Annotated in this window: 359 protein-coding genes, 2 tRNA genes, 1 other RNA gene, 3 pseudogenes, 1 CRISPR repeat array and 1 riboswitch (1 of these 367 cut by a window edge); of the genes and pseudogenes, 179 read left to right on the top strand and 186 right to left on the bottom strand. The window is 49.3% G+C overall.

Translation table 11 applies throughout. The features are described 5' to 3' along the window. The 3 genes from WJM45_RS05795 to WJM45_RS05805 form a co-directional block, all read right to left on the bottom strand. A protein-coding gene (locus WJM45_RS05795; protein ID WP_341328023.1) for a filamentous haemagglutinin family protein crosses the window boundary here: on the bottom strand, window positions 1-5,385 show its 5' portion. The gene continues 4,929 nt to the left of window position 1, outside the view; only the first 5,385 of its 10,314 coding nucleotides appear in the window; its start codon is at window positions 5,383-5,385; its stop codon lies beyond the left edge, outside the window. Between the two features lie 11 nt (window positions 5,386-5,396). Then, window positions 5,397-6,986, bottom strand: coding sequence for a POTRA domain-containing protein (locus WJM45_RS05800; protein ID WP_341328024.1), 1,590 nt, complete (start codon window positions 6,984-6,986; stop codon window positions 5,397-5,399). Between the two features lie 115 nt (window positions 6,987-7,101). Continuing rightward, the gene (locus WJM45_RS05805) at window positions 7,102-8,601 is read right to left on the bottom strand and encodes a hypothetical protein (RefSeq protein ID WP_341328025.1); all 1,500 of its coding nucleotides are present in this window, start codon (window positions 8,599-8,601) and stop codon (window positions 7,102-7,104) included. A gap of 476 nt (window positions 8,602-9,077) precedes the next feature. On the opposite strand from WJM45_RS05805, the gene WJM45_RS05810 reads away from it, so the two are divergent. The 6 genes from WJM45_RS05810 to WJM45_RS05835 all read left to right on the top strand — a co-directional run bounded on the left by WJM45_RS05810 (window position 9,078) and on the right by WJM45_RS05835 (window position 17,781). Beyond that, window positions 9,078-10,886, top strand: coding sequence for a DUF2341 domain-containing protein (locus tag WJM45_RS05810; protein WP_341328026.1), 1,809 nt, complete (start codon window positions 9,078-9,080; stop codon window positions 10,884-10,886). A gap of 79 nt (window positions 10,887-10,965) precedes the next feature. After that, window positions 10,966-11,370 carry a biopolymer transporter ExbD gene (locus WJM45_RS05815; protein WP_125220254.1) on the top strand — a complete coding sequence of 135 codons (405 nt, stop codon included), beginning with the start codon at window positions 10,966-10,968 and terminating at the stop codon, window positions 11,368-11,370. 7 nt (window positions 11,371-11,377) lie between these two features. Further along, the gene (locus WJM45_RS05820; protein WP_341328027.1) at window positions 11,378-12,031 is read left to right on the top strand and encodes an energy transducer TonB; all 654 of its coding nucleotides are present in this window, start codon (window positions 11,378-11,380) and stop codon (window positions 12,029-12,031) included. A 21-nt stretch (window positions 12,032-12,052) separates the two neighbouring features. Further along, window positions 12,053-13,804 carry a putative porin gene (locus WJM45_RS05825; RefSeq protein ID WP_341328028.1) on the top strand — a complete coding sequence of 584 codons (1,752 nt, stop codon included), beginning with the start codon at window positions 12,053-12,055 and terminating at the stop codon, window positions 13,802-13,804. 97 nt (window positions 13,805-13,901) lie between these two features. Beyond that, complete coding sequence (locus WJM45_RS05830) at window positions 13,902-14,636, top strand: hypothetical protein (RefSeq protein WP_341328029.1); 735 nt, start codon at window positions 13,902-13,904, stop codon at window positions 14,634-14,636. A 748-nt stretch (window positions 14,637-15,384) separates the two neighbouring features. Beyond that, a complete protein-coding gene (locus tag WJM45_RS05835) occupies window positions 15,385-17,781 on the top strand; it encodes a tetratricopeptide repeat protein (RefSeq protein ID WP_341328030.1) in 2,397 nt (798 codons plus the stop codon). Window positions 17,782-18,332: 551 nt separating this feature from the next. Here the strand turns inward: WJM45_RS05835 and WJM45_RS05840 are convergent. After that, entirely contained in the window at window positions 18,333-19,007 is a 675-nt protein-coding gene (locus WJM45_RS05840) for a TlpA family protein disulfide reductase (protein WP_341328031.1), read from the bottom strand. A gap of 666 nt (window positions 19,008-19,673) precedes the next feature. Here WJM45_RS05840 and WJM45_RS05845 point away from each other — a divergent pair. The 3 genes from WJM45_RS05845 (at window position 19,674) to WJM45_RS05855 (ending at window position 21,924) form a co-directional block, all read left to right on the top strand. Beyond that, a complete protein-coding gene (locus WJM45_RS05845; RefSeq protein WP_341328032.1) occupies window positions 19,674-21,011 on the top strand; it encodes an MFS transporter in 1,338 nt (445 codons plus the stop codon). Between the two features lie 505 nt (window positions 21,012-21,516). After that, a complete protein-coding gene (locus WJM45_RS05850; protein WP_341328033.1) occupies window positions 21,517-21,717 on the top strand; it encodes a hypothetical protein in 201 nt (66 codons plus the stop codon). A 72-nt stretch (window positions 21,718-21,789) separates the two neighbouring features. Further along, window positions 21,790-21,924 carry a hypothetical protein gene (locus WJM45_RS05855; protein ID WP_341328034.1) on the top strand — a complete coding sequence of 45 codons (135 nt, stop codon included), beginning with the start codon at window positions 21,790-21,792 and terminating at the stop codon, window positions 21,922-21,924. A gap of 621 nt (window positions 21,925-22,545) precedes the next feature. Here the strand turns inward: WJM45_RS05855 and WJM45_RS05860 are convergent. Together WJM45_RS05860 and WJM45_RS05865 are read right to left on the bottom strand one after the other, a co-directional pair. Beyond that, the gene (locus WJM45_RS05860; RefSeq protein WP_341328035.1) at window positions 22,546-24,207 is read right to left on the bottom strand and encodes an AarF/UbiB family protein; all 1,662 of its coding nucleotides are present in this window, start codon (window positions 24,205-24,207) and stop codon (window positions 22,546-22,548) included. Between the two features lie 351 nt (window positions 24,208-24,558). Next, a complete protein-coding gene (locus tag WJM45_RS05865; protein ID WP_341328036.1) occupies window positions 24,559-24,912 on the bottom strand; it encodes a cupin domain-containing protein in 354 nt (117 codons plus the stop codon). Between the two features lie 530 nt (window positions 24,913-25,442). Between WJM45_RS05865 and WJM45_RS05870 the strand changes: the two genes are divergently transcribed. After that, window positions 25,443-26,081 carry a DoxX family protein gene (locus tag WJM45_RS05870; RefSeq protein WP_341328037.1) on the top strand — a complete coding sequence of 213 codons (639 nt, stop codon included), beginning with the start codon at window positions 25,443-25,445 and terminating at the stop codon, window positions 26,079-26,081. A gap of 2 nt (window positions 26,082-26,083) precedes the next feature. Beyond that, window positions 26,084-27,028 carry a protein-methionine-sulfoxide reductase catalytic subunit MsrP gene (msrP, locus tag WJM45_RS05875; protein ID WP_341328038.1) on the top strand — a complete coding sequence of 315 codons (945 nt, stop codon included), beginning with the start codon at window positions 26,084-26,086 and terminating at the stop codon, window positions 27,026-27,028. A 321-nt stretch (window positions 27,029-27,349) separates the two neighbouring features. Here msrP and WJM45_RS05880 read toward each other — a convergent pair whose 3' ends face one another. After that, window positions 27,350-27,868: a cytochrome P460 family protein gene (locus WJM45_RS05880; protein WP_341328039.1), complete on the bottom strand. Its 519-nt coding sequence runs from the start codon at window positions 27,866-27,868 to the stop codon at window positions 27,350-27,352. A 375-nt stretch (window positions 27,869-28,243) separates the two neighbouring features. Beyond that, entirely contained in the window at window positions 28,244-30,022 is a 1,779-nt protein-coding gene (locus WJM45_RS05885) for a bacteriohemerythrin (RefSeq protein ID WP_341328040.1), read from the bottom strand. Window positions 30,023-30,522: 500 nt separating this feature from the next. Between WJM45_RS05885 and WJM45_RS05890 the strand changes: the two genes are divergently transcribed. The 21 genes from WJM45_RS05890 to WJM45_RS05990 all read left to right on the top strand — a co-directional run bounded on the left by WJM45_RS05890 (window position 30,523) and on the right by WJM45_RS05990 (window position 58,777). Then, window positions 30,523-31,191, top strand: a complete 669-nt coding sequence (locus WJM45_RS05890; protein ID WP_341328041.1) for a GTPase domain-containing protein — start codon at window positions 30,523-30,525, stop codon at window positions 31,189-31,191. 4 nt (window positions 31,192-31,195) lie between these two features. Next, window positions 31,196-32,437, top strand: a complete 1,242-nt coding sequence (locus WJM45_RS05895; RefSeq protein WP_341328042.1) for an ATP-binding protein — start codon at window positions 31,196-31,198, stop codon at window positions 32,435-32,437. 18 nt (window positions 32,438-32,455) lie between these two features. Beyond that, the gene (locus WJM45_RS05900) at window positions 32,456-34,702 is read left to right on the top strand and encodes an ATPase, T2SS/T4P/T4SS family (RefSeq protein ID WP_341328043.1); all 2,247 of its coding nucleotides are present in this window, start codon (window positions 32,456-32,458) and stop codon (window positions 34,700-34,702) included. A gap of 353 nt (window positions 34,703-35,055) precedes the next feature. Next, on the top strand, window positions 35,056-35,898 hold the full coding sequence (locus WJM45_RS05905) for a response regulator (protein WP_341328044.1): 843 nt from the start codon (window positions 35,056-35,058) through the stop codon (window positions 35,896-35,898). Window positions 35,899-36,355: 457 nt separating this feature from the next. Further along, entirely contained in the window at window positions 36,356-38,182 is a 1,827-nt protein-coding gene (locus WJM45_RS05910; protein ID WP_341328045.1) for an ATP-binding protein, read from the top strand. Window positions 38,183-38,913: 731 nt separating this feature from the next. Next, window positions 38,914-39,399: a pantetheine-phosphate adenylyltransferase gene (gene coaD / locus WJM45_RS05915; protein WP_341328046.1), complete on the top strand. Its 486-nt coding sequence runs from the start codon at window positions 38,914-38,916 to the stop codon at window positions 39,397-39,399. A 2-nt stretch (window positions 39,400-39,401) separates the two neighbouring features. Further along, a complete protein-coding gene (locus WJM45_RS05920; RefSeq protein ID WP_341328047.1) occupies window positions 39,402-39,647 on the top strand; it encodes a YfhL family 4Fe-4S dicluster ferredoxin in 246 nt (81 codons plus the stop codon). A gap of 599 nt (window positions 39,648-40,246) precedes the next feature. Continuing rightward, complete coding sequence (locus WJM45_RS05925) at window positions 40,247-41,755, top strand: DUF4080 domain-containing protein (protein ID WP_341328048.1); 1,509 nt, start codon at window positions 40,247-40,249, stop codon at window positions 41,753-41,755. Between the two features lie 78 nt (window positions 41,756-41,833). After that, a tRNA-Met gene (locus WJM45_RS05930) sits at window positions 41,834-41,910 on the top strand. Window positions 41,911-42,036: 126 nt separating this feature from the next. Further along, on the top strand, window positions 42,037-42,522 hold the full coding sequence (rimP, locus tag WJM45_RS05935) for a ribosome maturation factor RimP (protein ID WP_341328049.1): 486 nt from the start codon (window positions 42,037-42,039) through the stop codon (window positions 42,520-42,522). Beyond that, window positions 42,512-44,032, top strand: coding sequence for a transcription termination factor NusA (gene nusA, locus WJM45_RS05940; protein WP_341328050.1), 1,521 nt, complete (start codon window positions 42,512-42,514; stop codon window positions 44,030-44,032). Before rimP ends, nusA begins: the two co-directional genes overlap by 11 nt. Window positions 44,033-44,042: 10 nt before the next feature. After that, complete coding sequence (gene infB, locus WJM45_RS05945; protein ID WP_341328051.1) at window positions 44,043-46,649, top strand: translation initiation factor IF-2; 2,607 nt, start codon at window positions 44,043-44,045, stop codon at window positions 46,647-46,649. Between the two features lie 5 nt (window positions 46,650-46,654). Next, the gene (gene rbfA / locus WJM45_RS05950) at window positions 46,655-47,017 is read left to right on the top strand and encodes a 30S ribosome-binding factor RbfA (RefSeq protein WP_341328052.1); all 363 of its coding nucleotides are present in this window, start codon (window positions 46,655-46,657) and stop codon (window positions 47,015-47,017) included. A gap of 5 nt (window positions 47,018-47,022) precedes the next feature. Further along, on the top strand, window positions 47,023-47,928 hold the full coding sequence (gene truB / locus WJM45_RS05955) for a tRNA pseudouridine(55) synthase TruB (RefSeq protein WP_341328053.1): 906 nt from the start codon (window positions 47,023-47,025) through the stop codon (window positions 47,926-47,928). A gap of 687 nt (window positions 47,929-48,615) precedes the next feature. After that, the gene (gene rpsO / locus WJM45_RS05960) at window positions 48,616-48,885 is read left to right on the top strand and encodes a 30S ribosomal protein S15 (RefSeq protein ID WP_341328054.1); all 270 of its coding nucleotides are present in this window, start codon (window positions 48,616-48,618) and stop codon (window positions 48,883-48,885) included. A 356-nt stretch (window positions 48,886-49,241) separates the two neighbouring features. Beyond that, entirely contained in the window at window positions 49,242-51,326 is a 2,085-nt protein-coding gene (gene pnp, locus WJM45_RS05965; RefSeq protein WP_341328055.1) for a polyribonucleotide nucleotidyltransferase, read from the top strand. A 1,359-nt stretch (window positions 51,327-52,685) separates the two neighbouring features. Further along, window positions 52,686-52,994, top strand: coding sequence for a c-type cytochrome (locus WJM45_RS05970; protein ID WP_341328056.1), 309 nt, complete (start codon window positions 52,686-52,688; stop codon window positions 52,992-52,994). A 428-nt stretch (window positions 52,995-53,422) separates the two neighbouring features. Beyond that, window positions 53,423-54,910 carry a RimK family protein gene (locus WJM45_RS05975; protein ID WP_341328057.1) on the top strand — a complete coding sequence of 496 codons (1,488 nt, stop codon included), beginning with the start codon at window positions 53,423-53,425 and terminating at the stop codon, window positions 54,908-54,910. Between the two features lie 836 nt (window positions 54,911-55,746). Continuing rightward, entirely contained in the window at window positions 55,747-56,835 is a 1,089-nt protein-coding gene (locus WJM45_RS05980; RefSeq protein WP_341328058.1) for a M14 family metallopeptidase, read from the top strand. Next, entirely contained in the window at window positions 56,828-57,961 is a 1,134-nt protein-coding gene (rimI, locus tag WJM45_RS05985; RefSeq protein WP_341328059.1) for a ribosomal protein S18-alanine N-acetyltransferase, read from the top strand. Before WJM45_RS05980 ends, rimI begins: the two co-directional genes overlap by 8 nt. Window positions 57,962-57,982: 21 nt before the next feature. Continuing rightward, window positions 57,983-58,777, top strand: coding sequence for an RMD1 family protein (locus WJM45_RS05990; protein ID WP_341328060.1), 795 nt, complete (start codon window positions 57,983-57,985; stop codon window positions 58,775-58,777). Window positions 58,778-59,302: 525 nt separating this feature from the next. On the opposite strand, the gene WJM45_RS05995 is transcribed toward WJM45_RS05990, so the two are convergent. The 19 genes from WJM45_RS05995 to WJM45_RS06085 form a co-directional block, all read right to left on the bottom strand. Then, a complete protein-coding gene (locus tag WJM45_RS05995) occupies window positions 59,303-59,893 on the bottom strand; it encodes a hypothetical protein (RefSeq protein ID WP_341328061.1) in 591 nt (196 codons plus the stop codon). Window positions 59,894-59,919: 26 nt separating this feature from the next. Next, the gene (locus tag WJM45_RS06000; protein ID WP_341328062.1) at window positions 59,920-61,761 is read right to left on the bottom strand and encodes a TonB-dependent receptor; all 1,842 of its coding nucleotides are present in this window, start codon (window positions 61,759-61,761) and stop codon (window positions 59,920-59,922) included. 106 nt (window positions 61,762-61,867) lie between these two features. Then, a riboswitch (cobalamin riboswitch) is annotated at window positions 61,868-62,097 on the bottom strand. Between the two features lie 664 nt (window positions 62,098-62,761). Next, on the bottom strand, window positions 62,762-63,259 hold the full coding sequence (locus WJM45_RS06005; protein ID WP_341328063.1) for a bifunctional adenosylcobinamide kinase/adenosylcobinamide-phosphate guanylyltransferase: 498 nt from the start codon (window positions 63,257-63,259) through the stop codon (window positions 62,762-62,764). Then, window positions 63,256-64,659: a cobyric acid synthase gene (locus WJM45_RS06010; protein WP_341328064.1), complete on the bottom strand. Its 1,404-nt coding sequence runs from the start codon at window positions 64,657-64,659 to the stop codon at window positions 63,256-63,258. Before WJM45_RS06010 ends, WJM45_RS06005 begins: the two co-directional genes overlap by 4 nt. Continuing rightward, a complete protein-coding gene (gene cobC, locus WJM45_RS06015; RefSeq protein ID WP_341328065.1) occupies window positions 64,656-65,219 on the bottom strand; it encodes an alpha-ribazole phosphatase in 564 nt (187 codons plus the stop codon). The genes WJM45_RS06010 and cobC overlap by 4 nt, the downstream gene beginning before the upstream one ends. Then, on the bottom strand, window positions 65,204-65,950 hold the full coding sequence (gene cobS / locus WJM45_RS06020; protein WP_341328066.1) for an adenosylcobinamide-GDP ribazoletransferase: 747 nt from the start codon (window positions 65,948-65,950) through the stop codon (window positions 65,204-65,206). Before cobS ends, cobC begins: the two co-directional genes overlap by 16 nt. A gap of 607 nt (window positions 65,951-66,557) precedes the next feature. Continuing rightward, complete coding sequence (locus WJM45_RS06025; protein ID WP_084685321.1) at window positions 66,558-66,734, bottom strand: type II toxin-antitoxin system HicA family toxin; 177 nt, start codon at window positions 66,732-66,734, stop codon at window positions 66,558-66,560. Next, window positions 66,731-66,946: a type II toxin-antitoxin system HicB family antitoxin gene (locus WJM45_RS06030; protein WP_341328067.1), complete on the bottom strand. Its 216-nt coding sequence runs from the start codon at window positions 66,944-66,946 to the stop codon at window positions 66,731-66,733. Before WJM45_RS06030 ends, WJM45_RS06025 begins: the two co-directional genes overlap by 4 nt. A gap of 77 nt (window positions 66,947-67,023) precedes the next feature. Further along, a complete protein-coding gene (locus WJM45_RS06035) occupies window positions 67,024-67,170 on the bottom strand; it encodes a hypothetical protein (RefSeq protein ID WP_341328068.1) in 147 nt (48 codons plus the stop codon). Between the two features lie 15 nt (window positions 67,171-67,185). Continuing rightward, on the bottom strand, window positions 67,186-67,605 hold the full coding sequence (locus tag WJM45_RS06040; RefSeq protein WP_341328069.1) for a peroxiredoxin: 420 nt from the start codon (window positions 67,603-67,605) through the stop codon (window positions 67,186-67,188). A 394-nt stretch (window positions 67,606-67,999) separates the two neighbouring features. After that, a complete protein-coding gene (locus WJM45_RS06045) occupies window positions 68,000-68,212 on the bottom strand; it encodes a type II toxin-antitoxin system HicA family toxin (protein ID WP_341328070.1) in 213 nt (70 codons plus the stop codon). After that, entirely contained in the window at window positions 68,209-68,415 is a 207-nt protein-coding gene (locus WJM45_RS06050) for a type II toxin-antitoxin system HicB family antitoxin (protein WP_341328071.1), read from the bottom strand. The genes WJM45_RS06045 and WJM45_RS06050 overlap by 4 nt, the downstream gene beginning before the upstream one ends. A gap of 268 nt (window positions 68,416-68,683) precedes the next feature. Further along, window positions 68,684-69,079 carry a DUF29 domain-containing protein gene (locus tag WJM45_RS06055; RefSeq protein WP_341328072.1) on the bottom strand — a complete coding sequence of 132 codons (396 nt, stop codon included), beginning with the start codon at window positions 69,077-69,079 and terminating at the stop codon, window positions 68,684-68,686. Between the two features lie 105 nt (window positions 69,080-69,184). Next, the gene (cobT, locus tag WJM45_RS06060) at window positions 69,185-70,222 is read right to left on the bottom strand and encodes a nicotinate-nucleotide--dimethylbenzimidazole phosphoribosyltransferase (protein ID WP_341328073.1); all 1,038 of its coding nucleotides are present in this window, start codon (window positions 70,220-70,222) and stop codon (window positions 69,185-69,187) included. After that, on the bottom strand, window positions 70,204-70,866 hold the full coding sequence (bluB, locus tag WJM45_RS06065; RefSeq protein WP_341328074.1) for a 5,6-dimethylbenzimidazole synthase: 663 nt from the start codon (window positions 70,864-70,866) through the stop codon (window positions 70,204-70,206). Before bluB ends, cobT begins: the two co-directional genes overlap by 19 nt. Further along, window positions 70,859-71,788 carry a homoserine kinase gene (locus WJM45_RS06070; protein WP_341328075.1) on the bottom strand — a complete coding sequence of 310 codons (930 nt, stop codon included), beginning with the start codon at window positions 71,786-71,788 and terminating at the stop codon, window positions 70,859-70,861. The genes bluB and WJM45_RS06070 overlap by 8 nt, the downstream gene beginning before the upstream one ends. A gap of 6 nt (window positions 71,789-71,794) precedes the next feature. Next, window positions 71,795-72,688: an adenosylcobinamide-phosphate synthase CbiB gene (gene cbiB, locus WJM45_RS06075; protein ID WP_341328076.1), complete on the bottom strand. Its 894-nt coding sequence runs from the start codon at window positions 72,686-72,688 to the stop codon at window positions 71,795-71,797. Continuing rightward, window positions 72,681-73,700 (bottom strand): aminotransferase class I/II-fold pyridoxal phosphate-dependent enzyme, encoded by a 1,020-nt coding sequence (locus WJM45_RS06080; RefSeq protein WP_341328077.1) that lies wholly within the window; start codon window positions 73,698-73,700, stop codon window positions 72,681-72,683. Before WJM45_RS06080 ends, cbiB begins: the two co-directional genes overlap by 8 nt. Before the next feature lie 328 nt (window positions 73,701-74,028). Further along, window positions 74,029-75,672, bottom strand: a complete 1,644-nt coding sequence (locus WJM45_RS06085) for a hypothetical protein (RefSeq protein ID WP_341328078.1) — start codon at window positions 75,670-75,672, stop codon at window positions 74,029-74,031. A gap of 692 nt (window positions 75,673-76,364) precedes the next feature. On the opposite strand from WJM45_RS06085, the gene WJM45_RS06090 reads away from it, so the two are divergent. Next, complete coding sequence (locus WJM45_RS06090; RefSeq protein ID WP_341328079.1) at window positions 76,365-76,763, top strand: rhodanese-like domain-containing protein; 399 nt, start codon at window positions 76,365-76,367, stop codon at window positions 76,761-76,763. Window positions 76,764-76,785: 22 nt separating this feature from the next. Next, complete coding sequence (locus WJM45_RS06095; protein ID WP_341328080.1) at window positions 76,786-77,019, top strand: hypothetical protein; 234 nt, start codon at window positions 76,786-76,788, stop codon at window positions 77,017-77,019. A gap of 74 nt (window positions 77,020-77,093) precedes the next feature. Here WJM45_RS06095 and WJM45_RS06100 read toward each other — a convergent pair whose 3' ends face one another. Together WJM45_RS06100 and treS are read right to left on the bottom strand one after the other, a co-directional pair. Next, the gene (locus tag WJM45_RS06100; protein ID WP_341328081.1) at window positions 77,094-78,452 is read right to left on the bottom strand and encodes a TolC family protein; all 1,359 of its coding nucleotides are present in this window, start codon (window positions 78,450-78,452) and stop codon (window positions 77,094-77,096) included. A 592-nt stretch (window positions 78,453-79,044) separates the two neighbouring features. Further along, a complete protein-coding gene (treS, locus tag WJM45_RS06105) occupies window positions 79,045-82,407 on the bottom strand; it encodes a maltose alpha-D-glucosyltransferase (protein WP_341328082.1) in 3,363 nt (1,120 codons plus the stop codon). 558 nt (window positions 82,408-82,965) lie between these two features. On the opposite strand from treS, the gene WJM45_RS06110 reads away from it, so the two are divergent. Next, the gene (locus tag WJM45_RS06110) at window positions 82,966-86,883 is read left to right on the top strand and encodes an FAD/FMN-binding oxidoreductase (protein ID WP_341328912.1); all 3,918 of its coding nucleotides are present in this window, start codon (window positions 82,966-82,968) and stop codon (window positions 86,881-86,883) included. A 592-nt stretch (window positions 86,884-87,475) separates the two neighbouring features. On the opposite strand, the gene WJM45_RS06115 is transcribed toward WJM45_RS06110, so the two are convergent. Next, window positions 87,476-89,530 carry a reprolysin-like metallopeptidase gene (locus tag WJM45_RS06115; protein WP_341328083.1) on the bottom strand — a complete coding sequence of 685 codons (2,055 nt, stop codon included), beginning with the start codon at window positions 89,528-89,530 and terminating at the stop codon, window positions 87,476-87,478. Between the two features lie 902 nt (window positions 89,531-90,432). Here WJM45_RS06115 and WJM45_RS06120 point away from each other — a divergent pair. Genes WJM45_RS06120 through WJM45_RS06130 form a run of 3 tightly spaced genes read left to right on the top strand, consistent with a single transcriptional unit; the run spans window position 90,433 to window position 95,026 of the window. Beyond that, window positions 90,433-92,145: a type I secretion system permease/ATPase gene (locus tag WJM45_RS06120; protein WP_341328084.1), complete on the top strand. Its 1,713-nt coding sequence runs from the start codon at window positions 90,433-90,435 to the stop codon at window positions 92,143-92,145. A gap of 6 nt (window positions 92,146-92,151) precedes the next feature. Further along, complete coding sequence (locus tag WJM45_RS06125; RefSeq protein WP_341328085.1) at window positions 92,152-93,477, top strand: HlyD family type I secretion periplasmic adaptor subunit; 1,326 nt, start codon at window positions 92,152-92,154, stop codon at window positions 93,475-93,477. A 4-nt stretch (window positions 93,478-93,481) separates the two neighbouring features. Continuing rightward, a complete protein-coding gene (locus WJM45_RS06130) occupies window positions 93,482-95,026 on the top strand; it encodes a TolC family outer membrane protein (RefSeq protein ID WP_341328086.1) in 1,545 nt (514 codons plus the stop codon). Window positions 95,027-95,944: 918 nt separating this feature from the next. Here WJM45_RS06130 and WJM45_RS06135 read toward each other — a convergent pair. From WJM45_RS06135 to WJM45_RS06145, 3 genes are all read right to left on the bottom strand, one after another. Further along, complete coding sequence (locus WJM45_RS06135; protein WP_341328087.1) at window positions 95,945-98,635, bottom strand: calcium-binding protein; 2,691 nt, start codon at window positions 98,633-98,635, stop codon at window positions 95,945-95,947. Window positions 98,636-100,029: 1,394 nt separating this feature from the next. Beyond that, window positions 100,030-100,269 carry a DUF6447 family protein gene (locus tag WJM45_RS06140; RefSeq protein ID WP_341328088.1) on the bottom strand — a complete coding sequence of 80 codons (240 nt, stop codon included), beginning with the start codon at window positions 100,267-100,269 and terminating at the stop codon, window positions 100,030-100,032. A 234-nt stretch (window positions 100,270-100,503) separates the two neighbouring features. Beyond that, a complete protein-coding gene (locus WJM45_RS06145; RefSeq protein ID WP_341328089.1) occupies window positions 100,504-101,325 on the bottom strand; it encodes a SapC family protein in 822 nt (273 codons plus the stop codon). A gap of 945 nt (window positions 101,326-102,270) precedes the next feature. Between WJM45_RS06145 and WJM45_RS06150 the strand changes: the two genes are divergently transcribed. Continuing rightward, a complete protein-coding gene (locus tag WJM45_RS06150; protein ID WP_341328090.1) occupies window positions 102,271-111,273 on the top strand; it encodes a hypothetical protein in 9,003 nt (3,000 codons plus the stop codon). 901 nt (window positions 111,274-112,174) lie between these two features. On the opposite strand, the gene WJM45_RS06155 is transcribed toward WJM45_RS06150, so the two are convergent. The 3 genes and pseudogenes from WJM45_RS06155 to WJM45_RS06165 all read right to left on the bottom strand — a co-directional run. After that, window positions 112,175-112,447, bottom strand: a complete 273-nt coding sequence (locus WJM45_RS06155) for a type II toxin-antitoxin system RelE/ParE family toxin (RefSeq protein WP_341328091.1) — start codon at window positions 112,445-112,447, stop codon at window positions 112,175-112,177. After that, window positions 112,444-112,662: a hypothetical protein gene (locus tag WJM45_RS06160; RefSeq protein ID WP_341328092.1), complete on the bottom strand. Its 219-nt coding sequence runs from the start codon at window positions 112,660-112,662 to the stop codon at window positions 112,444-112,446. Before WJM45_RS06160 ends, WJM45_RS06155 begins: the two co-directional genes overlap by 4 nt. Window positions 112,663-113,441: 779 nt before the next feature. Beyond that, window positions 113,442-113,903: pseudogene (locus WJM45_RS06165) on the bottom strand (integrase core domain-containing protein); the annotation flags it as partial. A gap of 847 nt (window positions 113,904-114,750) precedes the next feature. On the opposite strand from WJM45_RS06165, the gene WJM45_RS06170 reads away from it, so the two are divergent. Then, window positions 114,751-115,011 (top strand): DUF2442 domain-containing protein, encoded by a 261-nt coding sequence (locus WJM45_RS06170; protein WP_341328093.1) that lies wholly within the window; start codon window positions 114,751-114,753, stop codon window positions 115,009-115,011. Between the two features lie 1,015 nt (window positions 115,012-116,026). On the opposite strand, the gene WJM45_RS06175 is transcribed toward WJM45_RS06170, so the two are convergent. Together WJM45_RS06175 and WJM45_RS06180 are read right to left on the bottom strand one after the other, a co-directional pair. Next, window positions 116,027-116,299 carry a type II toxin-antitoxin system RelE/ParE family toxin gene (locus tag WJM45_RS06175; RefSeq protein ID WP_341328091.1) on the bottom strand — a complete coding sequence of 91 codons (273 nt, stop codon included), beginning with the start codon at window positions 116,297-116,299 and terminating at the stop codon, window positions 116,027-116,029. Beyond that, on the bottom strand, window positions 116,296-116,514 hold the full coding sequence (locus tag WJM45_RS06180) for a hypothetical protein (protein ID WP_341328092.1): 219 nt from the start codon (window positions 116,512-116,514) through the stop codon (window positions 116,296-116,298). The genes WJM45_RS06175 and WJM45_RS06180 overlap by 4 nt, the downstream gene beginning before the upstream one ends. Before the next feature lie 297 nt (window positions 116,515-116,811). On the opposite strand from WJM45_RS06180, the gene WJM45_RS06185 reads away from it, so the two are divergent. From WJM45_RS06185 to WJM45_RS06200, 4 genes are all read left to right on the top strand, one after another. Next, a complete protein-coding gene (locus WJM45_RS06185; RefSeq protein ID WP_341328094.1) occupies window positions 116,812-117,213 on the top strand; it encodes a hypothetical protein in 402 nt (133 codons plus the stop codon). A gap of 331 nt (window positions 117,214-117,544) precedes the next feature. Further along, window positions 117,545-117,925: a hypothetical protein gene (locus WJM45_RS06190; RefSeq protein WP_341328095.1), complete on the top strand. Its 381-nt coding sequence runs from the start codon at window positions 117,545-117,547 to the stop codon at window positions 117,923-117,925. Window positions 117,926-119,046: 1,121 nt separating this feature from the next. Beyond that, window positions 119,047-119,469, top strand: coding sequence for a hypothetical protein (locus WJM45_RS06195; RefSeq protein WP_341328096.1), 423 nt, complete (start codon window positions 119,047-119,049; stop codon window positions 119,467-119,469). A 508-nt stretch (window positions 119,470-119,977) separates the two neighbouring features. Then, window positions 119,978-120,367 carry a hypothetical protein gene (locus WJM45_RS06200; protein ID WP_341328097.1) on the top strand — a complete coding sequence of 130 codons (390 nt, stop codon included), beginning with the start codon at window positions 119,978-119,980 and terminating at the stop codon, window positions 120,365-120,367. Between the two features lie 766 nt (window positions 120,368-121,133). Here WJM45_RS06200 and WJM45_RS06205 read toward each other — a convergent pair. Together WJM45_RS06205 and vapB are read right to left on the bottom strand one after the other, a co-directional pair. Next, window positions 121,134-121,547 (bottom strand): type II toxin-antitoxin system VapC family toxin, encoded by a 414-nt coding sequence (locus WJM45_RS06205; RefSeq protein WP_341328098.1) that lies wholly within the window; start codon window positions 121,545-121,547, stop codon window positions 121,134-121,136. Between the two features lie 2 nt (window positions 121,548-121,549). Further along, window positions 121,550-121,774 (bottom strand): type II toxin-antitoxin system VapB family antitoxin, encoded by a 225-nt coding sequence (gene vapB / locus WJM45_RS06210; protein ID WP_341328099.1) that lies wholly within the window; start codon window positions 121,772-121,774, stop codon window positions 121,550-121,552. A gap of 1,121 nt (window positions 121,775-122,895) precedes the next feature. Between vapB and WJM45_RS06215 the strand changes: the two genes are divergently transcribed. Further along, window positions 122,896-123,144: a hypothetical protein gene (locus WJM45_RS06215; protein ID WP_341328100.1), complete on the top strand. Its 249-nt coding sequence runs from the start codon at window positions 122,896-122,898 to the stop codon at window positions 123,142-123,144. Here the strand turns inward: WJM45_RS06215 and WJM45_RS06220 are convergent. Then, on the bottom strand, window positions 123,104-123,346 hold the full coding sequence (locus WJM45_RS06220) for a class I SAM-dependent methyltransferase (RefSeq protein WP_341328101.1): 243 nt from the start codon (window positions 123,344-123,346) through the stop codon (window positions 123,104-123,106). The genes WJM45_RS06215 and WJM45_RS06220 overlap by 41 nt on opposite strands. An 86-nt stretch (window positions 123,347-123,432) precedes the next feature. Further along, window positions 123,433-124,095, bottom strand: a complete 663-nt coding sequence (locus WJM45_RS06225; protein ID WP_341328102.1) for a DsbA family protein — start codon at window positions 124,093-124,095, stop codon at window positions 123,433-123,435. A gap of 144 nt (window positions 124,096-124,239) precedes the next feature. Between WJM45_RS06225 and WJM45_RS06230 the strand changes: the two genes are divergently transcribed. Further along, a complete protein-coding gene (locus WJM45_RS06230) occupies window positions 124,240-125,052 on the top strand; it encodes a L,D-transpeptidase family protein (RefSeq protein WP_341328103.1) in 813 nt (270 codons plus the stop codon). 110 nt (window positions 125,053-125,162) lie between these two features. Here WJM45_RS06230 and WJM45_RS06235 read toward each other — a convergent pair whose 3' ends face one another. Beyond that, the gene (locus WJM45_RS06235) at window positions 125,163-126,341 is read right to left on the bottom strand and encodes a D-alanyl-D-alanine carboxypeptidase (RefSeq protein WP_341328104.1); all 1,179 of its coding nucleotides are present in this window, start codon (window positions 126,339-126,341) and stop codon (window positions 125,163-125,165) included. Window positions 126,342-126,778: 437 nt separating this feature from the next. Between WJM45_RS06235 and WJM45_RS06240 the strand changes: the two genes are divergently transcribed. Then, entirely contained in the window at window positions 126,779-128,158 is a 1,380-nt protein-coding gene (locus tag WJM45_RS06240; RefSeq protein ID WP_341328105.1) for an L-serine ammonia-lyase, read from the top strand. 732 nt (window positions 128,159-128,890) lie between these two features. Here WJM45_RS06240 and WJM45_RS06245 read toward each other — a convergent pair. Further along, entirely contained in the window at window positions 128,891-129,727 is an 837-nt protein-coding gene (locus WJM45_RS06245) for an outer membrane protein assembly factor BamD (protein ID WP_341328106.1), read from the bottom strand. Between the two features lie 134 nt (window positions 129,728-129,861). Here WJM45_RS06245 and rluD point away from each other — a divergent pair, with 134 nt between their 5' ends. The 3 genes from rluD to WJM45_RS06260 are packed head-to-tail and all read left to right on the top strand — an operon-like array spanning window position 129,862 to window position 132,359. Further along, window positions 129,862-130,800 carry a 23S rRNA pseudouridine(1911/1915/1917) synthase RluD gene (rluD, locus tag WJM45_RS06250; protein WP_341328107.1) on the top strand — a complete coding sequence of 313 codons (939 nt, stop codon included), beginning with the start codon at window positions 129,862-129,864 and terminating at the stop codon, window positions 130,798-130,800. Then, entirely contained in the window at window positions 130,793-131,527 is a 735-nt protein-coding gene (pgeF, locus tag WJM45_RS06255; protein WP_341328108.1) for a peptidoglycan editing factor PgeF, read from the top strand. Before rluD ends, pgeF begins: the two co-directional genes overlap by 8 nt. Before the next feature lie 7 nt (window positions 131,528-131,534). Further along, window positions 131,535-132,359: a ZIP family metal transporter gene (locus tag WJM45_RS06260; protein WP_341328109.1), complete on the top strand. Its 825-nt coding sequence runs from the start codon at window positions 131,535-131,537 to the stop codon at window positions 132,357-132,359. A gap of 433 nt (window positions 132,360-132,792) precedes the next feature. Here WJM45_RS06260 and WJM45_RS06265 read toward each other — a convergent pair whose 3' ends face one another. Then, the gene (locus WJM45_RS06265; RefSeq protein ID WP_341328110.1) at window positions 132,793-134,427 is read right to left on the bottom strand and encodes an alpha-D-glucose phosphate-specific phosphoglucomutase; all 1,635 of its coding nucleotides are present in this window, start codon (window positions 134,425-134,427) and stop codon (window positions 132,793-132,795) included. Here WJM45_RS06265 and WJM45_RS06270 point away from each other — a divergent pair. Beyond that, window positions 134,426-135,043, top strand: coding sequence for a L,D-transpeptidase (locus WJM45_RS06270; protein WP_341328111.1), 618 nt, complete (start codon window positions 134,426-134,428; stop codon window positions 135,041-135,043). The genes WJM45_RS06265 and WJM45_RS06270 overlap by 2 nt on opposite strands. A gap of 96 nt (window positions 135,044-135,139) precedes the next feature. Further along, window positions 135,140-135,418 carry an Lpp/OprI family alanine-zipper lipoprotein gene (locus WJM45_RS06275; protein WP_125220177.1) on the top strand — a complete coding sequence of 93 codons (279 nt, stop codon included), beginning with the start codon at window positions 135,140-135,142 and terminating at the stop codon, window positions 135,416-135,418. A gap of 578 nt (window positions 135,419-135,996) precedes the next feature. Here WJM45_RS06275 and WJM45_RS06280 read toward each other — a convergent pair. Beyond that, window positions 135,997-136,986, bottom strand: a complete 990-nt coding sequence (locus WJM45_RS06280) for a L,D-transpeptidase family protein (protein ID WP_341328112.1) — start codon at window positions 136,984-136,986, stop codon at window positions 135,997-135,999. Then, window positions 136,983-137,891: a recombination-associated protein RdgC gene (gene rdgC, locus WJM45_RS06285; RefSeq protein ID WP_341328113.1), complete on the bottom strand. Its 909-nt coding sequence runs from the start codon at window positions 137,889-137,891 to the stop codon at window positions 136,983-136,985. The genes WJM45_RS06280 and rdgC overlap by 4 nt, the downstream gene beginning before the upstream one ends. Window positions 137,892-138,371: 480 nt before the next feature. On the opposite strand from rdgC, the gene WJM45_RS06290 reads away from it, so the two are divergent. The 3 genes from WJM45_RS06290 (at window position 138,372) to yjgA (ending at window position 140,131) form a co-directional block, all read left to right on the top strand. Beyond that, complete coding sequence (locus WJM45_RS06290) at window positions 138,372-138,896, top strand: DNA-deoxyinosine glycosylase (protein WP_341328114.1); 525 nt, start codon at window positions 138,372-138,374, stop codon at window positions 138,894-138,896. Between the two features lie 502 nt (window positions 138,897-139,398). Further along, on the top strand, window positions 139,399-139,587 hold the full coding sequence (locus WJM45_RS06295) for a hypothetical protein (RefSeq protein ID WP_341328115.1): 189 nt from the start codon (window positions 139,399-139,401) through the stop codon (window positions 139,585-139,587). 1 nt (window position 139,588) lies between these two features. Further along, on the top strand, window positions 139,589-140,131 hold the full coding sequence (gene yjgA / locus WJM45_RS06300) for a ribosome biogenesis factor YjgA (protein ID WP_341328116.1): 543 nt from the start codon (window positions 139,589-139,591) through the stop codon (window positions 140,129-140,131). Window positions 140,132-140,462: 331 nt separating this feature from the next. Here yjgA and dinB read toward each other — a convergent pair whose 3' ends face one another. The 10 genes from dinB to WJM45_RS06350 all read right to left on the bottom strand — a co-directional run bounded on the left by dinB (window position 140,463) and on the right by WJM45_RS06350 (window position 149,163). Then, a complete protein-coding gene (dinB, locus tag WJM45_RS06305; RefSeq protein WP_341328117.1) occupies window positions 140,463-141,542 on the bottom strand; it encodes a DNA polymerase IV in 1,080 nt (359 codons plus the stop codon). A gap of 15 nt (window positions 141,543-141,557) precedes the next feature. Continuing rightward, a complete protein-coding gene (locus WJM45_RS06310; protein ID WP_125220171.1) occupies window positions 141,558-141,872 on the bottom strand; it encodes a DUF4389 domain-containing protein in 315 nt (104 codons plus the stop codon). Window positions 141,873-141,878: 6 nt separating this feature from the next. Continuing rightward, on the bottom strand, window positions 141,879-142,919 hold the full coding sequence (locus tag WJM45_RS06315) for a DUF2333 family protein (protein WP_341328118.1): 1,041 nt from the start codon (window positions 142,917-142,919) through the stop codon (window positions 141,879-141,881). 452 nt (window positions 142,920-143,371) lie between these two features. After that, window positions 143,372-144,280, bottom strand: coding sequence for a tyrosine recombinase XerC (xerC, locus tag WJM45_RS06320; protein ID WP_341328119.1), 909 nt, complete (start codon window positions 144,278-144,280; stop codon window positions 143,372-143,374). Next, window positions 144,273-144,968, bottom strand: a complete 696-nt coding sequence (locus WJM45_RS06325) for a DUF484 family protein (protein ID WP_341328120.1) — start codon at window positions 144,966-144,968, stop codon at window positions 144,273-144,275. The genes xerC and WJM45_RS06325 overlap by 8 nt, the downstream gene beginning before the upstream one ends. Then, on the bottom strand, window positions 144,965-145,792 hold the full coding sequence (gene dapF, locus WJM45_RS06330; protein ID WP_341328121.1) for a diaminopimelate epimerase: 828 nt from the start codon (window positions 145,790-145,792) through the stop codon (window positions 144,965-144,967). The genes WJM45_RS06325 and dapF overlap by 4 nt, the downstream gene beginning before the upstream one ends. Window positions 145,793-145,808: 16 nt before the next feature. Further along, window positions 145,809-147,068 (bottom strand): diaminopimelate decarboxylase, encoded by a 1,260-nt coding sequence (gene lysA / locus WJM45_RS06335; protein WP_341328122.1) that lies wholly within the window; start codon window positions 147,066-147,068, stop codon window positions 145,809-145,811. 4 nt (window positions 147,069-147,072) lie between these two features. After that, the gene (locus tag WJM45_RS06340; protein ID WP_341328123.1) at window positions 147,073-147,225 is read right to left on the bottom strand and encodes a lipoprotein; all 153 of its coding nucleotides are present in this window, start codon (window positions 147,223-147,225) and stop codon (window positions 147,073-147,075) included. Beyond that, window positions 147,222-148,607, bottom strand: a complete 1,386-nt coding sequence (locus tag WJM45_RS06345) for a TRAP transporter large permease subunit (RefSeq protein WP_341328124.1) — start codon at window positions 148,605-148,607, stop codon at window positions 147,222-147,224. The genes WJM45_RS06340 and WJM45_RS06345 overlap by 4 nt, the downstream gene beginning before the upstream one ends. Before the next feature lies 1 nt (window position 148,608). Further along, entirely contained in the window at window positions 148,609-149,163 is a 555-nt protein-coding gene (locus tag WJM45_RS06350) for a TRAP transporter small permease subunit (protein WP_341328125.1), read from the bottom strand. A gap of 1,461 nt (window positions 149,164-150,624) precedes the next feature. Between WJM45_RS06350 and WJM45_RS06355 the strand changes: the two genes are divergently transcribed. From WJM45_RS06355 to WJM45_RS06380, 6 genes are all read left to right on the top strand, one after another. Further along, window positions 150,625-151,704, top strand: coding sequence for a lytic transglycosylase domain-containing protein (locus WJM45_RS06355; RefSeq protein ID WP_341328126.1), 1,080 nt, complete (start codon window positions 150,625-150,627; stop codon window positions 151,702-151,704). 1,002 nt (window positions 151,705-152,706) lie between these two features. Then, a complete protein-coding gene (locus WJM45_RS06360; protein WP_341328127.1) occupies window positions 152,707-153,420 on the top strand; it encodes a DUF5765 domain-containing protein in 714 nt (237 codons plus the stop codon). Between the two features lie 1,408 nt (window positions 153,421-154,828). Then, the gene (locus tag WJM45_RS06365; RefSeq protein ID WP_341328128.1) at window positions 154,829-155,458 is read left to right on the top strand and encodes a Uma2 family endonuclease; all 630 of its coding nucleotides are present in this window, start codon (window positions 154,829-154,831) and stop codon (window positions 155,456-155,458) included. Between the two features lie 548 nt (window positions 155,459-156,006). Next, window positions 156,007-157,161, top strand: a complete 1,155-nt coding sequence (locus tag WJM45_RS06370; protein WP_341328129.1) for an RNA-binding domain-containing protein — start codon at window positions 156,007-156,009, stop codon at window positions 157,159-157,161. Between the two features lie 194 nt (window positions 157,162-157,355). After that, window positions 157,356-158,909, top strand: a complete 1,554-nt coding sequence (locus tag WJM45_RS06375) for an AAA family ATPase (protein ID WP_341328130.1) — start codon at window positions 157,356-157,358, stop codon at window positions 158,907-158,909. Window positions 158,910-159,589: 680 nt separating this feature from the next. Then, window positions 159,590-159,748 (top strand): hypothetical protein, encoded by a 159-nt coding sequence (locus tag WJM45_RS06380; RefSeq protein WP_341328131.1) that lies wholly within the window; start codon window positions 159,590-159,592, stop codon window positions 159,746-159,748. A gap of 62 nt (window positions 159,749-159,810) precedes the next feature. Here the strand turns inward: WJM45_RS06380 and WJM45_RS06385 are convergent, their stop codons facing one another. Genes WJM45_RS06385 through WJM45_RS06395 form a run of 3 tightly spaced genes read right to left on the bottom strand, consistent with a single transcriptional unit; the run spans window position 159,811 to window position 162,994 of the window. Beyond that, the gene (locus WJM45_RS06385; RefSeq protein WP_341328913.1) at window positions 159,811-161,352 is read right to left on the bottom strand and encodes a glycosyltransferase family 39 protein; all 1,542 of its coding nucleotides are present in this window, start codon (window positions 161,350-161,352) and stop codon (window positions 159,811-159,813) included. 51 nt (window positions 161,353-161,403) lie between these two features. Beyond that, window positions 161,404-161,922, bottom strand: a complete 519-nt coding sequence (locus WJM45_RS06390) for a transposase (RefSeq protein ID WP_341328132.1) — start codon at window positions 161,920-161,922, stop codon at window positions 161,404-161,406. Further along, window positions 161,882-162,994 carry a transposase gene (locus tag WJM45_RS06395; RefSeq protein WP_341328133.1) on the bottom strand — a complete coding sequence of 371 codons (1,113 nt, stop codon included), beginning with the start codon at window positions 162,992-162,994 and terminating at the stop codon, window positions 161,882-161,884. The genes WJM45_RS06390 and WJM45_RS06395 overlap by 41 nt, the downstream gene beginning before the upstream one ends. A gap of 521 nt (window positions 162,995-163,515) precedes the next feature. On the opposite strand from WJM45_RS06395, the gene WJM45_RS06400 reads away from it, so the two are divergent. The 4 genes from WJM45_RS06400 to WJM45_RS06415 all read left to right on the top strand — a co-directional run bounded on the left by WJM45_RS06400 (window position 163,516) and on the right by WJM45_RS06415 (window position 169,741). Further along, entirely contained in the window at window positions 163,516-164,466 is a 951-nt protein-coding gene (locus WJM45_RS06400; RefSeq protein WP_341328134.1) for a glycosyltransferase, read from the top strand. Window positions 164,467-164,479: 13 nt separating this feature from the next. Further along, window positions 164,480-166,519, top strand: coding sequence for a GtrA family protein (locus tag WJM45_RS06405; RefSeq protein ID WP_341328135.1), 2,040 nt, complete (start codon window positions 164,480-164,482; stop codon window positions 166,517-166,519). Between the two features lie 258 nt (window positions 166,520-166,777). Beyond that, window positions 166,778-168,820, top strand: a complete 2,043-nt coding sequence (locus WJM45_RS06410) for a sulfatase-like hydrolase/transferase (protein ID WP_341328136.1) — start codon at window positions 166,778-166,780, stop codon at window positions 168,818-168,820. Window positions 168,821-168,823: 3 nt separating this feature from the next. After that, on the top strand, window positions 168,824-169,741 hold the full coding sequence (locus WJM45_RS06415; RefSeq protein WP_341328137.1) for a sulfotransferase: 918 nt from the start codon (window positions 168,824-168,826) through the stop codon (window positions 169,739-169,741). Between the two features lie 447 nt (window positions 169,742-170,188). On the opposite strand, the gene WJM45_RS06420 is transcribed toward WJM45_RS06415, so the two are convergent. The 24 genes from WJM45_RS06420 to WJM45_RS06535 form a co-directional block, all read right to left on the bottom strand. Continuing rightward, the gene (locus WJM45_RS06420) at window positions 170,189-171,454 is read right to left on the bottom strand and encodes a putative O-glycosylation ligase, exosortase A system-associated (RefSeq protein WP_341328138.1); all 1,266 of its coding nucleotides are present in this window, start codon (window positions 171,452-171,454) and stop codon (window positions 170,189-170,191) included. A 6-nt stretch (window positions 171,455-171,460) separates the two neighbouring features. Further along, window positions 171,461-172,390 carry a glycosyltransferase gene (locus tag WJM45_RS06425; RefSeq protein ID WP_341328139.1) on the bottom strand — a complete coding sequence of 310 codons (930 nt, stop codon included), beginning with the start codon at window positions 172,388-172,390 and terminating at the stop codon, window positions 171,461-171,463. Further along, on the bottom strand, window positions 172,387-173,325 hold the full coding sequence (locus WJM45_RS06430) for a sulfotransferase (RefSeq protein WP_341328140.1): 939 nt from the start codon (window positions 173,323-173,325) through the stop codon (window positions 172,387-172,389). The genes WJM45_RS06425 and WJM45_RS06430 overlap by 4 nt, the downstream gene beginning before the upstream one ends. Next, entirely contained in the window at window positions 173,318-174,265 is a 948-nt protein-coding gene (locus tag WJM45_RS06435) for a glycosyltransferase (protein ID WP_341328141.1), read from the bottom strand. Before WJM45_RS06435 ends, WJM45_RS06430 begins: the two co-directional genes overlap by 8 nt. After that, on the bottom strand, window positions 174,262-175,200 hold the full coding sequence (locus WJM45_RS06440) for a glycosyltransferase (protein WP_341328142.1): 939 nt from the start codon (window positions 175,198-175,200) through the stop codon (window positions 174,262-174,264). Before WJM45_RS06440 ends, WJM45_RS06435 begins: the two co-directional genes overlap by 4 nt. After that, window positions 175,197-175,991 (bottom strand): polysaccharide deacetylase family protein, encoded by a 795-nt coding sequence (locus WJM45_RS06445; protein ID WP_341328143.1) that lies wholly within the window; start codon window positions 175,989-175,991, stop codon window positions 175,197-175,199. Before WJM45_RS06445 ends, WJM45_RS06440 begins: the two co-directional genes overlap by 4 nt. Further along, the gene (locus tag WJM45_RS06450; protein ID WP_341328144.1) at window positions 175,988-177,310 is read right to left on the bottom strand and encodes a glycosyltransferase family 4 protein; all 1,323 of its coding nucleotides are present in this window, start codon (window positions 177,308-177,310) and stop codon (window positions 175,988-175,990) included. The genes WJM45_RS06445 and WJM45_RS06450 overlap by 4 nt, the downstream gene beginning before the upstream one ends. Beyond that, on the bottom strand, window positions 177,307-179,358 hold the full coding sequence (locus WJM45_RS06455; RefSeq protein ID WP_341328145.1) for a glycosyltransferase family A protein: 2,052 nt from the start codon (window positions 179,356-179,358) through the stop codon (window positions 177,307-177,309). Before WJM45_RS06455 ends, WJM45_RS06450 begins: the two co-directional genes overlap by 4 nt. A gap of 19 nt (window positions 179,359-179,377) precedes the next feature. Beyond that, entirely contained in the window at window positions 179,378-180,376 is a 999-nt protein-coding gene (locus tag WJM45_RS06460) for a glycosyltransferase family 2 protein (RefSeq protein WP_341328146.1), read from the bottom strand. Beyond that, window positions 180,366-181,571 carry a glycosyltransferase family 4 protein gene (locus tag WJM45_RS06465; protein WP_341328147.1) on the bottom strand — a complete coding sequence of 402 codons (1,206 nt, stop codon included), beginning with the start codon at window positions 181,569-181,571 and terminating at the stop codon, window positions 180,366-180,368. The genes WJM45_RS06460 and WJM45_RS06465 overlap by 11 nt, the downstream gene beginning before the upstream one ends. Window positions 181,572-181,770: 199 nt before the next feature. Continuing rightward, window positions 181,771-182,709 carry a glycosyltransferase gene (locus WJM45_RS06470; RefSeq protein WP_341328148.1) on the bottom strand — a complete coding sequence of 313 codons (939 nt, stop codon included), beginning with the start codon at window positions 182,707-182,709 and terminating at the stop codon, window positions 181,771-181,773. A gap of 2 nt (window positions 182,710-182,711) precedes the next feature. After that, window positions 182,712-183,731 (bottom strand): polysaccharide pyruvyl transferase family protein, encoded by a 1,020-nt coding sequence (locus WJM45_RS06475; protein WP_341328149.1) that lies wholly within the window; start codon window positions 183,729-183,731, stop codon window positions 182,712-182,714. A 22-nt stretch (window positions 183,732-183,753) separates the two neighbouring features. Beyond that, window positions 183,754-184,458 (bottom strand): TylF/MycF/NovP-related O-methyltransferase, encoded by a 705-nt coding sequence (locus WJM45_RS06480; protein WP_341328150.1) that lies wholly within the window; start codon window positions 184,456-184,458, stop codon window positions 183,754-183,756. Window positions 184,459-184,485: 27 nt separating this feature from the next. Further along, the gene (locus WJM45_RS06485; RefSeq protein WP_341328151.1) at window positions 184,486-185,727 is read right to left on the bottom strand and encodes an ABC transporter ATP-binding protein; all 1,242 of its coding nucleotides are present in this window, start codon (window positions 185,725-185,727) and stop codon (window positions 184,486-184,488) included. 71 nt (window positions 185,728-185,798) lie between these two features. Next, window positions 185,799-186,380, bottom strand: a complete 582-nt coding sequence (locus tag WJM45_RS06490; RefSeq protein WP_341328152.1) for a tetratricopeptide repeat protein — start codon at window positions 186,378-186,380, stop codon at window positions 185,799-185,801. A 250-nt stretch (window positions 186,381-186,630) separates the two neighbouring features. Further along, a complete protein-coding gene (locus tag WJM45_RS06495) occupies window positions 186,631-187,449 on the bottom strand; it encodes an ABC transporter permease (RefSeq protein ID WP_341328153.1) in 819 nt (272 codons plus the stop codon). Window positions 187,450-187,666: 217 nt separating this feature from the next. Beyond that, window positions 187,667-188,500, bottom strand: coding sequence for a sulfotransferase (locus WJM45_RS06500; protein WP_341328154.1), 834 nt, complete (start codon window positions 188,498-188,500; stop codon window positions 187,667-187,669). A 68-nt stretch (window positions 188,501-188,568) separates the two neighbouring features. Continuing rightward, a complete protein-coding gene (locus WJM45_RS06505) occupies window positions 188,569-189,867 on the bottom strand; it encodes an AMP-binding protein (protein WP_341328155.1) in 1,299 nt (432 codons plus the stop codon). 670 nt (window positions 189,868-190,537) lie between these two features. Next, on the bottom strand, window positions 190,538-190,885 hold the full coding sequence (locus tag WJM45_RS06510; RefSeq protein ID WP_341328156.1) for a DUF4351 domain-containing protein: 348 nt from the start codon (window positions 190,883-190,885) through the stop codon (window positions 190,538-190,540). A 51-nt stretch (window positions 190,886-190,936) separates the two neighbouring features. After that, the gene (locus WJM45_RS06515; RefSeq protein WP_341328157.1) at window positions 190,937-192,160 is read right to left on the bottom strand and encodes a glycosyltransferase family 4 protein; all 1,224 of its coding nucleotides are present in this window, start codon (window positions 192,158-192,160) and stop codon (window positions 190,937-190,939) included. Between the two features lie 220 nt (window positions 192,161-192,380). Then, on the bottom strand, window positions 192,381-192,518 hold the full coding sequence (locus WJM45_RS06520; protein WP_341328158.1) for a hypothetical protein: 138 nt from the start codon (window positions 192,516-192,518) through the stop codon (window positions 192,381-192,383). A 209-nt stretch (window positions 192,519-192,727) separates the two neighbouring features. Continuing rightward, window positions 192,728-193,648, bottom strand: coding sequence for an Rpn family recombination-promoting nuclease/putative transposase (locus tag WJM45_RS06525; RefSeq protein ID WP_341328159.1), 921 nt, complete (start codon window positions 193,646-193,648; stop codon window positions 192,728-192,730). 570 nt (window positions 193,649-194,218) lie between these two features. Next, window positions 194,219-195,115 carry an Rpn family recombination-promoting nuclease/putative transposase gene (locus WJM45_RS06530; RefSeq protein ID WP_341328160.1) on the bottom strand — a complete coding sequence of 299 codons (897 nt, stop codon included), beginning with the start codon at window positions 195,113-195,115 and terminating at the stop codon, window positions 194,219-194,221. A 594-nt stretch (window positions 195,116-195,709) separates the two neighbouring features. Beyond that, entirely contained in the window at window positions 195,710-196,252 is a 543-nt protein-coding gene (locus WJM45_RS06535) for a DUF3782 domain-containing protein (RefSeq protein WP_341328161.1), read from the bottom strand. 256 nt (window positions 196,253-196,508) lie between these two features. On the opposite strand from WJM45_RS06535, the gene WJM45_RS06540 reads away from it, so the two are divergent. Next, complete coding sequence (locus WJM45_RS06540; protein WP_341328162.1) at window positions 196,509-197,099, top strand: Uma2 family endonuclease; 591 nt, start codon at window positions 196,509-196,511, stop codon at window positions 197,097-197,099. A gap of 304 nt (window positions 197,100-197,403) precedes the next feature. Here the strand turns inward: WJM45_RS06540 and WJM45_RS06545 are convergent, their stop codons facing one another. From WJM45_RS06545 to rfbD, 5 genes are all read right to left on the bottom strand, one after another. After that, complete coding sequence (locus WJM45_RS06545; protein ID WP_341328163.1) at window positions 197,404-198,345, bottom strand: glycosyltransferase; 942 nt, start codon at window positions 198,343-198,345, stop codon at window positions 197,404-197,406. Further along, window positions 198,342-199,610 (bottom strand): hypothetical protein, encoded by a 1,269-nt coding sequence (locus WJM45_RS06550; RefSeq protein WP_341328164.1) that lies wholly within the window; start codon window positions 199,608-199,610, stop codon window positions 198,342-198,344. Before WJM45_RS06550 ends, WJM45_RS06545 begins: the two co-directional genes overlap by 4 nt. Before the next feature lie 880 nt (window positions 199,611-200,490). Beyond that, window positions 200,491-201,039 (bottom strand): dTDP-4-dehydrorhamnose 3,5-epimerase, encoded by a 549-nt coding sequence (gene rfbC, locus WJM45_RS06555; protein ID WP_341328165.1) that lies wholly within the window; start codon window positions 201,037-201,039, stop codon window positions 200,491-200,493. After that, window positions 201,039-201,959, bottom strand: a complete 921-nt coding sequence (gene rfbA / locus WJM45_RS06560) for a glucose-1-phosphate thymidylyltransferase RfbA (protein ID WP_341328166.1) — start codon at window positions 201,957-201,959, stop codon at window positions 201,039-201,041. Before rfbA ends, rfbC begins: the two co-directional genes overlap by 1 nt. Next, a complete protein-coding gene (rfbD, locus tag WJM45_RS06565) occupies window positions 201,956-202,876 on the bottom strand; it encodes a dTDP-4-dehydrorhamnose reductase (protein ID WP_341328167.1) in 921 nt (306 codons plus the stop codon). Before rfbD ends, rfbA begins: the two co-directional genes overlap by 4 nt. A gap of 403 nt (window positions 202,877-203,279) precedes the next feature. On the opposite strand from rfbD, the gene WJM45_RS06570 reads away from it, so the two are divergent. The 4 genes and pseudogenes from WJM45_RS06570 (at window position 203,280) to WJM45_RS06585 (ending at window position 208,164) form a co-directional block, all read left to right on the top strand. Then, entirely contained in the window at window positions 203,280-204,485 is a 1,206-nt protein-coding gene (locus WJM45_RS06570; RefSeq protein WP_341328168.1) for a TIGR04063 family PEP-CTERM/XrtA system glycosyltransferase, read from the top strand. A 6-nt stretch (window positions 204,486-204,491) separates the two neighbouring features. Next, window positions 204,492-205,709: a glycosyltransferase gene (locus WJM45_RS06575; protein ID WP_341328169.1), complete on the top strand. Its 1,218-nt coding sequence runs from the start codon at window positions 204,492-204,494 to the stop codon at window positions 205,707-205,709. A gap of 10 nt (window positions 205,710-205,719) precedes the next feature. After that, window positions 205,720-207,519, top strand: a complete 1,800-nt coding sequence (locus tag WJM45_RS06580; protein ID WP_341328170.1) for an asparagine synthase-related protein — start codon at window positions 205,720-205,722, stop codon at window positions 207,517-207,519. 110 nt (window positions 207,520-207,629) lie between these two features. Continuing rightward, a pseudogene (locus tag WJM45_RS06585) lies at window positions 207,630-208,164 on the top strand (transposase). 469 nt (window positions 208,165-208,633) lie between these two features. Here the strand turns inward: WJM45_RS06585 and WJM45_RS06590 are convergent. Beyond that, window positions 208,634-209,518 (bottom strand): GGDEF domain-containing protein, encoded by an 885-nt coding sequence (locus WJM45_RS06590; protein ID WP_341328171.1) that lies wholly within the window; start codon window positions 209,516-209,518, stop codon window positions 208,634-208,636. A 349-nt stretch (window positions 209,519-209,867) separates the two neighbouring features. On the opposite strand from WJM45_RS06590, the gene WJM45_RS06595 reads away from it, so the two are divergent. The 10 genes from WJM45_RS06595 to WJM45_RS06640 all read left to right on the top strand — a co-directional run bounded on the left by WJM45_RS06595 (window position 209,868) and on the right by WJM45_RS06640 (window position 218,245). Then, window positions 209,868-210,038 (top strand): succinate dehydrogenase assembly factor 4, encoded by a 171-nt coding sequence (locus WJM45_RS06595; protein WP_341328172.1) that lies wholly within the window; start codon window positions 209,868-209,870, stop codon window positions 210,036-210,038. Window positions 210,039-210,098: 60 nt separating this feature from the next. After that, on the top strand, window positions 210,099-210,479 hold the full coding sequence (sdhC, locus tag WJM45_RS06600) for a succinate dehydrogenase, cytochrome b556 subunit (RefSeq protein WP_341328173.1): 381 nt from the start codon (window positions 210,099-210,101) through the stop codon (window positions 210,477-210,479). Window positions 210,480-210,488: 9 nt separating this feature from the next. Then, window positions 210,489-210,869, top strand: coding sequence for a succinate dehydrogenase, hydrophobic membrane anchor protein (gene sdhD / locus WJM45_RS06605; RefSeq protein WP_341328174.1), 381 nt, complete (start codon window positions 210,489-210,491; stop codon window positions 210,867-210,869). Window positions 210,870-210,871: 2 nt separating this feature from the next. Further along, window positions 210,872-212,656, top strand: coding sequence for a succinate dehydrogenase flavoprotein subunit (gene sdhA, locus WJM45_RS06610; protein WP_341328175.1), 1,785 nt, complete (start codon window positions 210,872-210,874; stop codon window positions 212,654-212,656). Next, window positions 212,656-213,441 carry a succinate dehydrogenase iron-sulfur subunit gene (locus WJM45_RS06615; RefSeq protein ID WP_341328176.1) on the top strand — a complete coding sequence of 262 codons (786 nt, stop codon included), beginning with the start codon at window positions 212,656-212,658 and terminating at the stop codon, window positions 213,439-213,441. Before sdhA ends, WJM45_RS06615 begins: the two co-directional genes overlap by 1 nt. Next, on the top strand, window positions 213,441-213,689 hold the full coding sequence (locus tag WJM45_RS06620) for a succinate dehydrogenase assembly factor 2 (RefSeq protein ID WP_341328177.1): 249 nt from the start codon (window positions 213,441-213,443) through the stop codon (window positions 213,687-213,689). Before WJM45_RS06615 ends, WJM45_RS06620 begins: the two co-directional genes overlap by 1 nt. Window positions 213,690-214,198: 509 nt before the next feature. Beyond that, on the top strand, window positions 214,199-215,152 hold the full coding sequence (locus tag WJM45_RS06625) for a DnaJ C-terminal domain-containing protein (RefSeq protein WP_341328178.1): 954 nt from the start codon (window positions 214,199-214,201) through the stop codon (window positions 215,150-215,152). Window position 215,153: 1 nt separating this feature from the next. Continuing rightward, window positions 215,154-215,456, top strand: a complete 303-nt coding sequence (locus WJM45_RS06630) for a chaperone modulator CbpM (RefSeq protein WP_341328179.1) — start codon at window positions 215,154-215,156, stop codon at window positions 215,454-215,456. Window positions 215,457-216,572: 1,116 nt separating this feature from the next. Further along, a complete protein-coding gene (locus WJM45_RS06635) occupies window positions 216,573-217,055 on the top strand; it encodes a flavin reductase family protein (protein WP_341328180.1) in 483 nt (160 codons plus the stop codon). Window positions 217,056-217,240: 185 nt separating this feature from the next. Continuing rightward, window positions 217,241-218,245 (top strand): cytochrome-c peroxidase, encoded by a 1,005-nt coding sequence (locus WJM45_RS06640; protein WP_341328181.1) that lies wholly within the window; start codon window positions 217,241-217,243, stop codon window positions 218,243-218,245. 418 nt (window positions 218,246-218,663) lie between these two features. On the opposite strand, the gene WJM45_RS06645 is transcribed toward WJM45_RS06640, so the two are convergent. Together WJM45_RS06645 and WJM45_RS06650 are read right to left on the bottom strand one after the other, a co-directional pair. Continuing rightward, a complete protein-coding gene (locus tag WJM45_RS06645) occupies window positions 218,664-219,914 on the bottom strand; it encodes a hypothetical protein (protein WP_341328182.1) in 1,251 nt (416 codons plus the stop codon). 358 nt (window positions 219,915-220,272) lie between these two features. Then, window positions 220,273-221,772, bottom strand: coding sequence for a Ppx/GppA phosphatase family protein (locus tag WJM45_RS06650; RefSeq protein WP_341328183.1), 1,500 nt, complete (start codon window positions 221,770-221,772; stop codon window positions 220,273-220,275). Window positions 221,773-221,934: 162 nt separating this feature from the next. Here WJM45_RS06650 and WJM45_RS06655 point away from each other — a divergent pair, with 162 nt between their 5' ends. The 5 genes from WJM45_RS06655 (at window position 221,935) to WJM45_RS06675 (ending at window position 229,814) form a co-directional block, all read left to right on the top strand. Continuing rightward, window positions 221,935-222,867, top strand: coding sequence for an ABC transporter ATP-binding protein (locus WJM45_RS06655; protein ID WP_341328184.1), 933 nt, complete (start codon window positions 221,935-221,937; stop codon window positions 222,865-222,867). After that, window positions 222,864-223,628: an ABC transporter permease gene (locus WJM45_RS06660; RefSeq protein WP_341328185.1), complete on the top strand. Its 765-nt coding sequence runs from the start codon at window positions 222,864-222,866 to the stop codon at window positions 223,626-223,628. Before WJM45_RS06655 ends, WJM45_RS06660 begins: the two co-directional genes overlap by 4 nt. Before the next feature lie 707 nt (window positions 223,629-224,335). Then, window positions 224,336-227,206, top strand: a complete 2,871-nt coding sequence (gene glnE, locus WJM45_RS06665; protein ID WP_341328186.1) for a bifunctional [glutamate--ammonia ligase]-adenylyl-L-tyrosine phosphorylase/[glutamate--ammonia-ligase] adenylyltransferase — start codon at window positions 224,336-224,338, stop codon at window positions 227,204-227,206. A 37-nt stretch (window positions 227,207-227,243) separates the two neighbouring features. Continuing rightward, window positions 227,244-228,164 (top strand): branched-chain amino acid transaminase, encoded by a 921-nt coding sequence (locus WJM45_RS06670; protein ID WP_341328187.1) that lies wholly within the window; start codon window positions 227,244-227,246, stop codon window positions 228,162-228,164. A 378-nt stretch (window positions 228,165-228,542) separates the two neighbouring features. Beyond that, window positions 228,543-229,814, top strand: a complete 1,272-nt coding sequence (locus tag WJM45_RS06675) for an O-antigen ligase family protein (RefSeq protein ID WP_341328188.1) — start codon at window positions 228,543-228,545, stop codon at window positions 229,812-229,814. Window positions 229,815-230,527: 713 nt separating this feature from the next. On the opposite strand, the gene WJM45_RS06680 is transcribed toward WJM45_RS06675, so the two are convergent. Then, the gene (locus WJM45_RS06680; RefSeq protein WP_341328189.1) at window positions 230,528-230,791 is read right to left on the bottom strand and encodes an OadG family protein; all 264 of its coding nucleotides are present in this window, start codon (window positions 230,789-230,791) and stop codon (window positions 230,528-230,530) included. Window positions 230,792-230,893: 102 nt separating this feature from the next. Here WJM45_RS06680 and WJM45_RS06685 point away from each other — a divergent pair, with 102 nt between their 5' ends. The 5 genes from WJM45_RS06685 to WJM45_RS06705 all read left to right on the top strand — a co-directional run bounded on the left by WJM45_RS06685 (window position 230,894) and on the right by WJM45_RS06705 (window position 236,212). Beyond that, a complete protein-coding gene (locus WJM45_RS06685) occupies window positions 230,894-231,418 on the top strand; it encodes an O-acetyl-ADP-ribose deacetylase (protein WP_341328190.1) in 525 nt (174 codons plus the stop codon). After that, the gene (gene msrB, locus WJM45_RS06690; protein WP_341328191.1) at window positions 231,415-231,804 is read left to right on the top strand and encodes a peptide-methionine (R)-S-oxide reductase MsrB; all 390 of its coding nucleotides are present in this window, start codon (window positions 231,415-231,417) and stop codon (window positions 231,802-231,804) included. The genes WJM45_RS06685 and msrB overlap by 4 nt, the downstream gene beginning before the upstream one ends. Next, window positions 231,801-233,102, top strand: a complete 1,302-nt coding sequence (locus WJM45_RS06695; RefSeq protein WP_341328192.1) for a M18 family aminopeptidase — start codon at window positions 231,801-231,803, stop codon at window positions 233,100-233,102. The genes msrB and WJM45_RS06695 overlap by 4 nt, the downstream gene beginning before the upstream one ends. Before the next feature lie 92 nt (window positions 233,103-233,194). Beyond that, window positions 233,195-235,573, top strand: a complete 2,379-nt coding sequence (locus WJM45_RS06700; RefSeq protein WP_341328193.1) for an EAL domain-containing protein — start codon at window positions 233,195-233,197, stop codon at window positions 235,571-235,573. A gap of 33 nt (window positions 235,574-235,606) precedes the next feature. Beyond that, window positions 235,607-236,212, top strand: coding sequence for an alpha-ketoglutarate-dependent dioxygenase AlkB (locus WJM45_RS06705; protein ID WP_341328194.1), 606 nt, complete (start codon window positions 235,607-235,609; stop codon window positions 236,210-236,212). Between the two features lie 473 nt (window positions 236,213-236,685). Here WJM45_RS06705 and WJM45_RS06710 read toward each other — a convergent pair whose 3' ends face one another. From WJM45_RS06710 to WJM45_RS06755, 10 genes are all read right to left on the bottom strand, one after another. Next, entirely contained in the window at window positions 236,686-238,149 is a 1,464-nt protein-coding gene (locus WJM45_RS06710) for a glycosyl hydrolase family 57 (RefSeq protein ID WP_341328195.1), read from the bottom strand. A 547-nt stretch (window positions 238,150-238,696) separates the two neighbouring features. Then, window positions 238,697-239,884: a glycoside hydrolase family 57 gene (locus WJM45_RS06715; protein ID WP_341328196.1), complete on the bottom strand. Its 1,188-nt coding sequence runs from the start codon at window positions 239,882-239,884 to the stop codon at window positions 238,697-238,699. Between the two features lie 1,442 nt (window positions 239,885-241,326). Continuing rightward, a complete protein-coding gene (locus WJM45_RS06720) occupies window positions 241,327-243,639 on the bottom strand; it encodes an ATP-binding protein (RefSeq protein ID WP_341328197.1) in 2,313 nt (770 codons plus the stop codon). 8 nt (window positions 243,640-243,647) lie between these two features. Beyond that, a complete protein-coding gene (locus WJM45_RS06725) occupies window positions 243,648-244,430 on the bottom strand; it encodes a transporter substrate-binding domain-containing protein (protein WP_341328198.1) in 783 nt (260 codons plus the stop codon). A gap of 7 nt (window positions 244,431-244,437) precedes the next feature. Continuing rightward, the gene (locus tag WJM45_RS06730) at window positions 244,438-245,445 is read right to left on the bottom strand and encodes a transporter substrate-binding domain-containing protein (RefSeq protein ID WP_341328199.1); all 1,008 of its coding nucleotides are present in this window, start codon (window positions 245,443-245,445) and stop codon (window positions 244,438-244,440) included. Window positions 245,446-245,458: 13 nt separating this feature from the next. Next, window positions 245,459-246,784, bottom strand: a complete 1,326-nt coding sequence (locus tag WJM45_RS06735) for a serine hydrolase domain-containing protein (RefSeq protein ID WP_341328200.1) — start codon at window positions 246,782-246,784, stop codon at window positions 245,459-245,461. Window positions 246,785-247,160: 376 nt separating this feature from the next. Then, window positions 247,161-248,225, bottom strand: a complete 1,065-nt coding sequence (locus tag WJM45_RS06740) for a response regulator (protein ID WP_341328201.1) — start codon at window positions 248,223-248,225, stop codon at window positions 247,161-247,163. 204 nt (window positions 248,226-248,429) lie between these two features. Then, a complete protein-coding gene (locus WJM45_RS06745) occupies window positions 248,430-248,969 on the bottom strand; it encodes a hypothetical protein (RefSeq protein WP_341328202.1) in 540 nt (179 codons plus the stop codon). Between the two features lie 94 nt (window positions 248,970-249,063). Then, the gene (gene pntB / locus WJM45_RS06750) at window positions 249,064-250,455 is read right to left on the bottom strand and encodes a Re/Si-specific NAD(P)(+) transhydrogenase subunit beta (protein ID WP_341328203.1); all 1,392 of its coding nucleotides are present in this window, start codon (window positions 250,453-250,455) and stop codon (window positions 249,064-249,066) included. 9 nt (window positions 250,456-250,464) lie between these two features. Beyond that, the gene (locus WJM45_RS06755; protein ID WP_341328204.1) at window positions 250,465-252,027 is read right to left on the bottom strand and encodes a Re/Si-specific NAD(P)(+) transhydrogenase subunit alpha; all 1,563 of its coding nucleotides are present in this window, start codon (window positions 252,025-252,027) and stop codon (window positions 250,465-250,467) included. A 313-nt stretch (window positions 252,028-252,340) separates the two neighbouring features. Between WJM45_RS06755 and cas6 the strand changes: the two genes are divergently transcribed. The 24 genes from cas6 (at window position 252,341) to WJM45_RS06875 (ending at window position 281,289) form a co-directional block, all read left to right on the top strand. Further along, window positions 252,341-253,309, top strand: a complete 969-nt coding sequence (cas6, locus tag WJM45_RS06760) for a CRISPR system precrRNA processing endoribonuclease RAMP protein Cas6 (protein WP_341328205.1) — start codon at window positions 252,341-252,343, stop codon at window positions 253,307-253,309. 353 nt (window positions 253,310-253,662) lie between these two features. Continuing rightward, window positions 253,663-254,760, top strand: a complete 1,098-nt coding sequence (gene csm6 / locus WJM45_RS06765) for a CRISPR-associated ring nuclease Csm6 (RefSeq protein ID WP_341328206.1) — start codon at window positions 253,663-253,665, stop codon at window positions 254,758-254,760. 2 nt (window positions 254,761-254,762) lie between these two features. After that, on the top strand, window positions 254,763-257,444 hold the full coding sequence (gene cas10, locus WJM45_RS06770; RefSeq protein WP_341328207.1) for a type III-A CRISPR-associated protein Cas10/Csm1: 2,682 nt from the start codon (window positions 254,763-254,765) through the stop codon (window positions 257,442-257,444). A gap of 99 nt (window positions 257,445-257,543) precedes the next feature. After that, the gene (locus WJM45_RS06775; protein WP_341328208.1) at window positions 257,544-258,074 is read left to right on the top strand and encodes a transposase; all 531 of its coding nucleotides are present in this window, start codon (window positions 257,544-257,546) and stop codon (window positions 258,072-258,074) included. Window positions 258,075-258,533: 459 nt separating this feature from the next. Then, on the top strand, window positions 258,534-258,914 hold the full coding sequence (gene csm2, locus WJM45_RS06780; protein ID WP_341328209.1) for a type III-A CRISPR-associated protein Csm2: 381 nt from the start codon (window positions 258,534-258,536) through the stop codon (window positions 258,912-258,914). Window positions 258,915-258,928: 14 nt separating this feature from the next. Next, window positions 258,929-259,636 carry a type III-A CRISPR-associated RAMP protein Csm3 gene (gene csm3, locus WJM45_RS06785; protein WP_341328210.1) on the top strand — a complete coding sequence of 236 codons (708 nt, stop codon included), beginning with the start codon at window positions 258,929-258,931 and terminating at the stop codon, window positions 259,634-259,636. 14 nt (window positions 259,637-259,650) lie between these two features. Next, window positions 259,651-259,890 (top strand): hypothetical protein, encoded by a 240-nt coding sequence (locus WJM45_RS06790; protein WP_341328211.1) that lies wholly within the window; start codon window positions 259,651-259,653, stop codon window positions 259,888-259,890. Next, window positions 259,887-260,288: a type II toxin-antitoxin system VapC family toxin gene (locus WJM45_RS06795; RefSeq protein ID WP_341328212.1), complete on the top strand. Its 402-nt coding sequence runs from the start codon at window positions 259,887-259,889 to the stop codon at window positions 260,286-260,288. The genes WJM45_RS06790 and WJM45_RS06795 overlap by 4 nt, the downstream gene beginning before the upstream one ends. Beyond that, window positions 260,289-261,245, top strand: a complete 957-nt coding sequence (locus tag WJM45_RS06800) for a CRISPR-associated protein Csm7 (RefSeq protein ID WP_341328213.1) — start codon at window positions 260,289-260,291, stop codon at window positions 261,243-261,245. It begins immediately after the preceding gene. Further along, window positions 261,242-262,897 (top strand): RAMP superfamily CRISPR-associated protein, encoded by a 1,656-nt coding sequence (locus WJM45_RS06805; protein WP_341328214.1) that lies wholly within the window; start codon window positions 261,242-261,244, stop codon window positions 262,895-262,897. The genes WJM45_RS06800 and WJM45_RS06805 overlap by 4 nt, the downstream gene beginning before the upstream one ends. A gap of 479 nt (window positions 262,898-263,376) precedes the next feature. Continuing rightward, window positions 263,377-264,648 (top strand): TIGR02710 family CRISPR-associated CARF protein, encoded by a 1,272-nt coding sequence (locus tag WJM45_RS06810; protein ID WP_341328215.1) that lies wholly within the window; start codon window positions 263,377-263,379, stop codon window positions 264,646-264,648. 413 nt (window positions 264,649-265,061) lie between these two features. Beyond that, window positions 265,062-265,517: a transposase gene (locus tag WJM45_RS06815; protein WP_341328216.1), complete on the top strand. Its 456-nt coding sequence runs from the start codon at window positions 265,062-265,064 to the stop codon at window positions 265,515-265,517. A gap of 1,150 nt (window positions 265,518-266,667) precedes the next feature. Beyond that, window positions 266,668-268,779 (top strand): CRISPR-associated ring nuclease, encoded by a 2,112-nt coding sequence (locus WJM45_RS06820; RefSeq protein ID WP_341328217.1) that lies wholly within the window; start codon window positions 266,668-266,670, stop codon window positions 268,777-268,779. Window positions 268,780-269,494: 715 nt separating this feature from the next. After that, on the top strand, window positions 269,495-270,625 hold the full coding sequence (locus tag WJM45_RS06825) for a DUF1887 family CARF protein (protein ID WP_341328218.1): 1,131 nt from the start codon (window positions 269,495-269,497) through the stop codon (window positions 270,623-270,625). A gap of 83 nt (window positions 270,626-270,708) precedes the next feature. Next, window positions 270,709-273,982: a CRISPR direct-repeat array (repeat unit 37 nt; unit sequence ATTTGAATACCAGACCTTATTAAGAAGGGATTAAGAC). A gap of 350 nt (window positions 273,983-274,332) precedes the next feature. Then, window positions 274,333-274,722, top strand: coding sequence for a hypothetical protein (locus tag WJM45_RS06830; protein ID WP_341328219.1), 390 nt, complete (start codon window positions 274,333-274,335; stop codon window positions 274,720-274,722). Between the two features lie 864 nt (window positions 274,723-275,586). Beyond that, window positions 275,587-275,871: a CRISPR-associated endonuclease Cas2 gene (gene cas2, locus WJM45_RS06835; RefSeq protein WP_341328220.1), complete on the top strand. Its 285-nt coding sequence runs from the start codon at window positions 275,587-275,589 to the stop codon at window positions 275,869-275,871. A gap of 3 nt (window positions 275,872-275,874) precedes the next feature. After that, window positions 275,875-276,828, top strand: a complete 954-nt coding sequence (gene cas1 / locus WJM45_RS06840; protein WP_341328221.1) for a CRISPR-associated endonuclease Cas1 — start codon at window positions 275,875-275,877, stop codon at window positions 276,826-276,828. A 2-nt stretch (window positions 276,829-276,830) separates the two neighbouring features. Next, on the top strand, window positions 276,831-277,577 hold the full coding sequence (locus WJM45_RS06845; protein WP_341328222.1) for a CRISPR-associated endonuclease Cas1: 747 nt from the start codon (window positions 276,831-276,833) through the stop codon (window positions 277,575-277,577). Further along, a complete protein-coding gene (gene cas2 / locus WJM45_RS06850; RefSeq protein WP_341328223.1) occupies window positions 277,577-277,885 on the top strand; it encodes a CRISPR-associated endonuclease Cas2 in 309 nt (102 codons plus the stop codon). Before WJM45_RS06845 ends, cas2 (WJM45_RS06850) begins: the two co-directional genes overlap by 1 nt. Before the next feature lie 143 nt (window positions 277,886-278,028). Further along, a complete protein-coding gene (locus tag WJM45_RS06855) occupies window positions 278,029-278,154 on the top strand; it encodes a hypothetical protein (RefSeq protein WP_341328224.1) in 126 nt (41 codons plus the stop codon). Between the two features lie 220 nt (window positions 278,155-278,374). After that, entirely contained in the window at window positions 278,375-278,710 is a 336-nt protein-coding gene (locus WJM45_RS06860; protein ID WP_341328225.1) for an ASCH domain-containing protein, read from the top strand. Between the two features lie 6 nt (window positions 278,711-278,716). Next, window positions 278,717-278,983 (top strand): GIY-YIG nuclease family protein, encoded by a 267-nt coding sequence (locus tag WJM45_RS06865; protein WP_341328226.1) that lies wholly within the window; start codon window positions 278,717-278,719, stop codon window positions 278,981-278,983. Window positions 278,984-279,237: 254 nt separating this feature from the next. Then, window positions 279,238-280,449 carry an argininosuccinate synthase gene (locus WJM45_RS06870; protein WP_341328227.1) on the top strand — a complete coding sequence of 404 codons (1,212 nt, stop codon included), beginning with the start codon at window positions 279,238-279,240 and terminating at the stop codon, window positions 280,447-280,449. Window positions 280,450-280,686: 237 nt separating this feature from the next. Next, window positions 280,687-281,289 carry a hypothetical protein gene (locus WJM45_RS06875; RefSeq protein ID WP_341328228.1) on the top strand — a complete coding sequence of 201 codons (603 nt, stop codon included), beginning with the start codon at window positions 280,687-280,689 and terminating at the stop codon, window positions 281,287-281,289. A gap of 694 nt (window positions 281,290-281,983) precedes the next feature. On the opposite strand, the gene WJM45_RS06880 is transcribed toward WJM45_RS06875, so the two are convergent. From WJM45_RS06880 to cysG, 3 genes are all read right to left on the bottom strand, one after another. Then, a complete protein-coding gene (locus WJM45_RS06880; RefSeq protein WP_341328229.1) occupies window positions 281,984-282,319 on the bottom strand; it encodes a cytochrome c in 336 nt (111 codons plus the stop codon). Window positions 282,320-284,078: 1,759 nt separating this feature from the next. After that, window positions 284,079-285,026, bottom strand: coding sequence for a hypothetical protein (locus WJM45_RS06885; RefSeq protein ID WP_341328230.1), 948 nt, complete (start codon window positions 285,024-285,026; stop codon window positions 284,079-284,081). A 10-nt stretch (window positions 285,027-285,036) separates the two neighbouring features. Continuing rightward, complete coding sequence (gene cysG / locus WJM45_RS06890; RefSeq protein WP_341328231.1) at window positions 285,037-286,440, bottom strand: siroheme synthase CysG; 1,404 nt, start codon at window positions 286,438-286,440, stop codon at window positions 285,037-285,039. Between the two features lie 80 nt (window positions 286,441-286,520). Here cysG and WJM45_RS06895 point away from each other — a divergent pair, with 80 nt between their 5' ends. Then, a complete protein-coding gene (locus tag WJM45_RS06895; RefSeq protein WP_341328232.1) occupies window positions 286,521-286,751 on the top strand; it encodes a sulfurtransferase TusA family protein in 231 nt (76 codons plus the stop codon). 154 nt (window positions 286,752-286,905) lie between these two features. Here WJM45_RS06895 and WJM45_RS06900 read toward each other — a convergent pair whose 3' ends face one another. The 9 genes from WJM45_RS06900 to WJM45_RS06940 all read right to left on the bottom strand — a co-directional run bounded on the left by WJM45_RS06900 (window position 286,906) and on the right by WJM45_RS06940 (window position 302,171). After that, window positions 286,906-290,235 (bottom strand): EAL domain-containing protein, encoded by a 3,330-nt coding sequence (locus WJM45_RS06900; RefSeq protein ID WP_341328233.1) that lies wholly within the window; start codon window positions 290,233-290,235, stop codon window positions 286,906-286,908. Beyond that, complete coding sequence (locus tag WJM45_RS06905) at window positions 290,211-293,399, bottom strand: PAS domain S-box protein (protein WP_341328234.1); 3,189 nt, start codon at window positions 293,397-293,399, stop codon at window positions 290,211-290,213. Before WJM45_RS06905 ends, WJM45_RS06900 begins: the two co-directional genes overlap by 25 nt. Before the next feature lie 652 nt (window positions 293,400-294,051). Beyond that, on the bottom strand, window positions 294,052-294,651 hold the full coding sequence (locus tag WJM45_RS06910) for a uracil-DNA glycosylase family protein (RefSeq protein ID WP_341328235.1): 600 nt from the start codon (window positions 294,649-294,651) through the stop codon (window positions 294,052-294,054). Between the two features lie 179 nt (window positions 294,652-294,830). Beyond that, window positions 294,831-295,595, bottom strand: a complete 765-nt coding sequence (locus tag WJM45_RS06915; RefSeq protein ID WP_341328236.1) for an exodeoxyribonuclease III — start codon at window positions 295,593-295,595, stop codon at window positions 294,831-294,833. A gap of 835 nt (window positions 295,596-296,430) precedes the next feature. Further along, window positions 296,431-296,859: a YcgN family cysteine cluster protein gene (locus WJM45_RS06920; protein ID WP_341328237.1), complete on the bottom strand. Its 429-nt coding sequence runs from the start codon at window positions 296,857-296,859 to the stop codon at window positions 296,431-296,433. Further along, on the bottom strand, window positions 296,856-297,887 hold the full coding sequence (locus WJM45_RS06925; RefSeq protein ID WP_341328238.1) for a M14 family metallopeptidase: 1,032 nt from the start codon (window positions 297,885-297,887) through the stop codon (window positions 296,856-296,858). The genes WJM45_RS06920 and WJM45_RS06925 overlap by 4 nt, the downstream gene beginning before the upstream one ends. Window positions 297,888-297,898: 11 nt before the next feature. Continuing rightward, window positions 297,899-299,332, bottom strand: coding sequence for a glutamate--cysteine ligase (locus WJM45_RS06930; protein WP_341328239.1), 1,434 nt, complete (start codon window positions 299,330-299,332; stop codon window positions 297,899-297,901). Between the two features lie 82 nt (window positions 299,333-299,414). Beyond that, window positions 299,415-300,260 (bottom strand): PHP domain-containing protein, encoded by an 846-nt coding sequence (locus WJM45_RS06935; protein WP_341328240.1) that lies wholly within the window; start codon window positions 300,258-300,260, stop codon window positions 299,415-299,417. Between the two features lie 111 nt (window positions 300,261-300,371). Then, window positions 300,372-302,171: an ABC transporter ATP-binding protein gene (locus WJM45_RS06940; RefSeq protein ID WP_341328241.1), complete on the bottom strand. Its 1,800-nt coding sequence runs from the start codon at window positions 302,169-302,171 to the stop codon at window positions 300,372-300,374. A 239-nt stretch (window positions 302,172-302,410) separates the two neighbouring features. Here WJM45_RS06940 and WJM45_RS06945 point away from each other — a divergent pair, with 239 nt between their 5' ends. From WJM45_RS06945 to WJM45_RS06975, 7 genes are all read left to right on the top strand, one after another. Next, a complete protein-coding gene (locus tag WJM45_RS06945) occupies window positions 302,411-304,315 on the top strand; it encodes a transglycosylase SLT domain-containing protein (protein WP_341328242.1) in 1,905 nt (634 codons plus the stop codon). Between the two features lie 257 nt (window positions 304,316-304,572). Continuing rightward, entirely contained in the window at window positions 304,573-305,088 is a 516-nt protein-coding gene (gene fabA, locus WJM45_RS06950; RefSeq protein ID WP_341328243.1) for a 3-hydroxyacyl-[acyl-carrier-protein] dehydratase FabA, read from the top strand. A gap of 11 nt (window positions 305,089-305,099) precedes the next feature. Continuing rightward, window positions 305,100-306,320, top strand: a complete 1,221-nt coding sequence (fabB, locus tag WJM45_RS06955; RefSeq protein WP_341328244.1) for a beta-ketoacyl-ACP synthase I — start codon at window positions 305,100-305,102, stop codon at window positions 306,318-306,320. 506 nt (window positions 306,321-306,826) lie between these two features. Further along, window positions 306,827-307,687, top strand: a complete 861-nt coding sequence (gene ttcA / locus WJM45_RS06960; RefSeq protein ID WP_341328245.1) for a tRNA 2-thiocytidine(32) synthetase TtcA — start codon at window positions 306,827-306,829, stop codon at window positions 307,685-307,687. Next, complete coding sequence (locus tag WJM45_RS06965; protein WP_341328246.1) at window positions 307,688-308,419, top strand: SAM-dependent chlorinase/fluorinase; 732 nt, start codon at window positions 307,688-307,690, stop codon at window positions 308,417-308,419. It begins immediately after the preceding gene. After that, the gene (locus WJM45_RS06970) at window positions 308,412-312,044 is read left to right on the top strand and encodes a hydantoinase B/oxoprolinase family protein (protein WP_341328247.1); all 3,633 of its coding nucleotides are present in this window, start codon (window positions 308,412-308,414) and stop codon (window positions 312,042-312,044) included. The genes WJM45_RS06965 and WJM45_RS06970 overlap by 8 nt, the downstream gene beginning before the upstream one ends. Window positions 312,045-312,099: 55 nt before the next feature. Beyond that, window positions 312,100-312,190, top strand: a tRNA-Ser gene (locus WJM45_RS06975). Between the two features lie 312 nt (window positions 312,191-312,502). Here the strand turns inward: WJM45_RS06975 and WJM45_RS06980 are convergent. Both WJM45_RS06980 and WJM45_RS06985 read right to left on the bottom strand, forming a co-directional pair. Next, a complete protein-coding gene (locus tag WJM45_RS06980; RefSeq protein WP_341328248.1) occupies window positions 312,503-313,159 on the bottom strand; it encodes a pyridoxamine 5'-phosphate oxidase family protein in 657 nt (218 codons plus the stop codon). Between the two features lie 294 nt (window positions 313,160-313,453). Further along, window positions 313,454-313,780: a DUF1840 domain-containing protein gene (locus WJM45_RS06985; protein WP_341328249.1), complete on the bottom strand. Its 327-nt coding sequence runs from the start codon at window positions 313,778-313,780 to the stop codon at window positions 313,454-313,456. A 28-nt stretch (window positions 313,781-313,808) separates the two neighbouring features. Between WJM45_RS06985 and WJM45_RS06990 the strand changes: the two genes are divergently transcribed. Next, a complete protein-coding gene (locus WJM45_RS06990; RefSeq protein ID WP_341328250.1) occupies window positions 313,809-314,705 on the top strand; it encodes a dihydrodipicolinate synthase family protein in 897 nt (298 codons plus the stop codon). A 587-nt stretch (window positions 314,706-315,292) separates the two neighbouring features. On the opposite strand, the gene WJM45_RS06995 is transcribed toward WJM45_RS06990, so the two are convergent. The 3 genes from WJM45_RS06995 to WJM45_RS07005 are packed head-to-tail and all read right to left on the bottom strand — an operon-like array spanning window position 315,293 to window position 321,063. Further along, window positions 315,293-318,454, bottom strand: coding sequence for a CusA/CzcA family heavy metal efflux RND transporter (locus tag WJM45_RS06995; RefSeq protein WP_341328914.1), 3,162 nt, complete (start codon window positions 318,452-318,454; stop codon window positions 315,293-315,295). Beyond that, window positions 318,447-319,787 carry an efflux RND transporter periplasmic adaptor subunit gene (locus WJM45_RS07000; RefSeq protein ID WP_341328251.1) on the bottom strand — a complete coding sequence of 447 codons (1,341 nt, stop codon included), beginning with the start codon at window positions 319,785-319,787 and terminating at the stop codon, window positions 318,447-318,449. The genes WJM45_RS06995 and WJM45_RS07000 overlap by 8 nt, the downstream gene beginning before the upstream one ends. After that, a complete protein-coding gene (locus tag WJM45_RS07005; protein ID WP_341328252.1) occupies window positions 319,780-321,063 on the bottom strand; it encodes a TolC family protein in 1,284 nt (427 codons plus the stop codon). The genes WJM45_RS07000 and WJM45_RS07005 overlap by 8 nt, the downstream gene beginning before the upstream one ends. Window positions 321,064-321,417: 354 nt before the next feature. Between WJM45_RS07005 and WJM45_RS07010 the strand changes: the two genes are divergently transcribed. Beyond that, on the top strand, window positions 321,418-322,092 hold the full coding sequence (locus WJM45_RS07010) for a DUF2959 domain-containing protein (RefSeq protein WP_341328253.1): 675 nt from the start codon (window positions 321,418-321,420) through the stop codon (window positions 322,090-322,092). 314 nt (window positions 322,093-322,406) lie between these two features. Here the strand turns inward: WJM45_RS07010 and WJM45_RS07015 are convergent, their stop codons facing one another. Then, window positions 322,407-322,826 (bottom strand): hypothetical protein, encoded by a 420-nt coding sequence (locus WJM45_RS07015; RefSeq protein WP_341328254.1) that lies wholly within the window; start codon window positions 322,824-322,826, stop codon window positions 322,407-322,409. Between the two features lie 157 nt (window positions 322,827-322,983). Here WJM45_RS07015 and WJM45_RS07020 point away from each other — a divergent pair, with 157 nt between their 5' ends. From WJM45_RS07020 to ssrA, 3 genes are all read left to right on the top strand, one after another. Next, on the top strand, window positions 322,984-324,720 hold the full coding sequence (locus tag WJM45_RS07020) for a GTPase (RefSeq protein WP_341328255.1): 1,737 nt from the start codon (window positions 322,984-322,986) through the stop codon (window positions 324,718-324,720). Continuing rightward, window positions 324,701-326,287, top strand: a complete 1,587-nt coding sequence (locus WJM45_RS07025) for a GTPase (protein ID WP_341328256.1) — start codon at window positions 324,701-324,703, stop codon at window positions 326,285-326,287. The genes WJM45_RS07020 and WJM45_RS07025 overlap by 20 nt, the downstream gene beginning before the upstream one ends. 345 nt (window positions 326,288-326,632) lie before the next feature. Beyond that, window positions 326,633-327,007, top strand: a transfer-messenger RNA (tmRNA) gene (gene ssrA, locus WJM45_RS07030). A gap of 370 nt (window positions 327,008-327,377) precedes the next feature. On the opposite strand, the gene WJM45_RS07035 is transcribed toward ssrA, so the two are convergent. From WJM45_RS07035 to gshA, 3 genes are all read right to left on the bottom strand, one after another. Continuing rightward, complete coding sequence (locus WJM45_RS07035) at window positions 327,378-327,668, bottom strand: hypothetical protein (RefSeq protein ID WP_014133107.1); 291 nt, start codon at window positions 327,666-327,668, stop codon at window positions 327,378-327,380. 185 nt (window positions 327,669-327,853) lie between these two features. Next, the gene (locus WJM45_RS07040; protein ID WP_341328257.1) at window positions 327,854-328,585 is read right to left on the bottom strand and encodes a phosphoadenylyl-sulfate reductase; all 732 of its coding nucleotides are present in this window, start codon (window positions 328,583-328,585) and stop codon (window positions 327,854-327,856) included. Between the two features lie 26 nt (window positions 328,586-328,611). After that, window positions 328,612-330,198 (bottom strand): glutamate--cysteine ligase, encoded by a 1,587-nt coding sequence (gene gshA, locus WJM45_RS07045; protein ID WP_341328258.1) that lies wholly within the window; start codon window positions 330,196-330,198, stop codon window positions 328,612-328,614. A gap of 63 nt (window positions 330,199-330,261) precedes the next feature. Between gshA and WJM45_RS07050 the strand changes: the two genes are divergently transcribed. From WJM45_RS07050 to yeiP, 3 genes are all read left to right on the top strand, one after another. Beyond that, on the top strand, window positions 330,262-330,825 hold the full coding sequence (locus tag WJM45_RS07050; RefSeq protein ID WP_341328259.1) for a hypothetical protein: 564 nt from the start codon (window positions 330,262-330,264) through the stop codon (window positions 330,823-330,825). After that, window positions 330,815-332,950, top strand: a complete 2,136-nt coding sequence (gene recQ / locus WJM45_RS07055; RefSeq protein WP_341328260.1) for a DNA helicase RecQ — start codon at window positions 330,815-330,817, stop codon at window positions 332,948-332,950. Before WJM45_RS07050 ends, recQ begins: the two co-directional genes overlap by 11 nt. A 453-nt stretch (window positions 332,951-333,403) precedes the next feature. After that, on the top strand, window positions 333,404-333,970 hold the full coding sequence (yeiP, locus tag WJM45_RS07060) for an elongation factor P-like protein YeiP (protein WP_026130105.1): 567 nt from the start codon (window positions 333,404-333,406) through the stop codon (window positions 333,968-333,970). 49 nt (window positions 333,971-334,019) lie between these two features. Here yeiP and WJM45_RS07065 read toward each other — a convergent pair whose 3' ends face one another. Beyond that, window positions 334,020-334,457, bottom strand: coding sequence for an NUDIX hydrolase (locus WJM45_RS07065; RefSeq protein ID WP_341328261.1), 438 nt, complete (start codon window positions 334,455-334,457; stop codon window positions 334,020-334,022). A gap of 660 nt (window positions 334,458-335,117) precedes the next feature. Between WJM45_RS07065 and WJM45_RS07070 the strand changes: the two genes are divergently transcribed. From WJM45_RS07070 to WJM45_RS07080, 3 genes are read left to right on the top strand one after another with little or no spacing between them, the layout of a single operon-like run. After that, window positions 335,118-335,621, top strand: coding sequence for a CDP-archaeol synthase (locus tag WJM45_RS07070; RefSeq protein WP_341328262.1), 504 nt, complete (start codon window positions 335,118-335,120; stop codon window positions 335,619-335,621). 6 nt (window positions 335,622-335,627) lie between these two features. After that, window positions 335,628-336,386, top strand: coding sequence for an endonuclease/exonuclease/phosphatase family protein (locus WJM45_RS07075; protein ID WP_341328263.1), 759 nt, complete (start codon window positions 335,628-335,630; stop codon window positions 336,384-336,386). Next, window positions 336,383-336,979 carry a CDP-alcohol phosphatidyltransferase family protein gene (locus WJM45_RS07080; protein WP_341328264.1) on the top strand — a complete coding sequence of 199 codons (597 nt, stop codon included), beginning with the start codon at window positions 336,383-336,385 and terminating at the stop codon, window positions 336,977-336,979. The genes WJM45_RS07075 and WJM45_RS07080 overlap by 4 nt, the downstream gene beginning before the upstream one ends. Window positions 336,980-337,178: 199 nt before the next feature. Here WJM45_RS07080 and WJM45_RS07085 read toward each other — a convergent pair whose 3' ends face one another. The 4 genes from WJM45_RS07085 to suhB all read right to left on the bottom strand — a co-directional run bounded on the left by WJM45_RS07085 (window position 337,179) and on the right by suhB (window position 342,316). Further along, the gene (locus tag WJM45_RS07085) at window positions 337,179-337,958 is read right to left on the bottom strand and encodes a motility protein A (protein WP_341328265.1); all 780 of its coding nucleotides are present in this window, start codon (window positions 337,956-337,958) and stop codon (window positions 337,179-337,181) included. Between the two features lie 934 nt (window positions 337,959-338,892). Then, entirely contained in the window at window positions 338,893-339,657 is a 765-nt protein-coding gene (locus WJM45_RS07090) for a slipin family protein (RefSeq protein WP_341328266.1), read from the bottom strand. Beyond that, window positions 339,650-341,050, bottom strand: coding sequence for a nodulation protein NfeD (locus tag WJM45_RS07095; protein WP_341328267.1), 1,401 nt, complete (start codon window positions 341,048-341,050; stop codon window positions 339,650-339,652). Before WJM45_RS07095 ends, WJM45_RS07090 begins: the two co-directional genes overlap by 8 nt. A 456-nt stretch (window positions 341,051-341,506) precedes the next feature. Beyond that, window positions 341,507-342,316 (bottom strand): inositol-1-monophosphatase, encoded by an 810-nt coding sequence (gene suhB, locus WJM45_RS07100; RefSeq protein ID WP_341328268.1) that lies wholly within the window; start codon window positions 342,314-342,316, stop codon window positions 341,507-341,509. A gap of 92 nt (window positions 342,317-342,408) precedes the next feature. On the opposite strand from suhB, the gene WJM45_RS07105 reads away from it, so the two are divergent. The 6 genes from WJM45_RS07105 (at window position 342,409) to WJM45_RS07130 (ending at window position 348,000) form a co-directional block, all read left to right on the top strand. Beyond that, window positions 342,409-343,137: an RNA methyltransferase gene (locus tag WJM45_RS07105; protein ID WP_341328269.1), complete on the top strand. Its 729-nt coding sequence runs from the start codon at window positions 342,409-342,411 to the stop codon at window positions 343,135-343,137. A gap of 2 nt (window positions 343,138-343,139) precedes the next feature. Then, window positions 343,140-343,895 (top strand): serine O-acetyltransferase, encoded by a 756-nt coding sequence (gene cysE / locus WJM45_RS07110; protein WP_341328270.1) that lies wholly within the window; start codon window positions 343,140-343,142, stop codon window positions 343,893-343,895. A 367-nt stretch (window positions 343,896-344,262) separates the two neighbouring features. Continuing rightward, the gene (locus tag WJM45_RS07115; RefSeq protein ID WP_125219062.1) at window positions 344,263-344,742 is read left to right on the top strand and encodes an Rrf2 family transcriptional regulator; all 480 of its coding nucleotides are present in this window, start codon (window positions 344,263-344,265) and stop codon (window positions 344,740-344,742) included. A 12-nt stretch (window positions 344,743-344,754) separates the two neighbouring features. Then, a complete protein-coding gene (locus WJM45_RS07120; RefSeq protein WP_341328271.1) occupies window positions 344,755-345,861 on the top strand; it encodes a cysteine desulfurase family protein in 1,107 nt (368 codons plus the stop codon). Between the two features lie 475 nt (window positions 345,862-346,336). Beyond that, window positions 346,337-346,660 (top strand): iron-sulfur cluster assembly accessory protein, encoded by a 324-nt coding sequence (locus WJM45_RS07125; protein WP_014149206.1) that lies wholly within the window; start codon window positions 346,337-346,339, stop codon window positions 346,658-346,660. A gap of 113 nt (window positions 346,661-346,773) precedes the next feature. After that, window positions 346,774-348,000: a TIGR03862 family flavoprotein gene (locus WJM45_RS07130; protein WP_341328915.1), complete on the top strand. Its 1,227-nt coding sequence runs from the start codon at window positions 346,774-346,776 to the stop codon at window positions 347,998-348,000. Window positions 348,001-348,121: 121 nt separating this feature from the next. Here WJM45_RS07130 and mgtE read toward each other — a convergent pair whose 3' ends face one another. After that, the gene (gene mgtE / locus WJM45_RS07135; RefSeq protein WP_341328272.1) at window positions 348,122-349,471 is read right to left on the bottom strand and encodes a magnesium transporter; all 1,350 of its coding nucleotides are present in this window, start codon (window positions 349,469-349,471) and stop codon (window positions 348,122-348,124) included. A gap of 538 nt (window positions 349,472-350,009) precedes the next feature. Between mgtE and WJM45_RS07140 the strand changes: the two genes are divergently transcribed. Both WJM45_RS07140 and WJM45_RS07145 read left to right on the top strand, forming a co-directional pair. Continuing rightward, entirely contained in the window at window positions 350,010-351,572 is a 1,563-nt protein-coding gene (locus WJM45_RS07140; RefSeq protein WP_341328273.1) for a porin, read from the top strand. 205 nt (window positions 351,573-351,777) lie between these two features. After that, entirely contained in the window at window positions 351,778-352,002 is a 225-nt protein-coding gene (locus tag WJM45_RS07145) for a hypothetical protein (RefSeq protein WP_014149202.1), read from the top strand. A gap of 353 nt (window positions 352,003-352,355) precedes the next feature. On the opposite strand, the gene WJM45_RS07150 is transcribed toward WJM45_RS07145, so the two are convergent. Further along, window positions 352,356-352,976 carry a hypothetical protein gene (locus WJM45_RS07150; RefSeq protein WP_341328274.1) on the bottom strand — a complete coding sequence of 207 codons (621 nt, stop codon included), beginning with the start codon at window positions 352,974-352,976 and terminating at the stop codon, window positions 352,356-352,358. Window position 352,977: 1 nt separating this feature from the next. Next, on the bottom strand, window positions 352,978-353,859 hold the full coding sequence (locus WJM45_RS07155) for an exosortase/archaeosortase family protein (RefSeq protein WP_341328275.1): 882 nt from the start codon (window positions 353,857-353,859) through the stop codon (window positions 352,978-352,980). 439 nt (window positions 353,860-354,298) lie between these two features. On the opposite strand from WJM45_RS07155, the gene WJM45_RS07160 reads away from it, so the two are divergent. The 3 genes from WJM45_RS07160 (at window position 354,299) to galE (ending at window position 358,127) form a co-directional block, all read left to right on the top strand. Further along, a complete protein-coding gene (locus WJM45_RS07160; RefSeq protein WP_341328276.1) occupies window positions 354,299-355,090 on the top strand; it encodes a serine protease in 792 nt (263 codons plus the stop codon). A 496-nt stretch (window positions 355,091-355,586) separates the two neighbouring features. Beyond that, the gene (locus WJM45_RS07165) at window positions 355,587-356,975 is read left to right on the top strand and encodes a TIGR03013 family XrtA/PEP-CTERM system glycosyltransferase (protein WP_341328277.1); all 1,389 of its coding nucleotides are present in this window, start codon (window positions 355,587-355,589) and stop codon (window positions 356,973-356,975) included. 102 nt (window positions 356,976-357,077) lie between these two features. After that, window positions 357,078-358,127, top strand: coding sequence for a UDP-glucose 4-epimerase GalE (gene galE / locus WJM45_RS07170; RefSeq protein ID WP_341328278.1), 1,050 nt, complete (start codon window positions 357,078-357,080; stop codon window positions 358,125-358,127). Between the two features lie 17 nt (window positions 358,128-358,144). Here the strand turns inward: galE and cysC are convergent, their stop codons facing one another. After that, complete coding sequence (cysC, locus tag WJM45_RS07175; RefSeq protein ID WP_341328279.1) at window positions 358,145-358,756, bottom strand: adenylyl-sulfate kinase; 612 nt, start codon at window positions 358,754-358,756, stop codon at window positions 358,145-358,147. Between the two features lie 20 nt (window positions 358,757-358,776). Continuing rightward, window positions 358,777-359,742: a DHH family phosphoesterase gene (locus WJM45_RS07180; protein WP_341328280.1), complete on the bottom strand. Its 966-nt coding sequence runs from the start codon at window positions 359,740-359,742 to the stop codon at window positions 358,777-358,779. A 382-nt stretch (window positions 359,743-360,124) separates the two neighbouring features. Here WJM45_RS07180 and WJM45_RS07185 point away from each other — a divergent pair, with 382 nt between their 5' ends. Further along, window positions 360,125-361,522, top strand: coding sequence for a mannose-1-phosphate guanylyltransferase/mannose-6-phosphate isomerase (locus WJM45_RS07185; RefSeq protein ID WP_341328281.1), 1,398 nt, complete (start codon window positions 360,125-360,127; stop codon window positions 361,520-361,522). Window positions 361,523-361,783: 261 nt separating this feature from the next. Next, window positions 361,784-362,665, top strand: coding sequence for a UTP--glucose-1-phosphate uridylyltransferase GalU (gene galU / locus WJM45_RS07190; protein WP_341328282.1), 882 nt, complete (start codon window positions 361,784-361,786; stop codon window positions 362,663-362,665). Window positions 362,666-362,810: 145 nt separating this feature from the next. On the opposite strand, the gene WJM45_RS07195 is transcribed toward galU, so the two are convergent. Then, window positions 362,811-363,527, bottom strand: a complete 717-nt coding sequence (locus WJM45_RS07195) for a hypothetical protein (RefSeq protein ID WP_341328283.1) — start codon at window positions 363,525-363,527, stop codon at window positions 362,811-362,813. Window positions 363,528-363,658: 131 nt separating this feature from the next. Between WJM45_RS07195 and WJM45_RS07200 the strand changes: the two genes are divergently transcribed. Beyond that, window positions 363,659-364,198: a response regulator gene (locus tag WJM45_RS07200; RefSeq protein WP_341328284.1), complete on the top strand. Its 540-nt coding sequence runs from the start codon at window positions 363,659-363,661 to the stop codon at window positions 364,196-364,198. A gap of 433 nt (window positions 364,199-364,631) precedes the next feature. Here the strand turns inward: WJM45_RS07200 and WJM45_RS07205 are convergent, their stop codons facing one another. Continuing rightward, window positions 364,632-365,936 (bottom strand): HD domain-containing phosphohydrolase, encoded by a 1,305-nt coding sequence (locus WJM45_RS07205; RefSeq protein WP_341328285.1) that lies wholly within the window; start codon window positions 365,934-365,936, stop codon window positions 364,632-364,634. Window positions 365,937-366,357: 421 nt separating this feature from the next. Between WJM45_RS07205 and WJM45_RS07210 the strand changes: the two genes are divergently transcribed. From WJM45_RS07210 to WJM45_RS07225, 4 genes are all read left to right on the top strand, one after another. Beyond that, a complete protein-coding gene (locus WJM45_RS07210) occupies window positions 366,358-367,503 on the top strand; it encodes an exonuclease SbcCD subunit D (protein WP_341328286.1) in 1,146 nt (381 codons plus the stop codon). Continuing rightward, entirely contained in the window at window positions 367,500-370,562 is a 3,063-nt protein-coding gene (locus WJM45_RS07215; protein WP_341328287.1) for an SMC family ATPase, read from the top strand. The genes WJM45_RS07210 and WJM45_RS07215 overlap by 4 nt, the downstream gene beginning before the upstream one ends. Before the next feature lie 287 nt (window positions 370,563-370,849). Continuing rightward, window positions 370,850-372,886 (top strand): sulfatase-like hydrolase/transferase, encoded by a 2,037-nt coding sequence (locus WJM45_RS07220; RefSeq protein ID WP_341328288.1) that lies wholly within the window; start codon window positions 370,850-370,852, stop codon window positions 372,884-372,886. Between the two features lie 315 nt (window positions 372,887-373,201). Further along, window positions 373,202-374,218: an IS110 family transposase gene (locus tag WJM45_RS07225; protein WP_341326526.1), complete on the top strand. Its 1,017-nt coding sequence runs from the start codon at window positions 373,202-373,204 to the stop codon at window positions 374,216-374,218. 804 nt (window positions 374,219-375,022) lie between these two features. On the opposite strand, the gene WJM45_RS07230 is transcribed toward WJM45_RS07225, so the two are convergent. Next, a complete protein-coding gene (locus tag WJM45_RS07230; RefSeq protein WP_341328289.1) occupies window positions 375,023-376,075 on the bottom strand; it encodes a M23 family metallopeptidase in 1,053 nt (350 codons plus the stop codon). A gap of 1,024 nt (window positions 376,076-377,099) precedes the next feature. Between WJM45_RS07230 and ltrA the strand changes: the two genes are divergently transcribed. Further along, a complete protein-coding gene (gene ltrA, locus WJM45_RS07235) occupies window positions 377,100-378,377 on the top strand; it encodes a group II intron reverse transcriptase/maturase (RefSeq protein ID WP_341328290.1) in 1,278 nt (425 codons plus the stop codon). Window position 378,378: 1 nt separating this feature from the next. On the opposite strand, the pseudogene WJM45_RS07240 reads toward ltrA, so the two are convergent. The 7 genes and pseudogenes from WJM45_RS07240 to WJM45_RS07270 all read right to left on the bottom strand — a co-directional run bounded on the left by WJM45_RS07240 (window position 378,379) and on the right by WJM45_RS07270 (window position 384,858). Then, window positions 378,379-380,013, bottom strand: a pseudogene (locus tag WJM45_RS07240) (IS66 family transposase). An 87-nt stretch (window positions 380,014-380,100) separates the two neighbouring features. Next, window positions 380,101-380,451, bottom strand: a complete 351-nt coding sequence (gene tnpB / locus WJM45_RS07245) for an IS66 family insertion sequence element accessory protein TnpB (protein WP_341328291.1) — start codon at window positions 380,449-380,451, stop codon at window positions 380,101-380,103. After that, window positions 380,439-380,732, bottom strand: coding sequence for an IS66 family insertion sequence element accessory protein TnpB (locus WJM45_RS07250; protein WP_341328292.1), 294 nt, complete (start codon window positions 380,730-380,732; stop codon window positions 380,439-380,441). The genes tnpB and WJM45_RS07250 overlap by 13 nt, the downstream gene beginning before the upstream one ends. 427 nt (window positions 380,733-381,159) lie before the next feature. Next, the gene (locus WJM45_RS07255; protein WP_341328293.1) at window positions 381,160-382,050 is read right to left on the bottom strand and encodes a prepilin-type N-terminal cleavage/methylation domain-containing protein; all 891 of its coding nucleotides are present in this window, start codon (window positions 382,048-382,050) and stop codon (window positions 381,160-381,162) included. 39 nt (window positions 382,051-382,089) lie between these two features. Beyond that, on the bottom strand, window positions 382,090-383,466 hold the full coding sequence (locus WJM45_RS07260) for a hypothetical protein (protein WP_341328294.1): 1,377 nt from the start codon (window positions 383,464-383,466) through the stop codon (window positions 382,090-382,092). 19 nt (window positions 383,467-383,485) lie between these two features. Next, a complete protein-coding gene (locus tag WJM45_RS07265) occupies window positions 383,486-384,295 on the bottom strand; it encodes a prepilin-type N-terminal cleavage/methylation domain-containing protein (protein ID WP_341328295.1) in 810 nt (269 codons plus the stop codon). Beyond that, entirely contained in the window at window positions 384,286-384,858 is a 573-nt protein-coding gene (locus WJM45_RS07270; protein ID WP_341328296.1) for a GspH/FimT family pseudopilin, read from the bottom strand. Before WJM45_RS07270 ends, WJM45_RS07265 begins: the two co-directional genes overlap by 10 nt. 34 nt (window positions 384,859-384,892) lie before the next feature. Here WJM45_RS07270 and WJM45_RS07275 point away from each other — a divergent pair, with 34 nt between their 5' ends. After that, window positions 384,893-385,285, top strand: a complete 393-nt coding sequence (locus WJM45_RS07275) for a type IV pilin protein (protein ID WP_341328297.1) — start codon at window positions 384,893-384,895, stop codon at window positions 385,283-385,285. Between the two features lie 327 nt (window positions 385,286-385,612). On the opposite strand, the gene WJM45_RS07280 is transcribed toward WJM45_RS07275, so the two are convergent. Both WJM45_RS07280 and WJM45_RS07285 read right to left on the bottom strand, forming a co-directional pair. Further along, window positions 385,613-386,005 carry a type II toxin-antitoxin system HicB family antitoxin gene (locus WJM45_RS07280; protein ID WP_341328298.1) on the bottom strand — a complete coding sequence of 131 codons (393 nt, stop codon included), beginning with the start codon at window positions 386,003-386,005 and terminating at the stop codon, window positions 385,613-385,615. A gap of 9 nt (window positions 386,006-386,014) precedes the next feature. After that, on the bottom strand, window positions 386,015-386,197 hold the full coding sequence (locus WJM45_RS07285; protein ID WP_341328299.1) for a type II toxin-antitoxin system HicA family toxin: 183 nt from the start codon (window positions 386,195-386,197) through the stop codon (window positions 386,015-386,017). Window positions 386,198-386,417: 220 nt separating this feature from the next. Between WJM45_RS07285 and WJM45_RS07290 the strand changes: the two genes are divergently transcribed. The 3 genes from WJM45_RS07290 (at window position 386,418) to WJM45_RS07300 (ending at window position 388,872) form a co-directional block, all read left to right on the top strand. Further along, complete coding sequence (locus tag WJM45_RS07290) at window positions 386,418-387,398, top strand: cytosolic protein (RefSeq protein WP_341328300.1); 981 nt, start codon at window positions 386,418-386,420, stop codon at window positions 387,396-387,398. 221 nt (window positions 387,399-387,619) lie between these two features. Continuing rightward, a complete protein-coding gene (locus tag WJM45_RS07295) occupies window positions 387,620-388,180 on the top strand; it encodes a Uma2 family endonuclease (protein ID WP_341328301.1) in 561 nt (186 codons plus the stop codon). A gap of 269 nt (window positions 388,181-388,449) precedes the next feature. After that, window positions 388,450-388,872: a hypothetical protein gene (locus WJM45_RS07300; RefSeq protein ID WP_341328302.1), complete on the top strand. Its 423-nt coding sequence runs from the start codon at window positions 388,450-388,452 to the stop codon at window positions 388,870-388,872. Between the two features lie 423 nt (window positions 388,873-389,295). Here WJM45_RS07300 and WJM45_RS07305 read toward each other — a convergent pair whose 3' ends face one another. The 8 genes from WJM45_RS07305 to WJM45_RS07340 form a co-directional block, all read right to left on the bottom strand. After that, entirely contained in the window at window positions 389,296-389,517 is a 222-nt protein-coding gene (locus WJM45_RS07305) for a hypothetical protein (RefSeq protein WP_341328303.1), read from the bottom strand. A 14-nt stretch (window positions 389,518-389,531) separates the two neighbouring features. After that, window positions 389,532-390,659 carry a succinyl-diaminopimelate desuccinylase gene (gene dapE / locus WJM45_RS07310; protein ID WP_341328304.1) on the bottom strand — a complete coding sequence of 376 codons (1,128 nt, stop codon included), beginning with the start codon at window positions 390,657-390,659 and terminating at the stop codon, window positions 389,532-389,534. 405 nt (window positions 390,660-391,064) lie between these two features. Further along, on the bottom strand, window positions 391,065-391,412 hold the full coding sequence (locus WJM45_RS07315; protein WP_341328305.1) for an ArsC family reductase: 348 nt from the start codon (window positions 391,410-391,412) through the stop codon (window positions 391,065-391,067). Between the two features lie 9 nt (window positions 391,413-391,421). Further along, a complete protein-coding gene (locus WJM45_RS07320) occupies window positions 391,422-391,664 on the bottom strand; it encodes a hypothetical protein (protein ID WP_014147745.1) in 243 nt (80 codons plus the stop codon). A 79-nt stretch (window positions 391,665-391,743) separates the two neighbouring features. Continuing rightward, on the bottom strand, window positions 391,744-392,322 hold the full coding sequence (locus WJM45_RS07325; RefSeq protein WP_341328306.1) for a Uma2 family endonuclease: 579 nt from the start codon (window positions 392,320-392,322) through the stop codon (window positions 391,744-391,746). A gap of 435 nt (window positions 392,323-392,757) precedes the next feature. Next, on the bottom strand, window positions 392,758-393,576 hold the full coding sequence (gene dapD, locus WJM45_RS07330) for a 2,3,4,5-tetrahydropyridine-2,6-dicarboxylate N-succinyltransferase (RefSeq protein ID WP_341328307.1): 819 nt from the start codon (window positions 393,574-393,576) through the stop codon (window positions 392,758-392,760). Between the two features lie 13 nt (window positions 393,577-393,589). Continuing rightward, window positions 393,590-394,786 carry a succinyldiaminopimelate transaminase gene (dapC, locus tag WJM45_RS07335; protein ID WP_341328308.1) on the bottom strand — a complete coding sequence of 399 codons (1,197 nt, stop codon included), beginning with the start codon at window positions 394,784-394,786 and terminating at the stop codon, window positions 393,590-393,592. After that, entirely contained in the window at window positions 394,786-395,571 is a 786-nt protein-coding gene (locus WJM45_RS07340; RefSeq protein WP_341328309.1) for a M48 family metallopeptidase, read from the bottom strand. The genes dapC and WJM45_RS07340 overlap by 1 nt, the downstream gene beginning before the upstream one ends. 485 nt (window positions 395,572-396,056) lie before the next feature. Between WJM45_RS07340 and WJM45_RS07345 the strand changes: the two genes are divergently transcribed. The 9 genes from WJM45_RS07345 (at window position 396,057) to WJM45_RS07385 (ending at window position 403,062) form a co-directional block, all read left to right on the top strand. After that, a complete protein-coding gene (locus WJM45_RS07345; RefSeq protein WP_341328310.1) occupies window positions 396,057-397,316 on the top strand; it encodes a formylmethanofuran dehydrogenase subunit B in 1,260 nt (419 codons plus the stop codon). Between the two features lie 192 nt (window positions 397,317-397,508). After that, window positions 397,509-399,167 carry a formylmethanofuran dehydrogenase subunit A gene (locus tag WJM45_RS07350; protein ID WP_341328311.1) on the top strand — a complete coding sequence of 553 codons (1,659 nt, stop codon included), beginning with the start codon at window positions 397,509-397,511 and terminating at the stop codon, window positions 399,165-399,167. Between the two features lie 225 nt (window positions 399,168-399,392). Then, window positions 399,393-399,668 carry a DUF4160 domain-containing protein gene (locus WJM45_RS07355; protein ID WP_341328312.1) on the top strand — a complete coding sequence of 92 codons (276 nt, stop codon included), beginning with the start codon at window positions 399,393-399,395 and terminating at the stop codon, window positions 399,666-399,668. Next, window positions 399,661-399,930, top strand: coding sequence for a hypothetical protein (locus tag WJM45_RS07360; RefSeq protein ID WP_341328313.1), 270 nt, complete (start codon window positions 399,661-399,663; stop codon window positions 399,928-399,930). The genes WJM45_RS07355 and WJM45_RS07360 overlap by 8 nt, the downstream gene beginning before the upstream one ends. Before the next feature lie 117 nt (window positions 399,931-400,047). Continuing rightward, window positions 400,048-400,275, top strand: a complete 228-nt coding sequence (locus WJM45_RS07365; RefSeq protein WP_014147754.1) for a DUF433 domain-containing protein — start codon at window positions 400,048-400,050, stop codon at window positions 400,273-400,275. Continuing rightward, a complete protein-coding gene (locus WJM45_RS07370; protein WP_341328314.1) occupies window positions 400,275-400,610 on the top strand; it encodes a DUF5615 family PIN-like protein in 336 nt (111 codons plus the stop codon). Before WJM45_RS07365 ends, WJM45_RS07370 begins: the two co-directional genes overlap by 1 nt. Before the next feature lie 47 nt (window positions 400,611-400,657). Further along, complete coding sequence (gene fhcD, locus WJM45_RS07375; RefSeq protein ID WP_341328916.1) at window positions 400,658-401,554, top strand: formylmethanofuran--tetrahydromethanopterin N-formyltransferase; 897 nt, start codon at window positions 400,658-400,660, stop codon at window positions 401,552-401,554. Further along, on the top strand, window positions 401,551-402,363 hold the full coding sequence (locus WJM45_RS07380; protein ID WP_341328315.1) for a formylmethanofuran dehydrogenase subunit C: 813 nt from the start codon (window positions 401,551-401,553) through the stop codon (window positions 402,361-402,363). The genes fhcD and WJM45_RS07380 overlap by 4 nt, the downstream gene beginning before the upstream one ends. Window positions 402,364-402,387: 24 nt before the next feature. Then, complete coding sequence (locus WJM45_RS07385; RefSeq protein ID WP_341328316.1) at window positions 402,388-403,062, top strand: PIN domain-containing protein; 675 nt, start codon at window positions 402,388-402,390, stop codon at window positions 403,060-403,062. Between the two features lie 564 nt (window positions 403,063-403,626). On the opposite strand, the gene WJM45_RS07390 is transcribed toward WJM45_RS07385, so the two are convergent. The 3 genes from WJM45_RS07390 to WJM45_RS07400 all read right to left on the bottom strand — a co-directional run bounded on the left by WJM45_RS07390 (window position 403,627) and on the right by WJM45_RS07400 (window position 406,273). Continuing rightward, window positions 403,627-404,142: a DUF2380 domain-containing protein gene (locus WJM45_RS07390; protein ID WP_341328317.1), complete on the bottom strand. Its 516-nt coding sequence runs from the start codon at window positions 404,140-404,142 to the stop codon at window positions 403,627-403,629. Between the two features lie 72 nt (window positions 404,143-404,214). Further along, on the bottom strand, window positions 404,215-404,793 hold the full coding sequence (locus WJM45_RS07395) for an ANTAR domain-containing protein (protein ID WP_341328318.1): 579 nt from the start codon (window positions 404,791-404,793) through the stop codon (window positions 404,215-404,217). A 1-nt stretch (window position 404,794) separates the two neighbouring features. Continuing rightward, a complete protein-coding gene (locus tag WJM45_RS07400) occupies window positions 404,795-406,273 on the bottom strand; it encodes an MFS transporter (RefSeq protein WP_341328319.1) in 1,479 nt (492 codons plus the stop codon). 819 nt (window positions 406,274-407,092) lie between these two features. Between WJM45_RS07400 and nirB the strand changes: the two genes are divergently transcribed. The 3 genes from nirB (at window position 407,093) to WJM45_RS07415 (ending at window position 411,117) form a co-directional block, all read left to right on the top strand. After that, window positions 407,093-409,648 (top strand): nitrite reductase large subunit NirB, encoded by a 2,556-nt coding sequence (gene nirB / locus WJM45_RS07405; protein WP_341328320.1) that lies wholly within the window; start codon window positions 407,093-407,095, stop codon window positions 409,646-409,648. A 2-nt stretch (window positions 409,649-409,650) separates the two neighbouring features. After that, entirely contained in the window at window positions 409,651-409,977 is a 327-nt protein-coding gene (gene nirD, locus WJM45_RS07410; RefSeq protein WP_341328321.1) for a nitrite reductase small subunit NirD, read from the top strand. A 222-nt stretch (window positions 409,978-410,199) separates the two neighbouring features. Then, window positions 410,200-411,117, top strand: a complete 918-nt coding sequence (locus WJM45_RS07415) for a PhzF family phenazine biosynthesis protein (protein WP_341328322.1) — start codon at window positions 410,200-410,202, stop codon at window positions 411,115-411,117. Between the two features lie 156 nt (window positions 411,118-411,273). On the opposite strand, the gene cynS is transcribed toward WJM45_RS07415, so the two are convergent. The 10 genes from cynS to WJM45_RS07465 form a co-directional block, all read right to left on the bottom strand. After that, entirely contained in the window at window positions 411,274-411,753 is a 480-nt protein-coding gene (cynS, locus tag WJM45_RS07420) for a cyanase (RefSeq protein ID WP_341328323.1), read from the bottom strand. Between the two features lies 1 nt (window position 411,754). Beyond that, window positions 411,755-413,494, bottom strand: coding sequence for a bifunctional protein-serine/threonine kinase/phosphatase (locus tag WJM45_RS07425; RefSeq protein WP_341328324.1), 1,740 nt, complete (start codon window positions 413,492-413,494; stop codon window positions 411,755-411,757). A 244-nt stretch (window positions 413,495-413,738) separates the two neighbouring features. Continuing rightward, window positions 413,739-414,548 (bottom strand): formate/nitrite transporter family protein, encoded by an 810-nt coding sequence (locus WJM45_RS07430; protein WP_341328325.1) that lies wholly within the window; start codon window positions 414,546-414,548, stop codon window positions 413,739-413,741. A 434-nt stretch (window positions 414,549-414,982) separates the two neighbouring features. After that, a complete protein-coding gene (locus tag WJM45_RS07435) occupies window positions 414,983-416,926 on the bottom strand; it encodes a TIGR00341 family protein (protein ID WP_341328326.1) in 1,944 nt (647 codons plus the stop codon). Between the two features lie 252 nt (window positions 416,927-417,178). Beyond that, the gene (locus tag WJM45_RS07440) at window positions 417,179-417,592 is read right to left on the bottom strand and encodes a TM2 domain-containing protein (RefSeq protein WP_341328327.1); all 414 of its coding nucleotides are present in this window, start codon (window positions 417,590-417,592) and stop codon (window positions 417,179-417,181) included. Window positions 417,593-417,631: 39 nt separating this feature from the next. After that, window positions 417,632-418,075 (bottom strand): universal stress protein, encoded by a 444-nt coding sequence (locus WJM45_RS07445; protein WP_341328328.1) that lies wholly within the window; start codon window positions 418,073-418,075, stop codon window positions 417,632-417,634. A 24-nt stretch (window positions 418,076-418,099) separates the two neighbouring features. Next, window positions 418,100-418,594, bottom strand: a complete 495-nt coding sequence (locus WJM45_RS07450) for a hypothetical protein (RefSeq protein WP_341328329.1) — start codon at window positions 418,592-418,594, stop codon at window positions 418,100-418,102. A gap of 3 nt (window positions 418,595-418,597) precedes the next feature. Next, on the bottom strand, window positions 418,598-420,481 hold the full coding sequence (locus WJM45_RS07455; RefSeq protein WP_341328330.1) for an ATP-binding cassette domain-containing protein: 1,884 nt from the start codon (window positions 420,479-420,481) through the stop codon (window positions 418,598-418,600). 8 nt (window positions 420,482-420,489) lie between these two features. Next, a complete protein-coding gene (locus tag WJM45_RS07460; protein WP_341328331.1) occupies window positions 420,490-421,014 on the bottom strand; it encodes a YcxB family protein in 525 nt (174 codons plus the stop codon). Between the two features lie 466 nt (window positions 421,015-421,480). Continuing rightward, window positions 421,481-422,788, bottom strand: coding sequence for an NAD(P)/FAD-dependent oxidoreductase (locus tag WJM45_RS07465; protein ID WP_341328332.1), 1,308 nt, complete (start codon window positions 422,786-422,788; stop codon window positions 421,481-421,483). Between the two features lie 651 nt (window positions 422,789-423,439). Between WJM45_RS07465 and WJM45_RS07470 the strand changes: the two genes are divergently transcribed. The 7 genes from WJM45_RS07470 to WJM45_RS07500 all read left to right on the top strand — a co-directional run bounded on the left by WJM45_RS07470 (window position 423,440) and on the right by WJM45_RS07500 (window position 429,390). Continuing rightward, window positions 423,440-424,369 (top strand): diguanylate cyclase, encoded by a 930-nt coding sequence (locus WJM45_RS07470; protein WP_341328333.1) that lies wholly within the window; start codon window positions 423,440-423,442, stop codon window positions 424,367-424,369. Window positions 424,370-424,441: 72 nt separating this feature from the next. Continuing rightward, the gene (locus WJM45_RS07475) at window positions 424,442-425,392 is read left to right on the top strand and encodes a hypothetical protein (RefSeq protein WP_341328334.1); all 951 of its coding nucleotides are present in this window, start codon (window positions 424,442-424,444) and stop codon (window positions 425,390-425,392) included. Window positions 425,393-425,643: 251 nt separating this feature from the next. After that, window positions 425,644-426,339 carry an HAD family phosphatase gene (locus tag WJM45_RS07480; protein ID WP_341328335.1) on the top strand — a complete coding sequence of 232 codons (696 nt, stop codon included), beginning with the start codon at window positions 425,644-425,646 and terminating at the stop codon, window positions 426,337-426,339. A gap of 92 nt (window positions 426,340-426,431) precedes the next feature. Further along, window positions 426,432-426,584, top strand: coding sequence for a hypothetical protein (locus WJM45_RS07485; RefSeq protein ID WP_341328336.1), 153 nt, complete (start codon window positions 426,432-426,434; stop codon window positions 426,582-426,584). Window positions 426,585-426,594: 10 nt separating this feature from the next. Further along, a complete protein-coding gene (locus WJM45_RS07490) occupies window positions 426,595-427,128 on the top strand; it encodes a cytochrome C oxidase subunit II (RefSeq protein WP_341328337.1) in 534 nt (177 codons plus the stop codon). Continuing rightward, a complete protein-coding gene (locus tag WJM45_RS07495; RefSeq protein WP_341328338.1) occupies window positions 427,121-428,740 on the top strand; it encodes a b(o/a)3-type cytochrome-c oxidase subunit 1 in 1,620 nt (539 codons plus the stop codon). Before WJM45_RS07490 ends, WJM45_RS07495 begins: the two co-directional genes overlap by 8 nt. A gap of 2 nt (window positions 428,741-428,742) precedes the next feature. Further along, on the top strand, window positions 428,743-429,390 hold the full coding sequence (locus WJM45_RS07500) for a c-type cytochrome (RefSeq protein WP_341328339.1): 648 nt from the start codon (window positions 428,743-428,745) through the stop codon (window positions 429,388-429,390). 721 nt (window positions 429,391-430,111) lie between these two features. On the opposite strand, the gene WJM45_RS07505 is transcribed toward WJM45_RS07500, so the two are convergent. After that, window positions 430,112-431,161, bottom strand: a complete 1,050-nt coding sequence (locus tag WJM45_RS07505) for a hydantoinase/oxoprolinase family protein (protein ID WP_341328340.1) — start codon at window positions 431,159-431,161, stop codon at window positions 430,112-430,114. Further along, window positions 431,151-432,161, bottom strand: coding sequence for an ATP-grasp domain-containing protein (locus WJM45_RS07510; RefSeq protein WP_341328341.1), 1,011 nt, complete (start codon window positions 432,159-432,161; stop codon window positions 431,151-431,153). The genes WJM45_RS07505 and WJM45_RS07510 overlap by 11 nt, the downstream gene beginning before the upstream one ends. Before the next feature lie 56 nt (window positions 432,162-432,217). Between WJM45_RS07510 and WJM45_RS07515 the strand changes: the two genes are divergently transcribed. Next, window positions 432,218-432,925, top strand: a complete 708-nt coding sequence (locus tag WJM45_RS07515) for a HisA/HisF-related TIM barrel protein (RefSeq protein ID WP_341328342.1) — start codon at window positions 432,218-432,220, stop codon at window positions 432,923-432,925. 38 nt (window positions 432,926-432,963) lie between these two features. On the opposite strand, the gene WJM45_RS07520 is transcribed toward WJM45_RS07515, so the two are convergent. The 11 genes from WJM45_RS07520 to WJM45_RS07570 all read right to left on the bottom strand — a co-directional run bounded on the left by WJM45_RS07520 (window position 432,964) and on the right by WJM45_RS07570 (window position 448,768). Beyond that, window positions 432,964-435,384: a penicillin acylase family protein gene (locus WJM45_RS07520; protein ID WP_341328343.1), complete on the bottom strand. Its 2,421-nt coding sequence runs from the start codon at window positions 435,382-435,384 to the stop codon at window positions 432,964-432,966. Between the two features lie 505 nt (window positions 435,385-435,889). Next, window positions 435,890-436,399, bottom strand: coding sequence for a formaldehyde-activating enzyme (fae, locus tag WJM45_RS07525; RefSeq protein WP_014148886.1), 510 nt, complete (start codon window positions 436,397-436,399; stop codon window positions 435,890-435,892). 80 nt (window positions 436,400-436,479) lie between these two features. Next, complete coding sequence (locus WJM45_RS07530) at window positions 436,480-437,340, bottom strand: triphosphoribosyl-dephospho-CoA synthase (RefSeq protein ID WP_341328344.1); 861 nt, start codon at window positions 437,338-437,340, stop codon at window positions 436,480-436,482. Further along, complete coding sequence (locus WJM45_RS07535; protein WP_341328345.1) at window positions 437,337-438,257, bottom strand: RimK family alpha-L-glutamate ligase; 921 nt, start codon at window positions 438,255-438,257, stop codon at window positions 437,337-437,339. The genes WJM45_RS07530 and WJM45_RS07535 overlap by 4 nt, the downstream gene beginning before the upstream one ends. Window positions 438,258-438,269: 12 nt before the next feature. Next, entirely contained in the window at window positions 438,270-439,253 is a 984-nt protein-coding gene (mch, locus tag WJM45_RS07540; protein WP_341328346.1) for a methenyltetrahydromethanopterin cyclohydrolase, read from the bottom strand. Between the two features lie 14 nt (window positions 439,254-439,267). Continuing rightward, on the bottom strand, window positions 439,268-440,335 hold the full coding sequence (locus WJM45_RS07545; RefSeq protein ID WP_341328347.1) for an ATP-grasp domain-containing protein: 1,068 nt from the start codon (window positions 440,333-440,335) through the stop codon (window positions 439,268-439,270). A gap of 100 nt (window positions 440,336-440,435) precedes the next feature. Further along, window positions 440,436-441,392, bottom strand: coding sequence for a beta-ribofuranosylaminobenzene 5'-phosphate synthase family protein (locus tag WJM45_RS07550; protein ID WP_341328348.1), 957 nt, complete (start codon window positions 441,390-441,392; stop codon window positions 440,436-440,438). Window positions 441,393-441,673: 281 nt separating this feature from the next. Beyond that, entirely contained in the window at window positions 441,674-444,415 is a 2,742-nt protein-coding gene (locus WJM45_RS07555; protein ID WP_341328349.1) for a cation-transporting P-type ATPase, read from the bottom strand. 783 nt (window positions 444,416-445,198) lie between these two features. Then, entirely contained in the window at window positions 445,199-446,776 is a 1,578-nt protein-coding gene (locus tag WJM45_RS07560) for a SulP family inorganic anion transporter (RefSeq protein WP_341328350.1), read from the bottom strand. A 75-nt stretch (window positions 446,777-446,851) separates the two neighbouring features. Continuing rightward, window positions 446,852-447,745, bottom strand: coding sequence for a universal stress protein (locus WJM45_RS07565; RefSeq protein WP_341328351.1), 894 nt, complete (start codon window positions 447,743-447,745; stop codon window positions 446,852-446,854). A gap of 372 nt (window positions 447,746-448,117) precedes the next feature. Then, entirely contained in the window at window positions 448,118-448,768 is a 651-nt protein-coding gene (locus tag WJM45_RS07570) for a carbonic anhydrase (RefSeq protein WP_341328352.1), read from the bottom strand. Between the two features lie 639 nt (window positions 448,769-449,407). On the opposite strand from WJM45_RS07570, the gene WJM45_RS07575 reads away from it, so the two are divergent. The 3 genes from WJM45_RS07575 (at window position 449,408) to WJM45_RS07585 (ending at window position 452,191) form a co-directional block, all read left to right on the top strand. After that, complete coding sequence (locus WJM45_RS07575; RefSeq protein ID WP_341328353.1) at window positions 449,408-449,638, top strand: hypothetical protein; 231 nt, start codon at window positions 449,408-449,410, stop codon at window positions 449,636-449,638. 506 nt (window positions 449,639-450,144) lie between these two features. After that, a complete protein-coding gene (locus WJM45_RS07580; RefSeq protein WP_341328354.1) occupies window positions 450,145-450,825 on the top strand; it encodes a response regulator in 681 nt (226 codons plus the stop codon). Then, complete coding sequence (locus tag WJM45_RS07585; RefSeq protein WP_341328355.1) at window positions 450,812-452,191, top strand: sensor histidine kinase N-terminal domain-containing protein; 1,380 nt, start codon at window positions 450,812-450,814, stop codon at window positions 452,189-452,191. Before WJM45_RS07580 ends, WJM45_RS07585 begins: the two co-directional genes overlap by 14 nt. Window positions 452,192-452,207: 16 nt before the next feature. On the opposite strand, the gene WJM45_RS07590 is transcribed toward WJM45_RS07585, so the two are convergent. The 6 genes from WJM45_RS07590 to WJM45_RS07615 all read right to left on the bottom strand — a co-directional run bounded on the left by WJM45_RS07590 (window position 452,208) and on the right by WJM45_RS07615 (window position 461,264). Next, window positions 452,208-453,965, bottom strand: a complete 1,758-nt coding sequence (locus tag WJM45_RS07590) for a DUF3300 domain-containing protein (RefSeq protein WP_341328356.1) — start codon at window positions 453,963-453,965, stop codon at window positions 452,208-452,210. 242 nt (window positions 453,966-454,207) lie between these two features. Then, window positions 454,208-457,258 carry an efflux RND transporter permease subunit gene (locus WJM45_RS07595; RefSeq protein ID WP_341328357.1) on the bottom strand — a complete coding sequence of 1,017 codons (3,051 nt, stop codon included), beginning with the start codon at window positions 457,256-457,258 and terminating at the stop codon, window positions 454,208-454,210. Between the two features lie 11 nt (window positions 457,259-457,269). Then, window positions 457,270-458,337, bottom strand: a complete 1,068-nt coding sequence (locus WJM45_RS07600) for an efflux RND transporter periplasmic adaptor subunit (RefSeq protein WP_341328358.1) — start codon at window positions 458,335-458,337, stop codon at window positions 457,270-457,272. Between the two features lie 68 nt (window positions 458,338-458,405). Next, the gene (locus WJM45_RS07605) at window positions 458,406-459,683 is read right to left on the bottom strand and encodes a TolC family protein (RefSeq protein ID WP_341328359.1); all 1,278 of its coding nucleotides are present in this window, start codon (window positions 459,681-459,683) and stop codon (window positions 458,406-458,408) included. Continuing rightward, window positions 459,670-460,284: a TetR/AcrR family transcriptional regulator gene (locus WJM45_RS07610; protein WP_341328360.1), complete on the bottom strand. Its 615-nt coding sequence runs from the start codon at window positions 460,282-460,284 to the stop codon at window positions 459,670-459,672. Before WJM45_RS07610 ends, WJM45_RS07605 begins: the two co-directional genes overlap by 14 nt. A 332-nt stretch (window positions 460,285-460,616) precedes the next feature. Further along, window positions 460,617-461,264 (bottom strand): response regulator transcription factor, encoded by a 648-nt coding sequence (locus WJM45_RS07615; RefSeq protein WP_341328361.1) that lies wholly within the window; start codon window positions 461,262-461,264, stop codon window positions 460,617-460,619. Window positions 461,265-461,373: the final 109 nt, after the last annotated feature.

Consider the following 461,373-nt stretch of genomic DNA (forward strand, 5'->3'; position numbering starts at 1 on the left):
AACCCGCAATAGCGCGCCGTCACCGCGGGTGGTCAACACCTGTCCGGGAGCCGAGCTGTCCTTGCCGCCTGTTGCCACGATTTGAGCACCGGCTTGGAGCTCAATCCTGTCCGTGGCGCCCATAATGATTTCCGAACCTTCGAGGCGGGTTCCTTCGGCGATTTCGACAGTTTTGGATTTGACGTCAAGATTGATCGCACCGGTCTCATTGTCGATTGTTCTGATACCGCCTAAAAATAAGCTGCCAACGGTAAAGGTATCGAGATCGCTTACACTCAGTTCTACGCGGCCTTCAGCGCCCGTCCTGTCATTGACCACGGCGATGTTGTCGGCAATGACATCGACCAAACCTGCCAGCCCGCCGTTGTTGGCGTTGGCGAGAACGGAGGGCAGTTCTAATTGTGATTTTGCGTTGAACAGCAGCGATCCCGCATCTTCAGGTAAGCGAGGAATCGGCGATTCTTTACGCTGTGCTTGTTCGACAAAAAATTGATTGGCTGTGGATAGGTCCAATTGTGAACGAGTCAAGGCAATTTCGCCGGGCTCGACCGCAAAACCCGACCAAGTCTGTTCCTTGATTCCGGTGCCGCTAATTGCCCTAAAACCAGCCACGACTGAGGCACCGTCTAAATTGACCGAACGGCTGCCTTGCGCCATGTTGTCGCTGCCTTGCTGAGGTGTTATTAAATAAGATCCGGGAAGCAATGCATAGCGCGCAGGTAATAGCGTGTAATAACCGGCTTTTAAACCGCTCCCTTCACCCAAATAAATGCTGTCGCCGATCGACAAACCCGAACCGGGAAATTCCAGCGGGTCGAACGGTGCGTAACCGGAATGGTTGGGCAAGATCGCAAACGAATTACCGGTAGCCAAGACATCGACGGAACCGCCGATGCCGGGGATGAATTCGTAGGCCAGCAAATCGCCGCCCCCGGAAATATCGATAACGGCGCCTTCGTCATGTTGAATTCGGTCCGCATTGACGGTTATTTTTTTGGTTGGCGTTTGCACGATCAGATTTTGATTATCGATCGGATATAACCATTCCAAACCGGCTTCCGTAACACCGAACGGAATAATTTGATCTTCGGCGGATACCGAACTCAAACTGTTTGCGCCGAAATGAATCGTTTGAGATGCATCGAAGGTCAATTCGCCGAAAGGCACTTTAATGGCGCCGTCATGCTGAATGTTCGGGGCTGTGACCGTCAATTTCGCATAGGCGGATAAGATCGGTCGAGATTGATCCCCGCTGCTGAACGCAATGCTTCCGTTAGGATCGCCTTTGACCGTCAATCTGTACTCACTGAGCGTTGTCGGATAGACTTGATCGGCCTTAAGGTTCAACGCCGAATACGTCGAAAATTCACCCAGATAGTCGCGTTGCGTAAACAAAGTACGAATGCCTCTTAAGCGAATATCGCTATCCGCGTTCAGATCGACTTGCTTGAATCCTGCGGTAAAAACACCTCCAAATAATTCGATTAGGTCGGCATTGACCTGAAGTTGGCCGTCTCCACCCGTTGGATTGCCGGTCGCACGTCGGGTTCGGCTCGAACCTAAAGCCGCATGAGCCGCATTGAAAACGACGCGTCCGGTATCGCTTTCCGACAGTCGTTGCCAAGCCAATTTAGGGCTGTCGAAGTTTACGGCATGTTGTAAATCCAAATGGATATCGCCCTGAAAGCGAATTTCGCCGTCCGCTTGCACGTTCAAATTTGCAAAACCGGAATCGGACACTTGTTGGGCCGCTATAAAGCCTTGTCTTTGCAGTCCGGTTGGGAGCGCATCGCCGTATTGGCTGAAGGAGGCGTCAAAAAATTCATTCTTAGTTTGGGAGAAATTGAGAATGCTCGGTTTTATCGGAAAGTTAGGAATCACTCCTTCTTCAACGGGGATTTCTCTGAGGGTGTCGTCTAGACGGACCGTTAAAGTGCCGCCGGACGTGCCGGGCGCTTTACCGCCTTTGGCCAACATGCCGCCTTCGATGAAAATGGCTTCGACGCTGCTGATGGTAATAGTTCCGCCGTGCGATCCAACTTTTTCCGTACTGAAGGTAATATTTTCCGCGCCGGGCAATAGGCGAGGGCGGTTTAGCAAGGCTTCCGTTCCCGATGCATCGATCTGCGAGCCGCTGCTGGTGGCTACATAACCGCGCGCGGCGGTTAAGTTGACATTCCCGCCATTATGGACCATGCCCGTTTTGAGCCCGAACTCGTCGGTAAGCGTCATCGCGATACCGGAAACGTCGATTCGCGCATTGTCGCCGAGCCAAAGTCCCTGGCGGGGTTGGTACAATGGGTCCAGCGTCGGCAAGCCTTGCGGAGGAATGATGCTCAAGGCCACGTTACCGCCGTTTGCTTTGATCGATCCATCGAAAAATAAAGACGAATCGGAGACTAACGAGACGTTGCTCAAGGCATCGGCAGTGATCTCGGTGTTGTTATTAACGATTAAATGGCTATTAGGGTTCGGGTTGATGCTGTGAACCGATTGCAAAGTTAAATTGCTCGGTAGGCGGTCGATCGCAGGGAGCTTGCCCAGTCGAGATATTCCAGCAATGTTATTCGAGCTGCTACGATTAATGGCATCGCCATTCAATAAACGATTAGTTTGTTGCAGTTTGATTTTAACGCCTTCGTCAACGACCAAGCCGTTGATATTGGCAGTCAGAATATAATCGGAAAAACCGCCTTTTGCGAAAAAATCGGCTTCGAGTTGTAAAGGGCGTAGCCCTTCCAATTCTTCTTCGCGTCTGCGTAGAATCGCAATCGCATTGGCCTCCAGTTCAAGCGTGCCGCCTTGACGAATAGCATAGGCGCTGAGCGTGCCGTCCAATGTTATGTTGGAACCTGTCGTTTCTGCTTCGGCGTGAAGATGGATACCCCCGGCTTTACCGTCTTGAATATTGCCGCTCGTTTGCAACCAAGCTCCCCCTCCGACGTCGATGCGGCTGCCTTTCAGAATATCAATATCGCCATTGGCGCGGGCAATAAAGCTACCGCCATCCAAAGTAATCTTATTGTTATCCAGTAGATCGAACGGTGTGGTTAGATCGTTGACCCAACCACCTTGAAGATCGATCTTGGCATTACTGCCGAGTGTAATCGCACCGGATAGCCTGCCTTGAGTTCTGGCATTCAAATCAGTGGCAAGATTTACCTGAGCGCCGGCGCCTTTGATTTCACCGCCGATAGTGATAGCTCCGCCTTGTAAATTCAATTGAGCGCCATCGGCCAGTTTAAGTCTACTACCGTCGGAAACAGTCACGGTACCGTGCGCCAACACCGACAAGTCCATGATGCCGCTTTGTGACAGCGATTGAGTACGCAGTACCAACGGGGTGAATCGACTATCGTTTGAGGAAGGGAACGGCTGGTTTAAGTCGACATTGACCGTCGAACTTGTCAAGACATTGGCGAATACCACTGCTTGATCGACTTCCGAAGCGGAGCGCATGTCGATCGTCAACGTGCCGCCCTTGGGGCGTTCCGCCAAGGTGCGTTGTAATCGACCGCTGACGGTTGTGCCGTTTAACTGACCCTCCAGGATGACATTGGGACTGGCAATGGTCAGACTGCCTGCATCATGGCCGTCGGTATAGCCGGCTTCTTTGCGTGCCAAGGCAAACGGACCTTCGGTAATCCAGGCTTGCTCAACGCCCCATTTTTTATGGTTTTTGACGACTTTTCCGTAAATGCCGTCGTAGCGCAATGACGGATGCGCTTCGCTGATATCGAACACTCGGCCATTCGAGATTAATTTCGAAGTGCGGATATAGCCGTCTAAAAATTTTACCGCGCCGCCGGAAAAATCGAGTATGGCATTGTCTTTAACAAGGGTATCGCCTTCCGAGCTGAGGTTGATTTCACCGCCTTTAGCCAATCGTTCACCCAAAGGACGCTCGATAGCATCGATAGCGGGTTGAATGTTGGCCAACGGTGTACCGGCTCGGATATCGACAAAAATGGTTTCACCAAATAGCACTCCATTTCGCTGTAGCGGTGCATCACTCAGTTGGTTCAAACGTAATTCGACTGCGACGACATTACTTTCCATCGGTTTGACAGTCGATTTTACGCCGGAAACATCGATTTTAGCGCCGGAGTCGATCAAGATGCGGCTGTCATTTCGATTGGCCGAGGCTTGCAGAGGGTTTGACGGGTTTTGGGTTGCTACGACATTGATTTTTCCGCCCGGCAAGTTGACTTGCGAACCGCTTTGAAAATGAACCTTGTGCGCCATGATGTCGATTTGCGAGAGCGGTTGAGCCTGTTCGTCGATTGCAGTCAAACCGGTGTCCAATTCCGGCAAGATCTCGGTTTGGCTGTTTTCTCCAAGGCTGACGGTGGCCGACTTGCCTAAATTGTCGCCAGAATCGGTAGCGCGTGTGGTTCTGCTGGCTTGCATGGCATACCCGTCAGGCGTTTGGAAGGTCGTGGCTCCCTCTCGGGCGATAAGGCGGATTTTGCCATTGATGTTCATTGAGGTGCTAGCCGAGACTTTGCCTTTTTGATTGACGGCAAATCCCACTAAGCTGATCGTGCCGCGTTTAGAGGCGATGCTGCCTAAATTGTTGATTTCGCCGCCGGTTTGTACTTCAACCAATAAACCTTCATTGCCCGCTTCTTGTAGATAGACTCTATCGGTTGCGGCAGCCAACACGACCTGCCTATCATCGGCTTCGATATTACCCTCGTTAGTAATAGTCGGCGCAATGATCAAAATATTTTGGCCTTCGGTTGATTTGATTTGGGCGCCTTCATCGATGTTTATTGCAATTTTGATTTTGTTGCCATCTTCATCGAGTCTAAAACTGCCGTCTTCGTTTTTTAGATAAAAGTCACCGTTGCCGTTGAAGGCTGCCGTTCCATTGTTGGCAAAAACCTTGGTGATACCTTGATCGAAAACATCATCGGTTATTGACAGCGTCGAGGCCACCAAACCTCTAACATCAACTTTCGAATTTTTACCGAATACGAATCCATTGCTATTAACCAAATAGACCTGGCCGTTGGCTGTTAGTGTTCCCAGTATACGGCTAGGATCATTTTGAAAAATCCTGTTCAACGCAATGGAGTTCGCACCGGGTTGTTGAAAGTGTACGGAATGATCCTGGCCGATATTGAAACTTTGCCAGTTTAGTATTGCTCTATCGGTATGCTGATCGATGCGCATGTGGTTGCCGGTGATCGACGCGGTCGCATTGCCCATGCTGGCCCAAACCGGGCTGGGGACCGGCAGGTTTCCTGCCGCATGCGTTGCCGTCAACGGATACATTCCGATCCCGCCGAGCATCGCAATCCTGACACAAGCAGCGATGGGACTTAGCGTGAAGCCGGTTGAGAAACTTTGAGATTTTTTGCTGGTTTGTTGATTAGCCATGTTCATTACCTCTAAAATTCGGCGGCGACTCTAAAATGCAGCCGGGGGTCACCGCTTTCGATCGTGCCTTGCGAAATAAACGGAAATGCCACGTCCAGATTGGCAACCAAATATTTCCACGCCTGAAACCGAAGGCCGACGCCGCCGCTGGCCAAATTAATTTTGTTATCGATACCGGGCAGTGCGCTTTTTATCCAACCTCGTCCGGCATCTAAAAAGACCAGGCCCCGAAAGGTATTGACGGCTTCCCAATCGCTGTCAAAAGGGAGCAATCTCGGCGAATATAATTCGACCGAACCTTGCACGCCGTCATCCGACAGTACTTGAGTTTCAAAGTAGCCACGAACACTGTCATCGCCGCCGATCGAGTATTGTTCGTTACTGATGATAGGCGAATCGGCGATTTGACCGGATATACGGCTGACAAAATCCATTCCCCAAGGCAGGTTGTACTTATAATCGATGCCGCCGTTGAGCATCAGGTAATTCGGTTTGGCCAGAAAGCGTTTGTCGGCAAACTCCTGCTCATCGTTACCGAGGCCGCGAATTGAAAAATTCACGCCTAAATTGAATGACAGCAGGGAGTTCTCATCGCTTACCGTACCGTTGTATTGAGCCATGAACGGTAAATAAGTGATCGGAGTTTTTAAGGTGTCGGCCCCGAGTAAATTGAGATCTTCGGCAAAGGACTTGTAATCGACGCCAAGAGTAAAGCTGTGTGAATAATGATCTTTGCCGGTCAGCGGTAAAATCAATCGGGCGCCGTAAATATCGCCGGTGCCGATCACAGATAAGGCGCCGGCGCTGGCAATTTGCGAATCCGAGGACGAACTGACCGCATACAGAGCGAGTTTGGCATCGGTATCGAGCAAGGGCATGACATAAGTGCCGACGAAGACTTCGACTTCTTCCGGCTTTTCGGGCGCGGTCTGATACATGAATGAGGCGCTATGGAATTTTTGCCATAAATTATCGTAGCGTAACGATGCGACCGTCCTTAAGCGGCTAGTATTGGCGACATTTCTGCCGTTGACTTCGATTTTTCCGTGAATGGGCATGCTGTCTTTGACTTTTAAATCCACCTCGACCGTACCGGGCGTTTCTCCGGCCCGTAATATCGGCACCACGTTTCGATCTGACGATTCCTTGCCTAGGTCAGCCAATTGCTGTTGCATGACTTGAATATTAGGTACTTTTCCTTCGGCCAATTCCGGAACTTTGGCTTTGATACGACCCAATGAGAAATAACGCGAATCGGTGACGCGTAAACGGGATACTTTGCCCTCGGTCACTTCCAAATACACCACGCCTCCGACGACGTCCTGTTCCGGAATGTCCACGGCGACTGTTTGGTAACCTTGGCTGTGATAGATTTTTTCCAGAGAGGCGCGGGCTTGTTCCACGGTATCGATGCTCTTGTCTTCGCCTAAAAAAGGGTAGACTCCCCGCTCGATGGTTTTACGGTCCAGCAAGGTATTGCCTTTGACTCTAAGTTCCCATAGGTCGAAGTGATTTTCGTCTTCTGCAAGTGCTAATGAGCTTGTTAAGCACATAACCACGACAAATAACCAACGAATCGTCGAAAAAGCCTTTTTAATCATAGAATTGTTAGCATGTTACAAACAGGACAGCCCCCGCAGGGCGGAGGCTGTAAATAAAAGTGCATCCTTGCTCGGCCTATTGCAGGCTCGGATTCCAGAGAGGGGTTAGCACAAGTTATAAAGGTTTGTCCGAATCGATTTTCAACAATACCGGGACATTACAGTTATCCAATAGACCGCCTGCCGCATGCGAATAACCGATCACCGGAGCGTTTTCATCGACAATGTGCGAGAAGGGGTGACCGTTGCTGGCGACCGCCAAATAACCCGATTTGCCGAAAGTGTGACTGGAAGACTGGTTGAGGACGCTACCAACGGTCGTAGGATTGGCGGCATCGACTACGATTTTTTCAATGATTGCCAACGTATCGCCGGATGGTGAACCTGCGCCGGTTTTACGCCATTGGAAAGTCGGTTCTACCCAATCCATATAAGTGCCGTTGGCCGCATTTTTCAAAGTGGGCGCATAACCGTCGATTTTTATGAACTTATAGGCAAATGCGTTATTGGCATTTTTTTCCAAACTTTGTTGGCCGATTGCCCAAGCGGTCACTGCTTGCCCACTGATGTTGCTGTTTAAGCCGCTGGTATTGGTGCCTTTGCCGAAGTCATCCAAACATCTGTCCATATTGCCGGAGCCGGAGTTTTCGAAAACGCGAGGACCCTCAAACGGATTATCATCGGAGATTTCCGGATCCGAAACCATCGGCTCCATCGCGCATCGCGTACATGGATGGTGCAGGAATTTCGCGTATTGTTGGGCGCCGGTACCGGAACCGTCGACCCTTTTGCAGAAATGCATCAGATCGCTTTGCGGAGGAGTAACGCCGGGATATTGGGTCAATGGATGATCAACACCGTCTTTAGTGACGATGAATTCATCCCAGCTTTTGATTTGGCCCGTGATCAATGAAGCGACTTGCTGTTTACTCAAAGACGGCATACATTCTTCGGTATATTCACCCTTGGCGCAGGAGCCGGGCAGTTCGCCCCGGTCTATCTGAACGGTTTGCAACGCATCATATAAACCATTGGTTACCGGCACGCCGAAAATCAATGCGGCTACCGCCCTAACTTCCAGTGCTTGGATGCCACGCTGTGTCATCGGTTTGAAACCCTTCGGCGTATTCCGGCCTCGGAACATAAAAGGGTCTACATCGGAAATGCCGATATTGGGATGTCTTGGCGTTAAATCGCCCGGGTTGTTGATGGTGCATGTCCATTTGCCGGGAGTGTCTTCGGTACAGTTGTTGTTAAAGATATTCAGTGCATCCAGTTGCGACTCTTCTGCCAACGGGTTGACGCCTTGTGCCGAACCGCCCGCCGAGCGTTTGATGAACAGGACTTTTTTCGGGGCGGATAGTCCAGGGACATTGGCCGGGGTCAAGGTACAAAAGAAGGCTCGGTAACCTGCGCCATTATTGGGATCGGTGTAATAATCGGTGTCTTCGCAGATATTGTTGAACATACTCGTCATAGCGTTGTCCATTGCTGTAGCTCCGGACATGAACAGCTCCAGGTCAGGCGTGTCACTCGGCGTCCAGGCCTGTGCCGCGCCGGAAAACCCGGTTATGGAAAGAGCCGCTAAAGCAGCCGTTAACGCATGTTTTTTCATGATTAAATTCTCGTAAGAGTTAATGGAAATGGTTGCAAATATAAAAATTCACACGCGCCTTTGAATATTTAAAAAGCTCTCTAAAAGACACTTTCAAACAAGTTCTTTAAAGTAGCGGTGAGCTAATAATTTGCTTTGACTAAATGTCTTTACGGAATAGCCCGTAATAAGCCACTCGACTTAGGAGAATTTTTTCACAACAATGCGTCTATAGTTTTACAGTTGTGTTAAAAATTGATGAAATGTATTACGTTTGCGATGATTTTTCGCACCTATCGTTGCTTTGAATCATCTTTAATTCTTTTTATTCGAGCTTTGATAACTGTGTTTCGAGTTATCTGTCACTTTTTTTATACCTTATTATTGGATCGACGCATTTTTAGTCGAAATTAGATCGTCATACTGCTTATACCGTCATAATCGTGTCATAAATCTCTGAAATAATTTTGCTTTAAGTTAAGCAATAGAGAGCACCAATGAAACGATTTGGATTTTTGTTATTTTTTTTGATGCTGATGCCGCAAATGGCCTGCGCATGGTGGAACGCCGATTGGAGTTACAAGAAAAAAATAGATCTGGATCTCAAGCAGGCGGGAGTTAGCGTTTCGGAAGATGCCGTGGCATTGATTCGTTTACACACCGGCAATTTTGCCTATTTCATGGATATCGCGGATTTGGGTAAGGATATCCGCTTTATGGCGGGAGACGACAAAACGCCGTTGAAGTTTTATATCGAAAAACTGGACTCAATCAATGAAATGGCATTGATTTGGGTCAAGTTACCGAAAGATATTGCAAAGGCCCCGGAACCTACTCTGTATATGTATTACAGTAATCCTCTGGCGCCTGACGGGCAGGATGCGGGCGGTGTTTTCCCGGTCGATCAAGTCTTGAGTCTGCCGTTTACCAAAGATGGTGTTGCCGACATGACCGCTTATGCGAATCATCCGTCCGAATCGACTGTCGCGGCAGGAGAAGGCGGCTTGATTGGACATGCGGGAGTTTTTGAAGGCGAGCAAATCGTTCGAATACCGGCTTCCGCGTCTTTATTGACGATGCCCGATCCAGGCTGGACTTTGTCTGCTTGGTTGAAAATCGATCAACCAAATGAAGATGGAGTGATCTTTCAAAGAACCGGCGCGACAGAAACGCTTACTTTCTATGTTAGAGAACAAACGGCGAACTTAGAGCTTGCCGATGCTTCCGGGGAGCTGCAAACGTTCCCGGTTTCTACGCCCTTAACGCCGGGAAGTTGGCATCATTTTGCCGCAATCGTAACTGCCGATAGGGTAGTGATTTATTTGGACGGAGCCGAGGCCGAATCATTTTCGGTAATAGTTCCCGGCTTGGAAGGCGATATTACTATTGGCGCCGATGCCTATGGCGCGCGCGGTTTGATCGGTGCTATCGACCAATTGAGTGTTTACAAGTCTCCGCGTTCAGCAGAAGCGATCAAGTTCGATGTTTTAATGCAGGGGCAGGCTTCGCCGTTATTGGTATACGGCGAAGATTTGTCTCCGGAATCCGAAGACGGCGGCGAGTCGCATGTTTTGTCGACGATGCAGCATGTCTCGCTCGATGGGTGGATTATCATCGGGATCTTGGCGGTGATGTTAGTCATCAGCTTTTTGGTGATGGCCGCGAAGGCGTTGGTCTTGATCAAGAATCACAAGGAAAACCGCAACTTCGAAGACGAGTTCATGAAGTTGAAAACCGCCGAATTGGAAGCGCTGAACCACGAAGACACCGAGGACGACGAAGCGGTCAATGCCTCGCCATTGTTGGCTTCGTTGGCCGGCGGGCATGAACGTTTTACCGGGTCTTCCGTTTACCGGTTGTATCATGTCGGTGTCGAAGAACTCCACCATCGCTTTGCCAAGAGCGTCGGCGCCGATGTTGCCGAGGCGGTTGTCTCCGAAAAAGGCATGGATTCGATTCGTGCAGCGATGGAGTCTTGTTTGATTCGTGAAGCGCAAAAACTCAATAGTCTGATGGTGTTACTGACAATTTCTATTTCCGGCGGTCCTTTTTTAGGTCTACTCGGTACCGTAATCGGGGTTATGGCGACCTTCGGCGAAATCGCCGCAAGTGGTGAGGTTAACGTCAATGCGATCGCGCCCGGTATTGCGGCGGCATTGGCTACTACCGTTGCCGGTTTGGTTGTCGCGATTCCGTGTTTGTTCGGTTATAACTATTTGAATAGCCGTATCAAGTTGATTACCGCCGATATGTATATTTTTGTCGACGAATTCACGGCCAAACTCTCCGAGCGTTACTCCGACTAATCAGCGGACCTCATGAATTGACAGGTGGCGAGTAACTTCATTCTTCTCGCCCCGACCCAATCAGAACGAGTTATTTATTATGCGTTACAAAGAAGAATTGGAAAGTTACGACGATATCAATGTCACATCCATGTTGGATTTGGCTTATGTATTGTTGATCGTCTTTATCATCATGACCACGGCCGCCGTACAGGGAATTACCGTCAATTTGCCGAAAGCCAGCGATACGCCGAGCTTGGCCAAGCCGAAAACCAAGGCAATCACGATCACGGCCGACGGTACGATTTTTCTCGATACCTACCCGGTAACCTTGGAGCAGTTGGAGTCATTGCTGCAACAATACCGTGCGGCCGATCCGGAATTGCCGGTGATCATCAAAGGCGATGCGACCGTGCAATATCAGAACGTCGTCGATGTATTGGCTTTATTGGGCCGCATCGATATTACGCAGATCGGTCTGGTGACGCAGAACTTGGTCAAGTAACGCGGTTATGAGTAAAAACAAAAGTTGGAAGGTGCATCTGCCGAAGATCATCGGCGGCGGGATCGGTACGATTTTAGTTGCATTGATCATCTACGGCATTAGCAATTTCAAACAGGAAAGCGACGAGCGTCCGCAAAAAAAAATTCAACCGATTACATTGCTGAAGCCGCCTCCGCCTCCTCCTCCGCCACCGAAAATTGAGAAGCCGCCCGAGCCGGAAAAGATTGAGGAAAAGATCCCGGAGCCTGATCCGGAGCCTGAGAATCTCCCGGATGTCGACGACGCGCCGCCTGCCGATAGTTTGGGACTTGATGCTGACGGCAGCGCCGGTTCCGACGGCTTTGGCTTGGCTGCACGGAAAGGCGGGCGCGGATTGTTGAGCGGCAATCCCAACGCTTGGTACGGCAATATTATCAGGAATCAAATGCAAGTGGTGATTTCCGAGGTAGACGATTTACGCAGAACGCGTTACACGGCGACGGTTCGTATCTGGGTCGATAAGAAAGGCAATGTGACTCGATTTGAATTGGTCCGGGGCAGTAACGATGCTCGGGTCGACGAAAAGTTGCAAATGACGCTCGCCAAGTTGAAACGAATCAATAAAGCCCCGCCGGCCGGGATGAAACAGCCGATCAAATTTCGAATTACGAACCGCATTTAACTTCAGTTAATGGGAAACACAATGTTACAGAAAAAGGCTGTCACGGCCTTAGTTTTGTTGAGCGTTTTAGGGCCGGTGCAGGCCGGTGAAAAAGAGGAATTGCTGAAACTGCGCAGCACGACCGAAAGCCTAATCAAGCAATTGGTCAAACAAGGCATTTTGACCGAAGAAACCGCCGAGACGATGTTCAAGGAAGCCGAAGCCGAAGCCGGTAAGATCGCATCGCAAGCAAGGACCGCCGCGGCGCTCAGTAATGCGGCATCGGTAGGTGAGCCAGACGATGAGGAGGTCCGGGTTTCTTATATTCCCGATTTCATCAAGGATCAAATTCGCGATGAGATTCGTGCCGAATTGCGCGAGGATGTGACTGGTGATGTGATCAGCAAGGCCAAGGAAGAAGGTTGGGGTTTGGCCGATGCCCTGCCGGAATGGACTCGAAAGTTTAAGTTGTCGGGGGATTTGCGGTTGCGTTATGAGCCGGTGTTTTATGCCGATGAAAATGCCAGCGGCTTGAGTATTTTCCCTTTTTATCCGAATGGACAAGCAATCAATCAAATGGACGGTGCCAGAAATGCGGGGTTGGACCTTATCGAAAATACTACGACGAATAATCAGCGCTTTCGGCAACGTTTTCGGCTGGGCATCGATGCCGATATCGCGGAAGGCTTGAAAGCTGGAATCCGTCTATCGACCGGTAATTTCAGAGATCCCGTTTCAACCAATCAAACCATGGGGCAAACCGGCGATCGTTATGACTTCAACATCGACCGAGCCTATCTTCAATACGACGATGTCGACAGTTTCGGTTTTAATTGGCTCTCTCTGATGGGCGGACGTATCAAAAATCCGTTTTTCGTTGGAGGGGGGGAGTTTACCAGTGGCTCCGAGTTGGTTTGGGATACCGATTTGTCATTCGAAGGTTTTGCGGCGACTTATCGATACAACTTAGGATTGTCTAATGGTTTAGGTGATGGCGCACGAGTACTCTACGCGACAGGTGGGGCTTTTCCGCTGCAGGAAGCTCCATTCAGTCATAACGATAAATGGCTGTTCGGCGGACAGGTTGGTTTGGACTGGGGATTTAAAAATAAAGACAATCTGAGAATGGCTTTGGCTTATTATGATTTTAAAAATATCACAGCCAGGCCGAATACCTCGACCGCATCCGGTACCTGCGATGTCAATTCTCGTGAAAATACCGCTTCGATGCCGGAATTCATGCAAGGCGGTAATACGCTGGCAACAATCTGCCGTGACGGTGCATTTAATGATCCTTTACCCAGCGAATTTCCCGGTATGGTTGGTTTAGCGTCTGAGTTTAAAATCGTCAATTTTACCGCACGCTATGACATGGCTTTATTTGATCCCATTCACCTTACGTTATCGGGTGATTATGCAAAAAACATTGGCTTCGATAGCGAAAAAGTGGCAGCCGCGAGAGTATTGGGCGGCGCTTTGGGCAGCGGGGCAGTAGACGAACAAACTACGGCTTGGCAATTACGTGCCGACTTGGGTTGGCTGAGAGTCGATAAAAAAGGCAATTGGAGTACTTTTGTCGCTTATAAACGAGTCGAACGCGATGCGGTAGTCGATGCCTTTTCGGATTCGGACTTTCACCTCGGCGGCACGAATGCTAAAGGCTGGATTCTCGGGGCTAACTATGGGCTGCTCAACAATGTCTGGTTAACTAGCCGCTGGCTAACCGCAGAAGCCATAACCGGGCCGCCCTATGGTATCGACATTTTCCAAATCGATATCAATACCAAGTTTTAATGTTGTTGAGAGCCGTGAAATCTATAGAAAAAGCGAGCCAATGTTTGTCCTGTCCGGATGGCCCGTTGTGATCAATTTCCGTATATCATCAATTCCCATGATCAAGATCATTTCAATTTTTTTGGCTGTTTTGTTTGTTTCCTCATTGTTATCGAATGCCGTTTATGCTCAGGCAGCCAGGCGAGACGACGGCGGCAGCGCGCGTGTCATCAACAAGCTGCAGGCGATGGTCCGCGAAATGACCGCCGAACGCGACGCCTTGAAATCCGAAAACGATAAGCTTGTCGCAGAAATCGAAACGCTGAAACAACAGCATGAAGCGGCGGTTTCACGCGAAGAAAAGCTGAGCGGCGAGCTGGACTCGGAAAAAAGCACCAATAAAGCAGTTCGCGGTCGGCTTGATCAAACTCATGAAAAATTGGTCGAAGTTGTCGAAAAATATAAGGTTTTGAATCAGGCCAAAAACCAATTGAGCTTGGAACATGCCGAGTTGCAAAAACTACAAGAGTTTACCGTTTCGGAACTGGATGCCTGCGAGGATAAAAATATCAAGATGTATCAAGCGACTCGAGACATGCTCAAAGATTATGGCGGGCAAAGTCTTTGGGCTCGATTGGTGCAAGCCGAGCCGGTTTTTCAATTCAAAAGCGTTGAGCTCGAAAACATCGTTCAGGAATACGAAGACAAGTTGATCGAGCAAAAGTACAGGCGCAAGACCGAGCTTGATGAAGTTTACGAAGAGACTGAAATCGTGGATGAAATGCAGGAATCCGCTCAAGATTCAGAACCTGAAGAAGTTCAAGAACCTGACGAAATTGAGGAAGGCGGTTAAAAGAAGAAATATCGAACGATGTCTAAACATTCCCTCGTTCCCACGGTCCTCCGTGGGAATGCATACCGATCTTGTTTCGGCAGCCAACGTCTAGGTTACCACGGAGCACCGTGGAAACCAGAAAAAGGGCAGCGACCAAGTGCTAAATTGCCATGTTGTCCGGCAAGACTATGGAACATGAGCGATTGGGGCTTCGATCGTCGCGACGAAGGCGTCGCTCCCACAAGGGGGCGGATGCTCTGTGGGAGCGATCCCCAGATCGTCCCTCACCTAACGCTAGGTGAGGGAAAGTCGTTAAAGGTGGGTTGCAATAAAAGTCATCGAGGTCTTATAGGCTAAGACTGCAGGCATTCCCTCGTTCCCACGGTCCTCCGTGGGAATGCATACCGATCTTGTTTCGGCAGCCAACGTCTAGGTTACCACGGAGGACCGTGAGAACCGGAAAAGTGAAAGAGAAGTTAATGTTGCCTCGTTCCATCGTTCTAGCCTGTGAATGCATACCGATCATGCCCTCGGCAGCCAACGCATGGGTTTCTACGGAGGGCCGTAGGAACCCGTAGCTCAATCGGTCGGACTGGTCTCCGGAAGCTAGAGCTTCCGGACTCTGCCTTCCCAAACTCTAGTTTGGGAAGGGGCGATAACTTATGCCTATTGCCTCGTCGGCAGCTTCCGCTCTTGGAAAATGCGGAGAAACATCAATCGGCAAACCCGTCAGAACAGCCCGAATTTCAGAACCAAAAAACTATTCATGAAGTCTTTGATACGAAAGTACCGTTCCTTTCTTTTCATCATACTTTCTTCCGCAGCCTTGACCGCCTGCGACGACACCGAACGTAAAATGAACGAATATCTCGAACAAGGTAAGCAATTTTTTCAAACGGGCGATTACGAGCAAGCCCTTGCGGCTTTCGAACAGGCGCTTGAGCTCAAGCCGGATCAAGTCGAAGCCTTGTTCGAATCGGCCGAGATTTCAGTAAAGTTGGGCAATGTACAACAAGCCGCAGACCTTTACCGGCAGGTCGCCAATGCCGATCCGAAACATTTGAAGGCTCGCGTCAAACTCGGACAAATCTATCTGTTGGCCGGTCAAGTCCAAGAGGCCGAGACATTGATGAAACAGGCGTTGGCGATCGATGCCGAGAGTCCAGATGCCTTGGTTTTGCAGGCTGGGATTCTGGCCGCGCAAAATAGTAGTGATGCCGCGATCGTCAAGGCGGAAGCCGCACTCGCGAAAAGGCCGGGTGATGTTCCTGCCGTATTGCTGCTTGCATCGCTCAAGGCCAAATCGGGCAAACTGGATCAAGCGATCGAGTTTGTCCGCGGTTATGCAGGTCAAAATCCCGACGATACTTCGTTACGCTTGATGCTGGTCAATCTATACGTCAAGACTCAAGCTTTCGACAAGGCCGAAAAAACTCTCGAAGACATTATTAAAATCGAACCGAAACCCTTGCTGCATCGTAAGCGTTTGGCTTTGTTTTTGATCGAGCACAATCAACTCGACAAGGCTGAAAGCGTATTGCGCGATGCCGTTATCGATTTGCCCGACAATCGGCAGGCGATTGTCAATCTGCTCGATTTCCTGACCGAAAAGCGGGGGCCGGAAATCGCCGAAGCCGAACTGATTCCGTTATTGGAAGAATATCCCGACGACTTTGTGCTGAAATTCGGCTTGGTTAATTTGTATCTGGCGCAAAATCTGACCGATAAAGCCGAGCAGGCGTTATTGGAGATCGTCGAGGCCGATCCTTCCGGCGTACAGGGCATCAATGCCGAAAATCGCTTGGCAAGGCTCTACGCCAATACCGGACGGAGTCGGCAAGCCGCCGAATTGCTCGAATCCGTGTTGCAAAAGCAGCCCAAACAAAGCGATGCCTTGATTTTGCGCGGCGAGTTGGCGCTCGCCGAAAGCCGCTTGACCGATGCGATAAAAGACTTGCGCGAGGTGTTGGCGGATCGCCCGAACGATGTCGCTGTATTGAAATTGTTGAGCACCGCCCATCGCTTGAATCAAGAACCGGTGCCTGCGCTGGAAAATCTTGAAAAAATCGTGCAATTGCAGCCGACCGACGAGAATGCGAGACTCGAATTAGCTGAATTGTTGCTGATTACCGGTAATCCCGGTAAGGCCGTCCAGCAAATCGGTGCGCTGTTGCAAGCCGATCCCAATCATAAAAAAGGACTCGAAGCTTTGTTCAAGATTTATTTGTCTCAACGGCAATGGGAGCAAGCCCGCCGAGTCTCGGATGTCGTGCAGCAAGCCTTTCCCGATGAAGCGACGGGGTACTATTTGGCCGGTTTGGCTTACCAAGCCGAAGGTAATTCCGAAAAGGCGGCCGAGCGCTTTGCCGATGCTTTGGTCAAACAACCCGATTCGATCGAGCCGTTGACGCAGCTGGTCAATACCCTGCTCCAATTAAAAAAACCGGACCGCGCTTTGGTCAAGCTTCAAGAAGCCGTGAAGCGGCAACCCGAGCATTTTGTCGCTTACAATCTGATGGGCGGTGTGTTGGCCGTGGCGGGCAAAACGAATGATGCAGTCGGCGCATTCAACAAGGCGATCGATATCAAGCCCGAGTGGGAAAACCCGTACCGCAATCTGGCCGGTATTTTTCTCAATCAAAACCATAAAACCAAAGCGGTCGAAGTTTTGAAAAAAGGCATCGAAAATACGGCATCGACGACGTTGACCGGTGATTTGGTTGCGATTTATCACCGCGACGAAGCTCATGATAAAGCGCTTGCCTTGTTGGAGGAAAATTACCGTATGAAACCGACTTCGGCGGTGGCATTGAATAATTGGGTCCGTTATTTGACCGAACTGGGCGACGATAGCGCAACGTTGGATCGTGCGGCCAAATTGGCCGCACCGCTGGCGAAAACGGGGCATCCCGATATGTTATATACGGTTGCCGTTCTGGCTTACAAGCAAGGCAGTTACGAAAGGGCGAAAGAGTTGCTATTGAAAGTGACCGCTCTCGCGCCCGAATCGGCGATCGCTCAATACCGGTTAGGTATGGTGTATTTCAAACAAGGCGATAGCAAACGGGCAAAAGAGTATCTTGAGCGGGCCGTAGGCAAAGACGACAAATTTATAGGTATCGAGGAAGCCCAACAGACCTTGAAGGTGCTTGAGGATGTTTAAATTTTCCTGATTGCTGTTACCCAAGCTCCAGCTCTCGCCGTTATACACAAGTATCGGTAAACTTGCTAAACAGAGGTTATCGTATACTTGAAAACGGTGCTGTTTGATAAATCTGCGGATATTGAACATCAGTGGCTTTCCCTCACCTAGCGTTAGGTGAGGGAAAGTCGGGAACGTTGGGCGACTAGAAATGGTATCGAGGCCTCATTAGCTAAGATTGCAAAACGGTAATTTTTGACTTATGTATAACGATGAGAGCTCCAGCTTGGGTAAGCTGTTCTCAGGAAGCTCTAGCTTCCCGACGATCAAGGAAGGTTGAACGAGCGAGTCGGGGTTGATTGCGTTTGTTTCGGTCACTGGAAGCTGGAGCTTCCGGGGCGTGTTTCCCAAGCCGGAGCTTGGGAAAGAGCGTTATGCGGGGTGGTCGTTTTTAGCTTGACGCGCATGGCTTACGAACCCCGTCTTGCTAGGGATATGCTGGTCTTTGGTCTTTAGTTGTAGAAACTTACTAATCAGGTAATTCTTTGCCAACCGAATTGCAAAAAACATTATTACTGTATTAATGCTTCAAGCAGCTTTTGAATTCTAAATTCCAGTTCAGGATCATGTCCGAACAAGCATTCGGCTAATTTGCCTTCTTTGTCGATCAGGATGCTGGACGGCGTGCCTTGCAGATCGAATAGTTCGAAGGTTTCGGCACGGTATTTAAGACCTTCAAGGTAAAAGGCTACATTTTGCCGGATTTGCTCGCGTTGAAGATCGCTTTGTTGCTCGAAATCGGGAATACGCGAATTTATGAACTCGGTAATTTCTTCGTCGCTGAAGTTTGCCCGGCGTTCGATCAAGCGGTCCATGGCCAATGGAAATGGGACCCGATAGGATAGCTTGCCGTCATCAAGCAAATCATGTTCGGCCAATACGCGATAGGTATGTCCGATGACCTGCTGTTGATTAACTAAAAGCTTTAAGTTATCCAGCGTGTTTTTATCGAAATCTTCGAAAGCCGTCGAGATACCGATGACCGTCAGGCCCTTTTCGGAGTATTTTCGATGCATTTCTATTGCCTGGGGCAAACCATAGAGGAAGCAACCGGGACAATTGAGTTGAAAGACTTCGATCAGTACGACTCGCCCGATTTGCTGCGTTAAATCAATGGGGTCTCCCTGTATCCAATCGGATACGGGCAAAAGTGGAACGGTTTGGCCTATTCTTATTTTATTCATCATTATTTACCCGAATATGTTGTTACGGTTTCGGACTCGCAAAGTATGATTTTTGGAGTAAGTGTTTCGTTTCGACCATCGTTGTCGAAAAAGGTTTTGTTGACGAGCTTCTCGAAACCGGCATGCAAGAGGTAACTATTCGGTCCTCTCGGCAATTATCGTTCCCACGCTCTGCGCTCATCGTTATACATAAATTGTAGGGTACGCTGCGCGTACCAAAACCGTGTCCTGGCGGTTCGGTTGGCACATGAACATTGCAGGGTTACCATGGTACGCACAGCGTACCCTACGCGGGAATGCCTGAGTACCGCTCCAGCGGTACGAGACGCTAGAGCGTCTCGGTCTTCGTTCCCACGCTGCAGCATGGGAACGATAAGGGGGGGGAATAATTACTGCAAGAGCATTCAGGGTTTCTCTAGCCGGAGAGGCTGTGAAAGTATTCAATATTATGAAATAACCATGAAAAGCATGAGGCAATATTAAGAATTAAATTTTTGATTTTATTGTCTTTCTCTTAATTTTCTTCATTTTCTTCATGGTGAATAAATATTTTATGAAGTATCGATGAATACTTACAAATCAATTTATTTTCCGAGTCTATAATGTCGGTTTTACGGGAATCGCAAAGAATATCCCCCAAATCAGTCAATTCAAGTCAGGAATAAAACAATGACAACACGTGTTAGAGCCTCGAATAAAGAAATATTCGGTTGGGCAATGTTCGATTTTGCTAATCAGGCGTATACCTTGCTTATTGTAACGGTTGTCTTCGGCGATTTATTTACGCGAGTGATCGTCGGCGATGCCCCCGATTACCGGCTCGGCAATCTGCTTTGGAGTCTTTCGTTGGCGATCGGCTATTTGGGGGTCGTGATTTTTTCGCCCATAGCAGGAGCAGTTATGGATTACACAGCCAATAAGAAACGTTTTTTATTCGGCAGTTACTTATTGACGGTGTTCAGCACGGCAGCCCTTTATTTTGTCGAACCGGGATTGGCGTGGTTGGGCGTATTATTGTTGATTATTTCTAATTTCGCATATTCAATCGGCGAAGCATTTATTGCGGCATTTTTACCCGATCTTGGCCCGCCCGATGATTTGGGAAAAATTTCCGGTTTCGGTTGGGCGCTCGGTTATGTCGGCGGCATGGTTTCGGCGATTTTTGTATTGCTTGTGCTGGGTGAAGTTAGCGCCGAAAATTTTGAAAGGATTCGTTGGGTGGGCCCTTGGGCAGCGGTATTTTTCTTGGTCGCGGCAATTCCGACTTTTTTATGGGTCAAGGAGCGCGGGGTGCCTTGTCCGTTGCCGCCTGGAACGGGGTATTTTCGCATCGGTATCGGCCGTGTGCGAAATACGGTTGAACATATCAAGGATCACCGCGATCTAGCGGTAATGTTGGTGTCGATTTTTTTCGCGATGAGCGGTATATATATCATCATTACTTATGCTTTCATCTACGGGGCGCAAATTATCGGTTGGGACGAGGAAGTCAGAACTTGGATGTTCATTATTGTACAGATTACCGCAGCCTTGGGGGCGGTGGCTTTCGGTTTCATACAAGATAAATTGGGTGCGTTGTTTACTTATCGGCTGACTTTGATATTGTGGATATCGGCAATCGCGATGATTTATTTGACCCCTGTGTTTACTGAAATGATGCGGTCTCAGTTCAATGTCGCTTGGCAAGCGCAATATGTTTTTTTATTCGTCGGTAGTGTCGCGGGTTTGAGTCTGGGGTCTTGCCAGTCGTCGACTCGAACTCTGGTCGGCTTGTTCTCGCCGTTGTCGCGTTCCGCCGAGTATTTCGGTTTTTGGGGTTTATCGATGAAGTTGGCCGGCATGTTCGGCTTAATGGCAATCGGTTTGTTGCAGATTTTGGTCGGGCTGAAAAGCGCGATCTTGTTTTGCATTGTACTATTTGGCGCGGCTTTGCATTTTAGTCGACAAGTAAGCGAGGCAAACGGGCGCGCTGCCGCCGAGAAGGCAGACCGGGAGTGCGTTTTATAAATCCGAAGTCCAGCTGCTTAACCATCAGCCTAAATTCGGCAGTTTAACCATGAAGCACATGAAGTATTTTAATAGATTACCTAAACATTACAGCTAACCTTTCGGGTGAGCGAAAGTTGTTCATAAACGAATGACAAGTTATTGAGTTAACTTGTCATTCTTCATGATCTTCATGGTGAAATGCTTTTTCTAGGATCAAGCACATGAAGTTAGACATTTATACTCATCGTAGATCAAAATTCGGCCCTCCTGCGTCTCCTGAAGCACTGCCGAAATTTGAAGTGCGATAGGTATATTTGTAAAAGCGGGGTGAAAATTGTCGTGATTTTTAACGCATATAATTCAATATCCCAAGATCAATACGCATTGCATTTGATAAGGCCGGGTTAAGGAAATGGATAAATTTTCAATTTTTGCACTCGATTGCTCGGAAATTTTTCAATAAATAGGGTAATGTTTTTCGCGGTGATAAAAAAAATTTATTCAATTTCAAGAGGCTATTCATATGGATTCTCAACTTCTAAAACAACAGCGCGCACAATTTATTGACCGAGTGCATCAGGAATTCTTAGTTATGACGGGTTACGGTGCGCATGTTCATATCAATACACATGGCATTTTGATGTTATTCAATCAATTTTTAAACCAACAAAGACCGGAGAAAGAATTTATTAGAGCAGCTATTGCTTCTCTTAAGCGAGCATGACCTTACCGGCCTTAGCTTTGTGCTGAACTAAATGATGATATTTACCCGACATTCTAAAAATAACTGAGTATTATGCCTTTCGCACTTCAAATTTCGGCGGTGCCAGAGGAGGCGCCTGGGTGTCCGGTCGATTTTCGCTCCTGCAAAATCGACATTCACGCAATCCATGGCGTTCATAAAGGTTTTGCCAGCATGGAGCTGGCATAGAGCCTACATGGACGTATTCACCCAGCACCTAAATAAGCCATGTTTTGAATCATTGTCAATGACCTATGGAATTCATCCAGCACCTAAATTAGTCATGATATTAAACATAGCCAATCGGTTATGGAATTTAGGTGCTGGATTTAGGTGCTGGGTTCACGGCTTCCTTTAGCGGACATCCAGGTGCCGAATTTTGATCTACGACGGGTATAGTTGTGAACCGACGATTGACGCTGTAACTATGCAGTATCCGGCAATTAGCGTTCCAGCGCTACGAGACACTAGAGCGTCTCGGTCTTCATTCCCGCGCGGGAGCGCTCATCGTTATACATAAGTCAAAAATTACCGTCTTGCAATCTTAGCCAATGAGGCCTCGATACTATTTTTTGTCGCCCAACGTTCCCGACTTTCCCTCACCTAGCGTTAGGTGAGGGAAAGCCACTGGTGTTCAATATCCGCAGATTTATCAAACAGCACCGTTTCCAGGTATACGATGACCTCTGTTTAGGAAGTTTACCGATACTTGTGTATAACGGCGAGCGCGGGAATGTAAGGGGATCTGAATAATTACTTGACGCTTACAGCGTAATCGGCGCGGTTTCCGTAATTAAATGGATTCACATTTTAACCGCTTCGCCAAATAGAAAAGAGTAACCAAATTCCGCCCAATAATGCGCCGACGAAAGCGGTCAAACCGATCAACGATGAGGCGCCGCCTTCAACGGTCGAGACAATAGAGCTGCCGATAATCATTGCAGCAGTGACTAAGCTGACGGAAATTCGATTGACCACTCGGTCGAGCTCTTTGCCCAGCCATTCCGGTCGCGTGATGTCTAATCGAACGCTCAGCGCTCCTCGTCGCAAATCCTCCATAATTCGGTGCATATCTTCCGGTAACTCGCTGAGCATTTCAACGAGTCCTGCCGCTGATTTAAAGCTGCGTCGAGCCATGGCTTCCGGGTTGTACCGGAGTAAAAACGCCCGTTTGAGTAACGGTGTTGCCGTCACGACCAAATTAAATGACGGATCGAGTTGTCGTCCCAAGCCTTCCAATGTAATGAATGTTTTAATTAATAATGTCAGATCGGCCGGCAAATTGAGCTGATGGTCGCGTAGTAAATTCGTTAAATTAAATAGCAACTCTCCTATGTGCAGGTCTTTCAATGGGATATCGTGGTATTGGTCGATAAAATTGTCGATTTCCAGCGTCAATGCGTCTTTATTTGCCATCGACTTGTCGGCCCATTTCAAAAGAATTTTGACGACGATATCCGGGTCGCGCTCTACTAAACCGTGCAACAGATTGACGACTTGATTCCTTCGCTCGTCGGTGAGTCTGCCGACCATGCCAAAGTCGATAAACGCGATGCGATTACCGGAAAGAAAGAAACAATTGCCGGGGTGAGGGTCGGCATGAAAAAAACCGTCTTCCAGAATCATTTTAAGCACCGCATCGGCTCCGGTTTTAGCCAATTTTTTCCGGTCTAAATTTGAGTAATCGATGCGATCGATATCATGACCCGAAATACCGTCGATGTATTCCTGAACATTCACGCGCTCACAAGTCCATTGCCAATATACTTTGGGAATGATGATAGTGCGGCTTTTTTTAAAGTTGGCGCGCATGCGTTCGCTATTGCGCCCTTCGATGGCCAAATCCAGCTCTCGGCGCATCGATAATGTGAATTGACGAACGATTTCCTGTGGATTATAACGACGCAGATCCTTTATTTCCCGTGCTGCAACCTCCGTCATTTGGTTGAGTAGGCGCAAATCCGCTTCTACGGTAGGTCGTATGCCGGGACGGCGGATTTTGACAATAACCTGAGTGCCATCCTCCAGCGAAGCTTTATGAACTTGGCCAATCGAAGCGGCTGCTATCGGCGTTTTGTCGAAAGTTGCAAAGACTTCGTGCGGCGGGGCGCCCAGGTCTTCCTCTAGTTGTGCCAAGATTTTATCGATGGGTGCCGGACGGGCTTGGTCCTGCAGTTTTTCGAATTCAGCAATCCAGGTAGGACTGAACAAGTCGGGGCGAGTAGCGAAAATCTGGCCCAGTTTCACGAAAGTAGGTCCCATTTCTTCCAGAACTCGACGAATGCGTTCCGGTGGTTCCATACTGGTCAATTCGTCGATTTCATGCCAGTGTAAAACATGGCCTGCGCGCTCAACAAGACCAACAATGCCGAGTCGGCGGACAATATCGCCGAAACCATAGCGGATCAAAATCGAAGTGATTTCATGAACGCGTCCGAAATCTCTAGCGACGGAAAAGGTTTCCAATATCATTATGTTGGCATGCTGACGGTTAGGTGGCGGAAATGAATGTCAATATGGGAGAGGAATATCTCGGTAAGTTAATGGTTCATAATTTCAGTTATACTCATCTTAGATGAAAATTCGGCCTCGGGGTGCCCGTCAAAGGACGCCGTGAATACGTCCATGTAGGCTCTATGCCAGCTCCATGCTGGCAAAGCCTTTACCGAGCACCCCGAAGCCTCCTCCGGCACTGCCGAAATTTGAAGTGCGAAAGGTATAGCAGTTAGTAGATCGTTAACTTTTGCTTGATCTTCATGGCTGTGCCAGGTTCATTTACAAAGAACATTAATAACCGGGAGAGTCATAATTTTTGCAAAAGTTTCATAAGTCACCGGACGTTACTTTATCGGTCATGTGAATAGCAAGCCAAATCGTGTCGCTGTTTCGATCGGTCCATTCTACCCGATGTAAAGCATGCGCCGGGATTAATAAATAATCCCCGGGATTTAAAACAATATCTTCGGGGCGGTTTTTATAACGTAGTTTCGCTTGCCCTTGAAGGAGCAGTATCCACTCGTCCCAGTCTTGATCGTACCAATGGCCGGCTTTTGTCGAGTGATTCCTAGAGACGATCCGCTCGATGCGGACATGATCGGTTTTTAGCACGGTTTCGAAGAGCTCTTCGGGTAATCGATTTGGAATGTTTGAGAAAATATTGGAATAGATTTGGGACATCGTTAATATGACTTGAGTCAAAAAGCGATAAATATAGCAAAGGTGAAAGGGAAAAGAGGAAAGGTGAAAGATGAAAGATGAAAGATTCGCTGTTTCCCAAGCTCCTGCTTGGGAAACACTTGCGCGAAGCTCTAGCTTCGCGGTGCAAAAATTAATGTGGAGGCGGGGTAAGCAACCCCGATTTAAACGGTCAAGTCTATAATTTTTTTTTACCGAATGCCTCGAGGCCTCTCAATACGGTAATGCCAAAATTTGGAGTGCGAAAGGTGTATATTTTAGCCGTCGATAAATTTTAGGTGGAAGACTGAGCGCTAATTATTGTCGCTGATTTGAAGTTATACCTTTCGTACTTCAAATTTCGGCAGCGCCTGAGGAGGCGCCTGGGTGTTCGATAAAGGCTTTGCCAGCATGGAGCTGGCATAGAGCCTACATGGACGTATTCACGGCGTCCTTTAGCGGACATCCAGGCGCCGAATTTTGATCTACGATGGGTATACAACGATCGTCAACCAACACAGAGAGGTAGCATCATGAATTTAAAAGATATTGATTGGCAAGCAGGGTTTGACAAGAGTGTTGCCGGAACGCGATGGGCTTTAAGGGGCCTTGATAAGCTTAAGTGTATCGACTTTATCGCGCCGTTGTTGTTACGGTTTTATCTCGTTCCGGTATTGTGGATGGCTGGGTCGAAAAAATTCGCTAATTTTTCCGATACGGCGGCATGGTTTGGTGACGATCAGTGGGGATTGGGCTTGCCATTACCTTATTTGCTGGTATTCCTAGTAGCATTGATCGAAGTATTGGGGTCGGTTTTTTTGTTGATCGGATTCGGAGTCAGATTGATTTCAATACCGTTGATGATCGTGATGGCGGTGGCGGGAGTTTTAGTGCATCTCAAGAACGGCTGGCTCGCGATTGCGACCGGTTCCGGATTATTTGCAACCGATCGTACGATCGGTGCGGTAGAGCGATTGGAACAGGCCAAATCGATCTTACAGCAATACGGCAATTACGACTGGCTGACTGAAAACGGGGCCTTCGTCGTATTGAATAACGGAGTCGAATTTGCCGTAACTTACTTTATTATGTTGTTGGTATTGTTTTTTATCGGCGCCGGACGTTATGTCAGCATCGATTATTGGCTGGCGGCAAAATACTCAGAGGAATAGCTATGTTGATTAAATCCAAAACGGTCGTTTCGGAAAACGAGGTAACCGACCGGACGGTTTTCGAAGCACGCAGAAGCATTATTAAAGCCGCACTGACGTTACCTTTGGCGGTAGCATTACCGGGTGTTTCGGAGGCTAAAAACAAAATATATACCGATGTTCCGGTCGGGCCCTATTCGGCTGATCTTGAGCCGAATAAATTTGAAGATGTCGCCAACTATACCAATTATTATGAATTTTCGACCAATAAGACCGACTCGACTGTCCTGGCGCGGCGCTTGGTAACAAGGCCTTGGTCGGTGGCCGTCGAAGGCGAAGTCGAATCTCCCGGCGTCTACGATTTGGAGGATATTCTCAAAGCTAATCCCTTGGAGCAGCGTATTTACCGATTCAGATGTGTCGAGGCTTGGTCCATGGTTGTGCCGTGGATCGGCTTTCCTCTAGGGGCGATGCTCAAACAGTTCAAACCGACCTCGAAAGCTAAATATGTCGAATTTACGACACTATATAAACCGTCGATCATGGTCGGTCAGAAAAGTAGTGTATTGGAATGGCCTTATGTCGAGGGTTTGCGTATCGACGAAGCAATGCACCCTCTAGCTTTCGTCGCAACCGGAATGTACGACGACGTTTTGCCCAATCAAAACGGCGCTCCGTTACGTCTGGTCGTTCCGTGGAAATACGGGTTTAAGAGCATCAAGGCGATCGTCAAGATTCGCTTTCAAGAGCACATGCCGAAAACGGCCTGGAATATAAGCGCACCGCATGAATACGGATTTTTTGCCAACGTCAATCCGGACGTGTCGCACCCGCGTTGGAGTCAAAGCCGCGAACGGGTACTCGGCGCAAGTATTTTCACACCGAAACGCAAAACCGAGTTATTCAACGGGTATGGCGAAGCCGTCGCGTCTTTATATGCAGGTATGGATTTGACGAAGAATTTTTAACCCTAAATTCGAGATGAAGGATTGCAAGCGGCATTCCTGCTGCCAGCATCCTCGTTATGTATACTCGTAGATGAAAATTCGGCCTCGGGGTGCCCGTCAAAGGCCCAGTACCTAAATCCAGCACCTAAATTCCATAACCGATTGGCTATGTTTAATATCATGACTAATTTAGGTGCTGGGTGAATGTCGATTTTGCAGGAGCAAAATCGACCGAACATCCCGACGCCTCCGTACCTTAATGCCGAAATTTGAAGTGCGAAAGGTATACTTTTCGTTCCTTGATGTTTTCCGTTAAAAGGGCGGGCGTTACTATTAATGGAATCAAGGCATCTCGGCCGGGCGAGTAAACACGTAATCGGTTTTTTCGGCCTTGGCGTGGCAACCGGCGCATTCCTGTGCGAAATCGGCGTTTTCACCGTAAGGTTTCAGTTCCTTGCCGACCCAGCGGGCATAGCCCCAGCCTTGGGTCGCTTGGTATTTTTTGCTGTCTTTGATCATGAATTCGAAATGTTGCACATCGCCTGGAACGGTTGCGGCTTCCCACAACGGGTGCTGGCTGTCTTTCCAGACCAGTTTGGCCAGAATCGCGCCGTCCGGCCAAGGGTTGGTATTGCCGCTACGGGCGGCCTTGACTGCGATGCTGTTACCGAGGATTCCGCGCAACGAATTGTTGTCGGTCCGGTGCGCGACGCCGATGAATTGCCAGTTTTGATAGTTTTTCGGCATTTCGATTCCGTTCGGTGCGATTGCCGGTTGTTTGGTTTCGGCATAAACGCTGAAAGATATCGACAGGCCGATAACGATCGTTGAACACAGTCGTAATGGTAATGTGTATTTCATGGATTATTTCCTCTTCACGTTAATTGAAGCTGGTGGTTTTCTGTCGGTTGATTTTTGATGATCCTAAAAGGTATTTCACCATGAAGAGCATGAAGGACTTGAAGACGCAGTGTTTTCAATTTGAATGCGTTACTAATCATAAACAGCCTATGTCATTATTATTGCCGTTGGAGTATTGGCTTTGCCTGCACTCCAGCCCCCACCATTGTTTTGATGTTGTTCAGTCATTAAGCTGGATCTGAAAACGCTTTATTATTGCATTGAGTTTATCCATTAAGCGCATCTGTTCCATTGGGACAGTTCATAAAGCACTCAATTCTCTTCCCTTCATGCTCTTCATAGTAATCAAAAACAAGTTATAAACACTGTACTGCATTAGCACTCATTGGTAGTAAGCGGTAAGCTTATTCTGAATTTGCTGCCTTTGCCGACGTAGGATTCTACCTCAATCTTACCGTTGTGGTTTTGGATGATTTTATAGGATAGCGATAAACCCAATCCGGTTCCTTGGCCAACCGGCTTCGTCGTAAAAAATGGGTCGAAAAGTTTAGAGCGGATTTCTTCAGGAATACCTTTGCCGGTGTCTTCGATTTCAATCCAAATGCGGTCTTTTTCGGTCCCGGTTCTGATATAAATAGTGCCGAATGTTTCGATGGCGTGAGCCGCGTTGACCAATAAGTTCATGAAGACCTGATTCAACTGTGCGCCAATGCATCGATAAGATTCCAGTCCGGTATATTTCTTGACGATTTTTGCTTTGTATTTGAGTTCGTTTTGAATGATATTCAATGTAGCGTCGATGCCGGCTTCGATGTCGAATAGTTCCATTTCCTGCTTGTCGATCCGGGAGAAATCTCTAAGATCTTGAACGATCTTACGTGCGCGCGTCGCCCCTTCGATCGATTCGTCGACAAGATCCGGCAAGTCGGTTTTTAGATAATCGATATCGATTTTTTTCTTGAGCCGATGGTAAGCAAGAACTTCGCTGTTATCGGCGGGCAGTTCTCGAGCAAGCTTTTCGGCGGTCTCCGAAAATTGCAGGATATCGTTCAGATATTGTTTCAGACTATTCAGGTTGGAAAAAATATAACCTAACGGATTGTTGATTTCATGTGCGACACCGGCTGCCAGTTGCCCGATCGAGGCCATTTTTTCGGATTGGATTAGATGGGCTTGGGTTTCTTTTAGGCGTGCATTCAGCCGGACTTGTTCGTTTTTCTCAGCTTCCAAGGTTTTGTTGGCGTCGAGCAACTGCTGCGTTCGTTCCTCGACTTGTTCCATCAATAATTGATTGATGCGGGCGATTGTGATTTCGGCATTCTTTTGATTGGTAATATCCATGCCGCAGCCCATGAGCCCAGCAAAACTGCCGTTTCTTCTGATTCGCGGGACGCCGGTTTCCAGTATCCAGACAATACTTTCATCTTCTCGACGCAAGCGGTACTGAATTTTGAATTTTTTTAAGTCGGATGCGGCATGGGTATAGGTATCCGAAACTTTATCCCGATCGTCGGGATGAATCCTATCCAACCATTGCGAATGGTTGCCGGAGCCTAAGGGGATATTGAATTTTTTATGCCGGTAACGATTGCAGAAGACTGGAATGTTTTTGGCATTGGAAATCCATATCAATGCCGGTAAATTATCGGCCATTTCCTTGAAGCGGTCTTCGCTTTCCCGTAAGGCCGAATAGAGATTGCTTTGCATGATAATGCCGGCTTGGTCAATCTTGGTCGCATCTGAAATCGGTTTGCCGAGAATGCGGTCGGCCATTTTTTTATCGGTGCCGAGTATGTGCCGGTATAGCCAATCGAATAGAAAATCCAAAAGGTGGTGTAGCAAAAAAGAGGCGTTGTCCGGTTTCTGATTGCGTGCTTCGACGATGGTTTCGACAAATTGTCGATGTTCGTTCTTGTGCGATGCGAACAATGCTTCCTCGAAGTCCGATTGTTGCATCAATTTTTCTTCTTCATCGAAATGATAGCGTGTGTAATCGATCAAATCGTCGAGAAGTTCGGTGATTGTATCGGGAGCATGGCCTAAGGCTACGGCTTCGTCGAGACGGTTGATCAGATCTAAGAGTCGCCGGTGCTGATCGTCGACGCTGGCTATGCCTAATTTAAGACTATCGTTCCAAGTTAAAATGTTGTCCATATTACTCCCTTTATACTCAAAAAATGGTTAACTTTATGAAGGTATGGGGTGTGGCTAGCGAGGATGTCGGCAGCAGGGAGCTGCCGCCAAGCCCCCATGGATGGGTTTACGGCGTTCCTCGATAGACACACCCCATACCTTTTATTCTTAGACGGTTTTTCAATCAAAAGGGAGTAGTTGAATCGGGAAAGATATTGAGAAGGGGCCAATTTAGTATTCTCTCATTAGCGTATAGCCCGTATTTTTCGGTTCCCTCGGTCCTCCGTGGGAACACCCGTACCTTGGCTACCGAGGTAAGGTCGGTATGCATCCTCACTCTAGGATTGTTGCAAAATATGCTGTGCGAGCTATATGTCGCTTTGGCTTTTTTGAAGTATAACCTAAAGTTGAATTATTTCGTTCGTTTGGCGTAGACTGGCGAAAGCGTATAGACGGCAATTCGTTTTGCGAATGGCGGCTATACTTGCTGTTTTATTCATCGGTCGATTTTCCCCAAGGTCATGGCTCAATACGACGAAAGCAGTCAAAAACTGACGATCAAGCTGGTTTATTACGGCCCGGCCCTCAGCGGTAAGACGACTAATTTAATGCGTCTGCACGATATTTTAACGCCCGATATGAAAGGCGAGTTGATGATCATGGAAACCGCTGACGACCGGACCCTGTTTTTCGATTTATTGCCGTTGGGTTTTCGCGCGCCGTCCGGTTTGCTGATCAAATTCAAGGTTTACACGGTGCCGGGACAGGTAATACACGACAGTACGCGCAAGGCCGTGTTGTCCCGGGCCGACGGCGTCGTGTTCGTTGCCGATTCGCAGCGGACGCAAAGCGTCAATAACGGCGAATCGTTTGAAAATTTAGCCGCGAATGCCGCGCGTGTCGGGCTCGATTTTCAGCAATTGCCGTTGGTCGTGCAGTTCAACAAGCGCGACTTGCCGGCAATTTTGAGCGAACAGGAAATCATGGCGCGGTGGGAAAAGGCGCCGTGGCCGGTTTTGTTTAGTTCTGCATTGACCGGCGAGGGCATCATCGAGACCTTCAGGGCTTTATTGGCGGCCGTTTATCGAACCTGCGACCGGTTGTACCGCTTGCAATCGGATCATGGTCTCGATTGCGATAGCTTTATCGCGCAAACGTTGGGCGGTTCATTATCATCGGCAAGAGGTTGAGACGATGTACGACTTTCAATCGGGGGGCGATTTCGAACGCGATTTGAATCTTGACGAGCTCTTAAAAGGTATAGACAAGAGCCGCTTGATTTCGGCATTGAATGTCTTATTGGACACGACGGTCTGCGTCGTGGACGATTCAGGCGCAAGCGTAATCGGCGACAATAGCTCGAAGACGGTTGATCGGGTGCCCTTGCATGGCGAGTTGGAACCTGTCGGTTTTTTGCAGACACGAACCGCCGTCCCGCCCGAGCGTTTGCGTGCCGGGGCCGATCTGATGCAGTTGATTTTGCGCTGCAATGCGCGCTATTTGTTGGCATCCGATATTCATCTACAAACTCAGCGCGACGATTTCGAGGAATTGCAGCGCAGAAACGTGGCCTTGCAAGCGTCCGAAGCGCGCTACAAAAAACTTTCCGAAAGTTTGGAAATCCGCGTCAAAGAGCAGGTTCAAACGATCGAAAAGGCGCATTTGAAGCTTTATAGAAATGAAAAGCAAGCTTCGGTAGGTCGTCTGGCGGCCGGTGTCGCGCATGAGATCAACAATCCGTTAGGCTTCATTCGCAGCAATGTGGCTACCGCCGAATCCTATCTGGAATCGTTTTACGAATTCAATGCGTTGATCGATAACGGGACTTCATCGAAGGAATTACGTAAAGTCTGGAAAGAGCGGGAATTGCCGTTATTACTCGACGATTTCAAGGATTTGATGAATGAAAGTCTCGAAGGTCTCGATCGTATCGCTAAGATCGTTATTGCATTGAAGGGTTTTTCTCGTATCGATCAAACCGAAACCGAACGAGCCGATATCGATACGATCGTTCGGCAAATCTGCCAGGTTGCCGAATCGCAATGGCAACAAAAGGCGAGACTCGTTTTGGAGCTGTCTTCGGAAACGCCGATTCAATGTCAAACCGCGCAATTAGGTCAGGTTGTATACGGGTTGCTGGGTAATGCGGTGGATGCGATCGAAACAACCGGCATTATTCGTATCCGCACCGCTGTCCGAAACGGGGTTGTCGTACTCGAAGTTCAAGATAACGGGCGTGGTATTCCGGAGAAGGTTTTGCCGCATGTATTCGAACCGTTTTTCACGACCAAAGAGGTAGGACAAGGGACGGGGCTGGGCTTGACCGTTTGTCACGATATAGTCAAGGAGCACGGCGGCACGATCGAAATCGCGAGCCAGGTAGGCAAGGGGACTCGGGTAAAGGTTAACTTACCTGTGCAGAACGCTATTCAGTAATCTAATTGAGTCTTAATAATGTCGTTTTATGCCTCATTGTTTACCGGTGGCCAAAATACCGACGCCACGGACGAGCAAAACGATACGCAGCAAGCATCCAAGTCGTACGGTATCTTACTGGTCGACGACGAACCCAACGTACTTAGTGCGTTACGGCGCGTGTTCCGTCAGGAGAACTACCGCGTCGAAGTCGCCATGTCCGGCGACGAAGCATTACATACACTCGCGAACGGTCAATTTCAACTCGTTATTTCCGACTATAAAATGCCGGGTATGAACGGAGCCGAATTGCTACGGCGCGTCAAAATGCTTCATCCCGACATTATTCGGATCATGTTGACCGGCGAGGCCGATACCGGCGCGGTGCTCGGCGCGATCAACGAAGGCGCTGTCTATAAATTCATTCTCAAACCCTGGAATAACGACGATTTGCGTATTACGGTCGGCTTGGCGTTGGAACAGTACGACCTGATCGAAAAAAATAAAAAGCTCCAGCACGACAATGTTAATCAAACCAAGGAGATTAAGCGGCTCAGCAAGTTGGCAGTATCCGATAGCGCCCAAATTGCGATCATGCTGCATAAAAAACAGTTGCTCAGCGACCGGCAGCTGCAAGAGTTATATAAAATAAAGCAAACTCGCAAAGATCCGATGCTCAAATTGATATTGGAGCGCGACTGGGTGGCCGAGAAAACGATTCGCAGCATTTTACGTAAGGAACTGCTTATCGAAGAAGTCTCGCTGCCGGAATTTCAGGTCAATCCGAGTGCGGTCGAACTGCTGCCTCGTTCCGTGTGCGAACAGCATTGCGTATTGCCGTTGAAAGTCGATCAACGCCAATTGTTACTGGTCATGGCCGACCCGCTCGATATGGGGCTGCAGGCGGAATTACGCTTCATGACCGGCCTGACGATTGAGGCCGTGATGGCCGACATTGCCGCGATCAAGAAAAAAATCAATGCCGTTTACGGCGACGAACCGAGCTTTGGCGATATTGAAACCATTGTTTCGGCCCTCGATCCGTTCGAAACAATCGAAGTCGTTATCGATCATGAAGACGATATTTCGCTCGAACAATTGCTGCAGGAAACGGCCGAACCGCCGGCAATACGCTTGGTTAATTCGATCATCATCGAGGCGATTCGTCTAAAAGCCAGCGATATTCACATTCAACCGCGAACGAAAAGCATTGTCGTTCGTTACCGGATAGACGGTATATTGTTCGATAAGATATACATCCCGAATCAACTGCACAATCAGCTGGTTTCGCGTATCAAAGTCATGGCGGAGATGGACATCACCGAGCGCCGTAGGCCTCAGGACGGGCGTATAACCGTCAAAACACCGATGCGTATCGTCGACCTTAGAATTTCGACGCTGCCGGTCATCAACGGCGAAAAGGTCGTGATGCGAATTCTGGACAGGAACGCACAGATTCAAAGTATCGATAATCTTGACGTAGCGAATTCCGAACGGGAGAAATTACTGCATCTGATCAACAAACCGCAAGGTATCGTACTCGCGACTGGGCCGACCGGCAGCGGCAAGACGACTACGCTCTATGCTTTACTGCAGCACGGTGTGACGCCGACTAAAAACTATCTCACGATCGAAGAGCCGGTCGAATATTTTCTCGATTCGGCCGGCCAGGTCAATGTGCGAGAAAAGATCGGATTGACTTTTCCGATGATATTGCGCGCGATTTTACGGCAAGACCCGGATGTGATTCTGTTAGGAGAAATCCGCGATTTCGAAACCGCCGAAGTGGCGTTTCAGGCGGCTTTAACCGGTCATTTGGTGTTTTCGACGCTGCATACCAATTCCGCACTGGCGACGGTGGCAAGGTTGATCGATATAGGCTTGAAACCGTTTATCGTCTCCAGCGGACTGGAAGGCGTGATCTCTCAGCGCTTGGTGCGCAAGCTTTGCACACATTGCCGGGAGGCCTGCGCGCCCGATCCCGAAACGATGCGCATGCTTGGTCCGTTATTCAATGTAAACGCGATCGAAGTCTACCGAGGCAAAGGGTGCGAAAACTGCAGCAATACCGGCTATCAGGGCCGGGTTTGCTTAATGGAGATATTGGCGCTCAATGAAGCCATGCGCGATTCGATAACCGCACAGGCCAGTTTCAGCGATTTGAGAGCCTTGGCGGTTGAAAACGGCTATCGAACGTTGATTGAAGATGCGTTCGATAAGGTAGTCGCGGGTACGACGACCTGTGAGGAAATATTGCGCGTTCTCGGTCCGCAGAGCTTATCCTGAGTCGTGTTTCGAAATAAAGGGCTACGATTACGATATACCCGTCGTAGATCAAAATTCGGTGCCTGGGTGTCCGCTAAAGGACGCCGTGAATACGTCCATGTAGGCTCTATGCCAGCTCCATGCTGGCAAAGCCTTTATGAACGCCATGGATGGCGTGAATGTCGATTTTGCAGGAGCGAAAATCGACCGGACACCCAGGCGCCTCCTCTGGCAATGCCGAAATTTGAAGTGCGAAAGGTATAATTATTAACCTAGAACAAGCATTTCACCGTGAATATCATCTTGCAATACGTCACGAACTTCATGTGCTTCATGGTTGAATTACCGAATTTAAGTTTATAGGAGTTTATATTATGGCTGAACCCGAATCGCCATCGGAGCGTGTGCTCTTACTCGTCGACGACGAAATCAATATCGTCAAAGCTTTAAAACGGTCCTTGCGAAGAGATGGCTATCAGATTTTAACAGCCAATAGCGGTGCCGAAGGATTGGAATTGTTAACCGGGCAACGCGTAGGCGTTATCGTTTCCGATCAGCGCATGCCGCACATGACCGGCGCCGAGTTTTTAAGCGAAGTCAAAGTTTTGTACCCCGACACGATACGCATCATGTTGTCCGGCTACACCGATTTGGAGTCGGTCACCAATGCGATCAATGAAGGAGCGATTTATAAATTTTTAACCAAGCCGTGGGAAGACGATTTGTTGCGGGACAATATCCGCATAGCGTTTGAACATTATGAAATGGCTTTAGACAATCGGCGTCTGACTGCCGAGTTGCAACGCGCCAACGAGGAGCTCCAACAATTCAACCTGGAATTGGAACGCCAGGTCGAAGAAAAGACACGAGAAATTATACGCAATGTCAATTTGCTGCAGGTCTCGCAAGAGATCCTCGAGCATTTGCCGGTGGCGGTGATCGGTATCGATGAACAAGGCATGATCGCCGTCGCGAACCGCGAATCGAACAAAATGCTACTCGGATCGTCGGTTAGCGGACTTGTCTGTTTGCAAGCAAGCAAGGTAATGCCGTCGGAAGTCATGGGTTGGGTAGATCAATGTTTCGGCGGTGTTTTACCGGATAATAATGCCGCACGGATTTTAACTCTAGGAGGCGTCGAGACGACCGTTTCAGTACGGGCGTTGGGCTATTCCAGCGGCGCTAGAGGTGCTATTGTTGTGTTAACCCAGGTTTAACCCAGCTTTAACAAGTGTAGTGCCTACCGCCTATGCTATTGAAATATAATAATTAAAAATCATGCCAAATTTAACTTTGTAGTGCCATAAAATTAATTATTGCATATTATTCAATAACCTATTGACGCGCAATGTTAAGGCTGGGTTAAGTCATGATCTCCAATGATTTCGGTTGCCGGTTCAAAGTTTGAGCCGATCTCGCCGGAAGAGCATTGCTACAAACCACGCTTGGTATGAAAACGCCTGCAAATTACAAACCCGTAGGGTGCGCTGCGCGTACCAAAACCGTGCCCGGGCGGTTCGAATAGACAACGAAGTTTGTCAGTGATCAAGAATGCCTATAGGTTTAATAATCCCCCTGGCCGGGATGTTTTGTTAAACCATTAAAATCGTGAATTTTTGTCAAAAGATGTAAAGAATTGAGGTATAAGAGGCTAAAGCAAGTTTTGGAGACGCTATGCTGTTCAATGAAAATAAGCAATTGCAATGGATCAGCGAATTGTATCAACTGGGTCAATCCGGTTCATTCCAAGAAAATTCCGGTCAAGGTTACCGGGATATCCTTCGCTTTATTTTGGAAGGGTTCGGTGCCGATACCGGTTCTTTGACCGTGCTTGACAATGAATGCTATGTCATCAAATCCGGAATCGGATTGCCTGAAGAATATATTGGACGGTCGATATCGGATCAAAGTGCCGTCATTCGCTGGGTATTGGATAACCGGCGCGCATTATTGCTCAAAGGTAAAATCGATCAAGATCCTCGCTTCAAGAATCATGGTCCGAGATCCGGTTCGCGCATTCCGGCGGCGGCCCTCTGTTGGCCTCTGATTTCGGGACAACGCTCGATCGGTACGATTTGCGTTAACAAATTAAATGAACCTTCGGCATATACCGAAGCGGATCTCGAAAGCGGCCAATTAATGGCCAATACGATCGCGCTGGCGATCGACAATATGCTGCTTAACATCGATCGATGCAAGCACATTCAAGAGCTGGTCGGTGCTGACCGCCAGTTGCAAATTATCCGGCGACGCTATGAAGAGTCTGAAAAACGTTTGCATGACATCCTAAATTCATTGGACAGCGTAGTCTGGTCGATGGAGCCCGGTACATTGAAACTCCTCTATTTGAACGATGCGGCCGAAGACATTTCCGGCAGACCGGTCCGGGATTTTTTCGAAAGTCCGGATTTATGGTTGTCCATCGTTGATCCTAAAGATAAACAAAACGTCGAAAACCGGTTAGCCGATTTACCTACGATCGGTTCCCGGAAGCTTGCCTACCGCATCATACGTCCCGATGGCGAACAGCGTTGGTTGTATCAATCGATGCGTTATGTTCGCGATGAAAACGGAGAGCCGCTACGTATCGACGGTATCACGGCCGATATTACCGAACATAAAAAGGCCGAGGATTTGCTAAAACAGCGTAATACGGAATTACAGCAAGCATTGACACAACTTCAAGAGCTGCAGCAGCAATTGATGCAGTCGGAAAAAATGTCGTCGATCGGTCAATTGGCGGCCGGTGTCGCTCATGAAATCAACAACCCGATCGGCTACATCAATTCCAATCTGACATCGTTGAAAAACTATATAGAGGACATACTTGAGCTTGTGGAAATGTATGAAAATCTCGATTCGGTTTGCGGCGATGCGGAACGTATCGGTTCGCTACAGGCATTTAAACGGCAGATCGACTTGCCTTTTTTGAAAGAAGACGTACTCGACTTGTTGAATGAATCGCTGGAAGGAGCCGAGAGGGTCAAAAAAATCGTGCAGGATCTCAAGGATTTTTCTCACGTCGGTGGAGACGATGACTGGCAATGGGCGGATTTACATGCTTGTTTGGATAGTACGTTGAATATCGTGCATAACGAGACCAAATACAAAGCTGACATCATCAAAGAATACGGCGATCTTCCTCGGGTTTGGTGTTTGCCGCATCAACTGAATCAGGTGTTCATGAATTTATTGGTTAACGCCGCGCATGCCATTGAAGACAAAGGCACGATCACGATTCGTAGCGGAACCGAAGACGGCGGACGGGTTTGGATAGAGATTACGGATACCGGCAAAGGCATTGCGCAGGAGCACATCAATAAAATTTTCGATCCGTTTTTTACGACCAAACCGGTCGGTAAAGGAACCGGTTTAGGGCTTTCGGTTTCGTACAACATCATCAAAAAACATGACGGCGAAATTCGATTGGACAGCCGCGCCGGCGAAGGCACCACGTTTCGGATCGTGTTACCGGTTGAACGTAATGAGCCGGGTAAATGAATGCCGAGCTCACATCAGCTCTTTCTCAAATTGCTATTTATTCCTTTCGCCGACAGACTCAGGGCGAACGGTAATTTCAGCTTATTAACTGCTCTTTGTAGGATTAAAGCACGTAGCCCGTATGCAGCGTAGCGGAATACGGGAATGGCGTGGTTCCGAACTTCCCGGATTGCGCTACGCTCCATCCGGGCTACGCTGTTTGGACTCGCCGAAAGCAGTCGGTAGCGATTTAGCAACGGGGATATGCTTAGGACTTGGTCGTAAATAACCCTCAACAAAGCCCATAGTTCCAGGACGTTATTTATCAAGAAATCCTTAGCTTGATGCGTATGGGCCGAGCACTCTGAGGCCTCCTCCGGCACTGTCGAAATTTGAAGAGCGAAAGGTATAGACAACTGTTGGAAGGGGGCGTTGGCCCAATTGACAGGTGTCGGCAAGCATACCCCGTACCCTGTTTGATTCCTACTTCCTTTTGATTGAAAAATCGTCTTAGAATGAAAGGTATGGGATGTGTCTATCGAGGACCGCCGTAAACCCATCCATGGGGGCTTGACGGCAGCGTTCCCTGCTGCCGACATCCTCGCTAGCCACACCCCATACCTTCATAAAGTTAACTAATTTTTGAGTATAAAGGGAGTAAATTGGGAATTGCTGGGGAAAATATCAAACAGATGAAAAAATCCTTCCAAAACGTTATAATCCGCTGCTTTTTTCATCGTTCCGGCTTTATCATGAATATTACCGCAATCTATCCGGGCACTTTCGACCCCGTGACCGCCGGGCATCTGGATTTGATTGCTCGGGCCGCTAAACTTTACGATAAAATTATCGTTGCCATCGCGGTCGGTACGACAAAAACACCCTTATTTACGATCGACGAGCGTGTCGCGCTGGCTAAGGCGGTGACCGAAGCGTTCGAAAACGTATCGGTTATCGGGTTTAGTAATCTATTGGTCGATTGCGCCAAAGAACAGGGCGCCCATGTCATCATTAGAGGTCTGAGAGCGGTTTCCGATTTTGAATACGAATTTCAATTGGCCGGCATGAACCGGCGGCTTTCACCCGATCTTGAAACGGTCTTTTTAACGCCTGCCGAACAATACGAATTCATATCGTCGAGCATGATCAAGGAAATCGCGCGTCTCAATGGTGACGTATCCAGCTTCGTGCCCGATATCGTTAAACAAAGTTTGATCAAGAAATTTAGTCAGGAGTAACCATGGCCCTTATTATCAATGACGAATGCATCAATTGCGACGTGTGCGAACCGGAGTGTCCGAACGGCGCGATTTCCCAAGGCGAGGAAATTTATGTCATCGACCCGGCTTTGTGTACCGAGTGCGTGGGGCATCACGATCTACCGCAATGCATCGAAGTCTGTCCGGTCGATTGCATCGATAAAGATCCGGAACATACCGAAAGCAAAGACACGCTATATCAAAAATATCTCAAATTGACCGCGTAGGCTAAGGATACGGTAAAAATCCCTCGAGAGTTTATCGTTCCCATGCTCTGCGCTTGCCGTTATACACATAAACCTAAATTCGGCAGTTAAACCATGAAGCACATGAAGTTCATTAAGGATTTCTGGAAATTACCTAAATCTTCTCGCTAACCTTTTTGGTGAGCGAAAGCTTGATTCATACGCGTAATAAGTTATTGAATTAACTTCCTATTCTTCATGATCTTCATGGTGAAATGCTTTTTCTAGGATAAATCTACCTATTGTGCAAAAAGTAGCGACCGAGCGCTAGGTTGCCGTGTCGTCCGAAAAGGCTATTGGAGTATGAGCGTTAGCGGCTTCGATAGTCGCGACGAAGGCTTCGCTCCCACAGCGGGCGGCGGATGCTCTGTGGGAGCGATCCCCAGATCGTCCCTCACCTAGCGTTAGGTGAGGGAAGGTCGAGGGTGTTAAGTGACAATAAAGGGTATCGAGGTCACATTGGCTAAGATTGCAAAGGATAATTTATGATTTATGTATAACGATGAGTGCTCTGCGTGGGAATGCATTCCTGGACGCTCTGCGTCCCCGGTGCCGAATTTTGATCTACGAAGAGTATAAGCATGCCGCAAATACGACTGACCACGCTTAACGCTCGGTACATCCATAGCGCGTTCGGGCTGCGTTATATCTTCGCCAATTTGGGAAAACTGCAAAACGACGCCGAAATACTCGAATTCGGCATACAAGACCGACCGATCGACATCGTCGAAAAGCTTTTGCAGAATCGTCCGAAAATCATCGGTTTTGGAGTTTACATCTGGAATGTCGCCGAAATCGGCTCGACCTTAGCCTTACTCAAACAAATCGCACCGGAAATCGTCGTGATCCTAGGCGGACCCGAAGTTAGCCATCCACCAGATTTGCCGCCAATCGCCGATTTGGCCGACTACATCGTCACCGGCGTCGGTGAAATCAGTTTTCGCGAATTATGCAAAAAAATCCTAAATGGCGAAGCCCCCGACGAAAAAATCATAGCCGGCGTCGAATCGCCGCTCGAGAGCTTGGTGTCGCCTTATCCCTACTACAACGACGAAGACATTAGTAACCGCATCATCTATGTCGAAGCCTCGCGCGGTTGTCCGTTCAAATGCGAGTTTTGTCTCTCGGCGCTCGATGTCACGGCCAAGCCGTTTGCATTGGATCGCTTCTTAGGCGAAATGGACATGTTGTATCGGCGCGGTGTTCGGCATTTCAAATTCATCGACCGGACCTTCAATTTAAAAATTGCCGTAAGTGTTGCGATACTGGAGTTTTTTCTCGAACGCATGAGCGACGACTTGTTTTTGCATTTCGAAGTCATACCGGATCATTTACCTGATCGGCTCAAACAAGCGCTCGAAAAATTCCCGCCCGCAACGCTACAATTCGAAGTCGGAGTGCAGACCTTCGACCCGGCCATTCAACGGCTGATCAGTCGCCGTCAGGATAACGAGAAAACCAAAGAAAACCTGCGATGGCTCAAGGCAAACACCCATGCGCACATTCATGCCGACCTGATCTTCGGTCTGCCCGGCGATACGCTGAACAACTTCGCGGCTAGTTTCGACCAATTAGTGGCTTTACAACCGCATGAAATTCAGCTGGGTATCTTAAAGCGCTTGCGCGGCGCGCCGCTCAACCGGCATAACGAAACCTATCGGATGCGTTACAATCCCGAACCGCCCTACAATATCCTCAGCACTCGCGATATCGACTTTAACGAAATGCAACGCATCAACCGTTTCGCGCGCTATTGGAACATGATCGCAAATTCCGGTCGATTTGCCGAAACCTTGCCTTTGATACTGGCCGATGCGCCCTTCGAACGCTTTTTGCAATTAAGCGATGCCCTATACGAACTCAGCGGCAGCACCTGGAAGATAGCGCTACGGCGTTTATTCGATCTATTATATCGAGTGATGACGGAATCGTTGGCGATTTCTGAGGTAGATGCGAAAAATGTTCTCGAAGCGGATTACCGAAAAACCGGCGAAAAAGGCCTAGCGTCGTTTATGAAAGCCGAAGGCTATGGCAAAAAAAATGCCTCCGGCCAACGTCAGGCCAATAAGCGCCAGCGGTCATTTGAATAAGGATTTCGTGTAATTCTCTTTAATTCCAATAAATAACTTGCCAAATTTAAAAATGTGTTTATAATATCTCAAATCAATCGCGGGGTGGAGCAGCTTGGTAGCTCGTCGGGCTCATAACCCGAAGGTCGTAGGTTCAAATCCTGCCCCCGCTACCAGATTAAAAAAGCCCCTTTTGGGGCTTTTTGTTTTTTGGGCGTTTGGATCGTTGGTTGTTTAACGAATATAGACTTTAAGGAAGAGCCATTGGCTCTTTTTTTATGTGCGTAAATAAGTGAGGAAAAATGAAGCAGGCACCTGAGCATTTGGTTAATTTGATTCAGCCGATTGTTGAAGGCTTGGGTTATGAGTGCGTCGGGATTGAATACAATCCGCATCCTCGTAACGGCTTATTACGAATTTATATCGACAACGAGCAAGGGATTTTAGTGGAAGATTGCTCGAAAGTCAGTCATCAGGTCAGCGGGATGCTCGATGTCGAGGATCCTATCCAGGGTAATTATCAACTGGAAATATCATCTCCGGGTGACGATAGACCGCTATTTTCTGTCCAACAATTCGAGCGCTTCATTGGGCACATGGTCTCGGTTAACTTATTTAAACCGATTGAAAAGCGACGCAAAATTTCAGGCGTAATCCAATCAGTCGACAATGACACCGTGTTTCTCCAGGAAGGCGACCGGGTTTACGAGATTCCATTTCAAGCGATGAGTAAGGCGCGACTGGTGCCTGAGTATTTAATCAATAAAGGAGTGCACAGTGGCAAATAAAGAAATTTTATTGGTAGTGGATGTTTTTTCGAATGAGAAAGACATCGATAAGGAGATCGTTTTCCAGGCGGTCGAGTCCGCGCTTGAAGCGGCAACGATAAAACGCTATGGTAACCAGATAAAAGCGCGCGTTTCGATCAATAGAAAAACCGGCGATTATACGACGTTTCGCAGATGGGAAGTCGTCGAACCGGATGATGATTTCGAAAACGGTCTCGAATTTCCCGATGCCCAGATTTTGTTGGACGATGCGCGGCAAAAAAATCCCGACATCAATGTTGGAGACTTTTTCGAGGAAGAAATCGAGTCGGTCGAATTCGGACGAATTGCCGCTCAGACCGCTAAACAAGTGATGATTCACAAGGTTCGCGAGGCCGAGCGCCGCAAAATAGTCGAAGCTTATACCGATAGAGTCGGCGAATTAATTACCGGCATCGTCAAGCGTATTGAGAAAGGCAGCGTTTACTTGGATCTTGGCGGGCATGTCGAAGCCTACATCGCCAAAGAAGATATGATCCCGCGCGAGTCGTTTAGAATCGGGGATCGGGTCAGAGGTTATCTTAAATCGGTTCGCTCGGAACCGCGCGGCCCGCAATTATTTGTCACCCGCGCCGCACCTGAACTGTTGGTAGCGTTGTTCCGTTTGGAGGTTCCCGAAGTCGGCGAGGGCATGATCGAAATCAAGGGTGCGGCCCGAGATCCGGGTTCGAGAGCCAAAATCGCGGTCAAGGCAAACGATCCTAGACTCGATCCGGTCGGCGCCTGCGTCGGTATGAGAGGCTCACGCGTTCAAGCGGTATCGAACGAGCTAGCCGGCGAGCGTATCGACATTATTTTATGGCATGAAAGCGAGGCCCAGTTTGTTATCAATGCAATGGCGCCTGCCGAAATCGAATCGATCGTAATCGATGAAGATAAGCACAGTATGGACTTGGCGGTTAGTTCGGATAATTTGTCTCAGGCGATAGGCCGAGGCGGTCAGAATGTTCGCTTGGCAACCGAATTGACAGGGTGGGAGCTGAACGTAATGGATGCGTCGAAAGCGCAAGAAACCAGCGGTGCTCAAGCCAATATAACCAAACAATTATTTATCGATCAATTAGGCGTCGACGAAGAAATCGCTACGATTTTGGTCGAAGTCGGATTCGATTCGATTGAAGAGATTGCTTATGTTCCGGTTAATGAAATGCTGGAAATTGAAGAGTTTGATAAAGAACTGGTCGACGAATTAAAAGGTCGGGCAAAGGACGCGCTGTTAATTAGTGCAATTGCATCGGAAGAAAAAATCGAGACGGCAGAGCCTACGCAAGAACTGCTGGAGATGGAAGGCATGGATGAGGCCTTGGCTTATGAGTTAGCAGGCCAGGGCATCGTAACGTTGGACGATCTCGCGGATCAGGCGGTTGATGATTTACTGGATGTAACCGGTGTGGATGAAGAAAGAGCGGCAAAATTAATCATGAAAGCGCGTGAGCGATGGTTTGCCGAGGACCAGGGCGAATTAGGATAGGGGGCAAAATATGAGTGATAAAACAGTAAGGCAGTTAGCGGAGGTCGTGGGTATACCTCTAGAGCGATTATTAGAGCAACTGAAAGAAGCCGGATTATCCGTGCATGCCCCTGATGACGTAATTAGTGAAGACGAAAAAGTTAAGTTGCTGGCTCATTTACGTAAGCGGCACGGTAAATCGACAGGGGAGACGGATGCCGCTCCGAAACGCGTAACGTTAAAGCGTAGGACGGTCAGCGAACTGAAGCAAAGCAGCGCTCCGGGCAGCTCGGCAAAAACCATCAGTATCGAAGTTCGCAAAAAGAAGACCTACGTTAAACGTACTGAAGTCGCGCCCGTAGGTGATGAACCGAAGGAGTCGGAAGAAATCAAAAAAACAGCGGAACAGATTCAGGCAGAACCGACGCCGGTAAGCACCGAGCAGCCGCCGGTTAGCGCTGTAACGGAAGAAAAAGCGGTCCAAGACGAAGAAGAATTATTCGAGCGGGAGCAGCCGGTTGACGAAGCAGCTACGGCAGAGGCTTCTCAGGATGATATTGGCGTAGACGATTCCGAAGCGACCGATAAAGAAGCGTTAACCGAAGCTCAAGCCATTGAGATTCGCAAGGAAAGCGAGCGAAAAGCCAGACTTTCAGAAACCGAAAGAAAAAAAGAGGAAGAGAAAAAACGTCGCCTCGAAGCTGCGGTAGAAAGAAATGCCGAAAAAGTACGGCAATTAGCAGCAGCCAGAATGGAAAGTCAAAAGAAAAAAAGACAAGGAGGACAAGTTGCCGGGAAAGGTAAGAAAAAAGGCAAACAAAAGGACAAGAGCGCTGCTCAGGCCGATTTGAAGCATCAATTCGAGAAGCCGGTTGCGCCGGTCATCAGGGATGTTACTATTCCTGAACATATTATCGTTTCCGATTTGGCGCAAAAAATGAGCGTCAAGGCCGCCGAAGTCATCAAGCAATTGATGAAAATGGGCATGATGGCAACGATTAACCAGAGTATCGATCAGGAAACGGCGGTGCTGCTAGTCGAGGAAATGGGTCATAAAGCCATCATGCAAAGCGATGACGATTTGGAAGCCGAAATTTTGGCGGCTCTGAAGGAAGAGAGTAGTCAGGAAATGTCTCGCGCACCGATCGTTACCATCATGGGGCATGTCGATCACGGTAAAACTTCCTTGCTGGACTACATCCGTGAAACTCGCGTGGCGGCTGGTGAAGCGGGCGGTATTACCCAGCATATCGGTGCTTATCAGGTTGTTACCGATCACGGTTCGGTAACCTTTTTAGATACGCCTGGACATGCTGCATTTACCGCGATGCGTGCTAGAGGCGCGGAATTGACCGATGTGGTTATTGTCGTGGTCGCGGCGGATGACGGTGTCATGCCGCAGACTAAGGAAGCTGTCGAACATGCGCGTGCGGCTAATGTGCCGATCATCGTCGCGATCAATAAAATCGATAAGCCGCAAGCCAATCCGGAAAAGGTAATGCAGGAAATGTCCACGATCAATGTGGTGCCCGAGGAATGGGGCGGCGATGTGCAGTTCATCAAGGTTTCGGCTAAAACCGGCGAAGGCATCGATGATTTGATCGAAGCGTTGATTTTGCAGGCCGAGATTCTGGAATTGAAAGCACCCTCGGACGGGTCGGCTTCGGGTATCGTTGTTGAGTCCAGGCTGGATAAAGGCCGAGGGGCGGTTGCAACCATCCTGGTGCAGCGCGGCATGCTGGAAAAAGGGCAATTCGTTTTGTGCGGTCATGAATACGGTCGTGTCAGGGCAATGTTTAATGAGAATGGTAAAGCCGTTAAAGAAGCCGGCCCGAGTACCCCTGTTGAGATTCTAGGCCTGTCGGGTACCCCGAATGCCGGCGACGAATTTTTGGTCGTGCAAAACGAGCGTGCGGCGCGCGAATTGGCCGAGCATCGTGAAGATAAGAGCAAAATCAGCCGTATGGCCGCGCAGCAAGCCGCTAAATTGGATCAAGTGTTCTCAAAAATGGCGACCGGCGAAACGGCTAGTTTGAACTTGGTGATTAAAACCGATGTTCAAGGTAGTTTGGAAGCCTTGCGCGAATCCTTGATCAAGCTGTCCTCGGATGAAGTCGAGGTTAAGGTCGTTTATGGCGGTGTTGGCGGCATCAACGAAGGCGATGTCAATTTGGCATTGGCTTCCGGTGCGATTTTGATCGGCTTTAATGTTCGTGCGGACACCGCCGCGCGTAAATTGATCGAAGAAAAAGACGTCGATCTGCATTACTACAGTGTGATTTATCAGGCGATCGATGAGGTGAAAAATTCGATCAGCGGCATGCTGGCGCCCGAGATCAAAGAGACTATTGTCGGCTTGGCCGAAGTTAGGGATGTGTTCCGTTCGCCGAAATTCGGTGCGGTGGCTGGTTGCATGGTTGTCGAAGGTTTTGTCAAACGTAACTTGCCGATTCGCGTATTGCGTGAAAACGTCGTTATTTACGAGGGGCAGCTGGAGTCGTTACGCCGCTTTAAGGATGACGTTGCAGAAGTTAAAATGGGCATGGAATGCGGTATCGGCGTTAAAAACTATAACGATGTCAAAGTCGGAGACCATATCGAGGTTTTCGAGCGCGTTGAAGTGAAACGGGAGTTATAAGCGCCATGGCCAGAGAATTTAGCCGTAGCGCACGGGTTTCGTCCCAAATCCAAAAGGAGCTGGCGCTGATTTTACAGCGAGAGTTTGACGTGAAGCGGGTAGGATTCGTTACGGTTAACGAGGTTGTTATCAGCAAGGATTTGGCTGTTGCCAAGATCTATGTCACGGTGCTTAATGCCGACGATCAAGGGAAAAAAGATAGTATTAAGTCTCTGAACGATGCGACGCCCTTTATTAGAAGCGAATTGTGCAAGCGCATGCGCTTGCGCAATATACCGGAGTTACGCTTTTATTATGACGATAGCTTTGAGACCGGTATGCGCGTGGCCGAATTATTGAGCGAATCTAAGGATAAAAAAAAGGATTGAGCGAAATGGCAAAGCGTAAAAACGGGCGCGATATTCACGGAATATTGCTGCTCGATAAACGCCTCGGTGTTTCGTCGAACAGAGCCTTGCAGGAAGTCAAACATTTGTTCAATGCGAACAAGGCCGGGCACACAGGCAGTCTTGATCCTTTGGCATCGGGATTATTGCCGATTTGTTTCGGCGAAGCGACCAAGGTTTCCGGATTCATGCTCGATGACGACAAACGTTATCAGGTGGTTGTTCGTTTAGGTGTGGTTACCGATACCGGAGACGCGGAAGGTCGGGTGATTAAAACGCGTCCGGTACCGTCTCTATCCGATGATGAGATTCTGGCTTGTTTGGAAAACTTCGTAGGCGATATCGAACAAGTGCCGCCGATGTATTCGGCGCTTAAGCTCAACGGCAAAAAACTTTATGAGTTGGCCAGACAAGGCAAGTCCGTCGAACGCAAGGCTCGTCCGATTACAATATACAAAATCAAATTGTTGGATCGTCAAGAGACGCTTCTGACGTTGGATGTTTGGTGTTCGAAAGGCACTTATATCAGAACCTTGGCGGAAGATATCGGCGAGCGTCTCGGTTGCGGGGGGACGGTTATCGAGCTTCGCAGGCTGGCATCCGGCCGTTTTGTCATTGACGAAGCAAAGTCGATCGAGCAATTGCAGGAAATGAGCGAAAACGAACTGACGAATTGCTTGGTTCCGGTCGATAAACCGATCGACTCGATACCTGCCGTGGATTTGTCCGAAGAACAGGCAAATTTAATCAAGCAAGGACAAAGTTTGACGCTTAAAAATTCGTTGGAGGGTCCTGTGCGAATGTACACGGGGCGGCAATTTTTAGGTTTGGGCGAAATGTTAATGGATGGTAAACTGGTGCCTAAAAAAATATTTAATATGAGTCCTTCTTAATATACTTCGCGCGGCCACATTTTGCTGTTACCCAAGCTCCAGCTTGGGTAACCTGTTCGGGAAGCTCTAGCTTCCCGATAATCAAGGAAGATTAAACGAGCGAGTCGGAGTTGATTGAGAATGTCCGAAGGTTGTGTCGGTCTCTGGAAGCTCTTGCCCTGAGCCTTTCGGCTGCGCTCAGGAGAGCCTTGTCGAAGGCTTGCCCTGAGCTTGTCGAAGGGGGAGCTTCCGGGGTGTGTTTCCTAAGCTGGAGCTCTCGCCGTTATACACAAGTATTGGTAAACTTCCTAAACAGAGGTCATCGTATACCTGGAAACGGTGCTGTTTAATAAATCTGCGGATATTGAACATCAGTGGCTTCGAAATCGCGACGAAGGCGTCGCTCCCGCAAGGGGCCGGATGCTCTGTGGGAGCGATCCCCAGATCGCGATTTCGAAGTCGGGAACGTTGGGCGAAAAAAGATGGTATCGAGGTCTCATTGGCTAAGATTGCAAAACCGTAATTTTTGACTTATGTATAACGATGAAAGCTGGAGCTTGGGAAAGAGCATGCATGAATCCTTCTTAATATACTAATTTCCAAATAGTTTTGTTTCTGCACCCTATTGCGGAAACACATTATCCTGGCATCGAAGTCGGTGCTTTGTATTTTTATTAACAATATTAATCTTATAGGGGTTAAACAGAAATGCCATTTACCGCGGAACAAAAAAAAGCAGTCGTTGAAGAATATCGTTTGAGTGAAACCGATACCGGATCTCCGGAAGTGCAAGTCGCATTGCTGACGGCGCACATTCTTCATTTGACGCCGCATTTTGCCGAGCACAAAAAAGACAATCATTCCCGCCGCGGTTTACTGCGGATGGTTAATCAGCGCCGCAAGTTGTTGGATTATTTGAAAAAGAAGGATATTAACCGTTATCGGTCATTGATCGAGCGCTTAGGATTGCGTAAATAATAATAAAAAAGAACGGCCTGAAATGACTTTCAGCGCCGTTCTTTCATTTGTAAGGATTTGGTCATAAATAACGTTCCTATTTTTGGAGGGTTCGGTTGCTCGATTGGCAGGTGTCGGCGGCAGGGAAAGCCGCCGCCAAGCTTACAAGGACGTATTCACCCAGCACCTAAATTCCATAGCCTTTTGACTATGGTAACTATCTTGCATAATTTAGGTGCTGGGTTCACGGCGTCCTGCCAGGCGAGTTACCGCACCCTCGACAAAGCCCATAACTCCAGGAAGTTAATTTTCGCGAAATCCTAAGTAAAGCAATAAACCGATTTTGATAACAACCCTTAACCTATAGGAACCGTATAGTGAATCCGATTCGGAAAGAATTTCAGTATGGCGAACAGCTCGTTACACTGGAAACCGGTGAGATAGCTCGTCAGGCGGACGGCGCTGTAATGATCGACATGGAAGGAACCACCCTTCTAGTGACAGTCGTTGGAAAAAAAGAAGCAAACAGCGGCGGAGATTTTTTTCCATTGACTGTCAATTATCAGGAAAAATCCTTTGCCGCGGGTAAGATTCCAGGCGGCTTTTTTAAACGAGAAGGCCGGCCGAGCGAAAAAGAAACGTTAACCTCCCGCCTTATTGACCGTCCTATCCGCCCCTTGTTTCCGGATGGCTTTACCAACGAAGTTCAAATTATCGCCACCGTTCTTTCACTGAATCCCGACATCGATCCTGAAATTCCTGCCTTGATTGGAGCTTCCGCAGCGTTATCGATTTCAGGGTTGCCCTTCAACGGTCCAGTCGGTGCGGCTCGAGTCGGTTATAAAGACGGCCAATATTTATTGAATCCGACACCTTCGTTATTGGCCGAGTCGCAATTGGAATTGGTTGTTGCCGGTACCGAACATGCGGTGCTGATGGTCGAATCCGAAGCGCAATGCTTGTCCGAGGAAGTGATGCTCGGCGCCGTGTTGTTCGGGCATGAACAGATGCAAACGGCAATTACAGCGATTAAAGAACTGGCCGCGATGGTTAACAAAGCGCCGATGGCGTGGCAACCGGCGGCTGCTAACACCGAGCTGGAATCTTTGGTGATAGCTGAAGTGGAAGCCGGAATTAAAGCGGCTTATCAAGTCCCTGAAAAACTGGTCAGACAAGAGCAACTGAAAGAAATTCGAAATGCTGTTGTCGATAAGTTGACGGCTGATGAGCAATATAGCGAATCCGACATTCGCGGCATCATCGAAAATCTCGAAAAGAAAATCGTACGCGGCTCGATTCTTGAAGAGGGCAAGCGTATCGACGGCCGAGACTTGAAAACGGTCAGACCTATTTCAATTCGTACCGGCGTGTTGCCGAGAACTCATGGTTCGGCGTTGTTTACCCGCGGCGAAACGCAGGCCTTGGTTGTCGCGACCCTGGGTACCGAACGTGACTCACAGGTCATCGATGCTCTGGAAGGCGAATACCGTGAAAGTTTCATGCTGCATTACAACTTCCCTCCTTATTGTGTCGGTGAAACCGGTTTTGTCGGTTCTCCGAAACGCCGGGAAATCGGCCACGGTCGCTTGGCAAAACGCGGCGTTCAAGCGGTATTGCCGAACATGGATGAATTTCCTTATGTTGTGCGCGTCGTTTCCGAAATTACCGAGTCGAACGGTTCAAGTTCGATGGCGTCGGTGTGCGGCAGTAGCTTGGCGTTGATGGACGCGGGCGTGCCTATTAAGGCGCCGGTTGCGGGTATCGCGATGGGTTTGATTAAGGAAGGCGATCAATTCGCAGTCTTATCCGATATCATGGGCGATGAAGATCATTTGGGCGATATGGACTTTAAAGTCGCCGGTTCAGAGGAAGGCGTGACCGCGCTACAGATGGATATCAAGATCGACGGTATTACTGCCGAGATCATGAAAACCGCACTCGAGCAAGCCAAGCAAGGCCGCTTGCACATTTTGGGCGAAATGAACAAATCGCTGTCCGAGACTCGCGGACAAATGTCCGATTATGCGCCGCGCATTATTTCGTTCAAAATCGATCCAAGTAAAATCCGCGAAGTCATCGGTAAAGGCGGTGCAACGATCCGCAGTATCACCGAACAAACCGGTGCCAGCATTGATTTGACCGATGACGGCGTCGTCAAAGTCGCTTCGGTCGATAAACAAGCCGGAGAAGAAGCACGTCGTTTGATCGAGGAAATTACCGCGGAAGTCGAAGTCGGAAAAACCTATGAGGGCAAGGTTGCCCGATTGATGGACTTCGGCGCATTCGTGACGATTCTGCCGGGTAAAGACGGTTTAGTGCATATCTCTCAGATTTCGGACGAGCATGTCGACAAGGTTAGCGATAAGCTATCCGAAGGCGATGTCGTCAAAGTCAAGGTGCTGGAAATCGATAGACAGGGTCGTGTCAGATTGAGCATGAAAGCTGTTGATCTCGAAGAGTAATTCGTAAGAAAAACTGACGAATTGAAAAGGGCTCGAACGGGCCCTTTTTTATGGCCTACTGAATTGCCAAGGTTTCATTTAACCCAGCCTTAACATTGCGCGTCAATAGGTTATTGAATAATATGCAATAATTAATTTTATGGCACTGCAAAGTTAAATTTGGCATGATTTTTAATTATTATATTTCAATAGCATAGGCGGTAGGCACTACACTTGTTAAAGCTGGGTTAAGGGTAAATTCATTTGCCAAGGCGATGAAGGCATCGCTTCTACAGAGCATCCGGCCCCTGTGGGAGCGATCCCCTGATCGCGATTTCAAGGCCGAGAACACCAAGTCACATTAACCTAAAAAGAGCAGTTGAGAGCCTCAAACTACCGTTCGCCCTGAGCCCTTCGGCTGGGCTCAGGAGAGCCCTGTCGAAGGGTGAACGGTAGTTTGAGGCTTCACCAAGACGGTGAAGGTGTTGTAGACCCTTCATGGTTCGACTTTACTCAGCACGAACGGTTTACAACACATGCCAACTGCTCTTTTCAGGATTAAATGGCATCGAGGTCAAAAAGACTAAAATATGCTGTTACCCAAGTTCTAGCTTCCCGTCAATCCAGGAAGATTGAACGAGCAAGTCGGGGTTTTCCTCGTTCCCACCGCTCCAGCGTGGGAATGCATACCGATCTTGCCTCGGCTGACAAGGTATGGGTTCCCACGGAGGACCGTGGGAACCAGAAAGACGGTATATCTACGACTTATGTATAACGGCGAGAGCTGGAGCTTGGGAAAGAGCGTGAAACGCGTGATTCCGCCAGGGGTTGGCGGAATCCAGTGCCAGAGATGGCAATGCGTAGCTTCTTCACATCAATATTAGTGCATACCGAGTCTTTTTTATTCCGGAAATTCATTGGTTAGTCGTTCCGGGCCTTGCTCCAAATGATCCGTTTGCTTTTCAATTAAGCTCAGGCGAACGCTAATTTGGCGTGTTCAATCGGGCCTGTTTAAACAACCTTAAAAATGGAATGCAAATGATATAAGAAAACTAGTCTTTATCATTTGTAGTGAATATGGGTTGTGACATTGCGTATTATCATTAATTTTCAATTTCTTACGCTCGCCAAATGTTAAGGTTGGGGTAAGCCAAAAGACAGGTTTTGCGATTCAAGTCGGAAAAACCGGATCATTCATGCCATTGCTATTTCCCTGAAAATGGCGTAAAAACTAAGCTCCATCGTTGATGGTAGCTAGGCCAGGACAACTTTGTCCATTTTATTGTCCGGATTAAAAAACTCAGTAGGGGTGTTAATAATAACTCAAGATTTCCGCTACTGATTCCTGACAAGAACAATTTGTATATTTAGGAGAGTCACATGAGTAAATCTTTAAAAATCGCTTTATTTTCTGCGCTGTCGTTAACTGCGGTAGGCGTTGCTCAGGCCAATGATGTTTTTAATAAAAATTGCGCCGCATGTCATGCCGGCGGTAAAAACGTCATGAATCCGGATAAAACTCTTTCATCGGAGAGTTTGGAAAAAAACGGCGTGAATTCTTTGGATGCAATCAAAAAACTGGTTTCTGAAGGCAAGTCCCCAATGCCGGGATTCGCCTCGACTTTGAGTAAAGAAGAAATCGAAAGCGTTTCGGCCTATGTGCTGGAACAGGCTAAGAAAGGCTGGTAATTGTCACGAAGGCCGGGGAAAGCATTAGCGCGCCCCGGCCTATACTTACAGACACCCTTTCAAAATCGTTCAAAGAAACAGTTTTTGAGGCAGCGACGCCACGTTTCCACCTATCAAACCGATTATTTAAGTGATTCATATATTCAGGATGCGAATCGGTTAGAGTTTCGCAAGTATTCCTGAGTTACCAAGCCTAGAAATGGTATGCGGTGCGTATCCTGCGGCTCGCCGAATTTTGATCTACGACGGGTATAAAAGCTGGATAAGGGCATAAGTTGAATCTTGCGTAAATATTCTTAATGCTTTAGATTGCCGTCTTTCTGGACTTTCTTTGTTTCGTATGGACCCGAGATTCAGAGAAAAGCTGTTTTCGTAATTGGACGGAATTAGTATTTCCAGACCTCTACTTCATTACCCAGGCGGAGCCCGTGCATTCTTTATATATCGTTGTCGATCGCCTGGAAGATTGGGCGCCTTATTATCCGAGCAGCGACCTTGTTACGGTCGAGGCTTATCTGACATTGCCGGAAAGTAAAAAAGCCGGTAAGACACAAGTAATCAATCTATGCCGAGATTATGATTACCTCGGCACCGGTTATTATTGTTCGCTGTTGGCCGAAGCGCGCGGCCAACGGGTAATCCCGTCGATTCGCAGCATCAACGATTTGGCCAATCATCATTATTACCGGCTTTACGATAACAACCTCGATAAATACCTGGGTAAACATCCGTCAGGTTACGGACAACCCGATACGGAATATTTCGGTATAAAAATATTTTTCGGTAAAGTGTCTTATCCGCCGCTTGAAAAATTGGCCAGGCGTTTGTTTGAGCTCTATCCCAGCCCGATTCTGAATGTCGAATTCAAACGGGGCGAACGTTGGGAAATCGTTGGGATTACGCCGGGCAATCTAGCCGAATTGAATGAAAACGAACAAAATCAATTTGCGGAAGCGATCGATGCCTACAGTCGTAAGATTTGGCGCAAACCTCGTTCGCGTAAACGGTTTCGCTTCGAAATGGCGATTCTCTACAATCCGCAAGAGGAGTTTCCGCCGAGCGATACGAAAGCCCTGAAAAACTTTATCAAAGCGGGTAATGATCTGGGTTTGGATGTCGATCTGATCGATAAAAACGATTTCGCGCGGCTTTTGGAGTACGATGCCTTGTTTATCCGCGAAACTACAGCGATCGATCATCATACTTACCGTTTTGCCAAACGGGCGGAGAGCGAAGGTTTGGTGGTGTTGGACGATCCCGATTCGATTCTGAAATGTGCGAATAAGGTATTTTTGGCCGATTTATTGAGTGCGCATGGTGTTCCGACGCCGAAAACGCAGTTGATCATACGCGACAAGCCGCTGGATTTCGACGAATTGGAACAGAGCTTCGGTTACCCTCTCGTACTCAAGATTCCTCATGGTTCGTTTTCGCGCGGCGTGGTCAAGGCGCATGGCCGCGACGAGTTGGAAAACCAATGCCGCGAATTATTCAAAGAGTCCGCCATATTGCTGGTGCAGGAATATGTGTTGACAGACTACGACTGGCGGATCGGTTTTTTGAACAACCGGCCGATTTATGCTTGTAAATATTTCATGGCGCGCGGGCATTGGCAGATCTACAACCATAGCAGCGATAAAGCCAAAGGCAAAAGCGGCGGCTTTGAAGCGCTGGCTGTCCGCGATGTGCCGAAGGATGTCGTCAAAACCGCATCGAAAGCGGTTAAGCTGATCGGTGACGGGTTATACGGTGTCGATATGAAACAAATCGAAGGTCGTAACGTGATTATCGAGATCAACGATAATCCGAGTATCGATAGCGGTGTCGAGGACGATTATTTAGGCGAGGATTTGTATCGCATCATCATGGAGGAGTTTGTACGCCGATTGGAACGTAAGCATAGTGCTTATGCTTGAGACGGGATAGAGTGGCTTCGATAGTCGTGACGAAGACGTCGCGTCCATAAGCTTAGAAGAATCATTTCACCATGAAGAATAAGAAGTTAATTAAATAACTTGTCATGCGTTTGTATAGGGCTTTCGCTCAACCAAAAAGTTAGCGGGAATGTCTAGGTAATCTATTGAAATACTTGATGAACTTCATGTGCTTCATGGTTAAACTGCCGAATTTAGGATAAGGTATGTTCTGTGGGAGCGATCCCCAGATCGTCCCTCACCTAACGCTAGGTGAGGGAAAGCCGGGTGCGTTAGGTAACAATAAATAATGTCGAGGTCGCAATAGCTAAGAAATATGCACAAAATAACTTTACGAAACAGTAAGCTTTGTGGAGTTTTAGTGAATCGCTTAACATGAGACCGTAAACCCAGCACCTAAATTGTCTCAGACAGTAGCGTAGCCCGGATGGAGCGTAGCGCAATCCGGGAAACTCGGAGCCACGCCATTCCCGTATTCCGCTACGCTGCATACGGGCTACGTGCTTTACTCCCTTTTGACCGAAAAAGCGTATAAGAACGAGAAGGTGTGGGGTATGCCTAGCGAGGATGTCGGCGGCAGGGAGCCGCCGTCAAGCCCCCATGGACGGGTTCACGGCGCTCCTCGATAGGCATACCCCATACCCAACAAAGTTGAACGATTCTTCAGTAAGAAGGGAGTAATAGCAACTTGGGAAAGAGCGGATATGGGTTGGCTGTTTTTAGCTTGATGCGTATGGATTCGGTAGGAGCCGAAATTGGTTACGCGCAACGTACCCAACGCGTCCCTTATTATTTTCAGCAAACCGGATGAGTACATTATGCCGAGTAATTACGACCTAGAAAGCTTTTCCACAGACTATTTCGACGCACGCGAAAAGTTTCTGTCCGCCTGCTCCAGTCAGCCGGGGCATTTGAGGCGTTTTCAGCATTCATTGTTGGCCGGCGACAATCAACCGTTGTCGACCGAGGTGTTTTGGCTCGGTGAAAAACAGGTTAGTAAGGTGTTGGTCATTATCAGCGCTACCCATGGCGTCGAAGGTTTTTGCGGTTCCGCGGCGCAAATCAATTGGCTCAGGCATGCACCGATGCCCACTGGCGATACCGCCGTGTTGTTCATTCACGCCTTGAATCCATTCGGCTTCGCCCATTTACGCCGCGTCAACGAAGATAATGTCGATTTAAATCGTAACTTCATCGATTTTTCCGATAGGCCCGTCAATCTCGGTTATCGAGAACTGGCCGATGTGTTGCTGCCGGAGCATTGGTCCGACGCGAACGAAAAAAGTGTATTGCAAACAATCAACGATTACCGAAAGCTTTACGGCCAACGCAAAACCGAGGAAGCGATCAGCGGCGGTCAATACGAGTATCCGCAAGGCTTGTTTTATGGCGGCGCTACTTCCACTTGGTCGAGACAAGTGGTTGAAACCGTGATGCGCGAATTCGATTTGGCGAATCGGCAACGAGTCGCGGTGGTCGATATCCATTCCGGGCTTGGACCCTATGGTTATGGTGAAGTTATTTCGGATCATCCGCCTGGCTCCAAAGCTGCGACATTAGCGAAACGTTGGTTCGGCGACAGCGTCACCGAGCCGGCGCTGGGGACATCGACTTCGGTACCTAAGCTGGGCTTGCTCGATTATGCCTGGCATAAGGCTCTGGGCGATCGCGGCTGTTATATCACGTTGGAATTCGGCACCTATTCGCTCGATATGCTGTTTCAGGTGTTGCGTAAAGAAAATTATTTTTGGCACAGAGATCCGGAAACAAGGCAGCTCAGTCATCCGATACGGCAGCAAATTCGGGATTATTTTTATCCCGATAAGAGAGACTGGCAGGAAATGGTGCTGTTTCGTAGTGAGCAAGTGTTAACGCAGGCGCTTGATGGATTGGCGGGTAATGACTGATTCTGCGGGCGCCGAAGAAACGCCGAAAATCGTGTTTCGTAGCGCGGTCAAAAATGACGTTCGGCAATTATTGGCGATTGAAAATGCTTGTTTTACGCAGGATAAATTAACCTCGCGTAATTTTCACTGGATGCTGGAAAGAGCCAATGCCGATATCATCCTGGCCGAAATCGAAGATAAAGCGGCGGGATATGCGCTGTTGCTGTACCGCAGAGGCGCATCGTTGGCGCGGCTCTATTCGTTCGCGGTGTTACCCGAATACCGCGGACTCGGTATTGGTGTAGGCCTGCTCAATCACTCGGAAGCACGCGCCCGAGAGCGCGACTGCGTGTATTTGAGGCTTGAAGTTCGTCCCGATAATCAACAAGCGATCGCGTTATACCGAAAACAAGGTTATCGGCAATTCGATACCAAAGAAGATTATTATGAAGATCACAGCGAGGCGCTGTGCTTCGAGAAACGAATCATCTATCCGCATCCGGAAACCCGCCTGACCGTGCCGTTTTATCGGCAAACGACCGATTTCAGCTGCGGCCCTTCGGGCTTATTGATGGCGATGGCGGGACTGAATCCGGACATCGAATTGTCGCAGGCGCATGAACTGCAAATTTGGCGCGAATCGACGACGATTTTTATGACCGCCGGGCACGGCGGATGCGGACCTCACGGCTTGGCGCTGGCGGCTTGGCGGCGAGGGTTCGCGGTCGATGTGTATTTGAGTCAACAAGACGTGTTGTTTATCGACAGCGTGCGCAGTCCCGAAAAACGCGAAGTTATCAGTCTAGTGCAAGAGGATTTTTTGCGCCAGCTCAAGCAAACCGACGTGCGCATGCATTTCGATAAAATCACGCTCGAGGGATTGACCGAGCATCTGGATGCCGGTCATATTCCATTGATTTTGATCAGCACTTACCGGATCAATCGCAACAAGGCGCCGCATTGGGTAGTCGTGACCGCGCATGATCCGCACTTTATTTATTTGCATGATCCCGATGTCGATACCGAGCAGCATGCCAGCGAAGCGGACAACTTTTATGTGCCGGTGCCGAAAGCCGAATTTTTGGCGATGTCCCGCTTCGGGCGCAGCCAGCTCAGAGCCGTCGTGATCATCGCGCGGCGTGAATGACTAGAGGACTAGAAGAAAGTTATGACCAACGATCGCCCAATCATGCACTGTTTAACCGTTTGCCTTGCGCAATCCTTCGATTTTCCGGCATTGCGCGAGAAAATGTTGATGTCGGGACGCGTCAAGGCGTTTAGAAATGCCTTGGTCGTCGACTATAAAAGCGGCTGCTCAATCGTATTCGCTTACGGCGTCGCCGTGCATTGGAACGTGAGTTTGGACGAGCAACGCAATCTACATGATTTATTACTAGACTTCGCGATCAAGCCCGATGCCGAGCCGCAGGAAGACAATTTCAGCTACGAAACGAACTCCGAAAAATACCGGATACAAAGCGATCATATCGAACTGATCGACGCCGATCAGATGGTGCTCCTGGCAGTGTCCCATGCAATGGCTCAGTCGATCAAACTGGCCGCATTCGAAAGCCATGCGATCAATACGATACGCGAAACCAGTCATTTGCCCGAATCTTTGGCCAGGGAAGGGAAGATACAACTCGGCAGAAAAGCCACAGCGATGATCCGAGGGCAATTATTTCTGACCAAGAGCGATATCATTTTGAATTACGACCTGCTCGATACGCCCGAGTTTTTCTGGGAGCATCCGGAGTACCAGAGCATTTATTCGATGGCGGCCAATTACTTGGAAATTCAGCCCCGCACCGAAGTCTTGTCGAAAAAACTCGAGACGATACACGAATTGTTGGAAATGCTGGCCGACGAGCAAAAACATCAGCATTCGTCGTTTCTCGAGTGGATCATTATTTATTTGATCGCGGTCGAGATCGTGATGTCTTTAGTCGACAGGGTTTTTTGAGGCGTCGGCAAGAGCCTTTATCCTAGAAAAAGCATTTCACCATGAAGATCATGAAGAATAGGAAGTTAATTCAATTACTTATTACGCGTTTGGATAGAGCTTTTGCTCACAAAAAAGGTTAGCGAGAAGATTTAGTTAATTTCTTGAAATCCTTCATGAGTTTCATGTGCTTCATGGTTAAGCTGCCGAATTTCATTGTTCCCACGTCTTGCGCCCATCGTTATACATAAGTCAAAATCGACCGTTTTCCTCGTTCCCACCGCTCCAGCGTGGGAATGCATACCGATCTTGCCTCGGCTGACAAGGTATGGGTTCCCACGGAGGACCGTGGGAACCAGAAAAAATGACATATTTGAACGCAGCTTAGGATTCTGTGAAAGTATCCAATATGACGAATAAACCATGAAGAACATGAAGAGTTAGGCTATAGATTTTATAGTCTTTTCTTCATTGACTTCATGTTCTTCATGGTGAATAAATTTTTTATGATGTATTAATAGTTTCCCAGTCTCAAAGGGTATGGAGCTAAGCGCCTTTTTGATCTTCACTGAAAATCGGCAAGGATTTCAGCAATGCAACTACGCCGAAAATCACGGTTGCATAGATCAAGGTCGATTTGATATAGGCCGGGTAGAAATTCGCCATTTTGCTCAGTTTTTCAGACCAGTCCAACGCATCGTGACGGCCGGACAACAAATAGAAGCTGAATTCGGAAATCAAAAACGCAAGCGTCGTTGCCGCGAGCAGAATTGCGAATTGTTTCAATAGCACCGAAGGGTTCGACTCTTTGAATTGGGCGCACATCTTGCCGCCGAACCAGACTGCGGCATAGGCCGGAATCAAAAAGACATAGGCCGGTGAAACGCAAAAGCTACTGACGCCGAAGAATTGAATCACGACTAAATCGATCAATGCCGCTTCGGCCAATAAAACGGCAAAAAACCGGTTGCCGCCGAACCAAAACCCGGCCAGAAAAAATACTGCCAAAGAGGCGTCTGGGAGTTGAAAAGGCGTGCCGATATGGCTAGAACGCGTGGCCGCCATCAACAACATCAGAGCGATCGCGCCGGGTTGAATCGGTAGGTTTTGGACAGTTAAACGTTGTGCGATATTCATCGTCATTTCTCCAGGAAAATTAAGTTTTAGATATTATAGCGAATCGAAACGAAAAAATTACGATCGGCCGTGTTGTAGGTATCGACCAATTGGTATTGTTTATCCAGCAAATTATTTAATTGAGCGCTGACGGTCCAATTTTTATTGATGTGATAGGCCGAGCGTAAATCGATGGTCGCGTAACCGTTGACTTTAGTCGTATTATCGGCATCGTCGTAGCGATAGCCCTCGGCTAATAGGAAAGCACCGACGTCGACGGGCCCGAACGATCTGGATAGATCGAATGATAACATTCTATCGGTGCGGCGTGGCAGACGATTATTCGTTTCGCGGTCGACCGGACGGAGCAAATTCATGCCCAATTTGGCGTTCCAACCGAAAATTTGCATGCCGATTTCGGCTTCGAGACCGTCGATTTGGGCCTTGCCGATATTTTCGGCGGATAAGTTAAACGTTACCGGATCAAAGACATTGACGATCAAGTTATCCAGGTCGGTATGATAAGCGCGAATCTCCCACTGTAGCCAGTCATGGTTGCCCGCGAGTCCGACCTCGACCGATTTCGATTCTTCGGCCATCAAGTTGGGATTGCCGAATCCAGGCCAATAGAGTTGGTTGAAACTCGGGGCCTTAAAGCCGTTGCCGAAATTGGCGAATGTACTGATGCCGTAATCCCAATTGGAACGCCAGCCGATGCTGCCGGTGACGAAATCGCCGAAGGCTTCGTTTTCATCCCAACGAATCGAACCGTTCAGATGATGGTTGTCGAAGAATCGTCCGTGCCATTCGCCGAACACGCCGACATCGTAACGCGATAGCTCGGTGTAATCGGTCGTGCTATTCGCTTCATCCAAACGGTAATCGGCCCCGAGCGTCAGTTGATGATCGTCCGACAATTTAACCGCATTTAACCAACTGGCATTCCAACGCGTGCTGTCGAAACGGCTGAAAAACGAGCCGTCAGGCGCAAAATTATCGTTATCGTCTCGGCTTTGCCCTAACCGTAAGGTCGAGCGCCAATTGTCGATGACGTCGATAGCGCCACTCAGACCAATGACTTGATTGACGAATTCCATTTTATTCGGCGTTCCGTCGAAGTCGTTGCGACCTTCCGAGCGCATGTAGCTGGCTTCCATCTCGGCATTGTTATCGAAGCGGTGGCCCAAGCGCGCATTGAGTCCGGTATTGTAGAAACCGTCTTTATCGGGCTCATCCACCCCGAAAAAACCGGTAGTCGGTTGTCGCGCATCGAAGCCTTGCGAATTGAAATGCGACGCGCCGAGGGTATACCAACTATTTTGATAACGCCCGCTGATCGTGCCGGAGGCCTTGGCGGTATTAAACGAACCGCCGCCGGCATCGATCGTGATCGTCGGTTTTTCTTCTTGTGTGCCTTTACGGGTGAAAATTTGGATAACGCCGCCCAAGGCTTCGGCGCCCCAAAGGCTGGACTGCGGACCGCGAATGATCTCGACGCGTTCGATTTGATCGATCGGCAATAGTTCGAATGGCGAAGTGCCGGAGGTGACCGAACCGAAGCGGATGCCGTCGACGAGTACCAACACATGGCCGGAACCGGTGCCGCGTATGAAGACGCTGGAATTTTTACCGTATCCGCCTTGTTGCGTGATATCGAGGCCGGTCGAGCCTCTCAGCAATTCCGGCAAGGTATTGACCTGAAGGCGTTCGATGTCTTTCCGCGTATATACGGTGCTGGCGGTTGCCAGATGGTCTTTGGGACTGTCCGACCGAGTTGCCGTGATCAGCATTTCGGGTAAATGTAACGGCGTCTCGTCCGGAGTTGAGTCGGCCAAGGCCGAAATAGGGAAGCCGGTGAATAACAGTGGGCTTAGATAGAATATTCGCATGATGTCCTCTGCGCCGCCCGCGCATGAAAGGTTGTAAAATTACAACGCAAGGGCGTGCGGCGAAAAGGCGGAGCATGGCTCGACCGTTTCGTTAACAGCCCTCCGCTGTATCGAATCGCTATCGGGCCGGTCTCCGGGCTTATAAGTGGCCATTGGCCTGAATCATCGCCTTCCCATGTCATTGCACACAGTGGCAAATTGATGATTCTTTACTTATCTACCGTTGCGGGGGCAGCGCCGGCATTGGTTTGATAACCTGACCGGCTTCCCGTTTAACCCCGCCCTAGAATCGATTTGTCGATTCTAGGGCGGGGCACCTGAAAGCAAGGAGGGCATTATAGGGATTTACCGGCTGAATGCAAGTGGAAGAAAAATAAGGGGGGGGTGATTCAATGGCTTATGTTTCCCTAAAAGGTTATTTAACATTTTAGATGCGTAGAGGCGAAGCCGAATTCCATCGTTGCAAACCGCCGCGACTCTCCCATTGGACGGGTTTCCGCTTCGCTACTACCCTACACCGAGGCTCACGCTCGTTCCCATGCTCTGCGTTCATCGTTATACACAAATATCGGTAAACTTGCTATTCCCTTTTGATTGAAAAATCGTCTTAGAATAAAAGGTATGAGATGTGTCTATCGAGGACCGCCGTAAACCCATCCATGGGGGCTTGACGGCAGCGTTCCCTGCTGCCGACATCCTCGCTAGCCACACCCCATACCTTCATAAAGTTAACTAATTTTTTTGAGTATAAAGGGAGTAAACAGAGGTCATCGTATTCCTGGAAACGGTGCTGTTTGATAAATCTGCGGATATTGGATATCAGTGGCTCCGATATCGCGATCTGGGGATCGCTCCCACAGAGCTTCCGGTCATTTGTGGGAGCGACGCCTACGTCGCGATTTTCGAGGCCATTGCCGCTCAAAAAACCGCAAGTCTGATAGGACGACGCGACAATTCGACAAGGGCGCTTGTTTGCCGACCCACAGCGCCGAATTTAGGTTTATTTCATCTGCAATTTTAACCCTGCGCTGCAAAAAAAGACGCGATCGCAATGCCGGCCCATCAATTGCGCGGCCTTGCCCGATAAATCGATGAATTGCCGGGCCAAACGACTGTCGGGGATGACGCCGAGGCCGACCTCGTTATGAATCAAGACTAATTCGGCGGGAAGCCGCAACACGGAGTCCAATTCTTGAAGGATGGCGGATTCGGGAATTTGATGATACAAGGCATTGTTCAGCCACATCGTCACGCACTCGACCAATACCGGACGGTTCAAGCCTTGCAATGCGGCGAGCAGTTTGACCGGTTCCTCGACCGTAATGAACGAATCCTGCCGGCGCTGCTGGTGAACGGCCACCCGGGTCTTCATTTCGTCGTCGAAAAATTCGGTCGTCGCCAGATAATAAGGTTTTTCATCCCCGCATCGCTGCAAAATATAGTCTTCCGCCAAGCGCGATTTACCGCTCTTGACGCCGCCGATGAATAAGGTCTTCATGCTGGCTCCTGTAAGGCTTCCAGGATCAACGACAAATCCAGATTGGCCGCGACCCGGTCGGCAAAGCCCTGAATTTGAGCGTCGCGGTAGCCGGCGTAGGCATAACCTCGATAATCGGGGGTCAGGGCTTTGAAATAAGCGTTTCGAAATAAGTCGTTGTCGAAAACGCCGTGTACATGCGTGCCGGCGACCGCGCCTTGCCGATAAAAAAGCGGGTATTGAGTCATGCGCCCGCAATGAATTTCATAACCATTCAACGCCGGATAGTCGAACAGGTCATAGCTTCCTCGCCGGACGATCTTGGGGTGTTGATACAACACCTCGTCATCGATATAACCGAATCCGGATTCGCTGCCGGGTCGGTCGTGCTCGATAGCCTGCGGGTCGAGCAACGTTCGGCACAGCATTTGGTAACCGCCGCAAATACCGAACACCGCTTTGTCGAAACGCTCGATTTCGGCGAACAAGCCTTGTTCCTTCAGCCATCTCAAATCGCGCAGTACGGTTTTGCTGCCCGGCAAAAGCACCATGTCGAAACCGCTTAAGGGGCGGTAGGCTTGAATCAATTCGACATGCAGCTCTTCGTCGGCCATCAATACGTCCAGGTCGTTATAATTGCTCAAACCCAGATAGGCGATCGCGGCAATGCGAATCTTGACGCCGTTCAGGCGTTGCCGGTAATTATTGAGCGATTGCGAATCTTCCATGTCGATATTGAGCGGTTCGAACGGCAATACGCCGAGCACCGGCACGCCGAAACGTTCTTTGATGATCGTTTCGCCTTCATCGAAAAAACGCCGGTCGCCCCGGAATTTATTGATCACGACGCCGATCAAATTTTGGCGCATGACAGGATGCATCAATTCCAGCGTGCCGTAAATCGACGCGAACACGCCGCCGCGTTCGATGTCGGCGACCAGAATGTTTTGGGTGCCGAAGGTATTGGCGACAAAGCTGTTCGATAAGTCTTTATGCAATAGATTGAGTTCGACCGGGGAACCCGCGCCTTCGGCGATGACCAAGTCATGAGTCTGCCGGAGCGTCGTAAAGGCTTGTTCGACCTGTAATTTAAGTCCGCCTATCGAATCGTAATAGTCCGCGATGGTTTGATTTTGATGGACCAAGCCGTTGACGATCACTTGCACCGAACCGTTGCCGTGCGATTTCAGCAGCACCGGATTGAACAAATGATTCGGTTCGATCCGCGCGGCCTCGGCTTGCAGGCATTGCGCGCGGGAGATTTCGCGGCCGTCCGGCGTCACGGCCGAATTGTTCGAGACGTTTTGCGCCTTGAACGGCGCAACGCTTATTCCCTGGTCCGCAAAAATCCGGCACAAGGCCATCGCTATCGTGGTTTTGCCGGCGTCCGAGCTGGTGCCGAAGATCGCTAGAGGTTTCATAGATTGAGATAGTGAATGTAGGTGTATTGATGGCTGTATTGAAATTTATGCAAGGAACCGTAATCGACTCGGAATTGAAAGGCGGCGGCGGGCGGCAGCTTCAAGATATGAGCCAGCAGGGCGCGAATTACGCCGGCATGGGTTACGACGACGGCTTGCGAAAATTCGGTCTCGATGAGCTCTTGCCAAAAATGGCCGGTACGGCGACATAAATCGGTAAAGCTTTCTCCGTTCGGCGGCGGGAAGTCGACGAAATTTTGCGTCCAATGGTTTAGGGCTTTTGCGTCGATGTCATTGAAGAGCACGCCTTCCCAATCGCCGAAATCCAGCTCCAAGAGCCGTTCGTCGGTGACGACCTCATCGGAAAGTGCATCAGCCAATCTTTTGCAGCGGCTGAGCGCGCTGCTATAAAACCGGCAGTCTTCGGCGAGCTCGGGCAGTTTTTGCCGTAGCGCTTCGGTCTCTTGGGCGAAGCTGTCCGCCAAGGCAATGTCGGATCGCCCGTAGCATAAGCCCTTGGCGGCAGCGGTTTGGGTATGGCGAATCAAATATATGTCCATAGAGCGCTGAGCGACAGGTAAAAAACGGTTTCGGTAATTTGTTGGCTAGCCCCCAAACAATCGCCGGTATAGCCGCCGATATGACGATGAAAATAGCGTCCGAGCCCCAGCGTGATCAGCGCCATCGGTATCAGCGAAATCAAGAACAGTGGCGGCAGCAAGGCAAAAGGCAGTAAAGCCGGAATGCCTGCCAAGAGTAAAGTTTTCGCTTCGGGCTTGAATACCGCGCCGGACGACTTGCTTGGTTGCATGCGGGCATAGTCGTAGCGGTACATCAAGTATAACGGAAACCAGCGGCTGATACTGTGCCCCGCCAGCAAGGCAAACGGCGGAAGATGCGCCGGTAAACCGGCCAAAAGCCTGAATTTTAACAGCATCAACAACAATAAGCCGGTCACGCCATAGACACCGATATGCGAGTCTTTCATGATGTCCAGAATGCGCTGTTTATCGTAACCGCCACCGAAACCGTCGCAGACATCGGCAAAACCATCTTCGTGAAAAGCCCCGGTAAGCAAGATGCCGGCGATCAAGGCGATAACGACCGCAATGTCTTGCGGCCAGACTTGCAAAGCGATCCAGAAAACCGATGCGGAAAACCCGCCGACCAACCAACCGACCAACGGCAGGTAAACACAAGCAAAGGGTAATCGTCGATAATCGAGCTTGGCGGGGCTGGGTAGCCGGGTATAAAAGCCGACGGCCAGTAGAAAATCGTGTAATGAGGGCATGGGAAGTTTTGCTTGAATTAGGCGGGATGTCCGGTTTCTTCTACCGTATTTTGCTCGTCGTTTTTGTAAACACTCGACCGGTGGCTAATTTTTACACAATTGACGACGAGCGTTGCATCTCTAATTTCAGACCCCCGTCAATTCTCGTTCCCATGCTCTGCGTCACTGCCATTAAGATAACGGAAAACCTTTATCCGTCATGGATTGCAAAAACCCGCACACCATGGATGGCTTTTGAGGCACATTAAAGCCTAAAGTCAGCATGACGTAACCAGAGTTCGGGTTAAGCAACCCAGCCAGTATCAGGCATCGCTTCCAGAAGACGCCGTGAATACGTCCGTGTAGGCTTGAGCGCAGCATCCATGCTGCGCACACTTCTTCCAGCGATGCCTGATACTGTCTTAATCTTATGGAATATATAATCTTTTATTCAGAGCTCAGGTTGCTTGTTTCTAAGACGGCTTAACTTAATGGCAGTGTTGCTCTGCGTGGGAACGATAGGGGAGTGAATAATTACACCTGTACAGGTAAAAAAAACAATAACGCAAAGCTCAGCGGCGGGGCGTTAGCGGAGTCCGCTGGATTGCCAGGTTAGGCCTAGACAGCTTCATATCCCCAATTGCCCCTTGATAAGCCGACAAAGACTCTCTTTTATTTCGGAATGTCTTGGAACTGGAGTTTGTTTACCATTTGCAGGATTTGCATAAATATCGTGCTTATTACCATGACGTTTAAGGTAGCAGCCTGCTTCAACCAACTCTCTAATAAAGTTTCCTCGTTTCACGCTACTTCGACTAAGACTTCTTTTATTTGTGATGCTGGGTGGTTGGTTTGCACCTCCCCTTCCATTAACAGTTTATAAGCATCTTCAATGTTTTCTTCCAACTCCTCTAGTGTCTCACCTTGGCTAAAAACCCCAGGAATTTCCTTGAGTTTGCCAATATACCATCCATCATCTAACCAATATTCGAGAGTAAATGCACGTTTCATATTCATATCCCACTACAAATTGACCTAAATTCTGTTGTTCAACACAAAGTTCTTAATAGCTCGCCCTCCGGTTAAGCACTGGGTTAAGCTTGATTCTCGGAGAGCCAAGCCATCACCTCAATAACATTTTTATCTGGTGGAAAGACAGGATAAAAACATTTTTTAATCATTCCACTTTGTGTAATGAGCGTCAATCTTTTGAGCAATTTTAACCCTTCGACTTCAAGCATAGGCAATTTTAAACTTTAGGAAAAATTATGATTAACATCGCTCAAAAGCGGATAAGGCAACCCTAAGCGACTAGCAGCTTCTTTTTGTGTCTCTGATGTTTGAGTACTTATGCCGTAAATGCCTACCCCATTACGGTTGAATTCGGTATAGTTTTCACGATATGAACATACCTGTGGCGTACACCCAGCGGCACCGGGAATTTGAACCCAGCCTTCTGGAATGGCAAATCCTGGGTGACCTGTCATTGGATAGCAGAAAATCACATTCCAGCCAGACAAGCGGGATAGATTGATTTCTTGGTCATTGGTGGACCATAGAGAAACATCCGGCAACAGCATGTTTTCCAGATGTTCACATGCCCTATCATTCAAAGGAATTGGCAAGTCCTCTGGAATAGATTGAAGTACATCGGGTGGAAGTTGAAAATTTGGCAAAGTAATTTTCCAATAAGCCTAACTACAATTAGACATCCTAAATGACGCAAAATATTGAGTCATAAAGCTGCCTAATTCATTTGAGAAAATTAAACTAATGTAGTTTACAGCAAGTTGTAAAAAACAACTTTTCCTATTAAAAATGCGAAATACGTCAGTGCCGACTTCGGAGAATTCAACGATATTATTGGATCAAGTATGGGCTAAGATTCGTTTGAGGCACTGTAGTCGCGTAGGTCGGGTTAGCGTAAGCGTAACCCGACAGAGGGGCCCCCAACATCATGTCGGGTTACGGCTAACGCCCAACCCGACCTACTCGGCTAAGGCAAAGCTCAGTAGCGGAGCGTTAGAGGAGTCCACTGGAATGCCAGGTTAGGCAATACGAAGGATACCCTTATAAATCATTTGGACTCAACCCAGTATGCTTGGAGATACGAGCAAGCATACGTGATCCAATTTCTTCGCCATCGTGGAAGGCAAAAACAAAATCAGGCCAGCCATTCCGCGAAAGTGTCCGATGCGACCCAGATTGACGCTTAACTTTCCAACCGATAGCTAATAATGCCGCAAGAACACGCTTAGCTTTAGCTGAAGGCCAATGGCTCACGCTATAATAAAGTCAATGTTGATTGGCATCGGAAGGCTTTCTTTAGTTTCAATTCGTTCGGCAAGTGCACGAAGCGCTAGTACTTCAGCCTTAGCCATCGCTTCGTTAGCGGTAGCGCCATAAGTAAGTACGCCGGGAATTTCAGGAATCTCCGCTAACCAACGACCATCATCTTCTTGTTCGTATTCAATATGAAAATTCATATCATCTCCAAAGTGGGGCAATATTCGCATTTTACGCTTGCCATTGAAAAAGAGCTAACTACAATCACCACTCGTACCGTTTTTGAAAAGTTTTGTCGGGCATAAAAATATAGTTCAATGCTTCATTAGGAAACTTGCTAAATCAACTGGCGTTGGCCACTTAAATGGACAAAGTCGAGTCCTTATTTTCGGCTTTCCTACTTAATTTGTATCTGACCCCGATTATTCAGGTCAAAAGGGCTCTGGCCCATACGCATCAGTGCGTGTCTCAAAAGTCCCACGGACAAGACTCGGGGAAGCAATCGAGTCCTGTTTCCTTTACCGCAAGACCGGCGGCATCGGACCACACCCATTCCCACCAATCGGGTTGAGTCAGATCGGTTTCAAGACTGGGGGTTTCTTTCAAGCAGCTTGCAATCCCTCGCCGTTGCGCCTTGATTGTTCGTTGCCGGCTTTTGCTTCGAAAGCCTTCCTGATATTGCCATTTCAGAAGATGGGCCAGCAAAACAGCCATTCTGCTTCTCAGTTCTCTTCGTTCGCTTTTGCCCACGTCCTCAATCTCATCCGCAATAGGTTCAAGGTCGAGCATGTTGAATTGGCCCGCACGGAGAAGCGCGGCCTGCTCGTTCGCCCATGCAACAATGTCAGATTCGTATCTATGCATCGAAAAGCCCTCAAAATGTCTCAATAGGATTTTAAATCGTGCCGACGTTTGTTTTTGATGAAAAGAGTAACACCGCATCTCATCAAAAACAAACGCCCAGCAATTTCAAACCGCATCCACGCCCGCTTCGGCAAAGCTTGCCATTTCGTTCAGCATCGCAACCGCCGATTGTATCAACGGATAGGCCAACGCCGCGCCGGAGCCTTCGCCTAGGCGTAATTCAAGATCGAGCAAGGCTTGCGCGCCGAAGTGATCGAGCAGCGCTTGATGGCCTTGTTCGTCCGAGACATGGCTAAACACGCAATAATCCAAGATCTCGGGATGGCATTTCGCCGCAACCAACAATGCACAGCCGGCGATAAAGCCGTCGACGACGATCAACATACCCCGTTCGGCGGCTTTCAGATAAGCGCCGGTCATCATCGCGATTTCAAAACCGCCGAAGACGGCTAATACCTGTAACGGGTCATGTATGTTTGGATGTTGTGCCAACGCTTGATTCAATACCGACAATTTATGGCCGAGTTGCGCATCAGTCAATCCCGTCCCGCGTCCGACGCATTGCGCCAGCGGCAAGCCGGTCAAGCCATGCATCAACAGCGAGGCGGACGAGGTATTGCCGATGCCCATTTCGCCGAAGCCGATACAATTGCAACCGGCCCGATGACGTTCCAGCACGATATCGGCGCCGGCCTGTATGGCTTGGGCGCATTCGCTTTCGGTCATTGCCGGCACATGCAAAAAATTACGCGTGCCTTTGCCGATTTTGGCATCGATGAGTTTAGGGTGTCGGCTTAGCTCCGCATTGACGCCGGCATCGACGATCCACAGGTCGAGGCCGTTTTGCTTGGCGAAAACGCTGATAGCGGCCCCGCCAGCCAAAAAATTAGCGACCATTTGCGCCGTGACGCTTTGCGGATAGGCGCTGACTCCGGACGCGGCGATGCCGTGATCGCCGGCAAAAATCACGATAGCCGGGTTAATCAGCGTCGGCGATATCGTGTTCTGTATTAGACCGATGCGTAGCGCCAGTGCTTCCAATCGGCCCAGCGAACCCAAGGGTTTGGTCTTTTGGTCGATCTTGGCTTGCAGCGCGTCGGTGAGCTCGGAGTCTACCGGCTTGATCAAAAAGTCAGTTTGCATGGCTTGTTCCAGGCGTTTTCAAATAAACAATCGTTCAATTCCATGCGCGACGCCCATTGTTCTTGTGCCAATAGCGGTTCGTCATAAAAGCGCTCGACATGGCCCAGGCATAATATCGCGAACGGTTGGCTGTCGCCGGGCATCGCCAATAATCGTTTCAGCGCCTCCGGCTCGAACATCGATACCCAGCCCAAGCCCAGTCCTTCGGCCCGGGCGGCCAGCCACATATTCTGGATTGCGCAAGATAACGAGGCCAAATCCATTTCCGGCAGGGTGCGCCGGCCGAAGATATGTTCTTCGCGGCGGTCGCTCAACGAGGCGATGAGGATTTCGGCGCATTCCAAGATGCCTTCGACCTTGATGCGCATGAATTCGTCTTCGCGTTCCTGTAAGGCGCGGGCGGTTTGCAGGCGCTCCTGCTCGACCAGATCGTGTATGGCTTCGCGTAAATCCGGGCGGGTGATGCGTATGAAACGCCACGGCTGCATGAAGCCGACGCTTGGGGCATGATGCGCCGCCGCGATGATGCGCGCCAGCCTATCGGGCTCGACCGGGTCGGGCAAAAAATGGCGCATATCGCGGCGCTCGTAAATGGCGCGGTAAATGGCGGCGCGTTCGGCGTCGGAATAGCGATGATCAGGCATGGGCGGCGTTTCGGTGTTGTACGAGCAGGTCTTTAAAAACGAACGGGTCTTTGGGTTGGCTCAGGGCAGCCGCTCGATTGCTGTGATGGTGTACGAGGCGCGACAGCCAAAAACGCAACGCGGCGGCTCTGAGCATGCGGTTGCAATGCTGATGTTCGGTTGCCGATAACGGCCTTAGGGTTTCATAGCCCGAAAGCAGAGAGGCTAATTTTTGCGTATTGAAAATACCGTCGTCGCAGCACCAGTCGTTCGCGCAGACGGCGATGTCGCGCAGCCAGTGGTCGCGGCAGGCACTGTAGAAATCGAGTATGCCGCTGATTTGTCCGTCGGCGAATAAGGCATTATCCCGGAATAAGTCGCCGTGAATCACGCCGCCGGGCAGCGTTTGTTGTTCGTGCTCGGCCTGAAATTGCAGTTCGCCCAGAATCAATTCGCGGTCGTCGGCGGATAGTTGACTCTCGACTTGCTCGAACAAGGCTTTGATCGACAAAACGTCATGATGGCTTGTGATCGGAAAGGAATAATCCCGCGTGTCGAGATGCAGCCTAGCCAGTTCTGAGCCGATTTGCCGGCATTGATCGGGTGTGGGCGAAACGATGGATCGGCCGGCCAAGCGTTTACAGACCAGTGCCGGCTTGCCGTTGAGGCTGCGCAATAGCCGATTTTGTCGGTCGGTCTGCGGATTCGGATACAGCGGGTTGCTGGTGCCTAAGTGATTCATCAGTTCGATCACCGGGGTTAGTTCCTCGTCATTCTGAGCTTCGAACAAGGTCAAGACATAGTCGCCTTGCGTGGTCGCGACCGCATAATGGCTGTTTGCGATGCCGTCGGGAATACCGGCATAATCGACTACATAGCCGAGATCGTAAGCGCCGAAAAAGGCGTCCAGTTGTGCGGCTGTGACTGAGGTATAAACGGACATGCTTGATCAAGACAGCAAGAAACCAACGGCCAATAGGCCGAGGATCGTGAAATCGATGGGTGTTTTCATGGACAAGGCTTTCGATAGCATGGTTTTAGTGACCGGCACGATGGCATCGCCCAGCGCCGGTTTGGTTTTTAGCCTGCCATGGTACATCGCATCGCCGCCCAATGCCACGCCCAAGGCACCCGCCATCGCGGCAATCGGCCGGCCGGCATTGGGGCTTTCCAGTTTATCGGCGTCCCGCCATAAGCATTGTAAAGCCCGTTTTTTATCGGCCGACACTAAAATAATCAATAAGGCTGTCAAACGGGCCGGAATAAAGTTGGCGAGATCGTCGAGTTTGGCGGCGATTCGGCCGAAATGAAGATAGCGGTCGGTTTTATAGGCGATCATCGAATCTAAAGTATTGACGGCTTTGTAAACGGCCAAGCCCGGTAGGCCGAATAAGACCAGATAAAACAGCGGTGCGATGACGCCGTCGCTGAGGTTTTCGGCCCAAGTTTCAATCGCCGCCTTATAGACCTCGCTATCGCTCATCGCTTCGGTATCGCGGCTCACCAGGTAACGTAGGGATTGGCGTGGCTGCTGTACGGTCAACAGTTCCGATACGCTTCCATGCAGCATGTGCATCGCAAGCCCCATCGATGCTATGACAGCTAAAACGGGTAGGGCGAGCCAATACGGTAATAGTTGGCAGGCGTAAACGATCGAGAGGCTTACGATCAGAGTCAAGGTCAATAGACTGGCAACCAATATCGCGCCCGATCGAATATTGTCGCGGTAATAACGCCGTTCGTACCCTTCGATAAAGCGGCCCATCAGCACGACCGGGTGGGTCGTGCGGAATTCGCCGAAGCGCAGGTCGATCAAATAGGCCAGCGCCGCCAATTCAAACATGTTGCAAACACTCGGCGAGCCGGGCAATCGATTCGGTATCCTTGACCGCGAAGCGCGCATGGCGTTTATCCAGGCCTTCGAAATTGTCGCAGACGCGAATCAAGATTCGCGCCTTTTCCAAATGGCGCTGCAAGGCTTGGCCGTCGATTTTCGCCAAACGGGCGAGGATAAAATTGGCTTGACTCGGATACACCCGGTCGAATAGTTCGGAATCCTCCAGCACTTGCCTCAAGGATTCGCGAAGCTGTGTCGTTTGCCTGCGCGTGTTGTCGACGAAGGCGTCGTTGCGAAGTGCTTGTTGCATGTAGGCGATATCGAAGCTCGACAGTTTCCACGCCGGTTCGAGTTGTTGCAATTTTGTGATTGCCGTTCTCTCGGCGGCGACGAAACCGATACGGACGCCGGCGCTGCCGTAAAACTTACTCAAGGACTTGATCAGGTAAAGGTTCGGGATTTGCCCGATTTTGTCGGCGATACTGGCCGTGGCGGCGGCAGGGCAGAAGTCCAAAAAAGACTCGTCGATCAGGATCGTGCATCGAGCGGCCTGCCATTGGGCCAGTAGCTCGTGTAGGTCGTAAAGCGTGCCGTCGGGCGTGGCCGGGTTGACGAAAATGACGGTGCTGTACGGCGGGATTTCCGTCTGTTCAAAACGACCGAAACGGTCGATGGAATGAATGCGGCAATCTAATTGCCGCGCGATGCGCGCATATTCGACGTACATCGGTGTATAAAGTACGACCTCTTCCGGATGGAGCTTGCGTAATAACGCAAAAATCGCCGCGCTCGCGCCGTTGAAGGGTTCCAGGTCGGCATCGTCCGGCAACGGATAGCGATGCAGCAGCACCGCTTTCAAGGCGCTGTAATCCGGATCGGCGTAAGGCGACGGGTCGAATTGCAAGGCGCGCCAGTCGATGGCCTGAACGGGATTGATGTTGGCTGAAAAGTCCAAGACCTGATCCGGTCGGCAACCGATGCGCTCGGCAAAACCGTAAATATTACCGCCGTGTTTCATTCAGAAAAGCGTGTCGTGCGAAGTCAAAAACCGTCTATTTTAAACCAAACGGGGCGTCGGGGGTGAGAATATCGGCGCAGAGGAGTCAAGCCGCTTAATGCTCTCGGCCTTCCCTCACCTAACGCTAGGTGAGGGACGACGAAGGCGTCGCTCCCACAAAGTGTCGGGTGCTCTGTGGGAGCGATCCCCAGATCGCGATTTCGAAGCCGGGTGCGTTAAGTAACAAAAAACGGTATCGAGGTCGCATTCGCTAAGACTCATCATTTTTTTACCGAAGTTTAGTGTAACGGACCCGATAAAATCGGGAGATAGTTTTTTAGACAGTTACTCAACCGTCATCCTTAAAAAACGTGCGCCGGGCGATTAAAATCGCCGACAACGGCATCGCCAATCCTAGAAACATCACGATGAAAAATAAGCTGCCTAATTGGCTGTAATCGGCGGCGGTGATGACCGAACCGGTTGTCGGGTCTTTGATTTCGCGGCTGATCACGAGCACTTGATTGAGCGCCTTAGTCAGTAATTGAGACAGCGAAAGGGCCAGATTGGTGAAAGCGGCCATGACCGCAAAATAGGTCGCCTTGAGTCTGGGCGGCGCGGAATTAGCGATCCAGGCCAGCATCGGAATCATCGCGATCTGTCCGAGCGGCGATTCCAGCGCGGTATCGATCAAGGCAATGAAACGCGCGTCGACCACGCCGCCGGTATGCGCCTGAGTCCATTCATGAAAGCCGTAAAACAGCGCGATGTTCGGTAAATACAGCGCGCTCAACGCTATCGTCAAGACCGCGATGACATGCGTGATCGGGCGCTCGGCCATGAAGCGCCGGAACAGAAACATGCCGAACAGCGTCAGTCCGCTAGTGACTAACGACAGTTGCGCAAGAAACTGTTGATCGAAGGCGAGCACATCGATCATCCACCAGGTTTCGCCGGCGCCGGTCGTCGGCACGGCCCGAAAGGCGAAGATCACGAAAGCGATGCCGTACAACTGATTGCGTTGAGTGGATTCCAAGTCCAGCGTCAGGCGCCAAATCAAAAATAGCACGATAGCCAGCGAACCGATAAAGACGATCGCATCGCTATTCGGAATATCGCTCAAGCCCATTAAGACCGCGAACAACACGAAACCAAGTCCGCCGCCGAGAATCCACCAGTTGATTTCGGGCAATTCATCTTCGGGTCGGGCCAGCAAGCGGTCAATGTCTTCGCGTTCATAACCTTGCGCCGCCAAGCGCCATTCCTGTTGAGATCGGAGATAGGCGGACAGCAGTATCCCAGCTATCGAAATCAAGGGTATGACCAAGGCCCAACGGTAAACCGTCAAATACACCGCCGCTTTTTCGGCGTCGTCCATCAAATGTACGTCATCGAACAGCATGACATTGGCGGCCGCGACCAGCATCGATCCGCCGATAATGGCGACCCGGCCCAAGGTCTGCATCGTCGTGTGCGCCAATTTGATTTGTGCCTCGGGCAGCGGCCTGCCTTGTTCGTCGAAACGCGGCACCGCCTCGACCGTCATCGCATCGGCGACGGTATCCTGTACGACATAACCGATCGGCGCCAGTAATGCCGACAAGACAAACCAAGTTTCGGCGGGCAGGATGTGCGTCATGAATTCCCGGTCCGCCAATAGATTGATCATGATCAGCAAGCTAGCCGCGATCAGCGCCGCGCCGAGATAGATCAACTTGGCTTTATGCCGCCACAGTAAATCGACCAGATGGCCGACCGGCATTTTCAGCGCCCACGGCAGCATCACCCAAAAGCCCAGCATGGCCAGAAATTCGGCCGACAAGCCGAGGTATTCCTTGACGAAAAAAGTTCCGACGATGCCGGTCAAGCCGGATACGCCGGCTGCCAGATAGACCATCAACGGCGGAACATAGCTAAGGCGCATTTGTCGAGCCAGATCGTAAACATTGCGGTCTAGCCAGTTTTGCCATTGGCGGTTCGGTTTTGTATTCATAAGTTCATTGTCGATGAGTGAGGTGTTACATAATGCTTAATCCTAACCCGGACTAGCCCGGAGCCAAAGCGGAAATCGTTTTTGTTATAGCGTTACGGTTTCGATACCGTTGTGCGTTTTTTAGCATTATAGACCTCGACGATCGCGATCTGGGGATCGCTCCCACAGAACATCGGAATCCTTGTGGGAGCGACGCCTTCGTCGTCCCTCACCTAACGCTAGTTGAGGGAAAGCCGGCGTCGTTTAAGTCCTCGTTCCCACCGCTCCAGCGTGGGAATGCATACCGATCTTGCCTCGGCTGCCAAGGTATGGGTTCCCTCGGAGGACCGTGGGATCCAGAAATATCTCTTCCGATGCCTGCAACGTTTAGTCGCCTTTTTTAGGACTTTGGCGTTGCGACTTCGATTCCGTTGTTCGTTTTTTAGCATTGTCGTCTTCGACGATCGCGATCTGGGGATCGCTCCCACAGCACTAATCATCCTTGTTACTTGTTTTAGTTCAAGTGGGATGTCCGGTTTCGCAACGCTGGAGCGTTGCGGGCTGCATTCCAACGCAGAGCGTTGGAACGATAAGGTGAAAAGACAATTCGGAGCGCCGGAAGCGTAGTAATACCAGTCACTTGAAACCGCTTCGCGCCCAGCCGGGTTTTTATGGTTAAATGCCGTTTTACTCTTTGAATTAGGTTATTGTTTATGAAACTCCGAATCTTGGCTAAAAAAACGCTGTTATTTTCGATCATGGCGATCGCTATCGTCGCCGGTTGCGCGTTTCAAAAACCCGATTATTTGACCATGATCAGTGCTGAAGAACTCAATCGAATCATGCAAAATGAGACTATTGTTTTAATCGATGTTCACATCCCCGAGCAGCAGCATATCAAGGGGACTAATCTTTTCATTCCTTACAACGAGGTTGAGCGGTATCAGGATAAACTGCCTGCCGATAAAAATACCGCGCTCTATTTGTATTGCGAAGGCGGGCCTATGGGTAATGCGGCCGCGCGGTCTTTCTATGAACTAGGCTATCGTAATTTGTACAATCTTGAAGGCGGAGCTAAAGCTTGGCGGCAAGCGGGATTGGCGTTTGAATGAGGTGAAAGGTGAAAGGTGAAAGGTGAAAGGGGAAAGAGGAAAGAGGAAAGAGGAAAGAGGAAAGAGGAAAGAGGAAAGAGGAAAGAGGAAAGAGGAAAGAGGAAAGAGGAAAGAGGAAAGAGGAAAGAGGAAAGAGGAAAGAGGAAAGAGGAAAGAGGAAAGAGGAAAGAGGAAAGAGGAAAGAGGAAAGAGGAAAGAGGAAAGAGGAAAGAGGAAAGAGGAAAGAGGAAAGAGGAAAGAGGAAAGAGGGGCTTGACAAATGGATTAAATTCCGCATCATTTCACCGCTCACCGCTCACCGCTCACCGCTCACCGCTCACCGCTCACCGCTCACCTCCAACTCCCCAGCGCTTTTTTAAGCTCGGCTTCGGCGCGTAGCGCGTCGAAGCGTGCCGCGATATCGCGCGAATGCGCTTTGTCGCGCGCGACTTCGGCCTCGATATAACGCGTGACCGTGGCGGCGCCGGCTTGGCGTTGTTGGTTGACCAAGCGCAAGGCTTCCTCGGCCGATGCGATCGCCGCACGCGTCACATTGAGACGCGCCAGCGCTTCCCGGAATTTCAAATGCGCGGTTTTGACTTCGTTTTCGATCGCGAGCTTGGTCTGGGTATGCGCTTTTTGCGCTTCGTTCAATTGATGCTCGGCTTTTTTGACGGCTTCGCTGGTACCGAAACCGCTGAACAAATCCATTTCGACCATGACGCCGGCCGTGACATTGTCGCGGTTGGTCGAAAAATCGATATTCTTGCTGTCCGAACCGTAGCTGACATACGCGTTCGCGCGCGGCAGATGCGCGCCTTTGGCTGCGCTCAATTTGCGTTCGGCGATTTCGACGCGTTTATAAGCCGCGGCGATTTCCGGGCGCTCCTTGATGGCGCGGTTGAGTAAATCGTCGAACGATTCATGATTTTCCGGAATTTGCAGCGCCGCCGAGGCCTGCTCGAATTCGAATGCTTCGTCGGCATTGAGGCCGAGCAGCGTTTTGAGTCCGGTCCGGGTTAGTTCGATCGCATTCGCGGCTTGAATCTCGGCGTCTTGGGTTTCGGCCAATTGTACTTCCAACGATAAGACATCGGATTTCAATAGCGCGCCGGCTTCGTATTGGTTTTTGCTTTGCCGCAGTTCGCTGTCGACCGCCTTGATCGAATTCAAAGCGACTTTATGGGCCTCGGCGCTTGCCAGTAGGCCATAGTAGGTCGAAGTCACTGCTTCGATCAATTGATTGCGGACCGCCGACTCTTGCAATTCCGCCGCTTCGACGCCGAGTTCGGCGGCCTTGGCCGCCTGATAATCCTGACCGCCGCGAAACAGAGAATAGGTCGCGACGACTTCGGGCCGGTAATTATCGGTCCCGCCCGGTTGATTGAAATTGGTGGAGCCGTCGAGATTCAGCCGCCGCTGAGATATGATCATGCCGAACGCGCGAGAGGGATTGTCGGTATGCTCGTAAGACATGCGAATTTGAGCTTGCGGGTAAAACGCGGCGAATGCTTCTCCCAATTGCGCTTGAGCCTGCCCGATACGCTCATGAGCGATTTGCAGATCCGGATTGTTTTGCAATGCAAGCGATATGGCGTCTTCCAAGGTATAAGTCGGTCGGCGTTCGAGTTCCGAAGATTGCGCGTAAGCATGCGTTTGCGGAAGTATTAGTAAGCAAGCCAGAACGGCTGTTTTGGTCAATTCAAGCATAATGGCTTTCCGTTGAAGTAATTGGAATCATGCTGGCTAGTATATAAGAAAATGCTAATATTAAATAGGCTTTGGAACACGCCGTGAATACCGCATCGTAAACGTAATTATTTACATCCCCTATCGTTCCCACGCAGAGCGCTCGCCGTTATACATAAGTCGTAGATATACCGTCTTGCTATCTTGGCAAATGTGACCTCGATACCCTTTATTGTTGCTTAACGTAACCGACTTTCCCTCACCTAGCGTTAGGTGAGGGACGACGAAGGCGTCGCTCCCACAAGGGGGGCTGGATGCTCTGTGGGAGCGATCCCCAGATCGCGATCTCGGAGCCACTGATATCCAATATCCGCAGATTTATCAAGCAGCACCGTTTCCAGTTATACGATGACCTCTGTTTAGCAAGTTTTCCTCGTTCCCATCGCTCCAGCGTGGGAACGCATACCAATCTGGTTTCAACAGCCTAGATACGGATTCCCACGGAGGACCGTGGGAGCCAGAAAAGGCTTAACTTAATGGCAGTGAAGCAGAGCGTGGGAACGATAACTATTACCGCATACATGCCATTCATAAACTGCTGATGTCAAGGATATCACTCGGCTTCTATTCTCGTCGGCGACGCTAGGATGTTACTAATTTCAATAACTATTTTTTCCGGAGAGTCGCTCAAAGCATCGCGTAGTTCGTAAAACGCCTTTTCGAGTAGAAAGAGGTCGATCAGACCGCGCGGAGCCGCATTTCTTGCAAACAAGTCGCTACTGCTTACCGCTTCATCATAGGCGGCGAGGAAAGTGCGCTTAACCTCGGTTTTCCAGTCCCGCATCATGGGTTCTAGTTTGGCGATATCATTGGGCCGTTCAATGCTGGCGAGCGTTATGGCTTTATGGGCCGCATGATTCAAGGATCTTAGCACATCCGCCACATCTCTTAACGGCGAATGTTTTCGATGTTGTCCGGCGCGTAATTGCGCCGTATCGTACTCGAAGTCGGTAAATAAAAAATCGTTTTCGGTCAGTAGCACATGCCCCAGATTAAGATTTCCATGATAGCGGATTTTAATTCCATTTGCCGGTTCGGAAATACAAGCGTTCATCCGTTCAATCAGCGCCTCGCGTTGTTCGAGTAAAGGGCGTAGCGCCGTTTGAACTGTTTCATCAAGCTCGTTCAGGCGATGTTCGAGTAAATCCAGCGTTGATACCGCTTCGGTTTGCGCTTGCCGCACCCAGTCCGATAGGTCGTCGTCGCTGACCGGTTCGGGATCGAAAGCGGAGGTATCTGTTACCGTGCCTAATGCATGATGCAGTTCGCCGGTGCGTCGACCGAGCGTTTCAATCAGCATGAGATAAGCGCTGTGTTTCTCGGTGGCAAGACACGGCTCAGGTTCCGTCGTGAGACAATCTTCCAGGAATCTTTCCAGATAGTCGAGCGTATAGCTCCAACCGTCGCCCTGGTTTTTGACATAGCCTTGCAACACGGCAAGGGTCATGACATCGCCATTCTCGTCCCGATACTCGATGAAACCGGCGATGGGCGGCGTATTACGGAATTTTACCGTATTGTTCAAAAAGCAACCGATTTCAATTTCCGGATGGCGTCCGACTTGAAGGCGTCGATAGCCTTTTAAAAAAAATCGATTGTTTAGGGCGACGGTTGTTTTATTATCTTTCGTATGCGGTGGTTGTGCGGCTAGCTGGTCCATCTCTTTCTCCGCAGCGCATTCGTCAAACGCCTCGGTCGGCGAACAACGGATGACTCCTTGTTCGCAGACGATTGTACGTTCGGCGCCAATGGCCTGAACCAGTGCTTGGCAAAATGCCTCGTCGGCAAATGCATCGCCTAAAATGCCTACTTGAGACTGCTGGCGCACCTTAGCCACGGTGAAAGGCGTCAAATCATGTAAGCGTTTCAGGTCGTGATTTTCCCATGCCAGCGCGAGCGGTAAAAAACAATGAAAAGGTTCGCCTGACTTGTGTTCGACACGGGCTAGGGCGAGTAGCCACGTATTGTCTACCGATCCCCATTCGGCATAATCGCTAATATGCACACGGTCGAGCGATTCGTTGCTGACTTCACGATGCCAATTTTGCGCGGCGACAAAGCCCGGTAACGCGTTTTCCTCTAGTTGGGTGCGCGCCTTTTCGGACATGGCAATACGCCAGGATTCGTCTTGGCTTCGAAAAAAACTGTGCCAGCCGTCGAATAGCACTAGCGTCGGTAACTCCTCGGGTAATAAGTGTTCTTCATGCCAAGCCGGCACATCTTCGCTACGGGCCAGCCGGAACCAATAGTAATTATAGCCGGGCAGGGTAAGCAGGTACGGTAATTCGCCGATTGGCGGAAAAGTCGTGTGTCCGAGCATTTCCACCGGCACGCATCCTTTATAAGCCGAAAGATCCAATTCGACCGCCTGCGCGGCTCGCGATAAGTTGCTGACGCATAGGATGATATCGTCTTCGTATAACCTGAGATAGGCTAGGATTTTTCGATTGCCGGGGTGTAAAAAAACCAGTTCGCCGCGTCCGAATGCCTGGTGGTTTTTGCGCAAAGTCAAAACATGTTTCATCCAATTGAGCAACGAGGAGCGGTCGCGCAACTGCGCCTCGACATTGACCGCCCCATAGCCATAGATCGGGTCCATGATCGGGGGCAGGTACAGGCGTTGCGGGTCGGCGCGGGAGAAACCGCCGTTACGATCGGGGCTCCATTGCATGGGGGTCCTGACGCCGTTGCGGTCGCCAAGGAAAATATTGTCGCCCATGCCGATTTCGTCCCCGTAGTAAATGATGGGCGAGCCCGGCATGGATAGCAGTAAGCTGTTCATCAGCTTGATTTTATCCAGCTCGTTATCCATCAGCGGGGCCAGGCGGCGCCGAATTCCGACATTCAAGCGCGCGCGAGGGTCGCTGACATAGATTTGATACATGTAATCGCGCTCCTTGTCGGTGACCATCTCCAGGGTCAATTCGTCATGATTGCGCAGGAATATGGTCCATTGACAGTTTTCGGGAATGGTCGGAGTCTGCCGCATGATATCGACGACAGGGTGACGGTCTTCTTGCGCGATAGCCATGTAAATTCGAGGCATGAGCGGGAAATGATAGGCCATGTGGCACTCGTCGCCGTCACTGAAATAATCCCGAACATTTTCCGGCCACTGATTGACTTCGGCGAGAAACACGCAATGCGGATAGTGTTCATCGACAATCGCACGCATTTGTTTGATCACGTCATGCGTTTCCGGTAAGTTTTCGTTGTTGGTTCCCTCTCGAACGCATAGATAGGGAATGGCGTCCAGGCGCATGCCGTCAACGCCTTGATCCAACCAGAAACGCATCAATTTGATCACCGCTTTGACGACATGCGGGTTATTGAAATTGAGATCCGGTTGGTGAGAAAAAAAGCGATGCCAGTAATAGGCATGAGCCTCATCGTCCCAAGTCCAATTCGATTTTTCGGTATCCTCGAAAATAATGCGCGTTTCGGGGAATTTTTGGTTGGTTTCGCTCCAAATATAAAAGTCGCGCTTGCCGGAACCCGGCGGCGCTTTTCGCGCCGCTTGAAACCATGGATGCTGGTCCGAGGTGTGATTGATCACCAGTTCCGTGATGACCTTGAAACCCCGGCGGTGGGCTTCTTTCATGAAACGCTTGAAATCGTCCATACAGCCGTAATCGGGATGAATGTTGCGATAGTCGGCTATGTCGTATCCGTCGTCGCGCAGCGGTGAAGGGTAAAAAGGCAGTAACCAGAGCGTGTTTACTCCGAGATCTTGCAGGTAATCGAGCTTCTGTATCAATCCTTCGAAATCGCCCATGCCGTTATTGTCGCTGTCGAAAAAAGCCTTGATGTGCAGTTCGTAAATGACGGCATCTTTGAACCATAGCGGGTCGTTTTCCCAGTCCGGTTTGTCGCCGTTTAACGGTTGTTCAAATTCACTGCCTTCTGTTTTAGTCATGGCCTTTTCCTGCAATAGTAAAAGAGGAGTCAAAACCAACGCCCCGACGCTTACCGGTAAATATAAAACAGTCGGCGATTCGGCTCAATGCGGTTAATGACAGTTTAGCATGCGCGTCTTTATCCTAACGCGCTCGGTTGCCTTTCGCCTAGCCATAGGTGAGGGAGCGGCATCGCTATCGCAAAGGGTAATTAGTACTGTGGGAGCGATCCCCAGATCGCGATCATCGGAGTCGAAAATGCCGAAAAACGCACAAGGGTACCGAAGCCGCAACGCTAAGCATTGAAAAAATGGCTAAACATTACAGGCATCGGAAGAGATATTTCGGGTTCCCACGGCCCTCAGTGGAAACCCATACCTTGGCAGCCGAGGCAAGACCGGTCGGCATTCCCACGCTGGAGAGGTGGGAACGAGGGAGCTTAAACGGGCGTCGCTCCCACAAAAGATTACAACAAAAGGTTGCTATGCGGTCATAAATAAAAGCCATGCGGATTTTGAGTTTTTAGACCCTGCCCGCCAGTGATACAATACAACTTTCCAACCACGCCATTACCTAGGATGTCAGTGGATTCCGAACTCTCCCCCTTTCTCGACGAAGCGTCGCCCGAGCGGCTGCGCGAAATTCCCTATAACTATACTTCTTTTTCCGACCGCGAGATCGTCATTCGCTTGCTCGGCGAAGAGAACTGGCAGATCATCGAGTCGCTACGCGGCGAACGCATGACCGGCCGTTCCGCGCGGATGCTGTTTGAAGTGCTCGGCGATATTTGGGCGGTTCAGCGCAATCCTTATCTCGAGGACGATTTGCTGAACAACCGCAAACGCCGCAAGGCTCTGCTCGACGCCCTGCGTCACCGTCTGCGGCAAATGGAAAAACGTCATGCCGAATACGAAAACGAATATCCGGATCGAGCCCGGCGCGTGGCCTTGCTGATCGAAGCGACGCATCAGGCCGTGAACGAATTCGAGGCGCATTTCGACCGCACCCGAGAAATGCGCCGCAAGGCGCTTGCCTTGTTCTCCAAGCATACGCATAAAGACAACATCGGTTTCGACGGTTTTGCCCGCGTGTCTCATGTGACCGATGCGACCGACTGGCGGGTCGAATATCCGTTCGTCGTGTTGTATCCGACCAGCGAAAAAGAAGTCGGCCAATTGGTGCGCGATTGCATCAAACTCGGCCTGACCATCATTCCGCGCGGCGGCGGTACCGGCTACACCGGCGGCGCGGTGCCGCTGACGCCTTACTCGGCCGTAATCAACACCGAAAAATTGTTGGACATGGGGCCGATCGAAGCGCAATCCCAATTACCGGGCGTCGAGCAGACTTATGCGACGATACGTACCGGCGCGGGCGTCGTAACGCGGCGCGTAATGGACATGGCCGAAAACGCCGGCTTGGTGTTCGCCTGCGACCCGACTTCGGCCGATGCTTCGTGTATCGGCGGCAATGTCGCGATGAACGCCGGCGGTAAAAAGGCCGTGCTGTGGGGAACCGCGCTGGATAACTTGGTATCCTGGCGCATGGTGACGCCGGACGGCAATTGGCTCGAAGTCGAGCGTATCCATCATAATTTCGGCAAGATTCACGACCAGGAACTTGTTACCTTTGCCTTGAAGCGTTTCGATGCCAAAGCCAAGGAATTGTTGTCCGAAGAGCGGCTCGAGATTCCCGGCGCGAAATTTCGCCGGGACGGCTTGGGCAAGGATGTCACCGATAAATTTCTCGGCGGCCTGCCGGGCATACAAAAAGAAGGCTGCGACGGCATCATCACTTCGGCGCGCTGGATCTTACATAAAATGCCGGCCTATACGCGCACGTTTTGCCTGGAGTTTTTCGGCCAGGTGCGCGACTCGGTGCCGGCCATCGTCGAGATTCGCGATTTTCTGGCGGCCTTGCCGAAAAGCGGCAGCGACCGGGTAATGCTGGCCGGGCTCGAACATCTGGACGAACGTTATGTCAAGGCGGTCGGCTATGCCGGCAAGGCCAAGCATCGCGGGCGGCCGAAAATGGTGTTGATCGGCGATATCGTCGGCGACGACGATCATCAAGTCGCGTTGGCGGCTTCGGAAGTGGTTAGGCTGTGCAATGCGCGCGGCGCCGAAGGCTTCGTTGCGGTCAGTCCCGAGACACGCCGGACCTTCTGGCTCGACCGAGCGCGTACTGCAGCGATCGCAAAACATACCAACGCCTTTAAAATCAATGAAGACGTCGTGATACCGCTGCCGCGCATGGGCGATTATTGCGACGGCATCGAACGCATCAACATCGAATTGTCGTTGCGTAACAAACTGCGTTTGTGCGATGCCTTGATCGATTTGTTCGAAGGCGATTTGCCCTTGCGTTCCTATGAGGACGGCGTCGATAAAACCGATTTGATCGGCGAACGGCGCGGCCATGCCTTGATGGTGGTCGCCGAAGTTCGCGAACGTTGGCAATGGCTCTATGATAATCTGGACTTGCCTTTGCCGCAGGCCGAAGCTCTGTTTCCCCAATACGGCATCGTTGCCGGCGAACTGACCAACCTGACCGAGCAGCCGACCTTGTTTCATCGGTTGCAGGATTATTCGCTGCGAGTGTCCTGGAAACAGGAATTGCTGCCGCGCCTGAAAGAGATATTCGTCGGCGATAATTTCCGTCCGGTCGTCGAGCGCATCGAAGCGGCGCATAAAGAGGTGCTGCGCGGAAGAGTATTCGTAGCGCTGCACATGCATGCCGGCGACGGCAACGTGCATACCAATCTGCCGGTCAACTCCGATAATTATGAGATGCTCCAGGAAGCCAACGCGGCTGTGGCGCGTATCATGGCCTTGGCGCGCTCTTTGGGGGGCGTGATTTCCGGCGAGCACGGCATCGGCATCACCAAATACGAATTTCTGACCGACGAAGAACTGGCCGGCTTCCACGATTACAAGCAGAGCATCGATCCGGAAGGCCGCTTCAATCGCGGCAAGCTGATGCCCGGTTCCGATCTGAGTTCGGCTTATACGACCTCATTCAATCTGATGGGCTTCGAGTCGCTGATCATGCAACAAAGCGACATCGGCGCAATCTCCGACTCGGTCAAGGATTGTTTGCGCTGCGGTAAATGCAAGCCGGTTTGCTCGACGCATGTGCCTCGCGCGAATTTATTGTATTCGCCGCGTAATAAAATTTTGGCGACCTCGCTGTTGATCGAAGCCTTTCTGTACGAAGAGCAGACCCGGCGCGGCATTTCGATCACGCATTGGAAGGAATTCGAAGACGTCTCCGATCATTGCACGGTGTGCCATAAATGTTTCAATCCATGCCCGGTCGATATCGATTTCGGCGATGTGTCGATGAACATGCGCAATCTATTGCGCAAAATGGGCAAGCAAAGCTTCAACCCGGTCAAGACCGCGGCGATCGCGTTTCTGTCGACCGGCCGGCCGAGCAGCGTCAAGTTGATGCGCAAACTGTTGATCGAATGGTCTTATAAAGCGCAGCGCTTGGGTAACTTCTTCCTCAGGCCTTGGGGCAAGGCGCAGCTCAAGCGCCCGCCGTCGTCGACCGGCAAGCCGGAAATGAAAGAGTATGTGATTCATTTCACCAACCGGAAAATGCCCGGCAAGCTGCCGTCGAAAACGTCCAGAGCCTTGCTCGGCATCGAAAGCGATCAAATCGTGCCGATCATCCGCGACCCAAACAAGACCCGAACCGATTCCGAGGCGGTGTTTTATTTTCCCGGCTGCGGTTCCGAGCGCTTGTTTTCGCAAGTCGGTCTTGCGACGCAGGCGATGCTCTATGAAATCGGCGTACAAACCGTGCTGCCGCCGGGGTATTTGTGCTGCGGTTTTCCGCAGCGCGCGGCCGGTCAATTCGACAAGGCACAGCAGATCACGACCGATAACCGCGTGTTGTTTCACCGGGTTGCGACCACGCTCAATTATCTCGATATCAAGACCGTCGTGGTCAGTTGCGGCACCTGTCTGGATCAATTGGTCGATTATGAATTCGAAAAGATTTTCCCCGGCTGCCGAATGATCGACATTCACGAATACCTGCTCGAGAAAGGCGTGAAACTGGAGGGCGTCAACGGCCGTCGTTATCTATACCACGACCCATGTCACAGTCCGATGCAACAACAGGATGCGATGAAGACCGTCAACGGATTGCTCGGCGCGCCGGTCAATAAATCCGAGCGTTGCTGCGGCGAATCCGGAACCTTGGCGGTCGCGCGCCCGGATATTTCGACACAGGTGCGTTACCGTAAATCGGTCGAACTCCACCGCGACACCGCGAAACTCCGCGCCGACGATTATGACGGGCCGGTCAAGATGTTGACCTCGTGTCCGTCCTGTCTGCAAGGCTTGCAGCGTTACAAGGGCGACGTCGATCAGCTCGAAGTCGATTATATCGTCGTCGAAATCGCCCGGCATGTTCTCGGCGAGGATTGGATGAAAAGCTATATCAAGCAAGCGGCCAAGGGCGGGATCGAGCGGGTTTTGGTTTGATTTTGGTTAGCGGTTAGCAGGGAGCAGCCGGCCGAAACCCATCGTTTCAATCCCGCCACCGTACCTCTCGCCTGACGGATTTGCGAACCGCGTCCGGCGCGAGGTCGTCCATTGTGGGAGCGATCCCGAGATCGCGATCATCGGGGGCCATATTGCTAAAAAACGCACAACGGAATCGAAGCCGTAATGCCAAAGCTCGAAAAAAGGCGGCTAACCGTTGTAGGTTTCGAAAAAGACAAAAGACGACTTAGACGATTCGGGCTTTCCCTCACCTAGCGTTAGGTGAGGGACGACGAAGGCGTCGCTCCCACAAGGGGCTGGATGCTCTGTGGGAGCGATCCCCAGATCGCGATCTCGGAGCCACTGATATCCAATACCCGCAGATTTATCAAACAGCATCGTTTCCAGTTATACGATGACCTCTGTTTAGCAAGTTTACCGATATTTGTGTATAACGAAGAGAGCTGGAGCTTGGGTAACAGCATATTTTAGTTTTTGCGACTACGACTAGCCCCTGCTCGGACACTTGGCTTCGGCAAGCTGAAGCATCTTGCTAATCAGGAAAAATTTTCCCCCAACGTTTCGGTTTGCCTCAATCTATTATGGGCAAGAGAGCAGTTGTAGGTCGGTAATCGGCAACGGTAGGAGCGGTATGATTGACGGTTCTCGTTTGGTCCGATGCGTTAGGGTGGTTTTCCGGAAAGCCGCAGGGACTCGAATCGCATGCGCGGGGTAATAAGGGCGTTGCAAATAGCGGCAACGAAGGCCCGTAGTAGCTCATGACAGTGCCGAATCTACGATCAATTCCCCAAGCATAGGAGTAAGGGAATTTGCCCGCCACGTTGGAGAACTCTCTGTCATGAACCAAGCCGAAACTGTGACCGACTTCATGAGGGAAGGTTTCGGTACCGCAATAACTTCTCGTATTCGCGTCTTTTGACTGACCGTCGCTAACTATTGCGAAGGCAAAGTTCGGAATGCCGCCGCCGCCATTGGCAAAACCGATATAGGCTTCGCCGCAGCTGCCGGATGTTTGACCATATAAGGGCCTAAACAGCAAGACCACATCGGCGCCGTATTGATTGCGTAACGCAGCAGTTCCGCTAAGCGCGCCTCGATCGGAGGCTAAATCCGTTAAGGCCCTGGAATTGCTGTTGCTTTCAGTATAAGAGGTCGCCCGGGTATGCACTAATCTTAATTCCATCTTGATGCCTGAGTCCAGGAGGGCCTGATTGGAAAGGTCGACCAGAAATTGAATGCGTTGCCTTGCGTATGCGGCGGTTTGCCTGCCGGTCGTGTACAGCACCATTAAATCGACAATAGTATTGAGATCCTCATTCGGCTCATTTACGGGCTTGTTTGACGGCGTGTCGTTTGATGAGTCCAATTCCGCCAAATATTCGGCATAGGCGGTTTCGGCGATTTTTGCATCGGCCTCCGCCTTATCGGCAAGGTCTTGTTTTCTTAAGTAAATTCTATGCAGCCGATTCGCGATTCTTGTTGCTCTTCTATGCTCGGCAAGCGATTTTCTCAATTCGCGCCTAGCGGCTCTAAGTTCTATCCTAGCCGCCCTAAGCGCTAGTCTCGCCAATCTTATTTCTTCCCTTAATGCGTTATTGGTACGTGACTGATTCAGCGTGAATCTGGCTGCTAGATGGTTTTCCTGCGCTTGATTAAAGCCGTTCCGCAAGATTTCAACTTGCCGAGTCGTTTGTTCAACATAGTCTCTCTGTTTCTCATACTCGACAAGAGCGCTTTCTGCCTCGGACGCGAAATCGTCGGCTCTTGCCCGGGCGAGTTCGGCCGACTCTTTTAATCCCTCAACGCGGAGTAACGGCTGATTATTCATGACGGGCATCAAAGACTCGGGCGTCGCTAACGCATCATCATGTTCATGGCGCCTTACTTTTTGCAAACCGGATCGTTCAAGATCGACAAGCACCGTAAGTCCTTCGGCGGCATCGATGAGATACTCGCCGCCCGGCGTATAAAAATTACCGATAATTCCCGCCTCGCCTTGCGAAACAAAAAACCGGTAGCCCTTGCCTTCCTCGGCTAGATGGCCTATCCAGGTAAGGGTGCCGGTTTGATGTTCGATTTTAATATCGTGCTCAATGTCATATTGTCCGATGGGCAAATCGAGCATCAGTCGCCCTCCAATGCTCATGGCGTTCAATTGCTCCATCGGCAAATCGATCGGCATGACCGAGCCGGGATTATAGTGCCGGTATTTGTTCGGCAGTTTTTCGGCAAAAACCGGCTCAACGACCAGCGGTTCGGTAAGTGTTGCGCCGTCCTCGACAACTTCGCTTCCGTTCCTGCCGGAGATAATGACTGTTTTAACGGTGCCTTGGCCAAATTCAATAACATAATTGTAATTCTGCAACAGTTGCTCGACGGCGATTTTCCAGTTATCGGCAGCCAATTTTTTCGTGATGATATCGTCTTTGATCGCATCATCGATTTTGAATGCTATGCCGGACCGGTTCGCTAGAGCGGATGCTGACTCGCGCAAAGTCTTATGTTTAATGACATGATAAATTTCGCGCGGCTCTTCCTTGATTACCGGATCGGTCATGTCGGCGATTCCGTTAAGCGATAAAGCCAAGCAGAAAAAAGCCAAACAATTTTTCAAGAGAATTTTCATTTCGTACAATTTCGGCTATTTACAACAATAACATTCAATAAGCATCGTAGCCCGGATGGAGCGTAGCGCAATCCGGGGAGTTCGGAGCCGCGCCACTCCCGTATTCCGCTACGCTGCATACGGGCTATGTACTATGTATACCCTTCGCACTTCAAATTTCGGCAGTGCCTTAGGAGGCACCGGGGCGCTCGGCCCCTCACCTAACGCTAGGTGAGGGGCCAGCATGGAGCTGGCATAGAGCCTACAGGGATGTATTCACGGCGTCCTTTGACGGGCACCCCGGTGCCGAATTTTGATCTCCGATAGGTATACTTTAATGGAGAACTGGGAAAGAGCGGATGTGGGTTGGCCGTTTTTAGCTTGATGCGTATGAGTCGAAAACCCTCAATCCCTTCGTAGGTCCAGTGGCCATCCCCGCGCCAAGCAACAACATTTTTTGGACAACACGGAATGCCAAAAGCTCCGCATTTTTTAAGCTATGTATGCGTTAATAGTTGATACTTTTGAACTGAAAGCCAACATAAAACCCAAGGATACAACTCTGAATAACTTTCCTTTTTTCAATATCACACCAATGGTTGAAAGAAGGGCACGGTTGCTCGATTGACAGGTGTCGGCGGCAGGGAAAGCCGCCGTCAAGCCTACATGGATGTATTTACGGCGTCCTGTCAAGCGAGTAATCGTACCCTCTTCCACGCTCAGTGTTTTGGAAAGCAATCATAGACTATTTCCTAAATGGTTTATTTAGTAGCAAAGAGAACCGTTTCAACTGCTAACGCGAACATAGCCATTTTTTAAGCATAATCGTATGCAGCAATTCAACTCATGCAAATAGCCAAGTATCAATCCGAAGCAAAATATGTAAAAATAACAAATTAATATAAGGAGTCGTTAAGCACAACATGAAAGTAACAGTAAAGTCCGACTTAGAAAATGCGCTAAAGTTATGCAAGAGCGCTTTTCTATACGCAGCCGGTTTCAGCATGCTCATCAATTTTTTAATGATCACCCCGTCGATCTACATGCTGCAAGTCTACGACAGAGTCGTTTCAACCGGCAATAAATCGACCTTAATTATGTTAACGCTGCTTGTTTTGGGGCTTTTTATCACCTTAGCCGCCTTGGAATGGGTCAGGTCGCAAATATTAGTCAGAATCAGCACGCGCCTGGAAACCTTGTTAAACCAGCGACTCTTTCAAGTGGCATTCAAGCAAGCGCTCCTGTCCGGCGGGCAAAGAGCCACGACTCAACCCTTGGACGACTTGACCGGCTTGCGTCAGTTTTTAACCGGCAACGGATTGTTCGCATTTTTCGATGCGCCGTGGATGCCGATTTATCTTGCCCTGCTATTCTTGTTTCACCCGCTGTACGGATGGTTTTCGGTTGTTACGGCTATCATACTATGCATGGTGGCATTCGCTACCGAAAAGGTTACGACAAAAACCTTAAGCGAAGCCAATAATACGTCCATCGCCACCCGCAGCATGCTTAATAAAAATCTGCGCAATGCCGAAGTTATCGAATCGATGGGTATGCTGGAGAACATTCGCCGGCGTTGGATGAGCGGAGCGGTCAAAGTGTTAGACTTGCAGGCCGTGGCCAGTTCGCGTGCAGGCGTGTTGACATCGCTGTCGAAATTCATTCGCATGTCGTCCCAGTCATTGATTTTGGGATTAGGTGCATACCTCGTCATAGAGCGCGAAATTTCCCCGGGCTTGATGATTGCCGGCTCCATTCTGATGGGCCGGGCCTTAGCGCCTATTGACTTGATGATCGGCACCTGGAAAGGGTTTATTAGCGCCCGCGACCAATATAGCCGTTTGAACACGATCCTATTGCAAATTCCCGCCGATAGCGAACGCATGCAACTGCCCGATCCTAAAGGCGATATACAACTGGAAAATGCGGTTGTCGTGCCGCCGGGCTCCAAAGTTCCCGCGCTTAAAGGCATCAATGCGACGATCGACGCCGGCGATATCGTAGGCATAGTAGGGCCCAGCGGCGCCGGCAAATCAACCTTGGCCCGCGCGGTCCTGGGTATCTGGCCCACGGCTAACGGCGCGATACGGCTGGATGGCGCCGAAGTCTTTCAGTGGGATCGCGAACATCTGGGGAGTTTTATCGGGTATTTGCCCCAGGATATCGAGTTATTCGAAGGCACAATCAGCGAAAACATTGCGCGTTTCGGAGAAATCGACTCGGAAAAAGTGGTCGAGGCCGCTAAAATGGCCGATGTCCATGAACTGATCTTGCAACTCCCGGAAGGCTACGATACTGTAATCGGCGCCAGCGGGGGGAATCTTTCAGGAGGGCAGCGGCAACGGATCGGTTTGGCTAGGGCTCTGTATGGCAGCCCTGTGTTAGTCGTGCTGGATGAGCCGAATTCCAATCTCGACGAACAAGGCGAAAACGCCTTGGGAGAGGCGTTGGTTCGGCTTAAACAAAAAAAGACCACTGTATTGATCATTACGCATCGTAATGCCGCTTTGGCGAAAGCAGATAAATTGCTAATCTTAAAAGAGGGCGCATTAGTGGCGTATGGTCCCAAGGAACAAGTTGTTAGCTATTTGCAACAACAATCCGCCGGAACAGTAACGAAATTAAACAAAACATAATATCCGATGACCGAAAATACCGCTTTAATCAACTCCGAACCCACAGCGCTGCATACCGACGATAAGCCTATTCGCCTGATTGGCGCCATTATCGTTCTGGCGACATTCGGCGTATTCGGCGGCTGGGCGGTTTTAGCCCCCTTGGACAGCTCCGCCCTGGCTCCAGGAATCGTGGTAGTCAAATCGTACAAAAAGACCGTGCAGCATCTCGATGGCGGCATCGTCTCCAAAATACTGGCGCAAGACGGCGACTTCGTAGAGGAAGGGCAGCCCTTGGTGATTCTGGACGACACGCAGATCAAAGCTCAGCTCGGCATCGCGTACAGTCAAAAAATCAACTTAGCGGCGCAAGTGGCTCGTTTGCGGGCGGAACGCGACCAATTGCCCAAAGTCGTCTACCCGGAGTTTCTCGACAAGTCTGACGACCCTAGGGCGATAGAAACGAAACAAGCCGAAAATCATGTCTTTCGGGCTCGAAAAAATGCGTACCAAGGCGAAATCGCCGTGTTGGAGCAGCGGATCGGACAAATCAAAAGCAAAATAAACGGCTTGAAAAATCAAATTTCCAGTAAAGAAGTCCTGGTCAAATCCTATGCCGAAGAGATCAAAGATTTACAGGAACTGTTGGCGGAAGGTTTTGCCGACCGCCAACGCTTGCGCGACCTTGAGCGCAATCATGCCTTACAAACCGGCGAAATTGCTCAATTACTGGCCGAAGTGGCGACCAATGAAATGCTGATTGGCGAAACCCGTTTACAAATACTGCAAACCCAGAAAGAATTCCAACAAGATGTCACGGCCAAACTGAGTGAAGCCCAGGCCGGATTGAATGACGCGGAAGAAAGAGTCGTCGCAAACCGGGACAAACTCGACCGGATTGTCATCAAAGCGCCGGCGACCGGCATGGTATTGGGATTGTCCGTTCATACCGAAGATGGCGTCATCGTGCCCGGAGACCCGATTCTCAATATCGTTCCGAAAGACGTCGATCTGATCATCGAGGCCAGAGTGTCGCCGATAGATATTGACCGGGTTAGTGTCGGATTGCAGTCGGAAGTTCGGTTTAGCGCGTTCAAGCAAGCGACGACGCCCAAGATGGAAGGACGTGTTATCCACCTGTCCGCCGACAGTTTTACCGATGAAAGAACCGGAGAGTCCTATTATCAGGCGCATATCGAACTGACCCCGGAAAGTCAAAAAGACCTGGGCGAACTCCAGTTGTTGCCCGGCATGCCGGTAGAGGTGCTCATCAACACCGGCGAGCGCACCTTATTTGAATACCTAGCGCAACCGATCACCAATGCCTTTGCGCGCTCATTCATTGAAGACTAAAGCGATGAACAAACTTAAATACGGCTTATTGTGCTTGCTAACCGCGAGCGCATACAATGCTAATGCCGAGGATTTACTGACGATCTACCGCCAAGCGCTAGAGGCCGACCCGCAACTTCGTTCGGCGCAATTGCAAGTTGAAATCGGCTCGGCGCAAAAAGGCCAAGCCTTAGGGCAAATGTTGCCGCAGATCAACGGCACCGCTAACTGGTCAAAGAACGAACAAAAAATATTCGCTCCAGGCGGGGCTGTCAACAACAGTTACCCGGGTACGCGCTATTTTTTATCGCTCAACCAAACGCTGGTGGATTTCGCCAAATTTTGGGATTGGCGCCGGGCGTCCAAGGTAGAAGACCAATACGCCGCGGAAGCGATCGAAGCGCAAAACGAATTGATGCATAAAGTCGTGGAGCGCTACTTCGATTGGTTGCAGGCGGATGACGAACTCGACTTTGCCCGCAGCGAGAAACAAGCCACCAAAAAACAGCTGGAACAAGTGCGTAAACAATACGCCAAACAAATGCTCAAAATAACCGATGTCTACGCGTTAGAAGCTCGATTGGACCAGCTTGAAGCCGAAGAAATCATCGCCGAATCTAATCGCGTCAGGGCCGAGGAAAGCCTCCGCGAACTCACCGGCGTTCATCCGAGCCGGCCGCATGGATTAAAGGACGGCATCGAGTTCAACAAGATAGAAGGCGATTTACAAGACTGGATTGCGATGGCGCAAAGCCAAAATCCTCAAATGATGGCCAAAACCATAGCCATAGAAGCGGCCGAAAACAATGTCGCCGTGCAAAAATCCAAATACATGCCGGTTGTCGATCTGCAATTGAATTATTACGACACCGACACCGGCTTCCAAAGCACCCGGACGCCGCAGATCCAAACGCAAGTGGCCGCGATCAATGTCAATGTCCCGTTATTCTCCGGCGGCACCACTACGCACCAGTTGTTCGAGGCGCAGCACAGACTGGAGCAAAGCAAAAACGACAACGAGGCGACCTTACGCGCCTTGATCAAAGAAACCAGCGATGCCTTTCTCAGCTCAAACGCCAGCGTCAGACATATCAAGGCCGCCCAAAAAGCCCTGGAATCGGCTGTCAAATCAAGAGAGTCGATGGAGCGGGGTCTTTTTTACGGTGTCGTGACCGTAAGCGATCTGATCCAGGCGCAACAAAGCGAATACATGTCCAAGCGGGACTTATCGATAGCGCGCTATACCTACATCAAAAACCGCATTCGTTTCTTACGATCCATAGGTTCGATCAACGAAAACAACATATTTGAAATCAACGATTGGCTGGATATGGCCGAGGCCGAGCAGGAAGTCAATGCCTCCCCGATGTCGATCTCCCCGCATCCGCAAGCGAACGACGATAAACCGAGCGATGCCGAACCAAGCCGTCTCGACGCGCCGGCACAAGAAATGACACAACCGGCGCAAGACGAGCCGCCAATGGAATGGGACGACGAAACCATGGAAAAGGTATTACGCGAAATCAAAAATTCGCGGAACATGCAAGACAGTAAAAATCGCACCCAATAAGCAGCAGCAAAAAAAGGGGTCAGGTTACATTATCGTTAAATGTAACCTGACCCCTTTTCTGGTTTAATAAATCTGCGGATATTGAACATCAGTGGCTTCGAAATCGCGACGAAGGCGTCGCTCCCACAAAGGGCTGGATGCTCTGTGGGAGCGATCCCCAGATCGCGATTTCGAAGTCGGGAACGTTGGGCGACAAAAAATGGTATCGAGGCCTTAGCTAAGATCCGCTGTTTCCCAAACTCTGTTTGGGAAACCCGTCTCGCAAGCTCTGCTTGCTGGCTTTCTATCGCGGGACGGGTTATACAACCTGTCCCCAACGTTTTGGTTTGGCCTAAATATTTCGGTTTGTTAAGTCCTCACCCCAACCCTCTCCCAATGCGGGCGAGGGTAAAAAAAGGGGTCATAAAAAAAGGGGTCAGGTTACATTATCGTTAAATGTAACCTGACCCCTTTTCTGGTTTAATAAATCTGCGGATATTGAACATCAGTGGCTTCGGAATCGCGACGAAGGCGTCGCTCCCACAAAGGGCTGGATGCTCTGTGGGAGCGATCCCCAGATCGCGATTTCGAAGTCGGGAACGCTGGGCGACAAAAATGGTATCGAGGCCTCATTAGCTAAGATCCGCTGTTTCCCAAACTCTGTTTGGGAAACCCGTCCCGCAAGCTCTGCTTTTCATCGTTCCTACGCTCTGCGTCCCCAAAGGTCGATAATCCCGACAAGAACAACGATACATTCTCTGCAGTTTCTTAATCCGATTGTCCGCTGCAGTCGACGCAGAGCGTCTAAAGCGGCATTCCCACGCAGAGCATGGGAACGAGCGTTTAGTGGGGATACCTCAGAACCTGACCCCTCTCCCAATGCGGGCGAGGGGGTATAATGCCGAAACTTCAAGTGCGAAAAGGCGTCCTTCGAAAACCTCAAAAAAACTCAAAGTCTGCAACAGTCAAATTAGCCGCGGTAAAGCCGCTCTCATCAACAATTCCCACCTTTACGATGGGTTCGGCCTTGGAATTATTTTCGGCATCGTAATAAAGAATCCCGGTTTTCGTATTGTAAACGAGAAACGATGCCGTGTCGGTGTGCGCTCTTTTTAGCCCCGGACCGCTGATGAAATTAATGCTTCCGTCTTGATTCGGATCTAACCCTGAATAAATCGCGGAACTGAGCCTAATGATATCGCCAGAAAAATCGTCGATAAAATCTCGATTTTTTCCACTCGGCTGGGTATCGAAAACAAAAGTATCCATTCCCGCGCCGCCGTTGAGTCTGTCTCGACCTAATCCGCCATAAATAATGTCGTCGCCATCGCCGCCAAAGATGCGATTATTGCCGCTATTGCCTTTCAGGACATTATTGCTGCTATTGCCGACTAACTTGAAATTACCGTTTCCGGTCAATGTCACATTTTCTATGTATTCCAAGCCTTTCAGGGGGCCTTTATGCGGTTGGCTCAAATCGACTTTGGCCGCAATCTCTAAGGTATCGATGCCACCGGTATCGAAAATCACAAGCCGATTACCCAGTGCGATATACAGATCGTTACCCTTGCCGCCTTCCAAAATATCCGGTTCGCCTCTGATATTGCCGCCGATCAGCACATCGTTGAAATCCGTCCCCTTCAGCACGCTGGCAGCGGCGGTATCCCTATCTTCCACGGTCACGCCGGTACTGCCCCCGTCCTCTAGGTCGATATCGTCCGAAAGAGACAACACTTCCCCGTCAGCGAATTGCAGTGACCCGACGCCTTGAATGCTATATTCCAGGCCTTCGCCTTTGAGCGTGTAGATGCCGCTAATCACGCTCAAAGTATAATCGTCGATCAAGCCCTCCAATTGCAAAATATTGGAACCTCCACCGCCGATAATCACATCATTGCCGGGGCTGCCGATAAAAATGTCGTTACCGGGGCCGCCGATCAAGATATCGTCTCCGGCTCCGCCATTTAAAATATTATTGCCGCGACCGCCGCGAATCACATCGTTGCCGTCTCCTCCGATCAATTCATCGTTCCCGTCGCCGCCGCTAATGTCGACGCCGACTGTACCGTTGGCGATTATCGTATCGTCCCCGCTGCCGCCGGATAGCGAACGGCCCAACGGTTTCCCGGAAGCATCGTAACGTTGCATGACGATTTCGGTGGCGGCGTCGCCGTCTTGAAAAACGCCTTGTTGATGGCCGTCTTGGTATTCGGCTTCCCAAGATACGACAAAGCCGCCGTCGCTCAAGCCGATGACGGTCGGTTGTTGCTGCGAATCGTGCACGGTAGTGTTGACTTGAAACTCCCCGCCCACTTTAGTGCCGTTGGCGTTAAACCGTTGACCGTAGACGCCCCAATAACTTTCGTCTTGCAACATGGATTGCCAAACCACGACGAAACCGCCGTCGGCCAGCGCCGCGACCGCCGGTTGAGCTTGGTCGTAGGTCGTGAATGAGTTGACATGAATTTCACCATTAAGCGCTTGACCGCTTGCGTTATAGAGTCGAGCAACAATACTGAAGTCATGGGCATCGAGATCTTGCTCCGGAATATCGTAAGCATCGCGCGGCGCTTGCCAGACAACGACAATATTGCCGTTGCTAAGTTGTGTGGAAGTCGGAAATTTCTGCTCGCTTGCCAATTCGTTGAAATCCGGGTTGCCTACCTCGCCTTTCGGTGTTTCAAAGGTCGAGTTGATGGCGATTCCGCTATCATTGGCGGTCAAAAACCCCATAAACTGTCCGTCCTTATCGAAGCGCTTGGCAAAAATCAGCATTTGCTCGGTTCCGGTGCTGATCGCTTCATAGCCGATGATGTATCCTCCGTTAGCCAGCGCCGTAACAAAGGCATCCGATCCGCCTGAGTCGCTGATTTTGGTTTCCCAGTCCAACGGGTTGCCGAATTTATCGAAAAGTTGACTGAATACGCCGGTTTGATTGGGCGTGCTGCCCATGGCAATACCGTTTTGTAATGAGTCGCCCTGGTTATTTGAACTCCAGGCGACGACGAATTTGTCGTCTTCCAATACCGCAATGGCAGGCAAGCCTTGATCGTCGGTTAAGGTATCGTTGGCTCGGAAAATGTTGGAAGTGGGTTTGCCCGCGGCGTCGAACAGTTGCACATGGATACCGCTACCGTCGGCATCCGGCGCTGACCAAGCCAGGACGATACTGCCGTCGGAAAACAAAGCCGGGCGGACGTTTGCGCCCTCGCCGATTCCGGTAAGGATTCTTTGATCGGGTCCAAGTCCCCGGCCGTTAGTGTCGAATTTCCGAAAATAATAGCCGCCGGGTCCTTGCCAAAAGTTAATGAAGCCGCCGTCGGGATACGCCAATAGTGTGGAAGCCTCTTGTGCTCCGGCCGTTAGGATGTTGACTAGCGTTTCTTGCGATAGCAGGATTTGTTTGTGATCGCCTTTAAAATGAATTTTTTCGACATTGATCAGTCGATTCGATCCGTCGTTCCCATTGATATCGGTAACGATAACCTCGTTTTCGTTAATTTCAATAGTATAGTCAGTGGAATTGCCATTGAAGAAAACGATATCGAGGCCGTCTTTGCCATCGATGGTGTGATTACCGGTAGTCGCATTAAAAATATCTCTGTCATCGGTTCCAGTTAATGTTGCCATTCAATTAGCCTCTTTAAATTTGATGAAGGAATTACTTTACCCTTAGCTAGTTCAAGCTTCAAAATCATAGGTTCTAACCCAGCATGTTAGTGGGCTGGGATAAAAGGGGAGGGTAAAAACCGAAAATTTGAGTGTGGGTACAATATGTAGATTTAGAATAGTTTAGCTGTCTGTGAATGGCTATAAAAAATCAAAAAATTTTTTATTCGCGTCCAACGCTGGGAGACAGTGGGCCGTAACAAATAAAGGGGTCAGGAATGTAGGGTGGGTAGAGCAAAGCGAAACCCACCATAGAACGCCACGCAAGTCATTTCCTGATTAGCAAGTTTCTTCAGCTAAAGCCCAAAGATCAGCATATCCCCTAGCAGGACGGGGTTCGCAAGCCATGCGCGTCAAGCTAAAAACGGCCAACCCACATCACGCTATTTCCCAAGCTCCAGCTTGGGAAAGACACCCCGGAAGCTCCAGCTTCCTGAGACCGACACAACCTCCGCACATTCTGAATCAAGCCCGACTCGCTCGTTCAATCTTTCTTGAATTTTCGGGAAGCTAGAGCTTCCTGAACAGGTTACCCAAGCTAGAGCTTGGGTAACAGCATAATGTCATTTTAACAAATCGCGGATTTGGTCATGGGCGGCGTTATCTTAACCGTAACCGCCCTCAAACAAAGCGATGGGTTTCCGCTTCGCTGCTACCCATCCTACGGCGTCGGAAGTTTGATAGGCGGCTATGTAGGGTGGGTAGAGCAAAGCGAAACCCACCATAGAACGCCACGCAAGTCATTTCCTGATTAGCAAGTTTCTTCAGCTAAAGCCCAAAGATCAGCATATCCCCTAGCAGGACGGGGTTCGCAAGCCATGCGCGTCAAGCTAAAAACGGCCAACCCACATCACGCTATTTCCCAAGCTCCAGCTTGGGAAAGACACCCCGGAAGCTCCAGCTTCCTGAGACCGACACAACCTCCGCACATTCTGAATCAAACCCGACTCGCTCGTTCAATCTTTCTTGATTTTCGGGAAGCTAGAGCTTCCTGAACAGGTTACCCAAGCTAGAGCTTGGGTAACAGCATAATGTCATTTTAACAAATCGCGGGAAGGACCATGAGCGGCGTTATCATAACCGTACCCGCCCTCAAACAAAGCGATGGGTTTCCGCTTCGCTGCTACCCATCCTACGGCGCCGGAAATTGGATAGACGGCTAATGTAGGGTGGGTAGAGCAAAGCGAAACCCACCATAGAACGCCACGAAAGTCATTTTACAAATCGCGGGAAGGGCCATGGGCGGCGTTATCTTAATCGTACCCGCCCTCAAAAACAAAGCGATGGGTTTCCGCTTCGCTGCTACCCATCCTACGGCGCCGGAATTTCACAGCATACCCAGGCTTAAAAATGAACTAATTGGCCATGCCGGAAGTAGGGTAGAGTTCTTTACCCTCTTTTGCCAGTTCGTCATTCAATGCCTTGGCATAGGCCGCTCTAGCGGTTTGTGTAATACCCAGCAAAGTATTCAAACGTTGAATTTCAGCGTCGGTCACGCGCAGATTGTTAATCTGATTCTTGGCGTTCTCGGACAGATCGTTCAAATCGTATTCAATACCGTTGATAGTGACGATTTGTTTGTTTGCTTCACTCATGAATTTAAGTCTCCTTAGCTAAGTTATAGTTTGTGTGTGGTCATATTTGCGGATTTTACGACAATGCTATTTTGTTTGTTCGAGTAATGATTCGCATCCCCTTATCGTTACATTTTTCGCAAAGCGTCCGTTCGCTGAGCGGAGTCGAAGCGAACCGGCTTTGCCGGACGGCTTATACAACCCGTCCGGCAAAGCAACCCAGGCAAAAAGCCGGCGGCAGAGTAAGAGTCCTGGTTAAAAATTAAATTTCAACGTATCGTCCTTAGTGCCGAACAACGTATCGAAATCCACGGACGGAGCGGGTTGCGCATCGCTGCGCGCCTTGTGTTCGCGGTAGCGTAAATCCTGCAGCCGGGCCTGGCTGAAAAGCTGGGCATACGCCAAGCCTAGCGCGCTGGTTTTGGCAAGACTTTGATACGTCTCGGGGCTCAAAGAACGCAAACGTTGCTCGTCGATCTGATAAAAACCGCCCAAATTTTGCTGTTTCTTGGCTTTTTCCGGATCGGCGTCGTTAGAGTTGGGTTGCCAACTGATAGTCCAGGGCTGAATCAACTCGGCTTGTTGCAGGGCATCGGTCAAAGCTTGCGTCAATTGCTGGTTTTGCAGGCGTTGCGTCAAAAAGTTAAGAATTTGACCTGCGGCCTCGGTTAATTCCCCGCTCTCCTGATAAAGTAAAGTGTCTTCTGGCTGGGCCGGGTTATGCAACAAGGGACTGGTGATGTCGACGGCTAGAGCTGCCTTGCCGTGTTCATCCGGTAACAGGCTGAAAGGATAGCCGCGGAAAAAACTCGGAACATAAGGCGCAAGCCATTTACCATGCCCATCCAAATAGACATTACGGTTAGGACGCAGGCCCAATAAGGCGATCAATTGAAACTTAACCGGCTCGGTAGGCGATACCGGAATAAATGCCAGAGCATAATAAGGTAAAGTTTGCGTCAGCTCGGCCATTAAAATCGGACAATAAACGTCCTGGCTAGCAAAGGCGTAATGAGTAAATTTTTGCCAGCCGGCTTGGCTGTGGGCTTTAGGGTCTAATAATTGCCAGCGGTTCATCGTTACTCCATTTGACGTTGTTCAAGAAACGAATTATACATGCTTTGACATTCTAAATGGGCGCAAGTCCGTATAAATTTACCTCGAATCGGGTTTAATCGCAGATTGGCGAGGAATAGTATATATACCTTTCGCACTTGAAATTTCGGCAATGCCAGAGGAGGCGCCAGGGTGTCCGATCAAGGCTTTGCCAGCATGGAGCTGGCATAGAGACTGCATGGACGTAACTATTCAGTCTCCCGGCAATTATCGTTCCCATGCTCTGCGCTCGCCGTTATACACAAGTGCCGGTAAACTTGCTAAACAGAGTTCGTCGTATACTTGGAAACGGTGCTGTTTGATAAATCTGCGGATATTGAACATCAGTGGCTTTCCCTCACCTAACGCTAGGTGAGGGAAAGTCGGGAGCGTTGGGCGGCAAAAAATGGTATCGAAGCCTCATTAGCTAAGATTACAAAACAGTAATTTTTGACTTGTGTATAACGGCGAGTGCTCTGCGTGGGAATGCCTGAGTACCGCTCCAGCGGTACGAGACGCCAGAGCGTCTCGGTCTTCATTCCCACGCTGGAGCGTGGGAACGATAGGGGGGGTGAACAATTACACAAGGACAGCAAAAAAGTCCGGCTATGGAATCGATATATCGATAAATAAACAATGAAAAAACATTTTAATTAAATCAAATATATAAAACTTAAATTACACTAAAATACTTCAATCATAGTAATAGAAAGCCAAATTTTAAGCATTATTTCACCCAAAATAAGGGCGGTCCCTAGAAAAATTATTAAAAACTCTCTATACTCAAGCACCGTAAGCTATCAACTCAGTCCAGCTCTTTACTTAGAAAGGCTGATCAAGGTATAGTGCATACAAAATTCAGTGCGTATCAAAACGCGTCTAGAGTTCTTTCTAACAAAAAGCGAAAACCTCAATTGGAGATTTAACATGGCAACACTCTCAGTGGATATCGCTCAATCCTACATGGACACCTTACGGTCCTATGGGCTTGAGTTTAACATAAGACAAACCAACAACCTGACCAACCGGATCATCAACCGCTTGGAAAATCGCGGCCACACCCCTGAGCAAGTAGCAGACTGGCTTATGAGCAGGGTTGCGGTTAAACAGCAATTGAGAAAATTGGTTAGACAAGGCCAATTGCCTGAATTCGATCTGGACGGCTCTGGCCGGCTCAATCGGGCGGAATTGCAAAATGCAATGACAATCTTGACCGAAACCGCGGTCGAAGACGCGCCGATCGAAGGCTCCACGCCTCCGCCCGACCCAAGCATCACCACCTTGACGCTAACAGAAATTCCGACGCAAAGAACCACCACCTTAATGTGGGATGAAGTCGATGCAGACCAAGCCCTCGGCTTCATGCAGAACGTACTGCGTCTAAACCTGAATCAGCTGGGTTGGATGAACGAAGATGGCGAATTAACCGTCAACATCGAAAATATCACGATTAATGACACAGATGTAGATGACGGAGCCGAAATCAATATCGGCTTCGCGGACGGCGGATCGTACTGGCTTAGCGTAGATACGCCGCTGGCGCTGTATGCCGGTATTATCTTTGACGAACTGTGGCAGGACACTGAAGTCACGCAAACCGGCATCGTGCTAACTCCGACCGAAAATAACGGCGGCGCCTTCGAAAACGGCATTACCTCGGATGCCGACAACCTGATTATCGCCGGTCGCCCAGAGTTGCTGCACGGCGCTTATATCGACGGCGGCGGGGGTTACAATACGCTGGAAGTCGATATGAAAGGCTTCTTCGCACAACCTTTCCAATTACTGAACATCCAGGAAGTCATCGTACAAAACCTGCCGAATGTATACGATTACGACCAAACCATTTTTGGCGACACAAACAATGATGTCGAAAACGGTTATAACGGTTATTTTGCCAACTTCCCGATTCCTAATTTTGAATCACTAGCATTAGACGGCAACAACATCCTACTAGGCAGCAACAGCATCCTTGATTTAAGCCGGGCCAGCAGTCTGGAGAAACTTGTCATCACTGAAGGTGACTTCCCTTTGTACGATTCTGAAGGTGACTCTATAGCAGGAGGCGATCTATATATTGTAGGCGTTCGCAACAACGCCCTGCTGCGTTTCGAAGGCGGCTTCGACAACGACGTGACCGTCCACTACGGCGAAGGCATGACGGAAGGTGCGGTCAACGTAGAGCTGATGGTCGGCGATGTCAAGGCCGATATCAATATCCTGCATAATGCCTCGGTCTTGAATGTCGATTCTCAAGGCACCGAAAACCACTTGGACAGCTTCTTCGGCGGCGGATCGTTGAGCTACCTGAACATCAGCGGCGAAGCGATCTTTTCGGTTAACGATGACATGTACGACGGTTTCAACCCTGGTCGCCCGGCCCACATCGACGCCAGCGCCAACACCGGCGGTGTGGATTTGACCCTGAATAACTTCTCTGACGCGATTTTCTTTACCGGCACAGCGGAAAGCAAAGACGAGTTTACCGCTAACAACAACGGCAAATCCGTCACCATCAACGGCGGCAACGGCGATAATGAATTTACCGCGACCGGCGGCGAAACAGTCGTCATCAACACCGGTAACGGCAACAACACCATTATCACCGATGACAGCGATAATGTAACGATCACCTCCGGTGCCGGCGACGATATCATCTCATCTGTTCGTGGCGATTCCGTAACTGTCAATGCAGGCGACGGCAACAACGAAATCACCGTAAGCGCGGATGTTATCGACATCGCTGCAGGCGCGGGCAATGACACTATCGTTGTTTCCGGCATGGGCACCACTCCAATCGGTAACGCCGATGTGATTCCGGCTGCCACGGCAGTACTCAATATCGACACCGGCACGGGCGAAGACACAGTGGTTCTGGGTCGAGACGTTTTTGGCGGCGGTTTCTTTAACCAATTTTTCGGCATCACCGCGCTGCAAGGTTCCAGCATCACCGGTGAAAACATCACGGTATATGTAGAAAATCCAAGCGATTTGCGTGCCGCGGAATTGTCGGGAATTCAAGAGGTTATCTTGAATCATGACGTCAGCGAATCGATCAATGCGGACGTCGATAACTATGGCGTGGCGCCGATTTTAACGCTGACTTCCGAGCAATTCGCGGCCATTGGCGGCGGAAACTTCAGCGTGGAAGGCTCGCCTTTCAGCACCTATTCGCAAGTGAAAGTCATCGTCACCGAGTCGACTTCCCTGACCGACTTGGGCGTGGACGACTTGCCTTCAGGCGTCGACCTGGTCTTGGAAATCCAAGACGGCGTCACGCTGTCGATGACTGCGGAACAGTTGCACACCAAAGTCGCTCCGCAAGGCGTGACCTTGGCAAACGACCACAATACCGACTTCCAAGTAGGTAGTGTTATCATTACAGGCGCGGGTCTAGACTTCGATCCGTTCAATACCAACGATCAAGCACGTACCGAAATCGATGGTATAACTTACTTCGGCGGCTCATTGTCAAGCGACTTTTATAACGACGCTAACCAAAATGGCATAATCGAACGTAGCGAATGGGGCAGCAATGTCCTGATCGACCGTCTCATGACCGGCTATGATCGTCCTGCGGATGTGCCTAGCTACAGCCGCTTGGTCATCGATACCGATGTAACATCGGAAATCGGTCCGTTCCAAACCATCGAAACTTTCTTGCGAATCGTGGGCGATAGCGGCCTGACCTTTACCCCGGTAGAAGACGGGCGCGACGAGTGGGGGCGTCCTGTCGAAGGCGGCAGTGCGATTGAATTGGGTATCGATACGGCTCCAAATCCTGATGCGTTCAATGAATTCATCATCGACTTCTCAAGCGTCGGCGGCGAAGTCGTCAACCTGACCTTCGCGCGCTTCGAAGATGCCTTGGAAATCTATGGTAATGGCACCGCGGCAACTCCGGCGCGCTTGAACGTCGAATTGACGGGTAATGTCGCATCCTCGGAGCATGGCTTGTTCTCGCGTGATGTGCAAACCTATGTGGTCACCGACCTGAATGGCGAAGACCGTCAATTCTGGACTTCCCGCGTTACGCAAGACCTGGAAACATTGGGTCTGCGCGGCAACTACGATGAAACCATCACGTTCGGTAACACCGAGCGCGGCGTCAACTTCCTGATGGAAGTGGTTTACGACAAATTCGACGGCTATGCGGTCGGTAACCTGGTCGCCGACTTTGCCCGTGACGGCGCCAGCACCGTAGTCGATATCGTCAATCTCGACGCGCCGATGCCGGCGGGCGAAGTGCAAAAAGTCGCGGGTATCGATGTCAGCGACGGGCTAGTGAGCACGTCAATCAATGTCGAAGGCGGCAACACCGTCATCGAAAGCTTTGCGGCAAGCAACGCATTGGTCGAATTGAACCTGTCCGCCGACGCCAACCTGGAAATGGCACAAACGCTGCCTACAGGTCTCACCAGCCTGGATGCATCGGGCGTGGTCGGCACCTTGACCGCGGAAATCGATCTGTGGCAGGAAGGCGCTAACGGCCCGCTGACTTTCGTGGGCGCGGCCGGTACAACTGAACTGACCCTCGACGACGCGTTGCAAGGCGCGATTACCAGTATCGAAGGCGCAGGCCCTGTCAATCTAACGATCGGCAACGGCACAGGTTCCGACTCTGTCGATCTGACCGAAACGACCCTGACCAATATCGGTACAGTCACGCTCAACGAAAATTCAACATTCAGCATTACTGTCGATCAAGCCGAAGTGATTGGCGCGGCGAGCTTTATCTATGAGGGCGCGGATGGCGCGGCAACGCTGAATCTGGTCGGATTGAACGATCAAGTATTCGCGGTGGCCGACTATCCGGAAGGCTTGATGGTGACCTTGACTCTGGCCGAACTGCCGGAAGTCATCTTGAATCCATTGACAGACCTGACGGGTATTGGCGGTCTGGTGATTCCGGAAGGCACGACCCTATACCTGAGCATGGAGCAGTTCCAGCAACTGGACGGCGACGGTATGTTGACGGGCGAAGGAAGCGTTGTCATTACTAATGTAATGCAAGAATTTGTCGGCGAAAACGGCGAAGATCTGGATCTGGACGGTATCGATCTCACTGGAGATGACAGCACTGTCACGCTCAATCTGGGCGAGTCCGTCAATTTGTCGGATGCGGATCTGGTCGACGGCGGTGAACCTTCAGTGACCACCTTCAACATCGGCGAATTCACGCTGACCTTGGGCGATATCAATGACGCCGATGGCGTGGCCGTGATCGGCGATGCGGGTAGCGTATTGAAATTTATCGATATCAGCGAGCCGATCCTGTCGCAAATCGACGCGTCAGGTTTCGATGTCGATACCCTGATCGTTGAAGCGGCCCTGGTTGCCGATAACAACGTCGATTACATGTTTGACGGTCTGCCGGAGCGCGTGACCAAAGTCATCGTCGACGAATTCGGTCAAGTTGTGGGTCGTATCCAAAATGTTGTCATCCAAGAAACTGTGACCGTCCCTGGTGACCTGTCCTTCAACGACTATGGCCTCGACACCGAAGTCAGCACGCTGAATCTCACGCTGCAAGGCGGCGCATTGCTCGGCGGCGATCTGATTGTTTCGACCGTGACGCCGGACTCGGACTTAGTGGCCAGATACCTGCAAGAACTGAACATCGTTTCCGAAGGTACGGCAGCCAATATCGTTACGGGTAAAACCGACAACATCATCGCAGGCGATATCACGCCGTTGGCCTTCCCTCTAGCGATTGGCGCCGGCAGCCGCGACAACAACTTGAAGCTGGTCAACATCGACGCCACGCAAAATCTGGTCATTGAAGGCGATATTATCTTCAATTCGCATGGTGATTTCGATGACAATGCACCACTTGACGGCATCACCGCCAATGACGACAACAACGCCACGGTCACCCTTAACATCAGCGGAGATGCCGATGTGACGGTGCAACAGCTCGATATCAGCGATGCCGACATCGCATCTTTGGTGATCAACAACAACGGCGGCACCCTGACCGTAACCGGCGCGAGCCCTGCGATCGTGACGACCGGCGAGCCTGGCGAAACCCAGACTCTGGTGTTGACAGGCACGGGCGACATGGTGTTTGGCGACAACGATGCATTGACCAGCAATGTGGGTATCGACAGCACCTCTCTGGTGTCTATCGATGCGACTGGCCTGGAAGGCGATCTGAACCTGGGCGAGGTTGCCGAAGTCAATTCCGCGGCGTTCAGCTTCCAGTCCGGTACCGGCGTGACCTTGGTCAACCTGACGGGCGGCACGTTAGACAGCCTCGGAGCAGATAGCACAGCCGGCACGGACGACGACACCGCAGGCTGGAGCTTCGACTTCACCGGCGCGGCGGCAGGTTCGCAGCTGCGGATCGATAATGGCACGGCATTGAACTATACTGCCGGCTCCAAATTGTCGATCAACATGGGCGCTAACGGCGAGCTCTTCATCGATGGCGACATTGGCAGCACGGTAGACTTGTCCGGTCTCGATCTCGACATCAGTTCGGTGCAGGATATTATCCTCGCCGATGGCGTGGAGTTAATCCTGACTGCGGATCAAGCGAACGGCTTGAACATCGTGGCGGGTCCCGACCGTGGTGCGGCTGGCATTACAGCGGTAGTGAACATCGTCGAACTCGGAGATGAGCCGGTCGATCTGAGCGGTATCGCCGCCGATATCGCCGGAACGACTACCCTGGAAGATGACGATGTGACTCTGGATGCGGCGACCGATCTGGGCGACTTCAGCATCACGCTGATCGATCCGATCTCGAGCGATCCGATCGCGGGTCAAACCATTCGCTTGGCTACGTTCGAGCAGGCCGACGGGCGCGAAATTATCGTGACGGGTTCGACGACCTTCGAAAATACCAATGTAGTGTGGCTGTTCGACAGCTTGCCTGCCGGCGCCAAGGTCAACACCGACGGCTATAGTTCGGAAATTGGCCGTCTGTGGATGTCGGAAGACTTGGTCACTGGTCAAAACGTGGAAGAGCTGTTCACCAACTTGCACAGCGACATCATCATCCGCATCGTGAACACCGAAGCGCTGTCCGGTGTGTTGGTCACGACAGGTTTCGACCGCACCGTGGAGATCGAGTCATTGACTACATTGGGCGATCTGACCTTTAACGACATCGATGAAGTGGGAGAACCGTTCGATTTCGTCGAAAACCTGAGTATCACCTTGGGTGGCGGAGTCGTGCTAGGCAACGTCGAGGTCGATAACATCCTGGCCGCGCCGATCGACAACGATGACGAGTTCGGCACATTGACGATCCGTTCAAACACGGCAGCTGATGAAAACTATTATCTGTTGCCGGAACTGGCGGATGGACAGGAATGGAATACCGGAAGTGGCGGTGTGCCGCTGCCGGGGGCGACCAATACCATCGGTAACCTGAGCAGCGGTAGCGCCACGTTCGATCTGAACACGGTCGTAATTGAAACGGCTGCATTGACAGGGTTCCCTATGGTCTTTAATGCGGCCACAGCGGCTTTGGTCGGCGGCACCGTCTTCTTCTCCGATGATGATGCCGGCACCACGGCGCTTTTGGATGTCAACGGTCCGAGCGATGTGACTTTCAAAGCGCTTGACACCAGCGATCCAAATATCACTGTTTTGACTGTCGATACTGCCGGTCATTCGGGCGTCTATTTGCTGACCGGCGGCAGCCCTGCGGCGGCAATCGGCAACACCGAGGTCTTGAATATTGATCAGGGAGCTGGCGGTCAAGTTTGGTTCGGTCATGTCAAAGACGGTGATGATTATGTGCTGAACACCGACGGTAACGGCGATCCGTATGCCGGTGTCGCGGGTGGCGATTTGAGCGAAATCAATGTAAGCGGCACCGCTCCGGTGAATTTGGGCGTCATTGCCCTGATCGACGGCAGCGACGACGACACCGACGATGACGGTATTCCTGACCAAGATGCGTTCACATTGAACGGTAACGGTGTAACAACCGCCATCTTGGGCGAGGCGAATGTCAACGGCGTGTTGGTTGCACCGACTCTGGATGCGGAAAGCACTTGGGCCTTCAACGATGTAACGCTAACCATGACTGGCGATGTTACAGTAGGTGCTGATTCAAACCTTGTGTTTGATACTGTAGCGCTGACGGTAGAAGGTGACCTTGATCTGACGGAGGCTAACCTGACTTTTATCGACACAACTGTTCATGTGCCGGAAGGTCAAGCTCTACACTTGACTCTTGATCAGATTGCAGGTCTTGGAACGACGTTTATTACGGGTGAAGGATCTGTTGTTGTAGAAGGCGAAGTCGATACCGACGCAGCTGTAGCATTGGATCTGAGCAACATTCGGACCGTGGGCATCGATCTGTCCGGCCTGACCAACGCGGGTGTCATCGTGCCGCAAGCCAACGATATCGTGGTGACGCTGAATGCGGCGGGTGCGTTGAATGACGCGGATCCGGCTGTTGCAACTGGCTTCAATGTTGTCGGCACGGACTTCAACGATGACATCACCGGCAGTAATCTGGATGATACCATCGACGGCGGAGCCGGGGACGATACTTTGACCGGCGGTGATGGCAGCGATACCTTCTTGGTCACAGCGGGTGTCGATACCATCTCCGACCTTCATGCAGATGATCCAAATGCCGATCCTCTTGCTGATCCGTTCGAAGCTGATGTTCTCATCGTCTCCAACGGTGCGACGGCCAATGCCGACGGCATTACCTCGTTCTTCGCCACGGCGGAGACCGTCAACAACGGCATCGCCAACTTGACGACAGACATTGCCGGTGGAGTCATCGACATGACGCTGGCGGCCAACGGTAACGGCTTCAATCTGTTCGGTAGCGATGGAGCGGACACCTTGATCGGCAGTGCCAACGCCGATGTTCTCATGGGCGGCGACGGTCAAGATACACTGACCGGTAACGGCGGTGCGGATATCTTCCGATTCATCAGCCATACCAGCGAACCGGAAGAGATGGTGGTTGAAACGACGACGCCGGGAGAGGATTGGGAACGGATTGAGGTGACTGCTGCAGCTACAGCCGATGGCACCATCACGATTCCGTACTCGACCAATAACGGTGGGACTTTTGCCAACCTCAGCGTTGCGGTGACGAACGGTATGACTGCCAATGAGGTGGCTTCAGCGATCCGTAACGCGTTTGTTGTCGAGGGCTTTACCGCCGTTCTGGATGGTGTATCGGATGTTGAAGTTCGTGGCGCCGTTGGCACCAGTTTGGAGTTGGGTGTGTTCGATGCTGATGGAACTGGAGTTACAGCAACTATAGAAGATGCGACTACAAACACTGATGTTGCGCAAGTAACGGAAGTCACGATCGGTGAATTAGTCCCTGGTGGTGATGTCGTGATTGGTGAAGTCTATTCGTTGACCTTCACACTGGCAGGAGGTGATACGACGTTTACAGTCAATCATACCGCAACCACAACCAGCGAAGCAGATGTGGCGTCCGGTTTGGAGACTTTGATCAACGCATTGGGTGGAGCTGTCACTGCGGGAAGTGCTGGCAACGTTCTCACTATTACCGATGGTAATGTTGACAACGGCGGCTTCACAGTGGTCACTTCGTCGACGGGCGGCTTCGACGGTTCTACCGCCGGAGATGTCAACGATGTCGCCACTCTCGATATCATCATCGACTTTACCTCGGGCAGCGGCGACAAGGTCGACTTCCAAGGTCTGGACGCAGCGACGGGTACCAACTATCTGGAAGCCGGAGAAGTGGAAAACTATGCTGATGCAAGAACTGCCGCGGACACTGCGCTCAACGGTACGATTCGCTACTACCTGACTTCGGTTGCCGACGATAGCGGTGACGCTGCCGAAGGTCATGGCGTGCTGTTCTTCGACGCCGATGGCAACGGTACGGCAGACGGTGCGGTGTTGTTGGTTGGTGTTACGCAAGACAACTTCGCGTTTACCGACATCGTCAACACCCCTGCGGTCTAATCTTACCCGCACCCGCGTGCCTCGTTCCCAAGCTACAGCTTGGGAACGCCCCCCTTCAAGCTCTGCTTGAAGGGGGGGTAGCCGCGAACAAGGTCAGCTAGCCGGGTAGGACGGGTCAGGCGAAAGCCGTAACCCGACATTAACTCGGGAATCTTACAAACCAAGGATAACCGTAAGGCCAGTGACGGCCTGCCAAAAAACCGCCCCGGGCAACCGGCGGCGGTTTTTTTATGCGCGAAACCGCCGCACGCTCGTTCCCACGGAGGACCGTGGGAACCAGAAAAAATAACCCTCGTTCCCAAGCATCAGCTTGGGAACGCCTACCCTCAAGCTCTGCTTGACGAAGCCGGGTAGGTCGGGTTAGGCGAAAGCCGTAACCCGACATTAACTCGGGAATCTTGCAAACCAAGGATAATCGTAAGGCCAATGACGGCCTAAACAAAAACCGCCCCGGGCAACCGGCGGCGGTTTTTTTATGCGCGAAACCGCCGCACGCTCGTTCCCACGCTCCGGCGTGGGGAAACAGAAAGAAGGGGTCACAGAAAGAAGGGGTCAGGTCTAGAATAAATGCGTTTTGTTGTTTTCGCTCGGTGCCGGTTTCTCTCGTTCCCACGCTCCGGCGTGGGAATGCAGACGGGGGATGAGCGAATCAACTCCGGTATGGGTTCCCACGGAGGACCGTGGGAACCAGAAAAAATAACCCTCGTTCCCAAGTATCAGCTTGGGAACGCCTACCCTCAAGCTCTGCTTGATGAAGCCGGGTAGGTCGGGTTAGGCGAAAGCCGTAACCCGACATTAACTCGGGAATCTTACAAACAAAGGATAACCGTAAAAGGAAAGAAGGGGTCAGGTCTAGAAAAAATGCATTTTGTTGTTTTCGACCAATGACTGTTATGTTAAATCAATGCTTAAGATCTCGATAAAAATTTTCATGCGTCCCATGCTCAATCAAAGTGAGCAATAATTCATCATCAATATATTCATAGGCAATAAGATATTGTTGAGCATTATGCTTATATTTATGCACTTGGATGCCTGCTAGATCGCCAGTTTTCATTTCACCGATAGATGGATCAGAGATGATATTTTTGACTGCTTTATCAAGTTGTTCTTTTTCAGTACGATGCATTTTTTTAACTCGACGCTTAAAGATGCTGGTTTGTTTAACTATCATCCGAATTTATAATCCGATATTTCACCTGCTTTATTTTCTTCTATACCGGTTAAAATACCTTTAATAAAGGTTAATGGTAAATCTGGATTTTCATCTACTATTTTTCCTATCCTAGCCCAATACTCTATTTGTTTAGGCGCGCTTCGATGCTGCGCTTTGCCATTAATGACAGCATCATTAATCAAACTTTCAGATAATTTTATTGCTTTTGACATTAATTTAACTCCTATTGAATAGTGGTTGGCGAAAGAAGGGGTCAGGTCTAGAATAAATGCGTTTTGTTGTTTTCTCTCGTTCCCACGCTCCGGCGTGGGAATGCAGACGGGGGATGAGCGAATCAACTCCGGTATGGGTTCCCACGGAGGACCGTGGGAACCAGAAAAAATAACCCTCGTTCCAAAGCACCAGTTTGGGAACGCCTACCCTCAAGCTCTGCTTGACGAAGCCGGGTAGGTCGGGTTAGGCGAAAGCCGTAACCCGACATTAACTCGGGAATCTTACAAACCAAGGATAATCGTAAGGCCAAGGACGGCCTGACTAAAAACCGCCCCGGGCAACCGGCGGCGGTTTTTTTATGCGCGAAACCGCCGCACGCTCGTTCCCACGCTCCGGCGTGGGGAAACAGAAAGAAGGGGTCACAGAAAGAAGGGGTCAGGTCTAGAATAAATGCGTTTTGTTGTTTTCGCTCGGTGCCGGTTTCTCTCGTTCCCACGCTCCGGCGTGGGAATGCAGACGGGGGATGAGCGAATCAACTCCGGTATGGGTTCCCACGGAGGACCGTGGGAACCAGAAAAAATAAGCCTCGTTCCCAAGCACCAGCTTGGGAACGCCTACCCTCAAGCTCTGCTTGACGAAGCCGGGTAGGTCGGATTAGGCGAAAGCCGTAACCCGACATTAACTCGGGAAGCTTACAAACCCAAGGATAACCGTAAGGCCAATGACGCCCTGAATAAAAACCGGTAAATGTCAACGTAGTTGTCGCATGTGTTGAAAATTAATGAACGGTAGTGTCGGTATTTTTTACCGCATTATCGATCGGTTTATCGGGATTTAAACAGACTTGTGCCTGCCAATCCCAGTTTCGGGTACCACGGCTCCAGCGCTCCGGTTTTTTGGCTTTAGCGGCCTCATAAACGGCTTGGCGTTGCTTCAAGATCGCCTGGTCTTCACCCGTATGACGTTGCTCGGGTGTGACATATTGAATGCCGCTGTGCCGATGCTCGTGGTTATACCAGCAGACAAAGCCGGTCACCCATTCCCTGGCGGCGCTCAGCGAGGCAAAAGGCTGTGTCGGATACTGTGCGTCATATTTCAGTGTTTTGAACAACGACTCGGAATACGGGTTGTCATTACTGACCGCCGGGCGACTCCGCGAGGGCGTAACGCCCAGCTGTTGCAAGGTTGCCAGCAGCGTTACCCCTTTCATCGGGCTGCCGTTGTCGGAATGTAAGACTAACTGATGTCGTGGAATGCCTTCAAGAAAGAAGGGGTCAGGTCTAGAATAAATGCGTTTTGTTGTTTTCGCTCGGTGCCGGTTTCTCTCGTTCCCACGCTCCGGCGTGGGAATGCAGACGGGGGATGAGCGAATCAACTCCGGTATGGGTTCCCACGGAGGACCGTGGGAACCAGAAAAAATAACCCTCGTTCCCAAGCATCAGCTTGGGAACGCCTACCCTCAAGCTCTGCTTGACGAAGCCGGGTAGGTCGGGTTAGGCGAAAGCCGTAACCCGACATTAACTCGGGAATCTTGCAAACCAAGGATAATCGTAAGGCCAATGACGGCCTAAACAAAAACCGCCCCGGGCAACCGGCGGCGGTTTTTTTATGCGCGAAATCGCCGCACGCTCGTTCCCACGCTCCGGCGTGGGAATGCAGACGGGGGATGAGCGAATCAACTCCGGTATGGGTTCCCACGGAGGACCGTGGGAACCAGAAAAAAATTCCCTCGTTCCCAAGCTGGAGCTAGGGAACGAGGGATAATCCAGATTTTGGCATGACGCGTTTATAGTTTTCGCTTAGTAGGGTTTATGCTAAATTGAACTTCTCACGTTGAATGTGTCATTGATCTAAAAGAATGCCAACAATATTACGCATAGGCAGTTACCGCTTTCATTTTTATTCGAATGAAGGCAACGAGCCCCCGCATATTCATGTGAGAAGTGTCGAAGGTGAATGCAAGTTTTGGTTAGATCCTGTGATGTTGGCAAAAAATCGAGGAATAAAAGCTCAAGATTTACGAATAATCGAAAGATTAGTATATGAATATCATCAATTGTTGATCGAGAAATACCATGAATTTCATAATGGCTGAAACAGAGCCGTTGGCTGTCAATGTTTGGGTTGAGAATCGGAAGGTTTTTTTAGAGCTGATGGATGGACGTATTCTTGGCTTTCCTGCCGATCGATTTCACATTTTAAGTCGAGCCTCAGATGAAGAGCTTAAAAAAGTTCGGATTGAGCTGAATGGATACGCGCTGAGGTGGGAGGATCTGGACGAGGATCTTACTGTAGCGGGTGTGGTCGCAGGTAAATTTCAGTTGCCTTTACCGAAAGCAGCTGCATAGAAAAAGGAGGCAGATTCAAATTATTTCCTTCGTTCACACGCTCCGGAAGTTTCCTCGTTCCCAAGCTCTAGCTTGGGAAAGCCTACCCTCAAGCTCTGCTTGACGAAACCAAGCAAGTTCCCACGATCCCCGTGTCAAACCATGCCGGGGTAACGAAACACAAAGGCCGCCCAACCCGCGCAATTCGTGACAAAACGTCCACAAGGAAAACCGTAAGGCCAAGCACGGCCTGCCAAAAAAACCGCCCCGGGCAACCGGCGGCGGTTTTTTATGCGCGAAACCGCCGCACGCTCGTTCCCACGCTCCGGCGTGGGAATGCAGACGGGGGATGAGCGAATCAACTCCGGTACGGGTTCCCACGGAGGACCGTGGGAACCAGAAATAATATAGACATTATGTTTTGATCGTTTATGTTATAGTTTCAGGTGTTTGTAAACCGATAGCAAAGGTTATTGAAAATGGCTTTAGCACAAGAAGATATTGATCACATTCAGTGGTTAATAACGGAAGCGGGGTCAGGTCTAGAATAATTGCGTTTTGTTGTTTTCGCACAGTGCCGGTTTCTCTCGTTCCCATGCACTGGCGTGGGAATGCAGACGGGGGATGAGCGACTCAGCCCCGGTATGGGTTCCCACGGAGGACCGTGGGAACCAGCGAAAGAAGGGGTCAGGTCTAGAATAAATGCGTTTTGTTGTTTTCGCTCGGTGCCGGTTTCTCTCGTTCCCACGCTCCGGCGTGGGAATGCAGACGGGGGATGAGCGAATCAACTCCGGTACGGGTTCCCACGGAGGACCGTGGGAACCAGAAAAAATAACCCTCGTTCCCAAGTATCAGCTTGGGAACGCCTACCCTCAAGCTCTGCTTGATGAAGCCGGGTAGGTCGGGTTAGGCGAAAGCCGTAACCCGACATTAACTCGGGAATCTTGCAAACCAAGGATAACCGTAAAAGGAAAGAAGGGGTCAGGTCTAGAAAAAATGCATTTTGTTGTTTTCGACCAATGACTGTTATGTTAAATCAATGCTTAAGATCTCGATAAAAATTTTCATGCGTCCCATGCTCAATCAAAGTGAGCAATAATTCATCATCAATATATTCATAGGCAATAAGATATTGTTGAGCATTATGCTTATATTTATGCACTTGGATGCCTGCTAGATCGCCAGTTTTCATTTCACCGATAGATGGATCAGAGATGATATTTTTCACTGCTTTATCAAGTTGTTCTTTTTCAGTACGATGCATTTTTTTAACTCGACGCTTAAAGATGCTGGTTTGTTTAACTATCATCCGAATTTATAATCCGATATTTCACCTGCTTTATTTTCTTCTATACCGGTTAAAATACCTTTAATAAAGGTTAATGGTAAATCTGGATTTTCATCTACTATTTTTCCTATCCTAGCCCAATACTCTATTTGTTTAGGCGCGCTTCGATGCTGCGCTTTGCCATTAATGACAGCATCATTAATCAAACTTTCAGATAATTTTATTGCTTTTGACATTAATTTAACTCCTATTGAATAGTGGTTGGTAATTATACATAAAGGGTTTTGTATTGATACCCCTCCCGAGAAATACGGGGTCAAAATATAAAAGAAGGGGTCATATAAAAGAAGGGGTCAGGTCTAGAATGAATGCGTTTTGTTGTTTTCGACCAATGCCGGTTATGTTAAATCGTTTTCAATGCAGAGCAGTGGCCAACCGAAATAAATGATTTACAGTGGAAAAAGGTAGCTCTTAATTCGCATTTGAGGAATGGTATAATCCGAACTATTAAGATAGACCAAGGGGAAACTATTATGGCTTTGGCGGCGCAAGATATTGAACAAATCGAAGCGATCGTCCTCCGGGTGTTGGCGGAACGAACGGAAGGCAAGAGCGGAACGGTGCGCTATGACTTGGAACTTCGGGAGCGCTTTGTTCGTGTGGAAGAAGAATTGAAGCATCAGCGGGAATTGATGTTGGAAGGTTTCAAGCAAATGGAGAAACGCTTTGAGCAAATGGAGAAGCGCTTTGAGCAAGTGGACAAGCGTTTTGAGCAAGTAGATAAGCGTTTTGAGCAAGTTGATAAACGATTTGAACAACAACATCACGAAATCATGATGTTGCATCAAGAGATCAAGGTATTGATGCGCTGGGGTTTTGGCGCCTTGATTGGTTTGAGCGGGTTGATTGTCGGTCTATTCCGGTTGATGGTTTAGCAGGTAGGGCGGTTGTGCCTCGTTCCCAAGCTCCAGGTTGGGAACGCCTACCCTCAAGCTCTGCTTGACGAAGCCGGGCAGGTCGGATTAGGCGAAAGCCGTAACCCGACATTAACTCGGGAATCTTACAAACAAAGGATAACCGTAAGGCCAAGGACGGCCTGACCAAAAACCGCCCCGGGCAACCGGCGGCGGTTTTTTTATGCGCGAAACCGCCGCACGCTCGTTCCCACGGAGGACCGTGGGAACCAGAAAAAATACAGACATTATGTTTTGATCGTTTGTGTTATAGTTTCAGATGTTTGTAAACCGATAGCAAAGGTTAGTGAAAATGGCTTTGGCACAAGAAGATATTGATCACATTCAATGGTTAATAAAAAAGGCGATATCCGAAGCGCCGGAGATCAGCAATGCTAATGTGCGCTATGAGTTGGATTTGCGGGAAAGGACTATCCGAGTCGAAGAGGAGTTGAAGCATCAGCGGGAATTGATGTTGGAAGGTTTCAAGCAAATGGAGAAGCGCTTTGAGCAAATGGACAAGCGTTTTGAGCAAGTAGATAAGCGTTTTGAGCAAGTTGATAAACGATTTGAACAACAACATCACGAAATCATGATGTTGCATCAAGAGATCAAGGTATTGATGCGCTGGGGTTTTGGCGCCTTGATTGGTTTGAGCGGGTTGATTGTCGGTCTATTCCGGTTGATGGTTTAGCAAGTAGGGCGGTTGTGCCTCGTTCCCAAGCTCCGGCGTGGGAATGCAGACGGGGGATGAGCGAATCAACCCCGGTATGGGTTCCCACGGAGGACCGTGGGAACCAGAAAAAATATAAAAGAAGGGGTCATATAAAAGCCGGGTAGGTCGGGTTAGGCGAAAGCCGTAACCCGACATTAACTCGGGAATCTTGCAAACCAAGGATAATCGTAAGGCCAATGACGGCCTGAACAAAAACCGCCCCGGGCAACCGGTGGCGGTTTTTTATGCGCGAAACCGCCGCACGCTCGTTCCCACGCTCCGGCGTGGGAATGCAGACGGGGGATGAGCGAATCAACCCCGGTATGGGTTCCCACGGAGGACCGTGGGAACCAGAAAAAATAACCCTCGTTCCCAAGTATCAGCTTGGGAACGCCTACCCTCAAGCTCTGCTTGACGAAGCCGGGCAGGTCGGATTAGGCGAAAGCCGTAACCCGACATTAACTCGGGAATCTTGCAAACCAAGGATAATCGTAAGGCCAAGGACGGCCTGACTAAAAACCGCCCCGGGCAACCGGCGGCGGTTTTTTTATGCGCGAAACCGCCGCACGCTCGTTCCCACGGAGGACCGTGGGAACCAGAAAAAATAACCCTCGTTCCCAAGCTCCAGCTTGGGAACGCCTACCCTCAAGCTCTGCTTGACGAAGCCGGGTAGGTCGGGTTAGGCGAAAGCCGTAACCCGACATTAACTCGGGAATCTTGCAAACCAAGGATAATCGTAAGGCCAAGGACGGCCTGAACAAAAACCGCCCCGGGCAACCGGCGGCGGTTTTTTTTTGCGCGAAACCGCCGCACGCTCGTTCCCACGCTCCGGCGTGGGAATGCAGACGGGGGATGAGCGAATCAACCCCGGTATGGGTTCCCACGGAGGACCGTGGGAACCAGAAAAATAACAGAAGGGGTCAGGTCTAGAATGAATGCGTTTTGTTGTTTTCGACCAATGCCGGTTATGTTAAATCGTTTTCAATGCAGAGCAGTGGCCAACCGAAATAAATGATTTACAGTGGAAAAAGGTAGCTCTTAATTCGCATTTGAGGAATGGTATAATCCGAACTATTAAGATAGACCAAGGGGAAACTATTATGGCTTTGGCGGCGCAAGATATTGAACAAATCGAAGCGATCGTCCTCCGGGTGTTGGCGGAACGAACGGAAGGCAAGAGCGGAACGGTGCGCTATGACTTGGAACTTCGGGAGCGCTTTGTTCGTGTGGAAGAAGAATTGAAGCATCAGCGGGAATTGATGTTGGAAGGTTTCAAGCAAATGGAGAAACGCTTTGAGCAAATGGAGAAGCGCTTTGAGCAAGTGGAGAAGCGCTTTGAGCAAGTGGACAAGCGTTTTGAGCAAGTAGATAAGCGTTTTGAGCAAGTTGATAAACGATTTGAACAACAACATCACGAAATCATGATGTTGCATCAAGAGATCAAGGTATTGATGCGCTGGGGTTTTGGCGCCTTGATTGGTTTGAGCGGGTTGATTGTCGGTCTATTCCGGTTGATGGTTTAGCAGGTAGGGCGGTTGTGCCTCGTTCCCAAGCTCCAGGTTGGGAACGCCTACCCTCAAGCTCTGCTTGACGAAGCCGGGCAGGTCGGATTAGGCGAAAGCCGTAACCCGACATTAACTCGGGAAGCTTACAAACCCAAGGATAACCGTAAGGCCAATGACGGCCTGACTAAAACCGCCCCGGGCAACCGGCGGCGGTTTTTTTATGCGCGAAACCGCCGCACGCTCGTTCCCAAGCTCCGGCGTGGGAATGCAGACGGGGGATGAGCGAATCAACCCCCGTGAAGAAGGGGTCAGGTCTAGAATAAATGCGTTTTGTTGTTTTCGCTCGGTGCCGGTTTCTCTCGTTCCCACGCTCCGGCGCGGGAATGCAGACGGGGGATGAGCGAATCAACCCCGGTATGGGTTCCCACGGAGGACCGTGGGAACCAGAAAAAATACAGACATTATGTTTTGATCGTTTGTGTTATAGTTTCAGACGTTTGTAAACCGATAGCAAAGGTTAGTGAAAATGGCTTTGGCACAAGAAGATATTGATCACATTCAATGGTTAATAAAAAAGGCGATATCCGAAGCGCCGGAGATCAGCAATGCTAATGTGCGCTATGAGTTGGATTTGCGGGAAAGGTCTATCCGAGTCGAAGAGGAGTTGAAGCATCAGCGGGAATTGATGATTGAAGGCTTTAAGCAGGTAGAAAAACGTTTTGAACAGGTGGATAAGCGCTTTGAGCAGGTAGATAAGCGCTTTGAGCAGGTAGATAAGCGTTTTGAAGCAATACAGACCAGCATGGACAAACGCTTTGACGAACTACTCAAGCGTCACGACCAGCAATTTTTGTGGTTGCTCGGCTTTATTGCCACCGGTGTTGGATTGGTGATTGCCTCCTTGCGCTATCTCTAAATACAAAATAACTGCTAAAACTGGGCTCAGGCGCGAATTAGAAAGAAGTGGAGACGGGGTCAGGTCTAAAAAAGATGTGTTTCTCTCGTTCCCACGCTTCGGCGTGGGAACGCAGATGGGGGATGAGCGAATCAACTCCGGTATGGGTTCCCACGGAGGACCGTGGGAACCAGGAGAAACTGGGCTCAGGCGCGAATTAGAAAGAAGTGGAGACGGGGTCAGGTCTAAAAAAGATGTGTTTCCCTCGTTCCCACGCTTCGGCGTGGGAACGCAGACGGGGGATGAGCGAATCAACTCCGGTATGGGTTCCCACGGAGGACCGTGGGAACCAGAAAGAAGTCATTGCAGAGGGCGGATTTATCTATGCCGGTATGCCTCGTTCCCAAGCTGGAGCTTGGGAACGAGGCATGCTCTCTAGGAATCAAGGAAGCATCGCGTCAGTGCAAAGCGAGCAATTTTGAAAAGCCCGGTGCGGTAATTCCGTACGCCGGGATTTGTGAGGGGCAGTCGGGTAACTGGCTGTTCTACCTTGATGAAATGAAGCCTGTCTCGTTGTCTAGCCTGATAGGTCGGATTTGGCGCTAGCCGTAACTCGACCCGTGCAAGTGGAGCGGAAGGGGTCAGGCCTACGGTAGAAGGTGCCCATGTATCATTGACATAAGCTTGGGGTTGGGGGCACCGGGGAAGGGGAAAAGCAGGGGCGGCCAGGGAGGTGTTGCTCCGGTACTACAAAACAGTGGCGAGAGTTGAATAAAAGCAGGGCTTGTCAGTGTACCCAGTCTTCATATTCTAGATCTTTGATTCGGCTAAATTCCCGTGTGTTGTTCGTGACAAGGATGCTTTGGCTTGTGATGGCATGGGCAGCGATGGCTGCGTCATTGTTGCCGATTGGGGTGCCGACCTTCGCGAGTTGACTTCGTATAAGAATGGTTCTGTCCACTGCTGTTGCATCCCAGGCTAAGATGCCGTCAAGTCGCTGGACAAAAGCGTCGATGAGTTTACTGATTTTTGGGGAGGCCTTTTTACCGATCTGACCGTATCGCTTTTCGGCGTAGGTGACGGCTGAAATGACAATTCTATTACCTTGCTCTACTTCATGCTCAAGGCGTTTCAATACCTCGTACGGTAGTTCGTGCATGATGAATGAGGAGATACAGGTGTCGAGCATGTAGCTCTTCATATCTAAAAGCGACCTTCGTCCTGGATTACATCGGGGCGTTCCTGCATGAAGTCATTCTCCGCTTTTTCTTGCTCGGCGAGTGAGAGCCAGTTTGGATGTGCGGGTCGCAAGGTGATGGAGTCACCATGCTTGATGATCTCCACCTCATTGACGCCGTGGAATTCCAGGTCCTTTGGCAGACGTATTGCCTGGTTTTTGCCATTTTTGAAGATGGATACGGTACGCATGTTGACACCTGCCATGAGTTCTAATGATGTTAACAGTCTAGCGATAACGTTGCATATGTCAACATATAGAGAACAAAATGGGGCAGGTCTTACATTCAATTTTTTTCCTTGTTCTCACCGTCCGGCGCTCATTGTGGGTAATAAATCAGGTCTTGGTATGACGCGTTTTGTTGTTTTCGCTTAGTGCCGGTTATGTTAAATCGTTTCTATACAGAGCAGTGGCCAACCGAAGTAAATGATTTACAGTGGAAAAGGTAGCTCTTTTTCTGGTTCCCTCGGTCCTCCGTGGGAACCCATACCTTGGCTGCCGAAACAAGACCGGTATGCATTCCCACGCTGAAGCGATGCGAACGAGAAAAAGCCTATTTTCAACAGCTTTAGGAAAGTTGTTGACAAAGCAAGATAATCGTTTCAATCTTCCCTTTTACTAAATCCTATCTTACTATTTTTAAGTTATCAAAAAACATCATTCTAGAATGGATTACAGGAACCTAAAAGCTAAGAGGATTTTGGTTTGAAAGCATCCATTTCGCTTGGGTGGGCATTAAGGCTTAACTCAATGATAGGGTGGTGTTGCCGGCAAACAACAGTTTGGCCGATACGAGTTCCTCGACGTCATGAAATTGGAATGCATTGTCTTATGGGTCGGGTATTATCGGAAATAGCAAGGCGTAAAGTAATTATTCACACCCCCTATCGTTCCCACGCTCCGGCGTGGGAATGAAGACCGAGACGCTCTAGCGTCTCGTACCGCTGGAGCGGTACTCAGGCGTTTCCACGCAGAGCGCTCATCGTTATACATAAATTGTAGGGTACGCTGCGCGTACCAAAGCCGTGCCCTAGCGGTTCGGTTGGAACATGAAATGAACATCTCAGGCTACCATGGTACGCACAGCGTACCCTACGCGGATCCCTAGCACCTCACCTAGAGTTAGGTCAGGATGATCCGAGAGTGTTAAGTGACAATAAATGGTATCGAGGTCTCATTAGTTAAGATTGCAAAAGGGTGATTTTTAACTTATGTATAACGGCGAGCGCAGAGCGTGGGAACGATAATTGACGGGGGACTGAATAGTTACGACGTAAAAGTTCTCAATTTTGTACTTTGGCGGAAAAAATCAATGAATCAGCTTACACCGGAAGGCTCTTCCATTATCAATCAACTCGCGCAGCGTTATCATTTCAGTTTTGATGCAGTTTGCAGCCTGCTGCAATCCGTGATCAACGGCAACGGGTCGATGGCTCAATTCAATCATCCTGAATTCGGCGGCTCGGGGCAATGGATGCGCGGCGGAATGATTATGGTGGGCGACATGTTTAACAATCAACTCAAACGTCCAGTCCGACAGGTCGATGTCCTAGTGATTTAAAATAGTGAACATCCCGTCCCGGTCCGCAGCCCAAATCTAAAATATCCAGCGCTTTATCTTTAGGCAGCGGGGCCAAAAAGGCCGCGTAGTTCTGAGTTACGTCATGGTCTTTGGTGCCCAGCCAAAAGCTTTCGGCGTTGTGTTGATAATGACTCAGTGTCAGTGATTCAATTTGAGCTAAGTCTTCCTCTTTTTGTTCCATTATTCACCTGATGGTTGACCGTTCATACGCGATGATCCATTGTTTATCGCGTCGATTGGGATAAAGGCGGGGGTTTCCGATAAGACTCAAACGGCTTGCAGGATTCCGGCTATTTCTTCGAGTATGGCCCGGTGATCGAGATAGTCAATGCGAATGGCAAACAGCTTGTCATTATGCAGTAAACGTAAGGACGGATAGCTCGACACGCCCATGCTTCCGGCCAATTGAATTTCTTGTTGTAATTCATGTTCAATCGCCGGGCTCAACAAATCTTTACCGAATAGACCGGTATCCAAGCCGATTTCGGCGGCGCATTCCAAAAGCGTGTCGGTCAGCGATGGATTTTTGGCCCGTTCATAATAGGCCGACTGGATAGCCTTTAACATGGGGATCTCATAATCGGAACTTTGCTTTCTGGCCGCTAACAGCGCTCGGCAGGCCGGGTAAGTTGAACGGATCGGCGTATTGAATGCCCAAAACTCGAAATTAAACCGGACATTAGGAACGGTTTGTTCGATTCGGCGCCAGGTTTGTTGAATGGTTTGCCGCATAGATTCGGGCATCGGCGTGGCGGAGTCCGGCGCCAAGCCGCCCAGCAGGTAAATCAAACGGATAGGCTGCGGTAGATCTGTTCGCAAGGCGTTAAAGCTCGAGCGGAATGCATAGCACCAACTGCACATGGGGTCATGAATATAGTATAAACGAGGTATCGGCATGGACAGGCTATGTGCAATAAAATGATCCCTCATTGTAACCAGCGCGTTGAAGCTGCGTCAAAACACGAAAAAGTCAAGCTTCAGAATTCTTGTTTCGATTGAGAAAGCCTGAACTTGCGGACATGGGAGAGGGCGCTTAAACTAAGCGAGTTAAAAGTTCATTTCCAACATAATTTTATGAAATCAGCTGCCAAAATCATTCTCGGCTCGGTCATGGCAGTATTGCTTGGTGCATGCGTTGCGCCAAAGCCTGCCGCTATTTCAGACATCACTTTTGCTACCGTTGCTGCCGATGAGCCGCAAGCTCAGCCCGAACGCAACCTTTATTTCATCCCGCCGCCGTCGTTGGACGGTCAAAGAACTGTCGAAGATGTCCTTCAGGCTTACGGCCCGTATGCAAGGCTCAAGCTTGCACCTTATTTCGCGAAGGCCAATGTTTCTTATCCGCCACGGGAAGTTGCCTTCATCGCTCTGAAACAGGAAAAAAAACTGGAGCTATGGGCCAAGCACAGCGGCGAATTTCGATTTATCCGCGACTACGACATTCAGGCCGCCAGTGGCGTGTCCGGCCCTAAATTACGCCAAGGCGATAGGCAGGTTCCTGAGGGTATTTACCGCATCGAGGGACTGAATCCGAACAGTCATTATCACTTGTCGATGAAGATCAATTACCCTAACCAATTCGATCGCTTTCATGCCTGGCAGGAAGGGCGTAGCAAGCCCGGGTCGGATATTTTCATCCATGGCAAAGCCAGCTCCATCGGTTGCCTGGCCATGGGCGATGAAGCCATAGAGGAGCTTTTCGTGTTGACCGCGAATGTGGGCGTCGACAATGTAAAGGTCGTGATTGCGCCGCATGACCCCAGGGTTTATCCTCTGGCGGTCGACACCGAAAAACTACCCGATTGGACTCTTGAACTTTATTCGAATATCTCCCGTGAAATTCATGCTTTGTCTCCTACAGTGAAGTCGGTAAAAACCGGGTTGTGATCATCAGGACCGGATTTTTGATTATTACCATGCTTTGCGGGAAGGTTGCGTAGGTCGGGTTAGCGTAAGCGTAACCCGACAGAGGCCTAAACTTTGCGGGAAAATTGTCCTTACCTCATAGACAGCTCTCGAGCGATACGGTTTCTCAATTGATAAGGTACATTTTCATTCATCACGATGGCAAAAGGCTGCCATTCGCCGCGTTTGACTAAGTAACCTGCTAACGAACTGACACCGGTTAGGGTTCCGGTTTTCGCGTAGACGCCGGGCTCGATTTCCGGCAATAAGTGTTTCCATGGCCGGAAGGCTTGCAAGAGTTCGGTCAGTTGCTGCGGCGATAGACGGTTATTACGAGATAAGCCGGCGCCATCCTCAAATGTAAAATTCTTCCAAGCGAAATGCCGAGATAAGGATTCTTCCATGTATCGCCGAACATCGGCAGTATTTGCCGGGCGTCGATAGGATTCCGAACTCAGCATCAAAATTAGCTGGTTAGCAATGAAATTAGTCGAATATTTCAACATCGTCCGCACGATTTCGCCGAGTGTTTTGCTATTGGTGTGCGTATAAAATACAGGTTGATTCGGGGCTTTGCCGAAAACGATTTGCGGACCGACCTCAATTCCTTGCTCCCGTAAAAAGGCAGCCATTAATTCGGCAAAATAGTTTTCCGCGTTGCTTGGATTTCGACCGGTATTGACGCGCAACTCGCCGTTATTGATCGAGCGGCCTAGGCTTTTCGCGTAAGGGGTTAGCGGTGTTTGGGGCTCGGCAGAGAGTACGTTTCCGTTAATTTTTTTGATTGCTATGGTGTTGAAGTTCGCCGCTGTTGCTGTAGGTACCGCATCGTAAGGGTTGTTCGTGATTCCGGTGCCGGGTAAAACCAAACCTGCTTGAAAAAGAGAGTTGTCGAGGCCTATGGCTCTAACTTGTTGTAGACCCTTTTGTTTCAGGCTTCGAGCAATCCGGGCGATTTCTTCGGAAACCAGATAAGGATCGCCGCTTCCTTTTATCCATAAGGCTCGCGACGGTTCATCCCAATAAAACCGAGTGCGAAAACGATGGTCTTCGCCCCAGTGCATTAATGCTAGCCAGGCTGTGGCTAACTTGGTTGTTGAGGCCGGAATTAACGGCCTATCTGCGTGATCGGCGCGTATCGTTCGCCCGTTTGAATCCAAAACGATGAGTCCTGCGTTATTCAGTTTTGAAAAAGCGGTTAGAGCTTCATTCGCATGACTGAATGCAGGCAATATAAACAATAAACAGATCAGGTAGCTAATTCGGCGCATTTAAAATTTCCAGTAACGTTCATGAAGCTTTGGCGATCACACCGGATGATGAGTTTAAAAAGAGCAATCGATAGTCTCAAACTACCGTTCGGCCTGAGCCCATCGGCAGTGCTTAGGAGGTAATTATTCACACCCCCTATCGTTCCCACGCTCCAGCGTGGGAATGCAGCCCGAGACGCTCTAGCGTCTCGTAACGCTGGAGCGGTACTCAGGCACTCACACGCAGAGCATGGCAACGAAAATGGCCGGGGGACTGAATGCTTACGCTTTTTGGGTTTATGGGTAATAAAGACTATCATCTTTTCTTATGTTGTCGAAGGATAAGCAAAAGTCGTTGAATGTACTTTTCCTTTTCAATCGCTCCTGTCGATAGATAGAAAAAAGCTTTATATTGAAGACATACGTTGACATTCATTTGTAATCTACGCAGGTTTACCATGGCAATTAGCGCATTCGATATATTTAAAATCGGCATCGGACCGTCCAGTTCTCATACCGTTGGTCCCATGAGAGCGGCTATGCAATTCGCTTTGAAATTGGACGAAGACAAAATTTTAGAGCGGGTTGAATCAATCACTGTGGCGCTTTACGGCTCGTTGGGAGCTACCGGTAAAGGGCATGGTACCGACAAGGCGGTGATGTTAGGGCTTGAAGGCGAGTCGCCGGATTGCATCGATCCGGATATCATTCCGGACAGACTGGAAACGATTAGGCAAAGCGGACGTTTACAGGTCTTGTCGCGCCACTCCATTCAGTTTATCGAGAAAAAACATCTACAGTTTAACCGTAAAGTCTTGCCGTTTCATTCGAATGGATTGCGTTTCACGGCAATTGACGGATCAGGGACCGAGCTGTTGCGGAAAGATTATTATTCGGTCGGTGGCGGTTTTGTCGTTAACGGCGAACAAGCCGCGACCGATCGTTTGATCGATGACGATACGTGCTTGCCTTATCCGTTTAAGACAGCCGATGGGTTGCTTAAATTATGCAAGGAGCATAACAAGCCGATTAGCGAATTAATGCTGAATAATGAGAAAGCTTGGCTGAGCGAGGCTGAAATACGAAAGAATCTATTGGTTATTTGGCGCGTCATGCAGGCCTGCGTTGAAAGAGGGATTGCTCAAGAAGGTGTGTTGCCGGGCGGTATGAAAGTGAAACGTCGAGCGGCGCAAATTTATAAGCAACTGATACATGAAATTCCTTCGCATGCTCCGAAATTGCCTCCCGGTAAACTCGATTGGGTTAATCTTTTTGCGTTGGCGGTGAATGAAGAAAATGCTGCGGGTGGGCGTGTCGTGACCGCGCCAACCAACGGCGCGGCAGGAATTATCCCGGCTGTGCTCCATTACTATTGGAAATTTTGCGAGGGGGCGAATGATGAAGGCGTGATTCGTTTTTTATTGACCGCTGCCGCAATCGCGATTTTATACAAGGAAAATGCCTCGATTTCCGGTGCCGAAGTCGGTTGCCAGGGAGAGGTGGGGGTTGCTTGCTCGATGGCGGCAGGCGCTTTGGCCGAAGTGTTGGGAGGGACGCCCGCGCAGGTGGAAAATGCCGCCGAAATCGGCATGGAGCATAATTTAGGCTTAACTTGCGATCCGGTCGGCGGTTTAGTGCAAGTGCCTTGCATCGAACGCAATGCGATGGGTTCGGTTAAGGCAATTAATGCCGCGCGTATTGCATTGCGAGGCGACGGTTCGCATTATGTATCGTTGGATAAAGTGATTAAAACGATGCGCGAGACAGGCGCCGATATGAAAACCAAATACAAGGAAACCGCTCGCGGTGGATTGGCGGTTAATTTGATCGAATGTTAGGGGGCTAATAATTCCAAGCGCAAGTTATCGATTCCTCGTTCCCACCGCTCCAGCGTGGGAATGCATACCGGTCTTGTTGCGGCAGCCAAGGTATGGGTTCCCACGGAGGACCGTGGGAACCAAAAAAACCGCTCGCGGTGGATTTCCTCGTTCCCACCGCTCCAGCGTGGGAATGCATACCGGTCTTGTTGCGGCAGCCAAGGTATGGGTTCCCACGGAGGACCGTGGGAACCAGAACAAAACCGCTCGCGGTGGATTTCCTCGTTCCCACCGCTCCAGCGTGGGAATGCATACCGGTCTTGTTGCGGCAGCCAAGGTATGGGTTCCCACGGAGGACCGTGGGAACCAGAAAAACCGCTCGCGGTGGATTTCCTCGTTCCCACCGCTCCAGCGTGGGAATGCATACCGGTCTTGTTGCGGCAGCCAAGGTATGGGTTCCCACGGAGGACCGTGGGAACCAGATAAAGCACCCGCCTTTTCCTCGTTCCCACCGCTCCAGCGTGGGAATGCATACCGGTCTTGTTGCGGCAGCCAAGGTATGGGTTCCCACGGAGGACCGTGGGAACCAGAATAAAGCACCCGGCTTTTCCTCGTTCCCACCGCTCCAGCGTGGGAATGCATGCCGGTCTTGTTGCGGCAGCCAAGGTATGGGTTCCCACGGAGGACCGTGGGAACCAGAACAAAAAATAAAGGATCAAGCGATTAGAAGCTGAGAAATTTTTGTTATTGAGGTTATCTGTCGAACCCAATAAAATCCCAGACTTTGCCGGCCATGGTTCTGTTTTCCTTTTCCGGTACCGGCGGTCCGTTCGGAAAATTTAGGTCATATACGCGGGAGGCATTGTTAGCCAGGGTTTCCATGCCTAGTTTTTTATAGGCTTCAATCATGACTTCCAGCGCAAATGGAACGGCGGTTGTGCGCTGGTAATTATTCACGACTTCGGAAGCGCGGTTAACCGCCGCGACATAGGCTTTACGTTTCAAATAGAACCTTGCGGCATGCACTTCGTGCATCGCCATGTTATTGCGTAGCGCGATCATGCGCTGTTGCGCGTCGGGTATATATTGACTGTCCGGGAAGCGACTGATTAATTCCTGGAAATTGTTGTAGGCTTCCCGAGCGCTGCCAGGATCGCGTTGCGAGGTATCGGTAGGCAGAAACCTTTCGAGAAATCCGATATCGCGATTGTAATTGACCAATCCTTTCAAGTAATAGGCGTAATCGACGCTGGGATTGCGAGGGTGAATCTTGATGAATCGTTCAGCGGCTGCAATCGCGGCTTCGGAGTCGTCATTTTTGTAATATGCATAAGCAATATTCAATTGCGCCTGAGCGGCATGCTCTCCGAACGGAAAACGCGATTCGAGCGTTTCGTACATTTTGATCGCTTTTTGATAATAACCGTCGTCCATCGCTTCCTTGGCCGACGCATGTAGTTTTTCCTCGCTCCAATCTTTATATTCGTCTGTGCTAGTGCTTTCCAAGTTGAAGTTTTTTAACGTTTCACAGCCCTGAAGTGACAGGCCTAAGGTAAGAACGAGAAAGAATTTTACTAAAAATAATCGCATAGAGCTGACGACACGTTGTAATATGTACGGTTTTTTCGTTGTGGATGAATAGGTTTCGTTGAGCGCAAGATGCGTTTAACGCTAATCAAGCAACGAGTATAACTTAACGGCGAATTAATCAGAAGACATAAGTTATGACAAGATTATCGGCACAAATTCCCGAAGAGATGGCGGGTATGCGTTTGGATCAAGTGCTTGCTGAGCTATTTTCGGATTATTCCCGAAGTAAGCTACAGACTTGGCTGAAAGCCGGGCGTGTGATGGTTAACGGCGCCCAATTAAAGGCCAAAGACAAGGTCGAAGGCGGGGAATCCATTGAGCTCGATGCCGAAGCCGAGGTGGTTTTGGAATGCGAGGCGGAAGCGATTCCGCTGGATATCGTTTATGAAGACGAGTCCTTGTTAATCATCAATAAGCCGGCGGGCTTAGTCGTGCACCCGGCAGTCGGCAATTGGACAGGGACTTTGCAGAATGCCTTGCTCAATCATGTGCCGAGCCTCGAGACCTTGCCGAGAGCCGGCATTGTACATCGCATCGACAAGGAAACGAGTGGTTTGTTGATGGTCGCAAAAACGCTTCAAGCTCATAACAGCCTGGTTAAACAACTACAAGAACGTTCGATAGAAAGGGAGTACTTGGCGATTACCAAGGGACGAATCATCGCCGGCGCGACGATAGACGAGCCGATCGGCCGACATCCGACCGATCGTAAACGCTATTCGGTCAGGCAAACGGGCAAGGATGCGGTAACCCATTATCGGGTTGTCGAGCGTTTCGCTAGGCACACCCTAATCCGCGTCAAATTGGAAACCGGGCGCACGCATCAGATTCGGGTCCATATGGCGTATGCTCATTTTCCCTTGGTTGGCGATCCGGTTTACGGCGGGCGTTTTCAGTTGCCGCCGGACTGTTCCGAACAATTGGAGATAGAACTGCGTGCATTCAAGCGTCAAGCGCTTCATGCCGAAAAACTGGGTTTGCTGCATCCTGAAACGCAAGAATACTGCGAATGGATTCAGCCTTTACCCGACGATATGATTCGATTACTGGCCGCATTACGAGACAATGAGTAACATTGAGCATTGGCTGAAGCCCGATTGGCCTGCGCCGGCCAATGTGTTCGCCGCAACGACCTTGCGAAGCGGCGGTTACAGTGTCGGATCGTTTCAAAGTCTTAATCCCGCGATGCATGTTGGCGATAATCCCGAGCTGGTGTTGAAGAATCGACAACGGATCATCGATATGCTCGATTTGCCGAATGCGCCGGTTTGGTTGAATCAAGTGCATGGTAAAACTGTAGTCGATGCGGCGCAAGTGAATACGCTGGTCGAGGCCGACGCCAGTTTTAGTCATGAGCCGGGTGTTGTTTGCACGGTATTGACCGCCGATTGTTTGCCGGTATTGCTGTGTTCTCGTGGCGGAAGCAGTGTCGCAGCCGTTCATGCCGGCTGGAAGGGGTTGTTGGCCGGCGTGATTACTGAAACCGTTAAGGCGATGAAAACGCTTGATCTGCTGGTTTGGCTTGGGCCGGCGATCGGGCCGGACGCCTTTGAAGTCGGTGACGACGTACGTACTACGTTTGTTGAAATTAACGAGCGGTATGCCGATGCATTTCGTTCGACCGAAAAGGGTAAATGGTTGGCCGATATTTATGGTTTAGCGCGTATCAATCTGGCTCTAGCCGGTATTGAAAGCGTTTATGGCGGACAGTTTTGTACCCTGTCCGATGTCGAGCGGTTTTATTCGTTTCGGCGCGATAAGGAGACTGGCAGGATGGCAAGTTTAATTTGGAGAGTATAAAAACGTTATGGAATTGTTGTTATTAATTATTATTTTTACTGCGTTGGGCGGGGTTTTAAGCGTTTTGGCGGCTTCGTTTTTTTTATGGCTGGATGATGCTCAACAGGCTAGAGTTTTGCCGCATGGCATCAGTTTCGCGACCGGCGCATTATTGGCAGTGGCCTTTTGGGGCTTGATCCCGCATGCTTTCGAGGATGTCGACTCGGATCGTATTCAAAGTTTGTCGGCGGTGATTATGGCCGGAATTCTGGGCTTTTTTATGCTGGAAAAGCTGTTGGTTTGGCGTCATTGCCATCATAACCCATGTGAAGCTCATGGCGAGGACGCCGAGGGGCATCATCCGGCCGGAATGTTAATTTTACTGGGTGACGGTATTCATAATTTTGTCGACGGCATACTGATTGCCGCGGCATTTTTAACCGACGTCAAACTAGGAATTGTCACGAGTTTGGCGGTTGCGGCGCATGAGATTCCGCAAGAAGTCGGCGATTTCGCGATATTATTGCAAAGCGGTTATTCCAAAGGTAAAGCGCTTCTATACAATATCCTATCGAGTTTGGCGACGGTGGTTGGCGGCATTATTGCTTATTTCAGCTTGGAAGACTTGCACGATAGTCTTCCGTATTTTCTAGCGATGGCGGCATCGAGTTTTATATATATCGCCGTGGCCGATTTGATTCCGACCTTGCATGAAAAAACCGAGTTGAAGGTTTCAGTGCAACAAGTCGCATTGATCTCGGCCGGGGTGTTGTTGATTTGTTCGCTGCACGGCTTTGCCCATGATATTGAATTGGAAAGCCTTGAGCGGAAGCATCAGGAAGGTGAAAGGTGAAAGGTGAAAGGTGAAAGGTGAAAGGTGAAAGGTGAAAGGTGAAAGGTGAAAGGTGAAAGGTGAAAGGTGAAAGGTGAAAGGTGAAAGGTGAAAGGTGAAAGGTGAAAGGTGAAAGGTGAAAGGTGAAATCGGCGCTTGACAAGCGCTAAAAAACATGAATCATTTCACTATTCACTATTCACTATTCACTATTCACTATTCACTATTCACTATTCACTATTCACTATTCACTATTCACTATTCACTATTCACTATTCACTATTCACGATATTCCATCGCACTTCAAATTTCGACATTGACGCATGGAGGCGCCGGGGTGTTCGGCAAAGGCTTTGACAGCAGGGATGCTGTCACAGAGCCTACATGGACGTATTCACGGCGTCCTTTGACGGACCCCCGGCGCCGAAATTTGACCAGCAAAGGGTATATATCCTCAAGTGATTACAGTAGGTCCGCTTCTGTCGGTTCGTTTTTTGATCTCGCAAAATTGTTCCGCCAATTCGATGAGTGGCGCTAATGCGCTTTGTGCGTCTTGATCATGTAAATTGCTGTCGGGTTCGTAACGCTCCAAATAAATTCGAAGCGTGGCGCCTACGGTGCCGGTGCCGGATAGGCGGAATACGATCCGCGAACCGTTTTCAAAACCGATTCGGATGCCTTGGTTTTTGCTGACGCTGCCGTCGACCGGGTCGGTATACGCGAATTCATCGGCATATTTGACGATATAATCGCCGAATGCCTTGCCCGGTAGGGTCGGTAATTGTTCGCGAAGATAAGTGACGATGCCGTCCGCAATATCGGTGGCTACGGCTTCGTAATCATGGCGAGCATAAATATCTCGACCGAATCGTTGCCAGTGTTCGGTGACGATGTCGGCAACCGATTGTCTTTTTCTGGCAATGAGATTGAGCCAGAATAATACCGCCCATAAGCCGTCTTTTTCCCGGACATGGTCTGATCCGGTGCCGAAGCTTTCTTCGCCGCATAACGTGATTTTGCCGGCGTCCAATAGGTTTCCGAAAAATTTCCAGCCGGTCGGTGTTTCGAAACAAGGCAGGTTCTGTTGCGCTGCTACCCTATCGACGGCTTGGCTGGTCGGCATCGAGCGTGCGACGCCGCTGATGCCTTTTGCGTAGCCGGGAATCAAACTTGCATTGGCCGCTAAGATGGCCAGGCTATCGCTCGGCGTCACGAATATTTGCGAGCCCATGATCATGTTACGATCGCCGTCGCCATCCGATGCCGCTCCAAACGTCGGTGCGTTCGGTCCGAACATTGTCTCGGCCAATTCTTCCGCATGTGCCAGGTTCGGGTCCGGATGACCGCCGCCGAAGTCTTCCAAAGGTACGGCATTGATCACAGAGCCGGGTTTTGCGCCAAGCATGTCCTCCAGAATCGTTTTGGCATAGGGGCCTGTGATTGCGTGCATCGCATCGAATTTAAGCGTGATATAGCCGGAGCCGATGCTTTGCTTGAGTAAATCGAAATCGAAAATGGTTTGCATCAATTCGGCGTAATCGTTGACGGGGTTTAGGATGCTTATGGTAAGCGCCCCGAATTTTTGGGTGCCGACGGTGTCGAGGTCGATGTCAGGGATTTCTGCAATTTTGTAGGAAGCGATTTCCTTGCTGCGCCGGTAAAATGCCTGAGTATACTTTTCGGGTGCGGGGCCGCCGTTGCCGACATTGTATTTGATGCCGAAATCTTCATCCGGTCCTCCGGGATTGTGGCTGGCGGATAGCACCAGCCCGCCATAGGCTTTGTATTTTCGAATCAGGTTGGATGCGGCGGGTGTCGATAATAAACCGCCTTGGCCGATAATCAATTTGCTAAAACCGTTCGCGGCGGCAATTTTTATGATCGTTTGAATGGCTTGTCGGTTAAAATAGCGTCCGTCACCACCTAAAACAAGTTTTTGGTCTACAATATCATCGAGAGAGTCGAAGATTGACTGAACAAAATTTTCAAGATAGTTCGGTTGTTGAAAGGTTTTCACTTTCTTTCTAAGTCCCGATGTCCCGGGGTTTTGGTCTTCGAATGGATGAGTTTCTATTGTTTTTATTTCCATGAGTGAGCCTTTAATGCGACAAATAACACGGTTTTTAAATTACACTAAAACACAAGCTAATAGTAGTTTATTTATGATCCGAATTGGCGTGTTTCCGATTCTTTTTTTGTTGGCGTCAAATTCCCATGCCAGTAACGATGTCTGGTTATTGATCGATACTAATGCGCTGACGCTTGAAGTTAAGAAAGGAGAACAGACGTTAGAGAGGTTGGAAAACATTGCGATAGGCCGAAATGGCGCGGGTTTTAAAGAGGTGCGCGGCGATGATGTCACTCCTTTAGGGACTTACAAAATTGGCTGGATCAATGAAAAAAGCAGTTTTTATCGTTTTTTCGGCTTGTCTTATCCTTCGGTTGATAATGCTCATGCCGCACTTGACAAGGGGCTTATCGATCCGTTAACTTTTGAGACGATTGTCGAGGCACACCAAAAACACAGTATTCCCCCCCAGAATACTCCCTTAGGGGGGCAAATCGGCATTCACGGTTTGGGGCGTGGCGATGAGAAAATTCATAGAACTATGAATTGGACTCATGGCTGTATTGCATTGACTAATCGGCAAATCGACCGTTTGAGTAAGTGGGTTGATAAAGAAATTACGGTGCAAATAAAATAATTCTGGAATATTTTGAAAAAAAAGTTCAATATATTTCATCGAATGCTTTTGAAAAAATCTTAGTAACAACTCTTACAGTAAAAAAAGGAAAATAATATGAAAAAATTAGCGAAATTATCAGTGGTTGCTCTTACAGCAAGTCTGGCTGTAGGTTGTGCGAGTACTTCCGACGTTGAAAACCTGCAATCTCAAATCGACGATTTGAATACTAAGGTTTCAAGAGCAGCTTCCGATGCGGCTAGTGCGAAAAGCGCTGCTGCTGACGCATCTGCAAGAGCGGCAGCTGCAGAGGCTGCGGCAAACCGCGCAGCAAGCTACGCACAAGATGCGAACAGCAAGTTGGATCGTCTGTTCAAAAAATCAATGATGAAATAATTAATTTTTATCTTTTGATTTGAAAAAAGCCCGTCAGATTCGTCTGGCGGGCTTTTTTTGTTTGGCTATATTAATAGTGGAATTGGTTTGTTCCCAAGCCGGAGCTCTCATCGTTATACACATCTTCCGCTGTTTCCCAAACTCTGTTTGGGAAACCCGTCTCGCAAGCTCTGCTTGCCGGCTTCGGGAAGCTGGAGCTTCCAAGACTTCTTGCCCAAGCAGAGCTTGGGCAAGAGCCGGACATGCTAAACAGAGGGCATTGTATACCTGGAAACGGTGCTGTTTGATAAATCTGCGGATATTGGATATCAGTGGCTCCGAGATCGCGATCTGGGGATCGCTCCCACAGAGCATCCGGCCCCTTGTGGGAGCGACGCCTTCGTCGCGATTTCGAAGTCGGGAACGTTGAGCGACAAAAAATGGTATCGAAGCCTCATTAGCTAAGATTGCAAAACCGTAATTTTTGACTCATGTATAACGATGAGAGCCGGAGCTTGGTAAACAGCGGGATGCAGGTTGTCTTTTTTAACTGTAGCGCGTATGGGTTACAAACCTCGGCCTGGGGTATAATCGAATTCCTAGAGCGCTGCCTTGGCTGAATGCGAAGTTGTTTTGGGCTCCGGTTTTTTATAAATCATAACGGGGCGGCCGTTTTTTTCTTCGAGCGCTTTTCTAAGCGCGGCGCCTTCGATGACAGGAAGTTGGTTGTTATTCGCGCGAACAATCAATTCCAGCGCCTGCTCCAGTCGGTCTTCATAGCTGATTTCGGTTTTTTCCAGATTCGGATAGACCTGGATATAGAGCGAGTCATCGAGCCAGCCGACTTTTGTCGGTTGGTTGACGATGTGGACATCGGTGCCGACCGGGACTTTCGGAAATAATTGCTCGATATTTTCCGGCAACATCCGAATACAGCCATGAGTTACGCTCATGCCGACTCCGAAAGGTTTGTTGGTGCTATGAATTAGATAACCCGGTATGGCGAGTCGCATGGCATAGAGGCCTAGAGGATTGTCAGGGCCGGCCGGGACGACATTCGGTAAAATATCGCCTCGCGCGGCATGTTCTCTTTTTATGGATTCCGGCGGAGTCCAGGTCGGGTTTCTCGTTTTGGCGGAAATTCTGGTTTTACCGAGCGGCGTTTTCCAGTCAATTCTGCCGATGCTGATCGGATACGTGACGACGCGGCTCTTGTTTGGCGGGTAGTAATACATTCGGTATTCAGGCAAGTTAATCACGATTCCTTTTCGAGGCGCATTGGGTAACAGGCGACTATTAGGTATCTTAACTTGGGTTCCCTCCTTGGGTAGCCAGCGGTCGACGGTGGGGTTGGCCAATAAAATTTCATTTTGACCGATGTAGAAGCGCCTTGCTATGTCCAAAAGCGTGTCTTCCTCGGCGGCGACGGTATAAAAGTGCGGTTGGGGATGTTTATCGGCCCCTTCCAGGCGATCGCCGATTAGGCTGTCGCCGGGGGTTTTGGGGAGGTCGAATTCGGCGGCGTGTATACCGCTACTTGAAGCGAAGATTAGCGCAATAAGCGCAAGTTTTGCTTTTTGAATAATCATGATTTATGCTCGCCGCCAAATAATTCTATAAGACGCGGTAGGAATGTCGAGAGTTCCAGCGACATAATCGAAAAATCGGCATCGAATTGTTCGGCTTCGTCTTGGGTTTCGATATCGGCTACCTGGTCTTGAACCAAATCTAAAAACTTCAAGCGTTTTATACTCAAGTTTTCGTCCACGATGCAAGAAATTCTATCCGCCCAGTTGATGGCCAGCTTAATGACTTGCTTGCCGGTATCGAGATGGTTTTTGATTTCGGGCAAGCTTAAATCGTGGCGTTTGCAGCGAACAATGCCGCCTTCATCGCCGGGCGAGCGTAATTCGCATTCGTCTTCGATCGTAATGTCACCCGGTGTGTCTTGCGTCATCAGCCAGCGCGTCATCACTGCGACAGGTTTCTCCTGAGTAATCGGCGGCACGACCGGCAGCGAGCCCAGGCATTTTCGTAGATTGCTGATTAAATCTTCGGCTTTTTTAGCCGATGGCGAGTCGACGATCAGCCAGCCGTTTTTAGGGTCGATATAGGCATACGTCTTGCGCGAAAACGTAAAGGCTCGCGGTAGCAGTTCGAAACAGATTTCTTCCTTGATCGCGGTGCGTTCTTTTTTACTGAGTTTTCGGTTTTCGCGGTCCTCGGCTTCTTGAATCTTTTCCAGGACCATTTCATTGATCACGGCGGCGGGCAACACTTTTTCTTCCACTTTTGCGCATACCATCATGAAGCCGTTGGTGGCGTGGACCCGTTGCTCAGAGTTTCTGCCGAGCGGAGCAGTCCAGCCGAAGCTCATTTCTTGTTGGGCCGCGCAAGGGCGAAACGGCATTTGTTCGAGTTTTTCTTCGAATTCGGCCGGCGTTAAAGTAAAGTCTTCTGTAAAACGGTAAACGGATAGATTTTTAAACCACATGGGCGCTGGATCTCGTATAAAATCGACTATTATCGCAGATTAAGGAGAATCCCGAAAATGACGGTTTGTTTTTTCAGCAATTCCCAATTTGAGGGTATACCTTTCGCACTTCAAATTTCGGCAGTGCCGGAGGAGGCGCCTGGGTGTCCGATAAAGGCTTTGCCAGCATGGAGCTGGCATAGAGCCTACATGGACGTATTCACGGCGTCCTTTAGCGGACACCCAGGCGCCGAATTTTGAGCTACGACGGGTATAAAAAAGGGTGTGGAGCATGCTTGGCGAGGATGTCGGCGGCAGGGAGCCGCCGTCAAGCCCCCATGGAAGGGTTTACGGCGTTTCTCGACAGGCATGCTCCACACCCTAAACTGCGAAAATATGTTCAAACTGGGAATTGCTGTTGTTTTTTACGACTTATACCTTTCGCACTTCAAATTTCGGCAGTGCCGGAGGAGGTGCCCCGGTGCCGAATTTTGAGCAACGATGAGTATCGTTGACGGTTTTCCACCGATAGCCGGGAAATCGGCGAAAGTGTTGATTTTAGGGTCGATGCCTAGTGTCGCGTCATTGTCGAAAGGCCAATATTACGGACATCCTCGGAATGCGTTTTGGCCAATCATGAGACAATTGTTCGGTGCGGGGCCGGAATTGGATTATCGAAAGCGCAGTCGCATTTTAATCGAACATCATGTTGCGGTGTGGGATGTCTTGCAGACCTGTTTTCGGTCCGGCAGTGCCGATGCAAATATCGATGTCGATTCGATAAAAATAAACGACTTTAACCGTTTTTTCGAGCAACATCGGGATATAAAGCGAGTATTGTTTAACGGTGGCGCGGCGGAGAGCTTATATCGTAAGCATGTGTTGCCGATATTGAATAGCCGTTTCAATCACCTTGAATATCAGCGCGTACCTTCAACGAGTCCGGCCTATGCGGCGATGTCGTTGGAGCGGAAAACCATGGCGTGGAAGGCGGCGCTTACGATTGTAGTTAACGGTCGGCAATGATTACTCCCTTTTGATCGAAAAACCGTCTAAGAAAAAAGGTATGGGATGTGTCTATCGAGGACCGCCGTGAACCCTTCCATGGGGGCTTGACGGCAGCTTTCCCTGCTGCCGACATCCTCGCTAGCCACACCCCATACCTTCATAAAGTTAGCCATTTTTTGACTATAAAGGGAGTAGTAAGGGAATAGTGAATAGCATGTAGCTCGTATGCAGCGTAGCGGAATACGGGAATGGCGTGGCTCCGAACTTCCCGGATTGCGCTACGCTCCATCCGGGCTACGCTGTTTAGACTCGCCGAAAGCAGTCGGTAGCGATTTAGCAACGGGGATATCTATGCTTAGGATTTGGTCGTAAATAACCCTCAACAAAGCCCATGGTTCCAGGACGTTATTTATCAAGAAATCCTTTGCTTGATGCGTATGGGTTGTAAACCCCGTCCTGCTAGGTGATAACAGAGATCCGCTGACTGTTAACTGCTATCTAAAAATAAAAAGAGGTCAATATGGAAAACTTGTCGACGACAGAAAGCTTGATACTGGGAGCATTAGTGCTGCTGGTGCTATTTTGGATGGGGCCAGGCGTCAAAGCATCGCTCGAACGCAATAAAAATGCCGAAACGGATTGGAAGGCGGTATTGTTGCCGCTGGGGTTCGTTGTACTATTTGTATTATTTTTAATAGCCATGGTTTGAAATGATTGAAGAATATCAGGAATACGAAGAATTCGACGATGAAGTCGAATATTATGCGGTTAGGCCTAACAAAACACAGATAAAACGCGATATTGCCGTTTTATTCGAACTGGGAGAGGAATTGGTCGCGTTATCGGCGGCGCAATTAAGTACCTTGGATTTGCCTGAGGATTTACACAAGGCAGTTATCGGTGCGACTGGAATGCCGCCGAAAGGTGCCAGAAAAAGGCAGATGAAGTTTATTTGCGGTTTACTCAGAAAGTTGGATGTCGATCCGATTACCGAAAAATTGGCGAGGATAAAAAACCAGAGCGCTCATGCGACTAGGGAGCATCACAAAATAGAGCGTTGGCGCGATCGCTTGATTTCAGAAGGTCAAGACGCCTTGACCGAATTGATCGACGAATATCCGCAAACCGACCGGCAATTGTTAAGGCAATTAATGCGCAGTGCGCAAAAAGAGGCTGCAGAAGCTCGACCTCCGAAATCCACGCGGGAACTGTACCGTTATTTGAAGGAGTTGTTCGAAGCCGAATCCGAATGAACGGCTTAATGAGCCGGGTAGGTCGGGTTAGGCGGAGTCGTAACCCGACAAATCGATGGACCAAATGTCGGGTTACGCTAGCGCTAACCCGACCTACGCTACTTCGAAATCGCGATCTGGGGATCGCTCCCACAGAGCATCCGTCCCCATGTGGGGGCGACGCCTTCGTCGCGATTTCGAAGCCACTGATGTTCAATATCCGCAAATTTATTAAACAGCACAGCCGGGTAGGTCGGGTTAGGCGGAGCCGTAACCCGACAAATCGATGGACCAAATGTCGGGTTACGCTAGCGCTAACCCGACCTACGCTACTTGAGGGTGGTGTTTTACATTACTGAAACTGCTCGAACAAATCGATTTGTCGGTTGCTGTTGGGAGAGGCGAGTGATGACAAGGCGACACCCAGCAGGCGGACCTTACGACGGTCGGTTGGTGTGGTTTTCAATAAGTCCTCCAACAGAGGTACAGCATTTAAGTTTTCGGTGATCGCTTTCGAAAGCGTTCTGCTACGCGTGATTTGCACAAAATCGCTATATTTTATTTTTATCGTTAGGGTATACGCCGCCAGTTTTTTCTCTTTCGCCTTGCCGAGCGCTTTGTTCAGCAGGCTTTGCAGCTGTATCAATAAGGTCTCGCGGTTATCCAGATCTTCTTGAAAGGTGACTTCAACACCGATCGATTTAGCGATTCGTTGGTGATTGACCTGGCGGTTATCGATGCCTCGGCAAATATGGTAATAATGCAAGCCGGCTTTACCGAAATAATCTTGCAGTGAGGCGAGCGGCATCGTTTTTAAATCGGCTCCGGTAAAAATGCCGAGGTCATGCATTTTTTTCTCGGTGGCCTTGCCGATGCCGTGAAATTTTCCGATAGGTAGAGTTTCGATAAATCCGGGGCCGTCGTCGGGCGTGATTAAATACAAGCCGTTCGGTTTATCGAGATCGGAGGCTATTTTTGCCAGAAATTTGTTATAGGAAACGCCGGCGGAAGCGGTCAGTCCGGTCTGTTGTTTGATTTTTGCCTTGATGTCTTTCGCAATGAGTGTCGCGGAACCTTTGCAGCGATTGCATTGGCTAACGTCAAGATAGGCTTCGTCGAGCGATAAGGGTTCGAACAAATCGGTATAGTCGGCAAAGATTTTGCGGATGCTGTTCGATGCTTCTCGGTACGCTTCGAAACGCGGTTTGACGAAGATTGCATGAGGACAGAGGCGATGTGCAGTCGTCGATGGCATCGCTGAATGGACGCCGAATTGCCGGGCTTCGTAACTGCAGGTTGATACCACCCCTCGGGACCCCGGCAGTCCGCCGACTATCAACGGTTTATTACGGTATTGCGGAAAATCGCGTTGTTCGACCGCTGCAAAAAATGCATCCATATCGATGTGGATGATTTTACGAGCGGCTTCCATGGTCGTTGATGCGAGTCAGTCTTGGTCTTCTCGGTGAGACGGCAAATCCAAGGTTTCGGTCTCGTTCCAGTCGGCGAATGGAAAGGGCATTCTCTCGGTGTTGAAGGTCAAGAACAGGACGATATGATACAGATAGGCCGCCAGCTTTTTCCCAAGATCGAGAATATTCTTATTGGCCGAGCCGGTCAGCAGCATGGAGGCGATTTGCAGCAATATCACCGCCCACAACAATACCCTGACCAATCCCGCGATGACCGCGAATACCAGCATGAAGGCGATTCTTTTCCAGGTGTTCGGTTTTTTGAGGTTTTCGTTGAGTTGTTCCTTCATGCTTTTTTACCCGCGGTTCATGATATCTCGTAAATCCAATGCGGCGGCATTGGCCCGAGCGATATAATTAGCCATTGTCAATGAATAATTCGCAAACAGACCGAAACCGCTGCCGTTGAGAATCATTGGGCTCATAATCGGTTGTAGTGAGTTTTCCAATGCTCGGATCATAATGTCAACGGTATTCATTGCTCGTTTGTCGATCAAAATGGCTCTAAAATCGTGTTCGATTGCTTTAAGTATATGCAAAAGAGCCCAGGACGCACCGCGTGCCTCCCAAAAGATATCGTCGATCTCTAGCCAAGGTGTTCGGGTTAGCGGCTCTGTTGTGACATGTTCTGTTTTGAGTCTTGATACTTCCGAATCTGCGGTGATTTGTACAGTCATTTCGCGAATATAAGTATGCTCACTGCTGGCGGATAGGCGTGTCGATAGACCTCCCAGACGTTTAATTACGACCTCGACATACTGCCAAAGATTGTCGGCTCGGGAATAAAATCTTGCTGGTTTTTTGCCGACCGGTTTTTGAAGGCGGACCATATAGTTGTGTAAGGAATCGATGCCTTTTTGATATTCCGCTTCGGTCGACGGAAGCGCCCAGGAGTTGCGTTCGTAATAGAAATAAGGCTCGGCGATCGCAAGATCTGGGTCTTCGGCCGATTGCGATTGATCTCGCGCGAAATGATTGCGTAGTGCGGTCGTGGCGTCGCGTAAGATGACCAAGGCCCCCAATTCCCAGCTTGGCATGTTATCCATGAATACGCCCGGAGGTGCAGCGTCGTTAGTGATATAGCCGCCGGGCTTGTGTAGTAATACTTCGGCGATATGCGCTAAGGTATTTGCGTAAACATAACCGAGTGGAATGTCGGTCGTGTCGTCGACTTTGGAGCGTTCTATCGCTTCGTCATAAACATTGAACGGATCGGGTTCCTGGCTCCACCAGGTTGCCAAAATTAGAATTACAATAAGAACCGCGGATGCGATGACGCCAAGCGTCCATAGGATCCCTTTATATTGTGTGTTCTGTGGTAAATCGTTTTCAGACATTTCCGGTATCCTTCGTGTGCAGCATTTTTTTAAAATTGCTCTAAATAATAACAGGTTTTATAGCCGTTGGCTCGTTAACAAAAAGCCGAGTTAGGGTGTTCTTTTTTTACACGAGGAAGGGCCTAATCGTAAACTTACTGCGGAGCGGGTTATTTAACCCGCGCCCAACGTTTCGATTTGGGTTGATCCTGGACGAAAAGCTTCCGCTCCTGCTCACGCCCCTTAACTACATCCATGTATACCTATCGCACTTCAAATTTCGGCATTAGCGTATGGAGGCGCCGGGGTGTTCGGCAAAGGCTTTGGCAGCATGGATGCTGTCATAGAGCCTACATGGACGTATTCACGGCGTCCTTTGACGGGCACCCCGACGCCGAAATTTGACTAGCAAAGGGTATAGGTAACGTTTAGGACTGGGCTGCAAACTCCGTCCCACCTAGAAAATATCCAGATCAAGGCGTTCTTTTTTTAGCGCGGGGATGGGCCTGATCGTAAACTTCGGCAAGATGTTGGAAATTAAGATGGGTATAGATTTGCGTCGTGCCGATTGTGCTATGGCCGAGTAATTCCTGAACGGCTCTAAGATCGCCGCTGGATTCGAGTAAATGACTGGCAAAGGAATGTCTCAGCATATGCGGGTGGATATGTTCGGCGATCCCTTTTTTTCGACACCAGTTTTCGAGTCTTAGTTGTACGCTACGTTGTGCGAGTCGGGTGCCTCTGGCCGATAAAAACAGCGCAGGCTCATCGCCGCGATTGAGGTCGGCGCGTAATGGCAACCAGTTTTTCAGTGCCTCGACGGCTTTACTGCCGATCGGTAATATTCTGGATTTTCCGCCTTTTCCCGACTGTACGACTAAACTGCAATCGGCTAAATCGATATCGACTAAATCGAGCGCGGTCAATTCGCTAAGGCGCAGGCCGCAGGAATAAAATAATTCAAAAATCGCTTGATCCCTGATTTCCAGCCAAGAATCGGTATCGGCTTCGAGGAAGCCTGTTACTTGGTCGACATCGAGCACTTTGGGGAGTTTTCTATCCTGCTTGGGCGCTTTGACCGCCTGGGCCGGGTTTAGCGTGGCGAGGTTTTTTTTCAGCAAATATCCGAACAAACTGCGTATCGCCGATAATTCGCGCTGCAAGCTTTTGCTACCGAGTCCTCGCCGGTGCCTTGTGGCGATATGGGTGCGAATATCGCTGGTTTGAATTGCCGACCATTCTTCAATGTCGTGTTCGACACAAAAATCGCGCAGTCTTTCCAAGTCGTGTCGGTAGCCTTCGACGGTATGGTCGGACAAGCGTTTTTCGGTTTGCAAGTAGCTTAAAAAGCTAGTTAACTGAGTCAGCGCGTCTTCAGTCATGTTCCGATTGGTGAAGCAACGAAATCAACCGTGTGGCAATAATTTCGCTCATTTGGGTCAAAAACAGATTACCCATGCTGTAATGGAAGCGGTTGTCTTCGCGGCTGCCGATCGCGACAATGCCTTCGAGTTGGGTGAACGACATGGGGATGATCGCGCAGGACTTGACCTCTGCAGCCTCATCGCCGAACAAGACTCTGGCTTGCGCGAGAGTGGGGCGTCCGCATTTCGGCTGGCTGCTGCTCAGAATGGGTGCGAAGTGCTGAAGGTTGGGGTCGTTCGGCGCGATAAACAAATTGGCAATCGGCGTTTGCTCATGTTCGGATATGATGCGCACGGACACGAAATCGGTCATGAAAAAGTCGACGAACACATGTTCGAGATTCGCGACGGCTTCGTCGAGCGTGGCGGCGTCGAGTAAAGCCAAGGTCAATTTATGCATGCGATTAAACGAGGTATCGTTATCGCGGGCGATTTCAATCAGCGCCGTTAATTGACTTTCCAATTCCTGATGTTTAGCTCTGAAAATTTCCAGTTGTTTGGAGATCAGTGAAATCGCATCGCCGCTTGGATGCGGTATCGTCATGCTTTCCAGAAGATTAAGGTGGTCGTTGAAGAACTCGGGGTTGGCCTGTAAGTAGGCTTCAACTTGTTCGTCGGTTAGTGTGTTAAGTGCTTGTTGTTTCATAAAGAGATACGTCCCTCGAAAACCGAAACGGCGGGTCCTGTCATCAATACCGGCTGCCCTCTCCCCGGCCAATTTATTGTTAATGATCCGCCGGGCAATTCGACGATGACTTCATGGTCGAGTAAATTCTGTTCGATGCCGATGATCGCGGCGGCGCAAGCGCCGCTTCCGCAGGCCAGTGTTTCCGCCGCTCCGCGCTCATAAACGCGAAGCTTGATATGGCCGCGGTCGATGACTTGCATGAAACCGATATTGGCGCGCTCGGGAAAATCGGGATGGCTTTCCAGTAAAGGGCCTAACTCATTGACCGGCGCATGCTTGATGTCGTGAACCTGAAGCACGGCATGCGGGTTACCCAGCGAAACCGCGCCGAAACCTCTTTCGATATTATTGGCGATAACGCTGTAAAACTTCGCTTCATGCTGTGTCTTTAGCGGGATTTCTTCGGGCTTGTGTTTAGGAATGCCCATGTTGACCGTGATCATGCCGTCCGCGTTGAGCTTCAGCAATAGTTGGCCGGCATTGGTATCGACGCGGATTTCGTCTTTATCGGTCAGTTTTTTATCGCGGACGAATTTCGCAAAGCAGCGCGCCCCGTTACCGCATTGTGCAACCTCGCTGCCGTCAGCGTTGAAGATACGGTATTTGAAATCGGCATCCGGACTAACCGGGTTTTCGACCAATAATAATTGATCGAAGCCGATGCCGAAATGGCGGTCCGACCAGGTACGGATTTGTTCGGCCTGTAATGAAATGCTTTGATTGATGGCATCGATCACGACAAAGTCGTTACCGAGTCCATGCATCTTAGTGAATTCGATCATGGGTGTTATTTTCCGGTTAAGGCAGTAATTGTTCGCCAGCCCATAAATGCGTAAGGGTTTCCCGTTCGCGAATCAGGTGGCAATCGCCGCCATCGACCATGACTTCGGCGGCGCGCGGTCTTGAATTATAGTTGGAACTCATCGTAAAGCCATAGGCGCCGGAAGATCGCACCGCCAGCAAGTCGCCGGGCGAGAGTCTCAATTTGCGGTCCTTGCCGAGAAAATCGCCGGTTTCGCAGACCGGGCCGACGATATCCCAGTGCTGTTCGTCCGCCGAACTTTGGCTTCGAACCGGTATGATTTCCTGCCAAGCGCTGTAGAGCGAAGGGCGGATTAAATCGTTCATCGCCGCGTCGACGATCGCAAAATTTTTGTCGCTTGTGGTTTTAAGATATTCGATTTGCGTGACTAGAATACCGGCATTGCCGGCGATGGCGCGGCCGGGTTCGAGCAGGATTTCAATATCATTAGTCAGCTCGGATTGATTTAAGCGATCGAGTAAGGCTTCAACATAATCGGCCGGTTCCGGCGGTTGTTCGTCGCGATAACGGATGCCGAGACCGCCGCCGAGATCCAGATGGTGCAGGGCGATTCCCATTTTTTTTAGTTCACCAACAAGATCGAGAATTCGGCTCAATGCGTCCAAGAAGGGCGTCGTGTCGGTCAATTGCGAACCGATATGGCAGTCGATGCCGATAACATCGATATTCGGCATGGCTGCGGCGCGTTGATACTCAAGCAAGGCTTGTTCAATCGCAATGCCGAATTTGTTTTCCTTCAAACCGGTCGAGATATAAGGATGGGTTTTCGCATCGACGTCGGGATTGACGCGAAACGAAACCGGAGCTTTAACGCCGAGTTCGCCTGCCAGTTCATTGATTCTATCCAACTCTCCGCCGACCTCGATATTGAAACAACGGATACCGGTCTTCAGCGCGCTTAGGATTTCATCGCTGCGTTTACCGACGCCCGAAAACACAATTTTTTTCGGATCGCCGCCGGCGGCTAAGACGCGTTCGAGCTCACCTACCGAAACGATATCGAAACCCGATCCCAACCTGGCCAAAATATTCAGCACCGCCAGATTGGAATTAGCCTTGACAGCATAACAGATCAGGTGCGGCCTATCGCCGAAGGGACGGTCGAAAGCATGCCAATGTCGTTCCAACGTGGCGCGTGAATAAATGTAGCACGGGGTTCCCTGTTTAGCGGCGATTTCCCGCACCGGACAGTCTTCAGCGAACAATTCGCCGTTTTTATAATTAAAAAAATCCATGTTGTCAGTTTTCTTCGTCAGTTTCGATATCGGTCGGTTCTTCTTTCGGGACATGAATCGGCGCCGGCCCGTCCGGCAAATAAAGCGGTCCGGTTTGTCCGCAGGCAGTGATCCATAATGCGATAAAGAAAGCGAGTAAAAGTTTGGAATAATTCATAATGCATCGTTGTAAATCTGAGTAGGAAGCCAAGTGGCCAGCTGCGGCCAATAAGCCAAAACGGCCAACATGATAAGCTGAATTGCGATAAAAGGCATCACGCCTTTATAGATTTGGCCTGTCGACACCTCGGCCGGAGCCACGCCGCGCAGATAAAATAACGCAAAACCGAACGGCGGCGTCAAAAACGACGTTTGCAGGTTTAGCGCGATCATGATGCCTAGCCAGACGGGGTCGATGTCCATTGCCAACAGTATCGGACCGACGATCGGCACCACGACGAAGGTGATTTCGATAAAATCCAATACGAAGCCGAGAAAAAACATCACCAGCATCACAGTGAATACGGCGCCGAATTGACCGCCCGGTAAGTCCGAGAGCAGGCTGACGATCAGTTCATCGCCTTCAAACCCTCGAAATACCAACGAAAACAAGGCCGCGCCGATCAGGATTAGAAATACCATGCTCGTGGTTTGCGTGGTGCTGCGCATGACTTCCTGCAGTGTGGCTAAATTCAACTCGCTTTTTGCGATAGCCAGAATAATGGCCCCGAAAGCGCCGACCGATGCCGCTTCGGTCGGCGTGGCCAAACCGCCTATGATTGAACCGAGTACCGAGAGAATCAATACTAACGGCGGCGCCAGGCTAAACAACAGGCTCCGGTAAAAGCCCGATTCGAGCCGGGCGTTTTGTTCTGCTGCCGGCATCAAGTTCGGACGCAGCCAGGCCAGCAAGGCAATATAGATTAAATACATTGCGACTAGGCCGAGTCCCGGCAGCAGCGCGCCGGCGAATAAGTCGCCGACCGAAATCGATTCCGGAGCAAATACCCCCATGTCGAGCTGAGCTTGCTGATAGGCGGTGGAAATGATATCGCCTAGCAAAACCAGTACGATAGACGGCGGAATAATTTGGCCCAATGTGCCGGAAGCGCAAATCGTGCCGCAGGCTAAGGCCGGGTCGTAATTCTTGCGCAGCATGGTCGGCAGCGACAACAGGCCCATCGTGACCACGGTAGCGCCGACGATGCCGGTGCTTGCCGCCATCAACATGCCGACCAAAGTTACCGCGATGCCGAGGCCGCCGCGCAGGGCGCCGAATAAATCGGTCATCGCTTCTAAAAGGCTTTCGGCGATACGCGCTCGTTCGAGCATGACGCCCATGAATACGAAAAGCGGTACCGCGATCAGCGTTTCATTGTCGATGATGCCGTACAGACGGTTCGGCAATGCGTTTAAAAATGCCATGTCGAAATTGCCCAGCAACAAACCCAGTCCCGCGAATGCCAGCGCGGTGCCGCTCAAGGCAAAGGCGACCGGAAAACCGCTCAATAGCACGACAAAAACCGCGGCAAACATCCACAAAGCCATCATATTTTCCATATTAACGAGTCTCTATTGAGCCGGGTTCGTCCGAGCGATCGATACCCAAGGCAATCATTAAGTTAGCGAGGAACATGGAGATCCCTTGCAGGATTAATAGGCAAGCGGTTAAGGGAATGGTGCTTTTGATCAAGAACACGCCGGGAAGGCCGCCGGAATTACTCGAGCTTTCGAAGATTTTCCAAGATTCGGCGACATAATCCCAACTGCTGTAAAGAATAAATCCTGAAACCGGCAGCAATAACAATACGACGCCGCAGCAATCGATCCAGGCTCGGGCCGATTTGCCAAGGCGTTGATAAAAGATATCGACCCGGACATGGGCGCCGGTTTTCAAAGTGTAGGCTGCACCCAACATAAACACCAGCGCATGCATATAGGAAACCGATTCCTGCATGGCGATCGAATTGTAATTAAACGCATAACGAAGCATGACAATCGCAAACGTTATCACGACCATGATCAACGTTAGCCAGGATACGGTCGTTCCGATCCATTCGTTAAGCAGGTCGATTTTATCGGTAAGGCGGCGGCAGAATTGTACAATCGAAGACATGGATGCTGAGGCCCGGGCGTAAAAAATGAGAAAGCCGGTAATTATACCTAATACTTTGTTCGGGGTGAGTGATTCAACCCGTCCAAGGCGATTCGAGGGCTTCGGCATACCCTTTATCCTAGAAAAAGCATTTCACCATGAAGATCATGAAGAATAGGAAGTTAATTCAATAGCTTATTACGCGTTTGTATAGAACTTTCGCTCACCAAAAAGGTTAGCGAGAAGGGTTTGGTAAGTTCTTGGAATCCTTCATGAACTTCATGTGCTTCATGGTTAAACTGCCGAATTCAGGTTTATTGTCATTTAACACCCTCGAATCTCCCTCACCTAACGCTAGGCGATCGATAAACTTGCTAAACAGAGGCCATCGTATATTTGGAAACGGTGTTGTTTGATAAATCTGCGGATATTGCTTTCTGGTTCCCACGGTCCTCCGTGGGAACCCGTACCTTGGCTGTCGAAACCAGATCGGTATGCGTTCCCACGCTGGAGCGATGGGAACGAGGAAAAATCTCCCCCAGCCACTCTTTTTCAAAGAGGCGAGTAAAACTCCAAGGACCTTAACTTAATGGCATTGACGCTGGAGCGGGGGAACGATAGGGGGGGTGAATATTTCATGAGCGCAGGGCGAGGAAACCATTTGGGGAGGTCATTTTGTGCGTATATGCTGTTACCCAAGCTCCAGCTTGGGTAACCTGTTCAGGAAGCTCTAGCTTCCCGACATTAGGTACGCACAGCGTACCCTACAATTTATCTATAGCGATGGGCGCGCAGGGTGAAAGAACCATTTAGGGCGGTTTTTTTGTGCGTGTTTTTGGGTTCGAAATTCGGCAATTATTGCCGGCATGATTATTGATTCGGTAAGGACATAAGGATTTCCTACGATACCGCTGCGACATTTTGTATGGAGTCTTAAGTAGTTGAAATAAAAATATAAATTGTTATAGCGGAAGAGCGGGTTAGCATCGCTATATTTTGATTCCGATTCTCGAAAAAATAAATAGCTAAGATTGCCATTAAAAGAGTAGAAATTTAAATTTCCGCCTACTATCCTTAAATAAGGCTTAACGCTTTGCAACCATTCAGTCCCCCGGCAATTATCGTCCCCATGCTGGAGCGCTCTTCGTTATACATAAATTGTAGGGTACGCTGCGCGTACCAAAGTCGTGCCCTGGCGGCTCGGTTGGCACATGAACATTGCGGGGTTACCATGGTACGCACAGCGTACCCTACGCGGTTCGTCTAGCGTTAGGTGACCCGCTAATGTTAAGTGGCAATAAATGCTATCGAGGTCTCATTGGTTAAGATTGCAAAAGGGTAATTTTTGACTTATGTATAACGATGAGCGCCGGAGCGTGGGAACGATAGGGGTGTGAATAATTACAACGCTTTCGTTACGGTTCCTTGAATGATTCGTGAAGAATCTTTTGTCTTTTAAAAAATAGTTTTTGGTGATTGGTTATGCAACGACAAACTCTTGTCATTTCATTATTATCCGCGGCAATGGTATTGTTGCCGGCTTGCAGCAGTTCTCCTTCACGTCATGCTGAAATTAAACCGGCGACTCCGCCAAGGGTTTCTACCGGCTCTCAGTGGGCCTATAAACCGACTATAGCTTCAAAGTTCGCTCAAAAGGAACAGGGCGTCTTTCCTAGGCCGCCATCATTGGAGCCGGCGGTCGATTTTTGGCGTAAGACTTATGGCGTATGGCATCGTTCGGAAGTTGCGTTTCATGATGATCGTTTTATGGGCGTTATCTATGAAGTGATGAGGTTGCCGGGCAATGTCGGCGAAGGCTTGACTAACCAACAAAAAACGATGATCGATCAGCGCAAGGCATTTTGGAAAAATCGCTTGAGTGATTTAGACAGGAAATTGCGAGCTAAAGCGCCGCTAGACCAAGTCGATAAACACATCGTCGCCAAAATCCAAAGTCAAGGCAAACTACATGAGATTTTGCCGGAGGCCAGTCAAAGATTACGGTCGCAACGCGGCATAAAAGAACGCTTTAAACGCGGCATGGAGATCAGCGGTCGTTATGATGCGCAATTTAGAAGAATTTTCCGCGAATATAATTTGCCGGAGGATTTCGCCTATTTACCGCATGTCGAGTCGTCATTTCAAGCTTCCGCAAAATCCCACGCCGGCGCGGTCGGTATGTGGCAGTTTACGAAAGGCGCGGCTGAAACATTCATGCCGGGTAAAAACAGACCCGATCGGCGGCACGATCCGATCGCCTCGGCTCATGGCGCGGCTCGTTATCTAAAGTATGCTTACAACAAACTCAACGATTGGCCGACCGCGGTGACGTCTTATAATCACGGGATCGGCGGAATGTCGCGGGCACAAAATCAAGTCGGCCGCGATTTCGAACAAATCGTCGAACGATACAATAGTCCGATATTCGGATTCGCTTCGCGTAATTATTATGCACAGTTTTTGGCTGCGAGAGACATCGCCGCGAACCCTTTGGCTTATTTTCGCGAAGGCATAAACTATGAAGGTCCGATGGGATCGGCTCATTACCTCGCCTCGGAGTAACGGCTTTTCACCGTTCCTACGCTCTGCGCTCGCAGTTATACACAAGTATCGGTAAACCTCCTAAACAGAGGTTATCGTATACTTGAAAACGGTGCTGTTTGATAAATCTTGGGATATTGAACATCAGTGGCTTCGAAATCGCGACGAAGGCGTCGCTCCCACAAGGGGCCGGATGCTCTGTGGGAGCGATCCCCAGATCGTCTCTCACCTAACGCTAGGTGAGGGAAAATCGGGAACGTTGGGCGACAAAAAATGGTATCGAGGCCTCATTGGCTAAGATTGCAATACGGTAATTCATCGTTCCCATGCTCTGCGTGGGAATGCATCCCGGGACGCTCTGCGTCCCCAGAGGTCGATAATCCCGACAAGAGCAACGATACATTCTCTAAAGTTTCTTAATCCGATTGCCCGCTGCAGTCGACGCAGAGCGTCTAAAGCGGCGTTCCCACGCAGAGCATTCATCGTTATACATAAATTGTAGGGTACGCTGCGCGTACCAAAGCCGTGCCCTAGCGGTTCGGTTGGCACATGAAATGAACATCGCGGTATTACCATGGTACGCACAGCGTACCCTACGCGGATCACCTTGCGTTAGGCGAGGGAGATCCGAGGGTGTTAAATGGCAATAAAAAGTATCGAGGTTCCTCGTTCCCATCGCTCCAGCGTGGGAACGCATACCGATCTGGTTTCAACAGCCAAGATACGGATTCCCACGGAGGACCGTGGGAACCAGAAAAAAGGCTTAACTTAATGGCAGTGACGCAGAGCATGGGAACGAGCGTTTTGTGGGGATACATCAAGGATTGGAGGCTTTTTCGGATCGATATTCCCTCAAGCATCATTATCGTCAGTCTGTTAGAATCCTTCCATTTACGGGCGGCGATTCATGCGTAAATGGATAATTTACGCGTTTTGCCGATATTTTTCGGATACGGCAACCAAGCGATTGCATTTAGGTTTTAACAATAAACTTCGTGTTGCCGATTAAATGGCGGACTGATCATGTGTTTTAGTGCGAATATGTCTTTGGGTCTTGGCGTGGTAGGCCTGGCGGCTTCTAGCGTGACTTTTTTGGATAAGAGCGAAACTCTGCCGGTGAGATTGGCCAGAGCCTACGCAATATTGCATTTTTCACTGATGGAATTTATTCAATATTTTGCTTACCCGGTTGCCGATCAATGCGGTTACGGCACGAATCTTTTTCTCAGCGAATTATCGACTTATCACATTAGCCTGCAGGCATTTGCAATTATGCCGGCATTGGCCAGTTATTCCTCCGATAAAGAAGCACTCAAAAAAGCGTTCTACTTTAGCGCGACCTTGAGTTCGTTATTCCTCATCTTCAATTTCCTGCCTAAGGAGTGGCAATTATTCGGAATCGAGCCGAACTTTATCGGTAACAAAGTGGCTTGTCTTTATAGCGGGATTTATCACATCGGTTATGCAATACCGAGCGCCTTCGGTTTACTTGTAACCCATGGATCATTGTTCGCCTTGGCGTTGAGCGGATATATTTGGCCCGATAATTGGAAGATGGCTTCTTACCACTGCGCCATGGCCTTGATGACCTTGCTGATGCCGCAATGGCTATTCGGCGTGTCGACCGGCGAGGCGGCGGCGATTTATTGCCTGTTCTCGATACCGATAACAATCAGCTTCATGCCGCATTTCAAACAATTTTTTACGGTGATTCCGCAGCGTTTGCAAAGGGCTTAAGAACGAGCGGGAAATAACTTCGACTTCTGTTAGAAGGGGGTTCGGTGGCTCTATGCCATCTCCATGCCGGCCTCTCACCTAACGCTAGGTGAGGGGCCGAGCACCCCGGTGCCTCCTAAGGCACTGCCGAAATTTGAAGTACGATCAGTCGCGTAGTGATAGGTGCTCATCAACAGAAAAGAGTCCCCAACATATGACCCGAAAAAAACTCCCGATCGGAATACAAACCTTCCGCGAAATTCGGCAAGACCATTGTTATTACGTTCGCTCCTGCCCAACCTCTGCTTGAGCGAAAAGTCTGGAAGCTCCAGCTTCATGAAACCGGCAAGCAGAGCTTGCGAGACGAGTTTCCCAAACAGAGTTTGGGAAACAGCGGAAAGGGAGGAGATTGGTTAATTACCTGCCGGTGGTTTGTGGGAGCGACGCCTACGTCGCGATGTCGAGGCCCGAAAGTCAAGGCAACACGAAACGGTATCGAGGCCTAATGGGCTAAAAGAGCCGGGTAGGTCGGGTTAGGCGGAGCCGTAACCCGACATATCGATGGGCAAAATGTCGGGTTACGCCAGCGCTAACCCGACCTACATTACTGCCAAAAACTCATTCAAAATCCGAAGTCATGCCCATGACCCGAAAAAAACTCCCGAGCGGCATACAAACCTTTCTGCTGTTTCCCAAGCTCCTGCTTGGGAAACCGATACGTGAAGCTCTAGCTTCACGAAACAAGTGAAAAGAAGCTAAAGTTCCTTCGCATGCAGCAATTACCGCTAAGCCAAGCTCAATCGGACAAGCGGGTCCCGGGAAGCCGGAGCTTCCGGTTTTTGCTTCCCAAGCTAGAGCTTGGGAAGGAGCGAATAAGTATTTTGACTTAGGAATAGGCACGAAATAACTTAGGCTTTAGCGGTATATTGACACAGAGGGAACGCCTTCCTTGAGAAAGGGGAGTTGTGAGGGCAAAAGCTCCTCCCCCTGAGAAGCATAGGTATCTACACAAGTACTTGCTCCTTTTCCCTTGAGGGAGAAGGTTGGGATGAGGGGGATATAAGTGGTTGTTTTTACTCTCACCGCCGCAACCCTCTCCAACAGGAGAGGGTGCTAGAGCGGATTATAACTAATTGTATTTATTATATAAAAACTTGTGTAGATACTTATGCCTGAGAAGGGGGAGGTTGGGAGGGGGGTATCCAAATCGGTGGTAACCATAATGGCATTTTTCAACAGCCTAGTATCGAAGCCTAATTGGCTATAAGAGCCGTGTAGGCCGGGTTACGCCAGCGCTACCCGACTTTTTTCAACGGGCGGCTGTCGAAAACGTTGAGCGATCCGTTATCATAAATACAACGATTGCACTTATGACTTGAATCCTAGCCATAACACAAGCCGATAAACAAAAATATTAGGAGTAACGGCGATGAACCTGGAATACAAAATCGACTCTCTATCGATACAAGATTATCTGGAAGGCGAGCTACATAGCAAAATCAAGCACGAATACATCGACGGACAAGTTTATGCGATGGCAGGAGCGAGCACGAATCATAATCGTATTGTTGCCAATATGCTAAGCGCGCTGCATACCCAATTAACAAAAACCCCCTGCGAACCTTTTGCATCCGATATGAAAGTGCAGGTAGCCGACGATTTCTATTATCCCGATGTGCTGGTGGTGTGCGATCATCACAGCAACGACTACGGTGTCACCGATACGCCGATCATCATCGTGGAAGTCTTATCCAAAGCCACGCGTAAAATCGATCAAACCCTAAAAAGGCAGGCTTATCAAAGTTTGGAAAGTCTGCAAGAATACATCGTCATCGAACAAGACTTTGTCGACGTGGATATCAGCCGACGCAAAAATCATTGGCAATCGGAGCACTACTTCATGGGCGATGAACTTTATTTAGAGTCCATCGATTTACAGGTATCGGTTGAGGCGATCTATGAACGAGTCGAAAACGGGGATGTTATTAATTATCTGACGCAACAAGCGAATGAAAAAACAAACTTGGAAGACGCTGCTAGTTCGCGTGATGAAGCGTAATTTCTGCTGTTTCCCAAGCCCCAGCTTGTTAAACGCAAGTATTCAGACCCCGTTGGCAAATTACCGCAATTCAGGCGTAGATATTGGCCTCCCCCTTTGAAAAAAGGGGATTTATTTTAAAAAATCTCCCCCTAACCCCTCGGCAACTGCTCCTGCGTCGCCTAAAGCGCCTACTGTTGGTGTCCTACCTCCTGCATAATCCACAGGGAGGTGGTGAAGGCAGATATTGCAGGAGCAAATATCTGTCCATGCAGTCGTCTTTTTCAAAGAGGGGGACTGAATACTCACTGTTAAACAGATGTGTGAAGCGCTAGCTTCACGATGTACCGAAAAAGGGCTAATTTTCCTTCACATGAAGCGGTTACAGCTAAGCCAAGTTTAATCGGTCGTGCAGGTCGGTATATTGACACAGAGGATTCTGTGTTGCGCAAACAATTACATAGCTTGTTATGAGCCTGTTTGCGCGCCTTGAATACGAACAAAAATTACGGAGTCAGTTGCCTAACTTATTACATGCCCGTTCCTAAAATAGTACGAAACACTAAACAATGACCGAAAACGAATTAAAACAATTGTTACGCAAAGGCGAAGACAGTCGCCAGCAATTTAAACAATCCATCAACAACGGTAATGCGTTAGCGGCTGAAATGGTCGCCTTTAGCAATGGCTTAGGCGGAACTATTTTCGTGGGTATTGATGATGCAGGGAGGATTGTCGGAGTATCGGAGCAAGATCTCCAGGTATTAAATCAACTCATCGCAAATACTGCTTCGCAATCGGTTCGGCCTGCGATTAACCCGATTACTGAAAATATTGTGACCAAACAAGGACTAGTGGTCGCGATTCAAATTGCTCAAGGCATCAACAAACCCTATATGGATGCACAAGGTTTTTTTTGGGTAAAGTCCGGCGCGGATAAACGGAGAGTCACTGCGCGCGAGGAAATTCAACGCATGTATCAAAGCGCCAACTTGCTGCATGCGGACGTCGTGCCAGTAACGGGCATGGGCATAGAAATGCTGGACAGAGATTATTTCAATCAATTCGTGATGAAACAATACGGTGAAATGCCTGACGATTTGGCAATATCGTACAGTCAGTTACTCAGCAATATGAATCTGATGCAAGACGGTGTTTTTAATCTTGCCGGTGCCTTACTGTTTTGCAAAATGCCGTCTATCAAATTACCGGTATTTATCGTGAAGGCCGTCGCTTATCCCGGTAACGACATTCATCTTGACCGGTATATCGAAAGTCAGGATATCGAAGGTAAGTTGGAAACCGTATTCAACAATTCTTTGGCTTTTTTGCTTCGGCAACTAAGACGCGTGCAAAGAAAACGCAATGTCAATACCGAAGGTGAGTTGGAAATTCCTCGAATCGCTTTGGAAGAATTGCTGATCAATGCCTTGGTGCATCGCGATTATTTTATTTCGGCACCGATACGCATGTTTATATTCGACAATCGTATCGAAATCATCAGCCCGGGGCATTTACCGAATAATTTAACGGTGGATCACATCAAAAATGGGAATTCCAATATTCGCAACCCGGTGTTGGCTTCTTTTGCGGCTAAAATTTTACCTTATCGCGGCTTGGGTAACGGCATTCGTCGTGCGTTAAAGGCCTATCCCGAAATCGAGTTAATTGATGATCGGGAAGGCAGTCAGTTTAAAGTGATTATTGCAAGGGACGAGTCTTGAACGATACTTTGAGCACTACTGTGGGAGCGACGCCTACGTCGCGATGTCGAGGCCTAATGTGCTAAAAGAGCCGCGTAGGTCGGGTTAGGCGGAGCCGTAACCCGACATATCGATAGACAAAATGTCGGGTTACGCTAGCGCTAACCCGACCTACACTACTGCCAAAAACACATTCAAAATCCGAAATCATGCACATGACCCGAAAAAAACTCCCCATCGGCATCCAAACATTCCGCGAAATTCGGCAAGACAATTGTTATTACGTCGATAAAACCGAATTTATCCTGCGCCTGATCAACGAAGGAAAATATTATTTCCTATCCCGACCGCGCCGCTTCGGCAAATCCTTGCTCTTGGATACGATAGGCGAATTATTTTCCGGTAATGAAACGCATTTTCAGGGATTGTATTGTCAAGACCGATGGGATTGGTCAAAGCGAAATCCCGTTATTCGCATCAGTTTCGGCGGCGGCGTGGTGCGCAGCGTAGCGGATTTGGAACGCCGCATACTCGCCTTATTACGCACCAATAGAGAAAATCTTGGGCTCAGCTGCAGCGACGAAACGGATATACCGGGCTGTTTTGCCGAACTGTTACAAGGTGCAGCCAAAGCCGCTGGTGAACGGGTGGTCGTGTTGATCGACGAATACGACAAACCGATATTGGATAACATTACTAACCCGGCACTTGCCGCCGAAATACGCCATGGCTTGCGCAACTTATATTCGGTAATCAAAGACTCGGACGCACATATACGCTTTACGTTTCTAACCGGCGTCTCCAAATTCAGCAAAGTCAGCTTGTTTTCCGGACTGAACAATCTGCAAGACATCACTGTAGACAAACGCTACTCGGCCCTTTGCGGCTACACCGCTGAAGATGTCGACACGGTATTTGCGCCGGAACTGGAAGGGCTCGACCGCGATCAGATGCGCGAATGGTACAACGGCTACAACTGGATGGGGGAGGCGGTCTACAACCCGTTCGATTTGTTGCTGTTATTCAGCACCCGAGAATTCAAACCGTACTGGTTCGAAACCGGCACGCCGACGTTCTTGATCGACGTATTGACCGAGCGCGGCTTTTTTGCACCGGATTTCGAACGCCTTCACGCCAGCGAAGCACTGCTGTCGACCTTCGACGTCAACAACATCGCCACCGTGGCTCTGCTCTGGCAGACCGGTTATTTAACGCTGAACGGCAGCCGACAACAGGGCGCGCGAATCGAATATGCACTGAAATACCCTAATCTCGAAGTCAAAAGCGCATTGAACGATGCCTTACTGAAAGGCCTGGTCAACGACGGCATGTTGGCCGAACAAGCCCAAAGCCGATTCTATGATTTATTGAGCGCGAACGACTTCGACGGCCTAAAAACCCATTTCGAAAGCCTCTATGCCAGCATCCCGAACGACTGGTACCGAAACAACCCGATAGCACAATACGAAGGCTACTACGCAAGCGTCTTTTACAGTCACATCGCGGCATTGGGTTTAGACATCGTCTTGGAAGACGTCACGCACCAAGGCCGCATCGACATGACGGTCCGCTTTAACGAGCAAATCTATCTGTTCGAATTCAAAGTTGTCGAATTAGTCCCGGAAGGAAAAGCCATACAGCAGTTGAAAGACAAACGCTATGCCGACAAATACCGAAGCTTAAATCAACCGATCCACCTGATCGGCGTAGAATTCAGCAAAGACAGCCGTTCGGTGGTAGGCTTTGAAGTCGAACAAGCGGCAAGCTGATTTCCACTTGTGGGAGCGATCCCCAGATCGCGATTTCGAAGCCGAGAGCGTTAGGTGACAATAAATGACTATCGAAGTCACATTAGCTAAAATGGCAAGGCGGAATCTTCGAGTTATGAACAACGATGAGAACTAGTGAAACAACGCATGGCTCGACCAAGAAAAAACGGTCTTTCAATTAGCAGGCAACTTAAAACCACCGGCACTCATCGGACGTAATTATTCACATCCCCCTTATCGTTCCCACGCTCCAGCGCATAAGTATAAATATACCTAATTGTGCAAAAAGTAGCGATCGAGCGCTAAATGGTTGTGTTGTCCGAAAAGGCTATTGGTGTTTGAGCATTACTGGCTTCGATAGTCGCGACGAAGGCGTCGCTCCCACAGAGAGCGGCGGACGCTCTGTGGGAGCGATCCCCTGATCGCGATCTCGAGGCCGAAAGTGTTAAGTCACAATAAATGGTATCGAGGTCTCATTGGTTAAGGTTGCAAAAGGGTAATTTTTGACTTATGTGTACCCTTTGCTAGTCAAATTTCGGCGTCGGGGTGCCCGTCAAAGGACGCCGTGAATACGTCCATGTAGGCTCTATGACAGCATCCATGCTGCCAAAGCCTTTGCCGAACACCCCGACGCCTCCATACGCTAATGCCGAAATTTGAAGTGCGATAGGTATATACCAGTGGAAATTATTTACGAGCGGGTCGAAAACGAGGATGTCTTGAACTATCTACAGCTCAAATACAAAATCGTTATCGGAGGTTTTTTGCAGCCTTATGCTTTTCTGACATTTTTCGATTGGTTCGGCTTTATTGTTTTATTCGATACTCCGTACTTATAACATAAGATATTGATTATAAACCCATAAACTTGGATGCTGATTTCGCCGAACAATTTAGTTGTTTACTTGTTGTTTATGAATGTTTTTTTAGAAGGGAGTGGAATGTCGGCTTTTTCGTTATGGCCCGTTTTATTATTTTCAATAAACACCTGTGATCGAACTACGCAAAATTCCGGATAAGTTTGATTCATATAGTTACTAACCTTTTCACTAATAAGAGGGAAATTACTTATCAAGAGGAGTGATAATGGGCGAGGCCCTTTTATCACATCTATTATTTTGCCAATTGTTGGTTGAGCCGAGGCGGATTCTGTAAAAAGCAACCCTTGCTGAGGGGCAGGAAGAGGTTTGAGTTGGGAGCGTTCTTTATTAGTATGAAGCGCAGAAGCTGATTTTATCCAATCGGCTCTTGCATAGATTGGTTCGTCGTAACGTTTTGCAGTCGAAGTTAATAATTTTGGAATGTAACGGGGGTCTTGGCGCAAATCAATCAAAATTAGATTTATGATAATAATTGTGCCAATTAAAATGTTAGCTATCAATGGTCGGCGTGGAACCAAACAGTTAGAATAAAAAATCGAAATAAGCAGATTAGCGGCAACAATGAGTGGCAAGAAATATCTGGATTGTGGCCTAAGAACAAGTACGTATACAATAAAAAAGAACCAAACTATTGAAATAAAAATAGAAAATTTCAAAACCTTCTTGGTTTTATTGTCGAGAGTTTTTGATTTGAGCAGCATTACCAATGCAAATAATGCAAATAAAAAAACGCCTCCATAAGCAGGGCTAATAAAAAAAGTAACAAACGGATCTATAAACCAATGTATGGGAAATGGGCTATCAGATACCCAGAGAGACATAAGCTTAATACTAAAAAAAGGGGAGCCATCGTAAACGCCACCTTTTAAATGATTCGAAAAAATTTGAGCATGACCAGAATCAAGTTGATACCGGTATAAAAGCTCACCAGTATAGTACCAATAGAATACTGCTTCGCTAATCACGACAAGTAAGAATCCACCTGCCATAAACCAGTAACGAGATCTCAGTGGGCCGTATCCAGCAAGAAATAAAATTATCAGGAACAGCAAAATCGCTGAACTTGTTTCTCGAGTGAGAAACGCTAATCCCAAAAGAATCCCCGAGAAAAAAAGAGGAGCCAAATCATTATTCAGTTTTTTCTCGGCTACCATCAAAAATAAAGAGACTCCCGCCATAGCAAAAAATAACTCATAAATTTCGGGATATAGAGTTGTTCCGTATATGGCCAAAAGAGGTGAGGTTGCTATGAGTGTTCCAAAAACCAGGGCTGTTCTTTGATCGATTAAAGATTTAACGGTATAAACTAATACTACGATCAATGCCAGATAGAATATACTTGCACCCAAGGATACGGAAAACTCACTTTGTCCAAGCAATGCAATAGAAGTTGATATCGTTAAAATCAGAGGTAGGCGAGTTTGCCAATGATTTTCAGCAATAAAGGGTGGATTTTGTAACCATCCATTTGCTGCTATAAGGTAATTAGTATCGTCTTCAAAACCTTGATAACCAATTCGATTGATTCCAATTGCAACAAATGCTACGACTACAATTAAAATATATCCAAAAACTGCTTTGTAATTGTAATCGTTTAGCCCCCCCTGTTCCTATCACGCCAAAACCGGCATAGGCAAACGAGGGACGGGTTGGTTTTTACGGCGTTCGGCCAGTGTTTGAGCAATAAACTCCCAAGGATTCAGGTCTCTCAAACGCGCGGTATCAATCACGCTCGCCAGCAAGGCGACCACGCGACTGCCTTGTGTCGTCCGCGAACCGAAGGTGATTTTGCGCAGCAATACCCAATGCCGCAAACTGCGTTCCGCCACGTTGTTGGTCAATGGATGCGCCGGCGTTTCGACCACGCGCACGATGGCCTCCCAATCGTTGAGAAATTCGCCGGCCAATTTGCGGCTGTCAACATGCGCGATGTCTCGGTGCGTCTCGCAGAGCGAGCGCAGCAAGGTCAGCAACTGTTGATTCTGCGCCCATAAGGTTTCGGCATCCGGCGGCGATTCGCGGAGTCGGTGGATGTTGCGTATCAACAGGATCATGGCCAATAACAAGGCTTCGCCGAAAGCTTGTCCTTCGCTATCCAGGCACTGATACAGTGCTCGGGCCTTGCGTACCAAGTGCGCCCAACAGCGCCCAACAGCGCAAGCGCCTAGGAAAGATGCGGTAGACGCTGTAGCCGTCGGTCATCAGTAAGCCGCAAAACGCTTCCCCTAAGAGCTGGTTCACGACGAGACGATGGCGTTTGCCCACTTGATAAATCACCGTCTGTGCGCTGACAAAGACCCAGAGCCAAAATAACTGTCCGGCTTCTTTCCAGGGTGTTTCATCGATATGTAAGAGGCCGGCGGCCTTGAGTTCCGCGATCAACTGCTCGTCGACGACCGGCGCAACGGCACGTCCCGCTTCATGAATGCATTGATTGATGGTGCTGGTGCTGAGGTAGATTCCCAGCCAATCGCGCAAATAGGCTTGGATTCTGCTGCGCGATGCCCGTAGGGACAATGAGAGATAAACCAAAAAGCTAACCAACCGAGGGCCGCACAGATGCCATTCGCTCAGGGCTACGCTCCAGCCATCTTCGTCGGCGCCTCGCCCGGGCTCGGCGCGGGTTTGATGACCGCAGGGACAGGTCGCCGAGAAGTAGTCATGTCGGCTATGTTCGATTTGTAATTTCGGCGATTCGGCGTTGCCGATTTCAAGCTCCAGTTCGAACCGGGCGTTCCAGGGTCGGTAGTCGGTGTTGTCGGCAAACGATTGCCTACACGCGGCGCAGCAATCCGGGCGATGCTCAATTGTCCGTGTCACCGGTAAGGTCAGGTTGCGGCTATAGCCTGGGCTACCGACTTGGCGCCCGGCTTTTTTAGGCTTTCCGCTATCACCGGTCGCCGCCGGAGGTGTTGCCGAGTCCTGGCTAGGTAAGTCATCTGACGAAGACTCAGACGAATCCAGTGCCGACAAGTCGTCCGTTGCCGGCGCTTCTTCCGACGGTTCGGCGCTGGATTGATTCGATTGCCAAGGCTCCCGGGATGACGGCGGACGCGAACTCGTATCCGGGGATTGTTTGAGTCGTTCTCGGGCTTCTTTGAGATCCGCCAACAGTTGCTTACTCAATGGACGCAACTCACCCTCCGGCAAATCATCCAGATAGTCCGTGTCCATTTGGCTAAGGTCTCGGTCGCTCAACGTCATGTCCTATAGCTTTTCATGTTTTAACGTGAGTTGCTACTTTTTTAGTGATGGGGGCTAAACGATTACTTGTAATTAGATTTTTGATTAGTAAAGTTCATATTTAAGCGGAATTGGTGAAAGAAATAATATAAAACAAATAGCTCTTCCGGATTTCCCGTGGTAGCTTGTCAATACAACAAAGCATGGTGTTTCCATTTCACCACATATACAATTTTGCTTTCCAAACTCGCCAGAACCCGACAAAGTTTTTCTTCGCAAGTCCACGCAGAACATCTGTCCACGTCTTTCGGTTTTGAGTTTGATTGTAACCCAGTTTATATTTTTGACATCTGTCTGTCGGTAGCTATGCTTTTTTACCGGACACCTCTCTGTTTGCTTATTTGGATTTTTTTGAGTCCAGGTGTAGCAGAACTTCGGGAGGTACTCCTCTATCAATATAGCTGACTAGGATGGACGTATGGTTAGATGCGCAGAATATAAGCTCCAATTAGAAAAATTTAAAATAATAGAAGGAACCGGTGATGAGTGAAAACTTTCAAGATAAATCGAACATTCGAAAAATTGCCGTACTTTTACCTTGCTATAACGAGGGACTATCGATCCGAAAGGTAGTTGAGGATTTTCGTAAAGAACTCCCGGAAGCAACAATTTATGTGTATGACAACCGATCTTCCGATAATACTCAGGACGAGGCGCGCGCAGCAGGTGCCGTAGTAAGAACCGAGCAATGGCCGGGAAAAGGGAACGTAGTAAGGCGAATGTTTTCAGACATAGACGCAGATATCTACCTCATGGCAGACGGGGATGGAACCTATGATTCTAGTGTTGCGCCACAGATGATCCAGCGCCTAGTTGATGAAAATCTAGACATGGTTGTAGGTACCCGGCGCAATGTCTACAAAAATGCTCATCGTATGGGCCACGGTTTAGGTAACCGTCTTTTTAACCGAATGTACCGTAGCCTGTTTGGCCGATTATTTAATGATATATTTTCTGGTTATCGCGTTTTTTCTCGCCGCTTTGTGAAAAGTTTTCCTGCGATATCCAGTGGCTTCGAGATAGAGACAGAAATGTCTGTTCACGCTAGCCAACTTCGCATGCCAATCGCCGAGATAGAGACTGACTACGGAGCGCGACAAGAAGGTTCCGTCAGCAAGCTCCGGACGGTACGAGATTCTCTAAGGATAATGTTTACTTTCTTGATTTTATTTAAAGAAATTCGTCCAGCGCGTTTTTTTGGTGTGCTTGCCATCATGTTGTTCGTAGCGGCCATAGTACTGGCATTACCGCTATTGTTCACATACTTGGAAACCGGCTTGGTACCAAGGTTTCCGACTGCCATTTTGGCTACGGGTCTCGTACTAATGGCTGGTATATTCACTATCAGCGGCTTGATCCTTGATAGCGTTGCTCGTGGTCGTCTTGAGCAGAAGCGGATGTGGTATGTAGCCAATTCACATACTCAGAAATAGAAAGCGTCTAAGCATGTTTATTCGCTTTCTACTGGTCGGGGGAGTGGGGTTTTGCATCGATGCAGGTCTCACCTATCTGCTGATTCAACTGACGATCGCACCTTGGCTCGCACGTATTCCCGCTATTTTCCTTGCCATGGTCTTTACCTGGCTCGCCAATCGGTACTTTACGTATAGGGTCACTAAGGCCCGCTCCACAATTGAAGCCATGCATTATTCAATAGTGGCATTGATCATGGCTTTAGTTAACTACCTGATTTACATTTTTCTCGTGCGCTACGGAATATGGCCTGTGGCGGCTGTAACCTTGGCTACTGCATGTCAAACCATGATTAGCTTTCACGCCTATCGCCATTTCGTTTTTAAGGAGGCAAAGATAACAATGACAAGTGACAGTTCGTGCGAGACCGTGTCTATTAGCCCAAGAAGCTCTGGAGTCATGACGAGTCAATCGTGGCACTTCGACGTGGGTATTTTTATTGTAGCGTTAGCGGTTTTGGCTACGGCAATGCTCTCTCTTCATGCTTTGAACAGTGGTCTTTCTGGAAGTGACGAAGGGTCTCACTTTCTCAATGGCTACTTAATCTGGTCATATTTGACAGAGGCAATTGGTCAAAATCCGTTGACCTATGCTACAGATTTTTATGTCCACTATCCTAAAATTTCAATCGGGCATTGGCCTCCTCTTTATTACGTATTTCTGGCTAGCTTCTTCTTTGTGCTGCCTCATGCCCCTTTCCCATTCATGATTGTTAATTTGGTGGTCGGGGCGCTCCCTGCTTTATTGGTTGGGAGGGTGGTTCGACAAATACTTGGCTTACAATGGGCAGTACTAGCTGCGATTATTTATGTGTTGATTCCGATAACACTCAATAATACCGTGCACCTAATGTTGGATCAGGCATTAACCGGATTATGCCTCTTGGCTGCGTTGCTGTGGAGTGCTTACGCTAAAGAGCCCACTTTGCGGCGAGGATTGGCTTATGCAGCGATTACCGCTGTGGCGATCTTGGTCAAAGGGAACGGCTGGTTGCTGGGATTGTTTCCATTTTTTCATATCGCATTGACAGGACGTTGGCAGGTTTTTTTAAATTGGCGCACCTATGCAGCCGCTGCTCTCACGCTATTGATCGTTGGTGCCTGGACTGTGGTGACGTTCAAGATATCCAGTGATGGGTTTAATTATGCATGGGGCGTCGATTATTTTATTTTGGCGATATCAACTTTCCTATCTGCTCTTTATTCAAATTTAGGTCCCGTTGGTACCATTGCGGCATTTGTCGGCATTGTCGGGAGTCTCTCAATTAAGGATCGCCCTGAATTATTAGAAGTTGGAAGAACAGGTCTCGCTATGGTGCTCGCCACTATTCTGTTCCATTCCATCGTACCCGTCGATTTGGAACAGAGATACATGTCTTCTGCCATGCCCTTTTTAGCTATTTTTATAGTCATTGGAGTTTGGGTGAGCACGCGGAGGTGGCAGTTGGCTTTGGGTCGATCTTGGATAATACTCCCTGTTGCAGTCGCTATCTTTTGTATTCCCGGATTATTATTTCTACATGATCGTCCCGACAGATTCGATATGCGCATGGATTTAGTAGCTGCTCAGATAACAACACAGCTTGGTGAAAGTGTGATTGTTATTGACGGTAGCCCTGGTGCTGAGGGTGCATTGACGGCAGAGGTAGCGCTACGCGATCTCGAACGTCAAAGTTATATAGTTCGTAGTTCGCAATTACTGGCAAAGTCAGACTTTATGGGTAAACGCTACGACCTTCGGGTAAACACACCAGAAGCTGTATTGGGTTTACTTGACGACATTTCTAGTAGTGCTGTGGTTGTGGCAGAGGGACCATTTATAAGGCCTCATTTTGCTCATTCCGACCTTTTACTGTCAGCCTTACGGCACCCGACTTCACCGTTTCGATTGAAGCAGACTTATCAGCATCATCATCATAAGGGTCGAACCCACTTATATTTACGAACGACTCCAGTTCCGCTGAAACTGGACGCGGTAAAACGCGTCAATTTTCCGGAAAAAGCGCCGCGATGAAGCTTTTTAAACTATCCAGTATATGGTTGAAATATATTTCTGTCAGATTCTTTACAGCTCACAGTCAAACATTCAGTGAAAACACTCTCAGCTGAATTCATAGAGTCAGGGTGGTTTGAAATTTTAACTTTTTATCGTGTAAAGAGTGATGCCGCATTTAAAAAAGAAATTAGACTAAAACTTGGCGGTAAATGATGAATGATCGATCGCTAAAAATTAGAAAATTGAAAATCACCAAATCCATTCTAAATAAATTTCGTGCCTAAATTCCCCATATCGTTAGAAAAGCTTGTCTGGCGTCATTGGCGTTTGGTTTCGGTCATTACTGTCGTGGCGATTATACAACTGTTCGAATTGGCCTTACTACAAGTCAAATACGACATCTTTATCGGCGGTTTCTTGCAGCCTTATGCTTATCTCACACTGTTCGAAAGGCTTGGCTTTATTCTGTTGACTTTATGGTACGACTTCATTCTGTTCGGTTTGATCGGTGTCGCTTGGTTTTATATCGCCGACCGGCTCAATAAATCCGGAATTCTGATTTACTACAGCTTTACCGTGATGATATTGTTGGGTATGGGGACTTGGTTGGGGCTTAAATTCAAAATCCTGTCCTATTTCAACGATACGATCAATTATCAAATCATCGCCAATTTGGGTGGCGGGAGTCTGCGTGACGGTTTGCTTTATGCGGCAAACGAAATCGTATTGTTTGCCGGCACGATGGCCGGGTTGATTGTACTGTTCATCTTAATCGCCCGGTTTGTAAAGAATCATCAATACGTTCGCGACTATCATAACGAACTCACAGAGTCGCATGGTTTAAAATGGACGTTGACGATCATGATACTGATCACTCCACTTTTAACCTATGCGGTGTCGGACAGCGACTATTGGCGATACGGGCTCTCTAAAAAAACTTCCTACAACCTGATCACGAGCGGACTCGATTGGCTGACCGATTTCGACCGGGACGGTTACGGACTGTTCGGCTATCCGAAAGACACGGCGCCATTCGATAAACGCATCTATCCCGGTGCGTTGGATATACCCGGTAATCGAATCGACGAAGACGGCATCATGGGCGATGCGCAGCTAATACCGTTGACGCCCGACCCATTACGCAACATCAAGCCTCGCCCCGGAAAACATATTATCCTGATCGTCCTGGAAACCGCGCGATTCGATTTGCTCGAGCAGCGCATCAACGGGCGTTATGTCGCGCCGGTAATGCGCGAAGTTGCTCGTGCCGGAACTTCAGTCGATTATGCCTACAGCCATACCGGCTATACCACGACCTCGCTGATGGCAATATTCAACCGTGAATTGATTCATCACGATCATCGAATCAAACTGCTTGATTTTCTAAAAGATTCCGGCTACGGCATTTCGATTATTTCCGGACAAGACGAATCGTTCGGCGATGTGGCTACCTTCACCGGCATGAATAAAACAGGAAATTATTATTTCGACGCGCGAACCGCGATAGACGACCGAGTCTTTCCGAGTAAAGACTCGGGCAGTTTACGACTCAGCGAAGAACGCGTCGTCGAACAGTTTCAACAGCGATTTACCGAACTGGATTTCAATCAATCGCAATTTATTTATTTGAATTTTCAGGCCGCGCATTTTCCGTATTCGCATCCGAACATGCAGAAAATCCTAATCGATGATTTCATTCCACGGTCGGAAATTCGAGCGGAAAATCGCGAAAGAGTCGCCGAAACCTATTGGAATGCCATCGCCAATGCCGACTGGGCGGTCGGGCAGGTGGTCGAGATGCTTAAGAGCAAAAATCTCTACGACCAAACCACATTGGTTATATTAGGCGATCACGGCGAATCTTTATTCGAAGACGGGTTTATCGGACACGGGCATGCGATCAACCACGCACAAACGCATATACCGCTCATATTCAACGATCCCAAAATAGAAATCCAAGAAGCGATAGGACAAATCGATACCGCCGAAATGGCGATCCGCTCGGCATTCGGATTACCGAACCAATGGCTCGATCAAGAAAAAACGGTCTTCCAACTAGTCGGCAATTTAAAACTTCCTTCGTTGATTGGACATGTCAAATACGGCGGAGACCGGATCGTGTTCGATTTTCGAACGGAACAAGCATTCTTGAGCGAATTAAAGCAATGGAAGCCCTATCAAGACTGGCTGAAAGACCCTCAGCAAAAAGAGCGCATGACCAATATCATTCGCGAATGGGAAAATTTAAAATGGCATGAATTTGAATATCGGCAGCGGACGAAATTTCCGAGTGTACAATCATTCATACATCAACATTAATATATGAATAAATTATCTGAAAAAATAACTAAAACGCTGAAGCACTATAAAAAAAATAGCGCAATAAAATTTCGGAGCATCATTTACCCCGTACTTGGCATACAGTTAAAGCAACCGATATTCGTTATCGGTTGTAGTAGGGCAGGGACCACCTTAGTCTATAAAACCTTTTCCGAATCGAAGTATTTGGGTAGTTTGCAAAAAGAAACGCACGACTTTTGGGTGCAATTGCATCCTTTGTCGGAACGAAATTGGGATTCGCACGAAATCGAGCCAGAATCGGCTAACGATAAAGACCGCGAAATCGTAACGCGTTTTTTCTACACGCAAACCGGAAAACGGCGTATCGTCGATAAAAACAATCAAAACGGGCTTTCGGTGCCTTATTTATACCGATTATTTCCCGATGCGCATTTCGTGTATATCAAGCGCAACCCGGGCGATAACATCGATTCGTTGATCAACGGTTGGAATAAAGCCGATGAGTTTGGGACTTGGGCAGATGAATTGCCTGAAGAAATCGCCATCGATAACGGCAAATACAATCGCTGGTGTTTTTTCCTGGCCGAGAGTTGGCGACAATTGACCCGATCGACTATAGAAGAAGTCTGCGCGTTTCAATACAAAACGATGAACGAAGCGATTCTTTCCGCCAAAAAGACGATTCCGGTCGAGCAATGGCATGAGGTCAGCTACGAAACATTGATTGCCGATCCGGTCGAGGAGTTTAAGCGGCTTTTTGACGGGTGTTCGGTGCCTTTCGACCAAGCCATGCAAAACCATTGCCGCTCGGTTTTAAACAAGCCATATAATACATTTTCCGAAATTGGCGTCGAAAAATGGAAGAACAGCGTCAACCGGGAAAGAATCGAACGAGTGCTGGAATCGGTTTCGGGTTTGAGTGCGACTATCGGATATTGAATTTATAGATGGTAACTCAGCTTTAGTTTTTTCCCTAGCAGGAGGGGGTTTGCAACCCCGTCCTAAACGTTTTGACGTTGGCCGAAGTTAGCCGAAATGTTTAGGGCAAACCGAAACGTTGGGGACGGGTTAAATAACCCGTCCCGCAGAAGTGGCTACGACTGGCCACTGCTCGGACAATTGGCTTCAGCAAGCTGAAGCATCTTGCTAATCGTAATTATTCACATCCCCCCCTATCGTTCCCTCGCTCCAGCGTGGGAATGCAGCCCGAGACGCTCTAGCGTCTCGTACCGCTGGAGCGGTACTCAGGCATTCCCACGCAGAGCGTGGGAACGAGAATGGCCGGGGGACTGAATACTCACTGCTAATCAGGTCGGATATTGAATTTATAGATGGTAACTCAGCTTTAGTTTTTTTCTATCAAGGAATGAGAAACCTTTAATTTCTTTAAGAAGAACTATATGCGTGAGGTGATAATGATCTTCTGCGATAATCGCTTGGAGTTTTTGCGGCCATTTCCTCTAAAGCGAATTTCTTTACAAGAACGGAAAGAAAAATCAAATGATAAAGCAAGTCCCAATAACATAGCCCTAAAAAGGCAGTACCTACCATATAACAAATCAATGAAGCTTTTAACGCAAAGCAATAATCGGTTACCCATTCCATACCTTCAAACTTCTTGGTTTTTTTAGGTAAAAAAGTTAGATTCCAAACAGTACCTAAGATCATAGATAACCAAATACCGAAGGCGATAAAGCCGTGTTCGGAGAACATCCGTATGTAAGAACTGTGAAAATCCCGTTTTGTAATATACATCCATGTTCCGAATCCGCCACCGGTAAAGGGGTGTCGAAGAGTATGATTCCAACCGTCTATCCAAACTTCTATTCGCCCCATCGCGGACGCGTCTTCTTCGTAAGTACCGATAGTATGCATACGAGCAAACCATTCTTCAGGGAGAAAAGGTAAAGTTAAAAAAACGCCAAACACGACTACAGGGATGCTAAGAGATTTATATTTGCTTTTCCAAATTAGCATTAGTGTTAATACGGTCATTGTCAGCAAAGCACCGCGGGACCATGAAGATAGTGCGGCAAGATAAATAATCGGTATCGAAAAAAATACGCCTTTTTTAATTAGAAAATGTGAAGATTTCTTTCGCCAAAGTAATAGCAAAGGAATAACTATTAACATGGCAACTGCAAATTGGTTGTTATCGTAAAATTGAGTTTGAGGCGGGCCGTAAACTCTGTGGCCGAATCCTGTTAGTATTGCAAATATCCCCCCTTTTACTGCAACAATGCCGATAGAGATGCCAATCGTAACGATAAGATAATATAGTTTTTCCTTAGTATTGATCAAAACTAACGTAAAAATAAAAGGCAAATAAATTTTTGTGACATTCCAAAATTCGCTCCAAACTAAAGGGCTGTATGCCTGAGTGCTAGTAAAAGCAAAGTAGAACCACAATAATACAAAGAAAATAACGCGCCAGTCTTTAGGAATTGATTGCTTATCTTTGGTAGTAAACGTGCGAAATGCAACAACCAAAAATAAAACATAATACACAGGCAACGTTCTTACAAAGCCCCAAGCATAAGCATGCGGATTTAGATAGCTAAAGACGGCCAACGATAGCACGCCCCACCAGGGTTTCTTAATGGCGGCACCAATGCAAACGATCAGAAATATAAGTACGACGGTATCGCGCATGAATAATTACAGGGGTCTTGATTGAATGTGTCCGGCTATTTGACCAAGTACACCAGCAAAACGGGTCAAATAAAATCTCGATTTATTAAAATTAAAGCTGAAGAGAGTGCCTACCAAATACTGAATCAATTTAGTCCATAAATATAACGGAACTTTGATCTTATCGGGTCGATGAATCAAGGTAATAGATCGATTTCTTTGAAAACTTTTCTTGATGAGAAAGCGGAGCTTAAAATGTTCCGGATTCACATAATGATATTGAATGATATCGGGTGTATAGCGAAGCGTTTCACCGGCCTGTAAGGCTCTTAGCACAAAGTCGCTATCTTCGCTGCCCATTAAATCATGGCCTTTAGGGCCAAGGGCTACAGAAAACTTGCCCACTTTATCAAATACCTCACGGGCAACGATTAAATTACCGCCGCCGGGAATCGAGTTTTTTTCGGATAGCAGTAAGTCTTTATTTCCCAAATCAAAATAAGGCACCGGATAAGGTGTGATTTTAAATTGGCCTGTTTCATGAGCCCAAGTGGGCTCTTTTCCTGTCCAGTCGGGGATTATTTTTCCGCAAAATAGCTTTGTGCCGGGGTATTTCTCAATAGCTGCAATGACAGATGGAAAATAATTAGCGTCGACACGGTGATCGTCATCAATAAAACAAATCCACCCGTCTCGTATTATCTCCAGTGCTTTGTTAAGCGCATTGGATTTACCTGGAGCCAGTTCTTCGACAAATTCGAGAGATAGTGGCTTGTTTAAATGTCGATTCCGCTGATATTCGGTTAGTTTATTGAGCGTATCGTCACGACAAGCATTGGGAATTACGAGAATGGATAGATCAACTTGATCGGGAATTAGTGCAGCATTAATTGACTCGATAGTTTTTAGCAGCAGTTCGCTTCGATTATGCGTACAGATAACAACAGAAAGCTTCATTTTTTTTTCTTTAAAAATCGGCGGCAATAAGCGTGGCAAGCTTTAATGTGCAACTCGTTTATAAACCAGTCTATCGAATTGACTTGAGGAGTTTTATTGACGAGCGAATAACCGCACGCGGAAAGCGTTTCACCGGCGAGCGCCTCAAAGATGCGGATTTGTCTAAAAGACATTTTTTCTCGCCATTTCCCCTGGTTGGATTTTTGTAGCGACTGGCCTAACAGAGGAGTTTTGCCAGAGCCGTCCGTTTTTTTGAAATCGATAACGCGTTCATTGAATTCGATATTTAAAAAACGACAAAGCGAGCCAACTGTTTGTTCAGGTTTGGTCAACAGACTTTCAAAATACACTTCATGGTAACGATCCGGATATTTTTCACCGAAGGTCTTACCGGCGTTGACGTATTTGTTCCAAGTGTAAGCAGCATGATAAGTGTTGAAAATTTCAAGATCCCATTTTCGTTCCAGCATCGATAATGCGCAATCGCGACCATCTCGAATGATGTGGACGAATTGTGCATTCGGAAACATTTCGAGCAGGGTTTCCATATGCAGAATGTAGTAGGGGGTCTTGTCACCCCAGCGGCGTTTCCCTTCGGCTTCGGCATTTGCCTCGAATATGCCGGCGATGATTTCTGGTATCGTTGTTAACTGACGAGTATGAAAACGTTGCGCCAATGTCTCCGCGTTAAATCGAATGCCGTGAACGTCCTCGTCGAAAAAAATTTTACGCGAATCATAAATTGCTTCGAGTAAACGAGTCACCGCGCCGATATCTGTCAAGTCGTCAAACTCGGTGCGGCGTTGGTAAAACGGAATAAAGAAATGCGACTCGGCAGTTGGTAACGACAGGTCCGGGTGTGATCTCAGCATAAACTGCAATAGTGTTGTGCCCGACCGTGCTGCTCCGACGATGAAAATAGGGGCGTTATTCATGAGAGTTGTTCGATTGGGATTGATACAAACCAGTCATCAAACCGATGTGATAAGCCAAATTCATTGCTTCTCTCATATAGGCGTGGGAACGGGTGAAATAGAGTCGTAACACAAGCAGACATTTTGTTACTAATTGTTTGAATAAGTACCCGGGAATTCCGGCTATTTTTTTGCCGGAAGGTGGCTTTTCGTAGAGCCCCGCTTTTTTTCCTGCAAAAAAGTGTAGTTTTAAAAAATAGCGGCGTTTGATTTTTTCATCGGGAATCAAATGCCGAATTTCCATATTTGGCTCGTAGAGTAAGTAATAATCGTGTTCGATGAAGTGCCGGAACATGACGGCATCTTCGCCACCACCAACACCTTTACCTTTCCGGTTATAACGGGTATCGAAGCGTAACCCTTCCTGAAAAATGCGCGTGTTATAGGCGATATTACCGCTCCATATCGGCGTCGAGCGGTCGGCAATTTGAAAAGCCCGATCGCTATGATTGATCTCGCCATAGAAAGGCAGCAAGTTGTCAGTCAACCATTTTGGCCTATGAGGAAGAATGATCGATATTTTTCCGCCGACGCAATCGACTCGATTATCTTGGAATGTATCGATCGCAGATTGAAGCCAACCCGGCGTTGGTAATTCATCGGCATCGATAAAAGCTAAATATCGGCTGGATAAACTCTCCTCGATGGCTCTGTTTCGCGCATAAGCAATGCCTTGTTCCGTTTCCATGACATAACGAATAGGAATCGCGCTGCCTTTGGCGAAGCACTCGACTAATTTCTGAGTATTATCCGTGCTGTTATTATCGACAATCAAAATTTCAAAAGGAATCGAACAAGCCAGCGACACCAATTCACTTAATAGCGAAGCAAGATAGTGTGCCGCATTGTAAGTACAGATAGCGACAGTGATTTGATTCTTTATAAAATTATCCGATGTCATCGACTAAATAGAGAAATAAGTGAACGATGCAGAAAAAGAGGTAAAAGAGAAGGGAGCATATAAACCCAGTCTTTTAAAGAACCGTATCTTTGCAGCATGACTTTTCTAAAAATAGCCCGAGCTCCGACCAGATCGCGTTGCCAATAGCATTCGAAACCGCGATTCAGCAACTCGCCGTGCATACCGCTCTTAACTTTTTCAACTCCTAGTATAGATAGCACCTCGGAATTTTGCTGAAGAAACCTTTCTTGCGCCAGCCAATGATTAATCGCCGCCCGCGCCTTGTTCGAGGAGGCCTGGCCGCCGTCATGAAAATGATAAAGAGCCAACACTTCAGGAACCCGCGTCAACCGGTTTTTATAAGCAATTTTCAACCACAATAAAAAATCTTCGGCGGTCAATAAACTTTCATCGAATAAACCGGCTTCGATAATCGCGCTTTTTCGCGTTAAGCACGCATGTATCGGCCAGCGGCAACTGGTGAATACCAACTCCAACTTGTCGGCTGTTTCATAATCCGGCGGAACGAAAGGCTTACCGGCGCCGCCCGGCAATCCAACATTTTGCCAGCCGCAATAAGCCAAAGACGCCGATGGATCATCGCACAAGGCTCGATAAAGCAGAGACAAGCAGTCCGGATGCCAAGTATCGTCGGCATCGAGAAACGCAATCCACTCACCCTTAGCGGCTTTTATGCCTCGATTACGGGTCTTGCAAACGCCTTGATTCGTTTGTTCGATTACCGTTATGCGCTCATCATTCAGCGAATGTAAAAGACCGAGACTGTCATCGGTCGATCCGTCATCGATGACGATCAACTCCCAATGCGGATAGGTTTGGTCCAAGACGCTACCGATACTCTGCCGCAGGTGCCGTTTGGCGTTAAAGCAGGGCATCACGATCGAGATCAGCGGGAAGTTTGAAGAAGCGCTCATTTCAGACGATCCTTGATACGGTCGCCGACATAACGGCCCAGTTTAGACCAACTGACGTCATTGTCGGCAAAAGCCAATTTTCGGGCGAACGACGACAACGTATCATCGGCCATGATGGAAACGCGCCGAACGGCCAATAAATGATGGTCGACCAAACCGAACCCCGGACGTGTCGTCAAAGCGACCCGATAACCGGCCGCCTGCACGGTCGACATTACCGATTCATTATAAAGCCCGTAGGGATAAGCGAAGCTGGACACCGGACGATCGAGCAGATCCGATAAAATCGCACGAGACCGCGTCAGTTCTGCTTCGATTTGCTCAGGGTCGGCTTGAGTCAAACGGCAATGGGAATGGGTATGCGAACCGATTTCCATCCCGGCCGCTTGCATTTCCAGCAATTGCGCTGGAGTCAACAGCGGCAAACGCGGGGCGTCGTCATCGCGCCAAGAAGCCGTTTGCCCCAAGTCTTGAGTGACCACATACCAAGACGCTTTCATCCCGCGTTTGGCCAACGCCTCGAAAGCCGCATAGTTATCGGCGTAACCGTCGTCGAACGTCAACAACACCGACTTGGCCGGCAACGCATCGATAGTTGCCAGTTCATCGGCTAAAATCGTGGTCCAACCGAAATCCTGCAACAAAGCCAATTGTTCTTCAAAGCGCCGGAAGCTCAAGGCCCATTGCCAAGCCGGCCTGGAAGCGCCCGGCGTAATCGAGTGATACATCAAAGAAACCGGGCCGTTTCGGCCGGCACCGGCGAGCAGTTTTTTAGATAACGGATCGATCATCGTGATTTAAAGTGATGAAACCCTTGCCAAAGCAACAATTTCAACCGCTGCATGAGGGTTTGTTGTTCGAAACCCGATAAACGCGTATGGGCATAATGAATTTGCTTCAACAAACCTTGCAGCAACTCGAACTCGTGTTCGGTGATTCGGGCTGGGCCGTATGCGATAGCCGACTCGGCAACCGCTAAAAACTGCCGGGCGTATTGGTCGCTGGAAAAGTGCGCGGCGACCGATTGCCGACCGTTATTACCCAACTCGGCGGCAAACTCGGGATTGTCTAAAACACGCACAATCGCATCGGCCGCACCCGCTTCATCGCCCGGTTCGACCAACAAGCCGTCATGTTCATGTCGGATACACTCGCGCAGTCCTTGACACGCCATCGCGACTACTGGCTTTTTGAACGCCATCGCTTCGAGAGCGGCGATACCTTGGCCTTCGAAGATCGCGGTCGACAAAAACACATCGCTTTGCGCGCATAAATTCGGAACATCGCCCCGGGGGCCTAACATCAACACCCGATCCGAAAGTTGTAAACGTGTAATTTCCTGTTCCAGTAAATCGACCGCCTCGGACTCTTGGCGCGGTCCGGCAATGATAAAAAAAGCATCCGGTTGCGTTTCGATTACGCGAGCTGCCACCCTCGCAAAAGCCGCAAAATCTTTTTGTGCTGAAATACGCCCGACGCCCAAGATCAATTTCGCATCGGCTGGGCAATTTAATGCTTGGCGTAGATCGCCATCCTCGTTTTGCGCGGCCCGCGTCAGCTCGTCGATATCGATCCCGTTGTAAAGCGTCGTAATGCGCTCGACGGGCAGAAACTCGGCCAACGTGCGCTTGACGTCATCCGAAACCCCCAGCAAATGACTGCTCAAGCGTTCCAGAAGCCAAATATAACCGCCTTGGCCGATCAGAGGACGATAACGCTTGAGGTCTTCATCGAAAGGACTGTGAATATGCCAAACGGTCGGGATTCGCAGTTGCGCCGCCGCCAAGCCGGCATGCAGCAAATGAGCGGTATTGATATGTATCAAGTCAGGCGACTGCTCGGCGATAAACGACAACAAAGCCTCTTGCCGGTCATACGAATCGGCCAAAAAACGCAACTGCGCTCTTTCCGCATGGCTCAAACAACACGAATAGGGAATGATGCGAAACACAATCCCCTGCGCGTCCAGATAGTCCGTCACCTCGCCGGCCTCCGGCACCACGGCAATCGGCTCGACGCCCAGTTTTTTTAAGGCAACGATCAACGTACAGGTGGTTTTGTCGACGCCGTTTTTCAGATTACTATGATGAAAAAGGTGTAAGGTTTTCATGATTGGAATAAACCGAATAATCGGTTACGAAACACGATAGCGCTACAATACACGAAACCGCAGATCGAAGCGATAAAGGCTTTGCGCGACCACAACGAGTGAAGCAACGTTTTTTTATCATGCAACAATAAATAACGAAACAACGGCCAACGCAACGGAAAATCGGCATAATCCAAATACAAGCGCTTGATGGTTTCGCTATTGGCGGGATGTAGCGCCAGAAGGTTGTTTTGCCAGGCCGCCGACAACGTTTCGGCAAACAACGTCAATTCACGTTTCGGCAGTGACGGCCAAAAAAACGGCGCCGGCAAACCGGTCATGCCGAAGTCGTAATACCAATCCAGAATGCGGGTTTGAAAAACGCTTAACGACCGGTCGCGTAGCCGCAACGCGGGAATAAAATAACGCAATGCGCCGCTTTCGATCGAAAACGCCGAATGCGTCGCCAAAAAGCGCGCCAAGACACGCCCGGCCATCACGCCGCACTCGGATAAATCACCGCTAAAGCCGTTCAATAGCGGTCGTCGATGCACAAAACCCGACAAATGCACGCGATCCTTGCCGAACAAGGTCGACCGAGTCCAGCGCGGCGTCGGGCTGTTATCTACTAACGGCAAACCTTCGGCATCGACCGCTTCGGTAAAAAAGCGGTCGTCGATCAAATACACGCAATCGGTTTGTTGCGCGAGCGTTGCCGACAACACCGACAAAAAACGCGCCGGATCGAAGCGAAAAGATTCCTCCAAATACACGCAATAGCGCCCGCGCGCCCGGATGAGCGCAGGTTCCCAACCGTACGAACGATCGATCACGAAATAATCCGTTAACTCGGCACAGTGCTCCAGCAAAGACCGGTCGAAATCCGATGCCGCCGCGCAAAAAATCCCCAACTCGATCGAAAAATCGGCAGCTTTTTGCAAAGCGACCGCCTGCGTCAGACGCTCGAGAAAATCCTGCGAATCGGATTCGAAAGGCAACAGCAAAGTGACTTGAGGACTGTCGTTATCATTCATGTTAGGCAAGTCGAGACACGGTGCAACGAGCGGCTTGTCCAACCCTTGATAAGCGTAAACCAAAGACGCCAACCACGGCATAGCCTGCTGTAGCAACTGCTCGTGCAGATCGGTTGAATGTTCCGTCGGGTCTCGTAGCCATAAAACCAGCGCGCGTTGTAAACGCTCTTTCGGCGATACGGCCGGTAAGGCTTTCCAGGTTTTGAATAGCAGCGATTCGGCTTGATCGGGAAATAACTTTTCGATTTTTACATCCTGCCAAGTGCCGATTGGAAAGTTTAAAGAGAGCGCTCGAGCGACCGCATGAGCACGTTTGGGATTGTGTTGCAGTAATTCGGCAAAAGCGGTATCGCGGATACGAATAACAAACTCGGTTTGACGTAGGGCTTTTGATTGCGTGATACCATTCGGATTGAGACGCCATTTAAACAGCATCTGAGGAAGGTTGCTGAACTTGCTTCCGTTTAGCTGCATACGCATGAACAAATCGTAGTCGACACAAAGTCGTCCTTTTTCCTCGTTGTAGCCATTGACATCCATCATGGCATTTTTTCGAATCATGGTCGTCGGATGATGCAAAGCATAATGAATATACATCAGCTCATCGACGCTAGATGGATCGCAAGGATGGGTATCTATGCCGACCTCATCGCCATTCGGCTTGATCATAAGCCACTGACAACCTACCGCGTCAATGTCAGGGTGATCATCCAAAAAGGTTTTTTGTAACGCTAAACGTTCCGGCAGAGCAATATCATCGGAATCCATCACAGCAATGTAGCGACCTAAGCTATTTTTCAACGCATGGTTACGCGCCGCCGCGACACCTTGGTTACTTTGCCGAAAAAGCTTGATACGAGAATCCTTTGCCGCATAGCGCTCTAAAATTTCCCAACTTCCGTCTGAACTGCCGTCATCGACAACGATTATTTCAAAGTCTTGAAAAGTTTGATTGAGAATGCTGTTTAGCGCTGCAGATAAATAAGGGCGCGTATTAAATACGGCAATGTTTACACTGATTATAGGGTTGTGCATTAATACTGTGATGGTTCAATCAAGACGAATTTGTTATTTTGTTTTTTATTTTAATAGGGCAATCATTAAACTGATTTTTAAAATAATGATAAATACCATAAAACTGTGCTTTATAATAAGGATCTTTGAACCTAGATCTGCAAGCATTTAGCCATTCAATAAATTCCCAATATCTCATTTTCAAAGGCTTTGAAGTTTCTAATGTCAAAAAGTTTGAACTAGGTATAAACTCCAAAATTGCTTTAAATAATATTCTTCGAATGAGACTCGGTTGATGAAAGCTTGCCCACAATAGAAAATTTCTCGTTAAAAAATAATTTTTTAACGGTGATAATTTGCCTCCAAACGAAGAAGAAATTTTATGCCAAATTTGTGCTTCAGGGATAACATAATGGGAAAAACCTTTAGCAGCGATATTGACGCACCAATCGAGTTCTTCAAAATTTAAAAAGAATATAGGGTTCATCAACTGGCATTGCGACAACGTTTTTTTATGAATGAACATGGCGCAACCAATTACATACTGGACTTTATAAGGACTTTGGGATTCAATAGCGTTTAGGTTATATCCTTGATAAAGATAATTGAAATTCAGCGATTTATTATCCCATTCTGCCCCCGCACTCCAGATTATCTCAGGTCTATCATAATATAAACAAACAGGACCTATAATACCTGCATCTGGTAATTCTAGATACGCATCAGCTAGTGAATTTAAAAGAGTAGGGGATACAATCGTATCATTATTTAACAACAATACCGCATCGGCACCATGGTCTAAAGCATAACGAATCGCACGGTTATTGCCTTCGGCAAAGCCCAAATTTTCACCATTTTCCAATAAAAAAACGTCAGGGAACGCTGCGCGTATCGCAACCACAGAATCATCGGTCGATCCATTATCGGCGACAATAACAGAATAATGGGGGTAATTAATCTTCTGAACGGACGCGAGACATTCCAGGGTATCTTCTTTACCGTTCCAGTTTAGGATAATGATATAGATATTAAGATGCATCGTTGTTTTTAAAACGCCAAAGTAGATGACGATCAAGTAATATTTTTATACGGATCGAGAGGTATTTGAATAAATTCAATCTTTTAATTTCGACAGTATTTATATTGCCTATAAAGGTATTAATAGTCCGCTCCGCAGCCGTTTCAGAATAATTGTCTTTAATAAAATTCCAAGCATTCTTAGCTATCGTCTGATATAAGCCAGGGTTCTGACTGAGTTCTAATATGGCATTGACAAATTCCGTTGGGGAATTGGCAAGCAAGTAGTGTTGATTAGGCTCGATAGCAAAACCTTCTGCACCAAAACCCGTCGTTATCACGGGTCTACTAAAGCTAAAAGCTTCGCCAACTTTCCCTTTCATGCCGCCGCCATAGCGTAACGGCGCTATAACAATATCGGCATTACGGTAATAAGGCGCAACGGATGGGACGAAGCCTGTTACTGTAATGTCAGCAGCAGAGAGTGCAAGTACTTCGGGAGGAGGAGAGCTTCCAACGATAGTTAAATGGATATGGTCACCATGTTCACGAAGCAACGGCATGACATCGTTGCAAAAAAACAAAACAGCATCAACATTCGGCTTGTGATTGAAACCGCCTACAAACAATAGCTGAATTGAATTGCTCGGTATTCGTTCGTCAAGATCGGGAATCTCATGAATGTTGGGAATAATCTCAACGGCAGTTTTAGGACAGTTCGAAATCAGTAATTCTTTATCATTAATTGAAACCGCAATGACTACATCAGCTTTTTGGTAAACAGAAAGTTCCTCACTTTTTACTTGGGCAGCCAAAGCAAAATCAGCCTTGTTTTGAGTTAACTTGGCTTTCGCTTCCAGTCGGTTATAGTGAACATCGACCGAGTCAACAATGACATGAGCGCTTGGTTGATAATATCGGACTAAATCAATAAAATTTTGTGCTGCAAAATAAAATTCAAACCAGATAATATCAAACTGTGACTGTCTAACTGCTTCTATCCATTGAGAGGAAACTGCTATCGATAAACCCTCTAAATTCTGCTTGTAAGCATTATAAGCTTCAATGCCCAGTTCTTCTTGTTGGTAACTCGACGCATAGACTGCCAGAGTAACATTATGGTGCTTAGCTAAACATTTAAGTATGGAGAAAAACCGTAAGTGGCCTGATGCGCGATCAGGCATTGGTAATTGATTTGCAATGGCTAAGATATTCATCTTTTACGGTTACTCAATTAAAAGTTAAAGTATATAGCTTGGAATTTGTAGAATCCCGTTATAGAAATTTGTATCGAAGCGTGCGAGCTCCATACTGGACGGCACCAACTGTCGTAGAAATTAGCTCGACAAAAGGAAAGTAGGTATTGCCACTTGCGGGATAGCTTGCGATGTTGAATACATCTTTCATGATTGTAATCTAAAAACTTAAGATTTCTATTAATAATTGCTTGGATCGTCCCATAAGCACCATAATTGTTCTTTTTTCAGTAAATTTTATTGCCTTGTAATGCCAATACATTTTTTTTGGTTGCCATGTTAAACCGAATAACTTGATAAACAAATTTTTGTATAGCGATACAGCTTCAGCTATTAATTCTAACTTTGACTTTGAATGAATTTTTTGTTCAAAAACAAAAGCCGATATCCCTTGCCAATAACTTCGAGATAGAATCCACTCTTGTGTCGCTCGTTCTTTTGGAATTCTGTGATATAAAATTGCTTTTGGGTTATAAATAACCTTCAGTCCCGCTTGATCAACTCGCCAAAAAATTTCATTCTCTTCGTTAGAAAGCAAATTTTTCTTTTTTCGGCCTAGCGAAATATTAAACTCACCAATCTTGGTAAATACGTCTCGTCTAAACGCCATATTTAAACCATAGGGGTATTCCGGATAAATCATCCACTTAATGGATTCGCCGGAATTGGTTGAACCATAAAAACGTAATAATTCGGTATCGACCCATTCCGGTGTCCCTCCTTCGAATGTAGGGATAGATTTTCCACCCATACAGGATGCTTCAGGATATTGGTCGAATATATTGATGACTTCAATCAACCAATTGGGGTCAAAAAATACGTCGTCGTCGACAAAAGCAATAATATCGCCGAGGGCTTCTTTTATGCCAGTATTACGAGCATGAGATAAACCAGGAGTGGGCTCGAAAACGTAACGTGCCTCTGGGTAGGTTTGAATGAATTCTTCGCAAACCTTTCGTGTATTGTCATTGGAATTATTATCAATGATAAGTAATTCGACATTTTCATCGCTAGACTTTATTAAACTACAATAATTTTTTAAAGTTTCGGAGAGAATTTTAGAACGATTGAAAGTGCATATGACTATAGTAATAAACATATTTATATATTTATTTTTCTGATTGCTAAATCAATAGCTTCTTCAAAATCATCACATTGCTCTATATTAGAGATGTTATGAAGCCAGGTGTTAGTGAAATTAGACAATTTCCCGTAATTATTATCTACAAAGTATACGGGAGCTTGACCTAACCAAGATAGTAATAGAGCATGCAATCGATCTGTAATAACAACATGCCCTTGACCAAGAATATTTAAACCTCTATCAAGGCGTTCTTTAGCCATTGCATTCGCAGCAAAAATTGCAAGATGCGTAAGTATAAATAATGGAACTTTAGAATTCCAGTTTAAACGCTTATGTGCCCAATCGTATAACCATTCGTATTTTGGTGAGTTCTCCCCTAACCAATCGATAATTTGGTATTTATTTTTTAGGGGTGCATCAGGTTTAAACGCTGAAACTTTTTCTTTGTCTGTTCTTGAAAGTACAACTATATCAGTTGATTTAGTTTTGATCTTTAGTGGATTTATATCCAACATTAAAGCCATGTCAGGACAAAGATAAACTAAATTCATGTTATGTTTCTTAGCTATTTCATAGCTTTTTATATCCCTGACTAATAAGTGAAAATCTTTATGCCTAGAAAGTACTTCAAAAGAACTATTTGAACCACTAAAATCCGTAAAATTAATGGATTGCGGTAGCTGAATAATGCGATTATTAGGAAAATCAATAGATAATATTTGACGTAGTTCTTGATGCTGTGGATATAAGTCGCCAAAATTTCCACCACCATGTATAAAAATTACATCAGTGTTTTTTATTATCCTCTTTATTGTTAATTTTTTATAATTTCTGTAATCACATACATATTTTATGGTGCATTTTCTTTTTTTAAAATAACATATTTCACCTAACCAAATAGCGCTATCGCCAACATTTGAATGATTAGGAAAATCTATTAAAATGCCTGAACATCCTTTAGTAACTAAAGGGTCTAAAGTGTTATGAATTATTTTTCTTGTTTCTAATAACGCATTGAAATTATTTCCAATTAACAAAATTTGTTCTCCAAGACTCAATTTAGAGTATTTTTGTTATAGTAAGCGAACCGGCAGTAGTATCAAATTGAAATTTATGTCGTTTATCTTGAAAAAAGTCATCGGTAGCTTCTCTACAGCCCGACCAGTCATGATAATCATCTAGAATTATTGAGCCACCGGCAACAAGATAAGGTTCAATTCGTTTGAGACAATTAAAAACTGGATCATACCAATCAACATCAATATGTGCTAAACAAATAGGACTCGCTATTATTAGCTTTTCTTGTACTAGACCTTTTATTATCGATATATTATTTTTGGAAATTTTAAGATTATTTTTCTCAAAATTTCTCACAACTTGATCGTAAAGATCAGGTAAATATCCGTAATACTCATCTCCATCAATACCTTTAGACTGACCCTTAGTAATAATATTATAGCGTTCATGTACATCGGGTCCATCCCTTTCAGATGGCGGTGGGATCATACCAAAGACATCATATATTTGCATCGGGCGTTTGCAATTTTTTGCAGATGCCAGCACTATTGCGGATCCGCCTAGCGCACATCCTGCTTCAATTATTATTCCAGGCAAATTCTTATTTTCTATTTCTACCAGACGATCTATTAGTGCTTGCATTTTTTGCACCGATAGATAAGTCAGTTTTTGCTCTTTGACTCTAGCCATCATTTTAATTGCTTTATGACGGCGTAAAGTAGTTAATAAAGTAGATAAAGGGTTCATATTCAATTTCTCATATATTCATATATTTCATCTTTCTGCGTTTTTAAATGTCCAGCTACTTTCTATATTTATTAAACCTACTTCTGGTAGACGTGTAATATCATATATACCTGCTACTATTGCAATAGGCATGATATTTTCAGCATACCACTGCATTCTTCTATATTGGTCAAGAAAAGCCAACCTCAAACTATAAGAAAAAGGCCTCAACGGTATATCGCTTAACCGACAAGTCACTTGATGTATTCCGAGTTCAAGCTTAGGACGAATATCGGGAAGCGCATTACTCACCGAAAGCACATGAACAAAATCCGAGGTATGCATGCCAATAACCACTTCGGGGCGTTCGATCGCTTTTTTGCATTCAAACGTTACACGAACTGTTAACGGTTCGTGTAAGCCTACCTCTTTTATAGTTTCACCTTGGTCATTCAGCAATTCGATTTTTTTGACATCGATTAAGCCACTATCTTGCTGCGGAATGATTTGCCCTGAGTCGGTCAATTGATGACGACTAAAGGTTCTGTCTTGCGCTTCTTTAAAAAAAATGCCGCATACATCACGCGGTAAACCGTCTTGAGAAATTTTGCCGTGATCCATCAGCATAACCCTAGAACAAATTCTTTCTAATTGACGTATATTATGGCCGACAATCAAGACCGTACGTCCTTGGTGTTTGATTAGTTTTTCCATGCGTTCGATACATTTTTGCTGAAACGCCAAATCCCCCACCGCCAACACTTCATCGACAATCAAAATATCCGCATCCATGCTGGTCGCAATCGAAAACCCGAGTTTTACCGTCATACCAGAACTATACCGCTTAACCGGCGTATCGATAAACTGCTCCAGTTCGGAAAACTCGATGATTTCGTCCAGTTTTTGTTTGACGATTTTTTTCGGTATCCCCAGTATCGCCGCGTTCAGAAAAATGTTTTCCCGGCCGGTCAATTCCGGATTGACGCCAGCGCCGACTTCGATCAGCGGGGCGACGCTGCCGCGTACGATCACTTCGCCTTTGGTTGGTTTACTGATGTTGGCCAAATGTTTCAGCAACGTGCTTTTGCCGGCGCCGTTATGGCCGATGATGCCGACCACTTCGCCTTCTTCGATCGAAAAGTTGACGTCGTCGAGCGCTTTGAAGCTTTCCCTTTCGTGTACGGGCCGAAAGGTCAGCCGTCTTAACGTATTCAACGCCGTTTGCTTTAGGCTGGTCAAATGACCGAGCTGGTATTCTTTAGTCAGGTTTTTGACTTCTATAATGGGCATGGTTTTCTAACGATCGATTGGGTCAATCGGACTGTTGGTTTTAGTGTTAATGAAAGAGAGGGGTTGGATGATCAGTTATGTTTATTTAATTTTTCCATACGCTTTTTCAGTGATTTCGAATCCGGCTTGTAGTGGAGACCTTTCTTTAAAATCGCAATGGCTTCTTCTTTATTGTTTTGTTTCATTAATAAGTCGCTTAATGCTGCATAGAGGGGGGCCAAGCGTGGGTTCAATGTTATGCCTTTTTGATAGGCTTGCATCGCTTCGGCATTGTTGCCGAGTCGTTCAAGGATTTGGCCGCGATCGTAGAGTATTTTTGGCATCAATAAGCTATCCGGTTTGCCATGTGTCAAGACGTATTCGATTTGTTTTAATGCTTCGTTCCGAAATTTATCAGCTTCATCTTTGGAAATGCTGCTGTTGGCTAAATTGATACTGTGCAAACCGGCGCAATAATGATGATAATGAATAAAATTGGACCCCAGTCTTTTCTTCCAAGTTTGGTATAGCTGGCTTTTATCACCCGACGAACGCGCCTTACAATAAGGCGGTAGCCGGCTGAAATCTGCATCGCTTTTAGGCCAAGCGCCGAATGCCGATGTGCTGAATAACAGAAATATAGACAATACGCTTGAATGAAAGAGTTTAATCATAAAAATGACCTGGTTGTTACTTATTTGTTTAAATGTTTTGATGTCATTTGCCGAACAATTGTTATTTGTAAGTGATGGAGCATTCATTTAATTTATTAGATGGAAATTATTCACACCCACTATCGTTCCCGCGCTCCGGCGTGGGAATGAAGACCGAGACGCTCTAGCGTCTCGTAACGCTGGAGCGGTACTCAGGCGTTCCCACGCCGGAGCGTGGGAACGATAATTTCCGGGGGACTGTATAGTTACATTAGATGACATCCGCAAACCAGTTTTCGGCGCGTTTGAAGAACCAGTAGCTAAACGGTAGTATCACCAAAGTCAATATCGCACCGGGATACAATGCATCGAAATCGGGCGGCAAGCCTTTCAGCATGACGCGTTGAAAGCTGTCGATAATACCGGCTAATGGGTTCAAGGTATATAGCGTATAAAGTTTTTCCGACCAAACGCCTGCGGCTTGTTCTTCGATCAGTTTTTTATGAACCAAGCTGAGCGGATAGATGACCGGCGACCCATACATTAGCAAGGAAAGCGCAACCGGCAGGGCTTGCGAGACGTCTCGGTAGTAAACGTTTAATGCCGCACCGAAAAAACTGATCGTCAATGCGACGATCATCGTATAGAGAATGATAGCCGGCACCCAAAAGGCTTGAACGGTCGGCATCATCCGGTAATAGATCATCATACCTGCAAGGATGACGAAGCTGATTGTTAGTTCGACCATTTTGGTCGCCATTGCAGTGATTGGGAAAACTTCGCGCGGAAAATAGATTTTTTTGATCAATGCGGCATTCGACGTGACGCTGTTAACTCCTTCGGAAGCGGATTCCTGAAAAAATACCCATGGCAATAATGCGGCAAAGGTGAGTATAGGGTAGGGGACATCGCCGCTGTCGATGCCGACAAAGCTTCTGACTAACGTAAAAATCAGCATCAGCATTATAGGCTTCAATACGGCCCATAAAATGCCAAGATAGGCTTGTTTGTAACGGATAACGATGTTTTTCCAGGCTAGGGCGGCGATCAGTTCGCGGTATTTGAACAGGTTTATCGTAAATTTAACCATCGATTTGTCAGTGTGTTATTCAAGTGCTGGTGATTGAGAAAATTCGTATTCGCTATATTTCGTCGCTGCTAATGTCGTTAAATAGGGCGCTGGGGATAATTTAAGAATTTCGCCCCAAATTATCCCCCTTTTGAAAAAATCTCCCCTAACCCCTTTTTTCCAAAGAGGGGAGCGTCGGTAACCATGCTTGGATGCAATGATTATTTCCAACCATATTCTAAAATTTCTCCGGCAAGCTCAGATAATATTTTTGGAAGATTGCTTGTAAGCCATCGCACAGTTCGCGAACTTTCGGATCGATTTCAGGCGGATTTCTGCGTTTGATCGAACTGGAAAATATCCCCTTGATCATGCGATCTTGATATTCGATACCGATAAAATTGCAGATGTTTTTAACATTAAATTCCGGTTGCGTTACCAGATCTTCGTAGGAAATCACAAGTACCCGATTGTCTTGTTGGAACCGTTGATTGAAGAATAGCATGTTACGGAAATACCATTGTATTGCCGATGCGGTTGAATCGCCGATTCCGACCGAGATCAAATCTTTTAAAATAGTGCGGGTTTCTTCCGTCATTCCCCGTCCCAGCCATTCCTGGCTGCCGCCATGAACGATTCGTATTACTTGTTTTTCCATGTTTGGAAATGAATTTAGCATGGATGATACGACGTCATCGTAGTCTCTGACAATCCAAATGGTTTTGGCCGGTTGAAAAAATGCCATGAGTTCGGTCAGGTCTTGAAGTTCGCACAGGGCTTTGATAATGAACCTAGGTGCGCGCGATCGTTTGACCAGTCCCTGGATTGTTTGTCGATCGCGCATTTGATAATTGTCGAATGCGCGGGTATCGCGTTCGTGGTAAACGTCGGTCTCCAGACTTTTTTCCAAAATATCCATCAGCATATTGGTGCCTGAGCGTTGCATGCCGGCGATAAATATTCGCTCTTGCGAACAATGATTGAATTTCGGCAGCATCCAATAGGCTTTTTTAACCCATAAAAACATGCGTCGAGTCAATTCGTTTTTGATGTGATTGAGTTTTCTTTTCATTGTTTACGAGCGTATTTTATGGGGCGATAAGTTTTTTAATTGTTGTTTCAGTCGCCGTCGGAAAATGCTTAAATTGTAGTCTGTATTTTTGAAACGACTTGTCGAGTTTTTCCGGATGCCTCCGGGGGAATCACATCGGTTTGTTTTAAGACGGTTTGGCAATCCTTTCCGAATCGTGCTTTGAATTTTTCCTCGATACTTTTTTCTGAAGCGTTATCCCAATAGTCGTTGATCACGATCAAAATCTCGAAATTATTGATGTCATGCTGAATGATTTTAAATTGCTCGACGCCTTCGGTTTCCCGGAGAATATAGATTGCTGCTAATGCATGAACGATAGAGCCGTCTTGATGGACCAGAAAATCGGTGCTGCGGCCGTGAATTTGTTCGATGACATGCAAACCACGTCCGTCTTTATCGGTCTCGTTCGATAATGATGCCATATCGCCGGTTCGATAGCGAATGAACGGCTGTGCTTCGGAGCATAAGCCGGTGATGACGACTTCGCCGGTTTCGCCGGGGTTTACCGGTTGGCCTTGCGCGTCGAGTATTTCAACGATGTTGCTTTCGCTCATTTGCAGCATTTGTCGATGTGCGTTTTCGTGCGCGATAAAGCCGGCGTCGCGGCTTCCGTATTCGTTGGCGACCGGTACTTTGAATGTTTCGGCTATGATTTCCCGTTGTTCAGGGTAGAGCGGTTCGCCGGTCGTGCAGACGACTTTGAGGTGGGGCAGTTGGATCGTTTTTCCGGTTTGTCGGGCGTGTTTGCAGAGTAAGGTCAGGCTGCTGGCGTAGCCATAGATGCAGCGTGGTTGAAATTTTTCGATCGCTTTCAAGTAATCGCTCATTTTTTCCGGCGACATTTGAAAGGCGTTGAGCAGGAGTTGGTTCAACAAGCGGTCGCGTATCGTTTTGATGCGGTCGGTTTTATTAAGTTCGACCGGTGCGCCCCATAAGTAGACTTCCGGTTCGCCGACATTGAAGCCGAACCAGCGTCTTGCGCGTATTCGGCTGGCCATGTCGGCGGCTTGACGTTGTCTTCCGTAATAAAAAATCAGCGGTTGTCCGCTCGAGCCGCCGGTGGTGTAGCGATATGCGCCGCCGGGTACGCCGTGCCAGACCATGTCATGGCCGTGTTGTTGGGCGTCTATGCGGGTCATTGTCGGGATTTTGGGTAAGTCGGCGAGGGTGAGTTGATCCAGATTTAGGCCGGCAGCTTCGATGCGTTTAGCGTGCCAGAGCGAATGTTCTTTGGCGGTTTTCAGTAAGGTTTGCAGTTTTTTGAGTTGCAGCGCTTCGATTTCTGCTCGGGACATCCATTGCGTTTTTTCCAGTTCTTTTAGATAAGGAAAAGTCGGTCTGTTCAAGAGTTTTTCTTGAAGGGGGTATACGATATTCCGGGATATGAAAGGATGCATTGTTAGTATTATTAGAAAAATGTGGCGGTCTGGTTTAAAGGTAGCATAAAGAAAGCAGTGGCCAAGAGAGATTTAAAAGTAAGTATTCAGATCCTATTTGCTTTTTTCCAAACTCCGGTTTGGGAAGCTCTTCACGTCTTTTACGTGTAAGTATTCAGTCCCCCTCTCTGAAAAAGAGGGGCTAGGGGAGATTTTTTAAATAAATCCCCCTCAATCCCCCTTTTTCAAAGGGGGAGGCTAACAATTTCGCCTGAATTGCGGTAATTTGCCAACGGGGTCTGAATACTTACCTTTACGTAAGTTCTTGCTTATTGGTTTCGAGAAGCTATAGCTTCTCGAACTGCGTTCCCAAGCAAAGAGCTTGGGAACGAGCGAAACTTATCACTATGTTTCGCGCGGCCATCTTTGTGGTTGTTCTCCGCGGTTCCCCAAGCTCCTGCTTGGGGAAACGATACGTGAAGCTCTAGCTTCGCGAAAATGAAAAAGAAGCTAATGGCCTTTAATTTCAGCGTTTACAGCTGAGCCAAGTTCAATCGGTCTAGTAGGTCTCCGGAAGCCGGAGCTTCTCGAACTGCGTTCTCAAGCAGAGAGCTTGGGAACGAGCGACAGCAACCCCATCTCATTCAGTGCCGATTTGTGTCAATCGTTCTCGTAGTTTATCGAGGTTATCTATTTCCCATAATTGGTCTGCCAGTGTTTCGAGTTGTGTGTTTTGCAATTGCTGGATGCGTTTTTGAACGTCGTTCGGTATTGGTCCGAATCGTCGTTTGAGTAGTCGGAGAATAATAGTAGATTCTCCTTCTAGTTTGCCCTCAGCCTTGCCTTCTAGCTTTCCTTCTAGTTTGCCTTCTAGCTTTCCTTCTGAATAAACATCCTGATAAAAGCGGGTTTGTTTTAGTTCGATATCGTTATAACCTAGCATTGCTTGTATCTCCTCGCGGCTCAATCGCGGTAGTTTATAGACCATGATGGTTTCGACCCATTCCAGCCAATACGCCGCTAAGATAGTCTAACTCGACTAGTTCAATAGCTTATCGTAGACCGCTTGCACTTTTTCTGCATGCGTTTCGACGTCAAAGGTTTTCAAGGCATGTTGCCGGGCGTTTTTTCCTAGCGATGTTCGCAACTCACTGTCTTTGTAATATCTTTCGATTTGTTCGGCAAGCGATGAGGCATCTTTCGGCGTGAATAGCAGGCCGGTTTTGTTATGTTCCATCATTTCCGCGGCGCCGCCGTGATTGGGGCCTATTAACGGTCTACCCATTGCCAATGCTTCGATTACGACCGTTCCGAGGGGTTCGGGGCTGGTCGAGGCCGATACGATGACGTCGAGGCCGTTGTATACGGGTTCCATTTTTGCGACATGGCCGGTAAATACGACGATGTCGTCGAGTTGTTCGTCGATGACTCGTTGCCGGAGCGCTGCTTCATAAGCTTGGCAATCGTCCGGCGTGCCGCCGATGATGAGCATTTTTAAATGGGGTATTTTTTCTCTTAATAGTTTGGCGGAATCGAGAAACATTTCTTGGCCTTTCCACGGGATTAACAGGCCGATTAGGCCGACGGCAAAATCGTTTGCCGTAATGTCATGGTCTTTTCTGAATGCGCTGCCGTCGGCTTCGATGTCCAGTTTTTCCAATTCTATGCCGTCGTAGATGACGTCGATTTGGTCTTCGGGAAATTGTAGTTTTTCCCGCACGCTTTTGGCAACCCAATGCGATACCGATATCAACCGGTCGGAAAGGCTGTAGGCCCATTCCATCAAACGAGAGCCTTTTTGATCGCCGCGAACGTGACAGACGGTGGGTATGTTTAAGATTTTGCCGACGAGTAGGGCGGCTCGGTTACAAAGCGGTTCGTTATTGGCATGAATTAAATCGGCTTTAAAGTTTTTCGCAGTCCACAGCAATCGAACGAAAAAAGGCAGGAAGTTCGCGGTATCGTCCGTTCTGGCAAGTATTTGGTTGATGACGAATCGTAAGCCGGGGATTTTATCGGGCCATGTTGCGGGGTCTATGTTTCGATGCGCGCCGACGATGTCGATATGTCTGTCGGCTATGTGTTTCCATTCCGCTTCTTGGGCGATTTCTTTGTAATGCGGACCGGTTCTGCCGGTGACGACCATCGGGATGTATCGTTGCCGATCGAGATTTCGAACCAGATGGCGAAGACAAATGATAGCGCCGCCGTAGCCGATGCCGTTTTCTACGTAAAGAATGCGTTTTGGGGGCGGGGTTTGCATGTTTTACTCACCATTCGGTCGTTGTTTTACGGTTTGTTTATTGGTAAATATTCAGTCCCTCTCTTTGAAAAAAAGAGGGGTTAGGAGAGATTTTTTAAATAAATCCCCCTCAATCCCTCTTTGTCAAAAGGGGGAAGCCAAGTTTAGAATTTAATTTGTAGGCAGGGGACTGAATAATTACGTTTATTGTAGTCGAAATTAGCCGTAGGTGTTTTGTGTGTTAGTGTTGTTCGGTTTTAGTTAGATAGGTGTAGATTTGTTTGATGTATTCGATGAAGTCTTGTGTGTGCTCTTTGGCGATCGTGTAAGTGATATTGATATTGATTTCATCGTTCCTACGCTCTGCGTGGGAATGCATCCCGGGACGCTCTGCGTCCCCAGAGGTCGATAATCCCGACAAGAGCAAGTATATTCCTTAGTCCAATTGCCCGCCGCAGTCGACGCAGAGCGTCTAAAGCGGCATTCCCACGCAGAGCATGGGAACGAGCGTTTTGAGGGGATACCTCAGAACCCGATCCCTTTTACTTATTAACTTGGTAGTTATTTTAATGCGCTTGACCACGACTTTTATAAGGGTTCATCTGAAATGAAATGCGCAAGGTTAGCCCGTATTTCGGCAATGACATCCATGCTGAGTCCAGTCAGTTCGGCTATGTCTTCATCGCTCATCTCCCGGCGGATCATTCTGATCGCTAAGTTGCGTTTTTCATCTAGCCGGCCTTCTTCTCTTCCTTTTTCAATTCCTTCTTCTCTTCCTTCTTCCCTACCTTCATCCCTCGCTGTATCGATTACGTTTTTGAGATCGCGGTAGTATTTCAGACTGGATTCATAGGCGTCGCGTTCTTCCGGTTGAAAGCGGGCGATCCGAGCTTTTTCGAACAGGCTCAGGAAGACCCTTTCGCGCAGCCTTGGCGGAATTTCGTCCAGTTCATGCAGGTGGCGGAACACGTAAAACCATTTATCTTGCAGCGTGTCCAGTTCATCCTCGGTTTTGGTGAAATTGGGCAGGGTCAAATAAATAAAGGTTAATTTGTCGTAAAAAACCTGATGGTGTTGGTTTTTCAATTGGACTCGATGCACGACTTCGTGACGGCCTTGGCTTTCGTCTTCATCAAAGACAAAATCCAGGATGCCGATCGTATAAACCGCAGCCAGCTTAAAATTCCAGTCGCCTCGCTCGGCTTGCTGTTGAATCGGAAAAGTGGAATAAAACACGCTACGATTTTTAAAGAAGTTCTGCTTAGCCTTTTGCAATTCTACAATGAAGTATTCGCCGGTCGAGCTGACACAACTGAGGTCGAAAATCGCTTTGCGGTCTAAAGCCGAAGCCCCCTGACGTTCATTTTGATTGAATTGCAACTCTTGAATTTGGTGTTTTTCCGGCAGCAGGGTATTTAAAAAGCTGATCAAGTGCTCTTTACTGGCCTCTTCGCCAAACGCTTTTTTGAAACCGAAGTCGGTAAACAGGTTGATATATTTTTCTTTCACGGCAAGGATTGAGCTTTATGCGAGTTGTTATGGCTAAGTATATATTGTTCGGTTTTTCATGCTTTACACGAACCCGACATCGTCCTCTGATTTTCGCCGACCGTATCTACCCGGTTCTGTGAGCAAGGCGCTTAAAACCAGGGCAAACACATTAAAAATTCGTTGGAAACATAAAATCGCTGCCAGCGAAGGAACATTAGCCTCTTTTTCACTGGTATCGCGAAGTAGAGCTTCACGTATCGGTTTCCCAAGCAGGAGTTTGGGAAACAGCAGATTTCTCTCCTTCCCAAGCTCTAGCTCTCTTCGTTATACACAAATATCGGTAAACTTGCCAAACAGAGGTCATCGTAGTTCCTACGCTCTGCGTCCCCAGAGGTCGATAATCCCGACAAGAGCAACCAGGTATTCTCTACAGTTTCTTAATCCAATTGCCCGAGGCAGTCGACGCAGAGCGTCTAAAGCGGCATTCCCACGCAGAGCATGGGAACGAGCGTTTTGAGGGGATACCTCAGAACCCGGTCCCTTTTACTTATTAATTGGTAGTTATTTTAATGCGCTTGACCACGACTTTTATAAGGGTTCATTTGAAATGAAATGCGCAGGGTTAGCACGTATTTCGGCAATGACATCCATGCTGAGCCCAGTCAATTCTGCTATGTCTTCATCGCTCATCTCCCGGCGGATCATTCTGATCGCTAAGTTGCGTTTTTCATCTAGCCGGCCTTCTTCTATTCCTTCTTCCCTACCTTCATCCCTCGCCGTGTCGATTACGTTTTTTAGATCGCGGTAGTATTTCAGACTGGATTCATAGGCGTCGCGTTCTTCCGGTTGAAAGCGGGCGATCCGGGCTTTTTCGAATAGGCTCAGGAAGACCCTTTCGCGCAGTCTTGGCGGAATTTCGTCCAGTTCATGCAGGTGGCGGAACACGTAAAACCATTTATCTTGCAGCGTGTCCAGTTCATCCTCGGTTTTGGTGAAATTGGGCAGGGTCAAATAAATAAAGGTTAATTTGTCGTAAAAAACCTGATGGTGCTGGTTTTTCAATTGGACTCGATGCACGACTTCGTGACGGCCTTGGCTTTCGTCTTCATCAAAGACAAAATCCAGGATGCCGATCGTATAAACCGCAGCCAGCTTAAAATTCCAGTCACCTCGCTCGGCTTGCTGTTGAATCGGAAACGTGGAATAAAATACGCTACGATCTTTAAAGAAGTTCTGCTTAGCTTTTTGCAATTCTACAATGAAGTATTCGCCGGTCGAGCTGACACAGCTGAGGTCGAAAATCGCTTTACGGTCTAAAGCCGAAGCACCCTGACGTTCATTTTGATTGAATTGCAACTCTTGAATTTGGTGTTTTTCCGGCAGCAGGGTGTTTAAAAAGCTGATCAAGTGCTCTTTACTAGCTTCTTCACCAAACGCTTTTTTGAAACCGAAGTCGGTAAACAGGTTGATATATTTTTCTTTCACGGCAAGGATTGAGCTTTATGCGAGTTGTTATGGCGAAGTATATATATTGTTCGGTTTTTTCATGCTTTAGACGAACCCGACATCGTCCTCTGATTCTCGCTGAGCGTATCTACCCGGTTCTATGAGCAAGGCGCTTAAGATCAGGGCAAACACATTAAAAATTCGTTGGAAACATAAAATCGCTGCCAGCGAAGGAACATTAGCCTCTTTTTCACTGGTATCGCGAAGCTAGAGCTTCACGTACCGGTTTCCCAAGTAGGAGTTTGGGAAACAGCAGAATAATCTGCCCCAAAGGCGTTACTAAAATCGTGCCTACGTCCAAACAAAGTGATGGGTTTCCGCTTCGCTGCTACCCATCATCCTACAGCTCACTGCCATTAAGTTAAGCCTTTTCTGGTTCCCACGGTCCTCCGTGGGAATCCATACCTTGGCTGCCGAAACCAGATCGGTATGCGTTCCCACGCTGGAGCGATGGGAACGAGGAAAAATCTCCCCCAGCCACTCTTTTTCAAAGAAAGGAGTAAAACTCCAAGGACCTTAACTTAATGGCATTGATCCTACAGCTGGGGATTGTTTCCACAGTGGATGAAGCTGTTAGCAAATTTTAGGCGAAAATTTGCCGTTGTTGCGGATCAGGACGGTGTCGCCGCTTTGGGCGAGTACGTATAAGCCTTTGCGGTATGCGTATCGAGCGACGTCGTTCGGCATGACCATGGCGGCAACAGCGCCCATTAATTCGACATCCCGGTATTTTGGCAATAAGCGTTTCAATTTTTCCAGTCGGTTCAAATGTTCGTTGACGTCGTCGATGGACATTTGGCTTTTGCATTCCATGGCAATTGCGGTTTGTTCGTTGACGACTAATAAATCGATTTCGGCCGATTCGCCGTTTCTTTCGGCATAGACGTTCGGATGGACTTCATGCACGTCGATGCTGCGTTCGCGAAACAGGTTAACAAGTGCCGGACGGACCATTTCTTGTACGAAGTCGCCTAATCGGTTGCCCAGGTCGCCGATGCTTTTGCTGACTTCTTTAACCAGACGTTCGGTGTTTTGGAATTTACGATCGGTTTCTTCTAAGCGGCGTGCGACTTCGCGAAACATTTCCCAAACTTCATCACGGGTTACGGTGGTCATTGCGGCTCTCCTGATACTTTTGACATAAGCGTTTTATCAATGATCTAATGCAATGATTATAATTGTTTTTTAGATATAGCGGGAATTACTGAGATTGTGAGTATTCAGTTCCGCGACCATTCTCGTTCCCATGCTCTGCGTGGGAATGTCTGAGTATCGCTCCAGCGGTACGAGACGCTAGAGCGTCTCGTGCTGCATTCCCACGCTGGAGCGTGGGAACGATAGGTGGGGTGTGAATAATGACCTGAGGTTAGTCATGGCGTTAAACGTTGCAATTAAACAGGGCATCGGTGAAGAAGACTATTTGCAGGGAGAGCTGTCTTCGGAAATCAAGCATGAGTTGATCGATGGTGTTGCTTATGCGATGGCGGGTGCCAGTAAGGATCATGAGCGTATCGCCGGTAATATTTTTGTTCTTCTGCATGTTCATTTGCAAAACCATTCGTGCGAACCTTTTGCGAGCGACGTGAAAGTAAAGGTTGATAAAGATTTCTTTTATCCCGATGTCATGGTGGTTTGTGAAGATCGTTCCGAGAATCCTTATTACACCGATTCTCCGACGGTTTTAGTCGAAGTGTTGTCGTCATCGACGCGCCGCATGGATCAAACGATAAAGCGCATGGCTTACCAATCGATTCCAAGTTTACAAGAGTTGGTATTGATCGAGCAGGATTTTGTCGATGTCGAAGTATGCAGACGCAGCAACGATTGGTTGTCGCGGCATTATTTTTTAGGCGATGAATTTATGCTTGAATCCGTAGGATTGACTTTGTCGGTTGCCGATATCTATCGGCGTGTTCAGATTCCCGATATGCTTGCTTATTTGCAGCAACAAGAGCTTTCATGAAGCCTTCCCAACGCACGCCGGGATGTTCACGCTCTTTCCCAAGCTCCAGCTTGGGAAAGACACACCGGAAGCTCCAGCTTCCTGAGACCGACACAACCTCCGCACATTCCCTGACTCGCTCGTTCAATCTGCCTTGATTGTCGGGAAGCTAGAGCTTCCTGAACAGGTTACCCAAGCTGGAGCTTGGGTAACAGCATATTTTAGTTTTTGCGGCTACGACTGGGCCTCGCTCGGACACTTGGCTTCGGCAAGCTGAAGCATCTTGCTAATCAGGACTGATTTTTAGGTTGATTGGTTTGGTCAGTTATAGATTTTTTATTTTGCGCAACATCTTGATTATTCCTTCTGGCATTAAGCAGGCTAGCCAGTAGAGCAGGGCGCGTTTACTGGGCTTTTCTTTGAGACTGGCCGAAAATGCTTGCCGGGCGGTGATCAAATCGTACTCGCTAAAATGCCAATAGCCTAAGTCGGCATAGGCATCGGCTACGAGCCGGTCGGGGTCGATATTCTGTAATGACAGGTCTTTTGCCGCGTAATTTCGAATCGAGGTCATGACTCTCGCCAGATCGTTGAGTAGCGGCGCGGTTAGTTGCGTGGCGTTGTTGCCGTGTTGTCGGCGCAGCATCAGAATGTCGGGCATACAGGCGATCGGATGTTTCGCGGCGATTTTACTCCAACATTCCAAATCTTCGCCGAAACGTATGCTTGGATTGAAACAGCCGGCTTCAATCAACGCCGATTTTTTGACCAGCACAGTACCGGTCGGGATGAAGTTTTTGGTGACGAGTTCGGCCAGGCCGTTCGGAATAGGGCGGTTTTCGAGTGCCTGAAATTTGCTCAACAAATTGTGTTTGTTTAATACCGATTCGGTGATGATCCGGTTGCTGTTGTCGATTTCGGCCATGTCGCCGGCGATCAAGACTAACTCGGGAGAGTTTTGTAGGACATTTAATTGTCGTTCGATCTTTTGCGGCGTCCATTGGTCGTCGGCATCGAGAAAGGCTATCCAATCGTTTTTTGCGGCATCGATGCCTGTGTTTCGAGCGGTCGAAGGGCCTTGATTTGGCTGATTGATGAAAATAATAGGGCCTGATTGCGATTCGACGACGGTTTGCGTATCGTCTGTCGAGCCGTCGTCGACGATGACGATTTCATCAACCGGCTGAGATTGGTTCAGGATGCTCCAGACGGCGTCTGCAATGAATGCGGCGCTGTTATAGGCGGGAATGACGACGCTGATTTTCATGAGTTAACGGATTTTTTTGGGGTGTATTGGCAAATTAGCCAGCCGGGCACTATTAAACCGCTTATTTTACCGATCATGGCAAGTTTCGGGTGTCGATAATATAGCCGGTATAAAAACGGGCCGAGTTTGGCGGGGCCTTCGATTCGTTCGATCGGGGGCAGGGTTTTTTGATTGAAGCGATTGACGACGGGGCTGTTTGGCGCAAGAAGAACTTCGGCCAATTCGGCCGAGGATAAAAAGCGCGTTCCGCGTAAGTTTTGCGTCAGTTTGTTCAACAGAATCTTCAGTCCTGCGAGCGAAAACTTGAATTCGTTTTCAGTGCGCGTGAAGTTGTAGCGGTGGGTCGAAATCGTAACGGGTAAAGCTTGTCGGTAGGCTTGTAGCGCTTCTTGATAGGCGCTGTCCGGCGTGTTTTTACCGTCGACCGGTTCGAACATGACGTTTCTGACTAAATAAACTTGCCCGAAGGCATTGATATCGCCGGTTCTGATCAATTGCTTGTCTTGAATATAGCGTCCGTCGTGCGCTCTTTCGGGACAGCGGTAGCCGGCTGTTTGAATCGCTTGTATCGAATGGCGGCTCCATTCGGCTTCGATGTCGTCGTCCCAGAGATAACAAGGGGCGACGGTCGTTAAAGTGGGATAACCGAACAAGCGTTGAAAGGTTTCGGTGGCCGTTTCGATGATTTTACGCGCTTTTTCCGTGCCGACCGGTTGTGTCGGTAAGTTGCTGCCATCGACATAATGCCCTTGCAAAGGCGAGTCGAGAGTTTCCCAGTCCCACCAGTGAGAATCGGCTTGTGCATTTGCCGTGCGCGGGTCGTTATTTCGGCAGAGCTTAACGAAGGCTTCGCCGTTCAGATGCTCCAATCCGTGCAATTGCGGGACGAATACGTCGTTCTCGATGCCTTTTTGCATCGTTCGATAAATGTCGGGGAAATCGCGGTCGAGTATTTTTCTCGGGTATTCGCCGCCGGATGCTTTTTCTAGCGCAGCGGTATCGGGTACCGCCAGCACGACATCTGCGGTCAGCACGGCGCTGCGTCCGGCGCTGTCTTTTTGTTCGGATAAGGCATTTAACAGGGCCTCAAGACGGTCGGCATGAAAATCGCCGCCCGGTCCCCAGTCGTCGCTTTCGATTAATATCGGCGTATCGGCGAAATAAGGTTCTTGCCAGGTTTTTAAGAATAGATCGCGCTTCCAAACAAAAAGGATTGTGGCGAGGAAGGTCCATATTGTCAGTAGTACGGTGATAATGATTAGCATGGTTTACTTGTAATTTTACTGGAAAAGGGTTTGGTGCTCTTTCACTCTATGGGAATGGGTTCTTGGCAAAACGTGGCTTACAGCCCCGTCCTAAATGTTTCGATCATGGCTAAAGCCGCCGAGGCGTTTGGTGCAAATCGAAACGTTGGGGACGGGTTAAATAACCCGTCCCGTAGAGGTATTTGTTTCTTATTCATTTGTATCGCGAAGCTAGAGCTTCACGTATCGGTTTCCCAAGCTAGAGCTTGGGAAACAGCAGACACCCCTGGCTTCGAAAGCGCGATCAGGGGATCGCTCCCACAGAACGTCCGCCGCTCTCTGCATAGGTATCTACACAAGTTTTCAGCTTTATAAAACAATTAGTTAAGTTAATTTTTCTGTTATCTAGGATAAAAAAGTAGACTAAAAACTTCAATTTTTAGTCCCTATCTTCATAAAAAACCAGAAGAAACTTTATAACAGCATGATATTAAAAGATAAAGATGTGTAGATACTTATGCGCTCTCTGTGGGAGCGACGCCTTCGTCGCGACTATCGAAGCCAGTAACGCTCAAACACCAATAGCCTTTCCGGACAACACAACAATTTAGCGCTCGGTCGCTACTTTTTGCATAATTAGATATATTTATACTTATGTATAAAGACGAGAGCTAGAGCTTGGGAAACAGCAGACACCCCTGGCTTCGAAATCGCGATCAGGGGATCGCTCCCACAAAGGATTACAGCGATGTGGGAGCGACGCCTTCGTCGCGATTATTGAAGCCACTGACTTTCAATATCCGCAGACTTATCAAACAGCACCGTTCCCAGATAATCGATAACCTCTGTCTAGCAAGTTTACCGAGAGTTCATTTTAGAAAACGAAAAACAACTCGGGCGATTATTCGAAACATTCCGCTTCATTTAGCGCTTTTCCTTCTCGATCCTTGTCGGAAAGAACCGGGTTGATGTTTGCCGGCCATTGTATGCCGATGGTCGGATCGTTCCAAGCGATGCAGCGTTCGAGTTCCGGTGCGTAGTAGTCGGTGGTTTTGTATAGAAAATCGGCCGTTTCGCTGAGTACGACAAAGCCGTGGGCAAAGCCTTGGGGAATCCACATTTGCCGGTGGTTCTCTTCGCTGAGCTCGGCACCGACCCATTGACCGAAGGTCGAAGAGCTTTTTCGAACATCGACTGCTACGTCGAATACGGCGCCGCTTACGACTCGAACGAGTTTGCCTTGTGCTTTTGGCGCAAGTTGATAGTGCAAGCCGCGCAGGACTCCTTTGGAGCTGCGGCTGTGATTGTCTTGAACGAATTGCAGATTGAGCCCAGTGGCTTGCCGGAATGACTCCTGATTATAACTTTCCAGAAAGAAGCCGCGGGCGTCCCCGAACACTTTCGGTTCGAGAAGGATGACGTCGGGGATTGCGAGCGGTGTGACTTTCATCAAAAAACCTTTTCGTTGTTAAGAATCCGTAATAGATATTGCCCATAGCCGTTTTTTGAGAGAGGCTGGGCCAATTGTTCGAGTTGGGTATTGTCGATCCATTTTTGCCGGTAGGCGATTTCTTCAGGACAGGCGACTTTTAATCCTTGGCGGTGTTCTATCGTGGCAATAAATTGGCCGGCATCGAGCAGCGAATCGTGCGTGCCGGTGTCGAGCCAAGCGTAGCCGCGTCCCATGATTTCGACATTGAGTTTTTTTTCGTTTAAATAGAGTCGATTCAAATCGGTTATTTCCAGTTCGCCGCGAGGAGACGGTTTAAGGTTTTTAGCGAGTTCGACGACATCGTTATCGTAAAAATAAAGGCCGGTAACGGCATAGTTGGATTTAGGTTGTTGGGGTTTTTCTTCCAGCGATAGCGCTTTGCCGTTATTGTCGAATTCTGCGACGCCATAACGCTCGGGGTCTTGCACATGATATGCGAATACCGTGGCGCCTTCGGTGCGATTCATTGCATTACCGAGCAATTGGTGGAGGTCATGACCGTAAAAAATGTTGTCGCCGAGTACCAATGCCGCTAAGTCGTTGCCGATAAAAGACTGGCCGATGATGAAGGCCTGGGCGAGTCCGTCGGGCGATTCTTGTACGGCATATTGCAGGTTTAATCCCCATTGTTCGCCGGTGCCGAGTAGTTGTTCGAAACGCGGCGTGTCTTGAGGTGTGGATATGATCAAGATGTCGCGTATTCCGGCTAGCATCAACGTGCTGAGCGGATAATAGATCATCGGTTTATCGAAAACCGGCAGTAATTGTTTACTAATCGCAAGTGTTGCCGGGTGCAGCCGGGTGCCTGAACCGCCCGCCAATATGATCCCTTTTCGAGTTGGAGGCGGTTTTTGAGTGGTAATTGAGCTTGCGGTCATGGTTTGCTCCAGTTTTTGTTCATAAGGTTTAAATCTTGATTGCATAATTCTCTGATTACCCGGTCAACATACAAACTCCAATCGGGAAAATGTAACCCTAAAGAATTGGCGAGTGAGCCGGTATTCAAACGCGAGTTTTTCGGACGCTGGGCAGGAAGCGGATAGGCTTCGGTTGGAATCGGCTGTATGTTTTCAGGTTTAAGCTTAAGTTGCATTCGGTTTTCGTGGGCTCGTTGAACGGCGTAACAGGCCAATCCGTGCCAGGTCGTTTCGCCGCCGGATGTCAAGTGGTATATGCCTCCGGTTAACTGATTGCGGCGATAACCGATAATGGCATGAGCGGTAACATCGGCAATGAGTTCGGCGCAAGTGGGCGCGCCGAATTGATCGGCTACGATATTCATATTATCGCGTTCTTGGGCGAGCCTCAGGATGGTTTTAATAAAATTATTGCCATGTGCGGAAAATACCCAGCTGGTTCGGAAAATCAGTGTATTGCATCGGCTATTTAAAATGACTTCTTCACCGGCGCGTTTCGATTTTCCGTAAACGCTTTGCGGGTTGGTGGCATCGGTTTCGAGATAGGCTTCTTTTTTTTCGCCGTCGAATACGTAATCGGTCGAGTAGTGCACAAGTAAGGTGCCGTTGGTTTTCGCGTATTGTGCCAAGACATCGACCGCCGCGGCATTGATTGCGTATGCGGCTTTCTCGTCTGTTTCGGCTTTGTCGACAGCGGTGTAAGCGGCGGCATTGACGATAATGTCAGGTTTGCGTTCTTTCAGTAAACCGAGTAACCCATCAGGGTTTTTCAGATCCGCTTCGTCGCGGCCGAATGCGCTAACTTGGCCAAGAGGGAGGAGTGTTCGTTGAAGTTCCCGTCCGACTTGTCCGTTTTTACCTAATAATAGTAAGTTCATGAGAGTTTTGTTTGAAATTGTGGTGCAAGTGACTCGTTGCTAAAAAAGATAGTGTATATTGACGCAATTTTCGGGCTAAACTTAATAAAAAATTCCAAACTTATCGATGGCCGTGTCGAGTTTGAAGGCTACTCACTTAACGCGGGATAGTTTAAGGTTAATCCTTAGGAATACGCACAAAATAACTTAATACAAGTAGTAGGCTTTGTGGCGGTTTGGTGACTCGCTTGACAGGACGCCGTGAATACATCCGTGTAGGCTTGACGGCGGCTATCCCTGCCGCCGACACCTGTCAATCGAGCCACCAAATCCCCTTCCAACCGTTGTCTAAGTTATTTCATGCTCGTTCCTTAGTGCTTTTGTCCCTCTTTAAGTGGGAAGCCAGTTTGAATAACAACAAAAAATGAAAATACTGCACATACTTGATCATTCGATTCCACTGCATAGCGGTTACACTTTTAGGACCCGTGCTATTTTAGAACAACAAAAAAAACTCGGTTGGCAAACGTTTCATGTGACTTCGGCCAAGCATAAAGTCGCCGAGCAAGCGGTTGAAGAAGTCGACGGGCTGCTTTTTTACCGGTCGCCGATGCCGCGATGTTTTTGGGCCGATTGGCCGATTGTGAACCAATGGGCGATTGTGAAATCGCTCTGTAAGCGCTTGGATGAAATCATTCCGGAAATCAACCCCGATGTTTTGCACGCGCATTCTCCCGCGTTAAATGGCTTGGCCGCTCTGAAAGCGGCACGAAAACACAATATTCCCTTGGTCTACGAGTGCCGAGCGTTTTGGGAGGATGCGGCGGTCGATCACGGTTCGACGACTGAAGGCAGTTTGCGTTATCGCTTAACTCATTATTTAGAAACTCAAGTGTTCAAGAATGCCGATGCCGTGACGACGATCTGCGAAGGTCTGCGAAACGACATTATCGGTCGGGGCGTTGCCGATAGCAAAATTACCGTAATTCCGAATGCGGTCGATATCGATAAATTCAGCCTCGGCGTCGAGGCCGATCTGTCATTGCGCGAACAACTGGGGTTAGTGGATAAGGTGGTATTGGGGTTCATCGGTTCGTTCTATGCCTATGAAGGTATTCCTCTTTTGCTCGATGCCTTGCCCGCGATTTTGAAGGAAATTCCGGATGTTCGTTTATTGTTGGTCGGCGGCGGTCCTCAGAATGACGCGATCAAGCAAAAGGCCAGCGATTTGGGTTTGCTGGACAAGGTCGTTTTTACCGGGCGAGTGCCGCATGATCGAGTGCAAGATTATTACAATCAGGTCGATATTTTCGTTTATCCGCGCCTGTCGATGCGTTTGACCGATTTGGTTACGCCGCTCAAACCGTTGGAGGCGATGGCGCAAGGGCGGTTGGTCGTGGCGTCCGATGTCGGCGGGCATAAGGAATTGATCGACGATGAAAAGACCGGTTATTTATTTGCAGCGGGAAATGCCGAAAGTCTCGCGCAAACGGTTCTGCGTTTGTTGAACAATCGTTCCCAATGGGATGCGATTCGCGCGAACGGGCGCCGTTTCGTCGAGGAAAAACGGAATTGGGCTTATAGCGTAAGCCGTTATCAAAATGTTTATCAGCGTTTGCTTCAAAAATGATTGTCCATGACTGATAAAACTCCTCGCCTCGTCGTTTTTTGCTCTTTGTTTCCTAGTTCCGCGCAACCGAATTCCGGTGTGTTCATTCGTGAGCGGATGTTTCGGGTCGGTCAGCAATTGCCGATTGTCGTAGTTTCGCCGGTTGCCTGGTTTCCGTTGCAAGGCCTGATCCGTTTGGCGAAGCCGGGTTTTCGGCCTCAGCCGCCGAAATTTGAATTACAACAGGGGGTTGAGGTTTATTATCCTCGTTTTTTGTCGATTCCGGGGGTCTTGAAACATTGGGACGGTTTTATGATGGCGTTGGGTTCTTTGCCGACCATGGTCCGATTGAAGCGGAGACACCGATTTAATATGATTGACGCGCATTTCGCCTATCCGGACGGTTATGCCGCGACCTGGCTCGGGAGATGGTTCAAGGCGCCGGTGACGATTACATTAAGAGGGACTGAAGTCAGTTTGTCGAAGTTTCCGGCACGCAAACTTCGGATTATTTCGGCCTTGCAGCGGGCCACGAAAATATTTTCGGTGGCCGATTCGCTCAAGCGTCACGTCGTTGCGTTGGGCATCGATTCGAACAAAATACAAGTCGTCGGTAACGGCGTCGATGCCGATAAGTTTCATCCGGTCGATCGCGCCGAAGCCAGGCGGGCTTTGAATTTGCCTGAAGGTGCGCCAGTATTGATATCGGTCGGCGGTTTGGTCGATCGCAAAGGTTATCATCGTGTCATTGACGTGATGCCGTTATTGCGCGAAGAATTTCCCGGCTTGATGTATTTGATCGTCGGCGGGGCTTGCGCCGAGGGTAATAATCGAAAGCAATTGGAACAACAAGTTGCCGACTTGAATTTGCAAAACCATGTCCGCTTTTTAGGGCCGTTGCCTTCGGAACAATTAAAATCGCCGTTGTCGGCATCGGATGTATTTGTATTGTCGACAGCCAATGAAGGGTGGGCCAATGTTTTTTTGGAGGCGATGGCTTGCGGTTTGCCGGTGATAACCACCGATGTCGGCGGCAATAGCGAAGTCGTCAATGATGCGTCATTAGGTACGATCGCGCCCTTCGGCGATGTTTCGGCATTAAAACTTGCTTTATCGGATGCGTTGAATAAACAGTGGGACAGGCAGGCGATCAGGCATTATGCCGAGCAGAACGCGTGGCATCGCCGTGTCGATACTTTGGTTGCCGAATTTAAGCGGATTATAGAAAAAACAAAAATCGATTAAAGGGTGAAAAATGGGATTTATTGCTGGCTGGTTGGGTACCGGTATCGATCGAAATCAAGCGCCTGAGCTTGCCGAATCGCTGAAAAATTGCGCGCCCTTGTCGACTAAAAAAACGATCGGCATACGCATAGCCGAATCGTTCGCTTTAGTCTCCGATGATAAACGGTCGCTTGAGCAGGGGCATTGCCGGCTTGCGCTTACCGGTCATGGTTTCGTGCCGCTAGAAGCGATTGTCGAAAACTATCAAGCTAAGGGCGCCGATTTTATCAAGGACATGCAAGGCGCATTTACCTTAATGTTGTTCGATGAATCCGAGAAACGCTTGTTGTTGGCGACAGACCGCCTAGGGCAAAATAATCTCTATTATGCGCAAACGCCGAACGGAATCGTGTTCGGTTCGACCGCCGATAGTGTTATCACGCACCCTGAAGTCAGTTCAGAGATTTCCCGCCAATCGATTTACGATTATGTCTATTTTCATCATTGTCCGAGCCCGCATACGATTTACCGACAAGTCCAAAAATTGGAGGGCGGGCAATTATTGACTTATCAAGATGGAAAAATCGCTCTGCAGTATTATTGGGTGCCGGTTTTTTCCGAACAAGGGGCTTATTCGCTCGAGAAATCCGGACAAGAATTACGGAATGAAATCATCGAAGCCGTCCGGCAGTCGGCTGCCGATTCGAATGTGACCGGCGCGTTTTTGAGCGGTGGGCTGGACAGTTCGAGCGTTGCCGGTGCGTTATCGAAAGTGTATCCGGAGCAAGCCAAAACTTTTACGATGGGTTTTCCGGTTGAGGGTTACGATGAGATCGAGTATGCGCGAATTGCAGTCGATCGTTTCAAAACCCAGCCGCATGAATACTATGTGACGCCGGACGATACCGTGGCCGCCGTGCCGAAGATTGCCGCATATTACGACGAGCCGTTCGGCAATTCGTCGGCGTTGGCGGCTTATTATTGCGCCAAATTGGCTAAGGACAACGGCATTCAGGTAATGCTGGCCGGCGACGGCGGCGATGAGTTGTACGCGGGCAATGAACGCTATGCGAAACAATTGTTGTTTAATCGCTATTATCGAATACCCGGTTTTGCTAGGACTTTGTTGAGAACCGGTTTGTACAATGCACCCGATGCGCTACTGAAAAATAAAATCCTATTCAAAGCCAAGCGCTATGTCGAGCAGGCCGAAGTTCCGTTGCCGGACCGTTTGCAAGACTATAACTTCATGAACCGTCATCCGGCTCAGGAAATATTTACCGATGATTTTTTGACAGGCATCGATATAGACCGGCCGATTCAGAGTCTACGAGATTGTTATCACCGACCGGAAAATGCTTCGGCTTTAAACCGTATGCTGTACATGGATTGGAAAACGACCTTGCATGATAACGATTTGGTCAAGGTCAATCGAATGTGCGAGATGGTCGGTGTCGAGGTGCGTTATCCGTTACTGAGCAACGAGATTGTCGATTTGTCTTGTCGGATACCGTCTTCGGAAAAGTTGAAAGGTCAGCAATTGCGTTGGTTTTATAAGCAAGCGATGCGCGACTTTTTGCCTGAGGCCATTATCAACAAATCCAAACACGGTTTCGGTTTGCCGTTCGGGATTTGGCTGCAGGACCACCAGCCGTTGAAAGAGCTGGCATACGATAGTATCGGCGCCTTGAAAAAGCGCGATTATTTTCGCGCCGATTTTCTCGATCATGCCGTCAATATGCATCAGAGCATACATGCCGCCTATTACGGCGAATTGATTTGGATATTGATGATGCTGGAGCTTTGGTTTCAGGCGAAAAATCATCACTAAGCCGTAATTCGCGGTTTCCCAAGCTCCAGATTTTTGCTGTTTCCCAAGCTCCAGCTTGGGAAACCGGTTCCGGAAGCTCTAGCTTCCCGTCCTACTTAAGGTGCAAAAACATGCCAAGAAGCAGTTATCGAGTGTTAACCAACCCTTGCCCGCATTTCCTGACAGCAACAATAAACCACTGGCTGCCATTGTTCACAAATCCAAAGTTAGTCGATATCGTGCTTGACTCCTGGCGTTATCTCCAGCGCAATGACAATTTTCAACTATACGGTTATGTCATCCTTGAAAATCACTTACATCTGATTGCCGCTTCCGAAAATTTAAGCCGTGATATCCAGAGATTTAAATCATACACGGCAAAACAACTCATTGCCCATCTTGAACAGCATCGTTCAAATAGATTATTTGGAATTACTGGCATTATTTAAACGGGTACACAAGCATGAGAGTGACTATCAGGTTTGGGAAGAAGGCAGCCATCCGCAAATAATAGAGTCAGAGAAGGTTATGCGTCAAAAGCTGGAATATATTCATCAAAACCCCGTTAAACGCGGCTATGTAGATAAGCCGGAACATTGGCGTTATTCCAGTGCGCGAAACTATTTAGGGCAAGAAGGGATGATCGAAGTGATTCGGCAATGGTGAGGGTCTCGGGAAGCTGGAGCTTCCGGGTTGGGTTTCCCAAGCTGGAGCTTGGGAAACAGCTGAACAAGGCTATGTAGATAAGCCGGAACACTGGCGCTATTCCAGTGCGCGAAATTATTTAGGGCAAGAAGGGATGATCGAAGTGGTTCGACAATGGTGAGGATCTCTGGAAGCTAGAGCTTCCGGGTTGTGTCTCCCAAGCTGGAGCTTGGGAGACAGCTGAGTGAGGCTATGTGGATGAACCGGAGCACTGACGCTATTATGCTGTTACCCAGCTCCAGCTTGGGTAAGCTGTTCAGGAAGCCCTAGCTTCGCGATGATCAAGGAAAATTGAGCGAGCGAGTCGGGGTTGATTGCGGTTGTTTCGGTCTCGGGAAGCTGGAGCTTCCGGGGTGTGTTTCCCAAGCTGGAGCTTGGGAAACAGCTTGTTGATGATGCTGGATCTGTGGTTTCAGGCGAAAAGTCATCATTAAGCCGTAACGACACGGTTTCTGCCGCTTTGTTTGGCTCGGTACATGGCTTGATCGGCCCGGTCGATGAATTCGTCTAGCGTGTCGTCGCCGCGTAATGAGCTGGTGCCGAGGCTTGCGGTCATGCGAATCGTTTCCAGTCCGTAAGCGAATATATGATTTTCGATGTTTTGCCGAATTCTTTCCGCCAGCAATTCGGCGCCTTCTAAATCGGTGTCGCTGAGAAGAACGACGAATTCCTCGCCGCCGTAACGGAACACGATGTCGCTGCTTCTAATGCTTTCATTGATCCATTTGGCGATCGATGTTAACGCAAGGTCGCCGCATTGGTGACCATAATTATCGTTGATGCTTTTGAAATGGTCGATATCGATAAATACTACCGATAGATGCTTGCCGTTTCTATGGGCAAGGCGCATTTCACGGCGAACGGTGTCGTTGAATGCGGAACGGTTTCGTGTTTGCGTCAGTATATCGGTAAATGCCAGATTCATTGCTTTCTGAAATAAGGTCGCGTTTCTGAGCGGATAGATCAAGCAACAAAGCAGCGTTTCAATCATTGTTAATTCTTGTTCGGAAAACTTTTGACGACGCATCAATTTCAGTTCGCCGAGCTGCTGTTCTTCGACCTTCATCGCATAAGAGCATGAGCTTCGAGTGACTATACCGTTTTTGATTTCGAGATCGAATTCTTCGTTGCTGTAAATAAAGCCGCTATGTGGAATCAGGTTTTGGATTTTATTACTGAAGATGTGGATCAATTCATCGAATTCCAGTGTGGTTTGCAAAGCGCTGCTAATGTCATAATGAGTCAAATTATCCGCTTTGAAGGCTTCGAATGTATTGTTACTGACAACGGCGAGATTGGCGGCTTTTTTTGGCATGGCTAAATCCTCGATAAAGATTTGTTTTTAGCATTAGAGCTATTATCGTGCCAAAACGTAAAAATATTTTAATATCAATGCTGTGAATTGATTGCGTCAATAACATGACGGGGCCGATGGCAAAATCTTGCCGCCCTATACCTAGGCTGGTTTAAGATTACGCTGTTACCCAAGCTCCAGCTTGGGTAAGCTGTTCAGGAAGCTCTAGCTTCCCGACGATCAAGGAAGATTGAACGAGCAAGCCGAGGTTGATTGAGGTTGTTTCGGTCCCTGGAAGCTGGAGCTTCCGGGGTGCGTTTCCCAAGCCGGAGCTTGGGAAACAGTGGAATATAATTTAGGAGTAGATGACATGAAAAACGACCCGAATAAAGAACGCCAAATGAATGAGCAAGACAAAGAAACGCCGCTAGATACGGATTCTAAACCATCGAATTCTACTCCCGAAACAGGAGGCGCTCCGGGCCCTGAACCGACCCGATACGGCGATTGGGAAAATAAAGGCCGGTGTATCGACTTTTAACCTGGAAAATTCCCTATGCTAAGGGTAGTATGTGGCTTTCAATAACAGCAGGCGGCGGTTATGAACAGTACTAACAGACCTTTATCCCCTCATCTACAAGTCTACCGATTGCCCTTGACGGGCCTCATTTCCATTACCCATCGAATGACCGGCGTCATGCTCTCTTTCGGCTTGATCCTGTTTGTATGCATGCTTTATGCGATTGCCGGCGGCGCCGAAGCCTTCGCGTCAATGCAGGCGATGACCGATTCGATTTTGTTGCAAATCGTACTTTGGGGCTTCATGTATGCCTTGTTTTTTCATTTGTGTCACGGCGTTCGTCATCTGATTTGGGATGCCGGTTGCAGTTTCGACAACGAAACCTTGAATCGCTATGCGCTAATCGAGCTTTTCGTTTCGCTGGTTTTGACAGTAGCCACCTTTGCATTTTTCATTCTATAGGAGCCAAGCATGGACTATCGATCACCGATTTCGAAGGCGCGCGGTTTGGGTTCGGCTAAATCCGGCACCGAACATTGGTGGCTGCAACGCGTTACCGCGGCGGCTTTAATACCCTTGTCGTATTGGTTGATTGTTTTGATCAAGCTGGCGACTACCTCGACTTATCAAGAAACGGTAAGCTGGCTTGCGTCGCCGCTTAATGCGGTTGTTATCGCGCTATGGATTTTGGCGGTATGCTTTCACGCGGCATTGGGTGTGCAAGTGGTCATCGAGGATTATGTCTCCACCGAAGGCGCGAAAATGATTGCGGTTTGGACGTGTCATTTGCTGTTTACGGCAATCGCCGTCGCGGCATTGTTCGCTGTTTTGCAAATATCTCTAGCAGGCTAAACATGACGGGAAGTTATAAGATTATCGAACACAGTTACGACGTGGTGGTGGTCGGCGCGGGAGGGGCGGGGCTGCGCGCGACTTTCGGGATGGTTGAAAAGGGTCTCAAGACTGCTTGTATTTCAAAAGTCTTTCCAACCCGCAGTCATACCGTGGCCGCTCAAGGCGGCATCAGCGCCGCGCTCGGCAACATGGGCGAAGACGACTGGCGTTTTCACATGTACGACACGGTCAAAGGCTCGGATTGGCTGGGCGATCAGGATGCGATCGAATATATGTGCCGCGAAGCGATTCCGGCCGTGATCGAGTTGGAGCATTATGGCGTGCCGTTTTCCAGAACGCCGGAAGGCAAGATTTATCAGCGCGCGTTCGGCGGCATGACCACGCATTTCGGCAAAGGGCAGGCGCAACGCACATGCGCGGCGGCCGACCTGACCGGTCATGCGATCTTGCATACCCTGTATCAGCAGTCTTTGAAGCATAATGCCGAATTTTTCGTCGAATATATCGCTCTCGATTTAATTATGGAAGGCGAAGAATGCCGGGGCGTGCTGGCTTGGTGTTTGGATGACGGCTCCTTGCATCTATTCAAGGGTCACATGACCGTATTGGCGACCGGCGGTTACGGGCGGAGTTATTTTTCTTGCACGTCGGCGCATACCGTGACCGGCGACGGCAACGCGATGGTGCTTCGCGCCGGTTTGGCCTTGCAGGACATGGAGTTCGTGCAGTTTCATCCGACCGGTATTTACGGTTCGGGCTGTCTGATTACCGAAGGTGTGCGAGGGGAGGGCGGTTATTTGACCAACTCCGAAGGCGAACGCTTTATGGAAAGGTACGCGCCGTCGGCGAAAGATCTGGCATCCCGCGACGTCGTGAGCCGCGCGATGACGGTCGAGATCAACGAAGGCCGCGGCCTCGGTCCGCTCAAGGATCATGTGTATTTACATATCGAACATTTGGATCCGGCGATCATTCACGAACGTTTGCCGGGCATTGCCGAAACGTCTCGGATATTCGCCGGCGTCGATGTCACCAAGGAGCCGATTCCGGTACTGCCGACCGTGCATTACAACATGGGCGGTATTCCGACCAATTACAAAGCCGAAGTCGTCACGTTGAAAGACGGCGATCCGGACAAAGTGATACCGGGTTTGATGGCGATCGGCGAAGCGGCTTGCGTGTCGGTGCATGGGGCCAATCGCTTGGGGTCCAATTCGCTGCTCGATTTGGTCGTCTTCGGACGTTCGGCGGCTATTCGCTGCGCCGAATTGATCAAGCCCGGCACGGCTCATAAGCCGCTCGCGAAAGATGCATGCGACAAGGCCTTGGAACGTTTCGATAAGTTGCGCAATGCCAACGGCAGCCGCACGACATCCGAGATCCGTCTCGACATGCAGCGCGTCATGCAAAGCAAGGCGGCCGTGTTTAGAACCGGGTCGACATTGGCGGAGGGCTTGACGCAACTGAAAGCCATTCGAGAAAGCCTTGCCGATGTGAGCGTGGCCGACAAGTCGATGATTTGGAATACCGATCTGGTCGAAACCTTGGAATTGGATAATTTAATGAGCCAAGCGGTCGTTACGATGGCTGCGGCCGGGAACCGAACCGAAAGCCGGGGAGGGCACGCCCGTGAGGATTTCAGTCAGCGCGACGATGCGAATTGGCTGAAACATAGTTTGCTTTGGTTAAACGATAATGAAGTCAAAATCGACTATCGACCGGTGCATTTATATACCTTGACCGATGAAGTCGAAGCCATTCCGCCGAAAGAGAGGGTTTACTGATGGTTGAGTTTACATTGCCGAAAAATTCCAAGTTGACCCGGGGCAAGTTTTTCAAGGCGCCCGACGGCGCATCGAATACTCGACGATTCGAGGTGTATCGCTGGGATCCCGATTCGGGTGAAAATCCGCGCATCGATGCTTACGAAGTCGATGTCGGAAGCTGCGGCCCGATGATACTCGATGCCATTATCAAGATCAAAAACGAGATCGACAGCACTCTGACGTTCAGGCGTTCGTGCCGCGAAGGGGTTTGCGGATCTTGTGCGATGAACGTCAACGGTAAAAATACCTTGGTTTGTACCAAGGCGATCGATGAATACAAAGGCACGATCAAGATTTTTCCGTTACCGCATATGGCGGTCGTCAAAGACCTGGTTCCCGATATGACGCATTTTTATGCGCAATATGCTTCGATTAAACCGTGGATGGCAACGCAAACGCCACCGCCGGCCGATTCCGAAAGACTGCAAAGCCGGGAGGATAGGGCGAAACTTGACGGACTTTATGAATGTGTCTTGTGTGCGTGTTGCTCGACCAGTTGTCCGAGTTATTGGTGGAACAGCGAGCGTTATTTGGGGCCGGCTATTTTATTGCAGGCCTACCGTTGGCTCGTTGACAGCCGCGATGAAGGAACCGGCGAACGTCTCGACGAATTGGAAGACCCATTCAAGCTATATCGTTGCCATACGATCATGAACTGTACCGATACTTGCCCGAAAGGCTTGAATCCGGCCAAGGCGATAGCGGAAACTAAAAAACTGCTGGTGCAACGAAAACTGGGGTAATGAGCGAATTGGCCAAACTTCGCTGGAGATGCCGGCGCGGCACGCTGGAGCTGGATATCATGCTGATCAATTATCTCGAGTATGGTTATTTGGCCGCCGGGGACGACGAAAAAAAATCGTTTCTAGCCTTGCTGAATCTGGAAGATTCGTTGCTTTTGCCGTTATTGATGGGCGATTGCGAACCCGCGCCAGGCATGCAAGCCGAGTTGGTCGCAAAAATTCGGGACCTGATGCAAGGCAGTCGTTGAGGCGCTATCGATTATCGTTCCCACGCTCCGGCGTTCTCGTTATACACAAATATCGGTAAACTTGCTAAACGGAGGTCATCGTAAACCTCTGGGAACGGTGTTGTTTGATAAATCTGCGGATATTGAACATCAGTGGCTTCGAAATCGCGATCTGGGGATCGCTCCCACAGAGCATCCGGCCCCCTTGTGGGAGCGACGCCTTCGTCGCGATTTCGAAGTCGGGTACGTTAAGTAACAATAAAGGATATCGAGGTCACATTCGCCAAGATGGCAAGACGGTATCTACGACTTATGTATAACGGCGAGCGCTCCGGCGTGGGAATGCAGTCCTGGACGCTCTGCGTCCCGTGCCGCGGGAGCGGCACTCAACTCATTATCATACATAAATTGTAGACGTAGGATGGGTTTCGGCTTCCGCCTCTACCTATCCTACACATGTACTCGTCCCATCTCCATACGCCGGAGCCATGAAACCTGAAGCATAGAAACAGATAAGGAAAGGTTTATCGATGGAATACAAAGACTATTACAAAATAATGGGCGTCGAAAAAACCGCGACTCAAGACGAGATTAAGCGCGCCTATCGTAAACTGGCGCGAAAATATCATCCCGATGTCAGCAAGGAGCCCGATGCCGAACAAAAATTCAAGGAAGTCGGCGAGGCTTATGAAGTCCTGAAAGATCCTCAAAAAAGAGCGGCCTACGACCGCATCGGCAGTCAATGGCGCGAAGGCCAGCCGTTTACGCCGCCGCCCGATTGGGATGTCGGTTTCGAGTTTTCCGGCGGCGGCTTTACCGGCGGCGATACGTCGGGTTTCAGCGACTTTTTCGAAACGCTGTTCGGGCGAGGCGCACCGTTCGGGGCAAGCAGACAGACTTATAGCCGGAATTTTTCGGCACAAGGACAAGATCATCGCGCTAAAATTCTAATCGATCTCGAAGATGCCTATCACGGCGCTTCTCGCCTAATTAGTCTACAAATCCCTGAGCTCGATGACGCCGGGCGTATGATCAATAAAACGCGCACATTGAACGTCAAAATTCCCAAAGGCGTGAAGGCCGGACAGCAAATCCGCTTGACCGGTCAAGGCGGGCCCGGCATCGGAAAAGGGCGGCAAGGCGATTTGTATCTCGAAATTGCGTTCAGAAAGCATCGTCATTTTCATGCCGAAGGGCTCGATATCTATTTGGAATTGCCGGTAACGCCTTGGGAGGCTGCGTTGGGCGCAACGCTTGCCGTGCCGACGCTGGGCGGCGCGGTCGAATTGAAAATTCCGCCCGGTTCGCAAACCGGCCATAAGCTGCGGCTGAAAAAGCGAGGCTTACCCGGCAATCCGCCCGGCGATCAGTTTGCCGTTTTGAAAGTTGTCGTGCCTCCAGTCAAGTCTGATGCCGATAAAGCGATATACGAACAAATGGCAAGAGCGATGCCGCTGAATCCGAGAGTCGGGATGGGAGTCTAGTATGAGCAATGAAGTCATCATAAGCAGCGTTACCGTTTTGGATGATAATACCCGTTTTACGTTGCTTGAATTGTGCCGGCTCGGACAAACCAGCGCCGAGTGGATTATCGAACTGGTCGAGGAGGGCGTTTTGGATCCGGAAGGTTCTGAAATCGGCGACTGGCGTTTCGGGGCGGACGCGCTGAAAAGGCTTCAAGCCGTTCAACGGCTTCAGCGCGATCTTCGCATAAACCTCCCCGGTGCGGCATTGGTGCTGGAGTTGCTCGAAGAAATCGAAATGTTGAGGCAGCGGTACGAAAGCTAGGTTTTCAAGCTTTCAACCTGAATTCGGCAGTTTAACCATGAAGCACATGAAGTTCATGAAGGATTCCAAGAACTTACCAAATCCTTCTCGCTAACCTTTTTGGTGAGCGAAAGTTCTATACAAACGCGTAATAAGCTATTGAATTAACTTCCTATTCTTCATGATCTTCATGGTGAAATGCTTTTTCTAGGTTCAATCTAATGTTCATGAAGGCCCGGTCATCGCCCCGGTAAATGAAAGTTCAACTGCGTAGCCCGGATGGAGCTCGCGCAATCCGGGGCTTTCGAAGCCATGCCTGCGCCGTATTCCGCTGACGCTGCATACGGGCTACAGGCTTGCTCCTTCCCAAGCAGAGCTCTCATCGTTATACATAAGTCAAAAATTACCGTTTTCCTCGTTCCACCGCTCCAGCGTGGGAATGCATACCGATCTTGCCTCGGCTGACAAGGTATGGGTTCCCACGGAGGACCGTGGGAACCAGAAAAACTGCGTAGCCCGGATGGAGCTCGCGCAATCCGGGGCTTTCGAAGCCATGCCTGCCCCGTATTCCGCTGACGCTGCATACAGGCTACAGGCTTACTCCTTCCCAAGCAGAGCTCTCATCGTTATACATAAGTCAAAAATTACCGTTTTCCTCGTTCCACCGCTCCAGCGTGGGAATGCATACCGATCTTGCCTCGGCTGACAAGGTATGGGTTCCCACGGAGGACCGTGGGAACCAGAAAAACTGCGTAGCCCGGATGAAGCTCGCGCAATCCGGGGCTTTCGAAGCCATGCCTGCCCCGTATTCCGCTGACGCTGCATACGGGCTACAGGTTTGCTTATTCCCAAACAGAGCTTGGGAAACAGCAATACAGAGTCCGAATCCGCGAACTTTCACAGTAATCCGATAGTCAGTCCACGAAAATGACTACTTATAAGTGTCATGGTACGCATAGCGCACCCTGCAAGGCTTGTCACTTAGCCATTTTTTGGGTTTATATTTGTAACGTTTCGTTGGCATGTTGTTTCGAAAACCGACTAAGTTTTTCAACATCAAAACAATTTATCCTATAATGTTCGGCCTTATGTTCAATCGGCATCTGTCCAATCACTTAAAAAGGATACAAAGAAAAAATGGCTGTTGAGGCAAATGAATTTAAAAACGCTCTGCAACTTTGGGCGAGCGGCGTGACGGTTATTACAACAAATACCGAACGCTACGGCACGCAAGGCATGACGGCGACTTCTTTTTGCAGCGTTTCGCTGGAGCCGCCGCAAATTTTGGTTTGTATCAATGAAAATGCGGATACCGGAGACGGTATTGAAGAAAGCCGGCATTTTGCGGTCAATATTCTCACTGCGGAACAAGAAGAGGTTTCCAATCAATTTGCCGGCGGCGCCAGTCAAGAAGAGCGTTTTGCGAATGTATCATGGGAAAAAGGCATTTGCGGCATGCCGATTTTAAACGATTGTCTTGCCAGTCTGGAATGCAAGGTCGTCGAAAAAGTTAAAGCGGGCACTCATTGGATCATGGTTGGGGAAGTACAGGATGTCGTGTGCCGATCAGGTTCTCCGTTGCTTTATTTCCGTTCGGCTTATCGCAATTTGACGGAATAAGGTTAAGGTATTGAGCGCGCTACGTTATGCGGTTGGCGCGATGTAGCGATTTCGGTTTTACCTAAATGATTGCTTGGCATACAATTCGTGTGCAGTGTGCAAAGCCGGTTCGATCATTCATGGCGAATTGATTTTCCGGCTATACCGATCGACTCTCGTCGTTTAATAATAATTAGGAGGATAGTATGTTTAAAATTCGTTCGCTGGTGACAGCTCTGCTTTTAGCCGGTTCCGTATCGGGCGCCTATGCTTTGGAGGCATTACCCACGAAGGCGCCGGAGCCTGCCGATAACCCAACGACTGCTGAAAAAGTGGCATTAGGTCAAATGCTTTATCATGACCCTCGCTTGTCTTCAACGGGTACTGTGTCGTGTGCTTCTTGTCACAACACCATGCTCGGCGGCGAGGACAATCGTCCGAATTCCATGGGCGTAAACGGCCAAACCGGCGGCAGAAGCGCGCCGACCGTTTGGAATGCGGCTTTCAACAAAGTTCAATTTTGGGACGGCCGCGCGGCGAGTCTCGAAGACCAAGCGGCAGGCCCTGTAACCAATCCTATCGAAATGGGCATGAAAAGCTGGGACGATGTGGTTGCCCGCTTGAAAACCATAGAAGGTTATCAGGAAGCGTTTACCAAAGCTTTTGGTGAAAATTCGATCAACCAAGAAAATGCCACTAAGGCGATCGCCGCTTATGAAAGAACGTTGATTACTCCGAACAGTCCTTATGACAAATATGCCAATGGCGACAAGTCGGCGCTCACCGAGCAACAAGTTCGCGGCATGAACAAAGCGGTCGAGTTGGGTTGCACGGCTTGTCATAGCGGGCCGGCTTTTAACGGTGCAGGCACTTATCAAAAATTCCCTGTGAACAGTAACGGTTATTTTGAAGCGCAATATAAATTCAAAAAAGACAAAGGCCGCGCCGAAGTTACCAATAACCCGGAAGACGAACATATGTGGAAAGTACCGACTTTGCGCAATGTAGCGTTAACCGCGCCTTATTTCCATAACGGTTCGGTCGATACTTTGGAGAAAGCCGTTAAATTGATGGGTAAATTGCAGTTGGACAAAGATTTACCTGACGAGGATATTGAAGATATCGTTGCATTCTTGAATGGATTGACGGGTCAATTTCCTAAACAAAGCATGCCGACTTTACCGGGTACTCCGGGACGTGTAGCCAAATAAGCTTTTATCCTAGAAAAAGCATTTCACCATGAAGATCATGAAGAATAAGAAGTTAACTCAATAACTTGTCATTCGTTTATGAACAACTTTCGCTCACCCGAAAGGTTAGCTGCAATGTTTAGGTAATCTATTGAAATACTTTATGAGCTTCATGTGCTTCATGGTTGAACTGCCGAATTTAGGTTTATTTAATCCGGCCGTCTAGCGCGGTGCGCTAGACGTTCGCTAAGAATTCGGTCATAAATAACTTCCCTATTTTTAATACGCGGTAAGCAGGTTCGGTTGCTCGATTGACAGGTGTCGGCGGCAGGGAAAGCCGCCGTCAAGCCTACACGGACGTATTCACGGCGTCCTGTCAAGCGAGTTACCGAACCCGCTACAAGACTCATAGCTCCAGGAAGTTATTTTTCACGAAATCCTAATCCTGATAGATCTCCAGTTGATCGATACGCTTATCGATCACCATCAACATTTCCTGATATTTCGGACTGTAAACCGATCCGTATTGTTTTTTGAATGCGGAACGGTCAAGGTTTTCCGGAAAATCCCTGACATCCGGCATGAACGCCGTGTAGTCTTTAATTTCAGCCATCGCCTGCTGCAGACGGCGTGCATTTTCCGGACTCGATACGGCAAATTGGCCGAAACGCATGCCGGCCCGGTTGCCGGCCAAATCGACAAAACTAAACCCGCTGCCGCTTCTTGCGTCGCTCAATTCTTTCTCCATTCCTATCATATTCGCCAAATGACCGCCGCCGGTCGCCGTTAGCGTTGCCGATGCGATGAAATGCTTTGCTAGATCGATTCTTCGATATAAAAATACCGGATATTCAGTGTGCGGCTTGGCAATGATGTTTCTTGGCAGATAAGGCATTGTTTCATGTTTGTTGACATAGCTGTTGATCGTAAAAATCACGATCCGGTTTTCCTTGATGGCCGTCTTGAGGCTCGATCGTTGGTAGGCGAGTTTAAACAGCGGTTGAATTAGATCCGCGAGCGATAAAAGCCAGTCAGGGTCGTGAGTATTGATTACTTCGGTCAGTTTTTGTTGATAAAAGATCATCGATTGACGGTCTTTGGCGCGATGTAATAAATCGGCTGTGTGTTCTGCGAAAGCGGGGTCGGTGATATAGGTGAGTCTCAGGCTTTCTTTGTCGAAATGAAAATCCAGAATTTGCTCGGTTACCAAAATATAGTGTTGTTTCAGGTGGGCGTATTTGATCGTTTTCTTAATTAGCCATCCGGCAAGTTCGTCGGCGACATCGACGCGCCCGATCTTTAATGAGTGAATGTGTGTCGAGCCGTTCGTCTTGGCTAAGTTGAACTGCAGGTTAAGATAATTGCCGAAAAGATTCTTCGGTAAGTGCAGCGATATTTTAAAACCGATCGATGTATCATCGAGTGTCAGTATTGAATTGCTGTTTAGATAGTTATCGAGAATGTAGTTCAACGCTATGTTCAAATCCCGTTCGTTCAGCTCGATGGTTCTGATGTTGTCGCTAACCGGGCTGCCTTCGAAAATTTGTTTGGCCCGTTCGACATCCTCGTCATTCATTTGCCAATCGGCTCGAACCGAAGGTTCGGGTTCTACGGCATACAGCATGACTATGGCCAAAAGTACCGGCGGCGCAGTGAAGAAAGCGAATAAAAAACGAGTAAGCAGTAACATTAAAAGTTAGCGACGAGCATGAAACAACTTTGACAACTGTTGAAAGGAGGCTTGGTGGCTCGATTGACAGGTGTCGGCGGCAGGGCAGATTTTTGCTCCTGCAAAATCTGCATTCACGCCATCCATGGCGCTTGCAGATTTTTGCTCCACGGCAATTGCTGAGTTACATGGATGTAATGAATGCAGAAAATGCAGGAACATTTTTCTGCCCTGCATTGCCCTAATACACGCCATCCATGGCGTAATGCAAAATCTGCATTCATGCCATCCCTGGTAATCGATAGCCGCCGTCACGCTGTCCTGTCAAGCGAAGCGCCGCAAAGCTTAATACTTGTAATTGTTATTTTGCGCATGTTCCTTAGAAAGAGGATAGTTTGAATCCGGCTGCCTTTAAATAATCGGCCTCTTTGTTTAAATCGGCACGGGTCAGCGGCGACTGGTCGAGCCAACCTTCAGGGAAGGTTAATTTCAGTTTGGATTTAACGATTTTTATTGAAAATTCGGGTAATTCAATGTCATTACGATTGCGGTGGAGCAATATCGCAAGTCTCAACAATATTGTCATGCACGGCGCATAGTGTTGCCACGGTTCGGACAGTCCTTCGAAGCGTTTCATTGAAAATTTTCTGCGATGCGATTTAATTAAAACCGACACTATAGCTTGATCCTGTTTAGAAAAGCCCGCCAGGTCGGCATTCGCGATAATATAGGCGCCATGTTTATGGTATTGGCTGTGAGCGATGTCGCGGCCCATTTCATGTAGGTCGGCAGCCCAATCCAAAAAGTTGATGCCGTTTTCTTTGTTATCGTCGTCCCGGAAAAGTTCGATTTGTTTCAGCATCGTATGTAATGTTTTTTTGATGCGGTCGGCATGAGCTTGATCGGTGTGATAGCGATCGCATAGCATGCGCACCGTATCGGAACGGATGTCCCGGTTATAGATGCGCCCCAATAAGTCATGGACCAGGCCTTCGCGTAATGCGCCGTCGGATACCGTCATTTGTTCGATGCCCAAGGCTTTGAAGGTTGCGGCGACGATCACGGCGCCGCCAGGGAATACCGGCAAGCGTTCCGGGTCGAGTTCCGGTAAATTCAATTCATTGATATGCTTAACCGACTTGATGCGCTCCATGAGTTTGTCGAGGCCTTCCAAGGTAATGCCGTTATTGCTCCAACCGGTCGCTTCCAGAACCTTTTGAATGGCTCTTAAACTACCCGAAGCGCCGATCGCTTCATCCCAATTCTTATGGTTGTAACTTTTTTGGTGCGGATCGAGTTTTTGCTGGGCAAACAGCAGTGCGTCATTGACCGCTTGTACGGACAGTTTTCCGTCCGGGAAAAACAAGTTGCTGACCGACACGCAGCCCATATTCAAGCTTTCCTTGATACGCGGTTTATCGTCGGTGCCGATGATATATTCGGTGCTGCCTCCGCCGATGTCCATTACGAATCGTTTGGTGGCGCTGCTGCTTAAGCTGTAGGCGACACCTTGATAAATCAAGCGCGCTTCTTCGACGCCGGAAATGACATGAATCGGGTGGCCTAAAGCGCGCTCTGCCTTGAGAATGAATTGTCGTGAATTCGTCGCGTTGCGTAAGGTGCTGGTGCCGACGCAACGAACGCTTTCGGAGGGAAGATTGCCAATGCGTTGACCGAATCGCTCGAGACATTCGAGCGCTCTTTTTTGGGTGATCAAATCCAAATGATTTTTTTTATCGAGGCCGGACGCCAATCGGACCATTTCTTTGATTCGGTCGATAATATGCATTTTGCCGTCTTTCAGGCTGCATACGATCATATGGAAACTGTTGGAACCGAGGTCCACGGCGGCTACGATTTCGGGTATTTTTTGAGGCACTGTCTTTCCAGTTTAGTCGGCGAAAAGGTTGGGTTTCTGATAGAATTGCACGGTTTTTCTGCCAAATCGAAATATCGACGCCGAACGCGCGTATCGTCATATACGTCGAGCAGGCGCTTAATTTAACTTATTTGCTGGTTTGCGTTAAGTCTTACTTTTCCGATGAATGCCCTATCCATTCGTAATCTTACTAAAATTTATAATAACGGTTTTCAGGCGTTGCAAGGCATCGATCTGGATGTTCAAGCCGGCGACTTTTTTGCGCTGCTTGGGCCGAACGGCGCCGGTAAATCTACCACAATCGGTATTATCAGTTCTCTAGTCACCGCAACTAGCGGTGATGTGACGATATTCGATTATGATTTAAGCAAACAACGCGATCTCGCGAAAAGCTGTATCGGTATCGTGCCGCAAGAGATTAACTTCAATCAATTCGAAACGCCGCAGCAAATTGTGCTCAATCAGGCCGGTTATTACGGCATGCCGCGGAAAGAAGCGATTCGTCGCACCGAAACTTGTCTGAAGCAAATGGATTTATGGGATAAACGCACCGATGTTTCTAGGCGTCTGTCAGGGGGCATGAAACGACGATTGATGATTGCCAGAGCGATGGTGCATTCGCCAAAGTTGTTGGTCTTGGACGAGCCGACCGCCGGTGTCGATATCGAAATCAGGCGTTCTATGTGGGAAATGATGCAGGAAGTCAACCGGCAGGGCACGACGATCATTTTAACGACACATTATCTGGAGGAAGCCGAAAGTCTGTGCCGCAATATTGCCATCATCAATCATGGGCGTATTGTCGAGCATTCCGATATGGCCGGTTTATTGGCCCGTTTGCATGTTAATCATTTCGTTTTGGACCTGGCCGCCCCACAGGTATCGACGCCGGCGATACCTGGATATCACATCGAACGCCTATCCGATTTTTCGTTGGATGTCGGGGTGCCGAAAGAAGAGGGGCTGAATAAATTGTTTGCGTTGCTGTCCGAACAAAACATTCAGGTCGCTAGTCTCAAAAATAAATCGAATCGGCTTGAACAATTGTTTATGGATCTGATCGATTCGACTAAGCAGCAAGGAGCCGCCAAATGAATAGCGCCATTGCATTCAAAACCATCGTGGTCAAAGAAGTGCGCCGGTTTACGCGAATTTGGCCGCAAACACTCTTGCCGCCGGCCGTGACGACCGCATTGTATTTTTTGATCTTCGGTAAGTTGATCGGCGATCGTATCGGCCCGATCGATGGGGCCAGTTATATGGAATACATCGTACCTGGAATCATTTTAATGTCGGTGATTAGTCATTCTTATGCGAATGTCGTGTCTTCGTTTTATTCGACTAAATTTCAGCGCCATATCGAGGAATTGTTAGTGGCGCCGGTTCCGAATTGGGTGATCTTGGCCGGTTACGTTTGCGGCGGTATTGTTAGAGGCATCATGGTCGGTTTGGTGGTCGCTGCGATTTCATTGTTGTTTACTCAAATCGATGTCGCGCATCCTTGGGTTACTGTCGCCGTATTCCTGTTGACCGCAACTTTGTTTGCGTTGGCCGGCTTTATCAATGCGGTATTTGCCGAGAGCTTCGACGATATTGCGATTATTCCCAGTTTTGTGTTGACGCCGCTAAGCTATCTCGGCGGCGTGTTTTATTCGGTATCGATGCTGCCCGGCATCTGGCAGAAAATTTCGTTGGGTAATCCGATACTCTATATGATCAATGCGTTTCGTTACGGCCTGATCAACGTCACCGATGTCGATATTCAAATAGCATTTGCGATAACCGGCGGTTTTATCGTTTTTCTCGCGCTATTCAGTCTGTATTTGTTGCATAAAGGCGTCGGCATAAAAAATTAGGCGTAATTATTCACATCCCCCTATCGTTCCCACGCTCCAGCGTGGGAATGCAGCCCGAGACGCTCTAGCGTCTCGTACCGCTGGAGCGGTACTCAGGTATTCCCACGCAGAGCGTGGGAACGAGAATGGCCGGGGAACTGAATACTCACAATTAGGCTGTGTTCGTGTAAATTTGAAGTTACTTCCTTTTGATTGAAAAACCGTCAAGGAATATAAATGTACCCGATTACGTTTAAACTTCAGCCTATTTGAAGTCCGAAGTAGGCTTTGTGTCGCTATCGCGACGCTTATATGGAGTCGGTTCGCGGACCGACAACCGCGATACTTTTCTTTGCTTGTCCAAAGAAAAGTATCCAAAAGAAAAGACACCCGGAGGCCGCTGTATCCTGCGCGCTGACGATTTTGCCGAGGGTTTTCGGAAGGGCTATCCCTAGCCCTCCGAAAACGAGCGGCATCCTTGCCGCTCCCCTAGCGGGCTATTCTCGGCAAAATCGCCAGTGCTCGGCGCGGCCTAACGGGACCTAGGCGGGCGCCCCTGAGTTAAGTCAAATTGGCTGAACATTCTAAGTAATCAGGTAAATGTATGTGATGACGGCGTTCCTCGATAGACATACTCCACGCCTTTTGTTTATAGACGGTTTTTCGATCAAAAAGGAGTAGGATAAAAAGCTCTTGTACATCCGCCTTATTCAATTCTTCGACTATTTATGACTTTAATCGACCGACTTCAATCGCAATTACAAACTTTGCCTTTAGAGCTTGTTGAAAGCGTGCGGGCAAAATTGCAGCAATGGGATGAGCAAACCGCATTATGGGATGCTGTACCGGATTATCCCGAACCCTTATTGAATTCGTGGATTAAGGTTTGGACATCGAGCCTGTTCGTGGCCGATAGTTGCATTCGCCGTCCCGAAATGTTGTGCGATTTGATCGAGTCGGACGAGTTGTTTAAGGCTTATGCCGAGACGCAGTATGCCGACAAACTAACAAGGTTGACGGATGAGAACGAAGCCGGATTGATGGTATCGCTGCGACGCTTGCGTAATCGGGAAATGGTTCGTATTGCCTGGCGCGATCTGGCCGGTTGGGCGACGCTCGAAGAAACCTTGCATGAATTGACATGGCTGGCTGAAGCTTGCATTCGTTATGTCTTGGATTTTTTATACCGGCAAGCCTGCGATAAATTCGGCACGCCAATGCTGGCAAACGGCCAAGCCCAGCAAATGGTGGTGCTCGGCATGGGCAAACTCGGCGCCTATGAGCTGAACTATTCTTCCGATATCGATTTGATTTTCGCGTTCGCCGAAGACGGGGTTTTAAACGATAGAAAACAAACCACGTATGGCGAATTTTTTAGCAAAATTTGTCGGAAGCTGGTCAAAATATTGGATGAAACCACTGCCGACGGCTTCGTGTTCAGAACCGATATCAGGCTTCGGCCGTTTGGCGATAGCGGTCCTGTGATCATGACCTTCGACGGCATGGAAAATTATTATCTGACCCAGGCGCGCGAATGGGAACGCTATGCAATGATCAAAGCCCGTCAGGTTGCCGGTGACGCATACACCGGTCCGCAATTGATGAAGATGCTGCATGCATTCGTGTATCGCCGTTATCTCGATTACGGCGCATTCGAGGAGCTGCGTTCGTTAAAGTATAAAATCACACAAGAGTTGCAGCGCAAGGACAGGCTCGACAATATTAAACTCGGTCCCGGCGGCATACGCGAAATCGAATTTATCGGACAAGCTTTTCAATTAATCCGCGGCGGCCAGGAAAAGTCTTTGCAAAATCGACGTATCGTCGAAGTTTTACAGAGGCTAGGCGAGATGGCGTTATTGGCGCCGGGCGATGCCGAGCAATTGATCGGTCATTATCGATTTCTTCGCGAAGCTGAAAATCACATTCAGCAATATCAAGACCGGCAAACTCACGATTTGCCGCAAGATCCCCAGGCTCAACTCATCCTGGCGTATTCGATGGATTTTTCGGACTGGCCGGGTTTCAAGGCGAAGTTGGATGATATTCGCAGGCAAGTTCATGACGAATTCGATCTGGTGTTTTCGCTGTCCAAACAAGATAAAAGAAATCTCGAGGCCGAATCGATTTGGGCGGCGCATGCGGACGATGAAGAGCTTTGTTCGCAATTGGTGGATTTAGGGTTTGGCAGCGCCGAAGAAATGTTGCTTCAAATACGTGAATTCAAGAAATCGCCGGCCGTCAAGCGGCTCACCGCGAAAGGAGCGGCCGTGCTGGACCGATTGATGCCGCAACTGCTGGAGTCGGTGCGGCAAGTCGAAAATCCGGATGAAACCTTGAAGCGTATTTTGCGTTTATTCGAAGCGGTAGCGGGACGTAATGTTTACTTATCGTTGCTCTATGAAAATCCCGAAGCGCTGACGCAATTGGTCAAACTGTCGGCGGCAAGCCCGTGGATTTGCGATTATTTGGCTCACTATCCGGTGTTATTCGACGAGTTGCTCGATACCCGTTCGTTGTACGAACCTCTGAAAAAGCAAGCCTTGCAAGCCGAACTTGCCGAGATGCTGGCCGACGCCAACATTGAAGATACCGAGCAATTGATGATGGTGCTGCGCAAGTTTAAGCATATCAATCTGCTTAGGGTGGCCGCCGCAGATATCATGGGCATTATCCCTATCATGGTGGTCAGCGATTATTTGACCTATATCGCCGAAACCATTGTCGAGCATACCGTTGCGCTATGTTGGCGGATCATGACCGACAAGCACGGCGCTCCGCCGAATACCGATAATGTTTCGATCGGCTTCGGCGTGTTGGGTTTCGGTAAATTGGGCGGCATCGAGCTTGGCTACGGGTCCGACCTCGATATGGTGTTTTTGTACGACAGCAAGGATACGCATGCGCTGACCGACGGCGCTAAACCGATCAGTTGTTCGCATTTTTACGGGCGGCTCGGGCAAAAAGTCATGCAGATGCTCAATACGCGTTTGTTGTCCGGAATTTTGTATGAAGTCGATATGCGTCTACGGCCAAGCGGCAATGCCGGCTTACTGGTCAATCATGTCGATGTTTACGAGGACTATCTGCGCGATAATGCTTGGACTTGGGAACATCAAGCCTTAGTTAGAGGGCGCTTCATCGCCGGCGACCCGACGATAAAAACCGAGTTCGAAGCGATTCGCAAACGAATTCTATGCATCCCCCGGGATCATTATGTCTTGAAAAAAGAAGTGCGCGACATGCGCGAAAAAATGCGTGAAAATCTGGATACGACCAAAGCAGGCGAGTTCGACTTAAAACAAAGCAAAGGTGGTATTGCGGATATTGAGTTTATAGTACAATTCTGCGTTTTAGATCAGGCGGCAGCCAACGAGTCCTTGGTAACCTATACCGATAATATCCGTTTGTTGGACGGGTTGGCGCAAATCGGGACTTTATCGGAGGCGGTGACCGAGCAGCTCAAACAGGCTTATTGCTGCTATCGCGACTACGGTCACAAACAAGCACTGCAAGGCGATAAAGCCGTGGCTTCGGAAGAAAGTTTTGCGCAATCGAGAGCTCAAGTGGAACGTATATGGCAACAGGTGATGGATTAATGACAAGCATTTTTCAAGTTGAAGTGGAGACACGATAATGACGATGGACGATAGAGACGGGCTGATTTGGCTGGACGGCAAATGGGTGGAATGGCGGGAGGCCAAAGTCCATGTGTTGACGCATACGCTGCATTACGGCGCCGGCGTTTTCGAGGGTTTACGCGCTTATAAGACCGAGCAAGACACGGCGATTTTTAGATTGGCCGAACATACCGACCGGTTGTTTCGTTCCGCAAAAATTCTCAACATGACGATACCTTACGGCAAGGAAGAGCTCAATCAAGCGCACTGCGAAGCTGTTTCCAAGAATAAATTGGAAACCGCCTATATCAGGAGCATGTGTTTTTACGGTTCGGAAGGCATGGGGCTTCGAGCCGATAACTTGCAAGTGCATGTCATGATCGCGGCCTGGCAATGGGGGGCTTATCTCGGCGTCGAAAACATGGAGCGAGGCATTCGTGTCAGGACATCTTCTTATACGCGTAATCATGTCAACAGTACGATGTGCAAGGCCAAGGCTAACGGCAATTATATCAACTCGATCTTGGCTCTCCAGGAAGCTTTGGCGACCGGTTATGACGAAGCTTTATTACTCGATCACGAAGGTTTTGCGGCGGAAGGTAGCGGTGAAAACTTGTTTATCGTTCGTAACGGTAAAATTTATACTCCGGAAACTACGTCGGCACTCGAAGGCATCACCCGCGATACGGTAATAACGATTGCGAGAGAGCAGGGCTTTGAGGTGTCTGAAAAACGTATCACGCGCGACGAAATTTATGTCGCCGACGAAGCCTTCTTCACGGGTTCGGCCGCCGAAGTGACGCCGATTCGCGAATTGGACGGTCGGTCCATCGGTAACGGTGCGAGAGGGCCAATAACCGAAAAATTGCAAACGCTGTATTTCGATTATGTGCATGGCAGACGCCCCGACCATCAGGAGTGGTTGAGTTACGTTTAGGATATGGCTGTATAACTTCCCTATTTACTACCGTTCCCACGCTCTGCGAAGGAATGCATGCCGATCTTGCCTCGGCGGCCAAGGTATGGGTTCCCACGGAGGACCGTGGGAACCAGAAAAGCTTGTCATCCATGACGCCGGATTCCGCTAGCCCATGCCGGAATGGCGGGTGACCCTCGTTCCCACGCTCTGCGAAGGAATGCATGCCGATCTTGCCTCGGCGGCCAAGGTATGGGTTCCCACGGAGGACCGTGGGAACCAGAAAAGCTTGTCATTCATGACGCCGGATTCCGCTAGCCCATGCCGGAATGGCGGGTGACCCTCGTTCCCACGCTTTGCGGCCATTTAATCTTGTTATCTTGATCTATTCATATTCTTATGAAACTAGAAAACCGTTATAAAGATTCGCCGCCAACTCCATTTTGGCGGGATTGGCTTATGCGCCGTCATGTCGAACTGCTGGTCATTCTTTTCGTGCTTGTGCAGCCGTTTGGCGAAAGCTTTTATTTGCCGGTTATTATTTTACTGTTGCTTAGCCTGAACGGCTTTTATCGGGAAGGTATTCGGAGTCTACCGAATTTATCGCTTTATGCGAGTGTCGCCTTATTGCTTACGATACCGTTAGTGATTGCTAGTGTTAGCGCCTATAAGATTGATAAAACACTCATCACTGCATTGTATTTTGTGTTGTATGCAGTAGCCGGGGTCTATGTGATTCGCCGTTTCGCGAAAAGTTTCAGCTCCGATTTTTTGTTTTACGGAATTGCCGCGATCTTGATGTTTTGGACATTCGATGCGTTGATTCAATATTTCGTTGGTCATAATCTTTTTGGGTGGCCTTATAACGGCTATCGATTGACCGGGATTTTTCATCCTAAGATTAGAATCGGCATTGTCTTTGCTCATTTGTCGCCGTTTTTGATTGAAGCGGGTCGCCGCTTATCATTGCGTTCAGGGCAAAATTGGCATTGGCTATTATTAGCGCCATATTTTGCGGTCGTCTTGTTATCGGGTAGCCGTTCCGCTTGGTTGACATTACTGGTCGTGTGGTTTGTATATGCCGTGATACTCTTACGGCGTCGCGATATTAAAACCATTGGGCAAATTTTTCTGATATTGGCCGTATCAATCGGCACAAGTATGTTGATTTCAGATAAGCTGAAAAACCGGCTTGAACAAACCTTGAGAGGCTTATCGACCGATCCGGAAGCCATTAATACGGCGACTTCATTGAGAATCGAGGCATGGCAGGGCGCCTGGCAATTATTTCTCGACGCCCCGGTTACCGGTGTCGGAGTTAAAGCATTGGGCGACTTGGGTTTTCAGAGAGGCTATACGTCTATTCCTTTCGGACATGCTCATTTTTACGGGCTGGATGTATTGATGGTGACCGGTATTATCGGTTTTGTTGCTTATCTAATCGCTTTTGGCTTGGTTTTTTGGAAAGCCGCGGTTTCGGTTTGGCATGAAACCAAGACTTTTCCGTTCTGGTTGGCGGCCGGTGCGATAATGTTGCCTTTCAATATGCATTGGGAATTCCATGGTGTTCGGTCAATTGCCTGGTTATGGATGCTGCTTTTTATTGCATTTGCTGCGGAATACCGCTACCAAAACACAACATCGACTAAAACGAAAACGATAGGGCATTAAAGTATACATAAGTCATTAACCAATAAAACCTCGATACCATTTATTGTCACTTAACATTAGCGGATCACCTAACGCTAGACGAACCGTGTAGGGTACGCTGTGCGTACCATGGTAACCCCGCGATATTCCTGTGCCAACCGAACCGCTAGGGCACGGTTTTGGTACGCGCAGCGTACCCTACAATTTATGTATAACGATGAGAGCTGGCAGTAATTCCCAGTTTGAACATATTTTCGCAATTTAGGGTGTGTTCGCGTTAATAGTTAGTGCTTTTGAACTTAAAACCAACATGAACCCCCAGGTACAACTCTGAATAACTTTCCTTTTTTCAATATCGCGCTAATGGTTGAAAGGAGGGTACGGTTGCTCGATTGACAGGTGTCGGCGGCAGGGAAAGCCGCCGTCAAGCCTACATGGATGTATTTACGGCGTCCTGTCAAGCGAGTAATCGTACCCTCATCCACGCTCAGTGTATTGGAAAGCAATCATTAACTCTTTCCTAAAGGGTTTATTTAGTAGGAAAGAGAACCGTTTCAACTGCTAACGCGAACATAGCCTTTTTTTATCCTCAAATTGGGAATTGCTGGAGAGCTGGAGCTTGGGTAACAGCATATATTTTTTGTTATATAAGGGTGTAGGGCAATGCCGGAGCAATTGCCGAGGCGAGATCGGCAGGCATATCACGTACCTTTAAATAATGAGACGCTTTTCAATCAAGAAAGAGTGGATTGAGGGCCTTTATTGCGATATTGATGAACCGCGGATGAAATAGCGGCAATTAGACTGGGATCGATGTCCCCTTGAGAAGGTGCGGGGGCGGGTTTAGTATTTTCTGCATTAATTGCCGGTCCATCGATAAAGCGCGCGATGAGTGTCGACATCGAGTTGACGGCAAAAATCAACATCGCAAGGAACAGAAATACAATTCCCATGCCTATCGCCATTAACTCACCGCCCCTGATTAATATTTCAGTCATAGTTTGTAATTTATCTATAAAGTTACGATTGCAAAATTGTATCATAAGGCCAAGCGACACGGCGCGGACAAAGTTTTAGCGTTAAATTATTCGGAGACCAATATGACGGCAGCGATAAAAATTATCCAGGATAATATTACTCAGCTGAAGGTCGACGCGATCGTCAACGCGGCTAATGTTTCGTTACTGGGCGGTGGAGGCGTCGATGGCGCGATTCATCGTGCCGCGGGTCCGGAATTGCTCGAAGCTTGTAAAAAACTCAATGGCTGTCGGGTCGGTCAGGCAAAAATAACGTCCGGCTTTCGATTACCGGCCCGATTCGTGATTCATACCGTCGGGCCGGTATGGTCGGGAGGCGACAACGATGAGGCGCAACTGTTGGCTTCTTGCTATCGATCTTGTATGGATATCGCAGCCGAACAAGGCTTCAGGTCGATTGCCTTTCCTGCGATTTCGTGCGGCGTATACGGCTATCCAGTGGACCAGGCTGCAGCAATAGCAATCAATTCGATAACCGATCATTTGCAAAATTGTGTCGACTTGGAAACGGTTTACTTGGTCTGTTTTGCCGAACCGGTGCTTAAGGCTTATCATGAGCAATTTAACCGCATTAAAGGTGTGTTATGACGGAGCCGAAACAAGATCGAGAATTACGTGAAAAACTGACGCCGGAACAGTACAACATCTGTTGGAATAAAGGGACCGAGCCGCCGTTCACCGGAAAGTATACCGATTGTAAGGAGGAGGGGATTTATCATTGCGTTTGCTGCGGTAATCCGCTTTTCGATTCCGATACTAAATACAATTCCGGTTCGGGTTGGCCCAGTTTTTGGGATGTCTTTTCCGCCGACAGCCTGACTCAATCGGAGGATAGCAGTCATGGCATGCGCCGTGTCGAAGTGACATGCAAGTCATGTCATGCGCATTTAGGCCATGTTTTCGAAGACGGCCCCGAACCGACCGGCCTTCGTTATTGCATCAATTCGGCGGCATTGGAGTTGAAAAAGAAATGATTGATTCACGTCTGCAGGTTCAACAATTACTGGATTTTATCGATACGAGCCCAAGCCCGTGGCATGCCGTAAGCACGGTTGAACAAGCCTTGCTGCCTTACGGTTTCGTCAAGCTGGACGAGACTGCTAAATGGTCCCTGGAACCCGGCGGGCGCTACTATGTCGTTCGAGACGATTCCTCGGTCGTTGTGTTTGTACAAGGGCATCAACCGCTCGATGAAACCGGTTTCAAGATTATCGGTGCGCATACCGACTCCCCAGGGCTTCGAGTCAAGCCGAATGCCGCGAATTTATTGGATGGCTATATCAGAGTCGGCGTCGAAGTGTACGGCGGACCGATTCTGGCTACGTTTACCGATCGGGATTTGAGTTTGGCGGGCCGAGTTAGCTACAAGTCCGGCGATGGCATACATACTGAGTTGATCGATTTCAAGCGGTCGTTGTTGCGCTTGCCTAATTTGGCGATTCATATGAATCGAGGGGTCAATGAAGACGGCTTGAAATTAAACAAACAACTCGAGCTGCCGTTAATACTTTCGTTGTTCGCCGAACAACAGTTGCCGCCGGCCTATTTTTCGGAATTACTCGAACAAGTCTCCGATATCAGGGCGGAGCAATTGCTGGCTTTCGAATTAAACGTCTACGATACGCAGAAAGGTGCGTTTTGGGGGGCGGATAATGAATTCTACGCGGACAGCCAGCTGGATAATCTGGCCTCTTGTCATGCCGCGTTGACGGCCTTGTTGGACGAAACCGTGCTGACATCGGGTAAAACTTTGGTATGCGCGTTTTTCGATCATGAAGAAATCGGCAGCACGACTTGCAAAGGCGCCGACGGCAGTTTCCTACCGGACTTATTGGGCCGGATTGCATCGAACTTCGGATTGCAAGGCGAGGACTATCAACGCGCATTGACGCAGAGTTTCATGATCAGCGCGGATATGGCGCATGCCTATCAACCCAATTTTCCGATGTTCTACGAGCCCGATCATAAGGTACTGGTCAACAAGGGGCCCGTTATTAAAGTCAATGCCAATCGACGCTACGCCTCGGATAGCGTTTCCGAGGCGATGTTCGCGGGCTGGTGCGAGCGGGCCGGCGTACCGTATCAAAAATATTCTCACCGAAGCGATTTGCCTTGCGGTAGCACCATCGGCCCGATGACGTCAGCCAAATTGGGTCTCCGTACGGTCGATGTCGGTAATCCGATGTGGGCGATGCACAGTATTCGCGAAAGCGCCGGTGTTTTGGATCACGGTTACATGATCGATGCGTTCAAATGTTTTTTTCAATATTGATTCGGCTAGGGTCGAATTTCTCGATTGAAATTTGCCTTGAGGATGAGTTGGAAAAGTCATGGCATCAGCGCTGTCAAACAATATAATCCATTATGATGCGCTCGATACGTAGCTTGTCGCTTGAACATAAAATTTCTATGGCGACATTTTTCGCCGCTCTTTGTCTCGGCTTATGCATTTTTCTGTTGTGGGCATTTTCTGAACTGCTCTCTATAAAGCAGACTGCTTCCACTCAATTGCTTTCAGCTGCCGAAACGATTAGCGAGCGCAGCGCAATAGCCATGTCACTGAATCGGCATGGGGCTATCGAGCAGGAATTAAAAACCGTTAGTCGGCTGAATGCCATCAAATTGGCGTGTGTTTATGATAGTCAGGGGAATGTTTTTTCGAGTTTAAACGGTTCGAAACAATGCCCGGAATTTCATAAGATAGAAGAATATCATTGGTTTCAAACGATTGCCCGTACTCCGATCAAAGTCAATAAGGAGACTGTCGGTTTGGTATATCTCGTAGGTGATGTATCGGCCTTATTTTGGGAGCGGATTCATTTATTCCGTTGGTTCTCGATCACGGTATTGGCAAGTATTTTGTTGACGCTACTATTGAAAATTCAACTGTCTCGATTCATCGTCGCACCGATCAATCATTTGCTTGATACCGTAAAGAAAATCGATGTTGGAAGGAATTATTCGTTGCGGGCAACAAAGTTTGCGGACGACGAGTTGGGGGTGTTAGCCGATACCTTCAATGCGATGATCGAGACTGTACAAACGCAGAATAAAGCGCTGATAGAGGCGAAAAATCGCTATTTGCTGCTTTATGACGATAACCCGACGATTATTTTTAATGTCGATCCGGACGGATGCATTATTTCCGTCAATAAATTCGGAGCGAGACAATTAATTCATAGCGATCGGCGCTTGCAAGGCGAGTTGATTTTTAATTTCATTCACTTTGACGACCGCTCGTTGATGGAAGAGATGTTTGAACTTTGTGTGAAGGATCCGCTCCGGGTCAATAAAATCGAAGTTCGTATGATTTGTCAGGACAATAGTATTATTTGGGTCAGAGGTGCGGCGCGGGTGATTCAAGTTCAAAATAAAATGAATATTTTATTGGTATGCGAGGATATAACCGAGGCGCGTAAATTATCCGAGCAAATAACCTACCAAGCGCAACACGATAGCTTGACCGGTCTGCTTAATCGAACCGAATTCGATAAACAAATACAACAGACCTTGCGTTCAGCGCGTAACTCGAGAACCGAATATGCCTTATGCTATCTCGATTTAGATCAATTTAAGGTTGTCAACGATACTTGCGGTCATGTGGCCGGAGATGAACTTTTGAAACAATTAAGCGTTTTGATCAAAAGTCAAATCCGGCAAGACGATTTATTGGCGCGTTTGGGCGGAGACGAGTTCGGTATTTTGATGAAAGGTTGTTTGTTGACGCAGGCCGCGATTACCTGTGAAAAAATTCGAAAGGCAATACAGGAGTTTCGATTTGCTTGGGAAGATAGAACTTTTTCGATCGGCGTTAGTATCGGCATTGCCGGTATCAACAGTATCAGCGGCAATAGCACCGAATCGCTTAAGGATGCCGATGCGGCCTGTTATGCGGCCAAGGAAAAAGGCCGTAACCGAGTACATCTTTTTCGACCGAACGATCAGGAATTGGCTTCCAGGCAGGGAGAAATGCAGTGGGTCGAGAAAATTCAGCGAGGCATCGCAAATCAACAATTCCGTTTGTACGGACAGCCGATCGTGCCTATCGGCCATAACAATGAAGGTTTGCATTTTGAAACTTTGATTCGATATCAAGACGACGCCGATCATATCATACCGCCCGGCGCTTTTTTACCGGCCGCGGAACGTTATAATTTGGCGGCCGCCTTGGATAAGTGGGTGATTGCTTCGTTGTTCGAATGGTTGGCGATGCGGCCCGAATTTATCGATAAGATGTCGTTATGTTCGGTTAATCTTTCAGGATTATCGTTATCCGATGAAACGATGTTGGAATATATTTCCAATCAATTTAAACAGTGGGAAATTCCGACCGATAAAATCTGTTTCGAAATCACCGAAACTGCCGCGATTGCCAATTTATCGAATGCTACGCGTGCGATACATTTACTGAGAGAGCGGGGCAGTTTTTTTTCGTTGGATGACTTCGGTAGCGGTTTGTCGTCATTTGCCTACTTGAAAAATTTACCGGTGGATTTTCTCAAGATCGACGGTTTATTCGTCAAGGACATTGTTGACGATGAGGTCGATTTGGCGATGGTCCGATCTATCAATGAGGTCGGTCATGTGATGGGTAAGAAAACAATTGCCGAGTTCGTCGAAAACGAGCGTATTTTGCACATGCTGAGTGAGTTGGGTGTCGATTACGCGCAAGGTTACGGAATCGGCAAGCCGGTATTATTAAAAGACCTTCGGTTGATCAATTTAGCCGCTAAGGCTCAATAGCCCCGATTACCGGGTTTTCATTTCGTCAAACAAATGCCGTTATTCGACTCGTCCGCCCTCAAAAATTTAGCGCCTCGGGATGGCGAGGTTTTTTTGCTCAAGCAATATTATTCGTCCGACGAAGCGGACAAACTGTTTGCGATATTGCTCGATAGGCTAGCTTGGCGAGAAGAGACGATATGGATGTTCGGTAAGCCGGTTAACGTGCCGCGTTTGACTTGCTGGTACGGCGATCCTGAAGCGGTTTATTCCTATTCCGGCGTCAAGCATGAGCCATTGCCTTGGACGGTCGAGCTGCATGCGATGCGGCAACGAATCCAATCGGATTTTGCATATACTTTCAATAGCGTACTGGCGAATCTATATCGAAGCGGACAGGACTCGATGGGTTACCATGCCGATAACGAAAAAGAACTGGGAATGAATCCTGCGATCGCTTCGTTGAGTTTGGGGGGTGAGCGGCTGTTCAGACTGGTTCATAACAAATCCAAGGAGAAGCTGGACTTGGTGTTGGGGAATGGGGATTTATTGATCATGGCCGGCTCGCTTCAGCACCATTGGCGCCATGCCATTCCTAAAACCGGGCAATTGAAATCACCTCGGATCAATTTGACGTTTAGGAAAATCAGGGGTTTTTAAAATAAAATTCAAATCGCGAGGAGGCGCGTTGTCCGCTGTTTCCCAAGCTGGAGCTCTCATCATTATACATAAGTCAAAAATTACCCTTTTGCAATCTTAGCCAATGAGACCTCGATACCATTTTTTGTCGCCCAACGTGCCCGACTTCGAAATCGCGATCTGGGGATCGCTCCCACAGAGCCTCCGGCCCCTTGTGGGAGCGACGCCTTCGTCGCGATTTCGAAGCCACTGATGTCCAATATCCGCAGATTTATCAAACAGCACCGCTTCCAAGTTCTGTTTTCTGGTTCCCACGGTCCTCCGTGGGAACCCATACCTTGTCAGCCGAGGCAAGATCAGCATGTATTTCCACGCTGGAGCGGTGGGAACGAGGAAAAAGGTAAATGTATAACGATGAGAGCTGGAGCTTGGGAAACAGCGTGAAATTCGGCGGGTATACAACACATGCCAACTGCTCTTTCTAGGTTGAAAGATCAAAAATCGTATTCCAATACATTTTTTGCGCGCCGGCAAATTTCCCGTCCGTAGTCGGTCCATTGGCCTTGACCCCAGTAACGATAACAACTGGTTTGCGATGACAATAAATGGAACAGAGCGTTACGATAACGCGCATCGGAACTCGGTATTTTCTTCTTAATGACTTTTTCATTGAACAACGAGCTGATTTCTTCCATCGGTCCCAGCACGTTTTCATAACCGTGGACCCAGGACAAGTCGTTGGTCCAACTGCCGCCATCCATATGAAATCGATGGTCTTCGCCTTTGATTTCTTCGATGACTTTAGCTAGGCGATCCGAGCCTTCTCCCGGCTTCATCCGCTGCCAAATAGCCCGTTGAAAAACCGGTTGAATCGCCGGCAAGTCATCTTCTTTTATGCCGATCGACCAAAGATGCTCCAGGTATTCGCTGGCATTCATCATAGGCACGTCGCTCCAAGAAGATTCTCTAGCGACTTCCATGAACTTGGCGGGAAACTCGTTCATCATGACGCCGCCGTTTTCGCCGTCGGCGATTTGCGTTACTAATGGCGGTACCTTGTGTCCGGCTAGCGTTAGCGTCGATAGGCTTTGCGCTTCATACCAAGGCTGCATTTGCGCTACCAGTTTGGTATCGGAACCCTGTGTCTTAACAATGGCGATAATGCTCGCGGTTTCGCCGGCAGAGTTGGTGCAAACCAGGCGATGCGGTAAATGCGGCTGACGCGGGTGACTGCCGTCTTCGGGAAGTTCGACGCTATGTTCTTGCACGAGCACCCATTGATAACCGCAATCGACAAGGGTTTTAACGAATTCATAAGCGACATCCGGGTGATTGGGCAATGCCATTTCCGATGGCGAAAAGCCTCTGACGCGTTCCAAGGCTTGCCAACCGAAAATAGCCGCGAAATGCTGTTGCCACGCCAATACGTGTAAACGAAAATCCTGAACCGGTGTCGACGGGGCGACGGCATGTCCCCATGGCGCGCCTAACCATTCGACCGCGTGATTGAATTCGGGATTGCAAGTGACGGTTTTGAGCGTATCGAAAACATCGTGAAGCCCCATCTTGCGCAGGCCGTGGAACAGCGTACCGGAATATTCCAGCATCGCGCGAGGGTTTTTGCCTTCACTGATTAATTGCGGGATAAATTCGCCTATCCGTTTGTAGCAATAATGGAACGCGCCGGCATTGTGATTGTCGCCGATATCGGGGTGTTCCATCATATATTGCAGATTGCTGATAATGGCTGCGGTCGACAAGTCGTCGCCGCCCGCAGGAATCAACGGTTGATGCATGTGTAGTGCAATCGCGCAGGCGGCGCGAGTATTGTTGAAGTCTATTTTGCCGGCTTCTCGATAGAATTCTTGACGACGTCCTTGTCGGACGGTTTTCAAGACTTGCTCTTCGGCGCCGCAAAAATTGGGAAATTCATCGATATATTCCGGAAGTTGATCCATTTGAGATTCCTCATTGGTTGAGTTTACGTTAGATTATTTATGCGTTAATTGTCGCTCGGGCATAGGCTGCCGGGGCGGCATCGTGGATAGCAATGGGCTTTGACTTCCTTGAAAGCTTGACGACGGCATCCGGCCGATAGGGATGAAGGGGGTGAAGTATCAACGATAAACGTTGGTTTAAGCGACTTCCGACGAAAAAATACTCAACAAATTGGTCTTTCGGCCTAGTTATACCCTTCGTAGATGAAAATTCGGCCTTGGGGTGCCCGCCAAAGGACGCCGTAAATACGTCCATGTAGGCTCTATGCCAGCTCCATGCTGGCAAAGCCTTTACCGAGCACCCCAAGGCCTCCTCCGACAATGCCGAAATTTGAAGTGCGAAAGGTATACTACTGCAAGCCGGAAAAGGTTACAGAGCGCGACTCTAGGCTCCTTTCCGGATGTTGTAGTCGAACAAAAATCCTGTGTCAATTGGGTAGGTTTATTCTTGGCAATCGGCTTAATGTTCTTGCTGATCAAAATTAATTTTATGTGTGATCTTAATCAATCATTTCGGGTTGGCAATAAGTTCGTGTATGGCTTCCAAGGTCGTTACGCAGTCGTTAAGGTCTTCATGACAACGATGAACCCAGGCTTCTCCCCAATAGAAGTTGCAACTGGTTTCCGAGCGAAGTAAGTGCCACATCGTGGATTCTTGTAAATCCTCCAGTTTAGAGTCGATCTCTGGTTGTTCTGAAGCCTGCCAGTGGGTTTCGTGAACGATTTTGCTGATCGCATGCACACGAGCCAAGGCGTCTTTTTGAGCTTGCGAGCCGGTCCATTGTTGAAAGTCGCGACCGTGATGCCAGCCGGTATTCCAAGCGCCGGGGCGGACATACACTTCGCCATAGGTCCCGTGCTTTTCCAAATAATCTTCCACAAATACGGGACGAATATTGTCGGTGCCGTTTTGGGCTTGCGTCATGAACTCTTGATAGAATACGCCCCAGAAGTTGTTATGAGGCGAGGTATCGCGGAACCATCCGCCATTGTCGCCATCGGAGCAGGTTGTGACTAACGGTTCAAAATCGCACCAACGCGTTCTATCGTGAACCTCGCGGCTAAACCACCCGTAGTCCATCCCGGACTCTTGAGCGTTCGATAGATCTCTGTCTCTGACGATCACTACGATGCTATCGTTGCCGTTACGGGCTATGTGAGGCCGATAATGCAATTCTTCCCAGCTCATCGGTGTTAATGCTTCCACATGTTCGCTATCGACAAAAACATATTTATAGCCGAATCGTTTGAGTAGTGGAATCAACTCCATCGTGAAGCCCATTTCCGGGGGCCAAAAACCCGGAAATTTCTCGCGGTTGAAGAGGTGTTTTCCTATGCCCTGCCAGCGTTCCACCTGAGGCTCGCGATCGGCTACGGGTATCAGCGGCAGAACGGGGTGGTAATAAGCGGAGCCGAGTACTCGGATGATCTCTTCATTTTGGAGATACCATAGCAACGTACCGCAGTCGACTTTCCCGTATACGAGCTGCTGGAAAGACGGGTTCGACAGAGTTTCGAGTAAAGTTCCCGATAATGAGATATGAACTTTACCCAAGCCTTGATATGGCCAAAGCGTTCTCGGAATCCGGTCAAGCGCAAAGAGAATTTTTTCCGCTTCCCAGGGCTCATGTTCCCAAAGAAACTCAAGGTTACCGGCGGGTTGGTGAAAATGTAAGGCTAGGGCATGATGGATCATAAGCGTAACCGTTAAAAAGTGGTGTGACCGTTAATTGATTTGACTAAGGAATCTGCACAAAATATCTTATTCAAGTAGTAGGCTTTCGGGCGGTTCGGTAGCTCGCTTGACAGGACGCCGTGAATACGTCCATGTAGGCTTGACGGCGGCTATCCCTGCCGCCGACACCTGTCAATCGAGCCGCCGAACCCCCTTCTAACAGTCGTCGAAGTTATTTCATGTTCGTTCCTAACCTTTATTAAGACGCCATGCGACTCGATTCAATCAATCTTATCCGTACTTTAACACCGGCATTTCGAAATAAGCAACAACCTTGACGCCCTTATGGTTAGAATAAGGCTGAGGCTCCACGTTACGTCCTTCGTTCTGAAAAACTGTTCGGTGATTTTGAAAGCAGGGATGCGATTGGCAGCCCTGTAAATATAACGTTCGTAGATGAATATCCGGCTCCTCCTCGGGCACTGCCGAAATTTGAAGTGCGAAGGTATAAATCAAGTCGTACGGTTTTTCAGTATGAAAGGAGTGGGATTCAATCCTGAAGTATCCCCATAAAATAGCCAAAAAAACAATTTTTTGGCTGTAAATTAGTTGATAGATATATAATTTTTTTTATCCTTCCTACGCTCTGCGTCAATGCCATTAAGTTAAGGTCCTTGGAGTTTTATTCCCCTCTTTGAAAAAGAGTGGCTGGGGGAGATTTTTCCTCGTTCCCATCGCTCCAGCGTGGGAACGCATACCAATCTGGTTTCGACAGCCAAGGTACGGATTCCCACGGAGGACCGTGGGAACCAGAAAAGGCTTAACTTAATGGCAGTGACGCTCTGCGTGGGAATGCATCCCGGGACGCTCTGCGTCCTCAGAGGTCGATAATCCCGACAAGAGCAACCAGGCATTCTCTATAGTTTCTTAATCCAATTGCCCGCGGCAGTCGACGCAGAGCGTCTAAAGCGTCATTCCCACGCAGAGCACTCATCGTTATACACATCTTACGCTGTTTCCCAAACTCTGTTTGGGAAACCCGTCTCGCAAGCTCTGCTTGGGCATGAAGTCTTGGCGAATGTGACCTCGATACCCTTTATTGTTGCTTAACGTAACCGGCTTCGAAATCGCGACGAAGGCGTCGCTCCCACAAGGGGCTGGATGCTCTGTGGGAGCGATCCCCAGATCGCGATCTCGGAGCCACTGATATCCAATATCCGCAAATTTATCAAACAGCACCGTTTTCAAGTATACGATAACCTCTGTTTAGCAAGTTTTTTCTGGTTCCCACGGTCCTCCGTGGGAACCCATACCTTGTCAGCCGGGGCAAGATGGGTATGCATTCCCACGCTGGAGCGGTGGGAACGAGGAAAGATTGTAAAAGAGTAATTTTTGACTTATGTATAACGAAGAGCGCAGAGCATGGGAACGAGCGTTTTGAGGGGATACATCAGGATCCCATCCTAATTGTCTTTCATGCTTTGCTGGACCGTTGTTAATAGCTGCAATAGACGGTCAAATTCGAAGCGGTTGATTATTGCCAATAATTGCTCCGAAAGTTTGACATCGTCCGTTTCGATGCTTTTGACAAGTTCGAGGCATTGCTCGACATCCAGTTCGATTGCGGAAAGTTTCAACGACTTAAGCCAGGTTAATGGCTGTTGTTTGAGCCGTTCAAGTATATTTTCCGGAATCATTTCATCGTTTGAAGCGCTTTTGATTTCGGTTTGATCATATAAATAGCGCACACCTAAATGCTGGGCCATGCAATCGAAAATCTCCTCGTTACGATAAGGTTTGTTAACGATGTCGCAGGCTCCTGCCTTGAAAAAAGCTTGTCGTTCTTCTAGGTATACCGATGCTGTGACCGCGGCGATTTTGACCTTGTCGGCTTCCGGCAAGGCCAAAATCGTTTCAGTGGCTTTGATTCCGTCCAGGACCGGCATGCGTCGGTCCATCCAAATAAAATCGGGATGCCAGCGCTTAAATGCTTCGACGCCTTCTTGGCCGTTGGTCGCTTCAAAAACGCTAAAACCGACCGATTCCAATATTTTTTTCAACAGCAAGCGATTTTCCGCTTTGTCTTCGACAATCAGTATTTTATAGTCGGGTTGGCCGGGCTCCAGACCGATAACACGGCTATTGATGGACTCGTGAAAGTCTTCGATCGTGGATTCCGAGACATCGCCGACCGGAATTTCGACGCGAAATAGTGAACCTTTTTCAGGCTGACTATGAACGCTAATCGCGCCTTCCATCAGTTCGACATATTGTTTGGTAATGACAAGGCCTAAGCCCGTGCCTTGTTGATCCGATAAAGAGCCTAATTGAACGAATGGGGCAAAAATATGGGGCAGATCTTCAGCGGCTATGCCAATCCCGGTGTCTTCAACCTCGCAAATCAACATCAAACCGTTACGGTCTATTTGACGGTGCGCATTAAGCCGCAAGGTGACTTTTCCTTTACGGGTATATTTGATGGCATTACTGAGAAGATTAAGCAGGATATGCCGAAATTTTGCGGCGTCGGCATCGATAAAACGGGGGAATGTCGAACATTGGTCGATACGCAGTCGCAAGCCTTTCGACTTGGCGCGCTCTTGCATCATGTCGAAGATGTCGCGGATTACGGAGCCTAAGTCGAAAGGTGCGTTTTCGACGATCATGCGCCCCGATTCGATTTTAGCCATGTCCAACACTTGATTGATCAATTCCAGTAAATAACTGCCGCTTCGGTTGATGATGTCGAGGTTTTCGCGTTGTGTGGCGGTTAGGTCGCTATCGCTTTGCATTAACCTGGAAAATCCCAATACGGCATTCATTGGCGTACGCAGCTCATGGGTCATATTGGCTAGGAAAATGCTTTTTGCTTTATTGTCCGATTCGGCGTCATTTTTGGCTTTTTCAAAAGCAAGACTGATTTCCCGCAAGGATTGATTGCTGCGATTTAAATCCTCGGTGCGCTCATCGATGCGTTGCTCTAGGGTTTCGTTCAGTTCTTTCAGAGCGATTTGCGCCTTGGCATGCTCGTGTAATTCGTGAGCTAGTTTTTTGTTGGTTTTTTGTAATTCGGCGGTGGCGAAATCGCGTTCCGTTTCACGCTGATGTAGATTTTGCATCATTTGCAGAATGCCGCGCGCCAATAATCCTAATTCGCCATGTAGTCTTTGGTTAAAAGTGACGTTGTAATTGCCGGCGGCAATTCGTTTGACCACGTCGAGCAACTGTAGCAGCGGTTTCACGACGATTAGCGCCAAAGCAAGACGGAGGCAGAACACGATTAAAAATATGAGCGTTAGCCCCCTGATCGTGGTGACCAATCGAGCCTCTTGCAATTGCTCATCTAAGCGCTTTTTACTCAGATAAAGCTTTATTCGACCGATTTCGACATCATCCTGTTTCACCGAGCCTTCGCGAAAAACAAAGTTGCCGTCGATCGGTTGACGATTTCCCGGAATGGCTTGCCATTCGTCATTTCTGACTCGGGCGACCCATAATCGCTCGTCGCCGGATACTTGTATCGCATAAGTATCCTCGTTAAGCATATCGATATAGATTAATTTGTCGATCCAACGGTCGTCCATTTCCCACAATGGAATGATTAGACTTTCTTTCAAGCGCCTTATTTGTCTATCGGCCGAAATTTCCAGTTCATCATGGAGACGCTGCTTTGTTAGGATATAGTTGTAAGTTTCGTAAGGGCCGAAACCCATTACGGCAATGGTCAGCAGTAAGAGGGTAAGTCTGGATTTGATGCTTTTTAAACGGAATTTCATGCAGAGCCTTAATAGGCATACATTTGTTGAAAACGGCTCAAATTGTCGAGCCAGCCGTTCGGTAGTTTGCCGTCAGGATAATAGCGTTCGACGATTCGTTGATACTCGCCATTAGCGATAATGCTTGCTAAGCCTTCTCGATAACGTTCGGCAATACTGTCGGCGTTCGGATAATTGGCATCGATCATGATCGCGATCGGCGAAACGGTATTGGATAGCGGTATGCGGACGAAATCATCGGCAAGATCAGGATAAAGTTGATTAATCATTTGCCGGCCCACCAAATCGATTTCAATGACTAAGTCGATACGGCCTACCTTCAGTTTTTTAAATAGCGAGGCATGAGTATAACTGCTTTCAAAAGTGAGCCCCATTTGTTCCAAGGCTTTCCGGTCAATCAAGATGCCTTTCAAAACGCCGATCTTATAGGGTTCGAGATCTTTGAAATCATTGACTTCCAACGGTTTTTGATGACGAGGCCGATAATAAAATATCGACATTTCCGAAATCGCGATTGGGATGATCGCGGCAAACTCTTGTTGCCACATGAAAAACTCGGGGTTGCCCGAGTCGTTATTGGACCGGTCTTCAATCATTCTCGACAGCGGTACGAAACGAATTTGCGTGGTTAAGCCCGCGGCGGTCGACATGGCTTGCAGCAACTCGCTGCCCATGCCTCCTTCGAGGCTGAAACGACACCAATAAGGGGCGCTTTCATTCGCATCGACGACGATGTCGGCGGCTTGTGAGATTGCGACTCCTAGCCAAAGCGATAACAATAGCCAACGCATCGACAATCTACTTGAGAGGTAAGACGGACGCGCTTACGGCTTTATTATCGCCTAATGCTTGTTCGAGTATTTTTTGGTAAGTTCCGTCGGCGATGATGGCATCGAGGCCTTGTCTGAATTGTTTTGCCAAGGATTCGCCTTCCGGGTGCTTTTTATTGAAAATAATGCATAAGTTGCGATCTCCCGCGGCGGGCTCCAGCTTGATAAAACGCGGTTTTTCGGCCGATAAGCTTTTATCGAGATACCAATCGACGGCCAATTCCGTATCGCCGATGAAATCGACCGAACCGGCTTGCAGCCTTTCCAATAGGTTAAGGGTGTTGCCTGTTATCGTTTTAATACCGGCTTGCCGGTAGGCATTGACGTCTTCTTCCGGGGTGGCGCCGTAGACGCGTCCGGCTAGGGCTTTAAGGTCTCCCGGCCACGGAAATCCTTCGGATTGATGGGGGCGATAAATGAAATAATGATCCTGTAAGCGCAATAACGGAATGAAAACCAATGATTTTTGTTGGTCTTTGGTAAAGTTAAGCGGAGATCCGATCAAGGCCAAGGCGTTTTCTTGAAACAAGTAGTATTTCAGCATGCGCGATAAGGGGAGGGTATTGATCGGAGCTTCGATATTTTGCCTCTCCATTATCCTATTGACGAGTTCGATTGCTACTCCGCCGCCGCTAAGTTCTGTCGTGATAAAGGGCGGGGCGTCAAGCGCGTAAATGACATTGGCGCTGTCGGTGAACATATCGAGTTTGATGCGCGGTCCCGTCGCTGAGGCGCTTGCGGAAAACAATAAGATTGCGATTAACGCAATGCCCACGGTAAATCCCAATTTGAGCATATAAAAGGGGGCGGGGCATGCCTGGCGAGGGTGTCGGCGGCAGGGAGCCGCCGTCAAGTCCCCATGGACGGGTTTACGGCGTTCCTCGACAGGCATGCCCCGGCCCCTTAATACGGCTAAATCATTCAAACTGAAAATTGCTGTCATGCTCAATCGAAACGGATTTTTAGTGAATTTCATGTCAGTTTCTCGTTTAATCGATAATGGCCGAGTTGGTCAGTACCAGCAAGGTATCCCATAATCCGAAATGTAAGTTAAACGGCGAGGTTTGCGACAGGAATATCGTAATGGTTTCTTCTTTCGGGTTGATGCTAAAGCGGGTCGAATAGATGCCCGCCCATTCAAACACGCCCGGATCGCCGGAATCGACATCATGTTCGCGGTCTTGCTGAATGGCGAAGCCTAAGCCGAATTTCCAGCCCGGCCCGTGTAAGAAGTCCGCATCGAAATGGCCGATATGGTTGGTAGCGGTCATCAATTCCACCGTTTTACGGCTCAACAGGCGCACGCCGTCCAGTTCGCCCTTGTTGAGCAGCATTTGCGCGAAACGGTAATAGTCGTGTGCCGTGGTCAATACATTGGCGCCGCCGGTAAGGTATTTTCCGGATAAGGCCCGAGCATCGGATGGACATAGGGCTAGATCGCCGTCAAGCATCTTGTCGGGGGCGGGAGCCAAGGAGCCTTGCCAATCGCTTTTCCAAACGGAAGCCAGGCGATGTATTTTTTCCTTGGGCAGATAAAAATGACTGTCGTGCATTTTTAGCGGATTGAAAATACGTTGTTGCATGAATTGGTCAAACGGCATGCCGGATACGACTTCTACCAGGTAACCCAGCACGTCGCTAGCGAGGCTGTATTCCCAAAGTTCGCCCGGGTGCTTGTAAAGCGGCAGGCGCGCAAGCCGTTTGACCATGTCGCCAATCGTTTCGTTCGGTCGACAAAAACCGTCGGTAATCCCGGCTTCTTTGTAGAAGTCGATCACTAACTGCCGGTTTCGTTCATGATAATAATTATTGGGAAACAGATATAGCAAGCCTGAGGTATGACTGAGTAGATCGCGAATCGTTATTTCTCGTTTTGCCGGCACCAGTTTGTATTCGGTTGCCGAACCGGGCGGTTGCATTTCCAATACCTTGGGATCTTTGAATTCGGGGATGTATTTAGAAACGGGATCGGACAGCAGCAGCTTGCCTTCTTCGTACAGCAACATCGTCGCCACGCTGGTCAACGGTTTGGTCATCGACACGATTCTAAAAATTGTGTCTTTTTGCATGGGTTGGTCGGCACCGGCTTGCCCGGATTCGCGAAAATAGGCGATCTCGCCTTTGCGCGCCACCAGTACTACTGCTCCGGCGATCTTTTTCTCGTCGATATGCCGGTCGATTAAACGGCTGATATGCTGTAAGCGCATCGAGGACAAGCCGACGGATTCGGGCGAAACGGGCAGTGCGACTTCTTTGCTGAAGGCCGGAGATTGCGCCAGGAGTAGTATGAACAATAGTTTTATTGCTAGGGGCATGAGTTTTCTCTTTAGCTACAGGGCGTTATGTGCAATCGAAACGGGTGCTGATTCCAAAAAATGTCATTTATTTTTTACCATGAAGAACATGAAGGACTTGAAGATACAGCGTTTTCAATTAACCATTAACAGCCTATGCCATCATTACCGCGCTCCAGTCCCGCCATTGTTTTGATATTTTTTGGTCATTAACTGGATTTGAAAACCCTGTATTACTGCATTGAATTTATTGGTTCAGTTCATCTGTGATATTGGGACAGTTCATAAAGCACTCAATTCTCTTCCCTTCATTATCTTCATGCCCTTCATGGTAATAAAAAACGATCTATAAACATTGTGCTGCATCAGCACCCATCGTTATGTTATATAATCGACTTCAATCGATTGTCGCGTCGAATCGGTCTAATTGTTTAAAGTATTCTATCTTAGCCAAGAATCGATCGAGATTTTCCATAAACAAATCGATGAGCACCGGGTCGAAGTGTTTGCCTCTTTGTTGATTAAAAAAATCCAGTATGTCGTCTATCGCCCATGCCGGTTTATAGCAGCGCTCGTGACCAAGGGCGTCCAAGACATCGGCGATCGCGGTGATGCGGCCTGCAATATGAATGTTTTCGCCTTGTAAGCCAAGGGGGTAGCCGCTGCCATCCCATTTTTCGTGATGTTGTTGCGCGATGATTGCCGCCATGCGCAATAGCGGTCGATTAGAAACCGATAACATTTGAAAGCCCAAATCGCTATGGGTTTTCATGATTTTCCATTCGTCGGCGGTCAGTTTGCCGGGTTTATTCAGAATATAATCCGGAATCGCCACCTTGCCGATGTCGTGCATCGGCGATGCGTGTTTGATCAATTCCGCTTCTTCGCAGCCGCGCAGTTGCGCGAGCAAATAGCTGAATTCGGCCACGCGCCTGACATGTAGGCCTGTTTCGTGAGAGCGGGTTTCGCAAATTTCGCCTAGCGTCAAAATAACTTCGCGTTGCGTGTCGATAATTTCCCGGTTGAGTTGTTGAATCCTTTTTACGCCATCCTCGATCTTTCGTTCCATCTGGTTTTGCAGTTCTTTCAATTGCAAATGCGTGGAAACGCGCGCTTTGACCTCTTCGAACTGGAAGGGCTTGCTGATGTAGTCCAGTCCGCCGACACTGAAGGCTTTAAGTTTATCGTTAACGTCGGTTAGGGCGCTGATGAATAGTACCGGAATATTACGAGTGGACGGGTCGGATTTCAAGCGTGCGCAAACTTCAAAGCCGTTCATGCCGGGCATTTTTATGTCCAACAGGATTAAGTCGGGGGGCCTACTGGCAATGGCCGCCAAAGCCATTTCACCATTTGCGGCAGGTCTGACTTTATAGCCTTCTTCTTTTAAAATGCTGGCCAATAAGTGGAGGTTGGCGGGGGTATCGTCAACAATTAATATATCTACGTTCTTCACGTCCATGATAAATCACCTTGAACCTTAATTTGTTAAGGGGGCATCGAGCCATGCAAATAATCCTAATGCAAGCAGGGGAGGCCGTTTGTCTATTTTGCAAGAAGTTTTAATTTATATTGCATTATTCTAACAAACAAGCAGCAGTCTAGTGATTTAAAATAAATGTGATCGAGTGGTCAAATTTATTCCGTCGATCCGGAAACCTCGGTGTCAACACAGCACGATGAGTAAGATCAAGCCGGGGATAATTCCTAAAATCAAGCCGATGACAATCGCGATGACTTCGCCGGTCGAATAATTGCAACTGACTTTGCCGATTTTGACACCCGCAACTTGGTCATCGTCGAGCGACGCGAGCATTATGCCGGAGAATTCGTCGGCAACTTGCTCCTGCGAGGAGGCCAATAAGATGAGGTTGCGGGCATCGCTCAACCGGTTTTCGGCCATTTGCAGGTCATCGCTGAACGGCATGATTGAACGCGCATTTTTCAAGGCATCGATAGCTTTATCGGTTGGGCCCAGCGCGAGAGTTCTGGCTGTCTCCAAATTCTCGGAAGCGGCGATTTGTTCTGTTAAATCGTTGAGTTGTTCGTAAGCATCGGCTCCGGTTGAGCGTGCGTTTTCCGGTTGGTTTAACGAATCGGTGGAAGGGAAAAGATTGGCAGATGCGCTATTCGATGCGATAACGATCGCGATCGACACGAGTAGAATAAATAACCGGAGCGACAAAACATATTTATTTGACATCATGCATCTCCTAGATAGTGGATACGGCAAATCATGCCGTATCCGGTTGAAAAGGACGGAGGAAAACTCCGTCCGGCTTTGTGCTTTCAACTCATATTTAAGCGCTCAACGCTTTCAGAACCGCCTGCAGCGTGTCGTTCGCATCGCCGAACAGCATGCGGGTGTTTTCCATCACGAACAAGGGATTGCCGACGCCTGCGTAACCCGAGGCCATGCTGCGCTTCATCGCGATCGTCGTTTGACCCTTCCAGACTTCAAGAACCGGCATGCCGGCGATCGGGCTGTTCGGGTCGTCCAGCGCCGACGGATTGACGATATCGTTCGCGCCGATCACCAGCGTGACATCGATATGGGGAAAGTCTTCGTTAATTTCCTCCATTTCAAAGACAATGTCGTAAGGAACTTTAGCCTCGGCCAGCAGTACGTTCATGTGACCGGGCATGCGTCCCGCGACCGGATGTATGCCGAAGCGAACATTCTTGCCCTTGTGGCGGAGCAGCTTAGTGATTTCAAACACGGTATGCTGAGCCTGTGCGACAGCCATGCCGTAGCCCGGAACGATCACGATGTGACCCGCCGACATCAGTAATTGCGCGGTTTCTTCCGGCGTGATCGGATTGACGTCGCCGACGATTTCAGCCGCCGCGCCGCTGCTACCGGTACCGAAACCGCCGGCAATCACGCTAAGAAAATGCCGGTTCATCGCACGGCACATGATGTAGCTTAAGATCGCGCCGCTGCTACCGACCAACGCGCCGGTAACGATCAGTAAATCGTTACTAAGCATGAAGCCGGTCGCGGCCGCGGCCCATCCCGAATAACTGTTCAGCATCGAAACGACGACAGGCATATCCGCGCCGCCGATCGCCATGACCATGTGTACGCCGAAGGCCAGCGCGATAAGCGTCATCAACAATAACGGAAACATGCCGCCGCCGGTTTCGGCTGACGCGAGAAACCATTTGCCGAGCAAAATCGCCAAGATCAACAGACCGAGATTAAGCCAGTGCCGGGCGGGCAAGATTAGCGGTTTGCCGTCGATACGGCCGCTGAGCTTCCCGAATGCGATTACCGAACCGGAAAACGTAATCGCGCCGATCAGCACGCCGACATAAATTTCGATTTCATGTATCGTTTTTTCGACTCCGAAAAGGGATGTGCCTTCCTCGATAAAATTCGCGTAGCCGACCAGAACCGCCGCCAGACCGACCAGGCTGTGCATGATCGCAACCAATTCCGGCATTTGCGTCATTTCGACTTTCAGAGCGGCTTTGACGCCGATGGTGCCGCCGATCAGCAAGGCAATGATCAACGTGACATAGGCCGTGACCGAATCGCTCAGTACAGTGGCCAAGATCGCGATGGTCATGCCGGCCATGCCGTAATAATTGCCTCGGCGGGCGGTTTCTTGATTACTGAGTCCGCTCAAGCTCAAGATGAACAAAACGGCCGCCGCGATGTAAGACATTGAAACTAGACTTTGAGACATGGGACCTTCCTATTTCCTGAACATTTCTAACATACGGCGCGTTACGACAAAGCCGCCGACGATATTGATCGACGCGACCAGCACGGCGAGACCGGCCAATAGCGTCATCAAAAAGCCCGGCGCCGAGACTTGAATTAGCGCGCCGATCACGATGATGCCGCTAATCGCATTGGTAACGCTCATCAACGGCGTATGCAGCGACGGCGTGACATTCCAGATCACTTGATAGCCGATGAAGCAGGCTAGCACGAACACGGTGAAATGCGACATGAACGATTCCGGTGCGACCGAGCCGACACTGAACAGCGCCAGGCCGCCGAGAATCAGCGGAAGCAGTTGCTTGACCGGTTGCGGTATCGGTAATCCTGAAGGTTTCTCGATGACGGCCGGGACTTTAGTATCTTCCGTTGTTTTCGGCGCGACAGACAATGTCGGCGGAGGCGGCGGCCAAGTAATCTTGCCTTCCTTGATGACCGTGGCGCCGCGTATTGCTTCGTCTTCCATGTCGATATTGAGCTGTCCGTTTTTCTCGGGGCAAAGATCGGTTAATAAATGCCTTAAATTGGTGGCATAGAGCTGGCTGGATTGATTGGCCAAACGGCTGGGCAGATTGCTGTAGCCGATGATCGTGACGTCGTGTTCGACAACGACCTTGTCTTTTTGCGTGAGTTCGCAGTTACCGCCTTGCTCGGAGGCTAGATCGACGATGATGCTGCCGGATTTCATCGATTCGACCATGGCTTTCGTGATCAACTTCGGTGCCGGTTTTCCGGGAATCAAAGCGGTCGTTATGATGATGTCGACATCCTTGGCTTGTTGCGCGAACAAGGCCATTTCGGCTTCAATGAACTCCTTAGACATGGTTTTGGCATAGCCGCCGGTGCCGGAGCCTTCTTCCTCGAAATCCAGCATCAAGAATTCGGCGTCCATGCTTTCGATTTGCTCCTTGACTTCCGGGCGGGTATCGAAGGCCCGGACGATCGCGCCGAGCGATTTCGCGGCGCCGATCGCGGCCAGTCCGGCAACGCCCGCGCCGATAACAAGGACTTTCGCTGGCGGAATCTTACCGGCCGCGGTGATTTGGCCGGTAAAGAAGCGGCCGAAATGTTGAGCCGCTTCGATGACTGCGCGATAGCCGGCAATGTTGGCCATCGAACTGAGCGCATCCATTTTTTGGGCGCGGGAGATTCGTGGAATACTGTCCATTGCCAGTACCGTGGCGTTTTTCGCGGCCAGCTTCTGCATTAATTTTTCATTTTGTGCGGGCCAGATAAAGCTGATTAAACAACCGCCGTCCTTGAGCAATTCGGCTTCGTCTTTTTTGAGTTTCGGATGTTTTTGCGGCGGACGTACCTTCATGACCACATCGCAGTCCCGCCAAATTTTTTCGGGGCTATCGATGATTTCAACGCCGGCTTTTCGATAGGCTTCATCCGAAATATCGGCGCCGAGACCCGCGCCGGATTCGACCGCGATCGAAAAACCGAGCTTGATGATTTTTTCGGCGGCCTCGGGCGTCGTCGCGACGCGCTTTTCACCTTCGTGTACTTCTTTAGGTATACCAATTTTCATAGTGCTTCCTTTTTGTTTTTGTTTAAGCACATCGTCCCGGTATGAGGGCTACTGACCGATTAGACCTGTGGACATATAGGGCAATATCGTTGTTGATGTGCCGTGAATCGAGTCGAGCGTTATGAAATACGAAGTTAATTAAACTCCGCTTGCGGAGCATAGGCAATTCAACAAGGCATTTCAATAACTATCGACAATAAGTGCGACGAAGTCCTACTCGCATTGAATCCACGATAATAAACATTCCTGAAAAGCTTGCCGAAGCGGGGAAAAGCCGTTAGATTGTTTAAACTTAAAAACAAGGAGGTTACATATGCACTCAACACCGCTCACCATTCCATTCAATCACTACCGATTCCATTTTGAAACCGAACAACCGATTCGCCTGCCGGCTTTTCCCGGTTCCGCCTGGCGCGGCGCATTCGGCCATGCCTTAAAAAAGACCGTTTGCGTCGTTCGTAATACGCCTTGCGCGCAATGTCTGTTGAAAAACGCCTGCGCCTACAGCGTCGTGTTCGAAACGCCGCCGCCACCGGGCAGCGAAAAAATGCGCAAATACACCGCCGCGCCGCATCCCTTCGTATTGCGATTTCCCCGGCAAGACACTATCGAAACGAACTATACGTTAGATATGATCTTATTCGGACATGCCGAACGTTACTTTCCGTACATCGTACATGCCTTGCAAAAGGCCGGTCTTGACGGTATCGGCGGACACAGGCAACGCTTCGAACTTCATCATATCGATTATCTCGATTCTGTACGGAACGAACAAACCATTTACCGGGAAGGCGCATTGCAACCGAGGCCGCCGGCATCGGCGCCCAAAATACCCGATCCGCCCCAATCGATTACGATCGTAATAAAGACGCCGCTGCGCATCAAACAAGACGGAAAAAACCTGACACCGGACCATTTTAACTTCGGCGCATTCTTCGCCAACTTGCTGAGGCGTCAATCAATGCTCAGCTACTTTCATACCGATACCCCGCTTGAAATCGACTTTGCCGGACTGACCAAACAGGCATCGGCAACGCATTGCACCGAAACCAAGCTTCAATGGCACGACTGGACGCGCTACTCATCGAGACAACAAACCGAAATGAACATGGGCGGACTGCTCGGCCGATTCAGTTTAGACCTGCAAGGCAATAATGAAGTATTTTGGCCCTACCTTTGGCTAGGGCAATGGACCCATGCCGGCAAGGCGACCAGCATGGGCCTCGGTGCTTACACGATTCTCCCGACAAGCTTGCCGGATGAAGAAAAGTCAACGGAGTAAGATAGGATTGAATAACCACCCTGTGGGAGCGATCCCCAGATCGCGATTGTCGGAGCCGATAATGCCGAAATACGAATAACGGAATCGAAGTCGCGACGCCAAAGCTTTGAAAAAAAGCGCTTAAACATTGCAGGCCTCGAATATGACAAAGACAGTTTAACGGCACCGACTCCGAAATCGCGACGAAGGCGTCGCTCCCACGGTATCCAGATCTTCGGCAATGGAGACTCTCACTGCTGTGGGAGCGATCCCCAGATCGCGATTATCGAGGTCGAAAATGCCGAAAAACGAACAACGGTATCGAAGCTAAAACGCTTAAGCACCGAAAACTTGTAAAAAAGAAGAACAACCCAATGCCGAACACAACCCTACTCGCCGTAACCGGCCTAACGCCGCAAATCGTCACCGAAACGCTCTACGCCCTGTACAAGCAGAGAGGCGAAATGCCGGCGCGCATCCATATCCTAACCACGGCCGAAGGCCGGCAACGCGCCAAACTAACATTGATCAACGACGGCTGGCTCAACAGATTTTATCAGGACTACGATTTGCCCATGCCGCCATTCGACGAAAGCGACATCCATGTGCTGCAACGCGACAGCGGCGAACCGCTGCTGGACATCCGCAGCCGCGAAGACAACCAAGCAATGGCCGACGGCATCACCGAATGGATCAGAAAACTGACCGCCGACCCAAACCGCGAACTTCATGTATCGATCGCCGGCGGCAGAAAAACCATGGGCTTCTACGCCGGCTATGCGCTATCTCTGTACGGGCGTCCGCAAGACCGGCTCAGTCATGTCCTGGTATCGCCCGACTACGAATCGCATCCGCAGTTTTACTACCCGACGCCGCAGTCGCAAATCATCTACGGCAACGACCCGACCCGAAAACCCCTGGACACGCAACACGCCGAAGTCGTATTGGCCGACATCGCCTTCGTGCGCTTGCGCCACGGCCTCGATCCGGCTTTACTCGAAGGCAAGACCAGCTTCAGCCGCGCCGTGGCCAACGCGCAACAAAAACTCGGCCCGCCCGAATTGACCATCGACCTCAAACAAAGAACCCTCAGCGCGCACGGCGCCATTATCAAACTCAAACCGGTCGAAATGGCGTTTTATCTGTGGCTGCTCAACCGGCAAGCGCACGGCATGCCGCCGGTCACATGCCCGTCCGACGGCGTGCCCGATCCGGAATATGTGTTCGAATACCTCAAAAGCTACCGGCAAATCGCCGGCGAACTGGGCTTGTCCGACCGAACCTTGAAAACGCTGGTGCAGGGCATGAGTAAAGCCTTTTTCGAACAACGAAAATCCAGGGTCAACAACCGGCTAAAAGAAGCGCTAGGCGTCAACGCCAAACCCTACCTGATTGCAGCAGTCGGTAAAAGGCCGAGGACGGGGTATTGGATAAATTTGGAAGTAGGGCAGATACATTATCAGGAGTCATAAATATGCAAGAACAAGAAAAAAGAAATTTATTGGATCAATCGAGCCGCATCGCCTTATCTGCTTTTTTACACGATTTGGGTAAGTTTGCCGAACGAGCGAGGATACCGGTTAACCAAGAAATACTGGACGCCAACAAACAGCTTTATTGTCCGCATCGGAAAAATCATGTCGATGACAAAGGCTGGTTCAGTCATGTTCATGCAGCCTATACGGGTTTAGCGATGGATTTGATCGAAGATTCCATGCCCGAATTGAAAGGAGCGGATTTCGCGCCTTTCGGTTCGTGGAAATCCAAGGAAGCCGATGACTCGTTTATTAATGCCGCAGCCAAGCATCATAAGCCCGAGACTTTCTTACAATGGATCATCGCGACGGCGGATCGCGTGGCATCGGGCTTCGACCGAGAAGAATTCGAAACCTACAATCACGGCGAAGACATCACCGAGACAGGCAAAAACCACTACACCGCAAGGCAGTTGACCTTGTTCGAGCAAATACGTTTGCATAGCGAAGACAAGCAACGCTATGCGTATCGTTATCCGCTCAAACCGCTGTCGCCAAATAGTATTTTTCCGGTAAAGAGCGAGAAATGCGAAGGCAACGACGACAAAGCCGCACAAAAGGAATATGAAAAGTTATGGCAGGGCTTTGTAGAGGCGTTGAAATTATTGCCGAAATCGCACCGTAACAATTGGTCGTTATGGTTGGATCATTTTGAAACCTTATGGGGTGTTTATACGCAAGCCATTCCTTCCGCCACGGCATTCAATATACGTCCGGATGTTTCATTATACGACCATTCCAGAGTCGCGGCGGCGCTGGCAACGGCATTGTGGCGTTATCACCACGAGCGAGGGGAAACCGATGAAAACGCTGCCAAAGCACTCAAAGCCCAAGAACAAAGCTGGCAAGAGAAGAAGATTCTACTGATTCAAGGCGACTTTTTCGGCATTCAGGATTTCATTTTCGCCAGCGGCGGAGAAACCAACAAGAGAGCCGCCAAATTGCTGCGCGGCCGTTCTTTTTATGTCTCATTGCTCAGCGAGTGCGCGGCGCTCAAAGTTTTGGAAGCATTGGCATTACCGTCCACGAACCAGGTCATCAACGCCGCCGGCAAGTTCATGATTGTGGCGCCGAATACGCCGGCGACTATTGAAACGCTACAACAGATCCAAAAAGAATTAAACGACTGGTTTTTAGAACAGAGCTGGGGACAAGCCGGCGTTGGCTTGGCTTGGACGGATGCCTCGTGTAACGATTTTCGCCGGGCCAAACCAGGCATGCCGAGCCCGTATAAGGCATTGATTACCAAGTTATTCGATCAACTGGAAATCGCCAAGAATCAACGACTGAATTTGTGCGGCGATACAACGGCGCCGATTGTTTTCAAAGATTTTCTCGATCGTTTCGACAAGGACAAAGGCGTTTGCAAAATTGACGGAAAATCGCCGGCAAGCGAACAGCTCGACCAAGAAACCAGCATTAGCCGATTGGCGTGGGACCAACTGAAAACCGGGGAGTGGTTGACGCGCCGGGAGCGTATTCTGATTACCCGGCAATCCTTGAATATGTCCAGCACCCTCAAAATACCGGTGTTCGGCTACCATATCAGTTTTGCCGAAAACCAAGACATCCAAGGCAAGTTCGGCGAACAAGCTAAAAACGGCAATCTGCTCAGGGCATGGGATTTTTCGCTGCCGAAATCAGCGGATGGCGCATTATGGAACGGATATGCCCGGCGAACGATCAATGCCTATGTGCCGAAATTCGATGAAAAAGCCCAAGCGGAGGCGCTATTGGGCAAATATGCCGGCGAGGACAAACTGGAATTGGACGATGCCAAAACGCTCAACCATATTGCCTGTGAAGATCAAACCTTGCAGGAAAACCATCGATGGCAAGGCATCACGGCGCTTTCGACCTTAAAAGGCGATGTCGATAATCTCGGCATGATCTTTCAATCGGGACTGGGAGACGATACCAGTTTCAGTAAAACCGCCGCCTTGTCGCGGCAAATCAACGCATTCTTTACGATTTATTTACCTTGGTTGTGCCAAACCGAATATGACAATTGCTATACCGTATTTGCCGGAGGCGACGATTTTTTTCTGATAGGTCCTTGGCTGTCGCAGATAAATTTGGCCGGCAAAATGCGGCAAGCTTTCCAAGAATACGTCGCGCACAATCCCGAAGTACACTTTTCCGCAGGCATCAGCACCACCAAGCCCGGTCTGCCGATCAATCAACTGGGCGAAATGGCGGAGGACGCACTGGAGCGAGCCAAAGCGCATAATCCCGGTCAAGTGGCGCCTTCGCCCAAAAACGCCGTCAACTGTTTTAATCAAGATATGTTTTGGGAAGAGTTCAGCGCCTTGTCAACCCGCCGGGAACGATTGCAGGAACTTAGCAAAGACATGGACTTAAGCACCGGCTATGTTTACGGCTTGCTCAACTTGATCGACATGGCCGAGAAGGTCGACGAAAAGCCGGAAAACGCGATTTGGCATAGCTACTTCGCTTACCGTACCGTACGCATGCTGGAGCGCAATAAACACCTCGATAAAGAGCAGCGTAAACGCCGGCAAGAGGAACTGGCCGAGGAAATCGCCAATGCCGGCATTACAAGGCACGGCAGTAATTATCGAGTCGCGCTATTTTGCCACCTATACCAGCAACGCGATTGAAAGTTTGTGGATGCGGCGCGGCGTCGCGACCTTCATCGTTCCCACGCTCCGGCGTGGGAATGCCTCCGAAGACGCTCCGCGTCGAGATAGGAAAACGCCATGGGAAGAAGCCGCTACACGATAAAAGAACCGGGCCAGCCGCATTTTCTGACCTGCACCATACAGGAATGGCTACCGGTTTTCACGCGTCCGGAAACCGTGCAGGTACTACTCGATTGCTGGCAATATCAACGCAAAGAGCAGGGCTTGAAACTATACGGTTTCGTCGTGCTGGAAAACCATCTGCACTTCGTCGCACAGTCGGAGCGCTTGGATAAATGCCTGAACAGCTTTAAATCCTATACGGCACGGAAGATCATCGATTACCTACAAGAAAATCGAGTCGATCGCATCCTGGACCGGCTTCGTTTCGCAAAACGAGCGCATAAAACGGATAGAGCGTATCAGTTCTGGCAAGAAGGCGCGCATGCCGAGTTGGTACACAACGAAGCGATGATGAGGCAGAAGCTGGATTACATTCACCATAATTCGGTCGAGCGGGGTTATGTCGCAAAGCCGGAGCATTGGCGTTATTCCAGCGCGGCGAATTATTTTGGCGGCGAGCCGTTATTGGAGATTGATCCTTGGTGAAGCCGAATGGCTCTGTTCATCGGGACGCGGAGCGTCCCCGGATGCGTTCCCACGCCGGAGCGTGGGAACGATAAGAATCATAAGACATGGCTCCTACGCTCCGGCGCTCGCCGTTATACACAAGTATCGGTAAACTTGCTAAACAGAGTTCGTCGTATACCTGGAAACGGTGCTGTTTGATAAATCTGCGGATATTGAACATCAGTGGCTTCGAAATCGCGACGAAGGCGTCGCTCCCACAAGGGGTCGGATGCTCTGTGGGAGCGATCCCCAGATCGCGATTTCGAAGTCGGGAATGTTGGGCGACAAAAAATGGTATCGAAGCCTCATTAGCTAAGATTACAAAACAGTAATTTTTGACTTATGTATAACGATGAGCGCTCCGGCGTGGGAGCAAGCCCGAGCCGCTTTAGCGGCGCGAAATGAAATTTAAGCGACATTGACAAACAGGAGAACAACATGGAAATAAATATCGGTAAACCGGGTGAAAAAATCAACCCAAACTTGTTCAATGACATAGCCAAAAATGTGGCCAAAGTTGTTGCGAGCGGAGGTGACAGAGTCAATAAGGCAACTCAAATCAGAAAGTTTTATGACGAAATCGTTTTATGGGACAGCAAGGTGCGCCAAAATCCTGAAAAATTTGATGACTATCTGCCATTTATTCGGATGATCAACGCCAAGGCGGCTTATGCGAGAGGCCGCAAGCTAGTCGATGACAATTTCGTTGACTTGATCCATAAAGGGTTGCAACAAGTCATTTGCGCTCAAACCTTGCATACATTCAAATTATTCATGGAAGCCTTCATGGGCTTTTATAAACAAGAACGCCCAAATTGATCGGAGGCAAACATATGCAACTCACCAAAATACAAAAACTCACCGGCCAAATCGAATTATTGAGCGGTCTTCATATCGGCAGCGGCAACACCGAAATTCACATTGGCGGCACCGATAATCCGGTTATCAAAAATCCGATTACTCAACAGCCTTATATTCCAGGTTCCAGCATCAAAGGCAAAATGCGTAGCCTCTTGGAGTGGCAATTAGGCGTGGTCGGACAAACGGATGGGCAACCGCTTAGCTTCAAACACTTGAAGAAACTCGATGGCAACGTGCTGGATAAAGCGAAAGCCTTAGTCAAATTGTTCGGAGGCGCGCCCGATGGCGACATTGCTTCGGATTTATTGGCTGAAATCGGCCCGAGCCGGCTATCGTTCTGGGATTGTTCGTTATGCCCGGAGTGGGCGAAAGAAATGGATGACAAAAACCTGCTGCTCACGGAAACCAAAATGGAAAACATGATCGATCGAATCAAAGGCACGGCCGAACATCCACGCAACACCGAACGCGTCCCGGCCACCGCCAAATTTGATTTCAATCTGACGATACGCGTTCATAATGACGAAGACTTGCTCGATACCGTGCTCCAAGGCATGAAATTGTTGGAATTGACCGGCCTGGGCGGTTCCGGATCGCGCGGCTACGGCAAAATAAAATTCCGCGAACCTAAGTTGGATGGTCAATCGATTCAAGACCGTTTGGAAAAAATCACCTTGTAACAAGAGGCCGGAATATGCAACCGATACGCAAAATCTATCAAGATGCACCCGATAGTATCGCCATACCCGAAGAATTGCGCCACCAGGCGGTGGAAGTCATTATTTGGCCTCTGTCAGAACAAACAGGCCAATCGGAAGAAACCGATGCCAATGGCTGGCCGATTGGTTTTTTTGAAGAAACCTTTGGTTCGCTGCCCGATTTGCCCGACCGGGAATGGCAGGGAGACTATGAAGAACGGGAGCCGTTGGCATGAAATATTTACTGGATACGAATGTATGCATTCGCTATATGCAAGGCCGAGTGACGGCGATTCGCGATGCCATTCATGCTAGGCGCTCGGAGTCGATGTCGATTTGTTCGGTGGTTAGAGCGGAATTGTTCTATGGCGCAATGAAGAGTCAATTTCCTAGCGAGACCCTAGACAAACAGCGACGCTTTCTCGATTGTTTTCCAACCTTGCCATTCGACGATAGATCCGCGCTGATCTTTGGCCAAATCCGCGCGGATTTGCACCGTCAAGGAATGCCGATCGGACCTTACGATTTACAAATCGCCGCGATAGCTCTGGCTAACAACCTGACATTGGTGACCCATAATACCCGCGAATTCAGCCGTATCGCAGGGCTACAGTTGACCGACTGGGAGATTTGAATGCAAGTGTTTCGCGTCATAATCAATTTGCAATCGCCATTCGCGACGCCGCTAAAAGGCGATACCTTGTTCGGGCAACTGTGCTGGGCGATTCGCAACCGGTTCGGTGAAGCAAGTTTGACCGAATTATTAACCGGTTATACCGAAAGCAGGCCGTTCGCGGTCGTATCCGATGCCTTTCCGCAAGGCTATCTACCGTTACCGAAACTACCGTTTAGCCATTACCGCCCGATCGACGGCACCGATCGAAAAGCCGTCAAAAAGCGTTGTTGGCTACCCGAAAAGGAAATCGAAAAACCGGTTTCGGAATGGTTGGGTCTTGCGAAAACGGCGGCGGATATCGCCGGCGACTTCGGTAAGCTGAGCGAAAAACATCCTCAGCCGCACAATACCATCGACCGGCGTACCAACACGACGGGAGAGGGCGGTTTCGCGCCGTACAGCATCGAACAGGAATGGTTCATTCCCGGTCTGCGTTGGCATGTCTATGTGCTATTGGATACCGAACGGTTGAGCGCGGAGGACTGTCAAGATTGCCTGACCGATATCGGTCAATTCGGCTTCGGGCGCGATGCCAGCATTGGACTTGGTAAATTCAAGCTGGAAGCATTTCAAGCCGCCGAATTACCTTCTCAAGCCGATGCCGATAGCAGTTTGACGCTGGCGCCATGCGCTCCGCAAGGCTTGGGCTTCGCGCCTGAACGCAGCTATTATCAACTCTTCACCCGGTTTGGCCGGCATGGCGATATCGCCGTCCACCAAGAAGGCAAGCCGTTCAAAAACCCGATATTATTGGCGCAAACCGCCGCGATAATGGCTGCGACGCCCCCCGCGTCCGGTTATATCGGCCAAGGCATCGGCGGCAACGGCGAGCTCTCGAAAACGCTACCCGCCACGGTACATCAAGGCTATGCTCCCGTCATAGCCGTCAATTTTCAAGCCAAGGAATGTTCATGACACATTTTTTGAATCACTACACGCTGAAATATACGCCGTTATCGCCCATTCACATTGGCACCGATGAAAGCTACGAGCCGGGCAATTATGTCATCGATGACGAAGCCGGCGCTTTATACAGTTTCGATAGCCAAGCGGCGCTGGCCGGTTTGAGCGACAGCAACAGACAACAATTATTGTCTATCGTCAACGGTAAACCCGATGACACGATGCTAACCAAGGTACAGTCTTTTTTTCATAACCATCGGGAGAAACTACTGGCCTTTGCCAAGCCGCCCGTGCCCACTGCCGGCGGAATTAAATCGCTGTATCGAAAACGCATCGGCCAAACCTCGCAACATGAAGGCCAGGGTCGGCGAGTAATCAACAAGTTGGAAATCGATCGCACCTTTTATAATCCGGTCGACGGCCTTCCGCTCTTACCGGGCAGCAGTATCAAAGGCGCCATCAGAACCGCGCTGCTGGACGATATCAATGACAACAAACCGTTGATCGACCGTAAACAAAGCAACCAAAAACTGCAAGAGTCCTTGTTTGAAGGTAAATTTCATACCGATCCGATGCGGCTTATATCGGTCGGCGATGCGGGCTGGCAAGGCAAGGCCGACAAGCCGGCGTGCCAGGTACAATTCGCCGTCAATCGCAAACGCAAGCCTGTCATAAAAAACGGAAAATTGCTGCAATCGCAAGCCGAAGCCAGCAATCTTTACCAATTATTGGAATGCGTGGCGCCGCATCATTATCAATGTTTCACTGGCAGTCTAACGCTTTTAGATACGCAATCCGTCAGTCAAGATCAGCGCAAACTACCCAAGCCACACTTGCACTGGACCGCCCAAGACATCGCCAAGGCCTGTAACGATTTTTATATGGGGTTATTCTGGAAAGAACTCAACGGCATGAAAGAAAGGGATTATCTGCAAGCCGATTGGGTTAAGCAGATTGAACAGTTAATGGATAAAGGACTGTCTCAGCGATTGCATAACGGCGAAGCTTTTTTGCTGCGTGTCGGCAGGCATAGCGGAGCCGAGGCATTAACGCTCAATAATGTCCGCAACATCAAAATCATGCAGGGCAGGGGAGAAAGGCCGAAATGGGAAAAACAACCCAAAACCTGGTGGCTGGCCGCCGATGACATCGGCAATCGAAATAATCTGCTGCCTTTCGGCTGGCTCTTGGTCGAAATCGATCCGAAAACCCCCGATAGTCAACTGCAAAACTGGCTGGAGCAAGGCAATCAAGACCTAATCGATTGGATGCGGCGACAATCTGTCAAACAAAACGAGCTCAAACAACAAGCCGAATTACGGCAACAACATGAAAAAGAGAAACAACTGGCGGAACAGCAACGTGCCGAGGAAATGCGTCTGCAGCAAGAGGCGGAGCAACAACGTCTCGCAACGTTAAGCCCGATAGACCGGGATGTCGAAGAGTTTCTAAAACCGTTTCAACAACAAGAACACGATACCCGTTTGCTGCAAGCTTTGGAATCGGGCCGTTGGCAGGGGGAAGACGCCAAACGCATTGCACAAAAAATCAAAAAGTTAATGGTCGATGCAGGCAAATGGCTTCCGGATTTCGAGGGAACGAATAAGCAAAAAGTGAAACTTAAACAACGCAGCTTGAAAGTGCTTTCCTATCTGCAGGATTGATCTTTATCCTCGTACCCACGGTCCTCCGCTCGCCGTTATACACAAGTATAAATATACCTATTGTGCAAAAAGCAGCGACCGAGCGCCAGGTTGCCGTGTCGTCCGAAAAGGCTATTGATGTATGAGCGTTAGCGACTTCGATAGTCGCGACGAAGGCGTCGCTCCCACAGCGGGCGGCGGATGCTCTGTGGGAGCGATCCCCAGATCGCGATTTCGAGGCCGAGAGTGTTAAGTGACAATAAAGGGTATCGAGGCCGCATTGGTTAAGATAGCAAAAGGATAATTTATGACTTATGTATAACGATGAGCGGACCTCCGTGGGAATGCATACCGATTTTGCTTCGGCAGCCAACGTTTGCGTTCGCAAGGAGGACCGTAGGATTCCAGACAGGGACGCTTTAGCGTCCCGAACCGCAGAGCGGTTCAGGCTGCATTCCCACGCAGAGCGTGGGAACGATGAAACTAAAAATAATCAAACCATGACCCAAATCTTAATCTGCACCGTCGGCGGCAGTCATCAGCCGATCGTAACCGCCATCAACGACCTGCGCCCCGACTTCGTTTTGTTTGTCTGCACCGATAAAGACCCCGCGACCGGGCGGCCCGGTTCCGCCGTGCAAATTACCGGTAACGGTAATTGCATTAAGGCGGAGCCCAAGGACGACAAACCCAGCCTGCCCAATATCCCGGCGCAAACCGGATTGACGCCGGAACAATACGAGGTGTGTTTGACTTTGTCCGACGACCTCGACCGTATCTACGCCGATTGCAATCGAACCTTGGATGAGCTGGTGCGGAGGTTTCCGAACGCGGCGATCATGGCCGATTACACCGGCGGTACTAAATCAATGAGCGCCGGCTTAGTCATGGCGGCGATGGAACGGCAAGACATACAACTGCAACTGGTGACCGGCAGCCGAGCCGATTTGATCAAGGTACATGACGGCTCGCAATATGCGGCCTTGGCAAATATCGAACAAATCCGTTTCGAACGACAAATCGCGCCCTATCGCCAGGCTTGGAAACGATTCGCCTACAGCGAAGCCGAGGCCGGCCTTAAAGACATCAAGGCACCGGGACATGCGTTGTTACGCAGCCGCTTCACGCGTTTTCGCGACTTGAGCCGCGCCTTTGCAGAATGGGACAACTTCAACCATCAAACCGCGCTCGATCTGCTGCAAAACTACGCGCCCGGATTGCCGAACGAACTTAGAGCCTATCTGCCGATCGCCATGCGCTTGCGCGATCAACGCCCGGAAAAACGCGAGCCGGCGCAACTGTTCGACTTGTATCTCAATGCCCGGCGCCGCGCCGCGCAAGGCCGCTACGACGATGCCGTCGCGCGGGTTTATCGCCTGATCGAATGGACCGCGCAATGGCTGTTGAAATCGCACTGCGGCATCGATACGGCCAACATCGCGAAAGCCGAAATTCCCGCCGGTATGGAGCTGACGGCCAATAGAGAAGGAATCTACCAAGCAGGTCTGTTTCAGGCTTGGCAGTTGGTCAAGGTCAAAACCCAAGGTGCGGCTGCCGAATTCATCAAAGCAGAGGAAAAAAACCTTCTCAATCAAATCAAAAGCCGCAATCAATCGATCTTGGCGCACGGCTTCGCGCCCGTTCAACAGCCGCATTGGCTGCAACTGGCGGACTGGTTGGAATCGCGCTTCCTGCCGATGCTGCTGGCAGAAAGCCGTCGAGTCGGGATAAAAGACATGCCGCCGCAACTGCCGCAAAGTTATGACTTGTAGATTGAATAGTTGAAGGCTTAATTAGAAAACTCTCCCTGTGGGTGCGATCCCTAGATCGCGATAATCGAGGTCGAGAGAGTCGAGTGACCTATTGACGGTATCGAAGTCAAAGCGCCAAGGCTTCGATCAAAGCCTTGGCTGCTGAGTATCGATGGCCTCGAAATCGCGACGAAGGCGTCGCTCCCACAAAGGTCATTGCCGCACTGTGCGAGTTTTCTCCCTGTGGGAGCGATCCCCGGATCGCGATAATCGAGGTCGAAAGAGTCGAGTGACCTATTGACGGTATCGAAGCCAAAGCGCCAAAGCTTCGATCAAAGTTGGTGGTTGCTGAGTATCGGTGGTCTCGACATCGCGACGAAGGCGTCGCTCCCACAATAAAAGCTGAGCCGATAGCGACGATTCGAGGGGTAACATTGAAAGCACAAAAAAATGCTAAACCGCACAGTAAAGATTTGCGAAAAGGCCGTTTTTCCGCGCCCAATCAAATTTATTCGGTTACCATCAATATTGAAGATCGCATTCCGGTTTTCAAAGATTTTAATGCGGCAAGAGGGCTTATTAACATCATGAGGAATGAGCAAACATTGGGGCGGGCGAATACACTTGCATTCGTGGTCATGCCGGATCATTTACATTGGTTGTTGCAATTGACCGGTCAAATGAGTCTTTCGAAGGTATTGCAAAGTGTAAAAGGCTTATCGGCCAAAAAAGTCGGCCGACCCATTTGGCAAGAAGGTTATCATGATCGCGCGGTGCGTAGAGAGGAGGACTTGCTAAGTATAGCCAGATACATCGTAGCCAATCCGTTACGCGCGGGCTTGGTTAAGAAGATAGGCGAATACCCGCATTGGGATGCGATTTGGCTATAGCGAGAATAAAGTTTACATTCAAGCGTGAAAAAGAGAGTTTCAATGTTGTGGGAGCGATCCCCAGATCGCGATCGTCGAAGTCGTAATGCTAAACATACGAACAACGGAATCGAAGTCAAAATGCCTAAGCTCCGGAAAAAAGGCGGCGAAACATTGCAGGCTTCGAATACGACAAAGACAGCTTAACGGCATCGACCTCGAAATCGCGACGAAGGCGTCGCTCCCACAGCGGGCGGCTTGGAACATCCACAGCATCCTGTGGGAGCGATCCCCAGATCGCGATCGTCGAAGTCGTAATGCTAAAGAAACGAACAACGGAATCGAAGTCAAAATGCCTAAGCTCCGGAAAAAAGGCGGCGAAACATTGCAGGCTTCGAATACGACAAAGACAGCTTAACGGCATCGACCTCGAAATCGCGACGAAGGCGTCGCTCCCACAGCGGAGCTTGGAACACCCACAGCACCTTGTGGGAGCGATCCCCAGATCGCGATTGTCGAAGTCGTAATGCTAAACATACGAACAACGGAATAGAAGTCAAAATGCCTAGCTCCGGAAAAAAGGCGGCGAATCATTGCAGGCTTCGAATACGACAAAGACCGCTTAACGGCATCGACCTCGAAATCGCGACGAAGGCGTCGCTCCCACAGCGGAGCTTGGAACACCCACAGCACCTTGTGGGAGCGACCCCCAGATCGCGATTGTCGAAGTCGTAATGCTAAACATACGAACAACGGAATCGAAGTCAAAATGCCTAGCTCCGGAAAAAAGGCGGCGAAACATTGCAGGCTTCGAAAAAGGCAAAGACAGCTTAACGGCCCCGACTCTCCCTCACCTAGCGTTAGGTGAGGGACGACGAAGGCGTCGCTCCCACAGCGGGCGGCTTGGAACATCCACAGCATCCTGTGGGAGCGATCCCCAGATCGCGATCGTCGAGGTCGTAATGCTAAAGAAACGAACAACGGAATCGAAGCCGCAACGCCAAAGCTTTGAAAAAAGGCAGCGAAACATTGCAGGCTTCGAAAAAGGCAAAGACAGCTTAACGGCCCCGACTCTCCCTCACCTAGCGTTAGGTGAGGGACGACGAAGGCGTCGCTCCCACAAACAACACCCGTATCTTTCACAATAGCGCCTCTCCCAGATGATCAATCAATGAAAAATATCGTACTCATGACGCTTGGCGCCAGTTGGGCCGTGGTTCCCGAAGTCTACGGCTTTTTGGCGCCGGACCGCTTGCCGTTGTACGTCGAACATCCCGACAGCGACTCTTTCGAACGACTTCGCCACGAATACGGCTTGCAAGCCCCGGACGAAATTTGGCTCTGCACCACGCAAGGCGAAGCCACCCAAAAAAGTCTAAGTTTATTGACTGCATGGAGCCGGCTACTGGCAAAACCCATAACATTGCGTATTTGGCAGGCCCAGTTCACCAATGAACTGGCTAATCAACTCGAATGCGAACGGATGCGCGAATTGATCGCACGCGCCTGCCTGAAGGCGCATTCCGAAGCTCGGGGCGGACAAGTCGTCTTGTCGCTGGCCGGCGGACGCAAAACGATGAGCGCCGATTTGCAATGGGCGGCGGGTTTATTCGGCTGTCAAGCATTACTGCATGTGGTCGGCAAAGATTACCAAGCCATGCCTAAAGCGTTGCAAGAAGCGGCGCCTGAATTGTTCACCCAGCCCTTCGATACGGACTGCTGTCTTGCCGTCACACCGCTTATTACCGGTAAAACCCAGCGTAGCGATTTACTGGATTTGCGAATGGACCGGACCGAAGCCATCGCCACCGAAGCCTTTCCGTTGCCGCTACCGAAGTCGGGCCTACCGCAAGTCTGGGCAGCAGATACGCTATCTTTGGCGCAAGAGCTGAAAAAACGCGAACAACACGGCAGCCGCTTGCTAGGTAATTATCTCTCGGAACTTAGCCGAAGCGAACATCACGAAAACTGGCGCAGTCTTTACCGGCTGCCGCCTAGAACGATAGAACAGCTAAGAATCAAGCCGCTCGATACAACGCATATCGATTGGCTGGATAAACTGCCGAAAGCCGATTTGCATCGGCATGTAGGCGGCTGTTTGGATCTAAAAGCCCAACGCCGAGTCGCCGAAGCAGTCTGGCAAAGCCTAACGCAACAGGAACAACAACGAGCGAAGACTCATTGCAAGCCATTGCTGCAAAGCATTCACTGGCCTTGGCATTGGCCGGAATCTTTGAAAAACCAAGGCGTTCGCAGTCATAACAGCGCGGCGCTGCTAAGGTATGCCGACGACGAGCAACTGCAAAACAACCTCTGGCGTTGTACCGAACCGCGCATCGCATTAACGAGTCGGCATCAACAAGGATTCGCCGCCTACGAACGGCCCGGCGAACTCACCGGTTCCGCGATATTGAGTCATCCCGCGGCGATCGAAACCTACGCCCAAGCCATCGTCGAGCAAGCCATGCAAGAAGGCCTCGCCTATATTGAACTGCGTGGAAGCCCACAAAAATATGGCGATGGTCTACTATTTCTGGAATGTTTTTATAGCGCCCTGAAAAAAGCACTGACAAGCTTGTCGGAAGGCAATAAACCGCAATTTCGTTTTATCGTGATCGCAGACCGGCGCGACGTTGAAGGAGACCGAGCGGCAAGACTGCAAAAAACCATTGAATTGGCGATCACGGCGCAGCATCAATGGCCCGATTTCGTGGTCGGATTGGACATGGCCGGCGACGAACAGCAAACGCAGCCCTCGGAAATCGCCGGGTTGTTTACGCCGGCATTCGAACAATGCCTGCCTATTACTATTCATGCCGGTGAAGGTCAACCGGCCGAATCGATTTGGCAAGCCGCCTATCATTTGCATGCGGACAGGATAGGTCATGGTCTGACTTTAAATGACAATCCGGCTCTGGCGCAGCGGTTTCGTAATCGTGATATCTGTTTGGAACTATGCCCAACCTCCAACCGCGAAGTGGTCGGCTTTCAAGACCCGCAATGGCCGGAAAGCGAAGACTGCAAGCCATATCCCTTGATGGCATTGTGGCGGGAAGGCTTGCCGCTGACGTTATGCACCGATAATCCCGGTATCAGTCTTACCACGCTGAGCGAGGAATATTTAACGGCGGCCAGGATGAGCCGAGGCGAATTAACCCAATGGGACGCGCTGGCGATGATCAAGCAAAGCTTCATTCATGCATTTCTACCGGGCAAGGATAAAGAAGCATTGTTAAAGCAATGCGATAGCGAGATCTTTGAAATGTTGAGTCGGCCAGGCTAAGCGTTTGTGGGAGCGATCCCCAGATCGCGATTGTCGAAGTCGTAATGCTAAACATACGAACAACGGAATAGAAGTCAAAATGCCTAGCTCCGGAAAAAAGGCGGCGAATCATTGCAGGCTTCGAATACGACAAAGACCGCTTAACGGCATCGACCTCGAAATCGCGACGAAGGCGTCGCTCCCACAGCGGAGCTTGGAACACCCACAGCACCTTGTGGGAGCGACCCCCAGATCGCGATTGTCGAAGTCGTAATGCTAAACATACGAACAACGGAATCGAAGTCAAAATGCCTAGCTCCGGAAAAAAGGCGGCGAAACATTGCAGGCTTCGAATACGACAAAGACCGCTTAACGGCATCGACCTCGAAATCGCGACGAAGGCGTCGCTCCCACAGCGGAGCTTGGAACACCCACAGCACCTTGTGGGAGCGATCCCCTGATCGCGATTGTCGAAGTCGTAATGCTAAACATACGAACAACGGAATCGAAGTCAAAATGCCTAGCTCCGGAAAAAAGGCGGCGAAACATTGCAGGCTTCGAATACGACAAAGACCGCTTAACGGCATCGACCTCGAAATCGCGACGAAGGCGCCGCTCCCACAGCGGAGCTTGGAACACCCACAGCACCTTGTGGGAGCGATCCCCAGATCGGGATCGTCGAGTTTCGGCAGCCCCTTTTGAAAAAGCAAGAATAAGCAGCGCATAAGAAAACACCATGAACATCGACACCCATCTGATCCTAATATCGGCGCAAGCCGTGCCCAACATCACGCCGATACTCGATGAACAATACCGTCCGAAGAAAGTCGTCATGCTAGTCAGCGCCGATATGCGGCAACGCGCCGATTTGTTGGAATCGGTAATCCGGAGCAGAGTCAGTCATATCAACCGTTGGTCGATCGAAAACGCCTGGGATATCGAACACATCCGCGATCAAGTGATCGAATTGCTCGATGCTTACCCGGAAAACATCGCGCTCAACGCGACCGGCGGCACCAAGCCGATGAGCATCGCCGCCTACGAGGTATTCCGTACGTTCGACAAACCGATATTCTACGTACATCCGGAGCACGACAGGATAATCTGGATGCATCCGGCGGATCAACCTGGCGGCGACCTGGCCGACCGCCTCAAACTGCCGGAGTTTCTAAAAGCTTTCGGCGCCGAAGTGACCGCCCAAGGTGATAAATACGGCGTGCCGCAGCGTTATCGAGAATTGACGCAAACTCTGATCCTAAACGCGGAAACCTACACCGAACCGTTGCGGGTGCTCAATGCCTACGCGGCAAAAGCCAAACCAGCCCTGACCGTAGTACTAGATCCGAAGCATCGAAACTACCGCCAACTCGAAAAGCTGATCGAGCTATTCCAAGACCATCGATTACTCGAATTAAAAGGCGGCCGGCTAATCTTTCCCAGCGACGAAGCACGCTTTTACATCAACGGCGGTTGGCTGGAGCAACACGTTTGGGGCATCTGCCTAAACCTGAAAAAAGCCCTAGTCTTGCAAGACGTCGGCCGAAGCATCGAGGTCGAACGCAACCACCGGAACCCGCCTATCAGAAATGAAATGGATATTGCGCTGCTCAAGGACAACCGGCTATACATCATAGAATGCAAAACCCATCACGATAAAAGCCCGGCCAACAACAAAAATACCCAGGCATTGTACAAACTCGATAGTCTCAAGGATCTATTGGGAGGGTTACAAGCCCGCGCAATGCTGGTAAGCTACAACTCGCCGAATAAATACGATCTACAAAGAGCGCACGATCTCGGTATATCCATCTGCGCGCATCGAAATTTGGCGCAATTATCACAAAGATTGACGGAGTGGATCAGATGAAAGCAATTAACTTTTCAAAAGCCGAAAATCCCGGCAACCCCCTTTGCAACCTATTGATAACAAAAGGAGAACAGAGACGAGCTATTTGAATACCAGACCTTATTAAGAAGGGATTAAGACTGGCGCATCGAATGTAAATAGCGGTTCTCCGATTTGAATACCAGACCTTATTAAGAAGGGATTAAGACTTAAGTTTATGATTTTATTATGTTTTTATCGCTTATTTGAATACCAGACCTTATTAAGAAGGGATTAAGACTAAAACTGCTAATTGTTTCTAATGTTTCGAATACATTTGAATACCAGACCTTATTAAGAAGGGATTAAGACTAAAACTGCTAATTGTTTCTAATGTTTCGAATAATTTGAATACCAGACCTTATTAAGAAGGGATTAAGACATGCGGTTATCTTCTTTAAGTCTTTTGTCCGTATTTGAATACCAGACCTTATTAAGAAGGGATTAAGACCTAAGACTGCTTAGCGGCTTGTTAAGTGAAAAGCATTTGAATACCAGACCTTATTAAGAAGGGATTAAGACACTCAATTGTTCAGTTGTAAGCGACTGAACTTTTATTTGAATACCAGACCTTATTAAGAAGGGATTAAGACCTTTCAATTTTTTCAAATATTTCATTTTTCATATTTGAATACCAGACCTTATTAAGAAGGGATTAAGACGACCGCGACCGAACACGTTATCGTTGCCGCTTAAGATTTGAATACCAGACCTTATTAAGAAGGGATTAAGACAAGCTGTTGATTCTCAAGCAATTCCGTTTGCTTGATTTGAATACCAGACCTTATTAAGAAGGGATTAAGACCTTTTAAGCGCTTGTCATTAATGTAATGCTTAAAATTTGAATACCAGACCTTATTAAGAAGGGATTAAGACGCGGTTTGATTGCGCTATTTCGATCAATTTTTTTTATTTGAATACCAGACCTTATTAAGAAGGGATTAAGACTTGCTAACTCTAAAATAATTGCGCGTGGAGACTCATTTGAATACCAGACCTTATTAAGAAGGGATTAAGACGTTATTTTTTTCTCTGATATTGAGAGCCTAGGTCGATTTGAATACCAGACCTTATTAAGAAGGGATTAAGACGGCTTTTATGGCTATATTACAATCCTTAAGTAAATTTGAATACCAGACCTTATTAAGAAGGGATTAAGACTGCATTTTTTTCAGGTGCTTTGCAACTACTCCATTTGAATACCAGACCTTATTAAGAAGGGATTAAGACCTATTTTGATTACCAACATTGACTTGGCTTGTACATTTGAATACCAGACCTTATTAAGAAGGGATTAAGACCATGTTTTTATGCTCCGATTATTGCTAGCCGTGAAATTTGAATACCAGACCTTATTAAGAAGGGATTAAGACCATGTTTTATCCTCATATTAATAATTGACCTTGCATTTGAATACCAGACCTTATTAAGAAGGGATTAAGACGTAAGCAAGTGCTAAGTTCGGCTGAACTTTAGATTTGAATACCAGACCTTATTAAGAAGGGATTAAGACTTGTTAGTTTAATCCGGGTGAATACGGAAATCGATTTGAATACCAGACCTTATTAAGAAGGGATTAAGACTTCGATTTTTTCGAATATCTCGTTAGTTTTCAATTTGAATACCAGACCTTATTAAGAAGGGATTAAGACTACTGACTCACCGCACTCATAACATCTTAAAATCATTTGAATACCAGACCTTATTAAGAAGGGATTAAGACCTGACAATACATCAATGAATCGATTTTTTGATCATTTGAATACCAGACCTTATTAAGAAGGGATTAAGACTGCTTTGTAGTCACTCATTTTTTAACCCCTTTTATTTGAATACCAGACCTTATTAAGAAGGGATTAAGACGACCGTATCGCTCAATTTCTGCTCGGCATTCCATTTGAATACCAGACCTTATTAAGAAGGGATTAAGACCGGTTCGACTCTTTTAAGCGTTTGTCCGTCAATTTGAATACCAGACCTTATTAAGAAGGGATTAAGACTCTAGTTTCTTGAACGCTTTATAGCGTTGAAGTCTATTTGAATACCAGACCTTATTAAGAAGGGATTAAGACACGATAACCGCGTATCGTATGCGGTTCGACTCATTTGAATACCAGACCTTATTAAGAAGGGATTAAGACCCGTAATTTACGACATACTTGCCGCGCCCGACTTATTTGAATACCAGACCTTATTAAGAAGGGATTAAGACCGCTTCGCATTCGCTAAACTTTTATATAATTTTATTTGAATACCAGACCTTATTAAGAAGGGATTAAGACCAAGAGCAAACGCAATTGCAGCAACCGCAGATTTGAATACCAGACCTTATTAAGAAGGGATTAAGACCCCAACTCTTAGCAATGTCGTATCGACTTGATTTGAATACCAGACCTTATTAAGAAGGGATTAAGACTTTGCTCCAATTGATTGAACACATCATCAAGAATTTGAATACCAGACCTTATTAAGAAGGGATTAAGACTGTACTTGGGCCACTAATGTAAATATCTCCTTTCTCATTTGAATACCAGACCTTATTAAGAAGGGATTAAGACCCCAATGCCTAAGCAAGGCAGCTAGCCCTGCTTGGATTTGAATACCAGACCTTATTAAGAAGGGATTAAGACCAGCAATTTTAACTATCTTCTTTCCTGCTGATTTATTTGAATACCAGACCTTATTAAGAAGGGATTAAGACCGAGGCTTTCTTTAAAGCCTTTTCGGCTTCGACTTTATTTGAATACCAGACCTTATTAAGAAGGGATTAAGACTAGTTTAAAGGCTGACTATCGCCTTTAACTGTAATTTGAATACCAGACCTTATTAAGAAGGGATTAAGACCATATTGTTAGATAGACTTAGTTGATAACCTATTTGAATACCAGACCTTATTAAGAAGGGATTAAGACGTCAATAACTTTTTGTACTTTATTAATTATCCCAATTTGAATACCAGACCTTATTAAGAAGGGATTAAGACTCTAGTTGAGAATCATTCTCATTAGTCGCTTTAGATTTGAATACCAGACCTTATTAAGAAGGGATTAAGACTTTGAAGAATCGTCAATGCCCGCTCAATGACTTGGATTTGAATACCAGACCTTATTAAGAAGGGATTAAGACCTTTATCTTGAGCGTATATAGCGCGCTCAAATTATTTGAATACCAGACCTTATTAAGAAGGGATTAAGACGATTCAAGCGGCTGAGTAAAGACCGTCTGTCTATTTGAATACCAGACCTTATTAAGAAGGGATTAAGACGTTCTAAATAAGGTGCTCATGATCTTCTCTCCGGTTTATTTGAATACCAGACCTTATTAAGAAGGCGGTTCTCGTTCCCATGCTCTGCGTCACTGCCATTAAGTTAAGCCCTCATAATAAATAAGTAATTCTTGCGTGCATGTTCTAATGTGCCTTAAAAGCTTGCCATCCGTGGCACTGGGTTCCGCCAATCCCTGGCGGAATGACGGGTTTCCCTTAACTTAATGGCAGTGACGCTCTGCGTGGGAATGCATCCCGCAACGCTCCTGCGTTGCGAATCCGGTTTAACGGAATATAGTCAGGCATCATGGCGCTATGGTTGTCTTGCCCCTGTTGCTGTAGACAGCGTTAAATTTTCATTGGAACCTCAACCGCAAGATTTAAGTCTTACAAGTGCCCTTAACAAAAGATGAGGATCACAACAATGAAAATAAAAACAGGAAGAATCCAAAACACTGTGTCGATAGCATTGGCTGCAGCATTGATTGGCATGGCGCCATTAAGTGCGGAAGCCAGAATGAATGCCGAAACAGAACATCAACCCCAATTCATTTATCAAACCAAATCGATCAATAACAACATTTACAGTTACTTGAGCAAACAAGCGGGCGCGATATCTCTGAATCCGACCCTGATCTATGTCAATAGAGCATACGGACAAGCTATTCACAGCTATGCACATGTGGGTGAAGAAACTGAGATTCCGTTGACTATAGAGTATGTGAATAAAGCTTATAATCCGGCTATTTACAGTTATGAATCCGCCGAATTGAAGCAGGAAGTCAATGTACCGCCTACCGTGGTTGTCGATTGACTTTTTTTACCTTTTAACCCCGCGCTCCGCATCGTTGACGAAACGGCGGAGCGTTTTATTTTTCGTTAGCGTTCAGTGAGATCAATGCTTTTAGGCGTGCGGGTGCTTAGCGATTTTATAGTGTTCGCACATCAAATTTCGGTTTTTTAAAACCCTCACCCCAGCCCTCTCCCACAGTGGGCGAGGGAGTCGAATGCCGAAATTTCATGTGCGATAGGTATAATTAAATGTGTACTCGTAACGCTGGATCGTTGCGGGATGCATTCCAACGCAGAGCGTTGGAACGATAATCGCACGGTGGGAGCGATCCCCAGATCGCGATTCTCGAGGTCGATAACGCCAAAAAACGAATAGCGGGATCGAAGTCGCAACGCCTAAGCACAGAAATCAAGTCGGTTAAACGTTGTAGGCTTCGAAAAAGGGAACAGCTGTTTAGCGGCAGCGGCTTTCCCTCACCTAGCGTTCAATGCCATTAAGTTAAGATCCTTGGAGTTTACTCCCCTCTTTGAAAAAGAGTGTCTGGGGGAGATTTTTCCTCGTTCCCATCGCTCTAGCGTGGGAACGCATACCGATCTGGTTTAGACAGCCAAGGTACGGATTCCCACGGAGGACCGTGGGAACCAGAAAAGGCTTAACTTAATGGCAGTGTCACCTAGCGTTAGGTAAGGGACGGCGAAGGCGTCGCTCCCACGGAGAGTCTAGACTTTTCGAGCATTGGTACGTCCGTAATTAGGTGTTCCAGGCTAAAGCGTTTTAGTGCGGGAACTCGCGTCGCCCCTTGCAAATCCATTCACTATTCACCACCAACCCGGCAAGCTTGCCAACCCCCTCACGCTCCGCAATTAACCGTTATGCTGTTTAACCATGACAAAACGGCAACTTTATCTCGCGGCTTACGATATTTCCTGCAACAAGCGTTTGCGCAAGGCTTTGTATGTGCTGCGCGCTTATGCGTCCGGCGGACAAAAATCGGTGTTCGAATGTTTTTTGACGCCGGCGGAAAAGCGCGCGCTGTTGGATGAAGTGGCCGGGGTTATCGATCCTGTGGAAGACCGTTTTATTTTGCTGAAGTTGGCCGGGCCGAAGTCGATTCGGACGCTCGGCAAGGCGGTGTTGCCTCAGGACGGTTCGTTTTTTTATGTGGGGTAAACGATGAGCAGTTTGTATTTGGATAGAAAGGAATTGGCGGTCAAGCTCGACGGCCAGGCTTTGGCGCTTTATGAATCCGGTCAAAAGAAAGGGACGGTTCCGTTGCATCTTTTGGATCGGGTAATCGTGAGAGGCAATATTCAATTGGAAAGCCGGGTGTTGGGCGCGTTGACGCAGCGCAATATCGGTTTTCTGGTGTTGTCGGGGCGATCCACCGAAGCGACCGCGATGCTTTCGGGTAAGCCGCATGGCGATGCGCTCAGAAGGTTAGGGCAGTACCGGATGAGTTTGAGCGACGAGGCACGGCGTCCGCTGGCGAAGTGGTTGGTTTTAGCCAAGTTGCGAGGGCAGCAGCGTTTATTGCAGGATGCCTTGGCCGCGCGTCCCGATTTAAGAAAGCCTTTGACGGGCGCGCTGAATACTTTGCAAGGTATCGGCGGGACGTTACGCGGCGATGCGTTTAGCGTTTCATTGTCGGAATTGCGAGGTTATGAAGGTAGCGCGGCGGCGGCTTGTTTCGGCGCTTACCGGCATTTGTTCGCCGACTCGCTCAATTTTGCCGGGCGCAAGAAGCGTCCGCCGCCGGACCCGGTCAATGCGTGTTTGTCCTTGGGTTATACGCTGCTGCATTACGATGCGGTCAGGGCTTGTCATTGGACCGGTTTGGACCCGATGCTGGGTTTTTATCACGATGTGAGTTTCGGTCGGGAATCTTTGGCCTGCGATTTGATGGAGCCGTTGCGGCCATTGATGGATAAATGGGTTTGGCATTTGTTTCGCGAACGGCGTTTGCGAGCCGAACATTTCAGCGAGGATAAGGGCAGGTGTTTGTTGAATAAGGAAGGCCGGCAACGTTTTTACGGATTTTACGAAAGCCAAGTCGGCAGCGCACGGCGTTTGCTGCGCCGTTACGGTTATGCCTTGGCCGATAGGTTGCGGACAGAGGCGGAGGGTTAATAATGCGGCCCTTATATATCGAAGGTAAGCCCGGTTGCCGTGTGGTTTTGGACGAACCGGCGCTTAGGATTTCGGTGCCGGACAAGGCCGACCGCTTATTTCCGTTAGCCCGAATTTCGCGAGTGGTGTGTTCCGGCTCGGTCGAGTGGACGATGGGCGCATTGTTGGCTTGCGCCGATGCCGGTATCGTCGTGTTGATCTTGTCGAAGACCGGCGAGGTCAGGGCGCGTTGGTTGGGCGTCAGCCGGGATAGGCAATTGTTTGCGCAGCGTTTGCTCGATTTATTGTCAAGGCCGGATGGCATGCAGCGTTATGAAACTTGGCGGGTTGCCATGCAAAAGATGGCGGCTCGCAGTTTTGCCCGGCGTGCGGGATTGCATGATTGGCAGGTGATACCGGTTGCGGATTTGCTGAGCGGTTTGCGTTTGAATTTATTGAACGACTGGCCCAATGCAGTGAATCGGGTCGAGTCGTTGCTGTATGGCGAAATGACATTGTTGTTGCTGGAGCAGGGATTGGATTTACAGGATGAAAGTGTTCAGGCCAATCGCTTGGATTTAGCCGCCGATTTCAGCCGCTTGTTGCTGTGGGATTTTTATTTGCCGCTGTTGGATTTAAAATCGCGCCGGTTAAAAGCGCCGGAGGAACGCGAGATTGCCCAGTTGTATCAGCACCGTTCCGATCGGGTCGGCATATTGTTTCGGGGCACGGTCAATAAGTTGCATCGGTTTTTGATGGGGGCTTCGTAATGGCGGACAGTTCGGCGGGTTTGTATTTGATTTCTTATGATATTGCCGATCCCAAGCGCTTGTCGAAAACCCATCGTGTGTTGAAAAAGCAGGGCTTGCCGGTGCAGTATTCGGTGTTTATCGTTGTGATGAAGCGGCCTCGTTTGTTACGCTTATTGCAGGCTCTTGGGCATTTGATCGATGAACGGGAGGATGATATTCGTTGTTATCGTCTACCGGAATACGGCGAAATCAAAACCTTGGGTGTGCAGTTGTTTCCGGAAGATGTGTTGTTGTTTACCGGCGGCGTGAATAGGATTTTGAGTTGATCCGGTAAAAGTCTATCGATGTTGGGCTGAAATTTGACTGGCTTGTTATTTTGATTATCGCGGCCTCAATGTCGTTTTTTGTTTCCCATCGATTTACGGCTCCGAAATCGCGACGAAGGCGTCGCTCCCACAGTGACTAAACAATGCCGAGAAAAAAGCCGCATTGTGGGAGCGATCCCCAGATCGCGATTATCGAAGCCGACAATGCCGAAAAAACGAACAACGTAGTCGAAGCCGCAAGGCCCAAGCACCGAGAAAAAAGCGGTTAAACGCCGAAGACTTCGAAAATTACAAAGAGAGCTTAACGGCACTAGCCTCGACATCGCGACGAAGGCGTCGCTCCCACATCTCTAGCACTCAAGCCACGATAGCCTTGCTGGATAAAAAGGCAATCCATCGCCCATTTGCTTTTTTTTACCCGGCAGGTCGTCCGCGCTTGTGTATAACGACAGGTCCGCTATACTTTCGTGTTTTTGGAAATTAGTCATTATGTCCCAATACCCTGAGAAAACCTGTTCTATCGATCGTTTGATTCGTCATCCGAAGCTCATTGAGGCCGCCAAGTCCGGTGTAAAAACTCAACAACGCCGAGACGGCGTTTATGCTTGGCCGGGCGAGGAGTTTGAGTTGGACGGCACGGCCTTCGTCGTAACCGATTTGCAACGCGAGCGTTTAGGCGATATGACCGACGCGCACGCCAAGGCGGAAGGTTATCCGAATTTGGAAAGCTATCGCGCGCTGATTCTATCGATGCATCCGGGCATGACCTGGGAGCCGGAGCATTTGGTTTGGGTGCATGGTTTCAAGATCAAGCAGGATGATTAGTCCGCGATGCAGTGGTTCGTGTATATGATTCTGTGTAGCGACGAATCGCTTTATACCGGTATTACCAATGATATTGAACGGCGTTTGCGGGAGCATTCGGAAGGCAGGCTGGGCGCCAAATATTTTCGCGGTCGGGAACCTTCTCGTCTGGTTTATTTGGAAGGCGGGCACGACCGCAGTTCCGCAACGAAACGCGAGATCGCGATCAAGCGATTGAAACGCGTGCATAAACTGCTTTTGTTGCATTCGGACGTTAATCAGTTAACCGATTAACGTAGGATTCGACTCTACTCCCTTTTGATCGAAAAACCGTCTAAGAATAAAAGGTATGGGATGTGTCTATCGAGGACCGCCGTGAACCCATCCATGGGGGCTTGACGGCAGCAATCCCTGCTGCCGACATCCTCGCTAGCCACACCCCATACCTTCATAAAGTTAGCCATTTTTTGACTATAAAGGGAGTATTGTTACGGCTTTTTTACGGTATAATTTACGACATTTTTTAACTCAAGGTATTTAAAGGCGATATGTCCGATATTAATAAAGTGGTTTTGGCTTATTCCGGCGGTTTGGATACGTCGGTCATTTTGAAATGGTTGCAGGATGTGTATTCTTGCGAAGTGGTCACATTTACCGCCGATATCGGCCAGGGCGAAGAGGTCGAGCCGGCGCGAGCAAAAGCTCAGGCCATGGGCATCAAGGAAATTTATATCGACGATCTGCGCGAGGAGTTCGCGCGCGATTTCGTGTTTCCGATGTTCCGCGCCAATACGATTTACGAAGGCGAATATTTGCTCGGTACGTCGATTGCCCGTCCGTTGATTGCGAAACGTTTGATCGAAATCGCTAATGAAACCGGCGCAGAGGCGATTTCTCACGGTGCGACCGGCAAAGGCAACGATCAGGTTCGTTTCGAGTTGGGCGCTTATGCGTTGCGTCCCGATATTCATATTATTGCGCCGTGGCGCGAGTGGGATTTGACCTCGCGCGAAAAATTGCTTAGCTATGCCGAGCAGCACGGTATTCCGGTCGAAATGAAACGCGGCAAGGCCTCGCCTTATTCGATGGATGCCAATTTACTGCATATTTCTTATGAGGGCGGCATTCTCGAAGATCCTTGGGCGGAACCCGAGGAGTCGATGTGGCGTTGGTCGGTTTCGCCGGAAGCGGCGCCCGATGAGCCGACTTATATCGAATTGACTTATCGAGGCGGCGATATCGTCGCGATCGACGGCGCGCCTCATTCGCCCGCCGAAGTGTTGGAGAAATTGAATAAAGTCGCGGGCGCCAATGGCGTCGGTCGTCTCGATATCGTCGAGAACCGTTATGTCGGTATGAAGTCGCGCGGCTGTTATGAAACGCCTGCGGGTACGATCATGCTCAAAGCGCATCGAGCAATCGAGTCTTTGACGCTCGATAGAGAAGTCGCGCATTTGAAGGACGAGTTGATGCCGCGTTACGCCAGTTTGATTTATAACGGTTACTGGTGGAGTCCTGAGCGGAAGATGTTGCAAGAAATGATCGATGCCTCGCAGGTCAATGTCAACGGTACCGTTAGAATCAAACTCTATAAAGGTAATGTCATTGTGGCCGGCCGTTCTTCCGATACCGATAGTTTGTTTGACGAGTCGATTGCGACTTTCGAGGACGATGCGGGCGCCTACAATCAAAAGGATGCCGAAGGCTTTATCAAATTGAATGCATTGAGAATGCGTATTGCAGCAAAAAAAGGGCGCTAAACCGATAAGGGGTCGTGTTGCTGCTTGGCTGTCTGACGATCCCGATAAAAAGAAGGACAATTTCATTTAAACTTGTATAATTGCCAGGTTAATTTTTTATCTCAAACCGCTGAGTGTTAGGCATTATTACGCGGTTATCGGATAAAAGCGATTTATGCGGGTCAATTTTGTCAATAATAAAAAATTTCGGTGGGGAAGCTGTCAGCTAAGGAATTTCCGTATCGAGAGGAAGAAATAATGAGCGAAAAGCTAAATTCGAACTCTGGTAATGGACGGGACAGTGGTTTGATCGTTGTGGAAAGAATTCCGTCGCATCAGAGTCTGGTGAAGGTGAACCGGGTTTTGATCTATGCGGTATTTTTTTTAACAACTATGGTGTTTCTGATGGGTTTTTTTCTTATGCCTTCTCAGGACACTATCAACCATTTAAAGGCCGTTCAAATGGAGCAGGCTTTTAAAACTAAGAATCCTGCCATGTCCGCTGAAATCGATATTCTCAAGGCGCAGTTGATCGGTTTGATTAGCGGTTCGATAGAAAGTAAATTGACAACGCTCGAGCAAAGCGTGAAATTAGGTAGCGTCAATTATTCTTTGGGGACGATTGCGGATCTTAAGAACGATGTCAAGATGCTGCGCTCTTATTCCGACGCGGCTAAACCCAACCCTTCTGAAGCCAATAACGAACAATTGTTGGCTGAAATGTCGCATTTAAAGAATCTGATCTATTTGACTTTAGGTTCCTGCGGGCTGATGCTCGCGGCAATTGCAGGCGTTTGGTTTAGAACGCGCAGAAGGCTGGTACACCAAAATAACCGTCGCGGTTTTTTAGGTAAGCATTAATCCTAATGTTCCATCATTCCTACGCTCTGCGTGGGAATGCATCCCTGGACGATCTGCGTCCCCAGTGATCGATAAAACTAGCAAGAGCTAATTCCCCCCTCTAGCGCCAACTTAGTGTTTATCCCATTTCTGGTTCCCACGGTCCTCCGTGGGAATCCATACCTTGGCTACCGAGGCAAGATCGGTATGCGTTCCCACGCTGGAGCGATGGGAACGAGGACATGTCTTGAACTTCCCTGGTTCCCACGGTCCTCCATGGGAACCCATACCTTGGCTGCCGAGGCAAGATCGGTATGCATTCCCACGCTGGAGCGATGGGAACGAGCGGCATACTCTTTCCCTGGTTCCCACGGTCCTCCGTGGGAATCCATACCTTGGCTACCGAGGCAAGATCGGTATGCGTTCCCACGCTGGAGCGATGGGAACGAGCGGTATACTCTTTCCCTGGTTTTCTGGTTCCCACGGTCCTCCGTGGGAATCCATACCTTGGCTGCCGTGGCAAAATCGGTATGCATTCCCATGCAGGAACTGTGGGAATAGTGGCATACTCTCCCCGGTTCCCACGGTCCTGCGTGGCAACGAGGGCAACGTGTCGAATCCAATGTATAAAAAAAAGCCGCTAACGGGTAATCGTTAGCGGCTTTTTTTAAGCCAATCGGTCAAACGTTTAAGTTTGACCGACGATTATTGTTATTTATTTGCTCAGGTATTCGTATACAGAATCGATTGCTTCTTCTTCGCTCATGCCTGATTTTTTGACAGGGCCCAATTTCATGATTTGATCGACTGCTTTCGGCATGCCGCCTTTGCCTTCTTTCAATACAGTGCCGAATTTTGCACGGTCCAAGGCTCCGCTTTTGATCAGCTCACGTAATTGCGGATTTGATGAAATATCGTGGCAAGCACCGCAGCCGCGACCGAATGCGCGATCATAGATTTTTTTGCCGACTTTTACGTCACCGGCTGCGAATGCTTGACTGCTCAAAGCCAGAGCTGCGAAACCTGCTGCTGCGATTAAGGATTTTTTCATTTTTGACCTCTCTTGGTGATTAAAAAAGAACCATAACCCGGTTACGGTTCGATTAAAAGTTAAAGCCGCAAAGAATAGGGGATTTAACGTAAAAATTCAAATACAATTTGTTTGTTTTATTAGGATTATTTCCTGAAATGCTTCGCTTGAGTTTCGAATACGTGCGGTCGCATTTCTATAATTTTTCGGTGTATCTGAATGATGTATTTGTAGGCTGTTGTTTTGTAACGACGTATGAATGCACAAAGCTAGATACCGAAATCAAGCTCGATCTCCGAAAATGGATTGAATACGGGTAATCGTAAATCATAGGTTTGAGCCTCGTAAAAAGTTGACTGGTTCTCTATGAGTTTATTAAACAAAACGCGTTATTCAAAAAGTTCCGGTACTTCCTTGTTCCGGTTAGCCATTGCCTTCGGCTGGAGGATAATAGTATGGTTTTGAAACAAAGAACGGTTATTGTCCAATTCATGCTAAAGATTTAAGTCAGCAGAGCTGGTTCTTAGGCATTTCAATTGAAAAATATCGCTTTGTTGAGGTGTATTATTGTTATTGCGGCTGAATATAAACTGAACCGGAATCATTATTTACAGGGAGAAGTGTTTCCGGTGGTGGGATGTTTTACTCCTCGTTCCCACCGCTCCAGGGTGGGAATGCATACCGGTCTTGCCTCGGCAGCCATGGTATGGGTTCCCACGGAGGACAGTGGGAACCAGGGGGAGATTTACTCCTCGTTCCCACCGCTCCTGCGTGGGAATGCATGCCGGTCTTGCCTCGGCAGCCAAGGTATGGGTTCCCACGGAAGACCGTGGGAACCAGGGACGTGTGGGGTGTTTTTGCTCCTCGTTCCCACCGCTCCAGCGTGGGAATGCATACCGGTCTTGCCTCGGCAGCCAAAGTATGGGTTCCCACGGAGGACCGTGGGAGCCAGGGAGAGAGTATGTCACTCGTTCCCACCGCTCCAGCGTGGGAATGCATGCTGGTCTTGCCTCGGCAGCCAAGGTATGGGTTCCCACGGAGGACCGTGGGAACCAGGGAAGTGTGGGGTGTTTTTGCTCCTCGTTCCCACCGCTCCAGGGTGGGAATGCATACCGGTCTTGCCTCGGCAGCCAAGGTATGGGTTCCCACGGAGGACCGTGGGAACCAGGGAAGTGTGGGGTGTTTTTGCTCCTCGTTCCCACCGCTCCTGCGTAGGAATGCATACCGATCTTGCCTCGGCAGCCAAGGTATGGGTTCCCACGGAGGACCGTGGGAACCAGGGAAGTGTGGGGTGTTTTTGCTCCTCGTTCCCACCGCTCCTGCGTGGGAATGCATGCCGGTCTTGCCTCGGCAGCCAAGGTATGGGTTCCCACGGAGGACCGTGGGAACCAGGGAAGTGAGGGGTGTTTTTGCTCCTCGTTCCCACCGCTCCTGCGTGGGAATGCATGCCGGTCTTGCCTCGGCAGCCAAGGTATGGGTTCCCATGGAGGACCGTGGGAACCAGGGAAGTGTGGGGTGTTTTTGCTCCTCGTTCCCTCCGCTCCTGCGTGGGAATGCATGCCGGTCTTGCCTCGGCAGCCAAGGTATGGGTTCCCACGGAGGACCGTGGGAACCAGGGAAGTGTGGGGTGTTTTTGCTCCTCGTTCCCACCGCTCCAGGGTGGGAATGCATGCCTGTCTTGCCTCGGCAGCCAAGGTATGGGTTCCCACGGAGGATCGTGGGAACTCGGGCAAAATGATGAAATCTGGATTGCGAAGACTATATTAACGCGAACACTGCCTTATTTTTTCCAGCGTTGAAGGTAGCCGTTGGCGGCGATGCTCCATAGTTTCGATTCATTATCGGTAAAGCTTAGAGACAATATGGTTGCGGCCGAAGGGCGCCAGGCGTCTTCTTTTTTTGGGCGCCAATGTTTTTCAAGTTTGCCGGTACTGACTCGCCAAAGATCGATGCGTTGCGAGGTGCGGCCGGTAACTACGTATTTACTGTCGCGGGAGAAGCGCGCGGCGGATAAAGTTAGCAGTTTGGGACCTAGGTCTTTATAAACTTTGCCGGTTGATGTTTTCCAAATATGAACTTGACTCAAGGCCGCATTGGTCAATGCATATTGTCCGTCATCGCTTAATGCTACAGTCGCCAATTTATTGTGATGCGGCCAACTGTATTTGAGTGTACCGCTGGTCAAGTCCCATAATTTTGCAGTGTTGTCTTCCGACCCGGTTAATGCATAGTGTCCGATTCGGTCTAGTGCGGTAGTCAAAACGGCTTTGTCGTGAGGGAAGGCGTAAAACGTCCGGCCTTGATTCAATGCAAAATAGACGGCTTTATCCGGTAATCCGATCAAGGCATGGAGGCCGTCATGGGATAAGCTGACCGAAGCGATTCCGGGTAGGCTCCAAACATTCAGCAGCGCGCCGTCGGCGATTCGCCACCAGGCAATCGAGTCGCGCTGCGCGGTGACGGCGTAGCGTTCGTTTCCCGAAATCGCGGCATGGACGATGCCGCTTTCATCTTCAAGGTGCTTCCAGCTATGCAATAGCCCCTTGGGTTTTAATTGCCATAGTTCGGCCGGTCCCGAGGTTCTTCCTATTAACGCATAATGATCGGTCAGAGCGGCGGAAAAAATACCGTCATTAGCCAATACGACGGTTTTGTCGGCTTTCGGCGTTCGGTCGCACCCGGTCGATAATGCGACAAACCAGAGTGCCAGAATAACCCGGATCATCATGACGGCGTTCTCATAAGACGGTTGCGGCTTGATTGCCGCTAAACCATTGAAGTTTTTCGTGCAAAGAGACGACAGTACCGATAACGATTAATGTTGGCGGCGTGATATCTTGTTTTGCGGCAATTTCGGGCAGGGTAATCAACGTACCGGTAAACACGCGTTGCCGATCGGTTGTGCCTTGCTGAATCAATGCGGACGGTAAGTTTTCGCTGGCTCCGTGTTCGATCAGCGAGCGGCAAATAATCGGTAGGCCGACCAAGCCCATGTAAATGACGAGCGTTTGATTCGGTTTTGCGAGTTGCTGCCAGTTAAGGTTAATGGTGTCGTCTTTCAAGTGGCCGGTGACAAAGGTAACGGATTGCGCATGATCCCGGTGAGTTAAAGGAATGCCGGAATAGGATGCGCAACCCGAAGCGGCGGTAATACCGGGGACGACTTGGAAATGAATGCCTTGTTCCATTAGGGTTTCGATTTCCTCGCCGCCGCGCCCGAAAATGAAGGGGTCGCCGCCCTTTACCCGTGCCACGCGTTTGCCTTGTTTGGCTAAATCGGCCAGCAATTCATTGATCCGGTCTTGCGGCAGGCTGTGCTCGCTACGTTGTTTGCCGACATAAATTTTGGTGCTGTCGCGGCGCGCTAGATCCAATATGGCCGGTGCGACCAGGCGGTCGTAAACGACGACATCCGCTTGTTGCATTAAGCGCAAGGCTTTAAATGTGAGTAAGTCAGGGTCGCCGGGGCCGGCGCCTATTAAATAGACTTCGCCTTGGGGCTTGGCGCTTTGATGTTCGTGCAAGGATTTTTGCAGTTGTCGTTCGGCTTCTTCGTCCTTACCGGCGAACACGAGTTCCGCCACCGCTCCTTGAAAGGTGTTTTCCCAGAAAATTTTACGCTGAGCAGGAGAGTCGATTCGTTGTTTTACCAACGGTCTGAACTTCTCGGCGAGTTGCGCCAAACGGCCGTATCCTGACGGAATCAAGGTTTCGATTTTCGCGCGCAGAAGTCGGGCTAGAACCGGCGCGGCGCCGCCTGACGATACGGCTGCGATTAACGGCGAACGGTCGATAATGGCCGGAAAAATAAATGAGCAAAGCTGCGGACTATCCACGACATTGACCGGTATGCTGCGTTCGTGTGCGGATTTTGAAACCTGTTGGTTGGTTTCGAGCCGGTTAGTTGCCGACACAACCAAAATGAAGTTTTCAAGGTCTTCGGGTTGAAAAGATTTTTGTTTGATCGTCAATCGGCAGCGTTCAACCATTGCGGCGACCGTTTCGCCGATGTCTTCGGCGATGACGGTAATTTCGGCTTCGGCTCTAGCGAGCAGATCGATTTTACGGGCCGCAATTTCTCCGGCCCCGACGACCAGGCAGGGTTGGCCGGTCAATTTGAAAAAAATCGGAAAATAGTCCATTGGGTTTGGCGATTCGCGTATGGGTTCGAGAGTGATATTATAGCGACTCCTCAGACTGTACTGAAAAATAAAAGCGAATCATGATTGAATACGATATTGAAGTCGATGCCTCCGGCTTAAATTGTCCATTGCCCTTGTTGCGTTTAAAAAAGGCACTGCAGCAAATGACGAGCGGCCATGTGGTCAAGGTCATCGCGACCGACCCTGCCGCGCATTTGGATATTGGGGTTTATTCCGATCAAACCGGACACCGGATTCTCGATTATTTAAAAGAAGAAAATAAGCAGATTTTTTATATCAAGAAGAAATAAGTGAAAGGAGAAAGGGGAAAGGGGAAAGGGGAAAGGGGAAAGGGGAAAGGGGAAAGGGGAAAGGGGAAAGGGGAAAGGGGAAAGGGGAAAGGGGAAAGGGGAAAGGGGAAATTAGGGCTTGACAAGTGGTTAAAATATCGCACTATTCACTATTTCACGAGTACTCTTTCAACAATTCCCACATCTTGTCCTTGTCAACTGGTGCGCTAAACAAATACCCCTGAATGACATTGCAACCTTTTTGCTTGAGAAAACGGCTTTGTATTTCGGTTTCGACACCCTCGGCTACTAGATTCAAGCCTAGATTTTTTGCCAGATCGATGACCGCGCAAGGGATAGCGGTCAGATGCGGATTATTAAAGCTCGATTCGTCGGATATTTCCATGATGAACGAACGATCGATCTTGAGCTCGTCTATCGGCAGTTCTCGTAAATAGCTGAGACTTGAATAACCGGTACCGAAATCATCTATCGATATCGAGAAACGCAAGTCCTTGAGTTCTTGCAATTGCCGCACGGTTTTTTGCTGCCCGCTCATGACTACGCCTTCGGTCAATTCGATTTGCAGCAATGACGGATCCAAACGGTGATTGATCGTCGATTTCAATAATGCCTTCTTGATGTTGCCGCGATGAAATTGTATCGGCGAAATATTGACCGCGATCGGCACCAAATTGATACCTGTAGCCTTCCATGCGGCTAATGTTTGACAGACCTGCTCGATCACCCAGCACCCGATATCGACGATATAGCCGGTCTCTTCGGCGATTGGAATAAATTCGGCGGGCGTTATGTCTTCGAGAGTCGGACTGCGCCATCTCAGCAATGCCTCGGCACCGACAATCAGGCCGCTATCAAGCGCGAATTTTGGCTGATAGTGAATATGAAACTCTTTCAACTTCAATGCTCGATGTAAGCCATGTTGTATCAGCATGTACCTTTCGGTTTGGCTTTCGAGCGCTTGATTAAAAAACTGGTAATTGTTGCGGCCTTTATTCTTGGCCAGATACATCGCGCTATCGGCATGCTTCAGAAGGGCTTCGGTATTGTCGCCGTCGTCCGGAAACAAGCTAATCCCCATGCTGAAACTGATGCGTAATTCCTGTTCGGCTAAACGATAGGTTTTTTTGACCGCGTGGAAAATTTTATCGGCTAGTCTTGCCGCGGCTTCCCTGGAGTTGATTCGCGGCAACAGTATCGCGAACTCATCACCTCCCAAGCGGCTGAGCGTGTCGGATTCACGTATTGACGACAGCACCGATTGCGCGAAATCTTTGACCAACTCATCGCCAATGCCATGCCCTAGGGTATCGTTGATTGTTTTAAAATTATCGATATCCAGACAAATGACCGCCAATTGGCTGCGATCTCTTTGCGCCTGTAATATCGCGGTATTCAATCGATCCAGCATCAATACGCGATTAGGTAAACCGGTCAATGGGTCGTGATGAGCCAAATAGCGGATTTTATCTTCCGCGACGGCTCGTTGCGTAATATCCGAAAATACCGAGGCATAATGCGTCAGATTACCGTCTTCGTCCCGTATCGCGTTGATCGTGATCCATTCGAGAAACAATTCGCCATTTTTACGCCGGTTCCATATTTCACCGGACCATCGATCGGTGGCATGCAATGACTCCCACATCTGCCTGTAAAACTCGGAGTCATGTTTGCCTGAACTGAGAATTCTAGGATTACAGCCTTCGACTTCGGCGAACGTATAGCCGGTAATCGCGGTAAAAGCCGGGTTGATCGCAATGATGTTTCGGTTGTGATCGGTGATTGATATCGCCAACGGCGAAGCCATGAAAACCGATGCCGATAACTTCAAACTGTTGATGTATTTCAGGTGTTTGATGCATTGAAGAATCGTACTGACCAATTTATCCCCAGTCACCGGCTTGGCGAGAAATTTATTGATCTCCAGATCAAGCATCGCTTCCACTTGTGCGACACGACCAGGTCCCGGTTCAATGCCGCTAATAAGGATGATAGGCACGTTGGGGTCGCATACGCGAATATGTTCGACCAACTGCAAACCATTCATCTCGGGCAAGACAATATCGCAAATCACCAAATTGGGACGGTATTTTTTGTATAATCGCAGGCCCGTTTCGGCACTTTCAGCAGTGTATAAGACGCCGACACGGCGCTGCAAAAATTTCGATAAGCAGGCTAGTGAATCGGGATCGTCTTCGACATAGAGAACCGATATCCATTTGAGCGGTGATAAATCGTCCGTCTGATCGTCTTTTTGTCGAGGGAGGTGTAATATGGAGTCATTAACTTTGTTGTCTTGTTGATCTACTAACTCCGAGTCATACGCAATCTCGAGTAGCGTGATGTCATCAAAATGTCGCGTTTTCGGGAAGCTTTTCAAATATCGGTCGATTCGATTCAAAAAGCTGCCATGACCGCTCTCGGCTATCCGTTCAATGAGTGCCTCAAGACCTTGCTTTTGAGTTTGATGCTCCAATAATTCGGTCAAACCATCGCTGAATATATACAGCTTCGCTGCGGTATCGCAATGAAACCCTTGTACTTCAGGTAGAAAGTCGTCGCCTCCCACGATTCCCCACGCCAGATGATTAGATGGAAAAGTATGAATGATCCGTCCATTACCGTCAGTCAGTAAAACCGACGGATTGCCGCAATTGATTACCTCGATCAGGCATCGGCGCGGATCGAGTTTGATCAGTGTTGCGACCAAAAAATGTCCCGATAGATGCTGATCGTACAAGGCTTGATTCAATTCGTCGGCGATTCGACTCAAGCTGAATCCCCGGCCAGCCAATTCTCGAAATTGCCTGGGAATGTTGAGCGCCGGTAAAATCGCCGACAAGCCATGTCCCATACCGTCGGCAAGCAATACATACAGCTCGGTCTCGGTATGCTCGATTGTGTAAAAGTCGCCGCTAATTTTATCCCTGGGCCGGGTTATTGCGTGTACGGCAATATTTCGATCATTGCCTATCATTTGAGAGACATAACCTTGCAGTCGTTCCGTTTCTTCTTGCTGCAGTTCGATTGTCGTATGCAATTGATTCAACGTTTCGTTAAAGCTATGCTTTTTATGAAGTTTATCCAGCGCTGTTCGAAATGCGGAGTTCAACGAATCGGCATTAACCGGTTTGATGATGTATTGAATCGTTTCCAAATCGATCGCTCTCTGCAGTAGCCCCGTATCGCTGTGAGCCGTTAAAAAAAGCATCGTCGCATCGGCATCGAGCTTTCTGATCGTTTGGCACATCGCGATGCCGTCCATGACCGGCATACGGATATCGGAAACCACAATATCCGGTCGATGGGACTTAAATAAGCGTAAACCTTCTTGCCCGTTTTCGGCTTCGAAAACCGTTGCGCCTCGCCTTCCCAAATAATTGGCCAATACATTGCGAGGCTCGTGTTCATCCTCGACACATAAGATCGATACGTTGTTCAACGATAATGCCGGTTTACTCAAGGGTTGTTGGGTTCTGTCCATCTGAATAGCTCCATATTGGGATGTTTGGGTAAAAACAGGCTAAACCTAGCGCCTAGGTCGGTATTTTCAACAAGAACCCTACCATGCATCGACTGCTCGACCGTCAACTTGGTAATGTAGAGCCCCAAGCCGCTTCCTTGGGGTTTAGTCGTAAAGTAAGGATCGAATAATTTCGGCCAATCGTGCTCGGCGATACCGCCGCCGTTGTCCTCGACGCGTATGATGCACCAATCGTCATCAGTATCGATTTCAACATGGATAAGCCCCTGAACCATTTGCTTTTTGACTATTTGATCCTTGGCATTGTTGATCAGGCACAAAATGGCTTGAGATAATTCACCGGCATGAATATATCCGGTGATACCGGGGATTTTCTCTGTCACATGCAATTGAATATGGCTAAGGGTCAATGTCGCCTCGAGCAAACCAAGGGTTTCGGTGACGACTTGTGAAATTTCTGTTTTCTCGAGTGTCTTGTCGTTTTTAAAAAAATTGCGGAAATCGTCGATGGTCGAAGACATCTTAGATAACAACTCGTTCGATCGGTCAATAGAATGCCTGATAGTTTCGGTCGTCGCTTCGCCATGCGCGAAAGCATCTTCAAGATCCATTAGGATGATGGCCAGGGCATTCAACGGTTGGCGCCATTGGTGAGCTATATTGCCAATCATTTCGCCCAGCGCCGCCATCCTATTTTGTTGTTGCAGCAACAGATCTTTTTTTCGATTAGCGAAAACCTCTTTCCGGACACGCCGGTCCAATTCGGAATTGAGTGAGCGCAATTGTTCCTCGGCCCGTTTTTGCAAACTCAGGTCATGGACGACGCCAACGATCTTTTGCAGCGCATGATTGGCATCCAGGATTGGCGTCATGCTGACTGCCATCCATTTCCATTGGTCATTAGCGTCTTTGATTCGGTGTTCTAGGTTTTTGATTGGAACATGCTTCTCGAGTAGTTCTTGGAAAGCCTTCAATAGAACCGGTCGTTCCGCTTCATGAAACCGATCCGATTTCAGTACCGAAATAATCGGCTTTCCAAGAATTGCCGTCGTATCGAATCCCAATATTTGCAAAGCTTGTTGCGATACATAGTCGATCCTTAAATCGGTATCGATCGACCAAATAATGGCGTTAACGGCATCCACCAGCGTGCTCATCTTCGCTTCGAGCTGTTTCATTTCGGAGATATCCAAGACGATCGCCAAAAAATACGGCGGTTCATCCATCGGTTCGAACAGTTGCAAGTGCACTTCGACGTCGTACAAGCTGCCGTCCTTGCGCCGGTGCACCGTCTCGAACAGTTGTCCCTGCTTTTCGTGACGGTTGAGAGGCTCGATCAATCGGTTGAAATCTGCCAACGAAAAGGCGTGCTTGATATCCAGCGGCGTCATTTTTTTCAATTCAGCCATGCTGTAGCCTAAATTTGTTAGCGCTCCTGCATTGACGAAGCTGAAGCGCAAGGATTCGGCGTCGAATATATAGATCTCATTGATGCTGGCGGCAACACTACGATAAAAGCGGCTGTTGTTTTTGCGAAGACGTTTATGTTCGGTGATATCAAACAGCACCATCAAGCAATCGTTCCGGTTGACTCGGCTGACCGTCAGCAAAACTTGATGCGCCGCGCTTGAGTTATCATGTATGGAAATTTCCCGATCGATTATATCCGAGTGTTCAAAGTCGGTCTGGTTAAGTAAATTGCGCCACTTGCCGATCGCTTCTTGCCGCTTTGCATCGTTTGGAATGGCTTTGATCCACCAGTCATCAAGGGTTTGAACATCGTTCAGATCGTATCCGAAAGTGCGTCTAAAAGTCGGATTGACATAAAGAATCCGACCGCGATCGTCACTAAGGGCCATTGGCACCGGTGTCGCCTCGATAATTGCATGGGCTCTTGCCTCACTGGCTTTTAATTTGTTGCTGGTATTGACGAAATCCGTAACATCCCGCGCGACTCCCAATAGTGAGATCAATTTTCCGTCGGCTCCGAAGATCGGTGTTTTAACGACCTCGAAATGACGTTCGTCGCCCTGTTCGCCGTGTTGCAACCGCTCTTGCAGAAATAACGGCTCGCGCTCCGCCAATGTTCGTTGATCGCTGTCCCTGAAGCGATCGGCATACGGCTTCTCGAACAAGGCATGGTCGTCTTTGCCGGTTATGTTATCGCAAGAACTCTGCAAGAATCTCTCGAAAGCTTGATTACACGCCAAATAATTCAATTGCGGATCTTTGAGCCAAACCATGTCCGGCAACATATTCACCAAGGTCTTGTACTTGATCGCTTCGGAATCGAATTTCTTTTCGGTGAAGCGTTGCTCATAGAGTGCGATTGCCAGCGTCATGCTGCAAATGATCAAGGCCATGTGATGAAGCCAAAAATCTAAATAGGACAACTCTAGAGGATGGTGACTTTCGACTCGCAAACCGCACGATAGAACGATGATCAACAAACCTATCGAGACGCCGTGTCGTCCCAAACGCAACGCGGTAAAGATCATCAACAAAAACATCCAAAAGCTCTCGAACTGAGCCGTTTGCCAATGTTGTGTGAGACTAAAGGCGCTAAGTCGTTCAAGAATTAGCGTTAACAGCAAGAACAATACGAATTCCAATTTACGTTGCTTTAGCGTAAAGCCATGTCGTTGATAATAAAATATCAGGATCAATGGTGTAAGCAGCATAATGCCAAGCGTATGACTCAACCAAGTCGATGAGGCCCAGGTGCCATACTCTTCAAGTGTCAGGCCGTTAAGGACTATCCAAATCAATATAGTCAGTGAAGCTGCGCATATCGACGCGACGCCCGCTCCAAAAATTAGTAAGACGTAATACGACTTAATGTCGACTAATCGCGGATCGAAGTTTATGCGCCTTAAAAAGGCCAAGCCTAATAATGGCTCTAGTGTGTTTCCTAAAGCCCAGAAGATCGAAGGCATAATATCGGCGCCAGAAACGATGTGGGTTACGAAAGCGCTGCAAACTATCAAGACTGCCGAAGAGGCGCCTCTGATCAACATATAGGCCAATGCAAAACCCGAAGGGAACCAAATCATTTCTTGATTTGCAAAGGTGTCGGCAAACAAATCGCTCAGTTTGACGAAGAAGAAATAAAGTCCAAAAATCGACAATATATCCAAACAAAATCTTGTATTGAAAAGCTTCATAATCCCTTGTGTGTCAATTTTTTATGAACTAAATTTTATGCTGCTCGGATAGCTTGCAGTTGTCGAGCTATCTTTGTAAGTCGTTCGACTTTGTTGGCGATTTTTCGTTCGGATAGGAGAAGCCAATGCCGCTGTGGGTTTCATGGATTTGCGAAGTCTAGGGCATTGAACAAGTCGATTCCGCACGCCGAGCGCCTACAACAGTGGTCATGCGGCCAAAACATGACTACGTTACCGTTCTTTCGGATTTTTTCTTAGAGCGTGTCGTCAAATTCAATAGAGCATGTCTTCTACCATCGCTGATGCGCCGCTTGCCGGGACTGCTTCCATTTTGTCGATCAAATGACATAATCGGGTTATTGGGATGCTGCGCAACATCTGTTATGGGTTTGCCGACGATACTTCTTAATAATAAAAAACGCTCTGACAATAATAAGTCTACTTTTCATAGGGGATTTTGTCACACAATTCCATTTCACGCAGAATTTCTTGCGATTTTAAAATCATATTACCGTACCTTGATTTTCAACTCATGCGACAACTACGTAGACATTTACCGGGTGAATGGTGGGGCTTGACGAAAGCTCGAAATGCCACATCATTTCACTGCTCACTGCTCACTGCTCACTGCTCACTGCTCACTGCTCACTGCTCACTGCTCACTGCTCACTACTTTCCTCCAAGCCGAATGGCTTTCAATTTTCTGCAAGGCCGATTCCAGCAGAGCCATGCCTGGTTCGGTTCGGTGCCAGGTCGATGCTCCGGACGGATGGGGTAGGGGAATCGCATCAGTTCGGTGACCGTGAAAGTTTACACTGTGAATGTCGCCGACGACGTCGTTGAGTCTTTTGACCGGCATCAGCTGTGCTATGGCAAGTTTGCCGACCGGAAGAATTAATTCGGGTTTCAATAAGTCCATTTCGGCCTGCAGCCATTTCGCGCAGTTTTCTATTTCCTGCCGATTCGGGACGCGATCGCCACCTTTCGGGTTCTTGCCCGGAAAACAGCGGCAGACTGCGGCCATGTAAACACGCCGGCGAAATTCGGTTTCATTTAGGCCGATGCTTTCGAACCATTTGAATAAGGTTTTTCCGGCTGTCCAGGCAAAGGGTTTGCCGAAACCGCCTTCCTTGTCCCCAGGCGCTTGGCCGATCAGCAATATTGGCGACAAGACCGGGCTGCCCGATACGACCGGTCCGGTCATTTCCGGGCATTCCTTGCATTGGGCCAGTGCCGAACGATGCTCGCGCATGAGATGTTCTCGTAGTTGAATTGAGGTCATGCTTAACCCAGCTTTAACAAATTGAAGGCATATAGTCTATCGTATTGAATTAGAAAGATAAAAGATCATGCCAATTTTAATCTTGTAGGCTTTGATATTTTTATTATTTATTTTTCAATATCTTATGATTGCTAAATGTTAAGGCTGGGTTAAAGGTCGATTTCGATGCCGACCGGGCAATGATCCGAGCCGAAGATGTCGGGCGCGATAAATGCGTTTTTGACTTTGCCGATCAAGGCTTGGCTCGTCAATACATAATCGATCCGCCAACCGATATTCTTTGCGCGGGCACCGGCCCGGTAGCTCCACCAACTGTAGGCGACAGTGTCCGGATGTAAATGCCGGAAGGTATCGACGAAGCCTGCTTCCAACATTCGGCTGAAGCCATCGATTTCGGCTTGGGTGTAACCGGCCGATTTATTGTAATTGGCTTTCGGGCGGGCGATGTCGATTTCTTGATGCGCGACATTGAAATCGCCGCAGGCAATCAACGGTTTTCGGCCATTGAGTTGCTGAAAATAAGCCGTCAATTCTTTATCCCAGGTTTGCCGGTAGTCGAGGCGCACCAGTTTTTCACCGGAATTGGGAACATAGACATTAAGCAGAATAAAATTTTCGAATTCGGCCGCGATGACGCGACCTTCTTGGTCGTGTTCGTCGATGCCGATATCTTGCAGAATTTGTATTGGCTGTTGCTTGGTTAATAGGGCGACGCCGGAATAGCCTTTTCGTCCGGCCGAGTTGGAATATATGTGATAACTGTCGATGCTTTCCAGGGCCGTTTGGACTTGGTCGTCCTGTGCCTTGGTTTCTTGTAACAGAATGCAATCCGCGTCGAGTTTAGCCAGTGATTCGGCAAAGCCTTTGCCCATCACTGCGCGAATGCCGTTGACGTTCCAAGAGATGATTTTCATGAATGAAGAGTCCGAAAGAATAATGAATTTAAAAAGCTATGTTTTACTCGTTCCCACCGCTCCCGCGTGGGAATGCATACCGAACTTGCTACTGCAGCCAAGGTATGGGTTCCCACGGAGGACCGTGGGAACCAGAAAAGCTCTGAGTCGCGCCATTTACTCGTTCCCACCGCTCCCGCGTGGGAATGCATACCGAACTTGCTACTGCAGCCAAGGTATGGGTTCCCACGGAGGACCGTGGGAACCAGAAAAGCTCTGAGTCGCGCCATTTACTCGTTCCCACCGCTCCCGCGTGGGAATGCATACCGATCTTGCTACTGCAGCCAAGGTATGGGTTCCCACGGAGGACCGTGGGAACCAGAAGCTCTGAGTCGCGCCATTTACTCGTTCCCATTGCTCCCGCGTGGGAATGCATACCGAACTTGCTACTGCAGCCAAGGTATGGGTTCCCACGGAGGACCGTGGGAACCAGAAGCTCTGAGTCGCGCCATTTACTCGTTCCCACCGCTCCCGCGTGGGAATGCATACCGAACTTGCTACTGCAGCCAAGGTATGGGTTCCCACGGAGGACCGTGGGAACCAGAAGCTCGGAGTCGCGCCATTTACTCGTTCCCACCGCTCCCGCGTGGGAATGCATACCGATCTTGTTTCTGCGGCCAAGGTATGGGTTCCCACGGAGGACCGTGGGAACCAGAAACTCGGAGTCGCGCCATTCCCGTATTCCGCTGCGCTGCATACGGGCTACACGCTGTAAATCCCATCCAGCTAAGGACTTCATGTGCTTCATGGTTAAACTGCCGAATTTAGGGTTATGGCATGTTTGAAGAATAACGGTTTACTGCCAATCGATCACATGGTCTTCCAGATCGTCGACTTCGGATTCTTTGATCGCAAAACTTGAAATCGATATGCCGGCTTCCTTGACGCTGTCGGGGTTGCCGCTAACCAAGGGGTGCCAATCGGGTAGGTCTTCGCCTATTGCCAGCAGCCGATAAGCGCACGTTTCAGGCATCCAATCGAAAGCGGTCCAAGTCGTCGATTGTTTCAAATCGACGCAGTCGGGTACTAAGCGGGTTCTTTCCCGGTAACGAGTACAACGACAAGTGTTTAGATCGATCAAGTCGCAAACGGCGTTGGTCAGATAGATCTCGCCGGTGTCTTCGTCTTCCAATTTATTTAAACAACATTTGCCGCAGCCGTCGCATAGCGATTCCCATTCCTGAACGCTCATGTCGATCAGCTTTTTGGTTTTCCAGAAGCTCATGGGTGTAATCTTTCCATCAAATAACAGAGACAATCTTGTTTGATGACTTTTTCGTCCAGTGTCAGCATTGACGGCATGGCTTTGCGCGTAATGCGCAATTCGCCGTCCTGAATCTTGAAAAATTGGTCGCTGATATTTTGCGCATTGTCGTCCAAGGCAAGAATCGGCAGGGTTTTTAGGCCGTCTACGGATCCCCAAACGGTACCCGCAGGTATTTCATTAAAGTTCATGTGATCGAGATCTTTGTTGAGCAGCAAGTCGGATGTTGTTTCTTGAAAGCTGAAGGTTATGGATTTTGGGATTTTAACTTGTGCAACAGTATGATAAAGATCGATGTCTTGCGGATAAACCGGATGTTCCGGGAAATCGCTCAAGTTTAAACAACTATTGAGAAATTCGAAGGCATGCTCGATGCCGTGTTGTTGATCCGGTTTACCGCATTCTAAGGTTACCGATGGGCACAGTTCGGCGAAGGCGGCCGATTGCACGCCTTTCGGACGCGTAAAATAAACGATCAGGCGACCGAATAACGAGGCGAGTTGTAAAAATTTGTCATCCAGTTTATTGACGCAGGCGTAATGCGGATTCAATCCGGTGTTGTTATGAATATCGATACTCGCGAATACGTTTTTAGCCCGCATAGTATCGACTATTTGTTGAGTCATTCGGGTTTCAGGGCAGTCCGGTAATTCGGTACCAGGCCAGATGCGATTGAAATCGGGTTGCCGGTCGAGTCTTCTCAAGCCGAGCCGGGCGGCTTGCGTATTACCGAAAAATATCGATACCGAACGCGGCAGCGCGCGGTCTTGGTATTTTTTTAGTAAGGCCTGTGCTGCGAGTAAGCCGGTCGGCTCATTGCCATGCAATAACACTGATATGAATAAGGGTGCCGGGTCTTTTCCGGTTAAATGGATCAGCGTCGGGTTGGGCAGTATCTCATGCAGGGTTTCGGAGGAGGCCGTTAATAGGCCTTCCGGTAAATAGTCGAGTTGATTCAGTTGCACAGAATTTAATGGAGCAGTATTCATTGAAATAGAGTTTAAATTAATAGCCATTCGCTGATCGGCTTGCCTCGGTTTTGGTTGGCGAGATATTGCCGGGTCATCGCGGTGAAGTCGTCCGGGTTGTTCGTCATGAAGTCGCGTTGCCATTGTGAACCGGTTTGCTTGGTTGCAATACGGTGCTGCACAATGCCTAGAAAGTCTTCGATATCGCAGCGGCTGATGCCGAGGGATTTTAATCCCATGACCGCGCGTGCGACGAGCTCGGCAGCGAATAATGACTGCATGCGGTGCTTGGCGCCGTCTAGCCAGACGATCGGGCTTTCTAAGCCGTATCGTGCGGCTTGATAGAAATTATCTTTAGCTTGGCTAAACGGAACCGTGATGCCTTTGTCGATGATTTCATCGCATAGATTTTTAGTCAATCCATAAAAAAATAAGGCATTGGCGATTGCGTCGATTACGGTCGGTCCGGCCGCGGGCGTTCGATGTTCGATGCGGATATGCGGGGTGCCGTCGTCGTCGAAACCGATTAACGGTCTATTCCATCGCCAAATCGTACCGTTATGCAATTTCAAATGCTCGAAAATTTCCGAGACCGGGCCTAAGTCTTCGGGCAGTAAGATTGGGAAATGATCCAGGTTTTCTTGGAAGCATTCTAGGATCGTTTTTCTGGCGTAACCGGTTCCGAAGCTGACCCGTTTAACCGGTCCTTGCGCGGCGCCGGCATAGCCGCCCGTTTCGATGGCTTGCTCGAACAGTGGAATTCGCGATTCGTGCCAAAGATTTTTACCGAATAAATACGGGGCATTGCCGCATAGCGCGACCATCGGCGCCGAAGCGATAATCGATGCGTTATAAAAATGATGCGCGATTACAAGGGGCACTTGGGTGTGGATTTGGAATGAGGTCGTTGCCGATTCCAGCATTACGTCATAATGGTCTGTTTTCAAATGTTCGATACCGGTGATATCGAGATGTATCGGTTTGCCCCGGGAATGCAGGATTTGTTCGTTTAGGGCGCGGTAGCGATTGAGATCCGACATGTTGCCGAGGTTAAGGTCGGCTTGTTTCAGTGTCGGAAGCGTGCCGATCATGATGATGTGAGCATTGCAGCTTTCTGCCTGACGGCGCGCCTTATTCCAGGTTGTTTGCAATTGTTCGGCAAGGCGGCTGCCGAGATTGCCGGCCAGTGGTGTCGGTACGCTGTTGAGTTCGATATTGAACTTTGCCAACTCCTCGCAAGCTAAAGGATCGTTTAAGCCGGACAAGAAGCGATCGTTAATCGGTGCGGGAGCCATGTTGTCGTCGACCAACCAGGCTTCGATCTCGAAGCCTGCGACCGGATGACGGGTCGAAAAGGCTTGTCGACCGAATAATTTACTAAGGAGTAAGGTTTCCTGAGTCAATTTTCGATGGAACCGGTCGAAATCGCCCAAATCGTAATGCGACGCTGAGATTTCTTGCCCCATGATTGTTACCCGGTTGAATTGGAGTCATGTTAATTTCAATCGGCTTAACACGTCAACCGATAGTGGTATTTGTGACTGAAGCTCAATAGGTATGCGCTTCGAATAAATCCCAAACGGGTTTGATGCGTTCGGGCAACGGCTTCAAGCGCCCGAGTTCCACCCAGACGTATTTCGGATTGTGAAAATCCGAACCTTTCGAGCCGGCCAGATCGAATTTTTGCGCGTATTGCATCGAGGTTTGAATTTCGGTCGGGTCGTTGCGACCGCAAACGACTTCGATTGCGTCGCCCCCGACTTCTTTGAACGCGGTTAATAAGCGTTTCATCCAAGAAGCGGTGAGTTTATAGCGCATCGGGTGGGCCAATACCGCGATGCCGCCCGATTCCTTGATCCAGCCGATAGCTTCTTCGAGTCCGGCCCATTCGGTCGAGACATAGGCGGGTTTACCTTGGCCGATGTATCGGTCGAAAGCCTCTTGTTGCGTCGTGACATGGCCTTCCGATAACAAAAAATCCGCGAAGTGCGTGCGAGTAATCATGCCGGCGCCTGCAGTCGCCTTAACCGCTTCGAGCGCTCCGAAAATACGTTTTTTTTCCAGTTTCCCGGCAATTTGTTCGGCGCGTTCGCCGCGTATTGTTTGCAGTTTGGCTATGCCTTCTTTCAGGTGAGGGCTTTCCGGATCGATATTCAAGCCGACGATGTGTAGGCAGTGTTTATGCCAGGTGGTCGAGAGCTCGATGCCCGAAATCAGATCGATACCGGCCTCGGTTGCCGCTTGCCTAGCTTCGGCGAGTCCATCGGTCGTGTCATGGTCGGTCAATGCAAGACAGGTGACACCTTGCTCCTTGGCTCTCTGAATCAGTTCGCTAGGGGATAATGCGCCGTCCGAGGCGGTGGAGTGGCTATGTAGATCGTAGTTTTCTGGCATGGTTGAATTAAGACGAAAGGTAAAAGATGAAAGATGAAAGATGAAAGATGAAAGACGAAAGACGGTTGCAAATGTATTCATCTTTTCTCTTTCGTCTTTCGCCTGTTTTTCTTATTGATATTCACCGTAGAGTTTTGCATAGAGACCTTTTTGTGCGATTAAGGTTTCATGGCGGCCTTGTTCGCAGATGCCGCCTTCCTCGAATACATAGACATGGTCGGCTTGTTTGACGGCGCTCAGGCGATGCGCAATGATGATCGTCGTTCGGCCTTCGAGAAATTGGGCCATGGCTTGATGCAGTTTGTGTTCGGTTTCGGAATCGAGAGCCGAGGTAGCTTCGTCGAGTATCACGACTTTCGGGTTTGCTACGATCATGCGGGCGATCGCCATTCTTTGCCGCTGTCCGCCCGACAGGCGCATGCCTTGTCGGCCGACGATGGTGTCAAGTCCCTTGGGCAATTCGTCGATAGCGCTTTTCAATTGAGCAATCTCAAGGGCTTTCCAGAGTTCGCGATCATCGACCGGTTTGCCGAGTGTCAGATTCGTTCGAATCGTGTCATTAAACAAAATCGGATGCTGCAATACCGTGACGACATGTTCGCGGATAACTTCGAGTCCAATCTGTTCGACCGGGACGTCGTCGTAATAAATGGTGCCGCTATCGGGCGTGTAGAGGCCGATTAGGGTTTGCACCAGAGTCGATTTCCCGCCGCCGCTGGCGCCGACCAAAGCGACTTTTTCGCCGGCCGCTATGGTGAGTTTGATGTTGTTTAAAACCTTTTCGTCGCTATAACCGAAATTCAGGTTTTCGACGCGAATCGAGACGGTTTTTTTATGGCTGAAAGGGTTTTTAACATGCGGATAATGCGGTTCTTGTTGCAGCGCGTTGAGTTGATTGATTCGATTCAACGCGCCTTTAGCGGCATAAAAGGCATATTGGATGCCCAAAACTTCCTGGACCGGCGCCATCATGAACCAAAGATAACCGAATACCGCAAGCATTTGGCCGATACTGAGGTCGGAATAAAACACCATCAGCATTGCCAGTGCGCGGAATATGTCGAACCCGAATAAAAAAATCAGAAAACTCAAGCGGGTTGCCGCATCGCTTTTCCAGGCGAAGGCGGTCGAATAATCCTTGACCGAGCGAGCCGCGTCGATCAGTTGTAGGCAATAATGTTTCTCTCGGTTGCTCGCTCTGATTTGATGAATTGCTTCGAGCGTTTCGGTCAAGGCTTGTTGAAAGACTCCGTAAGAAGCATTTTCTTTCGATTTGAGGTCCTTCACTCTGGAACCGACCGCGCGCGTGAAATAGATAACGATAGGGTTCAACAGCAAAATAAAGAGACCCAATTGCCAATGCATCCATAGCAAAATGGTTGCCGTGCCGACAATGGTCAGCACGGCAACCAATAAGCGGCTGATCGTGGTGCCGATAAAGCTATCGATCGTATCGAGGTCCGTGACCAAGTGCGTGACGACCGTGCCGGCGCCCAAGCTTTCGTATTCGGACATCGATATGGTCTGCAGGCGGTCGATCAGGTTACGGCGAATTCTAAAAACGATATCCTTGGCGATGCAAGTGAACTGTTTGCCTTGAATGATGTGAAACAGGATCGAGATGATGCGCAACAATAGGCTGAGCAGTAGAATCGTGACAATATAGAGAATGGGGCCTTGCCAGGCTTCGGGTGTGAAACGATTTATCGTGGCGATGACTAGGCCGGGTTTGTCGAGCAGCACTTCGTCGACTAGCAGCGGCATCAGTAAAGGCACAGGAACACTGGCAATCGTTCCCAGAATCGCTATGATATGGGCAACAAGCAATTCTTTTTTATGCAGCAGCGCGATGCGATAAATATAATTCCAAGTGTATAGTGATGGTTTTTGAATGAGCTTTTTACTATGCACGTTCCGCCGCGTTGACTGAGATAAATAACTGAAATTAGTAACTATTCAGCGCATGCGGTAGGTTGGTGTCAGGCATTGATTTCTAAGGACGCGTGAATACATCCCTGTAAGCTCTGACTGCAACGTCCTGTTGCAGACAGCCTTATAAATCAATGCCTGACACCTTCTCATACATGACTTATGCTAAATAATTAGCGAAATTATAAGCCGTGTCGTATTTTTTAAAAACCCTAAACCCAATGAATGTTCAATTAATAATTTGTTTGATAGGGCTGTTAAGCCCGTTTTCAGTCGCATCGGCAATGAATATCGACGATCGGCGCCAGGCATTTTTAGATGCCGAGAAACAAATTGCGTCAATTAATCGCGGCGCTTTTCCTAAAAGCGCCGAAGCGCTCGGCGATTATCCCTTATATCCGTTACTCAAGTATCAATGGCTTAAAAATAATTTGGACCGCGATCAAGAGATTAAGCGTTATTTGAACGATTATTCGGACATGCGCTATTCGGCGTTGTTGAGACGCGATTGGTTGAAGTATTTGGCGGAAAGCAAGCGATGGCAGGAATTGGTCGTGCATTATCGACCGACTGATAATGCCGAGCTGGCATGTCATTATCAATGGGCTAGATTGAAAACCGGGTTTCGGGATGATGCGTTGAGGGAAGCGAAAAAACTTTGGACGGTCGGTTATTCGCAGCCAAAAGCTTGCGATGATTTATTAAACGAATTGATGGCATCGGGTCAATTAACGCAAGACATGATTTGGCGGAGATTCGAGTTGGCCTTGAGAAACAACAAGGTTTCCTTGGCCCGCTATATTAAAAAATTGCTCGGTCCGAACGAGCAGTCAGTGGCCGACTTTTGGCTCAAGGTGCATCAGTCGCCTCGAATAGTCGAGCAGTCGTCCGAATGGCAAAAAGATTATCGAATGCTTGGAACGATTTTCGCTTACGGCGTCGAGCGCTTGGCCGGTTCCGATTTGGATGCGGCGTTGAGCGTTTGGGACGGCAATAAAGATCATTATCGAATGTCGATCGATACTGTCGATAAAGTCGAACGTAAGTTAGGCCTATCAATGGCTTTTGAGAGAAGGCCGGGAGCTTATGACCGATTGAGTAGGGTTAACAATGCCGATGCCGCGGCTAGGGAATGGCGGGTTAGAGCGGCCTTGCACGAACAAAACTGGACTCATGTCATTGAGGCTTTGAGCGGTTTAAGCGAACAGGAAAAAAACCAACCCCGTTGGCAATATTGGTTGGCCCGCGCGTTAAACGAAACCGGACAACGCGAACACGGGCGCAAAGTGTTTGAAGCATTGGCCGGGGATCGCAGTTTGTTCGGGTTTATCGCGGCGGAAACTCTGAATAAGCCACCGATGCTTTCCGATCGGCCGTTGGCATTGACAGCTGAGCAATTGGCAAATTTTGAACGCTTGCCTGCCGTGAGTCTCGTTGCCGAACTAAAGTCCATGGGGCGGGAGCAGGACGGTCTCCGGCAATGGTGGTATTTGCTGGCTAGGCTTGATAAGGAGCAAATTCTAGTTGCCGCCAAAGTAGCGCAGCAGTGGGGTTGGACGCAAACCGCGGTATTTACGATTGCGAAAGCGGAATATTGGGACGATGTAAGCTTGCGCTTTCCGCTCGATTATCTCGACGACATCAAAAAACAGGCGCGGCAACAAGCCTTGGATCCGGCTATTGTATTGGGGCTGATTCGTCGGGAGAGCGTTTTCGACCCTAGGGCAAGGTCGCCGGCCGGCGCGCGCGGTTTGATGCAAATCATGCCGCAAACCGGTCGGCAAATCGCGCGAAAACTCAATGAAACATGGCAATCGGAAAATAGCTTGTATCAGCCTAATGTAAATGTTAAATACGGTACGCATTATTACAAGCAAATGCTCGACCGTTTCGGCGGTCATTTTGCCCTTGCCGCAGCCGCTTATAACGCCGGTCCGGGAAGAGTCGATCGATGGTTGCCGAGGCATCAACCCTTACCGGCCGATATTTGGATGGAAACGATCCCGTTTAAGGAAACCCGAGAATATGTCGCTGCGGTTTTAGGTTATGCGATGATTTATCAGCTTATGATGGAACGAGATTCGATTCGGCTCGGCGATGTCATGAAAGATGTACAGCCCGGTTGATGTTGTCGGGAAGTATTGACAATGTTCCTTAGGAATCTGCACAAAATAACTTATTCAAGTGGTAGGCTTTGGGGCCGTTCGGTAACGCGCTTGATAGGCCCAGCACCTAAATCCAGCCACCGAACCTCCTTCTAACAGTCGTCGAAGTTATTTCATGCTCGTTCCTTATCGCCATTTCGGATGAAAATTGAGCTGATTTTTTTTGTCATCTAATGGATAATACGCAGTTTAATAAAAATTTAGCTCAGGTACTAATAATGGAGAAGCAGCATAGTTTTACGCGCGAAGAATTATTAATGTCCGGCAGGGGGGAATTGTACGGGCCGGAAAATGCGCAATTACCATTACCGAATATGTTAATGATGGATCGCATCATTCATATTTCCGACGAAGGAGGTAAGTATGGTAAGGGTGAAATCATTGCTGAATTGGATATTAAACCCGATTTGTGGTTTTTCGAATGCCATTTTCAAGGCGACCCGGTGATGCCGGGATGTCTCGGTTTGGATGCAATGTGGCAATTGGTCGGGTTTTATTTATGCTGGATGGGTGGGCCCGGTAAAGGCCGTGCATTGGGAGTCGGCGAAGTTAAATTTACAGGTCAAGTTCGTCCGACCGCAAAAAAAGTGACATATCGTATTCATTTGAAAAGAGTGATTATGCGAAAATTAGTCATGGGCATTGCCGATGCCACGATGGAAGTCGATGGTAAGGAAATATACGAAGCGACCGATTTACGAGTGGGTCTGTTTACTTCAACAGAAGATTTTTAGGGGCGTAATTGATGAAAAGAGTCGTAGTGACCGGTTTAGGTATTGTTTCCAGTATCGGAAATAATCGCGAAGAGGTAGTCGATTCCTTGAAACAAGGTCGTTCCGGAATTTCGTTTGCCAATGATTATCAAGAGCTTGGTTTTAGAAGCCATGTGCGCGGCGCGATTAATATCGATCTTAATGAATTCATCGATCGAAAAATTAAACGTTTCATGGGCGATGGCGCCGCGTTCAATTATGTAGCGATGCAACAGGCGATCGAGGATTCGGGACTTGAGGAGTCTGAAATTTCTAATTTCAGAACGGGGTTAGTCATGGGCTCCGGCGGCCCGTCGACATCGAATTTGGTCGATGCCGCCGATATTTTGCGCGAAAAAGGCATTAAAAAAGTCGGTCCTTACATGGTGCCGAGAACGATGTCAAGCACGAACACCGCCTGTTTGGCCACGCCGTTCAAGATCAAGGGCGTCAATTATTCGATCAGTTCGGCCTGCGCGACCAGCGCGCACTGCATCGGTCATGCGATGGAGCTGATTCAAATGGGCAAGCAGGATGTCGTATTCGCCGGCGGCGGCGAAGAAGTGCATTGGACGATGTCGCTGCTGTTCGATGCGATGGGTGCGCTGTCGTCTAAATACAACGATACGCCCGAGACCGCCTCCAGACCTTATGACGCGACGCGCGACGGCTTCGTGATCTCCGGCGGCGGCGGTGTGCTTGTGATCGAAGAGCTTGAGCATGCCAAGGCGCGCGGCGCGAAAATTTATGCCGAACTAACCGGTTACGGCGCGACTTCGGACGGTTACGACATGGTACAGCCTTCCGGCGAAGGCGCGGTGCGCTGCATGCAGCAGGCGATGGCGACCGTCGATGCGAAGATCGATTATATCAATGCGCACGGAACCAGTACGCCGGTCGGCGATACCAAAGAGCTTGAGGCGTTACGAGCTGTTTTCGGACAAGGTAATGTGCCTAAGGTTAGTTCGACCAAGTCGCTGACCGGTCATGCACTCGGTGCGGCCGGCGTCAATGAGGCGATTTATTCGTTGTTGATGATGGAAGAAGGCTTTTTAAGCGCTTCGGCCAATATTACCGAACTCGACCCCGATGCGGTCGATATTCCTATCGTGCGTGAATTCAAAGACAACGTCACATTGAACACGATCATGTCGAATAGTTTCGGTTTCGGCGGCACCAACGCGACTCTGATATTCCAGCGTTATAACGGTTGATATACCTTTCGCACTTCAAATTTCGGCAGTGCCTGAGGAGGCGCCAGGGTGTGCGGCCCCTCACCTAGCGTTAGGTGAGGGGCCAGCATGGAGCTGGCATAGAGCCTACAGGGATGTATTTACCCAGCACCTAAATTATCTATGTAATCAATCACGGCCAATTAGGCTATGGAATTTAGGTGCTGGGTTTACGGCGTCCTTTGACGGACACCCTGGTGCCGAATTTTAATCTGCGATGGGTATATTTATTAGGTTCCCACAGACTCCGCGCGGGAACCTTCATTCCGTAGGGTGCGCACCGCGCACCAGCGATTCCTGGTTCCCAACGCGCCGGAGGCTTTGAAAGTATTTGTGCATTCCTCATTCCCACCGCTCCAGCGTGGGAATGCATACCTTTCTTGCTTCGGCAGCCATGATATGAGTTCCCACGGAGGATCGTGGAAACTAGAAATTATTTTCCGCGCCCCGAAAAGGGTACGCGACGCATAGACTATAATTTATTTCGTATGACTCATCCGATTCAAAAATCCCGAACTCAATTCAACAAACTGCAAAAACGTTTGCGTCATGCGGTCGGCGATGCGATCGCCGATTACAACATGATCGAGGACGGCGATAAAATCATGGTTTGCCTGTCCGGAGGCAAGGATTCGTTTACGATGCTGGACATCTTGATGAATCTGCAAAAAACCGCGCCGGTCAAGTTCGAACTGTTGGCGGTCAATCTGGATCAAAAACAACCGGGTTTTCCGGAGCATGTTTTACCCGAATACCTCGAGTCCATCGGCGTTCCTTACCACATCATAGAGAAAGACACCTACAGCGTGGTCAAGCGTGTGATTCCCGAAGGCCAAACGACCTGCGGCCTGTGTTCGAGATTGCGGCGCGGTACCTTATACGGTTTTGCCGAGGCGAACGGCATTACCAAGATCGCCTTGGGCCATCACCGTGATGATATTTTGGAAACTTTTTTCCTGAATATTTTTTACGGCGGCAAACTGAAGGCGATGCCGCCGAAGCTTTTGAGCGATGACAAGAAAAACATCGTGATCCGGCCGCTCGCCTATTGCCGCGAAAAAGAAATACAACGCTTCGCCGCGTTCCGCGATTATCCGATCATTCCGTGCAATCTGTGCGGCTCGCAGGAAAACCTGCAGCGCCAAGCGATGAAAGTCATGCTGAAGACTTGGGACAAACAGTTTCCGGGGCGTTTGGAGACGATTTTCACGAGTCTGCAAAACGTCGCGCCATCGCAATTGGCCGATACTCAACTGTTCGATTTCGCCGGACTCAAAGCCAACTCGAACCTGCTAAATGGATGCGAAGCGATCGATGTTGACGCCGGGTTGTCGGTCTTGGCAATGTAAATGACCGGTGCAGCTATCGTACTGTTCACCGATTTCGGGCCGGCCGGCCCTTATCTCGGGCAGGTCGAAATCGTGCTTCGTCAGCTTGCGCCGTCCCATCCCGTCATTCATCTTGTCAGTAACGCGCCGTGCGGCAATCCCCGATCTGCCGCCTATCTATTGGCCGCATTGCGGCAACAGTTTCCGCAAGATTCGGTTTTTCTCTGCGTCGTCGATCCCGGTGTCGGCGGGGCGCGTAAGCCATTGGTATTGCAGGCGGACGGACAAACATTCGTCGGCCCGGATAACGGCTTGTTGAATACCGTCGCCAAACATGCCGAACGCCGCGATTGGTTCGAAATCGTCTGGCGTCCCGAAAATTGCTCGATGAGTTTTCACGGCCGCGATTTGTTCGCGCCGGTCGCGGCACGCCTCGCTCTGGATCAAGCGGCAGACGATTTAAAACCTTACCATGTCGATATCGCCGATTGGCCTGAAGATCTGGCCGAAATTATTTATTTCGACGGCTACGGCAATGCCTTTACCGGGCTGCGTTACCGTTCCGAACTGGATGGACGGATATTAATGGTCGACGGACGCAGGCTCGAGCAAGCCGGCACCTTCAGCGAAGCCGCGGTAGGCGCGCCGTTTTGGTATTGCAATTCATGCGGATTGGTCGAAATCGCCGTCAATCAAGGTCATGCCGAACGGCAATTGGGTCTAAAAATCGGCATGAGAGTCGCTTATGAATGATGTCAAACGCTGGCAATTTTGGATAGACCGGGGCGGCACGTTTACCGACGTTGTCGCGAAAAGCCCGGACGGACGCCTGCTGACGCATAAATTACTGTCGGATAACCCGGAGCGTTACCGAGATGCCGCGCTGCAAGGCATGCGCGATATCCTGAATGCGGGTCCAGCAGAGCCGCTGGCGGATGCCGTCGAAATCGTCAAAATGGGCACGACGGTCGGCACCAATGCCTTGCTCGAACGCAAAGGCGAACCCGTCGCGCTAATAATCACAAAAGGCTTCAAGGATTGTCTGCGCATCGCTTATCAGAACCGGCCCGATATTTTCGCGCTGAATATCCAACTGCCTGAGCAACTTTATCGAACCGTCGTCGAAATCGACGAGCGCATCGACGCCCAAGGCAGCGTGCTTAAAACCTTGGACGAGCAGCTTGTCGAACGTCAGTTACAAACGCTTTACGAGCAAGGTTTGCGCTCGATCGCGGTGGTGTTACTGCATGCCTGGCGCTATCCGGCGCATGAATTGCGTTTGCAAAAAATCGCCGAACGAGTCGGCTTCACGCAAATCTCCATTTCGCATCAGGTCAGTCCGTTGATGAAGATTGTCGGGCGCGGCGATACGACCGTCGTCGATGCCTATTTATCGCCGATGTTGCAGCGCTATGTCGATCAAGTTGCCTCGGGTTTGGGCGGCGAGCGCTCGGATGAAGTTCGCTTGATGTTCATGCAATCGAACGGCGGCCTGACCGATGCCAAGCGTTTCCGAGGCCGCGATTGCATTTTGTCGGGCCCGGCCGGCGGTATCGTTGGCGCGGTCGCGGTCGCGCAACAGGCTGGTTTCGACAAAATTATCGCGTTCGACATGGGCGGAACCTCGACCGATGTCGCGCATTTCGCAGGCGAATACGAACGCCGATTCGAAACCGAGGTCGCAGGTGTCAGGATGCGCGTGCCGATGATGGCAATACATACAGTCGCGGCGGGCGGCGGCTCGATTCTGCATTTCGACGGCATGCGTTACCGGGTCGGTCCCGATTCGGCCGGCGCGAATCCGGGGCCTGCCGGCTACCGGCGCGGCGGTCCGCTGACCGTAACCGATGCGAATATCATGCTGGGAAAATTGCCGCTGTTTCCGGCCGTTTTCGGCGCCGAAGGCAATCTGCCGCTCGATCGGGACCGGGTTTACGCATTATTCTCTGATTTGGCGGAGCGCATCGCTGCGGAGACCGGCGATAGCCGAAGTCCCGAACAAGTCGCCGAAGGTTTTCTCGATATCGCGGTCGAAAACATGGCGGCAGCCATCAAGACCATCTCGGTGCAAAAAGGCTATGACGTTTCCGAATATGCCCTGTGCTGTTACGGCGCAGCGGCGGGGCAACATGCCTGCGCGGTGGCAGATCGTTTAGGTATGCGGCGTATTATTCTGCATCCGTTCGCGGGCGTCTTGTCGGCCTACGGCATGGGTCTGGCAGACTTACGCACGGTTCGGCAAAAAGCCTTGGAGCAGCCGTGGGGAAAGGTCTCGTTGGACGCTTTAAGGCTCGAATTCGACGCCTTGGAACGAGAAGGGCATGCCGAGATCGCCGCGCAAGGCGTTGCAAAAGATCGCATCGAAGCGGTTCGCCGCCTGTTTTTACGCTACCAGGGCACCGATACCGCGTTGGCGGTCGAATTTACCGAACAGTCGGTCATGCTGGCCGATTTCGAACGGCAATACTTGCGCCAATTCGGGTTTACCTATGCCGACAAGCCGCTCATCATCGAATCGTTGGCCGTCGAAGTCATCGGGCTCAGCGGGCAAGACGCGTCGATACCGGCAGAGGTGGGTGATTTCGAAGATATCGCGCCGCTGACGACCGAATCGGTTTTTTTCCGTGGACGGCATTGGCAAACGCCCGTTTATCGGCGCGAACAATTAAATCCGGACCGGATCATCGACGGGCCGGCTATCGTCATCGAACCGACCTCGACCCTCGTGATCGATCCGGAGTGGCAGGCGACAGTCGACCCGATACACAATCTGATTCTAACGCGCCAACGGGACAGCGAACATAGCGCATTGACGACCGAGGCATCGCCCGATCCGGTCATGTTGGAAATCTTCAACAAATTGTTCATCTCGATTGCCGAGCAAATGGGTTTCGTGCTGCAAAACACCTCGCACTCGGTCAATATCAAGGAAAGGCTGGATTTTTCATGCGCGCTGTTCGACGCGCAAGGCGAGTTGATCGCGAACGCGCCGCATATTCCGGTCCATCTGGGTTCCATGGGCGAGACCGTCAAATGTTTGCTGCAAAACCGCGACTTTACGATGGCTCCCGGCGATGTCTTTCTGGTCAATTCGCCTTATCGAGGCGGCACGCATTTACCCGACATTACGATCATCACGCCGGTTTTCGATCGGGACCGGTTGCTGTTTTTTACCGCGTCGCGCGGTCACCATGCCGACATCGGCGGCATCACGCCGGGCTCGATGCCGTCGCGCAGCCGCTCGATCGAAGAGGAAGGCGTGCTGACTTCGGGCATCAAGATCGTCGAACAAGGCCGTTTCAACGAGGAGGCGCTGAGGGATTGGCTGCTCTCAGGAGACTATCCCGCACGCAATCCCGAGCAGAATATTGCCGATTTTCAGGCTCAGATCGCCGCGAATGAAAAAGGCGCTCAAGAACTGCATAAAATGATCGATCATTATTCATTGGCGCTTGTGCAAGCCTATATGCTTTTCGTGCAAGACAACGCCGAGTCGTCGGTGCGCAAGATTTTGGCTAGTTTGTCGGATGGGCATTTTCGTTATGCGCTCGACGACGGCGCTGAAATCGCCGTGCGTGTAAGTGTCGACCGAGAACACCAGCGCGCACGCATCGATTTCAGCGGTACCTCGCCGCAACAATCCGGCAATTTCAACGCGCCGTCGGCGGTCTGCAAGGCGGCGGTATTGTATGTCTTCAGAACCTTGGTGCAAGACGATATCCCGCTCAATGCCGGCTGTCTCAAGCCGCTCGATATCGTCATTCCGGAAGGCTCGATGCTCAATCCCAAACATCCTGCCGCGGTCGTTGCCGGCAATGTCGAGACCTCGCAAATCATCGTCGACGCCTTATACGGCGCCTTGGGCGTATTGGCCGGATCGCAAGGCACGATGAACAATCTGACCTTCGGCAATCAGCGTTATCAATATTATGAAACGATTTGCGGCGGCGCCGGCGCCGGCAACGGTTTCGACGGCTGCAGCGCGGTGCATACCCACATGACCAATTCGCGCATCACCGACCCGGAAGTGCTCGAATGGCGCTTTCCGGTCCAACTCGAAACATTTTCGATACGACACGGCAGCGGCGGAAAGGGCGTGTTTAAGGGCGGCGACGGGGTTGTGCGCAGAATCAAGTTTCTCGAGCCGATGAGCGTCAATGTTCTGTCGAGCCACCGCACAAGCGCCCCATTCGGACTACACGGGGGCGAGTCCGGCGCGGCCGGAAAAAATAGCGTGTGGCGGGCAAGCGGGGCCGTCGAATCCTTGGCCGCTTGCGCCGAAATCGAAATGCAGGCCGGGGATATTCTGCAAATCGAAACTCCCGGCGGCGGAGCTTATGGAAGTACGGGTTACAAATCCCAGAACGAAAAAGGCTAAAAAATGGAAAAAAAGCTTGAATAATAAATTCGATCCGTTATCATAAGCGGCTCACGGAGAGATGGCTGAGTGGTTTAAGGCAGCGGTCTTGAAAACCGTCGTGGGTTTGTAGCCCACCCAGAGTTCGAATCTCTGTCTCTCCGCCAATTCATCTATCTGACTGACTAGTGAAATCATTTTTTCCTATTGTGGTCTTGATCAGACGTTTGCTACAAAATGCGGCAACAAAGATTTCTCTAATATTTCCTTATTTGTTTGATTCGGCTTGAATACGAATTTAGTTTTCGTATCGCCGTAGACATCCTAACTAGCCACACCCATACTCTCATGAAGTTAGCCATTTTTGAGCATGAAGGGAGTATCTTGAATTTCTCAAAGCAAGGTCTGGGCTGTTCTTAAAGCGGAGAAAACTGCTTGGGATTGGAAAATAGCGAAGACAGGGCTCTTGAATTGTGAAATTATCCTTCGCCCTTCATCACTTTCTCGCCGTATTCTTCCGGTGTAATTGTGCCGCCTAGTTTTTCCGCTAAACCTTGCTCCGAAGCGGGAAGCGCATCCTGTATCGCATCGATGCGTTTCCATTGTGGAATGGGTGTTTCGTTGTCGGGTTGAGGGACGTATTTTGACGTTTCAATGCGCTGCATGCGATGGATATAGCGCGGGCAATTGATGAATATCTCGCCGATTTTGACTCTGACGATCATGTCTGCACCGGGATATTTCGATAGCAATGAGTCGTCTTCTTGAATCGATGCTTCGCCATGCACTCGGATACGGTGCGGCGTTTCAAAGTCGATGAACAACATACCAATCTTGGGATTGCCTTGAATATTGCCCATTGACAGAAACATGCCGTTGCCGTCATAACTAGGGAAGGCTAAGGTTTGAGGATCGACTACGCGAACCAAACCCGGGTTGCCGCCCTTGTAGGAGCAGGTGGGATAGCCCCGGTGGTCGATTGTGGTTAAGAAGAAAAAGTCTCGGCTTTCGATGAAAGGCTGATGTTGTTCGTTTATTTGATTTTCGACGATGAGCTCCTGTACCCGGTCGGCCAGATTGCGCGTATCATGAAGGTCTTGCAATTGCCGGTGCAGTTGACTGTATAAATCGGTCATTAAAGGGTTCTCTCAAAATTGTTCTGCGGCTTATTCTGCCATAACTTTTCCAGAAGGGTAAAACAAACCTGGGGATTAAAAACGAGGAGTCCATGTATGGGTATACCCATCGCAGATCAAAATTCGGCACCAGGGTGTCCGTCAAAGGACGCCGTGAATACATCCCTGTAGGCTCTATGCCAGCTCCATGCTGGCCCCTCACCTAACGCTAGGTGAGGGGCCGAACACCCCGGCGCCTCCTTAGGCAATGCCGAAATTTGAAGTGTGAAAGGTATATAACTCCTTCGCGTAGCTTTAATTCCGATCCCACATGACATTGCAATTGGCCTTTGCGGCGGCGGTAAGTAATTCGATTAGCGGCAATGCTCGATGATTCAAAGGTACCGGTTTTTCTTTCCAGTCTTTTTGCCCGGTGTCCATTTCATCATCTGAATTTACCGACGACTCCGCTTTCTGTTTTTCAAGGGCGCTTTGCAATCGCTCCAGGGCTATCGGAACATCTTCCGCCAGAATGGCGCCCGGCACGTTGCCGCGTTTTCCCATCATTTTCAACAAGGTTTGCGCAATATCGCCGAAATAGGTGGTGTTGGGGTATACATCGCAACTGAATGTTACTAACATTTGACTTTACTGAAACTCATTGGATTTTATGATTCAACTTCATGGCCCTATTGTAGCTTTGTTGACACCGTTTGATGCAAGCGGAAAAATCGAATGGCAAGCCTTCAAAGCTTACTTATCGTCTTTGTACCACTGGGGAGTGCGGACGGTCATTTCCAATGGCACGACCGGTGAATTCCCGTCGATGACGATAAGGGAGCGTCGGCTGGTTGTCGAATTCGTTAGGCAAAATTTCGCGGGGACTATCATCAATAATGTCAGCGGGACTTGTGTCGGTGATGTTCGCAAGTTGATTGCAGGAACGAAAGACTGCGCGGACTGCATACTATTATTGCCGCCTTATTATTATTCCGCCTGTCGGGACGAAGGGCTCTCTCGTTTTTTTGTCGACGCGCTGTCCGGCGCGACTTTGCCGGCGATGCTTTATCATTTTCCCCAACATACCGGCAATCATCTCGGTATCGATCTGGTGACCACGCTACTTGATCAGGGGCTTTCAATAGTCGGCATTAAGGATTCGAGCGGCGATATAGACAATGCCCAGTTATACCGTTCAAATTTTCCTGAATGTGCTGTATTTTTGGGCAATGACGAAAAAGTTTTCGAGGCCTTGCAAAAAGGCTTATCCGGTTCGGTCACGGGGGCGGCGAATCCAATGCCTGAATTATTGATCGCGATGCAAACGGAATACCGATTATCCGCCAGCAAGGCGCAATCGATGCAGCGTTGTCTCGATGTTTGGAACCGGTTTCGAAATGACAGCGGTTATTTTGAAATTCCTTTGGTCAAAGCGGCTATGGGAGCAAGAATCGATAGTTTTCCGGTGCATGTTCGCCCGCCGTTGACTCCAGTTCCAGTTGAAGTAATTGATCGAACTCGAAAAGTCATTTACAACTGCTTAAACGATTTTAACCTATTAAATTAAAGCGTTAGGCTAAGCATTATTTGGTGATCCGGCCCGAGATACCAGCTTAATTGGTAATTATTCAGCATAAGTCATATATAAGAAGGTGTCGGGCATTGATTTATAAGGCTGTCTGCAACAGGACGTTGCAGTCAGAGCTTACAGGGACGTATTTACGCGTCCTTAGAAATCAATACCCGACGCCAAACCGACCAAATGCGCTGAATAGTTACCTTAATTGTAAGTATTCAGGTCCTCTCGGTTGTTTTTTCAATCTCCGGTTTCGAGAAGCTGGAGCTTCTCGAATTGCATTCTCAAGCAAAGAGCTTGGGAACGAGCGAATTGATTTAAAGCGTGAGAGGGGGCGTCATTTCATACGTATCAAGCTAAAAACGCCTCCGCCCTTTCTTATTTGCAATTTAAGCGCGTAGCCCGTATGCAGCGTAGCGGAATACGGGACTGGCGTGGCTCCGAACTTCCCGGATTTGCGCTACGCTCCATCCGGGCTACGCTGTTTAGAATCTCCGGAAGAGGTCCGTTGCGATTTAGCCGCGAGGCTTTTCTTAGCTTGATGCGTATAGGCGTTATTTCCCTTTAAGAATGAGGCTTTAATTGGGACCGTTAAGTGTTTGCGCATTGCGCGATTCCTGGTGCTGCAAGACGAGACTATACAGCACCGGAAATACCAGAAGGGTCAGTATCAGCACCGTCAACATGCCGCCTAGCGTGGGCACGACGATGCGTTGGGTTACATCGGCGCCGGCGCCGGTCGCCACCATGAACGGAATTAAACTTAGCATCGTCGTGAACGCGGTGATTGCGACCGGACGCACCCGCTGAGCCGTGGCCGCTTCGACGGCTTCCCTGATTTCCGCCACCGTCAACGGCGCCTGTTTTTTTCCGCGCAGTTTGGCTATTTCGATATCGATGAAATTCAACACCATCACCCCGGTTTCGGCTGCCGTGCCGGCCAGCGCGATAAAGCCGACATAGACGGCCACCGAGAGGTTGAAGTCGTACCAATAGATCATCCAGATGCTGCCGACCAAGCCGAACGGAATCGTCAACATCACGATAATCGGTTCGACGAAATTCTTGAAAGAAAAATACAGCAACAATAGAATCAGCGACAACGTCAATGGAATCACGATACGCAGCCGTTCGGCGGCTCTTTCCATATATTCGAACTGGCCAGACCAACTGACGGTATAGCCTTGAGGAATTTCGACCCGTTGCGCCAGCATCTTCTTGGCCCGCTCGACATAACCGCCGATGTCGGATGTCTTGATATCGACATAGATCCAAGTGTTGGGCCGGGCATCCTCGCTCTTGATGCCGGGCGGGCCTCGGTTCAATTCAATCGCGGCAACTTGTGCCAGCGGGATTTGCGTGCCTTGCGGCGTCGGTATCAGGACACGTTTGAGGTTTTCCTGATTGTCGCGCAATTCGCGCGGATAACGAAGATTCACTGGATAGCGCTCCAAACCTTCGACAGTTTGCGTGATGTTCTCGCCGCCGATCGCGCTTTGTATGACATCCTGTATGTCGCCGACAGTCAGGCCGTATCGCGCCGCTTCGCCGCGGTCGATGATGAAGTCCAGATAATAACCGCCGACCGCGCGATCGCCCATTGCCGATAGGGTGTCCGGCAGGGTTTTCAATTCTTGTTCGATGCGTTCGGTGATGGACTGTAAAACGGTCAGGTCGGGGCCGGATACTTTGATGCCGACCGGGGTTTTGATGCCGGTCGATAACATATCGATACGGTTTCTGATCGGCATGGTCCAAGCGTTGGCCATGCCGGGAAAGCGGATCGCCCGGTCCATTTCGGCGACGAGTTCTTGTTGGGGCTTTCCGGGATCGGGCCATTCCGTTCGCGGCTTTAGATGCACTATGGTTTCGATCATCGACAGCGGCGCCATGTCGGTCGCGGTTTCGGCTCGACCGACCTTGCCGAAGACATGATGCACCTCGGGAAAGGTTTTCAGGATTTTATCGGTTTGTTGCAGCAGTTCCTTGGCTTTGGTGATCGAAATACCCGGAAACGTGGTCGGCATGTACAGAATATCCCCTTCATCCAGCGGCGGCATGAATTCGCTGCCAAGTCGAGACAACGGGTACATCGTACTGGTCAGCATCAGTAATGCGATGAGTAAACTGACACCGCGGTAGCGCATCGCCCATTTCAAGACCGGCGAGTGGAGGAAATGCAGAAAACGGTTGGCCGGGTTCTTGTGCTCGGGAATGACTTTTCCGTTAATACAATAACCCATCAAGACCGGCACGGCCGTAATCGTCAATAGCGCCGCGGCTGCCATTGCGTAAGTTGCAGTGAAGGCAAGCGGGCTGAACATTCGACCTTCCTGCGCCTGCATCACGAAAATGGGCAGGAACGACACGGTGATGACCAGCAATGAAAAAAATAGTGACGGCCCGACTTCCTTCGATGCGGCGGTAATGGCCTGCCAGCGCTCTAGCCGCGTCAATTCGGCCTGTTTTTTTTCGGCGGCTTCGGCCAGATGCTTATGGGCGTTTTCGATCATCACAATGCCGCCGTCGACCATGTCGCCTATCACGATCGCTATACCCCCCAGCGACATGATGTTGGCGTTCAGTCCTTGCATTTTCATGACGATGAAGGCCATCAGCACGGCCAGCGGCAGGGTGATTACGATCACCAGCGACGAACGCAGATGCAGCAGAAACAAGCCGACCAGCACGCAGACGATGATGAGCTCCTCGGACAAGGCCTTATATAACGTATCGACCGCGCGTTCGATCAAGTCGCCCCGGTCGTAAGTCGAGACGATTTCGACGCCTTCTGGAAGGCTTTGTTCGAGTTCTTTCAGTTTTTCTCGCACGCCGAGAATTGTCGCCCGGGCGTTTTCGCCGTAGCGCATGATTACAACGCCGCCGACGACTTCGCCTTCGCCGTTCAACTCGGCGATACCCCGGCGCAATTCGGGGCCGATCTGTACATGCGCCACGTCTTGTATACGGATCGGCGTGCCGTTATTGTCGACTCCGAGCGGAATCGTCTTAATGTCTTCCAGGGAACTGATATAGCCCGGCGCGCGCACCATGTATTCGGTTTCGGCCTTTTCCAGCAAGCGGCCGCCGATGTCGTTATTACTGCGTTGAACGGCCTGTTTGACTTGCGCCAACGAAATCCCGTAGGCGGCCAAGGCATTCGGATCGATCTCGATTTGATATTGTTTGACGAAGCCGCCGAGCGACGCGACTTCGGCAACGCCCGGCACGGTTTGCAGCGGATAACGCAAATACCAGTCCTGTATCGAACGTAATTGCGCTAAATCGTGCCGTCCGTTTTTATCCACCAAAGCATATTGATAGACCCAGCCGACTCCGGTCGCATCGGGCCCCAACGACGGGTTGACGCCTTGCGGCAAACGGTCGCGGATATAGTTCAAATACTCCAGGACTCTCGACCGGGCCCAATAAATATCGGTGCCGTCTTCGAAAATGACATAGATGATCGATAATCCGAAATCGGAACTGCCTCGGACGACTTTGGCCTTCGGCACGGCCAGCATCGCCGTGGTCAATGGATAAGTGATCTGGGTTTCGACGACTTGCGGCGCCTGCCCCGGATATTCGGTGAATACGATGACTTGTACGTCGGATAAATCGGGGATCGCGTCGAGCGAGATGGTCTTGAACGACCAAAACCCGGTCACGGCCAGAAGTGCCGCCGCGAGTAAAACCAGAAAGCGGTTGTTCAAGGCGCTGCCGATGATCGCTTCAATCATGCCGATGATCTCCGGCATCATGAGGCATCGGCATTACTTCGTTTGTTGTATGGGGAGATGGCTCCAGCATTTTTGCCGTCGCCTCGCGCAGTTTCGATTCGGAGTCGATTAGAAATTGCGCCGAGATGACAATTTCTTCGCCCTCCTTGAGACCGTCGATAATCGCTACCTGTCCATCGGAGTCCAAGCCCAATTTGACCCGACGGGGTTCGAATTTGCCGGGTTCCCTGACCACGAATACTTGGTTCCGGGTGCCGGAGCGGATGATTGCCTCAGTCGGAACGACTAGAGTTTCCAACTGCCTTTGAGTGGCTATCGTCACGTCGGTAAACATATCCGGCTTTAATAAGCCTTCGGCGTTATCGAGAACCAAACGAATTCGTGTCGTGCGGGTTCGTTTTTCGGCATAGGGGTAGATGAATTCGACACGGCTTTCGAAAACCCGTCCCGGAACACCGACTAATCGGATTTCGGCTAGGTCACCCGGCCTAATCCACGGCAACTCGTATTCATATACATCGGCATAAACCCAGACATTGGCGATATTGGCTATCGTGAAGATTTCGGTATCCGGCGTGACATATTGGCCTTCGCGGGCGCCGATTTGTATCACGATGCCGTCGGTCGGCGCATGAATATGCAGGCTTTTTGTGATGCGTTGCCTATCGGTCAATTCGTGGAGTTGATGAGCCGGGACATCGAGTAATTGCAGGCGTTTTCTTGAGCTTGCCAGTAGTTCTTCCGCGCCCTGGCGGATGCTTTCGAAGGGGCTGTCGATAAGGATTTTCTGATTTTGCAGCGCTAGAATATATTCTTGCTGAGCCGCAACGAGTTGCGGCGAATAAATACTCAACAGGTCGGTATCCTTTTCGACCCATTGACCGGTTTTATCCACATGAAGCGACTCAATCCAGCCGGCAGTTTTCGGGTGTAGACGGACGATATGCTCTTCGTCGTAATCGACCCGGCCGACCGCACGCACGTTTCGGGAAAGCGTGGTACGCGTCGCTTTTGCGGTACGCACACCGATGTTTTGTACCGTCACAGGATCGATTTTAACTGTTCCGGGCTCGGAGGCGGTTTGTTCGTCCGCGTAAACCGGAATGTAATCCATGCCCATCGAGTCTTTGGCCGCAACCGGCGAAGTAATCTCAGGGTTCATTGGGTGGCGGTAAAACAATGGCTGACGGTCTTCCGGCTTTTTATCGTCGAGTCGATGTTCGGGTAAGTGTGCTTCAATGGATAGTCTGTCGATACGGTCCGCTAACCAATAGCCTGCGCCGAAGCCCAAAGCGAGCATCGATAAGCCCGTGATCAATAAGCGTCTACTCATAAATGTCTTCCTTGCCTGTTGCTGCGACAAGCTGCGCCAAAGCTTGGTTGGCTTCGGCGAAGGCCTGCCAATATTGCGCTTCATAGTCGTAGACCGTGATTTGGCTGCGTATGAGATTCAGAAAGTCGACTTTATTGACCTGATATCCGGCCAGCATCGATGCGACTGTTTGCTGGGCTTGAGGAATGATGCCCGTTTCATACAATAGCACTTGCTTCTTGGCTTGCCGGAAGTCGTTTCCGGCTTGTGATATTTGTTTGCGGACGCCGTTCCATTGGTCTTGCAGCGCGTATCGTTCACGCATCAGCTCGCTCGAAGACTGGCTTACGCCCTGGGCCTGTTTTTGCGCGTAAAATATCGGCACATTCATGCTGATACCGAAGCTGAGCAAATCCGAGCGCCGGGTGCCGTCGGGCGTATTATCGCGAGCGCCGTAAGCGGCATTGACATTAAAATCCGGTAATATCTCTTTTTTGGCCAAGTCCAGTTTGGATCTTGCCGCGTTGATTCTTTCCCGTTCGCTTGCTAGTAAAGGTCTGTTGCTTTCGGCTAATCGATAAAGCGTTTGATCGTCATAAATGTCGGGCAATTGTAACGGTACCTTTGTGGGCAGTTGCACTGCGTCATTGCTTGGTCGGTCCAATAGGGCATTCAAACTTGCCGCGGCATTGGCGCGCATGCCGTCGATCTTGATTTTCCGGTCCAGCAATTTCGATAATTCTAGTTGCGCCAGCAAGACGTCTTGCTGTAAACCCTCGCCGACTTCGTATTTAGTTCCGGCTATATCGACTAATTGCTGCAACAGTATTCGATTGTTATCGGTGATCTCAAGTAAGCGATCCAAATAAAACAGTTGCCACCAGACGGTTTTGACATCGCTCAGCAGACTCAAGCGCCATTCATCTTCGTTGTAGGCAGCGGCTTGCGCTTCATAAGTTGCCGCTTGTTCGCGCAAGGCCAGTTTGCCCGGAAACGGAATCGCCTGAGAAATACCGAATCCGATTTGCGCCATTGGTTCTTTCCGGGTATCGAAATGATCGACCGGCAAGTTCATGACATTGAAACCGATGACAGGATCGGGCAGGGTTCCAACTTGTGAGGGAACGGCCGCCAATGCTTCTGCGGCGGCCTTGATTCGAGCCAGATTGGGATTGTTTTGAAGGGCCGTGGCAAGCGCCGCTTCGAGCGTCAAAATGTTTTCCGCTTTTACAAGGAAAGATGCCGCGACTAGAGCAATCGCAATGCAGTTTATTATTATGAATTTTCGGGCTGGCATCAGAAGCTCTTATGTCCTTTAAAAAGTAGTATGTAGTCCATAATGAGTTCGGAGGTACATGGTAAAAGTCCGGTTTAATTCAGATTTTTTGTTAACTTAATGGCAGTGTCACCTAGCGTTAGGCGAGGGATCGAATACCCGGCGCCTCTTTGGATACTACTGAAATTTGAAGTGCGAAAGTTATATGATAGTTGACTATGGAATTTAATTGCTAGGTGAGAGATCATACTCCCTTTTGATTGTTACCCCCTCGTAGATTAAAATTCGGCACCGGGTCGCCCGTCAAAGGCCTATAACCTAAATTATCCAAGACAATTAATCATGGCGGCTTGAATTCAAGAAAGATAAATTCTAATGGCAGATAACAATTTAACCCGAAAAACGCTCAATTCGGTCGGGCGTTTAGTGAGCAAGATAGCCCGTCAAGCCTATTATCAGGCCAAGGAATCGATGGGGCACCCGAAGCGGGATATGGTGGTGAGGCATGTCGAACAAGCCTGCGGTAGCTTGCAAGAAACCAAAATTCATTTCGAAAACGCTCTAGACCGATTTAAAACGATTGTCGTCGTTGACGATTCGACGCTAGAAAACAAATATCGTTTATTGCAACAACAATACGATTTTTGTAAGGTGAAGTCGGATGAGCTCGGTTGTCGCATTCGCGCGATCGAAGAAGTCACTGGTGCGTTGTTTGCCGAATGGGAAGCTGAACTCGACGAGTACACTAATCGCTCGTTGAAGACCAAAAGTCGACAGCAATTAAGACAATCCCAGCAGCATTACGCTAAATTAATCAAAACGATGCACAGGGCCGAAAGTAAAATCAACCCGGTATTGGCGGCGTTCAAAGATCAGGTGTTGTTTTTGAAGCACAATCTCAATGCGCAGGCGATTGCCGCTTTAGAGCATGAGTTCATAGAAATCAGCATGGATATGACTCAGTTGGTTCAAGCGATGGAGCAGACCATTTTCGAAGCGAATCGCTTTATCGCCGGTTTGGTCGAGCAAAAAGCCTTACCTGCGGCTTAATATACGGTCATTAAATGTAACTTCAGTTCCCCGGCAATTATCGTTTTCACGCTAGAGCGCTCATCGTTATTCATAAATTGTAGGGTGCGCTGCGCGTACCAAATCCGTGCCCTAGCGGTTCGGTTGGCACATGAACATCGCGGGGTTACCATGGTACGCACAGCGTACCCTACGAAAATCGTCTAGCGTTAAGAGAGGGACCGAATACCCCGGTGCCTCCTTAGGCACTGCCGAAATTTGAGGTGCGAAGGTACATAAGCTGCAAGGGCGGATCCGTGGTGCGAACCCGCCCTGCATGTTTCTCTGTCCGGCTTTTACAATTTGTAAAGTACGTCGTTGGCTTTATCCCTTTTATCGGGTTTAATGTGTCGGTCTTGTTCGCGGCGTTCCCTTGCGTATTTGCTGATCATTTCTTCCCAAGAGCTGTATTGTTGGTATTCTCTGAAGCCTTGGTTTTTTCGTTGCTGGTAAATTTCTCGGCCTGTTTCGATGATTTCATCCGGATTTTTGCCGTCGACTTGAGACAAAAACTCTTTGGTTTCTTTGTAAGCGTCTCGAATGGTCCAGAACGAGATTTCGAATTCAATCCGTTTTTCCGGGGGCAAGCGTTCCTTCAACATTTTAACCGACCGGTAAGCGGTGCTGCTGCTTCGCCCGTTAATCTGTTCCGATCTACCGCAAGCGGTTAGCGATAAAGTCAATACGGAGAGCAAAAGGGCTGATAGAATCCTCATAGGGTTAACCTCAATCGTTATGGTGTCTGGTGTACTATTCTTATAATAATGTTAATTAGCTAATTAATTTTTCGGAAATACCATTTTCCTGTTCGGCGTCCGCCGTAAAGTCGAACGCTCGAATTACTTGGCGATTATAAACCTAAGCCACATCAATATGCTGGAATTTATTCAATTACTAAAGCAACGCTATCAAACGGTTTCTGCGCATACCTTAAACGATGCGCTTAGGGCAGTGTATCAGCAACGCATCGATCGGCAAATATTGGCCGAAGCATCGGTTCGCAAGGCCGATATGCATAAACGCTTTAATTTTCAACCTTTGCAAGTGGCCGTAGTCGGCCCGACGCAAGCCGGAAAAAGTACCTTGGTCAATCTATTGCTGAACAGCTCTCAGGCTGGTGTGAGTCCGTTGGCCGGCTTTACCGTGCATGCGCAAGGTTTTTGTAATGCGGTCAAACTTGAAGACTGTGAAAGCGTACAGCATTTCTTTGGACGTTTTCAACAAGTGCGCCAAGACGAATTACGTAAGGACAGGCTCGAATGTTATGCCTTGACCGAGAATATAGGAGCATCCGATTTATTGCCCGAATGCTTGGTTTGGGATACGCCCGATTTCGATTCGATCGGCGCGATTGGGTACAGCGAGGCGTTAATGCGTTCGATTGCATTGGCCGATATCGTGATTTTGGTCGTCAGCAAGGAAAAATATGCCGACCAATCGGTATGGGAGCTGATGAGTTCGATTGAAACATTGCGTCAACCGACCTTGATTTGCGTGAATAAATTGGCCGAAGGCAGCGAACATATCGTAGTCCGTTCATTAACCGAAAAATGGCGACAATCGAGGAGCGACGATTGCCCGACTATCGTGCCATTATTCTATCAAAAACAAGCCGCACCGACATGGCCGGAAAACGAGCGGTCCGTGATCAGGAAATTGTTTCGTCAAGTCAATCGCCGCCGTAACCATGAGGTGGTTCAAGAGTTTCTGCTTAAGCACTGGCAGGAATGGCTGGAGCCTGTTCGCGCGGAACACATGGCGCTGCAAGAATGGCGTAGCCTTGTCGATGCTTCGATTAAACAGTCGTTAACGCAGTATCAAAACGATTACTTGAACCATCCTCGTTATTATGAAACTTTTCAAAGCGCCTTGGCGAAATTATTGAGTTTATTGGAGATTCCCGGATTTGCAAGAGTGTTGGTGGGTACTCGTAAGGCGCTAACCTGGCCGATTAGGCAAGTCATGAAAATAGGAATGAAGAGGTCTCGTATTACCGACAGCAGTCATGAGGTCGCTTTATTGAATCATCTGGCGGAACATTTATTAATTCGCATCATGGATGCCTTGCTGGAAAAAACCGAACAAAATGGCGACAGCGCTTGGTGGCGGGGTGGCATCGGACTGTTGCGCAATCGGCGGCAGGCTTTATTGGTAGAATTCAACGATGCCGTGCTTCGTTATCATAATGATTTTCAGCAAGAAGTCGAAAGCGCGGCCTTCCGGCTCTACGCAAAATTACAGGAACAGCCTTATGTATTGAACGGTCTCAGAGCCACCCGCGCGACTACCGATGCGGCGGCCGTTGCCATTTCTCTTCAGGCCGGCGGGTTGGGTTTGCATGATTTGATCATAGCCCCGGCGATGTTATCGGTGACTTCATTTTTGACCGAGAGCGCGATGGGGAGCTATTTGAATAAGGTCGAAGCGGAACTCAAACAACGGCAATTGCAAATTGTCAGGCAAAAACTTTATATCGAATGCCTTCAAGAGGCCTTGTTCAAATTGCCCGAGCAATTGTCCTCGGACAGCTATTTCAATATTACCCCGGAGCAATTAGAACAAGCCGAGCAGCAACTCAAGAATAAAAAACATGGATTACGATTACTCTGATTTAGTCGCAAACACCAAACGTTGGGCCGAACGAGCAGTAGCGACCGGATGGATAGACCAACATACGGCGAGACAGCTCGAGGCGATCGACTCGAGAACGCCGGAGTCGCTGATCGACCGTTCGTCATCCCGGCCACTGATTGTTGCATTCATGGGCGGAACCGGCGTCGGCAAGAGCACATTGTTGAATCGCTTGGCCGGCCAATCGATCGCAAAAACCGGCGTAGAGCGTCCGACGTCGCGAGAAGTAACAATGTACCGCCATCGAGCGGTGCATTTATCGAAGCTGCCGGAAAACCTACCGTTCGATGAAATCCGTCAGGCCGAGCACGATGACGAAACGAATAAAAATGTCATCTGGATCGATATGCCCGATTTCGATAGTACAGCCTTGCACAATCAAGAGATCGTGCTGCAATGGCTCCCGCATATCGATGTGTTGATTTATGTCGTCAGTCCCGAACGATACCGGGATAACAAGGCTTGGCGTTTATTGCTGGCCGAAGGCGGGCGTCATGCTTGGCTGTTTGTGATGAATCAATGGGATCGCGGAGAGGAGGTGCAATACGACGACTTTAAAGATCAGTTAAGCGTCGCCGGATTTGACGCCCCGATTATTTTCAAGACTGCCTGCGGCGAGCCCGATTTCCCCGACGAGTTTGATAACTTGGCTAAGACGATTGCGACGCTTGCGACCGAAACCACAGTCAAGCAATTGGAATCTCGAAACACTCAAGCTCGAAAGGATGCATTGAAAATGAGTTTGGTCGATTGTTTGAAACATGTCGGCAATGACCGGGATTATCGAAAGCTGTCCGAGCGCTGGCGCCGGAGCTGGCAGGACACCGGTCGAACTTTGCAGCAAGGATTCGAATGGCCGCTTCGGCAGTTGGCCGGTTATTATGCCGAACATGATAAAGCATCGAAACAGCAACAAAGCGAGTTATGGGACGCATGGGTGCAAAGCCGTTATGAGGATGCGCTCGACGACCTCATTCTTCATGCCGATGCCAACGGGTTGGCGACAGCCGCGTTAAAACGCGAATTATTGCAATTACGCGGCAAGGCCGAAAAAATCATGTATGACCAAACCGAACTCGCGGTTAGGCAGGCCTTGGCGAATCCTGGACATGCCGCGCATCGTGCTTTTTTAAAAGGCATGCGGTTTTGCGAAATTGTACTGCCGCTTGGCGCGATGAGTTTTGTCGGTTATCAGGTTTTTTCCGGTTATTATCATAGTAGTTTGGATTACCGTAACTATCTGGGGGCAAACTTTGCGATCCATAGCAGTTTGTTTGTAGGGCTCAGTTGGCTGATTCCGTTTTTTATCCTGAAGAAACTTAAACCCTCGCTCGAAAAAGCCGCATTGAAAGGTTTGAAAAAAGGCGTGGCGATGGCGCTGATACAAATCGAAGCGGAAATCGTCAATGCCATCGAGAGACTTTGTCGGCAACGTAGCGAAATTGCGGCAGAAGCCGAGCAGATAATACGACAATGCGAGAGCGGTCAAGATGGTATCGAAATGATACGAAGTGATAGTCGTTTAGCTAGAATGTTGGTTGATTAGAAAGTTATTGGTGAGCTGTAAGCGGTGAGTAGGGAAAGAGGAAAGAGGAAAGAGGAAAGAGGAAAGAGGAAAGAGGAAAGAGGAAAGAGGAAAGAGGAAAGAGGAAAGAGGAAAGAGGAAAGAGGAAAGAGGAAATTAGGACTTGACAAATGGATTAAATGCCGCGTCATTACACCGCTCACCCAAACCTATCCAAAATTAAATTTAAATTTAAGGAACTGTCGGTCATTAAGAAGGTCTTTATAAGCGAACGATGCAAAAATGGAAAGATGCAAGTTCGAAGCGCGATAATAAATTAACATTTGCTAATGCTGGATTTAATTGATAATATCGCGCCACACTAAAGGGGGCGACATGGCTTCGACGTGGGTAGCAAAACCTTGAGTGCATGCCGAGCACAGTACAGCTCGTAAAACCTACTGAACTAAAGTATTCGCAAACGACGAAAACTACTCAATGGCTTTGGCTGCCTAAAAACAGCCACCATTCCTCTGACTATCTGTGCTTATGCGGGTAGGATCTTCGGATCACTCAGGGGTCATAGCACATAAGATCGTGCCGATGCCTGTCCGGAGCTGACGCACTAAATCCTAACGGAATCGCCGACGGTTTTCTTGGCCTGACGGGTAGCCGGCGGTTAAATCAAAAGTTCAGGATAAGCATGTAGAGCTTGTGGCGGAGTGCTTGCGGACGCGGGTTCAATCCCCGCCGCCTCCACCAATTTTTTATAAGCCGATAAATCTTATCGGCACCCAAAAGCCCGCTAAACGCGGGTTTTTTCGTTTATGCTTCCCTAATGTTGCTCGAACAAATTCCGGACTGTTTTTACGATCTCTAATCACATGGCCAATGCTCGGGACAAAGCGTGCCATTCAGGAAGCTAAATGAGTACGACAAATTTTCAACAACTGGCCAATTTCATTTGGTCGGTCGCCGACTTGCTGCGCGGACCATATCGACCTCCGCAATTCGTCCGTGTCATCGCCGTCCGAAGTTTCCACTCTCTTGTGTTTGGTCGCCGGTACCTAGCGTTGCTTTTCTGTGCGTTCTGCTGTCACGATAGCGCACATCCTTGTGCTTTTTGCGTTTCTTAGCGAATATCGATCGAGCCGGTTGTCGCCACGGAATCCCTGCCGATCGCTTGCGTGTTGGTCAATGTGTTTTTCGAGGCATTGATCAGAGTCGATTTCTCGACTTTCGAGCCGACCACGCTGATTGAGCCGGTGCTGGCGGCGCTGTTGCGGCCGATCGCCTGAGTATTGGTCAACGTGTTTTTGGATGCGTTGATCAATGTGGATTTTTCGATTTTCGAGCCTTCGGCCATGGCTGTGCCGGCGACGATTGACATTAAAACGACTGCTGCAAAAGATACTGTTTTCATGGCGGTTTCCCCTTGATTATTGTTGGAGTGGTTCGTTCAAGCGTTTCGTTGAACTTGGGTACAGTATCCCGATTTTCGGAGAAAAAGTCGGTGACCGAGTCACGCCAATTGTGTGATTTATTCACTGCCCGGCGAAGTGAACGAGTAACGTTCGTTGAATGCGCAACTCGTCCGCCCCGGATTGCTTAGTTTTTCCTATGTGTCAAGTTTCCGGCGTGCAAGCCGCATTCTTTCTTCGTGGCGTCTTCCCACCACCAGCGTCCGGCTCGTTCGTGTTGATTCGGCAGCACCGGTCTTGTGCAGGGTTCGCAGCCGATGCTGATGAAGCCCTTTTCGTGCAGTTCGTTGTAGGGGACTTGATAGGCTTCGATATGATCCCAAACCTGCGCGGAGCTCCAGTTAGCCAACGGATTGAATTTGATCAATTGATGTTCGGGAGTCGAGAAAGCCGTGTCGATTTGTATTTCGGGCAGGTCTTGGCGCGTACCGACGCTTTGATCCTTGCGCTGACCGGTGATCCAGGCATCGAGACCCGCGAGTTTGCGTCTCAATGAGTCTACTTTGCGGATGCCGCAGCATTCTTGATGACCGTCGCGATAAAAGCTGAACAAGCCCTTGGCCTTGACCATCTCGTCCAAGAGGGCATGGTCCGGCGTCAACAATTCGATTTGAATGCCGTAATGTTCGCGCACTTTTTCAATAAAACGATAAGTTTCGGGATGCAGGCGCCCGGTATCCAAGCTGAAGACTTGAATATCGGGGCGTATTTTGACGGCCATGTCGATCAGAACCACATCTTCGGCGCCGCTGAACGAAATCGCGATATTATCGAATTGTTCCAGCGCGGCCTTAAGAATTTTTCGGGGTTTTTGTCCCTGCAGTTCGGCCTGCAGAGCGGTGATATCGAATGAGGTCATGATTGGCTTTTTGGGTTAAATTCCGGTTATTGTTGTGAAAAATAATGCGTTAAAAACTCGTCGAAAGACAAGTTGTCGCTTTGCTCCTTTTCGAGTTGTTTGGCGATAGACTCTTTAGCCATTTCTTGGAAGGCACGGGTATTTTGCTCATCCAGCTTTTGGCTGCGAAAGTTTTTGGCATGTTCGACCGAGGTTTTCAGTGCGTAGGTTGCAAACGGCATTTGTGTTTCGCTCATGCCGCGTAGGATTCTTGCGGACGGTGTCAAGTCCGGATTTTCTATGGCTTTTCTTTGGGCCGCCAAGGCTGAGCTATAAGGTTTTTCGGAATCGTTAGCGTCCAAAAGCATGCAAACAGGTTCCATGTCGGCCAAGATTTCTTCGGCCCAGTCTTTGAGGGGTATCCGACGGTCGAGTTTATCGAGTACGAGGCCGGGTTGACGACCGAGATGGGCAACCGCAAGCTGATTAGCGTTATTGAGAATGAACTGCCGCGAATCGTTGGGTGGACTGTTTTGCAGCAGACAAGTCAGCATGAAGGCCTCGATGAAATGTGCCGTTTCATCGTGTATGCCAAGGGGGCTAAACAAGTCCAGATCAAGCGATCGTAATTCGATATAGCGAACCCCTCGGCGTTTGAGCGCCAAAGTCGACTTTTCGCAGGAGTTAGCGATTTGCTTGGGTCTGACGGTACTGTAAAATTCGTTTTCGATTTGTAAAATGTTGCTGTTCAATTGTCGGTATTCGCCGTCGACCTTGACGCCTATTTTTTCATAGTCCGGGTAGGGCGTGTTGATGGCTTGGCTTAGGCTGTCGACATAACCGGTCAACGAGTTGTAGTCGATTTGCAGAGAAGCCTGATTTTTGCTCTTATAGCCGATGTCGCTCATTCTGAGCGAAGTAGCGTAAGGATGGTATAAAGTATGGCGGTCGAATTCGTCGAATTGGGCCATCATGTGCGGACGGCTTTTGAAAAATTTTTTACATATCGCAGGTGACGCGCCGAACAGATACAAGACCAGCCAGCCTTGGCGGTGCAGGTTTCTGATCATGCCGAAATAGCCGTCCGCGATGAATTGATCGAGACTCGACGATGAGTTTTCCAAGTCGTGTAGTTTGCTCCACAAAACTTCCGGCACCGAATAGTTAAAATGGATGCCGGCGATGGCCTGCATGGTTCGACCGTAGCGGTGCCAAAGCCCTCGGCGGTAAATGTGTTTCATGCGGCCGATATTGGAGCTGCCGTATTCGGCGATCGGTACGCTTTCGTCGCCGTCGATGCCGCAAGGCATGCTCGCGGCCAACAAAATTTCGCCGTCGAGATGATCGTAAACGAATTGATGAATCGTGTTCAGATAATTCAGCGTTTCTTTGATATCCTTAAACGGCGGCGTGATGAACTCGAGCAAGGCTTCGGAATAGTCCGTCGTGATATACGGATGCGTGAGAGCCGATCCTAAAAATGACGGATGAGGCGTGTGCGCGATGACGCCGTTTTTGGCGATTCTGAGGCTTTCTTTTTCAATGCCTTTGAGCCCGTTTTTTACTAAATTTTCAAAGCCGTTTTCGACTAATAAATTAAAACGCGCCGGTAAATGATGGTGCAATTGAGTCATAGTAGGGGCGTTTATCGCCCGTGAGTCCGAAGAAAATCGGACCATTATAAAGGTTTAACAGAATTGAATAAATATTATCGTGGACAGGGCAGCTACTCCCAGTTTGTGGATCAAAAAGGGTGTGGGATGTGCTTGGCGAGGATGTCGGCAGCGGGGATCTGCCGTCAAGCCCCCATGGATGGGTTTACCCAGCACCTAAATTCCATAGTTCATTGGCTATGGTTAACTATTTTGGGTAGTTTAGGTGCTGGGTTTACGGCGTTCCTCTCCGGAACCGGCATTGTGTTATCTATCGAAAAATTAAATAAGGGATGCAAATCTGCGAACTTTCACAGTAACGTTCATGAAGACCTCGCCATCGTCCCGGCAAATGAAAGTTCTCTGGCGGCGGAGGGTGCGGTCACTCGCCCGACAGGACGCCGTGAATACGTCCATGTAGGCTCGACGGCGGCTTTCCCTGCCGCCGACGCCTGTCAGTCGAGCAACCGCCCCCTCTCCGGAACCGGCATTGTGTTATCTATCGAAAAATTAGATAAGGAATGCAAATCTGCGAATTTTCACAGTAAGATTAGCGAAACTGCGCAAACTGGGAATTGCAGTGGACAGGGGGTATTACATGTCGACTAAGCCGCTCGATGTGCTGAATACGGTGTTCGGGTACGATCGTTTCAGGGGGCAACAACAGGCCGTGATCGATGAGTTGTTGGCCGGGCGCGATGCCTTGGTATTGATGCCGACCGGCGGCGGTAAGTCATTGTGTTATCAGATTCCATCATTGTTGCGGCCGGGCGTCGGTATTGTGATTTCGCCGTTGATCGCGTTGATGCAAGACCAGGTCAGTGCATTGCATCAACTGGGTGTCAATGCGGCCTTTTTGAATTCGACTTTGACCGGCGAAGAGGCGCGTTCTATCGAAAGCAGGCTGCGCGACGATCAACTGGACTTACTCTATATTGCGCCGGAGCGACTGAATTCGGCCCGTACGCTGTCGTTACTGGATAATCTGAATATTGCGCTATTTGCGATCGATGAGGCGCATTGCGTGTCGCAATGGGGGCACGATTTTCGCGCTGACTACCTGCAATTGTCGATGTTGCATGAGCGATATCCGAGTATTCCGCGTATTGCGTTGACCGCGACCGCCGACGAACGAACCCGTCAAGAAATCATCAGCCGGCTTGCACTCGACCAAGCGAGGCTGTTTGTCAGTAGTTTCGATCGACCGAATATTCGTTATCGTATCGTCCAAAAACAAAATGCCCGGCAGCAATTGTTGCAATTCATTCAACGCGAACATCTTGGCGATGCCGGTATCGTCTATTGCTTGTCGCGCAAGAAAGTCGAATCGACGGCCGAATGGCTGCAAAGTAAAGGTATTCGAGCACTGCCTTATCATGCCGGGATGGATAACGAGGCGAGGCAGCAGCATCAGCACCGGTTCTTGATGGAAGAAGGATTGGTTATCGTGGCGACGATCGCATTCGGCATGGGCATCGACAAACCCAATGTGCGTTTTGTCGCGCATCTCGATTTACCGAAAAGTATCGAAGCCTATTATCAGGAAACCGGACGCGCCGGGCGCGACGGCCTGCCGGCAGATGCCTGGATGGCGTACGGTCTGCAGGATGTGATCACGCTGCAGCAAATGTTGGCCAATTCCAATGCCGACGAAAGCCACAAACGTCTTGAATATCATAAACTCGATGCCATGTTGGCGCTTTGCGAAGAAGTCGGCTGCCGCCGCAGGGCTTTGTTGAGTTATTTCGGCGATCGATTGGCTGAAGATTGCGGTAATTGCGATACTTGTTTGGAACCGGTCAAGACTTGGGACGGCACGGTCGCCGCTCAGCAAGCTTTGTCGTGCATTTACCGGACCGGGCAGCGTTTCGGTGTCAATTATCTGATCGACGTATTGCTCGGCAAGGAGACCGAGCGGCTCAAGCATTTCGGTCACGATCAGCAGTCGACCTTCGGTATCGGTAAGGATATCGATGAAAAACAATGGCGTTCGGTCTTTCGGCAATTGGTCGCCAAAGGTTTGGTGACGGTCGATATCGAAGGTCACGGTTCGTTGCGCCTTGATGAATCTTGTCGCACGGTCCTGCGCGGCGAGCAGGAATTGATGCTACGCCGAGATCTGTCAACCGAATCCGGCAAGCGCTCGAAAGGCGCGGTTCGGCAATTTCAAAAAGAGCAGGACACCTTGCTGTGGAACGCGCTACGCACCAAACGCCGGGAGCTTGCCGATGAGCAGGACATTCCGCCGTATCAGATTTTTCACGATGCCACATTGATGGAGATGGTTGAAAGCCGGCCGATGAGTTATCAGCAATTCCGTTCAATATCGGGGGTTGGCGAACGTAAATTGGAGCTGTACGGCGACGATTTTCTAGCCGTGATTCAAGAGTTCGGAACCGTTTCGGAAGCCTTGGTTTCTTTGTCGGATTCGGTATCGGAGACCGTTGACCTGTTTCGACTGGGCTATGACGCCGAAAAAATTGCCAAGCAACGCGGCTTTACCATGGATACGATTTATAATCATTTGGCTCAGGTCCTGGAGCAAGGCATAGTTGAATTGGCCGAGGTGGTTGCTTTGCCCGAAGCTGAAATCCATGCGATTCAGGATGCCATATTAGGCATGCCGGATGCGCAAAGAAATGCTTTGAAACCGATTTTCGAAGCATTTAATGGGCAATATAGTTATGGCGTGTTGCGTTGCGTTCGTGCGGCAATGCAATTGGACGATAAATGATTTGCTGCGAATAGTGTCCGCCGATTTACTTCGGCCGAGGGTGCTGATGCAGCACAATGTTTATAGCTTTTTTATTACCATGAAGGGCATGAAGATAATGAAGGGAGGAGAATTGAGTGCTTTATGAGCTGTCCCAATATCACAGATGAACTCAATTAATAGATGAACTGAATCAATAGATTCAATGTAGTAATACAGCGTTTTCAAATTCAGTTAATGACTAAAAATATCAAAGTAAAGCCAGCACTCCAGCGGCAATAATGATGATGACATAGGCTGTTAAAGGTGAGTAACGTATTTAAATTGAAAACGCTGTATCTTCAAGTCCTTCATGCTCTTCATGGTAAAAAATAAATGACATTATTTGGTATCAGCACCCTCGGTCGATTGTCAAATCGATCGATTGCCAGTTTAATATGCCTTTTTATTATTAATAATTGTTAGGAGCAATGCGTGGCAAAGGCCAGTGATTTTAAGCGTGGAATGGTTGTCGAGATTAACGGTGTGCCGCATGTGATTAAGCAAATCGAGGTCAGAAGTCCGTCCTCGCGTGGCGCGACTACCTTGTATAAAGTCCGGTTCAATAATCTCAAGACCGGTCAAAAACTCGATGAAACCCTGAAAGGAGACGATTTTTTCAAGGATGCCGATTGCGTTCGCGTGAAAGTTCAGTTTTCTTATATGGATGGCGAAAATTACGTCTTCATGAACATGGAGGACTACAGTCAATACACAGTCGGCGCGGATGATTTGGAAGAACAGAAAGGTTACTTGACCGAAGGGCTCGAGGATATCGTTGCGTTGTTGTTCGACGATACCGTGCTGGGTATCGAGTTGCCGAGTTCTGTGGCTTTGGAGATCGTCGAAACCGCACCGGAAATCAAAGGCGCCACGGCAACCGGCAGAACTAAGCCGGCGCGATTGACGACCGGTTTGGAAGTACAGGTTCCGGAATATCTTAAAACCGGCGAAATAATCAAGATCAATACCGTTACCGGAAAATTTATGTCCAGGGCTTGATGGGGCCGCTAGACGGGCGTTTTTTCGTGCATGAGCAAGCGAGGCGGACTCAGATGCGAAGCGGGGTAGGGTTGCCGGTTTCGAGATAGCGCTTATAGTCGGCCAACACTTGTGCATGATCGAAAGCCAATTCTGCCGGTAGCGTGTCGAAGGTGAAGGTGTCGAGGTTTTTCGCGTCGTCATCGGCTTTCGGCGTACCCGTAGCTTCGGCGATATAGACCGCGGTGACGGTATGATTGCGAGGGTCGCGTTGCGGGTTTGAATAAATGCCTAGTAGAGCGCTCAAGGAAACATCGAGGCCGGTTTCTTCGCGGGCCTCACGGATGGCGGCATGTTCAACGGTTTCGCCGATATCGACAAAGCCACCGGGAATGGCCCAGCCGAACGGCGGATTGGCGCGTTCGATCAGAACGAAAGGGCGCCCCGGACGGTCGATTAATTGGATTAAGGCGTCGGCGGCCAATAGCGGCGTGATCGGTTTCGGCATAGGTGTTCTCGCAAAAGGCTGAAGTTTTCGGTCTACGTTACCTGAATTTCTTTCAATAATCGAGAATAAGGGTAGGCTGTCTAGGGTAAGTGCATTAATATAATAAATATATCAATATGTTATAATATTTCCTTGAGCGCTTAGTCAATTTAGTTTAATTTATGGTTACCCTCCCTGGGCCCCGTTAGGCCGCGCCGAGCACTGGCGATTTTGCCGAGAATAGCCCGCTCGTTTTCGGAGGGCTAAGGATAGCCCTTCCGAAAACCCTCGGCAAAGTCGTCAGCGCGCAGGATGCAGCGGCCTCCGGGTGTCTGCTGACTCGCGCGCCATCCAGGCGCTCGCACTTCGTGCGCTTTGGGCGTCCCAATCCGCTCCCGGCGGATTGGTCTTTTGGATACTTTTCTTGGGACAAGCAAAGACAAAATCGCCTGGAGCGATTTTGAACAGCTTTAGCTGGCCCGCAGGGCGAAACCCATGGATGGGTTTCGTAGCAGTATCGCGGTTGTCGGTCCGCGAACCGACTACACATAAGTGTCGCGATAGCGACACAAAGCCTTATTTAGGTTTCAAATAAACTAAATCTTTATAGTTAACCAGGAAAAAGGAATATTTTAACTATATGATTTTCTACAGTGTTTTAATGCGTTTGCCCTGCTTTTCATGACTGAAATTGTGTTTTACTGGCAAGGCGTGATTCATGCTTTACTATTATTGCTTGTTGCCAACGGCGCGCCGGTCGTTGCCTATAAACTGTTCGGGCGGCGTTTTGCTTGGCCCGTAGATGCAGGAATTATACTCTCCGACGGTCGACCGTTATTCGGACGTTCAAAGACTTGGCGCGGCATTTTGAGCTCGATTGGCTTAGTTTCCGCCGTATCTTGGTCAATGGGATATGGGGTGACGGTTGGCGCCGCGTTCGGCGGGTTGGCAATGATTGGCGATTTGTCGGCTAGTTATATCAAGCGGCGACAAGGAATGCTCGAAAGTAGTCGTGCCAGGGGGCTCGATACGATACCTGAATCGTTATTACCGGTGTTTGTCTTGAAGTCGCAGTTGGCATTGAATAGGTTCGATATCGCCGCAGTTGTCTTATTGTTTTTTACGATCGAAGAGTTCGTCTCGCCGATTTTATATCGCCTGCATATCCGTAAACATCCATACTAATTCCTTATGAGCTTGAAAGACAATCATTTGCGGGTTTTGACCTATAACATTCACAAAGGCTTCAATGTCGGCAATCGGCGCTTCGTTCTGCATCAAATCCGCGAGGCTTTGATTGCCGCGGATGCCGATTTATTGTTTTTGCAAGAAATGCAAGGTGAGCATGCGCACCGCGAAAAGAACATTCCGGATTGGCCCGAGCGTTCGCAGTTCGAATTCATCGCCGAAGGTGTTTGGCCTTATTACGCTTACGGCAAAAATGCGATCTACAATGCCGGTCATCATGGCAATGCTATTTTGAGCAAATATCCTTTCGAAAGTTACGAAAATATCAATGTGTCGCCGTTTCCGTGGGCTAGCCGAAGTTTGCTGCATGGCGTGGTTCGTTTGAATGCGGATATTCAACCATTGCATATCGTTTGTATTCATTTCGGACTAACCGGCAAGGAGCGCCGACTGCAAGTCGCTAAGCTTTGCGAAAGGATTGACGAGCATGTTCCGCACGATGCGCCGTTGATCGTGGCAGGGGATTTTAACGATTGGTTGGGTCAGGCCGAACGCTATTTTTACGAACACTTGGATCTCAAAGAGGTATTCAGAACCACGCATGGCCGCTATGCTCGAACGTTTCCGGCTTGGTTGCCTATCTTGCCGATGGATAGAATCTATTTTCGAGGTTTAGTACCGGTATCTTGCGAGCGTTTGGCTCATGCGCCTTGGCATGTATTATCCGATCATTCGCCGCTGGCGGCCACATTCGAAATATGATGCAAATGCTCGATCCTAATGAAACTTCTAAATGGACTTTGCCGAATCTATTGACCGGTTTTCGTTTTGTTGCCGCGCCTTTTTTATTGTGGCTGGCCTGGAACGAATATGCTGTGGCCTTCATGATTTTATCGGCGGTCGCTTTCTTGACCGATCTTTTGGATGGTTGGACGGCTCGTTTAACCGGACAGGTTTCAGAATTCGGCGCGGTACTCGACAGTTGGGCCGATGTGATTACTTATTTGACGATCGCGTTGAGTTGTTGGTGGTTGTGGCCCGAAATCGTTGCGCGCGAATGGTTTTATGTCGTCTTGATTGTCGCCAGTTGCTTGCTGCCGTCGGCGGCAGGGCTCTTGAAATTCGGTCGGTTTACCAGCTATCACACTTGGGGCGTTAAATTAGCCGCCGCCTCGATGGGGGGAAGTTTATATCTGATGTTTCTGAGCGGGCCCATTTGGCCGTTTCGCGTCGCGGCGGTTATTTGTATTTTAGCGGCTTTCGAAGAGATCGTTATTACCTTGTTATTGAAAAGTCCTAGCTCCGACGTTCGCTCGCTTTGGCATGTGGTTCGGAAGGTGAATGGTGAAAGGTGAAAGGGCGGCTCGAGATGGGCGTTTGGGGGCTATTTCCCAAGTTGTCATTAAAGTATGTAGCCCGTATGCAGCGTAGCGGAATACGGGAATGGCGTGGCTCCGAACTTGCGCTACGCTCTATCCGGACTACGCTGCTTAGATTCGCGGGAAAGGGCTCGGGCTTTAAAACGGAATGTTGTTATCGGTGCTAGTCTTGGCTTTATCGATGGGTTCTGAGAGCGGGATGGAGGAAGGACTCGAGCTTTTGTCGGACGATGCGGGGGTTCTCGCTTTCCTGCACCGCTAAGATTCCCTCAATAATCATTTCTCGGATAAACATTTCTTCTTTATCTTTTTGTTTGAGTTTATTGCCCATCGGACTGAATACCAAGTTGCCTAATAAAGAACCGTAGAGCGTCGTTAAAAACGCTACCGCGATCGAAGGGCCTAATTGCGAAGGATCGGACAAATTGCCCATAACGCCGATTAGACCGACGACGGTTCCTATCATGCCCATGGCCGGCGCCACGCCGGCCATTGTCGACATCATTGCAATACCTGTTTGATGGCGCTGCGAAGTCATTTCATTATCGTTTTCCATGACTCGTCGCACTTCATCCGGCGCGATGCCGTCGACGACCAACATCAACGCATTGCGAATGAAAGGGTCCTTGATCTTAAGCATATCCTCTTCCAATGCCAGCAAGCCCCCTCGGCGAGCTCGGTCGGCTAATTTAACGAATAAATTAATTTGCGCATGCGGATTCGGCTTTTCCATTCTAAAGCTTTGCCAAATATATTTCGGCAACATGGCGAAGGTTTTTAGCGGGTAAGCCATCATTGTCGCACCCAGCGTACCGCCGATGACCAAAATGATCGACGGTCCGTTGATTAAGGAAAAAGGGTTTCCGTGGTCCAGCAATACAGCGACGGCAATCGCGCATAAGGCGACAAATGGACCGAAGATGGTAGCAAAATCCATGTAGACAGGTTGTTTCACAGGGTCTCTATTCTATTTAGTTGTATGGCTAAGATTGCATGGCATGATGCAAATATCTGCAAACTTCTTGGTTCCAGAAAGTTATTATACTCATCGTAGATGAAAATTCGGCCTCGGGGTGCCCGTTAAAGGAAGCCGTGAACCCAGCATCTAAATCCAGCACCTAAATTCCATAGGTCTTTGGCAATGATTCAAAATCATGGCTTATTTAGGTGCTGGATGAATTATCCAAGACAATTAACCACCTGATTAGCAAGTTTCTTCTGTTAAAGCCCAAAGATCAGCATATCCCTGGCAGGACCGGGTTCGCAAGCCATGCGGGTCAAGCTAAAAACGGCCAACCCACATCACGCTCTTTCCCAAGCTGCAGCTTGGGAAAGACACCCCGGAAGCTCCCCCTTCGACATGCTCAGGGCAAGAGCTTCCTGAGACCGACACAAGCTCCGCACATTCTCAATCAACCCCGACTGACTCGCTCGCTCGTTCAATCTTTCTTGACTGTCGGGAAGCTAGAGCTTTCTGAACAGGTTACCCAAGCAGGAGCTTGGGTAACAGCATATTGTAGTTTTTGCGACTACGACTGCCCTCTGCTCGGACACTTGGCTTCGGTAAGATGAAGCATCTTGCTAATCAGGATTAACCATGGCCAATGGGCTATGGAATTTAGGTGCTGGATTTAGGTGCTGGGTAAATACGTCCATGTAGGCTCTATGCCAATTCTATGCTGGTCCCTCACCTAGCGTTAGGTGAGGGACCGCGCACCCCGGTGCCTCCTCAGGCACTGCCGAAATTTGAAGTACGAAAGGTATAGGTAATCTCCTGAAATCCTTCATGAACTTCATGGTTAAACTGCCGAGTTTAGGTTGAGCAGTACCGACACTCGTGCTTAGATTGCATGATTGGAAGAATCCGTTTCAGCATCCTTCGCATCGGCTTACGAGCTCGCATCGGGGGCTTGGCCTTTGATGATATTACTGACGATGTCGATCGGCAGCGGAAATACGATCGTTGACGATTTTTCCCCGGCGATTTCGGTCAACGTCTGCAGATAGCGAAGTTGTATGGCTTGTGGCTGTTGCGCGAGTATTGTTGCGGCCTGCAATAATTTTTCGGAGGCTTGCATTTCGCCTTCCGCATGAATGATTTTCGCTCGGCGGGTGCGTTCTGCTTCGGCTTGCTTGGCGATAGCCCTTACCATGCTTTCGTCGAGATCGACATGCTTTATTTCAACATTCGCGACCTTGATGCCCCAGGCATCGGTTTGCTGGTCGAGAATCGTTTGGATGTCGATATTCAATTTGTCGCGCTCGGCCAGCATTTCGTCCAGTTCATGTTGGCCTAACACGGAGCGGAGCGTCGTTTGCGCCAGTTGGCTGGTGGCTTCGTAAAAATTCTCGACCTGAATAATCGCCTTGTCGGGATCGATGACTCGGAAATAGACTACGGCATTGACCTTGACCGAGACATTGTCGCGGGATATGACATCTTGCGACGGCACGTCCATGACGATGGTGCGGAGGTCGACCCTGACCATTTGTTGAATGATCGGGATCACGATTATGAAGCCGGGTCCTTTGACTTTGTAAAAACGGCCAAGCATGAAAACCACGCCGCGTTCGTATTCACGCAAAATTTTAAATGCGCTGATCAATAACAGCAAGGCGAAACTGCCGAAAATTAAGCCGAAATATTCAAACATCTTTGTGCTCCTGGTTGGGTGTGGAATTAACCTCAAGGATAAGGCCGTTCCGACCGGTTACGCGAACCCGCTGGTTTTTTTTGAGTGCTTCTCGGCTGTGGGCTTGCCAAATTTCGCTGTGGATACGGACGGGGCCTAGGTCGGTGAAATCGGCAAGTGCAATACCGGTTTCGCCAAGCAATTCTTCCCGACCGGTTACGATGGGCTTTTGTCTTGATTTTAACAACATGCCTAAGGCGAAAATCAAGAATGCCGCGCTGGTAAGCGCGAAAGCGCCGACTAGGGCAATGTCGATGCCGAATCCGGGGGCATCGGTATCCATCAGAATGACGGAACCAATCACAAACGCGGTCAAGCCGCCGAAACCGAGTATGCCGATACTAGGTACGAAGGCTTCGGCGATCATTAGTGAAATCCCTAAAAGAATCAATGCGAATCCGGCATAGTTAATCGGTAAGACTTGAAATGCGAAAAGCGCCAACAATAAGCAAATGCCGCCGATGGTGCCCGGGACGATGGCTCCGGGATTGGAAAATTCGAATATCAGGCCGTAAATTCCGGCAATAAGTAAGATATAAGCGATATTCGGATTAGTAATGACTGCCAATAATTCGCTTCGCCAGTCAGGCTCTAGGGCTTGAAACGCTGCATTTTCTGTAGATAAAACGATATCGCGCCCGAGTACGTTAATTTTTCGTTGATCGAGTTGTTTTAATAATTCGTATCTATCGTTAGCCAGGACATCGACAACATTGAGTTTTAGGGCTTTTTCGGCCGAAAGACTTGCCGCATCTCGAACAGCTTGCTCTCCCCAATCGGCGTTTCTGCCGCGCATTTCGGCCAGGCTTCTGATATAAGCAACTGCATCGTTGATGGCTTTTTGCGCCATTGCGTTTTTAGGCGATTTGCTTGAAGAAGTCTGGTCGGCGGATTGATCTTTGCCGGACTGTTCGCCCGGCGCTTCGGTTGGACCGATTAATTGTACCGGTGTAGCGGCGCCAAGGTTGGTTCCCGGCGTCATTGCGGCGATATGGCTTGCGTAAAGGATATAAGTTCCGGCGCTGGCGGCTCGTGCCCCGCCCGGTGTGACATAAGTGATCACTGGAATCGGGGAGGCAATGATTTTTTTAATGATTTGCCGCATGGATGTGTCAAGACCGCCCGGCGTGTCGAGCGTGATCAAGATCGCTTTAGCCCCGGATTCGGAAGCCTTGTCCATGCTGCGCTCGATATAGTCCGAAGTTGCAGGACCAATAGCATCTTGAATGGTTAATTGAACAATCGTTGTTGCGGGAATGGCGGCTTGATTGTTTTCAGCCGAGACGGAATTGATAAACATAGCCATGACAAGAAGTAGCGGCAGGACTGTGCGGCGTTCGATGTGTCTTTTCATGAATGGCTACCTGACTGTTCCAAGCAGATGCGACTGTTTCGAGTCTACGCCATGAATGGCTTGTCGGCAATAGTTGTTATTTATTCGGCCGGTGCTTGCTAGGAAAGGAGTCGTGTTTGTCGCTCCTGAATACAGGCGGGGGATGTTGGGATGAGTTTTATATCCATCATTTCTGGTTCCCACGGTCCTCCGTGGGAATCCGTACCTTGGCTGTCGAAACCAGATTGGTATGCGTTCCCACGCTGGAGCGATGGGAACGAGGAAAAATCTCCCCCAGCCACTCTTTTTCAAAGAGGGGAATAAAACTCCGAGGACCTTAACTTAATGGCATTGACGGTCCTCCGTGGGAACGAGACAAGGCCTTCCATTAATCCAAGCCAAGTTGGTTTTCAGCTAGCTCCTCTCTTTAATTTCTATGTTAGGAGAAGTAAATGCTCGCTCCACCGAAGGCGGATTTTATTTCGCTTTTAACCGAGTCAATGCTTCGGTAACATGAGGTTCGATGGCTTTATACATGATCTGATGCATTTTGGGATTGCCGGCAATGACGTTGCCGGTTTCCATGTAATTATCTTGAAAGGCAAAATCGGTGGCGACGCCGCCGGCTTCCTTGATCAGCAGGATGCCGGCAGCCATATCCCAAGGATGTAATCCGATTTCCCAAAAACCGTCGAGTCTGCCGATTGCGACATAGGCTAGATCGAGTGCTGCCGCTCCGGCCCGGCGTATACCAGCGGAATCGGCATGTATAGTGCGGAACATGCCAAGATAGGCGTCTAGGTGTTGCTGACTCTTAAACGGAAAACCGGTTCCGATCAGTGCGCCTTTGAGTCCGGCTTGATGAGTCACGCGGATGCGCCGGTTATTCATCATCGCGCCGCCGCCGCGTTCGGCGGTAAACAATTCATCGCGTAACGGGTCGTAAACCACGCCGAGTTCCAGTTTGCCTTTGACTTGCAGAGCTATCGATACGGCATAGACGGGAAAGCCGTGTAGGAAATTGGTCGTGCCGTCCAGCGGGTCGATAATCCAAACGAAATCGTTGCCTTTGTGTTCGCCGCTTTCTTCAGCCAAAATCGCATGATCGGGAAAGGCGGTTTTAATGATTTTGATGATTTCCTGTTCGGCCATGCGGTCGACCTCGGTCGCGAAATCGTTGATGCCTTTCCTGTTGATTTGAAGTTTTCCGACATTGTCGGCCGAGCGTGAAATAATCTCGCCGGCGTTCCTGGCGGCGCGCACGGCAATATTGAGCATGGGATGCATGATATTAGATACGAAGCTAAATTAGAAAATATCAATAGCATATCAAATCTTTTGTTAAAATTTTCCGTTTTTTCAAATGGCGGGGCTACGCTTTGTTGTCGAATATTAAAATCGTATTGGTCGAAACCTCTCATCCCGGCAATATTGGAGCGGTTGCCCGGGCCATGAAGAACATGAACCTTAAAGATTTGGTTTTGGTTGCGCCGAAGCAATTTCCCTGCGCGGATGCCACTGCCAGAGCTTCCGGAGCGGATGATATTTTGAGTTCCGCTTTGGTTTGCGACAGCTTGCAAGAGGCTGTCGCCGATTGTTCCATTGTGGTGGGAACCAGTGCTCGTTGCAGAACGATTAGTTGGCCGGAGTTGACGCCTAGAGAATGTGCGGATCTCTTGAAAACCGAAGCGGTCGACCATAAGGCTGCGATCGTATTCGGTAGAGAACACTCCGGGTTGAAAAATCATGAATTGGACCTGTGTCGTTATTTATTGCGAATCCCGTGCAACAAGGATTTCAGTTCATTAAATCTTGCCGCCGCCGTGCAAGTGGTTAGTTATGAGTTATTCGTAGCCTCAGGTCAGGACTATGAAGTCACTGCCGGTGATAAAGGCAAAGGCTTGTTGGCGACAGCCGCTCAGATGGAGACGTTTTATGAACACATGATCGAAACGCTATCCGATATCGGTTTCATGCATCCCGATAAATCGAAGTCGGTGATGCGACGTTTGCGTAGAATTTATAATCGGGCTCGTCTAGAGAGTAAAGAGGTGGATCTATTACGCGGAATTTTACGAATGTCGCAAGGCAATAAAAAGAAGGGTTAATTATGTGGCGAGAAATCAAAGAGAATATCGATTGCGTGTTCGAACGGGATCCGGCAGCACAAACGGTGTTTGAAGTGATTACCGCTTATCCCGGTTTTCATGCATTGTTGATTCATAGAGTCGCGCATTTCTGTTGGCAAGCCGGTTTTCGATGGTTTGGACGCTTTATATCGCATATCGGCCGTTGGTTGACTGGGATCGAAATTCATCCGGGCGCGACGATCGGCAGACGTTTTTTTATCGATCATGGCATGGGGGTCGTAATCGGCGAAACTGCAGTGATCGGCGACGACTGTACGCTTTACCATGGCGTTACGCTAGGCGGGACCTCATGGAACAAAGGTAAGCGACATCCGACCTTGCTTGACGGAGTTGTCGTGGGGGCCGGTGCGAAAGTACTAGGGCCGATCGAAATCGGCGAGGGTGCGCGCATCGGTTCGAATTCAGTCGTGTTGAAATCGGTTCCGGCGGGCGCGACTGTGGTTGGGATACCCGGGCATGTGATCGATCCTAAAACCAAAAAATCCGATTCCGAGCGAAAAAAAATCGCCGCAAAAATGGGGTTCGATGCATACGGTACCAGTGACGACATGACGGATCCGGTCGCCAAGGCGATCAACCATATGTTGGATCATATGCAAGCCGTGGACGAGCAGCTTGAAATGATGAAAAAAGCACTAAAAGACGCCGGTATCGCCTGTCCGGATCAGTCCATTCCGGAAGAGGATTATAAGGGCGATAAGTTGGATGAGATTTGAAAGAGGGGAAAGGGGCAAGGTGTAAGGAGCAAGAGAAAAGATGAAAGAGGAAAGATGAAAGATGAAAGATGAAAGATGAAAGATGAAAGAGGATAGAGGAAAGGTGAAAGAGGAAAGATGAACATCTGCTGTTTTTCTTGCTCTTGGGGGACGTTATACCTTTGGCGCTTCAATTTTCGGTAGTGCCCAAGGAGGCGTAGGGGCGAATGTCTGACAAATGCTTTGCCAGTATCTGACATATGACGGGTACCTCGGTGCCGAATTGTGATTTACGATCGGTATAATTCAAATGAGCTTTTTCAAAGTTGACTAATTTGCTTGGTTAAGTATAGTAATGCGCATTGATTTGCTATTTGAGGATTAGGTTGTGCGATTAACCACAAAAGGCCGCTATGCAGTAACAGCCATGCTTGATCTGGCTTATCACAGTCAGCAAGACCCGGTCACTTTAACCGATATTGCGACTCGCCAGACTATTTCGTTGTCTTATTTGGAACAATTGTTCGCTCGTTTACGAAGAGCCGGCATGGTAACCGGTGTGCGCGGACCCGGCGGGGGATATCGTTTGAGCCGTGCGGCGAGTGAGATCAATATTGCCGAAATCATCGAGGCCGTCGATGAGCCGCTAGACACTACCAAATGTGCCGGCGAAGGCAATTGCCAAAACAACAAAGCGTGTTTAACTCATGATTTATGGATGGGGCTTAGCGATCAGATTCGGGGATACCTAAAAGGTATTAGCCTCGGCGATTTATTGACGAGACATCATGTTCAGGAAGTTGCCAAGCGGCAAGAACAAGATACAAAAGTAGTCGAAATTCATCGGCAACAAAGAGTCGGCGCCTAAGTTTTCGAAAGCATGGTCTATCTCGATCATAATGCGACGACGCCGCTCGATGAGCGCGTTTTAGAGGCGATGCTACCGTTTTTGAAATCCTTTTACGGCAATCCGTCGGCTCTGTATCGGATCGGTCGATTATCGCGTAGCGCGATTGAAACAGCTAGGGAGCAAGTAGCCGCGCTCGTCGGAGTCTCTCCCGGTCAGGTACTTTTTACCAGCGGAGGCACCGAATCGAATAATTTGGCATTAAACTCGATCGAAAGTCATTCGCGATTATTGATTTCCAGTATTGAACATCCATCCATTACGGAGCCAGTCGAACGCTTGCGAAATCGTAGTTGCTCGGTTGATGTTCTGGCAGTGGATAAAAACGGTATCTTCGAACGCGAATCTTTCGAGCGATGCTGTACGAACCGGCCTAATTTTGCCTCTTTGATATTGGCTAATAATGAAACCGGCGTGATACAGTCTATCGCCGAGTGGGCCGGCGTGTTGCGCGAACAGGGAACAATAGTTCATACCGATGCGGTGCAGGCGGTCGGAAAAATTCCGGTGGCGTTCGATTCGCTCAATGTTCAGTTGATGTCGATATCCGGTCACAAAATTTACGGCCCCAAAGGCAGTGGCGCGTTAATCATCGAAAAAGGCATGGTACCGGAACCTTTGCAACTCGGCGGCGGTCAAGAGCAAGGTTACCGAGCAGGTACCGAAAATGTCGCGGCAATCGTCGGTTTCGGTAAGGCGGCAGAATTGGCCCTGTCTGAAATGACGCAATGGCGAAACCAAATGCTTGATTTAAGGCAGTCGTTGGAGCAGGGGTTGGCGGAATTGAACGCTACTATTTTTAGTCAAGCGGTAGAGCGATTACCCAATACCGTGCAATTCGGGATTGACGGCGTCGATGGTGAGATGTTGCTGATGCAACTCGATAAAAAAGGCTTTGCGGTATCGAGCGGTTCGGCTTGCGCTAGTGGCGGCGGCATGCCGAGTCCGGTGTTGACGGCGATGGGTGTTTCCCGGGATTTAGCCAAAAGCGCTTTGCGCGTCAGTTTGGGTAAAGCCAATACCGAAGCGGATATTGCCGATTTTGTGAAATGTTTAAAAACTATTTTGAATCGAACCTAATGTTCATGAAGGCTCGGCCATCGCCCCGGCAAATGAAAGATCTCTGGTGGCGGAGGGTGCGGTCACTCGCCCGACAGGACGCCGTGAACCCAGCACCTAAATCCTATGTAATTATTCACACCCCCTATCGTTCCCACGCTCCGGCGTGGGAATGAAGACCGAGACGCTCTAGCGTCTCGTACCGCTGGAGCGGTACTCAGGCGTTCCCACGCAGAGCGTGGGAACGATAATTTTCGGGGGACTGAATAGTTACAATTCCATAGGTCTTTGGCAATGATTCAAAATCATGGCTTTTTAGGTGCTGGGTGAATACGTCCATGTAGGCCCGACGGCGGCTCCCTGCCGGCGACGCCTGTCGATCGAGCAACCGCGCCCTCTCTGGAACCGGCATTGCCAGAACTGAGTTTTGTATATCGAAAAATTAGATAATGGGTCTAAATCTACGAACTTTCACAGTAACGTTAAGAGGTGTTGAATGGCGATTTCTTTAACCGAGAGCGCGGCAAAACAAATTAAAAAACAATTGGACAAACGCGGCAGCGGTGTTGGCTTGAAATTAGGCGTCAAAAAATCCGGTTGTTCCGGTTTCGCCTATACGATCGATTATGCCGATGAAGTTCATGAAGGCGATCGGGTGTTCGAGCAATACGGGGTCAAGGTCATTACGACGCAAGACGATCTGGCCGTGATCGATGGAATCGAGTTGGATTATCGCCGCGAAGGCATCAATGAAGCATTCAAATTCAATAATCCGAATGTCACCGGCATGTGCGGTTGCGGCGAAAGTTTCTCGGTGTGATGTGAATACCCTTTAGAAAATGGTTGCGCGTCAATTCCTAATCAATCCGGTTTGTGCATAATCTTCCTAATCAGTCTCACCTGAATTCTTTTCGTCAATTAGCTTCTCCCGCTATCGCCATTATAGGCGGCGGGCCTGCCGGGCTTATGGCTGCTGAAGCGTTAAGTCAAAGCGGTGTTCGAGTCGATGTTTACGATGCGATGCCGTCGGTCGGGCGTAAGTTTTTGATGGCCGGCAAGGGCGGTATGAATATTACGCATTCCGAAGCCTACGATATTTTTTTATCGCGCTTCGGTAAGCGTGGCGGCGTCATCAAGCCGATGCTCGATGCGTTCGGTCCCGATCAACTTAGAAAATGGTTGCGCGATCTCGGTGTCGAAACTTTTATCGGCAGCTCCGGGCGCGTGTTTCCAACCGACATGAAAGCAGCGCCCTTACTGCGTGCTTGGTTGCATCGTTTGCGTGAAACAAGCGTGAATTTTCACATGCGTCACCGTTGGCAAGGTTGGTCCGAAACAGGCGAGTTGAAATTTCTAACGCCACAAGGCGAAAAATCGATTCGTGCCGATGCTACGGTTTTGGCATTGGGCGGTGGTAGTTGGTCGAAACTGGGGTCGGATGGTGTTTGGGTTGATTGTTTGGTTAATCGTAATATTCCTGTAGCGCCTCTTAGGCCATCGAATTGCGGTTTTGAAACGGCCTGGAGCGATCGATTTCGCGAGGCTTTTGCCGGGCAAGCGGTCAAATCTGTAGCGATAAGCGTTACTGCAGGCGGTATCTCGCATCCTTTAAGTGGAGAGTTTACTATTACGCAATACGGTGTCGAAGGTAGCTTGATATATGCTTTTTCGGCGCAATTGCGCGAGCAAATCGATGCAACCGGTGCGGCGATGATGCTGTTGGACTTACTACCCGAAACCGATTTACAGGCCTTGATCAAGAAATTATCCCGACCGCGAGGCAAAAATTCTCTGGCCAATTTCTTAAGAAAATCCGCCGGCATAAAAGGTGTTAAAGCCGCATTGCTGCGCGAATTAGCCGATTCGGACGATTATCGCGATATGAATCGATTGGCTTCAAAAATCAAAGCATTACCGCTTCGGTTAACGGCAACCCGGCCGCTCGACGAAGCGATCAGTAGCGCAGGTGGCGTGATGTTCGAAGCGCTCGACGACTGTTTGATGCTGAAAGATATGCCAGGCGTATTTTGTGCCGGCGAAATGCTCGATTGGGAAGCGCCGACCGGCGGCTATTTATTGACGGCTTGTTTTGCGAGCGGATTTGCGGCTGGACACGGTGTTTTGGAATGGTTGGGGAAGTTGGATAGCGGTGAGCGGTGAGCAGGGAAAGAGGAAAGAGGAAAGAGGAAAGAGGAAAGAGGAAAGAGGAAAGAGGAAAGAGGAAAGAGGAAATTAGGGCTTGACAAATGGGTTAAATTCCGCATTATTTCGCCGCTCACCGCTAAACCGGCAACCCCAATATTGCCGTTGCGATCGAGAAATAAATCAATACGCCGGCCGAATCGGCTATGGTTGTGACCAGTGGAGCGCTGGCTGTGGCAGGGTCCCAGCCTAAGCGATTCAGAATAAACGGTAGACACATACCGACAAGGCTGCCTACGATTACAATTGACACCATGCTTAACCCGACGACCAGCGCAATTTCATCGCCCCCACGGAAATGACCGACCATAGAAATAGCCATTGCCATCGTTAAGCCCAATCCCGAAGCAATGATCAATTCCCGGGCCAATAGCCGTCCCCAGTCCTTAATGCCGACATCGCCGGTCGCCAAGCCGCGAATCACTAAGGTCGCCGCTTGGGATCCTGCATTACCGCCGCTGCCTACCAGAACCGGCAGGAAAAACACCAGAACGACGTATGCTGCGATCGTGTCTTCGAAAAAAGCGATTCCCGCTCCGGAGAATAGGTTGCCGAATACCAGTAAAATGAGCCAAACGATGCGTTTGCGATAGAGTGTGAGTAGACGAGCGTTTCGAAAATTGCCTTCCAGATTACCGATTGTCGCGCTTTTATGCATGTCTTCGGTGGCTTCGGCTTCGGCGACATCCATCGCATCGTCATAAGTAATGATGCCGACCAAACGACTTTCGCTATCGATGACCGGCAAGGCCAGTAAGTCGTAGCGGCTGATGATTTTTGCCGCGTCTTCTTGTGCGGCATCGACTGAAACCGTGACGATATCGGTTGTCATGATGTCTTGGATTTTGGCCGTTTGCGGTGCCAAAATTAGTTCGCGTAGCGATACTGTGCCTAAAAGCTGGTGCTGGCCGTCGGTAACGAAAATTTGATAAATCGTTTCAGCGCCTGGAGCGGTCGTGCGGACGATATTTAATGCTTCGCTAACTTTTACATGGGCTGGGATCGCCGCATAGTCGCTGGTCATGATCGCGCCGGCGGTGCCTTCGGAATGGCTGGCCAAACGGCGCAAGTCTTCGCGTTCTTTTCTTGCGATCGAACGTAACACGCCGTCATGGCGTTCTTCAGGCAATAGATTCAATAAATCGGCGCCTTCGTCGGCGTCCATGTGTTTCAACAACAACGATACGTCGTCGTCGCTCATTTCCGCGGCGAGTTGTTCCTGCAATGTATTGGGTAAATAACCGAACACCCTGGCGCGTCGTTCATAAGACAAAAACTTCAGGATATCCAGCGCGGTCGGTAAGGGTTCTTGCTGGATTAGATCGCATAGGTCGGCCGGTTGAAATTCCTCCAAAAATTGCCGAACAACTTGATAATCCTTACGCTCGATCGAGTGACGCAGAAATGATTCGATGATCGGATGAGTCATGATCGACAATTCCTTGTGGATGCTTGTTTGATAATGCAAAAACTCGCGAGCCCGGAATAGTTTGCTGCCGGGGCGAGGTTTGGAAAGCATGTTGGGGGTTGGTGGTCCGCTAAGAGACCAGTCTGGCGATTAATATGCTATTGCGAGCGAAATGAGTTTACTGAATGCTTTTAACATTTGTCAATCGAACGATAAAGTAGCCGCAATTCCATGTGACCTTCATACTCCCTTTTGATTGAAAACCACCTAAGAATAAAAGGCATGGTGTGTGTTTATCGAGGGCCGCCGTGAACCCATCTATGGGCGCTTGGTAGCAGCGTTCGAATGCCAGGGGTGGCGTAAATGCAGATTTTGCATGGAGCAAAAATATGCCCTTCCGCCGACATCCTCGCCAAGCACACTCCGCACCCTTTTTTATTCTCAAATTGGGAATTGCTGAGGAATAATCAGAGGCTTGCTCTTTGTCATTAAATTGTAACATTTCAGTCATATTATGGCGGCCGGTTAAACATTATCACCGGATGACATCTTTATCATTATGAAATTTAAAAATTTAACGGTTGCAATTTTGTCGGTAATGGGAGTAACGGCGTCTCCCGGCGCTTCGGCGCTGGAACTCTATGTTGATAACGAAACGAAACAACTGTATGCAGAGCCGGGGCCTAATCGGACGAAATTAGGCGATTTCGAAAGAGTTGACGACAAGGCGTCGGCAAAAGCCGATAACGCTATCGCAAATCAAGCGGTTTCAGCCACAGAAAGGATGCAAGGCGAGCAAACGCTTCCTGAGGATATGGACGTCAAGATGGCGCGAGTCCGTGCCGTCGATGTCGACCCGCATGTCGATACGCGTGCCGGCGTACATACGCCGCGTAAGCCAAGGAAAAAAGTTGACGATCATTGGTTCGATCGGATCAATCTGAGAGGTTATACCCAATTACGCTATAACCATGCCTTTACAGGCGATCGAGTGGGCGGTAGCAGCACTAATCCCGAATTGCGTTCGGTAATGGATGGCGGGGTTAAAGACAATCAGAACTTTACGTTACGCCGAGCGCGCTTAGTGATATATGGAGATATCAGTGATTTTTTGTATCTATACATTCAGCCTGATTTCGCGACAAGCGTACGCAATCAGAGTGGCGGGGAGACTCGTTTGCATTACGTTCAGTTACGCGACGCCTATGCCGATATTTATTTGACGAAAGATCATGAATACCGTATTCGCGCAGGCCAATCCAAAGTACCGTTTGGTTGGGAAAATTTACAATCATCGCAAAACCGACTCGCGTTGGACCGAAACGATGCGCTTAATAGTGCGGTGCCGAGCGAGCGCGATCTCGGCTTGTTTGCTTACTACACGCCGACGCATGTCCAGAAACTTTGGAAAGACTTGAGCAAGAAAGGCCTGAAAACTTCGGGCGATTACGGTGTTCTCGGTGTCGGTGTCTATAACGGCCAAAGTTTGAATAAAGAAGAAACCAACGACGGCATGCATTTCGTCGCGCATTCGACTTATCCGTTCGATCTAGGCTTCATGGGCGACGCTCTGAAAGGCCAGGTTCTTGAAATCGGTGCCGATGCTTATTCCGGTAAATTCAAGCCGACTTATGGAAACTTTAAGACATATGATAACTCGATCAATATATCGGGAAGCACAATCGAAGCAAATAGCGGAAAAAACAAAAGCTTTACCGAAGAGCGCGTAGCCGTCCATGCAATTCTTTTCCCGCAACCGTTCGGTTTCCAGGCAGAGTGGAACTGGGGTAATGCGGGCGCTTTGAATGTCGATACTGCAACCATCGAAAAAACGTCTCTCAGCGGCGGTTATGTGCAGGCGATGTACAAGATAGACGATTTTTACGGTACCTGGATTCCGTATGTCAAATGGCAAACCTATCGCGGCATGTGGAAGGCCAATGCGAACATGCCGAAAATGGAAGTCGACGAGCTCGAGATCGGTGTCGAATGGCAGGTCATGAAAGCGTTGGAATTGGTCGTAAACTATTCGCATATGGATAGAACCAATATGAATAACAGCGCGTTCGGTCAGGCAGAGGGCGATGTCGTGCGCGCGCAATTGCAATGGAACTACTACTGATCAATGCTGATCATAATTGGCAGTTAGCAGGCATGCGTCTCGTTTTTCTTACTGCGAGCGCTAGCTTAAGAAAGTCATTAAAATCCGGATGGTTACGGTACGGTTATTGTCCGCTGAAAAATACCTTCCATTCGGTCGTTAAAAAATACTTTACATTTGAAAATTATCGCGATAAAAAGCAATTTTTTTCTTGAGGGTATTATTTATGGCAGGATCTACGTCGGACGTTTTGTCGGATGATATGGATTTTGAAGATGAGGATGAAGATGAGGTTGGCAGCATCGATGATTCAGATGAATTGATAGCCGGTAAAAAAGCTAAATCGGCTTATGACAAAGTAGATGCGCGCAGAAAAATTGAGCTTTATTGGGAAAAACGCAAATTAAAAGAAGAGTTCGGCGATATCGATGACTTTGATTTGGATTTTTAATTGTTAAGTAACGTTCATGAAGGCCTGGTCATCGCCCCGGCAAATGAAAGTGCGAGGGATGGCTGGGTACGGTCACTCGCCCGACAGGACGCCGTGAATACGTCCATGTAGGCTCGACGGCGGCTCCCTGCCGCCGACGCCTGTCGATCGAGCAACCGCACCCTCTCCGGAACCGGGATTGTGTTGAATATCAAAAATTTAGATAACGAACCCAAATCTACGAACTTTCACAGTAATCAAAGCCGGTTTACCGGTAAAGTTCTTCTTTTTGGGCCGGCGTATCGTGAATGCCGGCTCAGCCTCACTTCACCATGCCAAGAACGACAAGCTTCAAAAGGTTTTAAAGCACAATCCTATTCAGGCTGAGCTAGAAAGTCGGCGATTGTCTTTTGCAACAACAGGGATGCCGATGTGTCTTGAAAATCCTGATCAACAGGAGTATGGGCATCAGAAACGTAAAATAATGTGATCGGCTTTCTCGGGCTTATCAGAAGTTTCAATGATTCTTGAATCTGATGCAGAATCGGGTTGTCGATAAAGCGGTCTTGATAATGTAATGCATAAGCGACCAGACCCTTTCCGCTTCTGCTTCGAAGAATCCTGACAGGAATGCGAGGTTCTCCAGAAAGAATGATTAGCCCCTGGTTCTCGAAGTCGCCGCCATAGGAAAGCGCCAATTCCGGATGATGATAGAGGCGTTTATGATCGAAGGCTCGTGCGGCAAATAGGCGTACCGGTCGGCTCACGCCGTCTTGGTAGCTCCGTTCGATCCACTCGCTGGCACCGAAGGTCAGTTCCCCCCACTTCGGATTTCTTTTGGTCGGATGCGAACTGAACCGGCCCAAATCCTGATCTATGGCTTGTACCGAACGGCTGTCTAAATCCGTTAAGCCGAAATAGTTGTGGATGACAGTCGGTATTAAGGCAATTGAAAGGATCAACGAGACAGGCAATGCATAACGGGGGATTAGCATGTCAATTCTCTGTTTGCGGAGTTTCGGGAGGGTTTTGGCCGATCATGAAAATAACCGGTAGTGCAATCATGAAAGTCATTAAGCCGGAAATTTCATGCGCCGAAGTTTTTAATACATCCAAGCCGAACCAGTTGACAAGTAGAGTCAGTACCAGCACTCTAACGATATTAACGCCAATGGCCAGCGGCGCGGCAATGAGTAGCAGTAAGATTCGCCGGCGAATGCTGTTGCAGAAATACGCCGTTAAAATCGCGATCGTGATTGCCGCATATAGCGTAGAAAAGCCGCTGCAGGCGTCGGCGACTTGCAGTACGCCGTTTTCGACTTGCAGAACTGTTCCGTAAGAATAAACCGGAATACCGAATAATTTGAGTAACCACGCCACACTTTTCGTGGCAATGATTCTCAATGTCATGTGTATCGATTCGGTAAATACCAATGGGATCGGCAAAGTGAGGAAGAGTATAGCCAACGGAAAGATAATGGCTTTGCTGCGTTCGGTGCCCAGAAACAGCAGCGCGAGTCCCGGTAGCGCCAAAAATAGTGCGGCGGCCGACAATAGCTGGGTATGCATGCCGGTATCCAGCATATGCGCCGCTAGCGCCGGAAGTAGTATTGCAAACCCCCAAGGATTGGCGCTTCTCGGCAAGTTCTTGCGTTTTTTTAATTCTCCCCAGACTAGATAAATAACCAGTAAGGCGACCAGAATGCCGTGACCGTTATGCCATACGCTCATCGTCCAGCGTTCGATAAGCCAGAAGATTGTCGGAGTAAAAACCAAAATCAACAAGCCGGCGCATAGCCAAAGCATTGATGTTTCTCTCAATGCGAGGGCGTCTGTTGCATGAGTCGATTTAGATAAATGAGGAGGATAACTGATCATATTTTGTAACCGGGTTGTTGGATGGTTTCCAATCATGATGTTCCAAGCGTTGCACATGCTAGCAGAATAATCGAAACGCCACCAAGCATCGGATAAGTTTTAGTTCGATAATTCTTTTTAGTGAACGTTTGCACTAGCGCTGTTAGTATTTTAGCAGTTAGCAGTTAGCAGTTAGCAGTTAGCAGTTAGCAGTTAGCAGTTAGCAGAGTCTCCAAATTTTAAATGGGACAGATTGACTTTTCGTAAAGCGGATAAATCGAGCTGCTGGCTGAGCGGAGTCGAAGCCAATCGCCTTGTTCGCTTCGACTCCGCTCAGCGAACAATGTTCAAACCGTCCCGGCTTAAATAGATAGCCGAGAATAGTAAATAGTGAATTGGGCTGCTTTTGGATTTGGGCAACAATGATAGAGTGGGCATTGAGTTGAATTGGAGAATTGATTTGGTTAGTCGGCGTCGAAGTTATGATTTTTTTGGGCTTATTTTAGCGGTGTTTTTCGGTGTGATGTGCTCGACGTCAAGTTTAGCATCCGATTCATTACCGGCCACGATTGAAAAAATTAAGCCCGGCATAGTCGTTGTCGGTACCTTTCAACGAACGCGCAGTCCCAGGGGGCTGTTTTTAGGAACCGGTTTTGCCGTCGGCGATGGCAGTTTAGTCGTTACCAACGCACATGTGGTAGCAAAGGGATTGGATGAAGGGCATTTAGAGTCTTTAGCGGTTTTTATTCGTCGCGGCGGTAAGGATCAAATGGTTCAGGTAAGACAGATTGCGACCGATCCCGAACATGACTTAGCCATTCTCAAGCTGTCCGGTAATGCTCGGTTGCCGCCGATGAGACTTGGTAATTCCGGTAAAGTGAAAGAAGGAGAGTTGTACGCCTTTACCGGTTATCCGATAGGAATGGTGCTTGGGCTTTTTCCGGTAACGCATCGAGGTATCGTGTCGGCTATTACGCCGATGGCGATTCCTGTTATCCAATCTAGGCAATTGAACACAAAAATGCTTAAGCGCTTACGTAATCCCTATGATGTGTTTCAACTCGATGCAACCGCTTATCCGGGAAATAGCGGTAGTCCACTATATGATCCTGAATCAGGTGAAGTGGTCGGTATCATTAACAAAGTTTTTGTCAAGGAAAGCAAGGAGCAGGTGCTGTCCCAGCCTAGCGGCATTACCTATGCGATACCTTCGGTTTATTTGAGACAATTGTTGAGTAAGGTTGAAAAGTAGGGGAAAGAGGAAAGAGGAAAGAGGAAAGAGGAAAGAGGAAAGAGGAAAGAGGAAAGAGGAAAGAGGAAAGAGGAAAGAGGAAAGAGGAAAGAGGAAATTAGCGCTTGACAAATGGATTAAATGCCGCATCATTTCACCGCTCACCGCTCACCGCTCACCGCTCGCCGCTCACCGCTCGCCGCTCGCCGCTCGCCGCTCGCCGCTCGCCGCTCGCCGCTCGCCGCTCGCCGCTCGCCGCTCGCCGCTCACCGCTCGCCGCTCACCGCTCACCGCTCGCCGCTCACCGCTCGCCGCTCACCGCTCGCCGCTCACCGCTCACTGTCCCGTTAAAGGTGGAAGATATTTTGCCGTCGCGGTCTTATGGGGCTAAACTTACTGGGTCGGGTCTTTCGTGTAAATTTGTTTACCCCTCCATAACATTATGCTTTGAACTTTTTAAGCTTGTGAATAAATGCTCTATAACTCTCCGTTTTGAAACCGACTATCGGCAATCGATATGATCAGGATTTTTCGTCATTATATTTCTAGCGCGTTTTTATGGTTGCTCGTTTTTGAAGCGGTCATGTTTTATTTTGCAATGTATCTGGGTAGCCAGGTGCGTTTTCTTTATCAGCCTTCCTGGTATTCGGAATCCGATATCGTTAATGCCAGTCTGATTTTTGCGGCAATTTTTACGCTATGCAATATCTCGCTAGGTTTATACCGGAGAAATTTAGGTATCCAAGAATACGATTTATTGGCGCGGGTCAGCTTCAGTTTCGGCGTCGGCATCTTTGTCGTGGTGTCGATTTATTACATTTTTCCTAATTTTTTGATCGCACGGAGCGTATTGGGCGTTTCTATCGTGTTTGCCTTTTTAGGCATGATGTTGATTCGGTATTTTTTTTATCGTTATTCCAAAATCGATAGGATTAAAAAACAAGTATTGGTCGTCGGTAGCGGAAATAAAGCAAAAGAATTGGTCGAATTAAATGCCGGTTATTTACATAAATCATTCAATATTGCCGGTTTCGTAGCTTTGCCCGATGAATTGTGTTGCATCGATGAGAGTTTGCTGATCAAGCAAGATAAGTCGCTTAACGAGGTCGCTCAAGATTTGAATATCGATGAGATCGTGTTGGCGATCGACGATAGACGTCGAGGCATGCCATTGACTAAGCTACTCGATTGCAAAATGTCGGGTTTCGATGTAGTAGATTTAGTTACCTTTTTCGAACGAGAGCGAGGGATTGTATCTCTTACAAATGTTTATCCGAGTTGGTTTCTATTTTCGGATGGTTTCGCGGTCAGCGGGCTACGGTCAATAGGCAAAAGATTTTTTGATATTGTAGTCAGCTTGATTTTATTGGCGGTGGCCTGGCCCATCATGTTGATGACTTCGATCGCGATTTTGATCGAAAGCGGAATCAAGGCGCCGATTTTTTATCGGCAAGTCCGGGTCGGCGAAAATAATCGCAATTTCGAAGTCATTAAATTCCGCAGCATGGTCGTCGATGCCGAGAAGAACGGCGCGCAATTCGCTCAAGAAAAGGATAATAGGATCACTAAAGTCGGCGCTTTCATTAGGAAATGCCGTATCGACGAATTGCCTCAAATTTTTAATGTTTTGACCGGCGATATGAGCTTCGTCGGGCCTAGGCCCGAGCGACCCGAATTCGTTGAAGGGTTTGTTGAACGGATCGATTATTATGCGGAGCGGCATCGCGTCAAACCCGGCATTACCGGATGGGCGCAGATATCTTATCAATACGGTGCTAGCGAAGACGATACGGTTAGGAAGCTCGAGTACGATCTTTATTACGTCAAAAATTACAGTTTATTTTTAGATATCAGCATCATTCTACATACGATTGAAATTGTTGTTTGGGGGAAGGGGGCTAGGTGAGAATTTATATTGAAAGATGAAAGATGAAAGATGAAAGATGAAAGATGAAAGATGAAAGATGAAAGATGAAAGAGGAAGGGTGAGGAGTTTGGAGAGGTTGGTTTGAATAAAAAATGTATTTTAGTGACCGGCGGTGCCGGCTATATCGGTAGTCATACTTGTGTAGAGCTGCTTCTGGCCGGTTTTGAAATCGTCGTAGTCGATAATTTATCGAACAGTAAATCAGAGGCGTTGCACCGAGTCGAAACAATTACCGGTAAACCGTTTACGTTTTATCAAGTCGATATTAGAGATCGAAGCGGCTTGAACCGAGTTTTCAATGAGCACGCTATCGATGCGGTGATTCATTTTGCCGGGCTCAAGGCGGTTGGGGAATCGTGCGCTAAGCCTCTGGAGTATTACCACAATAATATTTACGGTACTTTGGTGTTGACCGAAGCGATGACGGAAGCTGGAGTCAAAAATCTCGTATTCAGTTCTTCGGCGACGGTCTACGGCGATCCGCATAAAGTGCCTATCGAAGAAAGCTTTCCGTTGTCTGCGACTAATCCGTACGGAAGAACTAAGTTGTTTATCGAGGAAATTTTTAGGGATTTATCGGCAGCCGATTGCATGCAGGATTCTGGAATCCCCTGGAAAATCGCTTTGTTGCGGTATTTTAATCCGATAGGCGCGCATGAAAGCGGCCTGATCGGTGAGGACCCTAATGGCATACCGAATAATCTCATGCCCTATATTGCGCAAGTGGCGATCGGTAAATTGACGGAGTTGTCGGTATTCGGAAACGATTACCCTACGCATGATGGTACCGGCGTTAGGGATTATATCCATGTTGTTGATTTGGCGAAAGGTCACTTGAAAGCGCTTGAAGCCTTGTTTGCCTACCCGACCAGTCAAGCTGCTTGCACGGCGTTCAACTTGGGTACCGGGAAAGGTTACAGCGTGCTCGATATGGTTCAAGCTTTTGAGCGGGTTACCGGTCAAAAGGTGCCTTATAAAATCGTTCCAAGACGTGCCGGCGATATCGCCGAATGCTATGCCGATCCGGCTTTTGCGCAACAGCAGCTCGGATGGCATAGCGAAAAAAATCTGCAAGATATGGTTGCAGATACTTGGCGCTGGCAAAGTCGAAATCCGCAGGGGTATGCTTAATCAAGAAACCCTAATCGTTAGCCGGGCCTTACTATGCTGCGTTGCAGCAATAGTTTCATCACGGCTTGAACGCTTTCGTCCAGCGAGAGTGCATGCGTATTGACTATCAGCTCGGGTTTTTCGGGCTCCTCGTAAGGCGAGTCGATACCGGTAAAAAAAGGAATCTTGCCGGCACGCGCTTTTTTATACAAGCCTTTCACGTCTCTTTGTTCGCAGGTTTCCAACGGACATTGACAATAGATTTCGATGAAATCGCCGTGAGGGACCAATTTCCGTGCTGAACTTCGATCCGCGCGGAATGGCGAAATAAAAGCCGTCAATGTAATCACACCGGCTTCAATCATTAACTTGGCGATTTCACCGATTCTTCTGATGTTTTCTACTCTATCCTCATCGCTGAAGCCCAAGTCGCTGCAAAGGCCGTGTCTCACATTATCGCCGTCCAAAACGAAGGTTGAACAACCATAACGATGCAAATAGTCTTCGACGGCATGGGCCAATGTCGACTTTCCCGAACCGGACAAGCCGGTAAACCACAGTATCACGCTTTTGTGTTTATGTAGTTTTTCTCTGTCGTTACGGGTGATAGTGGCGTTATGCCACACGGTATCGGTGCTTTTTTGAGTCATATTGATTTGATGGGAATGAATTAACGAAAGGATGAATAATGTGTTTCGAAGCGATCGATAAATTGCGGGAGAGTTTCTATCGGCAGATGATTGATACCGGCTGCGGCTTTGCGTCCGCCTCCGCTAGGAAACATCGAGCAAAGTTCGTCGGCGCCGGTTTTATTGGTATGAGGAGCTCTAACGCTGACCAAATAGCCGCCCGAGCGGTTATGGCTCAGTATCGCATGAGCCCGGTCGGGATGATCATTTGCTAGCTCGTTGGCGAAAACGCCGCTGATGCGTCTGGCCCAAGCTTCGTCCGGCAGGATATAAACTGCCACTGAGGCCGTGCTATATTCGGACGCGATGCTTTTGGCGTGCGCCAGATCATTGTTATAACCATCTAAAAGGCGATTATAAATCACGGCTTTGTCATTGATAAAATCGAACGGAGACGAATAACCGGCCATTTCTAAATACAGTTCGGCGGGCGGAAAATGTAGATCCTCAATGCAACTGCCGTAACCGTTGTAATTGATACACACGCCAAGTTGTTTGAGCTGTTCGGTTTGGGCTTCGGACAATGATAGTCCGTTGGCCAGTTGCATGGCCGATTGATCTAGATTATCCCCGAAGGCGGCCGTGATGGCCCATTCCCGGTAGCGTCCTTGTAAATGACCGTCGACGAGTATACTGGTGCAGACATTGGCATCGGTATCGATCAGAGCCGTTAATGCGGTATGATCGGGTATGTCCCCGGGCCGGTGATGATCGACATAGAATACTTCGGCGCCTTGATCCAGAATGCGCTGGAGCGAGGACAGATTCTTTTCCAATGAAATGTCCAGCACCACGACTTTGTCGCCGGCTCGAGCGTCGACGCGCTCAAGCAAATTGATGTCGCGCTTAATTCCGGTCACCAATAGCGTGTCTGCAGGCTCTGCAAGTCGAAGCTGAATTAAGGCGCAAATGCCGTCGGCATCGCCATTGAAAACATCGAAGCGCATTCGTTTTTCCTTAAATAATAAACAATGGAAGGCAAAGTATAGGCAAAAGCCGGCGCGATACCAACTGCCTAAAAGAAAAGGTTAGATAAACCCGCTATAATCTTTATCGTTGTCTGTAAAAAATTGTAATTATTCAGCATAAGTCATGTATGAGAAGGTGTCAGGCATTGATTTATAAGGCTGTCTGCAACAGGACGTTGCAGTCAGAGCTTACAGGGATGTATTCACCCAGCACCTAAATAAGCCATGATTTTGAATCATTGCCAAAGACCTATGGAATTTAGGTGCTGGGTTCACGCGTCCTTAGAAATCAATGCCTGACACCAACCTACCGCATGCGCTGAATAGTTACTAAAAATTTATCATTACCAAGGATTTCCCTATGATACCTGTTATTTTATCCGGCGGTTCGGGCACCCGGTTGTGGCCGTTGTCTCGCGGACAATATCCTAAGCAGTTTCTGCCGCTGGTTTCCGAACGAACGATGATTCAAGAAACCGTGCTGAGACTCAATGGACTCAAACATATCAAACCTCCAATCGCCGTTTGTAATGAAGATCATCGCTTCATGCTGGCCGAGCAAATGTGGGAAATCGGCGTCAAACCGGCCTCCATTATTTTGGAACCGGTCGGCAAGAACACCGCGCCTGCTGTCGCGATGGCGGCTTTATCAGTTGCTTCCGACGACGTGCTTTTGATCTTGCCGGCCGATCACGTCATTGCCGATTGCGCCGCGTTTCATCAAGCCGTCATTGCCGCCGATACACTGGCTAGGCAAGGGCAATTAGTGACTTTCGGTATTGTGCCGACACAGCCTGAAACCGGTTATGGCTACATACAACGTTCGCAGTCGCAACAGGGCGAGGCATTCAGAGTCGCGGCATTTGTCGAAAAACCGGATGCGGAAACCGCGCAGCGTTATATCGAAAGCGGCGATTTTTATTGGAACAGCGGCATGTTCGCCTTCAAAGCCGGCGTTTATCTCGACGAATTGGCGAAATTCAACCCCGAGATGTTACAGGTTTGCCGAGAGGCACTGCAATCGGCGCAACAGGATTTGGACTTTACCCGTATCGGCAAGGATATTTTTTCGACCTGTCCGGCCGATTCGATCGACTATGCCGTGATGGAAAAAACCGCCAATGCCGTCGTGATTCCGCTCGACGCAGGATGGAACGATGTCGGTTCATGGACCGCACTTTGGGACGTGACGCCGAAAGATGACGCGGGCAATGCGGTGTTCGGCGATGTTTTGGCGGTCGATACCGAAAATTCATATTTGTATTCCAAAGATAAATTGGTTGCCGCTATCGGCGTTCAGGATTTGGTCATTGTCGAAACCGACGACGCCTTATTGGTTGCGTCCAAGGACAAAGTGCAGGAAGTCAAGGCGATCGTCGATTTTTTGAAAAGCCAAAAACGCAGTGAAGCCGATTTACATCGCAAGGTTTATCGTCCATGGGGGCATTACGATTCGGTCGATAATGGGGAGCGCCATCAAACCAAACGTATTTTGGTCAAGCCGGGCGCCAAGTTGTCCTTGCAAAAGCATCATCACCGGGCCGAACATTGGATCATTGTCAAAGGCACCGCTTTGGTTACCAAGGGCGATCAGCAAATTCTATTAGCCGAAAACGAGTCGATTTACATCCCGCTAGGGACCGTCCATTGTTTGGAAAATCCCGGCGTGATTCCTCTGGAAATGGTCGAGGTGCAATCGGGCAGCTATCTAGGCGAGGACGATATTGTGCGTTTTCAAGATCAATATGGTAGGGTTTGACAAACATTTTAGGGTGACCGACCTGCCGGTTATCGATGCAATAGCGTTTATATGCCTTCCGCACTTCAAATTTCGGCATTGACGTATGGAGGCACCGGGGTGTTCGGCAAAGGCTTTGACAGCAGGGATGCTGTCACAGAGCCTACATGGACGTATTCACGGCGTCCTTTGACGGACACCCCGGCGCCGAAATTTGACCAGTAAAGGGTATAACCCCCATACAAAACTTTCAGATCTTAATTTCATTAACAGGAGATATCGATGAAACAAATTATCACGAAAGCCGTGTTTCCGGTCGCGGGTTTAGGCACCCGGTTTTTGCCGGCCACCAAGGCGAGTCCGAAAGAAATGTTGCCGGTCGTCGATAAACCGTTGATTCAATATGCGGTCGATGAAGCGGTCGCCGCAGGTATCGATACGATGATTTTTGTGATTGGCCGTAATAAAACATCGATTGTCGATCATTTCGACAAAGCCTACGAGCTTGAAACCGAACTGGAAGCAAAAGGCAAAATTCAAACTTTACGGATGATACAAAATATCGTACCGCCGCATGTGTCATGCGTTTATATTCGGCAGTCCGAAGCGTTAGGCTTGGGGCATGCTGTATATTGCGCAAGGCCTATTGTTGGCGACGAACCGTTTGCGGTTATTTTGGCCGACGATTTGATCGAGGACAAAGACCGTGGATGTATGCGGCAAATGGTTAGCGTATTCAATCAAGAGCGCAGTAGCGTTTTGGGAGTCGAGCAAGTCGATCCGTCTGAAACCGGTAGTTACGGCATTGTTAAGACCGAACCGGTCTCGGAGAAACTAAGCGATGTGAAGTTGATTGTCGAAAAACCCAAGCCGGAACAAGCGCCGTCGAATTTAGCGGTGGTTGGCCGCTATATTTTGACGCCGGCGATTTTCGATAAAATCAAACGGACCAAAAAAGGCGCCGGCGGAGAAATACAGCTCACCGATGCGATTGCTGCATTGATGGCCGACGAACAGGTCTTGGCGTATGAGTTTGAAGGGCAGCGCTACGATTGCGGTTCCAAGCTCGGCTTTTTAATCGCGACGGTCGAGCATGGTTTATTGCATGAAGAGTTGAAAAACGATTTTGCCGATTATCTGAAGAATCTTGCGGCCCGAATTTAAGATCGGACATGAAATAAGTTAGGCAACTGACGCCAGAATTTTCCTCGTTCCCACCGCTCCTGCGTGGGAACGCATACCGATTTTGCCTCAGGCTGCCTGGCTATGAGTTCCCACGGAGGACCGGAGAAACCGAAAAAGCTTTGATTTAATCCGTTTCGGCGTTGATCCCGTAGCCTTGAAACAAACAACGAATTTCTTCGAGTCCATCTTCGATAGACCAACTAACCGAACGCGACAGCAGGTCGAGCAGAATGATGGCATTAACAGTGGCATCCTCGGTGCTTGCCGCCCTAAAACGGTTGGCAAGGGCTTTGTTGATGATTTGCAGATTATGATAACGTTGCATCAGTTCATCCAATTCAAAGGTATGTTCAAGACCTTGCTTATACTTGAAATATTGACCCAGCAAATACATTGATGTACTTCGGTAAATTGTTTCGTCGTCGCTGGCCAAGGGTAGATGAAAGCGTGCCATCGGCTTTAAATGTTCGGTATGAGGGCAAGGGCTAGTGGCCATGATTAAACCCAGTAACGAGCTTAATGCTCGCTGCATCGTGGTTTTTCCGCTGATCGTTCGTTCCGGCGTGATAACTTCTAGTGCCACCGATTCATAAGAAATTAGCGTCCCGCACAGCTCCATAAGCGGCTGCAAATTGACGGCGACGGGACATTGCGGTGACTCCTCCTTTGCCAAGGTGCAATTGCTGCATTGGTGGTATTCGAGTTCGGTCCAGAATGGCGGCTCCTTGAGCTGGGGACGGGTAAAGGTCATCGTTGTTTGATCGATTTCAATTGCGAATTCAATAACTTTATTGTCGGCGAACGAAAAACGATAGAGAAAATGTAAGTTTTGATCGGTCATGCGATTTTCCAATATGAAGCCGTCTTATCTTTGATATTCAGTGGGTCTTCGGTTTCTAAGTTTACTTTATCGATTAGACTTTATATAAGTATTACTTAATTTTGGCAAAGGATGATTTAAACGGGTGGATTATGAACGAGGGTGAGGTAAAAATTTTATTAGTGGATGACGAACAAAATGTTCTCAAGGCTTTATCCAGGATTTTGCGAGATTATCAGCTAGTGACCGCGCAGAGCGGCGAAGAAGCATTACTATTAGCCAAAGAAATCGAATTCGATTTAGTGATTTCGGATTATCGAATGCCGGGCATGGATGGTGTTGAGTTCCTAAAGAAGTTCATTAAGTTGCAACCGAATGCCATGCGCATGATTTTGACCGGTTTCGCAGACCTTGAAAGCGCTCAGCATGCGATCAATGAAGCAGGCGTATTCCGGTTTCTTAATAAGCCTTGGAATAATCTCGAAATAATCAATGCGGTTGCAGTTGCGCTAGAGCATAAACGAATATTGCAAGAAAATAAGGATTTAGCCGATCAGGTTCGAAGGCAGCAAGCGATTTTGAAAGACCAAGAGACTATTCTAAGAGCACTGGAAGCCGAAGAGCCCGGTATTACCAAGGTCAATTGGGCCGCGGACGGTTCGATTATCATCGATGCAGATGAATATGAATAACGGAGTTAAAAATTTAAATCGAATCGTAGGGTACGCCGCGCGTACCTAATGTCGGCGCATGGCACAATGATCCTAAATTCGGCAGTTTGTTTCTGGTTCCCACGGTCCTCCGTGGGAACCCATACCTTGGTTGCCGAGGTAAGGTCGGTATGCATTCCCACGCAGGAGCGGTGGGAACGAGGAGTTTTTGCACTCAGACTCCAGTGTGCCTCACAAGCTTGCCATCCATGGCGGAATGACGGGTTTACCTAAACTTAATCCTAAATTCGGCAGTTTCACCATGAAGCACATGAAGTATTTCAAGAGATTACTTAAAAATTTTCTTCATGATATTCATGGTGAAATGCTTTTTCTAGGATGATGGTATGCACAGCGTACCCTTATGTTTCGACATTGGCGTCGTATTAATTTTCGCTATTAATGCGAAGACAGCCTATTTATTGCCTAATCGAACTTTTATTGACAGCTGCCCTCCGTTTTCTCGTAAATTGAAAATATCGTTTACGTTTTTTTCGGTTAGTATCCGGTCTTTTAAATACAGTAGATCATTGCACAACACTTCTTTGACCTCCATTCCTGCTTGCAATTGAGTCCAGGACATTTCGATTACGGGCCTATCGTCCTCTTCCGATTCAGGCAGGTATTGCAGAAAGATATCGCTGACATCGGGGTCATAGAGACTCCCTTTTTTCAATTCGATATGCTTTTTGACTTGAACGATCGGTAACGATTCGCCGGTTAGCGTGCCGTCGAGATAGGAAATGTAGTCCCGAATTACCGCGAGGATACGCGAGCCGATCGGTATTTCCGTGCCGATCAAGCCTTTCGGCATGCCTGAACCGTCGTAATGTTCATATTGGTGATAAATGATCGAAGCGGCTTCTTGGAGTTGCCGGATGTCTTTTAGCATCATTTGCCCTTCCTCGGCATGTTTGTAATAGCGCTTTTTATCGTGCCAAGAAAGTGAAAACAGCGGCTGTTTCAATAGCTCGTCGGGTAAGCTCATTTTGCCGATTTGCAAGAGCAGTCCGGCATACATCACGTTGTTGATGTCTTCATCGCTCAATTGCATGAGCCGCGCTATGTTTCGGCCATTTTCCGCAATAAATTTGGCATGACCGCTTTTGATGCCGGGCCGCATTTCGATAATTCGGGCAAAGGTTTTAATCGAGTCGGCATATTGTTTTTTTAAGGCTTTGTTGGCTTTGTCGATTTGTGCCAACGATTTTTTCAATTGCCCGGTTCTTTGTTCAACCTTCTCTTCGAGGTGAGCATTGAGTTCCTTGAGTTGTTCGTTTTGATTCTGAACAATGGCGAATAAGCGGTTACGTTCATCGCGAATGAATTTTTGCTCCAACGCATTATGCACCAGTATCTTGAGCTCGTTATCGTCCCAGGGTTTGCTGCAATAACTATAGATTTTGCCTTTATTGACGGCCGCGATCGTCGATTCGATGTCGGCATAACCGGTCAACAAAATACGCACCGTTTCCGGCCATTGCTCGGCAGCCTTGGCTAGAAATTCCGCGCCGTCCATTTTCGGCATGCGCATGTCGGACAGGATCAAGTCGACCGGCTCTTGGTTTAATAGCGCCAAGCCTTCCGAACCGTTTTCAGCGGTATGAATCCTATAACTGCATGAACGGAACAAGCGCTTTAACGCCTTGAGTATATTCTGCTCATCGTCGACGAGTAATAACGTAGGCTGATTTTTTGCGTCCGCTGACGGGTCGTTCATAGAATGAATCCTGGGCAAATTGACTGTCGTTAGTTAAGACATTTTTTATTAAGGAATATGCACAAATTTACTTCTACAAGTTTTAGGCACTGTGGAGGTTCGGCGACTCGCTTGACAGGACGCCGTGAATACATCCATGTAGGCTCGACGGCGGCTATCAGATTGCCATGGATGGCATGAATGCAGATTTTGCAGGAGCAAAAATCTGCCCTGCCGCCGACGCCTGTCAATCGAGCCACCGAACCCCCTTCCAAAGTTGTCGACGTTATCTCATGCTTGTTCCTAAGTTTTAATATAGCTTAGCATTGACGATAGCGTTAAGGGTAAGTTGTGAGCCTCTAAGGTAGAATAGCCAAAAAGTTCGGCTTATCATTTCACTGCTAACTAATCATAGCCCGAGAGAAATAACTCAGGAGATTTTTTGAAATTCATACATACATCCGATTGGCATATCGGCCGGCAGTTTCACAACGTTTCGTTGCTCGATGATCAACGGTATGTGCTAGAGCAACTGATCGAACACATTAGGCGCGAGTCGGTCGATGCGCTGATCATTGCCGGCGATATTTATGACCGCTCGGTTCCGCCGGCATCGGCCGTGCAATTGCTCGATGAAGTGCTCAATACCATCTGTAACGATCTGGAGGTTCCGGTCATCATGATTCCAGGCAATCATGACGGAGCCGAACGGCTGCGATTCGGTTCCAGGCAGCTCAGCCGAGCGGGGCTTCATATCATCGGCGAATTGACGCAAATCACTGAGCCTGTGATCTTGCAAGGCAAGGCCGGCCCGGTTTGCTTCTATGGAATCCCATATAACGATCCCGAGTCGGTGCGCAATCACTTCGGCGTAGACGTATCCACGCATGACCAAGCGCACGCTTTTCTGGTCGAACAAATCAAGGCGGCAGCATCGGATCAAACTCCAAATGTATTAATAAGCCATTGCTTCATCGATGGCGCCGAAGCTTCCGAATCCGAAAGGCCTTTGTCGATCGGCGGCGCGGACCGCGTTAATTACGAGCCGTTTGCAGATTTCGATTATGTCGCGCTCGGACATCTGCACAGTCCGCAGTATAAAGGCAAGGAGCATATTCGTTATTCCGGATCGATTCTCAAATATAGCTTTTCGGAACAAAGGCAACAGAAAGGGGTAACCTTGATCGAGTTGAATATTGACGGTCTAAAATCGACCGCGCATCTAGCTTTACAGCCGCAACGCGATATGCGGACGATTGAAGGCGAATTGAAAACGATTTTGGAACAAGGCGAGACCGACCCGAACCATGACGACTATTTACTGATTAGACTGACAGACCGGCACGCGATTCTCGATCCTATCGGGAAATTGCGAGAAGTCTACCCGAATGTCTTGCATTTGGAAAAACCGGGCATGCTGGAAACCGGCGAGCGACAAGTCAATCGCGATAAACTCAAACGGGGCGAGTTGGAAATGTTTCGGGACTTCTTCGAGCAAGTCTTCGGCGAAACATTAACGCCGGAACAAGATGAGGCGATTCGTCATACGATTTCGCTTATTCATAAACAAGACGGTGATCGTGCATGAAGCCGGTAAAACTGACGATTCAGGCATTCGGACCGTTTGCCGGAAACGAAAGTATCGATTTCGGCTTGCTCGGACCCAATCCTTTGTTTTTGATCAACGGCCCGACCGGCTCCGGCAAAAGCTCGATCTTGGATGCGATTTGTTTTGCGTTGTACGGTCAAAGTACCGGCGCGGAGCGAGAGCCGTCGCAGATGCGTTGCGATCATGCCGATATTAACATGCTGACCGAAGCGATATTGGATTTCAATCTGGGGACTGAAAACTACCGTATTCGCCGCATTCCCGTTCAAGAGCGGCCTAAGAGCAAGGGCGAAGGTACCACGACGCAACAGGCCGAAGCCCAGTTGTGGCAACTCGACGGCACCGACGAAGGCAAGCTCATCGTTGCCAAAAGCGTGACCGATGCGACGAACGAAGTCAAACGATTGATCGGTTTGGATGTTGAACAATTTCGTCAAGTCATGTTATTGCCGCAAGGAAAATTCCGCGAATTGCTAATGGCCGATTCGAAAGAGCGGGAACAAATTTTCGGGCAGCTATTTCGAACCGGAATTTACAAACGCATCGAAGAAGCGTTAAAAAATCAAGCGGCCGGTATTCGCCAAGAAGTCGAACGGCATCGAAACCAGATCAAAGGGATTTTGCACGGCGCCGAAATGGCATCCGAAGCAGAAGTCGATGAAGTGCTCGAGGCTCTGCAACCCGAACTTGTTGCCGCTTCGGAGGAGAAGGAACAAGCCAATCAGAAAATGTTGCAGGCCGCGCGCGTCAGAGACCAAGCGCAAGCATTGAAGCAACGTTTCGACAATCTCGACACCAAACAAAAAGCGCTGTCCGACAAAGCCGCACAAAAACCGGAAGTCGATAAGCTACAGCATCGGCTCGACAGCGCGTTGCAAGCTGAAAAAATTCGGCATCTCTACGATAATTATCGGGCCAAGACGAAAGAGAAGGCAAAATTATTCGAGCAGATTCAAGCCTGCCAAACAGCGCTTCAATTAGCCGCTGCAAACGAACTAGAAGCCAAGCAAAGCGTCGATGCCGCTAAACAGGCTTACGCCGAGGTCGAGGCATTGAAGCATAAGCGCATTGAACTTCAGCAATATCGAGACCGGATTGCGGAGCTGGCCGAGGCCAGGGTGACGCTTCAAAATCGCCAAAAAGAGTTAACCGCCGCGAGAAAAGCATTCGATGCTCGAAAACTCGAACAACAAGCGCTGATTAACGAATTGGCGGACAAAGACAAGGCTTTTGTCGAAATCAGTCGCGAATTGGAATCGCTCGCGACGATGCGGATCGAATGGGAAGCGCAACGCCGCAATCTCCAGCAGCGTCAACAGTTGGAAGATCTGCGTAACGAGCAAACGCGCTTACGGCACAACGAGAGCAAGCTTGCCGCAGCCTTCGAAACACAAAAAGCCGCCTACGACGCGCTTGAAAAAGAAGCCCGTCAAATCGAGTTGCATTGGCATCTCGGACAGGCCGCGTTATTGGCCGAAGCACTGCAAGGCGGGCAGCCTTGCCCGGTTTGCGGCAGTATAGAACATCCGAAGCCGGCGGTAGCGGCAAATGACGAGGCGCTCGTGACCAAACACCAAGTCGATCAGGCGCGCGCCGATGAAAATCAAGCGCGTAACCTCATGCAAAACGCCAAGGAAAAATGGGATGCCGCGTTGAATGAGTTGGCTGTCAATCGAAAAGATATCGAACAATTGGAACGGCAATTAGAACAACTGGCCGAACAGCCCTTGCAAGCGCTTGTCGATACGTTCGCTAACGTAAGCGAGACCGTCGATCGGCTCGTTGAGCGGCAAGCGCAACAAAAGACCTTAGGCGCGCGAATCGATACGATCAAAGGATTGCTCTCTAGCATGATTGAAACGCTTGCCGAACTGGAAACGAAGGCCGCTAGCGTCAACGAACAGTTCATACAAGCCCGATCTAACTCGGAACAGTTGGAAAAATTAATACCTGAAGACTATCGGGAGCCGAAAGCGCTTGAACAAGCTTTGTCTCAGTTGAATCGGCGTATCACGGCATTGAGCGATGCATTGACTCAAGCGGAAGCCGACTATGCCGCAAAACACTCGGAACTAGACAAGGCAAGCAGCAAGCTGGAGGCCTTACAACAGCAGCGCGAAACGCTTGAAAGCCAGTATAGCGAGGCCGAAGCGCAATGGCGCGATGCGCTCGCACGCAGCGCTTTTGCCGATGCCGACGCATTCCATTCAGCGTTGATGGCCGACCCCGAACAGCACAGCCTCAAAGCCGAAATCGAAGCCTATCGAGACGAACTGGTCGGCTTGCAAGAAGTCGTTAAGCAACTTCAAGCCGATTTGGCAGGCCATGCCCCACCCGACATGCAAGCGATCGAAGGGCAATTGACCGAACAGACCGCACGGTACCGAAAAGTCGAGGAAAGCTGGCGAAAACTTGAAGAACGCGTTAATCAGTTGGTCCGCGTCAAAGACAAATTAACCCAGGCCCGCGTCACGCAAGCCGAACTCGAGGCGCGTTACGAAGTGTACGGCACGCTTAGCGATGTCGCCAATGGTCAGACCGGCGATAAGATCAGCCTGCAGCGTTTCGTGTTGAGCGTGTTGCTCGACGATGTGCTGATTCAGGCGTCCGAGCGTTTGACTCTGATGAGCAAAGGCCGTTACCGACTGGTGCGCAAGGAAGACCGAGCCAAAGGCAACAAAGCGTCAGGCTTGGAGATGGAAGTCGAAGATGCCTATACCGGTAAAAATCGTCCGGTCGCGACCTTGTCGGGCGGCGAATCGTTCATGGCGGCCCTGGCGTTGGCGCTGGGCTTGTCGGATGTCGTGCAGTCCTATGCCGGCGGAATCAAGCTCGATACCTTATTCATCGACGAGGGTTTCGGCAGTCTCGATCCGGAGTCGCTGGATTTGGCGATAAGAACGCTGATCGATTTGCAGGCCTCAGGCAGAATGATCGGCATCATCTCGCATGTGACCGAATTGAAGGAGCAAATGGCGCTAAGGCTCGATGTCATCGGCTCCAGAACCGGCAGCAGCGTGCGCACCATAACTATTTGACACGGAAATCACCGGTATCAGTAAAAAAGCTAATGTTCCTTAGCAGACAGCGGTTACTGCTAAGCCAAACTCAATGGCTTTGGCGAGCTTCGGGAAGCCAGAACTTCCGGTTTTTACTTCCCAAGCTAGAGCTGGGTAAGGAGCGAAATTATTTTGACTTAGGAATAGGCGCGAAATAACTTGGGCTTTAGCTTCGGCAGCGGTATGTAATTACGCATTATCAGATTAAATCAAAGAAATAACCTAAAATCACAAGCTCCCAACAAAATTATTAACCCATACAAACCATGCCTCTCCTGAAGATCGAAGAATTCATTTGGCGACACAGAAGACCGTTTGTCGTCCTTTTTTCCGTTGTGATCGTTCAATTTTTCGAACTGGCATTATTGCACGTTAAATACGATATTTTTACCGGTGGATTCTTACAACCTCATTCCTACAGAACGCTACCCGAAAGAGCTATTTTTTTACTGCTAACACTTTGGTACGACTTCTTTCTCTGCGGCATACTGGCCAGCCTTTGGTTTTATACCGCCGACCGGCTCAATAAGTTCGGCATCATTATTTATTACGGCTTCACGGTTATCGTATTGCTGGCGATGGGGATTTGGCTCGGACTCAAGTTCAAAGTTCTGTCTTATTTCAACGATACGATCAATTACCAAATCATCAGAAACTTGGGCGGGGGCAGTCTGAGGGAAGGCTTGCTCTATGCCTCTAACGAAATCGCTTTGTTTGTCGGCATCATGGCCGTCATTATCATCGTTTTTATCGCGATTGCCCGATTGTTAACAAATCATGAATTCGTTCGAGACTACCACCAACAAAGCACCGAAACCAAAACATTCAAACGTTTATTGATAACGCTCGGAGTAATCACGCCCTTTTTGACCTATTTTATTTCCGAAAACCATTTTCTTCGCTACGGCTTGCAAAAAAAGACATCTTATCACCTCGTTAGCTCGGTCTTGGATACGTTGACCGACTTTGACGGGGACGGCTACGGCCTCTTAGGCTATCCCAAAGATCCTGCATTGTTCGATGCGCAAATTTATCCCGGCGCCATGGACATTCCCGGTAATCGAATCGACGAAGACGGCATCATGGGCGATGCCGTATTGATGCCGCTTAAACCGGATCCATTGCGAGCGATAGAGCCGCGGGCGGGAAAACACATTGTCTTGATCGTATTGGAAACCGCGCGATTCGACTTGCTCGAACAGCAAATCAACGGGCGTTATGTCGCGCCGGTTATACGCGAAATAGCGCGAACCGGCACTTCGATAGAATACGCCTACAGTCATACCGGCTATACTACAACCTCGTTGATGGCAATATTCAATCGGGAATTGATTAACCACGATCACCGCCACCGCTTAATCGATTATCTACAGAAATCCGGTTACGGAATCTCGATTATATCCGGTCAAGACGAATCGTTCGGCGATATTGCAAAAAATACAGGCATGACTAATTCGGGCGTTTATTATTTCGACGCGCGCACGGCAATCAAAGACCGGGTATTTCCAAGCAAAGATCCAGGCAGCCTAAGGCTCAGCGAAGAACGAGTCGTGGCACAGTTTCAACAACGCTTCAACGAACTTGATTTAGATAAGCCGCAATTTATCTACATTAATTTTCAGGCGGCGCATTTTCCGTACTCGCATCCGAACATGCAGAAAATCTTAATCGACGACTTTATTCCACGGTCGGAAATCCGTGCGGAAAATCGCGAACGGGTCGCTGAAACCTATTGGAATGCCATAGCCAATGCCGATTGGGCGGTCGGGCAAGTGGTCGAAGCGCTAAAGAGATACGATCTCTACGACCAAACCACACTGGTTATACTAGGCGATCACGGCGAATCGTTATTCGAAGACGGGTTTCTCGGACACGGTCATGCGATCAACGACGCGCAAACGCATATACCGCTCGTATTCAACGATCCCAATATAGAAGTAAGGGAAGCGATAGGGCAGGTCGATGTCGCCGAAATGGCGATCCGCTCGGCATTCGGATTGCCGAACCAACGGCTCGACCAAGAAAAAACAGTCTTTCAATTAGTCGGCAACTTAAAGTTGCCGGCACTCATCGGCCATGTCAAATACGGCGGAGACAGGATTGTTTTCGACTTTCGATCGGAACAAGCGTTTCTAAGCGAACTTCAGCAATGGAAACCCTATCAAGACTGGCTGAAAGATCCTCAGCAAAAAGAGCGCATGACCCATATCATTCGCGAATGGGAAAATTTAAAATGGCATGAGTTTGAATACCGGCAACGGACGAAATTTCCAAGTGCTCAGGTTTATATGCATCAGCATTGAACATCCTAGAGGCTGTGAAAGTATTGCCGAATACAGCATACTCCCCTCATACGTAATTATTCACACCCCTATCGTTCCCACGCTCCGGCGCTCGCCGTTATATACCTTTCGCACTTCAAATTTCGGCAGTGCCTGGGTGTCCGATAAAGGCTTTGCCAGCATGGAGCTGGCATAGAGCCTACATGGAAGTATTCACGGCGTCCTTTAGCGGACACCCAGGCGCCGAATTTTGATCTACGATGATGATATGGACTCCTCTCACTCTGTTGGTGTCAAATAGCACCTTAGTAAAAAACAAAACAAGAGGAGTCCGAGATGAATACTAGCGTAATTGGTTTAGATATCGCAAAGAACATTTTTCATCTGTATACGTTGAATGCGGATAATAAAGTCATCAAGAAAAAACTCAAACGGGCGCAAGTCTTGACCTTCTTCGCCAATTATCCGGTCAGCACGATTGGTATCGAGGCGTGCGGCAGTAGCCATTATTGGGCTAGAGAATTAACTAAACTGGGCCATGAAGTGATGTTATTGAACGCGAAGTTTGTCAAGAGCTTCTTGGTCGGCAACAAGAATGATTTTAACGATGCCCAAGCGATTTTTGATGCGGTCGGCCGGCCCAATAAGCGGGTGGTGGCGATCAAAACCGAGGTACAGCAAGATATGCAACTGCTTCATAATCTACGCCAGGATCTGGTCAAACGACGAACTGCTGTAGTGAATCAGATTCGTGGAGCCTTGCTGGAGCGCGGCATTGCCATTCACAAAGGGGTCGATCAAGTCAGAAAACAATTGCCTGATATTTTAGAAGATGCCGAGAACGGACTGACGGCGCTGTGTCGAGAGCTGATTGCGGAGCAAGCTGAGCGGTTGAGAGAATTGGATAAGGTGATTAAGGAGCAAGACAAACGGCTGGGCAGGCTCAGTCAAGCCGATGCATTAAGCCGGCGCATGCTGGATGTTCCCGGGGTGGGTCCGATCACCGCCACGATTGTGGCATCTGATATCGGGGACGGCAAAGGCTATACCAGTAGCCGAGATTATGCGGCGAGTCTGGGCCTGGTTCCCGGGCAGCATAGCAGCGGCGATAAACCCCGCTATCTGGGGATCAGTAAGCGGGGTAATCGTTATATCCGAACCAACTTAATTCATGGTGCCCGCGCGGTGGTCAAAAACTGTGCTGGCAAAACGGATCAACTCAGCCGGTGGCTGCAGTCGCTGGTCGAGCGACGCGGCTTTAACAAGGCCGCGGTTGCCCTGGCCAACAAAAACGCCCGCATCTTGTGGGCAATGACCACGAAAAATGAAGCTTATCAAGGGGCGCCTGCCTAACGCGGGCATTGGGCCGGGTTATCCACCCTTTGCCCACCGGCTCCCAGCTAGAGAAGAGAGCTCGGAGCCCGTGGACAAAGCGTGGATAACCCTGATGAGTGAGATTGATTTAACCGAGTACACAAGATTGCGGAGGCAAGTAGACAATCAGTGATGACAACAACAGGTCAGACCGGTGCTTTTACAACCCGTTATACCCATAGGTTCTTAAGAAACCGTTACGATGGTTGAGGAATAAGCGCGCGGATAGATTCATCAGGAGTCCTGAGGCAATAAAGCCTCTGTTGAGAGACCGAATATATGGCAGCAATCTTGATCTCTGTTTTGACATCATTTTTTGAAAACTTGGCTTGCAATAAACGAGGAGTCCATATATGGGTATATACAAGTACCGGTAAGTTTGCTAAACAGAGGTTATCGTATACTTGGAAACGGGGCAGTTTGATAAATTAGCTGATATTGAACATCAGTGGCTTTCCCTCACCTAGCGTTAGGTGAGGGACGACGAAGGCGTCGCTCCCACAAAGGGGCGGATGCTCTGTGGGAGCGATCCCCAGATCGCGATTTCGAGGCCTAGTGTGTGAAGCGACAATCAATGGTATCGAGGCCTCATGGGATAGGATTGAAAAAAGTAATTCAAGATCTATGTATAACGATGAGCGCAGAGCGTGGGAACGATAATTTCCGGGGGACTGAATAGTTACCCTCATACTCATAAAGTTAGCCATTTTTTGAGTATCAAGGGAGCAAGGCTAAGATATAAATTCGCACGACGGATCGTGGACGCTGAAAAAATCGGCATGATTATTTAATCGAATCCGCTCCGACAGCCTTGCCTTGAGTTGCCGCGATTCCTTTTAACCAGGCGCCGGCAATCGGTGCATTCGGTACGCCCGAGGCAGACATAAAGCTGAACGGCACCGAAGTCAAAGCCATATCGTTATTGATTTGCACGGCAAAATGCAGATGAGGTCCGGTGGTAAATCCGGTATTGCCGGAATAAGCGATCAATTGACCCGCTTCGACGCGCAAGCCCGGATATACCTGCGTTTTTTCTAGTTCCAAGTGCGCGTAAACAGCCATTGAACCGTCATCGTGCAGAATGCGGATCCGGTTGGCGCGTGTGCCGAAGGCCGGCTTGACGCCGCCTTCGAAAAAATCGCGCTCGACATCCATCACGACTCCGGACCTAGCCGCATGAATCGGCGTGCCGACCGGCATCGCGATATCGACCGCATAACGGTTTTCCGGGTCGGTGTGGCTGAATTCGCCCTCGAAACCTTGAGTAACTTGAAATGACTCGCCGTCCGCGAAAGGCGGGAGATAGGCATGCTTGGGTAGATAGTCCGTTAGCGGCGGCCCTATTGCATAACGATAGTTCACAGTAAAACGAAAACCGGCTTGCGGTTGTGCTTCGCTAATTTCGAGCAGCGTTTTCGATAGCCCTGGAGGCACGATAAAGCGATGCGGCAACGCCGGATTGGCCAAAGCATTCTCGTGCTCGACAAAAGCGACTTCCACTTGCACCGGGCCGCCGTAATCGTTACGGATGGCGTAAGTCGGGCGCCGCTTGTCGCCCCCTTGTATCAACCAGACCTTTTGCCGTTGTTCGACTTTCAATTGCCGGATCGTAACCGGTAATTCCGTGTCGGGCGCCTTGTCGGTATAGTGCCAAATGCCTCGTTCGTCCTGATATTGATAAAGCTTTTTAGCGGCAACGTTAAACGAAAACAGAACCCATATAATGCCGACCAGAGCCGGTGCGTGCCGTAAGGCAAAAGACGATGTTTTGCCGCCTTTCCGATAGTCAAATAAAGCAAGACGAAAGGGTGATGAAAAATGACGAGAACTCTTCATGCTTTGATTCCTCATTTCCTCGGCTCCAGTAGCTGTGAAAGTATTAACTAATACATCATAAAAATTTATTCACCATGAAGAACATGAAGGAAATGAAGAAAAAACTATAAAATCAATAACCTAGCTTCATGCGCTTCATGGTTGTTTCGCAAGATTGAATACTTTCACCGTGCCGTGATGGGTTTCGCTTTACGCTACCCATCTACGGTTGCGTATGTAGGCCTGATTAGTGTGTAACCTGGCAGGGAATCCAACGATAGGTCGGGTTATAGCTAATTATTCGTGCCCAATGTCATCATCAAAATTGCTGGCCCCTCACCTAGCGTTAGGTGTGGGGGCCGAACACTCCGGCGCCTCCTTAGACAATGCCGAAATATCAAGTGCGAAAGGTATAACTTCTTCAGATCAGATTTGCTCGCTCCCAAACTCTTGTTTGGGAGTGTCTACCGTCAAGCTCCGCTTGACGAATAATAAGCATAGCTTAAAGGTAGGCATTCCCAAGTAGAACTTGGGAACGGTACGCCCGTGAGGGCGTACTACCAGTACGGTGAAAGTCCGTACCAGAGCAAGCCAAAAGCTCTGAAATTGAAGGTAACTGCGTCACCGCGAGGTGGGGTGGGGAGTAACCGGAAATGAACTGTCAGTCTGTAGTAAGGCAAACTCGTTTCGGTTCTGTGCAGTGGCGAGCCTTCCGTTCCATGGCGAAGCCTGGAAATCACAGATCACGCTGATTTGGCTGATAAAGCGATGATCTGACTGCATGGGATGTTTGGAGATTGAATGACAGGAAGGTAGTACGTAGCAAGCGGGGAGACCTGTCGGTTGCAGTGAACGACCGGCAGGAGTCAGAGCCCTCATAGTAGTGAAGACGGAGACAGACAGAGCCCTATAGAGCTTGTGGGAAAGCCGAACCAGAAATCCCGACAGCCGGGCGTAGCGTGAAACCGGCTCTGTCTTACGTCCTGTAACCGTAGAGACGAGCGGGAAGCAAAACCGCTATTAGCTAAGGGGGGTAGGAAGATAGATGCGAACTGAACAGAACAAGGCAACCGAAGAGGTAGAATCCACAGTGTCAGAACAGACTAGACAGGAAACAGACATCCCGGTGCTGCAGCAGTGCTCTGAGGTGAAAGCCGGAATATGGACGGAACGCATGTTGGCGGCACTGGGCAACGGTGTCAAAGGAGGCAAATGGCATAGTTTGATGGATAAAATCTATGCGGAACGCACCTTGCGGATCGCCTGGCAACGGGTGAAAAGCAACCGAGGAGCGGCCGGCATAGACAAGATCAGTATCGAGCGATTTGAAAGTAAAGCGGAGCAGTATCTGCAAGAATTACAGCAGCAACTGCAAAGCGGTACGTACCAACCGCAAGCGGTCAAACGGGTAATGATCCCGAAGACCGGAGGCGGCGAGCGGCCCTTAGGCATACCCACGGTCAAAGACCGGGTGGTGCAGATGGCGGTTAAACTGGTGATAGAACCGATCTTTGAGCACACCTTCAGAGACAGCAGCCACGGATTCAGACCGGGCAGAGGTTGTAAAGACGCCTTAAGAGCGGTCGATGAATGGCTCAAAGCCGGCTACACCTGGATTGTCGATGCCGACATCAAAGGCTACTTCGACAACATCAGTCATGACCTACTCATGAGCAAACTTGGCGAGCGACTCGCTGACCGACGTTTGCTCAACTTGCTGGAAGCCTATTTAAAACAGGACATCATGACCGAATGCGAAAGCTGGAAGCCCAAGCAGGGGACGCCACAAGGGGCGGTACTGAGTCCGTTACTGGCGAACATCTACCTCAACGAACTGGATCACCTGATTGGCGACCGGTATCGCATGGTGCGCTATGCGGATGACTTCATCATCTTGGCGGCCAGCGAAGCGGAAGCCGACGCAGCCCTGACCGAAGTGAAACAGTGGATGGCGCACCACCAGCTCGAACTGCATCCTGACAAGACAAGGCTTGTCAACGAACAAAACGACCCGCACGGATTCGACTTTCTGGGCTACACCTTCAAAAAGGGACTGCACCTAATCCGCAAGAAAAGCCGAAAGGCGATGCGGGATAAGATAAGAGCGCAGACCCGGCGAAGCCAAGGAGTTTCAATCGATACCGTGATTTACCGACTCAATCCGATATTACGCGGCTGGTTTAACTACTTTAAACACGTCCACAAGAGCGAGTTACAAGCCATGGACGGATTTGTACGGCGCAGACTCAGAAGTATCTTGCGCAAGTACCAAAAGAAAGTAAGCGTCCAACCGAGCCACCTATCCGCGCTCAACGGAACATGATTTAATCCAGGTGACCGAACGGCAGTAGTTCGTCGATACGGCTGTTGGGCCAGGTGGGTAGTTTTTCCAAGGTTTCGTTTAACCAAGCGGCAGGATCGAGGCCATTGAGTTTGGCGGTGCCGAGCAGGGTTTGAATAACGGCGGCCCGTTGACCGGCGCGCTCGGATCCGGCAAACAGCCAGTTCTTTTTGCCCAGGGCAATCGGTCGGATGGCGTTTTCCACCGGGTTGTTGTCGATCGGTAAATCGCCGGTTTCGGCGTAACGCGTCAGGGCCGGCCAGCGTTTCAACGTGTAATCGATGGCTTTGGCGGTTGCGGTATTCGGTGCGGTGCGCAACCGGGTTTGGTGCAGCCAATCGTGTAAGTCCGTGAGTGCCGGCAGGCTTTTCTCGGCCCGAAGGGTTTGGCGCTCTCGGGATGTCAGTTCCCGCGCGTCTGCTTCGAGCGCATACAAGTCCGCGATACGGTTTAGCGCCTCCTACGCGATCGGGCTCTGATTGGCCTGATACAGATCGAAGAATTTCCGCCGCGCATGCGCCCAGCATGCCAGCTCGACACACGGTTCGAGTAGGCAGGACGATTCGGGATGCGCACGCGCCGTCGCAAACAGGGCTTTGTAGCCGCCGTAGTCGTCGACCAGCAGGTGACCGTGCCAGTCTTGTAGAAAGTTCTGCGCATGCCGGCCACTGCGACCGGCTTGGTAGTCGAAGGCGATAATCTTGGGTCCGGGTTGCAAGTCGTTGCTGCGGTAGGCCCACAGATAGGCTTTCTTGGTCTTGCCGTTACCGGGATCCAGTTGCGGGACCGGGGTTTCGTCGGCGTGCAGGCTGTCGCGCTGCAATAAATGCCAGGTTAAACGATCGGCCAAGGGCTCCAGGGCGACACCGAGGCGTCCGACCCAATCGGCCAGGGTCGAGCGGGACAAGACCACGCCGCTGCGGGCGGCGATTTGTTCCAGTCGGTACAGCGGTAAGTGATCAAGGAATTTGCCGATCATCACCCAGGTCAGCAAGCCGACCGCTGCCATGCCGCCGTCGATCACTGCCGGGGGAATCGGCGCCGCCGTGATGTTTTCGCAAGTCCGGCAGGCATATTGTGGGCGGATATGACGATGGACAAAGAATTTGGCCGGCTCGACGTCCAGTTGTTCGGTGACGTCTTCGCCGATCTTGACCAAGTCCTTGCCGCACTGACCGCAAGTACAGGATTCGGGTTCGTGACGGTGCTCGATGCGGGGCAAATGATCCGGCAAGGGCTGGCGTCCGGCGCGCGGACGTTTGGGGCGAATGACCGTTTCGCATGGACTGTCATCCTGTAGCTGCTCGACTTCGGCTTCGATGGCCGAGATGTCGGTGTTCCAGGTTTCCTCGAATACATCGCGCTGCAGCGGCGCCAGGGCTTCGCTCTTGGTGCTGAAACGGATACGCTTGTAATAAGCCAGTTCGTGCGTCAGCGCGGCGATTTTAATGTCTTTGGCCTCCAGACTGCTGTCCTTCGTTTGCAAAAGACGCTGCTGATCAGCAATGGTTTGCGCATCCTGCGCGGCTTGCTCGATCAGCGCCTGAATCATCGCCGCGACTTGCGTTTTCGCGGCGGGTTCCAGGTTTAATTGATCGAGTTCGGCCAGTGGATTCATGGGGCTCATTATACCATCTAAATCCTCTTTACGCCTTGATTTTATTGGGTTTGAGCCACTTTTTAAGAGGCTTTTCAAACCCGGCTTTCACACCTGCCAGTGGTCCGGCAGTTTGGCCGATAAGCGTTGCCAATCGACACCGACAATCAACCATTGCCATTGTGCGTGACTGAGCGCAAACACGGTTTCACCGACCTTGGGCCAGGTAAACGAACCTTGATGCAAGCGCCGCTGGCACAGCCAAACGCCATTGCCGTCCCACAACAACACTTTCAAACGATTACCGGCGCGATTGCGAAAAATAAACGCCGAACCGGCGCACGGCGACTGTGCCAAGCGCTGCTGCACGATCGCCGACAAGCCATCGATGCCGCGCCTCAGGTCGACCGGCTCGATCGCCAGCCAGATTTGTACAGGACTCTCAATCAAGCCAGACATTGCAGCAACTCCCCGAGCCAATGCGGCGATACACTGCCCGGGATTTCCAAAACGTGGCCTTGCGGCCAACGCAACGACATCGAACCCGAGACCGTCGGCTCCGGTTGCAACCGGACCGGTATTAATGCAGGCGCATCGGAGTCAGCCGCTTGCCGAGCCAATCGGCACCAGCGGGCAAAGGTTTTGACGTTCAAGCCCGCCTGACGGCAATACGCCGTCTTGGTCAATCCGCTGGCTTGCCAGGCTTCGATATGGTGTTTCTGTCTCTCTGATAATGCCATGTGCTCTCCTCGTGGAAAAACTCTGAGGATAACCGCGGCGGGGAAGGTTTTATAGATGGTGGCGTTGGACGCTTACAAAAGAAAGGGAGCGGGACAGGGAGGAACGTCAGAGACCATCAACAATGGCCGAATGCCTACTTCGCAAACCTGGGACTTTTCACACTGACTGAAGCCTATGCGCAAGCGAGCCAATCCCGATGAGGAAACTATCGACTGGAGAGCCGTGTGCGGGAGAACCGCACGCACGGTTCGGAGGGAGGGGAGAGTCTGAAACGGCTCTTCTCTACCCCTATAGACATTCGCTCTTCGACAGGCTTAGGGCGAACGATAAAGAGAACTCCAACGTTTCGGTTTTTTGCCACGGTCGAAACGGTTGGAACCTCCTGCCCAGCATAAAAATTGCCCGGAAGCGAAATCGGTTTATGGGTTAGCAGTTGTTATTTTGCGCTGCTATTGCTGGGAGTTCAGTAGTTGTTGGTGTAATAGTAATGTTGTGACCAGCAGAATCGCCAGAAATAAGCGTGCCACCGACACAGGCAACGGCATTTGAGCAGCCTGAGCCAGAAATAGTTGCTTTTAAAATACCTTGAAATTCTGTACTACCACTGCTGTATGTAATACTACAGCTGTAAGTATTTGAACCTGGCGTACAAGATGCCGTACCACCCGTTCCCGTTAAGGTAATAGAGGAGACGCAGTTAGACTTATTACCAGTTAGCCTGCCACCCCCATGGATAGGTGCAGGAGTATTGCCATCACCGTCGCTAACGGTGTCACCATCACCGTCGCTAGCGGTGTCACCATCACCGTCGCTAGCGGTGTCACCATCACCGTCGCTAGCGGTGTCACCATCACCGTTATCACCTTCACCACCCGATGGAGGCGAAGCCGGCGTCATTTCCGCCAAGACTACCCCGCTTTTGACAGGGTCCGCTTCCGCTATATAAGATGTTAAATTAACCGTTTGTAAATTGTTTCTGCTATCCGTCCAGGTGACTGTCACTTGAATTTGTTTGCAGTTGACAGTATTCGGGCAAACCGTGACTGTCCAGGATCTACTAAATTGAGCATTGCTACCTACTGGAGTAAATACGTCGCTGCCGTTGGCAAATGTCGCATAGGTACTTTGATGCGCAAATGATCTAAAATCTTCGATTATGGCTTGAGCGGCATTTTGCGCATGCGTCCGCATTCGACTATCGGTACTGCCAATAAACATTTCGCCCTGTAATTTAGCCAATCCTAACATACCTACACCAACAATGAGCGCCGCGATCAACGCCTCGATTAGACTAAAACCTTGGGTTTTATTTTGCATCGAATGATACATCATGACTCTCCTCATGGAAGGCGCTCACTAAAAATCACGCCAAGTGCCAGGTAACGCACTGACGGTGTAAGGCAATGGGTTAGGTTGTGGAAACAAAATCGCATTCCAGGCTTCATTGCTGCTGTAGTCTATTGCAATAAATTCGGAGTTGGCATTCGGTCTATCCACGTCGCTTTCCCAAACGACGGACCCATAGATGGTTGCTCCGCCCCAGCCGTTGGCGGCACAAGCCGTCGTTGATTCGTAATAGACTATGCCATAAATAGTAATGCCGCCATTGAGCTTGGGACAGCCATAAGCGGTCGGCACTATCATGATAACAGGCGTTGATGGTGTTCCAACTGTTCGGTGGTCGACCCCCAGACCGCTGCAACCGCCGACGATGCTGCCTGGATTGATATTACCGCTTTGATGAATCAAATAAATAGGCGTGCTGCCTGGAGAGCCGCAAGGAATATCGCCGGTAAAAATATTATTGGCCGCCGTCGCAGCCGCTTTCGCCTCTTCCAGACTTGCACCATTGAATGCCTGGTTCCAGGCGCAATTGTTATCGTTTGGGCTGGGGCAAAAAGATTCGTTTCCGTAGTTATCCTTGAATACATCGCTATTGAAAGTTGTCGAGTCGGATTGAAATTCACCGGGATCCATAATGCCATTGCCGTTGGTATCCTCCCAAGTACCAACATCCAGATGACCTGGTGGCAGGCAAGCATTGGGATTGGGATCGTATGTCGAACTGCCGGTGATCACGGCCGTATCGCCGGCTGATAATAAATAAGTGTCGGGCGTTCCTGTCGGAGCGGTCGTTAGACAGCCTGCCATGACCCAAGGAGGTGGCATGTTGAAACCGGACGCACCTCCTTCTTCAGTTGCCGGTGGAGACAAGACAATATAATTTTCGGCGGTTGCGGAAATGTCGCCTCCGGTATTGCGCACCACCGATCGAATGCGAATTAGATCGCCGTTATACTGATCTTGCGCGATGCGCGTGTACCGCAATTCTCGAACAGTATAGGTTTCGCCGGAGGTAGTACCTCCGGTTGGTGGTAAAGTCAAAGTAGGGCAGTCGGCAGATGGCGTACCGACATCCGGCCCGCAGTTAAATTCTCTAGTCCCATCCGGGGTTACATCGCCCCAATTCAACATGTGTCTTAATCGATAGATATTATCGATAGCGACCCATTCGGACTCCGTGGCATAAGCCGCCGCATATTCCAGACCGGCAAATGCCATTTCTTGGGCTTCGCGGGCGCGTAGATCGTTTCCTGTAATCGCTTGTTCCATCTTGGCGGTACGGGATGTAGTAACGGCAACCATTCCCATGCCGATCAAAAGCATCAATACGACTAGAACAGAAGCTGCACCGCATTGGCTATGCTGTGATTTTGTTGGTAAAGCGTTCATGGCTAATTCTCCTGTCATTTTACGGAAATGACGCCATAAATTTATCATTTCGGATACGGATGCGTTGATTCAGTGTTTGTGTCACGACTGGGTCATCCCGCAACCGCCCTGTTAAAGAAATATCGACCCAACGCACGAACACGCAGGCATCGCCAGTGTTACAAGTTGTGCATGTGGCATCACCCGGGCTGCATAAATCAGTCGTCGGATCACCGTCTTTCAAACGGGTCGACATGACGCTTGCGTTCAGGGCTTGTTCGTCTATCGCAAATGTCAAGTTTGTAATTTCAATATCACGACGATCGGTTAGACCCTCCCAACTTCCATCGCTACAATCGGTCGTCGTTAAACCTGATCTTCGCATTTGCAATACTCCGGCATTAATGCCAGTCAATCGTAATCTGAAACCAAGTAGATCGTTTGTTTGTGGAACGATAGGATCAAGTGGAGCAGGAGGAGCTTCATCGTAGTCGTAATGAAGGGTTGGGTCTCTATTGTAAGAATAAAGAATGCAGTTATCGCTGCCACTGTCATAATCCAACACGGATATATCTGTATCATCGTCTATCGAAAAAAATGGATTATTCCGTAACGATTGACCGAATTGTGCCGGGTTGTTTGTTACAAATCCTGCGCGCCGTATATCACGAACCATAATGTCCATCACCGCGCGCAAGTCTTGATTGAGGCGGGTAAGCTTGATGTTGTCCGCACTGCTTTGAATACTGCCGGTGAAAATATTGACCGCACCAGCCACCACAATGGCTCCAACTAACAAGCCAATCAATAGTTCAATTAAACTTAAGCCGTTTTGTTTTTTTATGAACATGTTTCATACCCCCCTATACCGCCACCGACTGCACAGGCACGAACCCGGCCCAATGTACTCACAACAACCTGTGTTTGAAAGCCTGATGGCGTGGAACTTAGCGAAATCGTGCCATTGTTTGAGGTTCCCCTGACTGGATCAAAAGTCACCATATTGCCTGCAAAATTTGTTTGCACCAGGGTCGTATCTGGAAAATTAGGATTACTCCAAACAGGTTTAATTTGCTCGTTGGTATTAACAGGGTCAACATTGATACTGTATCCCCAGGGATTTCCCGGCGTAAAAGTCGCGCGCACTGGCCGATTCTGCTTGATCGATTCACTCCGAGCCCAACGCAAATCCGATAATACCGACTCCGTTGCAGCAACCAACCGGCGCCGCTCCAGCATAGTATTGAATGAAGGAGCTGCCAATCCCGCCAAAATGCCGACAATAGCAACCACCACAAGCAATTCCAGCAGTGTAAAACCTTTTTGATGGCTACGATGCTTCATCGTTTTATTTTTCATTATCAAAATTACGTTATATTCTTTATCGTTATATTGGACTAATTTTAGATACATTCATTCGTATTTTTTTTTATATTTGAGAATTACTATGCATTGTCACAAAAATTTTCGTGGATTTACTCTCATCGAAGTCGTCGTTGTCACGGCAATCATTGGAATTTTAGCTGCTATTGCTATACCTTCCTATCAAGAGCATGTTCGTACTGGGCGGCGTGGCGAAGCTAAGGAGGCATTGTTACGAGCACAGGTTGCGCAAGAGCGCTGGCGTGTCTCTAATCCGAGTTACACCAGCACTTTGTCAGACTTGGGTTTGGCTTCAAGTTCAGGAGGTGATTATTACACGCTTGCAATTACCGCCGCGACTGCAACAGGCTATACGATGACCGCCACACCCCAAGGCGCGCAAACAAGCGATAAATGCGGCACTTTGACTATTACACAAAATGCGGTTATTAATGCTAGTTCATGTGATAGGCCTTGATTCGCGGAAAATTCGAATCAGACATGTACTTAATCCGCATACGCTTACTATACCTTTCGTACTTCAAAATTCGGCAGGTGACTAAGGAGGCGCCGGGGTGCTCGATCCCTCTCCTAACGCTAGGTGAGGGACCAGCATGGAGCTGGCATAGAGCCTACATGGACGTCTTCACCCAGCACCTAAATTCCACAGCCCATTGGCTAGAATTAATTGTCTTGGATAATTTAAATGCTGGGTTCACGGCGTCCTTTGATGGGCGGGCCCCCCGGCGCCGAATTTTGATCTGCGATGTATAATCGTAACCCGACCTATTCTACGTCTTTTCCTTTAACGCATTGCCGCACGAGCCGCTTCAGCCAAAAAACCGGAGCGCGTTGCGCCGTGCGCTTTCGCATAGCGATCGATTCTCGCCAACAACAGGCGCGGCAGCGTGATGTTGATTTTCTCGGCGGGGCCGAAGTATTTTTCAACCGGAACGTCGACGAATGCCCAAACGCCGCCTGAATAATCCGGATTGGATAGGTGCTCTGCAATCGGTTTGCAACCAGGAATATCGGCTCCGTCTTCAATCAATGTTTCAATGTGACAATCAATCGCTTCAGCAACGGAAGCCAATGCATCGTCAAGGGTGTCGCCCGCCGAAAAACAGCCCGGCAAGTCGGGGACGGTAACGCCGTAACGAACGCCGTCATCGGTATGCAATACTACAGAAAATCGCATGATAACCTCTTATTTCCATCCCGCCTGTTTGCGAATGCTGTTCAGCGTACCGGCGGGAATGTCGCTGTCAGGATGTTTGACCGTCACCAAGCCGGGTTTATCCGGGTACTTGAACTGGTGATGTGAGCCTTTGATTCGCGCCAGAATCCAGCCGTCGGCTTCAAGTTGCTTGATGAGTTGTTTACTGTCCATGATGGTTATTATAATTACTCAATAAAAAGTATCAACACTATAACCACCGTTGGTGTTGACATAAAGCACCAAAAAAGCCGGGTAGCCGTAACCCAGCCTACGCGAACAGCCCAGAGAAAACGCTCAAACTGGGAATTGCTGCTACGCGAATTCCATTGATGTTTTTTATCCGAATAGGCGTAAAATGACAGATCCAGTATTGACTTCTATATTTAGTGTCATGAACGAATCCGTCCCGGACGAATACGATAGCCCTTGGAAAAAAGCCGTCGAGCGCTACTTTCCGGAATTCATGGCGTTTTATTTTCCGGACGCCGCGAAGCTGATTGATTGGACCCAAGCCTATACGTTTTTGGATCAGGAATTACGAGCGGTCGTTCGGGATGCGACGTTAGGGAAACGCTTCGTCGATAAATTGGTCCAAGTGACGTTGCTCGAAGGCGCTGAGCAATGGGTCTATATTCATGTCGAAGTGCAGGGTGCTAAACAAGCGCGTTTTGCCAAGCGCATGTTTACCTATAATTACCGGATTTTCGATCGTTATGACCGTCCCGTGGCAAGTTTGGCGGTGTTGGCTGACGAGCATCCCGGTTGGAAGCCCGATCGCTTCGGCTATAGCATACTGGGCAGCGAGACTTCGATTCGGTTTCCCGTCGCCAAGATTACCGATTATCATGATCGTTTGGAAGCTTTGTTGACTCAGCATAATCCGTTTGCGATTGTGACGGCGGCTCATATCCTGACCCAGCAAACGCGAGGCGATGATAGTTACCGTTTTCAGGCTAAATGGCGTCTAATACGCTTGCTTTATGAGCGGGGCTGGGACAAGCAGCGTGTGATTGATCTTTTTCAGGTGATCGACTGGATGATGAGGTTGCCGAAAGATCTGGAGCGGGAATTGTGGCATAACATTAATGAACTCGAGGAGTGCGGCAAAATGCAATATATATCAAGTGTGGAACGTATTGGTATCGAAAAAGGCATGGAAAAAGGTATGGAAAAGGGCAGGGAAAAAGGAAAATTGGAGGCGGAGCAAAACACACTGCGGCGCCAGATTTCCCGGCGTTTTAAAACCTCACCCGCCTGGGTAGATGAGCGTATTGCACAGGCAGGTCAAAGCGAATTAGAGCAATGGTTGGACAACATTATCGATGCGCCTACGATAGAAGCGGTGTTCGAGTCCGATAATTCAACGCATTGATGGTCGGATTCTGGTTGGGTTATGGCTCCCCTCTTTGCTTGGGAATGCAGTCTAGGTAGGTCGGGTTAGCGTAGCGTAACCCGACATTTTGTGCGGATGCGTCGGGTTACGGCTCGCGCCTAACCCGACCTACGATGCTTGGGGACGCAGTGCGGGAAGTTCCAGCTTCCCGCAGCCAATAGACTGTTCAATCGTATTCGTTAAAGACAAATAGGTGTGAAATGGATTTACCTCAATTGAAACCGGCGACGTATCAGGATTTGTGTGCGGTGCCGGACAATATGATTGCGGAAATCATCGGTGGCGCTTTATATACGCAACCGCGTCCTTCGCCGCGGCATGCTAGGGCTTCGTCTTCGTTGGGGGATGAAATTGTCAGTCCTTTTGATAAGGGGAGAGGAGGCCCGGGCGGCTGGTGGATTCTCGATGAGCCTGAATGTCATTTGGGTTTCGATATTTTGGTTCCTGATTTGGCCGGTTGGCGGCGCGAACATCTGCCGAGATTGCCGGAAGGCGCATATTTCGAATTGGCGCCGGATTGGGTTTGCGAGGTGCTTTCGTCCGGTACGGCGCGGATCGATCGCGTCGAAAAAATGCCGATTTACGCCCGGGAGGGCGTTGCTCATGTGTGGTTGATCGATCCGGTGTTGCGTATTCTCGAGGTTTTTGAGAATACCGAGTCCGGTTGGTTGTTGCTGGGCGTATTCGAAAACGACGATGCGATTTCGATCGCGCCGTTCGATGCGATTACCTTCAATCTAAGCGTTCTATGGGTTGATTGAGAAACAGGCGATCAGCAATTACGTGGTTGGTAAGGTCGTTCAGCCAAGTCGCACACATTATTGAAACGCGTCATTCCGGTAGCCCCTGACGTAATGAAAAGTTGCAACAAATATCTATGGTTTTAGTAGAGCGAACTCGACAATCCCGTTAAAAGTATTGCTCGCACAAGCCGTTTTGTTTCTAGGTCATTCACCCAAGAAATTGTTTTAACAATACGCTCTGGCTAATATAGTCGCTATTGATTAGTGTTTTTTATGGAGCCATTAAGATGGCACTCGCCCAAGAAGATTTAATACAAATACAAAAGCTCATCGATCAAAGTATTGCGGCGCGTCCGAAAGTGGTTAATGCGAATGTACGTTATGAGCTTGAGCTTCGTGAGCGTATCGTTCGTGTCGAGGAAGAGCTGAAACATCAGCGAGAGTTGATGATGCAAGGCTTTGAGATGACTCAAAAGCGTTTCGAGCAAGTCGATAAGCGTTTTGAAGAAATGCGTTCCGATATGAATAATCGTTTTCAACAAGTCGATAAGCGTTTTGAGCAAGTTGATAAGCGATTCGAACAAGTCGATAAGCGTTTTGAACAAATGGACAAGCATTTAACCGCTATTACCCGACGCATGGATAGGTTTATGTTTTGGTCGTTAGGTTTAACCGTGTCCGCCGTTATCGCTATCGTTAAATTGGCTTAGGTGGTAGCGAAGGCGCTATTGGATGAATAATATTCCACACCCAGTCTAAGATGTAATTATTCACCCCCCCTATCGTTTCCACGCAGAGCGTCAATGCCATTAAGTTAAGGTCCTTGGAGTTTTATTCCCCTCTTTGAAAAAGAGTGGCTGGGGGAGATTTTTCCTCGTTCCCATCGCTCCAGCGTGGGAACGCATACCAATCCGGTTTCGACAGCCAAGGTACGGATTCCCACGGAGGACCGTGGGAACCAGAAAATTCCCAATTTGGGGATCAAAAAGGGTGTGGGGTGTGCTTGGCGAGGATGTCGGCAGCAGGGAGCTGCCGTCAAGCCCCCATGGATGGGTTTACGGCGTTCCTCGACAGGCATACCCCACACCCTAAGATCGGCGAAAATGCTCAAACTGGGAATTGCTGCCCGGAGTCTATGCCGCAGACGAATCGGATGGCTCTGTATGATGAGGGGCTTTCTGCAGTTTTCTCATTTGGCTAGGCGTTTCGCCGTTAATCATAATTAGTACCGGAACGAATAAAAGCAGAATAATCGCCGTCGTATAAAAGCCTTTGTTTATGATCCCCGCCAGCCAAAGACAGCCGAGGCTTCCCCAGACCATGCGCATTGGCCCGGGTAGTTTGATTTCGGGCATGCTACCCTCCGAGTTTATATCATCAATTCAACCAGTATGTTGTGATAGATATCGGTCAGAGTGTCCAAATCTTTAAGGTCGACGTTTTCGTTGATTTTGTGAATGGTGGCGTTGATCGGTCCGAGCTCGACGACTTGCGCGCCGGTGGGGGCAATGAAACGTCCGTCCGAGGTTCCTCCGCCGGTATCGTCGACCGGTTCGAAACCGGTGACTGAATCGATCGCGGCGTGGACCGCATCGATCAAATCGCCTTTGTCGGTCAGAAAAGGTTTTCCCGACAATCGCCATTCCAGGTCATATTTTAAATCGTATTTATCCAGAATGGCTTTTGTGCGCCTTTTGATACTGTCTTCGTTTGATTCGGTGCTGAATCTCAGGTTGAACTGAACCTCGATACTGCCCGGAATGATGTTTTCGGCGCCGGTGCCGGCGTTGATGTTCGAGACTTGCAGGCTGGTCGGCGGAAAGAATGCATTGCCCCTATCCCAGATTTCCTCGGTTAGTTCTTTCAGTGCCGGGGCGAAACGATGAATCGGGTTTTCGGCGATTTCGGGGTAGGCGACATGGCCTTGTATGCCGTGTACGGTCAGTTTCGCGCACAGCGAGCCGCGCCGGCCGACTCGTATGACATCGCCAAGCTTTTTATCGCTCGACGGTTCGCCAACCAGGCACCAGTCGATTTTTTCGTTGCGTCTTTCCAGGGTTTCAATGACCTTGACGACGCCGTTCGTCGCGGGGCCTTCTTCGTCGCTGGTTAGCATGATCGCGATCGAGCCTCGGTGATCCGGGTGTTTTTCGATGAAGCGTTCGACTGCAGTGACGAAACAGGCGATGCCGCTTTTCATGTCGGCCGCGCCGCGTCCGTAGAGTTTGCCATCCGTTATCGTCGGCTCGAACGGGGGCGATTGCCAGTGTTCGATCGGGCCGGTCGGCACGACATCGGTGTGACCGAGAAAAACGAACAGCGGTTTGTCTTCGCCGCGTTTCAGCCAGAGATTCCGGGTATCTTCGAAATCGAGATATTCGGCGCGGAAGCCGGTTTTCTCGAGACGTGCGGCAATCAGTTCCATGCATCCGGCGTCGTCGGGCGTGACCGATGGGCGGCTGATCAAGTCTTTAAGTAATTCCAATGGATCGTTCATGATTTATGTACGGCAGGTTTTGTAGCGTATTTCGTTGTTATTGAATGAGGCATTTTCGCTAATTTCCAAACTCTTTGCTCGGAATTGCAATGCGAGAAGCTTTAATTTCTCGAAGTTGGCTAGCTGGGTCTTTCCTATAATAGGACGGGGTTTGTCATCCATACGCATCAAGTTAAAAACGGCCAACCCGCATCCGCTCTTTTCCAAGATGCTATTAAAGTATGTAGCCCGTATACAGCATAGCGAATACGGGAATGGCGCGGCTTCGAACTTCCCGGATTGCGCTGCGCTCCATCCGGGCTACGTTGCTGCCATGCCTATGCAGGACGGGATTTGCAACCCCGTCCAAAGCATTTTGACTGTGTTCAAAGCAAACCAAAGCGTTCGAGGCGGCTTGAAAAGGAGTTAGAGGTCAAATTCGGCTTGATATTGTTCAGCCTTAAAGCCGACGATCAGTTGGCCGCCGTTGTCTAGCACTGGGCGTTTGATCAGTGTCGGCGTTTCGAGCATCAATTTTAAAGCCTTGTCTTCGTTCAGGTCCGCTTTTTGCATCTCGTCGAGTTGCCGCCAACTGGTGCTGCGCTGGTTGAGCAAGGTTTGCCAGTCGCTTCGAGCCAAAAAGTTTTTCAGCAATTCGACCGTCAAGCCGTCTTCCCGGTAATCGTGAAAGCGGTAATCGATGCCGTTTTGGTCGAGCCACTTTCGGGCTTTTTTGATCGTGTCGCAGTTTTTGATTCCGTAAAGTATAGGCATGGCTCGGGTTTATAATTCGCTATATAGCAGTTCATCTAGGCTAGGTAGGGTTTTATCCGCTTTAAGGCGGTTTTTATACAGCTCGATGAATTCCATTAAGGCTTGCTCGAGATCGGCGAGCGTTTCTTCTTCGTACTCCTTTTCGTCTACCGGCAGTTCCGGCGAATCGAGATAATCCTTTTGTATGGCAATTTCGCTGTTGATCGAAAGCATTGCGTAGATAACGGCATCATTGGATAAATTTTCTGTCATGGTCGAGGTGTGGTTGGTTAAGAGTTAAAGAGTTTTGTAGGGGCACGCGTCGCTTAACTTGTTCGGTTTGCGGAAAAAATCAGCGTTCGGCGAAATGCTTGGTTATGTCGGCATTGTCGACTTGATAATAAATGTCCTCAACCGAAATCGATACGTCTAGCGAAGCAAAGTGGACGTCATCGCCTAGGTAGTAATAAGTCGACTGCCAGTGATCTTTTTTTCTGAAAACTTCGATTTCGCAATGTTCTTGTTCGATGATCGCATATTCTTCCAAACTAGGAATATTCTGATAAGTCAAACGTTTATAAGTTTTATCGAATTTCCGGGTGCTTTCGGATAAAACCTCGACAATCAAAATCGGTGCGCTTTTGTAGTATTCATGTTCGTTGTCTTCTTCGCAAACGACCATGACATCCGGGTAAAAAAAATCGCCGCCGGCTTTGACTTTCATATCCGACATGAAGGTTTTACAAGGCGAGCCTTTTAGACGGTTTTTCAATTCGGAAAAAACGTTGCCCGACACTAGATTGTGGTTTTCATTCGCGCCGGCCATCGCATAGACTTCACCATTGATTAATTCATGTCTAGTCTTGGCTTCTTGTTCGCCATGGAGATAATCTTCCTCGCTTATAAAGTGCTCGGCTCGTTTTAAGCTCATCAGTGATTTACCGTTTTAATCGCCGGTCGCTCTCAGAACCAGGCGCTGCCTCGGGGCGGATTTATGATTCCCCGCTAGGCTATGAAAGTATTAATATACCTTTCGCACTTCAAATTTCGGCAGTGCCTAAGGAGGCGTCGGGGTGTTCGGCCCCTCACCTAGCGCTAGGTGAGGGGCTGGCATAGAGCCTACATGGATGTATTCACGGCGTCCTCTGACGGGCACCCCGGTGCCGAATTTCGATCTCCGATGGGTATATTACGAACTTACCATGAAGAGCATGAAGTGACATGAAGGATGAGTTAGTGGGTTTTTAGCTTTTTCTTCATTACCTTCATGTTCTCCATGGTAAATAATTTTTTATCTTTTATCCGCCAATACTTCGCAGCCTTTGGGGCGTGGCAACGGAGTAATGCGTATCAGGCAAATTGCGAATCAATCGCGCAGTAATTCGTTAATGCCGGTTTTGCTACGAGTTTTTTCGTCGACCTGCTTGATGATCACCGCGCAGTATAGGCTGTATTTGCCGTCCGAGGAAGGTAAGTTGCCCGGTACGACGACCGATCCTGCAGGTACGCGGCCGTAGGTGATCTCGCCGGTCATACGGTTATAGATCTTGGTGCTTTGGCCGATGTAAACGCCCATCGAAATGACCGAGCCTTCTTCGACGACCACGCCTTCAACGATTTCCGAGCGTGCGCCGATGAAACAGTTGTCTTCGATAATGGTCGGTCCCGCTTGCAAAGGTTCAAGCACGCCGCCGATGCCGACGCCGCCTGATAAATGTACGTTTTTACCGATTTGCGCGCACGATCCAACCGTGACCCAGGTATCGACCATCGTGCCGCTGTCGACATAAGCGCCGATGTTGACGTAAGAGGGCATCAATACCGCTCCAGGCGCTATGTAGGAGCCGTGGCGAGCATTCGCATTGGGCACGACGCGTACGCCGGCTTTGGCGAAATCGCCCGGCGTATAAGACGCGAATTTGGTTTCGACCTTGTCGTAATAACGGTTGACGCCGCCGTCCATGACGCGGTTCTCATTGACGCGGAACGACAATAACACCGCCTTTTTGAGCCATTGGTTAACGACCCATTCGCCGTCGATTTTTTCAGCGACGCGGGCCTTGCCGCTGTCGAGTAGATTGATTGCTTCTTTTATGGTCTCGCGCAATTCGGGATAAACGTTGACCGGTGTGATGTCGGCACGGTTTTCAAAGGCGGTATTAATAATATTCTCTAGTTCTGACATGATTTTCCGTTGTTTATAGCGTGTGAATGAAATTTCTAATGCGCTCTGCGGCATCGATGCATTCGTCGATCGGCGCCACTAAGGCTATCCTGACGTGATTCCGGCCGGGATCGGATTCGTTGAACGGTCTGGATAAATAACTGCCCGGCAAGACTGTTATATTTTCGGATGCAAACAGCTGTTGTGCAAATTGAATTTCGGATACCGGCGTTTTTAGCCAGATATAGAAACTTGCCGGAGGGATGGTAACGGCAGTAGCTTCGGATAATATATCTTTGAATGCACTAAATTTTTCCCGGTATAACTGACGGTTGTCGACGACATGCGCTTCATCGCGCCAGGCAGCTATGCTGGCATGTTGCGTCGGCACCGGCATCGCGCAGCCATGGTAGGTGCGGTATTGAAAATAACGCTGCAGAATTTCCGCGTCTCCGGCGACGAAGCCCGATCGCAAACCCGGCGCATTCGAGCGCTTCGAAAGGCTGTGGAAAATCACGCAGCGTTTAAATTCGGTGTTGCCGATCGCAATGGCCGCCTCCAAAAGTCCGGTTGGCGGGTTGTTTTCGTCGGCATAAATTTCGCTGTAGCATTCGTCCGACGCAATTACGAAATCGAAGCGCTCGGCCAATTCGATCAAATGTTCCAGCTGTGTTTGAGGGATGACCGCACCGGTCGGATTGCCCGGCGAGCAAATATACAACAACTGGCAACGTCGCCAAACCGATTCGGGGACAGTGTCGAAGTCGGGTAGGTAAGCGTTTTCCATGGTCGTATTCAGGAAATAAGGCTGTGCTCCGGCTAGTAAAGCCGCGCCTTCGTAAATTTGGTAAAACGGATTCGGATTTAAGACCAACGGTTTTTCGCTCGGTTCGACGAGGCATTGCGCGAACGAAAACAAGGCTTCGCGGGTTCCGTTAACCGGCAGTATTTGTGTTTCGGGATCGAGTAAATCAACCGGTATTTGAAAGCGACTCGCGATCCATTCGGCCATCGCTTGTCGGAGTTCCGGCAATCCGCGCGTCGATGGATAAGCCGATAGACCGTGCATATGCGTGATGAGCGCTTCTTGAATGATGTGTGGCGTAATGTGTTTGGGTTCGCCTATCGACAGCGCGATGTGAGCTTTATCGGCAGCCGGAACGATGCCCTGTTTGAGCCGAGCTAGCTTTTCGAACGGGTAAGGCTGTAGATGCTTTAAATTTGGATTCATTATTTACTGCAGCGAGGTTGTTTGCCTTGAGCGACTGCCTGTTTTTGAATTTCCAATGCTCTTGGCATGGCATTTTGCAATTCTTGAATTCGAGTGGCGTGTGCGGGGTGTGTAGACATGAATTCCGGCGGTTGTTGACCGTCGCCGGCTCGCGCCATCTTTTGCCACAGTATAACGCTTTGGCGGGGGTCGAAACCGGCCTTGGCCATCAAGTCGAGGCCTATTTTATCGGCTTCGTTTTCATGCAGTCGGCTGTAGGGCAATAGCACGCCGTACTGGGCGCCGACACCGAGCAGTCCGAGAGCCGTTTGGCCCAATACGGTTTGGGGGGCGCTGACGGCTTGAATCAATGCCATGCCTGAGCTGACCGCCATTTGCTGCGAAACGCGTTCGTTGCTGTGCCTTGCCAAAACATGGCCGATTTCGTGACCGATGATAGAGGCCAATTGGTCTTGATTGTCGACGAAGTTGACCATGCCTGAATGCACACCGATTTTATTACCGGGCAAGGCGAAGGCGTTCAAGCTGTTGTCTTCGAATACAACGACTTCCCAATTGCCTCCGACTTCCCGGATGACCGCATTGGATACGCAAGTAACAAATTGAGTGTGCCTCTGATTGCTGCTAATCGGAGTTTCTTTTTTTAAGCTGTCGAAAGCCTGAAGCCCCATTTGATTGAGTTGGGTATCGGGCATGAATGCGAATTGCGTTCTGCCTGTCGGGCTGGTGGCGCAAGCGTTCAATAATAGGGTGACGCTAAGTGCCAGTGAGATTTTATTAAACATAATGCGGTACCCTTTGCCGAATTGAAGACGTTAGGTTGATCAGGAATAGATATGCGATTATCGTCGAAAATATGCCCTAAACAGACAAGTCAAATTTCGGTGTCTGCATACGCTAAAGGCGAAAAATGAAGGGCGATGGGTTTATACTGCGAGATCGCCGTAATCTGCAATGAGTATTCGTAATTTCGATCAATATTTTAACGTAACTCGATAATGAAGGTTCGAAAAAGTATTCAAGAAGATTTTAACCAGACAATGGTGAGGTTATGTCGTGTTTTCAAAGTTGATTGATTTGTCGGGCTCTGGATCTATGGTTGTCTGTACAGGATGAATGAAAAATTCTAAGCGGGAATTGCCGGGTGAAACGGGACAGGGCCGTTATTTCGGGTTAAAATGTTTGCTGTTGCTGTAGTGCCGGTTCGCGTTAATCGTTTACTCGGCATGGCTAAATCTAAATCAATTAAAGATATAAAGAGGAAACGCGCGTGACTGAAATTACCGAAGTGCCCAGTCCTTTTTGCGGTATTGGAACCGATGATCTGACAATCAGTGTCGACGGTTTGTCGTTGAAGGTGCTTAGCAACGGCTGCACGGTCAATACCCCTGCATTTGAACAAGTCATTACCGACTTTAAGCCCAGAGTCGCCGGGAAGCAAGTCGCTCTTGAGCATGCTGTGGCTAAAGCCGTTGAAATATTGCAAGATTCCAGTCAGCCGGTCATCGGCGGTTGTGCGACCGATGTCAACGGTATGCGTGCGCTGCTGGCGTTGGCCGATCGTTGCGGCGCCGTGGTCGATCAGATGAACTTCAATGCATCGAGACGTAATTATTTGGCGATGCAGGATTCCGGATGGATGACGACAACGCTGGCCGAGGTGAAGAATCGTTGCGATTTTCTGGTGGTGGTCGGTAAGGATTTGGAAAGTTTCCTACCGCGTTTTTTTGAGCGTTATCTATGGAACCAGGAGTCGATGTTTCTGGAAGATACCGCTAACCGAGAGGTAATTTATTTAGGCAAGGCGCCTTCCGGCACTGCTCAGGTTTCGCCAAACGGTAAACAAGCGCAAGTATTGACGTGTGCCGATGCCGATTTGCCCGAGGTTGTAGCGGTATTGAGAGCTCTAGTTAAGGGACATAAGATCGTTGTCGATTCGGTGTGCGGTATTAAGGTTTCCGATTTGCAGACCGTGGCCGAGCGTTTGCAAGCTGCGAAATACGGCGTCGTGACTTGGGCAGCGTCAGCGTTGGTTTTCGATCAAGCCGAACTGACTGTCCAATCGATTTGCGAGTTGATCAAGGATGTCAACGATCAGGGGAGTCGCTGTTCCGGTTTGCCGTTGAGCGGCAAGGAAGGCGATTTGACAGCCAGCCAAGTAGCCGGATGGATTTCCGGTTATCCGGCGCGGATTAGTTATGCTAAAGGTTATCCCGAATACGATCCTTATTTGTTCGATAGTAGAGCAATGCTCGAGAACGGTGAGGGCGACGCTTTGCTGTGGGTGCAAGCATTCAATAGCAAAGCAATACCGCCTGATACCGATGTGCCGACCATTGTCTTAGGCCGTTCGGGCATGGTATTCGATAAAGAACCGGATGTTTATATTCCGCTTGGCACGCCGGGTATCGATCATGCCGGCCACGCTTATCGCGCCGATAGTGTTGTGGCGATACATCTGAAAAAATTGCGCGATTCGGGTCTGCCCGCTACGGCTGAAGTTTTATCGGCGATCGAGCGAGCGCTATAGATGTAATTATTCACCCCCTATCGTTCCCACGCTCCAGCGCGGGAACGATAATTGTCGGGGGACTGAATAGTTACTTATAGATTGATTATTGTCTCGCGCAGAGGCGCAGCGCGATAATGATACAATTTAACCCAATAATCCGATGTCTATGTGCTTCGATGTACTGCTCATCTCTAATCATTTGGAAAAGCTATGCTGATTAAATTAACAGGTGGAACGGTTTATGACCCCGCCGGCGGAATCGACGGCCAAAAACGCGATATTTACATTCAAGACGGCCGCATTATCGATAGGCCGGCGGCCGATCTCAGAATCGATCAAGAATATGATTTAACCGGTAAGGTCGTGATGTCCGGTGCGATCGACATGCACACGCATATCGGCGGCGGTAAGGGGAATATCGCGAGAATCTTGTTACCGGAAGACCACCGCTCGGATCCGGTTATCCGCACCGATTTGACGCGTTCCGGAAGCGGTCATGCGATGCCGAGCACTTATGTCACCGGCTATCGCTACGCCGAAATGGGTTATACGGCCGCGTTCGAGCCGGCAGTGCTGCCGGTTAACGCTCGACAGGCGCACATGGAAATGGGCGATATTCCGATTTTGGACAAAGGCGGCTACGCAATGCTCGGCAGCGACGACTACTTGCTGCGCATGTTGACCGCAAAAAAGGATCAGAAAGCGGTTAACGATTATGTCGCGTGGATTCTACAAGCGTCAAAATGCATCGGAATCAAGGTCGTCAATGCCGGCGGCATCAGCGCGTTCAAGTTTAATCAACGCAAACTCGATCTCGATGAAAAAAATGCCCATTACGATGTGACGCCGAGGCAAATCCTGCAAACCTTGGCGACTGCGGTCAAGGAATTAGGCGTCCCGCATCCTTTGCATGTGCATGGTTGTAATCTAGGCGTGCCGGGCAATGTCGACACGACGCTCGATACGATTCAAGGCGTGGGCGGCCTGCCGATGCATTTGACGCACATCCAATTCCATAGCTACGGCACCGAAGGCGATTTCAAATTTTCGTCGGGTGCCGCGCAAATCGCCGAAGCGGTCAACAAGCACAAAAACATTACGATCGACGTCGGACAGATTCTGTTCGGTCAGACCGTCACGGCTTCGGGCGACAACATGCGCCAACATGCGAATCACAAGCACGCGCATCCGAACAAGTGGGTATGCATGGATATCGAATGCGATGCCGGCTGCGGAGTTGTGCCGTTTAAATACAAGGACCAAAATTTCGTCAATGCCTTGCAATGGGCGATCGGTCTAGAAATCTTCCTGCTGGTCGACGACCCGTGGCGCGTATTTTTGACCACAGACCACCCGAACGGCGCGCCGTTTACGACCTATCCGCATCTGATTCGCTTGCTTATGGATAAGAGCTTTCGTAACGACATGCTTGCGACGATACACCCGGAAGCGCAAAAAATGACGACGTTGGCTTCGATCGACCGCGAATACACGCTGAACGAAATCGCGATCATGACGCGCGCGGGCGCGGCCAAGTTGATCGGCCTGAAAGATCGCGGCGGGCTGACTGCCGGGAATTGGGGCGACATCACCGTTTACACCGAAGACGCCGACCGGCAAAAAATGTTCGAAAAACCGGATTACGTGTTCAAGGACGGTGAATTGGTCGTCAAGGACGGACAGATCGTCCACGTAAAATGGGGTACGACGCATGTCGTCAAACCTGATTATGACGCGGTCGTCGAAAAAGACCTCAAGTCTTATTTCGACCGCTATCTGACGATGAAAATGGGTAACTTTAAAATCAGCGACGACGAGTTTACCGAGGACGGGCGGGGAAGTTTGACGGTGCATCCGTTGCAGGTGTGACGAAGCTGTTTTTCGCATCGCTGATTCCCATGCTGGATCTTGGAAATCAGCGTATGGACTACGAGACTACTAGCTGATGCCTGTTATACTCATCGTATATCAAAATTCGGCGCAGGGGTGTTCGACAAAGGACGCCGTGAATACGTCCTTGTAGGCTCTATGCCAGCTCCATGCTGGCAAAGCCTTTGTCGAACACCCCGACGCCTCCTCGGACATTGCCGAAATTTGAAGTGCGAAAGGTATATTTCCTATTTTTTTGGCATTTACATCCGGATGTATCACGATGATCACAATCCACCGCAATTTCACGCTGAGTATCAAGGTCATCAGGCGTTAATTGCGATCGAAAGCGGTGAGGTGCTTGAAGGCCGTTTGCCGAGTAAAGCATTAAAACTGGTTAGAGAATGGGAGAAAGAGCATCAGGAAGAATTAATGGCGGATTGGCAGTTAGCCATTCAGTTAAAGCCGTTGCAGCGTATAGCCGGAGCCGATAATGATTAAAATCGTCAAAGCCAAATATATTGAACATAAAACCATACGCTTGTGGTTTTCCGATCAAACCGTCGGCGATTACGATTTGCAGCTTCTGTTGGACAAACAAACTGAGTTAGTCATTCCATTACAAGATGAAGGTTACTTTAAACGATTCTTTATAGAGCTAGGGGCATTATGCTGGAAAAATGGTTTGGAGCTCAGTCCTGGAGATATACATAACAAACTCAAGCAGCAAGGTAAGTTGCAGCGTGATTTGAAGGCTGCTTGAGGTAGTTAATTGGACAACTCGCAAAATTGGAACATATCAGCGTTTCCGCGGCATTATCAAACGAAAATAGATTGATAACAGCCGTAGAAGAAATAAACAAAAAATCCGGAGATACCTATGGCTATAGATTATCGCAGCATCATTACTATCGAACCCGGAAAGCGAGGTGGTAAGCCTTGTATTCGCGGGTTGCGGATTACGGTTTACGATGTTTTGGGATGGCTTGCGGAGGGTATGAGCGAAGTGGAAATTTTGGACGATTATCCTGAACTGGAGTCAAACGATATAAGGGCTTGTTTGGCTTTTGCAGCCGAACGTGAGCATAGCTTAGCGGCAATTATTTAATGAAGCTGCTGTTGGATGAAAACTTGTCGCGCCGTGCAGTGGCCTTTTTAGTTGAAGCATATCCTGAATCCACACAAGTTGCGATATTAGGTTTGGAACGCGCCAGTGACTGGGAAATTCGGGAATATGCCAAAACCAACGACTTTGTTATCGTCACGAAGGACGCTGATTTTTTTGAAATGTCGAATCTTTACGGTCAACCGCCTAAAATTGTTTGGCTGAAAATAGGCAATCAGTCCAAAGCGGCGATTATCAATTCTTTGTTGACTAAAAAGGACGCGATAGAAATGGCATTGATCGACGAAAACAAGGCCTGCATCGAGATATACCGATAACGTCAACACTTTACTTACTTTCAAATATTTAACCATGTGTACCCATGATGATTATTAACGGCGTAACGATAGACAAAACCTTTGCCGAGGCCTTTCCGATGAAGGCGACGCGCGCGATTATCACCGCGCAGAACGAAAAATGGGCGATGATCTCGGCGCAGGCGATGACCGGCTTTGCGACTTCGGTGATCGCTTGCGGCTGCGAGGCCGGCATCGAGCGTGTGCTCGATCCTTCCGAGACGCCCGACGGACGGCCCGGTGTTTCGGTGATGATCTTCGCGATGGGCGGCAAGGGCCTCGCGAAACAATTGGAAACGCGCGCCGGGCAATGCGTGTTGACTTCGCCGACTTCGGCCTTGTTCGCCGGCATTGACAGCGACAAGCCGATTCCGCTGGGTAAAAACCTGCGCTATTTCGGCGACGGTTTCCAGATTTCCAAAGTGATCGGCGGCAAACGCTATTGGCGCGTGCCGGTCATGGACGGCGAGTTTCTGACCGAGGCGACGACGGGCCAGGTCGATGCGGTCGGCGGCGGTAATTTCTTGGTCTTGGCCGAATCGCAGCCGCAAGCGCTGGCGGCCTGCGAAGCGGCGATCGAGGAAATGCGCAAAATTCCGAATGTGATCATGCCGTTTCCGGGCGGCGTCGTTCGCTCCGGTTCGAAAGTCGGTTCGAAATATAAGGCGCTTGGCGCATCGACCAACGATGCTTTTTGCCCGACACTGAAAGGCATCACCAAAACCGATTTGTCGCCTGAAATCGAATCGGTGATGGAAATCGTCATCGACGGTCTGACTAAGGAAGACATCGACAAGGCGATGCGCGTCGGCATTCAGGCGGTCTGCGACCTAGGCGCCGCGAACGGCATCAAACGCATCAGTGCCGGCAATTACGGCGGTAAACTCGGCCCCTTCCATTTTCATTTACAGGAGATCATGGCATGACTGCGTTAACCTTCACGCTGAAACAGCGACCGGCTCAGCGCGTCGATATGTCGCCTTTGGTTTGTCAAAAACTGGCGGGGTTATCGCCGACCGATATTGCAGCGCTTGAACTCGATAGCGGCAAGCGCAAAATTCGCGTCGACGAACTATTCACGATTGCCGGAGATGATACACAACAGATTGTCATCAAGAACAGCTATGCCAAGCTCGATTTTATCGGTAAAGAATTAACCGAAGGAGAGATACGCGTCGAAGGCGATGTCGGTGCTTATCTGGGGCTAGGCATGAAGTCCGGCGCGATTACCGTCAACGGCAACGCCGGACTTTTCGCGGCTTGCGAAATGAAAAAAGGTTTCATTCAGATCAACGGAAGCACCGGCGATTTTCTCGGCGCCGCTTTGCCCGGTAACAAAATGGGCATGAAAGGCGGCACCGTTTTGGTTAAAGGCAACGCCGGCGAGCGGGTCGGCGATCATATGCGCCGCGGCAATATTCTTATTGAAGGCAATGCCGGCGATTATTGCGGTTCGAGAATGACGGCCGGCACGATCGCGGTGATGGGCAAGACCGGGCGCTATACCGGCTATGCGATGCGCCGAGGCACCTTGCTGCTTTGGAATCAGCCAGACCTGCCGGCGACCTTCAATGATTGCGGCTCGCATACGTTGGCGTTTTTGCCGATGTTGTTCGCGTCGTTCAAAGGATTCGATTCGAAATTCGCAGACCCTGCTGCGGTCTTCAGTCGCGTCCGGCGTTACGGCGGCGACATGGCTGAAATGGGGCGTGGCGAAGTGCTGGTCAGGACTTAACGATGTAAGCAGGGGCCGGCCGACATGAACGAAAACGTTTCGGACAATGGGGCGGTCAGGGAAGACGAAGATGCGGATTACGCCGCTCGCGTTTTGCTGATTGATCTCGAAAATTGTCCGAAACAAGTCTATCAGTTGATGGAAGATCTGGCCGTCTATACCCACGTCGTGATTTGCTATGCGCAGTGCGGCGCTCGCGTTCCGCTCGATTGGGTCGTGCCGCTGACCGCAACGGTCAATCAAAATCGTCTGAAAATCATTAAAATGCCGAATGGCGGCAAGAACTCCGCCGATTTCGGCATCACCTTTTGGGCCGGCGTAATGATGGCTCAACTCCCCGAAAATACCCATTTCGATGTCGTTTCCGACGACAACGACCTCGATCATGCGGTTAGTCTATTAATCAGCCAGAACCGGAGCGCGCAACGTATCGGTGTCAAACTCGAAAATATGCCGGGCTTCGCACCGAAAAGCTCTGAAGTTTTGGTGCAGGAGTTTTGCGCGCATTTGATCAAGCACAGTCGAAGCCGACCGGTTAAAAAAGAAACCCTGCTCAACAGTATTCGCAGTAAATTTAAGAATAATGTGGTTAATGAGGAAGATTTATTCGATGAGTTGATTCAAAAGCAGGCTATAGAGATTAAGGATAATAAAGTCACTTACAATCAAACAAAAATCGAAGCGTTAGCGGCTGAATAGTCGCTCTTTACCTTTGCCGGAAGGGGTTTGTAACCCATGCGCATCAAGCTAAAACGGTCAACCCGTAAGCTTTCCCAATTTCCGGACCCATCGCTATACATAAGTCATGTATTCTCTTTTGCAATCCTAGACAATGTGACCTCGAAACCATTTATTGTAACTTGACATTCTCGGCCTCGAAATCGCGATCTGGGGATCGCTCCCACAGTGCATTAGCCACCCTCTGTGGGAGCGACGCCTTCGTCGCGACTTTCGAAGTCACTGATGCTCGGCATCCACGGTTTATGTCGAAGTCCTCGAAGCGCCATAAATTCAAGACAAGGGCGATTTTAATCGCCCTTGGCGAATGAGAACTTATTCCTACAAGAAACTTGAGCAAATCAGGAAGTTAATTTTAGCGACATCCTTAGCTTGATGCGTATGGGTTTAGCTTGATGCGTATGGGTTTGTAACCCCGTCCGGAAAGTTTCGACTATGCTCAAAGCAAACAAAAAACGTTTGGAGCGGGTTGAATAACCCGTCCCGCGCCAGCATTAGTGCGCGGGGCGTACTCAACCTGGTTTTTTAGTGGGATTGAGACAGGCGCTTTAAATCTTTGTCGATCGCTTTAGCCAGGGTTTTGACAGTCTTATTGGTTTGGAATTGATTAGGGCCTTTGGCTTCGAAAGTGTAATCGGCAATCAGTTTGCCGTCTTCGACTCGTATCAAATGCCCCATGATATAAGCAAACAAGAAGCTCGGTTTGTGCAGTCTACCGACCAGGATGTAATCGGCGCCGAACTGCTTGCCCAGTTTCGCGGCCACATCATGGTGATCGAATAAATAACCGGTCCCGGCATCGGACTTTTGTTGGGATGCGAAGTCGGTTTCGACTATGTCATTTCCTAATGATGTCAATTCGGCTTCGAGTTGAGGCTTGATCGAAGCGGTGCGCTCCAATTCTTGAGGGATGCCTGGAGCCAATGTGAGATCTTTTAACTCGAAAACCAAAACAGCAATTCGAGATTCCGCCAAGGCGCTCGTGGCGAATATCATCAGGAAAAAAGCGGCAATGAGGCGGTTACAGTGACGGTTTTTCATCGGCTTTCTCGTTCATGATTGACAAGAGAAAGACAGTCTACCCGTAAATCGAAACGATAGAAAGCATGATCGTTATTTCAATAAATCCGCCATAGAAATGACGTTTTTAGCCATTTCACCGATCGAAATATTCCGGTCCATCGCCAGTTTTCGCAGCGCATGATAAGCCTGTGCTTCGTCGAAGCCTTGCGATTTCATTAAAATCCCCTTTGCTCGGTCGACCGATTTTCTTTCTTCCAGTTGCGATTTGGTTTTTTTCAATTCTTCCTTGATGGCGTTTTGCTCTTTGAATCGAGCCACTGCGATATCGATGATGGTTTTGATGCGTTTGGGGTCGAGTCCGTCGACGATATAAGCGCTGACGCCGGCCTTGATGACTTTATCGATCGTGTCGCTATCTTGATCCTCGGCAAACAGGATCACCGGCGCCGAATGGCTTTGATTGATCGTTAATATGGCATCGAGTATCTTCGGTGTTGGGGTATAAACATTCAATACCACGATGTCCGGCAATAAATTTAATACCAACGAATGTAAATCGATAGTATCGAACGGAAGGCAAGCGGTTTCGAAACCATGCTTTTTCAGGGTTTTCTCGAGCAGTTTTTCGCCTTGGATTTCATCGGCGATTAAGACTTTCAGCGCTTGCATGTCAATCCAGTTCGATTTTCACTAAAGTGCCGTCAGGCATGACTTCGGTAATGAACTCTTTAGGCTCTTCGAGGTAGCGCGCCAAGATTGCCGATGCTAATGCGCAAACTGCCAGAATGATGAAAAACGTAGACGGCGCGACATGACTCATCAGCGCTAAAAAAATAATCGCACCGGCATTGCCGTAAGCGCCGACGATGCCGGCTATCTGGCCGGTCATGGGTTTTTTGATCAACGGCGCGATAGCAAATACCGCGCCTTCAGCGGCCTGAAGAAATATCGAACACAACACCGTCATTGAAATAGTCATCATAATGGGCCAATCGCCGGCAATAAAAGACATCGAGTAATAACCGAGCGAGGTACCGGCTAGAAACATCGTCAGCGAAAACTTGCGGCCGATTCTGTCGCTGAGCCAGCCCCCGGCCGGGCGGGCGATTAGGTTCATGGCAATGAAGCTCGATGCCATCAGGCCTGCATCGATCATCGAGACAGCTTGGGTTTCGCGGTAAATCGTAAAGAAAAACATCGGCAGCATCGATACCACGGCTAATTTGGAGCCGAACGTCATCAGATAAGCGACACTCAGAATAGTGATTTGTTTGAATGGATAATGGTGAATACTGTCGATCGGGCGGCTGAGCCGTTCCGCATTGATTACGACGATTTGATAAGCTTGAACAAAGAAAAGTGTCCAGACAATGATGTTGATTGCAAGGACCCAGGGTGTACTAAGTAAATCGGCTTCCGGCGTCGATAGTTGCCAAGTGAGCAAAGACATTGCGGCATAAAGCGGTACGGTCGTGCAGATGTAAAGGAATAGGTCTTTTATCGAAGTAACCTCCATTGCGCCCGAACGTCTAGGTTTCAAATAGGGCACGTCGGGCGGCGTATCCTCGACATTCCGGTAATAGATGAACGCATATGCTAGCGACAAAATACCGGTTGCGGCAATCGCATAACGCCAGCCGTTTTCGGCGCCGAAATATAATGCCAGTCCCGGTAACAAGATAGTCGCGGCGGCTGAACCGAAATTGCCCCAGCCCCCGTAGATGCCTTCAGCAACGCCGACTTGCCGAGCGGGAAACCAATCGCCGATGATGCGAATGCCGATCACGAAACCCGCGCCGATAAATCCCAAACAGAAGCGCGCCCAGGCTAATTGTTCAAACGATTCGGCCATCGCAAAGGCTAAGCAAGGTAGGCTACTCAGTGCCAGTAGAGTGCTATAACTGATTCTTGCGCCGAAGCGGTCTACGACCATGCCGATGATGATGCGAGCCGGAATGGGCAGCGCAAAATTTAATAACAGCAGAATGTTGACTTCGGATTCGGAGAGATTCACAGAATCCATGATCATAAGCATCAGCGGAGCATGATTGAACCAGACGACAAAGCTGATGAAAAAAGCCGTCCAGGTCAAATGTAGGATTTTGATTTTACCGGAAAAGCCGAGTAACTTGAGTTGTAGTGTGGACATTAGCTGGTTTTACTGTGAAAGTTCGTAGATTTGGACTCATTATCTAATTTTTCGATCTAAGAAGCTCGACAGAGAAAATACCGGTTCCGGAGAGGGTGCGGTTGCTCGATCGACAGGCGTCGGCGGCAGGGCAGATTTTTGCTCCTCGGCAATTGCTCCTGCATTGCCCTAATACACGCCATCCATGGCGTAATGCAAAATCTGCATTCATGCCATCCATGGCAATCAGTCGCCGCCGTCGAGCCTACACGGACGTATTCACCCAGCACCTAAATAAGATATGATTTTGAATCATTGCCAAAGACCTATGGAATTTAGGTGCTGGGTTCACGGCGTCCTGTCGGGCGAGTGACCGCGCCCTCTCCACACAGAGAGCTTTCATTTGCCGGGGCGATGGCCGGGCCTTCATGAGAGTTACGGTGACCGAGAGGTGAATAGTGCTTAATTTAATAAAACAAGCAATTAATATGCCGATTTATGTTTTGGTGTCGCACGCTTGTTCATCCGGTTGCGGATAAATATATTGCTTTATATTGGTGCGGAAAGTTAACGCTATTCACCGAATGTGTGCGGTGAAAGCGGTAATTTAATGATTATCGAATCCGGATTGACTGATTAATTACTTGTTAAAACCCGATAAATAAAGGCTTCGCGAAAGTTGCTTGAAAACATGGCATTCATATTGCTTTATCACTAACAAGACTCCTAACGGAGTACCGATTTTGTTGGGGCATTGGCGTCCTGTTCGAGTGATTCGTCACATCGACTGGACGCCTTTTTTTTTGCCTAAAATTTAGATACAGAAAACCGAGGTTGCCGATGAGCAAGAAACAAACATTAGTCGTGATTGGTAACGGTATGGTCGGCCAAAACTTTTTGGCCGGACTGGTGAGCAGCGGCGCGAAGGAACATTATGAGGTCGTCGTGTTTTGCGAGGAACCCAGGCCGGCTTACGACCGAGTTCATCTGTCGGCGTTTTTTTCCGGCAAGACCGCTCAGGATCTATCCATGGTCGAAGACGGTTTTTTCGAACAACACGGCATCACAGTACACTTAGGCGACAGAGCAAAATCGATAAACCGTAGCGCTAAAACAGTTCTATCGGAGAAAGGCGTCCACATCGCTTACGACAAAATCGTGTTGGCGACCGGATCATACCCGTTCGTACCGCCGGTAGCGGGGCATGAACGCGAGCGGTGCTTGGTTTACCGAACCATCGAAGATTTGGAGGCGATTCAAACAGCGGCCGAACAATCCAAGGTCGGCGTCGTGGTCGGCGGCGGCCTGCTCGGACTGGAAGCCGCCAAGGCCTTGAAAGACTTAGGCTTGACCACGCATGTCGTCGAATTCGCGCCGCGCCTAATGGCGGTGCAATTGGACGACGGCGGCGGCGCATTGTTGAAGCGCAAGATCGAAGCGCTCGGCGTAACTGTGCATTTAAATAAGAACACGACCTTGATCGACGACGGCGAGAGTTGCTTGCATAAAATGAATTTCGCCGGCGGGGATGCGCTCGAAACCGACTTGATTTTGTTCTCGGCCGGCATTCGTCCGCGCGACGATATCGCCCGGGCCTGCGAATTGGAAGTCGGCCCGCGCGGCGGCATCGTGATCGACAATCAATGCCGGACTTCCGATCCCGATATTTTCGCGATCGGCGAATGTGCATTGTGGAATAACCGGATATTCGGCTTGGTCGCGCCGGGTTATGCAATGGCGCGTACCGTCGTGTCGGTGCTCGAAGGCGGCGACAATTATTTTACCGGCGCCGATATGAGTACCAAATTGAAGTTGATGGGCGTCGATGTCGCAAGCATCGGCGATGCGCATGCGCAGACGCCGGGTGCATTGGTCTACACCTATCAAAACGGCGATAGCGAAGTCTATAAGCGACTTGTGGTTAACGCCGATAAAAAACGGCTATTAGGTGCAGTGCTGGTCGGCGATGTTTCGGGTTACGGAACCTTGCTGCAATATTGCTTGAACGGTATCGAATTGCCGGAAAACCCGGATTCGTTGATTTTGCCGCACCGTTCCGACGAGTCGGTCGGCCTCGGGCCCGATGCACTGCCGATGTCGGCGCAAATTTGTTCATGTCATGATGTTGATAAGGCAACGCTTTGTTCGGCGATCGAAGCCGGTTGCAATACGGTGTCCGCTCTCAAGTCGGAAACCAAGGCCGGAACCGGTTGCGGCGGTTGCGTGCCGTTGATGAAATCGGTCATGGAATGCGAATTGGCCAAACTTGGCATCGAGGTCAGCACCGATATTTGCGAGCATTTTCCGCATACCCGGCAGGAGTTGTATCATTTGATCATGGTCGAGGAAATCAAGACCTTCGACGAATTGATCGAAAAACATGGGCGCGGTCGCGGCTGTGAAGTTTGCAAACAAGCGGTCGGCTCGATTCTGGCCTCATACTGGAATGACTATATTCTCAAAAAAGAGCATGTCGGCTTACAGGATACCAACGATATCTTTCTCGCGAACATGCAAAAGGACGGCACCTATTCGGTCGTGCCTCGCGTGACCGGCGGCGAAATCCAGCCCGAGAAATTGATCGTGCTGGGGCAGGTCGCCAAAAAATACGGTTTGTATACGAAAATTACCGGCGGTCAGCGGGTCGATCTGTTCGGTGCCCGGGTCGAGCAATTGCCGTCGATCTGGCGGGAATTGATCGACGCCGGCTTCGAAAGCGGACATGCTTATGGTAAGTCCCTTAGAACCGTCAAATCCTGTGTCGGCAGTACTTGGTGCCGTTTCGGCGTCGATGATAGCGTCGGTCTCGCGATCGAGCTGGAAAACCGTTATAAAGGACTTCGGGCGCCGCACAAGATCAAATTTGCCGTGTCCGGCTGCACACGCGAATGCGCCGAAGCCCAGAGCAAAGACATCGGCGTGATCGCGACCGAGGGCGGTTGGAATTTGTATGTCTGCGGCAACGGCGGGATGAAACCCCGGCACGGCGATTTGTTCGCGACCCAACTCGACAAGGAAACACTGATCAAATATATCGATCGCGTGCTGATTTTTTATGTGCGTACGGCCGACCGGATGCAGCGTACGTCGGTGTGGATGGAAAATATGGAAGGCGGCCTGGATTATTTGCGCTCGGTCGTGATCGAGGATAGTCTCGGTATTGGCGAAGCACTGGAAAAACAAATGCGCCATGTGATCGATACCTATCAATGCGAATGGAAAATTACGATCGAGGACGAGAGTAAATTGAAACGTTTCCGGCATTTCGTCAACAGCGACCGGCCCGACGATAACATCGTGTTCGTCGAGGAGCGCGGCCAAGTGCGCCCTGCCGATGAACGAGAACGGGAGGAATTGAAGGCCCGGAAGCACTTCAAGATATTGGAGGAGGCATGAGCATGAGCGAATGGATCGATGTCTGCTCGGTCGACGATCTGCAGCCGGATTCGGGTGTTTGCGTCTGGGCGGATGGCAAGCAAATTGCTTTGTTTTATATGCCGAAGGAACAGTCGGTTTACGCGGTCGATAACTTCGATCCGTTCGGTAAGGCTAATGTGCTGTCGCGCGGTATGATCGGCGATATCGGAGGTCAGCCGATGGTGGCATCGCCGCTTTACAAACAGCATTTCAATCTGGAAACGGGCGTTTGCTTCGAGAATGAGACTGTCAAAATCGAAACCTATGGTGTTCGTATCGAAAATCGCCGAGTTGCCGTTAACGTTTAGGAACGAGCATGAAATAACTTCGACAACTGTTAGAAGGGGGTTCGGTGGCTCGATTGACAGGTGTCGGCGGCAGGGCAGATTTTTGCTCCTGCAAAATCTGCATTCATGCCATCCATGGCAATCAGATTCCGCCGCCAAGCCTACATAGATGTATTTACGGCGTCCTGTCAAGCGAGTCACCGAACTGCCGCAAAGCCTATTACTTGTTCCTTAGGGAGATTTATGAAATATCACTATTATATTGCCGACGTTTTCACGAACCGGGTGTTCAATGGCGCGCAAATTGCCGTTTTTCCGAAAGCGGACGGACTCAATGCCGAAAAAATGGCCTTGATAGCCAAGGAACTGAATTTGTCCGAAACCGTCTTCATTTTTCATAAGCTCAATGACGGCAATGTGCGAAGAATGCGCATATTTTCGCCGCTGGCGGAGATTCATTTAGGCGGTCATCCGGTCATTGCCGCGGCTTTTGTATTGGCCAGTTGCGGCGATATCGAATTAAACGAGCCGATTACCCGGGTCGTGTTCGAACAAAATGCGGGGCCTGTCGAAGCGAACATTACGAGTGTCGGCGGAAAGCCCGGTTTTGTGCAATTTACTCGAAAAGTCAGCGCAATCGTCGACCGGTTTGCACCGGGCGATGAAGAATTAGCCGCTTTTCTGGGCTTGGAGCAATCGGAACTCGATCACAAAAAGTATTCGCCAAGACTGGTTTCATGCGGTTATCCCTATTTGATCGTGCCGGTTTGGAAATACGAGTCGGTAAGAAAAGCCGTGTTTAATTATCCCGCTTGGAGCCAATCCACCGCGCCGCAAACCGCCGCGCAAGAGATTTTGTTGTTTGCGCCGAAAACGCCGTTCCCCGATGCCGATTTCAATTTACGGCTTCTGGGTCCTCATTTGGCCTTAACCGATGATCCGCCGGTCGGTAATGCGGTGCCGGCTTTTTGTTCGTATTTGTGTTCGTTCGAGCATACGCGTAAGGGCACGCATAGTTTCGCCCTGGACCGTGGCGACGCGCGTTCGCGGCGCAGTGTTATTCGCATCGAAATGGATAACAAAGGCGAGGAGTTACTGCCTCTTCGCGTCGGAGGCGAGGCCGTGATGTTTGCCGAGGGGGTAATCGATTTGCCGAAATGAAGGTTTACCCTTAGCAGTGTAGCCCGGATGGAGTGTAGCGCAATCCGGGACGTTCGAAGCCACGCCATTCACGTATTCCGCTACGCTGCATACGGGCTACGTGCTGCAACATTACGGTTTGAATAGAGTTGGGTTATAGAGCAAATCTAACCTGGCTTACCAGGACTTATAAGGCAAAAACTTACCGTTCATCGTGATAATAACGCGATCGCCGGCTGGGTTTTCTTCCTTGCCCACCGTCATGCTGAAATCGATCGCGCTCATGATGCCGTCGCCGAATTTTTCGTGAATGATTTCTTTCAAGGTTTCGCCGTAAACGCCGACGACTTCATAAAGTCGGTAAATCAGTGGGTCTTGAGGTACATCGAAGGCCCATTGTTTGTAAGGAAACATTGCCAGGGCGATTTGCACTTCGTTGGGTAGTTCCAGAACGGCGCATAGTTTTTCGGCCAGTTCCGGTTTCATGCTGTTCATTCCCAGACAAGCCGAGGTCAGCCAAACCTCATCGACGCCGATTTGTTCGGCAATGGCCGTCCAGGTGAGTTGCTTTTGTACTTTTGCCGTGATGATCCGATCGGTCATTTGCTCTTTGGTGAGCAAGGAATCGGCTTTGCTGGATGATGGAGTCGTTTTCATATTAAATACCTCTTTTGCTGAGTTGGATTAATAACGTGACGACGATAATCGTCAAGATGAGAGAAATGCTTTTCCAGAAGGTCACGGGGTCGCGCTCTATGAGCGGCGCTTGCGTTTTATTCAAAAACGTTGGGTTCGGATAACGCAGGTCGTGAACAAATTCGGATAATGCTTCGTATCGCTTGTAGGGATTCGGGTGGACGGATTTCTTGATGGCATCATCGATCCAGGCCGGAATCGCTCGAGCATCATCCAGGATGGAGTAATAGTTCAATCGATTTTGAGCTGCTTTCGTTTTACATTTGGCGACTTGAGTGCCATAAGGCAGATTTCCGGTCAGCATTTGGTAGGTTATTACGCCTAACGAAAACAAGTCCGAGCGAGCCGTTCCGTTTTCGCCTAAAAAATATTCGGGGGCGCTATACGGAGCAGTGCCGAGTAATGGGTGCCGTTCGGTGGGGCTGTTCATTTCCGTTAGCCCTGCAATTCGAGTCGAGCCGAAGTCGATGATCTTTACCGTACCGGAGCTATCGATCATGATATTTTCCGGCCTCAAGTCTTGGTGAACCATTTCCAGACGGTGAAACGCGCGGAGGCCTTTGGCAATTTGGTCAATGATGCCGCGTACGGTTTCCAGATCCGGGTTCGGGTTATCGATCATCCATTGTTTCAATGTTCGGCCATCAATGAACTCGGTGACAATATAGAGATAATTGCGTTTTCGGGTTTGTTCGCAGGGTTTTAAGACATGGGGGCTATCGATGCGGCGCGCTATCCAGTCTTCCATGAGAAAACTCTCAAGGTAAGCGGGATCGTTTCGAAGATCGATTGAAGGCGTTTTAATGACGACCGGTGTATTGGTCTCGGTATCCATTGCCGAATAGACATGGCTCCGGCTGCTATTATGCAGCTCTCTCATGATTTGATAACCGTCGAAAATCATCCTGGCGGTCAATGTCGGCGGAAACGGAAGCTCGGTTATTTGTCGATAAATCTCATCCGCATTTAGATACGGTAATTCCTCGACATCGACAATCTGCATCGTCAAGTTATCCGAACTCCCTTGCCGGTAGGCTTCGTTGACGATCATTGTTGCGGCAGTCGCTAAATCATCGCCATGCTCCTTGATTGTATTGATGATAAAAGCATTGTTAACAAATTCATAAACGCCATCGGTCATCAACAAAAAGCGATCGCCTTTTTCAATCGGTAGCGCTTGATAATCGATTTCAAGGTGATGATCGATACCTAGTGCACGACTCAGATAGCTTTTGTCTTGAGAAACCCAAAGCCGATGATCGTTGGTTAATTGCTCCAGATTATTGTCCTGTAATCGATAGATCCGTGTATCGCCGACATGAAAAATATGCACGGTATTCGACTTGAAAATCAAAGCGCTAAAGGTACACACATAGCCTCTGTCTTTATCGTAACGATATTGACTCTGTTGGGTTTGGGCATGCAGCCAGGAATTGGTTGCAATCAAGACCCGTTGCGCCGATTTTTTTACCGACCATGCTTCCGGGGTGCAAAAGTAATCTTCGAGGAATCCGGTGACCGCCGCTTCGCTGGCAATATGACTGACAGCGCTGCTGCTGATTCCGTCGGCTATCGCTATGGCAATACCTTTTGAATTCAACTGCGGTTCTTTCGGCATATAGACGCCATGAAAATCCTGGTTGATTTCCTTTCGGCCTTTATCGGAATACTGCCCTACGGATATTTTAAGAGTGTCGGACATGAGGTTTCATTTGATCGAGAGCCTCAATCTTGAGCTAAGCTCGAGACTCTGTTAAACCTAGAAAAAGCATTTCACCATGAAGATCATGAAGAATAGGAAGTTAATTCAATAATTTATTGCGCATAGTGATAAAACTTTCGCTCACCAACAAGGTTAGCGAGAAGATTTAGGTATTTTCTTGAAATCCTTCATGAACTTCATGTGCTTCATGGTTAATCTGCCGATTTTTGGTTGAAGGTGCGAGTTACAGAGCGCGCTTCGGTGCGGTTCTTATGTGGGTGCTGTATAGCGTCATGCCGGTGAATGCGAGTCCGCCGACCAGGTTGCCCAGTACCGTGGGGATTTCGTTCCAGATAAAATAATCCATGATCGAGAAATTACCGCCCATGATCAAGCCGGCCGGAAACAGAAACATGTTGACCACGGAATGTTCGAAGGCCATGGCGAAGAACAGCATGATCGGCATCCACATCGCGATCACCTTGCCGCTAACCGTGGTCGATATCATTGCGCCGACCACGCCGGTAGACACCATCCAATTGCATAGCATGCCTCTAGTAAAGATCGTAAACCAGCCGGCAATACCGTATTGCGCATAGCCGAGCGTCCTGGCTTCACCGACGCCGGCGAGTTTTTTTCCTACGGCATTCGGCTCGACCGAAAATCCGTAGGTGAAAACTATCGACATCAACAACGCCACGGTCAAAGCACCGAGGAAATTGCCGACGAAGACCAATCCCCAATTTCTTAAGATACCGCCTACCCTTACTCCTGGGCGTTTATCGATCCATGCCAACGGTACCAGAACAAAAACACCGGTCAGTAGATCGAAGCCCAGCAAATACAACATGCAAAAACCGACCGGAAACATAATCGCGCCGAAGATCGGAGAACCGGTTTCGACAGTGATACTGACTGCAAATACGGCGGCTAAGGCAAGGATCGCGCCGGCCATATAGGCTCTGATCAACGTATCTCGTGTTGACATATAGACTTTAGATTCACCGGCATCGACCATTTTGGTGACAAATTCCGAAGGGACTAAATAAGACATGGCATTCCTCTGATCAAGTTAAAAAAAACGTAACTATTCAGCGCATGCGGTAGGTTGGTGTCAGGCATTGATTTCTAAGGACGCGTGAATACATCCCTGTAAGCTCTGACTGCAACGTCCTGTTGCAGACAGCCTTATAAATCAATGCCTGACACCTTCTCATACATGACTTATGCTGAATAATTACAAAAACACAAGGCAAAAAAAAGGCGCTTTAATCCCTAGTGGGGATAAAGCGCCTTTGCTTTAAGAAACTCGAATGAAGATAAGCGGAAATCGTGCCAAGTTCTGTTAAAGATATAAGCTATTGATATTATAAATAGTAAATATTAGCTCTTGTTGGGTAAGGGTTGTTTTGTGTCTTTGTGAACCGGTCTGGTGCATTACGGAGTAGATTTTAGTGCGTCGTCTATGACGAAGCTGCGGGGCGCGGCTTATTGTTCATTTTCATCGACGGCAACGGTTTCCCTAACAAAATGCAAAGCAAAATTGAAGCGGGCAGGCCTACCGAGTTCCGTATGTAAATCATCCTCGAGCCGAGTAAACACCGATTCGTCCGGCATGGTATTGGTGAGTAGATCGGCATTTAGATTGAGCGGTCGTAGCGTATTGACTTTGATATTCCTAAGTTCAAGCCGGTGTCCATTGATTTGATAGGTTCTACCGGCCAGTTGCGTTTTGATATCGGCGATATGCTCCATGGTTTGGAAAGAATAGAACAAGGGAACGGAAAACAATGCCAACAATAGGCTCGATAGCAAAATTCCTTTTCTGGCCCGAGTAAAAGGCGCGAACCCGATAACCATAAATGAGATGAGGGCGGCCATCGTAATTCCGATTAAGTTGGTCAAGAATAAGAGCATGGCGCCAAAAAAAATATCGGATTCAAGCCAACCGATGCCGATACCTGCAACGCAGAGGGGAGGCACCAAGGCGACTGCGATGGCAACGCCCGGCAAGCTTTTGGCGATACTTTCGCGAGCTTGGGCCATGGCTCCGGCGATACCGGAAAAAACCGCGACCAACAAATCCAGCGTCGAGGGGTGCAAACGGGCTTCGATTTCCGGCGTGGCATCTTTGAACGGCAATAAAGCCGCCATTGCCGAGGAAATCGCAAGCGCGATGCCGATACCGGACAGCAGCGAAACGATTGATTCTCGAGTCAAGAATTTTTCGGAGCGAAGCAAGCCCATCGACAAAGAAATAATCGGAGCCATCAAGGGCGCTAACACCATCGCGCCGATAACGACGGACGGACTACTCAGGAATAAGCCCAATGTGGCGAGCATGGAACTGAGCACCATTAATAAGACATAAGTGCTCGTCGTCCTGGCGTTTTCCTTGAGTGCTAGGAACAAGTCCTTAAAATCGGATTCGAGCGCATGGGGAAAAAACGGCAAGGTTTTACTGAAATATTTCAGCCGCGCTTCCCCTTGCGGTAGGTTCTCCACATTGAAATTTTCTTTGTCGCCGGATTGCGAGTTGAGCGATCGAAAACTTTCGCCGACGGTGATTTTAAGGGCGGCAGGAACCGTTTCCAAAAATAGCTCGCGTGTCGAGACCGGTTTGTGCTCTATCCAAAAGCCAATATCCTGTTTTGCGGTTATGCGCAAAGAAACGCTTCGAACGAATCCTAGTTGTTTCGGTAGCTGTGCCGAAGACGGCGGAATAGTCATCGATGTCGATTGGATGTAGCTTAAAATCGATTGCGGTGCAAAGAACACGAACGACAATCGGCCATCTTTTAGCGATGCCGATTCGCCGAAAAGTTTGGCAAATGGATTTCGTTTTGCAAGATCCAATAGATATAAGCCGATGACCGCCGTTTTGACGGATTTGCCCTTCGCGGTTTCTATTTCGATGGCAATCGGTTGTAAGTTAAAGGCATGAATCAGGCGTTGGCAATAAAACTTTGTTTTCTTGAAGATGTTTCGCGTATTGCCGGCTTCGATCAATTCGGCTAGCGCAGTTTGATTCAATAGGCCGATGCCGCGGCTAATGAATTCTCCGTTACAGCGGATCAAATCGATCGACATCGTTTCTGTTTGTAGTGCCAAGGCCAAGCAGTCGTCAAGCTTATTGGGCAGTCCAAGATGATCGAAAAATACGGGTCGTAATTCGTTGGGATACGGCAGAAGGCTCAATGTGATGGTTTTATCAAACGCAGCAGTGAGAACGGCTTGAAATTCGGTATGTTTAACCCAAACCAAGGCATGGTTTAAGTTACCGTTAACATACAGACCGCTAAGGTTCGACATTTTAATCGGGCGAATCGTGATGCCGTTCTCGACAATTAGCGGATGTTGCTTGACTAGAACTAAATTCTTTTTATCCAACTCATCGGAGTGAATCAGGTAAATCGGTTTAGATTCTGTCATTCGATATATAACTTTCGCAGGTTAAACAGGCAATGCCATTAAGTTAAGGTCCTTGGAGTTTTACTCCCCTCTTTGAAAAAGAGTGGCTGGGGGAGATTTTTCCTCGTTCCCATCGCTCCAGCGTGGGAACGCATACCAATCTGGTTTCGACAGCCAACAAGGTACGGATTCCCACGGAGGACCGTGGGAACCAGAAAAGGCTTAATTTAATGGCAGTGAGGTTAAACAGGGCTAAGCGATTTCAATGATCCTTTATTTCAAAGGTCTGCCTTTGGCGTCCACGTCGAAATTTTTGCTGAGTAATAGTGCAAACTCAATAAAGCCCCACACCACGCCGAAACCGATGGTCAAAACGGTCACCGCGATCTGAGCAAGACCGATCCAATAATAGCCGAGATAAAAACGATGCGCCCCGACGCCGCCTAAAAGCAACGCGAGTACCGTTGCCAGCAGTCGAGATTTTACCGGTTTGTGCGGATTGAGATAGGAGCCGATCAGCACAACCGATTTGGCTTCGCCTTCTTCCAATTCGAAATTGATATCATCGCCAGGCTCAGGTAAGTCGGGTGATTGCCAACTGTCGAGATGAAACTCGTAAAAAGAGTCTCCGCTTTTTATTACGCCGGTTTGTCTGCCGAGGTCAAAACTTTCTATATGTCCGATCATGTTTGTTAAATGGGTTCAAGGTTTAAGGTTGAGGCAGGGTTATTCGTCTTTGATGCGTACCGCAAGGACGTCGCATTTGGCGTGATGTAATACGCCGTTGGCCGTGGATCCTAGCAGCAATGCGAGCCCATGCCGGCCATGAGAGCCGACGACGATCAAGTCGACCGCGTTTTCCTCGGCGATTCTGACGATCTCGATTTTCGGGCTGCCTAATTCGAGAAAGCGATTGTTTTCGGGGATATTGAATCGTTCCGCTAGTTTTTCCAGTCGCAATTTGGCCGATTCCATTAATTGTTCGGTTAGGTCGATTTCATAGGGAATAATCGGCCCGTTCACGGTGTCGACAATCGGAAGGTTATCGACCACATGCAACAGGCTTATTTTAGCTTGGTATTTATCGGCCAAGTCGCATGCACGTTCGGCAATGGCATCGGTATGATCGGAAAAGTCAACCGCGAGCAAGATATGGGTATAATTTTTCATAAAATTTCCATTAGAAGCGCCAGGTTAGGGAAACAGCTGAGCCATGAGCCAATAAGAAGCCATGATATACAAGAATGCGATACCCAGTCCAAAGCTAAAGGATTCGGACAAGGCATGGCGGACTATGTGTCCGGTAATTAGCCAATGCCAGATCATTAACGCGACTAGTGCCGCGAAGGCTAAAAGCGAGACTCGGCCGGTCGTCATGCCGGCGATAATCGGGAGCGCGAAGAAACTGATCAAGGCATCGGTTCCAAACAGCGCGCACGATGTCTGCACAAAACGGCCGGGTTTTCGTGAAATGAGCAATATGATCTTGGCAAATGCCAGCAATAATAAGGCGCCGACCGATACCTGTATAATTGCGTTAAACCAGTCGCTATCGATATACAGCATCAAAAAATCCAGTATGGCATAGGCCATAATAGAACTCAGCAGCAAAGCCTGCGAATAAGGGAGGTCTTGCGGGCCTTTCCGAAATCGGCAAAGATCGAAAAATAGCATGACCCATTCGTACATAAGTTAGCCGGCTTCTTCGAGTTTGGTTTCGGCTTCGAGCCATTCCGTTTCGGCTTCTTCAAGTTCCTTATCGATCCGAGTTTTGCTTGTCAGTAGCTGTTTTAAGCGTTCTTTCTCCTGGTCCTGATAAACAGCCGGATCGGCTAATTGCTGCTCTATTTCGTATTGTTCCCGGTGTAGTTTTTCGACCGCGAGTTCGGCTTTTTTCAATGCATCGAGCAATGGCTTGTTTTTCTGCCGGCGTTCGGCTTCAAGTTTGCGCTGGTCTTTTCGAGAAAGCGATTGGCTGACGGCTTCTTCGGGCGATTCTTCGCTTTTGGTTTGTTCGGTCAGCCAGGAACGGTAGTCGTCCAGATCGCCGTCGAAAGGTTGGACTTTACCGTCTGCAACCAACAGCAATCGATCGGTGACCGAACGCAGCAAATGTCGGTCGTGCGAGACGATCAGCATGGCGCCTTCGTAATCTTGCAGCGCAATACTCAAAGCATGGCGCATTTCCAAATCGAGATGATTGGTCGGCTCGTCCAGTAGCAATAGATTCGGGTTTTGATACACCAAAATCGCTAAAACCAAGCGTGCTTTTTCGCCTCCGGAAAAGGGGCCGACAGGTTCCAGTACTTTGTCGCCCCTAAAATCGAAACCACCGAGATAATTGCGTAAATCCTTTTCGGTCGCTTGTTTATCGAGTCTTTGCAGATGCTGCAGCGGACTTTCATCGATTCGCAATTGCTCGAGTTGATGCTGGGCGAAATAGCCGATGTTCAATGCGTCGGCGGTCAGTATTTCGCCGGCCAAAGGCTGCATTTCTCCGGCTAGTACTTTGATTAAACTGGATTTGCCTGCACCGTTGGGACCTAATAAGCCGATTCGATCGCCGGGAGCGAGCGTCAATTCCGCACCGTCGATCACTATTGTCGTTCCGTAACCGATACCGGCCTCTTGCAATTTGAGCAGCGGGTTAGGCATTTTTTGGGGTTTACGGAAACTGAAATTAAAAGGCGAATCGACATGCGCTTGAGCGATGAGTTCCATGCGTTCAAGCGACTTGATCCGGCTTTGCGCTTGTTTGGCTTTGGTGGCCTTGGCTTTGAAACGGTCGACAAAACTTTGAATATGAGCGATTTCGCGTTGTTGTTTTTCGAACGCGGATTGTTGCTGCGCGAGTTTTTCCGCGCGCATTTTTTCGAAAGCGGAATAATTGCCGGTATAAAGTTCGATTTTTTGTTGTTCAATATGCGCGATGTGGCTGGCGATGGCATCGAGGAAGTCGCGATCGTGCGAGATCAAAAGCAAGGTGCCGGGATATTTGCAAAGCCAATCCTGCAGCCAAATGACCGCATCCAGATCGAGATGATTGGTTGGTTCGTCGAGCAGTAAAAGATCCGAACGGCACATCAAGGCTTGCGCCAGATTCAAGCGCATGCGCCAACCGCCCGAAAACGAAGAGACCGGGTTGTGTTCTTGATCCGGGCGAAACCCTAATCCGTTCATCAATCGGGCGGCGCGAGCTTCGGCGGTGTAACCGCCGATGATATCCAAGGCCGCATGCAATTCAGCCAGTTTTAGCCCGTCGCCGCTTTGTTCGGCTGCGCTTAACTGTTTTTGCAGTCGTCTTAACTCTTGATCCCCATCGATCACGTAATCGATCGCCGAACAGGCGACCGCCGGCGTTTCTTGCGCGACATGCGCGACTTCGATGCCCGGCGGCATCGAAAAGTCGCCTTCATCGGTGTGCAACTCGCCCCTAAGTAATGCGAAAAGGCTGGATTTTCCCGCGCCGTTCGTACCGGTCAGGCCGACTTTTTGGCCTTGATGAATCGTAAAAGACGCTTGGCTGAACAAAACGTTAGGGCCGCGTCTCAAGGATACGTTTTTAAAGTTCAACATGCTTGGGTTTAGCCTTTTCGATCGATCATACTCTGCACTTGCTCGGCAAATTCTTTCAGTTTGCCTTTTTTAACGGTTTTTGCCGGAATCACCAACGCCGTATTGAGACTAATAAAAATATAGACATAATGCTCGCCTTCTTGTTCGACCCGGATCAATTCGTTCCACGGCATTTTGTGTTTGCCGCTTGGCGATATTTCGAGTAAATGATCGGGTTCTATCTTGAGCGTATATCGGCCGAACATATCGGCTTTTTCTTTTTCGGTGTAGTTTTTCATGATTTGGCGACGCATGTCGAGTAGCATAATTTTCGGCGAGAGCAGCGCCCAAAGGATGGCAATGCTGGAAATATAGGCCGCCGTCATCATATCGCCGTAGTACAAATAATAAAAAATACCGATAATCACTAGCGCACCGGGGAAAACTAGCCGGTTTTTACGGATGTTATTTAGGACTTCGTCGTTTTGTTGCAGTTGGACTTCGTTGAAATGGATTAAATCCTCTTCACGAAAAATGTATTCAATTTCAAACATGATAATTATTAAAGGTATGTGGTTTGTAAAAAAGGAGCTGATTGAGTCTGGTTTTTAGGAATGTGCACAAAATAATTGTTACAAGTATACCCATAGCAGATCAAAATTCGGCGCCGGGGTGTCCGTCAAAGGACGCCGTGAATACATCCCTGTAGGCTCTATGCCAGCTCCATGCTGGCAAAGCCTTTGTCGCACACCCCGGCGCCTCCTCAGGCACTTCCGAAATTTGAAGTGCGAAAGGTATAGTAAGGCTTTGCGGTGGTTCGGTGACTCGCTTGACAGGACGCCGTGAACCCAGCACCTAAATTATCCACGGTAGTTAACCATAGCCAATGGACTATGGAATTTAGGTGCTGGGTGAATACATCCATGTAGGCTTGACGGCGGCTTTCCCTGCCGCCGACACCTGTCAATCGAGCCACCGCCCCCCTTCTAACAGTAGTCGAAGTTATTTCATGCTCGTTCCTTAGTGCATTTTGATTTTGGCATGAGCGCTACGCCGGAATAAATTTGAGAGCGTCAACATTGCCGTTCTAAAATAACCGTGGATCGCGACCTGATGCATTTTATAAAGCGATAGATAAACGATACGGGCGATAAAGCCACCGATCGTGACGGAGCCCATTAAGTTGCCCATCAAATTGCCGACGGTAGAATATTTACCCAACGAGACTAGCGAACCGTAGTCGTGATATACAAATTTGACGGGGTCTTTGCCTTGTAAGCGATTGACGATGGTTTTTGCTACCGTCGAGGCTTGTTGATGAGCGGCCTGGGCGCGCGGAGGAACGTTTTGTTCATGCCCCGGCCACGAACAGGCTGCGCAATCGCCGATCGCGAAAATACTGGGGTCGGCTGTTTGCAGAGCCTCATCGACGACCAATTGATTGATTCGGTTTGTTTCCAATCCGTCGATTTGTTGCAGCCAGTCCGGGGCTTTAATGCCCGCCGCCCAGACTTTGAGGTCGGCCGGAATGAATTCGCCGTCATGGGTCGTGATGCCGGCTTTCGACACTTCGGTTACGCGTCGACCAAGCTTTAGGTCGATATTGAGCTTGACTAATTGTTGTTGCGTCGCGTGAGCCAGCTTGGTCGGCAGGGCAGGTAATAATTGCGTGGCCGCTTCGATGATTGTGATTTTTACGTCGCCGGCTTGGTCGAGCCCGTAGACGTTCAGCAGATGCGTCACTTCGTGCAGTTCGGCTGATAATTCGACTCCGGTTGCACCGGCGCCGACAATCGCGATCGATAACGGTTTGTCCTTGCTGCCGCCTTTACTGACATGGCGTTTGATATAAGTTTCGACCAGTTGCTTTTGAAATTTGAAGGCCTGCGAGGTGGTATCGAGAAACATGCAGTGTTCGGCCACGCCTTTGATATTGAAAGTATTGCTGACGCTGCCGACAGCCATGACCAGGGTGTCGTATTTAAATGTGCGTTCGGGTATCAGTTCTTCGCCGCTATCGCTGTAAGTAGGGCTCAGATAGACTTCTTTTTTTTCGCGGCTCAAACCGGCCATTTTGCCGAGACGGAAACGGAAATGACTGCGATAGGCCTGCGCCAGATAGTCGACTTGCTCGGTTTCATCCAAGGTGCCGGCCGCGACTTCATGCAATAAGGGTTTCCAAATATGAGTCGAAGAGGCATCGATGAGGTTGATTTCAGCCAAACCTGCTTTGCCTAATTTATTACCCAATGTCGTTGCCAATTCCAGTCCGGCCGCGCCACCGCCGACAATCAGAATTTTATGCTTTTCGTTGTTGCTATCGCTCATGCATCCCCCAGCTTATTTTCCGCTTGTCGCGGTAATAGTTTTTTTAGCAGTGTATTATAACGAATCAACTCGAAAGTGGACGATTTATAAAAAAATCCCTACCTCATTATGTTGGGGTATTGATGAAACCAATGAGATGCTGATGACGAATTCCCATGTTTATTTTAAGGAATGCTAGTATTAAGCCCTGATCGGCTAATTCTTGGATGTGTAAACACCCCCTATCGTTCCCGCGCTCCGGCGTGGGAATGAAGACCGAGACGCTCTAGCGTCTCGTACCGCTGGAGCGGTACTCAGGCATTCCCACGCAGAGCATGGGAACGATAATTGCCGGGGGACTGAATAGTTACATCGGATCAGCGATATTTTATACCTTTCGCACTTCAAATTTCGGCAGTGCCAGGCGCCGAATTTTGATCTACGACGGGTATAAGGCTATGTATGCGGTAAATAGTTGGAAACACCTACCAATACCGGAAGTACTTATAAATCCAAAGTGAATTGTAGGGTACGCTGCGCGTACCTACAGTCTTCAAGTTTCGAAATTGGCGTAGTATTAATTTCAACTATTAACGCGAACATAGTCTATTTTAAAGGGCGATTTTTCGGGAAATTAGTATTGGAAATCGGGTTTATAGTGAAGAAATTCTTATGAAAATATTGGTAATAGACGACAGTAAAGCCATTCGAATGCTGGTTGCGGAGTGTGTCAAGGAGCTTGGGCATCATGTGATTCATGCCGAAAACGGAGCGGAGGGGCTTGAATTTATTCGGTCGAACGATGTCGATTTGGTCATGATGGATATTGAAATGCCCGGTTTGAACGGATTCGAAACGACACAAGCGATCAGATCCTTGAAAGACGACGATTGGTTTCCGATTATTTTTTTAACGATCAAAACCGATGACGACTCCTATGCCGCATGTATCAGGGCCGGTGGCGATGCGTACCTGGCCAAGCCGATTAGCCCGAAACGTCTAGAAATGCAAATCGTTGCTATGGAACGCATTTATGAAATGCGGCGAAAACTGCATGCCGTACAACGGGATTTGATGCATGCCAATGAGGCACTCAGTTTTGCATCGCTACACGACCAACTGACCGGTATCGCGAATCGACGCAATTTCGATACTACCTTGTTAAGGGAATTTAATCATGCCAGGCGTGACAAGCAACCGCTTTCGTTGTTGATGTGCGATATCGATTATTTTAAAGTTTATAACGATCGGTATGGGCATATGGCTGGCGATGACTGCTTGAAAAAAGTCGCGGAGGCCATCGCTTCGGTGCCTCAGCGAGCGACCGATTTGGCTTGCCGTTACGGCGGCGAGGAATTTGCTGTGATCATGCCGAATACGGACTGGCAAGGAAGCAGGGATTTAGCCGAAAAAATTAGGTCGGCCGTGTCCGCTCGGCAAATTCCTCATGAAGGGTCGAAAGTCGATAGTTATGTTTCGCTGAGTTTGGGTCTTGCAACCTACAACGGTCAGTTCAAGACCATCGATGAATTGATGAAGGCCTCCGACGATGCGCTCTATCGAGCGAAGGAAAAAGGCCGAAACAGGCTCGAGAGCGCTTGAGCATTTAGTAGACCAGGATGTGTCGAATAAAACGATTTAAACGGATGTTTTTATCGGAATTTAGTAATTATTATGTATTTAGCGAAAGATTTCATTGAGACTGCTGAAGGGCTGGTTTTTGCTGTAGTGGAGCATGGCATTGAACAGGGCAGGGTGTTGTGTTTTTTACGTTATCGGCGAAGCTCGAACGGTTGGCAAAAACAATCCACCCGGCAAGCGGACGACTTATTGAGTCGAGATCATCCTGAATATCTGTATTATTGCCCGATGCGGGATGTCCGGCTTCATGCCGTTCCTGAAGAGCGAGTAATTAAGCATTATCAGCCGCGACAACGCTTGAACGAGCTATTATCGGCTGCGTGGCTAGACCCGGTCGAACAAGATTTGCTTCGATTATCGAATCTGTATCAAAGTCGGGGGTTGGATGTTAAGCAAATGGGCGTGACCGGCTCTTTGCTAATCGGCGCTCAAGGCAAGTTATCGGATATCGATTTGGTTTTTTATGACAGGGATCTGTTTCATCAGGCCAGAGCGATAAACCGTGAGTTGATTCAAGCCGGCTTGCTGCATGAGCTCGATCTGAGGCATTGGCAAGAGAGTTTCCGTCGCCGGGATTGTCATATCGATTTCGATGATTATGTTTGGCATGAACAGCGCAAATTCAATAAGGCTTTGGTCAATGATCGTAAATTCGATTTGAATTTCATCGATCCGGAGTCGTTTGCTACCGAGACTTACCGCAAATGCGGCGAAATCTTATTGCGTTGCGTCGTGATAGACGATAGCCGGGCTTTCGATTATCCGGCGCTGTTTAAGTGCAATGATCCGACTATCGATGAGATTGTCGTTTTTACCGCGACTTATACCGGTCAAGCACAAGTCGGAGAAGAAATAGAGGTTTGCGGTTTGTTGGAAGAGTCACCGAGCGGTTTGAAGCGGATTATTGTCGGTTCTAGCCGCGAGGCGGAAGGGGAGTATATAAAGGTTCAAGGTTCAAGGGGAAAGATGAAAGATGAAAGATGAAAGATGAAAGAGGGTGGTGAATTGAGGCCTTTGTGGGAGCGATCCCCAGATCGTCCCTCACCTAACGCTAGGTGAGGGAGAGTCGGTAAGCTTGGGTGACAATAAACGGTATCGAAGTCACATGGGTCAAGATTCCTCGTTCCCATCGCTCCAGCGTGGGAATGCATACTTAAGCGGAAAGATGAAAGATGAAAGATGAAAGATGAAAGATGAAAGATGAAAGATGAAAGATGAAAGATGAAAGGTGAAAAGTGAATGGTAGGGACGGATTTTTTGCTGGAGGCGTTGACGGCTGTCTAGGGGTTGTATTCGACCTGGATGGCTTGGTGTTGGATACCGAGAGCACTTATTTCGTGGCTTGGAGGCAGGCTGCCGAGCTCATGGGATATCAATTGCCGGATGCTTTTTGTTTGTCTTTGTCGGGACTTCATTATCGCGATGTCGAAATGCGCTTGCTCGAATTTTGCGGAAACGCTTTCGATCTTCAGGAATTTAACCGTTTGAGCGGCGAGTGTTGGTATTGCATCGTCGAAAAGCAAGGCATCGACATAAAAAAGGGTTTTTGGACATTTCTCAGATTATTGCAGGAATCCGACATACCCTATGGTCTTGCGACCAACAGTCGCTTGAATAATGCGTTAGAGTGTCTCGATTTTGCCGGCCTCGGTAATGTATTCGAGACGATTGTCGCTCGCGATCATGTCGATCGGGGTAAGCCGGCGCCCGATATTTTCTTGAATGCGGCCGATCGTTTGTCGATTCCTATTTCTCGTTGTTTAGCATTGGAAGACTCACCGGCCGGCGTGATTGCGGCGTCCGCGTCCGGTACGTTTACCGTCTATGTGCCGTCGGTAGTGCCGGCCGATCCTTATGCCGGCGAGTTATGTCATCTGCAATGCCGCGATTTGGACCAGGTCGCGGCTTTATGGGCGGCGCGGGACTTGTAAAACTGCTTGACGCTAACGTTTCCTTCGCGTTTACTTGCCGCTAATATCCGTACGATTCATACCAAATTAATAAAAATAAATAAGAGGAAGTCATGAAACCATTAAGTGAAGAAGAACGTGAAAAAATCCTGAACAGCCCGCCGGTCGGAACTTGGGCTTTAATGATTACCGTTGGCGTGGGCATGGTTGTCGCATGGCTGTTCCTGTACTACGGGGTATTCTTGCCGCGTGGCGCGGTCAATTAGTGGTGAGTTTATGCATATAGATCCTCTTGAAAAAAAATGGGCCTATGCGGCGGTCGGCATCGCCGGTCTTTTTGTCGGCATTATCTTGATCGATGCCTTATTTCACGGCATTAATGCCCCGAGCAATGTCGAGACTATCGATGCAGCTAGTCTGCATTTGAGCGAGGAATTCGACGAAGATAACCTAGGCGTGCAAGTCGACGAAAGCGGCAATATAACCATTCGAATGGTTGCCGGACGTTACGGTTTTTATCCGAAACACATTACCGTGCCGGCGGATACTTCTTTGACATTTCGCTGGGTCAGCATGGACGTTCTCCATGGCGTGCATATGCCGATGACGAATATGAGCACGATGATCGTACCGGGGTATGTCGCGCAAGTGACGACAACTTTGCCGAAACCCGGCGAATATCCGCTGCTATGTAATGAATATTGCGGGATTGGGCACGACCATATGTGGAGCAATGTTTCGGTCGTCGCGAAAGAACATTGGACCGCGCCGGCAATAGCCCCTTCAAAAGGAGGACAAGACAATGATTGATGCGGTCACCAAAAAACTGGCGTTCAGCCATCTATGGGTCGCCTTCGGTGCGTTTCTTTTGGCCTGTTTCATGGGCGAGTATCAAGTCTTGGAAAGGAGCGGTTTCATTCCGGCAATCGAATCGCCTTCGGTGTATTTTGCATCGGTCAGTACGCACGGCGTATTAATGGCTTTTGTATTGACGACGTTTTTCATCATGGGCTTCGGCTATGTCGTCGCGACGACTAGTCTGAAGCAGCCGATTTGGAATCCTCAATGGGCCTGGGCCGGATTCGGAATATCGTCGTTCGGCACCGTGCTGGCGGCAATACCGCTATTGACCGGTAAAGCCTCGGTTTTGTACACGTTTTATCCGCCGATTATCGGGCATTGGATGTTCTATGTCGGCGCGACATTGTTGATTGTCGGTTCCTGGCTGTGGTGCGTCATCATGATTATGATGATGCGCGAATGGAAGCAAGCCAATCCCGGCGCGCCGGTGCCGCTCGCGATGTTTGCAACCGTCGGCAATGCGCTTTTGTGGCTTTGGACTAGTGCCGGTGTCGCGCTGGAAGTGCTCTTTCAATTGATTCCGATGGCACTCGGCTGGATGGACACGCTCGATCCGGGTCTCGCGCGCACTTTGTTTGCATGGACCTTGCATCCGATCGTTTATTTTTGGTTGATTCCCGCTTATACGGCATTTTATGTCTTGGTTCCGAAGCAGGCGGGCGGTTATTTGTTCAGCGATGAAATAGCGCGGGCCGCCTTCGTGGTCTTGATCGTCTTTGCGTTGCCGATCGGTTTTCATCATTTATATATGGATCCCGAGCAAGCTAAAGGATGGAAGTTGCTGCATGGCGTCGGGACTTTCGTTGTTTCGCTTCCGACCTTCATTACCGGTTTTAGCGTGATTGCATCGCTCGAAATCGCCGGCCGGTTGCGCGGCGGCAAGGGATTATTCGGTTGGATCGGTTCGCTGCCCTGGCGTAATCCGATGGTGCTGTCGGTTATTCTGTCTTTGTTGATGCTGATTCTCGGCGGCTTCGGCGGCCTAGTCAACGCCAGTTATGCGATGAATGCAATGATCCATAACACGGCTTGGGTGCCGGGACATTTTCATTTGATCTTCGCCGGTACCACCGTAATCATGTATTTTGCGATTGCTTATTATCTTTGGCCGATAATGGCCGGTAAGCCGCTTTTTTCCAAAGATATGGCGCTAGTGCAATTATGGACTTGGTTTATCGGCATGACGATTTTAACCACGCCTTGGCATGTGCTGGGTTTATTGGGGCAGCCTCGGCGCATTTCCGGTGTCGAATATAACTCGCTGTTGACGCTGGCCTGGGATCCTTATGAACTGGCGATGATCTTCGGCGGTTTGGTGATGCTCGGTTCCGCGTGTTTGTTTGTTTACAATTTAGCGATGACGCACAGTTCGCAAGAGGTATTCGAAGGCGAAATCGAATATGCCGAACCGATTCATCCGGTTACCGATCTGCCTGAATATCTGAACGATTTTACGCTATGGAATAAAGTCATCGCCGGTTTGATGGCCCTGAGTTTCGGCGTACCGATTCTGCAATTCTTTTTTATGAAAACATTCGGCTCAAGCGCGTGGGGATTTTGATCATGAATAAAATGGTTGTCGCGGCCCTTTCGGGTCTTCTTGTTTCGACTGCCGCCCAGGCCGAGCCGGCGTCAAAAGTCGCCTGGACGTCCGAGCAGTTGAACTTCGTCAAAAAAGGCAACGCCGCCAAAGGCAAGGAATTATCCGCGACCTGTACGGGTTGTCATGGAGAGCAAGGCGTGAGTCAAGTGCCGAATTATCCGTCATTGGCGGGACAGTTGGCGACTTATACTTATAAACAATTACAGGATTATAAAACCGGTCATCGAAAGCATGAGCTGATGGGGTCGATGGTGACCGGGTTGAGCAATCGGGATATGGCCGATCTTGCCGTTTGGTTTAGTACGTTACCTACCCCTAAACCTCAGGGGAGTCGACAATCGTTGGCTAAAGCCGAGGTTTTAGTCAAGAAGGGCGACGGCAAACGGACTCTGCCGCCTTGTGCGGTATGTCATGGGGCCGAAGGTAAGGGAGAAAAAATGGATATTCCGGCGTTAGCCGGTCAACAAGCCGACTATTTCGTGCAGACCCTTGAGGCCTACCAAAAAGACGAGCGGCGTAACGATATTTTCGGCCGTATGAGAATTCTCAGTAAACAATTGACTGCCGAGGAAATCAAGGAGCTGGCTCAATATTACCAGGCAAAATAAATGCCGGGCGCTTCTTCGGCGCCCAAAATCTAAAATTCTCTATTTGAGGATGCTGATGTATTCGGCAAGGATATCGGCAGTTGAGATCTGGCGAGTATAAACAGCGTAGCCCGGATGGAGCGTAGCGCAATCCGGGAAGCTCGGAGCCATGTCATTCCCGTATTCCGCTACGCTGCATACGGGCTACATGCTTTATTAATAGCAACTTGGGAAAGAGCGGATGTGGGTTGGCCGTTTTTAGCTTGATGCGTATGGGTTTTTAACCCCGTCCCGCAGAAGTGGCTGCGGCTACGACTGGTCCCGCTCGGACACTTGGCTTCGGCAAGCTGAAGCATTTTGCTAATCAGGAGTTTTTATGAGTGGGGGGTACTGGGAGATCTTACGCCGCGCTTTGAATAAATCTCCGCAAAACAGTCGTCAAAGCGTCTGTTCGTCCTGCGATGTACTCAGGACCTTAGCATGACGGGGTTTGCAACCCCGTTCTAAACGTTTCGATTCTGGCCGAAGTCAGTCGAAATGTTTAGGGCAAACCGAAACACTTGGGACGGGTTAAATAACCCGCCCCGCAGTAGTAGGATGGGTAGGAGCGAAGCGGAAACCCATCATGAGCACCCGCAAACGGTAAAAAACGTTACGGAAGGGTTTATAAAACCCGTCCGGCGGTAGTTTTAAGCTTCGCTCACGCCATCCTACTACTTTCATCTTTCATCTTGAACCTTATTTATTTGAATTGCGCCAACGCTAAATAGGCTACTGCGATGGCCGGTGCGCAATCGGCGGCGGACATTGGCGAGGAGACCAATGACTGTTCGAATAAATCGTTGAAATCCAGATAAGGGTGCCCTAAATTGGCGGCTAATTGTTTGACCAAAAAGCGACCGACGCCGGCGCCGACAAACGGTTGATCTGAAGGTAAACGAATTCTGGATAATTGCCTTTCGCAGCCCATTTGTATTTTGTGCAATTGTTGGTTGCGGAGATAAAGCGCGAAATGGCGCCAGCATTCCGGCAACTCGTGTTCGACTTCATGACCGATCATACGCGATAAGCGCCTGGCGCTGGCGGTAACGGTTTTTTCGCCGCCATCGGCGGTATCGTTTTGATCATGAGCTTCGTCCAGTTCGCCGGTTATGCGGTATACATCGGCCATCGTCGCGAAATACTCGGCCATCAAACCGATTTTGACGCCTTTGAACAAGGCCGTTTGCGCGATAGCCATTACCGGTGTGCGCACGACGCCGGTATAAATTAATTCTTCGGAAATGAGTCGCTTATAGTCGGTAAAGCCTTTGGCATTGATTTTTCCGTTTGCCATCGCAATGATATCGGTCGTGGTGCTGCCGATATCGATAAATAATCCGCTGTCAATGTTTCGTGCGGCAAACGATGCGCTAGCCAACCAGTTTGCCGAGGCGATGCTTTCGCTATGCTCGGGCAGCACCGAACCGGCTCGAATGAATCCTGACAAACCGGCATAAATCCACAACGAATCGCCTGGAAAGTAAACCGACATGGCTTCGACGATGCGTTGCACGCCTTGTTCTCGACTCTCGAAATGATCGACTAATTCCCCTGTCATCGTAATCGCATGCCGGTATCGGCCTTCCGGCAGCTCTGCGGTAACGGCTTGTACGGCTTGTTGCAATTGTTCGATGCCTTGCCATAACGCGCAAGGGCGTTGAACGATTGCCAGGGCTTCGCCCAATTCGTTGATCAGCGCCGCTTTTAAATGGGCGCCGCCGATATCCCAGCCGATAATGTTAGTTTGCATAGGTTTCGTCTCCGTCGATGAGTAGATTGATGCTTCGATTGATGATGGGATTCACGCTTGGTTGGTTTTGCGGCATTCGCAAAATCTCTGCCGCGACATTGACTCCCAAGGCCTCTCGTATCCCCGCGTAAGACGTCGTCAAACGCGGATTGATTTCCAATACCGCAATGGATTCAGGTGTTTCGATGATATCGATTCCGGCATAACCGGATAAACCAGGGAACGCATAGGCGACACGGTCGACCAGGGCTTGATAGTATTCATTGACGCCGGGTTCATTGACTCGGCAAGCGTTCAACTTAAATCGGCAGTCCTTGATTTCGATTCGTTGGATATTATGGCACAAGAGCCATCCCTTGCCATGGTGGAATAAACAACTCAAACTCGCCGGCGTTCCTTCGATGTAAGGCTGAACCATATAGGGTTCTTTACCGAGTTGAGGCCTGACGAGCGCCCAATCCTCGGCGTCATCGACTCGGAATGTTCGTTCGCAGCCCATGCCGTCGACCGGTTTGATCACTTGTCTACCGATCGGTTGGAAGCGATGCGGATTGAATGGTTCCGATGGCACGGTTTCAATCCGGTGTTGTGTCAGATGACGAAATGTTTCGAGCTTATTCGATGTGATGGCGACGGCTTCTGACGAAGATGACAGTAGTCTTTTTCCATGGTATTCGATCATGTGCGTTAAATCGAACAAAATATTGTTCATCTCGGGAGCGACCGGCCAAACCGCATCACAACGCACGACTTGTTTTTCGAATGTTTCGTGCACCGATTGATGTTCATCAATCGTCACAATTTCGATTGCTCCGGCATATTCCGAAATTGCGTCGGCAAACTGGGTATCGAGCATTACACTCAACTTGATATCGGCTATTTCCGATAAATCCTGCAATAAAGCCTTCAGCATCAACAAGCCTTCCGCGGCGAGCGTATCGGGAATGCGTTCACGGTTAAAACCGCCGCCGGTAACATATTCAAAAACGAGTATTTTCATTGCGCACAGTATAATACAAGGTATTTCTTATAAAAGCAGAAGGTTGGTTTCGTAACATGCAAATCATTCCGGTCCTTGATCTTAAAGACCATCATGTCGTTCATGCCGTCAGAGGTAATCGGGCCGAATATGCCCCGGTTTGTTCCTCATTATGCAAAGAGCCGAGCATCGATCGCGTCATCGAGGCTTTTTTGTCGCTATACGATTTTAAGGTGTTTTATATCGCCGATCTGAATGCGATTACCGCTTGCGAATCGGTTCATCAAGGCCTTTTACTCGACGTATTCAGACGCTATCCGGATAGGCAGTTTTGGGTCGACTCGGGAAATCATGCGGTTCAGCGCTATTACCAAGGTTTTGCGAATTATTTGCCGGTAATCGGCTCCGAATCGTTGACCGATGACGATGTCGAGCATATCGAGCGATTGTCGGAAGATTTTGTACTGTCGCTCGATTATTCGGCAAACGGCCGGCTCGGTTCGTCGTTGACTTTCGACAATCCTAAGTTATGGCCGAACGCTATTATTATCATGACGCTAGCGCAAGTCGGTAGCGAGCTTGGTCCGGATTTCGCAAAGCTGAGCCATTATTGCCGGGAGTTTCCTGAGAAACGGATTATCGCCGCAGGCGGTATCCGGCATAAACAAGATCTATTCGGGCTACAAAAAATCGGCGTGAACGATGTCTTGATAGCCAGCGCCTTACATTCCGGCGCATTGTCGGAGAACGACATTAAACAGATCTTTGAAAATTCATTAAAATAAGTTGTTTCATACGTATCAAGCGGATATCAAGCCATTCACTATTTACCATTTACCGCTAGCCGCTCACCATCCCTCCGCGGCAGTAAAATCAATCGATGCTCGGTTTTTCCTGCCCGGAGTGGTATCGGTAAGCCTTCGACCCAATATGCGTGTTGATCGCGATAATGGGGCGATAAAGGGTGGCTGGATTGGCCGCCCGGCATGTGGAGTATTCCTTCATCGATATGACGCGGGGAAACGACAAGCCTTTCGCTGGCGCCGAAATCGGGGCCGGCCACTCGAACGCAATAAGGGCAACCCGATAACGGGTCCTCAGGCATGTCAAGGAAACGTCCGGCCCATGGCAATACCCTTGAGAATGGATGACGATATTGCGCTCGGTTGATTTTTCCCCAAGTCAGTTCCGGAAAGCTCGCTTCGGGGTACAGGTTTTTGAGTCGACCGAGGCTTTTTTTTAATTGGTTTAGAATGAATGTATCCCAATCCTGAAATCGCGACGGATCAGGTAACAGTTCGACCGGCTTTTCAGTCAAAAGCCGTTGTAATGGTGTGTCGATGTATGTCCAGGAATAGTTGAAATTCCTATCCGATTTGCGGCATGCCGATATAAAAGGATCGAATACCGATTTTGCCAATTGCTTGCGAAATTCCACCAATAACCCAAACCCCAAGCTGTCTCGATCCGCATTTCCGTCCCAGGCCTGAAGGAAACCTCGCAATTCAGCCAATTCCGGTTCTTGCTCGAAATTTTTCGGCGTTAGAACCGATAATGCCAATTGCTGGTAAAACTGATAAAACTCGCTCTTACTATCGAGCTGTAATGCGAACATCGTTTGTTCGTTCAGTATTTCGATTTGTTCGAGCCGCTCAGTAATCCGATAAGCTCGATAGCCGTTGGCAAACTGCCGTCCGATGATATGAGGATAGTCTTTACCGAATCGACGATCATTGGCCGAAACTAAAATACCTTTCGGCGGATCGATTGTGCGCGGCAATGACTCCGGAGCCAAATAACCGTTCCAGCCTGCTGAACCGTCAGCCCAAGATCGGCTAGCCGAGCCGTCGTTGCCGTACCGCTTAGGTATGCGTCCCATTAGCGTCCAGGCGATTCGGCCTGTCTTATCGGCCAGTAAAAAATTCAATTGCGGCCCGCCGCTTTGGTTGATCGTCGGAATGGCTTGTTCCAGTGTTCGATTTTGTTCCAAGTCGATCAATTCGATGTTGATGGCATTAGGGTCCAATGCGGTCCAGCGAACAGCCACTAAATTATCCATTAGAGGTTCGGAGGCAACCGGACCCCACACCGTTTGTTTGACTTTTATATCTCGAGAATCGCCTCCTTTCACGGCGATGATTTCATTCCGTTGCTCGAACCGTTGCCAGCCTCCGTCAACACGATATTCATTTGAATTTTCAGGATTGATTTCAAGGCTGACCAAATCTAGAAAATCACCGGAAAGATTGGTTGCCCCCCAGGCTAAATGTTTGTTGCTGCCGGCAATTATTATCGGTACGCCGGGTAGTATCACGCCGCTTGCATGAGTTTCGGTATAATGGACTTCGATTCGATACCATAAGTTGGGTACGGTAATGCCCAAGTGCATATCGTTGGCAAGTATCGCGCGTCCGTCCTGAGTTTTCTTGCCGCTGACGGCCCATGCATTAGATCCCGGCAGGGTGTCGTGCAGTTGCACGGCGCCGGCTACTTTCAAGGCGTCTGATGAATATTGATCAAGGGCCGCCTTCATCGAGGCTAAAGGGATGGGGCGAGCAGGTCGCGACGATTCGCGATAGTCTTGTAATTGCTCGGTAAACCGGTCGGTGTCCGGTGTCAAAAATGCAATCAGATCGGGAGGTAGGGTTTTCTCCATCACGGTCAACATGCGTTCTTCTCTTTCGGCCCAGCCGGTGAGCGTATCGAACATGCCGAGCATGACCAGAATGCTGTCTTCGGCTTGCCATGGGGAGGGGCGATAATTCAATACGCTAAACTCAAAGGTTAAGGCATTAGTTTGCTCGATATAGCTGTTGACGCCTTCGGCATAGGCATCGAGGAAGCGCTTATGTTGTCGCGGCAGTTGTGTTACCGTTTTTTGGGCAACTCGATTGAAACCGAGCGTTCGGGCTCTGGCGTCGCTGTCGACGGCTATCTCGCCGAATATTTCAGCTAGGCGCCCGGCAGTTTTTCGTCTCATTAAATCCATTTGAAATAAGCGGTCGCGCGCGCTTAGATAGCCGAGTGCTCGAATCGCGTCGAGACGATTTTCGGCATGCACGGTCGGTATTCCGAATTCATCGGAGTCGACTGTAACGGGTTCGGCAAGGCCTGCTAATACGACTTCGCCGTTTAGTTTAGGCATCGATTCTTGCAGTAACCAATAGGTGCCGCCTAGCCCTATCAGAACTGTCAATGATGCGAGTGCCGTCAAATAAAGCACGATGCTTCTTATCTTTTTCATGTCCTATTAGTTCTTTTTTGTTGGGCTTATGTTCCATTGAAAACGAGCCAACTGAAATACGGCTTCATTCTTTATAACTTATCTTACTGAAAATAGTTGAGCTTCATTGAACCTAGAAAAAGCATTTCACCATGAAGATCATGAAGAATAGGAAGTTTATTCAATAGCTTATTACGCGTTTGTATAGAACTTTCGCTCACCAAAAAGGTTGGCGAGAAGGATTTGGTAAGTTCTTGGAATTCTTCGTGAACTTCATGTGCTTCATGGTTAAACTGCCGAATTCAGGTTGAAGGATTGGGGTGTGTTTGGCGAGGATGTCGGCAGCACTGCGCTATTCTTCAGGCACTGCCGAAATTTGAAGTGTGAAAGATATATATCTACCAAGTCTAGGTTAAAGCCCTGATTATGCCGCTTACTACTCACTGTTAACCGCTATCCAATTTCTCTAGACAAAAAAAACCCCGGGCTAGCCGGGGTTTTTAATCATTCTAGGCTGAACTAAATCTTAGTTAGCAGCGAATGGGTGTGTTGCAGTGGCTTTAGCAGCAACAACTTCTTGAGCTGTTGGAGAGCCGGCAACAGCGCGTTCGATAGCTTCTTTAGTCGCTTCGTAGTTGTATTGTTGGATTTTTGCGTCGTCTTCAGCCATCCAGTGAATGAAAACGCCAACAGAAATAAACAGGTTGTCGGCTTCATCGGCAGGAATGGTGCCGTTTTCAACTGAATCCGCAACAGCCATGGCTACGCCGCGTTGCGCAGGGCCGAACATTTGAACGGCTTGCTTTGAACCTTTGATGGTTACTTTGTTGAACATAACAGTTGCAGGTTTAACCATCAGGTTAGGTGCAACAACAGCCAACAAACTGGAGAAACCGTCTTTGTTGTTGGTCAAGCAGTTAGCGAAAGCGGTTTCGGCAGCCGAACCGCGTGGGCCGATGATCAAGTCGATGTGCGCAACTTCGTTGCCGTCACCTACCAATGATTCGCCTACGCGCAGGTTGTTGATTTTAGCCATGCTAGTTGTCTCCTTTGAAGAATAATATGAACAGTGAGAATTAATTTATTTACTAAATGTAAATCCGTTTCGAAGACCCATTAGCAACTCGAATTGCTAATTTGATCCTCCAGAAATACCGCTAAAATCGTCGCTACCGTTAAATCGGCCGTCGTCCCCGGATTGATGCCGTCGGATTTAAATTCCGCGTCAATCCTGCGCAGTAAAGGTTCGATTTGATCCGGATTATCGGAATCTTGCAGCGCTTGGTTAATCATGGCCATTTTAGATGCCACCGAAAGCGTAAAGCGATCGCCGTATTTCCGCTCGATATGACTATCGGGGTAAAGGCTCAGCAACCCGACATAGACTGCTACAGCCGCCCAATTAGCTTCAGCCCATCGAGTTAGCCAAGCATTATACCTTAAAACTCCGAAATCAAAAATATCTTTATAATCCGAGCAGTACTGTAACGCGATGCGATCCTTATCGGCCGCGATTCGCATCGCTTCGGTCAAATTGACGGCCGGTTGTTCTGAAACGTCTTGTTCGGATGAGCGACCTAAACCACCCGGGGCTGCTAAAACGATCGCTTTGAAGACCCAAGCGGCATCGTCGACTGATGTATTGTTTAATACCTCGTGTAAAGCTTGTCTTAGAGTCGAATTCGGTTTTCGCAAAAATGCGGCTTGAAGCAGAGGTGCGCATAATAAAACAATGCCAAGGTTCGTATTACAGCCGACCGCATCACGCGTTGCCTTGATCGCATAATAAATTTTTTCGCCAAGCGAGTAATTTGGATTTACGATATGCGGCGCGCTGACCTTTGCGCTGACTCTAAAATCATCGACGGTCATGTCATGCCCGTCGGCATGAACACTGACGTTGCCTGGCTTAAAAGCCTGTAATTCGATCTCGCAGGCTTGCCGATACAAGTCTTCAAGCGTTTCGATAGACATCATGAGGCAACCGTTTGCAATTCGGGGCGATGATCGCCGACATGCCTATTCAGCAAATCTTCGACGAGTAATTCGGCGATATTGATATTACAAACGCTTTGCAGGCCCTTCCATGCGGGAATACTGTTGACCTCGATAACGGTGTAATCGCCGTTTTTTTCGCGAATGATATCGACGCCGGCATAGTCCATTTTGACGACTTCCGCTGTCTTGATGGCTAATTCCGATAATTCGGAGTCCAATCGGACTCGTTCGCAACGGGCGCCTTTGGCAACATTATTCAACCAAAATGCTCCTTTCCTACGCATCGCGGCGACCGCGCGCCCGTTGATAACGAATACCCGTGTATCGGAATAACCTTCGCCGTAACATTCCACAAAACGTTGCAAATAATAGATGCCGCGGCTGCCGGTTAACCAGAACAAATCCAGCATTTTTTCGATGCGCCGGACGCCTTCGCCTTGCGAGCCGAACAAAGGCTTGCTGATGATCATATTGCCTTGCGCCAATTCGTGTTCGGCGATTGCCAGTGCCTCTTTTCTGTCGCGCAAGACCCAGGTCGGCGGCGTCGGCAAACCGTTTTGTCGAAGCAGGAAGCTGGTCATAGCTTTGTCGACACTGCGTTCGATTGCCCCTGCGTCGTTGTACACCGGAACGCCGATGATCTTCAACGCATGTAGGATGTCGAGATAAAATACAACTTCCTCGAGGGATCCGCCCGGTACACCGCGCACAAACACGGCGTCGGGCAGGGTCTGTTCGAAACCCGGAATCGAAATAGGGAGGCTTTCCGAAACCAGATTCAAGCGGCATTCGGTTAATGACACATAATCCGCCGAGTATCCGCGTGCGGCGAATGCAAGGCGTAATGCCTTGCCGTGCCAACCCGGATCGTCTGTGAAAACGGCAATTCTACCCACGCGTCGAAATCCTTAGGCGCCGAACGATTGATCGAGCAACGCATTGTCGAGTTTGCCGGCGCGGAAGCTCTTACCGGATTCGACTGCGGTCACGATTACACTTGCCGGGCTGAATAGCATTGCATCGACTTTGAAAAAGTCGTAGTTGTATTCTTTAAAGACTTGCGCGAACGGTTTGCCGTAATCTTTAGACGTTGAACTCGGCAACTCTTTTGCGAGCTTCTCGGCCGCTTCGTCGCTGCCTTTGACGAAAATATGAACTTGCCCCGCAAACAATATTGCATCGTTGGTCCGTCCCATCGCCTTGATGAAATCCGGATGCGGCGGGCAGATCGGCGCGCTGCCGCTACCATCGACGATGTTTTCCAGCGGAAAATGCAAGGCATGCGCCTTGTGCATCGCAACTTCCAAAACCCGTGCAACGACTTGAACACCGCCGGCCAGGCTGCTGGTGGGCGTCACGATGATTGTCAAATTGCTAGGGTCTACTTGACAAGCGGTTGCTACTTTTTCGACGATTTCAAGCGGCGGGATCGCATCGTTTTCGATCACCAAAACGGTGTTTTCTGCGTTGTCGCGATAAGCCAATTCTTTATACAATTCTTCGACGGGCTCTTGTTGACCGTCCTTGATCTTAACCGCCATCGCCCGAGCGGGACCGGAGCCGAGCGCGTAATATTTTTCATGCGACAAACTCCAACCGGCGTATTGGCTGCCAAGGCAGGCCAAGACCGGATTGCCGGTATGCACATTGACCGTCAACGGCCAATTCGCGGTATAACAACTGTGTGAGATAGAGACCGAGCCCATGCCGCCCAAGCAAATTTCGGCGATGATTCGGCCCGCTTCCAAGCCGCCCGGCATGTCGATGCCGGCATCGATGATGGTACAACCGTTCGCCAACTTTTCTACGCCGACTCGTAATTTAGCCGCATTTTCGATGAGTTCTCTAACCAGAGGCTGCGCCAGTTTATTAACGCTCGCTTTTGATTCCATGATCTAAAACACCTTTAATTGAATGATTGAATAATGATTTGCCGGATTTTGTTCAATTGTCGATGAACGCTCCGAACGTTTATATCGCGGGCAATGATACTGCATATAGGCTGTCCTTTGCGAATTATCGAGCCGGCAATCGGTAAATCCCGACAGGCTTTCGGCCAACTAAAGGCATCGGGAATAGTGATGTCTCGGTCGGCGTAAACGATGCGATAAGCGCAAACCTGATGACGCGTAAAGTTCGTATTGTCTAAGAGGCCCCGACAGGCATTGAGATGCGCCCCGAATAAATCTGCATCATATAATTGCATGCTGGCCGACGGGCGGGGATTGACCTCCAATACATAAATTCGCTCGCCTTGGATAATGAAATCGAGGGTGTTGAGGCCTTTGAGCGGGATTGCCCGCACAATGGCGGCGATCCACGAGCTCACTTTATGCTCTTGTTCGGTAGACAAAGGACTGCAGTTTATGATGCCGGCAAATTGGAATGGGTTGCTTTCAGCCTGGTTTTCAGTCCATTGTGTATGGAAGCCGATTATTTGAACACTCCGCCCGTCGGAAAGAAACAAAGCTGAGCCGGCCGTCCCTTCGATGTGTTTTTGCCAGTATATGTTTCCTTGGGCTGGCATGCCGTTTCGAAACTGGCGAATACCGATGCCGCCTTCACCGGCTTCGGGTTTGATCAACCATTGTTCTGCCTCCATAGGTTTGGTGAAGGCGACGCGCGGATAGTCTATCTCCAAATAATCGAGCAACTCGAAAAAGCGTTTTTTTTGCTGAAGCTGTCGAACGGATTTTATGTCGTTGCCGACTAATTCGCATTCACGAGTAATGAGCTCGAGCGCCTTGGGATAATGCTCGAGGCCACTGCCATATATTACTGGAGACTTCGGGTGCAGGGAGCGGAAGTCGGCAATAATTTCTTTCAGAAAGGGTTCGTCCAATGCTTCTATTCGAAATACTCGTTCGGAAAAACTCAAGGTATCTTGGTCGGCAAACAAATCGATTACCCAAGGTCTGAATCCCGACCGGCTGGCGGCCTCGGCCAGCATGCGGCCGGAGTTCGCAATAATCAAAATAGGTTTGTTAATACTGGGATTCAAAAATGGCAGTTTATGATGTTAAAAGTCTATCGCTTAAGCGAGTATGTGCCGGCTTCAGGCATCAATAAGCGAATCAGACAACCGATACTTGACCGCCGCCGTTGCTGACGCCGACCGTGACGAAACTCAAATGCGGGTGATGCGAAAATTGCCGACGTGCTTGTTCGGTCAGTGTTTCGGCTTGCTCGGTTCCCTGTAAGGCGCAAAATCCGGTCGGTCCCCATGAGGTTTGGCCGATCGCGCCGCAACCTTGCGCTTCCAGCCATGTCATGGCTTCGGCGACCTCCGAACTGGTGAAAATACCGCCCTGTGCCGGCGCGAAATGTTCGCCGACCGAGCGCTGCAATTGCGTAACGACTTCACCGAATTTGACGATATCGTGTTCGGCAGCTGCGGGTAATCCTTGCATCATCAATAAATAACAAAGCCGGGCCGCTTCTTGTTGCGGAAATGGGGGCAGCGCTTCGAAAGCCTGAACTTCTTGCTTGCCATGCAAGCCTTGTCCGCGCTTGTCGAACGCTAAAATAAAGCGCCAATCGTCGGGAATTTGCATATGAGCCAATACCGGCGGCGTTATCGTTCGCTCGCCCCGTCCGCCATCGACAACCAGTCCGCCACGTTCAAAAACACCGATGCCGATACCCGAGCGCATGCCTCTATCGGTTAAACGCGCGATATCGCGCACCGTCAGGTCTAAGCCGAAATAATGGTTCAAGCCCATGCCGACCGCCAGCGACATTTGCGTACCGGATCCTAATCCGACATGTTCCGGGATCGACGCTTCGACCTCGATGCTGAATGAATCGGGAAGATTGAGTGCCATACAGAGTTTGCGCGCGCATTTTTCGGCTCGAGAAGCCGACTTACCGGTTACGGTCAAATGACTGGCCGGTCTGATGGTCAACCGAGTGTTGATTTCATTCAGCGCGACGCCGATGCTGCCGAAGTGACGTCCCAGTGCGCCGCTTAAATCGATAAAGCCCATATGCAGACGGGCAGGGGCTATCACGCTAACGTTAGAGTATTGCACTTTCAATGATCTGATTTAATGGCAAATAAAAGGGCATTATACCCAAACGCAGCAGAGAATGAGGGTTGAAACTGATATCTTAGCAATTCCCCGTTTGAATATATTCATCAAGTTTACTGTGAAAGTACGATGCCGGCTCCGAAGAGGGTGCGGTTGCTCGACCGCCAGGGTAGGTTTTGCAAGAGCAAAAATCCGTTACCCTGCTGGCACCCTCGACAAACACTCTCCCTCCACACCTTTGGATTATTAGATGCTTTTTCGATCAGCTAGCCTGATGGAGTTTAGCGCTTAGATTTCGGTTGGGCTTTGTCTTTATTTCGAAAAGCAGAAAACAAGCGTCTTATCATTTTTTCCAATTCCAGGATCATAAATAAGGCCAGACCGATTCCGAAGATTTCCATGCCATGGATGAAGTTGACCGGACGCGTGTCGAAAAAGACTTCCATGAACGGCGCGTATGTAAAAATGGCTTGTAATGAAATGACCACTGTAATCGCGATCAGAATAGCCTTGGAACCGAATAATCGTTTGAAGGATAGCGAAGAACCGCTTAAGTAACGCACATTCAATAAATAAAAGACTTCCAGCATGACCAGCGTGTTGACCGCATAAGTCCGCGCTTCTTCGAGCGTCGAGCCATGCAGCTGGCTCCACAAGAAAATACCGTAAATGCCGACAAAAAACAGCAGCGACACGAAGGTGATACGCCACAATAAAAAGCCGGACAACATCGCTTCGTCCTTAGGTCTAGGCGGGCGTTGCATGGCGCTAGGCTCGGACGGTTCGAAGGCCAGCGCCATTGCCAAGGCGACCGAGCTGACCATGTTGACCCAAAGGACTTGTAGCGGTGTAATCGGCAAAGTCAGGCCGGTCAATACCGCGGCGATGATGCTCATCGATTCGCCGCCGTTGACCGGCAATAAAAAAATGATGGCTTTTTTTAAATTATCGTAGACGGTACGGCCTTCGCGGACTGCGCGTGCGATCGATGCGAAATTGTCGTCCGCCAGTACCATTTCCGAAGCTTCCTTGGCGGCTTCGGTGCCGGTTCTGCCCATCGCTATTCCAACATCGGCTCGTTTCAAGGCGGGCGCGTCGTTAACCCCGTCTCCGGTCATGGCAATAACGTTGCCGCCGGCCTGCATTGCGGTAACTAGGCGTAATTTATGTTCGGGCGAAGTTCGGGCGAAGATGTCGACGCGTGCGGCGACTTCGACCAATTCATCGTCGTCGATCGAGGACAGGTCTTGGCCGGTTATGACTTCATCGTGATTTTCAAGATGTAATTGCGCGGCAATCGCACGGGCCGTCGCGGCGTGATCGCCAGTGATCATTTTGACGCGGATACCGGCCGCACGGCATTCCTTGACGGCGTGTATCGCTTCCTCGCGTGGCGGGTCGATTAGGCCGATAAGTCCCAATAGTATCAAACCGTCATCCAGGTCCGAAAAATTGAGCTCGGTTTTACCTTCTTCGACCGGTTTATACGCGATGGCTAAAACGCGTTGTCCGAGTGAGGCGACCTCATCGATCCAACCGGTCCAATAGGCAGGATTGATTGCAATATCACCGTCTTTTTGACGTTGCAAAGTGCATAGTTCAATCAATCGTTCCGGCGCGCCTTTGACGATAATATATCGATTGTTTTCGTGGTCATGGTTCAAGGTGGCCATGAAACGGTGTTGGGCATCGAATGGAATCACATCGCCTCGAGCATTGTTGCGGTGCAGGTCGGCAGGGTCGAAACCGCCTTTCATCGCAACAGTCAATAAGGCGCCTTCCATCGGGTCGCCATCGGCAATCCATTGGTCGTCTTTTTGGCGCAAGGAAGAGTCGTTGCACAAGGTGCCGAATTTAACGATTTGCTGCAGAATAGGGCGCTTGTCTATCTCGACATGTTCGCCGCCCGAGAAAAAATCGCCGGAAGGTTCATAGCCGACTCCGCTGATTTCATAGAGTTTAGAAGACGTTACGATCGATTTGACGGTCATTTCGTTACGCGTCAGCGTGCCGGTTTTGTCCGAACAAATGATCGATACGGCGCCGAGCGTTTCGACTGCCGGTAGTCGGCGAATAATGGCATTGCGGGAGGCCATGCGTTGGACGCCGATAGCCAATGTTACAGTCAGGATCGCCGGTAAACCTTCAGGAATGGCCGCTACTGCGAGGCCGACCACGGTCATGAACATTTCCGAGGGATCGGTTCCTTGTATGTAAAAACCGAAAGCAAAGACGCTTGCGGCTATCAGGATGATCGCCAAGGTCAGCCAGCGGGAAAAAATCGCTATTTGTTTAAGCAGCGGAGTCGTCAATTCCTCGATACTCGAGATCATGCCGCTAATGCGACCGATTTCGGTATCGGCTCCGGTCGCTACGACGATGGCTTTGCCGTGTCCGGCCGCAACCATGGTTCCCGAATAAGCCATCGAAAAACGGTCTCCCAAATCGGCTTTTACTTCAACCGGTTTAATCGTCTTTTCAACAGCAACCGATTCGCCGGTCAGGACGGCTTCTTGAATTTGCAGACCCTTCGCCGAAATCAGGCGCAGGTCGGCGGGAACTTTATCGCCCGGTTCGAGAATCACAATATCACCGGGAACTAATTCTTCGGCTGGAATCCCAATTCGATTACCGTCGCGCAATGCCGTCGCGCGCGGCGCTAACATATGCCGAATGGCTTCGAGCGATTTTTCGGCCTTGCCTTCTTGAACGAAGCCGATAATCGAATTAACCAATACGACGGCGATGATCACGTAAGTGTCGATCCAATGATCCAGTAGCGCCGTGACGACTGCGGCACCGATCAAGACATAGATTAATAGGTTGTGAAATTGGGAAAAAAAGCGCAGTAGCGGACCGCGGGTTTTGGGCGGAGGTAAACGATTTGCGCCATATTCCTCGATACGCTTTTGTGCCTGCCGGCCCGATAAACCGTTCCCGTCGGTTTGTAGTTTTTCGAAGACCTGATCGGCGAGCAGGGAATGCCAGTGCACTCGTTTTCTCGGTTCGGTTATTTTGCGCATATATTTTCCTAAGTAATAGAAATATAAAATAACTAAAGTTATATTGCCGGCTTAATCTAATGACAATAGCAAAGGAAACTTACTCCTAACTGACAAAAAGAAGTTGCACTATGTCTATACTTTGCCTTTCCGCTCAGCTTGAGAAGTTGAGGGGCACGCCACATACGCATCAAGCTAAAAACGGCCGCTCTACATTAGCTCTTTCCCAAATTGCTATTAAAGCACGTAGCCCACATGCTGCGTAGTGGAATACGAGGGTGGCGTGGCTCCGAGCTTCCCGGATTGCACTGCGCTCTTTCCAGGCTTCGTTGTTTAGACTCGTAGGAAGAGGTCGGTAGCGATTTAGCATCTTACTCCCTTTAAACTCAAAAAATGGTTAACTTTATGAAGGTATGGGGTGTGGCTAGCGAGGATGTCGGCAGCAGGGATTGCTGCCGTCAAGTCCCCATGGATGGGTTTACCCAGCACCTAAATTCCATAGTTCATTGGCTATGGTTAACTATTTTGGGTAATTTAGGTGCTGGGTTTACGGCGTTCTGTCAAGCGAGTTACCGAACCTGCTTACCTTGTATTAAAAATAGGGAAGTGATTTATGACCGAATTCTAAGCCACGTCGAAAGTTGATCTGCGAGGAGTATATTAAGTATTTCCGGGTGCGAGAAGTGAGTTTTTTCTGGGAACGAATGGCGAATGCTTAAACGGACTAAGCGGGTATCGAGATTGTCGGCGAGGTAGGAATGCTAAAAGGAAACACCTCGAAGAGGTGTTTCCCGTCGCCTTGAATTATGTCGCTGCCCTAGAGTCGGGTGAGATTTTGATTTTTTCTTTGCCTTCGAGATCGATCGTTTCGACAATGATATTGTTGTCTTGGGCGCTCAACATGAAATCGTGAATCGTTTCCAAAATATCGTAATCGATAAATTGGGCTTTTGAACCATCGATCACGATAGTGCAATTTTCTTCGACTTGATTAAAAAACTTTCTGAGCAAGGCGCGGTTCAAAAAACTCACATCCTTGTTCATCGTCAAGACATAGCGGTCTTTGGACCGAGTCATCGAGATCGAGGCATGATAGTTCGCGCGTATTACATAGTACAAGCCGATGACGATACCGACCGTGATACCTTTCAACAGATCGGTTAATAAAATCGCAACGATCGTGATTACGAACGGTATCAATTGATTCCAGCCTTTGTGGAAAAACTCTATGAACAGTTTCGGTTTCGCGAGTTTATAGCCGGTCTGTAACAATATCGCGGCCAGGCATGATAACGGGATGTCGTTCAAAAAGTTGGCGAAGAACATCACGCTGACCAACAATGCCAAGCCATGCACGAATGAGGATACTCTGGTTTGGCCGCCGGCGTTGATGTTCGCCGCGCTGCGTACGATGACCGCGGTGATTGGAATGCCACCGATCAAACCGCTGAGCATGTTGCCGACCCCTTGCGCTTTTAATTCGCGGTTGGTTGGCGCGACGCGTTTATATGGGTCCATCTTGTCGGCCGCTTCAAGGCTCAACAGCGTTTCCAAACTGGCAATGACGGCCATCGTGAACGCGATCGTATAGACCTGTGGATTGGCTAGAAAACTGAAATCGGGAAAGCTAAACAATTGCAAAAAGTCCTTTGGACTTTCCGTGACCGGCAGCGAGACCAAATGTTTGCTGCCGATGGCCCATTCAGGCGCCACACGAGAGGCGACCGAGTTATAAGCGACACCCCAAATAACGGCCAACAAGGCGCCCGGAATCAACCTCAGGAAGGCGATACGCTTGATGAAATTGCTTTCCCAAAGGACTAATAACAACAAGGCGACGACACTGACGATGGTTGCGCCCGGCGAAATCGAACTCACCGATTCGGCCAGCTGCTCGACTGTCGATAACGCGGTCTCCTGCATATAGCTTTCATCGCCTTCGAAACTGGCATCGTAGCCGATGGCATGGGGGATCTGTTTCATAATCAGAATCAAACCGATCGCCGCGAGCATGCCTTTGATAACCGATGACGGAAAATAGGCGCCGATAACGCCGGCTCTCAAGAATCCCAAAATCAATTGAATGACGCCGGCCAATACGACCGCTGTCAAAAAGCCCGAAAAACTCCCGAGGGTTTCGATGGCGTTGAAGACGATCACCGTCAGGCCGGCAGCGGGTCCGGAGACGCTGAGCTGAGAGCCGCTTAGCCAGGCTACTACCAAACCGCCGACCATGCCTGCGATCAGGCCGGAAAACAAGGGCGCGCCTGAAGCTAGTGCGACTCCTAGGCAGAGCGGCAAGGCCACCAAAAAAACGACGATTCCGGACGGAATGTCATGATGTAAATGCTTTATGTAATAATCGATATGTTTATGAATCATATTGGCTGGATTCCTTAAATCGGGTTGGTGAGTCGCTTATGACGAATGACCATTACAACGGTCGATCGTGTCTGGTCAAGCTTGGCTGTCGGGTTTAACCGCCATGATGGTGGTTTTTACCGCTCTGACCAGTGTGGCTGTTGTGCTACCCATCCCTAACAGGTGACTTAGGCCGGTCTTTCCCACTGTCGCCATGATTAGTAAGTCATAATGTTGCTCAGTGAGATTCTTGCAAATTGCATGATGCGCCGAGTCGGACCCATGCACGGCGATACAGTTTACTTTGTCGCCAATTGCCGGCATGTACCGTTCGGCGGCGTCTTGTAATTTCGCCAGACATTCGGACCGGATGTTTTCGATTTGCTCCGCATTGAGATGTTCGTTGGCTATCGAGTGAAACAAATGTACTTCGGCTCCGGCAGCGAGTGCGACTTCCTGAGCATAAGGAAAAGCGGCGTAGGAGCTTTGAGAAAAGTCCGTGGTGACTAGGATTTTTCGAATCGGACATAAGTCGGCGTCGTCCTCGACGATAATCACCGGGCGATGAGTCAAGCGCAATACTTTTTCGGCGACCGATCCTAAAAGCAGGCGAGAGAATCCTTTTCTACCATGGCTGCTCATGACCACTAGGTCGAATTGGCCCGATGCCTTGACGATGGCGTCAGGAGCATCATTATCATCTTCGACTAGGCAATCCGCCAAATAAGCTTGGTCGACGCTGTCCCCGGTAAAGGATGTCAATGCGGCTCTCAACTCCTTTTGTATGGACAAAGGCTCGCCATGTAGATGCATGTCTCCATTCAAATAATGGAAACCATCCAGGTCCGAATACAAATCGTAAGCATGGAAAGGCGTAATCTTGCCGTCGAACAGCCGTGCGATTTCCTGAGCGACCGGAAATGCTCGCCGGCAATAGCCTGAGAAATCGACGGGGACGATGATGTTGCATTGGTTTAATCTATTGTTCATGAAATTCTCGCTCTTGCATAATTCGGATGGTTGGCTGATTTGAACTGAGGAAAAACTCAAAATGATTTTGCCTCGTTCTTGTACCGGTAAAGTATGGGCAATCGCCGTCCGCTTGCCGAATTTCTCGACCGGATTGTCGGACCTGCAGCTTAGATCGAGCGGCTTGATTTGTTTCGTTTAGCGCCGTCATCAGGCCAGTGTATTTAAAAAAGCATTGTCCGATTTAACCCAGCTTTAACAAGTGTAGTGCCTACCGCCTATGATATTGAAATGAAATAATTAAAAATCATGCCAAATTAAACTTTGTAGTGCCACAAAATTAATTATTGTATATTAATAAACAACTTATTGGCGATAAATGTTAAGGCTGGGTTAAGCCGCCGCTTCAGTATAATCATATTTGAATATTGGTTCGATTTCTTGTCCGGGTTCCATAGAAATTAATGTTTTCAACAAGCCGTCGGAAAGGCCGTAGACCCAGCCATGTATAACAGGACGATTCTCTTCATGCCAGGCTTGTTGAATAATGGAGGTGTAAGCCAGTGTTTTAACCTGTTCGATAACATTTAATTCAACCAATCGATCGATACGTTCTTGTTCGGTTGCTAGCGCATTGACCTCTTTTTGATGGAGTCGGTAAACATTTTTGATATGCATTAACCATTTATTAGTCAATACCAAGTCGGTGCTTTGATTATTGAGAGCGGCTTTAACTCCTCCGCAGTTGTAATGACCGCAAACGATAATGTGCTTGACTTTCAGCACGGCTACCGCATATTGCAAGACACTTAAGCAGTTGAAGTCTGTTGCCACCATTTGATTGGCAATGTTGCGATGAATGAACATTTCGCCGGGTTCGGCATTCACAATGAGTTCCGCTGGAACACGGCTATCCGAACAGCCGATCCAAAGGAATTCGGGTTTTTGCTCATTTGCAAGATGTTTAAAAAAATTGGGATCTATCTCTTGCTTGTCAGAAGCCCATTTTTTGTTTCTCATTAACAGCTTTTCGAATGATTTCATAGTTTCCGCCTTGCTGTATGCAATTGCCTGTAGTTGAAGATTGTAACGCTTCGAGCTGTCTAATCCGGATGCTATAGCTTATTGATTTATCGGCTTAACAATGACAAGACAGAAAGTCCTTATTTTCTCTTTACTGCTTTTCGTCTCGTTTTGTTCGAAGCAAAGAGCAGGGAATCCATACTTTGAGAGATTCCAAGGCTTTGGTCACCGGTCGCTTAAATTCTTAAAGGTCGATACTGTGAAAAAGAATTTTTGGGGCAGCGCTCGCTTTTTGTTAAATCAATAAACTAGACTTGTCGGATTCAATCCAGCAAAAACCGAATCGTTACAATCACATTTTTTATGGTTCAAACCAATCGCATCTAAATGCGCTAATCGGATCTAATGATGACCGGTAGTTTGGCTTGGAAGGTATTGTATCGATACTACCTTTCAGAATCCTTTCAATTTAACTATGTTAATTTTTAATCGAGGTTTTGCTATTAGAAATGAGTAGGCTATGTTCGCGCGAGCAGTTGAAACGGTTATCTGCCCTACTAAATAAGCCATTTATACCTTTCGCACTTCAAATTTCGGCAGTGCCGGGGAGGCTTCGGGGTGCTCGGTAAAGGCTTTGCCAGCATGGAGCTGGCATAGAGCATGGACGAATTCACCCAGCCCCTAAATTCCATAAGCCATTGGCCATGGTTAACTATCTTGGATAATTTAGGTGCTGGGTTCATAAATCCATGTAACTCAGCAATTGCCGAGAAGCAAAAATCTGCAAGCGCCATGGATGGCGTGAATGCAGATTTTGCAGGAGCAAAAATCTGCCCTGCCGCCGACATCTGTCAATCGAGCAACCGTGCCCTTCGTTCAACAATTTGCTAAATATTTTGAAAAAAGCAAGTTATTTAGATCTATATCCTTTGATTTCTGCTGACTTTGAGTTCAAATGGGTATCAACCATTAACGCGAACATAGCCAGTGAGTATGCTATTTGATGTCGGGCATTGTTTTTACCCTAAAAAGAGCTGTTGAGAGCTTTAAGCTGCAGATCGCACTTCGTCTGCGCTCAGCGCGAACGCTCTACAACACATGCCAATGCGTTTATTTGCAGGTTTATTGATTCATGATGGCTATAAGCTATAAAGAGTTAAATACGAAATTTTTGCGTATTTTCATCCTGGACTTTTCCTCGATAATTATTTCAAGAACTTCTACTGAGTTGCGTAAAAAAAGGTGAGTATGCCCGACCACTGTATAATCGTTGTATAGGAATTTTAGCGATGTTATAGGTCATTGTTATGTAATGGTAAAATGATGGTGGTTTATTTGGCTGTTTGACGGATTTTTTTTCGCTTTCGCTTTATCGTTTTGTTTATGCTTTAACTATTATGAATATTTTATTGATCGAAGATGATTCCGTTCTTACTGACGGATTGATTCACACGCTTAAAAAAACCGGTTACGTTGTTACCGCCACCAAAAGCGGGCGTTATGCCGAACAATTGATTGAAGCACAAGATTTCGATTTGATTGTACTGGACTTGGGGTTGCCCGATATGGACGGTTTAGAACTATTGCGAAAATTTCGTAGCAGTAAGATTTCGTTGCCGATTTTGATTTTAACGGCAAGGGAAAGTATGAACGACCGCATCGAAGGTATTCGTCAAGGCGCGGACGACTACATGACCAAACCTTTCGAACTAATGGAGTTGGAAGCGCGTATTCACGCATTGATCAGGCGTTGTTATGGAGGCTTCAGCCATACCATCGAAGTGGGACGTCTTTCGCTCGATACTCAAAATAATCAAGTTTCCGCGGATGGGCAGTTACTGGTGTTATCGGCTCGTGAAGCGGCGGTTCTCGAAATTTTGTTGTTACAAGCGGGCAAAGTGGTTTGCAAGGACCGTATCGCGCAGCGCTTGTCGGCGGACGGCGATGCATTGGCCGATAATGCGATCGAAGTATATGTGCACCGCGTTCGAAAACGCATCGAACCTTATGATGCCGTTATACGGACCGTACGGGGCTTAGGATACTTACTGGAGACAGGTAGCGATGGAGCAAAATAGAACGCTAAGAACCGAAATATTGATTCGGTTAATTACGCCGGTTTTGTTGTTTGTCGTATTTGAAGCCGTCAGTTCCTATTACGTTACGCGGCATTATGTCGATGAAGCTTACGATCGATGGCTATTGGATTCTGCAGGTTCTTTGGTGCAGGAAATCAAAGTTAGTGATAATTTGATTGTCGCGGAATTACCTCCAGCTGCGTTAACTATTTTTAAATGGGATGAATTAGACAAGACTTATTTTAAGATTATCGCTGAAAATCAAGGCATGATTGCTGGAGATAGCTTCGTTCCCGAACCTTTCGATGAATCGACCGATTGGTCGTCGCCGGTTTTTTTCAATGATACGGTTCGAGGCGAGTCGGTACGAGGAGTTTCTATCCTTGTCGCGCGGAAAGACCTTCCGGAAATCGTATTCGTGCATGTTGCCGAGACGCTTAACAAGCGCCGCAACATGATGATGGATATTTTATTGGCCGATTTGATACCGCCGATTTTTTTAGCGATTTTTATTGGTTTTTATATGCGCAAGGCCGTTTATCGAGGCTTGAACCCTTTACGCGAATTGGCCGATGAAATTGCCATGCGCTCCCCGAAAGACTTGAGTCCAATCCCTGAAGCACATGTTTTTGCCGAAGTGCGGATCTTGACCGATACCATTAATGGTTTGTTGAAGCGCTTGGACGGCGCGATCGCTTCTCAGCAACGCTTTATCGCCAATGCCGCGCATCAACTTCGTACGCCGCTGGCCGGGCTGAAATTGCAATCGGAAAGAGCGTTACGGGAAGATGACATGGCGGCAATGAAGCCGGCTTTACTGCAAATTCAAAGCAGTGCCGACAGGGTTTCTCATATCATCTCTCAGCTTTTGGCCTTAGCCAAATCGGGGGCAATTGAAAGCGGACTACTATTGGCAAAGTTCGATCTATTGTCGTTGGTGAGGGAAGTCAGTAGCGAATGGGTTCCTAAGGCTTTGCAAAATGATATCGAACTCAGTTTCGAAGGTCCTAAACAACCGGTTTATATCAATGGCAACGAAATTTTAATTCGCGAGTTGTTGGTCAATCTTCTCGATAACGCGGTCTGTTATGGGCGAGAGAACGGTAACATAATCGTAAGGCTTAAGCCGGGGCCTTCGCCTACGTTGACTGTCGAGGACGATGGGCCGGGTATACCGGCATCCGAAATGGATAAAATCTTCGAGCGATTTTATCGAATTCCCGGAAGTCCTGGAGATGGTTGCGGGTTAGGGCTTCCTATTGTTAAGGAAATTGCCGACTTACATCAAGCGGAGCTGTTTCTCGGCACTTCGCCAGGCAAGGGTGGGACGAAAGCCGATGTGGTGTTCAAGCAAGCGTCGATTTAAGAGTTAAGAGGAATAGTTAATTCGATGATTCTCGTCGCCTGGACGACCTGCCAGAGGAATAATTGCCTGAGTCGCCGCGGCTATTGTAACTGTTTGAGGATCGATAACGCGCACCTGTCGATGCGCCGCTTCTATCGCGATTAACAGTCGTTGAGAAAGACGGACGGTGGTTTTCGGATCTCGTTACGCGTCCGTTACCGGGGGGGCGGGTTCGTTGACGTTCTGGTGAAACAGCTGGAGACGATGGGCCGAATGAACTGGCACGTCTATTTTGAAACGTTGTCCCGCTAGACATTTGACGCCGGGAATCTTGGTTTCGATTCGCTTCACGGTTAGGGGCGCTAGAGCGTCGTTGCGTAGGAAAATTCCCGGTTTCGCGGTTTGAAGAGATATCGGAGGTCGTTCGCCGCGAAGAAGATTCCCGGCGTCGCGCATTGTCACGACTATAGCTACTGTTTTGCCTGCGGGTATTGCCGGATGAAGCGCTTTGAGCGCTGGAGCCGGAATTGCGCGAACTTGATTCGCTTGCTAAGCTGTTTGGCGAAATATTGCTGGATTGGCGCCAACGCTCTCTTGTTGACATTCTGTCGGTGTCGGAGCGGTTATTTCTTCGTCCGGTGCTTTGGGGCTTCGCTCGATCGTCATGACTTTGCGTGTTTGCAAAACCGCTCCGATCTCGATTGCGCCGGTCGGATGGAGTCGGGTTTGTGCCATTAGTGCGCCAGCGCTCTCTTGTCGACACTCTGTCGTTGTCGGAGCGGTTATTTCTCCGTCCGGTGCTTTGGGCTGTTGCTCGGCTGTCATGATTTCGCGTGGCTGCATAACTGCTCCAGCCATGGCTGCGCCGCCCGAATTGAGGCCGGTTTATGTTATCGGTGCGATCGAATTTATTTCGGCGGGTATCGGCATAGCCGTTACCGGAACGTCTGGATGTGCCGAATTGCCGCTGCAGCGAATCATGACGATAGGCAACGCCTCGGCGGTGATTCGAATTATGCCGCCATCTAGGATAGTCGGCGTAACGGATATGTCTTCCTGAAACGAAATGCGGCCTGTGATAGTAGTTATGCCGGCGGTGGACAACCACGGTCTGGCGTCGATACCAGTCGAAACTGCTGAAAAAAAATCCCGGCGATACGAAGATGCCGCGTCCCCAGCCCCAGTTAAAACCTAGATTCAAATGAATGCCGGGCGGCGGCCCCCAATAAACAGGAGCGTAACCGGGCCACCACCATGAACCGTAAACGACCTGTGGATTATAATAAGGCACATAGACGACTTGAGGGTTGGCAGGTTCGATAACGATAACTTGATTTTCGCGTACGACTCGCGCATTGTTTGTCGAATTGAGATTGCCTGCCTCATAGGCTCGTTGCCGCAGGTTCTGAACGCTATCCATGACTTGCGCTTCTTGAAATAAAAACGCGTCACCGAGCGCTCGCGTCCAATTCAAGTCTTCATTCATTCGGTTTAGGATTTCCGGAAATGCAACCAAGGCTTTGACGCTGGGGTCCCAGGCTTGATGTTCGACGGCAGTCACAGCCTGTTCGCCTTCGAGACCCGGATTGGCTGCCGACCAACGGGCCGCTTCGACGACTTCTAAAGGGTAGGTGGCCGCCACCAGTATTTGCGATAATAGCACGTCCGGATATAATGCGATCGGCGCCAGCATTTGGTCGAGTTCGGCCTGGCTGAAAGCCGGATTCTCTTGTTGAGCGGATGCGGTCGGCACGTAAGACATTAACGCGACAAGCAGCATGATAATCGTTTTCATCGTATATGCCTCCAGGCTTGGGCCTTGGCGGGTTGGGCAGGGAAGGTAAGTGATCGAAGGAGGTCGGTGTCGGTCAATTTCCCCGCGTTTGGGTAATTGTTACATTTGACGCTTAATCTCTGCTGAATAAGGAGCGCAACCGACGCCTTCGTCGTCCCTCACCTAACGCTAGGTGAGGGAAAGCCGGCGTCGTTCAAGTTGCCGTTGTCCTTTTTCGAAGTCTGCAACCGTCCCGCAGAGAGTTATTTCGCCGCTGTTTCGGCTTTTACCCCAAAAAACAACGCATACAACACCGGTACGGCGATCAGTGTCAGCACAGTTGCGAAGGCTAGGCCGCCCATGATCGTGACTGCCATGCTGGCAAAGAAGGCGTCGGTTAACAATGGGATCATGCCGAGTATAGTCGTGCCGGCGGCTAGGAATACCGGGCGAAGACGGCTAACGCCGGCGTCGACGATCGCGGCATGGCCGTGTTTGCCTTCGTCGATTTGCGCGTCGATTTCGTCGACCAGTACGATCGCATTTTTCATTAGCATGCCGGACAAGCTCAACAGACCGAGTAGGGCCATGAAGCTGAATGGCTGATTGGAAATCAGCAAGCCGATCACGACGCCGCAGACCGACATCGGCACGACTAGCCAGATGATCAGCGGCTGACGCACTTTGCCGAACAACAAAATACTGATGATGAGCATGACGACGAAGCCGACCGGTATCTGAGCGTTGAGCGCGTTTTGTGCGTCGGTCGAGCTTTCGTATTCGCCGCCCCATTCGAAACGATAACCGGACGGAAGCGGGATGGCTTCGATTTGCGCGCGGATGCCGCGGAAAGCTTGATCTGCGGTCAACTTCGGTAGCGGGTCGGCCTGAGCGGTCAGTGTGCGCACCCGGTTGCGCCGGTGTATCAAGGTATCCTCGCTGACCGTTTCGAAACGCTCGGCGATTTGCGCGATCGGAACATAGGATTGGTCGGCATTACTCCAAACGAGGCGATCGCGTAATTGTTTGGCATCCCGCCGCTCGGCATCCGGCGGGCGAACGACGATGGGGATTTGTTTGTCGTCCTCGCGGTAAGTGCCGGCCTGGACGCCGGTGCTGGCGAATTGCAAGGCCAGCGCCAAGTCGCTCAAACCGGTGCCGGCGATGCGCGCGCGTTCGGGGTTGTAGACCGGCTTCATCACTAGCTCTTTTTGCCGCCAGTTCGTGCGCAGATCGATGAGATTGCCGTCGGCGCGCATGATATCCAAAGCTTCTTTGCCGAGTTGGCGCAGCACGGCGGAGTCGGGACCTGAAAAACGCGCTTCTATCTTCGCGCCGCCTCCGGGACCGAACATCAGTCGTTCGGTGCGGATTTCGGCATTGGGATAGGCGCCACTCAGTTCATTTTTCAATTCCGCGGCCAAGGCAGGAATGGGATCGAGGTTTTCGGTGCGGATAATCAATAGTCCATAAGCGCTGTTCGGTTGTTCCGGCGCGTAAGTCAGCATATAACGGCTCGCGCCTCGCCCGATGAAGCTTGCCACCGAAACGACGTCCGGTTTGGCGCGGATGATTGCCTCGATTTCGCCGATATCGCGCTCGGTCGAGCGGATATCGCTGCCTTGCGGCAATTGATAGTGAATATAGAACAACGGGGTATTGGAGTCGGGAAAAAAGGCTTGCTTGACCATGCCGAAACCGGCGAAGCAGGCCGCAGTCAACAGAACCATAATCAACGCGGTCAAGGTTCTGGCTTTTAAGGTGCCGGTTAGGATTTTTCGGTAGGCTTGATAAATCCATGCGCGATAAGGGTCTTCGCCGGTTTGCTCGACCTTCAAGAACAAGTGCCCGAACAGCGGGGTGACCGTGATCGCCAAAACCCAGCTCAGCAGCAGCGACATCGCGATCACCGCGAATAGCGAAAACAAAAATTCGCCAGTGACGTCCGGCGACAATCCGATGCCGGAAAAGGCCATGATTCCGATCACGGTCGCGCCGAGCAACGGCAGTTGGGTGCGTTTGACCGATACGGTCGCGGCATCCTTGCCGTTCATGCCGTGCTGCATGTTGATCAGCATGCCTTCGGCAACCACGATCGCATTATCGACCAGCATGCCCATCGCGATAATCAACGCGCCAAGCGAAATGCGCTCCATATCGATATGAAAAACGCGCATCAAGAACACCGTGCCGAGCACGGTCAGCAGCAGCGTCGCGCCAACGATCAAACCGACTCGCCAACCCATCATCAAACACAGCGACAAAATCACGATCGAGACCGATACGATTAGATTGACGATGAAATCATCGATCGATTGATCGACGACTTTGTGTTGTTCGTAAATCGGATGAATCTCGATCCCTAATGGGATACGCGGCGCCAGTTCGGCTAGGCGCGCCTCGACCGCCTGGCCGACCGTGACGATGTTGGCGTCGGTGACGCCCGAAATCGCCAGCGTGAAGGCCGGCATGCCGTTGAAATGCACGAGATGATCCGGTATTTCGGTCGGTTCGCGGCGGATTTCGGCCAGATCGATCAGGCTGATTTGTTCCGTGCTGCCGGGACGGCCGATGCGCAGCGCTTCGATCGCGGAGACCGAATCGAAGCCGGCGGCGGTGGTAATGCGGATGCGCCGGTCATCGATCGTGACCGCACCGGCATCGGCGATTCTGTTTTCCGAGGAAATGGTATTCAAGACCTGAGCCATCGGCAGACCGAAACGCGCGAGCCTGGCATTCGATACCTCAACATAGATGGTTTCGGTGCGCATGCCGGCGGTTTCGACTTTGGCGACATTGGTCACGGTCAGCAGCTCGCGGCGTAAAAATTTGGCCAGATCCAAAATTTCTCGGTCGGAAAATCCGGGAGCGGTGATCGCATAAAAAATTCCGAATACATCGCCGAAGTCGTCGTTGACGGTCGATGGATTCGCGCCTTTTGGCAAGGTTTGTTGAGCATCGCCGACTTTGCGCCTCAGCTCGTCCCAGACCTGCGGCATCGTACGGCCGTCGTAGATATCCTTGATTTCAACTTCGATTTCGGAAATGCCGGGTTTGGATTTCGATTTGATATGCTTGATTTGTGGTAATTGTTGAATCGCCGATTCCAAGGGTTCGGTGACTTCCAGCTCGACTTCTTCGGCCGTCGCGCCCGGATAAGGCGTGATGACCAAGGCTTGTTTGATGGTAAAGGCCGGGTCTTCGAGGCGTCCGACCGTGGACAGGCCCCACAGGCCTCCGATCAGGCAAGTCAGGATGATCAGCCAGGTATTGACCGGGCGTTCGATGGCCGCGCGCGCGATATCGATAGACATGGCGATGGTCCTTAAAATCCGGTAAAACGGCGTACCGCCATGCCGTCGTGCAGCAAATGGCCGCCGGCGGTGACGATATGTTCGCCGCCGCTCAAGCCTGATAATACCGGTACGCGGCTGGCGGCGACGGCTCCGATATCGATAATCTGCGGCGAGACGGTTTCGCTCTGCGGGTCAAATAGCCAAACCCGGGTCTTGCCATCTTCGTCGGTATCGATTGCCGAGAGCGGGATCGTGATTTCGGTCGAGCCGTTGACCAAAGAGCTGCCGACCGAGACGCTGACGGTCATGCCCGGTAAAATCGTCATGTCGTTCGTGCGTTGCAGCTCCAGTGTCACCTCGTAGGTCTGCGCGACCGCATCGGCTTCGGTGGCATGTTCCAGATAGCGTAGCGGCAGGCGTTTACCGGGCTGGCCCGGAAACTCCGCCTCGATATTCATTGCATCGGCAAGGCCGATCAGTCTGATGAGATCTTCCGGCACATTGATCTTGACATGCAAGGCGCTAACGTCCTGGACTCGGACCACGGCTTGGTGGGTTGCGACATGGGAGTGTATGTCAAGCAGGCGGCGCGTGACCAGCGCATCGAATGGCGCGGCGATCCGGGTATAGGAGAGATTGCGGCGGGCATTGTCCAGTGCGACTTGGCGCAGTTTAAAGGCGGTCTCGGCTTCGTCCAACATGACCTTCGGTATCGTATCCGAGGCCGCGAGATTGCGTTTGCGATCGACATCGAGTCGTGCGAAGGCGTATTGTGTTTTGGCTTCTTGTTCGTTCAGGCGAAAATCGGTCGGATCAAGCGCAGCAATCAAGCCGCCTTTGGCAACCACGGTACCTTGTTGTACCGGCAATTCGGCCAGGCGTCCGCCGACTTGAAACGAGAGGTCGACCGTTTTTAACGCGTCCACGCGGCCGACGAAGCGGCGTTGCGCTAGCGCCTCGGTAACCTTGACCGTTTCGATACGCACGGTGCGGACGATTTCTTGTTCAGGCTCTCGGTTGTTATTGCCGCAGGCGCTGATTAGCGCGGTTATAGCAAGTAATAAAACAGCATGTCCGATGGGCTTGGATTTCCCCATGTTACGATTCCTTTGCAAAGATAGGTAGAGTGTCAAGATGACGATGATTCCGAGAGGCGTTGAGCAGATTACAAAATCCCGAGCGCACGGCGCAAATTCAGTTTCGCCAGCTCCGCATCGTAACGGGCATTATTGAAGTTGTTGTGCGTCGTGATTCTGAGCTCTTCGGCTTTCAACACTTCGGTCTGCGTGGACAAGCCCTGCCGATAGCGTTCGCGGTTGACCCGCAAATTTTCATCGGCTTGAGCGATCGCTTGTTGGCTGACCTCTATACGCTTTTCGGTTTCCTGAATGTCCAGCCAGGCGCGCCGGACTTCAAGTCCGATCATGCTGGCCATATCATCCCGCTGTGCCTGCAGTGCCAACGCCTGTCTATTGAGCGATTTGCTTTGGTGATGGGTGCCGCCGTCGAGTTTCCATTCCATGCCGACATTGACCATCCACATGCCTTCGAAGGCCATGTAACGGTTTTCCTGGTATTGATAGCCGCCGTTGACCGCGACTTGCGGTAATAGGCCGGCTTGAACGCTTCTGGCTTGTTCTTGCAAGGCGGTGATTTGGCTGTTTAATGCGTTAAGCTCAGGACGTTGGGCGAGCGCCTGGGCAGATAATTCGTCCGGTGCTCCGCCGGGCTGTTTAGGAAAGCGTTCTTCCAGTTCGACAGGGTCGTCGAGTCGGCGATTCAGTAAGCGGTTGTATTGCGCTTTGGCGATATCAAGCCGGTTGCTGTATTGCACGACGAGTTGCCGGGCATTGGCGTATTCGACTTCGGCGGCCAGTCGGTCGTTTTTCGACACCATGCCTTGGCTATGTAAGCGTTCGACATCGGTGGCGTTAGCTTTCAGCGTTTCGGCGTGGCTTTTCGCTACTTGCAGTGCGCTTTGCGCGCGTAATACGGACAGGAAAGTTTCGGCGATCTGCAGTTTAATCGTCAATGCGGTTGCGACTTCATTTTGTTGTGTCGCCGATAAGGCGGCTTCGGCTGCATCGATACCATGGCTGATGCGTCCGCTTGTAAAAATGGGGACCGATGCAATCACTTCGGCTTGGCCGCTGCCGGCTTGCGACATTGGAAATTGAGCTGCTTGGCCTTCAATCTCGGTTTTCGCGGCGGGGGTTTCGCTCAATTGAGTATAGCCCCCTTTGATGTTGAGCGAGGGTAGGCGTTGATTTTGGGCCGAGTACAGTTGTTGTTCGGATGCCTCGGTATCGGCCTTGGCCGATTTAATTAGGTGGTTTTGGTTCAATGCCTGCTCGAAAGCTTCTTCTAGTGTTTCTGCTTGAACGCAAAAAACCGGCAATATTGCCAACAATACACTGTATTGTTTAATGCTAATCGGTCGCATTCAAAACACCTCGCAGGTAAAGCGCAATAACTTGGTCGACCAAGAGGCGCTTTTGTTCGGGAGAGGGTGGTGCACTGATGCCGAGCAAGCATTGAAAATGCAAATCGCCTTTGAGCAGGCTGAAAAATGCATCGGCCGCAAATTCAATATCGGGAATATCAATGTGCCCGCTAGTTTTCAAATTATGGAGATAATGCTCCAATTGAGTTAGTGCTATTTTAGGCGCGCTGTCGTATACGACTTGCCCAAGTTCAGGAAAGTCTCGGCATTCGGCGATTACGAGCCGGTAGATTGCCAGGGCCTCCTCGGTAAAAATCAAATCGATAAATGCTTGGGCGATTTCACGAAGATTTTTTTTGATGTCGTTCGAATCGGGTGTGATTTCGGCCATGGTGTCCAGTAAGGATCGGCACAATTCAAAAATGACCGCGGAAAAAAGCGCGTTTTTATTATCGAAATGTTGATATAGAGTCGCTTTAGAAACCGGCGCTTCTTTGGCGATTTTGTCCATGCTGACTTGATGAAAGCCATGTTTTAAAAACATGCGGGTCGCGCCTTCGATGATCGCTTCTCGTTTAGGCTCACAGGGTTCCGATGACATAATTAGGCTCAAGAATAGATTTATCGGACAATACTAAACTAAACAGTTTAGTTTTAAAAGAGGCTATTATTATTCTACAAAAAGCATTTCACCATGAAGATTATGAAGAATAAGGAGTAAATTCAATAATTTGTTATGCGTTTGTATGGAACTTTCGCTCACCCAAGAGGTTAGCGTGAATGTTTAGGTATTCTCTTGAAATGCTCCATGAACTTCATGTGCTTCATGGTTAAACTATCGAATTTAGGATTCTGCTCGGTGATGATTTCTTACCGTCGATATCCACGCCAATGAGTAGGCAAGGCTAGTTTCTTATGCGGTTTTACGGTTTATTATGGCGAACTTATTTCTTTTAGAAGTAATGCTAGATGTAGCCGGTCCGGTATTTCTAATTTATTGAAAATAGAGGTTAAATGGGCTTTGACCGTTCTTTCGGATATGTTGAGCTTGGCTGCGATTGCTTTGTTGCTTTCGCCGGTTTTGATAAGCTCGGCTACATCTAATTCGCGTTTAGAAAGCAGGGTTAATTTATTTTCAACATCCTGCCGGTGATGTCGATTTTTTCTTATGTCTCCGCTTAACTCTGACAGTGCATTGATTAAACGAGGGATTAAATGTCTTTGTATCCAGATATCCCCTGTCAATAGGTGGTTCGCAGCTTTCAGGAGTAATTGGTCGACGGTATCCATTTCGCAATAACCGGAACATCCGGAAGCCAAGGCTTCGATTTGATTGTCGTCGGACCAATTTTGGCCTATGACAAGCACTTTAAGGTTTAGTTGCGCTAGTGAAACTAACGTGGAAAAACTGGAATCGAGAAGTTCCGCATCGATAACGACCAAGTTGATAGCCGCGTGAGCGGTATTTTCAGAAACTTTGTTCAGATCATGCAAAATTTTGATTTTATGTTCCTTACTGAGGATGCTCGCCCAGCGTTCGGCTTGATTTGGAGCTTCGGATAAAATAATAATATGTGCCACTTTTGCCTGATTCCTTAATTAATCGCCGGCATAAGATTTGCCTATGTAATAGCTCTCGCGTTTAGGAGGGCTTGCGATCGGCTTGGATGCTTGGATTAATTTGTTTCGA

It is taken from the genome of Methylotuvimicrobium sp. KM2 (assembly GCF_038051925.1).
Taxonomy (GTDB): Bacteria; Pseudomonadota; Gammaproteobacteria; order Methylococcales; family Methylomonadaceae; genus Methylotuvimicrobium.

What these genes read in the sequence shown, in the direction of transcription:
- WJM45_RS07070 (WP_341328262.1), top strand. Translation starts at nt 335,118, where the DNA reads ATGACTGAAATTGTGTTTTACTGGCAAGGCGTGATTCATGCTTTACTA.
- WJM45_RS06170 (WP_341328093.1), top strand. Translation starts at nt 114,751, where the DNA reads ATGGCTGAAACAGAGCCGTTGGCTGTCAATGTTTGGGTTGAGAATCGG.
- vapB (WP_341328099.1), bottom strand. Translation starts at nt 121,774, where the DNA reads ATGCGTACCGTATCCATCTTCAAAAATGGCAAAAACCAGGCAATACGT.
- WJM45_RS06535 (WP_341328161.1), bottom strand. Translation starts at nt 196,252, where the DNA reads ATGACCACCGTAACCCGTGATGAAGTTTGGGAAATGTTTCGCGAAGTC.
- WJM45_RS07150 (WP_341328274.1), bottom strand. Translation starts at nt 352,976, where the DNA reads ATGCTAATCCCCCGTTATGCATTGCCTGTCTCGTTGATCCTTTCAATT.
- WJM45_RS07215 (WP_341328287.1), top strand. Translation starts at nt 367,500, where the DNA reads ATGAAGCCGGTAAAACTGACGATTCAGGCATTCGGACCGTTTGCCGGA.
- WJM45_RS07590 (WP_341328356.1), bottom strand. Translation starts at nt 453,965, where the DNA reads ATGAAAACGATTATCATGCTGCTTGTCGCGTTAATGTCTTACGTGCCG.
- cbiB (WP_341328076.1), bottom strand. Translation starts at nt 72,688, where the DNA reads ATGTTTGAATTGGCGGCGCTGGCCTATTTGATCGACCTGCGCTTCGGC.
- coaD (WP_341328046.1), top strand. Translation starts at nt 38,914, where the DNA reads ATGAATATTACCGCAATCTATCCGGGCACTTTCGACCCCGTGACCGCC.
- WJM45_RS07200 (WP_341328284.1), top strand. Translation starts at nt 363,659, where the DNA reads ATGAACGAGGGTGAGGTAAAAATTTTATTAGTGGATGACGAACAAAAT.
- WJM45_RS06900 (WP_341328233.1), bottom strand. Translation starts at nt 290,235, where the DNA reads ATGGACAGAACCCAACAACCCTTGAGTAAACCGGCATTATCGTTGAAC.
- WJM45_RS07595 (WP_341328357.1), bottom strand. Translation starts at nt 457,258, where the DNA reads ATGTCTATCGATATCGCGCGCGCGGCCATCGAACGCCCGGTCAATACC.
- WJM45_RS06930 (WP_341328239.1), bottom strand. Translation starts at nt 299,332, where the DNA reads ATGGGGCAAGAAATCTCAGCGTCGCATTACGATTTGGGCGATTTCGAC.
- WJM45_RS06855 (WP_341328224.1), top strand. Translation starts at nt 278,029, where the DNA reads ATGCCGAGAAAAAAGCCGCATTGTGGGAGCGATCCCCAGATCGCGATT.
- WJM45_RS06470 (WP_341328148.1), bottom strand. Translation starts at nt 182,709, where the DNA reads ATGTTTATTACTATAGTCATATGCACTTTCAATCGTTCTAAAATTCTC.
- WJM45_RS06200 (WP_341328097.1), top strand. Translation starts at nt 119,978, where the DNA reads ATGGCTTTGGCACAAGAAGATATTGATCACATTCAATGGTTAATAAAA.
- WJM45_RS06220 (WP_341328101.1), bottom strand. Translation starts at nt 123,346, where the DNA reads ATGGAACAAAAAGAGGAAGACTTAGCTCAAATTGAATCACTGACACTG.
- WJM45_RS06800 (WP_341328213.1), top strand. Translation starts at nt 260,289, where the DNA reads ATGCAAGTGTTTCGCGTCATAATCAATTTGCAATCGCCATTCGCGACG.
- rbfA (WP_341328052.1), top strand. Translation starts at nt 46,655, where the DNA reads ATGGCCAGAGAATTTAGCCGTAGCGCACGGGTTTCGTCCCAAATCCAA.
- WJM45_RS07385 (WP_341328316.1), top strand. Translation starts at nt 402,388, where the DNA reads ATGAACGAAAACGTTTCGGACAATGGGGCGGTCAGGGAAGACGAAGAT.
- WJM45_RS06845 (WP_341328222.1), top strand. Translation starts at nt 276,831, where the DNA reads ATGCGGCCCTTATATATCGAAGGTAAGCCCGGTTGCCGTGTGGTTTTG.
- WJM45_RS06445 (WP_341328143.1), bottom strand. Translation starts at nt 175,991, where the DNA reads ATGATCGATCCGTTATCTAAAAAACTGCTCGCCGGTGCCGGCCGAAAC.
- WJM45_RS06990 (WP_341328250.1), top strand. Translation starts at nt 313,809, where the DNA reads ATGATTCAACTTCATGGCCCTATTGTAGCTTTGTTGACACCGTTTGAT.
- WJM45_RS05810 (WP_341328026.1), top strand. Translation starts at nt 9,078, where the DNA reads ATGAAACGATTTGGATTTTTGTTATTTTTTTTGATGCTGATGCCGCAA.
- WJM45_RS07440 (WP_341328327.1), bottom strand. Translation starts at nt 417,592, where the DNA reads ATGATCGGACATATAGAAAGTTTTGACCTCGGCAGACAAACCGGCGTA.
- WJM45_RS07320 (WP_014147745.1), bottom strand. Translation starts at nt 391,664, where the DNA reads ATGACAGAAAATTTATCCAATGATGCCGTTATCTACGCAATGCTTTCG.
- WJM45_RS07465 (WP_341328332.1), bottom strand. Translation starts at nt 422,788, where the DNA reads ATGAGCGATAGCAACAACGAAAAGCATAAAATTCTGATTGTCGGCGGT.
- WJM45_RS06500 (WP_341328154.1), bottom strand. Translation starts at nt 188,500, where the DNA reads ATGAAAAGAAAACTCAATCACATCAAAAACGAATTGACTCGACGCATG.
- WJM45_RS07260 (WP_341328294.1), bottom strand. Translation starts at nt 383,466, where the DNA reads ATGAACGCTTTACCAACAAAATCACAGCATAGCCAATGCGGTGCAGCT.
- WJM45_RS06490 (WP_341328152.1), bottom strand. Translation starts at nt 186,380, where the DNA reads ATGATTAAACTCTTTCATTCAAGCGTATTGTCTATATTTCTGTTATTC.
- tnpB (WP_341328291.1), bottom strand. Translation starts at nt 380,451, where the DNA reads ATGTCTGGCTTGATTGAGAGTCCTGTACAAATCTGGCTGGCGATCGAG.
- csm2 (WP_341328209.1), top strand. Translation starts at nt 258,534, where the DNA reads ATGGAAATAAATATCGGTAAACCGGGTGAAAAAATCAACCCAAACTTG.
- WJM45_RS06290 (WP_341328114.1), top strand. Translation starts at nt 138,372, where the DNA reads ATGAGTATCGTTGACGGTTTTCCACCGATAGCCGGGAAATCGGCGAAA.
- WJM45_RS05890 (WP_341328041.1), top strand. Translation starts at nt 30,523, where the DNA reads ATGGCTCAATACGACGAAAGCAGTCAAAAACTGACGATCAAGCTGGTT.
- rluD (WP_341328107.1), top strand. Translation starts at nt 129,862, where the DNA reads ATGACAAGATTATCGGCACAAATTCCCGAAGAGATGGCGGGTATGCGT.
- cynS (WP_341328323.1), bottom strand. Translation starts at nt 411,753, where the DNA reads ATGAAAACGACTCCATCATCCAGCAAAGCCGATTCCTTGCTCACCAAA.
- WJM45_RS06495 (WP_341328153.1), bottom strand. Translation starts at nt 187,449, where the DNA reads ATGGTTAAATTTACGATAAACCTGTTCAAATACCGCGAACTGATCGCC.
- WJM45_RS06450 (WP_341328144.1), bottom strand. Translation starts at nt 177,310, where the DNA reads ATGAAAACCTTACACCTTTTTCATCATAGTAATCTGAAAAACGGCGTC.
- WJM45_RS07075 (WP_341328263.1), top strand. Translation starts at nt 335,628, where the DNA reads ATGAGCTTGAAAGACAATCATTTGCGGGTTTTGACCTATAACATTCAC.
- WJM45_RS05920 (WP_341328047.1), top strand. Translation starts at nt 39,402, where the DNA reads ATGGCCCTTATTATCAATGACGAATGCATCAATTGCGACGTGTGCGAA.
- dinB (WP_341328117.1), bottom strand. Translation starts at nt 141,542, where the DNA reads ATGGAAGCCGCTCGTAAAATCATCCACATCGATATGGATGCATTTTTT.
- WJM45_RS07275 (WP_341328297.1), top strand. Translation starts at nt 384,893, where the DNA reads ATGCATTGTCACAAAAATTTTCGTGGATTTACTCTCATCGAAGTCGTC.
- WJM45_RS05840 (WP_341328031.1), bottom strand. Translation starts at nt 19,007, where the DNA reads ATGATGAATAAAATAAGAATAGGCCAAACCGTTCCACTTTTGCCCGTA.
- WJM45_RS07500 (WP_341328339.1), top strand. Translation starts at nt 428,743, where the DNA reads ATGAATAAAATGGTTGTCGCGGCCCTTTCGGGTCTTCTTGTTTCGACT.
- treS (WP_341328082.1), bottom strand. Translation starts at nt 82,407, where the DNA reads ATGACTAAAACAGAAGGCAGTGAATTTGAACAACCGTTAAACGGCGAC.
- WJM45_RS07390 (WP_341328317.1), bottom strand. Translation starts at nt 404,142, where the DNA reads ATGAAAAACCGTCACTGTAACCGCCTCATTGCCGCTTTTTTCCTGATG.
- suhB (WP_341328268.1), bottom strand. Translation starts at nt 342,316, where the DNA reads ATGCATCCCATGCTCAATATTGCCGTGCGCGCCGCCAGGAACGCCGGC.
- WJM45_RS06880 (WP_341328229.1), bottom strand. Translation starts at nt 282,319, where the DNA reads ATGAAAAAATCCTTAATCGCAGCAGCAGGTTTCGCAGCTCTGGCTTTG.
- WJM45_RS06550 (WP_341328164.1), bottom strand. Translation starts at nt 199,610, where the DNA reads ATGCTAATCATTATCACCGTACTACTGACAATATGGACCTTCCTCGCC.
- WJM45_RS06420 (WP_341328138.1), bottom strand. Translation starts at nt 171,454, where the DNA reads ATGCGCGATACCGTCGTACTTATATTTCTGATCGTTTGCATTGGTGCC.
- dapC (WP_341328308.1), bottom strand. Translation starts at nt 394,786, where the DNA reads ATGAATCCAAATTTAAAGCATCTACAGCCTTACCCGTTCGAAAAGCTA.
- WJM45_RS06515 (WP_341328157.1), bottom strand. Translation starts at nt 192,160, where the DNA reads ATGCAAACCCCGCCCCCAAAACGCATTCTTTACGTAGAAAACGGCATC.
- WJM45_RS05865 (WP_341328036.1), bottom strand. Translation starts at nt 24,912, where the DNA reads ATGTCCCAAATCTATTCCAATATTTTCTCAAACATTCCAAATCGATTA.
- WJM45_RS06915 (WP_341328236.1), bottom strand. Translation starts at nt 295,595, where the DNA reads ATGAAAATCATCTCTTGGAACGTCAACGGCATTCGCGCAGTGATGGGC.
- WJM45_RS06235 (WP_341328104.1), bottom strand. Translation starts at nt 126,341, where the DNA reads ATGCGCCGAATTAGCTACCTGATCTGTTTATTGTTTATATTGCCTGCA.
- WJM45_RS07600 (WP_341328358.1), bottom strand. Translation starts at nt 458,337, where the DNA reads ATGGGGAAATCCAAGCCCATCGGACATGCTGTTTTATTACTTGCTATA.
- WJM45_RS06775 (WP_341328208.1), top strand. Translation starts at nt 257,544, where the DNA reads ATGGGAAGAAGCCGCTACACGATAAAAGAACCGGGCCAGCCGCATTTT.
- sdhD (WP_341328174.1), top strand. Translation starts at nt 210,489, where the DNA reads ATGGACTATCGATCACCGATTTCGAAGGCGCGCGGTTTGGGTTCGGCT.
- gshA (WP_341328258.1), bottom strand. Translation starts at nt 330,198, where the DNA reads ATGACTCAATTGCACCATCATTTACCGGCGCGTTTTAATTTATTAGTC.
- recQ (WP_341328260.1), top strand. Translation starts at nt 330,815, where the DNA reads ATGTCGACTAAGCCGCTCGATGTGCTGAATACGGTGTTCGGGTACGAT.
- WJM45_RS06435 (WP_341328141.1), bottom strand. Translation starts at nt 174,265, where the DNA reads ATGACATCGGATAATTTTATAAAGAATCAAATCACTGTCGCTATCTGT.
- WJM45_RS07365 (WP_014147754.1), top strand. Translation starts at nt 400,048, where the DNA reads ATGGCTATAGATTATCGCAGCATCATTACTATCGAACCCGGAAAGCGA.
- sdhA (WP_341328175.1), top strand. Translation starts at nt 210,872, where the DNA reads ATGACGGGAAGTTATAAGATTATCGAACACAGTTACGACGTGGTGGTG.
- csm6 (WP_341328206.1), top strand. Translation starts at nt 253,663, where the DNA reads ATGCCGAACACAACCCTACTCGCCGTAACCGGCCTAACGCCGCAAATC.
- WJM45_RS06625 (WP_341328178.1), top strand. Translation starts at nt 214,199, where the DNA reads ATGGAATACAAAGACTATTACAAAATAATGGGCGTCGAAAAAACCGCG.
- WJM45_RS06705 (WP_341328194.1), top strand. Translation starts at nt 235,607, where the DNA reads ATGCCGTTATTCGACTCGTCCGCCCTCAAAAATTTAGCGCCTCGGGAT.
- WJM45_RS07195 (WP_341328283.1), bottom strand. Translation starts at nt 363,527, where the DNA reads ATGACCGATCAAAACTTACATTTTCTCTATCGTTTTTCGTTCGCCGAC.
- WJM45_RS06730 (WP_341328199.1), bottom strand. Translation starts at nt 245,445, where the DNA reads ATGAAATTCACTAAAAATCCGTTTCGATTGAGCATGACAGCAATTTTC.
- WJM45_RS06660 (WP_341328185.1), top strand. Translation starts at nt 222,864, where the DNA reads ATGAATAGCGCCATTGCATTCAAAACCATCGTGGTCAAAGAAGTGCGC.
- cysG (WP_341328231.1), bottom strand. Translation starts at nt 286,440, where the DNA reads ATGGACTATTTTCCGATTTTTTTCAAATTGACCGGCCAACCCTGCCTG.
- fae (WP_014148886.1), bottom strand. Translation starts at nt 436,399, where the DNA reads ATGGCTAAAATCAACAACCTGCGCGTAGGCGAATCATTGGTAGGTGAC.
- WJM45_RS06115 (WP_341328083.1), bottom strand. Translation starts at nt 89,530, where the DNA reads ATGAAAATTCTCTTGAAAAATTGTTTGGCTTTTTTCTGCTTGGCTTTA.
- WJM45_RS05800 (WP_341328024.1), bottom strand. Translation starts at nt 6,986, where the DNA reads ATGATTAAAAAGGCTTTTTCGACGATTCGTTGGTTATTTGTCGTGGTT.
- WJM45_RS06035 (WP_341328068.1), bottom strand. Translation starts at nt 67,170, where the DNA reads ATGCTTGAAGTCGAAGGGTTAAAATTGCTCAAAAGATTGACGCTCATT.
- WJM45_RS06360 (WP_341328127.1), top strand. Translation starts at nt 152,707, where the DNA reads ATGTGTTTTAGTGCGAATATGTCTTTGGGTCTTGGCGTGGTAGGCCTG.
- WJM45_RS06795 (WP_341328212.1), top strand. Translation starts at nt 259,887, where the DNA reads ATGAAATATTTACTGGATACGAATGTATGCATTCGCTATATGCAAGGC.
- ltrA (WP_341328290.1), top strand. Translation starts at nt 377,100, where the DNA reads ATGCGAACTGAACAGAACAAGGCAACCGAAGAGGTAGAATCCACAGTG.
- WJM45_RS05830 (WP_341328029.1), top strand. Translation starts at nt 13,902, where the DNA reads ATGATCAAGATCATTTCAATTTTTTTGGCTGTTTTGTTTGTTTCCTCA.
- WJM45_RS06315 (WP_341328118.1), bottom strand. Translation starts at nt 142,919, where the DNA reads ATGTCTGAAAACGATTTACCACAGAACACACAATATAAAGGGATCCTA.
- cas10 (WP_341328207.1), top strand. Translation starts at nt 254,763, where the DNA reads ATGCAAGAACAAGAAAAAAGAAATTTATTGGATCAATCGAGCCGCATC.
- WJM45_RS06970 (WP_341328247.1), top strand. Translation starts at nt 308,412, where the DNA reads ATGAATGATGTCAAACGCTGGCAATTTTGGATAGACCGGGGCGGCACG.
- WJM45_RS06980 (WP_341328248.1), bottom strand. Translation starts at nt 313,159, where the DNA reads ATGACCGATTTATACAGTCAACTGCACCGGCAATTGCAAGACCTTCAT.
- WJM45_RS07220 (WP_341328288.1), top strand. Translation starts at nt 370,850, where the DNA reads ATGCCTCTCCTGAAGATCGAAGAATTCATTTGGCGACACAGAAGACCG.
- WJM45_RS06720 (WP_341328197.1), bottom strand. Translation starts at nt 243,639, where the DNA reads ATGAAATTCCGTTTAAAAAGCATCAAATCCAGACTTACCCTCTTACTG.
- WJM45_RS06620 (WP_341328177.1), top strand. Translation starts at nt 213,441, where the DNA reads ATGAGCGAATTGGCCAAACTTCGCTGGAGATGCCGGCGCGGCACGCTG.
- WJM45_RS07475 (WP_341328334.1), top strand. Translation starts at nt 424,442, where the DNA reads ATGTATTTAGCGAAAGATTTCATTGAGACTGCTGAAGGGCTGGTTTTT.
- WJM45_RS06540 (WP_341328162.1), top strand. Translation starts at nt 196,509, where the DNA reads ATGGCGTTAAACGTTGCAATTAAACAGGGCATCGGTGAAGAAGACTAT.
- WJM45_RS07185 (WP_341328281.1), top strand. Translation starts at nt 360,125, where the DNA reads ATGATACCTGTTATTTTATCCGGCGGTTCGGGCACCCGGTTGTGGCCG.
- WJM45_RS06995 (WP_341328914.1), bottom strand. Translation starts at nt 318,454, where the DNA reads ATGATTGAAGCGATCATCGGCAGCGCCTTGAACAACCGCTTTCTGGTT.
- WJM45_RS07265 (WP_341328295.1), bottom strand. Translation starts at nt 384,295, where the DNA reads ATGTTCATAAAAAAACAAAACGGCTTAAGTTTAATTGAACTATTGATT.
- WJM45_RS06240 (WP_341328105.1), top strand. Translation starts at nt 126,779, where the DNA reads ATGGCAATTAGCGCATTCGATATATTTAAAATCGGCATCGGACCGTCC.
- WJM45_RS06280 (WP_341328112.1), bottom strand. Translation starts at nt 136,986, where the DNA reads ATGATTATTCAAAAAGCAAAACTTGCGCTTATTGCGCTAATCTTCGCT.
- WJM45_RS06790 (WP_341328211.1), top strand. Translation starts at nt 259,651, where the DNA reads ATGCAACCGATACGCAAAATCTATCAAGATGCACCCGATAGTATCGCC.
- WJM45_RS06405 (WP_341328135.1), top strand. Translation starts at nt 164,480, where the DNA reads ATGTTTATTCGCTTTCTACTGGTCGGGGGAGTGGGGTTTTGCATCGAT.
- WJM45_RS06120 (WP_341328084.1), top strand. Translation starts at nt 90,433, where the DNA reads ATGAAAGTAACAGTAAAGTCCGACTTAGAAAATGCGCTAAAGTTATGC.
- WJM45_RS06460 (WP_341328146.1), bottom strand. Translation starts at nt 180,376, where the DNA reads ATGCATCTTAATATCTATATCATTATCCTAAACTGGAACGGTAAAGAA.
- WJM45_RS05850 (WP_341328033.1), top strand. Translation starts at nt 21,517, where the DNA reads ATGGATTCTCAACTTCTAAAACAACAGCGCGCACAATTTATTGACCGA.
- WJM45_RS07155 (WP_341328275.1), bottom strand. Translation starts at nt 353,859, where the DNA reads ATGATCAGTTATCCTCCTCATTTATCTAAATCGACTCATGCAACAGAC.
- WJM45_RS06870 (WP_341328227.1), top strand. Translation starts at nt 279,238, where the DNA reads ATGTCCGATATTAATAAAGTGGTTTTGGCTTATTCCGGCGGTTTGGAT.
- WJM45_RS07095 (WP_341328267.1), bottom strand. Translation starts at nt 341,050, where the DNA reads ATGAAAAGACACATCGAACGCCGCACAGTCCTGCCGCTACTTCTTGTC.
- WJM45_RS07270 (WP_341328296.1), bottom strand. Translation starts at nt 384,858, where the DNA reads ATGTATCTAAAATTAGTCCAATATAACGATAAAGAATATAACGTAATT.
- WJM45_RS07445 (WP_341328328.1), bottom strand. Translation starts at nt 418,075, where the DNA reads ATGAAAAATTATACCCATATCTTGCTCGCGGTTGACTTTTCCGATCAT.
- WJM45_RS07230 (WP_341328289.1), bottom strand. Translation starts at nt 376,075, where the DNA reads ATGAAGAGTTCTCGTCATTTTTCATCACCCTTTCGTCTTGCTTTATTT.
- WJM45_RS06910 (WP_341328235.1), bottom strand. Translation starts at nt 294,651, where the DNA reads ATGCGCGAGCATCGTTCGGCACTGGCCCAATGCAAGGAATGCCCGGAA.
- WJM45_RS07415 (WP_341328322.1), top strand. Translation starts at nt 410,200, where the DNA reads ATGAAATATCACTATTATATTGCCGACGTTTTCACGAACCGGGTGTTC.
- WJM45_RS05900 (WP_341328043.1), top strand. Translation starts at nt 32,456, where the DNA reads ATGTCGTTTTATGCCTCATTGTTTACCGGTGGCCAAAATACCGACGCC.
- WJM45_RS07025 (WP_341328256.1), top strand. Translation starts at nt 324,701, where the DNA reads ATGGATTACGATTACTCTGATTTAGTCGCAAACACCAAACGTTGGGCC.
- WJM45_RS05835 (WP_341328030.1), top strand. Translation starts at nt 15,385, where the DNA reads ATGAAGTCTTTGATACGAAAGTACCGTTCCTTTCTTTTCATCATACTT.
- WJM45_RS07495 (WP_341328338.1), top strand. Translation starts at nt 427,121, where the DNA reads ATGATTGATGCGGTCACCAAAAAACTGGCGTTCAGCCATCTATGGGTC.
- cas6 (WP_341328205.1), top strand. Translation starts at nt 252,341, where the DNA reads ATGCACTCAACACCGCTCACCATTCCATTCAATCACTACCGATTCCAT.
- WJM45_RS06085 (WP_341328078.1), bottom strand. Translation starts at nt 75,672, where the DNA reads ATGAATACAAAACCGAACCGCCAATGGCAAAACTGGCTAGACCGCAAT.
- WJM45_RS06295 (WP_341328115.1), top strand. Translation starts at nt 139,399, where the DNA reads ATGGAAAACTTGTCGACGACAGAAAGCTTGATACTGGGAGCATTAGTG.
- WJM45_RS06230 (WP_341328103.1), top strand. Translation starts at nt 124,240, where the DNA reads ATGAAATCAGCTGCCAAAATCATTCTCGGCTCGGTCATGGCAGTATTG.
- rfbD (WP_341328167.1), bottom strand. Translation starts at nt 202,876, where the DNA reads ATGAACTTACTATTATTAGGTAAAAACGGACAAGTCGGACGGGAACTT.
- WJM45_RS07350 (WP_341328311.1), top strand. Translation starts at nt 397,509, where the DNA reads ATGCTGATTAAATTAACAGGTGGAACGGTTTATGACCCCGCCGGCGGA.
- WJM45_RS07325 (WP_341328306.1), bottom strand. Translation starts at nt 392,322, where the DNA reads ATGAGCTTAAAACGAGCCGAGCACTTTATAAGCGAGGAAGATTATCTC.
- WJM45_RS06080 (WP_341328077.1), bottom strand. Translation starts at nt 73,700, where the DNA reads ATGAAACACGGCGGTAATATTTACGGTTTTGCCGAGCGCATCGGTTGC.
- WJM45_RS05895 (WP_341328042.1), top strand. Translation starts at nt 31,196, where the DNA reads ATGTACGACTTTCAATCGGGGGGCGATTTCGAACGCGATTTGAATCTT.
- WJM45_RS06340 (WP_341328123.1), bottom strand. Translation starts at nt 147,225, where the DNA reads ATGAATTATTCCAAACTTTTACTCGCTTTCTTTATCGCATTATGGATC.
- sdhC (WP_341328173.1), top strand. Translation starts at nt 210,099, where the DNA reads ATGAACAGTACTAACAGACCTTTATCCCCTCATCTACAAGTCTACCGA.
- WJM45_RS06655 (WP_341328184.1), top strand. Translation starts at nt 221,935, where the DNA reads ATGAATGCCCTATCCATTCGTAATCTTACTAAAATTTATAATAACGGT.
- WJM45_RS05855 (WP_341328034.1), top strand. Translation starts at nt 21,790, where the DNA reads ATGCCTTTCGCACTTCAAATTTCGGCGGTGCCAGAGGAGGCGCCTGGG.
- WJM45_RS06260 (WP_341328109.1), top strand. Translation starts at nt 131,535, where the DNA reads ATGGAATTGTTGTTATTAATTATTATTTTTACTGCGTTGGGCGGGGTT.
- WJM45_RS07555 (WP_341328349.1), bottom strand. Translation starts at nt 444,415, where the DNA reads ATGCGCAAAATAACCGAACCGAGAAAACGAGTGCACTGGCATTCCCTG.
- mgtE (WP_341328272.1), bottom strand. Translation starts at nt 349,471, where the DNA reads ATGACTCATCCGATCATCGAATCATTTCTGCGTCACTCGATCGAGCGT.
- WJM45_RS06355 (WP_341328126.1), top strand. Translation starts at nt 150,625, where the DNA reads ATGCAACGACAAACTCTTGTCATTTCATTATTATCCGCGGCAATGGTA.
- WJM45_RS07560 (WP_341328350.1), bottom strand. Translation starts at nt 446,776, where the DNA reads ATGATTCATAAACATATCGATTATTACATAAAGCATTTACATCATGAC.
- rdgC (WP_341328113.1), bottom strand. Translation starts at nt 137,891, where the DNA reads ATGTGGTTTAAAAATCTATCCGTTTACCGTTTTACAGAAGACTTTACT.
- WJM45_RS06100 (WP_341328081.1), bottom strand. Translation starts at nt 78,452, where the DNA reads ATGCTTGAATTGACCAAAACAGCCGTTCTGGCTTGCTTACTAATACTT.
- rfbC (WP_341328165.1), bottom strand. Translation starts at nt 201,039, where the DNA reads ATGAAAGTCACACCGCTCGCAATCCCCGACGTCATCCTTCTCGAACCG.
- WJM45_RS06415 (WP_341328137.1), top strand. Translation starts at nt 168,824, where the DNA reads ATGAATAAATTATCTGAAAAAATAACTAAAACGCTGAAGCACTATAAA.
- WJM45_RS06820 (WP_341328217.1), top strand. Translation starts at nt 266,668, where the DNA reads ATGAAAAATATCGTACTCATGACGCTTGGCGCCAGTTGGGCCGTGGTT.
- WJM45_RS07250 (WP_341328292.1), bottom strand. Translation starts at nt 380,732, where the DNA reads ATGGCATTATCAGAGAGACAGAAACACCATATCGAAGCCTGGCAAGCC.
- WJM45_RS06640 (WP_341328181.1), top strand. Translation starts at nt 217,241, where the DNA reads ATGTTTAAAATTCGTTCGCTGGTGACAGCTCTGCTTTTAGCCGGTTCC.
- cas2 (WP_341328223.1), top strand. Translation starts at nt 277,577, where the DNA reads ATGGCGGACAGTTCGGCGGGTTTGTATTTGATTTCTTATGATATTGCC.
- WJM45_RS06935 (WP_341328240.1), bottom strand. Translation starts at nt 300,260, where the DNA reads ATGCCAGAAAACTACGATCTACATAGCCACTCCACCGCCTCGGACGGC.
- fabA (WP_341328243.1), top strand. Translation starts at nt 304,573, where the DNA reads ATGGAGAAGCAGCATAGTTTTACGCGCGAAGAATTATTAATGTCCGGC.
- rimI (WP_341328059.1), top strand. Translation starts at nt 56,828, where the DNA reads ATGACTGATTCTGCGGGCGCCGAAGAAACGCCGAAAATCGTGTTTCGT.
- WJM45_RS07295 (WP_341328301.1), top strand. Translation starts at nt 387,620, where the DNA reads ATGGATTTACCTCAATTGAAACCGGCGACGTATCAGGATTTGTGTGCG.
- WJM45_RS07305 (WP_341328303.1), bottom strand. Translation starts at nt 389,517, where the DNA reads ATGCCCGAAATCAAACTACCCGGGCCAATGCGCATGGTCTGGGGAAGC.
- WJM45_RS07400 (WP_341328319.1), bottom strand. Translation starts at nt 406,273, where the DNA reads ATGTCCACACTACAACTCAAGTTACTCGGCTTTTCCGGTAAAATCAAA.
- lysA (WP_341328122.1), bottom strand. Translation starts at nt 147,068, where the DNA reads ATGGATTTTTTTAATTATAAAAACGGCGAATTGTTCGCTGAAGACTGT.
- WJM45_RS07255 (WP_341328293.1), bottom strand. Translation starts at nt 382,050, where the DNA reads ATGCAAAATAAAACCCAAGGTTTTAGTCTAATCGAGGCGTTGATCGCG.
- WJM45_RS07035 (WP_014133107.1), bottom strand. Translation starts at nt 327,668, where the DNA reads ATGAAAACAGTATCTTTTGCAGCAGTCGTTTTAATGTCAATCGTCGCC.
- WJM45_RS05815 (WP_125220254.1), top strand. Translation starts at nt 10,966, where the DNA reads ATGCGTTACAAAGAAGAATTGGAAAGTTACGACGATATCAATGTCACA.
- WJM45_RS06365 (WP_341328128.1), top strand. Translation starts at nt 154,829, where the DNA reads ATGAACCTGGAATACAAAATCGACTCTCTATCGATACAAGATTATCTG.
- WJM45_RS07380 (WP_341328315.1), top strand. Translation starts at nt 401,551, where the DNA reads ATGACTGCGTTAACCTTCACGCTGAAACAGCGACCGGCTCAGCGCGTC.
- WJM45_RS06195 (WP_341328096.1), top strand. Translation starts at nt 119,047, where the DNA reads ATGGCTTTGGCGGCGCAAGATATTGAACAAATCGAAGCGATCGTCCTC.
- WJM45_RS07580 (WP_341328354.1), top strand. Translation starts at nt 450,145, where the DNA reads ATGAATATTTTATTGATCGAAGATGATTCCGTTCTTACTGACGGATTG.
- WJM45_RS05905 (WP_341328044.1), top strand. Translation starts at nt 35,056, where the DNA reads ATGGCTGAACCCGAATCGCCATCGGAGCGTGTGCTCTTACTCGTCGAC.
- WJM45_RS07005 (WP_341328252.1), bottom strand. Translation starts at nt 321,063, where the DNA reads ATGCCAGCCCGAAAATTCATAATAATAAACTGCATTGCGATTGCTCTA.
- glnE (WP_341328186.1), top strand. Translation starts at nt 224,336, where the DNA reads ATGACTTTAATCGACCGACTTCAATCGCAATTACAAACTTTGCCTTTA.
- WJM45_RS06175 (WP_341328091.1), bottom strand. Translation starts at nt 116,299, where the DNA reads ATGATAGTTAAACAAACCAGCATCTTTAAGCGTCGAGTTAAAAAAATG.
- WJM45_RS05910 (WP_341328045.1), top strand. Translation starts at nt 36,356, where the DNA reads ATGCTGTTCAATGAAAATAAGCAATTGCAATGGATCAGCGAATTGTAT.
- msrP (WP_341328038.1), top strand. Translation starts at nt 26,084, where the DNA reads ATGTTGATTAAATCCAAAACGGTCGTTTCGGAAAACGAGGTAACCGAC.
- rimP (WP_341328049.1), top strand. Translation starts at nt 42,037, where the DNA reads ATGAAGCAGGCACCTGAGCATTTGGTTAATTTGATTCAGCCGATTGTT.
- WJM45_RS06430 (WP_341328140.1), bottom strand. Translation starts at nt 173,325, where the DNA reads ATGAATAACGCCCCTATTTTCATCGTCGGAGCAGCACGGTCGGGCACA.
- WJM45_RS07570 (WP_341328352.1), bottom strand. Translation starts at nt 448,768, where the DNA reads ATGAAATCATTCGAAAAGCTGTTAATGAGAAACAAAAAATGGGCTTCT.
- WJM45_RS06755 (WP_341328204.1), bottom strand. Translation starts at nt 252,027, where the DNA reads ATGAAAATTGGTATACCTAAAGAAGTACACGAAGGTGAAAAGCGCGTC.
- WJM45_RS07510 (WP_341328341.1), bottom strand. Translation starts at nt 432,161, where the DNA reads ATGAAAATACTCGTTTTTGAATATGTTACCGGCGGCGGTTTTAACCGT.
- WJM45_RS06400 (WP_341328134.1), top strand. Translation starts at nt 163,516, where the DNA reads ATGAGTGAAAACTTTCAAGATAAATCGAACATTCGAAAAATTGCCGTA.
- pgeF (WP_341328108.1), top strand. Translation starts at nt 130,793, where the DNA reads ATGAGTAACATTGAGCATTGGCTGAAGCCCGATTGGCCTGCGCCGGCC.
- WJM45_RS06275 (WP_125220177.1), top strand. Translation starts at nt 135,140, where the DNA reads ATGAAAAAATTAGCGAAATTATCAGTGGTTGCTCTTACAGCAAGTCTG.
- WJM45_RS05805 (WP_341328025.1), bottom strand. Translation starts at nt 8,601, where the DNA reads ATGAAAAAACATGCGTTAACGGCTGCTTTAGCGGCTCTTTCCATAACC.
- WJM45_RS07515 (WP_341328342.1), top strand. Translation starts at nt 432,218, where the DNA reads ATGCAAATCATTCCGGTCCTTGATCTTAAAGACCATCATGTCGTTCAT.
- WJM45_RS06925 (WP_341328238.1), bottom strand. Translation starts at nt 297,887, where the DNA reads ATGAATACTGCTCCATTAAATTCTGTGCAACTGAATCAACTCGACTAT.
- WJM45_RS06885 (WP_341328230.1), bottom strand. Translation starts at nt 285,026, where the DNA reads ATGATGATCCGGGTTATTCTGGCACTCTGGTTTGTCGCATTATCGACC.
- WJM45_RS05880 (WP_341328039.1), bottom strand. Translation starts at nt 27,868, where the DNA reads ATGAAATACACATTACCATTACGACTGTGTTCAACGATCGTTATCGGC.
- WJM45_RS06965 (WP_341328246.1), top strand. Translation starts at nt 307,688, where the DNA reads ATGACCGGTGCAGCTATCGTACTGTTCACCGATTTCGGGCCGGCCGGC.
- WJM45_RS07145 (WP_014149202.1), top strand. Translation starts at nt 351,778, where the DNA reads ATGGCAGGATCTACGTCGGACGTTTTGTCGGATGATATGGATTTTGAA.
- WJM45_RS06130 (WP_341328086.1), top strand. Translation starts at nt 93,482, where the DNA reads ATGAACAAACTTAAATACGGCTTATTGTGCTTGCTAACCGCGAGCGCA.
- WJM45_RS06875 (WP_341328228.1), top strand. Translation starts at nt 280,687, where the DNA reads ATGAGCGAAAAGCTAAATTCGAACTCTGGTAATGGACGGGACAGTGGT.
- WJM45_RS06695 (WP_341328192.1), top strand. Translation starts at nt 231,801, where the DNA reads ATGATTGATTCACGTCTGCAGGTTCAACAATTACTGGATTTTATCGAT.
- WJM45_RS07065 (WP_341328261.1), bottom strand. Translation starts at nt 334,457, where the DNA reads ATGCCGAAACCGATCACGCCGCTATTGGCCGCCGACGCCTTAATCCAA.
- WJM45_RS06545 (WP_341328163.1), bottom strand. Translation starts at nt 198,345, where the DNA reads ATGAAAATCAGCGTCGTCATTCCCGCCTATAACAGCGCCGCATTCATT.
- WJM45_RS06245 (WP_341328106.1), bottom strand. Translation starts at nt 129,727, where the DNA reads ATGCGATTATTTTTAGTAAAATTCTTTCTCGTTCTTACCTTAGGCCTG.
- WJM45_RS06735 (WP_341328200.1), bottom strand. Translation starts at nt 246,784, where the DNA reads ATGCCCCTAGCAATAAAACTATTGTTCATACTACTCCTGGCGCAATCT.
- WJM45_RS07610 (WP_341328360.1), bottom strand. Translation starts at nt 460,284, where the DNA reads ATGTCATCGGAACCCTGTGAGCCTAAACGAGAAGCGATCATCGAAGGC.
- WJM45_RS06265 (WP_341328110.1), bottom strand. Translation starts at nt 134,427, where the DNA reads ATGGAAATAAAAACAATAGAAACTCATCCATTCGAAGACCAAAACCCC.
- WJM45_RS06740 (WP_341328201.1), bottom strand. Translation starts at nt 248,225, where the DNA reads ATGGACGTGAAGAACGTAGATATATTAATTGTTGACGATACCCCCGCC.
- WJM45_RS06895 (WP_341328232.1), top strand. Translation starts at nt 286,521, where the DNA reads ATGATTGAATACGATATTGAAGTCGATGCCTCCGGCTTAAATTGTCCA.
- WJM45_RS06675 (WP_341328188.1), top strand. Translation starts at nt 228,543, where the DNA reads ATGAAACTAGAAAACCGTTATAAAGATTCGCCGCCAACTCCATTTTGG.
- cobT (WP_341328073.1), bottom strand. Translation starts at nt 70,222, where the DNA reads ATGCAAACTGACTTTTTGATCAAGCCGGTAGACTCCGAGCTCACCGAC.
- WJM45_RS06830 (WP_341328219.1), top strand. Translation starts at nt 274,333, where the DNA reads ATGAAAATAAAAACAGGAAGAATCCAAAACACTGTGTCGATAGCATTG.
- WJM45_RS06680 (WP_341328189.1), bottom strand. Translation starts at nt 230,791, where the DNA reads ATGACTGAAATATTAATCAGGGGCGGTGAGTTAATGGCGATAGGCATG.
- yjgA (WP_341328116.1), top strand. Translation starts at nt 139,589, where the DNA reads ATGATTGAAGAATATCAGGAATACGAAGAATTCGACGATGAAGTCGAA.
- ttcA (WP_341328245.1), top strand. Translation starts at nt 306,827, where the DNA reads ATGACTCATCCGATTCAAAAATCCCGAACTCAATTCAACAAACTGCAA.
- cas2 (WP_341328220.1), top strand. Translation starts at nt 275,587, where the DNA reads ATGACAAAACGGCAACTTTATCTCGCGGCTTACGATATTTCCTGCAAC.
- WJM45_RS07140 (WP_341328273.1), top strand. Translation starts at nt 350,010, where the DNA reads ATGAAATTTAAAAATTTAACGGTTGCAATTTTGTCGGTAATGGGAGTA.
- WJM45_RS06140 (WP_341328088.1), bottom strand. Translation starts at nt 100,269, where the DNA reads ATGAGTGAAGCAAACAAACAAATCGTCACTATCAACGGTATTGAATAC.
- WJM45_RS06350 (WP_341328125.1), bottom strand. Translation starts at nt 149,163, where the DNA reads ATGTCTTCGATTGTACAATTCTGCCGCCGCCTTACCGATAAAATCGAC.
- WJM45_RS06570 (WP_341328168.1), top strand. Translation starts at nt 203,280, where the DNA reads ATGAAAATACTGCACATACTTGATCATTCGATTCCACTGCATAGCGGT.
- WJM45_RS05990 (WP_341328060.1), top strand. Translation starts at nt 57,983, where the DNA reads ATGACCAACGATCGCCCAATCATGCACTGTTTAACCGTTTGCCTTGCG.
- WJM45_RS06375 (WP_341328130.1), top strand. Translation starts at nt 157,356, where the DNA reads ATGACCCGAAAAAAACTCCCCATCGGCATCCAAACATTCCGCGAAATT.
- fhcD (WP_341328916.1), top strand. Translation starts at nt 400,658, where the DNA reads ATGATTATTAACGGCGTAACGATAGACAAAACCTTTGCCGAGGCCTTT.
- WJM45_RS06685 (WP_341328190.1), top strand. Translation starts at nt 230,894, where the DNA reads ATGACGGCAGCGATAAAAATTATCCAGGATAATATTACTCAGCTGAAG.
- WJM45_RS07565 (WP_341328351.1), bottom strand. Translation starts at nt 447,745, where the DNA reads ATGAACAATAGATTAAACCAATGCAACATCATCGTCCCCGTCGATTTC.
- mch (WP_341328346.1), bottom strand. Translation starts at nt 439,253, where the DNA reads ATGGAATCAAAAGCGAGCGTTAATAAACTGGCGCAGCCTCTGGTTAGA.
- WJM45_RS06135 (WP_341328087.1), bottom strand. Translation starts at nt 98,635, where the DNA reads ATGGCAACATTAACTGGAACCGATGACAGAGATATTTTTAATGCGACT.
- cysC (WP_341328279.1), bottom strand. Translation starts at nt 358,756, where the DNA reads ATGACTCAAAAAAGCACCGATACCGTGTGGCATAACGCCACTATCACC.
- WJM45_RS07585 (WP_341328355.1), top strand. Translation starts at nt 450,812, where the DNA reads ATGGAGCAAAATAGAACGCTAAGAACCGAAATATTGATTCGGTTAATT.
- WJM45_RS06070 (WP_341328075.1), bottom strand. Translation starts at nt 71,788, where the DNA reads ATGTCCGTTTATACCTCAGTCACAGCCGCACAACTGGACGCCTTTTTC.
- WJM45_RS07425 (WP_341328324.1), bottom strand. Translation starts at nt 413,494, where the DNA reads ATGTCCGACACTCTTAAAATATCCGTAGGGCAGTATTCCGATAAAGGC.
- WJM45_RS07010 (WP_341328253.1), top strand. Translation starts at nt 321,418, where the DNA reads ATGGCAGATAACAATTTAACCCGAAAAACGCTCAATTCGGTCGGGCGT.
- WJM45_RS07020 (WP_341328255.1), top strand. Translation starts at nt 322,984, where the DNA reads ATGCTGGAATTTATTCAATTACTAAAGCAACGCTATCAAACGGTTTCT.
- WJM45_RS07490 (WP_341328337.1), top strand. Translation starts at nt 426,595, where the DNA reads ATGCATATAGATCCTCTTGAAAAAAAATGGGCCTATGCGGCGGTCGGC.
- WJM45_RS07000 (WP_341328251.1), bottom strand. Translation starts at nt 319,787, where the DNA reads ATGAGTAGACGCTTATTGATCACGGGCTTATCGATGCTCGCTTTGGGC.
- WJM45_RS06920 (WP_341328237.1), bottom strand. Translation starts at nt 296,859, where the DNA reads ATGAGCTTCTGGAAAACCAAAAAGCTGATCGACATGAGCGTTCAGGAA.
- WJM45_RS07280 (WP_341328298.1), bottom strand. Translation starts at nt 386,005, where the DNA reads ATGCGATTTTCTGTAGTATTGCATACCGATGACGGCGTTCGTTACGGC.
- WJM45_RS07205 (WP_341328285.1), bottom strand. Translation starts at nt 365,936, where the DNA reads ATGAACGACCCGTCAGCGGACGCAAAAAATCAGCCTACGTTATTACTC.
- cobC (WP_341328065.1), bottom strand. Translation starts at nt 65,219, where the DNA reads ATGGACATATATTTGATTCGCCATACCCAAACCGCTGCCGCCAAGGGC.
- WJM45_RS06905 (WP_341328234.1), bottom strand. Translation starts at nt 293,399, where the DNA reads ATGAAGCTTTTCAATACAAGATTTTGTTTGGATATATTGTCGATTTTT.
- WJM45_RS06055 (WP_341328072.1), bottom strand. Translation starts at nt 69,079, where the DNA reads ATGCATAGATACGAATCTGACATTGTTGCATGGGCGAACGAGCAGGCC.
- bluB (WP_341328074.1), bottom strand. Translation starts at nt 70,866, where the DNA reads ATGCCTGATCATCGCTATTCCGACGCCGAACGCGCCGCCATTTACCGC.
- WJM45_RS06325 (WP_341328120.1), bottom strand. Translation starts at nt 144,968, where the DNA reads ATGAAACAACAAGCACTTAACACACTAACCGACGAACAAGTTGAAGCC.
- msrB (WP_341328191.1), top strand. Translation starts at nt 231,415, where the DNA reads ATGACGGAGCCGAAACAAGATCGAGAATTACGTGAAAAACTGACGCCG.
- WJM45_RS06480 (WP_341328150.1), bottom strand. Translation starts at nt 184,458, where the DNA reads ATGAACCCTTTATCTACTTTATTAACTACTTTACGCCGTCATAAAGCA.
- WJM45_RS06030 (WP_341328067.1), bottom strand. Translation starts at nt 66,946, where the DNA reads ATGAATATGAAACGTGCATTTACTCTCGAATATTGGTTAGATGATGGA.
- cas1 (WP_341328221.1), top strand. Translation starts at nt 275,875, where the DNA reads ATGAGCAGTTTGTATTTGGATAGAAAGGAATTGGCGGTCAAGCTCGAC.
- WJM45_RS06810 (WP_341328215.1), top strand. Translation starts at nt 263,377, where the DNA reads ATGACCCAAATCTTAATCTGCACCGTCGGCGGCAGTCATCAGCCGATC.
- WJM45_RS06180 (WP_341328092.1), bottom strand. Translation starts at nt 116,514, where the DNA reads ATGTCAAAAGCAATAAAATTATCTGAAAGTTTGATTAATGATGCTGTC.
- WJM45_RS07450 (WP_341328329.1), bottom strand. Translation starts at nt 418,594, where the DNA reads ATGTACGAATGGGTCATGCTATTTTTCGATCTTTGCCGATTTCGGAAA.
- WJM45_RS07455 (WP_341328330.1), bottom strand. Translation starts at nt 420,481, where the DNA reads ATGTTGAACTTTAAAAACGTATCCTTGAGACGCGGCCCTAACGTTTTG.
- WJM45_RS05820 (WP_341328027.1), top strand. Translation starts at nt 11,378, where the DNA reads ATGAGTAAAAACAAAAGTTGGAAGGTGCATCTGCCGAAGATCATCGGC.
- WJM45_RS07360 (WP_341328313.1), top strand. Translation starts at nt 399,661, where the DNA reads ATGATTAAAATCGTCAAAGCCAAATATATTGAACATAAAACCATACGC.
- csm3 (WP_341328210.1), top strand. Translation starts at nt 258,929, where the DNA reads ATGCAACTCACCAAAATACAAAAACTCACCGGCCAAATCGAATTATTG.
- WJM45_RS06110 (WP_341328912.1), top strand. Translation starts at nt 82,966, where the DNA reads ATGTCAGTGGATTCCGAACTCTCCCCCTTTCTCGACGAAGCGTCGCCC.
- WJM45_RS05925 (WP_341328048.1), top strand. Translation starts at nt 40,247, where the DNA reads ATGCCGCAAATACGACTGACCACGCTTAACGCTCGGTACATCCATAGC.
- WJM45_RS06425 (WP_341328139.1), bottom strand. Translation starts at nt 172,390, where the DNA reads ATGAAGCTTTCTGTTGTTATCTGTACGCATAATCGAAGCGAACTGCTG.
- WJM45_RS06145 (WP_341328089.1), bottom strand. Translation starts at nt 101,325, where the DNA reads ATGAACCGCTGGCAATTATTAGACCCTAAAGCCCACAGCCAAGCCGGC.
- WJM45_RS06725 (WP_341328198.1), bottom strand. Translation starts at nt 244,430, where the DNA reads ATGCGTTGGCTATTGTTATCGCTTTGGCTAGGAGTCGCAATCTCACAA.
- rfbA (WP_341328166.1), bottom strand. Translation starts at nt 201,959, where the DNA reads ATGACCGCAAGCTCAATTACCACTCAAAAACCGCCTCCAACTCGAAAA.
- cysE (WP_341328270.1), top strand. Translation starts at nt 343,140, where the DNA reads ATGTGGCGAGAAATCAAAGAGAATATCGATTGCGTGTTCGAACGGGAT.
- WJM45_RS06615 (WP_341328176.1), top strand. Translation starts at nt 212,656, where the DNA reads ATGGTTGAGTTTACATTGCCGAAAAATTCCAAGTTGACCCGGGGCAAG.
- WJM45_RS06465 (WP_341328147.1), bottom strand. Translation starts at nt 181,571, where the DNA reads ATGAATATCTTAGCCATTGCAAATCAATTACCAATGCCTGATCGCGCA.
- WJM45_RS06745 (WP_341328202.1), bottom strand. Translation starts at nt 248,969, where the DNA reads ATGATGTCAAATAAATATGTTTTGTCGCTCCGGTTATTTATTCTACTC.
- WJM45_RS06010 (WP_341328064.1), bottom strand. Translation starts at nt 64,659, where the DNA reads ATGAAACCTCTAGCGATCTTCGGCACCAGCTCGGACGCCGGCAAAACC.
- WJM45_RS07505 (WP_341328340.1), bottom strand. Translation starts at nt 431,161, where the DNA reads ATGCAAACTAACATTATCGGCTGGGATATCGGCGGCGCCCATTTAAAA.
- WJM45_RS07460 (WP_341328331.1), bottom strand. Translation starts at nt 421,014, where the DNA reads ATGTTTGAAATTGAATACATTTTTCGTGAAGAGGATTTAATCCATTTC.
- WJM45_RS06510 (WP_341328156.1), bottom strand. Translation starts at nt 190,885, where the DNA reads ATGGTCTATAAACTACCGCGATTGAGCCGCGAGGAGATACAAGCAATG.
- galU (WP_341328282.1), top strand. Translation starts at nt 361,784, where the DNA reads ATGAAACAAATTATCACGAAAGCCGTGTTTCCGGTCGCGGGTTTAGGC.
- WJM45_RS06595 (WP_341328172.1), top strand. Translation starts at nt 209,868, where the DNA reads ATGAAAAACGACCCGAATAAAGAACGCCAAATGAATGAGCAAGACAAA.
- WJM45_RS07395 (WP_341328318.1), bottom strand. Translation starts at nt 404,793, where the DNA reads ATGCAAGCGCTGAAAGTCTTAATCGCCGATGAAATCCAAGGCGAAAAA.
- WJM45_RS06270 (WP_341328111.1), top strand. Translation starts at nt 134,426, where the DNA reads ATGAGTGAGCCTTTAATGCGACAAATAACACGGTTTTTAAATTACACT.
- WJM45_RS06985 (WP_341328249.1), bottom strand. Translation starts at nt 313,780, where the DNA reads ATGTTAGTAACATTCAGTTGCGATGTATACCCCAACACCACCTATTTC.
- WJM45_RS07090 (WP_341328266.1), bottom strand. Translation starts at nt 339,657, where the DNA reads ATGTTTGAATATTTCGGCTTAATTTTCGGCAGTTTCGCCTTGCTGTTA.
- WJM45_RS07285 (WP_341328299.1), bottom strand. Translation starts at nt 386,197, where the DNA reads ATGGACAGTAAACAACTCATCAAGCAACTTGAAGCCGACGGCTGGATT.
- WJM45_RS06090 (WP_341328079.1), top strand. Translation starts at nt 76,365, where the DNA reads ATGAAACTCCGAATCTTGGCTAAAAAAACGCTGTTATTTTCGATCATG.
- WJM45_RS06455 (WP_341328145.1), bottom strand. Translation starts at nt 179,358, where the DNA reads ATGCACAACCCTATAATCAGTGTAAACATTGCCGTATTTAATACGCGC.
- WJM45_RS06160 (WP_341328092.1), bottom strand. Translation starts at nt 112,662, where the DNA reads ATGTCAAAAGCAATAAAATTATCTGAAAGTTTGATTAATGATGCTGTC.
- WJM45_RS06715 (WP_341328196.1), bottom strand. Translation starts at nt 239,884, where the DNA reads ATGATCCATCATGCCCTAGCCTTACATTTTCACCAACCCGCCGGTAAC.
- WJM45_RS06860 (WP_341328225.1), top strand. Translation starts at nt 278,375, where the DNA reads ATGTCCCAATACCCTGAGAAAACCTGTTCTATCGATCGTTTGATTCGT.
- WJM45_RS06945 (WP_341328242.1), top strand. Translation starts at nt 302,411, where the DNA reads ATGAATGTTCAATTAATAATTTGTTTGATAGGGCTGTTAAGCCCGTTT.
- nirB (WP_341328320.1), top strand. Translation starts at nt 407,093, where the DNA reads ATGAGCAAGAAACAAACATTAGTCGTGATTGGTAACGGTATGGTCGGC.
- WJM45_RS07165 (WP_341328277.1), top strand. Translation starts at nt 355,587, where the DNA reads ATGATCAGGATTTTTCGTCATTATATTTCTAGCGCGTTTTTATGGTTG.
- xerC (WP_341328119.1), bottom strand. Translation starts at nt 144,280, where the DNA reads ATGACTGAAGACGCGCTGACTCAGTTAACTAGCTTTTTAAGCTACTTG.
- WJM45_RS05870 (WP_341328037.1), top strand. Translation starts at nt 25,443, where the DNA reads ATGAATTTAAAAGATATTGATTGGCAAGCAGGGTTTGACAAGAGTGTT.
- dapE (WP_341328304.1), bottom strand. Translation starts at nt 390,659, where the DNA reads ATGAACGATCCATTGGAATTACTTAAAGACTTGATCAGCCGCCCATCG.
- fabB (WP_341328244.1), top strand. Translation starts at nt 305,100, where the DNA reads ATGAAAAGAGTCGTAGTGACCGGTTTAGGTATTGTTTCCAGTATCGGA.
- WJM45_RS07080 (WP_341328264.1), top strand. Translation starts at nt 336,383, where the DNA reads ATGATGCAAATGCTCGATCCTAATGAAACTTCTAAATGGACTTTGCCG.
- nirD (WP_341328321.1), top strand. Translation starts at nt 409,651, where the DNA reads ATGAGCGAATGGATCGATGTCTGCTCGGTCGACGATCTGCAGCCGGAT.
- WJM45_RS06205 (WP_341328098.1), bottom strand. Translation starts at nt 121,547, where the DNA reads ATGAAGAGCTACATGCTCGACACCTGTATCTCCTCATTCATCATGCAC.
- WJM45_RS06575 (WP_341328169.1), top strand. Translation starts at nt 204,492, where the DNA reads ATGACTGATAAAACTCCTCGCCTCGTCGTTTTTTGCTCTTTGTTTCCT.
- infB (WP_341328051.1), top strand. Translation starts at nt 44,043, where the DNA reads ATGAGTGATAAAACAGTAAGGCAGTTAGCGGAGGTCGTGGGTATACCT.
- WJM45_RS06185 (WP_341328094.1), top strand. Translation starts at nt 116,812, where the DNA reads ATGGCTTTGGCGGCGCAAGATATTGAACAAATCGAAGCGATCGTCCTC.
- WJM45_RS05885 (WP_341328040.1), bottom strand. Translation starts at nt 30,022, where the DNA reads ATGGACAACATTTTAACTTGGAACGATAGTCTTAAATTAGGCATAGCC.
- WJM45_RS06825 (WP_341328218.1), top strand. Translation starts at nt 269,495, where the DNA reads ATGAACATCGACACCCATCTGATCCTAATATCGGCGCAAGCCGTGCCC.
- WJM45_RS06395 (WP_341328133.1), bottom strand. Translation starts at nt 162,994, where the DNA reads ATGACGTTGAGCGACCGAGACCTTAGCCAAATGGACACGGACTATCTG.
- WJM45_RS07300 (WP_341328302.1), top strand. Translation starts at nt 388,450, where the DNA reads ATGGCACTCGCCCAAGAAGATTTAATACAAATACAAAAGCTCATCGAT.
- WJM45_RS07370 (WP_341328314.1), top strand. Translation starts at nt 400,275, where the DNA reads ATGAAGCTGCTGTTGGATGAAAACTTGTCGCGCCGTGCAGTGGCCTTT.
- pntB (WP_341328203.1), bottom strand. Translation starts at nt 250,455, where the DNA reads ATGTCTCAAAGTCTAGTTTCAATGTCTTACATCGCGGCGGCCGTTTTG.
- WJM45_RS07520 (WP_341328343.1), bottom strand. Translation starts at nt 435,384, where the DNA reads ATGAAAAAGATAAGAAGCATCGTGCTTTATTTGACGGCACTCGCATCA.
- WJM45_RS06155 (WP_341328091.1), bottom strand. Translation starts at nt 112,447, where the DNA reads ATGATAGTTAAACAAACCAGCATCTTTAAGCGTCGAGTTAAAAAAATG.
- WJM45_RS06700 (WP_341328193.1), top strand. Translation starts at nt 233,195, where the DNA reads ATGATGCGCTCGATACGTAGCTTGTCGCTTGAACATAAAATTTCTATG.
- WJM45_RS07290 (WP_341328300.1), top strand. Translation starts at nt 386,418, where the DNA reads ATGAACGAATCCGTCCCGGACGAATACGATAGCCCTTGGAAAAAAGCC.
- WJM45_RS07125 (WP_014149206.1), top strand. Translation starts at nt 346,337, where the DNA reads ATGGCGATTTCTTTAACCGAGAGCGCGGCAAAACAAATTAAAAAACAA.
- WJM45_RS06005 (WP_341328063.1), bottom strand. Translation starts at nt 63,259, where the DNA reads ATGAAGACCTTATTCATCGGCGGCGTCAAGAGCGGTAAATCGCGCTTG.
- WJM45_RS05980 (WP_341328058.1), top strand. Translation starts at nt 55,747, where the DNA reads ATGCCGAGTAATTACGACCTAGAAAGCTTTTCCACAGACTATTTCGAC.
- WJM45_RS07605 (WP_341328359.1), bottom strand. Translation starts at nt 459,683, where the DNA reads ATGCGACCGATTAGCATTAAACAATACAGTGTATTGTTGGCAATATTG.
- WJM45_RS06190 (WP_341328095.1), top strand. Translation starts at nt 117,545, where the DNA reads ATGGCTTTGGCACAAGAAGATATTGATCACATTCAATGGTTAATAAAA.
- WJM45_RS06050 (WP_341328071.1), bottom strand. Translation starts at nt 68,415, where the DNA reads ATGAATTTTCATATTGAATACGAACAAGAAGATGATGGTCGTTGGTTA.
- WJM45_RS05825 (WP_341328028.1), top strand. Translation starts at nt 12,053, where the DNA reads ATGTTACAGAAAAAGGCTGTCACGGCCTTAGTTTTGTTGAGCGTTTTA.
- WJM45_RS07485 (WP_341328336.1), top strand. Translation starts at nt 426,432, where the DNA reads ATGAAACCATTAAGTGAAGAAGAACGTGAAAAAATCCTGAACAGCCCG.
- WJM45_RS05995 (WP_341328061.1), bottom strand. Translation starts at nt 59,893, where the DNA reads ATGAATATCGCACAACGTTTAACTGTCCAAAACCTACCGATTCAACCC.
- WJM45_RS07015 (WP_341328254.1), bottom strand. Translation starts at nt 322,826, where the DNA reads ATGAGGATTCTATCAGCCCTTTTGCTCTCCGTATTGACTTTATCGCTA.
- WJM45_RS05860 (WP_341328035.1), bottom strand. Translation starts at nt 24,207, where the DNA reads ATGATATTGGAAACCTTTTCCGTCGCTAGAGATTTCGGACGCGTTCAT.
- WJM45_RS06485 (WP_341328151.1), bottom strand. Translation starts at nt 185,727, where the DNA reads ATGCCCATTATAGAAGTCAAAAACCTGACTAAAGAATACCAGCTCGGT.
- WJM45_RS06670 (WP_341328187.1), top strand. Translation starts at nt 227,244, where the DNA reads ATGACGATGGACGATAGAGACGGGCTGATTTGGCTGGACGGCAAATGG.
- truB (WP_341328053.1), top strand. Translation starts at nt 47,023, where the DNA reads ATGGCAAAGCGTAAAAACGGGCGCGATATTCACGGAATATTGCTGCTC.
- WJM45_RS06805 (WP_341328214.1), top strand. Translation starts at nt 261,242, where the DNA reads ATGACACATTTTTTGAATCACTACACGCTGAAATATACGCCGTTATCG.
- WJM45_RS07470 (WP_341328333.1), top strand. Translation starts at nt 423,440, where the DNA reads ATGAAAATATTGGTAATAGACGACAGTAAAGCCATTCGAATGCTGGTT.
- WJM45_RS07435 (WP_341328326.1), bottom strand. Translation starts at nt 416,926, where the DNA reads ATGACAGAATCTAAACCGATTTACCTGATTCACTCCGATGAGTTGGAT.
- WJM45_RS06865 (WP_341328226.1), top strand. Translation starts at nt 278,717, where the DNA reads ATGCAGTGGTTCGTGTATATGATTCTGTGTAGCGACGAATCGCTTTAT.
- WJM45_RS06310 (WP_125220171.1), bottom strand. Translation starts at nt 141,872, where the DNA reads ATGAAGGAACAACTCAACGAAAACCTCAAAAAACCGAACACCTGGAAA.
- WJM45_RS05970 (WP_341328056.1), top strand. Translation starts at nt 52,686, where the DNA reads ATGAGTAAATCTTTAAAAATCGCTTTATTTTCTGCGCTGTCGTTAACT.
- WJM45_RS07575 (WP_341328353.1), top strand. Translation starts at nt 449,408, where the DNA reads ATGGACGAATTCACCCAGCCCCTAAATTCCATAAGCCATTGGCCATGG.
- WJM45_RS07430 (WP_341328325.1), bottom strand. Translation starts at nt 414,548, where the DNA reads ATGTCTTATTTAGTCCCTTCGGAATTTGTCACCAAAATGGTCGATGCC.
- WJM45_RS07040 (WP_341328257.1), bottom strand. Translation starts at nt 328,585, where the DNA reads ATGACCTCATTCGATATCACCGCTCTGCAGGCCGAACTGCAGGGACAA.
- WJM45_RS07225 (WP_341326526.1), top strand. Translation starts at nt 373,202, where the DNA reads ATGAATACTAGCGTAATTGGTTTAGATATCGCAAAGAACATTTTTCAT.
- WJM45_RS06215 (WP_341328100.1), top strand. Translation starts at nt 122,896, where the DNA reads ATGAATCAGCTTACACCGGAAGGCTCTTCCATTATCAATCAACTCGCG.
- WJM45_RS06635 (WP_341328180.1), top strand. Translation starts at nt 216,573, where the DNA reads ATGGCTGTTGAGGCAAATGAATTTAAAAACGCTCTGCAACTTTGGGCG.
- WJM45_RS07120 (WP_341328271.1), top strand. Translation starts at nt 344,755, where the DNA reads ATGGTCTATCTCGATCATAATGCGACGACGCCGCTCGATGAGCGCGTT.
- WJM45_RS06150 (WP_341328090.1), top strand. Translation starts at nt 102,271, where the DNA reads ATGGCAACACTCTCAGTGGATATCGCTCAATCCTACATGGACACCTTA.
- WJM45_RS06580 (WP_341328170.1), top strand. Translation starts at nt 205,720, where the DNA reads ATGGGATTTATTGCTGGCTGGTTGGGTACCGGTATCGATCGAAATCAA.
- WJM45_RS06370 (WP_341328129.1), top strand. Translation starts at nt 156,007, where the DNA reads ATGACCGAAAACGAATTAAAACAATTGTTACGCAAAGGCGAAGACAGT.
- rpsO (WP_341328054.1), top strand. Translation starts at nt 48,616, where the DNA reads ATGCCATTTACCGCGGAACAAAAAAAAGCAGTCGTTGAAGAATATCGT.
- WJM45_RS06125 (WP_341328085.1), top strand. Translation starts at nt 92,152, where the DNA reads ATGACCGAAAATACCGCTTTAATCAACTCCGAACCCACAGCGCTGCAT.
- WJM45_RS07315 (WP_341328305.1), bottom strand. Translation starts at nt 391,412, where the DNA reads ATGCCTATACTTTACGGAATCAAAAACTGCGACACGATCAAAAAAGCC.
- WJM45_RS06710 (WP_341328195.1), bottom strand. Translation starts at nt 238,149, where the DNA reads ATGGATCAACTTCCGGAATATATCGATGAATTTCCCAATTTTTGCGGC.
- WJM45_RS06630 (WP_341328179.1), top strand. Translation starts at nt 215,154, where the DNA reads ATGAGCAATGAAGTCATCATAAGCAGCGTTACCGTTTTGGATGATAAT.
- WJM45_RS06440 (WP_341328142.1), bottom strand. Translation starts at nt 175,200, where the DNA reads ATGAGCGCTTCTTCAAACTTCCCGCTGATCTCGATCGTGATGCCCTGC.
- WJM45_RS06225 (WP_341328102.1), bottom strand. Translation starts at nt 124,095, where the DNA reads ATGAGGGATCATTTTATTGCACATAGCCTGTCCATGCCGATACCTCGT.
- WJM45_RS06645 (WP_341328182.1), bottom strand. Translation starts at nt 219,914, where the DNA reads ATGTTACTGCTTACTCGTTTTTTATTCGCTTTCTTCACTGCGCCGCCG.
- WJM45_RS06000 (WP_341328062.1), bottom strand. Translation starts at nt 61,761, where the DNA reads ATGCGAATATTCTATCTAAGCCCACTGTTATTCACCGGCTTCCCTATT.
- cobS (WP_341328066.1), bottom strand. Translation starts at nt 65,950, where the DNA reads ATGCCCTCATTACACGATTTTCTACTGGCCGTCGGCTTTTATACCCGG.
- WJM45_RS07180 (WP_341328280.1), bottom strand. Translation starts at nt 359,742, where the DNA reads ATGCGCTTCGATGTTTTCAATGGCGATGCCGACGGCATTTGCGCCTTA.
- WJM45_RS07530 (WP_341328344.1), bottom strand. Translation starts at nt 437,340, where the DNA reads ATGATGTCTATCGAAACGCTTGAAGACTTGTATCGGCAAGCCTGCGAG.
- WJM45_RS06590 (WP_341328171.1), bottom strand. Translation starts at nt 209,518, where the DNA reads ATGCCAAAAAAAGCCGCCAATCTCGCCGTTGTCAGTAACAATACATTC.
- WJM45_RS06520 (WP_341328158.1), bottom strand. Translation starts at nt 192,518, where the DNA reads ATGCATTCCCACGCAGAGCGTAGGAACGATGAAATCAATATCAATATC.
- WJM45_RS05845 (WP_341328032.1), top strand. Translation starts at nt 19,674, where the DNA reads ATGACAACACGTGTTAGAGCCTCGAATAAAGAAATATTCGGTTGGGCA.
- WJM45_RS07340 (WP_341328309.1), bottom strand. Translation starts at nt 395,571, where the DNA reads ATGTTTAATAAAATCTCACTGGCACTTAGCGTCACCCTATTATTGAAC.
- WJM45_RS06345 (WP_341328124.1), bottom strand. Translation starts at nt 148,607, where the DNA reads ATGGAAAATATGATGGCTTTGTGGATGTTTGCCGCGGTTTTTGTCGTG.
- dapF (WP_341328121.1), bottom strand. Translation starts at nt 145,792, where the DNA reads ATGATCGAATTCACTAAGATGCATGGACTCGGTAACGACTTTGTCGTG.
- dapD (WP_341328307.1), bottom strand. Translation starts at nt 393,576, where the DNA reads ATGTCAGAACTAGAGAATATTATTAATACCGCCTTTGAAAACCGTGCC.